The following is a 461,373-nucleotide window of genomic DNA, read 5'->3' as shown; positions in this document are numbered from 1 at the left end:
GATTATCTGGATCAATTTCCTGGGGCCGTTATTACGGTTTCCCATGATCGATACTTTTTGGATCGTACGGTTTCGCATCTATTTGCATTTGATGGCAAAGGCCAGATCGAGCCTTACATTGGCAACTACTCCGATTACTTGGAAGAGAAGCAGGAGCAGGCAGAAGCGGATCAGGCACGGAAAGAAGTGATGCGTAATGCGAGCTCTGCCAAGTCTGGTGGTGTTTCTAACACAGCTTCAACAGCAGATATTAGCAGTCCTGCGGCAGCAGGGGGCACATCGAATTCGAACCGTCCGAAGAAGCTAACTTTCAAAGAACAGAAGGAATGGGACGAAATTGAGAGTACGATAGCTTCTCTGGAAGACAAGGCGGCTGGTTTGAAAAAACAAATTGAAGCGGCTGGCAGTGACTTTGACCGAGTTCGTGAGCTGTATGAGCAAGAGCAGCAAACCGCAGTGGATTTGGAAGCGGCGATGGAAAGATGGACTTATTTATCCGAGTTGCTAGAGGAAATAGAACGAAACAAGTAAGCTAGAGTCCAATCTTTAATCAAAGATCCCAAAAAGGTGAGACTTTAATCTTCGATCAAAGATCCCAAAAAGGTGAGACTTTAATCTTCGATCAAAGATCCCTATATTATGTTATGATAGAACAAACTACTATAAAGGCAGGTATGTACTAAACATGATTAATGTTAATAACGTGACGCTTCGTTACGGCAAGAGAGCCCTATTCGAGGACGCCAATATCAAATTTACACCGGGTAACTGCTACGGACTTATCGGAGCAAATGGTGCCGGTAAATCAACTTTTCTGAAAATTCTTTCCGGTGAGATTGAGCCCAACACAGGCGAAGTCAACATAACACCTGGTGAGAGAATGGCTGTTTTGAAACAAAACCATTACGAGTTTGACGAAATCGAAGTTTTGAAAACCGTCATGATGGGTCATGCTCGCTTGTTTAAAATTATGGAAGAGAAAGATGCTTTGTATGCCAAAGCTGATTTTACAGAAGAAGATGGCATGAAAGCGGCTGAACTCGAAGGTGAATTCCAGGATCTAGATGGCTGGCAGGCAGAATCGGATGCAGCTGAGCTACTCATCGGTCTTGGTATCCCGACTTCTATCCATGACACGAAAATGAAAGACCTTGATGGCAATGAGAAAGTACGTGTTCTCTTAGCGCAAGCTTTGTTCGGCAATCCGAATATTTTGCTGCTGGATGAGCCTACCAACCATTTGAACTTAGAGTCCATTCGTTGGCTGGAGAACTTCCTTTCCCGCTTTGAAGGTACTGTTATCGTTGTATCCCATGATCGTCACTTCTTGAACCAAGTATGTACTCATATTGCGGATATTGATTTTGGTAAAATTCAAATGTACGTCGGTAACTACGACTGGTGGTATGAGTCCAGCCAACTGGCACTTCGTTTGACGAGAGATGCGAACAAGAAAACCGAAGAAAAACGTAAAGAGTTGGAAGCCTTTATCGCACGCTTTAGCGCTAATGCCTCTAAATCGAAGCAAGCTACATCCCGTAAAAAACAACTCGAGAAGCTTACTCTTGAAGATATTAGACCATCCAGCCGTAAATATCCGTTCATTCACTTCAAAGGTGAGCGTGAAGCGGGTAAGCAGCTGCTGGCTGTTGAGAAATTGTCCAAAACGATTGATGGCGTAAAGGTGTTAGACAACATTTCGTTCACCATCAATAAAGGGGATAAAGTTGCCTTTGTAGGCCCGGACGGCATCGCCAAAACGACGCTATTCAAAATTCTGATGGGTGAAATGGAAGCTGATGAGGGTACGTACACATGGGGGATTACAACTTCCCAAGCTTACTTCCCTAAAGACAGCCAAGACTATTTCAACTCTGATTTAACTTTGGTGGATTGGCTTCGTCAATACTCCAAAGACCAAGATGAATCTTTCTTGCGCGGCTTCCTAGGCCGTATGCTGTTCTCAGGCGAAGAAGCGCTGAAGAAAGCAAACGTGCTATCGGGTGGAGAGAAAGTACGCTGCATGTTCTCCAAAATGATGCTAAGCGGATCCAATGTCCTCATTCTTGATGAGCCTACGAACCATTTGGATTTGGAGTCCATTACTGCGTTGAACAATGGTCTTGTTGACTTCGACGGAACGATTCTATTCGTCTCCCATGACCATCAGTTCATCCAAACGATTGCCACACGCATTATGGAAATCACGCCTAAAGGACTCATCGATAAAATGTTCACCTATGATGAATACCTAGAAAGCGAAGATGTGCAAAAACAACGCGAAGCGCAATACGCATAATGATAAATGAAAAGCGCCCTGACGTATTACTCTCAGGGCGCTTTTGCCTACGCAAAGCGACGTTTAGCTGCCGCCAGTACGACGGCGTTGATTGTTTACTTTTTTGGTCATTTGACTTTTGCCGCTTTGATTATTGTTTCCAGCTTGTTTCGGGTTTGCGCGTGCAGCGGCTTGATCCGCTTTCTTCTGGGCAAGTTTCTGCTTAATGGCATCAGCTAAACTAACTTTTTTTGGGCCTTGTTCTTCACCCAGTTGATCTTCAGGCTTGTCTGACATAGGAACACCTTCTTTACGTGGTATGCTTTTAGTATAATCGAATCTAAGAAAAGATGAAAGAAGGTGTAGGGGATGTTTGATCCAACGATCTATGACAATATTAAGGTTGTGCTTGAGGGAGCTGTCTATGACTTGGATTTGGACGGTAAAATTATCATTACGCGGCGGCAAGATCAAGTTGATCTATCCTCGATGTCACGCACTTATGCGATTGAATTTGCCCGAAAGATCGATAAACCAAGCAAAGCCGAAATTAACCTGCATGTTCATTTGAGTGATTTAGCCGCTGAAATTTTAGAAAATCCATCAGCCAAACCAGGCTGTACGTTGATCATTAAGCTTTTTACCAAAGTTAAAAACCCAGATATCGAGTGCCCTTATATCGAAGAGCAATTAGGTGCCATTTGGGAGCAGCGTCCTCAAGTCATTCAGCTTCTTTCTTATGAATATGGCCTACATCCAATTTTCTATCATAATCAAATTACACTATCCTTCGGACGCAAAGTAGATGAAAGTCAAATTGATGATTTCCCTCATCTCATCGCTTATGCGGTAGATAGTTTAGCTTGGTTGGATGAAAGAGGGAGCTAGTATGCAGGAATTAACTGGGCAGGAGCTGTTAGAGCGACTAAGCAGAACGCAAGAGGGTTCTTTTGCCGTTTTTTTATACACTCCTTTTTGCGGTACATGCAAAGTGACGGAGCGAATGTTGGATATCATTATGACAATGCTGCCTTTCTTACCGCTTGTAAAGAGTAATATTAACTTTCTTCCGCAAATTACTCGTGAATGGCAAATTAGCAGTGTACCGTGTATAGTCATCATAGAACAGGGAAAAGAGAAAGAATTTATATACCGCATGCAATCGGTGGATGAGCTGTATCGTAAACTGCTGCCACTTAACCGCATGTGAATTAGAAAAGACTGGAGTTGTTGAAATAATGAGTAGTTTTCAAATAGGGGATCGTGTTACTGCTGAGTATAAAACAGGTGCTTATTTTGGTGAGGTTGTGGAGGTAAGCAGTTCGATGAAAGCGGCAGTCCGCATTCTAGCTGTAAAGGAGCACCCGACACAGGGGGATTTACATAACCCGATGGATCCAAGTGTAGCTTTTTTTCATCAACGACGGGCGTTGTCTTATCAAGAAATTGCCTTAATGCCTATATCCACCATACGTCCTTATGCAGGTCAGATTCCGGAGTACCAAGATTCTCTGAAGAGAGCGCTACAGGCGCAAATCAGTAAGCTGTCGGAAATGGAAGCGTGGGCCCGACGCTCTCTGCAGGAGCTTGATCAGTTACAGAAAGAATATTTTCCAACGAAAGATTAAGAAACTTCCAGATACAATTTCGTGCCGTCGTTATATTTGAAAATGGCGACATCACCAATGATCTCGATCATCGAGATCATTTTTAGTTTTTTGCGAAATTCAAAATTCAACTCAAGTTCCTTAAGTTTACTGGACAACAGTTCCATATGGGATCGTTTATGTGTGAAATTAAGTACAGGGATGGTTTTGTTTTTGAATTTAATGGTTATTGCTTGCATGTTAAGCCCTCCTTCGAGTCTTCCTTTGGGAAAACTAACCTCATACGCATTCATTACGTCTGGTCTACACATTAAGGATACATTTCAAATGTTAGATATGTTAGGGTCAAACTATTAAAAAAGTTTTAGCAATTTATTATATGTAAAGAATAGCTCTAGAGGGCCAGTTCCTTAAAGATTAATTTAAACACAAGAGATTGGCTGTTGCGGGGAAAGATAACCACATTTATAATAAGAAAGATTGAAATCTAACACGTTTGGAGGATATAGAAATGACAGCTGGAAAGCCAATTCGTATAGGTATTATAGGTTCCGGAAATATCGGAAATGTACATATGGAAGTGCTGAAAAAGGTGCCGGAGGCTGAAATCACCGCCGTCACGGATGTCTATTTGCCACTTGCTGAAGCTAGAGCTAAAGAACATAACATTGAACGTGTTTATGAGAGTACGGACAAACTGCTTTCTGACCCATCCATAGATGCGGTCATCATTGCAGTATCCAATGAATGGCACGCACCTATTGCTGTACAAGCGTTAGAGGCCGGTAAGCACGTCATGCTCGAAAAGCCAATGGCACTAAATCTCGCGTCGGCAAGGCAAATTGTTGAAGCGGAGCGCAAAGCAGGTAAAGTTCTGATGATTCCGCACCAACTGCGTTGGGATGCCCTATCACTAGCTGTGAAACAACAGGTTGAGAAAGGTGCACTAGGCCACATTTATCATGCAAAAGCAGGCTGGTTAAGGCGCAAAGGGATTCCGGGTTGGGGAACTTGGTTTACTCAAATGGGGAAATCCGGTGGCGGACCTCTGATAGATCTTGGTGTGCATATGTTGGATTTATCTTTATATTTGATGGGGAATCCGAAACCAGTATCGGTCTATGGAGCGACCTACGCTGAATTCGGTCCGCGTAAAAAAGGAATTGGATCATGGGGAGCACCCAACTGGGATGGTCAATATGATGTGGAGGATTTGGCAACAGCTCTGATTAAATTTGACAATGGAGCTACTTTATCTCTGGATGTAAGTTGGGCAGCGCTCATTGAAACAGACAATCAACCTTACGTTCAGCTGCTTGGTAGCGAAGGTGGGGCCTCGATTCGCGGGACGAAAGGGAAGCTCTTCGCAGAAATGTTTGATCGTGAAGCTGACATTGACATCACTGTACCTGAATTCGATGAAGGACCGCGCGTCCGTATGGCGAGACATTTCTTGTCCTGTATTGAGAGCGGCATGCAACCGTTGACTTCCGTCATGACGGGCTATACGAATAATTTGATTTTGGATGCGATTTACCGTTCGTCGCAAACGGGTAATGAAGTGAAATTGGACTGGGACATCGAGTAGACAGGGGCTGCAGGAAGTGAATTGGGAGTTATTTAGTATCATCGGAACGATTGCATTCGCGGTGAGTGGAGCCATAGTTGCGATGGAAGAAGAATATGATATATTAGGCGTCTATGTACTCGGACTTGTTACGGCTTTTGGCGGAGGAGTCATACGAAACTTACTGATCGGTAAACCGATCGTGCTGTTATGGGAGCAAGGTTTATATTTTCAAATAGCCTTGTTTGCAATGACATTTGTGTTCTTTATGCCTGTTCGATTCATCCGACTATGGAAAACTTGGGAAGCTTTCTTTGATGCAATTGGTTTGGCTGCTTTTTCCATCCAAGGTGCGCTGTATGCAACGAATATGGGACATCCGCTTAGTGCCATTATTGTTGCCGCTGTACTGACGGGAATTGGCGGCGGGATGGTTCGTGATGTCTTAGCGGGACGCAAGCCGCTCGTGCTCAAGGATGAAATTTATGCTGTCTGGGGTATGCTAGCTGGCGCGTTAGTTGGACTTGGTTGGACGCAAGGCGCTTGGCAGTTAGCTGTCCTATTTACTTTAATCGTGGTTCTAAGAATGTTATCGGTCTTTTATAAATGGAAACTGCCCAAACGTTCCTTACGGGGTGCCACTCTTGAGGCAACACGCAGATCCGATTCGTAGCATCGAGCTATCTAAAGCTTGAAAGGAGGTTGGTTAAAATGGAAACATCATTGTTACAGCAGCAAAAGATTTCGGCAGAAACGATTGCATCGCGAATTATTTCAGTGAAAGAATTATTGCAAACGGAGCTTGACATGTATGAGGTGTCAAAGGATGTAGAGACAGGTGAACATTATCTCCATTATGCCTACATGCATCGAGATTTTACAAACACCGGTGAGCCGGAATCCTTTCACTACTTGCTGCCAATTGACAGTGATGATGTGCTAGGTTTGATATTTGGGGAGCAGGGTTATGCCTATCCAGAGCATTGGCACAAATCATTTTTACGAAATGGTCCAGAGGGATTTTACATTTGGTTTGACCCATCACATGAATTGCAGCAAACAGAGGATGATGCTATTGCACAGGATCTATTAAATAAGCTGAGAGCTTTTCGTGAAAATGGGAATGTTGATCCGGAAGCGGTTCGTAAGTTGCTTGAAGAACTGGATGAAACACGCAATAAAAAGGAATAGTCAAGATTGAATGCCTTTATCATATTTTTCTACAAGAGCCAGCTTGCCGATGATTCGGCGGCGGGCTTTTTTTGTTTAGTAAAATTCAGGATAAATGTCCATATTAACACTAATGGCTTTTGCTTAGGAGAGGAGGGAGAAATCATGGATACAGAGTCCTATCGTTTTGCTAACTTTGGCACACGTGAAGATTTGCTGGAAGATCTGCGCAGGCTCGAGTCCCGCATGAAGGATGAACTAGGGTATGAGGTCGCCCTGATTGCTTATACGCAAGAAGATGATGAGAGCAAGTAAAGTTTGAGCTATTAGAAAGGGGGCCTATATGAAAAAAATGATGTTCAAAATCGTGGTGACCGCAATACTCGTCGGCCTGTCAGCAGGCTGTACAGCAGCGAGTCCCAAAAATCAAGCAGGCGCAAGCTCTTCCAACCCGAGTGCTGGCAGTTGGGATACAGGATTAAGAAACAATGAAAATCCTTCCATGGGTGCAAAGAGTGTCAATCAATCACCGCAGCCTACGATGCTTCAACCTACGATTGATAATGTGAAAGCACATATCAACACACACTTGCAACTGAATCGGGATTTAGCGGATCAAATTATTCAAGCGGCGCACCTAGGATCTACAGCTGTTGCCGTAACTGATAACAATATTTATGTCGCTGTTGATATGGGTGGGATGCAAGCTATGGGCGCCAATGATGGCGTTAAAATGTTAACTAAAAATAACGACCCGGGAAACGAAGCAGGCTTATTCGGCTCAGGGGTTGGCGGACAGATGGATTGGCTCTCGGCCAAACCGCTTCCTGCGGAAAGTTCCAATGCCATTCGACATTTGTTAACTCGTATTTATCCGGAAACGAATATTTTCATCTCGTCGAATCCATATTTCGTGAATCGAATGTTGTACTATGATACGCAGCAGCGAAATAATAAACGAATGGATACGTATTTGAATGAATTCAACACGATGGTCCAATATGCGTTCCCAACCTACTCCTCGGGGCAAAGAAACGTCTTACCTTAAGGATGTTTGAAAAAGGCAAAATGTGTAACGATTCCATAGTTGCAATCCCTCAGCTGTCTGCTGGGGGTTTTGTCGCATATTTTTGTGTTCACATCAAATGAAAGATTTCAAAAAGGAGCTCGACGATGATACCAGAAGCTGTATTTATAGTGCTAGGTATGTCTGTAAGAAAGAATGAGTAATCGGTATAAGGTCCGTGCTTATTGTAGTTCGCGAGAGTGTGATTATGTTCATAAGGATGATGTGATCCAAGCGATTAACTTTGAAACCGCATACGGTTTGGCGCTGTATTATAATGATATTCCTTCCAAACCGAGTTGTCCGAAATGCGGCGAATCGATGGCTTTTTATTCTCACTCGATTATTGATGAACCGTGGCTGCCCTGAAAAGCTTGACAATCTAAGCTTTCCTGATAAATAGTAAGAGGACAAAGGGATCAGGAAAGGACCATCAAAGTCATGATGACAGACACTTTACCACAAGAAATGCGTGAGCATATAGAGCAGAATAAGCAGCAAAGACAGACAGAACATACTGCAGAAGATCGTAAACTCATTGGAACAGCAGCTTTCGAAGCCCCTAGTAAAGACATTTTAACGGATGCCCTGATTGCTCTGTATTTGGGCAAAAATGTCTTGTTGAAGGGTCCAACAGGGTCGGGTAAGACGAAGCTGGCTGAACATGTTTCATCGTTCTTTGATCAGCCCATGCATGCCGTAAATTGTTCGACCGATCTCGATGCTGAAGCCTTGCTTGGATTCAAAACGTTAACGCACGATGAACAGGGTCGTACTCAAATAGCCTTCATTCCCGGTCCGATCATGAAAGCCATGACAAAGGGACATTTTCTATACATTGACGAAATAAATATGGCCAAGCCGGAAACTTTACCTTTGATAAACGGTGTTCTGGATCATCGTAGATCGATTACGAACCCTTTTACAGGGGACGTCATTACAGCACATCCGGACTTTCGAGTTATTGCAGCAATTAACGAAGGCTATATTGGTACAGTACCGCTCAATGAAGCCTTGAAAAATCGTTTTGTAACGATTGATGTCCCCTATTTGCAAGGAGAGACACTGTTTCAATTGCTAAAGAGTAAATCGGTTTTACGGGATGAAAAGCAGTTAAGAACATTCGTACAATTATCTGCGGATTTACTATCCCTTATAGAAATGGGGCAGCTGCCCGATGAAGCAGGATCGATTCGAGCCTTACTGGATGCTTGCGATTTAACGGCTTATATTCCTCCCATGCGGGCAATTGCGCGGGCTATTGCTGATAAATTGGAGGATGAAAGGGAGCGTGCAGCCGTGATCAATACAGCCGAGACGTTATTCTGAGCCTATGTTTGTAGGAAAGCTAAGCTTATTAGAGGATAAAATCGATGCGATGCTGCAAATGCAGCTTGTAGATTTGGCCCGGATGTTCACCAAGCGCAAAGAACTTGAGGTGGAAGCGGCGTTCCATGCTGACTACGAGGAAGCTTCCGCTCGTATAACGGTGAGTCAGTTTTGGTGGGATTATCCTCCGGTTGATAAAACGGCAGGTATGAAGAGTGATGTTTACCTGCGCGGTATCGGTAGTGCTTGGTTCACAGGGGCAGATGCGGTTAAGTCATATCTACACTTTTGCCAAAGTACGAGTCTACCGAAGCTGGCTAATTCACTCTTTGCTCTATGTGAGGATATGAGGTTAGAACGTATTTGTCGAGCTCGCAGGCCGGGGACTGCCCGCGTCTTTGCACATCGGCATCGCATATTTAGGGTCTATTTTCAGCATAAGCTGCGCACACACTTGAGCAAAGGCGAGTTGGCAGACGCTGTTCTTTTATTGGTGTATGGGTGGTTTACTGGTGCGGAATGGCATGCAGGGTTGGAGGGGGCTGGTGCTGGACTCTCTGGCCGGTTAGCTCAGCTGTATCCGATTTTGGAGCAGATTGAGGAAGCCGCACATACGGCCGAGGTTGCAGCTTGCTGCGAGGCGATGATGGACTCGCTGTCTTATTGGCTAGACAGAGATGCGACAGCCGCATATTTCTGGATGCAGCCGGGCAGCGGAGTGGCGGAGCCGCTGCCTGCGGGGTATAAGGGCGAGCTGAAGCGTGCGAAGCGGCTCGCGGGTGGTGATGTGCTCCCCGAGCAAGAGGGGGAGCGTCAACTGCCGGGCCAGGAGCGCATGCCGACCTGGCACCGCGAGAGCAGCGACCGCAGCCCGGGGCTGCTGCGGTTCGAGCTGGAGCGCGGCTCGCGCACAGCCGCGCAGGGGTCTGCGCCTCGCGAGGGCGACGCAGCCGATGAGGCGCTCGCCATCGCCCAAGGGCGCTCGGTGCGCGCCAAGCGCACTGGCGCCGCCTCCGGCGAGCGGCGCGAGGGTGCTGCCGTGCCCGCCGCCGCGGGGCACGGGGAGGGCGCTGTCGCCGCGTATGCGACGGCGACGTGGCTGGCGCCTGAACGGCCGACTGCTGCGCAGGAGGCCGGGTACAGGCGCCTGAGCGAGCGCGCAGCGCCGCTCGCGAAGCCTTTGCAGCGTGCCATTCGGCGCACGCTGGAGCAGAAGCGGATCGCCCCGGATGGCGATCGGTTGTTCGGGCGGCTCGACAAGCGGCTGACGCGAGCCGTGACGCAAGAGATGCCGCGCCTCTTTTATAAGAAGCGCGCACCCGTACCCCGGCTCGACGCGGCGTTCGCGCTGCTCGTCGACTGCTCGGCGTCCATGTATGACAAAATGGACGAAACCAAGCTCGGTCTCGTGCTCTTCCACGAGACCCTCCGATCCTTACGAATCCCGCACGAAATCGTGGGATTCTGGGAGGACGCGGATCGCGTCACGGAGCAGGAAGCGCCGAACCTGTTCCAGGTTGCGGTCGACTTCGGCTCCTCCTTAGCGTCCGGAAGCGGCGCGGCTCTGCTGCAGCTCGAGCCGCAGCAAGATAACCGCGACGGCTTCGCGATTCGCCGCATGACGGAGCGGCTGCTGCGGCGCACAGAACGGCAGCGCATCCTCTTGGTGTTCTCGGATGGCGAGCCTTCGGCAGCCAATTACAATGATGTCGGTATCCTCGACACCTATGAAGCCGTGCTGCACGCTCGGCGTCAAGGTATTGAGGTCATCAGCGTATTTCTGGCCAGTGGCGCTGTTCATGAAACGGAGCGGATTGCAATGCGCAACATGTATGGGCGCAGCAGCATTGTTGTCCCCAATGTGGAGGAGCTCGCCGAACAGTTGGTGCCCATTTTGCGCAAACTTCTGCTCAAATCTATCTTTTAATGTCGAAATCCTTTACAATAGATCAGGGTATTTTTATCTTCATTGCGGAGGAATTGCCCTGCTTATCGCCATTATCTTTTTCTTTACTTACATACATGTCAACCAATTATTAGCTTATTTCGACATAACATAAGGGGGATTTCATTTCATGTACGGAGCACCATTATCGAACAAAGCCAAGAAAATTATGCTGCTTGGATCCGGAGAACTTGGGAAAGAAGTTGTTATCGAAGCGCAGCGCCTAGGGATTGAAACAATCGCTGTTGACCGTTATGCGAATGCGCCAGCTATGCAAGTAGCACATCGCAGTCATGTCATTAATATGCTCGATGGGGAGCAGCTTAGAGCTTTGATTGAGCAAGAACGTCCGGATCTTATCGTACCTGAAATTGAAGCTATCGCTACGCCTGTTCTTGTTGAGCTTGAGAAGGAGGGCTACCGTGTCATTCCTACAGCTACAGCTTCCCGTTTGACGATGGACCGCGAGGGGATTCGTCGCCTTGCTTCAGAAACACTAGAGCTGCGGACAGCGAAGTATGCTTTTGCAAATAGCCTAGAAGAACTACATGCTGCTGTTGCGGAGATTGGTACACCTTGTGTTATTAAGCCGATCATGAGCTCCTCGGGTAAAGGTCAAAGTGTATGCCGCACACCTGAGCAAGTGGAACAATCGTGGAACATCGCCATGGAAGGCGGCCGCGCGAAAAACGCTCGTGTAATTGTGGAAGAATTCATTCATTTTGAGTCTGAAATTACGTTGTTGACTGTTCGTTCAGTTTCAGGTACTACGTATTGTGAGCCGATTGGACACATTCAAAAGGATGGAGATTACATCGAATCATGGCAGCCTCATGCGATGACGGAGCAGCAAATTTTAGACGCCCAGCACATGGCCAAAACCATTACGGACGCACTTGGAGGCTTTGGTCTTTATGGGGTTGAGCTGTTCCTGACCAAGGAAGGCGTTTATTTCAGTGAAGTTTCACCGCGACCGCATGATACAGGCATGGTCACGATGGCAACACAGGATTTGAGCGAGTTCGCCCTGCATGCTAGAGCGATTCTGGGACTGCCTATCACAGGTATTCGTCTTTTGACGCCAGGTGCTAGCTATACCCTTAAAGCGGATCGTGAACAGGTAGAGTATACAATTAGCGGGTTAGAGCAAGCTTTATCCGTACCCAATACACAGGTTCGCGTCTTTGGTAAGCCGGAGACGAAAGTGGGACGCCGCATGGCAGTTGCACTGAGCAGTGCAGATTCGGTAGAGGAAGCGCGAAGCCTTGCGAAGCAAGCGGCAGGATTGCTTAAACTCAACTACGAATAAGATTAGGTTAACCAAGTTAAGTCATCATCAGGAGGCAAGCATAATGGAAGCTAAACCAGCAAGACTCTCCCGAACCGTTTTGACAGAAATCATTTTGCCGGCAGACACGAATTATCACAATACCGTGTTTGGCGGCCGCGTGATGCAATATATTGATAAGGTAGCAACGATTGCCTCTATGCGCCACTCGCGCAGAGGTGTCGTGACAGCATCTAGCGATAGCTTAGACTTCTTCGCCCCTGTCAAACTAGGAGAGGCTATTCAGTTGGAGGCCTTTGTTACGTGGACGCATCGAAGTTCGATGGAGGTTTATGTGAAAATCGAGTCGGAGAACCTTCTGACAGGCGAAAAGAAGCGTACTGCGACGGCCTACCTAACCTTCGTGGCGCTAGATGATAATGGACAACCATGTCCGGTGCCGGAAATCATTCCTGAAACGGATGAAGAAAAACGCCTGTTCGAAACAGCCGAAACTCGATTTGCCGCGCGCAAGCTTCGCAAAGAAGAGCGTAATTTAAACTTGTAGTCTTTTTGATCGAAAGTACATATGTCCTCTGAAACGTCGGGCGGTTCCTTAACAGGAACTGTCTTTTTTGTATGCTAGGAGGAAATAACTTCGACTTCTTTAGCCATCGCTTTGATATTATGGTATAATATGCCATAAACAATGATTTGAAGGAGTGAGGACGATAGAACACTATTTGTTCAAACAGCTGGCTTTCGTGAGGGGCCAAACCTTAAAATTGATGGATGGAGTTACTGAAGAAACAGCCGACCGAATCCCAGATGGCTTTCGAAATAATATCCGTTGGCAGCTGGGTCACGTTTATGTCGTGCTTGAACGGTTCGCATTTCAGTATTTGGGTCTTCCGCTTCGATTGCCAGATGGGTTCAAGGAGCAGTTTGAGTATGGTACTACACCTTTAAACAGGCTCAATTCCGTTGCAGTCCCTACCTTACAAGAGTTGGAGAACTTGCTGAAAGATCAGCAAGAGCGGATACGTGATGTGCTTGGTCTTCGATTTCAGGAGAAAATTGATCCACCTTACACAACTTCAGCCGGAATGACCTTGGAAACTCCTGAGCAGTTTCTTAGTTTTAATTTATACCATGAAGGCATGCATATAAGTATCATTAAACTTTATAAAATTTTATTGCGAGATTCATAGTCAATGTGACAGTAAAAGCGGACAGATACTCCAATGGGGTGCTGCCCCTTTTTTGTTTTGCTCTTCGTATGAAATAGAGGGATATTTTGGGATTTATTGAATTAAAGAAAGGAGGTTTATTTCTTTTGAATGAAAGAATTCCTCTGTCTATTAAAAGCATATGAAGGAGAGGATATACATGGATAAAGTGATTAATTATTATAATAGATTTGACGAATGGGGCCGTCTTGATAGAGAACCTATTGAATTTATAGTTAACTGGCACCATATAAGGAGTTTGCTACCGCAGAAAGGGCACATCTTAGATAACGGGGCTGGACCGGGTAAATACTCAGTTGAATTAGCGAAATGTGGTTATGATGTTACACTAACGGATCTTACCCCGAGATTAGTGGAAATAGCTGGTGAGAAGGCAGTCGAATTGAAGTTAGAGGAATTTTTCAAAGGTTTTCATATTGCTGATGCAAGAAATTTAGACATTTTCAAAAATGAGCAATTTGATGCCTCTCTAATGTTAGGACCTTTATATCATTTACAGACGCCAGCGGATCGGGATTCTGCCGTACAAGAATTGCATCGAGTTACTAAGCGGGATGGTATTGTATTTGTGGCATTTATGACAAGAATACGGCATCTAACGACTTCCTTATTATTCCCTCAACACTGGAAACCGAATGATAACATAGATGATATAAACTCATTTTTAGAAACCGGCATATTTAATCATATGGACGAAGGAAGATTCACAGGGGCATATTATTTTAAAATAGAAGACATTAATCCTTTCATGGAATCACATGGATTTGAAAGCCTCAAATTGATTGGGTCATCTAGTATAGCGGGTTCATTTAAGTCAGAGCAATTTGAATATTGGCGTTCTCGTGGCGAAGAAGAATTTCAAGAAGTAATGAATATGATTTACAAAGAATCTGAGAATCCTCACATATTAGGAGTGTCTTCTCATTTATTGTATATCGGTCGAAGAAAGGAGTGATATAACTATGGGTTACATTATGGATTTAAGAAAGATCGTTGGAACAAGGCCATTAATTATGGCCGGTGCTTGTGTCGTTGTTATTCATAATAACTCCATTTTATTTGAGAGAAGAACTGATAACGGCATGTGGGGATTGCCAGGAGGATCCTTAGAGCCTGGGGAAACAATGGAACAGGTAGCAAGAAGAGAGTTATTTGAAGAAACCGGCTTACAAGCTAAGAAACTTGAGTTATTAGATGTATTTTCAGGACAAGAGCTGTATTACAAATATCCTCACGGTGATGAGGTCTATAACGTAGTGGCAGCTTTTATATGTAAAGAGTTTGATGGAGTTATCAATCAAGATGAATCAGAAGTAGCAGAAATTAGATTTTTTGCGTTAGAAGAGATACCTGACAATATTAGTCCTCCAGATAAACCAATAATACATACTTTTTTAAAAAGATTATAAATCTAAAGCAAAGATTAGCAGTTTTAACGACTAGGAGCCAAAAATGAGAAAAATGTTGGTAACACTTTTTGTATTCCTAATCATTACTTGTATAAACTTTACAGAAAATGAAGTCTATGCATGTAGTTGTGTAGGTGGCAGCATTACTGAAAAGTTAGAACGATCAGATGCCGTTTTTACAGGGCGTGTAATAGAAGTTGGTGGAACTAAGAACGGTGATATAGGAAAACTTAGGAAGTATACTTTTGAGGTAAATAAAGCTTGGAAAGGACAAATAACTAAAAATATTTCAATTTATAGTTATGACGGTGACGGAGCGTCGTGTGGATACAAATTCAAGGGTAACGAATCTTATTTGGTATATTCATACTTAGGAAATGACGGTGAATTAGAGACTAATTTTTGCACAGGAAATTTGGAATATCTGAGTGCCAAGAGTGAACTAGGCTTATTAGGTCAAGAAATAGAGGTCAAAAATAATATTACAATAGAGAACGAAAAGGAAGGGAGCATTTGGGCTTATATGTTTATTAGTGGGTTGCTACTTGTGCTCGTTTTAATTCTTTTAGTTTACAGACAAGTTAAATCAAGACGTTAGCTCACCTTAAGTCATAAAGTACAGTAAGACCTAATTCGGACTACATCGTTGATGGATTATTACCTATTGAAACGATCATTAAAGTGATAGTACAAGAAATAACAAAGCAATCACATTTGTGATAATAAGTTACCAAAGAGTATAAGGGTGATCGGAATTGATTTCACAAGCTTTGATTATACAAGACAATAGAGTACTTATGGTAAAACAATATGTTCAGAGAGGGGATATTGTATGGAATTTCCCAGGAGGCGGTATAGAAGAATATGAAACACCAGAGCAAGCATGTATAAGAGAAACTAAAGAAGAAACAGGTTTTGATATTAAGATCGAACAGTTTTTATATAGCAGTAATAACAAGTACACATTTAGAGCTCAGATTATAGGTGGAGAGATGTATCTTGATAATACGAAAGAATATAATAGTGATCTGATTGATATAGCATGGATAGAACTAAGTGATAATTATAAATTCGATAACTACACAAAACCAATAATTGAACTACATAATAAGATCACCCGTTAGCCAGTTCGAAGGAAAGGGAGGTTGTCCAAATTGCAATTAGGAATGCCAACTTTAATAGAATTTAAAACAATTGAACAAAATGTTGACCTATGTAAAGAATTAGGTCTTGATTTCATTGAACTAAATATGAATCTTCCGATTTGTCTACCTGAGAATTTAAGTCATCAGGAAATAAGGCATATTAAGAAAGACTATGGCATCGAATTTACTGTTCATTTACCAGAAGAAATTGATTTATCATCGTTTCACCCTTCAATAAGAATGGGACATTTACAGAGATGTAAAGAAACAATTGAATGGGCTAGTAGGGCAGGGATACAAACTCTGAATATGCATGTAAATAATGGCATTTACTTTACACTACCCCATGAGAGAGTGTGGATTAATGAACAATACGAATCCGAATTTAATAAATTACTCTATGAATCATATGTTCAACTCTATCAACTTGCTGATTCTTTAGATGTTGTTTTGTCGATTGAAAATACATGTAACTTTCATATTCCATTCATCAGCAGGGCTCTTGAAATGCTAAGGAAGTTCGAAAACTTTTATCTCACATGGGATGTAGGACATGATGCTAAAGTTAACTTTAAGGAAGAGGTTGTGTTTCGGGAATTTACTGATCGCATTAAGCATATGCATCTCCATGATTGCAACGATAAATCTGACCATCAGCCCTTATACAGCGGTAATGTTCCGATTAATGATCGACTTCTTTTTGCCAAAAATTATGACTTGTCCGTTGTGATTGAAGTAAAGACTAGTACATCTTTAAGAGAATCAGTAGAACTAATAAAGAAAAATTATAAGTGAAGAGGTTTCCTGAAACCAACCCTCAAATACATCGTATAACATCTAAAATGGCTTAATTTATATGTCAATGTCCTTATGGAAAATAAATAGGAGGTAAGAATTTAATGAACGCACATGAAATTGATTATCGTATTTTAGGAAATGAAATGCAGTACGTAGAAATCGAGTTGGATCCGGGAGAAAGTGTCGTAGCTGAAGCTGGAAGTATGATGATGATGGATCAAAACATCCAGATGGAGACTGTCTTTGGAGACGGTAGCAGTGATAATAAAGGGTTCATGGGCAAACTGCTTGGAGCTGGTAAACGATTATTAACGGGTGAAAGCTTATTCATGACTGTTTTTACGAATCACAGCTCGCACGGGAAAGAACAGGTTAATTTTGCTGCACCGTATCCTGGGAAAATCATAGCGATGGATTTACAAGAACTTGGTGGAAAGCTAGTTTGTCAAAAAGATTCTTTCCTTTGCGCAGCGAAAGGTGTTTCGGTAGGTATTGCTTTTCAGCGTAAGCTAGGGGCTGGTTTCTTTGGTGGTGAGGGCTTTATCCTGCAGAAGATTGAAGGCGATGGTTTGGCTTTTGTGCATGCGGGTGGCTCCATCTGTGAACGCGTCCTTCGTCCAGGAGAAGTAATTCGCGTGGATACAGGTTGTCTCGTGGCTATGACACAAGAAGTAGATTACGACATTGAGATGGTCAAAGGCGTTAAAACTGCGTTATTCGGCGGCGAAGGCTTATTCTTCGCTACGTTACGCGGACCTGGGCGCGTCTGGATCCAATCCTTGCCGTTCAGCAGGCTGGCGGACCGTATGGCTTCAGCATCAAGAGCGGGAGGAAGGAAAGAAGAGGGAAGCATCCTAGGCGGTCTTGGTAATTTGCTTGATGGAGACGGAAGATAAGGATCGCACAAACGACGTTTAACAAAAAAAGAAAGCCCGGAAGCGAATTCGCATTCGCACCGGGCTTTTCCTATGTTCTTATTTGGTTCCACCTTCTGCAAGGATGGTTTCCCAGATTGCGCCTTTGCCATAAAGCTCTTTGTTCACTTTATCCCAACCGCCGAGGTATTCAATGTTGAATAAGCCGGCAGGCGTAGTATAGTTTTTCTCGTATTGCTTAGCAACCTCAGGAAGAACGGAACGGAAGCCTTTTTCTGCGAATACTTTTTGTGCTTCAGGTGTATATAAGAAGTCTAGGAAGGCTTGCGCTACTTCACGATTACCATGTTTATCTACGTATTTATCAATAAGGGCAACTGGATTCTCGATTGATGTTGTGTATTGTGGGATGATTTCAACATACTTTTTACCGGATTGGATACGAGCCAGAAGCTCATTTTCATAAGTTACGATCGCATCACCAACACCTTTATCGAAGGTAGTAAGGGAATCTGCTCCACTTTTATCTAATACTTTTATGTTTTTGTATACTTTACTCACGAGATCTTTTGCTGCAGCTGGGTCTTTTTTGCCTGCAGCTTCGGAAGCTTTCAAGCCTGCGCCGTAGATGGCATTAATATCCCATTTGGCACCGCCGGAAGTGCTCGGATTAGGAATCAGAACTTCAACACCCGGTTTCGTCAAATCAGCCCAGTCTTTAATTCCTTTAGGATTGCCTTCACGAACACCAATTGCCGCAATCGAAGCTGTGATATTACCTTTGTAAGGATTGTTTTTCCAATCGTGCGTAATTAAACCCTTCTCAGCAATCTTTTGAATATCACCTTCCAAAGACAGTGGAGCGATGTCAGCTTCAAAACCTTGGATAATGGCAGTAGCTTGCGCACCAGAAGCCACATAGGATTCTTGGAATTCAACAGTTTGACCTGTCTTCTTTTTCCATTGATCTTTAAATTTTGGAATAATGAGATCGAAGGATTCTTTGACGACCGAGTAGGCTCCAAGTGTAATCGTCACTTTGCCTCCTTCAGTCTTTGGAGAAGCGCTTGCCGCGGTTGTTGCAGCAGCTGTTGATGCCGCAGGTGTACTTGCGGATTTCGTGCCAGTACCGCAAGCTGTAAGTGCGATACTTGCTGTGAAAAGTGTTGCTGTGATTAAGCCAAGCGCTTTGAAATTTTTCATGGTTACAACTCCCCTTCTAATGTATACACAATTTTTATATAAAAACAGGCAGCGGATCTTGTTTAGCCTGATTCTCAATCAACTTATTGTCCGTTTTCGTAAACACGGAGATGTGATGGATGAGGATATTTACTTCATCTCCTGGTTGGTAAATCTTTTCCTTCACAGACTGGTAAGCAAATAACTTGATAGCCCCTGTATCAATTTCCAAATACCAGGAATCCCCACGGAAATGAGCATGTGTTACTTTCCCTTTTTCCCCAGCTGTAGCGAGATGAGAAACATCACGGTTGCGAACTTCAATGGATTCTGGTCGAATCATCACGTTAACGTCTGGAAGCCATTGACCATCCTTCTGTAACTCTTCTAAGTAAGGAAACCCGATTAGTGGGGTATATTGCGAAATGATGTTGGATTCTCCAATAAACGAGGCCACAAAAGAGGAAGCAGGCTTCGTGTAAATCTCCCAAGGACTTCCTTGCTGCTCAATTTTTCCGCCTTGAACAAGAATGATTTCGTCCGCAACCTCGATGGCTTCATCTTGATCATGAGTGACGAATAGGGTTGTTACTTTAAACTCATCGATGAGGTTTCTGAGCCAAACACGCAGCTCTTTACGAATTTTAGCATCAATGGCTGCAAAAGGTTCATCAAGCAAGAGCAGTTGAGGTTCGGGTGCTAATGCTCTTGCGAAGGCAACCCGTTGGCGTTGACCGCCAGAGAGCTGATGCGGGTACTTACGCTCACTACCGGCAAGCCCCATCAAACCTAGAAGGTAAGTAACCCGATCTTGAATGAAATCCTTTGGCTTTTTCAGAACCTTTAAGCCATAAGCTACATTTTCAAACACGGTCATATGCTTAAAAAGGGCATAGCTTTGAAACACGAAGCCAATTCCTCTTTCTTGAACCGGAAGATGAGTTGCTAGTTTCCCGTCGAAGTAAATATCGCCAGAAGTTGGGCTTTCTAATCCCGACAACATTCGAAGAATGGACGTTTTACCACCTCCGCTTGGTCCGATCAAACCTACCAGATGACCTTTTGTAATGCTGAAATTAACGTCCTTGATGGCATGAAACTGCCCGAAATGTTTATTTAGGTTTTTGACTTCGATATGCATGCTGGGGCTCCTCCTTAATGGCTTCTCAATTTTTCGCTTCTTCTTTTCAACCACTCAAGTGCTAATAATATAGAAATCGATACGAGACCTAGGACGAAAGCAACGCTGTTCGCTGCCACGAGGTGGAATTGTTCGGCATCTTGATAAACAAGGGTTGTAGCTGTTTGCGTTTGATTAATGATATTACCGGATACGACTAGGATTGATCCAAACTCACCAAGTGCTCTTGCGATCGTTAGGATGAGACCGTATAGCACGCCCCAACGAATACCTGGCCATGTAATTTGAATGAATGTACGCCAGGCGCCAGCCCCTAAAGTAGCAGAAGCTTCTTCTGACTGTGTACCAATCTCTTCAAGTAAAGGCACCACTTCACGTACCATCAAAGGGAACGTAATGAACATCGTTGCTAAGACCATACCGGGTACAGCATAGACAATTTTCATATTATGATCTTCCATGAAGGTGCCAAACGCTGTATTTGGACCAAAAATCAAAATAACCATTAGACCAACAATAATAGGAGATACCGCAAATGGTAGATCAATAAGTGCATTGATTACAGGTTTCAACCAGCGAGAGATCCAAGAACCTCTGACAATTTCTAAGGAAACATAAATGCCGACTATGGCATTAAGAATGGTTACAATCACTACGATAATTAAAGAAATTTTCATGGCATGCAAGGCTTCAGGTCGTACAAGAGCGTCGAAAAAAGCTTGCGGACCTTCTTCAAAAGCACCAAAGGTAATACCAAGAAAAGGTAACATAATAAGTAAGAAAATAACGAGAAACGAAATACTGATCAATACTTTTCTCATGCTAGGCGCCCCTTTCCACGTGTCAGTACATTGATGATCCAGAGAATAAGGACGGACAATGTAAGGAGCACGAGAGAGATAGCTGCTGCGCCTTCAGGATTAAAGTTCTGTGTTTCACCATATATATAGACCGACGCCACCATCGTTTTACCGGGCAAATTGCCTGATATAAGGGAGATGGCTCCAAATTCGGCAAGTGATCGAGAAAAGGCGAGCATGCTGCCGGCAATGATACCTGGGAAGATGGCTGGGAAAACGATTCTACAGAAAGTGTAAAATCTACCCGCGCCAAGCGTAAAGCTGGCTTGTTCTTCGGCTGGATCGATTTGTTCAAGCAAGGGTTGAACCGTTCGAATAACAAAAGGAAAGGTAACAAATACAAGGCCGATCACGATAGCAGTTTGATTATAAAGCAGCTTAATTCCCAAATGGTCGAGCCAGACACCTAGTGGACTTGAAGGTCCTAATAGGGTTAGGAACATTAAACCAGCTACTGAAGTCGGAAGCGAGAAGGGAAGATCAACCATGCTGTTTAAAATGCTTTTGCCGCGGAAGGTATAGCGGACGAGGACATATGCAATGATGGTACCTACAATCGCTTGAATGACGGTTGAGACAACGCTGAGCTTAATAGTTAGCAGAATGGACTTCCAGGCTAAAGGTCCTGTAACCTCTTTCCAAAATGGATCCCATCCTAAGGAAAATCCTTTCAAATAGATGGAACCTATTGGGATGACAAGAAGTACAATCAAATAGCCAATAAGCACAGATCGAACCGTAGCTTTAAACACCTTATTCCCCACATTACACCACCTAATTTTATTAATCATAGCTATTTACTCGGAATAATAAATTGACTATACCAACGATCGTTCTAATTTGTCAATACGCCTAACCTCATTTTTTATGCAAGAAAGATGAAATTTTTTTTAGCTAAATACATTCACAACGGATATTGCTTGATTTGCAAGACTATAATACGACTTTAGCACATGATTTTCCGATGTTAAAAGACTAGCTTATTAATGAAGGAATATTTCAGAATGAATAATCGTTGTCTGAAAGCAACCTATTTCTTAATGGAATAGTCTTTTAGTATGCAGAAAAAGTCATTGACGCAGTCAAAAACTGGTGATAGTATAGTAAACATATTAAAACCAAGTAAAAAGGTATGAATTATAAAATTAAATAAAAGAGTCGACCAGATGACTGGAGACTCCCATTCTTGCTTCGTATTTTGAGGCATGAATCGGGAGTCTTTTCCGTTTTCTAACGCCACTTTACTTTATGAGAAGAAAGAGGGATTCGCATGCTAGCTAATCGCACTTCATCATTAACTGAATCTAAGTTTTGGCAGCCTTGGGTCATACCGATCCTCATTTTGTTTCTCTGGCAAGTTCTTGGATTATCCGGGTGGTTATCTGAGCGCATTCTGCCTACGCCTTGGGAGGTTTTAACTGCCTTATACGGTGTAATTAAGGATGGATCTATTTTTGAATACGTAGCAGTGAGCACGAAGCGGGCTTTTCTTGGGTTCCTGATTGGAGGGAGCATTGCATTCGTCATTGGTTTGCTAAATGGGGTATTCCCAATAGCCGAACGATATATTGATTCTTCTGTCCAAATGGTTCGTACCATTCCCCACCTAGCGATGATTCCTCTTGTTATTATGTGGTTTGGTATCGGTGAGACATCAAAGCTGTTCCTCGTTTCATTGGGAGTTGCTTTCCCCATATACCTTAATACGTTTCACGGGATTCGATCCGTCGATCCAGGTTTAGTAGAAATGGGTAAAGTGTACGGCCTTAAAGGATTCGCGTTATTTGCGAAAGTGATTTTACCAGGGGCATTAGCGAACATTTTGCTTGGCATCCGATTTTCTTTAGGCATCATGTGGCTTAGTTTAATTGTAGCCGAAACGATTGCTGCGGATTCCGGAATTGGTTATATGGCAACGCATGCCAGAGAGTTTATGCAAATGGATGTTGTCGTGTTATGTGTGATCTTGTACGCCTTATTGGGGAAATTATCTGATTTAATTGCAAAGTATTTTGAAAATCGTTGGCTGAAATGGCATCACAACTACTTGAATAAAGCATAGAGAAGGAGGAAAAGTCATGAGCATTAAAAGCGGAGGCACTCAGCTGCACATCCGGAATGTAAACAAAGCATTTGGTCAAACACATGTGTTATCTGGAATTGATTTATCGATTAAACAGGGAGAATTTGTAGCAATAGTGGGTCGCAGTGGTTGTGGAAAAAGTACATTGCTTCGTTTAATTGCAGGACTCGATGAAGCTTCAAGCGGTGCCATCTTATTAGATGCTCAGGCGATCAATGGTATTCACGAAGATACGAGGGTACTGTTTCAGGAGCACCGTCTGCTGCCGTGGAAAAAGAATATCGATAACGTGCGGATCGGCGTTAAATCCGGCGACAAAGAAGTCGCGTTTAAAGCACTCCAGCAAGTTGGGCTTGAACATAAGCGGGATGATTGGCCTGCTGTTCTCTCCGGTGGTCAAAGGCAGCGAGTTGCTTTGGCAAGAGCGCTGGCCGGTAATCCGCGTCTGCTGCTTTTAGATGAACCGTTAGGCGCTTTGGATGCTTTAACTCGGATTGAAATGCAGCAGCTTATTGAGCAGCTATGGTTGGAGAAGCAATTCACGGTCCTGTTGGTCACGCATGATGTTAGTGAAGCTGTAGCGTTAGCTGACAGGGTCATCATTATCGAAGATGGGAAAATTGGGCTGGATTTAAAGATCTCACTTTCTCGACCTAGAGAACATGATAGTGGATTTGCTTACTATGAGAAGACCATTTTGGATAGGCTTCTTGTGAAGCAATCGTATGAGCAGGTAAGAATTGCGGCAGATGCATTCTCGATTTAACGAAAAGAAGAACGAAATTAAAGGGGGACTTAGGAATGACTCAATTTGATTTGCAGCTTCAAGCGGATGTACTAATTATTGGTGGAGGACCTTCTGGTGCATGGGCGGCCATAACAGCGGCGAAAGAAGGAGCGAAAGTCGTTCTTGTTGATAAAGGATATTGCGGAACAAGCGGTGCTACGGCACCATCTGGCACAGGCTTATGGTACGTGAATCCCAATGCGGATGAGCGTGAAGAAGCCATGAAGAGCAGGGAAGCGCTAGGCGGTTATTTAGCTGATCGCGGTTGGATGAAGAAAGTCCTAGACCAAACGTATACCAATACGAATCAAATTGCTGCATGGGGATATCCATTCCCGCTCGATGAAACTGGAACTTCGCATCGGAAGAGCTTGCAAGGGCCTGAATACATGAAGTTGATGCGCAAGCAAGTGCAGAAAGCAGGAGTCCGCATCCTGGACCACAGCCCGGCGCTAGAACTTCTAGCTGATGAGCATGGTGTAGCAGGGGCAACTGGGGTAAATAACCAAACGAAAGATACATGGCGTGTGGATGCGACCTCAGTCGTGATTGCAACGGGCGGATGTGCTTTCCTTAGTAAGGCTCTAGGGACGAATGTCTTGACAGGTGATGGGTACTTGCTCGCAGCTGAAGCGGGAGCTAACTTATCAGGCATGGAATTCTCCACTGCGTATTCCTTAGCGCCGGCCTTTTCTCCTGTAACGAAGTCTGCCTTCTACACGTGGGCAACATTTTACTATGAAGATGGCAGTGTAATAGAAGGCGCGGGCTCGCAAAAGGGGCGTTCAGTGATTGCTCGAACGCTGCTGACTCAGCAAGTTTTCGCCAGAATCGATAAGGCTGATGATATCATCAAAAAAGCGATGCGTCAGGCGCAGCCTAACTTCTTTCTATCATTCGATCGCCTGGGTATTGACCCGTTCACACAAAAGTTTCCTGTCACCCTGCGGTTTGAAGGGACGGTAAGAGGCACAGGCGGTATCCATATCATTGACGAAACGTGTGCGACGGAAGTGCCTGGTCTTTATGCAGCAGGAGATGCAGCGACAAGAGAGCTAATCTGCGGTGGATTTACCGGCGGTGGAAGTCACAACGCAGCTTGGGCTATGTCCTCAGGGTATTTCTCAGGTGAAGCATCGGCTAAATATGCGCTAAAACTGGGTGCTGGAGCTTCAAATAGGAAGGCTAAAGGATTGTCCGAGGCAACAGGTGTACCCAAACAAGCAACGACAAGATCAGATGCTCCTGATACGCAAGAAATTATCAAAGCAGTTCAAGCCGAAGTATTCCCGTATGACCGCAATTGGTTCCGTACAGGTGAAGGCTTGCAAGATTCGCTGGGACGCTTGAATCATCTCTGGCAAGAGCTGAAGCAAGGCATTCAAGCAAGTGATGGGAATGTTGTTCGAGTCCGTGAAGCAGCTGCTATGACGGCAACAGCCAGATGGATGTACACCAGTGGTTTGGAACGAAAGGAAACGCGTGGTATGCATCGCCGGGAGGATTTCCCTCGAGTTGATCAAGATCAGCAATATCGCATCATCAGCGGTGGTTTGGATACAACATGGGCTAAGCCTTTGATTGATCAATCCGTTTCAAGCGTCAAAAAGGAGGCTGTTGTGTAATGATTGAACTGCTCAGTAAGGATCGCTGCATTAGCTGCAATCAGTGTGTATCCGTATGCCCAACGAATGTATTCGAATCCGTAGTTGGAGATATTCCGGTCATCGCCAGACAATCGGACTGCCAAAGCTGCTTCATGTGCGAGCTATACTGCCCAACGGATGCTCTTTACGTATCTCCGGTAGCGGAACAAACTATTGCAGTCGACGAAGGGGAGTTAGTTCAAGAAGGTTTATTAGGAAGCTACAAAGAGAACATAGGCTGGGGGAAAGGCAGAGAATCGACAGCCTCCTCAGACGGTTCATATATCATCTTTCAACGTATGCGGGCATCGCATTAATTCGTTCATTATCCATTTCACATAACTATCAGGGGGTCCAAAGACATATGACACAGAGATCATTGAAAGTGCTCAGTATTGCTCTTATTTTAACTTTATTTACAGTATTCTTAGCGGCTTGCGGTACAAAATCGACGAAAACAACGGCTCCAGCAACCACCACTACGATAGCATCAGATGCAAAAATTACACTGCCTGAAACACTTCGTATCGGTTTTATTTCGGCGAATAATAATAAGACCATCACAGGACCGGAAGGCTGGGCGCAATCCAAAGGTTACTTGGAAAGTGAACTCAAGAAATACGGCGTTAAGGAGTTCAAATATTTCAACTTCCCGAATGGTCCTAACTTGAACGAGGCGATTACCGCGGGAACATTGGATGTTGGGATTTATGGGGATACTCCCGCAATTAATGGGAAAGCTGCAGGTCTGAAGACTCGTTTGATTAACCAAACGCAATTCAAGATGAATGCTTGGCTGGTAGCTAAAGCAGACGGTCCGAAGACGCTCTCTGAGCTCAAAGGTAAAAAGGTAGCTACTTCCCAGGGCTCCTATATGAGCCGATATTTAACTAGCTTGCTTAAGGAGCAAGGGCTTGATAAAGATGTGAAGATCCTGCATTTATTACCTGCTGATGGCGAAGCTGCATTATCCCGCGGTGACATTGCAGCCTATGGCTATCCAACTGGATTCGGGCCTTTACTTCTGAAAAAAGGATATGTTGCCATTGATGAAGCGGCCAACCATCCGGTTCTACAAGGCTCAAGTCTAACCGTAGTTACGGAAGATTATTTGGCTAAGAACCCTCAATTTCCTAAACTCTGGAACGATCTTCGCACGAAAGCAGTAAAGGAAATTCGTGAGAACAGTGAAGAGTTTTTCAAATTCTATGCGGAAGCATCCGGCTATCCAGTGGACGTTGTGAAAGCATCCTTCAAAATCGATCAGTGGCCCGTTGAATCAAGCACACCGGATGGGTTAAAGCTAATAGAAGAAACGAAGAAATTTCTTGTGGAGCAAGGATTAGCGAAGAAAGATTTTGTTATAACGGACTGGTTAGTGAAATAGGATTGACCAAGGGGGGATGAGGGTGAAAGAAGTTCCAATTTCCTATGTAAAGGCTAATCAAACGGGTATTGTTGTCTTTGTCCTACTGGCATTTGCGTTTCAATGGACTTGGCTAGTTGGCTTGCTTTGGGTGATTCAGTTGCTTGGCTTTGTAGGTGGTGGGAAATGGAATCTGTTCGTTGTAGTGTCTAAACAGTTTCTATCTCGAATCGGTACAGAAACACAAGCCGCAGAGTTGACAAGGTTTAACAATGCTTTGGCTGTATTATTCCTTACTTTATCACTTGCTTCTTTTACCATCGGTTGGAGTATGGTGGGGTATATCTTCACTGGCTTTTTACTCTTAGCTGCAGGCGCAGCCTTGTTGGGCTATTGCATCGGATGTACGATTTATTATCAGTATAAGCAATTCATCGTCAGACGGCGAGTGAAGCGCGGTTAATGAAAGCTAAATATGGAAAGACTCTCACTAGAGTAAGGTGGGAGTCTTTTCTATCCACATAATGAAGTCAAAAAATCTAATTAGGGCAAATGATAATTGCCGGAAATATGTAAAAAATAGGATTGACACCTCTATTAGGTGATGCTAATATTGGTTTATACCTAATCCACACTAAACTTATCGGAATTATATGCAAATGCGAAAGGGAGTTAACATCATGGAGCATGCTATCACAATTCAAAGCGACGACGTCGAATTGGCCGCAACGTTGCATTACCCGACAAATCAATCAGGAGCCGCGCAAGTTGATTGTCAACGTTGGCCGCTTATTATCATCTGTCATGGCTTTATTGGCAGCCGGATAGGGGTGGATCGGCTATTTGTGAAAGCAGCTCGTGAGTTTAGCTCGCAAGGATACCTGGTTCTCCGTTTCGATTACGGTGGTTGCGGTGAGAGCACTGGCGACTATGGAGCCGGCGGGCTGGATGTTCTGATTGAACAAACGCGAAGTGTCATTGATTATGCCTCAACTATTGATTGTGTAGATCTTAGTCGTGTGATCTTGGTGGGTCATAGCTTAGGCGGTGCGGCTGCAGTTTTAACGGCTGCGAGAGATAATCGTGTGAAAACACTCGTGCTATGGTCAGCTGTCGCTCATCCACACAATGATATTGTAAGAATTGTAAGCAAATCTGAATACGAGAAACTTCCTATAGGTGGAGCGATCGATCATCATGGCTATGTATTGACAAGTCAATTTTTTGATTCTTTATCCCAGCATCAACCGTTTGAACAACTGCGTAAATTTAACGGCGATGTCCTCGTTATTCACGGTACTGCGGACGATACAATACCAGTCGATTATGCGCCATTATACCAGAAGATGTTCTGGATGCGATCAGAGGGGCAATGCGAACTCGAGCTTGTTTATCAAGCAGATCATACTTATTCAACAACAGGTTCTGCGAAAGAACTTTTTGAGAAAACAGGGAACTGGTTAACCTTTATTCAAAAGCAGAAAAAAGATTGGAACGATTGGACAATTTAATGGAAGCGGAGGCAATAGAATGGCGAAACCACTAGAGTTAGACGATGTTTGGGTGGATAGAATTAAACAAATGTTAAACGGGTTGGAATACGGTTCCGTTCAAATCGTCGTACACGATGGTAAAATTGCTCAAATCGATAAAACAGAGAGAAAACGATTCGACGCGTCATCTCAACCGCAATCCCAACTGCAAGCAGTAAAATCAGTCAAACAAACGAGTAAAGGTTAGCATAAAGCGGTTAAGTATAAAAGTGGTCTACAAGCCCTCTTTCTTCGGAAAGGGGGCTGTTTTCATGTAGCGGAAGCCGTATAATGAGGAAGAACAGGCGTAACATTTTGGAGTGAAATGGAAAGTTAATGGAGGGACCTTATGCAGAAGCAGCATTTTATATGGAAAGACTCTCAGCAGATTAATAACTATGTATATGAATGGCTGCCTGATGAGACCAGTGAAATAAAAGCGGTTGTGCAAATCGCACATGGCATGTCCGAGACGGCCGTTAGGTATGAGAGGCTAGCTGCTTTATTAACGAGCCAAGGTTATGCTGTCTATGCAAACGATCATTTGGGGCATGGACGAACAGCAGGATCACCTGAAGCCGTAGGTAAATTTGGCAAAGACTGCTTTCATGGCATGGTTAAAAATATGGGGGAGATCACTAGTGAGATCCGTAAAAGGTATCCAAGTCATATTCCATTATTTATGATGGGCCATAGTATGGGCTCATTCTTAACGCAGCACTACATGGTATCGTACCTAACAAAGCATCCGGACTACGTTCAAGGAATTATTTTGTCAGGCTCCAATGGCAAACAGGGTGCAGCTCTACAAGCAGCAATCGCTATTGCTGCAGCAGAAGCAGCTATTCGTGGAGATCATCACCGGAGTAAGCTTGTTACGTCTCTTTCATTTGGAGCATTTAATAAAAGATTTGCACCGAACCGAACGCCATTCGACTGGTTGAGTAATGATGCAAGTGAAGTTGATAAGTATGTAGACGATCCTTATTGCGGCGTTACGTTTACATCGGGTTATTTCAGAGATTTCTTTAGAGCACTTAAGGAGATTCATCAAGCTAATCATGTGAACCAAATCCGTAAAGATTTGCCTTTATACGTATTCGCAGGTGAAGATGATCCAGTTGGTGGAGGTAAAGGGATACGCAGCTTGCTCAGCATGTACGAGGAACTTGGGCTTAAAAACGTTAGCAGCAAGCTTTATCCCCGCGGCAGACATGAAATGTTGAATGAAGTGAATCGGGATGAAGTCATGGATGACATTGCAGCATGGCTGAATGAGCAGGTTGCGTCTAGGGGTTAAAATAACGAAGTGACTAAAAGATAGAAGGCTGCTCCTACTGTAGAGAAATCTATAAGTGAGGGGCAGCTTTTGCTTTTTAAGTGAATAAGAGGAGTGACTTATGCGTTTCGCTGAAGCTGCAGGCGAATGCCTTCACGATCGATTTGAATCCAGTATTCTACGATACGTTCGTTTTCGATGCGATACACGGCGCTGGCGATCTCAATAATGGTTTGACCAGTTGGCGGAAAGCCGTCGACTTCTCCAATGTGAGTGCCAGTCTGTTTCCAGCGTACGTAAACACGATCTTCCTGTGCAATTAGTTCTTGTACTTCCAGGTGGAAATCACCGTAGGCTGCGATCATTTCCCTAACGTGGTCAGCATAATTGGCTGGTGTTCGGCAAACGGTGGTTTCGTTTTCTGCGGTCATTTGATGAGCAAGCACCTGCTCGGCCATGTAGAGAGTAGCTGTATCCGGCGCAAGACCGGAGCGAACTTTTTCGAAAAATTGGCGTACAATTTCTGATGGTAATGTAGTCATAGGGCACCTCTTCACAAAATTGATTCTACCCATATTGTACATGAAAACGAAACCTCGCTGGTCCATTTCAGAGAGATTTTTGCTTTTTTTATGTCGCTATGGTGCTTGGTATTCTACAATTATTCGGTATCTGGAAACATAAATTTAAGAGCGAGGACCTCTGGAAATGGTGATGCGGAAATTCTAGGATAGAAAAAACAGCCTGGTTGCAGATCTTTTAATGATCTGTAATCAGGCTGTTTTCGTTGCTGTTACTGGAGTAAACGGCGGAATTCCTCGGTCAGCAGCGGCACGACTTCGAACAGATCGCCGACGATGCCATAGTCGGCGACTTTAAAGATCGGCGCCTCAGCATCCTTGTTAATCGCGATGATGACGCGCGAAGAGCTCATCCCGGCAAGATGCTGGATGGCGCCGCTAATGCCGCACGCGATGTAGATCTCCGGCGTCACGACCTTGCCGGTCTGGCCGATTTGCATCGCGTACTCGCAGTAGCCCGCGTCGCAGGCTCCGCGGGAAGCCCCGACAGCGCCGCCCAAGACGGCAGCCAGCTCTTCGAGCGGCTGGAAGCCATCGGCGCTGCGCACGCCCCGTCCGCCGGAGACAACGATCTTGGCTTCTGCCAAGTCGATGGTGCCGGACGTTTTCTTGACGACCTCCCTAATGATGCTGCGCAGGGAGGGAGCGGGGTAAGCAACATCGATGACCTCAGCTTGACGCGATGCGTCAGGCTCGGAGGCTGCGATGTTGTTCGGTCTTATCGTAACGACCCATGTGCCATCCGGGTCGGTAAACGCTTTCTTTTCGACGGCTTTGCCTGCGTAAAGCGGTCGAGTGAACTGCACGCTATCTCCGCTGCGCGAGATAGCCGTAACGTCAGAGAGCTGGCCTGCTGCGAGCTTCGCCGCGGCCAGCGGTGCGAGATCTCGGCCAACTGCCGTGTGGCCGAAGTAGAGCGCGCCTGGCTGGGCGGTATCCGTGACAGCCAGCAAAGCGCTCAAATAGGCTTCCGAGCTGTAGCTCTCCAGCTGGTTGTCTTCGACGACATAGATGGTGTCTGCGCCATAAGCCGCAAGCTCACCAGCAAGCGCTTTGCTTCCTGCGCCGCCAATCAATACTGCGGCGATAGCATCGCCATCAGCTGCGGAAAGCTGCGCTGCGCGTAATGCTTCAAAAGATACTTGCCGCAGCTTGCCACCGCGTGCTTCTGCAACAACGAGAAATGTTTTGCTCATAAATGTAGCCTCCCCTTTATTTAGATCACTTTGGATTCGCTGCGTAATGCTTGCACGAGTTCAGTAACTTGCTGTGGAAGGTCGCCCTTTAGAATGCGGCCTGCCTTACGCTCAGGTGGCAAGGTCAACTCCGTGCGTTCTGTTTTAGCGACTGCAAAATCAGCGCCCTCAATATCATCAAGCGATAAGTGCTGGAACGGTTTTTTCTTTGCCTTCATAATCCCAGGAAGTGAAGGATAGCGTGGCTCGTTCAAGCCTTGCTGTGCTGTGAACAGAGCAGGGAGAGGCACCTCGATCACTTCGATATCGCCTTCTGCATCGCGGTGAGCAACCGCTTTTCCTCCGGTAATTTCCAGCTTCGTAATAGAGGCAACATGAGGTAAGCCTAGGAGGGAAGAAAGTCGGATAGCGACTTGCCCAGCCCCATTGTCGACGGAGAAATTACCGCCTAATAGTAGATCGACGGACTGTCCACGCAAATAGTTGGCCAAAATTTCAGCCACTTCGAACTCATCTCCCTTAATGCGCTCATCGGAGATAAGAACGGCTTCATCAGCCCCCATCGCCAGAGCAGTACGTAGAGCTTCAGCGGTACGTTCGGGACCAACGGAGAGGAGGGTGACCTTGCCACCCAGCTCATCTCGAATTTGAATCGCTTGTTCAACCGCATATTCATCGTAAGGATTGATGACGAATTTCACGCCTTCCTCTTGAACGGCCCCGTTATGCAGGACGATTTTTTCCTCCGTATCAAACGTTTGCTTCAACAATACAAAAATATCCATAGTCAAGCTCCTTCCTGAATATACATGTTATACAGACCTTAAGACTCGATGCCTTTCATGAAAAAATCAATGGTAGGCCCAACTTGAGCGGTTAAGGAATACTTCTGCCCGGATATGAGCCAAGAAGTAACGACTTCATCCATGCCGCCAAAAATGAGAAGCCTCACAAGCTTCACTTCAAAATCTGGACGGAAACTGCCGTCTTTCTTTCCTTTTTCTAATATATTTTCAATGAGGATAATATATCTCTTTAGTGCAAGGCCAATCTCTTTGCGAAGCTCGAGATCACTCTGTCTGAGCTCGATTTGGGTGAGGTAAGCAAGATGAATATTCCCTTCCAGTACACTGAAATGAATCTCACATACTTTGTGCAGCGCTTCTCTAGCTGTCATTTGGTCATTCAGCCCATTATTGAGCTTCTCTACAAGCTCGCCTAATTTCTCCTGAAACAGGCTGGTCAAAATATCCTCCTTCTTCTTGAAATAAAGATAGATGGTGCCATCGGCCACGCCAGCTTCCTTGGCGATTCGGGATACTTGGGATTTGTGAAAGCCGTGCTCAGCAAATACTTTCAGAGCGCCTTCGAGTATTGCGTAATACTTGTCTGGTTTTTTGCCACTTGTCAAGGAGATCACCTCGGTGTTAGAATACAAATATCAGTGAATGAATACTCATTCATTTTCGTAATTTCATCATAAAATACGCAGTACGCCTTGTCAACGACTTATTCAGCTTATTAAAGCAAGTAGGAAGGTTTGCCGGCTTACACTTCACAATGAAGCAGTTTTCAACTCTGGAAATAGGGTCAAATGGAACTTGCTTTTTTACGATATTTGAATGTAAGCGGTTACTTTATTTGGCATGTGGGGATCCGAGTTCAGTAGAAAGTGGGGCGATGTTATGGCTCATTATTGTTGGATTCGAGCAGGATCTTGGCTAGCTTGGAATAAATAAGAGTCCATAAAGACTCCTATATCTGTAGAAGGCAATGAAAATGAGGAAATAGCTGTCTCTAGAGGCTCTTATTTATAAGGTTTTTGATCAAAATGGTGTGATTCAAGTGGAATAAGAGTCCCTAGAGACTCCTATATCCTTAGAAGGCGATGAAAATGAGGAAATAGCAGTCTCTAAAGGCTCTTATTTATCTGGATTCAAGCAAGATGGAGTGATTCATGTGGAATAAGAGTCCCCAAAGACTCCTATATCTGTAGAAGTCATAGAAAATGTGGAAATAGCAGTCTCTAAAGGCTCTTATTTACTTGAATTTCGAGCAACAAGGTGTGATTCGCTCGATTCTTATTATCTGGTAATCGCTCAAAACAATCGAGTTTTCGTCGATTTTGAATGGATAAGAAAGGGGACTTACTAAGGGAACTTGCTAAGCCCATTCATACGAAATCTTACGAAAACGCAGAACATGCTTATGAAGAAAGTTTTGCTAAAGCAAAACTCTAGGGAGGGTCCTCAATGACCGGTTCACTCATTCAGTTTCTATTATTTCTGGCGGTTACGGGGTTTGCAGTGTATTTGTTTGTACGTGTTGTATATCACCGATATTTGTACATTAGGCTTGGCAAGTCTGTGAATTTGAAAAAGGAAGCGAAAGCAAGGTTGAAGGAGTTTGCGATTCAGGTATTTGGCCAGACCAAGCTGTTGAAGGATAAGAAAAGTGGCATTATGCACATTGTCATCTTTTATGGATTCATTATTTTGCAGCTTGGGGCGCTCGATCTCATTCTGAAGGGATTAATTGGCCATGGGTTACCAATACCAGGTTACGATTATTTTACATTGATGCAGGAAGTGACGGTAGCGCTGATTCTTCTGGCCATGGGATATGCGACTTATCGACGTTATGTAGAAAAGCTAAAAAGGCTGAAACGCGGTTGGAAGCCTAGTGTCGTTATATTCTTCATTTTTTTCTTGATGCTATCTGTCGTCGTCAGCGGTGGGTTTGAACGGGTAAAGGAAGGGATGGAAACATCCGCATTTGCACCTATTTCATCTCTGTTCGCAGCATCATTTAGCAGTATGTCGCATACAGCGGCTACGGTTGGTTTCTATATAAGCTGGTGGATGCATTTGCTGATCCTACTCTCATTTCTGATCTATGTGCCGCAGTCGAAGCATTTTCACATTATTACAGCACCTATCAATATCTTGCTGCGTCGTACAGAGCCTGTCGGTAAATTGGCTTCTCTGGATTTGGAGGATGAAGAGGCTGAGTCGTTCGGTGTAGGTAAAATCGAGGATTTCACGCAGAAGCAGATGCTTGATTTCTACTCCTGTGTAGAATGCGGGCGCTGCACGAATGTTTGTCCCGCGAATACAACTGGAAAGATGCTATCGCCGATGCATTTGATTACGAAGCTTCGTGATCATTTGACGGAAAAAGGCGCAGCCATCACCTCCAAATCACCATGGGTGCCAGCTTTTGCTTTCGCTAGTCCAAGTACCCATAACCCGCTTGAAGTTGAGCTCATTGGCGGCGTTATAACGGAAGAAGAGCTATGGGCTTGTACAACCTGCCGTAATTGTGAGGATCAATGTCCTGTAGGAAATGAGCATGTGGATAAGATCATCGATCTGCGCCGACATCTTGTCCTGACACAAGGCAGTATGCCTCATGATGGCAGGCGGGCTTTACAAAACATCGAGAGACAAGGAAACCCTTGGGGTATTAGCCGGAATGATCGCGTGAAATGGGTCAAAGAAGTAGATCCGGATGATGAACTCGGCGTGCGTACGGTGAAGGAAAATCCGGAATTTGAGTACTTGTTTTTCTTGGGTTCCATGGGTGCTTACGATAATCGCAGCCGCAAGATCACGCATTCTTTTGTGAAATTGATGAAGGAAGCTGGTGTCTCCTTTGCCATTTTGGGCAATGAGGAGAAGAATTCCGGGGACACACCTCGCCGGATGGGCAATGAATTTCTATTCCAACAGCTGTGTGCGGACAATATTGCGACTTTTCAAAAGTATAAGGTTCAGAAAATCGTAACGACGTGCCCGCATACGTATCATACATTCAAAAATGAATATCCCGAATTTGGCCTTAAGGCAGACGTTTTCCATCACACCGAGCTGTTGGATCTGTGGGTGAAAGTGGGGCGTCTTAAGCCGCAACATGAAGTTAGAGAGCGTATTACGTACCACGATTCTTGCTATCTAGGCCGCTACAACGAAGTGTATGAGGAGCCGCGCAATGTACTGCGAGCAATTCCAGGGGTTGAGTTGGTTGAGCAAGACCGTTCTCGCGAGAACAGTATGTGCTGCGGTGCCGGAGGCGGCATGATGTGGATGGAAGAAACCGCAGGTACACGCGTTAATGTAGCGCGCACGGAACAGCTTTTAAGTGTGAAGCCCACCGTTATCAGTTCTGCCTGTCCTTATTGCTTAACGATGGTGGAGGATGGAACGAAGCTTAAGGAGGCCTGGGAACAGGTTAAAGCGCGAGATATCGCTGAAATTCTTGCCTTGTCTGTGTTTGGAACGCCTTAGGATAAACGACTTCCGTCGCCCTAAGGGCGAGCGTTTTTGTCAAGGTTGATGCGAAAACTGAAAAAATCATGTAGGAGGAAATTTCCATATGACAAAGATTCGTACAGCGGCCGTTATCGGCTCCGGTGTGATGGGCTCCGGTATCGCTGCCCATTTGGCAAATGTAGGTATTCCCGTGTTACTGCTCGATATGGTGCCTTCCCAGCTGCAGCCGCAAGAAGAAGCTGCCGGCCTTACGTTAGATCATCCGAAGGTGCGGAATCGATTTGCTCTTAATGCGATGGATAAGCTCAAGAAGACGAACCCAGCTCCCCTATATAGTGAAGCTTTCGCTGAACGTATTACACCCGGCAATCTGGAGGATGACTTAGCGAAGCTTGGAAGCGTGGATTGGATTATTGAAGTTATTGTGGAAAATTTGCAAGCGAAGAAGCAGCTCATCAGCCGTATTGAAACCGTTTGGAAGTCGGGAACGATTGTTTCCTCGAATACATCGGGCATTTCAATCAATGCCATGGTCCAAAGCGCTAGCCCTGAGTTTAAAAAGCATTTCCTAGGCACTCATTTTTTTAATCCGCCTCGCTATATGAAATTATTGGAAGTGATTCCAAATGAACAGACAGATCCTGCAATTGTTGCTTTTATGACCGATTTTTGTGAGAAAAAGCTTGGAAAAGGTGTTGTTCAAGCGAAAGATACGCCGAATTTTATCGGCAATCGCATTGGTACTTATGGGCTATTGGTTACTTTGCGTGAAATGCTTGCAAATGGATATACCGTCGAAGAAGTGGATGCTGTAACCGGCCCGGCAATGGGCCGCCCTAAGAGCGCGACGTTCCGTACGTTGGACTTGGTGGGTCTGGATACATTCGTCCATGTGGCTAATAACGTGTTTGATCTTGTGACTGACCCTGCGGAGAAGGAAGTTTTCAATACACCGGCCATCTTAAGAACGATGGTAGAAAAAGGCTGGATCGGAGAGAAGCAGGGCCAAGGGTTCTATAAAAAAGTGAAGTCCGAAGCTGGCAAAGAAATTCAATCCCTAGATTTAAACACCATGGAATATTCGGCAAGCCGCAAAATCAGTTCAGGCTCTTTGGAAGCTTCGAAGCAGGCCAGAGGTACGGTAGGGAAGTTAAAGGCTTTGCTCGGAGCCAAAGATCGCTATTCAGATTTAGCGTGGAACATTTTGAAGCCAGTGCTCCTCTATTCCGCTGAAAAATTAGATGAGATTGCAGATTCAATCGTCGAGATTGATAATGCGCTCAAATGGGGCTTTAACTGGGATCTCGGTCCTTTCGAAACGTGGGATGCCATTGGACTGAAACGTTCTGTGGAACGAATGGAAGCGGAAGGGAGTAAGGTACCTGAATGGGTAAAAGATTGGATTGCATCGGGTCATGACAGCTTTTATGAGAACAGGGAAGGCCAAAGTTTTTACTATCTGAAAAATGAGTTTCGCGGCGTTGAAACAAGGCCAGAACTCATTTCACTTGCATCTTTAAAACAGCAAAATAAAGTCATCCGTTCCAATAGCGGCGCGAGCTTGATAGACATTGGAGACGGGGTTGCTTGCTTAGAGTTTCACTCGCCAAACAATGCCATTGGAGCCGATATTCTCACGATGATTCAGCAAAGCGTGGACGAAGTACGCAGCAACTATCGCGGAATGGTTGTCGCTAACGAAGGCAAAAACTTCTGTGTCGGCGCCAATGTGATGCTGTTGTTAATGGAAGCGCAGGATGGCGAGTGGGATGAAGTAGACGGCATCATTCGTTTATTCCAAAACTCCATGCTGAAGCTCAAAAGGCTGGAAAAGCCAGTTGTTGCTGCGCCGCATAAGATGACGCTTGGTGGCGGAGTTGAGGCTTGTATGCCGGCAGATCAAATTATTTTCTCGGCAGAAACGTATTATGGACTCGTTGAGGTGGGAGTTGGCTTAATTCCAGCCGGTGGCGGATGTAAAGAGTTAGCACTTCTGGCAAGTCAACAGGTTCGTGACCCGGAAGTCGATCTTCAGCCGTGGATCAATGCGATTTTTGAAACGGTGGCCATGGCAAAGGTGTCGACGAGCGGGCATGATACGAAACGACTTGGCTATATGCGTGCTGGGGATACGGTCGTTGTGCATCCGGATCATCGTATTTATGAAGCGAAGCAAGCGGTTCTTCGCATGGAAGCAGCGGGATATACTCCTCCTGTGCAAGAGAAAATCCGCGTCGTTGGCGAGAATGGCAAAGCGGTGATGCAAATTGCTGCCTATACGATGCGTCAAGGCGGATATATCAGCGAGCACGATCAATTGATTGCGAATAAGCTTGCGCACGTGCTTGCAGGAGGTAATGTGCCAGCAGGAACGTTAGTCACAGAGCAGTATATGCTTGATTTAGAGCGTGAAGCTTTCCTTAGTCTTTGTGGAGAGCTGAAAACACAGCAGCGCATGCAATACATGCTTTCCAAAGGGAAAGCATTGCGGAACTAAGGGAGAAGACCTTGCGATTCTAATTAGAAAGCCCCGAATGGTGTATGCCTATTACTCATAATGAGGTGAAATCGATGAAAGAAGCAGTCATTGTATCGATAACGCGCACGGCAGTCGGTCGCGCGAAGAAAGGCAGCTTCGCTCAAACCAGAGCGGAGGACCTGGGTAAAGCCGTATTAGAAGAAGCGGTGCGGCGTGCTCCTGGACTCGACAAAGGTGATGTCGAGGACATCATCATCGGGTGCGCGATGCCCGAAGGCGAGCAAGGGCTGAACTTCGCCCGCACGATGTCGTTGTATGCGGGCTTCCCTGTGACCGTGCCGGCGATCACGGTCAATCGCTTTTGCTCCTCCGGGCTGCAAGCCATCGCTTATGCGGCGGAGCGCATTATGCTTGGCCACGCGGAGGTGATTGTCGCCGGAGGCGTTGAGAGCATGAGCCACGTCCCGATGACGGGCTTCAAGCTCTCGCCGCATCCGGGGCTGGTTGAGAGCATGCCCGAGGTGTACATGGGCATGGGCCACACGGCCGAAGAAGTCGCGCAGCGCTTCGGCATCTCGCGCGAAGCGCAGGATGGCTTCGCAACGCGGAGCCATCAGAAAGCGGCTGCCGCGATTGCAGCCGGCAAGTTCGTAGACGAGATCGTGAAAGTAGAGACGAGCGTGAAGGGCGTTGACGAACGCGGTAAAGCGTTCGAGCGGAAGTTCGTGTTTGCCATGGATGAGGGCGTTCGCCCAGATACATCCGTGGAAAGGCTTGCCAAGCTGAAGCCTGCGTTCAGCTTGGGTGGATCTGTGACGGCGGGCAACGCGTCACAGACGTCGGACGGCGCAGCGGCGGCCGTGCTGATGAGCCGCGAGCGCGCGGAAGCGCTCGGGCTGAAGCCGCTGGCGACATTCAAGGCTTTCGCGCTTTCCGGCGTGGAGCCGGAAATTATGGGCGTCGGGCCTGTGAAGGCGATTCCGAAGGCTTTGCAGATGGCAGGTATCACGCAAGACCAAGTGAAACTGTTTGAAATCAACGAAGCGTTCGCTTCGCAATGTGTCCATATTATTCGCGAGCTAGGTTTGAATGAAGATTTGGTGAATGTGAACGGTGGCGCCATCGCCCTCGGGCATCCGCTCGGGTGTACTGGCGCGAAGCTGACAACGAGCTTAATTCATGAGCTGCAGCGTCGTGGCGGCGGCTATGGTGTAGTGTCCATGTGTATCGGCGGCGGGATGGGAGCCGCCGGAGTATTTGAAGTGCACCCCGTTTAATTGAAGCAGATAAATGGAAAAAGAACGGATTCATGAGAGTCTATCTAGGCCCTCATGAATCCTAATATTTACCCTTGTACAATTAATTTAGAGGAGAGATGAACCATGGCGGAGAAAGTCGTAGGCGGTAGTTTTGTTATTTCAGATACGGATTTTCATGATATTGTGACACCGGAGGATTTTACCGAAGAACATCGCATGATTGCGGAAACAACGCGTGATTTCGTAACGGGGGAAGTCATGCCGAATGATGAGCATTTGGAAAAACTCGATTATGATTTAACGGTAAAACTGATGCGCAGCGCGGGTGATCTCGGATTACTTGGCTCTGATGTACCTGAGATTTATGGCGGACTAGGGTTGGATAAAGTAAGTTCCACTGTGATTAGTGAAAATCTCGCCCGTGCTTCATCCTTTGCTTTGTCCATTGGGGCGCATGTCGGGATTGGCACGCTGCCGATTGTATTTTTTGGAACAACTGAACAGAAGAAGAAGTATTTACCCGACCTTGCGACAGGCGCGAAAATCGCGGCCTACTGTTTAACGGAACCAACATCCGGCTCGGATGCTTTGGGGGCAAAAACGACAGCTCGTTTGTCTGACGATGGAAAATACTACCTCTTAAACGGCTCCAAATTGTATATCACAAATGCCGGATTTGCTGATATTTTCATCGTTTATGCGAAAATCAATGGAACTGATTTCACAGCCTTTATCGTGGAGAAAGGTGATCCTGGCTTTACGATGGGACCGGAAGAGAAGAAGATGGGGATCAAAGGCTCGTCGACGCGTCCGCTTTATTTTGAAGATGTCCGTGTGCCGGTCGAGAATTTATTGGGTGAAATCGGTAAAGGGCACTTGATTGCTTTTAACATTCTAAATATTGGCCGTTACAAATTGGCTACCGGTTGTCTGGGTGCTTCCAAGGAGACGATTGAGTTAGCTTCGAAATATGCGAATACCCGCCAACAGTTTAATACGCCTATCTCACGTTTTCCATTGATTGGTAAAAAGCTGGCGGAAATGAATATTCAAACGTATATGCTGGAGAGCATGGTGTATAGAACGACTGGATTGTTCGATACCATTCTCAAAGATATTGACCATACGAGCCCTGATGCCGGTAAACATTCATCGAAAGGGATTTCCGAGTACGCGCTGGAATGCTCCATTAATAAGGTGTTCGCGTCTGAAGTGTTGGATTTTGTAGCGGATGAGGGTTTGCAAATTCATGGCGGTTACGGCTTTATCCAGGAGTACAAAGTGGAGCGTATTTACCGGGATTCACGGATTAACCGAATTTTTGAAGGAACGAATGAAATCAATCGCCTGCTCATTCCAGGTACTTTAGTGAAGAAAGCGATGAAAGGCGAACTGCCTTTGCTGCAAAAAGCTCAAGCGCTGCAAGCGGAACTGCTCTCTATCGTTCCAGGCCAAACGTTCGAAGGAACGCTAGCCGAAGAGGTGCATCTGGTTTCGATGGCAAAGAAGGTATTTCTTATGGTTGGTGGGCTTGCGGTACAGAAGTATGGTATGGCGCTAGAAAAAAATCAGGAGGTTTTAAGTAATTTAGCCGACATCATGATCCAAATTTTCGCTGCTGAAAGCGGTCTTCTTCGTACACAAAAGCTGATTGAAAAAGCAGGGGAAGAAAAGGCGAAGAATGCGATCCAAATCACGACGGTTTTTGTTCATGAAGCATTTGACAAAATTGAGGCATATGCGAAGGAAGCGCTCAGTACGATGGAAGAAGGAGATGTTCTTCGGACTCAATTGTCTATTTTGAAAAAGCTGTCCAGACGCAGCAGTGTGAATACGGTTGGTTTGAAGCGCGACATCGCCGCACGTGTTATTCAGGGTGAGAAATTCATCGTATAGTCATCGATGTCAAGAACCTGAAGGGGATGGTTTTGTATGAATGAGGCAAAGCCTTGGCTGCGCCATTATCCGTCTGAAGTGGCGCCGACTTACGAGTACCCGAAGCATAATCTTGCACGTTTGTTGGTAGATTCCGCACATAAGTTTCCGGACCGACCTGCCTTGTATTTCTTGGGGAAAACGCTGCGTTATCGGGAGGTATTGGAAACGTCCTATCGTTTTGCCAATGCTTTAAAAGAGCTGGGTGTCAGCCCGGGGGATCGGGTGTCGATTATGCTGCCGAATTGTCCTTCGGCCATCATTGCCTACTTCGGAACCCTGATGATGGGCGGGATCGTCGTCATGACGAATCCGCTCTACGTGGAGCGAGAGCTGGTCCACCAGCTCTCAGATTCCGGAGCAACCGTTATTGTGACGTTGGATTTGCTGTTTGATCGAGTGCAAAAGGCGAAAGCGAAAACACCGATTCGACATGTTATTGTGACTTCAATTAAGGACTATTTGCCCTTTCCCAAAAATGTCTTATATCCGATTAAAATGAAAAAAGATGGTGCAAACCTTGCTGTCACTTACGGGGAAGGTGTTTATTCTTATAAAAAGCTGCTCCGAGCAGCTTCGCGCGTCCCGATTTGTGTAGATGTGAAAGCTGACGAGGATATTGCTCTTCTTCAATACACCGGAGGAACGACAGGAATATCCAAAGGTGTCATGCTGACGCACACCAATTTGATTGCTAATACGTACCAAACAAGTCATTGGTGCTATCGTATTCGGTTAGGTGAAGAAAGATTCTTGGGGGCTATCCCTTGCTTCCATGTCTTTGGCTTGACAGTCTTGTTGAATCAATCTATGTATCGGGCGGGGATGCTGATCCTCATTCCAAAGTTTGATATCAACTTGATTTTAGACACGATTCATGCGCTGAAGCCAACGATTTTCCCAGGTGCGCCCACCATGTACATTGCCTTAATTAATCATAAACGCGTGAAGGAAGTAGATATTTCTTCTATAAATGTTTGTGTAAGCGGTTCAGCGCCTCTCCCGTTAGAGGTGCAAGAGCGCTTCGAGGCATTGACAGGCGGTAGATTAATCGAAGGCTATGGGTTGACGGAAGCATCCCCTGTTACGCATGCGAATCCCATTTGGGGTTTTCGGAAAATAGGCTCAATTGGTATCCCTTTTCCAGATACAGATACGAAAGTTGTTGATTCGGATTCAGGTCAAGAGCTGCCGATTGGGGAAATTGGCGAAATTATCATTAAAGGGCCTCAAGTGATGAAAGGGTATTGGCAGCGCGAGCACGAAACGGCCAAGACCATTAGAGATGGTTGGTTATATACGGGCGACATGGGGCGTATAGACGAGGATGGTTTCTTCTCAATTGTTGATCGCAAGAAGGATTTAATTATAGCCGGAGGTTACAATATTTATCCGCGTGACATTGAGGAGGTTCTCTTCGAGCACCCGGCAATTCTGGAGGCCGCTGTTGCAGGCGTACCGGATGAATATCGGGGAGAAACGGTGAAAGCATTTGTAGTGCTGAGACCGGGAATGACGTTAACAGAAAAGGAGCTAGAATTGTGGTGCCGTGAGCGCTTGGCTGCCTACAAAGTCCCTCGGAAAGTCGAATTCCGCCAGTCTCTGCCGAAGACGATGATTGGAAAGGTGCTGCGCAGGCAATTACTAGAGGAAGAGAAGAAGGTTTAAGAGCCTTTTCCTGTTTAAAAATTAAGGGGAAGCCCTTTACAAGAAGAGTGGAGGGAATCCTATGGACGATTCTAACGAACGCATGAATAAGAGACTGCAGCAATTAGCAGCATCAGCGGAGCCTACATTTTGGGGCTTTCTTGGCTGTGAATTTGTGAGTGTGCAAGACAACATCATCACGATTGCTTTGGAAGCCAAAACGCATCACTTGAACCCGATAGGGATCGTGCATGGCGGTGTACTATCTTCCTTACTGGACAATGCGATGGGGATTGTTGTGATGATGGCCAGGCCGGAGGATAAGGTTGTAACGACAAATTTAAATGTTCATTTCGTAGCTCCGCTTTATGAGGGCCGCTTGTTAGTGACGGCTGAGCTTGTTCATCAATCCCGTAAGATGATAACTACGCAAGGTCGTGTTGTTGACCGTGAAGGCAATTTGGGAACGATTGGAACGGGAACGTTTCGAGTGATTTGAGGGTTGAGTTGTGTAAAAGGAGGGGCATGTGTTAAGCGTGCCTCTTTTTGTCGTGAGTGTTAGATTCCATGTGTTATGTTATGTATTCTTACATAAAAATAGAGAAAGTCATAAAAAGTTCATAAAATTTCCTGTGATGTCATATAAGTTAACACTAATTCATTGACTGAAATGGCAAGATCATCCTATAATCATTTAAAAGGCATTAGGGGGGGAGAACGATGCATCTTACTATTCGTGAAGCATTATCCATATATCCTTTAACAGAAGCGAAGTTAGTAGCAGGCAAGCAAGGTGATTCCCGCATCGTTAAATCAGTCAATGTGATGGACGCTCCTGATATTGCGGATTGGACGAAATCAGGTGAGATGCTCTTCACCACTGCTTTCGCGATGAAGGATAGTCCGCAAGAGACGGTTAATTTACTTCGTAAATTAAATGATCGCGGAGCTGCTGGGTTAGGTATCAAGCTGGGGCGTTTTTGGTCGGAGCTGCCGCAGATTGTCGCAGATGAAGCAGATCGGCTGCATTTCCCGATTATCGAGATGCCCTTTCAATTCACGTTTTCTGATCAAATGAATGCCTTGTTTAACGCAGAATACCGCCGCAATACACAGCTGCTGCAATCTGTTCTTGAGAAACAGAAGAAACTGATGCAATTCGGATTGAAACAGGATAATATGCTTTCCATGTTCCAATTAATAAGTGATATTCTTGGTTATCCTATGGCGGTAGTGGGAGCTAGAGGACAAATTTTATATAACACAAGCACATGGAGTCCCGATCAACTATCCCAGAATTGGCCGTGGAAACGGAAATCAGGCTGGGTATACGCAGGTAAGGAACGCGCTTATCGTGTAGGACTGCATCAGCAAGACGATGAGCCTCTTGGACATTTGTTGATTATACCGGATGCGGTTCTGCTCGCAAACGTGGAGGAAGGCTTATTCCAGCAAGCTGCAGATATCCTGACCTTCCATATGTGTTATACGTTCCGATCGCATGTTGAAGCATCCGCACAGCGCGATTTACAAAACAATCTCTTGCGCTACTTGGATAAAGGAACCTCTCTAGAGGAGTTCCTTGAACAGGCGGAAGCTAGAGGGTTATCGATCTTTACCGGAGCTTATCAATGTGTGATTAGCAAAAATAAGCCGGAAAAACTCGAGGATGAGCAGCCCCAAGGTAAGCTCAAAAACCTAAAACAATTTATGGAATCACATCCGAAATCAAGCAGTCTGGCCGGGCACCATTTTGTGTTCAAGGATATGATGTTCTCGATCTATTCAACGAATCAGGTAGACGGGTTTCCAGAGGAAGAGTTGTCACTACTTCTGACCAAGTATGCAGGCGATTCAGGATGTATCGAAGAAGCCGGTGAAATGGCTTTCTATACAAGTTCTATGAAATTAAAGCCAACAGCGTTAAGGGAAGCCTATATGGAATGTTTGGAAACGCAGCGTATGGCGTCTAAGCTTGGATTGCCGGATCGAGTGCTTCATTATGAAACCATTGAATTCGCGCATCTCTTCCAAAATGTGTCTTCCACTATGATGGAAGATTACTGTGCCAAAATTCTACGTCCGTTACTCGAAAAAGATGCCGAGTACTCGCAAGAAATGATTCGCACTTTAGAGGTGTTCATACGTAATGATGGTCAAGTAAGCGAAGCGGCAAAGCAATTATTTATTCATAGGAATACAGTAACGTACCGCTTGGAGAAAATTAGTGATCTCTTACAGGTTGATTTCAAAAAAGTAAACGATCTATTAAAATTGAAGGCGGTCTTCTTGTTCCGCCAATTTTTACACGTTAGATAGTAAACATAAAACCCTGAGACGCTTAAGCGCTCAGGGTTTTCGTTTTTCCAAAGTAATTACGGTAATCTCCGGCCTGCACATCAGGCGAAAGGGGAGTGTCGTTGTTCCAATGCCTCGATTGGTGTAAACAATCATTTTCGAATTAGGCACTTCACTAAGCCCAATTACATAATTTCTACCGCGCGGTGGTGTGATGACAGCTCCAACTCCTGGTAACCGTATCTGACCGCCATGTGTGTGGCCGGATAATTGCAAATCGATGGCGTGTTCAGTTACCTTATCCGCGAAATCAGGGCAGTGAGATAGCAGCAAGGTAAATATTTGGGCATTGGCCCCGCGTAAGGTTTTCGCAATATCCGGTTTACCCGTCAGCATGTCCTCAACGCCTGCGATTTGTATGGTTTGTCCTTTATAGGTGATCGTCTGAAAAGCGTTAACGAGAGATTGAAAGCCTCCGTTATGCAGGATCGGGAGAGTGTAATTGTACCCAATCCACTTATCATGGTTGCCAAGTACAGCCCATTTTCCCAAAGGTGCCTCTAAGCTGCCCAGCAATTGACTGGTTAGATCTGGATCTTCACTTATGTTGGCGTCAAATAAATCGCCGGTAAAACTAAGGATATCCGCTTTTTCTTTCTGAATGAGTTTCACGACACGTTCTAAATCCTGAAGATCAAAGTGATGACCAATATGGATATCGCTGAATTGTAAAAGTTTAATACCATGGAAGGCATTGGGGAGTCGCTCGAAAGGCAGAGTTATTCTCGTAATCTCGACCCACTTGGGTTCCAAGAAACTAGCATAACTGCCAAGTAAACCTCCGGAAGCGATGAAAGAGCCTGCAAGCACAGTACCTTTCTTGAGAAAAGAGCGTCTTGAGATCGGGGGTGGTGATTGCATATGTTCCTCCTGTTCTTCCCTAGGAATATTTACAATTTTATTATACCAGTAAGATAGAGGGGGTTGCGAGTTGTGTGATTTGCATATGGTTGTGGCTTACTTTATAATCATTATTAACTAGATAGGAAGGGAGATGTTCATATGTCAGCATGGAAAGAATTAACTACAGTTGAAGAGTGGCAGGAAGTACTGAATCGCTCCTCCGAGAAACCCGCTGTCGTTCTTAAGCACAGCACAACATGTCCGGTAAGTGCAAGCGCACTTGATGAATATGAGGAATATCTGTCCGGTAAACCAAATGCGGATGTGGATTATTTCTTAGTGAAAGTTATCGAATCACGTCCAGTGTCGAATCAAATTGCGGAGGATCTAGGAATCAAACACGCATCCCCGCAAATCCTTTATTTTAAAGATAAAGAATCCATCTGGAATACATCTCACTGGTCCGTTACAAACAAACATATCACAGCTGTTTTAGATTAATCCTATAATCCAACTCAAAAGATGCCCTTAGTTACTGCCTATATGAATATAGGTATAGCTAAGGTTTTTTTACGTTTTACTTGTAGTATATGTTTTACAATTAATTGAACAAAGTTTAAAAAAGATTGGCAAGCCGATCTTCCTCCTATATACTTATTTGGCAACTATAAGATATCAACCTCTCAAGGAGTTTCTCATCATGAATGCCATGAATAAAACCAAAGTACCTATCTCCATATTTCTTTTGATCGGCATTATTGCCATTTCCTTCTCAGCGATTTTTGTTCGGTGGTCTGATGCGCCTGCTTCTGTCATCGCGATGTACCGGCTTCTCATGACGAATGCCTTAATGCTGCCTTTTCTGTGGAATTATAGGAAAGAGATTGCTAGAATTCGACTAAGAGATTGGCTGAGAACAGCCATATCTGGTATATCGCTTGGTTTGCATTTCTTATTTTGGATGGATTCCCTTCATTTTACGACAGTAGCGAGTTCGACAGCTATTTTAACGTTAGAGCCCATTTTTGTGCTGCTCGGAGCGTTTCTTCTTTATGGACATCGGACTAGTCGAACGGCCTTGATTGCCATGTGCATTGCTATTGTGGGTGCCATTTGTATCGGATGGGGAGATTTTCAATTTTCCGGTAATGCGCTTAAAGGGGATTTGTTATCTCTAGTCGGAACGATTGCTGTAGCCTTACATATGCTCTTAGGCAAAAGCTTGAGAGAACATATATCAGCTTTTGTTTATAGTTTTTTCGTGTTCTTATTCGCTGGTCTGGTACTTGCTGTCACCAACATTTTCACAGAGGTATCATTTACCGTTTACCCAGCGAAAGAGTGGGGGATATTCTTGCTTTTGGCGGTTGTTCCTACGGTATTTGGTCATTATGTATTTAATTGGCTGCTTAAATATATGAAGGCTTCTTCCGTGTCAATGACCGTTTTAGGGGAACCGCTCGGTGCAACTTTATTAGCGTACTTCTTGCTCGGAGAAACGATCACAACCATTCAACTGCTAGCCGGTTGTTTGCTGTTAGTTGGCGTGGGCATGTTTTTACGCAGTAATGAAAAGGAGTAATTTTTTTCGTTATTTATTGAACAAGGGTTAAATAAAACGGTTGTCAAAAGCTCTCATACGCGGAGGTATATCGTGAGATTTCGTGATTTTCATCGTAATGTCAAACTAAGAATCGGGCTTTCCTTCTTATCCGGAACCGCCAATAATATGGTGCTTCCCTTTATGTCGATTTATTTTTCTGGAAAGTTAGGAGATACAAGTGCTGGTCTAGTCGTAATTCTTGGCATTCTTGCAGGTGTCATCGCGGGAATAATAGGCGGCTACTATGCAGATCGAATTGGGCGCAAAAAGCTGATGCTCACTGCAGAATTAGGTTGGATGCTTTGTTTCGCTGGAATGGCGCTGACCAATTCGCCTTGGCTTGAATCTCCGGGGATGACCTTTGTTCTGATGATATTTGTTAGTATGTTCTGGGGAATTCATGGTCCTGCCAATGAAGCCATGCTGCTGGATGTAACAGCTCCGGATGTACGGAAATTTATGTATGCCATCATGTACTGGATGAACAATTTATCTTTTGCAATTGCAGGACTTGCGGGTGCTTTCTTATTCAAATCTTACTTGTTCGAGCTGTTCATTGGCTTGTCCGTTATTGGCTTGGTCACTCTGATCGTGACTTATTTCTTTATTGATGAAGTCTATCAACCGCAAGCTGCTAGAGAGAATAGAGGCAGTCGAAGTCCGTCGATGTGGGCCAATTATCGGATGGTACTGCGAGATAAAACTTTCCTGATTTTCACACTGGCATCACTCCTGCTTGTATCTGTTGAGTTTCATCTTGGTAATTACGTGGGTGTAAGGCTCGAAAAAGAGATGGTGAATATGCCATTCTTCCCATGGAATGAACAATCTTGGCGTATTGATGGGTTGAAAATGTTAGGCTTTATCCGGACCGAAAATACGGTGCTTGTCGTTGTACTCTCCGTCTTCATGGGGGTTATGATGCGAAGATTCTCCGATAGCAAAGTACTGTTCATTGGATACACTTGTTACATATTGGGGTACAGCTATCTGGCTTATAGCAATCAACCATGGCTGCTGCTCGTCTCGATGTTCATTGCAACGGTTGGAGAGCTTATGTATGTACCGATTAAACAAGCCTATCTTGGTAACATTGCACCTGATCATGCAAGAAGCTCTTATATGGCATTATTCGGAATGGTGTATAAAGGAGCCATGCTTTTAGGAGGTTTCGGTGTCATGCTTGGCGGATTGCTATCTTCGTGGTTGATGGCATCTCTTATCGCGTTTAGCGGCTTCGTTGGCATGATCATGTTCTATGCGATTCTAGCGCAATTAGAAGAGCGTAAAGTGAAGGCGGAGGTTAGTCACCAGGCTTCTTCTGCAAGCGTTTCGGCATAAACAAAGGAATCAAATAAGCCACAATTGAAACAGCCGCATCAACGGAGCAGGAGCTCTGTTTCATGCGGCTGATCTTTCGTATGGGGAGGAGTTATTTCTTCGCTGCGGCGAATTCCGCTTTGATTTTACCTAACAGCTCTGGGCTGGCAAGTACTTCATATGCCGTGAAAGCCAGCAGCTTTGCCGCAAAAATCATGGCATTAAGAGCGGGTTCCTGCAGCGCGAGATCACGGAACTCCTTGGTATGCAGCATGTGTCTCTCATCTACAACTTTGACAAAAGGGTGAATCGTCGGGCATTGGGTAGACACGTTGCCTAGGTCGAGGGAACCGTGATCCTTGCCAACTTCGATCTCTTTCGGGTCAATGCCCATTGCTATTAACTGATCAGAGAAGACGGCTGATAGTGTCTCATTGGTTCGAAGTTCGTCATACGAATATTCGTAAAAGGAAGTCTTCAATGTGCAGCCGGTTTGCAGGGCAGCGCCTTCAGCGCAGTGAAGCACTTTCTGGACGAGCTCGTTCGTATACGTACGAGATGCTGAGCGGACATAGAACTGAGCGACGGCATAGTCAGGGATAATATTTGGAGCTTTGCCACCTTCGCTAATAATGCCGTGAATACGCGCATCAGACTTGGTCTGTTGGCGCAGTGCATTTATAGAATTGAACAGTTGAAGGACAGCATCAAGTGCGTTGATGCCTTCATAAGGTTGAGCAGCTGCATGAGCGGAACGACCAAAGAATTCGTACTGTATAGCGTCCATAGCTAGTGATTCGCCAGACTTTTCATACGTATAGTACGGGTGAGCCATCAGAGCAATATCCACATCTTTGAATAGTCCAGCCGCGGCCATTGGCACTTTGGCGCCCTTGGTTTCCTCGGCAGGTGTTCCATATACACGGATACTGCCACCTGTCTCATCGATGACCGATTTAAGGCCAATGGCTGCGCCAATGCTCATCATGCAGATGAGATGGTGACCGCAAGCGTGACCTAGGTCGGGCAATGCGTCATATTCAGCTAAGAAGGCCACGACTGGGCCAGCTTTACCAGAATCATAGGTAGCTATAAAAGAGGTTGCAATATCTAATACACCGCGTTCAACATGGAAGCCGTGATAGGCCAATTCTTCAGTTAAGCGATCGGAAGCTTGAAATTCTTCATGCCCAAGCTCCGGGTTTGCCCCAATAAAGTTGGATATGGCTTTGAATCTGTCCGCATGGTTATCAATGGTTTGCGTAATGGTTTTTTTCATAATATGGAAGGCTCCTTTGTTGAATGGTTCTTAGCTCCATTGTAGTATAAAGGAAGGCGAACTACCACTTTACAGCCCACTGGGTTACAATTAATGAACACAAAAGAGTTGAAAACCGTAATCTTACGAAACAAGATTTTTTGCGAAATATTTAGGGGGACTCACACATGATGAAATATGGAGCCGAACACGAAGAACACCGTTTTACATTATCTTTCACGGAATCAGAGACAAGAGGGCAATGGAGAGACATTTTCTTAGGTATTCATAAAGAGGTTGGCGAGGAGTTTCCGGAGGATTTAATCGATCCCTCTATACTCGTTATTTGTAATCTAGATGGAGAAATTGTTCAAATTGTCCTTCACGACGAGGGATGTGATTGTGAATTCCAATTTACATACTCGGAAAAGGCACAAATCGAAAGTTATGTTAAGCAGCATGTAAACGTATAAAAAAACGACGAAAGAACTGGTGAGAGTGTCCCTTCCCAAACTGGGCGCTGGCGCATATAGTATTATACGTCAGGCTTTAGGGAGAGGATAGCAATGGAAAAGACGATCAATTATTTGGCATTTGGAGATTCATTAACGGTTGGTTTCGGAGCTCCGGATGGTCACGGATTCGTATCTATCTATCGGCAAAAGTTGGAGCAATTGCTGAAGGTTCCTATTCACTTAAAGCCTGCAGGCAAGAATGGTGCTACGACTAGTCAATTGCTTCACACACTTGAGTCCGATCCGCAGATCCAAAGGGATATAAGAGAAGCGAATCTCATCACGATCACAGCTGGCGGCAATGACTTAATCCAAGCGGCAATTCCTTTCTTTTATCAGGGAGATCCTGCTTATTTAAAATCTGCTCTTCAAACGTATGAATCCAACTATAAGAAATTGATCGGAGAAATAGAGGCGCTGCGGCAAGGGGTTGGGGAGCCTTTCTTAATCGTTTTAGTCGGTCTTTACAATCCTCTGCCGCAGGTACCGGATGCCGCTTATTGGGTACAGCGTTTTAATTTATTTCTGCGCAAATTAGAACAGCCACATATTCTTGTAGTTCAAGTGTATGATGCTTTCGTAGGGCAAGATAGCCGTTATTTATCTGAAGATGCTATCCACCCCAATGAAATTGGTTATGAAGAACTGGCGCGTCAAGTGGAGAATGCGGTTTCACTCCAACACCTCCAGCAATTGATTGTATAATTAAGCCGATATAACATACCCGAATATAGAGAAGAAATGACAGGCGCTACCAGCGAGCACGAAAACGTGCCATATGGCATGGTGATAAGGGATGCGCCGCCATACATAAAAGATGGAACCGAACGTATAAAACAGTCCGCCTACGACAAGCCATACGATACCGTCTAACGGAAGGTTCATGTATAGTGGTTTAAAGGCGAAAACAATTAGCCAACCCATGAGTATATAACAAAGAGTTGAAACCAAGATGAATCGTTTCACGTAGAAAATTTTCAAGACGATCCCGGCAAGCGCTAAGCCCCAAATCACTCCCAAGAAGGTCCAACCAAATGGCCCTCTCAATGTGACGAGTAAATAAGGTGTATAGCTGCCTGCAATTAACAAATAAATGGCGGAATGATCGAGAAGCTCAAAAACATCCTTCAATCGCGGATGGCTCACACTGTGAAGCAGCGTGGAACAAGTATAAAGTATGACTAATGCTGCACCAAAAATGCTGAAGCTAACAATGTGCCAAACAGTGCCATGTAAGGAAGCTTGCACAATGAGAAGGACAAGCGCTGTGATACTTAATAACACGCCGATGCCGTGACTGATGGCGTTGGCTTTCTCTTCTCGAATGGAATAGTCCATAGATAACCCTTCTTTCGCTCTTAAATATCCTACTACCTTATAGATTAGACGATGAAAAGATGTTTTTACCTTCATTTCAATTACATAATAAAATTGCCTTAGTCACAGGAGCAGGAAGAGGCATTGGCAGAGCACTTGCGATAGGCCTTGCTGAGGCGGGGGCTGACGTAGCTCTTTTCGCACGTACAGCAAGTGATATTGAGGAAGTAGCCCATGAAATTCGTGCCTTGGGACGAAAGGCATATCCATTTACGGTTGATGTCACGAATAGAGAACAGATCGAGGAAGCTGTCCAACAAATCATTGAACAGTCGGGTCGTCTGGATATTCTAGTGAACAATGCGGGCATGAATATTCGCAGTCAAGCGCTGGCTGTTACGGATGAAGAATGGGACACGATCATGCAGACGAATCTTAAATCTGCTTTCTTGTGCTCACAAATTGTAGGTCGTCATATGCAGCAAAAGGAATATGGAAGAATTATCAATATCGCTTCTGTTGCTGGACAGGTTGCCCTTCGAACAGGTGTTGTATACGCAGCTACCAAAGCTGCGATGATCCAAATGACGAAGGTGTTAGCACTTGAATGGGGTAAATATGGGATCAATGTGAATAGTATCGGACCGTGGTATTTCAAAACGCCTTTGACAGAGAAAATCCTTGCTAATCCAGAGTACCTTGCAGAGATTATTGCGCGTACACCTCTAGGGCGTGTGGGTGAGCTTGAGGAGTTAGTTGGACCCGCTGTATTTCTTGCTTCGGATGCGGCGAATTATGTGACAGGTCAGACCCTGTTCGTTGATGGTGGTATGACCATTTACGGCTTCTAATTGGAACTGCTTAATTTTGTAGGATTGAGCTTTCCGATTAGTTCAATTATACTTTACACAATCATTTGATAGATTGTTGTGGGTTCAAGTTAGGTAGATAGATAATTAGATAAATAGACAGACAGCATAGATAAGGTGGTATGACCGTAATGTCTCGGGTTCGTATATTTACAGATAGCACAAGTGACTTAAGCGAAGAGCTTTATCGAAGCTTTCAAATAGAAGTTGTGCCTCTTTATGTTATTTTTGAGGACAATTCCTACAAGGATGGCATTACGATAAAACCTGATCGACTCTATGAATTAGTAGACCAAACAGGCAAGCTGCCTAAGACAGCGGCTCCATCTCCTATTGATTTCGAACGAGCGTTTGAACCCATTATTCAAAGAGGAGAAGACATTGTCTTTATTGGTCTTTCCTCTGAGCTCTCATCTACGATTCAGAATGCGACCATTGCCGCTGCGAGCTTTCCGGAAGGTAGAGTAACGGTTATTGATTCAAGAAATCTATCAACAGGGATAGGTTTACTAGTTTTAAAAGCTGCGCAAGCGGCAGAGGATGGTCGGAGCAGCGCTGAAATAAAATCATTGATTGAACCTTTAATCACCCGAATGGAAGTTGAATTCATCATTGACACATTGGAATATTTGCATAAAGGCGGAAGGTGCTCAAGTGTACAGCATTTTATTGGGAGTCTGTTGAGAATAAGACCGATCGTTAAAGTCATTGACGGGGCTATGATATCGACGGATAAGGTAAGAGGTAAACGGGAAAAAGCACTCCAGCAGCTTCTTGATAATGCTTTAGCGAAAAAGGATGACATGGATGCGGAATTTTTATTCATCACTCACTCTTCGGCAGCAGAAGAAGCCGCTTACATCAAACAACAAATTGAACAACAAACGAATGTGAAACATGTTTATATAACTGAAACGGGCTGCGTTGTTACCAGCCACTGCGGACCGCATACAGTAGGTATTGTTTTCGCCAAAAAATAAGAAATGGGTGGACACCATGACGACAATCAAGATTATCACAGATAGCAGTTGCGACCTTCCCGAAATGATCGTAGATGAGATAGGGATTGCGATTGTTCCATTATCCGTACATTTTGGAGAGGAATGCATGCCACCTGACATGGAGCTAGCTGATTTTTATGCGAGAATGAAAAAGGAGAGCGCCCTGCCGAAGACGTCAAGTCCGGCCCCGCAGCTATTCCTCGCTGAGTATCAGAAGACCCAAGTAGATCAAGATATTCTTGTGATCAGTCTTTCATCGGCGCTTAGCAGTACCTACCATCATGCAGTCATGGCGAAGGAGATGCTCCTCGAAGAAGGTTATGTAGGTCGTATCGAGGTTATTGATTCGAAAACAACTTCACTTGGACTTGGCGTACTCGTTTATAAGGCAGCCAAATTGGCGGAAGCGAATGTGCCATTTGAACAAATTGTAGAAGTGATAGGTCAATCCGTAACGACTTCAGGCACTTATTTCTTTTTGGATACGTTAGAAAATGTAATCAAAGGTGGCAGGCTCGACCGAGTACGGGGAGCAGTTGCATCTGTTTTGAATATTAAGCTCCTAATGAAAGCCAGTGAAGAAGGTGCCGTGGAAGTAATAGAGAAAATCCGCGGCACCCAACAAGCCTTGAAACGATTAATCACCAAAGTGGGGGAAACTCACCACGATTTCGATAGAGATGTGAGTGCCATCGCACATAGTAATTGTGAGGATAGAGCGCGTGAAGTCTTGAACCAACTACTGGATAAATATCCGTTCCGCAATGTGCTGTTCTCTAACATGGGCACGGTTATTGGTACTTATGCTGGTGAAGGCGGCGTACTGATCGCTTACTAAAAATGTAAGAAAAGACACCTATTTACTCGATCCTTATGATCGGTGAACAGGCGTCTTTATTCATTGTAGGAAACTATGGATTTACTTTACTGCTTGAAACTATTCAGGATAATGAGTTTCAACAATCTCTTTATCTTCCGTCGAGACTAGAGGGGACAGCACGCCTGGAGCCATTAGCCATAATTCATGAAGGGCGCGTGTACAGCCTACATACAGCAGTTTGGCATCCATAAAAGTGGCTTCGTAATGCCCGGCAGTAACATCCATGAGTAGAACGGCATCAAATTCAAGTCCCTTGGTCAAAAAGACGGGAAGGACCGAGATGCCACCGCGGTATACCCGCTGCTTGGAAGTTATCAGATTCGTTTCGATGCCAGCATCTGTCAACGCATCATGCAGCTCCTGTGCTTGCTTCTCCGTACGGGCAACAACAGCGATTGTGCTCGAGCTTCCTTGTTTCAAGGTCGTGATGGCACGCTGCAGTAGAGGCAATCGGCCTTTGATGTCCGTCTGTAGTACACGGACTTTGTTGCCGCTTCGGAACACAGGAACAGCTAGGAGGGGATTCTCTACGCCTCGTTTCAGGACCTGATTGGCAAACAGGATGATTTCCATGGTGGAGCGATAACTGCGTTCAAGTTCGAAATAACCAGTTTCGTCTACCTCAAACAGACTGGAAAATTCCTTCCAATCCGTAATGCCTTGATAAGCGTGGATTCCCTGTGATAAATCGCCTAGTATCGTGAACGAACTATTCCTTGTGTAAGAATCAAGGACAGCCACCTGGAAAGGTGAAAAGTCCTGCGCCTCATCGATCACGACATGGTCGAATAACCGTTCTGAGGGAATGCCGAATAGGCGTGTATGAATATAAAGAAGAGGAGCAAGATCCTCGAGCTGCACTTCTTTTTTCTTGAAAAGCTTCAGCGAAGCGGTGACAATAGGTTCTGGTATTTGGTTGAGTAAGTCAACGGGCAAGCTGTCCGAACGGCCTTTGTCTGAGAAAAGCATTTTGTAGAAGCTGAATGCCGAATGATCGGGCCATCCTGTCAGATATGTACGCAGGCGCTGAGAAGCTTTCTTTTTCAGCTCTTTCTTCCGACTTTGCTCCCAAATCTTGTCGAGCTGAATTTCCATCCAGCGTTTGATCCGAGCTATAACACGCTCACGCCTTTTGACAAGCGGATAATGCTTGTTCTCTACGAAGAACCATTCACGAATGGAAGCAATCGGAAGCTTGATACCCTCCCACGGGGTGAAATCTGAAGTAGGTACATAAGACTCCTCGAACCTTGTGAGACAGTGATCTAAGTATTGTTTAAAAGCAATGGCCCCTTTAAATCGTCCCGGCGCTTGATCATCTACCGGAGGTCTTTTGCTGCCAAGCGAGAACCAAGTTTGAAGAACGAGTGCCTGATCCGCTAGCTTAACTTCTTGGTCGAGCACGTCAATTGCCCAATCTGTGAAAGTGCTTTGCTGGATATTTCCGACTCCAAGTTCAGGCAGTACGCCGGAAATGTAGTCGAGGAACATGGAGTTGGGTGCAAAAATAATCATCCGTTCTGCACGAACCTGTTCACGGTATTGATAGAGTAAGAAAGCAAGTCGATGAAGGGCGACAGTTGTTTTACCGCTTCCTGCGACCCCTTGGATAATCAGTGCTGTATTCTTCGCTGCGCGGATAATGCGGTCTTGCTCAGCTTGGATTGTAGATACAATGTCGCGCAGTTTATTGTCTTTATTTTCGCCAAGTCGATAGAGTAAGAACTCATCGCCGACAGCCAGAGAGTCTTCATTGCGGTCATACGTATCAACGACACGCTGGAGAATTTGTTTCCGGACAACGAGGTTGCGCTTTAGATAAACGAGGCCATCAATGAGGCCGTCTGGTGAGTCATAGGAAGCAGGGTCCAGTCCGCCGGTGAATGAATAGAAAAGGCTAGCGACTGGTGCCCGCCAGTCAATGACAAGCAATTGCCCTGTTCGTTCGTCCTCGACACCTGATTTACCGATATAAAGGGGCAGAGTGGAAGCCGTTCCAGTCTCTTGGAAGTCAAGGCGGCCGAAATACGGTTCATCGACGGCTTTAGCTAAATTGTGTCTGCCATTCTCGCGAGCTGCCTCCAACGCTTGCTCCGTTAAATCCGGACCGTAATAAACAGGAGTCGACCTAAGCCGCTCAAGCTGTTTGTCAATTTCCGCATTCGTTTGTTCAAGTTGTTGTAATTCTTCTTGATAGGCACTTTGAGTCTTTGTGTCCAAGATCAGTTACCTCCTAAGATCAGATGTTGTCTATTTGATGAAATAAACAGGTAAACAATATATCACACCTGTCAGTATATGGGAAGCTAAACTGTCAAGCTTGTGATTTGGGCTCACCTAAGAAAGAATGTTATAATGGACGGGAACTTATTATAAATTTGAAGGAGTGCGGAGCTATGTCCATCTATCATATTGAGGTTCAAACGATTTCAGGCGAAACGAAGTCACTTTCCGAATATAAAGGAAAAGTACTGATCATTGTAAATACAGCAAGTGCATGTGGGCTCACACCACATTATAAAGGGCTCCAAAGCTTATATGAGCAGTATCAAGATAAAGGATTAGTTGTTCTGGGATTCCCTTGTAATCAATTTGGCGGTCAAGAACCTGGTACAAATGAAGAAATCCAAAGCTTCTGCGAACTCAACTACAAAGTGACATTCCCGTTATTTGATAAAATCGATGTGAAGGGCGAAAATGCTCATCCCTTATATACTTACTTGTTAAACCATACACCTGAACCGTATCGTACAGGAGAAATCGAATGGAATTTCGTGAAATTCCTGGTTGATGCAAGCGGTATTGTTGTTAAGCAGTACAGCGCTAGTACGGATCCAGCGACTATCGCTCCGGATATTGAAGCAATTTTAACATAGGATAAATAAAAAAGCTGTTGCATCTACGACAGCGGCTCGCTATAATCATAATAATCATTAAGTTGAAGGAGACGAATCATATGAAAAATACAGCTTGGTTCGTACAAATTCATTATTTTTATAGGCGTTAGCACACACCTGTACATATCAGGGTGGGCTAACGCATTTCGCGTTGGCCTCCCTGCGGGATAGCAATTCGCGCAGGACCATAGGTCCGGCGCGTTTTTTTATCTCGTAAGAATGGGAAGGGTGGATGGTATGCGAAAAGTGGAAGGAACAAATGTAGGTTGGAGTTCAGATGATTCGTATGGAAAGCAGCTAGAAGAACAAGCTATGGTAATCCTTCTTGATCCTAAAGCTTCTGAAGCTGCATGTCGGATGACAAATGAGCTAAAACTAGCTGGTATAGGCTTAAAGATGGTTGATGAGAAGTTGGGTGTGAGTGAGCAGCTAACTACTGCAACTAAGCTTGGGATTCGCTTTATCATCTGTATTGGCTTGGATGAAAGCTCGACTGACCAAGTGAAGTTAATGGATATGCTAGATCTGCATGAAAAAGTGATGCCGATGGATCAAGCCATTTATTGCATCGAAAAGATTTATCCGCCAGCAGCTTTTACATAATATAGAGTGGAGTGAAGAAATGAAGCACCGATATGGATTTATATATGCACATCCGGATGATGAGACGTTTCTCAGTGCGTGCATAATTCGTAAACTTGCCGATCAAGGGGAAAATCCTGCTTTGTTGTTGGCAACACGAGGTGATGCGGGAAGACAAGGGTTAGAGCGGGCAACAAATAGATTAGAACTAGCTAAATTGAGAGAGAAAGAGATGGATGAAGCCGCCAAGGTGTTGGGCTTGTCTCACGTGGAGCATTTGGGCTGGCCGGATGGTCAGCTTGCAGAGATTGATTTCAATGCTCTAGTTGAAGGTGTCATCGCTTTTATTCAGCGGCATGAGGTCGAGGTTCTATTCACATTTCCGGAGGATGGGGGCAATGGTCACCCCGATCATATCACCATCTCCAAGGCGACAACGGCGGCTGTATTGAGCGGGAAGTGTCCCAGTGTACGCAAGTTATATTATGCAGCAGCGGCTTCATTACGAGCTAAAGGTCACAAGCCTTCGATAGTAGTAGATACAGAGGCTGGTTGGCCGATAAAGGCAGCAGCCTTGCGGGCTCATGCCACCCAACATGTAGCTATTGCCAAATACTTTGGTGACCTTGATGTTTTTCCGGAAAATCGTCGATGGGAAGCTTTTGTGCTTGGTTGGCAGGATGGAACGTTGTGGCCAGAGCAGGACCTAACGAAGGTACTGGAAGAATAGGGGCAGTAAGTGGTATAATATGGGACAGGCAGGTGAACGACTTCATGGCAATTATGGCTAAAATTGAAGCTGTTCTTATCGCGGATGACGCTTCAACGTTTGTAACGAGAGAAATCGACGGTGTCGAACTAAGTTTTGGGGGCATTGAAGGCGATCGTCACTTCGGGTTATTCGCTAAGGCGGACTCTCGGCAGCCCATGTACAAGAGAGGCGAAGAGATTATGAATCGTCGTCAACTCAGTATTGTATCCGTTGAGGAACTGCAAGGTATTGCTCAGCGTCTGGGTGTGGAAACAATTAAACCTGAGTGGTTGGGTGCAAATATTGTAGTGAGCGGTGCTCCTGAATTAACCAAGCTTCCTATGGGAATCCGAATGATTCTGCCAAATGGCGGCGGACTTGTCTGCGAAGGTGAGAACGAGCCGTGTGCAGGTCCTGGTAAGCAGATTGCCAATTATTACGGAGATAGAAGCCTAACTCAACAATTTATCAAACATGCACAACAAAGCAGAGGGATTGTCGCTTACGTGGAACGCCCAGGTGAAATAAAACCAGGTGACTTGGTCGAGATTCAAAATTAATTACATTTATTTTATAAGGTACCCCCAGAAGTGTGCGCCTCTTCTCGAATACTTTATTAGAGAGATTTGGATCAGGAAGGTGTGGAGAAATGTCACTTTGCAACTGTGAAACATGCGGACAAGTTTATATTTCGAAATTTGAAAAGCATTGTAAATCTTGCTCCCAGCTTCATTTGAAAGAGTTGCACAAAGTGAAAGATTTCGTTCTGGCCCATCCGCGTGCCTCACTTATTGAGGTCTACCACCAAACGGGTGTATCTTTAAAAACGATTAAAGAACTTATGAGAGCTTGAATACATAGAAAACGACAAAAACCATGAGGGTCTTCATTGAAGATTTCATGGTTTTTTATTTGGAAGTCTATCAATTGACTGCGCCTATAAAGACTAGGAACTAGTTAAAGGAACTAGGAAGCGTTATTTGTCCAAATATCCGCCTTTATTAAACGCATCGACGTTCCCTTTCATGTAGCTTCAGGATGGTCAAATATGAAAACGATGGCCAATCGTGTTATATGAACATGAACCAATTTAAAACAACCGTACCCAAATCCTCACGGCGCACATTTATTGGTTCGACACGAAGTACCTGAGGCAAATAAGTAAAAAGCCTTCATTCCCAAGTGGGATTGAAGGCTTTCACGCTATTTTGGAGCTGTCACAATCGCTTAGCAAACACATCCAGCAGAAGTTCATCCTTCACAGGATCTTGAACATCCCAGGCTGTAGCGAATCTAACTTGGTGAGAAACGCCGACAATTTCATATTTCTGTACGAGATGTTGGCGTGCAGAGCCAATAATGAGCGAATGCAGCCGCAGCTGCTTCTTCTGACCAAGAGCGCCAAGCTTCTGCAGCGTTGCTTTGGAGATTTGGCCGACACCATCGGTGACCATTACGAAGTCGGCATCGTGAAACTGCCGCTCGTGCTGTACGATGTCCATGCCTCTACTCAGCGGCGCGTCGAAGTTCGTGCCACCACCGAAAGCGAGCTGAGCCAGACCATAGAAGCGGTCCCAATCCGGCCGCTTATAAGACAGAACATGCTCGATGAGCTCGCCCTTCGCCCCGAACAGGAGCAGGACGAAGTCCCGCCGCTCAAAGAGGGAGAAGGAGGCGAAGGTCGCCGTAAACAGCTGCGCAAGCCGCAGCTTGCTGCCGCGCATGGAGTGGGAGGTATCGAGCATGCAGATAACAGGACCTTTCTGCGGCTCTTCAACAGAGCCGGTGTAGTTGTAGGTCATGAGCTTATTTTCCATCCATTTGACGAGAAAATAAGGCTCAAAGTCTTCGTCAGCGAGCAAGCTGGCCTCGCTCGGAAGCAGATGCGCGATGTCGCCAGACTGGCGTAAATCATCGTAAGCTTCCGGGACATAAGGCGAGCGCAGCTTCTTACGCTGCACCCGAAGGTGATGGATGTTCCGTCCTACCTCCTGGAGGAAAGACACCAGATCCTTGCTGCGCTTCAGTTTCTCAATCCACTGCACATAGTGCTCGAACGTTTGCCGCCGCAATTTCCCCAGCTCGCTGCCCCAGCGCCGGTTCGCGAGCCGCTGACTTGCTTGCACGAGCTCGTGCACATTAAAGCTGTCCACCTCTTCGAGGGACAACGTATCCTTTAATGCTTGACCGAGCCAGTCGCCCAGCTCGGCCTCAATCTCCTTCATGGCCGCGAGGTCACGCGCGCTCATGCGGTCCAGCTGCCGCTCGCGGCGCTCGAGTTCCTCTTCCGCCTTTCGCAGCTTCGCTTTCAGCTTATCGCGCTTCATGAATTCAGTGCGCATCTCGCTTTGCAGCTCCGCGATGCGCTGTTTCAGCGCTCGGATCTCCTCCGCAATGAGCGGCCGCGAATCGACAGCTTCCTGCTTGTCTTCGACGGCACGTTTACCTTGCTGCAGCGTGTAGCCAACGAGTCTCAGTTTCTCGATTTGCTTCTCGGTGAGTCGCTCGCTGACGCTCTTTTCCTCTTGTCCGCTCGTTTGCTGCTTCTTCTCGAAGCCGAAACCGCTCATTTGCTGTTCCTTTTGTCTGCGTTTGACTTCTTTCTCATAGGACTCGGTTAGCCACATTAGCGCCTTAAGCGCAGTTTTGAATGAAGCATTCACTTGTCCGATCGTACGAGGATGAATGGACACATAGAAGTACTGTTTGCGCAGCGTTAAGACCATCCAGCGGTGGAAGGGGGTTTCCTCTACAGTGCCGTCCACTTCAGGCTTTGTTAAATAGAAGCACATAAAGAAATCAGCAAAAAGCTCAAGTGTAAACCAAGGGGCTTGCCTTACGGCCTCGCGCATCCATTCTTGTGCGACGCGCGATGAGTGTACGTAGCCCTCGAACACATACCTGTCAACCCGAGTGCAGCGTATGATCATATAGGTAACCTCTTATAACGTATAGTCGTATATGATTCCCGGGATTTCCCGGTCAAACAGAGTGCGATATAAGCCTTGGATGGATTGTAATATGCGCTCGCCCTGAATGCGCAGGTGTGTGAATTTAACGGCATACTGCTCAGGGTGCTGCAGAAAGATAGATTGGGATGCAATCCATTCCGGCAGTTTCTTTTCTTTCTCCTGCCAGGGGACAAGTCTGCCGCGTAGGCTTCTAGCTGTTTCTTCCAGTTCCGTTCGGCAATCTTCCAAAGTCGCTTTCAATCGCTCGGCAGCATCCTTGTTTAAAGCGCCGCCGATTTCTTTTTTAAATTGGAAGGCATGTAATTCATCTTCTTTCTCCAACCATTTCTTAACCGTTAAGTTATATTGAAGCAGCGGGAGTTCTTGTTCCATTTCTCGTTTGAGCATGTCCTGAAATAAGGTGTCGAAGATGGCTTTGAGCTCTACCAAATCTTCGGGGAAATCCCATAGCATATGAGGGGTTAGTACGGTATCCCACACATTGGCAGCGCTGCGCCCATGGATAGCCGCTGATATTTTCCATGTATGGCCAATCTTGTGGTAGCGGCGATCCGAAAGCACATATTCTTTCTCTTCTAGCGCTGTCTTCAATTGAAAAAGCATGTAAATCAGCGCATCCTGTAATTGAACCTCAGCTGCTTGTGATTTCAACTGCTTCACCAATTCCGTTGACAAGAGGGTAGGGAGAGGTGCGGTTGGTGCCTGAAACATGAGCTCAAAGCTGGATATTTGCTTAACATATTCAACTTCAAATCGGAACAGGAAACGGTCATACAGCGCTGCTAATTGTTCGTTATCTTCGGGTAATTCATTCGATGCTGCCATTAAGAATAGAAGGGGAGATTGCTGCTTATGCCGTCCATTGAAGAAGACACGTTCATTCAAAACAGAAAGGAGCGCATTAAGTATGGCGCTGTTCGCTTTGAATATTTCATCGAGGAAGGCGAAGCGAGCGCTTGGTAAGTAGCCGTCTGTGAGCCTTACATACTCATCATTTTTAAGTTTTTGTAAGGAGACAGGCCCGAATAATTCGTCCGGTGTTGTGAATCGGGTCAATAAATAATCGTAATAAGGTTCGTTACCGAATAGTTCGGCAGCGGCTCTTGCTAATTGAGATTTGGCTGAACCGGGAGGTCCAACCAATAAGACATGTTCGCCGCTCATGATAGCGAGCAGTAAGACACGGATGAGCTCTTCCCGTTCCATGAACCGTTTTTCGAGATGACCCATAGCTTCTCTTAATTTGTTCTGTATGACGATGGGTTCTTTCACATTGTTGTCCCCCTTGGCGTAATCAAAGCTCGTATGTTTATATTGTATCAAACTGCCCGGTAAACATCGAATATGCTACAATAAGACCTGTAGTGTCTACACTACTTTTAACTCTGCGCCTGCAGCTTCAGTCTTCCAAGAAAATACAAAGGAGCGTTACCCATGCCCCAAATGATCGTTAGAGGAATTAGTGTTCCTCAAATTCAATCTATTAGTACGGCGTTAATTGAAGAACTAGCTCAAGTATGCTCGTGCGGAACGGACAATTTTATGCTAGAATGTCTCTCCACAGTCTCTATATTTGAAGGGAAGCAAGTGAATACCTATCCTTTTATTGAAGTAGGTTGGTTCGAGAGAGGGCAAGAAACACGTGACGAGTATGCTAGCGTACTGACCAAACACGTTCTTTCGCTTGGCATTCCTGAGGTGGAGATAGCTTTTCGGGTATACCGGGAGGACAGCTACTATTGGAATGGGAAGTTAATTTGAACGAATTCATGGCTAACAGATTTTACGAAGGAGTGGTCCATATACGGATTGGTGTGATTTCGGATACTCATTTATCACCTCGGGTTCAAAAATTACCTGATGCGTTACTTGCAGGTTTACAAGGTGTAGATATTATTATTCATGCCGGAGACTGGGTGAGTGAGCACGTTGTTGAATTGGTTGAGCGAATCGCACCCTGTGAATCTGTGGCCGGTAACAATGACGGATCTGACATCATTGAACGATTCGGCTTGAGGAAAATACTGACACTCGGCGGCTACCGAATTGGTCTTATCCATGGAGACGGCTTTCGCAAAACGACAGAGGAAAGAGCCCGAGAAGCGTTCCAGGCCGAGCGGCCGGATATCGTCATCTTCGGACATTCCCATGTTCCATACCAGCAAACGATTAACGGAATTCTCATGTTTAACCCAGGCTCGCCTACGGATAAAAGAAGGCAGCCGCAGTACTCCTACGGCATCATCGAGCTAGGCGATAGCATTCATGCAGAGCTTTTCTTTTATGACAGCAAGGTTTAGTATCCGACAATGAGTAAACATGCTTTACCCGCCGGAGACAGCTTGGAAAACGATAAGCTGATCACCTTGCTGCAGCATTATATTTAAGTCATCCAGCCAAGCGATATTCGTGTCATTATAATAGAGCAGGACATGCTTGCGGACTTGCCCGGTTTCGGTCCAAAGATGAACACGCAGCAGGGGATAGCTTGATATAAGTTGATTTAGTGCTTCCTGTAACGTAAGCGCATCCAATTGAAATTTGACGTTTCCCCCTGTACAATCACGCAGCAAGGAGGGGACGCTGACGGTAATAAGCATGCTAGTCCTCCAAAATAATTGGCTTCACAGTTAGGATTCGTGATAATTGTCCAGGCAGACGTTCCCAGCTTTCTCCACGATCCAGTGAACAGTAAATTTCACCTGAGGTTGTTCCAAAATAAAGACCATAAGGCTCAAGAGCATCCACAGCCATCGCATCTCGCAGTACGCTGACATGTCGTTCTTCTTCTGGGAGAACATCCCCAATAGGCTTCCAGGTATTTTCACCGCGTGCCATTCTGTAAACAATTAACTTGCCGTCACGCATCGAGCGTTGTTCACTGCTTTCCAGCGGGATAAGAAATAAATCACCTGTTGGTGAAATACTAATCGGGAAACCAAACGGGGCATCGCCGTCACGTAATGTAAGGCCTTCCTCGATAGGATGCCAGCTGTCGCCGCCGTCGATGGATTTGAACACCCCGCTATGCTCCTGCATATAGAGGACATCGGAGTTTTCCGGGTCGAGCACCATCTTGTGCACACAGTATCCGACACGTTCATCAGGTTGACCTGTTGGTATTCGGTTTAGTCCGTTGTTACAGGGCTTCCAGCTAATCCCACCGTCAAGTGTACGGAAGACGCCAACAGCGGATATTCCGATCCACATACGCTGCGAATTCCTTGGATCAATAAGAATGGTATGCAAGCACATACCGCCGGCTCCGGGAAACCACTCCGGACGAGTGGGATGCTTCGTTAAACCATCTAACTCTTGCCACGTCTGACCGCTATCGCGGCTAACGAATAATCCCGCTTCTTCGACACCAGCAAAAAGAGTTTCGGGCTGAGACGTAAGACCAGGCACCAACTGCCAAATACGGTTTAGTGAAAACCCGCTCTCCTCGGAGTACCTTGGACTATCCGCAATCTGTTCCCACGTTTCACCGCCATTGCTGGACATTCGTATGGTCGCACCATAAGCGGCATGAGAGGTTCCGGCATACAACGTACTTGCTGAACGTGTATCTCCAAGAACACTATAAGCTTCCCATCCTGGTAAAAAAGGTCCTTGCATGGACCAGTTCCGTCTTTCAGTCGTTGAGGAATAAATGAAAATGCCTTTATTGGTGCCGACCAGCAGTTGAACGCGCTTTGACATACGTGCCCTCCTTTAATCATACTCCTAAGATAATTTCGACAGATGGCAAATAATTCCTTCTTCTTTAATGCGTCATTTCCTTAGTTTGCTTAGGTGTTCACCGTGTTAGCAAGAGTAAGAGGGACATACACTGTCATAGTTCTATTATTCGAATGGCGGTGATTCGATGCGTACTACAGTAGGTGTCCTATTGGACTTGGAAACTTATTTGGGTATTGCGAGAGGAAGAACAGGAAATGAACGCTTAGCCCTGTATAACAAAGCAGGGAAGATGCATGGATTAAGGCCTTTTTATATGTGTTTACAGCATGTAAAAGGTAAATCTGCTTTGGGTTATTACTATGAAAATAATACGTATAGGCTCGTTAGACGTTCAATTCCTCGTGTGACACATAACCGAGCCATTAGCTTATCTCCCTATTTAAGAAAAAAGTTAAAAGAGCTTTCCCAATCGAGCATCATTTTCAACAGGCAAAATCGTTACGACAAACATCGCATACATCAGCTCTTATACGCCAATCATTCGCTTCGTAAGTATCTTCCTGATTCTTTTAAATATTCGCGGGAAAAATTAGAAGACTTCATGAAGAAGTACTCCTCGCTGTTCATCAAGCCGACAAACAGCAGCATAGGTGATGGGATTATTAAAATATCCAAGCAGGAAGACGGGGGTTGGAATCTGTATTGGATGAAAGGGAAACCAAAGCTTGTATCCAAGAAGCAAGTTATTTCTTTCATTGCGAAGAAAGTGGGTAAACAAAACTACATGATTCAGGAAGCGATTCAGTTAGCAACTTATAAGGAAAGGCCTTATGATCTACGTGTATCGGTGCAGCGTGGAGGCAGCGGACAGTGGCAAGTTACCGGAATGATTGGGAAAGTCGCAGCTTCTGGCCGTCATGTGACTAATGTGGCAAAGGGAGGGAAAGTTAAACGGTGCGAGAAGCTGTTTGAGTCCAGTCGTTTTGATTCCACCCAAATGAAGCAAGATTTACAGCAAGTATCTTTGGCAATTGCCCAATATATTGGCGTAAAATTGCCTCATATGGCTGACATCGGATTAGATGTGGGCGTTGATCAGGATGGCGAGATTAAATTGATCGAAGTAAACGGCAGAGATCAACGCTACACCTTTAAAAAAGCAGGTCTAGATACGACTTTTTATCGCACATATGAAACACCTATGCGATATGCAAAGTTTCTCTTGAACCAATCAAATTCACTGCATGATTAATTTGCCCCAGATTTCTGGGGCTTTTGAATAAGAAAATATCCTGTTCTTCAAACTAGGTAGTGACAGATTACAGGGGAAATTCTCATTATTTTCTAATCTGCTTAACTTATGCTTAGAGGAATAATGAGACAAGGGAGTTATCGATGAAACGGATGGTACATTTCTCATTTTGTTCTCATCTTCATCAAGTAAAGTCAATCTAAATGCTTAAGTTAGAGCATTCAGTATAAATAAAGGATGATGAAGATGAGCTTTACTCAGCGTGATTATCATTGGTTTCAACTCATTAATCAATTAGGGAATAGTCTACCCGCTCTAAACCCAATTATGCGTTTGTTAGCTTCATATGCGGAGTACGTGTTTTATCTCGGGATTGTCATCATTTGCGATTAGGGCTAATCTTTGCTGTTTTATTTTTGATTCATGCATTCCTTTGATAAGCGGGGAATGACGGGAGGACATCAACTAAAAAAATCACTAAGTGAATATCCGTCTTAGTTAATCATGCGGCGCGCTGTTTTGTAATTTTTGCTCCACCAACCGGAATTCATATCTGAAATCGTGATTGCTGCTTGGATGAACGGGGCAAATTGATTCCATTCTTCCCATGTACATATTGTGTAAAAGACGTGCAGTCAAATGAACTTGTACTGCTATTCTGTGCTCCAAACTTGTAGCTCGCGCCAAGGTACTGTTTACTGTAGCGATAACATGACATATAGATTTCCAACGATAGGGGAATACTAGGTCAAATCAGGCTTGACTGGGGTTTATTAGAAAACCATTTCTCACATTCCTATGGTACGATCATTACGAGGCAGGTGAACAAAAATGAATCATCATTCTATGATCAATTTAATCACCCATTATGGCTATCCGGGTATATTTTTGTTACTCTTCATTGGCATCGTTGGCATACCGCTTCCGATTGAGATTATTCTGCTTGGAGCAGGTTAGCTTTCTGAGAACAGATTAGAAAAGTGGGCTGAACATTTTAAAAAGCATGGTGCAATTCTACTTTTAGTTGGCTATTATGTAGCTGGGTTAAGACATGCCGCTCCTTTCATTGCTGGGGCTACGAAAATACGATTCACCAAATTCATGAGTATCTCATACATTGGCGCATTGGCTTGGATTTTGGTCATTGTTCTTCTTGGTCAAAAGCTTGGTAAAGCGTGGCACCACATCTATACACAAATCCATCATCCAATATGGATTGTTGTCGCGGTTGTTATTATAGGTCTCGGCTTATTAACTAAGATGATGGTTCGCCAGCGTCGATTAACATCATAAAGCATAAAAACCTCCAGTCCCATTTCAAGTGGGATTGGAGGTTTTTGCTAACCTTTAGGAACCTCGAATTACTTACGTTTTACAGGTAAGAATCGGCCGTTCGCTCTCGAATAACGCAGTACTTTGAAGAACATTTTTTTATCTTTTAATTGATTAAATATAAAGGGGTCAGGTGCTGTGTTTACTTCTAGGACCCATGGTTTTAACTTTTTATCGATACCGATATCAACACCAATTTCTTTAAATCCCGGATAAACCTTCTGGTAATGCGTTGCGATTTGATATCCTAGATGTCGCAAGCTTTTGATATAATCATCTTTACTCTGATTCTTTAAGTAAGGAGCAAGTAATAATTCTAATGGGAGCGGTTTGCCGCTATTATGAAAGTTCGTTACTATTTTGTGTGGATGAGCAACTCGGCCAATATAACCAGTAGCTTCCCAAGTTTTCTTAGGGCTTTTTTGTACCATTATACGTGTATCGAAAATTCTCTTTTGATGGGTTAAGAGATGAATGCCTTGCTGAACCAAATAGGATCTGTTTAACTTGGCTCTGTTTAGAGCACCGAATAAACCTAAAAAAGTTCGAAAGGATTTAGCTGCTTTACCGGACTGAAATCGATAAGTCTCATTTTTCTCTACACGAATAATGCCCTGTCCGGAAGTGCCATTGATGGGTTTGACATAAACCATCTTATGTTTATTTAGCATGGCAAGCAGGTTCTTTTGACTGTAGATTCTTGTTTCCGGAACAAATTTGCGAAGTTCTTTATTTAATAAGAGAACTTTCGTCTTGACCCATTTGCTGCCTACTGTACGACCTCGATTCATTGACATAACAGCACCTCTACGTGGAAATTTTCGTCGCATAAATCTTTTCTAATTTGCTTGCAGTGGCTCGCCAACTAAATTTTCTCGTTACATCTAGTCGGGCTTGCTTGGCTAGTCTTTTGGCCTTAGAAGGGTCGTTGGCTAGTTTAAGTATTTGTTTGGCAAAAGCTTTAGGACTTCGATAATTCGCTACTAAAAGTCCGTTATGCTTGTGCCGTATAATCTCAGGAATTCCGCCATTTCTGGAGGCAATCGCTGGAATGCCGGATGCCATGGCTTCCACATTCACTAGGCCAAACGCTTCATGACCTTGAGAAGGACAGACGAAACAATCACCTGATTGATAGAATCGAGGCATTTGACTTCGTGAAACGTAACCCTTGAAGGATACTGGGATTCGAAGGGATGAAGCTAGGTGTTTCAAGTATTTCTTGTAGCTTGGCTTTCCGGTCCCGCCGGCAATGTGAAGCCTTACTGAAGGGATGGACTTCATAACGATCTTCGTAGCTTTCATCAGTACGGGGATTCCTTTCTTAGGAATCAACCTGCCTGCAAATAGAATGACAAATGGACGGTGACCGTCAGTTGAATGTTCTTTCCCTCTACGAGGACGGAATTGAGCGAGATCAACGCCTAGATGAACGTAACGAACCTTATGGCTGATTTTTGGAAAAGTTCGTTTCAGGTGATTTTGCAGCGAAAGGCTGTTGCCAATAATGCGATTAGCACCACTGAGATCACTTGCTGCTTGTTTCTTGGATGTCATCGGCGGGGATATAAATGTCTTTGAATGCAAAAAAACAGAGATAGGTGTATGTGGGAATACTTTTCTCACGGCATGCACAAATCTAGGGCGATTATCGATTTGAATCCTATCGTAACGATGACCTTTAACAGTCTTAATTACATTAGATAAGTAAGCTTGCTTATTGGCACCAGGTACGCGAAGAATCGTGATATGACCTAATTTGCTTTTCTTCGGGTAGTTGGCGCGCAGTCGACTTATAATGGTCACTGTATACTTGGAGGATATTTTTTTAGCAATTTGGTAAATACAATGTTCCACAGAGCCTCCGACGGGAGGAGGGACGGGGATTTGTTCAGGAGCAATAATCAGAATATGCATATTAAGAACCTTCACCTCTTGGCTTCATTTGATGTTTCAAGTTATCATATTCAAAGGAAGTGAAGGGACTTGGAGTAAAGTCTACTAGGTTAATTTTAATTTTTCGATCGTTACCATATTGCAGGCATTTATAAAGTGGGATACACTGAGGCGACAGATTCTGATCTACTTAGAAAGTTCAATTAAGGAGCGATACTCTCTTGAAGACATTAATTATTGCGGAAAAACCCGATATGGGACGTAATATAGCCGCCGCAATAGAGCCCAAAGCCAAAAATCTCAGGTCCCATCTAGAGGGTGAGCAGTACATCATCACCTGGGCGATTGGACACTTAATTGAGTTGGCTGAACCTGATCAATACGATGATAAATATAAAAAGTGGAATATTAACCACCTACCGATTATTCCTGATGAATTTAAGCTGATTCCAAACCCACGAACGTATGAACAGCTTAAGGTGATTGCAGAGCTAGCTAAGATGTGTGACCAGCTCGTTAATGCCTGTGATGCTGGGAGGGAAGGGCAGCACATCTTCTCGCTTATTCAGCGGCATCTTGGTCTGAAACAGCCTGTCAAGCGGCTCTGGATTTCCGATTTGACCTCGGAGACAATTCGAAATGGCTTCGCTACACTGAAAGACGGCGCTGAATACGAGAATTTAACGCGTGCCGCGCGCTCTCGCAGTGAAGCTGACTGGCTAATCGGCATGAATGGCTCTCGCGCATTCACAACGAAGCATAACGTATTGCTTTCCGTTGGCCGTGTTCAGACGCCTGTGCTAGCGCTCATTTATGACCGACAGAAGCAGATTGAAGCCTTCTCATCGCTCAAATTTTATGAGCTGGAGGGACATTTTACACAAGGCGAGACGACGTATAGAGGCATGTGGCAAGGAGAGCGCTTGACGGACGGACCGAAGGTCGAGGCACTTGCTGCCAAGGTCAAAGGGAAACCGGCACGGATTATTTCCTATGAAGTGAAAGAGACGAAGGAATACCCGTTCAAATTGTATGATTTGACGCTGCTGCAGCGTGAGGCGAATGGGAAATACGCCTTCTCAGCGAAGAAGACGCTGGATACGGCTCAAGCACTCTACGAAAAGCATAAGGTCATTTCTTATCCTAGAACGAATTCCAACTATGTGACTGAGCAAAATATTCCGGAAATGCACAAGTCCTTATCCGCTTTACAAGGAACGGCTTACCATGAGCTTGTGCAAGGGGCAAACCGAAATCTGGTGCACAAAAATAACAAGTTTATTTGCAATCCGAGCAAAGTTGAGGATCACCATGCGATCCTTCCGACGAATCGCAAAGCATCGGGACTGAGTCCGGATGAACAGAAATTGTACGATTTGATTGTAAGGCGTTTCTTATCCCAGTTCTATCCACCAGCTGAGTATAAGGTTCATACGGTTATGACCGAGGTTGAACAAGAAATGTTTAAGACCACGGTTAAAGAACTGCTTCAATTAGGCTGGAAGGTCATCTATGCCGATCAGAAAAAAGAAAAGGCGAAGAGCACGAAGGGCAAGGAGAAGGATGAGGAAGAAGACGAAGAGGTTGAAGTAAATGAGCCTTTCTCAATTGATCCACAAGGTAATGTCCTTTGCCATGATGCGATCGTAAAGGAAAAAGATACGCAGCCGCCTAAGCATTTTAACGAAGGAACACTGCTCAAAGCCATGGAAAGCGCCGGCAAGCAGATTGAGGATGAGGAGCTCCGCGATGCGATGAAAGATTCGGGACTCGGCACGCCGGCTACTCGTGCAGCGACCATCGAGCGTCTCAAGAAGGTTGGTTACATCGACATGCAGGGCAAAAAAATTGTCCTGACCCAGAAGGGGCGAACGGTTGTTGAATTAATTCGCGGCGCGGGCATTGAGCTGCTGACTTCACCTGAGATGACTGGGCAATGGGAGCGCAGGCTGAATGAAATCTCCCGAGGAACAGCTTCGGACGAGCAGTTCATGCATAACGTCAAAAGATTCGCAACCCTTATCGTTGATAAGGTTCGCGTGCAGGCTAGAGCTTCCAAAACAGCTTTCGAAGGCGAAACGCCTCCTGCCAGTGCACCCAAACGCGGTTCTGCCCGATCGAGTGCGGCATCAACTGCAGGTGGGACCAAAACAGCAGCTGCAGCTAAGAAGGCAGCTCCTGCTAAACAAACAGATGGAGCTAGTACGTTCCTAGCGACATGTCCAAGACCAGGGTGCGGAGGCTCCCTTTTCATGGGACGTAAAGGTTACGGCTGCTCGCACTACAAGGAAGGCTGCAAATTCGTCATCTGGAAAGAAAGCTTTGGCCGGAATTTAACGGACGCTCAAGTTCAGGCGCTCGTTAATAAAGGGAAAACGACGAAGCTGAAGCTCGTACTTGCTGATGGTACTGCGGCAGATGGACGAATCGTGTTGAGAAACATCGACACGGGAGAGCTCGGTACGGAGACGGAGTGATAGGAGGGGTGAATGATGAGCCATTTAACGAATGACTGGGCTTCTTTGTTGGAGTCAGAATTTCAAGAGCCTTATTTCCATGCTTTGCAAAAATTTCTCAATGTTGAATATACGACACAAACCATTTTTCCAGAACAAAGTGAGATTTATAGTGCACTTCATTTAACATCTTATGCGAATACCAAAGTAGTTATTTTGGGACAAGATCCCTATCACGGTAGTGGCCAAGCCCATGGCCTCAGTTTTTCCGTTAAACCGGGTATACCGACACCGCCATCTTTGCAAAATATGTATAAAGAATTACAGTCTGATCTTGGCTGCTGTTTCCCTGATAACGGCTACCTGAAGGCTTGGGCCGAACAAGGCGTGCTGCTGTTGAACACGGTTCTAACGGTAAGAGCTGACACGCCGAATTCGCATAAGGGAAAAGGCTGGGAACGTTTTACAGACAAAATCATAACGACGTTAAGTGATCGGGAGAAGCCGATCATTTTTGTACTGTGGGGAAGTCATGCACAGGCCAAGCAGCGTCTCATTGATACAACGAAGCATGTTATCATAAAATCAGTTCATCCTAGTCCGCTTTCTTCGTATCGCGGATTTTTTGGCAGTAAACCTTTTTCGCAAGCGAATGCCTATCTTAGAGATCTTGGGAGTTCAGAAATTGATTGGCAAATACCAAATTTATTTGTGAAGGAGCGGGAGTAATGAGCGACAATAAAGAATTTATTTATGTCTTACGATTAAAACCTGCTTTTCTAGACCGCAGTATTTGGACCGAAAAAGAAGATAAAATTGTTGAAGAGCACTTTCAATACCTTTTACAGTTGAAAGAGGAGGGGGAGCTCATTTTAGCAGGAAGAACACAAACTTTTGATGAAAAAACATTTGGCATTGTTATCCTGAGGGTGGATAATGAGTTAGAAGCTACACTGATCATGGAACAAGACCCTGCTGTTGCTAATCAACTTATGACCAGTGAATTGTTTCCCTACAGTATTGCAGTTATGTAATTAGGCTGCCAGTTTGTCTGGCGAAAAATCAAAGGAGTGAATCCAATGAAATTTCAAGAATTTAAGTACGAAAGACCCGACTTTAGCGCTTTTGAAATTAAATTTAAGGAGCTTTTAGAAGTATTTAAACTAGCAGCTTCATTTGGTGATCAGGACCAAGCGATGGAAGCGATCGTTAGCCTGCGAAGTGAGTTGGAATCTATGGAATCTATTGCGCGGATTCGTCACAGTGTGGATACAAACGATGAATTTTACAAAGCTGAGCAAGAGTATTTCGATGAAATTGAGCCTTTATATCAAGGGCTGATTACCGAGTTTTATAAATCACTCATCGAATCCTCCTATCGATCAGAGTTGGAAGTTAAATGGGGGAAGCAGCTGTTTACGATTGCCTCCTTATCGTTGAAAACGTTTTCGCCGGAAATTGTTGAAGATCTCGTACATGAAAACAAACTGGCCAGTGAATATTCGAAGCTGCTCGCTTCTGCGAAGCTAATTTATGCAGGGGAAGAACGAAATTTATCCCAACTCGTGCCTTTTCAATTATCAACAGACCGAAAAGTCCGTAAAGAAGCGAATGATGTGAAATATAGCTTTTTTATAGAGAATGAAGCGAAATTGGATGAACTGTATGACCAATTAGTCAAGATTCGTGCGCTCATCGCTAAGAAGCTCGGATACAACAATTTTGTTGAACTCGCGTATGCTCGTTTGAACCGTTCTGACTATAATGCCAAAGACGTGGAAGTATTTAGGAATCAAGTTCTTGAACACATTGTACCGGTGGCAACCAAACTGAAGGAACGGCAGAAAGCCAGAATTGGCGTAGACTCCCTGCACTATTATGACGACAAGTTTGGTTTCGCCTCAGGGAATGCGACGCCGAAAGGCGATGCGGATTGGATCGTGGAACAAGCTCGTAAGATGTATGCAGAGCTATCCCAGGAAACGGATGAGTTCTTTACCTTTATGATCGATAACGGTTTGATGGATCTAGTGGCTAAGAAGGGAAAACGCGTAGGTGGTTATTGCTCTTATATTAGTACATACAAAGCACCGTACATTTTCTCTAACTTTAACGGAACTTCAGGTGACATTGATGTCTTAACGCACGAAGTAGGTCATGCCTTCCAGGGCTATAGCAGCCGAGAGTTTCAAGTACCTGAATACATATTCCCAACCTTGGAAGCCTGTGAGATTCATTCCATGAGCATGGAGTTTCTCGCTTGGCCTTGGATGTCATTGTTCTTCGGGGAAGAGACAGATAAGTATAAATTCAAGCATCTTAGTGAGTCGCTCTTATTCATTCCATATGGTGTTGCGGTAGATGAGTTTCAACATCGGATCTATGAGCAGCCGGAACTGACACCTGTAGAGCGTAAGCTAGTTTGGCGCGAGATTGAGCGCAAATATTTGCCGCATCGTGTCTACGAGGATAACGACTATTTGGAAAGAGGGGGCTTCTGGCAGCAGCAGGCCCACATTTACAAAAGCCCGTTTTACTACATTGATTACACCCTTGCGCAAGTGTGTGCGTTTCAATTCTGGAAACGAGCTAATGAAAATCCGGAGTTAGCTTGGGATGATTACTTAAGACTTTGTCAACAAGGCGGAAGTCTGAATTTCACAGAGCTTGTCCAAGTCGCGAAGCTAATTTCACCTTTCAAAGATGGTTGTGTTGCTTCGGTAATTGGTCATATCGATGCATGGCTTGATCAGGTTGATGATGGTAAACTTTAAATCATAGGCTGGACATGAGTGATTTGCAGTCCGCTGTCACAGTCCTTACCTGTTTCATAGGAGAGATTGCCGAGAACTTCTACTAAGGCTTGGTAATCAGCGGAAGAGCCTCGTTGTAAGGCTTGTATGGCTGCTTCGAGGACGATTTGTCCATCTTCCATCGCGATATCCCATAAGTCCCAAATGCTGTATGTGTATGTTTCATTTAATGATGTAGGACAATTCCAAACCGTCTTGGCTTCGTTTAAATAATCAAGCGGAGCCGGATGCTTGGTATATACCAACGGTGAGATTTGACCGAAGGTAAATAATCGTTTGATTCCTTTCGGATCGTGGAACAAGCGTTGAGCTCGAATCATGTCGATATAAGCATCGTTCCAATCCTTGTCAGTAACCTGCGATGCATGGTCAGGATAGTGAATGGCAGCAGCGTGGGCAAGTGCAGGAACAATGCCGAGGGGCAGAGCTTCTCCAACATATATTTCTTTCCATACGGGCGTATTCCATGTCTGTAAACCAAGCTTGCGACGAACAATGAGTGTGTCCATAATAATCTCAAACCGTTGGTGATCCCATTTCTTGAAGCCTGATTTATAAAAAACGTAGGGATGCATGTTGCGGTCGAGAATATGGTGTGTAAGGAATCCAAGTGCATAAACAACAGCGGGATTATACAAGCCTCTGCCTTGCATATGGGAAAGTAGATCCTGCAGGAACGGACCGCATGCTTTTGTATGCATGAGACTTCCCAATTGATTGAGTTTCTTGTCTTTTTTCCAAGGTAAGAAGTTATGATAGAACAAGAAATCGGGTCCTTGGCAGCCAAGTGAGAAAACATGTCGCAGCTGCTTATCACTAAGCATATTGGCATGCCCCAATTGGTTCATTAATTCTTGACCGAAAATCAGATGTGTCCAGATGTTAGGCAATTGTGCCCCTCCTTATTTATAATGCACGAAGATCATACATAGAGAACCATTATATTTTATCATAATGAGGAATTTCAAGGGCACATTTCATGAACTATTTGATCAGCCAAGAGCTACTATGGAAGGAATAATCTTCAAATCGTCGAATTCAAACACTTGGTGATGGAAACCATCCATGTATTTTTAAGATGGAGGATAAATGAATGGATATGCTTTCGAGAACGGAACCGTCATTTGCCACGGTATTTGAGTTCACAACAATGGGCATGGCGATTATTTCGCTAAATGGACAATGGATGAAGATGAATAACAGCCTAAGTGCGATTACAGGATACTCGGAAGAAGAATTATTATATACGGATATAACTACGATCTTTTTGCCCGAAGAGACCGACAAACTGATTGGACTTTTAGATCAATTGTTGTCTGGGGATTTGCGCTCTGTTCAGATCGAACAAAGCATGAAGTCAAAAGAGGGAACAATTATAAGGGTGGAATGCGGAATTTCGCTAATTAGAAACTCTGACAATGAACCTCTTTATTATATGGCTCAGATGAAAGATCTCTCGAGAAAGTCCGAGATGGAACGTAAACTTGCGGAGAGTGAGCAGCGGTATAATTCATTAATTGAGCATAATCCCGCGGGGATCTTAACAAGTGATTTGAACGGTTTGATCAAAAGTGTGAATCCAGCTATGGAACGGATTCTGGGTTATACGAAAGCGGATATGGTGGGACGTTCAATACATCATTTCTGGGAACAAGAGGAACTTGAGGATCAAGCAGGTTACCCGACCGATAGTGTGCTCTTGCAAACGGATAATTATATGCTGCGGGTTACACATAAGAGCGGCGAAAAGATCGAATTAGGCTTAAAAAATGTGCCAATTATTGTGAATGGGATAACGGAAGGCGTATATATTATCGCTAGAGATATCACCCAGCATAATAAAGACCGGGAGTCATTGAGAGTTGCGCAGCAGGACCTGCATGACACTGTTCGCAGACAGCAAGGAATGACCATGAAGTTCAGACAAATGCAAGGGAAATTCATACATACCTTATGTGATGGTGAACTTCTGTATAGGCTCGGCTATAAGCCATCGCATATCCTTGGCAACGGCTTATACGAGATATGGCCATTCTATATGGCTACCATTATCGACAAGTATTACCGCAGGGCATGGACCGGGGAAGAAAATGTCATGTATGAAGCCACATTCCGGGGGATTACGTATTTGACATCTTTACGTCCCATTTTTGAAAATGGCCGCGTGATTGAAGTAATAGGCTCATGTGTGGACATTACGGAACGTAAACAAATGGAAACGGAGCTTAGAGAAACGAAGGAGCTGCTGGAATCTTTTATAAATAATACAACAGATGCCATCTGCGTACTTGATCAACAGTTTAAGGTTATTTCTGTCAATTCCGCGTATGAGAAAGTATTTGGTTGGAATCAGGATGAGCTACTAAACCAACCATTGCCGATATATCCAGATTTCTTGGAAGAGCATCGCAAAGAAATTCATGACTTGCTGAAATCAGGTAATCAAATTTCTGGGTTAGAGACAGTTCGAGTTCGTAAAGATGGAGAGCTCATTCACGTAAGTGTGACCAAAACGCCGATCAAGAATGAGAAGCATGAAATTATCGGGTTCGCTGGTATTACGCGAGATATTACAGAACGGAAACGAACGGAGGAATTGTTGAGAAAATCCGATAAACTCTCCGTCGCAGGCCAACTAGCCGCAGGACTTGCTCATGAAATCAGGAATCCGCTCACGTCACTCCGAGGCTTCTTGCAGCTGCTGCAGAACGATATGAAGGGAAAACAGCACTATTTTGACATCATGCTGTCCGAACTGGATCGGATTAATTTCATCGTTAGCGAATTCCTCGTCATTGCGAAACCGGAAGCTATTCAATATAAAAGAAGTGATTTGATAAATATATTACAAACCGTGATTGCCTTACTTGATACACAGGCTAATCTCTGCAATGTACAGCTTTTGCTCGAGTTTGAGTCTGATATTCCGGAGTTCATTTGTTCCGAAATGCATCTTAAGCAATTGTTTATTAATTTGGTGAAAAATGCGATTGAAGCCATTACGAAGGATGGACAAATTAAAATTACCGTTTCCATGCAGGGAAGCGGGATGATTCGAGTGAGGACTCAGGACAATGGATGCGGCATCCCAGAAGAGCGGGTAAAGCAATTAGGTGAACCTTTCTATACAACGAAGGAAAAGGGTACAGGGCTTGGTCTAATGATGTGTTTCAAGATCGTTGAAGCGCATAAAGGCACAATGTCGATTCAGAGTCAAATTGGTGAAGGAACCATTATTGATGTGTTTTTGCCGACGCAGACTATTGGTAATGACATGAGTGAATTCGAATAGCATGAATGTAAAAACCGCCAGACCTGTTAAGTACAGGAACGGGCGGTTTATTCATTTCTAAAAACGGATACTAAATTCATTCGACTCTCTTGAATGCCATTTAGTCATAGTGGAGTCCTGTTCACAATGAATTTGTACTTCATCAGGTGTATATTTTACGATAAAACCCGAATTCACCTGATAATAAACGCCTAATGAATCTAACGACCAAACATAAACAGGTGTTTTTGTAAGAGCGGCAATGAAAATTTCTGTATCTGTTTCCAGTAGTTTGGTTCCGTAAATCATCTTCACACCTCTGTCTTATTATTTTGAAAAAGCAGCGCTTATTACTAGTGACAGCATGAACTTACAAACAATCACAAACTGTTTCCTATTTTTTTGTGGCGTTTCGGTTTTATACCAAGTACAATCAAAGTTGTGCAATTTTGAATACGATTGACAGGGAGAAGCAGCATGAAATTCGCAGTTCAATATATATCATTTTTTGTGATCCAAGGGGAAGGTGCCGACGCGGCATCGGCTAAAAATTATCGACATTATCAGACTTTGGATGAGACCGATTATGAAGACAGTGCTTTACAACAATTCTTAGACGGTGAGTTCGCGCGAATTGCTAAACGCAAAGTAGAACGAAACCCGAGAGCTGAGCAGGTGCCAACGAAGATAGGTCGTTTCATTACCGAGCCAGGCTTCGAATTAGAAAGCAATCCGAACTATAATGTATTCGCGCGTCTGCGCTTCGCAGAGAACAAACAGGACTTTCTTAATGTCGGTGACGAACTCTTGAATGCTTATCTAAATACAAGCGCAGTCAGGGGCGGAGCTTTTCTTGTCGCAAGTGCGAAGCTCAATCAATATTTCGACGATCCTTTTGTATTTATTCTAAAATGTGATTTTGAACCGAAAATTGCACGGATTACCGACGAAAAGAGCTTATTGAATCAAGTGGAAATGGCGATTAATGCGAAAAATATGAAATCGATCCTATATCCGTTTATGCCAGAGGAAGGCATGTTAGAACCAGCGGAGCTCAAAATTCACCAAGCTTCACATGCTCGTTACTTTGAGGATTTCCTAAAATATGTAGAATATGAGCAGTCCATGCCGGAAATATTGCATCATCAAGTACTTGGGCTCGTTCAGCAGCAGCTGGAGAGGGATTATGAGCATAAACCTGAGGAACGTGAGCAAGAAGAAAAGGATTTGGAAATCTGGGCAGCCAGTGAAAAGCGAGAGCTGCAGGAGAAGTGGACACCAACTCAGGTCATGGATGCCGCCAATTATTTGGTTGAACAGAAGCCGGATCTGGAAATGCGCATCAAGCTTGATCATATTAGTGTGAAGGCGCAGCTTGCCGATTATGGGCGCAAAGTTCACATTGCCAGACAAGGTGAACGGTACGTCATCCTGATTGAAGGCGAGTATTTACACTTTGAAAAAGGCGTATCACCGGTTGAATTGCTAAGACCAGATGATCTCCATGCTGTCATTGAGCGGATTACAAGAGAAGAAGAAAACGATAGATAAGGGTAAAAAATAGGGTTCCCACCACTATGAATTCCTTGTATAATAGGGAAGCTTTGCAAGAATTGACAGACGGTAAATTAGGACGGGTTAGAAGGAGAAAGGGGTCAATGGCTGTGATCGTGGTTGGGGGAATGATTGGGCTAGGTAAAACTTCTGTATCGACTTTACTTGGACAAGAATTAAATTCAAATGTTTATTATGAAAGTGTCGATGATAATCCGATACTTCCGCTGTTTTACACGGCAACTCCGGAAGAAATTGAGAAGAAACGATATCCGTTTTTACTTCAATTGCACTTTTTGAATACAAGATTTAAGGCAATTAAACAAGCGTTAGTACATAATCGAAATGTACTGGATAGAAGTATCTATGAGGATTGGTACTTTGCCAAAGTGAATCGGGAGTTAGGCCGTATTTCACAGCTGGAATTTGATGTTTATGAGGGGCTTGCGGACAATATGATGTCTGAGCTTGCCGAGCTTCCTAAGAAAGCGCCGGACCTCATGGTTTATCTAAAAGCTTCATTCGAAACGGTTATGTACCGCATCGGACTGCGGGGACGCAGCTTCGAGCAAGATCAATCTTTGGTTGATTATTATCGGCAGCTTTGGTCAGGTTATGATGACTGGGTGATGAATCATTATCATGCCTCTGAAGTGTTGATTGTAGATATGGATCGTGTTGATGTTGTGAATCGTTCAGAAGATGCGATTGAATTAGTTGAGCAGGTACGTTCCAAGCTTTCCGAATTAGTCATCGTTTAAAAATATCGAAGGGCCCCCTCATTCCGAGGGGGTCTTTCGAATTATGTAGGAGTTTATTGGTTATAAAGTCCTGTGAAATTACATATACTATCGAAATATGACGGTATTTATCTCTATTTGTTGTATCTCGAGTAAAATTATTGTATGATACGTTATGTATCAATTAGAGAAGTGAATTCTTCAATGGAAGAGTAGGTGATGAGTTTGTTATTTATCGTATGTTACAGAGGAAAGCCTATGTGCCCGCCACTTTCTAAATTGGCAGCAAATGAGAAAATGATGAAGTTAAGCCGATTTTTCTCGAATCTTGAGATCGTTGAGGTTAAACAACAATTAGTTGCAACATAACAGAATATAAACTTCATACTCTCATAATAACGCACCTCCTTTAACCCTTGGTTTTAGGAGGTTTTTGTCTTGACTGGATTATGTTACAGTAGATGGAAATGGTTTGTTAGTAATGGAGGGAAAACATGACTAATATCTTACCTTCTACTAAGAAAGCAATTATCCTAGGAGCTGGAATTGGTGGATTAACGACAGCGCTTTACTTGCAAAAGCAAGGTTGGGAAGTTGTCATCTACGAGAAAAAGAAAGAGCTATCCGAATTCGGTGCAGGAATTGTGTTAGCTGCGAATGCCATGCATGTATTAACGGAGCTTGGTTTGGCTGAACAGGTGAGGGCAACCGGCGCTAAAGTTGGCATGGCTGAAATTCACTCTTGGGATGGAAAACCGATTACTTCAGTTCCTGTCGCAAAGCAAGCCGCTAAATATGGAACTTACAGCTACCTTATTCATCGCGCGAAGCTTCAAACGATTTTATTTCAACAACTAAATGAACGAACAACCGTTTATATGAATAAAAAGCTAATAACTTTTGAACAGGAACCACATCAGGTTATTGTGCATTTTGATGATGGAACAGAAGATACCGGACATATCTTAATCGGTGCAGATGGCATTCATTCACAAGTGGCTCATCTACTATTTGGCTTAGAACAGCTGCGATATTCAGGTTTTAGGGCTTTCCGAGGTATTACTTCGTTCTTGGATAAGCGATATATTCCTGAGATCGGTGGTGGATTTGAGGCATGGGGAAGAGGACGGAGGTTCGGTTTTTCCCAGATTGGCGAGGGACAAGTTTTTTGGTTCGCTGCAATCAACGCAGCTTTAGGGACAGGTATGGATCGTAAGAAGGACTACGTTCTCCGGCAATTTGAGGGCTGGCATAATCCGATTGAGCGGGCTATCGAGTCAACAGATGAGGGGTCAATTTTAATGCATGACATTCATGATCGTAAACCACTTGAAAGATGGAGCCGAGGGAGAGTAACACTGCTTGGTGATGCGGCTCATCCTATGCTGCCTAATCTCGGGCAAGGAGGCGCTCAGGCAATGGAGGATGCTCTTGTATTAGCTAGATGTCTAGAGGAAATTTCAATGCTTTCATTAAGCAGCGTTACAGCCGCATTTCATTCCTATGAAAGTAATCGAAAATCCCGAGCCAATCAAGTTGTGCGTCAATCCAGACGAATGGCACGCATTGTGCAAATGAGCAATCCGGCTGCTATTATGCTGCGTAATCAAGTGCTTAGACTTCTTCCTGATAATGTTCAAATGAAGCAGTTGGATTGGCTTCTGGGATATCGCGTGTAAATGCTTGCCACGCATGCAGCTTGTTAAATTTGATGTTTGGAGGTAGTCCGTGAATATACTAATTCTAGGCGGTACGAAGTTCCTAGGAAGAGCGCTTACAGAAGCTGCATTAGCAATGGGACATGAAGTAACTTTATTTCACCGGGGATTACACGATGCTACTGCCTTTCCACAGGTCCGGCATATCCTTGGAGATCGGAACGTTGATTTACACTTACTGGAAGGACACGAATGGGATGCGGTAATCGATACGAGTGGATATCAGCCAGAGGTTGTAGATGCAGCTGCAAAGCTGTTGAAGGATCATGTGAAGCACTTTACCTTCATTTCTACTGTTTCCGTCTATGACGATCTTCGGATAGTAAATTTGAATGAGTCGGCACCAGTGGCTGAATTGGAATCGATAGAAACAATTGATCCAGGGCGGCGTTACGGTGCGCTAAAAGCCCTTTGTGAGCAAGCGGTGAACCAATCATTTCCTGACCGTACACTAGTTATACGTCCAGGTCTCATCGTTGGTCCATATGACGCATCAGATCGATTTACCTATTGGCCATCTCGTTTTCATCGGGGAGGTGACGTGCTAGTTCCTTTACCGAAAGAACGGAAGCTCCAATTTATTGATGTAAGAGATTTGTCAGGCTGGATTATTCGGTTAGTTGAACAAGACATAACAGGCACCATTCATGCTAGCGGCAGCGAATATACAATGGAAGAAGTCGTTGAAGCATGTAAAAGTGTATGTGTAATTGAAACATCTTGTTCATGGGTATCGGAACCGTTCTTAGTGGCACACGAAGTGGGGGAGTGGATGGAGCTTCCACTTTGGATAAAGAGCGATAGTTTAGCCGGGATGTTAATGTTAGACAATGCCAAAGCCTTCGAATCGGGTCTAACAACTAGGCCGTTAATCGAGACGGTCCAGGACACATTGGCTTGGGATTTAGGACGATCAGCAGATACAGAGCGACTTGCAGGTATGAGCCCTTCGCGCGAACAAGAACTGCTTCGACTATGGCGTGATTTAAGCAATTGATGGAGATTTTCGTCTGGAAAATAATTTTTCGAAATGTGCGAAATTCAATAGAATAGATTGAAAACACCGAATATAATGGAATAGTATACTTTGAGAAAAAGAAAGAGGTGCTGTCCATGTACGATTCTTCGGATATTCAAAGTAATAAGGGAATGGCCATCATTGCATACATCTTGTTTTTTATCCCGCTTATCGCAGCAAAGGACTCCAAATTTGCAGGGTACCACGCTAACCAAGGCCTTACATTACTATTGGCCGCTGTCATCTTGAATTTTGTTTTGCCATTCATCCCAATTATTGGTTGGATTCTGCTGCCTTTAGCGAATTTAGGCGTGTTTGCTTTAGCTATTCTAGGCATTGTAGCCGCCGCTCAAGGTCAAGTAAAACCACTTCCGTTTATCGGGGGCTACACGTTATTGAAGTAGCAGGACGTACATATGAGAAGCAGGTTGCCATTTGTGCAAGCCTGCTTTTTCGATTTTAAACGAAACGATGATGATTCAGATAGATGAAGCTGCCAATTCAGCAATACGTTGATTTACATTGTCAGTGTACAACCCGCCGTGATAACAAATAACAGCTTCAATGTCGTATTCGATGAACTTCTTAATTGATTGCATCGCTAACTCATAGTTAACGGAGTACTCCGGTATGGGTCCGAGAAGTTGACCATCTGAAACAACCAAGGCATCAGCCGCAATCAATGTCTTGCTCTGTTTGTGGTATAGACTGACATGTCCCGGTGTATGACCTGGAGTAGGTATGACGATAATCCCACCACAGTTGGCAAGTTCGAGTCCATCTTCAAGAATGCCATTGACCGGTCCTTTGGGCGGATTCTCCAAAGCTGAACGAAAAGCTTTTCGCCATTCCGGTGAAATATCCGCAGGTAAGCTAGCGACCGCTTGTTCGATCGATTCTGGCGTGATTTTGATCAACATCTTCTCACCTTGAATATAAGGTTTCTCTATTTCACTGGCCAGAATATCAAGTTTATGCGGAGATTTGCTTATGAAATCAGGTAAACTCCCTATATGATCTATATCTTGATGGCTAATAATAATCGTTTTCAAATGACGGAATGGAACGTTATGTTCCTCCATGGCATTCTGAATAAGCGGCAATAAACCGGGATATCCAGTGTCCACCAAAATGGCGCCTCCATCATCGGAAATAAGGGTTGGGTGTATGACATCGATACGCCCCATGACAGGAACTGACAGTTCAAGCATGTAAATACCATTCGCAATCTGCATTCGAATCCCTCCAAAGAGAAATGATAGTGAAAGAACAGTGCTATCATACCCAGAAGGGGTTGTTGTTGTCAAACAAATATTTAATCATACCATAATAATAACCAAAAGTCAATATAAATTAATTTGTGAATCCGACGTACTTAATTTTGTCCAAATTTTGATCAACGTGTGAATAAAATATGAACAAATTTTGGATTTGTGATATACTATGTTTATAAAGCACTTACATTGAAGGTTTGGAGTGATAATTATGGCAAATAGAGCCGTTTTGATCAGTAGTAATGAGCGCAGTGAGCGCGATGTGATGCCATTAGTCAAGATGATGACAATAGCGGCATGGGCGTTGCTTGGCATAGGATTACTATTAAGTTTGTTGAATATTGATCATTTTAGTGATCGTAATGCCTCTTTGATGGTTGGTATTGGCTTCATGGTAGGTAGTGTGCACATTTATGTCATCCGGACGGCTATTCACTTGGTGCATTCGCGTGCAGCTTCAAAGACGGAATGAACAATAACACATTATAAGTAGTAAAAAAGCCTTTCAAGTTACAACTTGAAGGGCTTTTTCGTTTTCATACGTTTTTCATACATTTTTATAATAGTCAACAAACGTTCTGTGACATTTGTTTTACAGTAAAACGTCGATCCTTTGACGTATTTGTTAAGTTATGTTTGCGACTGTGTACTTTTATCAGCGAGATGATATCTTGATATTAGATAAGATTTGTTGATAGGGAGGTTAAGTAGGATGAAGAAGAGAACACTCGTACAAGCTATGTTGCCCTTTATGATGGTCGCCATCATTGTTTTATTGGCAGGCTGCAGTAATCAAGCTATGGTACTGAATCCCAAAGGACCTGTGGGTGCAGAACAGAAAGATTTGATTGTGATTTCCACTATTCTATGCACGGTAATCCTCGTTCCGGTTCTTGCGCTTACTGCATGGATCGTATGGCGGTATCGTGATAAAGAAGGCAATAAAACATCTTATAAGCCGAATTGGGCGCACAGCACGACCTTAGAAATCGTTTGGTGGTCAGTTCCCATCATTATTATTGCAGCCTTAGCTGTCATAACTATTCGTTATACGCACTCATTAGAGCCTTCTAAGCCGTTGAAATCCAATAAACCACCTGTCACCATTCAAGTGACATCACTGGATTGGAAATGGTTGTTTACGTATCCAGAGCAGGGCATAGCAACAGTCAACTATTTGCAAATTCCAGAGGATACACCGATTAAGTTTGAGCTGACCTCAGATGCTCCGATGAACTCGTTCTGGGTCCCGCAGTTGGGTGGGCAGATCTATACGATGTCAGGTATGGCGATGACCCTGTATTTGCAAGCCGATGAGATCGGGCATTACTTCGGAACAGGAGCGAATTTCAGCGGTGCACATTTCGCGGATATGACGTTCGATGTGAATGCGACATCTCAGAGCGATTTCGATGCTTTCGTAAACAAAACGAAAAAGGTTCAGACAAAACTTACGATGGAAAGCTATGAAACATTAGCAAAGCCTGGTAAGTCGGGTGTTCAATACTTCTCCTCGGTGCCAGATGGACTTTTCGAAAAGATTGTAACGAAATATACGAATGGTCAATCCATTCACAGTGGTCATGGCGGTACAGAATCCGTGAAAGAGACGAGTAAGCCTCAAGCAACGGACAAAAATGCCCCTATGAACCATAATGATCACAGTCAAATGAAAATGACAAAATGATCGATCAAAGCTTTTGAGAAAGGGAGATCTGCTCATGTTGGATAAAATAAAGCAATTCGCATCTGAGTTTTTCGTAACGGGCGATCCACTCATCCTGGGCGCTCAGGTAAGTATCGGACTCTCGATGATCGCTATGATATTCGTACTGTCTTATTTCAGAAAGTGGGGCTGGCTCTGGCGTGAATGGTTAACAAGTGTTGACCATAAACGAATCGGGATCATGTACATCATTTGTTCGATCATGATGCTGTTCCGCGGCGGTGTGGATGCGCTTCTAATGCGTCTACAGCTAGCGATGCCAAACAGCGAGTTTCTACAAGCAGAGCACTATAATCAAATCTTCACAACGCATGGTGTGATCATGATTTTATTCATGGCTATGCCTCTGATGTTCGGTCTATTTAATATTGTAGTCCCACTTCAAATCGGAGCTCGAGATGTCGCTTATCCGTTCTTGAACTCACTTAGCTTCTGGATGTTCTTCTGGGGAGCTATGCTTTTCAACGTATCGTTCGTTATCGGTGGATCACCGGATGCAGGGTGGCTTAGCTATCCGCCGCTTTCGGAAATGTCTCACAGTCCTGGTGTCGGACAGAACTTCTATATTTGGGGGATTCAAATATCCGGTATCGGTAGTTTGGCAACAGGGATTAACTTTATCGTGACCATTTTGAAAATGCGTGCGCCTGGCATGAAGTTGATGAAGATGCCGATGTTTACATGGTCCGTATTCTCAAGTTGTATTATGATTATCTTTGCTTTCCCGATCCTTACAGTGACGTTAGCCTTATTATTCCTTGACCGTTTCCTTGGCGCCCATTTCTTCACGTTAGATGGCGGCGGGAATCCGATGATGTACATCAATTTGATCTGGATGTGGGGTCACCCTGAGGTCTACATTGTTGTCGTTCCTGCTTTCGGGATTTTCTCGGAAATTGTTTCTACCTTCTCCAAAAAGAAATTGTTTGGTTACAAATCAATGGTTTTCGCTATGCTGATTATTAGTTTATTGTCCTTCTTTACTTGGGCGCATCACTTCTTTACGATGGGGTCCGGCGCAAATGTTAACGCCTTTTTCGCTATTAGTACGATGTTGATTGCAATACCGACCGGAGCTAAAGTATTTAACTGGTTATTCACGATGTTCCGCGGTAAGATTCGTTTTACGACACCTATGATGTGGACGATTGCCTTCATCCCATGTTTCGTTGTTGGGGGTATGACAGGGGTATTGTTATCTGTTGCGCCAGCTGATTTTCAATTTCATAATAGCTACTTCCTGATTGCGCATTTCCATCAAGTCTTAATTGGTGGCGTAGCTTTCGGTTACTTCGCTGGACTTTACTACTGGTGGCCGAAAATGTTCGGCTTTAAGCTGAACGAACACTTAGGTAAATGGGCATTCTGGCTGTGGAACATTGGCTTCTATGTTTGTTTCATGCCGCAATATTTCTTAGGCTTAGATGGTATGACTCGTCGTACGTACACGTACGATTTCGATATGGGCTGGGGACCGTTAAATCTAGTTTCAACAGTTGGTGGTTTTCTTATGGGTGTCGGGTTCATTTTCCAAGTTTGGCAAATTGCTCACTCGATTAAATTCAGAGAACCGGATGTATCCGGGGATCCATGGGATGGCCGAACATTAGAGTGGTCGATTCCTTCGCCAGCTCCAATTTATAACTTTGCTGTATTGCCAGAAGTAAGCGAGGCAGATGCATGGTGGGAACAAAAGCAGAAGTTAAGCTTATCTACCAAGCAACCAGCCAAGATTGTATATGAACCGATTCACATGCCTAAGAATTCTTCCATTCCATTCCTAATGTCTGCTCTATGGTTTTTCGCTGGATTTGGTTTTGTATTTGATTGGATGTGGCTGACGATTCCAGCCTTAATTGGTGTCGCGATCACTATGATTGCACGTTCGTTCAGCTATGATACGGATTATTATATTCCTGCTGATGAAGTGAAACGTACGGAAGCCGCATTGAAAGGGGCGAAAGTATAATGGCACATGCAGCCGCGCAAGGTGAGCATCATGCTCACGATCATGAACATGATCACGAGTCGCTCAAAACGTTCGGATTCTGGATATTTCTAATCACGGACTGTATCTTATTTGGATCTTTATTTGCTACTTACATGGTTCTTCATCAAAATACGAACGGGGGACCAACCCCGGAAGAATTGTTCAAGATGCCGGGTATCATTGCGGAAACCTTTATCTTGCTTACTAGCAGCTTCACGAGCGGTTTAGCCGTGCTTGGCATGCACAAAGGGAACATGAAGCAGTTAATCGGCTGGCTCGCCGTAACTGTGCTTCTGGGAGCGTCATTCGTTGGACTCGAGTTATATGAATTCATTAACATGGTTAATCATGAAGGTGCAACAATTAGTACGAGCGCATTTTTATCAGCTTTCTTTGCATTAGTAGGTACACACGGTTTGCACGTTTCTGTTGGTTTGATCTGGATGGTCGGGTTGATGCTGCAATTGAAACGCCGAGGCATCACAGCAGTAACCAAACGCAAAGTGGCTGTCATTTCCTTGTACTGGCATTTCCTTGACGTAGTTTGGATCTTCGTATTTACAGTCGTCTATTTGATGGGGGTGATGTAGGATGAGTCAACCGCATACAGGTTCACATGAAAACCATGACGCACATGGTTCATTGAAATCTTATATCATTGGCTTTGCGCTCTCGATCATTCTGACCATTATTCCACTCGTTGCCGTCATGAACCATATGTTGAGCAAAACAGGCACAATTGTCTTGATCCTCATCATGGCTGTACTGCAATTCGGTGTTCAATTGTTCTTCTTCATGCATGTGAAAGAGGGCGAGAACGCACGCTGGAATATCATGGCGCTGATCTTTGGACTTGTCATCTTATTGACGATCGTGGCCGGTTCGATTTGGATTATGACATATAATCAAGTGGCGCATTAAGTTTGATAATAGGAAAGACGTTTTCACCACGTTTGGCGTGGTGGGAACGTCTTTTTTGCGTCTTTTCACATAAATTGGTTATGGCAGCTGAGACGATGAATTTCATCTAAGTCTAGCACGTAGGTTTGTTACGTTCCTTAGCTTCTCGTTTCTCTTGTTGTACCGCTTTTTCTCCGAATTGATCTAAGCGAGAAGGGCTGCTTGCAGGTCCAGTGTTCTTAGGCTTATTATTTCTTCCACTCATGATTTATCACCTCCGTTGATTCAGCTTTTGCTAAATGATTATCGTTCATTCAGTAAGGTAAAAGGTAATAAATAGTTGTCTTTCTATCTCTCGCGTGATACATTATGTATCAGAGATACTAATTGTATCATACACCTAGAATGGACAAGCTATTCTATTGAATGGAGAGGAGCCGAATGATTCGCAGAAGCCAACGATTTCGTAACCATCTCGACGATAATCTGATTCATCTGCATAAGAACTTGTTCATTAGCCCTTCTGATCCACAATATTATGAGAAAGTGATCCGATATATTGATGCTAATTCTCCGGAAGCTCATTATAAGATCGGGCAAAAGTTCCAATTAAAAGGGAATTTAAAAAGGGCGATTTTTCATTACAAAGAGGTTCTTCGAACGTATCCATCGCCATTCTATTCGGCTGCTAATCGAGCCATTCATGAATTGGATCAACAACAAGCGGAACATGCAGCAAGTATGCAAAAGGCTTTCCCAGAGGCAGAAAAGCGGCTGTTACCTCCATTTATGAAAACAATGCTTATCGTGCTCTTTGTACTTAATTTGATGTTAGTCTTCTTGTTTGTTGGAGATGCCCCGATCTATAAAGCGATTTCGAAAATGAAAGTCTGGGGCGTTGGAAGTGACGTTACTTATGAGACGATGGATGTCCCATTTATCATGTACCTTGATCCTGACACCAAAAATGAAGATATTGAAACAGCGCTGCATAAGCAGGCTTTGGAATTAGCTAAGGAGATGCCGAATGCCAGCATTCTTATTTATGGCATCGTCTCACAAGATAACGTGAACAAAGGGAAAACGATGCTTCTCACGAATGATGAGTTGACGAAGAGCGCCATTGTTATCGCTCAATATCATCCCGCGACGGATCGTACAGTGAGAATTCGTTTTCTGGATTCCGAATTTGAAAAGCACCAACCGCTTAGTGCGATTGGTGCTAATTTAGTTCGTACAGCTTTGGAATCGTACCGCAAAGATTATGGAATAGCTCCGGCAAATCTGAATGCTCTCCTGCAAGATTATCCAAATAATTATTTGAGCTTCATTCCATTAGAAGTGGTCACAAGTTCCAATGACATTTCCACGGAGTTTAACGGGCGAGGCGGATGGGTATATAATTTCGACGCGGCTGATGTCGAGCAGATGTTTTATGCGAACGCAGCAGGCGTTGGTCGAGTACCCTATGAGCCTGTGCATATTGAAATCAATAAGGCAGAACATCAATTGAAACTGGTTAGCGGCAGCTACTTATTGTGGGTAAAAGATATTGGTCTTGGCGCCAACGGGAGCACACCCCAAGGAGATTTTCGAGTGATGGATCGCGTGCAGCAGCCCAAAGGGAAACATGCACAGGTTTATGGGGAGGCCGGTTTGGGACTTGGAGCGATCGCGCTTCATGGAACATTCGATGAGAGCTCAATCGGTACGGATCAATCGCTTGGATGTATACGACTAACGAATCCGGATGTGCAGCAATTATTTCATTTTGTTCCTAAGGGCACAGTGGTTCAAATAAATCCTACCAAATGGGCTGCGGTCCATAATGACCAAGTAAAGGATACGTTATTGCTGATTCCAAATAAGCTGCCATCTTTGGATGAATCGCCTGAACAGCTATTTCATTGGCTTGGTTAATCACCTTTTGTTAATGGCATTACCTATTATTTTTTGTGAACCTCACAAAAAGCAGCCAAGGCTTACCGAAGATTAATCGGAAGCAGTAGCTGCTTTTTTAAATTAACTACATTAAGTTTTCTGGGTTAAGTTTTTCCAGTTCAGGGATAACGAAGCGTCCGTCTTTGCGAATGAGAACATCATCAAAGTAGATTTCACCGCCACCATATTCGGGACGCTGGATAAGCACCATATCCCAGTGAACGGAGGAGCGGTTCGTATTATCCGCTGTCTCATAAGCTTGGCCAGGGGTGAAGTGAATGCTGCCATCAATTTTCTCATCGAATAAAATATCTTTCATTGGATGTTGGATGTACGGGTTTACGCCAATTGCGAATTCGCCGATATATCGAGCCCCATCATCGGTATCCAAGATATCATTCAATTTCTTAGTATCATTGCTTGTAGCTTCAATAATACGACCATTTTCGAATCGTAATACAATGTTTTCAAAAGAAGTGCCGGAATATATCGTAGGTGTGTTATAGCTGATTACACCATTAACAGAGTCCTTCACAGGCGCGGTGTACACTTCACCATCAGGAATATTTCTTAGACCAGAGCAAGGGACGGCGCCAATATTTTTGATGGAGAAGCTAATATCAGTCCCTTTGGCAACAAGGCGAACACGGTCTGTTCGGTTCATCAGGTCGACAAGCGATTCCATAGCGACAGCCATTTTGCTGTAATCGAGATTACAAACATTGAAGTAGAAATCTTCGAAAGCCTCGGTGCTTTTGCCGGCCAGTTGAGCCATAGAGGGATTCGGATAACGCATAACACACCATTTGGTATTGTTAATGCGTTCATCGAAGAGAGGACGCTGGAAGTATTTCAGGTAGAGCCTCATTTGATCATCGGGTACATCGGAAGATTCGGTAATATTATCACCACTACGGACGGCTACATAAGCATCCATCTGCTTCATCCGCGCAAGCTCAAATTCGGACCATTGGCTAAATAGTTCTTGCGTACCGGTCATCTGTAAGCTTCTCATGATGGCTGGATCACGCAGCTCGATAAAAGGTTTACCACCTACGGCATACACTTCTTCAATGAAACATTTGGCGAGTTCGGGGTCTTTGACTCCAATCATTTCAATCAGGATGTTCTCACCAGGCCCCAGACTAACTGAATAATTAATAATATTTCGGGCAAAAGTTTGAAGTCTTGGATCTCTCATTCTATAGGTCTCCCTTAAGTGAATATATGTACTTACAAATTATATCGCAACAGGCGTTCTTAAGCCAATAAGGACGAATGATTTCGTGGAACTTAGTGGGGTATGCTACAATATATCAAGGATGACAGACAACAGAAAATTACAACTAGAGGAGGACGCAATGGCAAGAGATCAGATTAAAGTACCATTCGGGTACGAACCTCCGGCGGAGACTCATAAAGGAACAGTCTTATTATTTGAAACATTTGAAGACTGGACGGAGACGGAACTGCACGCTTTTACCAGATGGGCGGAGGAAAGAAAGTTCGTTCGAGTGATCTTTTATCCCCAGCATGAGGAAACGCTTCGGAGAATGGACATACCTTGTCAGCAGCCCTATTATGCCCGTGTTAAGCATTTGGAAAACCTCCTGGAACAAGTGGATACCACCCTTCAATTGGACTTGGATAAGTGGGAAGGGAAGCGTAAAAAATACACACCGATCGATACATCATTGAAATTTTTGACGGATAAAACGCCAAGCCCCCATTTCGTGTGCATGAGTGATCGCTATGCGAATCTTTTCGTTACGTATCCTTCCTTCAAAGAATGGATAAAAAAAGTAAGACTCGTTATCATCAGCCAATTCCATGTCCCTCTCCATGGTAAGTTGAATGAATACGCGGAGAGATGGGAAACTGTGGATTTTGGAAACGGCTATTAAACAACGGATCTCGAACAACAAATTAATCATATTAATTATGGTCGTTATCGTGGCAGGGATGAGTCAAGGTATGCTCCTGCCTCTGCTAACGATCCTTTTGGATCGTTCGGGTGTCTCAACGGAAGCCAATGGTCTGAATGCGGCAGCGCTTTATATTGGTATTTTCTCCACGATGTTCTTCATAGAAAGGCCTGTGCGAAGATACGGATATAAGCCAGTCATCATGGTCGGGATGGGACTGGTCATCATGGCAACTTGTTTGTTCCCGTTATGGCAGCAGATTGGTTTCTGGTTTGTACTTCGTTTGCTTGTAGGGATAGGGGATAGCGCCCTGCATTATGCGACGCAGTTATGGATCGTTACATCAAGCCCTAAAGAACGTAGAGGACGCAATATCTCTTTATATGGCATGGCTTATGGCGTTGGTTTTAGCTTGGGACCTATAGGAATTACTTTGCTCAAAGCAGGTAGTTGGGTTCCCTTTTTGACCACCAGTTGTTTCTTCATAATCGTTCTGACGCTCGTACTTCAGTTGTCCAATGAAAAGCCAGAGCAGCTGGACAAGGTGGAGGCGGTACATAAGCGTGCTTCAAAAGTGTTGGCAATTGCTTGGTTCCCGCTCATAACCTCTTTACTATATGGCTATATGGAAGCCTCGATGAACAGCAACTTTCCGATTTATGGACTGCGTGCAGGTCTCTCGGAATCTAATATTGGTGTTCTGCTGCCCATTATGGGGGTTGGGGGTCTCATTATGCAGCTGCCGCTAGGGATTTGGAGTGATCGTGTAGGGCGGAGAAGTATCCTTATTGTGAGTGGTCTCATTGGCTCCATTGCATTTCTATGTATTCCGTTCGCGGGCTCGAATCTTTGGTTGATTGGACTCTGTTTCGGCGTTGCCGGGGGCATGGTGGGCTCGTTTTTCTCACTAGGTTTGGCCTATGCGGCAGACATACTGCCCAGACATTTAGTACCTACTGCGAATGTACTTGCTTCAATCCAGTATAGCTTAGGAAGTATAGCCGGCCCTTTAATGGGAGGACTAGCTATACGCTATATAAGCACGGCGAGTATTTTTTACTTGATAAGCCTTATCTATGTCTTATTTGCCCTATCTGGGTTTACTTTTCGACGTCAGTCAGTATGAAAAAAGGGACACTAAACCTAAAAACAAGGTTTGGTGTCCTTTTCAATTGCAAACCATTATTAGCCTATTTCATAGCTCGCAGCTTGATCCGTCATATACCGCTCTGTCAAAATAGTCAACATAGAAATGCCAATTTGATTTTCTCCGCCCTCAGGAATAATAATGTCAGCATATTTCTTGGACGGCTCGATAAATGCGTCATGCATCGGCTTAACGGTCGTCAAATATTGATCAAAGACAGATTGCAGTGTACGTCCACGTTCATTGATATCTCGGGATAGTCGGCGGAGAATACGAACATCCGGGTCTGTATCAACGAATACCTTGATGTTCAAAGCACCGCGCAGCTCTTCGTCTGTTAAGACATGAATGCCTTCAAGCAGCACAATCGGCTTTACCTCGATACGGATCGTTTCTTCTGAGCGAGCATGCTGTGAGAAATCGTACACCGGAATGTCCACCGCATTACCGCTTTTCAATTCTTTTAAATGCTGTAGAAGCAAGGCGTTCTCGAAGGCACGCGGATGATCATAGTTAATACGTTCCCGTTCTTCTAAAGTAAGACCACTATGATGAAGATAATAATTATCTTGTGAAATTAATGTCACGTTCGTGGATCCCAGCTTGGTAATGATGGATCGAGCTACTGTAGTTTTTCCTGAACCGGTACCACCGGCAATTCCGATAACGAGCATGAAATGTAGTGCCTCCCCAAATAACTTGAAAACCTTCCTTCGTAGTTTAACATAATGTTCGTATAAAAAGAAAAAGCGATCGAATTTCGATCACCTTTTGCCTAGATAATAGCCTTATCTAATTTGCTTCGGAGTATGGAACTTCTCTTGATTGGCCTCGATATCTTGTGAAGCTTGCATCAATTGTTCCATGGTTTGCTTTAACTGCTGCCCATATTCATCGTTATTAAAAGCTTGAAGCTGCTCATGTGCTTCGTGTACTTGCTGCTTAGCCTCTGTAAGCGCTGCTTGTGCAGATTGTATAGATCGAGGGTTGGCTTGTGAAATGGCTACTTGCAGTTGATGCTCAGCGTCTTGAGCTTGGAGTATAGCATGATCTGCTGCGTCAATGGCGTGCTGAAGCGGCTGTTGATGCTGACGGGTTTCTGTCATTGGGGAGTGCCTCCTAAGGATAATGGTTGTTGGTTAAAAAAGAACAGTGACTTTACTAAATTGCTCCAAAGCTGGGGAAATCATTCTTCGTTTGGGAAATGAAATTATTTCCTGGGGAAGCGCAAAATGTGAGCGCACTTATGATATTTCGACATGAAAAGTCAGAAAATTTCGAATACAAAATCAATTATTGAAAAAGGCTATTGTTTCCAAAATAAAAGTAGACAAACTGTTTGAATATTCATAAGCTAGAGAAGATAGCTTTTTTTTGACATGATTAGACAATTAGGGTCTAAATAGGGGATGAAATGATGAGAACATGGAAAGGTTTTTGTATAATTGCAGCTGTTACATTAAGTATTTCCGGGTGTGGGTCTTCCAAAACCACTACAGCGCCGGCAAATTCGTACATACCTACCTTAGAGGCAAGTACTATTGTTAATGGAGATGCAGCAACTCTTCGAATTACAACGGACCTTAAGCTTTCCAAAGAGCATTATGATCAACAGCGCAAGCAAGGGGAAGGGCACGTTCATGTTTCCTTGGACAAAGCAGAAAAAGAAATCATGACGACCACTGAAAAAAATTATGAGCATTTAAGTAAAGGTACTCACGAGTTAAAAATTTCCTTACATAATAACGATCATACGCCTTACGATGTAAGCAAGACGATCACGTTTGAAGTGAAGTAGGAGTATCCCATGCTATTTCTACCAAAGAGATTGAGCTTACAGAAAAGAATTGTTTTCCTGGTTACTGCCGTTACGGTTAGTATGCTCTCAACAATGATGGTCTTCGATACTATAAGTTTAAATCAATCCATTCGAGAAGCTTATGTGAGTCAAATAAGCGGCATGACGATTGCCATCAATGGACGCTATGAAGAATCTCGTTCCATTACAGATGTACAGCAAATATTTGATTATATTCAATACAAAAATACGCGTGTTCTCGAAATGAAGTTATACGATAAACAAGGCGTTATTCTCGCAGCTTCCAATCGTTCTGAAGTAAGTAATCATATGCCTATCTCTAGGGTAGTCATTCCTAAGCAAGATCAAACAATTGTCGATCGTGTGCCTATGGCGCAAACGGATAAACCGGTTGTTCGTCTAACGGCGCCTCTTCAGGAGGATGGCCTTGTTGTTGGTGCGGTAGAAGTTATTTTTGATTCCTCCGAGGAAGCTGCGCTACTGACGAAGCGAACGAATCTTATTCTGATTGTAGGCGTTAGTGTTGCTATTGTTATGTCAACATTGCTATGGCTTATTTTACGAAGAATTGTTATTCGTCCATTAAGTCGGCTTCGTGAAGCCGCGCTTATTGTGAAGCAAGGAGGGGACCTTCCAACGCTGCAGTTTAAAGCTTCCCCTGAAATTGCTGAAGTGTCTGAAGCTTTTAATGACATGGTCAAAAATTTGGATGAGCGCTACCATGAGCTTCAACAGGTACTAAAAACGCTGCAGGTGACACAGGACCATCTTGTCCAATCAGAGAAAATGGGGGCTTTGGGTAATCTGGTTGCCGGCGTCTCACACGAAATCAATACACCAATCGGGATCGGTGTAACAGCAGTTAGTTATTTGGATCAGAAGACGAAGGAATTTAAGAGCCTGTATGAGACGGGGAAAATGAAAAAGTCTGACCTTGAACAGTTCCTATCCATTACTCAAGAGACGAATGCCATGGTACAGTCCAATTTGGAACGCGCTTCTTCCTTGGTACGCAGTTTTAAACAAATTTCTGTTGATCAAAGCGTTGAAGTTAAGCGCACCTTTCATTTGAAGGAGTATTTAGAGGGGATCATCTCAAGCTTGAAACCTACGATCAAGAAAACAAGACTCCGAGTAGATGTTTATTGCGATAATGAACTGATTCTCTATACATATCCAGGCGCTTTATCACAAATTATTACGAATTTAGTTATGAATTCTTTGAACCATGCCTATGCGATAGAGGAAGAAGGCAGTTTAACCATCCGTGTTGAAAATCATCAAGACTATATTATCCTTGCCTATACAGATGACGGTAAAGGGATGATGCAAGAAGTTCTAGATCAAATTTTTGATCCTTTCTTCACGACGAGCCGCGGCAAAGGGGGAACAGGGTTAGGGATGAATATTGTCTATAATCTCGTTACACAATCACTGAATGGAACCATCGAGGGTTCCAGTACCTTGGGACAAGGAAGTTTATTTACCATTACAATTCCGAAAGAGGAGGAAGCCGTGCAATGACAGGACAAGATGGGTTAATGGACCAGGATGAGCTTCTTTTTGCTGAGGAAGAAGAGACCGTTTCAGCTAAGGAAGTTACGATCGAACAAGACCCTTGGGTCGTACTCATAGTTGATGATGAGAAACAAATCCATCAAGTGACGAAAATGGTTCTACAAGATTTCGAATTTGATGGTAAGAAGTTGGAATTCCATAGTGCTTATTCGGCTTTAGAAGCCAAACAGCTATTAAAACAACAGCCGAATGCCTCATTAATTCTTTTAGATGTTGTCATGGAGCAAGATGATGCGGGGCTTCAAATTGTTAAGTACATACGCGAAGAATTAAATAATCAGGCGATACGTATTATTTTGCGTACAGGTCAACCAGGTCAAGCACCTGAACGCACGGTCATAATGGATTACGACATTAATGATTATAAAGAAAAGACAGAACTCACAACACAGAAGCTGTTCACCACTGTGGTTACGGCGCTGCGTTCCTATCGTGATATTAAAACAATTGAGAAAAGCAGATCAGGCTTGGAGGAGATTATTAAGTCATCTGCTTCGCTATTCGAGCTGCAATCTATGAAGAAATTTGCATCCGGTGTTTTATCACAAATGACCTCCATCGTTAACTTACATAAAAATGCGCTACATTGCAGCTTTGCTGTTACCAAAGGTGTCGAAGATATTTATATCCTAGCAGCGAGCGGGGATTATGCATCCAATCAAGATGAACGTGCCAGGGATGTTGTTCCTACTGATGTGCTCGAAGAGATTGAACATGCCTTCCATTCCAAAAAAAGCAGCTTTGCATCAGATCGCTTTGTGATTTATTTTCAAAGTAAGATGGGGATGGAAAATGTCATCTATATGAATGGATTCAAAGCACTCAGCGAATGGGAGCATTATTTAGTTGATATTTATTGTGCGAATGTTTCTGTGGCTTTTGAAAATATTTATTTAAATGAAGAGCTAGAAAGCACACAGCAAGAAATTATTTATACGATGGGCGAAATCACGGAGACCAGATCCAAGGAAACGGGACACCATGTGAAAAGAGTTGCCGAATACTCCCGTTTACTTGCCATCAAATATGGATTATCTGAGCAGGAAGCTGAAGTCATCCGCTTGGCTTCTCCGATGCATGATGTTGGTAAAGTTGGCATACCAGATGCGATTTTAAATAAGCCTGGATCGCTGACAAGTGAAGAATTCGATATTATGAAAACTCATTCGAATCTCGGTTATGAAATGCTCAAGCATTCGAACAAGCAAGTCTTAAATGCCGCAGCTATCATCGCGCAGCAGCATCATGAGCGTTACGATGGAACAGGGTATCCCCAAGGACTTCGCGGCGACGAGATACATCTCTATGGTCGTATAACCGCATTAGCTGATGTATTTGACGCTCTATGCAGTGATCGTGTTTATAAGAAAGCTTGGGAACTTGGTCGCGTGATGGATTTACTTAAAACGGAACGCGGACGTCATTTCGATCCTGCGATCGTAGATCTCTTCATTAAGCATTTGGATGAGTTCCTGGTAATCAAAGAGTTCTACAAGGAACAGCGTTAACGGCATTAATTACCTGAATAGCATAATATGCGAATAGCCTTCTACTAGCAAAACCAGACCCTAATTGATCGCGGAGCCCTTGTCCTTGGACAGGGGCTTTTTGTTTTGCGTAGAAAGATTGATAAACGACAGCTTGTGAAAAGGTGGGTTCGGATAAAAAAAATGTATCGAGGAAAATGTGTTTCCCTATTGCAACATTTGTGAGTTTGGGTAATAATGTACTAGAGAGAGTTGCCTTTGGTCAACAAATGTGAGCTTGTACAAATTAATGATAATAACGAGTAAAGATGAACGAATCGGGGAGGACATATTTATATGAACGTGACGACTGTAAGAAGGTTTTGGAAAAAGAGTGCTGCTGTTGTATTACTAGGCGTTATGATGACCGTGTCAGCGTGTGCGAATAATGAAAAAACACCTGCATCAACCTCAACTTCAACGGAGAAAGAAATTAAAGTCACAACAACTGTCGGAATGATTACAGATATTGTTGAAAATGTTGGTTCCACTCATGTGAAAGTAACTGGACTTATGAATGCTGGGGTGGATCCTCATTTATATAAAGCTTCACAAGGTGATATTAAAAAGTTAGATGATGCTCAAATCATTTTCTATAATGGACTGCACTTAGAAGGAAAAATGGTTGAGATTTTGGAAAAGATGGGTAAGCAAAAACCAACCGTAGCCGTGTCGGATAAAATCGATCGCAAAGCATTGCGGTCCGGGGCCGAAATGGAAACGGAGTACGATCCGCACATCTGGTTTAATGTGAAGCATTGGATGAAGGCAACTGAGCAAGTACGAGATTCCCTAAGTGAGTTGGATCCAGCACATAAAGAAGATTACAAGAACAACGCAGCAGCATACCTTGTAAAACTTCAAGAATTAGACCGCTATGCGACTGAACAAATCGCCTTAATTCCAGAGGCGTCCCGAGTTCTAGTAACTGCGCATGATGCTTTCGGTTACTTCGGAGATGCGTATCACATTCAAGTTAAGGGACTTCAAGGGATCAGTACAGCATCGGAGTATGGTTCGAAGGATGTAAGTCAGCTTAGAGATTTCCTAGTTGAGAAAAAGGTGAAAGCGGTATTCGTTGAATCCAGTGTTCCCAAAAAATCGATTGAAGCGGTCATACAAGGAGCGAAGGAAAAGGGGCACCAAATTCAAATTGGCGGAGAATTGTTCTCTGATGCCATGGGTAAAACAGGAACCCCAGAAGGCACTTATGTAGGCATGGTTCGTCACAATGTAGATACCATTGTCAACGCTCTGAAATAGCAGCCGCTGCTAAGAATGTATTGCATACAGAATGGCTTAGGAGGCTTGAATATGAAAAAGACGAACGCGCCGCTATCGATACAAAATATGACCGTTGCTTATCATAAAAAACCCGTTCTGGAGCAAGTGTCATTAACCATTCCGGAAGGTAAATTGATTGGAATTGTCGGTCCCAATGGAGCAGGGAAGTCCACATTAATTAAAGCAGCACTGGGCTTGATTCCAAGTCTATCCGGTGAAGTGAAGATATATGGAAAGCCCTATAAAGAACAGCGTCATCTTGTTGGTTATGTGCCTCAACGTGAATCAGTTGATTGGGATTTCCCAACCAATGCTCTCGATGTTGTAACGATGGGGCGGTATGGTCATTTGGGTTGGTTCCGCAGACCAGGGAATAAAGAAAAACAAATCGCTATGTCTTGTTTAGAGAAAGTTGGGATGGCTGACTTCGCAGATAGACAAATTAGTCAACTTTCTGGTGGTCAGCAGCAGCGTATTTTCTTAGCGAGAGCACTCGCGCAAGATGCTAGCTTATATTTTATGGATGAACCTTTCGTGGGTGTAGATGCTGCTACGGAAAAAGCGATTATTACGCTGCTCGGAGAACTCAAGAAACAAGGGAAGACGGTATTGGTGGTCCACCATGATTTATCCACCGTTAAAGAGTATTTCGATTGGGTTATCTTGCTTAATGTAGGCCTTGTGGACATAGGACCTACGAATGAAGTGTTTACGAAGGAGAAATTACAGCAAACGTATGGCGGTAAACTTGCGATCTGGGATCGGGAAGATGCCGGGATGCAAATAGGATAGCGAGGTGAACAACATGTTAGATTCATTACTTCACTTATGGTTAGATCCGAATGCGCGATGGATATTACTCGGATGCTCATTATTAGGACTAAGCAGCGGTGTGTTAGGAAGCTTTGCTTATTTACGCAAACAATCGTTGATGGGAGACGCTTTGTCCCATGCGGCCCTTCCGGGTGTCTGTGTCGCTTTCATGATTACGGGCTCCAAATCGATCCTATTCTTCTTAATTGGCGCAGCTGCGGCAGGCTTACTTGCTACACTGAGTATCGGATGGATCACACGGTATTCCAAAATCAAGCAGGATTCGGCTTTAGGTATCGTGTTATCCGTGTTTTTTGGGGTAGGTATTGTATTGTTGACACAAATTCAGCATAGTACAAGTGGCAATCAAAGCGGCTTAGATAAGTTCCTATTCGGTCAAGCGGCATCTATGGTTAACTCCGATGTCATTACAATGGCTATCATATCCTTCTTATTAGTAGGTATTTGTACGTTGTTTTTTAAAGAATTTAAATTATTGAGCTTTGATCCTGGATATGCGCGAGGTTTAGGTTTTCCGGTGGCGATTCTGGATCACTTCATGATGTTTCTTATTGTCGTTGCCGTTGTTGTGGGGATTCAAGCGGTGGGCGTTGTTTTGATGGCTGCCCTGTTGATTACACCTGCTGTTGCGGCTAGATATTGGACGGAGAGGTTGGGCCTAATGGTCATCTTGTCTGGACTATTTGGGGCTTTTAGCGGATTCGTAGGGACATATCTGAGTACGATGGGAAGTAATTTGCCAACCGGTCCACTGAGTGTGCTCGCGGCGACGGTCTTATTCGTAATTTCCCTCTTTTTCGCTCCGAAACGGGGACTTATTATTAAACTTATCAGGCAGTCTTCCATGAAACAAAAAATTCAAAAAGATTCAGAATCTGAGCACTACGTCAAGGCAAAAGGGGTGAGCCAGATTGAATGATCTGTGGATTATTTTAACTGCTGCTCTTGTCGCTGCTGCTTGCTCTTTGGTTGGCTGCTTCCTCGTTTTGCGTAAAATGGCCATGATCGGCGATGCGATCAGTCATTCGGTGCTTCCGGGGATCGTCATTGCTTTCCTGATAAGCGGTTCTAGAGGTTCTATCTTTATGCTTATCGGTGCCGCGGTTATCGGTCTCATAACTGTATTTTTAATTCAGCTTTTTCAACAAAGCGGTGTACAGTCTGATGCTTCAATAGGTGTCGTATTCACAGCTATGTTCTCTATAGGCGTTGTACTTGTCAGTTTGTATACAAGACAAATCGATTTGGATTTGGATTGTGTACTATATGGAGAAATCGCTTATGTGCCATGGAATACCATTGAAGTTGGCGGTGTGAGTATCGGACCAAAAGCCGTATGGGCAGTAGGTTTTGCTCTTCTTCTTAGCAGTATTGTGATTGGGCTCTTTTATAAACAGTTTAAACTCTGTTCATTCGACCCAGCACTTGCTGCGGCAGTGGGCATTCCAGTCTTGTTATTTCATTATCTGTTAATGGGTTTAGTATCCATCACGACAGTTGCTTCATTCGAAAGTGTGGGTGCGATTCTCGTTGTCGGTATGTTGATTGTACCTGCGGCTACAGCCTATCTTTTAACTGAAAAACTTAGTGTTATGATCGTATTGAGTGTGACTGTAGGGGTTATCAGTTCAATAGCTGGCTACTTCGTAGCTTACTTACTCGACGCTTCCATTGCAGGTTGTATGATTAGTGTGGCAGGGGTCATGTTCGTTATTGCTTTCCTATTGTCGCCAACCAATGGACTGATCATCCGTAAAATTCGTCAAAAACGTGGATTATCAGGGGTAATTCCTGAATCCGTCTAATAAAGTGGTATGAAATCTGCTTCTTTATCTCTTTTACGGAGATGGAGGAGCATTTCTTTTAATTGACATTTCCTGTATGCTAGAAAGGGGCTAGAGACAGAGAGAAGGAGAAAGAAGGTGTGACCATGGAAGGAATTGGACTCGTACTGGAAGGCGGAGGTATGCGAGGCGTATACACCGCAGGAGTCTTGGAATACTTTATGGAACAGGATTTATATTTTCCTTATGTGGTTGGTGTATCTGCAGGGGCATGCAATGCAGTTTCGTATATTTCCAAACAACCCGGGCGTAATAAAAAAGTAACGATTGGTTATATTAGGGATCACCGATATTTAAGCTATCGCAATTTATTCCGTCATAAAAGCATTTTTGGGATGGATTTCATTTTTAATGAGCTGCCAAATAAGTTGGTGCCGTTTGATTACGATGCTTTCTATAACTCGCCACAGCAGTTCGCCATCGGTACAACCGATGCGCATACGGGCGAACCCATTTATTATACGAAGCATCAACTCATGCAGCAAACCATGCCGATTATTCAAGCATCAAGTTCATTGCCATTTGTAGCCACTCCCATTCATTATGAAGGTCGGATCTTGTTTGACGGCGGCTTAGTAGATCCGATTCCTGTGAAAAAGTCTCTTGCTGATGGGAACAAAAAGCATATCATCGTGTTGACCAAAGAACAGGGGTATCGCAAGAGTCCCTTTAAGCAGCGGTGGCTAGCTAAAAGCTTCTATCCGGCTTATAACGGCCTTGTAAATGTACTCGTTAATCGAAGTGAAATCTATAATGGAACCTTAGAAACCATTGAACGAATGGAAGCGGATGGAAGTGCATTCATTATACGACCTTCGTCCAAAGTAGTAGTAGGCCGTATGGAAAAGGATCCTAAGAAACTAGAAGCGCTGCACGAGCTTGGGTATCAGGATGCGAAACGAATGGGATCACAGATGAAAGAATGGTTACTTAGTTGACCGTAAGGAGCTGTATACGTGGAAAAATCGAATCAAAAAATTACTGCGTTTTTAATGTTTACCGGTCAAGCTGAGGAAGCCATGAATTTGTATACCTCTTTATTTGACCATTCCGAGATATTAACCATAAAGCGCTATGGAGCGGGTGAAGCTGGCGTCGAGGGAAGTGTTCTGCACGCCACATTTTCACTTCATGGACAGGTATTTATGTGCATAGATAGCTATGTGAAGCATGATTTCACTTTTACACCTGCGATTTCATTGTATGTCACATGTGATAGTGAAGAGGAAATTGATCGCGTGTATGAGAAGTTAGCGCAAGACGGCACCGTGTTCATGCCATTAGCTGCCTACCCATTTAGCGAAAAGTTTGGTTGGGTTGGTGATCGTTTTGGCGTTACTTGGCAATTGACGCTTGCGAAAAACTAGATATATTAATAAAGGCCACTGTCTACAGGTCATTTTTGCGTAAATGGGTTAAAAATATTGCACAAACTTACAAAATAGCCTTTGGGAGTGGAAAATGTTCAGAAAATACAACATCAGTAACCAGGGATGCCCACTTACATGTACATAGCCTTTTTGCTTACGAAAGGCTGTTGGGTCTGCTGAAGAAGTTAATGAGAGTTATCAACAAGCATCAAAAGTGTATAACAACAGAAGCCATATTTGCGGGATGCAGCAGGAATGTAACTATCATTTCTGTTTGCAATAAACACGAACATGAGGTATGGTATTATCAAACCAATAAGAACCCACGGGAGCTTGAGAAGTCAGGCTGAGATTGTGACCGTCATTGTCACTCACCGTTAATCTGATCTGGGTAATGCCAGCGTAGAGACTCACATAAATGCACGTTCATTCGATCTGTTTCGAATGGGTTTATCATTTTCTACTCATGGCGCTCCCGGATAACGGGGGCTTTTTCTTGTGGTTAAATAGAGATGTGGAGAGGGGAAACAAAGAATGAAATGGAAGAAAATTGCACCACTTATGCTAGTTAGCTTAACAGTCGCCTTGGCAGGTTGCGGTAATAAGATGGCAGAACAGCCGGCAAAACAAACGGCAAAGCCGTTAACGAACGTAAAGGTCGTTCTGGACTGGACGCCAAATACGAACCATACGGGGTTATACGTCGCGAAGGATCAAGGTTTTTTTGAAAAAGAGGGACTGAATGTAGAAATTATTGCTCCTGGTGAAGGCGGAGCCGATGCAATGGTTGCTTCAGGAGCTGCGGAGTTCGGTGTCAGCTATCAAGAAAGCATTACACAAGGACGAATTCAAGGTGTTCCGTTGGTTTCCATTGCAGCGGTGATTCAGCATAATACATCCGGTTTTGCTTCGCCGGTAGCAAAGAATATCAAGTCGCCCAAAGATTTCGAGGGGAAAACGTATGGCGGTTGGGGTGCTCCGGTAGAAAGCTCAATGATTGACTCGCTTATGCAGTCCGAAAAAGCGGATCCGAGCAAAGTGAAGATCGTGAACATCGGTGATGCCGATTATTTCACAGCCGTGAAACGGGATATTGATTTCGCTTGGATTTACTATGCTTGGACAGGTGTAGATGCCGAGCTGCGTGGCGAGCCGCTGAACATGATTTATTTGAACAAATATTCGGATAAACTGGATTACTATACACCGGTTCTTGCGACGAATGAGAAAATGATCAAAGAGAAGCCTGAGCTCGTTAAAGCCTTCATGGCTGCTGCATCGAAAGGGTATCAATTTGCTATCAGCAAGCCTGAGGACGCTGCTAATATTTTGATCAAAGCGGTTCCTGATCTAGATAAAAAACTTGTGCTTGCCAGTCAAAAATGGCTCAGCCCACGTTATCAAGATGATGCTGCTCGTTGGGGCGAACAAAAAAAATCCGTCTGGGAAAATTATGCGAACTGGATGCTAGATCATAAGCTGCTCGAGAAAAATATCGATGCAGATGCTGCATTCACGAACAAATTTTTACCGGAAAGCTCTAAATAACACGAATTGTTGGAGGAGGCACTTATAGTGGCTAACGCACTTGTTAGTATTCAAATCATTCCGAAAACGAAAAACAATGAAGATGTCATCCCCTATGTAGACCGTGCGATTGAAGTTATTGCCAAGTCTGGCGTGAAGTATTTCGTATCTCCGCTGGAGACGACGATGGAAGGGGAGCTCGACCAACTTCTGGCTATCATTCAAGACATGAATGCCGCGATGATTGAGATGGGCAGCACTAACGTTATTTCGCAGGTGAAAATATACTTCAACCCGTCGGGTGCTTCTATGGACAAGCTGACGGAGAAATACAGATAATGAAACAGCATCGCTGGTTCAAAGCGGGGTGGCCACCAATTGTTGTGGTCATCCTTCTGCTGCTTTTATGGCAGCTTGCCGTGACTTGGGGAGGTACAGCAAGCTGGCTGCTGCCTAGTCCGCTCAAAATATGGAAAGACGGCACTACGGATATGCCCAGAGTATGGATGCACACATTTGCCACACTGCGTTTGATGTTGATTGGGTTTAGTGTTGGTGTAACAGGCGGCGTGATTGTTGCTAGCTGCTTACATCGTGTGCCTGCGTTAAAGGCTGGTTTTTACCCGCTCCTTATTTTATCTCAAAATGTCCCGACCATTGCACTGGGGCCGCTGCTTATCATTTTATTTGGTTTTGGCATTTTACCTAAAATCTTATTAATTTCACTTGTTTGTTTCTTTCCTGTGACGATGTCTACCTTGGACGGCTTTATGCAAACGGATCGCAGTATGTACAACTATATGCAGATGATCGGCGCCAGCAAACGGCAAATCTTTTATAAATTAGAGCTGCCGCATGCTTTGCCATTTCTCTTCACGGGACTCAAAATATCGGCTACATACAGTGTGATGGGGGCCGTGATTGCCGAATGGCTTGGTGGAGGCGTTGGATTGGGCTATTATATGATTTTGCAAAAGTCAGCGTTCCGCGCTGATCGCGAATTTGTCGCTATTCTGATGATTGTCACGCTCAGCTTACTCTTTTTCTGGCTCATCGCAGGGCTTGAGAAGCTCGTCATTCGATGGAACGCGAAACGGTCGTCTTAAGAAAGGGGAGATGAGTTCATGAGTAAATTAGAACTTAGAGGCATTCATCAAACGTTCCCTGGTAAAAAACAGCGCGTATCCGTGCTTGCGGATATTTCTTTACATGTTAAAGAGGGGGAGTTCGTTTCACTTATCGGCCCATCAGGTAGCGGAAAGAGCACCCTTTTTCACATTATTGGCGGGCTAGTAAAACCTTCTTCAGGAGAGGTATGGCTGGATGGCATTAATGTGACCGGCTCTAAAGGCCTAATCTCTTACATGCCGCAGCAGCCTGCCTTGTTTCCTTGGCGTTCTATTGAGTCCAACGTAGCACTTGCTCAGGAAGTTGCAGGAGAAACGCGAACAGACGCGCTAGCCAAAGCAAGGGAATGGCTGCCCAAGGTTGGACTAGGTGGCTATGAGCAAGAGCTTCCGCATGTACTTTCAGGAGGGATGCAGCAGCGTGTTTCTTTTCTGCGAGCATTGCTTAGTCCACAGGAACTTATGTGTCTGGATGAGCCGTTCGGCTCCTTAGACGCACTTACTCGGCAAGACATGCAGGCATGGCTGCTTAATATATGGGAACAGAATAAGCGCTCCATTCTATTTGTGACGCATAGCATTGAAGAAGCGCTGTTTCTATCCGATCGTATCTATGTACTCTCTAACAAACCTGCGAAGATCATAGAAGAGCTGGCTATTCCGTTTGCAAGGCCGCGTCAGGAGTCCGTTATGCTTGAACCGAAATTTCAAGAGCTTCGTCAGTTTATTCAAGGGCTCTTGCGTCAGGAGATTACGTATGATAAAAGCCATTGATGCTCATATTCATCTCGATATGTACACGGAAACTGCTGCAAGAACTCTGTTAGCGGAATTAGCTGAGTGCCACGTTGAGGCACTTATAGCAGTGTCGAGGCACCTGGACTCCTGTAAGGCAACAGAGCGGCTGTTAATGCAAGCCCCAGAGCAAGTTTTTGCCGCCTATGGTTATCATCCTGAACAAGAGCTGCCTACGGAAAATCAGTTGAATGATTTAATCGAATGGATTCGGGAGCATTCGTCTAGCATGGTCGCTGTAGGTGAAATTGGTTTGCCTTATTATATGAGGCTGGAAGCTGAATCTGCGGGGCTTGTCTTTGAACTAGCTCCTTATATTGCATTGATTGAGAGCTTCTTGAAGCTAGCTGCGGATTTGGATAAACCGGTTGTTTTGCACGCTGTGTACGAAGATGCTGACGTTGTGTGCGACTTACTTGAGAAGCATGGTATTAAAAAGGCGCATTTTCACTGGTTCAAAGGGTCACATTCAACGGTGAAGCGAATGATTCAAGCAGGCTACTACATTTCCATAACACCGGATGTTGTCTATGAAGAAGAAATACGCACACTTGTTCGCGTGTATCCGATTACGCAGCTAATGGTCGAAACGGATGGCCCATGGCCTTTCGAAGGCCCCTTTGAAGGGCAGCAGACGCATCCGCGTATGATCCATGCTGTCATTGAACAGATAGCTCTTCTAAAAGGACTATCAGTGGAAGAAGCAGCACATTCGCTTTTGTCTAATACCAAACAATTCTACGGTATTCCTTCACTTCGCTTATTCTAATTAAATCTAACTGGACATCTATTCGTATAGGTTTTATAATAATGCAGAACACATGTTCGATTTTCGAGATAAGGTGAGTGTTTAAAATGACTATTAGATGCGGTTGGGTTAATGAAGATCCGTTATATATCGATTACCATGATCATGAATGGGGGGTTCCTGTCCATGATGATCGCCATTTGTTCGAGATGCTTAATCTGGAAGGCGCACAAGCGGGACTTAGCTGGTATACGATTCTGAAGAAGAGAGAGGGCTACCGTGAAGCGTTCGATGGGTTTGATCCGCTGCTTATTGTGAATTATGACGATAAGAAGCTGAACGAACTTCTTGAGAATTCAGGGATCGTACGCAATCGCTTGAAAATAGCGTCTGTTGTTCAGAATGCGAAAGCCTTTCTAAAGGTACAAGAAGAGTTTAGCACGTTTGATTCCTATATTTGGGGGTTCGTTGGCGGGAAGCCAATCAACAATAACTGGACGGATATGAGTCAGGTGCCTGCCACGACGGAAATCTCGAATGCTATGAGCAAAGATTTAAAAAAACGCGGATTTAAGTTCGTAGGTTCGACGATTTGTTATGCTTATATGCAAGCGGTTGGCATGGTGAATGATCACAACCAAACTTGTTTTCGATATAAATAGCTGTTCATGACACAAAAGTTCCTTAGTACCAAAAGCATTGGGAGGGTACAAAGTCTTCAAAGACTTTGTAATCCTCCCTTTTTTAATTTCCAATATTTTGAATGGATGCTACAATGGAAGGTGCGATGCGATGGAAAAGTTAATTGAAATACCAATTTAAGCTTTAACTGGGGGCAGATGAATGATAATAACTTATTCACTGAATCAAGAAGATTTTTGGGAATATTTGCTTTCAATGAAAAAAATCAGATTTAAGAAATCAATTAAAAAGATGACTATATACACTATTGTTTTATCCATTATCACCACAGTCCTTTTTTATAGAGAAGAATATCCTTTGATTTTTATTGAAATTATGATTTTTGCGATTTATATTCCAATATTTTTTTACAATAGAAGTATATTAAAAAAACGCGTTATGAATAGATTCCAAGAGGGAGATGGCATACTTGGTGAGCATACAATTGAAATATTAGAGGATGGATTCAGGGAAAGTACATTAATAAATGACTCTTTTCATAGGTGGATAGGGGTTGAAACCATTGACTCAAATGTGGATTTTATAGTGATTATGTTAAAGAATAGTACATTTTTATTAATCCCAAAGAAGAGTGCATTTAGTTCAATAGAGGACGCTATAAATTTTGAACAATGTATTAAGAACCTTTTTAATAAGAACATCAATACAAATAAGAATAATAAATAAATGTTTAGAAGTCTCGAAGAGGCATTAACGCTGCAAAAATATTAAAGACTAAAACACCTATTATGGGAGGTTAATTCATGGGAGTCGAATGGTATGACATGATCGCTAGAAGAAATGGTGGCTATAAAAACAATGCCGTATATACTATTGAGGGAATTTCAGCGGAGCAGATATTTGAAGAAAGACTAATGAATATGATAACTAATTTCAATTCAGTCTTAGATGCTGGGTGCGGTCATGGAGATTTTACACTAAAGGTGTCGAGACATGCTAAATCGATAATAGGATTTGACAACTCAGTTGAAATGATAAAGATAGCTGAGTCAATTTTAGAAGAAAGTAAAGTGAAAAATGTAAGATTTGTATGCGCTACGACTAAGACAGACTTACCTTTTAGTGATGGACAATTTGATTTAATTTATGACAGAAGAGGACCAACATCTATATTAAATCATAGTAGAATACTTTTTTCTGGAGGTACAGTATTCGGAATTCACTCAGGAGCATTGGAAACTGTTAAAGACAGATTAAATAGTAATGGATTTATAAACATTGAAATTGAAGAATTTAATAGTGCGATTATCTTTTTCCCAAGTGAGATTGAATTTGCTAAATTTATTTCAGGAATACCTGGAAATCCCGATTATACGACTCCAGAGTTAAAAAAGGAATTAGAATTAAGGATTCAAGAGAATATTATAAACGGAAAACTTGGATTGAAAGAATATAAATACATATGGAAAGCTAAAAAACCTTAATTTTGTTAGTAAAATCGAAAAAGGCACCACATCCTCTAACAACGGTGTTCCCGCTGAGGGGCAAAACGCGCATTGGTCTGCAATAGGGATTTCGAGAAAGATAATTCTGCAGACAACCCTGCATTGGCGAAGTCCGTAGGACCCGGTAGCAAGCTGCCTTAATTCACGAATGCACATGACATCACATAACACCGTAGAGACCAGTAGCAATAAAGAGAAAAGGCCATCTGATAGGACAATTGTCCAAATCAGGTGGCCTTTTGTGCTTCAATCAGGCGTATTGGAGTTGTTTCTCCATTAGATTGGTTTTAATTAAATAAATACGCTTGCGAATGTAGAAGTCATATACGGCTCCTGTTAGCTCGCGAGGCTTAATGCGGTTATTTGTGTCGTTATCTATGATTGTCACCGAACCATCGTCATAAAACTTGAACGTATAATCGGCGTAGTGGGTGTGTGCTTCGTCAAGCATGGCGTCAATCTGTCCGGGAAGAAGATGGTCAGTGTCACACAATGCCTTGTGGTACCAATAGTCTCTCTCAATAAAACGAAAATTGTGACTGGTGTTCATCATGTTAACAACCTCCTCATCTAATTGGAACATTTGTTCTTGTTTTCATTATAGCAAACAAATGTTCGTAATGGAAGAGGAATCTATGAAAAATGGGAAATATTTTCATATGAAAAAACCTCCAATCAATTGGATTGGAGGCTCGTTCTGGAAACGATATGCTTCGTGATTGCCAGACCATGCATACGACCTGTTTCAATGAAAATTTCGTTCGCATCATATTTAGATGAAGCGACAACACCAGCTACATATAAACCTGGGATGTTCGTTTCCATCGTGTCTGGTTGAACAAGAGGAGCGTTTGTTTCTTCGTGAAATTGTACACCGATGGAAGTCAGAAGTCCACGATCCGGTCGAAATCCGGTTAGGGCAAGTACGAAGTCATTGTCTAAAGTGACGTGTTCGGTTGCTTTTCGCACAATAATGGTATGCTCATCAATGCGTTCAACTTGGGAATCGAACCACATGTGAATACGGCCTTTATTTACCATACTTTCAAATATCGGACGAACCCACGGTTTAATGTTGGCTGAGAAGTCCTTGCCGCGGTAAACCACCGTAACTTCAGCACCAACTCTAAGCAAATCCATAGCGGCATCGACCGCGGAGTTGTTTCCGCCAATAACGGCTACTTTTGCCCCTGCATAAGGATGGGCTTCTTTATAATAATGCGTTGTCTTTGGCAGTTCTTCACCGGGAATACCGAGCAAATTAGGATGATCAAAGTAGCCCGTAGCTACGATGACATTGCGCGTGTTATATGCGGCTTTCTTTCCGAATTGATCCTCCGTATGTACAGTAAATCCCGTCTCTAATCGTTCGATAGAAACAACTTCCTCATAGGATTGAATTCGCAGCTGTTCTCTACGCGCAACCTCTCTGTAGTAGACTAAAGCTTCTTGGCGATATGGCTTTTCATGAGGTGTTGTGAATGGATAACCGCCAATTTCTAACAGCTCTGGCGTGCTGAAAAACTGTAAATAGGTTGGATATAAATAAATGGCATTTACGATGCAGCTTTTTTCTATAAGTAAAGGTGAAAGGCCTTCGCGCTGTAAGGCGATAGCGGCTGACAATCCGCAAGGACCCGCACCAATAACGATGACATGTTCCAATGTGACAACCTCCCCAAAGACTAAATACTCATTCCATAGTATCGCAAAGCTGAGGGAGATGCCAAGTTGCGCAAAGCAAAAAAGAGCAGACAACTACCCCATTGATGTAGGAAATAGTAGGCTGCTCTGAATCTAAGAAGACCTTTACTTCTGATTCAATTGTTGTTCTTCGTTACCTTCGCTAATGTCGTCCTTGGCAATGTTGATAGGTGTCGTGTCAGGTGCATTTTCTAATGTGTCGTTAACGAAAGCCATATCTTGATTTTTCGCATTCATATTCGTTGTGCCTTTGTATTTGCCTCTATGCTTCTCGTTTTCCATGTCGTTCTTCCTTTCAAGGGCAGTTTAACGTTCAGCTTTAACGTGTACAGTTGTGGTTGTTTTTATTCTCCATAAATAGGAAAGTTAATGAAAGCAATGAAAGCTGGGCGTCGTCTAGTAGAGTAGATGAATTGTGTAAGGGATGGTGGAATATGATTCAAGAGCTTATGAAAAGATTGGCAGCAGCCAAAGAAAATGGCCGCTTGCAAGCAGTTTGGTCGGCCCGGTTAGCGGATTTAGAACAGAATGGAGTAAATCAAAAGATCATATTGTCATTTGGGAAGAACAGCTCATCAAAGAAAAAAGAGATGTAGAAAAATTGAAAACTCACAGCTTTACCAGCTTTCTGTATGATTTAATGAACAAGAAAGCAGAGAAACTGTTGAGGAACAAGAACTGCTGGAATTGAAATTTAGATATAATGAAGCTGTTCGTCGAAGGGATAATCTTTTGCAAGAGATACAAGAGATGCGGAATAAGCTCCATTCCGTGCGATTTTGGGACATAGAAGTGGTAGATCTGACTCTCCGAATTGAATCTTATATTCATGCTAATGACTCTGGGAAGAGCAGGCAGCTGCGGGAGCTCTCTGAACGGATAGCTCAGTTTCAATTACAAACCAAAGAGCTTAAAGAGGCGTTAAGTGTAGGGGAATCGGTCGTGGAACATTTGCAATTAGCAGCTGAATCACTTCGTTCTGCACGCAATTGGGGTGCTTATGATATGCTCGGCGGCGGTATGCTGTCTACGCATATCAAACACGGCAAAATTGATGAAGCCATAGATCATGTGCGCACTGCACAGAGTAGTCTAAGCCGTTTTGAAAAGGAGCTTAAGGATGTTGGTGTGACTTTATTCATAGCTAGCCATATTAGCGGATTTCTCAAATTCTCAGATTACTTCTTTGACGGATTATTAACCGACTGGTTGGTTCAAGGTAAGATTCACGAAACTTCCAAACAAGTTGAAGATAAATCAATGGAAGTGAATCGACTGTGTAATGAGTTAGAGCAAGCTTTAAGCAAGGCGGAGTCGGGTATGGAAGAAGTAAAGAGGTTGTATAGTTCGTTGATACAAAATCCGCTATAATGGATAGAAAGATGGAGAAAAAAGGAGAAGAGAGACCTATGATTCAGGCAAGTATCAAACATATGGTTGTATTTAATTTACACGCAGGAAAAGATACGCTGGAAGCAGAACAATTTCTAAAAAGCAGTGCTCAAGAACTTGCGGCAATACCTGGGGTTGAGCAATTTGAAGTGTTTCGTCAAGTTAGCACAAAGACAGATTATGATTATGGGTTTTCAATGGTATTTGCAGATAGAGCGGCATATGAAGCTTACAATGTTCATCCGGTACATACTCATTATGTTGCGGAACGTTGGGTAAAAGAAGTAAGTCGGTTTCAAGAAATCGATTTGACTATTTTTGAGTGAGGTACTCTTATGAAACCATTGAAATTAGCGAAAGAAGAGAAGGAATTGTTGATTGAGGATTTGCAAGGCCATCTGGAGTTGGACCATAATATTGAATTAGGACGGTTGGCCTCAGAACAATTAATCGATTATATGCTTCAACAATTGGCTGCGCCTATTTATAACCAGGCTATAGAAGATGCTGGCAAGACATTGATGGAAAGAATGAGTTCATTGGAAGAAGACCTCTATGCCATGAAAATGACGAAAAAAACAACACGAAGGTAGCAGTACATAGAAGGTTCTGAGGGGAGAACACAAATAATTTGAACAAGTCCGAAGAGCTATTTGATATCTATGATGAAAAGATGAATAGGCTTGGGGTGGCTCCGCGCTCAGAAGTGCATGCGAAAGGGCTGTGGCATCGCACTTTTCAGTGTTGGATCGTTAGCCTAGAAGGGAAGGAACCTAATCTCCTGCTCCAGTTAAGACATCCAGAGAAGGATCTGTTTCCGAACTTGCTGGACATTTCTTGCGCCGGGCATCTCGCAGCTGGAGAAACCACAGAAGACGGTGTGAGAGAGCTAGAGGAAGAGCTTGGGCTGAAGGTCGATTACAGTGATTTAATCCCTTGCGGGGTGTTTGCAGAAGAAGATCTGATTTCGGACAAACTCATTGATCGTGAGTTTTGTCATTTGTTTATATATCGCTGCGACCAACCACTGAATCGTTATATGCTGCAGCCAGATGAGGTAAGCGGTCTGTTTGCAGTAAGTGTCGTAGATCTTGAGCGTTTAATTCATCAAGAAACAAAAGAAATAATGGCAAGTGGTTATAAAATGGGGATCGAAGGCGAATTAGATCAAACAAATCTACTTCTGTCCCTAGATCATTTGGTGCCGCATCCAGTCGCTTATTTTGATCTTGTGTTTCGTACATTACGGGAAAATGGATGGTCTGAATGAAAAAGAACCGTATCGGGTGACCCAATCGGTTCTCATTGCGTACATATCATTTTTTAGACGAAATACTTGTTCGCTATGTAAGCATATGCGATATAACAGACAATGGAAAGTCCGATACAGACAATACCAAGAGCTGTTTTCCGCTTAAACAAAAGCAAGAATCCGGCACTAAATGCTGATCCTATAATTAGCAATGAAATAAAAGTTAGAACACCCATCGATACTTATCTCCTTAACCTTTGTTTACGTAATCACGCACCATGTCTTCAGATACATAAGAACGGAGCGGAGAAATACCTTCTTTGGCATGGGCGATGATTTGGGCTGTTATGGCGTTGATCGCATCAACGTTAAAAGGCAGCCCGCTTCTGCACAGATCTACAGCAGCGTCAATTGCTTGCTCACGCTGCGCATCTAGCTCTGCGAACCTAACGAGATGTAGGTGCTGAGCATTCGAATGTTTGGTTATCGCTTCATGTACATTCATCTTCAAGTTCTCCTTTAGTGACCAGATTCTAATCTAGTATACACGATTGAATAGGTGAGGAACAGTTTTTGCAAGAGGAAATCCGAACAATAATCGACATTATAAACTTCACCTCACTAATAATTAATGGCATTAATTAAATGGGGGGTCCAGATTTGAAATCCTATCATGGAGCAAGCGATAACAAGACTGATAGAAGCCTCGGAGTGAAACTAATGAACTCTTTACCGATTGAATCCATACTTCCTCAATTGAAAGATGTTTTGCGAACAAATCCATGCGCAATATTGGTCGCTCAGCCTGGTGCAGGCAAAACAACGCAAGTACCGCTTGCTATTCTGCAAGAGTCATGGCTGCAAAATCAAAAGATACTCATGCTTGAGCCTAGAAGATTGGCAGCTCGTGCGGCTGCTCGCTATATGTCTAAACTTCGTAGTGAAGAAGTTGGGCAGACCATTGGTTATCGGGTGAAAAATGACACGAGGGTTGGACCGAACACACGAATTGAAGTGATAACGGAAGGTGTTCTTACGCGCATGCTTCAAACAGATCCTGCCCTGGAAGGGGTGGGGGCTGTTATTTTTGATGAATTTCATGAGCGCAGCTTACATGCAGATTTGGGGTTGGCGCTTAGCAGGCAATCACAAACCTTGCTTCGTGAAGATCTGCGAATTCTTATTATGTCGGCTACGATTGAGGCCAACACGGTTTCGGCCTTGCTTGATGATGCACCGATTATTCAAAGTGAAGGGCGAACTTATCCTGTTGTAACTCATTATCTGGATGCGAAAATTACGAGCAAAATAGAACAGGCGGTAGTAACAAGCATCCAACGCGCCTTGCAAATGAATGAAGGCAGTTTGCTCGTTTTTCTCCCGGGAGCAGCTGAAATTCATCGTGTTACTAATAGCCTTGCTGCGCTTAAATTAGGAAAAGAGATAGAGATCGCACCTCTTTATGGTAATCTCTCCCAAGAGGCGCAGGACCAAGCGCTGGCTTTAAGTTCGCCAGGGCACCGGAAGATTGTGCTGGCCACTTCGATTGCCGAGACAAGCTTGACCGTCGAAGGCGTCACTGTCGTTATCGACAGCGGGCTTATGCGCGTGCCCCGCTTCTCACCACGCACCGGTATGACCCGTCTTATGACGGTGCCTGTGTCTGTCGCCTCTGCGGATCAGCGCAGAGGCCGCGCGGGTCGGCTCGGTCCAGGCGTGTGTTACCGCCTGTGGACCGAGACCGAGCAGCGGCAGCTCCCGCTGAGCAGCACGCCAGAGATCCGCGAAGCGGATCTGGCGCCGCTCGCGCTGGAGCTGGCCGCCTGGGGCGTGCCAGACCCAGCTTCGCTGGTCTGGCTAGACCCGCCGCCTGCTGCTGCGTATCAGCAGGCGCGGGAACTGCTCGTGCAGCTGGGAGCGCTGCACGATGAGGGAGGCCTAACGCCGCACGGCAAGCGTCTAGCGTCGTTAGGCCTGCACCCGCGTCTTGCGCACATGGTGCTGCAAGCCATAGCGCTTGAGCTCGGCGCGTTGGCGTGCGAGCTCGCCGTAATGCTGAGCGAGCGCGATTTCATGCGCGCTTCTGAGGGCCGAGATGCGGATATTCGCACCCGCATCGAAGTGCTCTGGCGCGCTGCGCAGGGCGAGCAGCGCGCAGACGTTGACTTTGGCTTATGCCGGCGCATCGCGGCGGAAGCCAAAGTGCTCATGCAGCAGCTCGGCATCCGGCCGAGCGGGAATAAAGCGAATGCGAGCGGATTGCTGCTCGCATTCGCTTATCCCGACCGCGTCGCGCAGCGGCGGTCGACGGGGCGGTTCCTGCTCAGCAGCGGGCGCGGTGCTGTGCTGCCCGAGCTGCAGCCGCTCTCGAACGAGCGTTATCTCGTCGCCGCCGAGCTGGACGATAACGGAGCGGAGAGCCGTATTTATTTGGCAGCACCGATTCAGGAAGACGAGCTGTTTGAAGCCTTTGAAGGCAGCTTGCTCAAAGAGCAAGAAGTGGTATGGGAACAGGCAACGGCTTCCGTTAAAGCAAGACAGCGTCTTCGGTTAGGTGCCATTATCCTCAAAGAAAACCCGTTGCAGGATCCAAACCCAGACTTGGTGCTGCAAGCTTTGATATCCGGTATTCAAACAGAATCCTTGGAGCTGCTGCCTTGGACTCGGAGTGCGAGGCAGCTTCAACAGCGTGTTATGTTTTTGCATCGATTTGATGTAGAATGGCCAGATATGGGGGATGCGAATTTGCTTGCTTCCTTAGAGGATTGGCTAGGGCCCCATCTTTACGGTTTGAAAAGCATGGGGGCTTTAGGGCGTCTTAACTTGACAAGCATATTAGAAGAAATGCTAACATGGGAGCAGCGTCGATGGTTAGATGAATGGGCGCCAACGCACATTCAGGTACCAAGCGGTTCCCGAATTCCCGTTGATTATAGCGTCAGTGAGTCGCCTGCTTTATCGGTTCGTTTGCAAGAGATGTTTGGTTTAGCCGATACCCCGCGGATCGCAAAGGGAAGAGTGCCGGTTACGTTGCACTTGTTATCGCCTGCTCAGCGTCCTGTGCAGGTGACGAAAGATTTGGCGAGCTTTTGGCGGGATGCTTATTTCGAAGTCAAAAAAGATCTCAAAGGCCGATACCCCAAGCATTACTGGCCGGACGATCCGATGGCGGCGATGCCTACAAATCGAGCTAAACCGCGTTCCTAACCTAATTTGCACGAGAAGGGAACTGAGCAAGCCATGACAATCCACTCCGAACCGGAGGAATTCGTCATTTATGTATCTGCTGGTTTTGCCACAGCGCCTTATTTCCTAGATGCTTTCGCCGCGGTACTGGCTGCTCGTTTTGAACAAGCAGGTTCACGTGTCCAAGTCGTTATCCATTATCCATATGGCGATTGGACGCGGCGAAAGCAAGTGCAGCTCCGAGAAATTACCAGTGATCTATGGAACAATGCACATCGGAAAAGGTCTCACTATGGTGGCAAAAGCTTGTTGAAGTTGATCAACGACAACCTGGTCCCTAGACAGCAACTGCTGCTAATTGGGCATAGTGCAGGGGCTGTGGCTTCTATTCTGGCGGCTGATGCCCTTATGAAAGAGGGGGTTTCGATCCTCGGTGTGGTCCAAATTGGATCGCCGAAATGTGCAATTCCTCCATCGTTAAAGAGCCGTGTTCTTTATCTAAATGCTGCTAATCAGTTGGATAAATCCAATGATCCCGTACCGAGACTGGGCACATGGGGTGGCTGGATGAGAACGCGCTGGGGATTGCGCCGTTGGAATGGCATGAAACATGCTCCTTCTCATCGACAAACTTTACCGTTAATAGGTGGACATGCCGATTATTTCAGAGATCACAATCCCTATATATGGAATGAAGCAACGAACCTGCAAACCACGATGAACACGATTTGGACTTGGTTACAACGAAAAGAAAAGGATGATGAACATGATTGAAATTTTAAAAGCGAGCATGGAACACAGCAAAGAAGAAGGCTACCTCGGGCAAGTTCAATTCAAGGTGGAAGGCCACGAGCACCCGTACGAAATTACCCTGCAAAGCAAACGGGGTAAAGATGACTGGAGCTACGCACTTCACTTTTTACAGGAATCAGGAAAAGAAGAGGATATTGAAGCTGTTGAAGACTTGCTGGAAGACGACGAATGGTTTGATATGCTCGTGGACGCAGCTCAAAAAACCATAGTGAAGTAAGACATGCAGCTTACATAACGATCGTTTCGATAGGAGAAAACGCCGATGGATCCTGAGGTAAAGGCAACGCTCAAGATGAGCTATGATCAACATGCTCGATTGCGGGATGGGGATACAGTTCAATCGTGGAAAGTAGATGAGATGGATCGTTTTTTGGCAAGGCTGCAGGCAGCTGACAGGGGTAGTGAACTACGGATTTTAGATCTTGGAAGCGGTCCTGGCCATCAGGCGATTTATTTGAAAAATCATGGATACCATGTCACTTGCGTTGATTTATCCGAAGAAATGGTGAACATTTGCCTTGAAAAAGGGCTTGAAGCTTTCGCCATGGATTTCTACACTTTGGACTTAGAGCCAGAGTCGTTTGACGCGATATGGACGATGAATGCCCTGCTACATGTGCCAAAAGATAGTCTTCTGCAAGTTCTGGTCAATTTGGAGAGAGTGCTGAAGCAGGACGGTTTCTTGTACATGGGCCTTTATGGCGGGTATGAAAGCGAAGGGATTTGGAAGGATGACGCGTACAGACCTCAACGCTTTTTCGCCTTCTACGAAGATGAGCACATTCAGAGAAAAGTAACAGAAGTATTTGACATCGAACACTTTTCTGTTCTACCGATAGAGGGCATGAAAGTCGATTACCAATCGGTTTTAGCCAGAAAAAAGAAACCGAACCCTCTCCTAGCACCGAAATAGCACATCACCAGACGGTTTTGGGAAAAGTTAAGCCTAATTAGTTCTGAACTAGCTGAACTAATTAGGCTTATTTTCGTTGTTTGTTCATCGGAATGATTTGATTAACTCACACAAGGGATCACCTTCATTTAGAATAATCTCCTGGCCGTAACAAAACGTTTTTTCCATTTTTCATCGAAGTCTGCGATGTGAACGCCGAGCTCTTTCGAATAAGTATGAAGGATTTTCCCGTCTCCCGCATAGATGCCTACGTGGCCGATATCGAGCCCGCGAGCGCTGAAGAACAGTAGATCGCCTTTGCGTATTTTGTCGATTCCGATTTCTTTCCCTTTCTGGGCTTGGTCGTAGGAGACTCGCGGCAGATCGATGGACAGCACTTCGTTAAAAACATATCGGACGAAAGAAGAGCAATCGAACGTATTGGTTTGGCCGGAAGTTGCACCGAATTCGTAAGGTGTTCCCAGGAATTTGGACCCGAAAGCGAGCAACTCATCCGCTTTCTTTTCGGCGAATGCCGGGCTCGTGTAATCGGTATACATTGGTGTAGCCGAGATGAAACCAATTGTATCGTCTTTGGTCTGCACCTCCAGCCAATTTGCATCGATTTCTCGGATCACGTGGATTCTCTCGTTTTTCGGAAGTACACGGAGGACGCGGGTATCCGTATCTTTTGCTGGAGAGTCACGCAGGTTGACGCCGTATTCGATAGTGGTTTCATAGTCATGAGCGGATGAAATGGTAATCGAACGGGAATATTCATGCCATTTCACGAGATTGCCTAGCGCTTCGCTAATAAATCGCACCGGAACCATGGTAAACCCGTCGATAATTTTGCCTGACACGGGCATCTCCAGCCGTTCTTGGTTTTTATAAGCGGCTGTTTCTCCGACTCGGTATGTAAGGACGACGCCTTCTTTAATGGCAGTAACCGTTTGTGTGCTCTCATCCCAAGAAACTTTTGCACCTTCAGCCTCAAAAATAGGACGCATCGGAACGAGGCCATAGCCGTTTTCGATCACGGGAGGAGTCTGAAAGGACAGTTGATGCCCATCCAGAAGTACAGAAGGCGGCTGATTAACCTCGGCATGTACCGACGTTGCATTGATTAGCATCATGGTCAGCATGGAAAATGTGACCCCGTAAAGTAAGCTGTTTCTAATTTTCATGTTCATACACCCTTACTAAGTTTTCTTTGATATTATATAGACGCAGCTGCAAGAGTGTTTGTTACTTTCCAATTTGTGGGAATCATAATAGCGCGAAATACATTGAAACACCAGAAAGTTTAATCATTTGATAAGCCTATATGCTAAAATGTGGATAGCATTTTATTAAATCACATCCAAACCAAAGGAGCAGAATGATGAATCAACACACATCGGGATCACAACAAATCACAGCATTTGCTGAGAAGAAAGTTACCTGGCTGGAACTTTTCTATGATCTGCTTTTTGTAGCGGCAGTTTCAAAAGCGAGTCATGTCTTGTTACATGTCGAAAATGGATCCATTCCAGTTGAATACTTAGCCAAATTCGTCCTCATATTTATTCCGATTTGGTGGGCTTGGGTTGGGCAATCCCTCTTTGTAAACCGGTTTGGAAGAGATATCTTATCACACCGAATATTTCTGATTTTGCAATTATTTTTTGTGCTCATAATGACGGCCAGTCTATCGGTTAATTTTGACCAATACTATGTTCCATTCTTAATAGGCTATATTGGTTTAAGAGCGATGACAGCCATCCAATATCTTTCGGTACATAAAAAAGAAGAAGCACATAGAAAGATCACTGCCCGTTATTTAGGAAGCCGCTTTTGGATTGGATTGGTGATTTCTTCTTGCTCACTTTTTTTCGACTCATGGATTCGCTATGCAGTTTTGTATGCGGGAATAACAGTAGACATTTTTCTCCCATTAATCGGTCGGCACTACTTGGTGAAAAGCCCCATAAATACGCATCATCTATTAGAGCGCTTCTCGTTGTTTACACTCATTCTTCTTGGTGAATCCGTAATCAGTATACTTGCAGTCTTGCAGTCTAGCGACTGGACGTGGCAATCTATTGTATTTGCGTCAATGACTTTTTTATTAATTATTGCTATATGGTGGCAATATTTTGACAATGTTGAAAAGAAAGTGAATAAGACATTAGAAACTGCGGGGCAAACTATCATTTATGGCCATTTATTCATTTATTTATCCATGTGTATGATTGCAGCATCGATCCAATTGTTATTTTTGAAACAATTAAATTATTCATTTATGTTAAGCTTTATTTTTGGATCTGTACTGCTCTACTTTTTCTCAACCACGTTGGTTTTCCATAAATATCGACACGCACATCAAAGACTAGGTATATATCATTTAGTGTTATTAGTAGGATTACTTGGGATTTTTTTCGCGGTGGATTTGTTTTTTCTTTTACCAAATTACATGATTATTGGAGAAGTGACGCTGTTTTTTGGCGTATATGCTAAATTAACGACTTGAACTTTTAGATGAATGAACCAAGACAAACATCGTGCCAAGTCATATCGCCTTCCTCATATAATGTGGGTAGCTTGTTATACCTAGAAGGATATGAGAAAGGAAGATGGCATTGGTCAGAAGACGAACGTTATCAAGTGTAGATAATGATATACAAGCTCTGAAGAGAGATGTTAAGAAGCTTGAACAACCCATAACATCAGACAGATTAGCAAGGAGGGCGGTAACGAGCAGGGAACTTGCTCAAAGATCTGTTGGTGGAGCTAAGATAGCAAGGAGGGCCATCACACTAGACAAACTTGCTCCCAGCGTCGTCAATAATATCACTTCAAACGTTGTGCAATTAATTAGTGCTAGTGCATTAGGCGTCGCAGCAGCTGCAAACCAAGCGGTTGACGTTGCCGGACCGCAGGGACCGATTGGGCACCAAGGGGGAGCGGGAGTTCAAGGTCCGCAAGGCCTTCAGGGTTTACAAGGTCCACAAGGAGAGGAAGGCCCTACGGGGGCTGCTGGAGTACCAGGACCAACAGGTGCCCAAGGACTCCAAGGAACGCAAGGTCCCGAGGGGCCGACTGGGTTGACGGGACCTTCTGGGATTGTCGATGTTCGATTCGCAGGAAGCAACACGCCTATCCCATTTATCATTATCCAAGGATCGGGAGGCTCTATGGCAGAGTTAATTTTACCTTCAATTACATTGCTGGCTAATCAGGTGGTCAAATTAGATGCATTTGCGAATATTAATTTTATCATTGTTCAAAATTATTCGGTGGATAGCGCTATATCCAGAAATCAAGGGGAAATAGTAACAACGGATAATGCTGTAATGATCCAAAATCAGGATCAGCCCTTTTTTCCGCAAGCAGCTGTAACGACTACTCTAACTTGGGTGGATAATCCGGGTCCAGGAACCTATACTTACTCGTTCGCAATCACAGGTTCAGCTAACGGAATAACAGACGCTTCTATCAATAGCAGGGGATTAACCGCTATGATTATTACCGTAACACAGTAAGTGATTAATAAGGTTATTGGAAAAAATGGAAATAAGGCTGGACACATATCGTGTTCAACCTTATTTTTAATATATGGAAACATATGAAAACCAAATTATGTAGGGGGGACCATTTTATGAAAATAACGGATGTTCCATTTAGTACAATTGACTGGAGTGAAATAAGTGTTACTCAACATCCTGGAATTGAAGGAAGTGCTTATTGGCGTACATTTGAAATGGGAAACATAAGGGTGCGAATGGTAGAATATACGCCTGGTTATATAGCTGACCATTGGTGTAACAGAGGCCACGTTTTGTTAGTTCTAGAAGGAGAATTGTATACTGAACTTTCAGATGGAAGAGAATTTAAACTCACGCCAGGAGTCAGTTATCAAGTGGCTGATGATGCAAATCCACATAGATCTTATACGAAAACTGGAGCGAAATTATTTATTGTAGACTAACAACTGATTTGCAACCTCTATTCCGTTAATCTGCTTACAACTGTTTCTTTTGCCAAACAGCATCGAGCCCGGGAAGGACTAGGACGCTCTCCTGTTCATTTGGATCCGTACGGGCAATCAGAGCCGTGCAGGACTCAGTTTCACTCGGATTATAGGGGAGATGGGGCATCCCCGCTGGGATGTAAAGAAAGTCCCCCGCATCTAATTCCATATGCTGTTCAATCTTCTCACCATACCACATTGCAGATTTTCCTTGAAGCATATAAATGGCTGTCTCATGATCTTGATGAAGGTGAGCCTTTGCTCTTTTTCCTGGCGGTATAGACAATAAATGCATACAGATCCCTTGAGCACCAACGCTTTCCTTTGATATGGCTTCGGCATAATCAAGCCCTTGTTTTCCATGATAAGTTCGAGATGGACGGATAAGTCGACAAGTACTCTTTTTATCCACTTTAGTAACGCACCTCCTTATGATTCAAAAAATTAAATACATAAAAGTAAAGTGAAAGGAGAAATAATGAAAACCTATATTTATTTTGTTCGGCATGGGATAGCCCCATTTTCAATTGAACATGAACGAACTGGTGGCACTAGTCTTTCTGAACAAGGGAAGTTAGACGCTAAGAGAGTGGCAGAGATATTGAGTAACGAAGAAATTGATGTAATTGTTTCTAGTTCATATTTTCGAGCATTAGAAACAGTTAGTCCATTGGCAGAGCTATTAAAGAAAGAAATTATTCCATACATAGAGCTAATCGAAAGACCAATCGCTAGCTTGAATTACGCAGTATCCGAAGAGGAATTATTAATTGGCATTAAACAATCTTTTATCGATATTGATTTTTGTATGCCTGAAGGAGAAACAACAAGACAGGCGCAGGATCGGGCTATACCATTAATTATGAAATTACTATCTGACTTTAAAGGCAAGAAAATCGCTGTAGGTACACACGGAAATATAATGACGATCATATTAAATTATTTTGATGCTAATTACGGATTCGAATTTTGGAAACAGACCACTAAACCTGATATTTATAGACTAGAGTTTGAAGAAAAGGAATTAAATCTTGTTGAGAGGTTGTGGAATTAATGAAACCATCCGGTCATCAAAAAGCAGTTGATTTTTTGAACAATCTTGAACATCCCCTGAAGAAGGAAATAGAAGAAGTTCGAAAAATCATTTTAAGCGCTAATGAACACATTACGGAACATATTAAATGGAATGCACCTAGTTTCTGTTTTAATAATGAAGATCGGGTGACCTTTAATTTGCAAGGGAAAGGATTTTTTATGCTTGTGTTTCATTGTGGAGTCAAGGTAAAAGATCATGCAGGGAATGGATCACTTTTTGACGACACAACAGGCTTATTAGATTGGGTTGCCGATGATAGAGCTATTGTCAAATTAACCGATATGAGCGATGTGGAGGATAAGAAAGAGAAGCTTGCAGAAGTTGTAGCGAGATGGATTGAAGTGACAAGTTCCTAGTTAGAGATTCAGTAAGATTCAATTATCGGTCGGCGAACAGATACCACACACGTACTTTAGCATAAATCGTTAATTGTCCTGGTTGGATCGGGGTAACTGTACTTTTGGAAAGCATGGTGGTTGCATAGGGGATGGGTTCGGAGGTTCCGGTCATTTCTTGAATTTGGCTGGGGACTGTGACAAGAGTAACTCCCAGTGTATTTGCTATGGTCACTGCCTTTTGACGGGCGTTTCGAATGGCAAGCGATAAGGCCTGATTCTCGTAAAATTCTGGCTGTGAAGTCGTAAACTTAATGTCGGTGATGTTATTGGCACCACTGGAAACGGCGGTATCAACGAGAATTCCTGTCAGTTCTACTCTATCGTTGGTGATTTGCAAGAGATGGGTTACTTTATAGCCTCGAAAAATTTGCTTACCATCTTGATAATCGTACTGGATTTCAATTCCAAAATCATACGTCTGTATCTTTTCCCGGGGGATGTTTAGTTTTAATAAGGATTGAATGATAGTGGTTACTATTTTTGCGTTTTCGGTTTGGACAGCAGGTAAGACTGGACCTTCGATTATGGCTCCTATCACCACTATCGCCCTGTCGGGAGCTGCAGCCGCTGTTCCTATACCTAGGACTTCTATTGTAGGTGGGCATTTATATTGAGAAAATGAGGCCGACTTATTAACTGGATAATTGCACATAGAAGGACTCCTTTCAAGTAAAGGGCATAATCTAATGTATGGAAATGTGTGGACTAAAATTCTTATATAAAAAGGGACTGTCAATCGACAGCCCCTTTTACTTTTTAAATAGCGATCGTGTCTGAATAGGGTGGAAGGTGAAACATGAGTCTCAATTCAACATGTGGTCCATATCTTTTAGTAAGATCTTGTTCTTACGAAAGGATGATTTAATTGTTGTATTCGCCTCATTTGATTACACGAAGAATCATGCCGGAAAATCAAGAATTCCCAATGCTGTCACTATCCAGTCGTATTACGCCAGAACATCTGTTTTATATCCGAAACCATTTTCCATATCCGAATGTGGACATGCGCACTTGGGTGCTTACTATCGAAGGATGTATAAACAAACCAATCTATTTTCGCTATCATGATCTCTTGAATATGCCTCAAGTTACACTCCCGGTTACGCTCGAATGTGTTGGAGATAAGAGATCGTTTTTTCATCCGAAAACCCGCGGCGAGCAGTGGGGACTAGGGGCAATTAGTCATGCTGTTTGGACAGGGGTTCGGCTTCAAGATTTATTGCATGCAGCCGACGTTCAAAGGGATGCACGTGAAGTGACGTTCGAGGGCATGGATAAGGGAGTTCGAACGGATATGCCTGGCATGTTTTCCTATACAAGAAGTTTATCTCTCGAACACGCTCTGCATCCCGATACCATTGTAGCCCTTTACATGAGTGGTAAACCGCTGCCCTACCGTCACGGTTATCCAGCTAGATTAATTGTTCCAGGTTGGTATGGAATGGCTTCAGTCAAATGGCTTCACCGTATCGTCGTGATAGAGGAACATTTTCAAGGACCTTTCCAAGTCGTAGATTATGTATATGATCGAAAACCATTAACTCTATCCTCTTCCGAACCGGTTACTACTATTCGCCTCAATTCGACCATTGCCCGACCAACAGACCAAGAGGTATTGGCAAAAGGGGAGAATTGGGTATGGGGTACAGCAATATCTGGTAGTGTTCCAGTAGTACTGGTAGAGATAAGTACTGACAATGGAAACACTTGGCTGGCAGCATCTTGGTTGGATCAACAAGAAGCTTATTCTTGGAGGCGTTGGTGTTGGAAATGGACGGTAACTGAATCCGGATCTTACGACATTAAAGTCAGAGCTAAGGATGCAACAGGTAACATTCAAAGCGAAATGGCAGATTGGAATGTAAAAGGTTATGGCTATAATGCGATACAGCATATACGAGTGTTCATAGATTGATTGTATTGTACACCTCCAAACCCTTCTTCTACCGTATATGTACATACAAGTTGAGCAAATGATATAATACGGTCAGAATCAATAACCTGAGGTGAATCATGAAAGAAAAGCAAATGCCGAAATACTTACAGTTGAAACAGGAAATCCTATCGTGGCTTCATACCGGGAAGCTGAAACCGAATGATCAAATGCCATCGGAAAATGAAATAGCCGAGCAATTTCAGATGAGCCGTCAAACGGTTCGTCAGACGTTCGGGGAGTTAGAGCAAGAAGGTTGGTTGTACCGGATGCAAGGAAAAGGGACATTCGTTTCCACGCCCCAAACGCAAAAAAGTCGAGATGTGCAAACCATTGGCATTCTGACAACCTATATATCGGATTATATTTTTCCTCATATCGTAAGAGGAGCGGAGTCTGCCTTACGTGCGAGAGGATACAGACTGCTCTTGTCATCCACAGACAATGATAAGGAAAAAGAGAAGGAAAGCCTCGACATGATGATGAGTCAGCCCTTAAGCGGCCTTATTATTGAACCGACCAAAAGCGCGGAAGGCAATCCGAATTTAAGCTATTACCTTTCCTTAGACTATCAACATATTCCTTATTTGATGATTAATGAGCGGTATCCGGAGATGAATTGTCCTTCTTTGGTCGTGGATGATGAAGAGGGCGGATTCAAGGCTGCTCAGCACTTAATTGAGCTTGGGCATCGCCGCATTGTTGGGTTCTTCAAGACCGATGACTTGCAAGGGGTTAATAGGTTGAATGGGTTTATTCGTGCTCATCATCATTATCAAATTCCGTTGTTACCGGAATTCGTCATTCACTATACGACGGAGGAGAAGAGACACAAACCCTATGAAAGCGCAAAAGCGATGCTAGGTCAGGTAGATGAGCGGCCAACGGCTTTCATTTGCTACAATGATGAGATAGCTATTCATCTGCTTGATGCTGTACGTACAACAGGTCTTCAAGTGCCACAGGATATCTCGCTGGTCGGTTTTGATGACTCTTCTTTAGCAACCGCAACAGAGGTCAAGCTGACGACACTTTCGCATCCCAAAACGGAAATGGGCGCGGATGCAGCAGAGATATTGATTGATATGATACAGAATAAACGAGCAAATGGAAGTAAAACAGGGAAAGTCTACAAACCAGAATTAATCGTCAGAGAGTCAACCATCCGAGTTTAACAGTCATAAAAATTTGTCTAGCCAACTTGTACGTACAAGTAATATACAGTCTTATTCGTACTTTTCCGAAAGTCACATTTATCATTGTTTGCGTTATTTTCATCCATTGACTTCCTTGATTCACATGCTTTAGAGTAAATTCATATAAGCCTGTCCAAAATTAAAGGCACAGCTATGTAGGAGGTTAACGCGAAATGACGACGAAAGCGTTTGAAGGAACATACCAAGGAGAGAAAGCCATTTGGTTACAAGCTGGACGTTATGAAGCAGCTGTTTTACCGGAAGTTGGCGCTAATCTAATTGCTTTTAGAGATACCGAAAAAGAGTACCGCTTTTTGCGTGAGCCTGCAATGGAAGAGATGGAAGATTTTAAAGCACGTCCAATCGTCCACGGGATACCGGTATTATTTCCACCCAATCGGTATGAGGACGGGAAGTTTCCTTGGAAAGGCAAAGTCTATGAATTTCCGATCAATGAACCGAAAACGGGAAATCACCTACACGGTTTTGTACACAATATTCCATGGGCTGTTGAGAAATTCCGTGCAGATGAAACTGAGAGTTCAGTTACCTTAGCTTTGCGCGTAAGAGAAGGGCATTCGGTTTATGCGTATTTACCGCATGAGTTTACGATAAGCTTGACTTACACATTGAATGCATTCGGTTTGCATCAGCATGTATCCGTACATAATGAAGGCAAAGAGGCTATGCCTTGCTTGTTGGCGTATCATACGACGATCAATGCACCTTTTGCGCCGAACAGTCAGGCGTCTGATTATGGATTCAAAATGACGATCGGCAATCGCTGGGAAATGAGTGAGAGAATGCTGCCAACCGGTGAGTATCAGCCATTGTCAGCTGACGAAGAGAAGATGAAAGTAGGCGGCTTGTCGCCGTTCTTTGAATCCATGGATAATCATTACACAACCTCGCCGCAAAATGGCCGCAACTATATGGAGTTGACAGATTCACGTGCAGGCATCAAACTGGTTTATGATGTAGGGACATCCTACAAGCAATGGATGATCTGGAATAATGGCGCTTCTGAAGGGTTTTTCTGCCCGGAGCCGCAAATGAATCTGGTAAATGCACCGAACGTAGATCTCCCGGCTGATCAAATTGGACTGGTTTCCTTGGAGCCAGGCGAAATTTGGGAAGAAACAGGACGTCTTTATACGATTGAATTGAACAACTAAAAGGTGAGACTTTGATCTCCGACCAAAGATCCCTATATAAGTCCCTTTGACGCATGGAGAGAATCCAAGGTGATGATCTGCTAGCGGCGAGGGGGTATTTTTATCCGGAAGGAAGGGGCGGGATACATAGTGGAAAATAATGACGGCTCAGAAAAGGAACAGCTTCTAGATCAGATCAAAAAATTGACATTAGAAACCGAGAGATTGAAACAAGAAATCGCGAAACTACGTGGAGTTAAGCGTCCGTCTTCGGGCTCCATGGATAGCATGTCTACGAAATTGAAAGAAGCGTTGAGAGAGTAATCATTAAGCTTATCTGGGATCACAATAAGAAGAAGTCTCTTGGTGAGGGTTTAAATCGCCAGGAGATTTTTTTTTCATGTCAAAATACCAAAGAAAGTAACCACTGTCCCCTATCAAGTCTGCCACAGATATGATAATTTCTATACCAACACTCAAAGAAGAGACAAGGCAGGAAAATACCGTGTCATGAGCGAAGGTGTTCTGAATACATCTTATCCATCAAGGAGATTCCGACTATGAATTTATTAATTGTGGAAGATGAAGTCCGCCTCAGAAACGCACTAGCCAACAACATCCCCTGGGACAAGCACGGAATAGAAGTCGTCGGCCAGGCTGGAAACGGAATGGAAGCGCTGCGGCTGATCGACCGCAAAAAGCCTGAGATCATCTTGCTGGACCTGCAGATGCCGGAGATGGACGGGCTGACTTTAGCTAGACAACTTCGCCAAACCGAACCTTTGTTGAAAATCATTGTTCTCAGTGGACATGATGATTTCGCATACGCTCAAGAGGCATTGGGGCTTGGTGTTATGAAATATTTGTTAAAACCGGCAGGGGACGAGGAGATATTGGAGTCGGTGCTCGAAGCGGCCGATCGGTTGAAGAGTGAGCTTGAGCAGCGCCATAATGAGGATGAGCTAAAGCTAAAATGGAAGCTGCATCTTCCACACCTAATCAATGAATTCTTCCAGGGGTGGCTGAACGGAAAGTATGAACCTTGGGAGCTTGAACAGAAAAGCAAGTTTCTTCAACTGGATTTACAAAAAGATGCCGAATATGCTGTTGCCGTAGTCGATATGGACCCGCTGTTGGAGGATGAAACCAGATTCAGCAAGAAAGATATTTCGCTGCTCCAATTTTCGCTGAGCAGTATCGTGAAGGAAACATTGCTGGCAACACCTTGTTGGGTGTCTACCGATTATGCGGGCTGCACGGTTGTCGTGTTCCAGCTGGATGGACATGAAGAGTCTGGAGTAGCCCTCCAGAAAATCAATGCAGTGATCGAAAAGCTGCTTTTAACTATACGAAGCTGTCTTAGGCTAAGTGCAAGCGCGGGGATTAGCGGGATAACAGGCGGCCAAGAGGATCTGAACAAGCTGTACGTACAGGCGGTTCGTGCGTTACAGAATCGGATCGTACTGGGCTATGATCTGACGATCCCGTATCGGGAAGAGCAGGGGAGAGAACCTGAACTTTCGTTTCAGCCAAACCTGGAGAAAGCGCTGGAGATCGCACTCGAAACGGGGGACGGCGACAAAGCGGTTGAAACGTTAACAGCTCTCTGGGACGGTGGCATGGCCAAAGCGGAAACGGTTGAAGACATGCATGAGCATATCCTTTATTTCACAAGTCTCTTTATTTGCATGATCCAGAAACAAGGCTGGCCAGTACGGGAAGTGGCCGGTGAGGATTACGTTTATTTCCATAATCATTTGGAGCTGGCCGCAAAGGAACAAATTCTATTTTGGCTGCAGCGGATGGTAAGAGCGTATTTAACCTATGCCAGCCAGAGGCGGAAATCGACGAGTCATGGCATGATCAAGACCATATTAAGTCTCGTCGAAAATGAAATCGATCAGGAAATGACGCTGCATGCTGTCGCTGACCGGCTGTATGTCAACTCATCCTACCTTAGCCGTCTATTCAAGCAGGAAACAGGCAAGGCTTTTTCCACCTATGTACTGGAACGTAAAATGGAGCGGGCCAAGGCAATCCTGCAAGAGGGAGCACGGGTATACGACGCCGCAGCTGGTGTCGGGTATAGGGATGTGAGCTATTTTACAAGAGTATTCCGTAAATATTGGGGCGTGACGCCCGGGGAAGTTCGTCATTGAATTCCTTGCAAGCCTTTTGGCAGCCTTCTCAGTTGATCTGGGAAGGTTTTTTTGTATGTCAGATGTGAGCGAGAAGTTATGAAAGTACCAAAACAAGTAATATTCCTCTAATTCGCAAAAAAACGGTGGGTGATAAACTAAATCTAAGAAAGACAGGTAAGAAGGAGGAAACACCTTGCGAGAAACGACCACTACGACGGAAACTGTCATATCTACAAAGAAAAATGGTAAAAAGAGCTATAGACGACAATTGTTGATTGATATCAGGAAAGATTGGGATTTGTATCTCGCGCTCATTCCCGGCATCGCATTTCTGCTGCTGTTTAAGTACACGCCGATGTACGGGATTATCATTGCTTTCAAGGATTTCAATATTTTCGATGGTATGGCCGCAAGTCCATGGGTCGGGTGGAAGCATTTCGATAAATTGATTTCCTCCGCCAGTTTTTTGCAGGTGTTCCAGAACACCTTAATCATTTCTATTTACAAAATCGTATTTCTCTTTCCTCTCCCGATTGTGGTCGCCATTTTGCTTAACGAATTGAAGAACATGGCGTTCAAAAAAAGCGTGCAAACCGTCGTTTATCTGCCTCACTTCCTGTCTTGGGTTATCGTCAGTGGTTTGTTCATTGATCTGCTTTCCACGAACGGCGGTATCGTCAACAAAATAATCGTCGCTATGGGCGGCGAACCGATCCGTTTCTTCCTGGATAGCCATATTTTCCGCTCGGTTCTCATTAGCACGGCAGGTTGGAAAGAGACTGGTTGGAACACGATCATTTACTTGGCGGCTTTGGCCGGTATCGATCCCGGCTTATACGAAGCGGCCAAAATAGATGGTGCTAATAAATGGAAGCAAATCGTACATATCACGCTGCCGGGTCTGGTTCCGATCATCCTGCTCATGTTCATCCTTCGTCTCGGCTATGTGCTCGAGGCGGGAACTGAACAAATTCTCGTGATGTACAACCCAAGCGTATACAACGTCGCAGACGTTATTGGCACTTATGTGTATCGCATAGGTCTCGGTGAACAGGATTACAGCTTCTCAACCGCCGTAGGAGTATTCGAATCCGTGGTCGCGTTTATTTTGATCTTAACGGGTAACGGCTTGGCCCGTAAGTTTTTCGGACGAGGTATCTGGTAAACGGCGAATAAAGGAGGATCAGCTATGCATATAAAAGGCATCTTACAATCACCTGCCGTTAGAAGGTCTGGACTCATCCCAACATCCCGTGGCGAGAAAATCTTCACAGTGGTCAATCATATTTTCTTTATCCTGATGGGACTTTCCACCATCTTTCCGTTCATCAATCTCATCGCCAAATCGCTTAGCAGCGAGGCGGCGGTCGTTTCGGGGATGGTTACCTTGTACCCGATCGATTTTCAAATAGGGACTTACAAGTATGTGGCGAGCAATTCCTTATTCCTGAATGCGTTTATGGTTTCGATTACTGTGACGCTGATTGGTTCGCTGCTCGCTTTATTCATGACGACGCTAGCCGCTTATCCGCTTTCTAAGCCGAGGCTGCGGGGACGCAAGTTTTTTATCATCATGTACCTGTTTACTATGCTGTTCAGCGGTGGATTGATCCCGACTTACCTACTCATGCACAAGCTTAATCTTATCGACAAATTGCCGGTGCTCTTCCTGCCATTAATGATTAACGTGTACAACATGCTCATTGTCAAAAGCTATTTCGAAAGCCTGCCAGACAGCCTCGAAGAATCGGCGAAAATGGATGGGGCCAGCAATATGACGATCCTTGTGCGCATCATTCTGCCACTGTCGATGCCAGTGCTGGCAACCATTGCGTTGTTCTACGCGGTTACGTTCTGGAACGATTACTTTACGTCGCTTATCTATATCAACTCGGTAGAAATGAAACCACTGCAGCTATATTTGAAGGAATTGTTCGTCTCGTCGACGGATGCCTTCATGCGGACCAATATTGACGCATCGCTGAACGTTTCACCGCAGTCGATCCAAGCGGCTTCCATCATTCTGGCGACACTGCCGATCATATTCGTGTATCCGTTCCTGCAAAAATATTTCGTGAAGGGTGTTCTGGTCGGCTCCGTAAAAGGCTGAATCTACAAACAAACATTACTTGAAGGGTGGTGGTGGGCAGGCTCAAAGATGGTTCCATGAAATTTTGGTTTTACGCACTTCTCCATACTCAAAGAACGAAAAAGGGAGGCTCTTTCATGGTGAAAAAATTTTTAGCTCTGATGTCCATCACAACTTTGGCAGCGTCAATCACCGCTTGTGGCGGAAGCGGCCAAACGGCAAGCAGTTCCACAACACCGACTGTGTCAACAGCTCCAATCGCAACTGCAGATACCAACAAGCCGAAGCCGGAATTCAAGGCGCTGCTGCAATATGCGCGTTTTGATCCCAATGCCGAAGTCGTGGCGAAGTTTCTGAACGAAAAAACCGGCTACAAAGTTACCTACGATATGCTACCGGTCGAGAACCCAGACGATAAGCTCAACCTGCTCATGGCCAACAAAGAGAAATACAGCTTCATGCTGCTCAGTGGCCCGCAGTATTCTAGGCTCTCATCTTCTGGCGCGTTGGAGCCAATTGATGAGTTGGTGAACAAATATGGCACGAACATGAAAAATGTTATCTCCCAAAACTCCTGGAACGGGGCCAAGCTGAACGGTAAAATTTATGGTATTCCACAGACCGGTTCAGGTACAATCGTCAACACAGCGCTGATCGTGCGCCAGGATTGGATGGATGAACTCGGACTTAAGGCCCCAACAACACGCGATGAGCTGTACAACGTGATGAAAATGATCAAAGAGAAGAAGAATGTTATGGCGCTGTCCGGCGGGAAATCTCCGCTCGTGCCTGAAATCATGCCGACCTTCGGACTCACGCTGGTTCAATCGACCGCAACGACCGGCTGGCAGGATGTTAACGGCAAACTGGTCAATGTGGTAGAAAATCCGAACATGAAAAAATACTTAGAGTTCATGAAGAAGCTTTATTCGGAGAAATTGATTGATCAGGAGTGGTCTCTCAATCAGGCGAACAAAGTTATCGAGAATTTCACGAGCGGCAAAGCAGCTATGATCTCGAACGGCTACTTCAATGCCCCTACCGTACAGAATGCACTTCTAAAAAACACGCCTAACGCCAAAATCGCAAGCCTTCCTTATCTGAAAGGCGATGATGGCAAAGTACAAGTTATGGGTTCCGCAGGTATCAGTTATTATGTGGGTATTCCGAAATGGGCCGAAAACAAGGAGGAGATTATCAAATACCTGGATTTGAAGCTCGACAAAGACATTCACAAGGAAGCAACGATCGGTAAAGAAGGCGTTCACCACAAAGTGGAAAACGGCAACTACTTCCCGATTCTGCCGATTTTCAACGACCAGTATAACAATGCTTCTTCGTTTCTCACAGGCGTGGATGAGAAAAACTACCCGATCTACTGGCAGGCGCGCGTTCGTAAAGATCCTATCTTGACCGATGCATTTAACAAAAATCAGGAAGCTGCCAAAGGCAACATCGTCGTAGATCCGCTCTCTTTTGCACCTCCGCTTGAAGCAATCGGTAAATACAATTTAAAACTGCAAAAGTTGATGGAAGACACCTTCCTGAAATACATCACAGGTGCAGAACAGCTCGAAAATTATGATAAATTCCTGGCACAGTGGAAAACAGATGGCGGGGACGAAATGACGAAAGCTGTCAACGAATGGTACGCAGCGAACAAGAAGTAATTTTAAGGCGCAATATTCCCCTGCGGTTCACGCCGTGGGGGTTTTATTTCTCTGAGGGAGTGAGAAAAGGATGAAAAAGATCGGATTTATTGACTATTTCCTAGACGAGTGGCATGCGGAGAAATATCCTGGTTGGATTGAAAAGGCATCGAGTGGCAGCATGCAGGTCGCATACGCTTATGGCAAGTCTAATATCGAAGGAAAGCTCAGCAATGCGGAATGGAGCGAGAAGAAGGGAATCCAGCTTCTTGACTCGATCGAGGAGGTTGTGGAACAGAGTGACTACTTGGTTGTTCTGTCGCCGGATCATCCCGAGTACCATGAAGAATTGTCGCTGATTCCGCTTCGTTCCGGCAAGCCTATTTATATCGATAAAACGTTCGCGCCTAACCGGGCAGCGGCTTTTCGGATGTTCGAACTCGCAGATAAACATGGAACCCCCATGTACTCGACTTCGGCTTTACGGTTCGCTTCAGAGTATACAGGACTAGAAAAGCAGGGGATAGAGTCCATATGCAGTCTAGGACCAGGACAATTTGAGAACTATTCGATTCACCAGGTGGAGCCGATCGTCACGATGATGGGGACGGATGTCAAACGGGTGATGTGGACGGGAACGGCAAACACGCCAGCGCTGCTGATCGGGTATGCGGACGGCCGCCAAGCAACGATCAACCAATATGGATGGGAATGCCCGTTCAGCATGGCGCTCAGTTATGAAGCGGGGGCATCGAAGTTTCTAAAGATCGAGTCGGATTTCTTTGGGACGTTTATTGAGAATCTTATCGGTTTTTTCGAGACGGGTAAGCCTCCGGTTCCGCAGGCAGAAACGATTGCGATTGCGACAATTCTGGAATTTGGAATGAAGGCCGCGAAGACGCCTTATCAGTGGTTGGAGCTGCCGTAAACGGAGATGGGAGCTTTAAGGGGAACGACGATGCGCTAAATTACTGCAAATAGCTGATATTATGGTTAAGCGGAACGACGTACCTCTATTTTGCGAAAATACTGCTAAATGCCCGCGAGTACCAACTCGCGATTCTAACCGATCGGCTCATTTACAGAACTGCCCAAAAAGCATCCGGACCTTCTCTCTGAGAAGGAACAGGATGCTTTTTTTGAATCATGTGATGTTATCCGATGCTAAACCTTAACCCATATCTCCAACTTCATTCTCTCTATTATCGTTCGCTGCTTCGTCGTACACGCTATCATCGTTCTCTTTATCTTCGATCTTATCTTTGTGAGTGTTGAACACCTTGATCTTAATCTCTGATTGTTTGCCACGATAAGAGGCAGTAATGATTGTGGAACCTGACTTCACAGCTGTAATAGTGCCATCAGCAGCAATAGAAGCTACTTTATCGTTCGAAGAGATGAATGTCGCACCTTGGGTGATGTACGCCATTATGCCGTCCGAGTAGGTTGCCAGGAGCGGTACATTGAAGGTCTCAACTTTGACTAGGCTATGTTTCGACTCTTCAAAGGAGAGACTTGCCAGTTCGACAACAGTAACGACTGATTTGGCTGTTTTTCCTTCATAGACAGCGGTGATTTCCGCAGTTCCAGCCTTCAGCGCGGTAACCGTTCCGTCTGCGGCAACGGCTGCTGCCTCAGGATTGCTGGAGCTGAACACAGCACCGGTTACTACGGCTCTCGTTTCGTCCGAGTAAACGGCTGTCGTAACAGTTGAATGCTTGTCGCCTGCTACTAGACGGTAGGCGGCAGAGTCAAGCTCAATGTCTGTGATGACGGGAGCCGTACGCGTTATGGTTACGGTTTTTTCGTTCGTTTTGCGGCCATCAACGTATACGGAGATTTTTACGGGATTGAGGCCTACTTCCAGCAAGACCTTTCCGCTGAAGTCTCCGTTGCTAGCCAGCGCTGCCGGAACGCCGTTCAAACGAACATCAGCCGTTCCCGACCCAAGCACTTCGACATTGCCTTTGATCTCGAGATTCTTCAGTGGTGTGCTGGTGTTTGCATAGGCTAGGTGACCTCGCAGCACGGCCGATCTGACAGCATCGCCGACCTTGTACGTTCTGGCGACCAGCTGTCGTCTCGTCCGAACGCCTGAAGCATCCAGAGCAGAGATGACGAAGCCACCTTGCGGAATGATGCTGTTATTAGGTGACATATTCGTCCAGTTCCAGCTAAGCGCCTGTTGTTGGTTAACAACCTTAGTGACTATTCCGGTGCTATCCACGATCGCTTCGACACCAAAGGTGCTGGTGGCTGTCGTTAGACCGAACGTATCTGTATAGACGTTGAGATTATTCTCATTCCGGCTCACATTGTACAAATCGCCTTCAAGGAACGATTCCTGATTGCCAGGAACACTTGAACCTACTTGATAATCCTTAACGTATTCTACATTCTGGAGCGACGCTTTCACGACCGACCAGTTAACCTGCGAATAGTCGAAGAGCATCAGACCATTCGATTGCGACAAGCCAGCTTGGAACACCGACCGCTGCAGAGGGGGATCCTGGATGTTCGCCAGCGCGATACTAGCGTACATCGGAACTTCACCGTTCGTCACAATATTACCTAGCGTAATGTGATGCTCGATTTCTTTTTGCGTTGTTTGATACGTGCCGATCATAAGAAAATCGATGTTGCCCGAATAACCGGTTTGTGCGTAAGAGTCCGTGTAGAGGCTGTCCGCCGGGAATTGCAAACGGCTGTCGTATTTGAAGTTCGGGCTGCCCCAGTGGACGCCGTTCAGGTAGTAAGAATCAAACCAGGAGCCTACATAGGCGGAAGAGTAGATCCTATGGCCTTTCAATGCCGTGTAGCGATCGGTTAGCGAGCGGACATCATCCGTAAACGTTTTGATCGTCTGCGAGCGGAACTCCCACCAATCATTGATGAGCGGTCCGAATTGCCGGACATTGTTCACGTAAGTGAAAACGTCGGCCGGCCAATTTGTAAGCTGTTTACCGCGAACAGCGAGAAACGCCTCGAACTTTGAGCGGGTTAACGGGCTGAAATCAGCAGTTTCATTGTCATAGCGGGTCCGGTCGAGCACGACGCCATCGACATCGTAGTTTTTGATGACTTCTTCCATGTTTTTCAACTCGAAGGCTCTTACGTCATCATTAGCCGGGTTAACGAAAGCGACGAGGGATTTGCCCGTTTTGTAATAGTTGCTTTCACGCAGCCGCAGAATCTGGCTTCCATCCTCGGGGCGGTACACATGCTCTTCCCAGTCGAGGTGCTGGTTCAGCAGTCCATATTCGTTATGCGCAGGTGAGCCTTCGGCAAAGACATTGAACGCTGCGTGGATTTTGATACCGAGCTGATGCCCGTACTTGATGAACTCCTCCAGCATGTCAAGGTTCGGATTCGCTCCCGCGCGGGTCGGCGCGGTCATCTGGGAGATATGCGGACGACCGGTCAGGTCGTTCTTCTTGTAGTTGGCGAAGCCTTCTACACCTTTAACATCTAGTGCTATTGCCGTGACTCCGGCGTCTTTTGCTTTTGTCAGCATATCGTGAACATTTTCAGGCGTTTGCAACTTGAAAATATTCGTTCCTTGATCGACCCAGAGGACGACTTCCTTCGCGGCGCCGGTTTGTTTTTTATAAAACACGACAAGCGTCTTGCGATCATTTTCCGTCGCGTTCTTGGTGGCGATGACGTCAAGATAATTGACACCCTCCGTGAGACCAACCTCGATCTGGAAGGTGCCGTTCGCTTGCAAGGCAATCGTGGATTGGTTCACACGAATCGAATAGGGGATACCTTGCTCAAGGTTTTCCAGCTTCCCGGAGACCACTGTTTTCGGCTCGGTTACCGTAAACCATTCATCGTTGTTCAGCTTAAGCCGAGCTTTGAGGCCTTGTCCTGTCATTAATTCAGAGACAGGGATGACTTCACCGTTTTTGCGCAGCTTGATTTTGTCACCGACCTTGAAATTTTTCGCGAGATATTGCTTGTAGGTTTTGTTCGCCCAACTGTCATCATTCGAAACTAGGATGTAACCGCCTTGAGGGATGACTAGGTCAGTAGGCCCTGTCCAGACAGGCACTCCGCCGTTCACTGAAGGGTTTACCACCCGAGTGACCTGGTTAGCTCCATCGACGACAACGCCGACGGAAGTTTTTCCAACCGTAATCTGAGGTGCATACTCTGGTGTGAATAAAGCTACATAATCGGTGATGCCGCTTACATCCTTATCAACAGCATTAATTTGCTTGCGAGGACCTTCAATATCAATGGTAATGTCGACCGGAGCGGCTTCTACTTCAATGTAATCGGCGGCGGTCGGAGCAGCGGCAGTGGCAGCGGAGCCAGAGACGGTTTCCGCAGCAACCGCGGTCGTGGACCAAAGGGAAACGATCATTGTGAGCAATAGGGTCATAGACAACCATTTCGACTTATTCAAAGGGTTTCACTATCCTTCCATTCATTTGATAGGGCTAGTTTTAAACCGGTGCAATTTGAGTTTTGTCGTAAGCTGCTTATTTAGAAGTGTATTTCTTCGCCTTTTTCACTAGATTCATAGATACCGCAAAGAATTTTCATCATTTCAACACCATCTTGAACAGGAGAAATGGTTTCTTTTTTGCCTTGGCATACTTCAATGAAATAATTGATCTCATCCTGAAACCCGGCAACAAAATCAAAAGACAGATTGTTGATCTGCGGCGTGAGGTTCAAGATGGTATCGTACTTCTCCGTAACGATGGATAGCTGAGGTTCCAGTTCGGCCCCGCCTTTAGCGCCATACAGCTTCACGGTAAGCTCGTCTTCCTTCGCATGAAGCGTGAAGCTTACGTCTACAAGAATGGAGGCGCCATTCTCAAAACGGATCAGCGCATTCGCCATATCTTCTACGGTATTGTGGGAAGCGTCATAGTCCGCTGCTTTGTAAAAGGCAAGGTTCTTCACGTTGGCGCGGTTGCCAAGTCTTTTGTAGGTGTTGCCGGAAATAGACTTCACCTTCGGCCGGCCCATAAGGTACCAACATAGGTCGATGACGTGGACGCCTACATCGATCAGTGGACCGCCGCCCGAACGCTCGACATCGGAAAACCAGCCACCCGGGTTGCCGAGACGACGAATGCACGAAGCTTTGGCGTAGTAAATGTCACCGAGTTCATCGTTTTCCAGAAACGATTTGATGATGCGGGTGTTAGAGGCATATCTGCGGACGAAACCAACCTGAAGTGTTTTGCCGGATCGGTGGACCGCTTCCTCCACAGCTAGCGCTTCGCCCACCGTCTTGCAGAGCGGTTTTTCTGTAAGCACGTTTTTACCGGCATCCAATGCGGCGATAGAGATCGGCGCATGGCTATTGTTCCATGTGCAGATGCTGACGGCATCGACTCCCGGATCGGCAAGCAATTCCTTATAGTCCGTGTAAATGCGTGTTATGCCGTATTTTTCAGCTTTCGCCTTAGCACGTTCTTCATTCAGGTCGCAGATGGCGTAAAGCTCGGCGTTTGGATTATTTTGGTATGACTTCAAATGCATTTCGGAAATGGAACCTGCTCCGATGACCGCTATACGTACTTTGCTCATTTGAAAAACTCCTCGTCTCTAGAATGGTTATTTTTATACCGAATGAATGGTAGGCCAAGCGAGTTCAATCCCATAGCTTACAAGCATATTCTGGAAGTCTCGAAGCTCAGACTCCATACTGCGCACCTCGCGGGGCAGGAGTTCACGGTCGATACAGCGGCTTGCCAGAAAGCCAGCAGCCTCGCCGATGTTCCATTCAACGGGATGGAGCCGGTAGCAGCCATTTGTGATGTGCGTGACGCCAAGATTTTTGCATGCTGGCAGCAGATTGTTTATACGGACAGGAATCAGGCTGCCCAGTGGAATCTGGAACGGCAGGGAGGAGACATCGATATAATGACGGTTTCCAGTGCTAGGATGCAGGTCAATTCGGTAGCAGCCGATACCGACCGAATCGGCGAATTGTTCTGCTTTACCATCGGGTCGGCAGGCTGTGCTCACATGCTGCTCCAATACGGTAAACTCAGCTTTGATTCTGCGTGACTCCCGCATGTACGGCGACATAGCCAGTCCGTCCTCGGTGCCGACGATGTCTTTGCGTAGACGAAGTCCCGGATAGCCGAAACCCCCGTCAGGCCGAGGCGCTTCCGTTTGCAACCAATAGAGCAAGGAGAGGCTTAGCTGCTTCGCATCCCACAGATTTTGCTCTCTTTCCTCATCGCTCACGTCGATGACTGAACCAAGCCAGTAGTCATTTTGCGGCCAGTTGACAAGTGTAATACTCCCTGAATAAAAGCCTTGCTCGAAGTTTCTGCTGTCGATGATGCGCCGATAGTAGAACAGAGAGTACTTTTCCGTCCCTTCAAAAAGTTCATAAGAGACATGCTCTAGCGTATGAGGGCGGACGCCGGACCAGCTTAGCAGCCGATCGGGCCAAAAATCGGCTTTATACTGCCGCCAGAAATCATAGCGCTCTGGACGGTCGATGGTGTAGTCTTCGCCTTCGATGTAATCCATCGCAAAGCAGTATGTAAAGCCCTGCATGTCCTGCGGAAGAGCTTCACCTTCCACGGCATGTGGTTCCCCGGTTTGGGTCTTGGACTCCGCCCCAGTCACATATTCCGCACCGGCTAGCGGCAGAACATCTCCACATTCCGTTGCGTCAAGGAAGAAAGCGGCGGATAGCTCCACGAGTTCCCCAGTAAGCAAATTGCGTACCGTTACCGTTCGTACGTCATCACCTTCCACGTAAGCCGATTCTGCGCGATGCCGGGTAAGAATCTGCAGCCTACCGCTGTGAATATAAGGAGCCAGCATTTCCTGCAGAACGGCCAATGCAGCGCGTGGCTCATGGCACAACCGCGAAACGCCACCGTTCCCGGGATTAAGATGAATGCGGGACCGTGCCTCTTCGGTAAGGGGGAAATGGCGCCGGTAATAATCACGCACCCCATCCCGGAACTGCCGGTACGTGCGGGTGCAGCCGAACTGCTCAATCCAAGGGTGCTCATCTGGAGGAACAGCCTGACTCGTTAATTGCCCCCCAATCCAGTCGGTTTCCTCGGTCATGATCACCATCTTGCCCGATTTGGCAGCGGCAAGCGCGGCTGCGCAACCGCCGGTTCCCCCGCCAATCACGACGATATCGGCATGGAATTCTTGAATGCTGTGGTTGCTGTTCTTGTGTACCAACGGAAATATTCCCTCCTTTTTCCTCATAGCCTGCAGGATTTCACAGGCTATCCTCATTGTAATACAGCGGGAACGAGGCCACAGCGGAGGACCATGACTTCTTTTGGTACTTTAATAACCATTGGCAATGAAAAAAAGGGATTGCTGGATCGGAGTCGAAAATGGATAACAAAGCCCTACAATGTGAGTGGATATTAAGGAGTAAGTAGAGGAGGAATGTAAGATGCAAAATCAACAACAACCTGTTAACGCCGTGCAATTGGACGCAAACATGCGAATTCAGCAATCCGGCGACAATCATTTTAATTGGTATTCACCGCTAGAGAAGCCATTCCATATTGCCGGTTTCGGCTGGCTGTACGAAGAAAAGCTTTACCGCCGGCTGCCGACAAAACCAGATTGGAAACTCTCAGAGGCGGTAGACCAATTGGCCAACTGCACGGCTGGCGGTCAAATCCGTTTCGAGACGTATGCCACTTCCTTGAGCGTTAAAGTAAAACTGACAGGAACTGCCAATATGTATCATATGACGGCTACAGGGCAGTGCGGGTTTGACTGTTACATCGGAGGACCGGGAGAGCAGTTATATTACGGTACAACTGTTTATGATCACACGCTGAGCGAATACGAAGCCGTTTTCTTTAAGGATATGGCGCGGGAGAGCCGGATCATTACGCTGAATTTTCCGCTCTACCAAGGCGTAGAGGAAGTTTGGATCGGTTTGGATCGGGAAGCGCAGATCGCCCCGCCACCGGCTTACGAAAATAGCGGGAAAATCATCGTTTACGGCACATCAATCACGCAAGGCGGCTGCGCAGCCCGTCCAGGTATGGCTTATACAAACATACTATCCAGACGTATCAACAGGGAGTTTCTCAATCTGGGCTTTTCCGGCAACGGTAAGGGAGAACCTGAGCTGGCTCAAATACTTTCTAACATTTCGGACCCTGCATGTCTGATCCTGGATTATGAGGCGAACTGTGTTTCTACTGAACTGCTTCAGAGAACACTGCCCGAGTTCATACAGATCTACCGAGATAAACACCCGTTGACGCCGATCCTTGTAATCTCGAGCATCACTTATGCGAAGGAAAAATTTCATGATCAAATGGCGCAAGATCGGGCGAACCGCAAACAAGTCCAGCTCCGAACCGTAGAGCAGCGGCGCGAACTGGGCGATGCCAACATCTATTTTTACGACGGATCTAACCTGCTGGGTGAGGATGCGCATGAATGTACCGTTGACGGAGTCCATCCGACTGACCTTGGCTTTTTGCGTATGGCAAATGGGCTGACACCAGTCCTACAGAAGATTTTGACCAATTGAATGCCGGTTTCATTATGCCTGAAGGGGTGGTTGAGTAATGAAAAGAAATAGCGCAGCCATTCTCGCCTTACTCACATGCTTCGCTACCGTCGGATGCAGCTTTCCGGAATGGTCAAAGAATCAAGATAAAGTTTCGGAGGCTGTTCAGGAACCGGTCATTAGAATCGTAGTGAACAGCCTGGGCATGAACTTTCCGGAAGGTATGGATGAGAATAACAACCCCTACCTTAACTATATCGAGAAAAACATCGGCGTACAGGTGTATGTGACACTACCGCCGCTGAATGGATATGATGAAAAGCTAAACGTCATTATGACGTCTGGGGAGCCTCCGGATCTGCTGAACACGAGCAATCCCTCTTGGTTTATCAATTTCGTGAATCAAAAGGCGCTCATGCCTTTAAATGACTATATTGATAAGTATGGGGCGCACCTGAAAGCCAAAATCCCAAAAGAAGCTTGGGACAATGTAACCGTCGATGGCCATATATACGCAATACCTAGTCTGAACGAAGTGAAGGGAACGGAAATCGTTTACGCTCGAAAAGACTGGTTGGACAAGCTCGGCCTACAGCCTCCGCGAACAATCGAAGAGTTTACGGCGGTGATGAAGGGTTTTGCCGAAGGAGATCCGGACGGAAATGGAATTAAGGATACTTTTGGCCTCTCGATCCTGGAACGTCTCAGGAGAACGTCGCCATTTCTTGGCGCCTTCGGCGTACAAATGAACGCCTGGTATGAGCGGGACGGTAAGTTGGTATACTCCGGTATCCTCCCAGAAATGAAAGAAGCACTCATTTACCTAAATAGCCTGTACGACCAGAATATTCTGGACCCGGAATTCCCGCTCAATAAAATCGATGTACTTGGCGAAAAGATAGCGACTGGCAAGGTCGGCTTATATTCCGCGGCTTGGTCTGACACACGCACCCACATAGCAGCTAACCGCAATAACGACCCGAAAGCGGTATGGATCCCGCTTGATTTTCCGATCGGATCTAATGGCAAACACGGAGTCTACAGCACTTCAAACGTCCGTTCTTACAATGTTGTGCCCATCAAGAGTCAAAACGCGGAAGCGGTTGTCAAATTTCTCGATTTTATCGCAGGACCCGGTCAAACAAGCTTGAAGCTCGGTTTTGAAAACGAAATTTGGACCCGAGTGAACGGAAAGCTTTCTATCCGATTTGATGAGCACACGAAGCATGGCTATCGGGGCATCTATGGGTCGTTGGTCGATACCGCAGAGCGGGACATAACTCGGGATCGGCTGGAGGCACTCGGCGAGCAGTTTCATCTATACGAAAACCTGCAGCGGATCGAAAGCAACCTGATGGAAGACCGGTTTAATGGTCCGCCGACACCCGCAATGGGCAAGCATCACGTCAAGCTGTCCAAGCTGCAAGAAGAGACATTTACGCGAATCATCGCGGGAATGAGCCCCATCGAGGAATTCGATGCCTTTGTGAAGAAATGGAAGGATGCTGGCGGTGATGAAATAACCGGAGAAGTGAACGAATGGTGGCGCGAAACCGGCAAGTAGCCGGAAAGTGACAGGCACGAATGGAGGGATACCCATATGTTAAAAGAAATCCTGCCCAAAGTGCGCAAAATACTGGCTGGTTATATTCAGATTCGGCTGACATGGTACTTTTTACTGATTCTGCTTCCGCTCGCGGGCTTCAGTCTTTTTGCCATCGCAAAATCACAGACAGTCTTAGAAGTACAAACGGGTGAGAGGACAGAAGGGGCTTTGCATACGATGACGGATTACATCGACCTGACATTGCAGAACCTCGAACAGCTTTCTTCACTGATCGCTTTCGATATGAACATGAACTCGACACTGCAGTCCGTCGGGCAGGAGCCGGAAAAACAGTCGTTCGTTCATTTTGCACAAGTGATGGACCAGATAACGAACATGACGACAGTCAATTTGATTGTGGATCAAATAACCATCATCCATATGCCGTCACGTACCGTCATTTCTACTAAACTTGGGGGGCGTAAGCTGCCCGAAGGAGCGGAGAAGCAGGAGTGGTACCAGCGTTTAATGGAATCGAGTGGGGGTACGGTTTTTTTTACGCCGAAGGAGGGTGAATCTTACTTTGATGCAGACAGCGTTCATCTGATCCGGACGATGGATCCTTATAACAGGACACTCATTAATCCGAATCTGCTCGTGCTTTCTGTCAAAAAAAGCGCCTTAATCGAATTGGCGAAACCGCTTCTTCCCTCTAAAAATGCGAACATCTATCTGTTTGGCAGCGATGGAAGCTCGATCACAGGTACGGGAGCGAGTGTACATCCCCAAGTCTGGGACACCGTGAACGAGGTTAGGTCCATCCGTAAGTCGCAGCAAACCGGTACAGAAATGGTTACGATCAGCGTGAAGTCGAAGTTTTCCGGATGGTCGCTCATGATGGAGCAGCCCTTGGAGGAGCTTCGCAGCCATACCGACTCTTTAAAGGTATTTAGTTATGGGATTTTAGCCGTCAGTCTGGTGCTAGCCGTTTGGATTTCGTGGATCATCTATAGGGGGATTTCCGCTCCGCTGCGGAAGCTAGCTTATGGGATGAAGCAGCTCCGAACAGGTAATTTCACCATCCAACTGGAAGATACGCGTGTAGACGAACTGGGGTACGTTATCGAATCGTTCAACCGGATGGCTGAGAACCAGAAGACACTTATTCGTGACCATTATGAGAAGCAGCTTTTACTGTCCAAAATGGAGCTTAAGTTTTTGCAATCGCAGATTAACCCGCATTTTCTATACAACACACTAGACTCCATCTATTGGACAGCCAAAAACTATGAAGCGGATGAAATCAGCGAAATGGTGCTTAATCTGTCGAAATTTTTCCGGCTAAGCCTGAACAAGGGAAACGAAACGTTCGCAGTCGGGGAGACAATCGAACATTTGAAATATTACATTAAAGTCCAACAGTTGAGGTTCTTGGATCATTTTACTGTTCGGTACGACATCGCCGAGGAAAGCGTTCCTTATCATGTATTGAAGCTACTCTTGCAGCCGCTTGTTGAAAATGCTGTGCTGCACGGACTGGAAAAACAGAGTGGGGGCGGAGAACTCTTCATTTCCTCGTATTTGGAAGGTAATCGGCTTGTGCTCGAAGTGTGCGACAACGGGGTAGGAGTAAATAACGAAAGGCTCGCCTATATTTGCAGCAAACTAGAGGAAGCTTCTAAGCTAGCAGCAGAAGGTGTTTCGACGGACCTCAAAAAGGAAAAGGACCTGTTCGGACTACGAAATGTGGTCACACGGATGATCATGTACTACGGCAAGGAATCGCAATTTCTCTTCGAGAGCGACGGTAAAAAGGGCACACGGATCACGCTCCGCCTACCGCTGGAAAAATGTGTTTCGCCTTTAGAAGAGCAGGCGGGCTGAAGGTTTTCGTGAATTCAGTCAATTATATTTCATTAAAATGAAAACGGCCCATTCGCAATGTTGCGGACGGAGCCGTTTTTTTGCCATTGTTCCATGGATGAAAATCAGTTGCTTTAACAAATACGTTAGCGTTGACGCGCAGTGAAAATTTGAAAGATTACACCGAACTTGTCTATGACCATACCGTAAGCAGGGCTAAAATGAGTTTCTTGCAGTTCCAAGCTTACTTGGCCGTCTTGTCGTAACGATTTATATAGTTGCTTCGCTTGTTCCTTTTCAGAAGTTGTTATACAGATGGTAACTTGATTGCCAATGGGATGGGATTGACCCGGAAAAATATCCGAAACCATCTTTCGTATGATGTTCAGAAATTCTTGTGGGCTCAATGTCAATAATAACGTATAATAGTGACAGTAGTTGTCATAAATATATAAAAAAACGGAGAATTGTTATGCCCAAATCGAAACGGCTCCTGGCTTTGATGATGACCGTTAACCGCAAAAGGAAATTTACTGTCAAGGAACTTGCCCAAGAGTTTGAGGTGTCATCGAGAACAATTTTAAGAGACTTACAGGAATTAAGTGAGTTAGGGGTTCCTTTATATTCGGAAGTGGGACCTCACGGCGGTTATCAGGTGTTGAATGAAAGAATCCTGCCACCCATCGCTTTTACCGAGGAAGAGGCCATAGCTATATTTTTTGCCTGTCATGCCTTGCGGCATTACGCAGACCTTCCCTTTAAGACGGAAGCTTCTTCGGCATTGAGTAAGTTTTATAACTACATGTCTGGAGATGTCCGGGATCGTATTGATCAAATGAAGAACCGGGTTGACTTTATAACGCCGTCAAGACATTCGGAATCCCCCTTCTTATCCATCTTACTGGAAGGGGCTATCGATCAAAAGGTCATTCTCATCGATTATGAATCGCGAGAAGGAATATCTAGTAGGGAAATACAGCCGATTGGCATTTATGCAAGCAACGGCTTATGGTACTGTCCAGCTTATTGCTTTCTTCGCGGCGATATTCGTGTATTCCGATGTGACAGAATTCATTCAGCAGTTTCTTCTTCTGCTTCCAAACCAATGGATCTACGGCATGTTCATCTTGGAAATAGGGAATCACTTAACAAGGCGGAAGAGGAGGAAGTTATTTTAAATGTGAAATTGAGTAAAGAAGGTGTCCAGAAGTGCGAGGCTGAGTTATGGACGGTATCAAAATTACATATTCGTAACGATGGCACAGGTTGGCTAGACGGTAACATTGCGAAGAGTGACATCCCGTTTTTCGCAAAGTTTATTCTTGGTTTGGGAAATGAGGCGACAGTAAAGAGTCCATCGGAATTGGTGGATGCGATGAAAGAGATGATTGCCGAGATCATGACAAAATATAAGTAAGAATAGATGATTATAACAAGATTGCCGCGTAGTTCGACAAAACTAGTTACATTCGTTATAATGAGAACTGCCAAAAGGAGGGAACTAATATGAACGAAACATTGCCACCAAAAACGTGTTCGATCGACCGACTCGTTACCAAAGAAGCTGAAGTTAGCAAAGTGCTTGCTGGTGAGAAAACAGCTTGCAGACGTAATGGACGCTATGCAGATATCGGTGAAACGATGGAATTGCAAGGCACAGCGTTTACAGTTACCAACGTTTATCAACAAGCTTTGGGTGAATTGACTGTGGAACATGCAAAAGCAGAAGGTCATACGACCGTTGATGAGTACCGCGATAGTATTTTAGCTATGCATCCAGGTATGCCATGGCTGCCGCATATGAAAGTATGGGTACACGAATTTCAAAAGGCTGAATAAGTACGAACAAAGACAGTGTGGATCTAAGGATCTACACTGTTTTGCTGAATTCTTATATAGAACGGATGATGGTATTGTCTTGGTACGTACTGCTTTTATATATCCATATATTTAGTGTTGTTTTAAGTATAGGCCCTTATTTTATCCTGTTTCCTTTATTGGCTAGAATTCGTAATGCGCCATTCGAGCAATTGCCAGTCTACCTTGAGCCATTTCGCATTACGGTTCGGTTTACCAAGCATGCAGGCCACGTGCTTGTTGCGACAGGGATTTTACTCACGTGGTTAACAGCATGGACGTGGAAAACATCTTGGATTATCGTCACGGTTCTCATTATGGTTGCTTCATTGTACTTTATTGCCCGTGCATTCTCGCCCCTGCTTCGTCAGCTCAAGGCACCACACGAGAATCGAGATATCTTAGTCAACAAGCTGCGCAAGGCATTAATCTGGTATGTCATCATTACGCTGTCGATGATGTGGTTTATGGTGGCCAAACCGACCCTTTGGTAAAAAGGTTAAACAACTGGCTTTCGAGCGTACATCACGACGAAATTGTAATATTTGTAGACGCAGTCAACGTCAATGAAGCCACAAGCTCGAAGCCAGCTCAGCTGTTGATCAAGGGGAGCCATTTTATCCAGCTTCGTCCTTTCGTAGGCAGCTTGCAGATCTTCACGAGTTAGATCAGTGGCTTCTACTTTAGCTACCCAATCAGAGCGGTACAATTGATCAAGGAAAGGGCTGCTGCCTTGGACTTGATCTGCATTAACGAAGACCCCGCCTGGTTTAAGCAACTTGAAAATCTTTTCATACAGGTCATGCTTAGCCTGATCTTCAAGATGATGAATGGATAGAGATGAGATGACGCAATCAAACGGTTCTGAAGTCTCAAATATACTATAATCCTCCGCTATGTATGTCACGTTGCCTTGGGTTTCTCCAAATCGCTGTTTAGCGATGTCGAGCATGCTTTGCGAAAGATCTATTAGCGTTAGCTTCGCATAAGGGTATTGGTTAATAACATAAGAAGAGAAGAGTCCGGTGCCTGCGCCTAGGTCGAGAATACGTGGAGATGCATGATCGGCCTGTACAAGTGAAGATGCTGTGTGGTAAAAATCATCAAAACAAGGAATCAGTTTTCTCCGCTGGCTATCATATTTGTCAGCAATTTCGTTGAACTTTGTTGTGATTTGTTGGTTTGCTTGCTCGCTCATTGGCTGATCAACTCCATTACATAGATTAGCTGTTTTTACTTCCTGGTCTTATTTTAAAGGGAAAAGCAGGAAAAATCTAAGATATAAAACCGATCATCTTTATAGGTATAAACTATTAAGTTGGCATGAACTATTACTAATAGTTCAATAGGGTCAATGTTTTGTTCGACGAAACAGTTGATTAAGAACCTCGGAGAAGACTAGTCCGATCGCGATTGCACCAGATAACAGGAAGGCTTTGGCTGCTAGCTGTACGGCCAGATCATAGTGATTGAGGACGACATTACGCATGGCATCATAGGCTAGGCCCCCAGGAACTAACGGGATAATACCCGATACACTGAATACAATAACAGGTGTTTTGTATATTTTCGCAAAAAATTGACTGATAACAGTTACGAAAAAAGAGGCAATCAACGTTGCCAGAATTGGGTCTAAAGGAATCATTTGAATGGAAACATATAACATCCAACCGCACATCCCCACGAAGCCGCACTGCAAAAGTGTGCCCTTTGGAACATTGAAAAGAATAGCGAATGCCGCAGTTGCAATGAAACTCGTTAAGAGCTGTTCAATCATCATCATCCTAAATTCCCTCCCCATTATAAAAAGAAAGTACAAAGGCAATGCCGGCTCCAATGGCAAAAGCAGTTAAGAAGGCTTCAGCGCCTTTGGAAACCCCTGAAACGAAATGGCCTGCCATTAAATCGCGTACGGCATTCGTAATAAGAAGTCCCGGAACAAGCGGCATGACAGAGCCAATAATAATGGTATCAAGTTCATTGCCAAGCCCCATTTTGACAAACAAGAAAGCCATGGTTCCAATGAGTAAGGAAGCCAGAAATTCAGCGAAGAACTTAATCGGAACCAACCGGTTAAAATAGTTAAGGAATGCTAAACCAGCCCCGCCTGCAACGAATGCAGGTAAGAAATCATGCCATTCTCCTTGGAACATGATTAAGAAACAACCGCTTGCAACTGCAGCGGATAGTATTTGAAACCAAGCGGGATAACGCATCTGGGCCACATCAATTTCCTCAAGCAGCCGATAAGCTTCTTCGGGTGTTAATTCCCCTTGGCTGATTCGTCTCGAAATAGCATTCACAACCGTGACTTTGCGAAGATCGGTCGATCGAGCGGATATACGAATAAGTCGTGTGGTCTGCTCAGGCCCATCTATGGAGAAAATGATGCCAGTCGGCGTTACAAAGCTATGGGAATTCGACACACCAAAGGCTTCAGCGACGTGAGTCATCGTGTCTTCGACACGGTAGGTTTCACCACCGTTTTCCAGCATGATTTTACCAGCTAGTAAACAAACTTGTGCAATTTCGTAGTTCGTAGCAGCAGGATACGTCATGGTTTGTTCTCTCCTGAAAAAGTATTTGCCAAAAGTATAATATATCACGGATTCCTTTGAAAATCCTATGTCAAGTACATTTGGTGTACGTCCTACTACAAAAGGTCATGTCACCGTATGTTCTTAACAACAAAAGGAAATCGTAAATGGTAAGTTACCATAAGGAGGAAAATCATGAGAGCTTTTAGAAATACGATTCTTGCCATATCCGCTGTAATACTCATCATAACGAACAGCACGACTATTTATGCAAATAAGCCCGCTGAACTGCTGAAAGCAGCATTCGTTCGAAATGGCGACCTATGGATTAAAGCCGGTGACAACGAAAGACAACAAACCCGAGGAGCATACATATTAAACCCGAAATGGTCTTATGACGGCCAGTGGATAGCTTACACAAAGGGCGAAAATGAGCAGGAACTGTGGCTATTACAGGTTCAAACTGGACAAAATCATCTCGTTGCACAGGAAGGCGGAAGGAACTTTCAATGGCAACCTAATCGGAATTCTCTCGCATTTCTAACAGCGCAGCAGCTTAATTGGATAGACTCAGATGAATTTTCAAAACCGGTGAAAGTTGCAGAGGGTATCGGGAATTATTCCTGGTATCCGGATGGAAGTCGTTTAATAGTTTCAACGGAAGCTAAACTTTTAGACGACGGATGGTCACAGATACGAATAATGAAAATACCATTAACCGCGAATGCCGATCCTAACCGCTTTGAGACGTTGTATGTGCTGCCAAAACAATCTGACGCTTTTTTTGCTGTGGGCACCAGCATCTTCAAATGGTCAGCAAACGGACAATGGATTGCTTTCTTGGCTAAGCCTACCGCATCGCTGTCGGCCGATAGCAATACACTGTGTGTATTATCCGCAGACGGTACTGTTTTCAAAACAATCGATCAAATGGTTAACAACGAGATGTGGTTTGACTGGGCGAGCAAAGATGAGACACTTGCCTATATCGAAGGTGTGGGAAGAGAAGCTACAACGAATAAACATTTGAAGGTTATGAGGATTCCTGCCGGGAAATCTGTTCCCTACACACCCAAGGGTTACGTCGAGCAAAGCTTCACTTGGTATGGTCTCCGGAATATCGTAACTTCAAGATCCAAAGAAGCGGAGTGGTCGACTGACCCAGCTAAACGCCAGTTTCCCTTTTTGGTAAATGTGAAGCTGAAGAGTCAACAACAGAAACTAGTGACGCAGCCTTCCGATACTTACGGTGATTTTAATCCCATTTCTCTACCATCACACCAATTGGCATGGATTAGATCCAATCGCAGCAAATCAAATGTCATGGTCACCGATCCCCATAGCACAAACGCTGAAACTTGGATCGAAAACATAGACCTTGGAGCCAACTATTATGAACAGAGGAACTGGAATACGGTACTAAGCTTTTTTATTCGAAAATAAATAATAGATATTACTAAATAGATTTGATGCAACCTGAGCCCAATATTTAGTTGGACTCAGGTTGTTTAGTTTTGCTCAAATCAAGATTGTGTGACCAACCAACGAAATTAAGGCTAGTATGAAAGTAAATAAGTCTTAATTGGTGTATAATGGAATTAAAAAAATGCTGTGAGGTATGCGATGCCGAAGTATGTTGCACTTTTGAGGGGAATTAATGTCAGCGGTCAGAAGATTATCAAGATGGAAAAGCTGCGAAGCATTTTTGAATCCATGGATTATAAAAATGTGATTACGTATATACAAAGTGGTAACGTTATTTTTGATTGCGAGGAAGAAGACCCTGCGGTCGTGCGTGATCGAATTGTGAACGAGTTGAAGGTTCAACTTACTTTCGATATTCCTGTTATCATCCGAACATTAGAAGAATTGCATGAGGTTGTAGAGAACACCCCTTACCAATTAGTCAATGCAGAAGCGAATGAGCAAAGATATATAACCTTTTTATCTCAATCAGCGACCGATGCGGCTATCGCAAAATTAGAAGCCTTTCAAAATGAAGTGGACGAGTTCCGCGTCAGAGGGCTCACCGTGTATTTACTCATTCGTAAAAACTACGGAGAATCAAAGTTCAGCAACAATTTCATCGAAAAGAAGCTAGGTGTATCCGCGACAACAAGGAACTGGGAGACCGTGAATAAATTGATTCAACTTGCAGAAGGAGGGAATTAAACTTAAATGGCCTATGATGACGCACATATGAGTTATAAGGATACATTTATACAGGTTTCTGCAGACTGTCCAGTTGAAGTAGGAATTGTACCTTCCATGAAAAAGGATAGTAAAACCGCTCATTTGATCCAATACGAGCTTCTTTCTCAGAACCCATACAAATATACACAAGGCGAGCTTATTTATGAAGTCTATTTGCAACATAAGCAAATCCCTCAGAGTGAAATCGAAGCCCGCAGTAATGAAATTCGTGAGGAGCTTTTTTCTAAAAACCACCCTTGTTTAAGAGCATCCATGCTTCCAAAAAAGCACGGTTGGGGTGTGCATTACAATGAAGAGGGCAAAATTGCGATCTACCCCATGGAATCTGAAGCCTACCAGCAGTTCGTTGAAGCAGGTACGGGGCGTGAAGATGGTCCTAAGTTATTATTTGCGATGAGAAATTCTCGCGGGTGAAACAAATAGGAAGAGAAACAAGGAATCCTTTTATCTGAAAGGGATTCTTTTTTGTGCTTAGGTTTGACATTTTTGTAAACAAAATAATATAATGTCTATTATATAATAAACTTTATTAGGAAGTGTTTACTTTGGAAATGTCAGAAATGTTCTGGAAAGCCTCACTCGATGAGTGGAAATGTGGCTATATACAGGAAGATGATGGTTACATTTGTTTGCTTTGCGGCAAGAGAACTGAAGCGGGAATTATTTATCCCCAGGATGGTGTCTTGTATGAGGCAGAGCGTTATCTGAAATGGCATATTCAGCATGCGCATGGTTCTGTCTTTCAATATTTCATCGGGTTGGATAAAAAGCTTACAGGTCTAACCGATCATCAGAATAGTTTGCTTCAGCTTTTCTATGAAGGAAAGAGCGATAGTGAAATCCAAAAGGAGTTGGATATTGGCAGTTCCTCAACCATACGGAATCATCGATTTGGATTGAAGGAGAAAGAGCGCCAAGCCAAGATTTTCGTGACGATGATGGAGCTGTTGAGAGAGAAGGACCAGCATGCGCCAGCTTTTGTAGAGATTCACAAAACGGCTAAGATGGTAGATGATCGCTACAATATTACGCAAGATGAGTACGAGAAGATCGTTAAGAAGTATTTCCCTAATGGAACGTCAGGCGAATTAGTCTCATTTTCACAGCAAGAAAAGCATAAAATCGTTGTGCTGCGTGAAATCGCTAAACGATTCGAACAGGATCGCTTTTATGGAGAAAAGGAAGTAAACGAGATTATCAAGCCAGTCTTTCACGATTATGTGAAAATACGCAGATATTTGATTGAATATGGCTTTCTCGATCGGCAACCAGACGGAAGTCAATATTGGCTGAAAGGATGAATATGAACAACATGAGTAAAAAGGAGATCAACGAGATGAATCGTAGACAAGAGCTGCAGCAGCAATATAAAGAAACGAAGAAGGAAGCCGGTGTATTTCAAGTCCGGAATACGATGAATGGCAAGATGTGGGTTATAAGCACGAAGAATTTAAAATCTATGAATGGAAAGCTAATGGAATTACAAATGGGCACGCATCGGAACCAGTTACTTCAGAAGGATTGGAACGAATTCGGTGGCGATGCCTTCGTGCTTGAGGTTCTAGAAGTGCTCAAAGTGAAGGAGACCGGTTACTTCGACGAAAACGATGCGCTGAAAAAGCTGGAAGAGAAGTGGCTTGAGGAGCTCCAGCCATTTGAGGATCGTGGTTATAATAAGCGGAAGGTGTAGGGCGTAAGGCATAGAGCGTAAGCATAAAGCGGGATTGTTTGGGACGGCTGAGATCCAGAGAAAGTCAATTATCATTTAGAGTAACTGACTGTAATAGTAGGAATATATACATACTAGCCGAAGGGGACGGAGAAGCTGAGTTGACATGTGCAGGGGTTATGCGATTCGATTTCGTGTTTAGTATGCGAGAGTTGTAAGAGAAGTAAGCGAAGTGTAGGAGAATACTTGAATGAGATGTGTGGACTATGAATGATATGTGGATTAATAAATATTTGCGAATTGTGCGAATGTACTCGCCTGTCTTCGTGCTCGCGGGGTTCATACTGGGATGCTTCGCGCCAGCAGCAACCCGAGCTTCCGCGTCCCGAGCCGCGGCGGATGAGCAGCAGCACGGGATCGCAATTCCCGTGCTAAACTACCACAGCATCGGGGTGGAGCCAGGGAACACGTACGTGCTCCACCCCGATAAGTTCGCGCGCCAAATGGATTATTTGGCCTCGCATCACTACACCGCGTTGACGCTGGGCGACTTCGCGCGCATCATCGAGAAGAAACAGCCGTCACCAGAGAGGCCGGTGCTGCTCACGTTCGATGACGGCTACGCGAACAATGCTGAGGTGGCGATGCCGATCCTCCAACGACATGGCTTTCCGGCGACGCTGTTCCTGTCGCCAGGATTCATTGGCCAGCCAGGCTACTTGAGCTGGCCACAAGTGCAAAAGCTGAGCGCGGCGGGGTGGGACATAGCGCCGCACGGCATGACACATCCGCATCTCCCGCGGCTCAGCATAGAACAGCAGCGCGAGGAGATCACGGAATCGCGCCGACGTATTGAGCAGGCGCTTGGGAAGAGCGCAAATGTTTTTGCTTATCCTTATGGCGAGTACAACGAAGATACGTTAAAAATCTTACAAGAAGAGGCATACAGCTATGCCTTCACAACGAAGGAGGGGTATGCATCATCGAACCAATCGCCATATGAACTAAGTCGAATTGTCGTTCATGGCGAAGATGATTTTGCTACTTGGGTTCAGAAGCTTTTATATTCGGGACGAAGGAAGTAATGTTATCCCCGTTGAGATCAATAAGTCTGCTAGTTGGTAAAGTGAGATTGTGAAAGTGAATTTTTAGAATGTTTCTTGTACACGGTTAGAAGGAGAATTAGGAAGCCAGTTTGGCAGCCTTTTCTTAAAATATTGATTACTGTATGGATTTGTAGGGACTGATGAAGCTTGCCGGCGACTTGGACAATAAGGGCAAACAAGAGCTTATTCTCTATTTGCAGTCACGAACCAAGGGTACGACAGCTCCTATACGTGTGATTGATGAAATTCAAGAGTCAGGGGTATTTACCATATCCAGAATGCGAATAGCTACCATAGTCGACTGAAGAGATGGATGGACCGCTTTAATGGGGTTGCAACAAAATATTTGGAGCATTACCTGGCATGGTTTCGTTACCTTGATAGCAAGGAGTACGAAAACACAACGTCGAATTAAAAGAATATGTTAGTCTCTTCATGCCTGTTTTCTGTCAAGGATACGAATGTAACACTTCGAAGGATGGCTTACTGTTGAACTAAGTAAAGCCAAAAAGTGACAGAAAAGAATTGGAGAAATTGAGAATGATCATTCTTGACTGTTAGCTAATCGAAAAATTGAAGAGGGGTATTCCTTGATGACCAATAGTAGAATGAATCCTAAGGTTGATGAATTTTTAAGTAAAGCTAAAAAGTGGAAGGAAGAATATGAGAAGTTGAGAAATATCGTTCTTGACTGTGAGCTGACCGAAGAATTTAAGTGGATGCATCCTTGTTACACGTTTGAGAAAAAAAACATAGTTTTAATACATGGATTTAAAGAATATTGTGCGCTTCTGTTTCACAAAGGTGCCTTGTTACAGGATGCCCATGGGATTCTAATCCAACAAACGGAGAATGTACAGGCGGCGCGCCAGATTCGGTTCACCAATGTTCAAGAAATAGTTGAAATGGAAACCATCTTGAAAGCCTATATCCATGAAGCCATTGAAGTTGAAAAAGCCGGTTTGGAAGTGAATTTTAAGAAGAATACAGAATTCTTAATCCCTGAAGAACTTCAAAATAAATTCGATGAAATCCCTAACTTGAAAACTGCTTTTGAAGAATTGACCCCGGGACGGCAAAGAGCATACATTCTTTATTTTTCTGAACCCAAACAATCCAAAACTCGAGAGTCAAGGGTTGAAAAATGTATGCAGCAAATTCGCAATGGAAAGGGATTAAATGATTAGTATATTCGATGAGAAAATAAATTAATCAAACTTTAAGATATTACCTCACTTTGCGTTCATTCGAACTCCTTTTTGGATCGCAGGTAACACTCAATCAAATAATTTAAAAATGGAAAAACAAAAAAGTGATCCGTAGAGTATAAGCAAACTACCGTGTAAGAGGCTTACGCATTACCAAAATATTTGAGGTGATGTTGTACATCGTACAACAATTATCGTGGGTTTCTTCTCAGACGGCTATCAATGTTGTATGCAGTACAACAAATAAGCCTTATTTCCTTCTATAGAGTTACTTTTGGGAGAAAAGGTTGTATTTTATGCAACAATCGCGTAGATAACGCGGATTTGCTTGCCTATTGTTGTAAAAAATACAACAACTTGAAGATCAAAGTAAACGTTAGCAATTTGACTTACTAAGCATATCAAACTTAACAAATCCACGCATCCCAAAACACAGCATATGCCGTTTACCCTGGATCAACAAGTCTAACTAGACAAATTTCAGTCCATTTTTTAATTCACACTAAAGCTTTTGGTTTAGTAGTGGATTTACCGAGATTTTTTAGTATAATCGTAAATAGAGATTATAAGCTCTTACTACACTATTTCGGTTAAGGAGTCGTACAATGTCAAAAACACTAATTTTCGGACATAAAAATCCGGACACTGATTCAATCACATCAGCAATTGCTTATGCTGCACTGAAAACGAAATTAGGCCAAGAGGTTGAGGCTGTTCGTCTAGGCAGTGTGAATGGTGAAACACAATATGCCTTGGATACTTTTAAAGTTGCAGCACCTCGTCAAGTTGAGACTGTAGCGAATGAAGCAGCTAATGTCATCTTGGTAGATCATGTTGAGCGTCAACAAAGTGCTGCAGACATCGATCAAGTACGTGTTGTGGAAGTAATTGACCACCATCGTATTGCTAACTTCGAGACTAGCCACCCGCTTTACTACCGCGCAGAGCCAGTTGGTTGCACAGCAACCATCCTAAATAAATTGTATAAAGAAAACGGAGTTTCCATCGACAAAGACATCGCAGGTTTGATGCTTTCAGCTATCATTTCGGATTCCTTGTTGTTCAAATCCCCGACTTGCACGGAGCAAGATGTTGCCGCTGCTCGTGAACTTGCAGCAATTGCTGGCGTTGACGCTGAGACTTATGGTCTGGAAATGTTGAAAGCCGGAGCAGATCTAAGTGATAAAACAGTTGCACAATTGATTTCCTTGGACGCAAAAGAATTCCAAATGGGCAGCTACAAAGCCGAAATCGCACAAGTGAATGCGGTTGATGTTAATGATGTTCTTTCCCAGCAAGCTGAGATTGAAACCGCGCTTAATGCCATCATCGCTGAGAAAAACCTGGACTTGTTCTTGTTTGTTGTGACAGACATTCTTAACAATGATTCCGTCGGTCTTGCTCTTGGACGTAAAGCAGACGCTGTGGAGAAAGCTTACAATGTTACGCTTGTAGACAACAAAGCGCTGCTCAAAGGCGTTGTTTCACGTAAATCTCAAATCGTACCTGTTCTTACGGATATCTTTAACAACCTGTAAGATTCAGCTTTATTACGAAGACACCGTTCTGGATGAACGGTGTCTTTTGGTTGTTTGGTCATCTTTTGGTATGATAGAAGGGATACGAAAGGAAGAGGTGATGATGAAATGGTTGATAACGTTCAGCAAGGCAATTATGAAAAGGCAACTTTTGCTGGTGGATGTTTCTGGTGCATGGTGACACCATTCGAGGAACTGCCAGGTATTATATCCGTTGTGTCAGGTTATATTGGCGGTCACACAAGTAATCCGACTTACAAAGAAGTATGCTCGGAAACAACAGGTCATGCAGAAGCTGTTCAAATTACATTTGACCCCGAACTATATCCTTATGATAGATTACTTGATACATTTTGGCGTCAAATTGATCCCACTGATGCAGGAGGTCAGTTCCATGACCGCGGATCGTCTTACCGGACTGGCATTTTTGCCCATAGCGACCAGCAGAAGGAGAAGGCCGAAGCTTCCAAGCAAGCCCTTCAGGATAGCGGCCGATTTGATCGTCCTATTGTAACAGAAATCGTTCGAATTGATGCTGAAGCTTTTTATCCTGGGGAAGACTATCATCAGGACTATCATCACAAAAATCCACAGCATTACAAAGCCTACCGCAAAGGATCAGGACGTGATTCCTATATTGAGAAGCATTGGAACACAGCCAAGGATAAAGCGGAACGTAAGCAAAAATTAACACCAATTCAATTTGAAGTAACGCAAAATAATGGGACAGAGCGTCCATTTGAGAATGAGTTCTGGGACTCTCATGAGAAGGGTCTGTATGTGGATATCGTTTCCGGCGAGCCATTATTCAGCTCTTACGACAAATTTGATTCGAGCTGTGGCTGGCCTAGCTTCACGAAACCGGTATTTGAAGGTAGTGTGAAAGAGAAAACGGATACTAGTCATCTCATGGTACGTACAGAGGTGCGAAGCCATGAGGCCGATTCCCACTTAGGCCATGTTTTTAATGATGGTCCAGGACCTAATGGTCTTAGATATTGCATTAATTCAGCTGCACTTCGGTTTATTCCGTTAGGAGATCTGGAGAAGGAAGGCTATGGCGCTTATCTTCGTTTTTTTGAGGAGAAGTAAGACCTTTCAGCTATGCTCTACAAAAAAGACGCTAATCAGGATGAAGATCCTGGCTAGCGTCTTTTTAATTCACGTGGATGTACGGTTGACTACATAGATAATTAGCGCAAGCACTCCAAGGGCAATAGCAATTACATAGAAGAACGTAAGTCGAGACCAATTACCTTTGGTTTTGTTGTCATATTCGGGATTGCCGTCTTTATTTGTTCGGGAGTGACCAATGATCACTGTAAATAAGACTGCCGCTATTAAAATGACAGAAAAGATTAAATAATAAGCATTGCTTGACATTACAGCACCGCTTTCTGTTATTTTCATGTTGTTGAGCCCATTATAAACTTATTTTTGTTAAATGAAAAATTGAGACTTATTCTTGGTACCATGGGTTCAAATGTATAAGCACTTCAACAACATCGCTATGTTGTTTCATGATGGATTTCTTGATAGCACGGGAGATATCATGACCTTGTTGAATCGTCAGCTCACCGTGAATCGCAACCCTGGCATCCACTAAAATGTAATGACCGTGCTCTCTTGCGCGAATACGATCAATTCTTTTCACCTGTGGAACCGCTTGTATTAACAGCGTATACTGGTGCAGCTTTTGTTGATCCACTGTTTTCTCCATCAGGACATCAAAGGCTTCCTTGCCCATTTCCACAGCTAATTTCAAAACCAATAATGAAACGATAATTCCCGCCGCTGCATCTCCGTAGGATAACCAGAGTATGTTATAAGTTTTACCAACAAAGGCCAATCCAATTCCAATAACTGCCGCCAGTGAGGCGTAGACATCGGCCAAGTGATCCTTGGCTGTTGCAATTAGCCCCTTACTGTTCGTTCTGCTGCCAATCCGCATCGTATATACATAGAGGACGTATTTCCAAACCATAGACACAGCTGCTGCAATAAAGGCAATTAAGCTAGGTGTTAGAGGATCGTGGAAAAATGCGGCTGTCGAATGATAAGCAATATAAATAGCAGCTAACGCAAGGATAAAAGCTACAAATCCAGAACCTAACACCTCTGCTTTGCCATGGCCATAGGGATGGTCTTCATCGGCTGGAAGTTTGGAAATTTGCATTGCACTAAGTGCAGCGATCGTGGCGATAATATCACCTGCGTTATGAACCCCGTCAGCTAATAAAACCTCACTATGAAACAGCAAACCAATGACGATTTTCATGATGGTGAGAATGATATTGCTGATTAAGGATAGCCATATCGCCCAAAATGATGATTTGTTGTCGTTGTTCATCAATGATGACCTCCTCCAGAAGTGTTTCCCCAAGGAAAAAAAATCCCTTGACCAAGGGTCAAGGGATTAGCTTCATTTTTGTATGGGAATCTAGCAAATTATTATAGGGCATGTTCAACACTTCACTTTACACAAATATCTTTGTATAATACCACACATAGCAGCAATTAACAAACCACTTTTCCTTCGCCTATTCGTAGGTAAAGAAAAGATGGAAGGGGAGCAGAAATAGATCTATGTTAAAGCCTTGGTTGATTGAAATTGAACACCAATTGCTCCCGAGTCTGGAGCTTTACAGTAAACAACCTTACGATCCTATTGTTGTACACTATATACCTAAGCCATGGAAGCTAGTTGGTTCTGGTAATTATGCAGCCGTACTTGCGCATCCGAATTACCCTGAGGTCGTTGTTAAAGTATATGCGCCAGGCAGACCGGGAATTGGGGAGGAAAAGGAAGTATACAGACGTCTAGGGAAACATCCCGCATTTTCAGAATGCTTGCATGCGGGGGATAATTATTTGGTATTGCGCCGTTTGACTGGAGTTACTTTATACAAATGCTTACATCGAGGGCTTCCGATTCCACGACAAGTCATTATAGACATAGATGAAGCACTCGCTTACGCAGTTAGCAGGGGCTTAAATCCTCATGACGTACATGGGAAAAATGTGATGATGAAAGATGGCAGAGGATTAGTAGTCGACGTGTCTGACTTTATGAAAAGTGAATATTGTCCCATGTGGGACGATCTCAAAAATGCGTATGATCGTTTCTATTATCCGTGGGTGCGTAAAATGCCCATTCCCGACTTTGCTTTGAATGTTGTTCGGAGAAGCTATCGCAAATGGAAGAAATACCGCAGAAAGAGCAATTAAACCGAAATTTATAGAAAAGGAAGGTTTGTTTATGAGAGTACATGAATTTGAGATCCTTTCAGATCTACAACGAGGCGATCTATCGGCCATCTCTGCAAAGTCTTCTCATTTTATTTCGGACATTACGATAGACTTTGAGCTTGATCATAAGCACCACATTGTGGATGTAAAAAGCCTACTGGGCATGCTTCTAGTCCCGATCAAAGCTGGAACATCACTTCGTTTGCTCACAAAAGGCAAAGATGAGGAAGAGGCCATGCACTTTATGTTTGATTTATTTGAGCCATACCGAGGAGATTAATTACTGGGCACAATATTTGACCCTATTCTCACAAGATTGGATAGAGAATGTCCCTAAGAAAAGGGATAAAATAAAGCGTAACAAGGTAGCTATACGCAATTTAGGAATGATATTGGAGGAATGTGCGAGATGAGTAAGTATCACATCGTGGTCGTTGGTTGCGGCAGCATGGCGAATGTATGGGTTGAGTATATGTTAAAACGTGAGGATAGCGACATTGTCGCGCTTGTTGATATTAAGACGGAATTCGCACAAGCAATGGCCGACCGCCATGGTCTTACCTGCGGCGTCTACACCAATCTGGAGCAAGCTATTCAGGAAAGCGGTGCTAATTTGGTGCTGGACATCACGATTCCGTCCAGTCATTTCCAGGTGTGCGGTACAGCACTCAGGCAGGGATGTGACGTCTTCGGTGAGAAGCCGATGGCCGCCACGATGGCGGAAGCGCGGGAGCTAGTGCAGCTGGCGGAGCGGACGGGAAGATCCTTCTCCGTCATGCAGAACCGTCGCTACGACGCGAACATCCGCGCACTGCGGGAGATTATTAACGCGGGCACGATCGGCCGCGTTGGTTATGTCGGCGCCGATTTCTTTTTGGGGCCGCATTTTGGGGGCTTTCGCGAAGCGATGGAAAGCCCGCTCATTCTAGACATGGCGATCCATTCTTTCGATCAGGCTCGGTTTATTACTGGGGCAGACCCCGTTTCGGTGTACTGCCAGGAATTCAACCCGCCTGGCTCGTGGTACGCCGGGAATGCCTCTGCGATCTGCATCTATGAGCTGTCAGACGGCTCTGTGTTCTGTTACCGCGGCTCCTGGTGCGCGGAAGGGGCGCCGACCTCTTGGGAGGCGGCTTGGCGTGTGACTGGCGAGCAGGGCACTGCTCTGTGGGACGGAAGCGGCGCACCATACGCCGAGATCGTCGCCGCCGGCGACCAAGCCGGCAAGTTCATCCGCGACTACACGAGAGTGGACGCGGATGTGAACTGGCCCGGCAGCAGCGGCCACGCCGGCAGTCTGGACGAGATGTTCGCGGCGCTGGAAGAAGGCCGCCGCGCGGAGACGGACTGCCGCGACAACATCAAGAGCATGGCGATGGTGCTTGGTGCCCTCGATAGTGCAAAGCTTGGCCAGAAGGTTGATCTGAGGAACTACTGGAACTAAGGACGCTTGTGTGCTGTTCCCGCAAGTTGACAGAGGAACTTGTTGATTATAAAAATCAACCTTAAGAGGCCCGAGCCGGCAGGATTCTCTTTAATGCATTTCATAAAGAATCGCCCAACTCGGCGAATTCTAAATCCCTATCGTGCAAAAAATCAAAGAAGAGGTTAAACAGAATGTCCTGTTTAACCTCTTCTTGCTATTTCCCTTTAATGAATATCTTTCTTTTTAAATCTTCCGCCTTTTACATCATGGATATTGCCTATGGCAAGGAAAGCTTTAGGATCCAATTCGTCCAAGATGGACTTTAGCTTGGCTTCTTCCAGTCGGGTGATGACGCTGAAGATCACTTTCTTGTCATCTCCTGTAAATGCGCCTTCACCCATAAGGTAGGTTACGCCGCGCCCAAGTCGGGATGTTATAGTTTCGCCAATTTTGTCGGATTCATCACTGATAATCCAGACAGCTTTGGATTGATCGAGGCCTTCGATGGTGATATCAATCATTTTGAAGGCAATGTAATACGCAATGAGCGAGTACATCGCATGATCCCAACCGAAGACAAAGCCTGCGCTGGCGAGAATAAAGAAGTTGAAAAACATAACGATTTCGCCGACCGAGAATGGCGATTTTTTACTAAATACAATGGCTACAATTTCTGTTCCATCGAGCGAACCGCCTGAGCGAATTACTAATCCTACACCGATACCAAGTATGATTCCACCGAAAACTGCGGCTAGCAAAGGATCGATGGTAATCGCTTGTACCGGATGCAGTAGAGAGGTTCCTACGGACATAAGGACAACAGAGAACAAGGTAGAAATGGCAAATGTTTTGCCGATTTGTTTGTAACCTAAAAGTAAGAAGGGTAAATTCAAAATAACGAGAAATACGCCTAATGGGATTTTTGTTAAATGAGAGACGATGATTGAAATCCCTACAACGCCGCCATCAATAATATTGTTGGGGACTAAGAAAATTTCCAAACCAATAGAAAATAAGGCAGATCCAACGAGCATGAAAAAAATTCTACGTATAAATTTAATGCGGGTTATTTTTTGATGTTGGGAGCGTGCGTGTTCAGCTCCAGCCGATAAGTTTGACATGAAGGATTCCTCTTTTCCACATTTCATTCAGTTGGGTTCTAATGAAAAATGAAGGAATGAGGCCCGTGTAACCCGATGTGAATTTGAGAAAAGCTAATAAGATACCTTTTAATATCTCCCATATTTTGGATAATATAAAAATGATAAAAACAACAAATACAGTCATCTCATATTGTTTATCATAATCTTCGTGTCTTTGAATCTTGTCTTCATGGGCTTGTATTGTTTCTTTGGTAGGCGGTTGATCTTGAACGGTTAAGACATGGGTCGTATTGGATAGAACGAGTATATCAGTATCGGTAGAATAGTGATGTGAAATTGGCGGTGTCAAAGGAAATACGAACAACCCAAGAATGATCCAGACCAAAATCGTCCATTGCCATTTATGTTTAAAATGAGGCAGGAGCAATTCCTCCAATCATGATTTGCAACCAAATTTGCTTGAATTGTAGCACTTCAGTTCCACTGAGTCAAACCTGAAAGCGGTATCTTTTTTATTTTCAAATCATGAACAGCGTGATAAGATTGGTGTGTATTTGTGAAGTCACTCTTGTAAGCGTATTCAATATACACGCCTTCACCAACTCCTTCAAACGCTTGACCTTAACCTAAGGTTAAGGTTTATTCTTAGAAAAACTTGAAGGAGGAATAAGCATGTCTCGAGACAATAACATTTATCAAGATAACACAGAAACATACGACCTATTAATTAGTAAGCAACCAAATTTAGCAAAGGTGATTCATGAGATAAGGCCTTACGAGCATTTGGATGTGGTGGACTTAGGGGCAGGAACGGGAAGGCTTTCCATGTTTCTGGCCGCAGATGCCAATTCACTTTGGTGCTTGGATAGTTCCAAAGCCATGCTGAGTGTGTTAGAAAAAAAGTTAACGACATTATCTAGTAAAACTAACTGGCGAACGATTATTTCCGACCATAGAGCACTGCCAATTGAGGACGCTAGCAAGGATCTCGTCGTAGCAGGGTGGAGCTTATGTTATCTAGCTAGCTCGAATAATGAGGGTTGGGAGTATAATTTGAAACAAATGATGTCTGAAATTAGACGGATTCTTAGACCAGACGGAACGGTGATTATTCTGGAGACTTTGGGAACGGGGTTTGTGGAACCGACGAGATATGATTATTTGGCTCCCTATTATCAGTTATTAGAAACCGAATATGGGTTTGAACACACCTCACTAGCCACCGATTATAAGTTCAAAGATGTGAATGAGGCTGCGCAGTTAACCTCGTATTTCTTTGGAGAGGATTTCGGAAATCAAGTAAGGGCAAATAATTGGCATGTGGTACCTGAGTATGCTGGTATTTGGTATAAGCACTTCAATTATTAGCACCAAAAATTATCGTAATAACTTATAGTAGACAATTTTCCATGGATATAGTCCAATAGACCTATAGTGTTTGTGAAACGATTGGTTTAGAAAAATGATCCAGCATCCTTGGGGGGAGTTTGCATGTTGAGGATCTTATTACAGAAAAACAATTGGATGCGGTATGTGATAGCAGGCATCGTTTCTTTATGTTTATACATCGGTTTAACTCACATCATCACCGTTGAAGGAGCCGACAATAATCCGCGATTCATGATGCTTCGGTTAGAGGACATAGGTCCTGGTGGCTATTATAGTACACCTGAAGGGCTCGGAAAGCTAAGAGCCGTCTTTGACTATTTGCATCAGCAGCATGTTCACTACAGTATGGCGGTCGTCCCGCGTTGGATCAATATAAGTCAAGACGGTACACGTTATGATCGTGCTATCGATCAATTGGATAACGAGTATATTCAAGCTTTTGATCGAGTTCTACGCGACGCTGTGGAGCATGGCGGATCTATCGGCATGCATGGCTATACCCATCAGGTGGGAGATGTTTTTCGTGAGGATGGACATCAAGCCTCGGGTATAGGCAACGAATTTAATGTCTTAGATAAACCTGAAACTGCGACTACTGCTTTTGCGGAACAGCGTGTTCAAGAAGGTTACCGCCGTTTTCGCCTTGCTAATTTATCGCCTCATTTCTGGGAAGCGCCGCATTATCATACAACGCCAGAACAGGATAAGGTGTTTCGTTCTTATTTTGGCCTCTTTTATCAACCAGATGTTACGATCGATTCCAACCCACCTGCAGCTCAATATAGGAATACTCAAAATAAGGGCTTTGGCAATACGTCGTTTGGTAATGTATTCGTTCCGACAACACTTTCTTATATACCTAGTGGGAAAGATGAGAAGTTTATTCTTAATCAAATGGGGAAAACAGAGCGAATTAACTCTTTTTTCTATCATCCTTTTTTGGAGTTCAGCCATCTGGTGCCGGTCGTGGATGATTGGGGTGAACAGATGATGAAAGACGGTTTACCGCAATATCAATACGCTGGTGAAAATAAAAGTGTGTTACAAAGGCTCGTCACACAAATTCACTTGAAGGGTTATCCGTTCTATTCCATACATGATTACGTTCCCTTTACACCATCTGTGAGTCTGAAGGTTGGAAACACGAAATCTACGCTCGTACAAATTGGCAACGTAACAGGCAGGAATCAAAATGACATTGTGACATGGGATAAGAAGACCTCCAATTTGTCGGTTATTCAAGCTCAGTACAAAGGATTACGCAATGAAAACCAACCTGCACCACAGGTTTGGGCGTCCTTACCGTATGCAGATGGCTCATCATTTACACTTAATGGGATGAATGATCGGAATAAAAAGGGTCTTTGGGTCGTTCGACCTTCCGGCAAGCTTGAGAGCTACTCTTCAAATGGGACTACGTTCGCGCAACAACAAATTTGGACGATTCCGGCTAAACGTTGGTACGATTTGTATGAATTGCGTCAGCCCAATGGGGACTGTATCCTTACTGGTCAATCGCAAGATCGAAGTCAACTTCTAGGTGTCTATATGCATGGAGGAAAAGTTAAAGAAATTAAGCCCTACACGTTCAGGTCAACTTCTTCAAGGGATCTACTTGTGAGAAATTTACGAAATGAGGACAGCCAGCGCTTGTTTTTATTTAAAGAGAATACCTCCCAAGGCGTGGAATTTGAATTGGATACAGCGAGCATGCAATGGAAGCTTAATAAGGTATCACTTAACATTCCCGATGAGCTCGGCGGCGTCCGATTCGGTGATTTTAACGGGGATGGGAAGGAAGATATTTTGCGCTCTGACAACAAAAATTTTACGAACCGTGTGTATCTACAGACAACGGAGAATGAATACAAGCTGCTCTCGGTTTTTGGACCTTGGGGCCGAACGAATGGACGCTTAACCGTTGCTGATTTCGATGGAAACGGGAAAGTTGATATCGCGATGTTACCGAATGATGATGGCCAATTGGATGTTGCTTTGTCCTATCAGAGTCTGAATGTTAATGAATAAGAAGCAATCAAGGGGGATCATTTTGAGAACGCCTATTTTATATGGCTCCGTACACGTATTGTTTTATCGGAACGAAAAGGTTTTATTATTGAAGAGGCAAAATACCGGGTTTCAAGACGGCAATTGGAGCGTTGTTGCAGGCAGGATGGATGGCGATGAAGAAGTTATCGCAGCTGCAATAAGAGAAGCGGAAGAAGAAGCTGGGGTTGTCATCAAGCCTACAGATATTGAAATCATAGGTGTTATGCATCGCAAAAATACATCGTCGGAATGGGTGGACTTCTTTCTAAGCGTACATAGCTGGCAAGGTGAGATTACGAATAAAGAGCCAGAAAAGTGCGAGCAATTGAAGTGGTTTCATTTGAAGGAGCTACCTGACAATATGGTTAACTATATTAGGGTTGCCTTAGAGAAGAAACAACCGGGACTCTGGTTTGAGAGTATAGGATGGTGAATATATGAGTAGAGCTAAGATCGACATTAGAAATATTCGGGTAGAAGAAGCGAAGGACTATTGGGCGCTGCGGCTTGAGGCACTGCAAAAACATCCTGATGCATTCGGCGCTGCTTATGAAGAATCGGTCTTGCTGCCAATGGAAGAAGTGGAGAAACGAATTGGTCAGGACAGCAGCAATTATATATTGGGTGCTTTTACAACAGAAGGTCAGATTATTGGGACAGTTGGATTTAAAAGAGAGCAAAGTCTAAAGCTGAAACATAAGGCCTTCATTTGGGGAGTATACGTATCAGAGAACTACCGCGGGCAAGGGATTGCGAAACAATTAATGGTTGAAGTGATCCGTAGAGGGGAACAACTAGAAGGTTTGAAGCAAGTGACCCTTTGTGTGGTAACCACGAACGGAGCAGCTATTGAGCTCTACCGCAAATTAGGCTTTGAGACGTATGGTGTTGAACGAAATGCTTTGGAATATGAGGGTCAGGGCTATGATGAGGAAATGATGGTTTACATGTATAAGGAGCAATAGTTTAAAATGTAATAATGATTATGCAACCAGGGGAGCTGCCATTGTGCGGCTCTTTTTTGCAGCGATTTGGACCAGGAGAACTCTGACTGCATACAGTGTAAAAGATGATCCTATTAAACGAAGGTGATGACGTGCGCAGTGTGGTTGGAATTCTTCTAGATCGAAGAACTTATTTAGGCATTCACAGGCAGCAGACCGGATATGAGCGAATCGATCTTTACAATAAAGCAGCTGAAAATCTAGGGATGACGCCTTTCTACATGTGCCTTCAGCATATTAGTGAGAAGTCTGTTCTAGGTTTATGCTATGAAAATAAAAAGTATCGACTTATTAGGGTGCCTATTCCTAAAGTCACTCATAACCGTGCGATGACGCTGACGCCGTATTTACAAAAGCAATTAATGCTCCTTTCCAAATCAAGTATTGTATTCAATGGGCAAAATCGCCATGATAAACTTCGTATTCACAAGTTACTAATGACAAATAAATCAATTCGAGAGTATCTTCCTGAATCTATGGCTTACTCACGAGAACAACTGGTAGACGCTATGGAAAGATATACATCTCTTTACGTAAAACCAACGAATAGCAGCATTGGTAAAGGGGTGATTAAAGTCACTCAGAAGGAAAACGAGGATTGGCAGCTTTGCTGGAGTAATACCGAACCGAAAATGCTAAGTGAAAAGAAAGCTCAAACTTTTATCGATGAAAAGGTTGGAACACAAAGCTATCTCATTCAACAGGCGATTGCATTAGCAACGTATCATGGTCGACCGTATGATCTTAGGATTTCTGCCCAGCGCGGGGATAAAGGGAAGTGGCAGATAACGGGTATTGCAGGCAAAGTTGCTGCATCAGGTAGACATGTTACGAATCTAGCTAAAGGCGGAGAAGCTAGGCGTTGTGAAGAATTGTTTCGGGCTAGCGGCTTTGATCCTTACCGCATGAAGGCTGCTGTTGAGCAAGTTTCACTGATGATAGTTGAAAACCTGAGTGAGCGAATCCCAACCATAGCAGATGTCGGATTGGATGTTGGCGTTGACGATGATGGGCGAATTAAGCTTATTGAAGTGAATGGAAGAGATCAAAGATATGAATTCAAGCAATTAAAAATGCATCAGACTTTTAATAATACGTATGAGACACCATTACAATATGCTAAGTTTCTATTAAACCGATGAAGTTTCAATAAATTTAGCCCTATCTTTTGTAGGGCTATTACATAGGAAATAGAAGAAATGGGGATTAACCTTACTATAATTGGCTTATTCAACTAGGACACAAACAGCGCGATACGAATAAACTTTAGTATGGCGTTGTAAAGGTGGAATTCGAAGGTGAAAAGACGTGTGTTAATTATCAGAATGAATTTATTGCCCTGGTACAATGAATTGGATGATTATATTGATATCCATCATTCAGACTTTCCAGGGCTTGTCCGTGAACAAATCGCAGCAATTGGCGAGTATACGATTGTCTTCATAAGTCGATTTGAAACGAGATTGAGGAAAATTAGCGAGAATACTTAGCAAATTTTCCTCCACGACTGATGGCGTACGGTTAGGAGGTTTTTTGCTTAAGTGTCTTGGTGTAAGCTCGATATTCTTTGTACCATTGAAAAAGCCATACCCCTAATGTGAAATAGACCCCGCTTGCCAAGTATCCGCCAATGACATCACTAGGGTAATGAACCCCCAGATAAATCCGACTTATCCCAATAAGGATGATCATAACGACACAGAGTATAATGATGATACTTCTTCCGATTCTCGTAGAGAGATGCCGCCAAAGTAGAAAAGCAAGAGACGCGTAAAGTGCGAAGGCTTCCATGGAATGTCCGCTTGGAAAGCTGTAGCCAGTTTCTTGTATAAGTCTATGCAGATCGGGTCTTTGACGAACAAAACATAATTTGAGCAGAACATTAATAATGGCAGTACCAGCAACTATGATGATAAAGAAAATGAGCTCAAAGCGATGATGTAAAACAAAATAAAGAAAAAGCATGGCAGAGAGGGCAAGTACGACCACTATCGGGGTTGAACCTATGAAAGTGAATACTTTCATAAGTAAGGTGAGTCCAGGCGATTCCATACCTTGAATGAGGGTAATCACATTATGATCGAATTGCGCGATCTGTTGGCCCTGAACGAAGGTAGCAACTAAAGAGAAGCATATAAGTGAAAGGATGCAAAGAATGAGGACGAACGTAATCTTAAGTTTTGGGATCATGGCTGGTACTCCATATTTACAATTTTTTTGTGTTTACAAATATTTAGTATAGCATAAGGTTTATTTATGTATACGAGACTTAATGTTAGATAAAGGTATTTCATCATGCTTCTAGAATTATGGATCATGAAGAGGTGATCCGATGGAATTATATCATTTTAGCCATGAGCCCGATATTGAGGTATTCATCCCGAGAGTAAAGGCAAATCGTACAGATATGCCTCCGGTTGTATGGGCAATAGACCCTGAGCATGCCTTTACTTTTTACGTTCCACGGAATTGTCCGCGCATTGTTTACAAGAGGTCTGAATCGATGAGTGAAGAGGATGAGCGACTATTTTTTGGAGTAAGTTTCTCTGACACGGTCATGGTGATGGAGAACGATTGGTATTCACAGGTCAGTCAGACAACCATATATCGGTATACATTTGCAAGGGAAGGCTTTGAACGGTTTGACGAAACCGCTGGTTACTTCATTTCTAAGCAAACGGTCAGACCATTAGACATGCTGCCCATTAGTCATTTATTAGATCAATTAATGGCATTAAATATTGAAGTGAGATTTACGCCGAGATTAACTAAACTCAGAGAAGCCATTCTTGCTTCAACGCTCTCAGATTTTGGCATTCATCGATTTGAACATGCGCAGCGGTAAAGGTAGTTTTTACGTTTTTAGAGTTTGAATCTCTCTATCTGGTCCCACTTATTCTCGAGTTCTAATATTCGCTTTTGCATGGGGCCAAAGAGGTCGTAGTGGGGATAGGAAGGGCTAAAGTGAATATATTGCGGGTTGAGTCCATGTGACACACACCAGTTGGTTAACCGATCCAAATCAGAACAGCCCACCTTCGTGACGGTTCGAATGCCAACAAAGCGTTTATCCAGCCAGTAATGAGTCAAAAAGGCAATCTCGCCGCGGCTTACGGCAGCCTTCCATCGTTGAAGTTCTTCTCTTTTTATGCCAAAGGCCATTGGGATTCCATCCTTTTTGCTTAGAATTCATAAAAGTGTGTTATAATTATACAATATAAGACAAGAAGAGGCAGGGAATGACCTGCTTCTTTTTATTTTAAAAAATGAATTTGGCTTTTGTATTGCTTCATACCCATAAAAACAAGTAAAATAGAAGAGAAGCATTTTTTGATCGATGTAGTGCCAACGATGCCAACAAGGGATTGGATCCTTTTCAATGAGGAAGAACCAGACGGTCAGCATGTTTTTACCCACAAGAAAATAAACGGTTTAAAGGAAAAGGGGACATTTAAAAGTGAACGTTCATTTAAATTTTACGAACAAGGGAAAACTGGTTATTGAAAATTTTAACAATGAGGAATTAATTGAAATTTTCAGCCGATACATCAACACGTTAACGAAGAAATACGCGGTAGATGTTAAGGTCCTTGCAGAAGCTAATCAGAACATTGTCGAAGACGGTTCATTCAAAGTTATCCTTTCCAATGTACAGTGTGATGTCGAAACTTTTTTCAAAGAACTCGGAAGAGACATTAAAGTGCCTTTGAAAAAAAGATCAGATGGAAAATTGGAGAACGTGTTTAAAATCCAGGTTATTGAGTAAATTACGGAGGCTTGTATGCTTAGTTTAGAAGAAAAATTAGCTATCGTGGAATCTTTTCCCGAGTTAGAGCGGAAAAATGTATCACTTGGACGGATCAATTTTCATTATGAAGATAGTGCTTATGATAAGAAGACCGTTGTTTATCACCTGCACCCAAACGGAAATGGATTTGTTTACGCCGAATATATCAAAGGATATGCTACGGACAACAAAGGGTTAATCAATATCCGTGATTTCAGCGCGGAAGAGCTGCGAGACATTATCGAGAAGTCGATTCATTCTTTAACAGGTAAGACATCCAAGAAGCTTCCCAAGATGGATACAGAACAACAAGAAGAGCACTGGATAGATGAAGACGGCCATGTCTTGGTCGTAACTTTTGTTGAAGATTTATGGTATATCTATGCAGGCAGCAATCTAGACTGTGCCTTTGAAACCTATGAAGAGGTTCAAGAGTATCTGGCAGAAGAAGGATTCACCAAAAAGTAAATCTTATTGGTATAAATCAAGAAAACCTCATCTACGGATGGGGTTTTCTTTCATTAGGAATGCTGTTAAATAAGAAGCGGCTGCTAAAAGTGTACCGAATGCAAGGTAAATCATCGGATGACAATAGAAAGGAAGTTCTTCACAAGCTAAATCATATGCGTTCTGTAAGAAAAAGTCATGACTGAGTGATGTAAGATTCGCAAAAATTCCAATCATATAAATAATAACAAATTTATCAATGAATAAAATGAAAAGTAGGGAGAACCAAGCAAAGATTAAGTTCGAGTAAGACTGTTTCCGAACCCAACTGCCTATCGAAAAATAAGGTATTACGGAAAAGAGAAAGCCATAGTATAAGCCTGACTTCGTGATAGATCTGTCATAAGGAACACTTGAAAAAATAGGGTAGGATAGGGCTGCGAACGCAAAAGTTAACCCGTACCAGCTAATAAACAAGACAATTAGTTTCAAGGAGTGCGGTGGAAAATTCTTGTAGGTTTTATCGGATAGGTTCATTTGATCAGCTCCAAATCGAATTGGAATTATTAACCACATAACGATAACATAGAGGTGACATTGTGGGCAACATTAGAGGGCTATTTGTGCTATAATTGATGGAAAATTGATCTAGCAGCAATTGATTCTAGTGGGGGTATTTTCGTGAAATTTAGACCTTGTATCGATTTACACAACGGTAAAGTTAAACAAATCGTAGGTGAGACATTAAGTACGGAGGGAAAGGAAATCATAGAAAATTTTGTTTCCTCTTTTGACTCTACCTATTATGCCACGATGTTCAAAAGGGATCATCTACTTGGAGGACATGTCATCATGCTCGGTGACGGGAATAGGGATGAAGCCGTGAACGCGCTGCGTGAGTATCCCGGCGGTTTACAAATTGGCGGTGGTATTCATGCGGAGAATGCTAGCTACTATCTTGAGCAAGGTGCCTCACACGTCGTTGTGACCTCCTATATTTTCCGCGATGGGCAGCTGAATATGGACAATCTCAAACAAATCGTAGCTGAGGTAGGGAAAAACAATTTGGTCATAGATCTCAGTTGTAAAGAGAAGGATGGCAAATGGTTCGTAGCTACAAACCAATGGAAGCAATTGAGTAACTTTGAATTGAATAAAGAAAATATTCGATTTCTGGAACAATATTGTGATGAGTTTCTGATTCACGCTGTTGATGTAGAGGGCAAACAAAACGGTATTCAGCAAAGCCTGGTCAGTACATTGGCAGAATGGGTTGTAATTCCTACTACCTATGCAGGAGGAGCAAGATCCTTCGCGGATATTGAGCTCTTCAAAGAATTATCCAGTGGAAAGCTTGATATCACCATTGGTAGTGCCTTAGACATTTTCGGTGGCAAGCTTTCTTATGATGAAGTCGTGAAATATATGAACGAGTTAACTTAGTTAAAAGCAGCAGATACCTTATGATTAGGGTGTCTGCTATTTTTAATTAGATGATCGACTCCAATTGTTGTTAGTCAGATTAAACGTTATTATTAAAGTTGTACGTTCAATGAATGGAGTAAATTTACAATTCGGTGAAATAGGGGATGTTTGAGGGATGGCACGCTGGCAAAGACTTTACTACTTGGGTATGGTTTTAGCCCTGATATTAGCTGTAACAGGGGAATTAATTTGGCTGCCAGATCCCTTGCGATTGGGTACAAGGATTTATTGGATAGATGCGATTGATCTGCTGATCTATGCTCTTGCCTTGATTCCTATAATTTGGATGGCTGGAGCACTCTGGCATATGTTCTCGCAAAGAAGTGTCTGGGTTCGCGTTCGTTGTATCGCAATAATCGTAGCTTCCTTGGCGAGTGTAATTATCCTGCTCACGATTCCGAAAAAGGTTGAAATTTCGGTGAGTACTTTTCTTATAACTTGGTTACTAGTATTTATAGATTTATTTTTCCATGAACGGATGCGTCGCAAGATCCCTGGTCAAAGTATAACTTTGTTTGGTTCCACTTTGTTACTATTGCTTGTGATGTTCTGGCCGACGAATTCCATGGTCACTTACCCAGGATTGACCTTAAACATGAATCGTTACGCACAGGCAAATGGGGGAAATGTTCATGGAGAAATTTCGGGTGTGCTTGTCTTTGAGCGGCCAGCATTCCCAATCGATTGGCTATACGCGAAGCTTTTTGCCAAGTATTCATTTGAACCGAAGAATCTCGGTATGTCTTTGGGAGAGTACAACCAAGAAGTACGTACGATGAAGGAGGATGCGAACGCCGCGGGTAGTGCAATTGCTTATCAGAAAGTAGGTAAGGGTAAAGGGATCACCTCGCACGGTGTTCGTATAACGGCTATTCTGAAAGATAGCCCTAGCAATGGTATCTTGCAGCTAAGCGATGTAATCGTGGAAGTAAATGGTTATAGCGTTACAACGGTTCAAGAGCTGACAGCCCGCATGAAATTGTCCAAGCCGGGGGATCAGGTGAAGGTGTTGGTGCTGCGCGGCGGACAGCAAGTTAGTCTTTCGGTTAAGACACGAGCAAATCCGGACGATCCGAGTCGTGCTGCCTTCGGCATTCAAGTTGCGAATGAGGTGCAATATGATATTCCAGAGCCGGTGAAATATCATAACTATTTACTGCATGAGGGAGGACCCTCACATGGGGCGGTGCTGGCACTAACATTGATTGATCAGCTTACACCTTGCGGTGTTACTTATGGCAATCGCGTTGCAGGGACGGGAACCATGGAGCCCGATGGTTCGATCGGTCCTGTTGGAGGCTTAGAGCAGAAAGCCTATAGCGTCAGCAGAACGGATGCCGATGTATTCTTTGTTCCCTCTTTAAATGAGTCAGAAGCAAGACGAGGAGCACCCAGGCTTCTTATTGTACCCGTGCAAACGATTGACGATATGCTGAACTGGTTGCGTTCAAATCCTAAGCAAAAAAGTCAGTCAACTTGCTCTTAGCCAAAAAAGCGCTTGTTGTCTTTTTGACAACAGCGCTTTTTTGTAGTATATGTTTCAAAACTCATATTTCCTTAACAATATTTGTATAAAATATATAAATAATAGACTATTGATTGGAGGTCATGCATATGGACCCGTTAATTGAAATAGAGAAGAAATTAGAAGCTAAAAGAGATGAGCTTAACCATGCGGGAAACATGTACGAGCTGCGGTCCGAGTTCATATTGCGATTATCTGGTGAGTTGGACGAATTATTAAATACTTATCAAATACTGGTAGCTTGTTAGTCTCGAGACGCTTCATAGATCTTTCGTGCAATAAGTTTAGGCTCGAATTGTGCTGTTGACATATGATCACCGTGTGCTTGAATAAATCGATATAATCCCAGCCGGTTTTGACATATGCGGATGCCAGCCGAAATCTGGACTGCCAAGTGGTATAACCGTATCTTCCATCAGATGGACATAGCTTTTGGGTACTTGCAGGCTGTAAAATTTCTTCAAGTCAAGCTTTTCGAATAAGGGCTGGGCAGGTTCAGGTGTGACTTTTTTATAGAGTTGTTGAGCTTGCGTATAACTTGCTAGATTTGCAAAGGATTCTCTAAAAAAAGGAAACGGAAGCATCACTGTATTGTCCTTAGAGCTTTCTAAGAGCTGCTTAAACATCGCTTGCATAGGGGGAGGAAATTCATCGGCAAGCATTCCTCCATCTTTAAGTACAAATGCGTTCAAAAAAACGAGTCTTTTCAGACGATCTGGAATAAGCTCTGCTACTTTCTGGGACTAAACTGCCACCGAAGCTATGTCCAACCAAAATAATGTTCTTTAAATTGTGTGATGTTACGTAATCGGCGATGGATTTTGTCATCATCGCATGTGTAGCAGCCTTGTTAGGGTCAGCGCCATGTCCTGGGTATTCAGGAACATACACGGTATGGCCTTTTTTGCGTAATTCAGCAGCAATCCCCGACCAGAAGCTTACATCTGCCCACGAGCCATGAATCAGAACAAAAGTGAGAGGCTGATCTCTTTCACGGAAATCATGTTCTAAATCCTGAGCCCAAGGAGCCTGAGCGATGTAAGGCCATACGGGATGAGGAACTGGGGGTTGGTTAGGATGCTGAAACGTCCAAGATTGGAGTGGTTGCGGCAGGTTTTCATAATTATAAGTCATCAGGGTCTTCCTCTCGAAGTTTATGCGTTAGTGTATGCCCAGAAGGCCCAATTGCCACAACAAAGCAAAATGACGTCCAACCTGGACGTCAACGTTAGAAAATGCGTCCTCCCAAATTGTCGCCTTTGCGAACAGAAGGTAAATGAATCGTTTTCACATGCTCACTATGCAATATCGATTTCCCGGTAGCTGTATGAAGCTCGAGAAAAGGATGGTCCGCTGTATGAAGAACCCCAATTTTGCTCGGATTTTCTCCAAGATCCAGGACCACAAACTGGCTTTCCAGCTTTTTCAACTGTTGATCAAACGTCCGTGAAAACGTAACTTGAGAAGGTTGGACGAGAAAATGCTCCATTTTCATTGAGTAAGGTGTCGTATTAGGATGGTAAGGGATCACATATTTGACGTGCTTCATCGAAATGAAAATCGTATGAAACACAGGGGAGTGGAAGGCGAAATAATCATTCATGATATGGGTCAAGTAACCGTGTATGCTTTGATTGCCCGTGATATATATTTCAACGAACATCCCTTTAGCGCTCATCAACATCTTTCGATAAGAGATTGAGGCAGACTGAAGATCAAAAGGATATTCCGTAGGTGGGTCAATGGAAGAAGAGCTTGCATAGGTATCGAGCTTTAAATATTGTAAATGGATGATTGGAATATAGTAAAAATGAAATTCATTGAAGATCACGATAAGATCACTGCCTACCTCAAGCAGCACTCCCTTTAAGGGTTGTTGGATCCCCGATAACGATATCTCTACTTGCTTATCAATTAGCTTAGTCATAGGTTCCACAGTTTGCACCTCCTTTCAATCTAGTAGAACTGCTTGATCCTTAATGAATTAGTACATAAATAACCCAAATGGCGCGCTGAATGCCGTAGCAATCAGCGCGCCTGCGACGAGATTGGGGTTATAGGATATGGGTATCATGTAGCAAGTTCTACTAAATTTAACGAGAGCGGTATTTTTTTAACATAAGTTTAATCGCAACGATTTGTGCAGCGGTTGCTTTGTTGCTTTTGTTGCTTTTATTGTTTTTATTGGAGCTATCGGATTTGTTGCCTTTGCTATTATTTTTGTTAAGGGCATTAATACTTTTAACATGGAAAATTGGAATACGGATGATTTCATTATTTACAACAAGCAGCAAGATGTTATCCCCGGAATGTACAACAAGACCTTCAACTTTCTCAGGGCCACCGCGGTTGATTTGAACATTTGTGTATCTCAATTGACCCAAGAGACCTTCAAAGGTATACGCATTTTCAAAACGTTGAGGAGCTCTGTTACTTTTGTTACCTCTGCTTACATTACTGTTCGTACTACTAATGCTTTTGATATGTTGCAATTGGATGTAGACAATAGTGCCATCTTTCATTTGGACTGCTAAATAATCATGATGGACGGATAGTAATCTACCTACGATAGAATCAGGTCCTCCGCGATTGATTTTAACCTCAGTGCCAATTAATGAACCTAAATAGTTTAAACTCATTTTGTCATTTCCCCTCTCAGGAATGTGGTTTAGTTTGGATATAAGCAGCGGTTACTAGTTTGCGTTCACCTCCTGTACCAATGTCATTGCTGCTCATTTGTAATATAAGTATATGTATCCGTTAGAGATGAGGTACTAGATTAGAATCTATTTTTGCAATAATTCCACCAAAAGAACGAACCTACTAATAATTAATTTTTCTATATCAACCAATATCTCTATCCAATTCAAATCTCCTATCATAGACTGCACTATAAACTATAAGGAGGTTTTGAAGATGGAGGTTATTGTATCTAACAAATGTAATTGCGACAAATCAAGAGGCAACAAAAGCGACAAAACAAGAGGCAACAAAAGCGACAAAACAAGAGGTAACAAATGCGACAAAACAAGAGGCAACAAAAGCGACAGAACAAGAGGCACAAACACTGAAAAAACAAATGTCCAAAAAAATGAAAAAACAAGAGGCACCAAAACTGAAAGAACAAATGTTCAAAAAAATGAAAAAACAAGAGGCACCAAAACTGAAAGAACAAATGTCCAAAAAAATGACAAAACAAGAGGTAACAAAAGTGGTGGAGACAAAACAAGAGGCAACAAAAGTGGTGGAAACAAAACAAGGGGCAACAAGACTCGTGGAAACAAAACAAGAGGTAACAAGAGCCGTGGCAATCGTTCATAATCACGAATAAATTAATCTAGAATGAAAGTCTATCTACTATAGATAGGCTTTTTATTATGTAAAAAGGCGGTGTGCCATGATACCGACTCGACATATCGTAATCCAGGATCAGCAGCTTAGAAAGTTGAATGAAGATGTTTGGAGTAAGCAATTCGTAAACGGTGTACTTATTAGTAAAGGGAAACATCTTCCTATTAAAGTCCGTTATCGGGGTGGGCACACGCGAGAGTATGCGAAGAAATCGTATGAAATTGTATGCGGAGGTAAGACTTACCATCTGAATGCGGAGTATGACGATCCTTCGATGATACGGAATGCGCTCTCATTTCGATTTTTCCAACGAATTGGTGTGCCTAGTCCACAAACGAAGCATTTTGAATTGAAGCTAAATGGAGAGAGTCAGGGGGTTTATTTAGAAATAGAAGCTGTTGATAAAAACTTCTTCAGGAAAAGGAGGATTAGTGCGCAATCCCTATTCTATGCTGTGGATGATGATGCCAATTTTGAACTGTTTCACCCGGAAACAAAAAGGAATAAGAGGACGATGTTTGAAGGGTACGAGCAAATCATGGGCTTAAGCACCGAAAGAAAAGAACTGAGCGCATTCATTTCCAAGATCAATAAACTGTCTGGGAAGCCATTAGCTCAATACTTGCAATCCCATTTGGATATTGATAATTATTTGCGATGGTTAGCAGGAGCCGTTTTCACCGGAAACTTTGATGGGTTTGATCAAAATTATGCGATCTATCGTCATAAGCCTTCCAAATTATATCGTATCATCCCCTGGGATTACGAAGGTACTTGGGGGAGAAATTGCTACGGGAAAGTATGCGGCAGTGATTTGGTACGAATTAAGGGCTACAATGCCTTGACCGAAAAATTGATGAGTTTCAAGAGTGTTAGGCAGCGTTATAAACGAATTCTTACCTCCATTCTTCGTACATCGTTTACAAGGAAACAAATATCCCCGATGATTGGACATTTACACGGTACGATAGCCCCTTATATGCTGAATGATCATAATCGTAAGTGGCCTTATTCGGAATTTAGAGGTGAGCCTGAATTCATTATGAACTACATTAAGGAAAGGCGGGAAATTATTAAGCAAGAAATGGAAAAGCTTTAGCCAACCAAATGCTCCATAGCATTTGGTTTTTTTGTTGTTCCATTTGTTCCATTTCCTCTTTTACTAGACAAGAGTGGAACATTTGAAAGAGGGGGTAACCGTTTATAGCAAGATGAGTACAGGTCCCGTATACATACAGTATCAGTATCTACTAATGATAGATGGTGGTAGATGGTAGAAGGGAGGGGATGACAATGGTCGTCATGTTTATCATTATATTTGCAGGGATTCTACTTTTCTTTTTACTTAAACCGCCTTTACAGCCCGAGATAGAAGTCGTTTATGAAAATGTATCTTCCGTAGATTTGAGTATACCGGAAATTGCCTACATCAAGAGAATAGATGCATGACACATAGGACTCAGAATTACAGTAAGATGACTTTTTCTAAAAAGCGGGGTGAAAATTTATGATTGGTTCCGCAACGGTAACCCTTACGATAGCTGCATTTGTCATGACTGTTATCCTTATTCTTTGGCGTCCTAAGGACATGAACGAAGCAATCCCCGCAACGGGAGGTGCTATCCTTGTCCTTCTAAGCGGAAGTGTTTCTCTCGCTGATTTACTTCAAATTATAGATACCATCAGTGACGCCGCTATCACGATTATGGCAACTATCGTCATGGCGATTGTATTAGAAAGCTTTGGTTTCTTCCAATGGGCGGCAGAAGGATTAATGGCTAGAGCCAAAGGATCAGGGATCCGTCTATTCTGGTACGTTAATCTACTTTGTTTTTTAATGACTCTATTCTTCAACAATGATGGCAGTATTATGATAACAACGCCTATATTACTCATTGTTCTAGAGAAACTAGGTTTAAAAAATCACCAGAAAATACCCTACTTACTTTCCGGTGCGCTAATCGCTACGGCTTCTAGCGCTCCTATAGGAGTTAGTAATATTGTTAATCTTATTGCGCTCAAAATTGTCGGAATGGATTTATATATGCACACATTAATGATGTTTATCCCATCAACGTTGGGGTTAATCGTATTTTTATTGCTATTATTCCTCTGTTTCTACCGCATTCTTCCAAAGAAATTACCATTAAACGCGATAGGACCAAGAAAACATCCCTTAAACAACGTTAAACTTCCAAACACGCTGCCAGCCATTCAAGATCGAACAAAATTCATGAGAAATATATTACTGTTCGTATTCATGGTTCGGGTAAGTCTATTTATTGCCTCCTATTATGGTATACCTGTAAGTATCGTAGCCGTGCTAGGTTCAACTGTTCTACTTGCTTGGCGCTGGTTTTACCTCAAAATATCTCCAATCGATATGGTAAAGAAGACACCATGGCATATTTTCGTGTTTGCCTTTGGGATGTACGTTATCATATTTGGATTAAATAATATTGGCTTAACTCAAATGCTTGTTAGTGCCTTTAAACCATTAGTTTCTGGCGACTTATTAAACGGGAGCTTGCTAATGGGAGCACTAGTCACACTCCTATCTATGTTAGTAAATAATCACCCTGCATTAATGATTGGAACACTAACGTTAACCGGTATGGAGTTAGACCCACTAACTTTAAAAGTAACCTACTTAGCCAGTGTAGTTGGTAGTGATCTAGGGGCTTTGCTACTGCCTATCGGAACGCTAGCTTCGCTAATTTGGCTCCATATCCTTAAACAGCATAAAGTGAAAATGAATTGGAAGGATTACTGTAAGGTCACGTTTATAACAATACCCCCTGCTTTAATATTCACATTGATATGTCTTACCTTTTGGGTTTACTGGATTTATTAAAAAAATGCTAGATAAGGAGGTTATCAACCATGATGTTTTTCAACACGTATATTGGAAAGATGGTTCAGATTGAGTTGATTGGGGATGGGGATAAAATTGGTTACCTAATCGATGTAGGTCCAGATATCATTGTCATTTACATGGAAAAGAAGTACTTATATGTTCCTATCGCTCATATTAGAAATATCACACTAAACCTAGACAAATCGATCACGGACTCTCCACCTGACCTCACTTTGCAAACAGGTGAGATCACCTACCACCAAATCTTAAGCAGTGCGATCGATCGCTTCGTAGAAATTTATATCAATAATAATCAATCAATCCACGGTTATGTGAGACATATTTCTCATGACTACTTGGTGTTTCATTCACCCCTTTACCAGATCATGTACATTCCTTTGTTTCATCTAAAATGGATTAGTCCATATCAAAACCATCAGACTCCTTATTCACAAGTACTAACTCAATTTACACCTAGTTCACCTGATCCATCTTTTGCTTTGCTCCCGAATACTTTTGAACAACTGCTGAAAGATTTGGAAGGTGAAATCGTCTGTTTTGACTCAGGTTTACATGCCAACAAAATTGGCTTGCTGCAGAAGCTGGACCTTCCATTTGCAGAACTAATCACGGCCGATGAGAAAAAGCTGCATTACAACATTCAACATATCAAGAATTGCATTCTCTTTAATAAATGAAATCAGTTTTCTTATCCTGGTAGTAGAAAGATAGTTAACCAGAAATGGGGTAACTGTCTTTCTATTTTTGATTAGGAGGTACTTTATGGTAAGATGGGAGTTGTTTTTTCATAAAATGGAGTAAAGTAGGTTCAAGTCGATGACACATAGGGATCAGAAGATTTATCGTTTCAGTGAAGCACCCATATGGGAGCTTCAGCGAACATATTATGAGGAACAGGGAATTGGTGCATGGCAGAGTGAAGAGGTTCCACAATACATAACTAGTAACCCAAGTATTGCGATTGCGTATGCCGAGATCGTATTTGGGTTTCTTCAAGATAGAGCGAGGCTTGGTTACACGTTGGAACCGGTGACGATACTGGAGCTTGGAGCGGGATCGGGCAGATTAGCCTATCATATCGTAAAGGAACTATGTGAGCTGAGGGATTATTCAGGTATAACACTTCCTCCATTTCGTTATGTCATGAGTGATCTGGCGTTCAAAAATATCGCCTTTTGGCAGCAGCACCGCAGCTTAATTCCCTTTGTGGAACAAGGGGTTCTGGACTTTGCACAATTTGATGCTGTGCAGGGTACCGAGCTTCATTTGACGCAATCTGGTGATCGAATTAGAACGGGTGACTTGCAGCAGCCTCTGCTGGTTATTGCGAATTACTTTTTTGATAGTATTCCGCAAGAACTGATCTATGTAGACGAAAACAAAATTTATGAATGCATGGTTTCTTTGCACTTCCCGAAAGGTGATGCCGAATGTAGTGCTGCGGATATGCTGAAGAACGTCATTCCCGAGTATCATTATCGAAGAGCGGATGAATATGAACAGGAATCGTCCCCGTATCGCGAGGTAGTAGGGCTGTATTCGCAGAAGCTGGAGGATTCCCATATCCTATTTCCGGCCGTTGGCCTGCAATGTTTGGAACGACTAAGTCAGCTCTCGCAAGAGGGGTTTATCCTGCTCACTGCGGATAAAGGTGACCACCGAATAGAGAACTGGGAATATAATGAACCTCCCAAGCTGATTCATCATGGAAGCTTTTCCCTGACAGCCAATTATCATGCCATCGGGTATGTATTTGAGCAAAGGGGTGCCATGAGCTTATTCACATCACATCCCTATAACCATTTGAATATAGGGTGTATGCTTATGGTGCCGAATCCACAAAGTTATGGCCTTACACGCTTAGCCTATCGACGGTTTGTCGAGCGATTTGGTCCAGATGATTTTTTCAGCATCAAAGAATGGTTTGATTCGCATTTGGATCTCATGGAAATAAACCAACTCTTAGCTTTTTGGCGCTTGGGTGGGTATGATGCTCAATTGTTCCTCCAAAGCGCGAAGCGCCTCTCGAATCTAATTCCCGAATGCGAGGAAGAAGAATTGTCGGACATTCGACAAGGTATACTTCTGATGTGGGATGGGTATTATCCGATGGAATTAAACCGTGACTTAGCTTTGGACTGCGCTATGATATTGTATCAAATGGATATGTACAAGGATGCGTTGTTATTCTACGAACGGACCAACAACGAGTACAGGAATGACGCTTCTGTGCTTTATGAGATGGCTATTTGCTATTACGAGGTAGGAGAAGATGCTGCTGCTAGGGATTTTGCTCGTAATACGCTAGAATTAGCTCCAGAACATGAAGGTGCTTTAGCGCTAATGAAGCTGTTTCCATAATTATGATTTAGCAAAGAATATATGATAAAAGTGGTGAGATACTTGGAGGAGCAACGGCTGAGAGCAAAAGAATTATTCGATTTGTATCGAGGGCATTTTTTTCAAATGCATCGTGATGGTGTTTTCGAAGAATATAAGACATACGAAATAAATAGTCAAATCGAAATTGACTGGTACAACGAATGGATCGATAACTGCACAAAGCATCTATCGATAAGAGACTGGGATGCAATCACAAGCTTAGAGTCACTAGCAAAATATCATCAGGATTCTCGAATTCTTGACACTGTGATTGCCTTTGCTTCGCGCCATATTATGGGAGCCGATAGTATCGTTAAACTTATGTATGCCGAAAAACTTATGGATATAATTAAATCCTCAAAGAAGGTAGTTTCTAGAGAAATAAGGCATTCGGCCTATCAACTTACCTATAAGATTCTAGAAGATGTTATTTCAAAACCATTGATTATTGACCCAGGACATGAGCTGAATCAATATAACTTAAAAGACAAGAAATCGCTCAACGGCAGAGCTAAAATAAGCATGGACGAGATAAGAAATGTTCGGGATTGACCTTTTATTTTAAGTGCGATTAGGCAGAACCTTCGGTTCTGCTTTTTGTGTACAAACCGATCTGCGGATAAGTGTTGTAGAAAGAAAATGGAAGGGATATATGTTGTGAGGCTCGAACCAGCACTACCACCGCCGTACAAGCCAACCCGATAAGCGCCGAAAAGGCGCTTACAGCTCGTCGCGCCGCGCAAGTCTGATCGCTAAGTTTTAGGTTTATATCTGAAATTTCACAAAAATAACCCATCTCATAGAAGACCGGCAATTTCAGATACAGAGTAGAACAGAATATATATTCGGAATCACTATAAAGGAGAGGATAGAAATGGCTTGTGGGGCGCAAGCTTTGGGGGTTTGCTCTGAGGCAGAGGACATCGGCATTGGGGGATTTATCGCATGCCGAAGGGAATCAGACCATAGCTAGCGGTCAATCATCCCATGCGGAAGGTGCATTGACAACCGCGAGTGGCTTGATTTTGGTACTGATGGGGAATTAGTTTGAAGTCAATACGTCTTCCTCCAAAGATTGAACCAACCCACACTACAGATTATGCACATGGCGGTGATGGCCATTAAATCGAACCATTCCTCTTGCAGCAAATGTAGGATATCTGGTTCTTTTTTTAACTGTAGGACAGCTAATTGGGCTAATAAGCCGGCGATGGCGACTTCAATCCAGGGCATTTTTTGAATGAATTCTTCCATTTTAGAGGAAAATAAAAAGATGAGACATAAAGCTGGCAATACACCCATTGCGATGAATAATAAGTTATCTGATAGCCTTGCTGTCAGCAAGATACTATCGATACTCATGATTAAATCTAAGGCTGCAACACTGCTGAAGATGAACAGATAGGTAAAATGTCTTCTCATCATTTTCTTAGGCATAACCATCCGAATGGCAAAGAAGAACATAATGAGGGCTGTTGCAACATTGATGTAGGGCACATCTGACATCGATTGTACACAAGCAATAGATAGAATACGAAGCAAGCAGAGGAGCATAAAAATATAAAATTTAATTTTACCTCGGAGGTTATATTTATGAAGAGAAAGCTGGATCATAATTGCGTTATCGATATTCGTGAATAAATTGTACATGAAAATAATGAACCAATCCTGCATATATGGTTGTCCTCTCATGTATAACTCATGCCTGTCCTTCGGAAGCTAAGATCATTATATGTGTCTACTACCAAAATAAACCAAATATTTCATAAGGAGATAAGGAGATGAATGAAAAAGAACCCACCTTTAAGAAAAGGAAGGGTTCTTATTTACATAATAGAGATCTAATGGCTTAGATTCTGCGGCCTGTGATGTAATGGCTTGTCCAATATGAACTGTTGATGTCACCGACGACTATACCTTTGTGCGGTAAATTGTTAATGAATTGACCATTACCTATGTAGATGCCCACATGGTTAATTTGGCCTGGTGTACTTACGCTGAAAAATACCAAATCACCCGGTTGGAGCTGATTACGTGGAATGTATGTGCCCAATTTGGCTTGAGCCTTAGATCCCCATGGAATTTGAATGCCATTTAGTTGAAATACATACTGCGTGAAGGAAGAACAATCTAAACGCAAACGCTGATGATCCCTCGAACCAAATACATAGGTGACCCGGCTTTTAAATGAGGAAGCTGTCTTGATAATTTTATTCGCTAAACTGCCGCCATTAGCCGGATTAGAAGGGGCAGGTGCAGGCGCAGGTGTAGGAGCAGGTTTATTTTCATGTACGGTTACACTAGAGCGTGAAACATAGCCCTGTTTTCCATTGTAATCGACTAAAACCCAGTAGTCATTGGCAGCTTCAACAGGCAGTACAGTGCCTTGTTTAATAAATCCCCAAATGGGTGCACTCGTACTCTGATCGGCTCGGAAGTTAACACCCTTATTCACGGTGGCTGTTGCTACTGGGGCAGCAAGAGCACTAGTAGAAAAGCCACTAAACATGGTGAGCGCTAAGCCTAAAGATAATATTGTCTTTTTTCCAAGGTAGTTCTTATTCATTTTTTTCATGAATTAACTTCCTCCTTTTGGTTTAAAAGCTGAGGTGTATCTTGCACCTACTATCACTTTATCACAGTTGAAAATCCCTAAAATTTACCGAATAGAGCCGAAAGCCATATCGTCCTAGCCTAATTCACCATTATTAGAATTTCGTTAGAATTCGATGAGTAATAATTCCTTGACAGGTAAATTTATCTCTTCTTAACAATGAAAGTACTTTCATACCAATTGAATAATGTGGGAGGCAATTTGATGAATAACCTTACATTTCAAGGACAACATACCATTGGAGGTGACCCTATGGTAAATCAACCCACATTTGCAGCGCATGAGTCCCTGGAATTGCATGAAATCCTCAATTTCAAAACACTTTGCGTGACCCGAGAATGCTCTCAACATGCCAGAGATGGCCGACATGACATTTGCTATGGATTTTCTCATCCGAGTCAAAGAAGGAGTTAGGAACACCGCGATTGCCTTAACGGAAACGGCGTCTGAGGGCGCAAGAGCGATCCTCCGCAGCCAGCTTCATCAAGGTATAGCACTGCATCAAGAGGTATCCGATCTTATGATGAGGAAGAAATGGTTCCATCCTTATAAACTCAACGAACAATTTAAACTAGATCAGCTAGGGGCGATTAATGCGGTTCAAATGGCTCAAATGAAGCTGTTTCCAGACGACACCTCGCGTAAAGGCATGTTTGATCGGACACCAGATCAATAACATGATTGGAGGAAATAAAGCATGAAAGCTGTTACGTTTCAATCAAAAATGTCGTTGTGAAAGGTACCCGATCCGAAGATTGAGAAAGCCGACGATATGATCGTTCGAATGACGACTACGGCGATCTGCGGTTCTGATTTGCACTTGATTCACGGGATGATCCCCAATTTACAGGAAGACTATGTGATCGGACACGAGCCTATGGGCATCGTGGAAGAGGTCGGTTCTGGCGTTACGGAGCAGATTCAATTCGACTTGAAGAACATTGAGACTGCTTTGAATGCTCCAACGCTGTAAAGACGTGAAACGATTAAACCGGTAGCCAGAGGCTGCTGGTTATTTGTTTTGGCTCATCTGCAACATAATTTGACTGCTCAACGTTATGTAAGTAACTCAGAAAACGGGTTATACAAAAACATGCCCAAAGGAGAACAGAGCTGATGAAAAAAATAGCCGCTATAACGTTAACAACCTTATTGTGCAGTAGTTTGACATTTGGTTCAGCTTTTGCTTTTTCGGATTTAGACGAAGGACAAGCAGAATCCATTCTGGCCTTAAAAGACCGTGGTGTCGTAAGTGGGATCGATCACGAGCACTTTGTTCCTAAAGGGAAAATTAGCTATGCACAGAGCGTGCAAATGATTGTAAAAGGCTTGGACCTGAACTTAGATTTAATGAAGTTCAAAAAACAGCCTGTAGCAACGGACATGTATTCGAACATCTCCAATGATGCCTGGTATGCGGACGCTTTTATCATTGCTCATTATCACGGATTGCAGATTCCTAAGGATGTGAACCCGAATGCGACGATTACTCGCGAACAATTTGGGGATTTATTAGTTCGTGCCTTAGAAAAGAAAGGCAATTTCCCGCTGGTCAAAATGTTCATCATAATCAAGGATGAGGATCAAATTACGCTTGATTATCAAGGCACTTTACAGAGACTGCTTCTTTACAAAATTACTACCCTTGATAAGGACGGTAAGTTTAATCCTAAAAGTGAGCTTACGCGTGGAGAAGCAGCAAGTTGGCTCTATAACGCTATACGCGTAATGGAAGCTAATACTCAAAAACCGGCTCCTACTGAAGAAGTAGCGGTAAAGGTTGAGAAAGTAAATGATGATGTTAACAAGGTTACACTGTCCAGAGGTGATAAACCTAACTCAGGCTACGGTATTGAAGTCAATGCGATCCAGTTTAACGAAGACGGGCAGGCTGTCATTACGTATACATTGCTCGACCCGAAACCTGATATGATGTACGCTCAGGTGATTACGGAAGCGAAAACTGTCACTTATATTTCTTCTAAGTATAAGGTAACAGCTGAACCTGCTCCTTCGAAATAAATGTCTAGTTTGAAAAAAAGTGCTGCATACCTTTGAAGTAAAAGGTGGCAGCTCTTTTTTTGTGATTTAAGGTGTCAAACGTATTGACAACGTATAAAGAGATGAACTATTCTGTAAGAAAGCGTTGCCCCAAACATCAGGATAACGTTTGGGCAAAAGTTGGATATAGGTTTAGATAGAAGGAGCTGTATGAATTGCCTACTCTCAAAGATATTGCAGATTTAGTCGGAGTCTCCATTTCAACAGCCTCACGCGTAGTGAGAAATGATACCAGCAGGCACATCAACCCGGAGACAAAGGCCAAGGTTTGGGAGGCTGTGCGTCAATTGAATTACACACCTAATGAATCGGCGCGTCACCTTGTAAACAAACAAAAGGTGGAGAAAAAGCAGACGAAGCAAATTGGCTGTATCATTCAAACGGCTCGTCTGAACGACGATCACCCGTATTACTCTCCAATCATTACTGCGTTTACCAAGAAAATATTGGAATCCGGTTATTCACTGGGTTTCATGCATACCTCTGATGAGCTTAAAGACGAAGCGCTGCTTCATCGTTGCATACATGACATACAAGTCGATGGCATTATTATCGTTGGCGAAGTAGGCTCCGAGATCGTTGACTATTTGCTAAAAGCGGAGGATCTAGCGCTGATCGGCATTTGTACGAACGGTACGGACATTACCATGGTTGATTACGACCGTATTCACGCCGCGAAGTCAGCTGTCGATCATCTCATTGCGCAAGGGCACCAATCGATTGGTTTTGTCGGCGGGCCAGGTCATACAAGTGAATTAAATAGCGAAGAGAGATTTCAAGGCTTTAAATTTGCCATATACGATGCGGGTATTCCTTTAAACAAAGAATGGGTGATAGACACCCGGTGGGAAATCGACCGCAGTTATGAGAGTATCATGGAGCGTTTGAAGCGAACAGACCTGGAACGGCCTACGGCGATATTTTCGGCGAGCGACCAATTAGCGATTCCTGCTATGCGAGCTGTCATTGAGAACCAATTACGTATTCCAGAGGATATTGCTTTCATCTCGATGGATAATATTGATTTTGCCCAATATACAACACCGCCGTTATCGTCGGTTCATGTACCAAAGGTCGAAATAGGCACAACAGCAGCTTCAACCTTGTTGGATATGCTGAATGGCGAGCAACCGCAGCTTTCCAAAGTGCTGCTTCCGCATCGACTTATTGTGAGACAATCATCTGTATTTACTAGAAACTAATTTTTTTTTGGATTACTGGATAACGTTGTCCAGTGTTTGGTGCCAATAACATTGGACGAACTGAAGGGGGGTGAAATAGGTTTTCGGCGTATGTACGATTTGCATTTTCGATCCTAAAAAAAGAAAAAAGGGTGATAGCGAAATGGTCAACAAAACAAAAAAGGTTGTTCTCATCACAACGCTCATGTCGGCAATGGTTGTTGTAAGCGCTTGCGGTAATTCTGGTTCATCTAGTACTACATCCACAGCAGCTCCCAAAGGCGATGCGAAAGCAACAGCTGCAGTATCAGCAGAAAAGGTAACCATTACTTATGGCGGCTGGAGTATGGATACGATGACCGATGTCATCAAAGCGTTCCAAGCGAGTCACCCGAATATTGAAGTAAAAGCGGAGAATACGCCGTACAAACAATATTTCACCAAATTAGAAACGGCCGCTCAAGGCGGGACGATGCCAGACGTACTTTGGATGAATGGTCCTAATTTCGTCAAGTATGCAGGTAATGGCATGTTAAAGGATTTGACTGAGACGATCAAGACCGATCAGTTAGACCTCACCAAATATCCAACCTCGCTGGTTTCGCTCTATAGCCTAGGAGGCAAAAATTATGGGATTCCTAAAGACTTTGACACGATTGGCTTGTGGTACAACAAAAAGCTGTTCGATGATAAAGGAATTTCCTACCCGGATAGCACGTGGGATTGGAGCAAGCTGACGGAAGCGGCTAAGAAATTAACGGACCCTGCAAAAGGTACCTACGGATTCGCTGCTCCAATGATGAATCAGGAGGATTTCTACAATACGATTCTTCAAGCTGGCGGCTTTGTCATTTCTGATGACCATAAGAAATCAGGTTTTGATCAACCGGAAGCGATTGAAGGTTTGAAATTTTTGACCGATCTGATTCAAGTTCATAAAGTATCTCCGACATTAGCTCAGATGACGGAAACTGCACCAGCGGATATGTTCACCTCAGGCAAGCTCGCTATGTATTTTGACGGTTCTTGGGCAGCGTTTACTATCAATCAAAACGCCGATATGAAAAACAAGGCAGACGTAGCCGTGCTGCCAAAAGGGAAAAAGCAAGGTGTTGTCATTCACGGTTTGGGTCATGTGATATCCGCGAACTCCAAACATCCGAAAGAAGCATGGGAATTCGTTAAATTCCTTGGCTCCAAGGAAGCGGCTGAAATTGCTGCGAAACAAGGTGGAGCGATTCCGGCTTACAAGGGCAGCGAGACTTCTTGGTTAGCTACATTCCCGCAATATAAAGCAAAAGCTTTCATTGACATGGCAGAGTATGCGACACCTTACCCTGTGTCCAAAAATACTTCGGTTTGGAATACTTACGAAACAGAAATTTTGAAAAATGCATGGACGGGAGATAAACCTGTAGCCGATGCGGCCAAAGAGCTCGGAGCTAAGATGAACCAAGCATTAGCAGCAGAAAAATAAGGTTACGGGGATCCGTTTCGGAAAGCAACGTGCCCAAACGGATCTCCTTCCCCAATTCCACTCATAGGAGAGTGAGTAAACATGCGATTCAGCTCGAAGCGTTTATCCGATTGGAAGTGGGCATATATCATGATTATGCCACTAATGCTTGGCTTGCTGGTGTTTTATATTTGGCCTGTGTTCCAAACCTTTTATTTTTCCTTTACGGAATGGGGGGCTTTTGGGAAATACACCTGGACTGGCTTAGCGAATTACAAGATGCTGTTTACGGATAAAGAGCTGCTTCAAGCTATCCGGAATACAAGTATTTATATCGTTCTAGCTGTGCCGATCGGGATCATCCTGTCCATCCTGCTGGCTGTTCTGCTAAATCAGCAGGTCAAAGGGTTGTCCATATACCGTACAATGTATTTTCTTCCGGTCGTAACCATGCCAGCCGCGATCGCAATGGTCTGGAAATGGCTGTACAACTCTGATTTCGGTTTGATCAATTACTTACTTGGTTTATTGTCAATTCCTGGGCCTCACTGGTTGACGGATAATCGCACAGCGTTGTTATCGATTATTATTGTTGCCATTTGGTGTTCCATTGGCAGCCACATGATTATATTTCTGTCCGGACTCCAAGGTATCTCATCTTCCTACTATGAAGCCGCATCCATTGACGGTGCGGGGCCTGTAACTAAATTTATGCGTATTACGATACCTCTCTTGACGCCAACCATATTTTTCGTACTGGTTACTTCACTGATTGGCGCCTTTCAGGTATTCGACTTCATATATATGATGGTAGGCGATATCGTCATGGAATCTACGCAGTCGATTGTGTTCTTATATTATAAATACGGCTTCTTGAAAAATAACAAGGGCTACGCGTCCTCAATCGCTGTCCTGCTGTTTACTATTATTATGATCATTACGTATATTCAAATGAAAATTCAGAAGAAATGGGTTCACTACGAATGAGGAGGGCGGCTGCATGAACACCAGAATCCATCAACGAAAATCGGTTCAGACCGGGTTCATTCATCTTATTCTTATCCTAGGTGCTGTCATCATGGTAACTCCATTCATCTGGATGTTTCTTACATCGGTGAAAACGTTAGGAGAGTCAACTGTGATACCTCCGGTTCTTCTTCCTAAAACGTTTCAATGGAGCAATTATACGAAGGTATTTTTGAACTTGCCATTTTTCACTTTTTACTGGAATACATTTATTTCAACGGTGATAAAAGTAATCGGTCAATTAATCATTTGCTCGCTAGCTGCTTATGCTTTTGCCCGAATCAGCTTTCCGGGGCGTCATTTCTTTTTCATTCTGATGCTGTCCGTACTTATGGTGCCGGGTCAAGTATTCCTCATTCCGCAGTATATGATTATGAAAGACTTAGGGTGGCTCAATTCGCTTACAGCACTCATTGTTCCAGGCTTATTCAGCGCTTTCGGCACATTTCTGCTGCGCCAATTTTTCATGACATTGCCGCACGAACTGGAAGAAGCCGCGAAGCTTGATGGTTGCAATCAATTTCGTATTTATTGGCAGATCATGCTGCCTTTGGCAAAATCGGGGATGATCGCTCTTACTATTTTCACCATGCTGTGGTCGTGGAACGATCTGATGTGGCCGCTTATCGTCAACAGCTCACCAGACAAAATGGTGCTGTCAGCCGGTATTGCGTTCCTCCAAGGCGAGCATAAAACGAATTATACGATTATTATGGCAGGCTCTATGATGGCCATTTTGCCTATGATTATTATCTTCTTTATTTTCCAACGCTCATTTATTCAAGGGATTGCTTTTACAGGCAGTAAGTCCTAACAGACATCATAAGGAGAGAGACCAACTATGCAAAAAGTTACAGCCATTCTGTTGGGAGCCGGCAGTCGCGGTGCCCATGCTTATGCGCCTTATGCGCTTAATTATCCTCACGAGCTTGATATTATCGCGGTAGCGGAACCGGATGAGGATAGGAGGGCAGCTTTCGTTGCTGCTCACCGAATTCCACAGGAGCATGCCCATGCGGATTGGGAAGAGCTTTTGGCGCAGCCGAAGCTGGCGGATATTGCCATCATTTGTACGCAGGATCAAATGCATTATGAGCCGACGCTTAAGGCGCTTGAGCTTGGATATCATGTTCTTCTCGAAAAGCCGATGTCCCCAAGTCCAGAGGAATGCGTCGAAATGGAGCTTATGGCTAAAAAGCATAATCGCTTGCTGACGATATGCCATGTACTGCGTTATACGGCGTTCTGGACGGCGATGAAACGTGTCATCGATGAAGGGAAGATTGGACAAATTGTCTCCATTCAACTCAATGAGAATGTCGGCAATATGCATATGGCGCACAGCTTTGTACGCGGCAACTGGAATAACTCGGACCTATCCAGTCCGATGATCTTGGCCAAATCGTGCCACGATATGGATATTTTATCGTATATCATGGGGGAGCCTTGCGAGCGTGTTAGTTCATTCGGCTCACTAATGCATTTTAATGAGGAGAACGCACCAGAAGGCTCACCTGCACGTTGTCTTGACGGCTGTCCAGCAGAAGCCACCTGTCAATACTATGCGCCCAAATATTATTTGGGCTCCGGCCGAGGCTGGGCAGCAAAATTCACAACAGATACTAGCTTAGAGGGCATACTTGAGGCGCTGCGCACAACGCCATACGGCAAATGCGTGTACCGCAGCGATAACAATGTCGTTGACCACCAGGTAGTGAATATGGAATTTGCCAGCGGGGCTACCGCGATGTTCAGCATGTGCGGGTTTACGCGGGATAATACGCGCATTGTGCAAGTCATGGGAACGAAGGGTGAAATCAGAGGAAACATGGAAGAGCATACATTCACTGTGCATGATTTTGTGACGAATGAGCAGAATGCGATTCATGTCCATGCATCCGAAGAAGGACACAGCGGCGGCGATGTGGGCATCGTGCGCAGTTTTCTTCGCGAGGTTCGTACGTATGCAGGGGGAGAAAGTGAATCTTCCGCGGCTGCTTCTGTGCGAAGCCATCTGATGGCGTTTGCTGCTGAGGAATCGCGTTTGAACGGCGGAAAGCCGATTGAAATCGAGCAATTTTACAAGACACTAGTCAAAGTATAATGTGAAAATAACGCAAGCGGCCTTGGTATTCGGCAGCTTGCGTTATTTTATAGATATAGGTGGACCGTAGCTCATAAAAATTAAGAAGGCGGATAGTAAATTAAGGTTTTATATACGGCTTTAGCATCAGATGTATTCGTATACGTATGTGGACGATCTGCTGAGAAGTGAATGGCATCGCCAGCTTTGAGCGTATAGCTTTCCTGGGAAATGGTTAGATCCAGACTTCCCTCTACCATGAGAATGTATTCTTCAACACCCTCATTATGAGGTTCGGACGCATGGCTGCAGTCGCGATCCATTTCGACCGTATAAATTTCAAAGCTCTTTTGAGGGTGAAAAGGGAAGAGCGGGAACGCGCGATACTGTCCATCTTCCTCTTCAAAGGGAGAAAGCCCGGCTGCGCGGACAACCGTAATCTTCGGTTCAGTATCTTCGATTAGACTTGTAAACGAAATTTGTAAGCCGCTCACAATTTTCCAAAGTACGGAAATCGTCGGATTCGAATCTCCTCGTTCAATTTGCCCCAACATCGCTTTGCTGACTCCAGTCAGATCAGCGACTTGATCTAAGCTTAATCCTCTTGTTTTGCGAATGTTTAACAGTTTTCGACCCACCATTTTATGAATCGGTTCGTTCATTTCAGGTCCCCCAATATTTATTTTCCGTTTAGTGAAAATGCCTATTTACAATATAACATACATTTGTATAATATGGTATATAGATGATAAAACGCACGTTTGTGCATTATATTAAACTTTACTTGGGGGAACGATGATGGGCGCTACCATGATTGGATTGGTCAAAGAGCACAGGGGACCTGGTGCCATTTTGAAAGAAGTGCCTATTCCGACTTGCGGAGCCGATGAGGTTCTTGTCCGCATTAAAGCAACTTCAATTTGCGGAACAGACTTACATATTTACAATTGGGATGCTTGGGCAGACAAAACCGTCGTAACGCCGAACGTCTTTGGTCATGAATTCGCAGGCATTGTTATGGAAGTCGGAGAACGGGTCATGGGTGTTGCAATCGGTGATTATGTTTCTGCGGAGGGCCACATGGTTTGCGGTAGCTGTAAAGCATGCCGGACGGGAAATGCGCATGTTTGCCCGAATACCAAAAGCTTCGGGATTACAGCACCTGGCTGCTTTGCCGAATATGCCGTTGTGAAGGCAACCAACATCATTCATAATGCTGCTGACCTGCCGTATGAAATCGCTTGCTTGCAGGATCCGCTTGGTAACGCAGTGCAAACGGTACTGTCAGGCGACATTGTAGGAAAGTCGGTTGCCATTATTGGTGTGGGCCCGATTGGCTTATTGGCCATTCAAGTAGCTAAAGCTTGCGGAGCAGGAGCTATATATGCCGCGGACATTAACCCTAACCGCTTGGAGCTCGCTCTGCAAATGGGCGCGGATTATACGATTAACGCCATGGAAACGCGTATATCCAAGGCTCTCCGAGAAATGACTGATGGAGAAGGCGTTGATGTTGTTCTTGAAATGTCCGGAAATCCTCAAGCCATCGTAGACGGCTTTGAAGCTGCGGCTAACGCGGGCAGAGTGTCTTTGCTCGGTATTCCAACCAAAGAGGTGAGCCTTGACCTTACGAATCAAATTATTTTTAAAGGGCTGCGCGTTGAAGGGATTACTGGACGAAAGATGTACCAAACCTGGTATCAAATGAAGGGATTACTGAACCAGAAGCGAATTGATCTGGCATCGGTTATTACACATAGATTCACACTAGATCAGTATGAGGAAGCGTTCCGGTTAATGGATCAAGGTCAATGCGGCAAAATTGTATTTACACATTAGGGTAAAACTCCAAAGCGGATGCTTACGAAGTAAGTTTTGCTCCGCAAAACTCTTAGGAGGTTCACATGAACTATTTGAACGATTTGGCAGCGGATATCGAAGCGTGGAAGCGAGAAGGAAGATACCGCTCGATTAAAGTATGGGAGAGCGGTTCCGACTCCTGGATGTACCTAAATGGTAAGAAAGTTCTTCAAATGTCTTCCAATAACTATTTGGGGTTGACTCATCATCCGAAGCTCAAGGAAGCTGCGATCGCAGCTATCGAGAAGTATGGGGTTGGCAGCGGTTCGGTGCGAACGATTACGGGAACTCTCGATATTCACGATGAACTGGAGATCGAGCTTGCCAAGTTTAAAGGGACTGAAGCGGCCCTTGTGTTTCAATCCGGTTTTACAACGAACCAAGGCGCATTGTCAGCGGTGCTTGGACCCGATGATGTGGTGATTAGCGATGAGCTGAATCACGCGAGTATCATTGATGGCATTCGCTTAACGAAAGCGAGCCGCAAAATTTTCGCCCACAAGGACATGAATCAACTTGAAGCCATTTTGAAAGAAACGCAAAAGCATCGTAAACGCGTCGTTGTGACGGATGGCGTTTTCAGTATGGATGGCGATATCGCGCCGCTGCCCGACATAGTACAATTAGCAGAAGCCTACGACGCTATTGTGTATGTGGATGATGCCCACGCGAGCGGAGTCCTTGGCACCAACGGTAAAGGTTCGACGGACCATTTCGGTCTTCATGGAAGAGTGCATATTCAAATAGGCACTTTATCTAAAGCAATCGGAGCCGTTGGTGGCTATGTTGCCGGTGCCCAGCTCTTGAAAGAGCATTTGATTCATACGGCAAGGCCGTTTCTGTTCAGTACCTCGCAAACGCCAGCGGTTGCAGCAACATGCTTGGCCGCTATTCAAGTACTTAAGGAAAGCTCGGATTTAGTAACAAAGCTCTGGGATAACGCTAATGGATTCCGAGCAGCTCTACAACGGTTAGGCTTTGATACCGGCGCTAGTGAGACACCTATCATACCGATTATCATAGGCGATCCCACGCAAACAATGCGCTTTTCGGATCGTTTGCTGGAAGAAGGCGTATTCGCCCAAGGAATCATCTATCCAACGGTCGCCATGGATAAAGGCCGCGTGCGGCTTATTGTAACGGCTCAGCATACAAAGGAAGACATATCTTTTGCCTTAGATAGAATGCAGAAGGTCGGTCAGGAGTTCGGACTGATCTAGTAAAAAGTAAAAGTGCTGCCAACCTCTGAATAAGGGTGGCGGCACTTTTTTGTGCTTTCGGAACCATACCATTTGGATATGTCCGACTCTTAATCTCTCACATAGGATATATCATCCTATTTTTATAGGAGGTGAGAGAAATGAAAGTGAACTATTATACGTTAACTTTGGGTTTATTAGGAGCAGCCAAGCTGATATTGAACGCTTACGGACTAGATATTATTCAAGACGATGAGATGAATGCGATTGCTAATGGCGTAGCAGCTGTCTTATCTATAATCGGGGTTTACACCAACCATCAAAAACCAGTCTAAATACGGATGCTTAGGGCGATGACATGGATGGAAAATTGGCGGCTTATTCCAAATGGGATAAGCTTTTTATTTTTCATGACAAGGTTTAATCATGAACTACGCCGCGGTAGGGGAATACTAACGGGGCAATCACCATTCTACTCAACAGGAGAGGTTTATCGTGATGCTACGTATTGCTGTGATTGTTTCAATCCTCTTTTTGGCCTCCGGCTGCTTGCATAGCTTCACAAAACCTAACGAGATAAATTCAAAAGCATATCAGACCTTGCCACCTATCAAGCCATCACTACCCATCTCATCTAGAGAAAAAGAGTCGGTAGTAACCAAAGTCACTTTAGGAGCAATCGGTGATATTTTGATTCACGATCGCGTCTACGCCGATGCAGAGCAAAGAGATGGAACTTACAACTTTAAAAAAATGTTTGCAGAAATTCAACGGATGTTACAAGTTCCCGATATTCTTGTTGCTAATCAAGAAACAATGATTGGAGGCAAGGAGCTGAGGCTCTCCACCTATCCTTCATTCAACAGCCCGCATGAAGTTGGAGATGCATTGAAAGATGCAGGAGTGGATCTTGTAACTATTGCTAATAATCATTCCCTTGATAGAGGAGTGAAGGTTATTCAAAGTGCTCTTACTTACTGGGACACACTTGGAATCCCTTACACAGGGGCTTTCAAATCACAAATTGATCATGACAGGATTAGGACGATAACCAAGAATGATATTACATTTTCGTTTTTGAGTTACACCTACGGTACCAACGGAATTCCACTTCCCAAAGGAAAGTCTTATTTGGTAAATATCATTAACGAGACCCAAATACATAATGATGTGGAACAGGCCAAACCAATATCCGATGTCGTTGTGGTTGCTGTACATTGGGGTAACGAATATGAACGGTTCCCGAATAAAGCTCAAATTGGTCTCGCCCAAAAACTAGCGGATCTTGGTGTTCATATTGTTATCGGTAATCACCCTCATGTTCTACAACCTCCAGCATGGGTAAGAGGAAAAAACGGAAATGAAACCTTAGTACTTTATTCACTCGGAAATTTTCTATCTGGTCAGAGCGAGTTATATACAAAAGTTGGAGGGATGGCATCCATAGAAGTTATCAAAACCAAAATGTTAGATAAATCCACAATTAAATTAAGCAAGCCGAGCTTTCTTCCAACTTACAACTATGATCTTAATTGGCAGCAATTCAAGATTATTTCAATGGACCGCTTAACCAATGAACAACTAAATAAGGCTAGGTCTCACTATGAAAAAACAAAAAGTCATATGAGCACTTCTATACAAGATTTGAACATCATTACATCCAATTAAACAAATTATGAGATTTGACTTTTGATAATTACGGCATAATTCGTTACTTGTAGGTAAATAATTAAACAAGATGCTAAGGAAAGGAGCAATGAACATGGGTGACAACGGTCCAATCAAACCAAACGGGTCTCAACATGCCGAGAAATCAAATGATCCGGAAAAACAAGGAAGATCCGCAGCCAAGAAAAAATCAAAGTAATTGGTGGAACATTGTTAAATAAAGCTAGATTGGCAAGGTTTTATAATATGATTATTGTTAATTTCAATCACGGCTGCCGGAGCAGGCGTGATTATTTACGTTAACCCCTAATAAGTACAATAATAAATTAATTATAGCCGCTTGACATAAGTAAGTAAATTACTGTATCATACGAACATAAAGTTTATGACTTCAAAAAAGTTAGTAAAGAAAGGAGGACACAAAAGTGAAAAATAATTATCATATTGGCGCATTAATAATAAGAGTGCTGTTAGGAATTACCTTCTTTGCTCATGGGGTCGCTAAGTATCAAGGAGGTATTGGCAATATAGCAGGTTGGTTTGACAGTATTGGTATTCCAGGCTTTATGGCCTATGTCGTTGCAACGATCGAACTGATAGGGGGCCTTGCACTCATTCTGGGATTCGGCACACGTATTGTATCCGCACTAATGGTTATCATCCTTCTAGTCGCTACTTTTAAAGTAAAATTAGCCGTCGGATTCTTCGGAAATGGTCAAATGGCTGGATACGAGCTGGATCTTTCAATGATTGGTGCCGCTATTTATCTTCTCTTAAATGGCAGTTATGTAATCTCAATTGATTCTTTATTCAAAAAGGGTCAAAAACCAACACAGTTTGTGTAATGATTCTCTGGTATCAGAGGTTCATTCTTGTAAATAAAATAATGGTGGTGTTTTAGATATGGGTTTTCTTGATAAAATTTTTGGAAATACGACGAAAACGGAGCGAATAGACATGGCGAATGTAAAACTTGCAGTCATTTACTACAGTTCAACAGGAACTAACCTTCAACTTGCCAATTGGGCAGCTGATGGCGGGAGAGAAGCAGGTGCGGAAGTTAGAGTCTTAAAGATTCCTGAACTTGCTCCACAATCAGCTATTGATTCTAATCCAGTTTGGAAGGCTCACGTTGAAGCAACTAAGCATATCCCAACTGTCACTTTAGACGATTTAGATTGGGCAGATGCCATTATTTTCAGCATCCCGACACGATTTGGCAATATGCCTGGTCAAGTCAAACAATTCTTGGATACAACAGGCGGTCTTTGGTTCCAAGGGAAACTGGCTAATAAAGTTGTAAGTGCAATGACATCGGCTCAAAATTCGCATGGTGGACAAGAACAAACCATTCTATCTTTATACACAACTATGTATCACTGGGGTGCAATTGTTGCAGCGCCTGGTTATACAGATCCTGTCATTTTCTCTTCCGGCGGTAATCCTTACGGTACGAGTGTGACTGTTGATCAATCCGGCAAAATGGTTGAAGATGTAGAGAAAACGGTACTGCATCAAGCGAAGCGTACGGTAACTGTAGCTCGTGCGATTAAAGCAGGCTTAACTAGTTAATTACGGAATATAAGAAGTGACAGCTAGTCAGATATTGACTGCTGTCACTTTTTTTATTTGTATTAGGAGATGTTAGATCGAACATTGGATTGGTTAATGGTATACTGTGCTTGTTAAAACCTACCATTTCACAAGGAAGGATACAACCAATGTCTTCTGCTATGCTTGATAAAGTCCCGCATATTGTATCGTGCTTCCCTAGCTTGTCCGATATTTCCTTACAGGACTGGAGCGATGAGGGAATTATAATGTTAAATTTACAGCCTAGCTTTGTATTTGAAGAGGGCCAGTTCTTGGAGCATGCCGTTTTAATTCTGGAAGGAACCGTAAGAATGTATAAGATAAGCGGCAGCGGAAGAGAAATTACCTTGTATCGAGTCAATGGCGGGGAATGCTGTCCCCTCATGATGTCCAGCATTCTCGGCGAGACCGAATATGAAGCTTCTGCCTGTATCGAGAAGCTTTGCACAGTAGTTGCTATTCCAGTTGACGTATTTAAAGACTGGATGGACCGTTACAAAAGCTTTCGACAGTTTATTTTTAAAATGTTCGCCAAACGAATTATCATTATGTCCAACTTACTGGATAGCATCAACTTCAAATCAATCCGCGGCCGAATAGCGGAATATCTGGTTGAAATGACCGAGGATGGACGAGATAACCTTACCATTACGCATGATACCTTATCCATAGAGCTGGGAACGGCACGCGAAGTAATCAGCCGAACGCTGAAGTCGCTCGAGAAAGAAGGGCTGCTGCAATTATCAAGAGGCCAAATTTCTCATATATTGCGCCAAGATTTGAAAAAATATATAGAACTATAATTGAAGCTCTTTTTACCTCCAAACGTTCATTTTATTGCTATGTGACAAAGTTACGGTTCTATCTAAACGCTTCTGTTATGATCGTAATCAGAAACACAATAAAACAAACCTATACAATATGGAGGTAATAGATTATGAAAAATGTGGGCGGAACTGATCGTGTAATTCGTATTATTCTAGGTGTAGCGTTACTGTCGTTGTTCTACTTCTTTCCTGGTTACTGGAAATTATCAGGATTGATCTCACTTCCGTTCCTTATTACAGGGATAGCGCAAAAATGTGCGATTAATCAAATGCTTGGCCGTAATACTTGCAAAATTCGTTAAGCTATGAAGAGGCTATCCATCAGGACAAAGAAAGTCCAAGTAGAGAGCACGAAAGTAACCGCGAGTATTACCATTGGTAAATGAATTGAATGAGCAGATCGATTACAAATAAGCAGGATTCGCTGTTAGCGATCCTGCTTATTTTTTTTGTCTGAAAATAAATTTAAATTATCGCTTGCCTTAAAGTTAACTTTAAGGTGTAAGATTGCTTTCGAGAGGAGGAGGCAAAACGAAATGAAAACAATCGATCACATTTATATCAACGGCAAATTTGTGAAGCCAAGGGGTAATGAAGTACACAACCTTATTAATCCTACGACAAAAGAAATCATTGGCCAAGTAACTTTGGGTAATGTTAAAGATACGCAAGATGCAATAGCAGCAGCTAAAGAAGCTTTCAAGACCTTCTCCAAAACGACTGTCGAAGAGCGCGGTCAGATGCTGCAGCGGCTGCATGATGTCATCATGGCAAATTCAGATGCCCTTGTACTAGCAGCTGTTGAAGAATACGGCGCTCCTATAGGCGCAACTACGGCGCGGTTGCATTTTGCAGCTAAAAATTTTCTCTACAACAAAGAAGTAATGGAAGAATATGAATTTGTTAAATATATCGGTAAAGCCAAAGTGGTTCTTGAGCCGCTGGGAGTCATTGGCCTAATTACCCCTTGGAATGCCAATTACACGCATATCTCGACGAAGTTAGCTCCTGCCATCGCTGCAGGTTGTACGGTTGTAATTAAGGCCAGTGAGCTAAGCACAATTCAAACACAATTGCTAACTGAATGTTTCCATGAAGCAGGCATTCCAGCTGGCGTTATCAATTTCGTAAACGGGAGAGGCGATGTTGTGGGTTCCGAATTAACTCGTCACCCTGATGTTGCAATGATTTCATTCACAGGTTCTACCCAAGTAGGGAAAATTATTGCTAGAGATGCAACCGAGACGATGACGAGATTAACGCTGGAACTCGGAGGAAAGTCCCCAAGCATTATTCTTGATGATGCTGATTTTAGCAAAGCTATCCCTTTAGCTGTCATGACAGGATTCAGTAATAGTGGTCAGGCTTGTCATGCGGGAACACGATTGATTGTTCCGGAAGGACGTTTGGAAGAAGTCAAAAATCTTGTAAAGAAAACGGTTGAGTCGATTAAGGTTGGCAACCCATTGGAAAATGGGACATTCATCGGTCCTATGGTTAGTCAAAAGCAATATGACACGGTTCAGCGATACATTAAACTCGGCATTGAAGAAGGTGCGGAACTAGTTATCGGTGGTGAGGGGAATCCGGAAGGGTTGGAACATGGTTATTTTGTAAAACCTACTGTTTTTGCAAATGTGACCATGGATATGTCTATTGCCAAAGAAGAAATATTTGGCCCCGTTTTGTCTATTTTAACCTTTAAAACCGAAGAAGAAGCTGTAGACATCGCTAATAATACCATTTACGGGTTGTCCGCATATATCAGCACTTCCAATCTTGAGAAAGCTAATCATATTGCCTCTCAAATTGTTTCGGGCAGGGTTTTGATTAACGGCTTACATGATGAGCCCAAAGCTCCATTTGGCGGCTTTAAACAATCCGGGATCGGCAGGGAATTTGGAGCCTATGGATTGGAAGCCTATGTGGAACCGAAAACAATATTAGGTTACGATACCCCAGAAATTTAAGGTAAAACTAATCGACAAGGGATCTTACTTATCCAAGCATCTAGATGGGAAGGTGTAAATAATGGGCTATTCGATTAAAGAAGCTTCTGAACGTCTCGGGCTACCCTCGCATACCATCCGATTTTATGAGAAAGAAGGATTACTTCCTTTTATTCAAAGAGATCAACATGGGTACCGAATTTTTGAGCAAAAAGATTTAGACTGGATATACTTAATGACCTGTTTCCGCACGACAGGAATGACGGTTACAGCTTTAAAGCGAATCGTTGATCTTGCCATTCAAGGTGATTCAACCCTACGGGAAAGAAAAGAGATATTAGAAAATCACAAGCTAGAGCTTCAAAAGAGACAATTGGAGTTGGATAAAGCTTTTGAAGCTGTGAACCATAAATTAACCATTTACGATATGCGATGCGGGCTTTATGAATAACTGAAAATGCTATTAGGAATAGTAAGAGTGAAAGAAAAAGGAGGCTAACTAAAATGGCAAATGTCTTGTATATTACAGCTGACTCTCATGATCATCAAAACTCATACAGCTTAGCTGTTGGAAAAGAATTTATTGAAGCGTACCGCGAAGCTAATCACAATGATGAAGTTCAGCATCTTGATCTATATCAAATAAAAATTCCTCATATTGACGCAGATGTGTTTAGCGGATAGGGAAAATTAAGTTCAGGCACTACTTTTGATCAGTTAAGCACGGAAGAAAAAGCAAAAGTAAGCCGTCTCGGCGAACTGGTGACCAATTTGTAGCGGCAGATAAGTATACCATTTGTGAATCCAATGTGGAATTTTTCATTCCCACCTATTATGAAAGCATACATTGACTCCATCTGAGTTGCAGGAAAAACCTTTAAATATGTTCCGGGAACAGGACCTGTTGGCTTACTTGGAGATAAAAAAGCTTTGCATATTCAAGCAAGCGGCAGTGTCTATACGCAAGGTGGACCTTTGGCAGACTTTGAGATGAAGGCATGACTGCAACCCCGGATCAAGCACCAGCTATTAAAGAAAAAGCAATGCAACAAGCAGGCGAATTAGCCAAAAGTTATTAATAGTAATAATACCCTCTTTAATTAAGCAACCGTCCTTCAAGGTTGCCTTTTTTGTTGCGTAGACAAAGCAATAAAGAATGCAATGGAAGTATTTTGGCAAAAAAGGATACAAAGGAAGTTCGATGCGAGATCATGTCGACGCGTTAGGACTTCGATCGGCTAAGATATAAGTAAACGAATCCCTACAATTCAAGGGTAAAAATTTAATGCATGTCGGCTCAAAGGCTAGACTGAAAAGACTTTGAAGAGGGTAGAAACCGTTTCATTTCCTTACGGGAAGAAGCGGTTTTTTGTTTGGCAAAATTGAAAGATTGTCAGATATCTAAAGTTTGGCATCAAATCCGCAGGCTTCGACGGGAAACATACTCGAAATATTACGATTAAGGGGAATCTCATTAAGAATTCGGCGATCGGTATTTGATTTTGAATAACCTTGAAAGCCGATCTTTGAAGCAAGTTCTTAATCCCTGCCTGGTCTGCAGGTAATATGCTCCTGTCGATTGCATGTTGTTAGTAGTCTTGTAATCTATTATTTGTAATAGTATACGGTGTAAGTGATATAATAGTCTTGTTGATTTACATATTCTGGTGTGTAGAAGGAGAGACATTGAATGAGTGCTATTCGATCCCTACCAAGAAGTCAGCCTGAGCGTCAAGGTATCGCGTCTTCCTCGATTACGAGATTTCTAAAAGAAGTTCAAGACCGCAGTCTAGAGCTTCACAGCTTCATGCTCGTCCGACACGGGCATGTTGTTTCGGAAGGATGGTGGACACCTTATTTGCCTGAACGTCCTCATATGCTGTTTTCTTTAACTAAAAGCTTTACTTCTACAGCCATCGGATTGTTAGTGGGAGAAGGGCGAGTCTCGCTCGATGACCGGGTTGTTTCCTTTTTCCCTGAGGATATGCCGCCAGAAGTTACACCAAATCTAGCTGCGATGACCATCCGACATTTACTGATGATGGGTACAGGTCATGCGGAAGATACGACCGGAAAGATGCAGTCAACCGATAACTGGGTCAACAATTTCTTGAAGCTTCCCGTAGAACATGAGCCAGGTACGCATTTCGTGTATAACAGTGGGGCCACGTATATGCTTTCGGCCATCTTGCAGAAGGTAACCGAACAAACGTTACTTGAATATCTGCAGCCTCGACTGTTGGAACCGCTGGACATTCAAGGTGCCACTTCAGAAAGCTGCCCCCGAGGCATCCACATTGGTGGCTGGGGTATGAAGATCAAAACCGAAGATATTGCCAAGTTTGGACAGCTATATCTACAAAAAGGTCAATGGGATGGGAACCAGCTCATTCCTGAGATTTGGGTAGAAGAAGCGACATCGAAGCAAATTTCCAATGACTCCAGTACCAAGAATGATTGGTCTCAAGGGTATGGGTATCAATTCTGGAGATGCCGTCACGGCGCTTATCGAGGCGACGGAGCTTTCGGGCAGTTCTGCATTGTTCTCCCGGAGCAGAATGCCGTCATCGCGATAACGTCCGGAGTGAATGACATGCAGGACGTTCTTGATACGATTTGGGAGCATCTGCTGCCTGCCATGCAATCTGAAGAGCTGCCTGTGGACAAGGAAGCATCCGAGTCGCTAACCCAAGTGCTGCATGGACTGAGCTTGGAACCGCCACGAGTTCTTTCAAGCTCGACGCTGGAGACCGGCCTATCGGGAATCGAGTTCGAGTTAGAAGAAAATGAGGAACAAATTCATACATTTTCTATTGATTTTACAGAGGAATCCGCCAACGTTACGATTCAAAATAACACCGGAATACATACGGTTTACTTTGGTAGAAACGAATGGTGTGAGGGAACATATACGCTGCATATGAGACAGAAAAATGTGGCAGTCGGCTCAGCAACATGGCAGGATTCGAATAAACTCTTGTTAACGTTAAGATACGTGGAAGCGCCATTTTGCGTGAGTTTAATATGTACGTTCTATGATGGAAGCATACAACTTCAATTTCGACAGAACGTTTCGTTCGGCAAAGAGGAACCTAAGTCGATTCTAGGAAAAGTTAGATAAACGATTGTTGAATAATAAAAAGGTCGGTCTGCCGCAGCAGATCGACCTTATTCTATTTACTTAAGTCAACTGATGATACCGATTTCGATAGTCTCGGGGAGAGCAGCCGGCGTGGGCTCTGAATTGCTTATTAAATGAGCTCAATGACTGAAAACCGCTTCTTTCAGCGATCTGATGATTGAATTCTCTGATATGCGTAGTAAATCCATGGCCGACTGAACGCGCAACTGATTCACAAAATCATGTGGCGACAAGCCCGTTAGTGCACGAAACTCGCGATAATAGAACGAACGCCCGACACCCGCCCGACGGGCAAGTTCGTCGCCGTCTATTGCATCCAAGTAATGGTTAAGGACATACCCAACGGATTCCGCTATCGTGTTCGTTCCTCTCGGCGCAGCTTGCTTCATTTGATCGTTAAAGAACCCGTCCACTTGTAACAAAATATCTATCAAGTACATGTACTGACGCGTCACCCATGACGTTTGCCCTTGCTCCTGTGCTTCCGCTGCGGAACGCGCAGCTTTCGCAATTGCCTTGGCGTAAGTCGTATCCCCCGGAATGAGTGGGGACATGCCTCGCCCAGTATAAAACGGTATTAGCAGCCGGCTGCCATCGGGAAGCTTCAATACTGGTGACGGTGTAAAAAGCACAAGGATGGCTTCGAATGATTTATCTGGATGCGCATAGCTCCAGTGCGGCTCGAAAGGTCGACACAGAAACACGTCTCCCGGTCGACCGTGATAGATGCGATCGCCGAATCGGTACTCTAACTCATATTCGAGCAGCACGCCGATTTCCAAGCAATCATGGACATGCAGATCGTGTTCCTCATCTGATCCCCAGACACGGCTAAAAGCAAAAGAGCGTGAAAGCCGCAGCTGTTCTACATACATCCTAATCCCCCCCCCCAAGTCATTATACCTTTTTCTGTTCGTGGACAAAATGACAAGTTTGTTGCGCATTTTGAAGAGAATCGCGATTTCGTGATGTGATACATTAGGGTCATATTCGAAATTGGAGGTAACCTTTATGCGATTGTACTTAATTGGAGCAGGTGTCATAGCACGTACGCATGCGGAGGCAGCGGCCAAGCTTCCACAAGCTGCCCGGCTTCGGGTAGCCGATCCGAATGCGGAAGCGCTAAAGTCATTTCTAAGCAGCTATCCAGAAAGCAGTACATTTGCGGATGCCGATCAAATGCTATCCTCCGAAACGCCGCTTGACGATGATATCGTGATCGTGGCTACGCCTCCATTTGCCCACTTGGAGGGGGCGCGTCTTGCGTTGAAATCAGGTCGGCATACGCTATGTGAGAAGCCGTTCGCAATGAACGATGAAGAGGCGGAAGAGATGCTTCTTTTGGCAGAAGCAGAAGGAAAGCTGCTTGGCTGCTGCAGTGTACGTTATAAGGGCATGCTGCATAACGAAGCGGTTAAGAATGTCATACGATCTGGCGCGCTTGGCAATATCTACCACGCAACATTCGTTAACAAATGGACGCGCAGCCGTGCAGGAGTCGAGTACCAACCAGCAAGTCGATGGTTTCTTGACAAAAGCAAGAGTGGCGGCGGCATTCTCATGGACTGGGGACCCTACGATTTCGCTACCCTAATCGATGTGCTGGATCCTGCTGAAATTGAGGTCAGCAGCGCTTGGATGGCGAAGCCCCAAACAGCCGCGGATCCTCAAGATGTCGTGTACGATGTTGAGCACCATGTGGGTGCGCAATTGACGTTTCGTTCTCGCTCGAATGCCCTTCCAATCGCTATTAATTACGAAAGAGGCACGTGCACGCACGGGAGCGAGCAGTTTATTGGCGAAATCGAAGGCACACTCGGCGCTTTGCGCTGGACGCCATTCGATTCGCGTCAACCGGTTTTTTTAAGGAAAGACCGTGATGGGTTGTTGTGGAAGAGATTGTAGATCCGGGGCCTCGCGGACCTTACACCGTCATGGATCACCCGCTAGTACATTTCTATAACCAAGTAAACGCCTTGCCAACACATGCGAACGAAGGTCGGAGAGCCGTCGATCATTTCCTATGTATTGGCGCCTTATATAAATGTGCTGATTCCGGAGAAAAGCAGTTTGTGACTGTAGCACCGGCAACAGAATTCAAGGGGGGCTTCTGAATGAATATTCGCGGCTATTCGAGCAACATGTATGGTTGGTTTGAACGATGGAAGTCAGATGGAAAGGAGCCAGTATGGGACGATCTGTACCGTGCGTGCGCTGAAGCGGGTCTTGACGCTGTCGAGACAGATGCAACGCCTGAGAAGCTGGCACTTGTCCGTGCTTACGGACTAACTGTTTCTGCCTCCTACCTCGGTCTTTCGCTTCATGGCGATTATGCAGACCTCGAAACGGAAGTTCTTCCTTACGCAGAACGGCTCGCAGCTGCAGGTGGTACTGATCTTCTCGTCAACGCTGACCCTTACGGCGGCTGGAAGAATCCGCTGCCAAAGCCGGAGGAACTTGTCCAGCGTCAAGGGGACAACTTGTCTCGTCTTGCTGACAAGCTAAGTCCATTTGGACTGCAGCTCTCCCTGCACAATCATGCGGCGGATCGGCATAATGCCGAGGCTGATTTGCGCTCTGTCATTCAGTTCGCTGACAAAGCTGTTGGCCTTTGCGTTGATACGGGCTGGGCGCATGTTGCAGGCTGTGATCCGGTTGCTTGGGTGCGCTCATATCCTGAACGCATCAAAGCATTTCACCTGCGCAATCAGCGTGGACGCGTTCCGGTGGAGGATGTGATCGAAGGGGAAATTGACATGCGTGCCTTAATAGAAGCGGCAGCCCATGTAAACTATGTCGGTTGGATAGCGCTCGAGCTATGGCATCCGCCGGAAACGAATCCTGTGCGCACGATGACTGAGGACGTGCAGCGGTCCATCGCTTTTTTACGGGACATAGTGGCGAAACTGTAGGGGAAATGGTATGAATTCTGTACAAGTTAAATCATCCAAAAAACCTTGAAGCCTAGAGCTTTAAGGTTTTTTGCCATTAAAATTCCGCCCTTAACTAATTAGGCCAATAAAACATACATTACACTATCAAATGACTATGGATCATTTATTATTTTAAATTCCCTTGCAACGAAATAAGATAGAAACTAGTAGAGGTGAAAATATGGCAGTTGTTAAAGCCAGAGAACAGGATGTTGCTCTTTTGGCAAGGCTGCTTCGTGCTGAAGCCGAAGGTGAAGGCGAACCGGGAATGATGATGGTTGCAGGCACATGCTTTTGAAGCTACCTACACGGATACTTTTATCAAAAACCGAGAGAACGGGAAAAACGGCTTGCTAAAAGGTCGATCGATGGAGAGAGACTTTGGCCTGCAAAATTCAGTCTGTGGTATTTCAGACCTCCAGGTGATTGCCCTCCTACATGGTATAATCAGCCTTTAGTAGGGCGTTATAAAAAGCATTGCTTCTATCAACCATTAGGAAAAGAGTGCGAAAATATTTATAATACGTATTAAAACAAATGTGAACTGATCGGAGCCGAAAGGCTCCTTTTTTTATTTCTTGACAGTTGGCATGATATGGAATAATAATGCTGAATGTCACCTAAAGTTACGCAAGCTTATAAAGAAGAAAAAAGGGCAGTAATAATTCTTGAGGGAGCGCTCCCATTGCTTTATTGAAAAAGGATTTCAAGCTACGACTATTGATGATATCGTACGTCATTTGGGGATGAGCTAAGGCGCTATTTACAGTTATTTTTCCAGTAAAGAAGAGATGTATATCCAAATGGCTGACGATAAAATGAATGCGATGGTGGAGAACTCCAGTGAACATTTCAAAAATATGCCAAGTGCGGCGGATCAAATCCGCTATATGTTTGACCGATTCCGTCAACAATCGCTTGACGAGCTGCGCAAATGGCTAGCCTTTCATTTGGAGTTTATGCTGTATGCAGCACGCCAACCGGAATTAACGGAACGATGGAACCAGTATGCGAGTAAGGCTTTATTGTTCATGCAGGAAATTATGGAGGGTGGCATAAAGACTGGCGAGTTCCGTTCCGATCTTGATATTGCGGCAGCTTCCCTTTTATTCTGGTCAGTTAGGGATGGCCTTACTCTGCAATTTATGCTTAGCGGTGAGGAAACCGACTATAAGTCCATGATTAATGAGATGGAAAAGAAGGTATTCCGCTATATCATAGGATAGCTCACTATGGAGGTAGAGGATTATGATTTTCAAAAAAATGAGCGAATTGTCGGCTGAAGACATGGTTTCGTTATGGAATAAGGGATTCGAAGGATATTTCATAAATAGTACACTGAGCTTGGACAAATTTCTTTCAAGAACTGTCAACGAAGGCCTCTCACTAGAGCATTCCTTAGTCATGTATGAAAATAGTGCCCCTATTGGCTTCGTGATGAATGGGTTCCGTGGCATAGAAGGAAAGAGAGTGGCCTGGAACGGGGGCACTGGCATTGCGCCTGAACAAAGGGGCAAAGGGATCGGAAAAATACTGATGAAAAGAAACCTCCAGTTGTATCGTGAACAAGGTGTGGATATCGCCTTACTGGAGGCACTCATTCAAAACAAAGCTGCGATAAAGCTCTATCAAAGTGTCGGCTATGGTATTACCGAGCAGCTAATCAGTTTACAACATACAGAGGCTTTGGACGCAAGTCTCCTGCAGTCAAACTCTCCTAGGCGATATGTTACGAAACGAGGACTGCTTGTTGAAGTCAAAGGACTGTCATTCTACAGACATTTGTCAGCGTGGCAAACACAATGGGCCAGTATGAAAGATGGGGAATGTATAATCGTCTCCGATGAAGGAGATGAGATAGTTGGCTACGCACTTTATAAACGTATTTTCGGAGAAGACGGTAACCTGGCAACCGTCGCTCTTTACCAATGTGAATCGATTCCGGGCCGGGTAGATGCAGAAGATATCCTCAGAGCAGCATTAAGTGTAGTATACGCACCTTTGTCTTCCTCTTGTAAGCGTATAACCATGAACATAAGAGATTCCAACAAGGAGCTCATTGGATTATTAGAGCGTTTAGGATTTACTACATTTGTGGAACAAGTACACATGATTCGTCAATTATAAGAACTTACGCGCCTAAATTTTTAATTCGATTGATTAAGCCTGTTATATCATTAATTGTAGTTAAGATTTGTGAATTTTGAAGTTTATCCAGTGCCAAATGACCATTCTCTACCACTTTATTTATCTCTTGTAATAATACTTCGTTTTTGTTAACCAATTGTTGATGAATATCCTTTGCAAATGAAGGTACACTTTTCAGATTAAATTGTTCTATTTCCTTTTTTAATTCGTTTAATTGATTTTCAAGTTCCTGTTTTGTTTCTGGGTTCGAAGCGGCATCTTTTATCATTTGCGGTGCTTGTTCTGCAAAATTACTCAATTTATTAATGTGTTGCGTAGCTTGATTTACATAGTCTATCGAGTTATTTGCTCCCTCTAATAGAGAACACGCACTCAACACCATAGTTGAAAGAATTAATAATAGTAACATCCATTTTTTCATGTTAGCATCTCTCCTTTATCTGTATTTTGCTGGCAGGAAATAATTTTTGTTATTGATTTATTACGTTATTTTAGAAAGAGGGTTTCAAATTCAGAAGGACTGCCAGATGGCAGTCTTTTTTCCATTCATGCGCGGATAGATGATTACGATCTCATTTTTAAATGAAGTTGTACTTAATTCAGAAAGTTCATAATAAGTATCGTATTAGAAAACTTTGTTAGTCATTCTAACTATCAAAGGGGGTGATCAAGGTGCTTGGTCGCAATCAAACTGGAAATAGCAAGCTCGTAAAACAATTGAACAGACAGGAGATCCTGCGTAAGCTTCGGGAAAATAAGCGGGTTTCCAGAGCAGATTTGGCGAAGCTAACGGAGCTAAGCCGTCCATGTGTATCTGCGCTGGTCGATGAAATGATGAAGGAAGGGCTAATCCATGAAGTTGGTGTAGGTGAGTCCAAGGGCGGAAGGAAGCCGATCCTGCTTGAATATAATTTTCAAGCTTATGGAGTAGTTGGGGCCATTTTTGAGGGCAGTACGCTGTATATGTCTATCGCTGATCTAAGTGGAGATTTGTTAGTTGATTACAACTTTCGCTTGCAGCAACCAACTAATGGAGCTATGGCCATTCGTTGTCTGGAATCGGGTCTACAGACTTTGCTTAGCAAGAGCGGGTTCGAGAAATCTCGCTTACTAGGTGTTGGCTTAGGTTTACCCGGAATTACACAGCGTCGCGATGGAACCGTGAGTTATGCGCCAAGCACAGGATGGATGGGTTTACCGGTGAAACAGGAGATCGAAGAGCGATTAGGTCTGCCTGTTGTGATTGATAATGACGTTAATTTGATGACATTAGGGGAGTTTCATAAGGGTGTCGGTAACGGAGTTAAGAATCAGATTTATATGTATGTAGGGACGGGAATCGGTGCGGGTATTATCCTAGATCGGCAATTTTATAGAGGCTCGCGTGAAGCATCCGGAGAGATCGGATATATGATGGTGGGTCAGGCAAAGAAGCTGAACCGGGGTGAATATGGCGTTTTTGAAAGGAATTACTCCGTCCCAGTCATCCAAGAGAAAGCCAGAAAAGTGCTGCCTTCCTTTGTAGAAGAGCTGGGTGTGATTAAACAACTAATTCGCCATACGGAAGATGGGCATATAGAGGCAGGGCGATTATTAAATGACATCTACAGACACTGGGCCTACGGAATCGCGAATATGGTCAGTATACTCGATCCAGATTTGTTGATTTTAAGCGGGGAGATGATTGACATCGAGGAAAGCGGTGTTGAGAAGATCCAAGGTATGCTGATGGAATGGGTTCCGTACGTACCCCAAATCAAGCTGGCGGCTTTAGGCTACAAAGCAGGCATCATCGGGGCGATTCACAGCGTCCTAGAAGCTTTCCCCGTAGTAAATTCCAACAAAATATACCTTTCGGGAGGTTATGTGAATGAGAACAAGTAAGGGGAATATATCCAGAATGCTCGTAGGCACTCTAGTCAGCATCATGATGGTTGTGATTACAGCTTGCGGAGGCTCCACGCCGAGTTCTGGAAATGCTAGTCAAGCACCCACGGTGAAGCCTTCTGACAAACCGGCAGCTACGGAGGCGCCTAAATCCGCAGAGAAGCAAAAGCTTGTTATTTATACGGCTAGAGATAAAAGTGTTGTCGATGAAATTATTCCAAAATTCAATGCGAAGCATCCGGAAGTTGAAGTCGAGGTATTAACGATGGGAGCGCAGCAGATTCTGGAACGTGTACGGGGAGAAAAGGCCAATCCTCAAGCTGATTTCTGGTGGGGTGGCACCCAATCTGGTCTGATGACTGCGGCGAACGAAGATCTCTTGGAAAGCTTCAAGCCAAGTTTCGCAGACAGCATACCAGCTTTGTACAAAGATGCTAAGGATCGTTGGTATGGTGAAATGCTGCTGCCCGAAGTGATCATGTACAATTCCAAAGCACTTAAGCAAGAAGACGCTCCTAAAGATTGGGACGCACTTCTTGATCCGAAATATAAAGGCAAAATCATTATTCGGGGCGTGCTTGCTTCGGGAACGATGAGAACGATATATTCCGCCATGATCTTCAAGGAAGGTGCCGCCGATCCTAAGAAAGGGTATGACTGGCTGAAGAAGCTGGATGCCAACACGAAGGAATATGCGCAGGATCCTACCAACCTTTACTTAAAATTAGCCCGTGAAGAAGGAACACTTTCGCTATGGAACTTGCAGGACATTATGATTCAGAAGCATTTGAAAAATCAGCCGTTTGATTTTATTTATCCAACGAGCGGGGCACCTATCCTAGTGGACGGCGTGGGTATGGTGAAAAATGCCAAGAACAAAGAAGCGGCGAAGAAATTTTATGAATTTCTTTTCGACTCGAAGCTTCGTGTAGAGCTGGCAGAGAAATTATTTCAGATCCCTACGCGTACGGATATCAGCAAAGATTCACTTCCAGCTTGGTTGAAAGGCATTGAATTGAAACCAATGAATATTGATTGGACGGTCATGGCTGAAAAAGAGAAAGATTGGATGCAGTATTGGGATGAGAGCATTAAAGGAAAAGGCGCGAAATAAGCGTAACATCCGTTCGGGTAGAGGTAGCACCTGATAGTTCCACTGCCCGAACTCAAAGTAAGGGAGGTACTGTACGTGATCGAAGTCGCTCTAGAACATGTAACCAAGCAATTTGGGAAAGTATCGGGCGTTCAGGATGTGCATATTCGGATTAAGCCCGGCGAATTCTTTACTTTCCTTGGTCCTAGCGGATGTGGAAAAACAACAACTTTGAGAATGATTGCCGGCTTTTACTATCCAACCTCTGGGCGTATCGTATTTGGCAATCAAGACGTAACGACAGTGCCGCCCCACAAACGCAATACGGGAATGGTGTTTCAGAACTATGCCTTATTTCCTCATCTGACGGTATTTGAGAATGTGGCCTTTGGTCTCCAAGTTAGAAAACGGCCCAAAGAAGAACGTCTCCAAAGAGTTGAGCGTGCGTTACAGCAAGTACATTTGCAGGGTTACGGAAATAGGCGAATTGACCAATTATCTGGCGGACAGCAGCAGCGTGTTGCGCTTGCCAGAGCACTTGTGATTGAACCGAATATTTTACTGCTAGATGAGCCTTTATCCAACTTAGATGCCAAGCTGAGAGAAGAAACACGCTTGGAGATTAAAAGGCTGCAGCTTGAATCTGGCATTACAACCATTTACGTGACGCATGATCAAGCTGAGGCCATGGCGATGTCGGATCGGATCATGGTCATGCAAGGCGGCGTTGTACAGCAGGTTGGAAGGCCGGAAGAAATTTACAACCGACCTATTAATCGTTTTGTCGCTTCCTTTATAGGCGAGTCTAATTTGTGGAACGGAACCGTGGAGCGAATAGAAGGAGATCTGGCCTATGTCAGAGTTTCACCCGATCTAGTTCTATGCGGGTTGGTGAATCATACAGCACCTAATTGTCATCTGGCAGTGGGCGCTCAAACCACTCTTTCTATTCGTCCTGAGGCGGTACGCGAGGCACATTCAGAATCTTCACAATCGGAGAACACATTCCTAGCGAAAGTTGTCATCGCTGAATTCACCGGGGTGAATGTCAATTATTTGACAGATGTAGCCGATAAGCCTTTGAAAGCGATGTTCGTCAATCAGGGACATCAAGTACGTCAGCGTGACGATACACTTGCGATGCATATACCAAAGGAAAGCATTTACTTTTTAGAATAGGCGGAGGATGAGAATATGACCTTCAAGAAACCAGTATCTCATCAACCTGTGACCAAACGGCCATCCATCACTTCTTCGCCTCATTTCGTATACGTATTAATTGCTCCCTTGTTTCTGATACTGCTGGCCTATGTTCTCTTCCCGCTGTATCAGACTTTTGTTCAGAGCATTCAAATGGAAGGTAATCTTACTTTAAAAAATTATGGACGGTTCTTCAGCTTGGAGCATACCGCCAATTTGGAAGCCCTCTGGACCAGTGTGTATATCTCCGTTCTAAGTGTAGTAACATGCGCGATAGTCGGAGTTACCATGGCTTTTCTATTGGAACGCTATGAGTTTCCTGGCCGCAAGGCCCTGACAGTTCTTGCCATGGTGCCCATGGCGCTGCCACCGCTAGTAGGCGTACTTTCATTCACTTTTCTATATGGAGAAAGCGGTATTATTCCGCGGACGCTCAAGCTTTGGTTTGAGATGGACCACGTGCCGTTCTCGCTAAAAGGTGTATGGGGTGTTCTCATGGTTCACACCTTTACGATGTACACCTATTTCTATATGACCGCTTCCGCTGCGATCAAGGGGCTCGATCCCTCACTGGAGGAAGCAGCTGCAAGTCTTGGAGCCGGACGTCTTTATATCTGGCGGAGAATCATATTACCCATGCTCACTCCAGCTATCGTGGCTTCGTCCTTGCTTGTCTTCATGATTGCCATGGCTTCTTATACGGCTCCTCTCATCTTCGGAATCGACAGAACGATGACGATGCAAATTTATTTATCCCGAACAAACGGGAATTTGGATATGGCAGCTACGCAATCTACCTTATTATCCATTGTTTCCATCCTGTTTCTCATCATTATGCGCTGGTATCAAGGCTTGCGAAATTACCAGAACTTGAGCAAAGGAGTTAGTGTCCATCGGACCGAGGTCAAGAGTGCATGGGGGAAATATACAGCTATGTTCCTCTCCACGATAGGCGTCGTCATTCTGCTCCTGCCTATTCTGGTATTGATTCTCATATCCTTTTCCACTGATGGTACATGGACGACACAAATACTACCGCCAGAATATACATTTAGTCATTATGTGGAATTGTTTACGGACAGCAAAACGTGGCGCCCTATTGCGAACAGCTTCAAAATGAGCTTTGTTGCAACGGTTGGCAATGTGATATTCGGTGTTGCTGCTGCTTATGCGATCGTTCGCCTTAAATTTAAAGGGAAGACATTGCTTGATGTATTTATTATGCTCCCTTGGGCATTACCAGGAACGGTTGTAGGGATTAATTTAATTACAGCTTTCAGTACACCGTCTGCCTATAGTTTTGGGCAAGTTCTTGTGGGGACGTTCTGGATTTTGCCATTAGCCTACTTTGTGCGTCATTTACCACTTGTGTTCCGTTCAACGTCGGCTACGCTTATGCAGATGGATCCTTCGATCGAAGAGGCAGCCCGTAATCTGGGAGCTTCCTGGTGGTACAGCTTTCGTCGCATCGTATTTCCCTTGTCGCTTAGTGGGATCTTAGCGGGAACTTTATTGGCCTTCGTAACAGGTATCGGTGAATTCGTATCATCGATTCTGTTGTTTACATCTAGAACAGCCCCGATTTCGGTGGAAATTTTCCAAAGAATGTATGCGTTTGAATTCGGAACCGCTTGCGCCTATGGCGTGCTTCAGATCATCCTCATTATCATTGTTCTCTTTATCTCTAAAAAATTGACCGGTGACAAAGCGGGTACAGCTGTGTAAAGGTTGATCATTCCGCGGGAACTTCTAGGGTTCAAGACCGCTGCTTGATGATAAAAGGTGAATAAGGAGGAGTTAAAGTGAAGAAAGGTACTTGGAAGAAAGTGTTTACGAGTATTACTAGCGTTGCCGTTGTAGGTACCTTGCTGTTTCCTAGCATGGCGCAGCCGGTCAGCGCCGACAGAGGCGTTATTGATCTCTGGAAATCGATTAAACCTCTCACAACCATCGCGAGCGCTATGAATACAGGAGCTCACCCGGACGACGAGCATAGCGCTATGCTTGCCTATCTTTCATTAGGAAAAGGAGTCAATACGTTAAGTGTCATTGCAAACCGTGGGGAAGGGGGCCAGAATGAGATCGGCAGTGAACTAGGTAATGCGCTAGGCATTATTCGCTCACGCGAACTGCAGGAAGCTTCCAAAATCACGAATGTCACGTTGGGTATGTTAAGCGAGCAAATTAATGATCCAATTTTTGACTTCGGTTTTTCAAAAAGCCCCGATGAAACACTGCAAAAGTGGGGAGATTCGGTGGTCTATGAAAGACTTATTCGGAAAATCCGGGAGTTGCGGCCAGACGTAGTCATTCCTTCTTTCCTCAACGAGGAATCGACACATGGTCATCATCGGGCCATTAACGTCATAACCGTTCGTGCGTTCAAGGATGCAGCTAACCCCGAGGTGTTTCCAGAACATTTGAAAAATGGCCTACAGCCTTGGCAAATAAAGAAGCTGTACCTTCCTGCCAATGATAAGGATTATAATGTGGCTGTACCTGTAGGAGATTACGACGAAATTTACGGCGCTTCTTATGTCCAATTGGGAGAAGAATCCCGTTTTATGCATAAGAGCCAAGGGATGGGAAGACATGTTGATGAAGGTTCGAGCTTCAACTATTACAAATTAAATTTATCGGTTAAATCTGAAAAGGAGAATGATTTCTTCGATGGCATAGCTTTCTCCTTCGACGATTTGGCTAAAGAAATAGAAGCGAAGGGCCAAGATAACAAAGTGATCAAAGATTTGCGAGCCCTAAATAAGGATGCGGAAGAAGTCGTTAAAGCATACCCTGTGTTCTCTGAAGTGGCGCGAGAGGTACAAGAAATGAAGGCGGATGTAGAAACTGCCGTGAGCGATGTGAAGGCATCGTCACTAGATGCAAGCGTCAAGACCGATTTGCTATATCGCCTCCAAGTGAAGGATGCTCAATTGAATAAAGCAGGCATGGAAGCATCGTCGTTGGTTGTGAAGGTAAAACCGGAAACCGGCGAAATCGTTGCAGGTCAAACGGTCAAAATGGTCGTCTCCGCTTACAGTGGCGGCAAGAACAACCTGAAAAATATTGGGCTCCAACTGAATGTGCCTGAGGGCTGGACGGCGAAAGCTGTCGGAAACACAAAGTTTGACCAGCTAAGCTACAATCAGACGGTTTCTGCTACTTTCGAGGTTCAAGTCCCTAAGAATGCCGTTGAGTTCCAAGTATATCAACCATCAGTAGTTAGTGCGGATGTCTTGTATCAGTTAAATAATGTTTCAGGAAAAATACGTGTTACCCCATCGAATCAAGTGGCTGTACTCCCGGCTTTCGCTATGTCGTTGAGCCCTGAGGCTACGGTACTTAACACATTGAAGACCGAAGAGCCTCTTCCGGTCAAGGTTACGGTTCGCAACTACTCGCCAGGCGCTGCCAAAACGTCCATTTCCTTGAACGTCCCTAAGGATTGGAATGTAACCCCTGCATCTCAAGAAGAGAATTTCGCTGCAAAAGGTGAGACGAAGCCGGTTACGTTCCAAGTCAAAGCTCCTGCTGGAACAGCAGTTGGCAAATATACGGTAACAGCGGTAGCAACAAGCGGTAATGTTACCAGTAAGGAAAACGTACAAATTATCGACTATCCACATATCGGCAAAACCTATTTGATTCAGCCAGCAGAATTAAAGATTCAGGCATTTGATTTGAAGGTGCCTACAGGTCTGAAAGTGGGATATGTATCCAGTGGATTCGACAATATTGATCAGTACTTAACCCAATTTGGCGTAAACGTAACGAAACTTGACGATAAAGCGATCCAATCAGCTGACTTATCTCAATATGACACGATTGTTTTGGGCATTCGGGCATATGGTTTCCGTCCAGAGCTGTTATCGAGCAATCAGAGACTTCTCTCTTATGTGGAAAATGGCGGAAATCTAGTCGTTCAATATCATAAGCCGGAAGATAAATGGAAACCTGAACTTGCCCCTTATCCGATAAAAATTGGGGAGCCATTAATTCAATGGCGTGTCACAGATGAGAATTCCAAAGTAACGATGCTAGCGCCTGATCATCCAATCTTTACGACGCCAAATAAGATTACAGAAGCAGATTGGAACAATTGGATTCAAGATCGATCGGCTTACAACCCGTCTGTGTGGGGCAAAGAGTACACGCAGCTCATATCTAACGGCGATGCAGGGGAGAAGGAATTTACCGGAACGTTCCTAAGCGCTAAATACGGTAAGGGAACCTACACCTACAGTTCGCTTGTATGGTACCGTGAAATTCCGAACCTTGTCCCTGGTTCTATTCGTCTCTTCGTGAACATGATCAGCTTAAAGCAATAGAAATAACTACAGAGGGAGGCCTAGACGGGCCTCCCGATTTACCAAACGGGGGAATCAAGCCCATGGATATTAGGGAAGTACACGGTCGTGATCTACAAACTGTATTAGAAGAAGTCCGTTTTGCAGTCGTGCCGCTCGGATCAATCGAATATCACGGGCCGCACTCACCACTCGGTACTGATGTCATTCTAGCGAATGGTTTCGCTGAGCGTCTCCATCCTGCTTTGAAGCCGCTCATTTATCCCGTCATCCCTTATACGGCTTGTCCTGGAAAGACCCATCATTATCCAGGAACAATCTCAGTGAGTCCGTCTGTCATCACCGATTATTTATATGAAATTGTTGATGGGATCTGTCAGTTGGGTATCCGAAATGTGCTGTTGTTAAACGCGCATGATGGGAATATGGGTGTTTCCAGAACAGTAGCAGAAGCCATTACAGCAACCCATAAGAAAGCTAGTGTTCTATTAGTGAACTGGTGGCAAATGGTAACAACGCAAAGTGCGGAAGAAGCTGGCATCTTTACAGGAACAACTGGCAGAGGTCATGGAGGTCCCTATGAAATGTCGGTTGTCAAGGCATTTCGTCCAGATTTGGTTCATGTAAGTGACAGTGACGTAGAACTAACAGCAAATCATTCACTTTCGAATCTACCTTATGTATTGGTGGAAGGCAGTCCAGCAGGATGGGATGGCTACACGGGGCATGTCCAACAGACATCATTAGAAGCAGGGGAATGGATTATAGCGGAAGCAGTCACCAACTTACATCAATTACTTGAAAACTGGTTACAGAAACCAGTAATGAAAGACGGAGGTGAACAAGTGGATGGGAAATCGTGAGTCTATTATGGAAAGTGAAGGTAAGGTATTTCCTGGTAAAACGTATACGGAAGCTGTTCTAGAACCTGCGTACAATGAAGCTAAGCAACACTTATTGGATGCCATGATGGCCATCAATAAGGCTCATTTGATCATGTTGAAGGAGCAGCAGTTGATTTCACAGGATGAGGCAAGCCAGATTGCGAAAGCCCTTGTACATCTTGACCTTGATCTTCTCCGCCACTCTAGTTATTCGGGTGAGTTTGAGGATTTATTCTTTCAGGTGGAAAGCCAGCTGCAACAGCACGCAGGCGATGTTGCGGGAAATTTGCATCTAGCGAAGAGCCGTAACGATATGGGTGTTACTATTTACCGTATGGTACTTAGGGAGAAGCTTCTGGTCACGATGCAATCCGGTTTACTGTTACGTAAGCAGCTTCTGCAATTCGCAGAGGAGCATATTCATACGTTGATGCTTGGCTACACACATACTCAGCAGGCGCAGCCAACGACCATGGCTCATTACATCATGGCTGTTGTTGACTCGCTTACGAGAGACATTCGCCGGATGACGGCCGCTTACAATAATTGCAACCGCAGTAGTATGGGAGCTGCTGCGCTTACAACGTCGGGTTTTCCTATTAATCGGAACCGAGTGAAAGAGCTTCTAGCCTTCGACGAGCTCGTAGAGAATTCCTATGATGCGATTGGAGGAGCGGATTATTTGGGAGAGGTTGCTACTTCCATTAAACTTGCAGCTATCAACCTGGGTCGAGTCGTTCAGGATTTATTGCTCTGGTGTACACAGGAGTTCGCCGCTATCAAGGTAGCCAGTCCTTATGTACAGATCAGTTCCATCATGCCGCAAAAGCGAAATCCTGTTTCTCTAGAACACATGCGCGCACTTCTTTCTAGCTGCGTAGGTAACGCGGATTCAGTGCTTGCGATGATGCATAATACGCCTTTCGGCGATATTGTTGATACCGAAGACGATATGCAGCCTTACGCGTGGAAATCTCTTGAACTCATGGACAAGATCTATCGACTTCTAACCGTCGTAGTGGGGACTATGGATGTTAATAAAGAGGTGCTTCGTAAACGGACAGAAGGTAGTTTCGCTACCGTTACCGAACTGGCGGATACCTTGGTTAGAACGGACAAACTCTCCTTCCGAACCTCCCACCATATCGTAAGTTCAGTCGTAAAGAGAGCAATGTCGGAAGGGTTAGCAGCGAACGAAGTTACATGGGAACTCGTCAATGAAGCAGCTAAGGAGATCATCGGTCGTAATTTGAAGATGGATATAGACACCTTGGCACAAGCTTTAGACCCTGAGAACTTTATTCAAATACGCTCCTTGCCAGGAGGACCAAGCCCCCAAGAGATGAATAGAATGATTCAGATACGTTGTAAGGAACAAATAGCTCTGGATCAATGGTTAATAGAGTCGGATCATAAAAGCCGAACCGTCCTGCAGATTTTGGATGAAGTCATGAGGGAGTGGGGGAACCCATAATGTCGGCAAAAAAGATTCCATTTCTTGCTGTGGACGGAGGAGGAACAAAAAGCCTATGTTACTTCTTCGATGAGCATGGTCAGATTCGAGGGCAGGGCAGATCAGGATCTTGTAATTATCAGGGGGTTGGTAAAAAAGCAGCCGTGAGGGAGCTTATCCATGCGATTCAAAATGCTTTGGAGGACGGTAAATTAGTAGGGAATGGGGAGGTTGGCGAAACAGAACTAGAAACGGATTGTGCCGCATTGGGGATCGCTGGTTTGGATACGGAATATGACCGCAGGATCATCCTAGCGTTGGTCGAAGAGGCGCTGCAGCATTTACGTATACGTGCCAAACGTTTAATTATTGAAAATGACGGTTTCGCAGCGTTACTGGGGGCAACGAATGGTCAGCCAGGCATTCTTATGATTGCTGGAACGGGATCCATCGTCTATGGCGTTAATGATCAAGGCGTGGTTGCCAGAGCAGGAGGGTGGGGACACCGAGTCGGGGATGAGGGAAGCGGGTATTGGATCGGTAAACAAGCGATCATTCACATTTTGAAAACTATGGATGGACGGGAGGCACCCAACAAGTTGGCTGAGCATATTCTTCCTTATTTGGATCTGAAAGATCCCGAGGATTTGTTTAATTGGACATACAACTCGAGTTATTCTGTGGAAAAAGTAGCTGAATTGTCCAGTCTCGTCTCACAAGCTCAATCGCAGGGCGATCAAGTGGCTCAATCCATTATGATTCAAGCAGCCGAACAATTATTTACTTGTGCTAAGGCAGTTATTGAGCGAATAAATTTATATAGACAACCTTTTCAAATCATTTTGCAAGGCGGCGTACTTCAAAACAATGTGTTTGTGAGGGAATATGTAACGAACGAATTCAACTCTTTTGCGCCATCCGGACAAATCGAAAACAAGAATAAGGAGCCTATATACGGAATGATGACTCTGGCTCTAGATCACTATCAGAAGTTTCATGATGGATGATTGGTCCAATGGAGGGATCCTATGAAAAAAAGGCTGTTGTTCGTTTTTGCCCATCCTGATGATGAGTCTTTCGCTTGCGCCGGCACCATGGCCAAATATAGGGAAGCCGGTCACGACGTCAATTTGATTTGCGCAACCTCTGGTTGTGGGGGAAAGTCTGGTGAGTATTTAGTAACCTGCAAGCAGGAACTCGCCACACTCCGGGAGCAGGAATTGTCACAGGCTTGCGACGTCATAGGCGTGACTAACTTATATTTACTTCATTACGCGGATGGAAGTTTGATTAACCAGGATATCAACGAAATGGCCGCAAAAATTGAATCCACGATTGTGCAGCTGCAGCCGCACGTCATCGTAACGTTTCCTCCAAACGGAGTGACGGGACATCGTGATCATATAGCCATATCCCAGGCTACAGAGCAAGCGGTTCTTCAATCTGAGGAGAAATTGATGCCTACTCAGTATTGCACCTTGTTTTTCGCATCGATTCCTCACTACTATGATTATTGCGCAGATTCAGCACCAACCGGTGCAGTCCCCATAACTGGAAAAGTGAACATAGTGAATCAGCGTGAAACAAAAGGGCGTGCGCTTCATGCACATCGAAGTCAAATCTATTCGGTAAACCGAGCCTATCCAGGTGTCATGCAAGGGGATTATGGGGTTATCGGACAATATGAGTACTACACGAAGGTGCGGGCAGACGGACTGTTTGAAGACATTCAGGAAAGCACGGAAGGAATTCCTGAGATAGAGCTTTGTTAACTACTGAGCAGATGATACAAAAAGTGGAGCGAGGTTGGCTTATTCTAATGTTTGAGAAATTTATCACTTGGATCAATCCCCTCTATGAAAATACAGAGGGTTTTTTTTTGAATAATTTTTGACCGATCAGTAAATTATATCTTGAAATTTTATACACTTTTTCTTGAAATTGTCCACACTTTCTAGAAATGATGACATATTTTAAACGCACGCGTGGGCTTAAAATGAGAGTAGATAATCCAGGATATCAGGTATTGACATTCGCTGATCCATCACAGAAACCAGTCGAATGTTAAAGACGGAAGGGAGGTGAACTTGACGAATATAGGCCCAATTGGGTAGGAAAGGAGTTCGTAAACGCAATTCGGTATCGACAGCTTCACGATTGACCGCAGCCAAACTTTGTGTGAGGAACGTTTCGCTCCATATGGATTCGCCTCGTTTGTATGGTGTTTAGTTGTTTGCTTATCATCAGCTGTTTCCAGAACCCCGATGCTCGCGCATCTGGCATCACGATATCTATCCTCAACTCTTCTTTCGAGGATGCCGGAACCGGCATACCGCATTGGACCACACACCCCACGTACGGCCAAAATACAGCAACTGTCTCGAGTGAGAAAGCTTACACTGGCTTGAACAGTATGAAAATGGTGGACACCAGTACTTCGGGTTCACTTGCACGGATTAGCGAAAAGGTTAGTATTACGCAGAATGAAAAGTATACCGCTTCTACTTTTGCTTATATTGAGCAAGGATCGATTGATGTTTGGCTGATCTTCTATAACGGCACTACAGAAACGATTATTGCACCCACTGGTGGCGTTACGCCCACGCTCAATCAATGGACGAAGAGAACTATTACAGCAAAAGCTCCTGCTGATACGAATCAAGTAGCGGTCATGGTTTACAGCTCATTAGCGGCTGTTACTACAGCCTATATTGACGATGTTTCAATCGGCCAAACCGTTAAAAATGCAGGCTTCGAAGACCCGTTAAGCGGTACTTGGACAGTGTCCTCTGGTGCTGCCGTTTCGACAGTTCAGAAGACAGGGGGAACCTACAGTCTTAAACTGGACGATTCCAGTTCATCCACTGCAAGTTATGCGGAAAGCTCGAATGTAACGGTTTATTCTGGCACAAGAGTCGGAGCTACGGCCAAAATCTACCCGTCCAGCGGCTCCGGGCTGAGCATCCACCTTCTTTTCAAGAATTCCGTTGGAACGGTCCTTAAAGATGCTGCAAACGATTTCACCGGTATTGCTTCACAATGGACCCCGGTTTCTGTATCCGCTACCGCCCCTACAGACACAGCATCTGTCTCCGTATATCTAACGACGGGGACGACAACTTCGATGGTCGCCTACGCCGATGATGTGACGCTGGATCGTCCGATTGAATACAATCTCGGCACTCAAATAAAGAACAATCCCCTCGACGTCGCTGTATTCGGCAAAGATGCAAGTGGTAACACGGATCTAATGTATGTCGGTTCCAGCGGGTTTCCGTCCAAGTTGGTGGTTTACGATGCCCGAACGGGTGAGCTGTTGGATGATCGAGATCTCATGGTTGATCCGAATAACACTAAGATAGAAGCAGTCTGGGGAATGACGGTGGCTACGGATAAGTCCGTCTATTTGGGAACGGCTAACAAGAAAACGATGTTTCGGTATCTCCCCGGCACAGTTAGCACGGTCAATGGGATAAAAGTAATTACAGGCAGCTCGTTACTGCCAATCACCCTACCAACCGGAATGGACGTTATTTGGGATGTAACGGCGGGAAGCAGCGGAAAAGTCTACGGCGGAACTTCCACCGGCGGCAAAGCGTACCAGTACGATCCGACCGGAGGGACTGTCGTCTTAAACAGTGGCCTACCCATCGTCAGTGGCCTTGATTTCGTGAGGTCGATCGCTTATGCGAGCGATACTGAGGTTTATATGGGCAAGGGACCGACCTCGAATGCGACAATCATTCGCTTTAATCCGACGAATGGAACTCAAACCACCATTTCCCCATCAAATTATGGCAGCAAGTTTGTGCATGGACTCGATTATATTTCGAACGGATCGTCGTCGAGGGTGTTCGCCCAGCTATCGGCGGGTCCAACGCTGGTATTGGATAGCACAACGGGTGCGATTGCCTCTTCCTTAAGCGATATCGACTCACGTGGCGTATCGATGAAACACCCTTCGGATGACAAAGTGTTCTACACGAAAGGGAATAATCTTTACAGCTACGATATTTCATCAGCAGCAGAATTAAATCTGGGCGATGTAGGAGGAAGCGCAGCTGGTTATACTTTTTTGACCGATGCAGGCAACACTTATCTGTATGCTGCGCTTAAATCAGGAAAAATTTTGAAATATAAGCTCGCAGCAACGCCTACAATTGATACGACGACATCGTTCGTAATTCCAGAATCTGTGACCAAAATCCGGTCACTGGTCAAGGGGCCATCCGACAATATTTACACAAGCGGCTATTTGCTTGGAGGGATGGGCATCTATAATCCGGACACATCCGAAGAAAAGCGCTATAAAGGCGCAGGCCAAGCGGAAAACATGACAACAATGGGCAACAATCTGTATCTAGGCATATATCCCGGCGCGTGGATCAAAAAATACGATACAACGTCGACGTGGAATGATACTACGAATCCTTCGCTCCTGTTCCAGGATATCGACGACGCCCCTTACCAACAGGATCGTCCGTTTGGCATGTTAGCAGAACCCTCAATGAATCGGCTTTATGTCGGTTCAGTAGCGAGTTCCGGGAATAATAAAGGCTCCTTCACCGTCTATGACTTGTCTACTTCCCAACAAGTCACGACCATTAACGATATTGTCTACCATCAAAGTGTTATTTCACTTGCATACAAGAACAATAAAGTTTTTGGCGGCACATCCGTTTACGGGGGAATCAGCAGCACGGTTGATGCGACGGAAGGAAAAGTGTTCGTTTGGAATATAACGAGCGCCAACTCGACACCTGTTCCTCAATTCGTCCCAGCCCCAGGAAGAAAAGTCATCTCAGATCTCATCGTTGGTCCGGATGGGAAAAAAAGGGAACTTGCGGAAGGGAACTCGTCAGGCAATTCGTCCCACGACACGACCGCAGATTTGTTTATTATCGATCCGAATAATCCAGATGCTACTCATACGACAGTATATCCCGACAAATTCAGCTCAATCCCCGTGTCTTGGCAAGGCGGCAAGATGGTTAACGGCAACGACGGTAACGTCTATGTGAGCATCGGTGCGAAATTGTACGCAGTTGACGCTAATTCTACCAACAAAGACGCGGTTGCTTTAATCGGGGCAGGTGTGACGCTGCTGACAACGGATAAGTACGGAGATCTTTATTACGTGAAGCACGAAATTAATCTCTACAAGTACGATAAATAGTGGACTATTTAATTCTTGTTTATTTGACCATGTCATCGACATGGTCTTTTTTTCATGAGATTACAATGCTCCTGCATCTCTAGCTGAATAAAACGAAGGGAAGATTGGTCGATAGTTTAATTCTTCTCTGATGCGTGTTGTATCTACGATCATATCCCATGGATTGAACTCTTGCTGCATGGCTTCTGTTAATTGGTTGTCAGTAAAACCATGGAGTCGAAATAGTTCTTCAACCGTTATAGGGGAATCATCAGCAACGTTATAAATGTTGCCATCTATTCCATGCATGCAGGCAGCAAGCAACAAAGCTTGACTTACATCCGCATGGTGTACCATATGAAGCCGTTTAGCGAGGTTCCATTTGCTCATTATTGGCAGAAATTCTGTGACATGGGGATCATGTTCACCATAGACAAAACCAAACCGCAGAATACGAAGCCCCAATCCCTTCTCACGATGAAGACGGAGCAAGGCTTCTTCTGCTGCGACTTTGGTTTGAGGATAAGGGAATCCAGGTCGTAATTCGTCCTCTTCGCGGCTCGGTCTGTTAGGAGCTCCAGCTCCAGAACCATATACTAAATTGGTGCTCGCAAACACAAATCTTGGAACTTCTGCATCTAAGGCAGCACTTGCTAAAGCAATGCTGGCATCGATGTTTGACAGTTTCGCCGTAGCTTCATCTACACCGCGAAACTGAGCGGCCAGGTGCACCACGACGTCAGTGCCTTGTAAAGAACTTGCTAGACTTTCCGTCTGCAAAAGATCACCTTCGATAACCTCAACACCCAGCTGTTGAAACGTACTCGCCTTTGAAGCATCTCGGATCATTGCTTTAACGTTATGCCCGTGCTGCAGCAAACGTGGTACAAAGCGGCTTCCTATTTTTCCTGTTGCCCCAGTTAAAAAAACATTCATTTTCGATTACCTCCTCGGTTTTGTCAATGCTATACTAACAGTATTACAGAAACTGGAATCAGCAGCCTTCCTGTGTTAAACGTAGGATTGGCAGTGTCAGGATAAGGGGAGCAGCCTATGAAAGAGTTTTCTTCCAGCTTATCGCTGGGTGAATTTTTGCGGGCACGCAGAGAGCGTCTTACTCCAGAGGAAGTTGGGTTGCCGTCTTATGGTCGGCGTCGAACGCCAGGGCTTCGGCGAGAAGAGGTGGCCCAACTTGCCCATATTGGTATTTCATGGTATACCTCATTGGAACAGGGGAGAGATGTAAATCCTTCAGAGGAAGTATTAGATAGTTTGGCGGAAGCGTTACGGTTATCCGTTGATGAGTGCCGCCATCTCCATATGCTTGCAATGCCAGCGAAACTGGAGGTAGAAGAGGAACAAGAAGTGAGTACTGGGTTGGAGCAAACGGTGAGGGCTCTTGAACCTAATCCAGCTTTCATTTTGGGAAGAGGTTGGGATTTATTGATGTGGAATCGAGCGGCAGAACTTGTATTTCGACTACCGACATTCTCAAAGGAATTACAGCAGCGCCCTAATTGGTTGAGACGTTTTCTGACGGATTCGACTCTACAAACGAATAATTTGGATTGGGAAGCTAAAGCAAAGGTCATGATTGCGCGGTTTCGTGCGGATTACCCACTTTTCTCGAACGACGAAAAGCTTAAGGGGTTAATTGAGGAGTTTATGGAGGTAAGTGGATTATTTCGTTCTTTTTGGCCAAAACATGATGTTCAGACCGTCGCTGACTGCCACAAACGATGGAACGATCCCTTTATTGGGGAGATGGAATTTGAACATGTGACCTTACAGCCACCGACCAATCCAGAACTTAAGATTATGATTTACACGGCATCTCCATCTACGGCAGAGCGTTTGAAAACATTACTAAAAACTTGGAGCGGGTTATGAAAGCATTAAAAGAGACATTGAATATTACAAAATATCCCCAGAAAATGAGTACCCTTACAGAAGAGCTGGGATTAAGAAGGTATTGGACTATTTAAACATTAACAAGTCGGAAGCAATCGCGTTTGGTGAAGGTGGTAACGATATCGACATGTTGGAGTATGTTGGATTGGGAATTGCAATGGAAAATGGTGAGGAAAAGTTAAAGAAGAAAGCTGATATAAGAAGCCGTATCAACCATTGAGGTAAGATACGGCGTTTCTTCAAAATTTCCTTTGCTTTTAAGTTAATTTCCAAAGCCTAGCTTCTTCGCCATGCTGTAGCCAGCAGGCCCGAAGTTATACCTTTTTCGCAGTTCGATCAGATTGGGTCCGAATGTCTGTTCTAGCGTTTCACGGTGCGCTTGCATAATCTCATGGATGTATAGGTCATGGATGATGACCTCGGTGATCGGCATGACGAGACCGGGGTGCATGGTCCAAGCGGCGCGGCTGTCCGTTCCAAGAGAAACTATACCGGCTACCACTTCGCTGTCGTCTATGCTCGCCACAATCCAACGGCCGCCGTATTCCCGTGTAATCTCTTCACTCGAATCGTGCGGGTACACTTGCGCAAAATCGAACTGTAGTTCTCCATATACGACGATCAGAATCTCGACGCCTCGTTCCGCAGCCCTCCGCAGTTCCGGTTCCAGTAGCTTGGCTTCTTCTGTCCAGATTTCTAGCAAAATACGCCCAGCTGCCCGATTAACCGCTTCCGCCGCCCGGCTCAAAATGGCTTCAAACCCGGTGATGTTCCAAATGTTTTCCCGATTTAAGGATACATAAGAGTAGTGGGCAAGCGCAGTTTCAGCAGCTTCGAATGAGGAGTCGATTTTGCTTTTTTTCAGCCGGATCAGCTCTTGAGGCGGCAGTGACGTATACAACGAAGGATCTTCGTGACTGACCATAACTTCGCCGCGCTCCACCATTCCGCTTAACACTTCATAAATTTTAGAACGCGGAACACCCGAGTTCAAAGAAATCGCATACCCTGATAAAGGAGATTTATCCAGAAGGGCTAGGTACGCTTTGGCTTCATATTCGGTAAAATTCAAATCCTGCAACATCTTAATGATTTCTAATTTCATTTTTTAACCTCCTACCCTCCGCGTCGTACATAAGTCCTATTCTTTCACTTATCTGATCTACTCCATTATTACACTTGACAGACGATAGTGCCAATGCTGTATCATGAATAGTAGTAGCTACAAAAGTAGCTACTACATTCAATTCCTTAGAATTACTTGGAGGTACAGCATGGATACATCAAATGAAATCCAAAAGGTGCTAATAGCAAAGGCCCAAAAAAGCAGCAGCTTTTACCTATTCGCTGTCATTATTGCCATTTTGCTATGGAGCACCTCGTTTGTTGGGACTAAGATTGCATACAATTCCTTTCCACCTCTCACATTGGGGGCGGCACGCTTTGTAATTGCTTCCTTCATTTTAGGAGTGATTATGCTGTCTAGAAAAGAATTTATAAGGCCTGCACCGAAGGATATGGGTTTGATGGCGCTGAGCGGAATATTGGGAACGACTCTTTACTTTGCGCTGGAGAATATCGGGCTTGAACTGACAACGGCATCGAGTGCCGCACTGATCGTCGCTTCTTACCCGGCCATAACAGCGCTGCTTGAGTTCATTTTTTTTCGAGTAAAAATTTCCTGGCTGAAGGGGCTTGGGATTGTGATGGCAGTAGTCGGAGTGTATCAGATTTCGGGCGGCAGTTCGGAGGAGAGTTCAGGACAGCTGACGGGTAACCTAATTCTAATCCTGGCGGGCGTTGTCTTTGCAACTTATAACTTTACAACTCGCAAAGTTGTCAGAAACTACTCAATGGTAACCGTTTCGTTTTACCAGACGATTGCAGGGACGCTTGCATTCATTCCGCTTGCACTGATTGAGCGGTCAAGATGGCAGATGCCTAGTGTAGATTCTCTCTGGATGCTGCTCTATCTTGGGGTTTTCTGCTCAGTAGCAGCCTTTATGCTTTATAATTATGGGCTGCGCAACCTCAGTTCCGGTGTTGCAATGGCGCTGATGAATCTCGTTCCTCTTTTTGGCGTGTTATTCTCAACCGTATTCCTACATGAAGTCTTGCATATATATGATTTGATCGGTGGAATGATTATAATTGTTGGGGTTATTCTGAGTGTAAGGGAAAAGTGAGCTAGTTATCGCAGTATTGATTTATATATTCCTTTAATTAGTGAACCTCAGAACGTTATTCCGCTAACGGGACACGAGAGCTTAATATAAATTAAGCTGGTACATTTCATGAGCAGATTTGCATGCATGAACATCTACCAGCTTTTTATAACATTTATTCATCCATTTTGCTTGTTAGTTGACTTCTTGGATGGCATTAGCAGCTAAGTCCGCGAGCAGTTGTTGTCCTTCCAAATTAGGATGAACATCTTCAGGAAGAATAAGGAGATTTTGCTTCCCGATAAACGCTGTGAACGCATCAGCAATTTTGATGCTTGGATCTGCCTTAAAAGAACTGATCGCTACGTTTGCTCCATATAGCAAAGCACCGGCTTGTGCATCCATTCCATAAAAAGGATTATAAATTGTATATAATATAATCGGTGCATCTGTCAAAGTGCGAATATCAAAAACAATTTGCTGTAGATTTGTAACAAGATTTATCGTGATATTTTGCATTAATGATACATCCTCGAGTGTAGGTTGATAATTCGGAATCGTTAGCAGTTTGGCAATAATCGGACTTGCACCCTTTAAAAAGTCGGCACTGCCGATATTAAGTGTGATCACATCAGCATGACGAACTGCTTGACGATACTTTTCAGTCTTAAGAAGAGTTAGGAGGTTAGATGACGTATCTCCCGGAACTCCAAGATTTCGCACACGGTACTTTTCGCCTTCCACTGATAACTCCGGAAATGCTTCTTTCGACGGGTGATTGTTTTTTGTGTCTAAGTTATACCCAAAAGTGATGGAATCTCCGAGAGCAACAAGAGATTTTTGTTCCTGTGCAAACGCTGTCGGTACCATAATCGCAAAACATAATGCAAAAGATAACGCCAATTTTACTGTAGATTTAAACATAGTTTCCTCCTTAGTGGTTTGTATGATACATAATGTATCAATTATAAACTAAAAGTCCTGAAATGTCTGTCATATTTCGCCGTCTTGCCCGGAAAACGGTACTAAAGTACGTAGGGTTTTCGTATCCGACCATTTCGGAGATGAAACAATAGTCCAATAACAATAGGAGAGGCTACGGGAAAGCATAATAAAATTAAATAGATAATATTTTTACATAAAAAGGTAGTTTGTATTTTTTAACGAATAGTATATCTTAGTTGAATAAAACGCTTTAAATAATCCAGTAAGAAAGGACGTTTGCAGTGCCACTTACAGAAAAGAAAGTATTGGATTCAAACAATGGGTTGGAATTTCAAGATTTAAGAAACGAAGAAATACATAGGGTCTGTTTCAAAGAGGCTTCTTTTAATAATATTGATATGAGAGATACTTCATTTGCTAATACGAATTTTGTGAATTCTAAGTGGGAACATATCTATTTCTCGGATGTAACTGTTAATATGATTCAGATGGGAGGAACTATATTTGAAAATATTGTTCGACCTAAAGCGGGAAAAAGTCAGTTGCTTGAAGAGCCTGGAACAGGAAATTGGGTAAATGTCGAACCAGTAATGTTTAAAAAATGTTGATTCTCCCTGCATTTTTAGGCATCATAACCTCATTTTTGAGAAATCGAATCTTAATGTACATTGTATTTGCTTGGTCGTTGCCTTACGGTCTTTATTTATCTGTCGCGTCAATACCAAGTATTTGGAACTTTTTTAGTGTAGTCCTTTTTTTATACCTCGTTTCCGCCTTAAGAATGAGCAAGAGCTAACTTATGGTTAAAGGGCTTTATTGAAATTTTAAATTGGGTCATCTTATTTGATTAAGGTTAGCATCTGATAGACTTGGCGTTGATCTCCTTTCAGACGAACATAGCGGCACTGCAACTGGGAGGAACCATCTCCGTCCAAATAGATGCCGTCTACCAGCCTTCGATCGCTAAAGCTATCGAGAATGGCTGCTCGGAACTCTTCAATGGTACAGTACGAAGGTGTTACAATCATATAAATGTTCTCTTGACTATCATAAACAACTGCCGTACGCATATGACCTTCGTTATAGGCTGGCATTTGCTCCAAAATCATATCACTCTCCGAGCCAAAGCTATCGTTAAGCTTCATGCTGACACCCCCCTGTGCCCAATAACGCTGCTTATCTGTTACGGTCAGTTCACCGGCATGCGTGACTACTTGAATCGAGAAGCGTTTAGTGACGTCATCCCAAACAAGCGTTCCACGCTTTAAGTTAGTGTCAATGCCAGTGTTGTACCAGCCAGATCCGTAATCGCCAGGCATTCCTTTCAAAGGTTGGTCATTGATAACTGCGATACTTAGCAGAGCTCCTTCCCAGAAAAAGCCTCCATTAATACCGTAATAGGGAGTTTTCGTTACATTCATATCGATCGCCTGCAGTCGAACATTATCCGGAGTAGTCCGAATTGTATGCAAAACGACGCCATTGGAAGCCTTATGTTTTTCATAATGGTAATTACGGGGATTCGCAATATCCCTTTGATTATATCCAATTAACGAGACAAGCAATGCGGTGGTAATAAAAATAAGAATTACATGAAATCGATTGAATCTAGAAGGCAAGAATTTCGTTAATATTGAATAGTTCACAAGTACACTCCTTGTCGGATAAAATAGACCGTATCGGTCCCACCCTTTATAAGAAGGGGAATTGACTAGATATTGAGTATGTGGGATATATTTTATAACACAATGTGCTGTGGAGGTAATGCGTAATGAAAGGTTAGGATAAGCTATTCTCTAAATCCCTCCAATTTCCTTTTTTTTCCTTTTGATTGATGTAACTTAAAACATTTTTATATGTCCATACGCTTCCTGCCGGGATGTGTCGGCGTCCCGGAAGGTCAGCCTGTCGTGGATTTGGCCAAACAGATTGTTGAGCTCTCTGGTCTTGTCTTTCGTGGTTTGATAACATTTGCGGGTCACTCTTATGATACCAAGGATGTGTTTGAAATGGAGAAGTTTGCCATTGCCGAAGGGAATGCAGCGCGTACAACCGCTCAATTGCTTAGAAACAGCGGCTTACGTGCAGATGTGATAAGCACCGGTACCTATCTCCCGCTTCTCTGACAATGAACGGGATCACAGAAATTCGTCCAGGTACCTATATATTTGGTGATTTAATGCAAGTGAGCTTGGGGGCACATGCTTTGGAAGATTGCGCATTAACCGTGAAAACAACAATCGTCAGCAGACCCTCTGCGGATCGAGCGGTTATTGATGCAGGCACTAAGGTATTTAACGGTGTTGATCCAAGCATTCCGGCATCCATCCTGAAAACGCATGGGGACTGGCATACCAACGACGATGAATCCCACCCAATAGCTTAGTCTTGGGGGTGGGATTTTTTGTTTAGTCATTTTTGGGATCAAAATCGACGAGCAATATCTGCGAGCAGCCTGACTCCATCCCGCAATTGCCCCTCATTGACGAACGAATAGCTTAAGCGGATCCAGGACCGCATCTCTCTGAGCGGATCACAGATGATACCCGGAACAAAAGAGACCGAATGCCGGACGCTTTCTTTCAAAAGCTCTTCTACAGGAAGTGCTTCGGGAAGCTTCAGCCATAAATTGAAGCCTCCTTTTGGACTGACCCAACTCCATCCGGTAGTGGACAATTCCTCCTCTACAATTTCTTTTCGTATTTGAAGGGCGATGCGCAGCTTCTCCAAATGTTGCCTAATCCGTTCAGACTCGAAGTAGTGTAGAAAAATTTTCTGGTTGACTAGAGGAGTTCCGTTATCAGCCAACGATTTTGCGGTAATGAGTGGTTTTATCACGGACGGCCGACCGATGACGGCGCAAATGCGTAGTCCAGGTGCCACATATTTACTAAAACTGCGGAGATAGACAACCCACCCATCTGTATCGTAAGAAAAAAAGGGCTGAGGAGGAGGCTGATCAAAATACATCTCGTGAATGGCATCATCTTCTATTAGTAAACAGCAATATCGTTCAGCCAGTTCGACAAGCTGCTTGCGTTGGTCTGGGGGAACCGTATACCCTGTCGGATTATGAAAGGTAGGATTCATATAAAAAATACGGGGTCGGTGCAGTTTCATTAGCATTTCGACTCTCTCCAAATCATAGCCTTCGGGGGAAATGTCGACAGGAATAAACCGTGCACCCTGTTGGCGGAATATATCGAGCGCGGCACTATATGTCGGTCTTTCTACCAAGATGAAATCCATCGGTCTGATGTATACCCGAGAAATTAGGTCAATCGCCTGTTGCCCCCCAGTCGTAATCAATAGATCGCTTACTGTGAGTTGAATACTATGATGGCGCTTCATGTACTGGCAAAGGAATTCACGCAGTTCTTCATCCCCTTGTACACTGGAGTAGGTTCCCATTAATTTCGGATAGATGTCGAAAACTTTCTTAACATATTCGGATAGGTAAAGATTCGGCAGCAAATTCGGATCGATCAGTGATTGGGAAAATTGATAACTAACGGGTACCTGTTGAATTTCAGATAAGGAGTTTTTCAAGTGGCCGGAAGAGGCGATGGGGCTTCTCTCCGTATACTCGGAAATAACATGTTCCGTGAATTCTGGACTTACATAATAACCCGATTTCTCCTTTACGTAGACCTTATCGTCTTGTTTAAGCAACTGATACGCTCGAAACACCGTTAGTCGGTGCACCCGGAGCTCTTGGGCAAGCAGTCTAATCGAAGGGAGCTTGTCATGTGCTTTTAACTCTCCACGCTCGATTCTGGTGACGATATAATCGTATGTTTGTCTAAAAAGTAGTTTGGTATCATTCGTCGATGTGTCCGTATTCTTCATACCTTGTTCACTCCCTAATTCACTTATTATATATCATGCCCAAGTAATCTGTTCTGTTATATTTCATCTGTTCTATTACCTATCTTGTATAATACATATCAAGAGGGGGAACATCCATGATTATTTTCAATTACTTGCTCGTATGTCTCATTTTTGGCACGACGTTTTTAGCGATAAAGGTAGGTGTCGACGCTTCAACGCCGCCTTTCTTCTCAGCGGGAATAAGGTTCTTTGTTGCAGGTCTGATACTGTTCTTTTGGATGGTATGGAAGAAAAAGGCCAACTTATCGCTATTAATTCACAAAGAAATGCTGCTCACGGGAATAGGCCTGACTTTCGGTACATTCTCGACATTGTACTGGGCCGAGCAATATGTTTCCTCCGGTTTCGCTGCCGTTTTATCAGCTACGGCTCCAATGATGATGCTTGTGCTGCAAACACTTGTCCTGCGGCAGAAGACAACGTCACGATCTGCATTCGGTTGCATCCTCGGTTTCGTTGGAATCGTATTGTTATTGCTTCCACACCTTACAATAACTGCTAATATAAGGTGGATAATCGGATGTGTCGCTATTTTGGTCGGACAGATCTTCTATTCCTCGGGTGCGTTATATTCCAAACGGGTCATTCAGCGATTCCCACAAGCATCGCCCATTGCGCTTAACGCGGCTCAGATGATTTATGGAGGTCTGCTGCTTCTTATTCTGTCTTTATTCACGGAAAACGTGGACATCAATAGCTTGTTGTCAGCAAGGGCGATCGGATCTCTTCTATACTTAATCGTTATTGGCTCGATGGTAGGGCATAGTCTTTTCTATTGGCTCGTCGCCAAAACGAATCCCGTCTTTCCGACTACATGGCTCTATGTTTCGCCGACGATTGCCCTCACATTCGGAGTGCTCTTATATGGCGAGACGATCACTTGGGTTTCGGCAATAGGGGTGATAACGATTATCACTGGAACGGTTTTTGCTAATTTGGACAGCTTGAAACAATTGATCCATAAGAGGAGAACAGACTCAATACCCGTTAGACAGGCTAAAGTATTAGACTAAAGAGACCGTGGATTCATTCATCCAATCTTGCTCTACATGGAGATGTCTTAAATCGGGATCAATCGTCATATATGCTCAATTGAGGTTACTGGATGAATGAATCCATATTCGCGGTTGAATGATGTTGTAAAAAGTGCAACAATTGCTGCCTAAACATTGGTAACTACTATAACTCATCTACCCTCACGAAAGCTAAATGACTCTAAAATCTACTTTTGGAGTTATGCCTACCAGTTGTGAGAAGGCATAATGAATCAATCTTCAGTATCCTGAATATAAAGTTAACATATGGGAAGAAGCATGAAGAAAATGATGAGGTAATTGGATATATAAATTTACAAATTGATCGGAGAAATAGATCGTAAGGATAGGAAAGGGCAAAGTTCTTGTCTTCTTACACAAATAGAAAAAAACCACCATTTTGGGTGGTTAACGAGTTAAGGTTCATACATATATTCTTCTTCATTTAGGATGCTATATGCAGGATTTCCTGAAGCCTCTGAATAACTAAGCATCCGACTCTCGTTGAAAGCCGGGTGCATTTTTTTATCCATCAAAGGAACCAGATATTTTGCGTAGATTATTATTTAATTGTGGTTGGGCTTGGTTTGAGGGAAGAAGTTGTTTTTCGATGATAAAGTCCGTAATACAGAATGGCAGAGCATGCGACAACCATCCCAGCAATGAAGTACATCGTATGGTAATTCGTTCTTGAAGCAACTGCACCAAGCACATAGGAGCCAATACCGTATCCGGAGTCGAAAAGTAAGAAATAAGTGCCTGTCGCAAGCCCTCTGCGGTGAGACGGCGCGGCTTGAATAGCGATCGTCTGAAAGCTGGGAAGCATCGCCCCGAATCCAAGGCCCAGCATACCTCCTGCGACTAAAAATAGGATAGGAGAAGACGCCATACTTAGGGTTATCATTCCTAATGTGAAAAGGAAGACCCCGGGATACACTAATAAATGAGGACCTGAACGATCAAACCATTTACCTGTAAAAGGTCTGGATATAACAATCATCAAAGCGAACACCATGAAGAAGTAACTCGCATATGTATCCAACCCGATGGATTTGGCGTACACGGAAAGAAACGTAGTAATAGCTCCATAAGAAAAAGCCAAAACACTGCCTGCCAGAGAAATGGGCAAAGCCCGCGGCTCAATGAACTTTCTCCAACCAGACTCTGTTTGCACGGCCACTCTCGAGATAGCTTGAGGAATACGAATGGTCACCCCAAACAAGAAAGCGAGAAGCGCGAACACAATGCACACACCAAATAGAAGACTATTATTGTGAGCTTGCATAATGGTGAGCCCCAGAAAGGGACCAACAACCATAGCCAAGCTCATGAAAAGGCTGAAATACCCAATTCCCTCACCTTTGCGCCGCTCAGGAACAAGCTCGATGGCAACTGCACCTGCAGCCGTTGTTGCCATCCCGAAACCTATGCCATGAACAAACCTTAACCCTAACAAAAAAGTATATTGATGAACGAGTGGATACAACGCCGTACAAATCATAAAAAGCGCCAGCGAGAAAAGAACGATCTTTTTCCGGTTCCATTCATCCATCCACTTACCAGTTAAAGGCCGTAAAATGACGGTTGAAATAATAAAAACGGTCATGACCAGACCAATTTGCTGTTGTCCGCCGTGCAGCGTATCAGTGACGAAGATTGGCAGCGTGACGGCGAGGATATAAAAGGTCATAAATAAAAAAAAGCTGCTGACACAGACAGCAACAAAATCACGATTCCACAATTTTTGATCCTTATTCACTGTGACTCCTCCAATTCCTTGATGCATGCATTGGCTTGGTTGGTCAATTGGATGAGCATTCCCCGCAAAATCGATGTTTGTTCCTCCGTGAAACCGCTAAGAACCGAGGCGATTACTTTCTGCTCAATTGGCGTCAGGATATCATTCAAAGCTTTGCCTTGCTCTGTGATAAAAGTAAGAAACGATCTTCGATCCGTCTCATTGGCCCGTCGTTCCACAAATCCTTTGCGCTCCAATTGATCGAGGATTCGCGTGATATTCGTCTGATCCTTTTCAGCTCGGACCGCCAGCAACTTCTGCGTAATGCCATCTTCATCAGCTAAACGATTGAGTACAACCCATTGCTCTGTTGTCATATCATAGGGCTGAAAATGGCTGTTCAATAACTGTGTCAAACGTCTACCGGCATGGTTCAAAATAAATCCAAATGAGTTATCTAATCCCAAAATCATTCACCCCACGTAGTTAGTTGCTATAGCAATTATATTCCTAGCAAATAAATTCGTCAACCAAATGCGTTCCTAGATGTATAACTTTTTCGAAATCGGACATATTACTTTACGACGGTGATTCAGCGAGGTGTTGTGTCGCATATCATGCAGCGAACTACCAGGGAAGTTGTTATTGAATCTATATAGAAGCGAGGAGATGTGCCGCAGATTCATTAATGTAGTCGTGTACTACAGGAATGTGATGAGGTAGAGACCCAGCTAAGTAAGGTTCAAGGCAAAAGTACCATCAATCCTATCACCGTCGAAAAGGACCCTGAAAGGGGTCTTTTTTCTTTGAAAAAATTAAATTGATTTTTGGGATTATATAATTATAATGGATATAAAAGGAATACTAATAAAGCAACGACGAGAAAGAGTAGTTGGATCCCGTTCTTTGGGCAGAGAACTCCGGTAGCTGAGAAGGAGTAAAGAAACGTCTGACGAATATGGTCTCAGAGCTGTGCATCGAACCCTCCTGAGAGGAAGTAGGCCGCACCGGGCGCACCCGTTAACGTGCCAGGGTATAATCATCTCATTTGGTGACGTACCTGTAGAGGCCGGTAACCGTGAGGGATCGGTAAATTTAGGTGGAAACACGTGAGCGATAGCTTTCGTCCTTTTATAGGACGGGGCTTTTTTTGTTTTCAAAATTTATTCGTTTAACAGGGAGGAATTGGAAATGAGTATTTTTATTGGAGGAGCTTGGCCATATGCAAATGGATCACTTCATTTAGGGCGGGTAGCGAGCTTACTTCCTGGTGACGTAATCGCCCGTTATTTTCGGGAAAAGGGAGAAGAGGTACTTTATGTATCAGGAAGTGATTGTCATGGTACGCCTATTTCGATTCAAGCTAACAATGAAGGTGTTTCCCCTAAAGTAATTGCCGATCGGTACCATAATGAATTTTTGGATTGTTTCCGTAAAATTGGATTTTCCTATGATCTATATACTCGGACGGATCACCCATTCCACCACGAAGTCGTACAAGAGCTTTTTGTTCAATTGCTGGATAATGGTGTCCTGTATAAAAAAGCAGTTGAACAAACCTATTGTGACGGCTGCGAACGCTTTTTGCCTGATCGCTATGTGGAGGGGAACTGTCCTCACTGTGGAAGTGCAGCACGTGGTGATCAATGCGACTCCTGTTCGACTATATTGGATCCTCTGGACCTTCATAATCGTTCATGTAAGTTATGCAGCGGGACTCCATCCTCAAGGTTTTCAGAACATTACTTCTTGGCACTATCGAAATTTCAGAATGAGCTAGAAGCTTTTGTTGATCAGGCGGACGGTTGGAGGGAGAACGCCATTGGGCTAACCAAGCGCTATTTAGCAGAAGGGCTGCAGGATCGAGCTGCTACCCGGGATTTAGATTGGGGCGTAGATGTTCCTTTAGAAGGTTTTGAAGGGAAAAAAATTTACGTCTGGGTGGAGGCTGTTAGTGGGTACCTTTCTGCTAGTAAGCAGTGGGCAAATCAGTGTGGTGAATCATGGGAAAAGTTTTGGACGAAAGAGGGTGTCAAAGCCTACTATATCCATGGTAAGGATAATATCCCTTTTCATACGTTAATATGGCCTGCTATTTTGCTTGGTATAAGGAATCTACACCTGCCAGATCAAATCGTTTCTAGCGAGTTCCTTACTTTAGAAGGCAAGAAATTTTCAACAAGTCGAAATTGGGCAGTATGGGTGCCCTATATTTTAGAGCAGTATGAAGCGGATTCTGTGCGTTATTTTTTAATCGCAAATGGACCTGAAAATCGTGATACGGATTTCTCCTGGAGAGAGTTTATATACAGCCATAATGGGGAGTTACTTGGAGCGTTTGGGAATTTTGTGAATCGAAGTTTGGTATTTATAGAAAAATTTTATGAAGGGAAAATCCCTAATGGTGCGATAGATTTAAAAATTAAACGACAAATTGAAGACCTGTATCACCTTTGTGGAAACCTTATTGAACAAGGTATGCTGAAAGAAGCGTTGGAGATCGTATTTGCTTTCATTAGAAGCTGTAATAAATATTTTGATGAACAAAAAGCGTGGATACAGATAAAAGAAAATGTGGACTCTTGTAGCAATACTCTATTTACTTGTGTTCAAGTCATTGCGAATTTATCGATGCTGTTGGAACCTTTTGTACCTTTTTCCTGTAAGAAGATACGAGGTTTTCTAGGCTTGTTAGAGCCTTTCTGGGACTATGTTGAGAGCCCGGCCGGCAGAGAACTTTCACAAGTTGAAGTATTGTTCCAAAGGATTGACGTCAGTCGGATTGAAGAGGAGGTCCTGCGATTAAAAAGCCATTGAAAATGAAAGAAGGAGGATTTCTATGGGCGCCAGTGTAGTTGTTTTGGTGATTTAGGAGCTGCAGGGCGAGAGGCTTTTATTCCTCCCGATGACATAACTTTGCATCACCTTTACGTATGTACGGTTGAAAACGCCGAATATAGGCGTCATATCCTTTTTCGAGATTATTTGAAATAAGGGTCAAAAAAAGCGTACAATCCTGATGGAGTGTGCGCTTTTTTGCATGCAATGAAGGCGGGAATTACCTATGTAAGGTATTAGGGATCGATTAATAAATGTCGCCGAACAAAAAAAGAAAGAAAGTTTATTGTCAAATATATTGATATACTTAAGACTAGTAAGGAACAACTTAGAGGGGAGTATTTCATTGACTCTACAACAATTAAAGTACGTTATTGAGGTTGCAAATCGGGGTTCTATTAATGAAGCTGCCAAGCGGTTGTTTATTTCTCAGCCTAGTCTTTCAAATGCTATTAAGGATCTGGAAGAAGAAATGCAGCTTGCGATTTTTGAAAGATCTAATAAAGGGATCTCACTTTCTAAAGAGGGTATTGAATTCTTAAGCTATGCGCGACAGGTAGTTGAGCAGGCGGAATTATTAGAAAGCCGTTACCTCAATGCTAAGCCTTCTCCGCAGCATTTTTCTGTTTCCACTCAGCATTACGCTTTCGCGGTGAATGCATTCGTGAGTCTGGTCCGGGAGTATGGCCAAGATGAATATGAGCTAGCTTTGAGAGAGACCAAAACCTACGAAATTATTGAAGATGTCAAAAATTTACGCAGCGAGATCGGCATCTTATATTTAAATGAGTTTAATGGGAAAGTCATCAACAAGTTGCTCAAAACCGGGAATTTGCAATTCAACAGCTTATTAACAGCTAAGCCGCATATTTTCATCAGTAGTAAGAACCCGCTGGCAAAGCAATCGATCGTAACTATCGACCAGCTTCAGAATTACCCATATCTGTCCTTTGATCAAGGGGAGTATAATTCCTTTCATTTTTCAGAAGAGATTCTCAGTACGATGTCACATAAAAAAAGCATTCGTGTTAATGATAGGGCGACGCTTTTCAATTTACTGATCGGATTGAACGGATATACCATATCGACAGGGGTGTTAAGCGCCGATTTGAATGGAAATGAAATTATTCCCGTACCATTGGATTGTGAGGAAACTATCAATGTCGGTTGGATTTCCCATAAAAATGCTTCACTATCCAAGCTAGGAGCGGCATATATACAAGCACTTATGCAGGCGATATCCCAATAATATTTTGCTATAGCCATTAGCTATGACTAGATATAGTTTATTCCAGTTACACTATATCGACCAATCCGTGATATCTTTCTTGTAACAATTTGTAGAGGAGTTTTACAAGATGATGAAAAGCAGTGTATTGGGATATCCGCGTATTGGTGCGGATCGGGAATGGAAGAAAGCGCTGGAGGCTTTTTGGTCAGGCAAGCTCGAAGAATCAGAGTTTCACCGTCAGTTGCAGGAGATCCGTTTGAATCATTTGCGTAAGCAGCAGGAGAAGGGCATCGACTTCATCGCGGTCAATGATTTCAGTTATTACGATCATATTCTTGATACTTCCACAATGTTCGGCATTATTCCGAAACGCTTTCCGTATAAGGGCGGCACGGTACCATTATCTGTTTATTACGGTATTGCCCGTGGGACGAAGGATGCAACGGCTAGCGAAATGACCAAGTGGTTTAATACCAACTATCATTATATAGTACCGGAATTGGGTGAGGCATCGCCGGTGCTTACCGAAAATAGACCGCTTATGGCTTATCGGGAGGCTAAGGAGAAGCTCGGTATCGAGGGCAAGCCTGTTATCGTAGGACCACTGACATTCTTGAAGCTGTCAAAAGGATACAGTGTTTCGGAGACCGACGACTGGCTGGGACGTTTGCTTCCGCTCTATGTACAGATACTTCAGGAGCTTGTGAGAGAAGGGGTTCAATGGGTACAGATAGACGAACCGATTCTCGTAACGAAGTTAAGCGCAGCTGACGTGCAGCGATTAAAGACAATTTATGAGACGTTTACCGCATCAGTACCGAACCTGAACATCATGCTGCAAACCTACTTTGAATCGGTAGAGAACTACAATTATATTGTCGAGCTGCCCGTCAAAGGAATAGGGTTGGATTTCGTGCACGGTTTATCTGGCAATATGTCGTCGATTAAAGCGCTAGGCTTTCCGGCGGACAAGGTTTTAGGCGCAGGGGTTATTGACGGTCGTGGCATCTGGAAGGCGCCACTGCGCGAGAAACTGGCACTCGTAGAAGAACTCGCTGAAATCGTCACGGCTGAGCGACTCATCGTGCAGACGTCATGCAGTTTACTTCATGTTCCGGTATCGGTAAATCATGAGACGAAGCTCGTAACTGAACTAAAAGGTGCTCTCGCATTTGCAGATGAGAAGCTGGATGAGCTTGTACTACTGGCGAAAGCTGTCTCGCGAGGCGGGGGCGGAGTCACAGGCGAACTGGAAGAACGTGATCGTGCTTTACTGGCACTCAAGCTGTCAGATGAGCGTAACCGAAGCGACATTCAGCATGCGGTCGCCGCCATCAGCGCTCAACATCCTGAGCGCAGTCGACCTTTTTCAGAGCGTCATATTGCTCAGCAGAAGAAATGGCAATTGCCTATTTTACCGACAACGCCAATTGGCAGCTTTCCACAATCCCCAGAGGTGCGCAAAGCCCGCCAACAGTGGCGCAAGGGTGAATGGAATAATGAGCAGTATGCAAACTTCATCCGAGAACAGATCGATATCTGGATCAAACTTCAGGAGGAAATCGGACTGGATGTTCTCGTGCATGGCGAATTTGAGCGAACCGATATGGTCGAGTTCTTTGGTGAGAAACTCGCGGGCTTCGCGTTCACTCAGAACGGATGGGTGCAGTCGTACGGTTCTCGCTGCGTTAAACCGCCAATTATATTTGGGGACGTAGCGTTCAAAGAGGCGATGACCGTCGAAGAAACAAAGTATGCTCAGACGCGGACCAAACGCCCCGTTAAAGGGATGCTGACTGGCCCGATTACGATAATGAATTGGTCCTTCGTTCGTGAGGACATCACACGCGAACAAATTGCTTACCAACTGGCCTATGCGCTTAGACAAGAGGTGGAAGCGCTTGAGCAGGCGGGCATTGGCATGATACAGGTCGACGAGCCTGCGGTTCGCGAAGGGCTGCCGCTCAAGGGGGATGACCAAGCGAAGTACCTGTCGTGGGCGGTCAGAGCGTTCCGCATGACAACTTGCACGGTACAGGATACGACGCAAATTCACACGCATATGTGCTATTGCGAGTTCCATGACATGATCTATTCGATCGAAGCGATGGATGCCGATGTAATTTCGATCGAGACATCCCGCAGTCATGGTGAACTGATCAATAGCTTCGAATTGAACACATACAAACTGGGCATAGGTTTAGGCGTATACGATATCCACAGCCCGCGTATTCCGTGCGTGGAGGAAATGACCAGTATGATCGAACGTGCCTTGCGTGTGCTGGATCCGAAGCTATTCTGGATCAATCCGGATTGCGGACTTAAAACTCGTGGAGTCGAAGAAACTGTCGATTCCCTGCGCAACATGGTTGAAGCTACGCACATCGCCCGTGCGAAGCATGTCCAAGAACCTATAACCAATAATCGCTAACTAAATATTCGTGTAAGGACTAAGATTTGGACTTTGGAAATCTTTAGAAAAAAAGAATCGGACAGCGCAGTTTTAAACTGCTCGCTATCCGATTCTTTTTAAATGAGTTTACTCTTTTTTGGACAATCCATAAGCTTCACGAATAAGTGTGAAATACTGTTCGGCGTTTACGATTTTATATTCCTCTCCGAGTGATTCGGAGATGGCCAAAATATCGTGGGGTCTCATCCCCCACGCGTTAACCCCGACGGAAAGGAACAACGGCGATTTACCGTCCCAGCTTTTCTTGGCCTCGGCTAGCATATTAACTCCATCCTGAACCGTTCCAATTCCTCGCATCATCGATACCGGAAGCGTGCCGTTCATGATTTCGATGCCGAATTGATCGCTTACAAGCAGGATGCCGGGAACTTTATAATTTTGCTCGTATGCGGCCGCTTCGGATGCGCTTATTGGAATGTCTTTGGTGACATCCCGGTTTATCACCATCGGAATGGTCATACCGGTCTGTTTGAGATATCGGTAGGTATCCTTCAGGAAATCCGGGAGCGTCTCTTCCGGCCATGGATGTGGATTGAAATAACCAGCACCGGACGGTCCGGCGACCAACAGGTCATTCTCTGTCGCCGTTTTCCGGTAATAATTAAGAACCATTGGAGCGGCATCGTAGAGTAATGGACTGGAAGTCCAGTTAATGGGTACTTTGCCGCGTGCAGGATCTTCCCATAGTATCTCGCGCATATGATTCAAATCGTATTGCAAATTGTCTCCTTCACCGAAAGTGAACGTCACATAGATTTTGTTTTCCAGCTTGAGCGGGTTGGGCTTGATCTTAGGGGCCGCTTCCACCTTCGTTCCCGAGAAGACGGTCATGTTATGGAACCAATCAGCAGCCAATACAAAGACGCTATACCTCGAGAGTAGGTCAACGGAGGCGGCTTCGCCTTCGAAGTCATTGCTAAACCAGCCCAGATAAGGTGTCCCTGGCTCTACATCGGACAGAATCTTCTCTAAGAGTGCTCGCTGATCCGGTACATCCGTCGAAAGCCAGAAAACCATTGCTTTGTTAGCGACCGCATAGTCTCGTAAATATCCATAAGGCTCTTTCTGCTCTGAAGAGAGAGGGCGAATATTGCCGACCGAAACTTTGTATTGATTCCACATCTCCACAGAGATCGTCAACTGTTGCGTGCCTGTAGTAGGTTTAAATTCATACATGAAGTAACTTCCATTATCTGCGAAGCGGTGATCTGCACCCGGTAAATGCTTGGAATTTTGTCTGTCATATAAGTACAATTCTTCATCAGGTGTACCGGCATCAAATTGAGCGATTACCTTCCCGTCTGCCTTTACGGTGATGGCATGAACGGCCGGTCCCCATCCGTCCTGCGTGAAGGAGTCGTCGAAACGAACGTAAACCGCTTCTTTCCCTAAAAACGAAGAAAGGTCGTATTCATACGTTCCCCGGTTACTGGCATCACGTATTTGCCTTTTCTCTTCTGCAATCGTGACGAAGGATTCGGGTAGACCCGGTGGGAGAGAGATCGATGTGTCCGGACTTAGCCCAATCAACATCCGTTGGGTCGTCTGATTCCATAAGTGCTCGTACTGCCATGTGTATGCATCAATTTTATTTTTGAATTTGCCCCGGAAATCTTCGATCACTTTCAATTGGTAGGGAGCTGCGGTTAGCTTACCCGCCAATTCAGGGCTGACGACAACGGCATTCTTGAGTCCCGCCAACGTGGTCGCGACGTTTATGGAATCTGGATTTTTTGGATCGTAAATGATGATTCCTTTTACTTCATTTTTATACAAATCGAAGACATCCATGCTATTATCGTGGAGCTTATGCGGCATGGTCATTTCGTTATACCAGGGGTCAACCTTGTTCTGAATCAGATAAATACGCGGGTTCTCTCGATTCACAATGCCCTGAAGAGTAGCCATCAGCAGTTTGACGTCTCCAGGTGCATTAGAGACATTGACAACGTCCAAATACTTGGGTTGATTAAACGTTGGAAGCGCTTGATTTTTCGGCCATTTAATTCCATCGGGGGTCACACTTTCAGCCTGAGTCGCGGAAATGCTGAAAGGCAGCATTGTCACACATACTAATACCATGCATAAAATTCTTAATTTCCCAATCAATCTGCTCACCTCATTTAGGAATTAATTACAGCGAAGCTGTTGTTGTTTCGACTTGACCTCCTTCTTCGAAGAGTAGCGTGCTTTGTAATGTCATGACATGTTTGTATTAATATGTTTAACATGTTGTATATAATATTTCAAGTGATTCGATAAACAATCTTATAAGAAAGCAAAATATTACCTTATTCTACAAGTTCAAAACTACAGTTATTACATATTTTGCAGTTGAAGAGTCTGCTTAAGTATGTATAAAAATATATTTAAAATATTATATAATACATAATAATGTTCTTGTGTCTAAAAAAGAGAAAGCAACAGGAAGAATTATCGTTTCGGCCAGCTCCATAAGAAAGCTGGTTCAATAAATCTAAAAATTACCAATGGAAAATAAAGGATACTCTGTTGAGTTCCTCGAATTAATATTGTTTGGTCGGATAAGACGAAAGCCAAAGTAAACAAATGGTTATCAGCAGGGTTAATACAAGGGGTGTCGGAGGACTGGTTCGGTCTAAATGAAACGATTACCCGTGCTGAATTCGCGAAGATCGTGGCTCTTTCAATAAGAGTAGAAATAGATACCACATTGAAGACTTCTAGTTTCAGCGATGTGAAAGCAGACGATCCGATATATGGGTATGCGCTCCCCTTTATAGAAGCACTTCGCCAAGCAGGTGTTACTGATGGTATAGACGTAGATCGGTTCAATCCTAGTGGAGAGGTGACTAAAGAAGAGTTTGCTATTTTTTTGGTTCGCAGTCAGGGTAAAAATGCTGAGGCAAAACAAACGCAGGGAGTAATCGATGAAACGATATCCCGTTATGCAAGAGGGTATGTGGCATTGGCTTTGAATTAGTTTCCATATTTAAGTTCTGACGGACAATTCAACGGCGCTATACCAATTGTTCGTCAATTGGTTCTTCTCGGATTGGATGACTTAACAATAAGTTATTGAGGCAGCGGGACTTCGAAGGTGGAGTAATTTCAAGAAAGAAAGTTGGTCAAAGAATGAAAAACCAGATTATTATTACTTTAATAGTGACAGTGAGTACGGCCATAGGGATATGGCTAATTTCTGTTTTGGGGCTATTCCCTTTTGATCAAGTAAAAGATACCCCCGTTAAAAAAGATTTGCTCAATCCAAGCACACCAGTAATTATAAATGAAACACCGATTAAGAAGTCGACTGAGAAAACGCTTAAAGAGTTAGTCGAGCAATACCGTCATTTAAAAGTTATCGATGCCCACAATCATGATGCATCTGATTCAAAGTATCTAAATATGCTGGAAGTTTGGAAGCGTAATGCCGTTAATCAAGTTGTTCTCTTTGGAGATATATCTGAGCCAAGCGCTTTAATGACCGACCAGATGTCATGGATGGCTTACAAAGATAACCCTGATGTAATTATTCCTTACTTTTCAGGCTTCGATATGCATGATAAATCGAGTCTCGATGTAGTGACACATAACCTGGAACAAGGATATTTTGGTTTAGGTGAAATTGCAGCTGCTTCTATGTATTCACCTGTGGTATCAAAAGTGGCATGGAAGGGTGAAAGCCCAATGGACGGCTATTTACCGGACATATACGAAATATGTGCAAAATACAAAGTACCCATTCTGTTGCATATTGACCCACCAAACGGAATTGTTATAGATAAGTTAGAAGAGGCGCTAGACAAACATCCAAACACAATAATCATATTCGCACACGCAAACGCGTTTAATTCACCGGAAAATATCAGAAAACTACTCGAAAAGCACCCTAATTTGTACGCGGATTTTTATGCGGGTTTCACCGCACTCAATCCAGGTAGTGCCAATAAGTTGGATGATTTCATACCTGTGATGAAGCAGTTTCCTGATCAATTTATGTTGAGTACGGACTCTGGATTTGATATTGGTGAGGAGGCTGCAATTGGTGCGATGTATCAGTTATTAGATAAGCTTGACGACCCTAAGCTAGCACGAAAAATTGCACATGATAACCTAGACGCCATTATTCGTAACCAACCAGCTACAGAGACACAGATTGCGGAAATCCGTAAGAAATCCAAAGAAACAGGACAAAGTTATGAATGGAGTCATCTATCGAAGGTAAAGGCCGGACAAATTCTTTGGAGCAAATAATAATATCGATTTTCTGTTATTATGTAGTAAATAGTTATTTCCGAGGTGTTTATCAATGAAAACAATTGGGCTAATAGGTGGAATGAGCTGGGAGTCGTCCTTGCTTTATTACCAAATCATCAATCAGCGTATTAAGGAGAAATTAGGCGGGCATCATTCCGCAAAAAGTCTTATGTATTCGGTGGATTTTCATGAGATCAAGACTCTTCAACATGAAGGGAAATGGGATGAAGCCACAAAAATCATGATTGATTCAGCACAAAAACTCGAATCTGGTGGTTCAGATTTCATTGTCATATGCACGAATACGATGCACAAGATGGCAAAAGAAGTAGAAGAATCGGTCTCAATACCATTACTGCATATAGCTGATGCAACGGCAAATGAAATTGTTAAGTGTGGAATTAAAAAAGTCGCTTTACTCGGTACTGCTTTTACAATGGAACAAGATTTTTACAAGGGTAGACTGATTGAAAAATTTGGTCTTGATGTTATCGTTCCAAATGAAGCCGCAAGGAAGATTGTACATGATATCATCTATCAAGAACTTTGTCTCGGAATTATTAAAGAAAATTCTAAACGATCCTACTTAGAGATCATTAATAGTCTTGTCCAAGATGGGGTAGAGGCCGTTATCCTTGGCTGCACAGAAATCACCTTATTAATATCTCAACTGGATTGCAGGGTGCCTATATTCGATACAACGAGGATCCATGCTGAATATGCAGTAGATTTAGCTTTGAAAGATTAAATAGACAGTATGTAAAGGAGCTGTGCTACTTAATGAGGGTTACTGTTTTAGGTTGTGGAAGATGGGGATCTTTTTTAGCTTGGTATGCAAATAAAATAGGACATGACGTCATGTTATGGGGAAGAGAAGAATCAAAAAATTATCAAAGATTAGTTCATAGTAGAACAAATGAATATTTACAATTACCCCAAAACATACATTTAACAGATAGAATTGCTGAAGCAATTGGGTTTGCCGAAATCATTTTTATCGCTATTAGTGCTCAGGAACTTAGAGGTTTTGCAAAGCAGTTAAATACCATGAGAATTACAAATAAGATCTTTGTTTTATGTATGAAAGGACTTGAAATGGAGTCTGGAGAAAGACTCTCACAAGTTTTTATGGAAGGGATACAATCACCTGTAAATTTAGCAATTTGGGTTGGACCTGGGCATGTTCAAGATTTTGTTAAGGACATTCCAAACTGTATGGTTATTGATTCAGATCACATGCACATAACTAAATTGCTTGTGGACAGCTTCGGAAGTGAGATTATAAGATTTTATTATGGGCAAGATTTGTTAGGCAATGAGATAGGTGCTGCAGCGAAAAATGTAATTGGAATCGCAGCAGGTATGTTGGATGGATTAGGTTATACAAGTTTGAAAGGAGCCTTGATGGCTAGAGGAACAAAAGAAATTGCAAGATTAGTCAAGGCAATGGGAGGGAACGAATTAACCATTTACGGATTAGGACATCTTGGTGATTACGAAGCGACCGTGTTCTCTAATCATAGTCATAATCGACGTTTTGGTGAGGCATTTGTAAAAAAGGAACCTTTCGAGAAACTAGCTGAAGGAGTAGCAACCGTAAAAGCATTATTACGATTGTCCACTAAATATGATGTGGAGCTACCCATTTGCCAGGCTGTTAATTCAGTACTCACTGAAGGTAATGATCCAAACGAACAACTAATAAGATTATTTATGAGACCCGTGAAATTTGAAGGTATTTAATTAACTATCATAATTTTAAAGACACAAATTAGAGAAGATGATATCCTTATTTAGGTAGACTTTTGTCGAACTGGCCCGAATGGCGGTTCGAAAGTCATTTGATATAAGGGAGATGCAGCCGTGGACACAAGACAATGGATGTCGGTAACACTTTTTCTCGCAACGGCGCTGATGGTGTTCGTCTCTTTCTTGTCTTACCGGAAACGCTATCTGCCTGTTGCCAAAACGATGGTTCTGATCATGCTGGCAGCGGCTTGCTATGCGTTCGGCTACGCGTTTGAGGTGTTGAGCCGAAGCCTGAACGATGTGAAGCTGTCGCTTCAAATCGAATACTTGGGCATTCCATTCGTTACTACGCTCTGGTTTTTTCAGGTCATTCAATTTACTGGGACGGCGGCTCGCTACCGCAAGCGTCTCGCCCTAGTGCTGTTCGTTGTCCCCGCAGCGGTATTTTTTCTCCATTTGACCAACGATTGGCATCACCTAATCTATGAGCGTTATATTCGGAATGTGAGCGATTCGGTTCCTTTGTACACGACTGTCAAGGGGCCTTGGTATAAGGTGCATACCGTCTATAATTATTCCGTACTTCTATGCGGAATGTTACTGTTTATACCCATGTATTGGCGAGCTTTACCGATCGTGCGAAAGCAAATCGTCATCCTCCTTTTGGGCGCAGTCGCGCCTATGGTGTTCAATTTGTTCTTTTGGTCCGGAATGGACGTTGATTTGACGCCGTTTGGATTCGCTGTATCGGGGATCGCCTACGTATGGGGGATTTTGCGGTATAATTTTCTTCGATTAACGCCTCTTGCGATGGCTAAAGTGTTCGAAACGATCCGGGATGGAGTCGTCCTGTTCGATTATGAGGATCAAATCGTTAGTTACAACGAAGCAGCCGAAAAGGTCCTTCCCGAACTCGGTTTGCCGAAACGTTACCCCATTGGTATGGAGAAGGTTTTGTCAGAAAGTCCAGAACTGCTTAAACGTATTCGTGCCGCTAGTGATAGGGACGAACGCTTCCCGTTTCACAGATTCCATGCACACCGTAACAAGCACTACAACTGCAGTTTGTCACTGATTTATGATTCGGGCAATGTCCTGATCGGAAAGATTCTGATGTTCAACGATATTACGGAGATGAAGGAGAGCGAAGCCCGGTTGCGTGAGAACGCCCGGCAACTGTCTGAGCTAAATGCGTTCAAGGACAAGCTTTTCACCGTCGTGGCACACGACATTCGCGATCCGATCGCACTCCTCGTGAGTTTGACCGAGCTGCTGGGCGATGAACTAACCGCCGCCGACTTTGAGCACGCCGAATTGGTGAGAGAGCTTAAAGGACAAGTGCAAAGCACGTTCCATCTCGTTGAAAATTTATTGGATTGGTATCGCAGCCAGAAAGGGAAAGTCGTGTTTCGTCCGTTAGGCTGGAATTTGCAGCAGGTCGTCCGGCAGGCTTTATTGCTTTCTGGCACGAAGGCTGGCATGAAACAAATTCGGATGACAGAGCAGATCAACGAGAAGCTAACGGTTAGAGCGGATAAAGAGATGTTGGATCTTATTCTACGAAATTTGCTTTCGAACGCGATCAAGTTTACAGGAATTGGTGGGGCAATTGAGATCGGGGCCGTTCTTGAAGGCGATCAGATCATCGTGTCCGTAAGCGACAATGGTGCGGGAATCGACGTTAAAACATCAGATCTGCTGCGTCTAGAAGAGCCATTCTTAAAGGTAATGGTGAACGGGGACGATTCGGAGGATATGAGATTCGGACTGGCGTTGATCCGCGAATTCGTTCGTATCCATGGTGGCAGCCTTTGGTTCGAGAGCGAGCCTGGGATCGGGACGACCTTCTCATTCACCTTACCCGGCTCGGCTGGTGTGCGGGAAGCGTTCGACGACGGAGGAATGGAGGAAGAAGTTTATGAAAGTGATTTTGGTGGACGATGAGCCGATGATGCATTTGATTCTGCGTAAAATGCTGGTCAAGCTGCCAGAGGTTCACGTGGCGGGCGCTTTTACGGATACGAAGTCCGCAGCCTCCTTTCTAAATGACAACACCGACATCGGTTTGGCTTTTGTTGACATCTCCATGCCGGGCGGGAGTGGGATGGAGTTCGCCGCCAAGATGGAAGCTTTGGCTTCTCCGCTGCAAATCGTCTTCGTCACGTCACACAAAGAATTTGCCTTGAAAGCTTACGAACTATCTGTGGTGGATTACCTGGTCAAACCCGTTTCCCAGGAACGATTGCAGAGGACGGTAAATCGTGCGTTGGCGAGCCAACGGGGCATTCATTCACCGTCGCTGTCTGCTCCCGCTTCCGAAAACTCTGGCAGGATCGTCCTAACGATGCTGGGTGATGTCGTCGTGAGCAACGATGCGGGCCGTGTCAAGTGGATCTCGAGGAAATGTGCGGAGCTATTCGCGTACTTGCTGTTTTATCGTGGCAAACGAATTCCCCGTTCAAGGTTAGTTATGGATATTTTCGGAGGGATGCACCAAACCAATGCGGAGAACTACTTAAATACGACCGTCTATCAATTGCGCAAGTCTTTGGAACCGCTTGGCATGCGCGAGGTCATACGATCTGAGAATGATGGCTATGCGCTTGAATTAAAGGATTCCGTTATCGATTACGTGGAATTCGAAAAGCAAGTAGAGGAGATGCCATCCATTGACGTCGGAAATGTGGAGAGGGCGCTGCGCATTGAACGGCAGTATACGGGCGATCTGTTCGGTGACAAGGCGTATGTATGGGCCATTCACGAAATGGTGCGCTATGCGGAAATGTACACCTCTTTCGTAAAACGGCTTGCCGAAGTGCTTATTTCGTTGCGGGATACGACTTCCGCGTCGAAGCTGCTGCTCAAACTGAACGAGCGCAATCAACTGGACGAATCAGTGATACGTCATCTTATGACGATACGCGAGATGACCGGGGACAAAAAAGGTTTGACCGCTCTGTATACCGATTATGTTCGGCTTCTCAGCAGGGAGCTTGGCATTCGTCCGTCCGAGGAACTGATACATTTATATGACATGTTAGTAAGTCGATTAACCAACAAAAAATAAATATTTGTGTAGATTTGGGTTAAGTAAGTGGGAGAAATATGAGTTGAGTATATGGGAAGCAAGCTGCCGCAGGTACATAGTGCGATAGCATGCTTTTTTTCTTGTGAAATTCACGAAATAAATGGAAACATTTACCTTGAAGTTGCGTCTAAATTAAGGAGTTATATTTGAAAGAATTGGGATGGTGCAACACTTTGAAAAAGTTTCTTTTAGGATTGATATGTGGAATCACTATAACAGCATCAACTGCGGTTTATGCATCGGACACGATTCAGACGTACTTGTTTCCAGTTAGATATGAAATTAATGGCCAAAATAAAGAAATGGAAAAGGAATATTCAACTTTAAATTACAATGGGCATGCTTATGTTCCTATCCGTTTCATCGCCGAAAATATGGGGGCATTTGTGGATTACAATGAACAAAATAATGAAATTAAAGTCAATCATTTTCCAGCAAGCATGGATTTACTAACAGATAATAAGTATCCAAATATCCATTTTGGCCTTATAGATCTTTACTTGGATGGAGGTTATACAGGTATAAGGGGGTTATTATCCTTAGATGACATAGAAGAGCTGATAATAAAAAAAGAGTACAAAATAGATTTCAAACTAAATTTTTATGACAAAAATAATGAATTAATTGGGTCTGCTTTAGGTTCAACCAAATATGGATCTTCAGATGAAAAACGAACCATAAGTATGGGTGAAATAAAATATGTAGCAGCTGGTGAGGTAGGTGATTTTTCTAAGTATGCTTATATGAAACTTGAAATTTTAAACATTGAAGAGCAGAAATGACGTAGTAAACAGTGACGGTTGCCCCGTCTTTTATTATTCATGAGGATTGAAGCCCACTTTTTCTGTCAAGACTAGTTAGCATGACTTTTATAAAGCAGGATGAGTGGTGAAAATGAAAGATATTACTTTTAAGGCTATGGCCGTCACAAATGAAATTGATCTGAACAAAATCGCCATCCACTGCGGCATTCCCAAGAAATACACATGGGAACAGCCTTTAATCCTAAGAGGCGATATACTTAAATCGATCCTAAAAAAAGAAATTGACGCCTATCAACAAGTGTTGGTGTTTTCTTTTGGCAGTGTAGTTTTTGTAAATCACACACACAAGGATGAGATCACTGGCTTTTTGAAATTCATCCAATCCTTCGAACCAGATATTGAGCTCCAGCCTGCTGACAGATACACGGACGATTACAGTCTTCACATCGAAGAAATCGATAGCATGGAGTTAACTGACAAGTATGTAGTTGTAACTGAGTATGAATCCTTTTACCCAGAATTAATCTCCACTGTCCTTGCCAAATCGGTTGCTCTTGAGAAGATAGAGGAACAGCTTGGGAAAATTCATGATGGCCTCGAAATTATGATTGAAAGACTTGAAAAAGGAAATCTTCGTGTCGGCAACAAAGAATTGGCAAGAACGACTGCAAAAATCGTACGTCATGAGTACAACACCCTTGCTTACATCATGATTTTGGATAAACCTGATCTGACTTGGACCAACAGTACGGCTAGCCAATTTTACGATGGGATGATGGTTTTTTTTGAATTGAACGATCGATTTAAAATACTGAAAAGCAAAACGGATATTTTATATCATATCTTGGAAGGTTTTTCAAATATCAGTCATTCCATTCGAGGGCTATTCGTAGAGTGGATCGTTGTGATTCTTATTGTTATTGAGGTTGTATTAACGATATTACAAATCATAGGTTGGATTCCCTCGCATTAAAAAAGCACAATGAACCAGGAGAAAATAGTTCCTGATCCATTGTGCTTTTTAGCTTGACTTAGACAAAGAAAATAAACAGAAAGCAACTCCTTTTTGTGATTTGCGACCCTTAATAAATGTTTCTTCCGAAGTTTATAGGGACAGCCTGGTGCTGTTCCCTATTTTTCGAGCGTGTAAGGCGACATCTAGAGTCGGATCAACACCCCTAAATTTGTAATGCTGCATATCGTTGCCATGTGCGGCGCGTAAAAGGAAGAGGAGGTTATCTTGAAACATGAAGAAGAAACTACAGGCTCTTATCTGCGTTTGTTCCCTTGGTGTAATGGGGATGGCCGCACCAGTTGGTGCTCAATCGTTAGGACAGGGCACACAAAGTGACCAAGTATTGGATATGCAAGAACGATTAAGCGCACTCGGTTACTTTAAAACAGGAATTACCGGTTATTACGGTAACCAGACTAAGGATGCTGTAAAGAAATTTCAAGCCAGTTATGGCTTGTCAGTTGATGGTGAAGCCGATTCCTTAACTCTGATTAAACTCAATAAAACGATTTCACCCAAACAGTCGGTACTAGAAGAATTGGCGCGAATCATTCATTCCGAAGCACGAGGGGAGTCCTTTTTAGGACAAGTTGCCGTGGGAGCTGTCGTTCTTAATCGAGTTCAGTCCGAAAAATTTCCTGATTCCATCACTGAGGTTATTCATCAGCCAGGTCAATTTTCAGCCGTTGATGATGGTCAGTTTAATCTTAATCCAAATTTATCAGCCTACCGCGCGGCAAAAGCCGCTTTGAATGGTTTGGATCCAACAACTGGGGCGCTATTTTTTTACAATCCTGATATTGCCCAAGCATCTTGGAGCAAAAAAAGAACCGCCAAGATTACTATTGGTAATCACGTATTTACCATTTAAGAGTAAATATAACGAGAAAAGTCGCGTAAATCGCGGCTTTTTTTGTTATTAATGACATTAAATATAATTCGTTAAAAGTGGAAACTATAACCATTAATTGACGTCTAACTAATTATAAGAAGAGGGGTGAATACGAGTTTAAGCAAGCGGGGACAGTAATTAATTATTTTAAGGATATAAGTGAAAAAAATACGAATTTGAAAAGAGTAGGAAGTGTAGCTGATTCATGAGAAAATTAATATTCGTCGCGTTTTTAAGCTTGTTTTGGTTGAGTGCGTGTTCATCTCAACAAAAGTATACTTCCGTTATCGAAGCCATTAAGTCCGAAGGAATCAATATCACTCAAATTGAATCACCCCAGGAAGCTCAACTTAATGAGACCAACCCCCTAAGTTATAAACTCGATAACAATGAAATCATAAGGGTTTATGACTTTGGTTCGAAAGAAAAAAGAGAACTTGGAAAGAAACGTTTCCAAGAACATCAACAGCTTCTTAGCTCCTATGCACCAATCGTGTATCAGACGAGCAATTATTTAGTTCTTTATTACAGCAACGTTAATAATTCAAAAACTGCAACTCCAAAGCTGAGCGAAACGAAATATGGTGAAAAAATACAAAAAGCAATAAATAGCGTAGAATAGTTATTTTTCAGGTATCATGATAGCTCAAGGAAACCGTCTGCCGCTGCTACAACGGCAGCCTTTTCTGCTAATGAGTAAAGACAGGAGTGTTTAATTAAAATTAAATTTTCAATAAAGACTTTCACAGTTTGATGTTAAACTCTAAATACCGTTAATCAAAAAAAATTATCTTTTGTCAAGGTGAGAAAATAAGTTCAAGTTAGGAGTCTTGGGTTAATATGAAACAGAATAAATATGATGATCTTGGATTTTTCGAAAAATACAGTGAGATGCCTCGCTCGATTGGTGGACTAAATGCTGCGGGGGAATGGCCCGTACTCCGTACGATGATTCCCGCGCTTCGAGATAAAAGAGTTCTTGACCTTGGATGCGGCTTTGGATGGCATTGCCAATATGCACGAGAACAGCAAGCACGGTCAGTGGTTGGCGTTGTCTTAAAGTACATCATTGTCTTGTATCAGGAGGAACTTTTATACTTTCGGTTGAACATCCGGTCTTTACCGCAATTGCTGCACAAGACTGGCATTATGGTACGGAGGGCGAGCGATTGCACTGGCCTGTCGACGACTACCAGAAAGAAGGTCTACGGCAAGCGAGATTTCTGGACAATGATGTCGTCAAATATCATCGGACTATCGCTACCTATGTTAATGCGTTAATTGATTCAGGATTTAGGATTATGAAAATATCTGAACCTCAACCAAATCAAGAAACATTGGACAAGTATCCAGAAATGAGAGACGAAACTCGTCGTCCCATTTTCCTCTTGATCGCAGCAGTCAAGAGTTAGACATTTCAGCTAGGGTAATTACTCCGACTGTAAATAATAGCATCATAACAACAGGCTGCCGGCATTATCGAGGCCGCTGAAAAAGTTCAAATCATATAAACAGGGTACCTTATCACAATTCTGAGGAGAGGTACCCTGTTTTCCTGTATAATTTAATTAACTAATTTCAGGTGGTGTCTCGGATGATTTCAAACCAACAATCCCTTATTCTTAGTCCATTTATGGCCATTTATGATATCGTAACTTGAAACTAGTCATTTAGACATACTCCTCTTTAGACTGATGATAGAGAACCTTTTAAACCAGACCTATTATAGCAATCCTTATAGGATATTCAAAGATAGGCAAAAAAAAGTCGGTTTCCTAAAACGAAGGTATCATGGTGTTTATATTCAAATCCACCTCTGATCACTGGTGTTCTCGAGAAGGGGTGGGAAAGTGCTATTGACAATATACGTTTGTATAAGTAAAATCAATTTTGTTATTAGTAAATATTACTATTAAATATAACAATTCCAAGCTATAAAGCGCAATCCTCAATTTGAAACGAGATAATTGCCGTTCTTAATAGGGGTGTTTGGTTTTATGTTGACTTTAATCGTAATTTTTACAATAAAATTCAGGGGGGTTGAAAACTATTGTCAACGTGGGACTTATCAGAAACGCGCCATCATGTACTAATTTGCAACGGCGCCAGCTGTATGCGCAGGCATGGGGAAGAGGTCACACAGGCAATTCGAGATGAAATTACCCGAAGAAGGGCTGACGGGCTCATCCACACGAGCAGGACTCACTGCAACGGACGGTGTCAAGATGCCTGCGTAGTCATTGTATACCCCGAAGGGGTTTGGTACAAGGACGTTACACCTGAGATAGGACGGCTTCTTGTTAACCAACATCTACTCGATGGGAAGCCAATTGGGGAACAACATACACATACCTACGACGCAGACGATAAAGGCAGCTTTGTACGTTCGCCGAATGCTGCTAAGGGAGAAGATAAGCAAAAGATGTGTGATAGAAAGGTGTAGACGCATCCAATAATCGTAAAATTTACTAATACAGTACGTAAAGGAGAAGAGATTGAAATGAGCAAGGATCAATTGTACGACATATGGTGGCAGGAAAAGGCGGAAGGCGAACAAAGAATGGAGGAAGAGCATCTTCGCCATTGGAAGAAAGTGCTAGGATTTGTGGAAGAGGAAGATTTGCAACGAAGCGATGTGCTCGATTTTGGATGTAATCAAGGGGGCTTCCTTCGTTTTCTCTACGAGCAGCGCCCGTTCCGGGAAGGAGTAGGTATTGATCTTGCACGTCAATCGATTGAGGTGGCTAATTCACGCAAAGGAAGCTTACCGCTACATTATGAAGCAACATCCACTCCGGAGAAGTTCGAACATCGCTTTGATCTTGCCTTCAGCATTTCTGTCATCTATCTGATCTCCGATTTGAAAGAGCACGCCAGGAAAATAAAAAAAGCACTGAATCCTGGGGGCATCTATTACGCTACGTACACAGATTATAGAGGGAATCCAAGTTTACCGGATATTAAGGATAAAATTAACAGAAGTGGTGCTGTCCCGATGAATTTGCATTCACTGGATGAGATTGCTGGAGCGTTCTGGAGCGAAGGATTCGAAGTGGGTATCCGACGTATGATTCCAACTAATTATACCGAATTGTCTTCAAATGATCGTTGGTTCCGTCGCATTGAAGATCGCATGTTGTTCGAATACGAGCAAGCCTACATATTCCGTTTCATTGCTCCAAGTAACCAAAATTAAAAAAGGAGATCTTATCCCATGTTTTCATACATAAAAACGAAGTTACCCTCTATTCTTATGCTGATCTTAGCCATAAGTCTAACAGCTTGTTCAACAAGTGTTGACAAGAAAGCAGGAGATATTGACACCCAGAAACAATCAGAGACGACTCCGAAGATGATTACGATGGCTTGGAATGCAGATGTTGGAACTCTTAATCCCCATTTATACGGTCCGAGTCAAGTGTTTGCCCAAGCTATGGTGTATGAGCCACTTGTTGACTATGTGGAAGGTGGCAAAATCGTTCCGCGTTTAGCCGAAAAGTGGGAGGTTTCAGATGACGGACTCATGTATACGTTCCACCTTCGGAAAGATGTAAAATATTCCGATGGCTCTGTATTTAACGCGGGTAATGCAAAGAAAAATATAGACGCCATTATGGCTAACAAGCAGCGGCACAGTTGGATGGGAATTGTCACTGTGCTCGATAGAACGGAAAAAATCGACGATTATACGATTCGTCTGATTCTAACGAAGCCGTACTATCCTTTGCTCCAGGAACTAGCATTTGCTCGCCCATTCCGATTTTTGGGGGATGCTGGGTTTCCTTCGGATGGCAAGACTTCGGAGGCGATCGTGAAGCCGATTGGAACCGGACCCTGGGTGTTATCTGAATATAAGAAAGATGGGTATGCTGTATTTAGTCGCAATGAGAACTATTGGGGAATAAAGCCCAAACTTGCTTCAGTAAAAGTACTCATCATCCCGGATTCCGAAACGATTGTAACTGCTTTCGAGAAGCATGAAATTGATTTGATAGTTGGTGCTGGCATTATTAGCATGGACAACTTTAAATACTTGAAAGATTCAGGTAAATACAACACAGGCGCTTCAGAACCGCTAACCACAAGGTCAGTTATCCTGAATAGTGCCAAAGCGCCAACTTTGGAGATGAATGTACGACTGGCGATTCAGCATGGAATTGATAAAGCGAAGATGATCCAAAGCGTCACTTTAGGTTTGGAAAAGAAGGCAGATACGATCATGGCTAGTAATTTCCCTTACTCGAATATTGATCTAAAGCCATATGCCTATGATCCGAAGAAATCAGAGCAGCTGCTAGATGAAGCAGGATGGAAACTTCCTTCAGGTAAGTCAGTACGAGAGAAGGATGGCAAACCACTATTGCTTGACCTTGTGTATGTAAGTACCGATGCGATCCAAAAGCCGATGGCTGAAATCATTCAAGCTGAATTGGCAAAGATTGGTGTTCAAGTGCAGGTCAAGGGCGAAGAACTGATGGTAGGCAATGGAAGATTGAAGTCGGGTGATTACCACTTGAACTTCTGGAGCACCTACGGGGTACCTAATGATCCGCATAATTTTGTTACAACGAGTACACAAGCGAAAACAGGCATACACGAAGCGCTTCTTGGATTGTCGACGAAACCGCAAATCGATGCCCAGAGCAAGGAAGTGTTGGCAAGTACCGATGAGAAAAAGCGAGTAGAGCTATACCGCTCTATTTTGACTCAGATTCACGAGGGAGCCGTGTTCTATCCAACTGCTTACGAATCCATGATAACTGTTTATCATAAAAACTTAACAGGCCTTAAATTCAACGCGACCAAATATGATTTCCCTTTTGGTACGTTGGATATTACAACTAAATGAGTAGTTCAGTACTAAGATATGTGCTAAGACGTCTGGCGGGATTGCCTGTTCAGCTGTTCTGTATTTCACTGCTTGCCTTCATCCTGGTCCGGCTCGTTCCGGTTGAACCAGCCGAGGTGATACTTCGAATGTCAAATTTGACACCTACCGAAGAAGCAGTCGCCTCCATGCGCAATGAACTAGGAATGGACCGTTCTCTTCCGGTGCAATTTGCCAATTGGTTATGGAAGGCTTCTCAATTTGATTTTGGAAATTCGTTTGTCAGCAAAACACCGGTTTGGAGTGATGTTATTGGTAAATTCCCAGCCACGCTTAGGCTTGCAGTGACAGTCATTGGACTGTCACTGCTCATTAGTATTGCGCTCGGAGCTTTTTCCGCATTGTACAAAGGAGGATGGTTCGATCAGCTCTGCAGACTTCAGTCTTTTATTGGGATATCCATACCTCGCTACTGGTTAGGATTTTTGCTTGTTTATTGGTTTGCTCTGAAATTAGACTGGCTGCCAACACAGGGGAACCATAGCTGGAAGCATCTCATTTTACCTACACTCACACTTGCTTTTTCGCAGGTTGCTTTCCTCTCCCGTCTGCTTCGCGCCAGTATGCTTGAAAACATGAAAGAGTCATACGTACAATACGCACGAATAAGGGGAATACGTGAGTCAGTCATTTTATTTCGTCATATTCTTCCCAATTCGCTGCTTCCCATTATCACAGCGACTGGAGTCATGTTTGGCCATTTGCTGGGCGGAACGGTCATTGTTGAGCAAATTTTTAGTTTGCCGGGGCTTGGTCGGTTTCTGATAGAGTCCATCTTGAACCGGGATTATCCGGTCATTCAATGTTATGTGCTGCTGATGGCCGTTGTGATTGTTACGATTAATCTTATTGTTGATATCTTGTACAGGATCCTGGATCCACGTTTGAACATTAAGGAAGGAGTGTAGACAATGATTGGTGCGCTTCGAAACAACAGCTTTCTCCCAAGAATTCGATATAAGGGACTCCAAATTGGCTGCGGAGTCTTGTTAGCAGGAATTGCTTTAACAGGTATCGCCGCTCCGTGGCTCGCTCCGCACGATCCGAACCACGTAGAACTGCTGCATAAGTTTGCTTCGCCATCTCTCGAATATCCATTTGGAACGGATCATCTTGGTCGTTGTGTGCTGTCAAGACTTCTTATTGGGATCAGGATCTCGCTAGGTATTTCCATTGCTGTGATGGTATTTACCCTCTTGATCGGAATGGTAGTGGGAACCTTCTCAGCGCTCAAAGGTGGCTTGGTTGATGCGACATTCATGAGGCTGTGTGATTTGCTGCTTGCTTTTCCTACGCTCGTGCTTGCGTTTGCGCTGCTCGGCATTTTTGGAACGGGGGTTAAGAGTTTGATCATGGCTCTTGTTTTATCACAATGGGTGTATTACGCTCGCATGGTACGGGGGATGGTGCTCTCTATCCATACACGAAGTTTTATTCAGGCGGCAATCGTAAATGGAACACGTCGCTGGATGCTTTTATGGCGTCATATTCTTCCTAACATTTCTACACAGATTCTTGTATTGGCCGCGCTTGAAATCGGTACGGTTATCCTCGAAGTAACCGGATTTTCATTTCTCGGTTTAGGCGTTCAGGCTCCGACGCCGGAATGGGGGATGATGATGAACGAAGCGCGTCAGCAGCTTCGTCAACATCCCGAAATGATGTGGATCCCCGGTCTTGCTGTCATGTTCGTCGTGATCGTTTGCAATGTGCTTGGCGAGTCGCTTCGAGACTACTACGATCCTAAGGGAAGGTGAACGTATGGAAGCGAATCGATCTGTGTTAACAGTCCGTGATTTAACAATAGATCTCAGAAAACCGGAAGGCATTACACGTATAATCAACGGGGTAAGTCTGGAGTTGCAACCAGGATTAGTGCTAGGAATCGTCGGGGAGAGCGGTAGTGGCAAATCGATTACGTGTCTTGCTTGCATGGGTTTATTACCACCAAATGCGATGATAAGCAGAGGAAGTATCGCACTTCTTGGACGGGAGTTGACAATGCTCGCACAGGAAGAGTGGCGTTCACTGCGAAGATCACGTTTGTCCATGATCATGCAGAATCCGATGGCCGCGTTTAATCCCATACGCCGAATAAGCGACCACTTTGTCGAAACGTTAAGGGGGCAAGGGAAGATTAGTCGGGAGGAAGCCTGGGAGCTGGCAATAACCTCATTAGAGCAGTTGAATCTGCCTAGACCTGCACTACTGATGAATCAGTACCCCTTCCAATTGAGCGGAGGCATGCTTCAACGAGTCATGATTGCTATTGCGATGGCTGCTCGCCCTGGTGTTCTAATCGCAGACGAACCCACCACTGCTTTGGATACGGGGAGTCAACTGCTCGTATTGCGCGAACTCGGAGAGTTGTGCCGGAATGCCGGTACTGCTTTGATCATCGTGACACACGACTTAGACGTTATCGCAGAAATTGCCGATGATGTTGCGGTCATGTATCAAGGTGAGATTGTGGAAACAGCATCGGTCCATCAGTTATTTAACAATCCTGTACATCCATATGCCCATTTACTCGTAAATACTAGAATCTGTTAATTCGCAGTAATAACGTCAAAGATTGGGGAGGGGATCCGAATGAACTTGCTAGAGGTGTCTGGAGTATCAAAATCTTACCAGTCTGAACGCACCTTATGGGGGAAAACAACCCACTCAATGGTCCTGCACGATATTTCTTTCGATATGTTGGAAGGCGAATGTCTCGGTATCGTCGGGGAAAGCGGATCGGGCAAGAGCACGTTAGGCAAGCTTGTGCTCGGCTTGGTACGACCTGACAAAGGGCGAATCCTATTTCAAAAGAGGGATTGGCTGAATGAATCTGCTAGGGATGCCCATGCGCTTCGCCGGAATTTGCAGGCCGTGTTTCAGAACTGCTCGGATGCTTTGAATCCCCGGATGACAGCTCGTCAAATCATTGCCGAACCTTTGCTCAACTATGAGCGATATTCGGCTCGGAAGCTGGATCTCGTTTGCTTGGAATGGCTGGATGCAGTAGGTTTGGCTTCATCAGATGCGGACAAACTACCGCATCAGTTTAGCGGGGGGCAGCAGCAGCGATTATGCATTGCTCGTGCGTTGGCTCTGCACCCAAAGTTAATTGTGTTAGACGAAGCGGTTAGTAGTCTCGACAGGATCCTACAGGCACAAATTCTTGAGCTATTGCAACACTTCAAGATGAAGTATAGACTTTCCTACCTCTTTATTTCTCATGATATCAAGGCGACTCGCTACTTGTCTGATCGTGTAGCGGTCATGGATCGTGGGGAGATTGTTGATTGGGCAGATAGTCCAAACCACTTAGAGCAATTACAACATTCTGCTTCTAGAAAGCTGCTGGATTCACAGCTTCCTTCACATCCAGATCAGCGGACAAGACGAATAGAGGGGAAGAAATATCGAAAGGCAGGTAATCGTTAAGACGGGCAGGATCTATTTGAATATTGGACAGTTCGTTACTACTATTCTATTGATGTAGTTTGTGAACAAGGAGAATACGTTAACGTCCCTTCGGAATAAGATGATGCGTTATTTCTATGAGTAGATTAAATACTTTGATTTTCAGCAGAATCCGCTGTTATAACAAAACATCGCATTACATTCACCGAACAAAATCGACAGCTAATGGAACGGGAGCTACCCACGATAAAAGCTTGATCATATAGTTAGCCAAACTATTAGAAAATATGATTCGAAAAGAACACATGTTCTTTTTTTGTTGTGCGCCTCACAGTCGTACAATCTAAGTGGTTCAAATCCACTCGGTAACTTTACCCTTTAAAGTGCCGTAGCCGAAGTAGAGGTCCTACTCGAATATGAGTAGGATTGGCAGGGTGTCTCTCTTGATAGGGAATCCGAAGGGCCTGCAGGCAAAGTCCAGCCCGGAATGTGGTGAACCAGAGGTGGCGGCGATGCTGGGTGACCCGCCAACAAAACGGGGAAACCTATACGACTAAGTATATCTTGTAGGAAAACAAACAAAGGGATATGACCTACAGGACTCATCGACGTGAGTAGGGTCAGGATGGATGGAATAGAATGTACAGATAACTGAGGGAAGTCTCGTAGTTTCCTTGACGCAAACGTGGATAAGGTAGGGGAGGTATAACCTTAAAGGGAAAGCCGAATCGATGGGCTGCGAGATGGAGGATCGTTCCGTAGTAGTGAGTAAGTCCGAGCCGATGAAAGCAGGTAACAGTCTGGAGGAAAAAAACGCGAGTCGCATAACCTGCTCCCACTTCAAAAGAGGGAAGATAGAGGCAAAGGGAATGTGCTTCGTCAAAGACTCATGGATTTTAGCGAGCACATCGGCCGTCCCTCCGTTTCAATGTATAAGTTAAAAATGAGTGGGAAATAATAAGAAGTAAGCACTACCCTTAACCCAATTGCTATTTCGTAGGACCGATTCCATGGCTTACCCATGACGGAGGTTCCTATCGACATTTCTTAGCTTTTGTTAAGGAGGAGATGCTTATGTTAAAGTACAGAACAAAGGAAAAAACAGTAGAAATCTCAGCTCGCTTCGTTATTGCAATTGCTTCGGCAATTAGCACAATAGTCGGAGTACTAGCAGTATATCTATCGAATTAGTTCTGTGCCTGAATGGCCGTCCAATTGGGCGGCCTATTCTAATTCCCCACCCCTTAATTGCTGCTGCTGCTGCTCAACGATCCTCAGCATCCTTGGATTAGCCGCGATCTGAGCGGAAGCAATCTCATAGGCCTCAAGATCAGCCTTCCTGAACACTTCCATGAACAAATACAAGTTCTCTTGAATGAGATCAAACTCGAATGCCTTCGATCTCATAGAATCCATGAATTTGCTGTTCTCTCTGAGCTCACGGTTCAATGAGGTGATGTTCTGGATGTTTCGCCTGAGCTCAATAACAAACCCTTGCTTCCACTGCTCCAGATAATCAGCCTCGGCCCCATCTTTCTCATGCTTCTGTTGAATGGCTGCGAACCGCTGTTCAAACATCTCTGGCAGCTTATTAATGAATTCGAAGCGTTCCAATAAAACGGGTGTCGTTTGATACTGGAGCTCAATGATATCTAAATCAAAGTTTGTTATACGCTCGACCCGGGAATGCTCCTTAACGACTACATCCTTCTTCTTCACTAAGTCGATGGTCTTGATATACTCATTCACAGCCACATGGGAAATAGCCTGCTTTGCTTTCTTCGAACAAAGCTCAGCAATCTGTCTGGAAGACTTTCCGGCAGCGAGCCCTTCGGTGATCAACTTCTCTAGCCCGAACTTCTCAATCTTGCTCTGTCTACCCATCGAATCACCGCTTTCTGCTGTTAAGTTATGTTAAGATATAATTCTGTTTTTGTAAGGCAACTGTTAAGTAAACAACGAAAAAAACCTTACGTATGAAGGCTTTGTGTTGTTAAGTTATTTTTTTACACTGTAAAGCACAATGGACGACAAAAATGTGATGATTCTGCACACAACAAAAAAAGCCTAACTTAATAAGGTTTTTTTGTTAACTATTTCCTTTTAATATAGTAAAGATTTATTGGCGTAAAATAATGTTCATTTTTCCTCGAAAAAATCTACTAACATACTCAATGAATGGTTATCATCTATGTCTAACAATTTAACTGTCTCCTTATATCCATAAACAATTTCATCTATAAGAAGATTCTCAATTCTTACTTTTTCATCTGATGCCTTTTCCCATTTTTCATCTGATGCCTTTTCCCATTTTTCATCATGAATATTTGATTCTTCGAGGTGGATTAACATTTCATAACGAAACAATAAATTCAATAGTGTTTGCCTAGCTAGACCTCTATTAGTCTCGGTTAAAACTTGTATAAACTTTTTCCTATCAAGTATTCCTTGTTCTTCATTTTCCTGGTGATCTATCACCTTACTATTGAATAAGTCTACTGTTTGTTTTACTTTTCTATTGGTTGTTGTCAGTATTGGAGCATAAAGAAGAAGTTTCAACGGTTAGACGAATGGACTCGCATGAGGGTGCGTGCCTTTATGCGTCAAAAGAAATCTACGGTTTCTAACTGGCTGATTCCTAACAAAGTATTGGAATCGGCGGAAATGGTATTTCTAACAAACTTACTCACCACACGTTCCTATTTCAGGAGTGAAATAGGCGCAATCCGGCGACGGATGAAGAAAACTCACTCCTAAAGATGGGGAACTGACGAAGGAAAGCCGTGTGAGGGAAATCCGCATTCACGGTTTGACGGGGAGTCCGAGGGAGTAATCCCTCGTATTACCCTACTTTCAAATATCCTATCTTAAACATAAGCCAAGCAGGTCACAAGGGATTACGGTATATGGTCAAAGATCCGATGGCCGCGAAGAGCATGAGCGCAATATTCACAGTGTATTACAGTATAAGCCGTAGCTATTAATGGAAAATGGTGCTGATTTAACAATCTCTATTCCGATTATTGTAATAAATGACAGCTATTTGAAGCAAATTATTGAGAACGAGCACGGTGTAGGACAGACGATTGTCGAAGGTTTTGTGCGTACGACGAATTTGATTGTACCTACCCGACGGTTTGTTATTATCGGATATGGAATGTGCGGCCGAGTACTATTGCATTCGGCCTCCCAATTACGTAAATATCGAGCTAAAGTAGCCAGTTAAATGCTAAAGCAATTAAGCTATCGACTTTAAGGATGCAGTCTAACAATCGAGGTGTCTAAAGTATGAAGGAGCTTCTGTTGTCATTAGGAGCAGGTTTAATTATCGGTGTTTTATTCAAGGTGTTGAAGCTGCCTTTGCCCGCACCGCCTGTACTTTCGGGTATTCTTGGCATTGTAGGTATTTATGCAGGCGGCAAGATAATGGAGTTGTTTATAAAATAGGAAACAGGACTGAATGAAAAAGGAGGAGGAGCTTTGACGGGGTTCATCCTTCTTTTTCTATGTTAACGAAGATTTTGCATAAACTTTGGATAAAAGGAAGCGATTTATATGAACAAATCCAGACTTTGTTTAATAGGTGCGGGTTTTCATGCATCAACGAATATTTTCCCTTCAGCCATTGAAGCCGGAGCGGAAATAATTGGAATTGCTACACGAAGTTTGGATCGATCAAAAGCTGCTCTTTTGCGTTTCGGAAGCAATGGAAGACCTTATGACGTAACTGATTACGAATGGAACGCTTGGCGCTGTACGTTCATTTGAAGCCAGATTCGCAGTTGACTGTACGCCATTTTGCAAAAACGAAGAACAATTCATGAAACTGGCCGCCATTCATATCATCGAATTGATGCGACATTCGTTTGGCGAGGTTTCGCAAGAAACTGGGTTTAGCAATAACATAAATGAGTTGATTTCGCAAAGTATTTCAAGACGTGGTGCCATGGCAAACACTAGAAGAGAACGATACCGTCCTTACGCCATCAGCCTCAGCGATGTCAGGGTGTTATAGAATCTTTATTTACGCGGATTTGTCGACAAAATGAAACATTTTATGGCGCCAAAATAGATTAACTGGGCAGGCTAATTGAATAAGGTATTATTTACATACGAACAAATGTACTGTATATTTGTTCGTATGAGAAAACTGCATGTATATAAAACAAATAGGTATGGATTATTGAGAAATTAAAAGGAGTGTTAATCATTAACGGGATAGAACTTGTTATATTGAACTTGGAAGAAGTCCGACGTAGAAGTATAAAAGTGTGGAGCGTTATTCCTCTAACTATGCTGGATTGGAGGCCTGATGCACAAGCCTTAAGCATGAAAGAAATGATCCGACACGTATTGGATGGCGAGCATTATTATCATCTTGCATTACTTAATTGTGGAAGTTTGCCTTCTTATGATTCTCCTTATGACAATCGGGAATTTTCTTCGGTGGAGGATGAACTGATATTCGCACAAGTGTACAGAGAACAATTCTTGAATACCGTTAAATTGTTCACTCCTGAGGATTTGTCAAATATTAAAATTAATCGAAGTGACGTAGGGTATGTTCGAAGTTTAGGAGATATGTTAATGAGGATCGCATACCACGAATCCGTTCACACCGGGCAACTGCTAGATTATATGCGAACGGCTGGAATCGATCGGCCTCAAATTTGGGACTGAATGAGGTTGGTGGTGATGGGAATTCACTTGTTTTGGACAAGAAGAAACGACTAATGCCACTTACAAAATGCTCTTGGAAAATTTTGAGTCATGTTCTCTATGATTTCACATGTTACAATTTGTGAGATCCATGTGGATCAAATAACTCAGAAGGCCGAAGTTTCATGTGAAGCACGGGGGACCCATTATTTGGGGTGAAGCCGCGTCAGCGGCCGGGTGATTACTCTTTGATCCGAATCCGACAGCTAACCTCGCAGGCCGCAAAAAGGAGAGGTTTATTTTGAAACGTTACAAAAAGCTTGTGGTTACCGGCGCAATAGGATTGAGCGTCCTCGTAGGTTCGAGCGCATCAATGGCCGCATCAGCAACCCATTCAGTATCAGGCAATGATACCATGTGGTTAATATCCAAGAAGTATGGCATCAGCTTATCTTCGCTTATTAAGGCAAACCCTCAGGTTGCCAATCCTAACGTGATTTGGTCTGGTATGAGCCTCAACATTCCTGGCAGCACGAGCACAAATGCAGGTACCAAAACGCCAGTTACGAGTGCGCCATCCCAATCAACTTATGCTAGCCAAGTCGTTAACTTAGTTAACCAGGAACGATCTAAAGCAGGACTGCGTCCATTAACCAGCAATAGCGCACTTACCGCAATGGCTTTGGACAAAGCGAAGGATATGTACAACAATGGTTATTTCGATCATACTTCTCCGACCTATGGGTCTCCTTTTGATATGATGAGCAAATACGGCATTCGCTATTCCTATGCAGGTGAAAACATTGCAAAAGGTCAACAAACGCCTGAAGCTGTCATGAAAGCTTGGATGAACAGCACGGGTCATCGTCAAAACATTCTAAGCCCCAACTTCACCCAAATTGGTGTTGTCTTTTATAATGGTGAGTGGGTTCAGGAATTTATAAGTAACTAGCTTTTTTCTAAACATTCAAGGCACACGATATGTGTGTCTTTTTGCATGCCATTTTAGGCTCTTTGTTGACTTGTATGGGACACAAATAGATCGACCTGCCCCATTGTTACAGAGTCGATTAGATAATCTAAAACGCAAAAAGAGGGTCTAGGATAACTAGCCCTCTTTCTTTATATACATCGCTTATCGGCGATGTTCATCAAATTTCCAATCCATGGTAATATTTAAACAACCACAATTAAAAACTAGGAGCAGCCAAATGGAACAAATTTTTGAGTTTAAGAAAACCATGTGAGCTCAAATGATTCTTTCCAATAGCTGTTCCATCAGGATTGAAAGGTTGGTGTCATAAATGCAGTATTTCATAGGCATCGTTCCTCCCGACGAATATCTAGAACGAGTAGTTGCGTTTCAAAAACGTTGGTTGAGTAATGGTCTTCCGAATGTCGTTGAGCCTCACGTGACTGTTAAAGCACAAAGCGGGCTTACCCTAGATATGGCTTGGCTCGAAAAGGTAAAGGTTGTATGCTCATCGTTTTCAAAGTTTCATTTGTCGCTTTCCGAACCTGCTTTATTCGGAAATCAAGTTATCTTCCTCAGTGTTCAATCAAATGAACTATTAGAGCTTCACAAAAAGTTAGTGAATGTAGTAGCACCATCAAATGAACTTATGCAGCACTATGCTGAATTGGACCTTTATACTCCTCATTTGACTTTGGGGCAAACGTATTGGGGGATGAAAGAATCAGAAATATTGGAAATGAAATCTGAGGCGGGATATGTCCTTGCTCCTTTTCCAACATTCACAGTCTCTTATGTCAGAGTTTATAAAGAAGTACAACCCAACAAATACCATCTGTATGAGGACATCAAACTGGCCTAATAATGAGAATGTATGTTCCTGTATATGGATTTGTGCTATGATCTATCCATTATGACTAGGAGGTAATCTAATGAATTTCCGTAGTACAATCAGCGAATACGAACAATTTTGCAGTTGGACAAATATTTTGCACCAACTAAGTGATAAGGATTGGCATAGCCCAATTCAAGTAGGAAAGGCGTCGATTGCCGAAATCATTGCGCATCTTAGAAATTGGGATCTTCATCTAATGAACGTAGTCATTCCTTCGATCAGGGAAGGCAAAGGAATGGAGTTTCCCGATTTCAATTCTTTCAATAGCAAAGCTTATCAATACGCAAATTCGGGTATATCGAAAGATCAACTCCTTCAAGAATTCTCAAGCGATAGAATGAAACTGATGGATCTATTAAAGAGCATGAAATGCGAGGATTTACTGCTAGAAGTAACAGCAAACGGTGTATCAAATTGCCCTAAAACTGGTACGCCATACTCTTTGCTATACATAATTCAAGAATTTACTGAGCACGATGATCATCACAAAAAGCAAATTTTAAGTGTTCTAGATTAAGCTAACGTACAATGATAGTGAAGGAGCTTGCTTCAGCAGCTCCTCTTTTCTATTAAACGGGTGAGATATTTGTAGAGCAATCAAAACGTGTTGATTATCTAGCAATGTTCATCTATTATAATGATAAAAAAATAGAGATAATGGAGTGATTTTTATGGATATTAAAGTAGATGATTTAACTGGATCTAAAGTGATTGCATTAATCGGGGAACATCTTCAGAATATGGAACTTTTATCTCCGCCAGAAAGTACACATGCCCTAAATCTTGATAAATTGAAAAAACCAGAAATTACCTTCTGGAGTGGATGGGAACAAGATGAATTAGTTGGTTGCGGGGCAATTAAGGAACTTGATAGTCAACACGGAGAGATAAAATCAATGCGAACTTCTTCATCACACCTAAGAAAAGGCGTTGCAAGACGAATCCTTGAACACATCATTGAAGAAGCCAAGCGACGTGGCTATCAACGACTAAGTTTGGAAACGGGCTCAATGGATGCTTTCGAACCAGCTAGACGACTGTATGCAAGTTTTGGGTTCCAATATTGCAAGCCGTTTTCGGATTACATAGAGGACCCAAATAGTGTATTTATGACAAAAGAGTTATGAGTTTATTTATATGTCACGAAATTTCGTTTGAATATTAGAACCTTAAGGATGATACAATGGATAATCATATAACTATTCAGGCTTTAAAATATGGAGATTTACTACATTATGAATGGAACACAACTTTATTAGAGAAGACTGATTCACACGTTTTTGTCTTAGGCGAGTACGGAAGAAAATTAAATCATTACACGAAGCAAAAGGTATTTACCATAGAGGCTTGGACTATTGAATATTTCTCATTTCATTCATGGTTTACTGTTAGTGCCGATGTAGTTGGCGGAAAAATACAACAATATTATTGCAATATAAACCAACCTGCGAAGATTAATGGTAACATTGTTTCTTTTGTGGATTTAGACCTAGATTATGTACAAAGAAGCGGTGAATGGAAAGTTGTTGACGAAGATGAGTTTGAGAGCAATGCATTTAAATTTGCATATCCAGAAGCTCTAATTCAAAAAGCTAGGCAAGAGTTAATAGGCTTAAAGGAACTTATTAGAAAAAAAACGTTTCCTTTTGATGGATCACTCGAATTGTTTATTGACCGTATTCCAAGATGAATTATGGAGGGTAATGGTGAACAAAACACTTCTATGGGGTAGTATCTCCGCCACAATAATCAGTTTAATTACATGGAAAATACTTGATGTAAATAAGCTATTTACATTATTAATGTACATCGTACTAGGCACGTTAGTCTTATCCGCAATATTATCTGGGGCTTTATTAAGTGGGGATAGAATAAGAGCAAATTACCATACAGAAGATGCCAAAGACAGAAATGAGAGAAACAGATTCATAAGCAGAATGTTAATCTTTGTTTCCCCATATGCTGTATTAGCCTTCATTGTATATTTGATCAAGTGAGGAAATTCTCATTCTATTTTATAGTGTTACAACTATCTCACCTTTTGATGATATCAACTAGGGTAGAAGTCAAGAAGTGTCTAGCTGTAGAAGTATTGTTTGACATGAGTTCCATGGGAGCAGGACAGCCTGCAATTATAAGTGCTCAACAAATTGTAGATAGTTGGGAAGAAGGTTTGAATAAGCTTCAAGCCATCCATCATCAGTGGGTAACTATATTGTGGACGTGTCAGGAAATGAAGCAGATCTATTTTGCTATGGGACAGCAAGCCACTATTTACCTAATCCGACCGGCCAAAATGTGAGAATATTTGTTGGGTCATACAATTTTCATTTGACACAAATTGAAAACGTATGGAGAATTGATAAATTCAAGTTTAACTAAAAATACATAGATGGAAACAAAGATTTATAATTCATAGTAATTCAAACAGTAGAGACGAAAGGGTGGAAGATATGCCATTTTTATCATTAACGAGTTGGAGCTTACATCGGAATTTGGGACCTTTGCGGTGGACCCGCTGGGATGAGAACGCACGTACTCAAATAACGGCTACCCAAGACCAACCTGAACTCATCTCTCTGCTTGAATTACCGGCGGTTCTTGCGAAGAAAGGTTTTAGATCACTGGAAGTGTGTCATTTTCATTTTCCGGATACAAGTGAAGCCTATTTGCAAGAATTGAAACACGCATTCACGGAAGCGGGTCTCCAGTTTTACACGCTGCTAATTGAATACGGTGATATTTCCAACTCGGATGATTTGCGCAGACAATCGGACATCGCATGGATCAAAGGATGGATCAATATTGCTGCACGAGCAGGAGCTGAAAGGGTACGCGTGATAGCCGGTGATGCGGAACCTACGGATCAAGAAGCTTTGGAAAGATCAGTTGATGCACTTCTAGAACTAAGTAGTTATGCTGCTGCGCAAGGAGTACGCGTTGTTACAGAAAACTTTCATTCACTCACATCAATCGCGGATAATTGCCTTGCTTTATTGGAAGGATGCGGGGAGCTCCTTGGACTAACCTCGGATTTTGGCAATTTTAAAGGAAACGGGAAATATGGTGAACTTGTCAAAATGATTCCGCACAGTGAGTCGATCCATGCCAAAGCACAAACGAATGCGGATGGATATCCGGATGAAGCTGAGTTTAATCGCTGTATGGAAGTTGCCAAGCAAGCTGGGTATGAAGGTCCTATAACTCTTGTATATGACGGACCTGGCGATATGTGGGAAGGCATTGAGCGTATAAGGAAGCTTGCAACACCGTATTTGAATTAAATCAACATTACATGCCGCTTATAATGCGGCTTTTTTAATTTAATGACCAATTAGGAGGTTTTTCTTATATTGTATCGGACTTTAGGCAAATCTTACGCAAGCATACCCGTAATCGGACAAGGGACTTGGAAGTTTGGTGAAATTAAGCAGAATGAAACACAAGAAATTGATGCATTAAACAGGGGTTAATAAAGTTTGTTGGAGTAAGTGTAATTTTACAACAGAACTTATGCAAGAAGCCCAAAGATGTTTGGGTATTAGTCTGTAACCAGGTTGCCTATCATTTGAACGATAGACGTATTGAGAGCAGTGAGCTGCCTTATTGCCAGCAAGAAGGAATTACTATAATGGGGTATTCTCCTTTTGGTTATGCCCCACATATTTTTGGAATGGCTGGTTTTCCTGAGGTTGGCACAAGTGAACGTGATGTTTTAGATAAGATTGGAATAGGAAACATATGATTGATAATGTAGATGCATTAGGATGGGAGTTACAGAAAGAAGACCTTGATCTTATTAACGTTACATTTCCAAAGCAACTTAACTGACCAAAGGGGATGGTTTGTTTGATAAGACTTATGAAATATGATGATCTTACATTATTTAAGAAAGATGTTATTTCTTTTTTAGAACAATTTGAAGTAGAAAACAATTTAGTATTAGGTATCTTACATTCTTTATCTGAAAATGATGAAATTCCTCTTTTTATGGCTACTGTAATAAAGGACAATGACATTGGGTTGGTCTTACTTCAAACACATCCTAATCAAATTATTTTATCAAAATCAGTTTCTTTAACATCAAAGGAAATACACGTTATAGGAGAAAAGTTAATTAACACAATCCAAGATATACCTGGCTTAATAGGTGAAAAGAAATTAACTATTGAGCTAGCTATGTATATTGCGAACGTAAAAGGGATTCAATCAAGTGTCCTAATGGACCAAAAAATTTATAAATTAGAAAAAGTAAAGAAAAAAACAACTACAAATGGAAAACTTCGGAGAATTATAGAAAATGATCATCACACAATTAAAGAGTGGGTGTATCAGTTTTGTAATGAAACTAACCAACCTGTAAGTTTAGAAGAAGCAGATAAAAGAGCTGCAAGAATGATAAATAAAGGAAGTTTAGTTGCATGGGAAGTGAAAGGAGAATTGGTTTCCATGGCTTCTTCAACACGTCCAACCCAAAATAATATTACAATCAGCTATGTTTACACCCCAATTAGCGAAAGAAAAAAGGGGTATGCCTCTGACTGTGTTTCAGCTTTCACTCAGTTCTTGTTAGATCGTGGTTATAAAACAACAAGTTTATATACTGATCTCAGTAATCCTACTTCCAATAAAATTTATTTTCAAATTGGATATGAAACGATAATGGATTCAATCGTTATCCATTTTAAATAACAGAAGGTTACCGATAGCAATGAATCGATAGTCTTTCTAACTCCCATGAAAATTAAAAAGCCCTGGTTCTTAAAAAACGGCAAATTAAAGCAGACCCAGGAAAACACTTTTTTAAAAAAGGCTGAGCCTCTGCTTGAACATAATGGAGTTGGGTGGTAGTAAAGCGACTTTCTTCGAAAAACAAAGGTAAGGCTGGTGCAACCAGTCAAAAAGGATTAATCTCCCATAAGTGCTACCCATATTGGGTGCGACAGTCTGTGATGCACCGTGACGGTTGGAGTCAGACTAACGGTTGGGCTCTAATGGCACCATAGTTTATAGACCTTCTTCTCCCAGCCATAGTAGAAGTATTGACAGACTTTATCCATTTTCATCCTCTGTGGTGCAGCGCTGGTCTTGCGCTGCATGAACGGCTAACGGAAAGTAGAATGCAGTAACACGCTATTTTATTACAGTTCACCAATCTATCATGGAATTAGAACATACAAGGAGGAACCTATGGAGGATTTCAATCAAATGGCGAACCGTTTTGTGAAGGCACACTTCGGTGACCGTGCCCAAAATCTTATGCCCCTCGCTGCTGGTGATTGGTCGAAAGCCTATTCCTTCATGCTCGACGGGCATGAAATGGTTATCCGCTTCGGTTCCTATGTGGACGATTTTGAAAAGGACCGTGTGATGGGTACACTTTCCTCGGACATACTTCCGATTCCTAAGGTTCTTGAGGTTGGCGAGACGGAGAGCGGCTTCTTCGCTGTATCCAAGCGAGTTTCGGGAAAGCATCTCGATGAACTGAACGGGCCTGAGATACAACTTGTCCTGCCGCAATTGTTTGACGCACTCTATGAACTTCAGAAACTTGACCTCACAGACACAGAGGGGGTTGGCCTTTGGCGTCCAGATGGAACTGGTCTGAGTTGGGGGGATGAGCTTCTCTCTGTAGCTGAACCCAGGGATCGACTAGCGGGCTGGCGCGAGCGACTTGACGATTCGCCTCAGGAGGCACTGGTATTCGATGCTGGAGTAGAAAGGCTGCGTCAGTTCGTGACACAGCTTCCAGAGAATCGAGGAATCGTCCACAACGACCTCTTGAATCGAAACGTGCTGGTGGACGGAGGGAGGTTAACGGGGGTAATCGACTGGGGAAATGCGTTCTATGGTGATCCTCTTTACGATAACGCTTTGTTTCTTTATTGGTGGCCTTGGTTTCCGGAATGGCAAGAGATTGACTTGCAGGAAATTCTAGATAATCACTGGGACAAACATGGGGGACGGCCTACACAATCAGAAGAGCGTCTTCTCTCCTGTCTCATCCACATCAGCCTCGACCATATCGCCTACAGCGCTTTCAGGCAACGTCCTGAAGATATGAGACGCCACGCCAAGCAATTGATGACCTACATTCTCTGAGATAATTAAGCTTTGAATCAAAAACATGGAGGGAAATCTTTTGGATGAGTTGAATGGATTATTTCGTAAAAGAATTGACATTCCAGAGAATCAAAAACTTACATTTGAAACATTAGATATCATTCTTAGGAAAACAGCAACAGCCCTTCCTTTTGAAAATTTAAGTATCATTTCAAATAAAACAAGTGCTATAACAAAAGAGGATTTGATTACCAAAATGCTCGTAAAAAATGAAGGTGGTCTATGCTATCAATTGAATCCTCTGCTTTATTTTTTTCTTAATTGAAAATGGGTTTAATGCAGCGTTAGTTCGTGGAGAAGTATACAATTATGCAACGAAGGACTGGTCAAAACTTGGAAGAACTCATGTTACTATTCTAGTGCAGCATGAAGGTCATACGTACTTGGTTGATACCGGATTTGGTGGAAACCTACCACTAAAACCTGTGCCGCTAAATGGAGAAACTACCTCCTCTGTGAATGGAGAATTTCGAGCCAAAGCAATGGAAAGTGATTATGGGGACTATATTCTTGAAATGAAACTAAAATATAAAGATACAGAGTGGAAAATAGGGTGTGCTTTTGATATTAAACGACCATTAGAGAATTTATCTGAATTGAATGAAGTCCAAGGAATCATAGTCCAGCACAAAGAATCACGATTCAACAAAACCCCACTGATTACCCAACTTACAAGCGATGGAAATGTAACGTTAACCGATACTTCTTTCACACAATGGATTAATGGGAAATCGAAAAAAGAACAGATTGACAACGATAAATTCAAAGAGCTAGCAAGACAGCATTTTGGATTTCAAGAACTATGAGAAGCCGTGTTGATGCGGCTCTTTTTGATTTTCGTTCAGTAGGCGCGCTTGAGAATCATTGTGTTACCCGAAATAGTGTATGTTCCAGTACCGCTCTTAGAAGTGGACGAATGGGTACCGGATACGGTAACATCCAGGCTGGCTATGCATATCTGTAATTCCTTATTATCAAGAAATAAGCTTATGTATCCTTTTAAGGCACATAAGCTTATCAATAAGTTATAAACTTATAAAACGTTCAAATATACGTGCTTCCAAAAGTTCTGGAAGTGGGAGGAAGTAACCTGTATCAACAGAAGACTTACACCATTCATACAAAGTCTCATAATGATTCTGTGCAGTCATACCGCCAAACCAATATTGCTTTGTAGGACCTAGGATACAAACCACATTCGTTACATCGCAAGGTCCTAAACAACCCGTAAATGAGAGCTGCATTTTTTTTGATAGTTTATCATTTTTCCAATTGATTTTTAGCCATTCAACGGGGACTTCGGCAGCTCCCAAGTTCGTTTGACCGCAGCAACATCCATTAGCACAAATTAAAACTTGTCCTAAAACTTGAAATTTTGTGTTCAGATTCTGCAATTAATTCCCGTCCCTTCTTATGCAAAGGATGGTTTTCTTTTTGTACCAACTAACCCCAAAACAAAACCCAATATCAAAACAATTAGCATTAATGTCCCAGCTCTTAATTGTGCCGATAAGTTTGGTTGTACGGGGGGAACTTCAAACGCGAATACACCATCCAAAGGCGCTGTCAGAGTTGATTTTTGTCCATTGGGTGAAGCGTGAAAGTTAAGATGGAAATTAGCTGTATCTGGAAAAGCATAGTCAAAATCTAACTTTCCATCTTGAATCTGCGTCCGATTTGAAAACATAGTTATGTTATCGTCCTCGTGATAAAGCGATAGGGAAGTATCCATCCCTTGGATGTATTGACCGGTCTTTGAATCTTGAAAAGTAACATTAAAATGAGCGGGTTCTCCCTTTTGAACAGGATCCATAGGGTTTAACTTTAATTCAGCTTTAACTCCATTTTTTTCAACTACCATAATATGATTGGCCGAAGTCGCTTCGTGCGCCAATGAAGTTGAGGAAAGGGTACCAGCAACTAATAAACTTGCAATTAAGAGTAACGCTGCGGCTGACGATGAATAACGGTTTTTATATTGTGATTGTTTTTTAAATGGATTTTCCAATCGTTTAGCAAAAATTCCACTGAGCATTGCTAACAAAAAGATTGCTATGAACAAAACGATTGTTCGTACGATTTGCCCAAGAGGCACATCTACTTTAATGGGTAAGGTAATTTCAATTGGTTTTTCTATTTCATTTGATGTTGCTTTTATTTTTGCTTCGTATGAACCAGCGTCCCAAAAAATAGACTCAATCTCAAGTTTTCCGTCATACAAAATCGAATCCATTTTATAAACAAGCCCAGTTCCTTCATTATCATCACGTAAGTAACCCACATTGAACCAAGGATTTGTTGCCTTCGTTTTAACAATTTCTAATTGGACATTAGCGTTATTTAAGGGTTCCTTGGTTACAGGATTGGTAAGTTGATATGAGAATTTGGCTGGTTCATGTGCAACTGGATTTTGTGGTACTAAATAATCCCCTTTTTCTTCATAACTTTCGTAGATTGCAACTCCAAATACAAAAGTACCTAGTATAAGTACAGGTAAGATGAGCAGCATCAGAAAACGTAATAGATCGAACTTCATTATTGTCCTCCTTGAAATAATAGTCTTTGAAAAATTTAGCCACACGGGGGAGAGGTGATTACGTTAGTGACAAGGTACTATGGTGACACTGTGACGTGCAGGATGAACAGCATCATGTAACGACATAATCGGTGTGAAGAATAATCCGTACAAGGTCAATGGAATCCAAGAAAGAAGCAAAATCCACTGTAAAACAAACATTATTTTGGCGACATTTTGTCCAATTGATATAGAAGTAAGTCTTTGAATTGCGATATTCATTGTTTCACCTCCTCTGAAAGATTTTTCAAAACATATCCCCCGTATGGCTAAATTTTTCATAGAAAAATGAAAACCCCAACCTAATAGGTTGGGGTAAGAAATTACGAGAAATTCATCCTGTAGAAAATAACAGGGACCTCTTCTTACACCGAACCTTATTCCACGAAGGCTATGTATGATGGTGTTCAAACTAGGTAGGTCTCCTGGCTCACAGATTAACGCTCTCTTTCGCCTTCCCCAAAAGTATGATTGAGTGGCAGTATGAAAGAGATCTCTGTTTTACAGTGGCGGGTCCGCTCGGGATTTTCACCCGATTCCCTGTTACCCCTTGCTCTCACAAGGGCACCTAGAATGTTTATACTATATTGTTCTAACTATGATGAATTTAATCCTATATATGGGTGAAAGTCAATAGTTAATTAGTCAACCGAGGAAATATCCCCAATTTTTCATAGCCACGTAGTTTTGTTTGAAAAAGAGGTACGAGTTGTTCGAGGTGTTTCGGATTCCGGATAACCGACAAAAAGGGTTCCGATGATCTTCTTGTTTTCTGGCGAACCGATAAACCGAAATAACCGTTCATCACGAATGAGTCCAACGCCGCGCGTCCGCCATACCAATCCCAATTCAAGCTCACTTGCCATAAGCCACATCGAATGTATTGCGCATGCAACGGCATATTCGTTATCTTCGGAAGAGTCTACATCATCTGGGATGATATCCGAGGTTACAACGACGAGAAGGGGGGTGCTCTGTATCACACTCATTGATTCTTGAACTAGATTAGGTTTTGAGGGGAATCTTTCAGTTAAAAAATCGAAGGCGATTTTTTCATACTGTTGTTTTGCTTCTTCACGTATGATGTAAAAATGCCATGGCTCACGTAATCTATCATTAGGAGCCCATGTGGCAGATTCCAGTAATTTCAAGATTTTCTCCTCTTCGACTTCACGTGGATTGTATTTTCGAATTGCTTTTCTGGCTTTTAGTACCTCTAGAATACTCAATTAACGGCACACTCCATTCGTTTGTTAGTTTGCATTGATAATCATTATTATTTTTGAATTGTAATTTGCTTTCATTTTGATTGCAACAAAAAAATCGCTACGACTCTTGAATCTCAATATTTAATCTGAATATTTGATAGGAAAAAAAGTAACGGAAAACACGACAATAATAACTTTGAAGACCGCCCTTGTCGGCGGTCTTTTTAGGATCTAAGTTCTTGTCTTTTTCGCAAGATTGATCGGAGGATTGATTATAATTGTCGGGGTTATTCTCCGAATAAAGTGACTTGTTTAAGGGTACCATAATGGAAATCATTAACAGGAGGATGTGCCCTTGTATCATTTGTATACTCATAATGATCTGGATGGAGTAGGTTGCGGTATAATAGCTCGATTAGCATTTGGTGAAAAGGTAGAAATCCGTTATAACTCTGTCGGAGGCTTGAATCTACAAGTAATACGCTTTTTAGAAAAATCAAGAAAAAAGAGCTATTTGTTTATCACTGACTTATCCGTGGATGAAACGAATGAACAGGGACTTAACGAGTTTGTGAAATCGGGAGGAAAAGTTAAACTTATTGATCATCATAAAACTTCGCTTCATTTAAACAAGTATCCGTGGGGAATGGTACAGATTGCGTATGAAAATGGAAAGCTCGCATCTGCAACTTCTCTATTTTATGAGTATCTGATCCAGAATGGTTTGTTGAAGCCAATGAAGGGTTTAGATGAATTCGTGGAAATGGTCCGTCAGTATGATACATGGGAATGGGAACAGAATGAATACAACAATGCCAAGCGATTAAATGATCTCTTCTATCTAATTTCCATCGAAGAATTCGAGGAAAAAATGGTGGCTCGCATTCAGCAAGGCGAGAACTTTGCATTCGATCCCTTTGAAGAAAAAATTTTGGATATGGAAGAAGAAAAAATCGAACGCTATGTCCGCAGAAAAAAGAGAGAAATTATCCACTCCCGAATAGATGATCACCATGTAGGCATCGTTCATGCGGAATCTTATCATTCTGAACTTGGAAACGAGTTGGGCAAAGAAAATCCTCATCTGGATTACATCGCAATCATGAATATGGGCGGTAAAAAGATAAGCTTTCGAACGATTCACGAACACATCGACGTCTCGGAAATTGCGGGTATTTATGGAGGAGGAGGCCATGCTAAAGCTTCCGGTTGCTCTATGACAGAAGAAGCCTATCAGTGGTACGTAGCTAAACCATTCCCGATGGAACCCATTCGCGCGGATGCGAATAAAAATACATTTAACATGAAAAATTCAGTTTATGGATCACTTTATGAGAATAGAAATGAACAACAAGTGTTTATTTTTCCTTCGGGAGACAGATGGGAAGTCGATGTGGATGGGGTCGAATCCAACCAACATTTTTCTACTTTCGAAGAAGCAGAGCGATATGTAAAAAGGGATTATGCAGCTTGGTTAGTTCGAGACGAAACGTATGTTTCATTCCTAATGGAGCATATGGCCTCAAGAAAAGCAAAAACCCTTGAGAATGTGTAAAAAAGTGCCTCCCAGTGGCATACGTCCAAGCAAGCACTTTGTACCGCACATATGAATATACCGTAGTGAAAAATCACCGAGGGGAATGAGTAAACATGGGAGCAGTAGGTTATGGTGAGGGTTATGGACGTTCAAGTGCATTTATCTTGGTTCTTTTTATTCTTTTGGTAATCATCACATCAGCTTTTGTATGGTAATTCCTTCATCCAACACAAAAAACATCTAGAAAACAAAAACGGCCCTATCGCGAAATCTATGCGAACATGGCCGTTTTTCTCGTTGTTCCATGAAAGCAACCTTTGAATGCCTCGATAAAGGTATACGCATTTTTAAGAATCCATGAATACTCTTTTATCCAGCTGGAGAAAATAACCTTTGAACTGAGGGGCAGCGTGATGAAATATTGGGTAAAAATCCAGAAATTAAGGAAATGGAGCTCTCGTCGATACAAGAAAGAAAAAGTTATTTTCAAACACTTTTAAACAATACGGAAGATTTGGTCATACATACATTGAATTGGAATCAACGACAAGTCAATTTGATTTATTTGGTAACCTTAACAGATCAAGATACGATCCTAGACAAGCTCATCTTTCCATTAAAGCGAATCAATGAAGGCGAGTTTCTAGACGTCATCCCTCTGGGACAGCTTCAAATTACTTGCTTGATCGAACAAGCAGTGGAAGCCCTTTTGAATGGCGGCTGTGTCGTCGATTGTGAGGGTGAGACCGATTTTTACATTTTTCATGCATCCTCTTCGTTTGGACGGAGCATCACAGAACCGATCAATGAGAAGGTGTTCGGAGATTCGCATGAAGGGTTTATTGAAAGGTTAACTACGAACCTTCATCTAATCCGAAGAAAAGTGGTCAACAAGGATTTGATGATTCGTTATTTGATGGTGGGCATGGAGACGAACACACGCTTGGCGATGGTTTACATCGAGTCATTAGCAAATCCGGAAATTGTGACCGAGTTAGAAAAACGAATAACATCGATCCGTATCGATTATATTGCTTCATTAGGTTTTGTAGAGCAGCTCATTGAGGATGCCCCTTTCTCCCCATTTCCGCAAATTTTAAGTACCGAAAGAGTGGATAGGGTAGCAGCCAATTTAATGGAGGGAAGAATTGCCGTATTAGCGGAAGGTTCAGCGAAAGCGATCATTTTACCAATCAATTTCTTTGCTTTTTATCAGTCACCTGATGATTACAATGCCCGTTGGATTAACGGAAGCTTCTTCCGTTTGTTAAGGGTTTCCAGTTTCTTCATTGCCATTACCCTACCAGCTGGATACATTTCAGTTGTCTCTTTTCATTTTGAGACCATCCCGAATGAATTGGTGCTTCTCATGCAAAGTGCTGTACTGGAAATTCCGTTTCCTCCAATTATTGAAGCTCTATTGATGGAAATAACCATTGAAATGTTAAGAGAAGCAGGATTGCGATTACATACTGCAGTAGGGCAAACAATCGGTATTGTTGGTGGGCTTGTTATTGGAGATGCCATCGTGAAAGCGGGGCTGGTGTCCAATATCATGATTATTGTGGTAGCATCGACAGCCCTTGCCTCATTTGTTGTGCCATCCCATGAGTTCAGAGAGACAGTGCGTTTTCTGCGCTTTCCGATGATGCTTTTGGCTGCTACTTTCGGCTTTTTGGGAATTACGTTCGGATTTACATGTATTTTGATCCACTTGTGTAAGTTAGAGGGGTTTGGAACGCCCTATTTTTACCCCTTATCTCCATTCAAATGGAGGGATCTGAAAGACTCTCTCGTCCGGTTACCCATATGGAAAATGAACCGGCGTCCTGCGGACAGTCTTCCCCAAAAAAAGCTGCGAGAATTATTTTCTAGGGGATGGGTGAAGCATGAGCGTAGAAAAAGATAGGATCTCCAAAAAACAGTTGGCTTTTTTCACTATACAAACAGCGATAGGTGAGGGAGCGTTAACTGTTCCTTATAGTGTCTACTCTGAAGCATCGATGGATGGATGGATTTCCATGCTGCTGGCGGGATTTGCGAGCCACCTGGCCATTATCTTGATATGGATGATCTGCAGGACATATCCAAAGAAGACGATGATCGAATTTCTCCCCCAGATGGCAGGGAAATTTGCAGGTCATCTTATTAGTGTTCTTTATATTATTTATTTTATTGGAATAGCAAGCGTGGTCCTTATGAATTACTGCCGAATAATTAATGCCTGGATTTTCCCGACGACACCGAAATGGGTCATTATGACATTGATGATGGTTACCAGTTATTATCTAGCAAAAGAAAAATTGAAAATAATTGCCCGCTTTGAAACGCTGGTTTCTATCCTTCTAATCATTATTATCATTTTGATCATTTTCCCTTTTAGCAAAGGAAACCCTTTGTATATTTTCCCCATCGGTCAATCCGGGCTTAGTAATATGATGAAAGGTATGAGAGAAGCGGTTATTACGCTTGCCGGTTTTGAGCTTTTGCTCATGGTTTACCCTCAAGTCAAGGGGAAAGACGGAGAAATATTAAAAACGATGTTAATATCATACACTTTTGTCACCCTCTTTTACGTAATAATAATCCTGTCATGCTTTATGTTTTTCAGTCCTTTGGAGCTCAAAATCATTCCAGAGCCTGTTCTATACATGCTTAAGGCATTTTCTTTCAGGATTGTAGAAAGATCGGACTTACTGTTTTTATCGCTTTGGGTTGTGATCGTCATGACGTCTATTGTCAATTATGTTTTTCTAGCTTCAACAGGGATAACCCAAATATTGAAAATAGATAACAGTTCTAAGGTGACTTTGCTGGTCGTTGCAGTTTGCTTACTGCTTGCGCTGTTACCGCATAATTTTTTGTTTATCAGCAAGCTCAATAAATGGTTTTCTTATTTCGCTTTGGTCATGATCTATTTGATACCCATACCGTTATTACTAATGACCATCCTAAGGGGAAGGAGGAAAGCAATAGAATGAAAAGAATCCGGCCAATATTACTCGTCATAATTTCCATGAGTCTCTTAACCGGTTGTTGGGATCAAACGTTATTTAAAAACGTTCGTTTAATTCTAGGGATAGGTTTTGACAAAGCAGAAGGTGAAAATGTACTAGTCACCTTTGTCTTACCGGATGTTTCGGATAAGAAGAGAAATGCACCCGAAATCATATCGGTTACTGGTGAAACTGCTCGAGAAGCAAGAGGTAACTTAGGAAAAAAACTAACCTTGGTTCCGGACGGGGCCAAGAACCGGTTTCTTATGATTGGAGAGCAGTTGGCGAAGGTTGATATCTATTCAGTTCTGGATGTTTTTTACCGCGATCCGAAAAGTGCTTTAAACGCTAAAATTGGAGTTGTCGAAGGTCGCGCCGAATCACTTTTGCAAACAGGCTACATGAAAAAGCCAAATTTCATCTTGAACCTGGATAAGCAAATTGTCAGTGCAGAAGCATTCACGATCATTCCAGAAGAAAATATACAATCGATTTGTACAGTTTTATTCGATCCTGGACAAGATGTGATTTTGCCGTATTTGGCAATGGGGGAAGGAACCCCTCTTATTAAGGGAATAGCATTGTTTAACAGTAAATCCTTAACAGGGACTCTAGACACTAAGGAGTCAAAACTCTGTTTATTAATGGCTAATCGAATGGGTAAAAAGGCAAGCCTGACATTACCAATTCCTAATAAACCGAAGAAAATAGGCAGCAAAATGACATTCCGTGTATTTCATACAAAACGGAAATTAGATGTTGATATAATAAATGGCAAGGTCGTGGTCACCATCGATCTGCAGCTGAAGGTAGAAGCGGAAGAATTCTCTCCAGATCATCTAGATGAAACCGGAATGGTTTCCAAAATGAACGAGTTTTTCTCAAAAGAGCTAACACAGGAAGCTCAGAAGGTCATTCAGAAGCTGCAGATGGCCAATTGCGACGTCTTTGGAGTAGGGAGAAGGATCATAGCTTTCCATCCTGATTATTGGAAGACTATGGATTGGAACAGCACCTATCCGCTTATTACGATTCAACCCAATGTGAAGGTAGAAATATCGAGACCCGGAATTATTTTTTAGACCTTACAAATTATTGGGGTATCAATTTAATCATCTAATAAACCAGACCTTGAATTTTTGTTCATTAACTTAGGCAAACTAAGCGTTGTTCGCTCATAAAAATGTGGAGGTGTTCGTAATGCGTCAGGTAAATAAAACAATGGTCGTTGCATCAACTGCAGCCGCGGCAGCAGTCATGGGATCAGTTATTTTTGGCGTTTACAGAGCAAGAAACAGCAACATTCTTGAGCGGATAAAGAACAGATTGACCTAAGGAAAGGGGGCGGGAAACCGCCTCCTTTTTACCATGTATTTATTTACAGCGAAGTGTCATCGGAGAGATTATAGTCGTGAAAACAAGAAGAACCAGCTCTAAGACGCTGGTTCTTCTTGTTTTCGCTCATTGTGATTTTCTCCCCAAGCACACATCACTTCTGTTACAGGGATCAATGTTTTGCCATATTCACTAAGTGAATATTCTACTTTTGGAGGGACGGTGGGGTATACCGTTCTATCGATCACACCATCTTGTTCCAAATCTCGAAGATGTTGCGTAAGCATTTTTTGGGAGACATTAGGGATTAGCTTTTCCAGATCGTTGTAACGCTTGGTTGATTCCATCAAATGCCATAAAATCATTGGCTTCCATTTTCCACCTAAAACATGAATGACTGTTTCAATTGGACATTCGCGTTGATGAATCATTGGTAAATCACTCCCTTACTTTTAAGTAAGTGCCGTACTTTAAAGTGCGTTCTTAACAAAATATTATTACCGATATACAATAAAGTCAATCAAATAAAATGGAAAAAGGAGACAGACAAATGAATAAAAATTATTGGGGACCAAAGTCAGTAACATTTTGGTTAGTGGGTGTAGTTACGTTGTTGATGTTGTTTTTAGGAGTAAAAGGCTTTATCCTGCCAGAAGCAGCAATTCGAGATTTTGGTATACCACTGCATGACACTGCGGATAGATATCTTGTTCATATAAAAGCAGATCGTGATCTGTTTATTGGTATCTTCCTTCTAGCCTTGATGGTACTTCGTATGAGAAAAGCATTACTTGTTGTTATGTTTACTTCTATCTTAATGCCTATAGTAGATGCAATATTGGTATTAATGAATGCAGTAGATAAAACACCTTCTTGGATTCATATTGTTACTGCGGTATATGGACTTGTTGTAGGTTGGATGTTGTATCGAGAAGAACAACGAGCTAAAATAGTTGATAATAGGACAGTATCATTCGGGTAAGATACCCCCGGAGAACCCGTTCCGGTATTAACAGAGCATTTATAAAATAGGGAAAATAACATGTATATTTATCTATTGTTCATCCATAAGCAGCTTACGCTTCTGCAGCAGACGCAGGGCGATGATTTGCCTGACGCGTACCGAATGAGCCGCAGACGCTCCGCCTGGCTGGAAGGGATCGCGAATCTTGCCGCTAGTATTATGGTCAATTAATACGAAGAATATAGCAGAACTATTTGAGGAGTTGTGAAAATGAGTACTTTAACTAAAGCAATACTAATAGCCGCGAAAGCTCATGATGGTCAAACAGATAAAGGTGGAAATCCATACATATTACATCCTGCAAGATTAGCAACTAAAGCCAACAGCGAAGAAGAATCTATTGTAGCAATGCTACATGATGTTGTGGAAGATTCAGATACTACTCTATTTGATTTAAAGAATGCAGGTTTTAGCGCAGATATTATAGAAGCACTGGATTGCCTTACAAAAAGAGCAGATGAATCATATGAAGACTTTATCAAGAGGATCAAATTAAACCCCCTAGCGAGGAAAGTGAAGCTTCTGGATCTAGAGGATAACAGTGATATTGGTCGAATTCCTAACCCAACAGATAAAGACTATGCAAGGATTGATAAGTATAAGAAGGCAATTGCAGAACTGAAATTCTAATACAACAAAATTGAATGAGAATAACATAAATACAGCATGAGAGGATTGCAGATGTAATGAGTGATACGGTTAATCTTACTATTGGAGGCTCCTATGTTTTTGCTCCAGATAATCCAAGAAAGACGAAGAATCGTGGTAGGAAATGCACCATCCTTTCTTTCGAGTTGGATAATAACTATGAACTAGAAGTTAGGGTTATATATCATGATACGAATAGAGAAGCACTATTAAAAGTAAGTGATTTAAAGTCAATAACTGAATGAAACAAATATGCTAAGAAGTGAAACCCTGAAACGGCAGTCGGTCTAATTGATCGGCTGCTGTTTCGTCTCCTAATTGGAAAAACTGGGGTAGGAAGTTGATTTAAGTGTATAATATAATAGGAATTTTATAGAGATAGAAATAGAAAGAGAGTGAGAAATCATATGATAACAAAATCCTTATCACAATTAGTAGCAGCACTAGATTTAAAGCCTCATCCTGAAGGCGGGTGGTACAAGGAGCTATGGAAAGCTTCCTTTGAGATTCCAAAAGAGGTGCTTGATGAAGCGTACACAGGTTCCCGATACGCGGCTACTTCCATTTATTTCGTGCTTCATCCAGATGAGTTTTCAGAGTGGCATACGGTTTTATCGGATGAACTTTGGCTCTGGCATTCAGGTAGTCCACTGTTGTTAACACTTGGAGGTACAAAAGACAAGCCCGAGGAAACACAAGAGATCATTCTAGGACCAGATGTCCTTAAGGGACAGAGTCCACAAGCCTTAGTTCCGGCCAACGTTTGGCAGACGGCAAAACCGATAGGAACCGAGCCTGTTTTTGTCTCCTGTGTTGTTGCACCGGGGTTCCATTATGATGATTTTAAGTTAATCCAGAAATAACCTAACAGGAAACAATATTCAAATATCTGAATAATAACAATAGAATAGTAACCAAAAAATAGGGACAGGCTGAATCGACTTATGATTCCTCTGTCTCTTTTGCATGCATGAATTGTGTAATATGCGAGAAAAAAAGTATCATTCTCCCCTTAGGAAAGTTGAAACGCCTATCTCTTGCGATTCTTACGCTCCATTATAATGTTCATATATAGAGAAATCGGAGACTAAGAACCAGATGCGCTGAAGGATTTCGACGCACTTTTCTTAACTCTTTGAACCTAAGAGGAGGAAGACAGAAATGAATTATTATTTAACGAATCAGGAATTAGTGGATGCTGGAAAACACTATCTTCAAGAGTATCCAGAGCTTGCGGAGGCTTCCATTGAGAAAGCGGAGCAAGCCTGTAAGAATATGTTTCGCGTTCCTTATACGATGGACATGGATCATTGGGTTTACATGGGGGATCCCATAGATTGGCTATATAATCCTTCTAACGATCTCGAATTCACGTGGGTACTCAATCGGCATTGGTACATGCTGGATTTGGGCAGAGCCTATTTGATGACGCAAAAAGAGGAGTACGTCCACACATTTATTAAACACCTGCGTGGTTGGAGGCTGCAAAATCCTGTCCCGGAATTTCTTACCTACGAAAAAGCTACTTTTTTTCAACAACCGGGGCCTTGGCGCTTATTAGAGGTGGGCTTGCGTGTTCAATCATGGATATCCGCTTTTAAATACATGGAAGGGAGTCCAGTTATCTCAGATAGCTTCAGAGAAGAGTTTCTATTGGCACTAGTCGAGCATGCTAATTATTTGACTAGTTATTTGGGGAGCACGGAAATCAATCATGCCATCATGCATATGCAGGGCTTATTTATAATAAGCGTTTTTTATCATGACCATCCAAGAGCCGCATTTTGGCGGCAGTTTGCAACCGAGAGATTGGAGTTGTGCATGGTTCATCAGATTGGCCCGGATGGCGTGCAATGCGAATTAACGACGCATTATCATAATGGGAGTATTGAAATGTTTGGTGCTCCCTATTTGCTCGGGAAGGTATCCGGCTATCCGATGTCGGAATGGTATGCGAACAACCTTCGCAGAATGGGGGCATTCACACATGCGCTGATCAGACCCGATCACGGGTCTACAGCTGCAGGTGATTCCGACCTGTTAAGTTCCGGTACGGAGCGTCTTGCCTTATTGGGTGCGATCCTAGAAGATGAGCAGTTTATCTCAATGGGCGAGATTAGCGCTGAAATTCTCTGGATGTTCGGTAGTGAGATGTATGAAACGTTCAAAAAACAACAGCAATCCTTCAACCCGCCGCTTCCAACTACAGTATCCTTCCCTCAAACGGGGTTTTATGTCACAAAGGATGAACAAAACTATTTGTTCTTTGACGCCGCCTCCATGGGAGGGGCCCATGGACATGCTGATGCGTTAAATTTGGAATGGATGTGGAAGCGTAACTTGCTCTTTCTCGATCCAGGTAGGTATACCTACGAAGAAGGGGAGTGGCGCCGTTATTTCAAGAGCACTCGGGCACACAATACCGTTACAGTGGATGGACTGGATCAGACGCCTTATGTTTCCTCACAGGAATGGGGAACGCCGCTAGCGGAATGTGTGACGAACCGATGGATCACGGGGGAAGAGTATGATTTTATCGATGCCTCCCATAATGGTTACATGAGGCTTGATGCCCCAGTTCTTCATCGCCGATGGCTGCTGCTTTGGAAAAAGAGCAGTCTGATGATCATCGTGGATTGGCTGGATGCCGAAGGGGTACATGACATTGAACAGAGGTTTCAACTTCCTCCCTCTGCGAATGTTCGAATCTCTGATGAAGGCAATACAGATATACTGAAGTCAACTATTGACTATTCCTCAACCATTCAGTTACAAATGCATTGGAAGACAAGCAGCGATCCTACCTGTGATTTTGCTATTGTCAGCGAAAAAGGATGGGTATCTGAAGTATATGGAGTCAAAAAGGAAACATCCACAATTGTCGGTAAAGGAACAATGACCGGTAAAATGGGCATTGTGACCGTATGCACACCGGTTGACTTAGAGGAAGAAACGGTACCGCCACTCATAACTAGGCTGGATATTGACCATATCCGGCAAGATGTATCGATCTCAACTACAGATAAAGATGGAAGTTTGGATATTTATCTCGATTGCAATGAAATTAACTGGATTCGCAGGTAACCAATTTTTCGTATTTGATCATATTGGAAATAAGCCGCAGAGAAATCTTTTGCGGCTTATTTCCGTTAGCCGAGGATAGAGAGGTAGCTTATTTCATCAATTAAAACAGTTGAATTGTCCTACGGACACAGTTGAATTGCCGCTCCCGTACCTTATCGAGGTTGTACTATGCTTGGAATACAAAAACCAAAAGGAGCAGATGCACGATGCGAAAAAGGCTTTCTCTTTTTAATTCCTATGTATTCATTTTTCCTAGTCTATTTTTGACTTTGGCGCTTGGGATCTATCCGATTGTATGGGCGCTTAGCTATATGTTTTACGATTATCAGGGGTTCGGAGCAAAGAAATTTATTGGACTTGATAATTTTTCGAGATTATTGCGCGATCAGGAATTTTGGCACTCTGTGTATAACACGTTCATTTATGCGGGCGGAAAAATTATCATTGTCCTGCCGATTTCACTTGTACTTGCCGTCATTTTGAATCGAGGACTGAAAGGCAAAGTGTTTCTGCGCGCCGTCTACTTCATGCCGACCATTATCAGTACATCGGTGATGTCGATCGTATTTTTCACCATATTTAATTCGTATAACGGATTACTCAATCAATTTCTGATCAAATATGGTTTGATCTCCAAAGCGGTGGATTGGCTGGGACCGAATTACGCTATGATGACGGTGATTATTACGGCTATCTGGGGTGCTATCGGCAACTATATGCTGCTTTTCATCGCGGGGCTGCAAGGCATTCCCGATGATCTGTATGAGAGTGCATCAATCGATGGAGCGAATGCGGTGCAAAAATTTTGGAGCATTACGATTCCTATGCTTGGGCCCGTTCTACAAATGATTATAATGCTCGCCATCATCACAGCACTCAAAGGTTATGAGAGCATTATGGTCCTGACCGAGGGCGGTCCCTTCGGTAAAACCGATGTCATGTACCTATACGTGTACAAATTGTTTTTCCCGGTTTCGGCTTCTACGGCAACTGTGCAACAAATCGGCTACGGAAGCGCAGCGGGGTTTGTAACGGCTTTGATTGTCGGATTAATTACGATCGTCTATTTCTATATGTCCAAACGGTTGAATCGGGATTAAAAAGGGGGACTGCATGATGCATACAAATACGAAATTAGGCGTTATCAGAAGCGGTCATTTCACTGGACAAACCTTGAAATGGGTATTTTTGCTGGTTATAGCTTTCTTTACGCTATTTCCAATCGTTATGGCCATTCTGGGTTCATTTAAAACGAATGCAGAGTTAACAACGGGAGCAACCCTGTTGCCCTCTGTCTGGAAGTTCTCTAATTACGCAACGGCTTGGAAGCAGGCGAATTTTGCACGGTTTACGTGGAACAGCCTCTTTATCAGTACAATTGTGACGATCGGCACGCTGCTTATCGCCTCTATGTCCGCTTATGCTGTCGATCGCACGAGATTCCCTGGCAAACGATTGTACGTAATCCTGCAAGCTAGTACGATGTTCATTTCTATTGGTGCAGTAGTATTGAGGCCGCAGTTCGATCTGATGGTCAAACTTGGCTTGAACAAATCGCTCTGGGGGGTCATCATCATCTTGATCAGCGCGCATGCCACGGTCTACTTTATGCTGATCGGCTTTTTTAAGGCGATTCCCAAAGATCTGGACGAGGCCGCCTACATCGATGGATGCAATTTCTATACGGTTTACTGGCGGATTATTCTTCCGCTGCTGAGTCCCGCACTTGGCGTTACTGCCTTGTTTACGTTCCGCGGCGCATGGAACGAATACATCTTGCCTCTAGTGTTCACAATGACGAATCCGAAACTGCAAACGCTGACGGTGGGGCTGGCAAATTTACGCTACGGGATCGGTGCCGCTGCTGAATCACACCTCATGATGGCGGGCGCGTGTCTTTCATTCCTTCCGATCCTAGTTGTATACGTATTGGCGAATAAGTCATTTATACAGGTAACAGCGGGGAGTGTAAAAGGATAACTGAATTGCGGATACCGCAGGAAAGTGTTTTATCCCACTATTAAAAGTTGATTTGTCCTTCACGGTACCAAGTGTTAAGGAATTATGATGAAAGCAGTTACATTTTTGTTATAAATCAAGTCTTAAGGTAAACTAAATTAGGAGGGTTTTACAACATGAAGAAAAAAATGGTGTTAAGCACACTGCTTGGCGTTACGCTGGTCGCTTCATTAGCGGCTTGCGGTGGACAAACGGAACAGCCAAAGAGTACAGCTGCGGCTACTTCCGCTGCAGCAGGAGGACCAAAGACGAAGCTGACTTACTGGACGGTTGACCGTCACGATGCCGATTACATGAAGGATGTCATCAAGAAGTTCAACGAAACGAATAAGGATAACATTGAAGTTGAAATGACGGTTCTTGCCGATAACTTTAACCAATCGATCGATATCGCTTTTGCAAGCAATCAAGCGCCCGACATTTTTAGAACAAATGATTTTTCCGGGTTTGTGAAGAAGGGCTATTTACAACCGATCAACGATATGATGACGGACGAAATGAAGAAAAGGTACGATAAATTGCTTGTGGAAGAACTGAATATGGTAGATAGCAAAATTTATTCGCTGCCGCACACAGGGCAATATTGGAGATTGATTTATAACGTCGATCTCTTCCAAAAAGCCGGAATCAAAGATCCGCCGAAAACGGTAAAAGAACTGGTTGAAGATGCTAAAAAAATTACGGAAGCCGGTAAAGATATTGGCGCATACGGCTTCGCGGAAAACTTCAAAAACGCCAACTCGGCTTTCGCTCGGATCGTTAATCCAATCGGATCGTTCAGCGGAACTTCCGAGGTAGACGGATACAATTACAAAACAGGCCAATTCGACTTCTCGGTGTACAAGCCAATTGCCGAGGCGCTTCGTCAGATGAAGCAGGACGGCAGCATGCTGCCGGGCGTTGAATCTCTCGATATCGATCCGCTGCGTGCACAGTTCGCCGCTGGGAAAATCGGCATGTATTTTAACCACTCCGGCGAGCCGGGTGTGTACCAAAATCAATTCCCGACAAAAATTAACTGGAGCGCAGCATTGCCTCCTACCATCGATGGCAGCCAACAGGGAACTGTATCCGTCATTGCCGGTAACTATATTGGCATCAGCAAAAACACAACAAATAAAGACAAGGCTTGGAAATTCTTGCAATATATTTATAATTTAGATTTCCAGAAAGAATACCATGAGAAAGGGTTCGGGATCTCCATTGTGCCGGATGTCAACTCTGGTGCGAAAAAGCCGTCCATCCCGGGCATTGAAGGCTTCCTGCCAAGCAAATTTGACGCGCTATACGCCCCTACTCCACTATCCGTGACGGAGGCAAAGGTAGAAGGCAACAAGTCGGGTAACGCCATCCTTAAATATATGATGGAAGGCGGAGATGTGGACAAAGTGCTGAATGACTTGACAACCCGCTACAATGCAGGTCTTGAAAAAGCACGTGCCGCTGGCGATACGAAGATGAAACCGAATCCGAGCTTTGATCCGAATAAGCTGCAGGGCAGCCTCGCAAAATAAGGTCAAATACAGCAAGGGGCGCGCAGCCGAAAGCAGCGCGTCTCTTCTCTTTAGAAAGGGTGGGGGCAGCTTGAAAAAATGGTTTTACCGGCTTTCGCTCCGCCGCCGGTTGTGGATTTCGTTTCTGATGCTGACTATTCTCTCAATCGCGCTAACGGGTACGATGTCTTATTGGATTGCCTTTCGATCGACAGAAAAGGAAGCGTTTCTATCCAGTCAGAATACGCTTAATAAATCCGCGAGCGTGCTTGACGAAAAGCTTCGGCATATCGTTGTGACGGCTTCAACCATGATGCTCAGTGATTCGTTCAAGATGGCTATGGAGGACGTGTACGCGAGCGATTCGGGATCTTATTATACAAGGTTGTCATCTCTGCAAACGCCGCTTGGACAAATGAAACTGATTGAGCCTTCCATTCAATCTGTCTTGATCTACACGCCTGTAGGCGAACTATATGCTACAACCGATCTCCGTAACAATCAGAACCGATTCAAGGATACGATATTTTCGCGTTATCTAGATAGGCCCGAGCGTGTCATATGGGTGGAAGATCATCAGGATCCGCTTTTTTCAGGAAATCAGAGGGTCATTTCTTTGATCATGAAACCGATAACAGAATTTAATGTTCAAGATGTTTATGTTGTAGTTAATGTAAAGGAAGACGTAATCCGTAAAGCTGTCACCGACGACTTGCTCGATCCTGCGGACAACTATTTTCTAATGTCAAGGAGCGGTGACGCCGTGCTTCCGCTTAATTCCCAGACATCTTCTTTTCAACATGATCCTGGATTCATGAATTTGCTGCAGGGCCAAGACAGAGGCTTTTTCAAATATAACATGGGGGGAAACTCTTATTTAGTTAATTATTCAAGGCTAACCATGGTGGATGATTGGACGATGGTCAGCGTTCAAACACAGTCGGAATTGCTTCGTCAGGTGAACAATATCAAAACGACCACATTATTGATCATGTTGTGCTGTGCCGTATTGGCATTCTTGCTCTCTAATGTTATCTCGAGTTTATTATTGAAGCCTCTGCACAAACTGCAGGGGCTGATGAAGAAGGTTGAGCAAAATAACCTCGATGTGCGGTTTACCAGCAAATATGAGGATGAGGTTACACAGGTCGGATTAAAGTTTAACCGTATGCTGGAGGAAATCTCTTCGCTTATTGATGACGTCAAGGAAGCCGAGTTTGAGAAACGTAAAATGGAGGTCAAAGCACTGCAGGCTCAAATAGATCCCCATTTTTTGTATAACACATTAAACACGATCATTTGGAAGTCAGAATCCTCCCAGAATCAAGATGTCACGGAGATGATCACCTCACTGTCACTGCTGTTCCAATTGGGACTCAACGGTGGGAACGAGTTAACGACACTAGCCAAGGAAATTGATCATGTTAGGCAGTATTTAAATCTTCAGCAAAAATGCTATGAAGGTCTGTTCGATTATACGATTGAGCTGGAGGATGATTCGCTGCTGGAGAAACCGATATTGAAAATTATTTTGCAGCCCTTAGTGGAAAACTCCATACTGCACGGATTTGAAGAAATGGAGGAAATGGGAAAAATTAGGATTTCAATTACATGTCTGAGCGATACTCTGCGTCTACGTGTGGAGGACAACGGTGCTGGCATGGACGTCCAAACAGTAAAGGCTGACATGCGGATAGAACAATCTTTGAAAAAAAGCTATGCCCTCCGTAACGTTTATGGACGTTTGCGGCTTCATTACGGTAGTGAAGCTGATATCGACTTGAGCAGCGAACCCCATGTATCTACCTCGGTCACACTAACAATACCACTAGCAGGGGAGGGATATAACGATGACGACAGAACTTAGGATGTGCGTAATTGATGATATCAAGACCGTAGTGCAAGGAATCTCGGACCAAATAAATTGGGAGTCTCACGGCATTCGCATTGTAGGAACAGCGAGCAACGGTGAGAAAGGTATTGAACTCATCCATCAAACGGAGCCCCATATTGTTTTGACCGATATTCGGATGCCCAAAATAAACGGTTTGGAGATGACCAAGCAGGTATTGAAAAAGTTTCCACGTACGAGAATTGTTTTTTTAAGCGGCTATACCGATTTTGAGTATGCGCAGCAGGCTGTTCAGCTCGGAGCATTCGATTATATTGTCAAACCGTATACGCCGCAAAAAATTATCGAAGTGGTCTTAAAGGCGAGAAAGTCGATTGAAGAGGAAATGGGGGAGACTGAGCGCTATCATGAGATGGAAAGAAAGCTGCGGGAGAGCTTGCCGTATTTAAGACAGGAATATTTTCAACTGCTGCTGCAATTTCGAACGACACCCGAACAAGCGGCCAGACGTTGGGACTTCTTGAACATCGGACTGGAGCGGGAGCGCTTTGTTGTTATGCTGACGGAAATCGATCAGTTCACTGAACAAACCGAGACTCTTCCTGTGCAAGAGGTAGAGCTGATCCGGTTTACTGTGCAAAACATTTTGGAAGAAAGTTTAAGGCGGTTCACCAAAGGATTTGTGTTCCGTGATAACACGAACCGGTTTGTAGTCATATTCAATCCGCCGGATTCACTTAGCGTGGAAGCCATTTCGGAGCAGTGCCGTGAAAATGTTGAAAAGTATTCCAGATACACCATATCCCTGGGTCTTGGAGAAGAAGTAAAGGCGATACATCAAATTTCGCACTCCTATGCGCAAGCACTCGCGGCCCTTTCTTATAGTTTCTATACTGGCGGCAATACTGTGTACAGTTATCGACATATGAGCCCGATCCACCAGACAGCGCCGCGCTACTCTCCAGAAAAGGAAAAAGAACTTTTTTATTGCCTGCGGTCTGGAAACTTGCATAAAGCATGTGCTATTGTGGACGAGCTATTTGAGGAAACCGTTACTGTTTCCGTGCCACCAGCTCCCGAGGCGGTTAAGGGGTATTGCGATGAGTTGGCTTTTCTGATCAATCGTGTTTTCTCCGAAAAACTGACGTTTGAAGAAATGAAACAGGTCGAACGTCATGTTATGTACTTCAAAAATCTTTCATCCTATAAGCTAAAGGAACTCCAAGAAAACATCAAGGAACTGTGCAAGATCGGCTGCGAAATGATTCAAAAACGACATGTGGAAGATGCAAACCAAGTCGTGGAACAAGTTATTGAGCACATACGTCAAAATGTGGCATCGAACATGACTGTTAATGATTATGCCAAGCTGGTATATTTGAGCGGCAGTTATTTTGCCAATCTGTTTAAGAAAGTCACGGGTATGACCGTCGTTCAGTTTGTGACAACAGAGCGGATGGAGCAGGCCAAGATCTTGCTCGCCCAAGGCAAACAAGTTCAAGAAATTGCGCAAGCACTCGGATATGAAGACAGGCCGCATTTCAGTGAACTGTTTAAAAAGCATACAGGCATGACACCATCTGAATTCAAACAGCTATATAGCGCAAAAGGATAGAAACCGACACAATCACAAATGAAAAGAACAAAGTCGCAGAAAATGCGGCTTTGTTCTTTTTAAGAGTAAGACGATTAAGAAGTTGTCTTCTTGCCCATGACCAGACTCAGAGTGATTGATACATTATTTTCTGTGTCCAGAACAACGGTATGTGGATTCTTCATCCCAAAATCATCAAAAGTCACAGAGGTACTGCCCCCAAGATTAATAACATCCTGGTTATAAACAGCATCGGTCTTAAATATTACGTCTTTCGTTATATTTTTAATTGTGAGAGTTCCTAGCATGTCAAAGGAGACTTTCTCACCTTCTTTCCATTCTTTCGGAAAGTTATCGATTGATTTGAGCGTAAACTTGGCTTCAGGGAACGTTTGTGCATTTAAGTATTGCTGACCTTTAATGTGGCCGTCCCTTTGGGAATTACCAGATTGCAGCGAATCGATACCAACGAAGGCTTCTGCTTTCATTTTGGCCAGTTCAGCGGTGTTTAATGCCCATTTTCCTGTTACTGTGCTGCCTTCAAAGTTAACTTTTTCCTTGGATGTGGTCACTGAGAAGTAGACTTTAGAATCTGGCTGAATGCTCCAGTCCCCGTTCAATTTTCCTGTATTAACAGCAGCAGCTGTACTGACCTGAGTAGAAGAGCTATTCACAGGTATAACTTCCCGAATGGTCACATGATTGCCGGCATAGTAATCATAAGCATAATAAGCTCCACCTATTACAACAAAAGCTCCAACAGCCAACGTCGTTAGTTTTAGTTTCATCTTTATCCCTCCATGTGGATGTAATCTATAAATACTATTTTATAAAAGGAATACCTCTGTAACACTACCTCCACTTCTTGAACACTACACAACGTAGTGTTTTAGTGCGAAAAATAATGAATCGACACTATAAAGTGTAGTGTTGATAAGTTTGATTTTTATACTAACAATATTATCTGAAAATCTACTGAAAACAACCTTAAAATAACCTGAAAGTTTTGGTTTTTCGAAGTACTGTTCTCTAATTGGGTTACATTTTGGGGCATGGATGGCTAACGGGAAACTATGTCGAACAAAACAAGGAGCAAATCTGCCACTGCCGTCCCGAGACCGAATCCTTATTCGCCGTCAAGAGGTGTATATCAAAGTAAACACTGGCAAAGCGGGTTCCAAAATGAAGGTAAAACAATGCAATCGAGATTATTGAAGACTGATCCAAATAAAATAAACAGCGGCAGTCTAGGGCTTAAAAATAAAGTCTGAACTGCACCCCGTCAAGTAGACAGTACAAATAATAAAAGTCAATTAAGCGGCCTTGGTCCTAAATTCCATCGGACTGAGGCCGTTTAGTTTTGCTTGTAACCGTTCGTCATTGTAAAAGTGGATATAGGCCTCAATGTCCTTCTTTAGTTCCTCAAAAGTATGGTACGTGTGTAAATAATATTTCTCACATTTCAAGGTCCCCCAGAAAGATTCCATTGGACCGTTATCGATGCACCGCCCAACACGGGACATGCTCTGGATCATTTTGTTTTCATCCAAGAGCTTCTTAAAGCCCAAGGAGGTGTATTGGTAGCCTCGATCGCTATGAAGCATAGCGGTGCTTTCTGGGGCTGCTTGCAAGGCCAGTTTCAATGTCTGGAATACAAGTGGATTGTTATTGGAACGCCCTAATACATAGGAGACGATGGATTTATCATGAAGATCGAGAATAGCGCTTAAATACGCTTTCTGGCCATTGCCGTACTTGAATTCCGTTACATCGGTGAGCCACTTTTCATTCGGAGCATCAGCATGGAATTTACGGTTTAGTAGGTTCTCCGCCACCTGCTGCGGCGTGGCGTTCGTGTACTTCTTTTTCTTTCTCCGGATAACAGACTGGATTCCCATTACCTTCATTAACCGCTCTACACGCTTAAGGTTAATGGTTTTTCCGGTTTGTTTTCGCATATGCAGGGTTAGTTGACGGTATCCAAAGGTACGCTCCACTTTCTCATAGATGGTCATCATCACCTGGGTCAACTGCTCATTCTCCTGCTCACGAGAACTGGGTTTGCGATTGAGCCACTTGTAATAGCTTGAGCGTGCAATTCCTGCAATTTCGCATAGGAGTTGAACGCTAATTGACGCATCCTTTTGAAGCGCCTGGATGGCAAGGTAAATCGTTTCCTGCCGTGTTTGATTTAGCGTCGCCTTCTTTCGAGTTCCTCTAACTTTTTTAAGAATGCATTTTCCGCCCGAAGTCGCTCAATTTCGTACTCCATCTTCTTCATCTTGAGGTTCTGTTGATCGGCCTCCGTTAACTCTTCCGGGGCTTTCTTTCTCCCTCGGCCATCCTTTAACGCATCCTGACCGCCATCTTCGAACTTCTTCACCCATTGGTATACTTGCTGGTAGGAGACCTGAAACTGTCCCGCTGTCTTATGGTAATCATGTTGATTGGTCTGGCAATACTGGACAATCTCGATCCGTTCTTGCCATGTCGTAGAGCGACCCTGTGTCATAGCTTTTGCTTCCCCTTTATAGGCTTTTAAGCTGCTATAACCATTATACTTCTTAATCCAATTAAAAAGTTGTCTCGTACTAGCAATCTTGTATTTATCGATGATCTGGTATTGAGACAATCCCCCCTCAAGGAAATCCTTTACTGCTCGGAACTTAAGCTCAGTACTATAACTTTGAAGATGCGTACGGCGCTCCAGCCCTTCATATCCATACGTCTTGTACCGACGCTGCCATTTCATTAGAGTCGTCTTATTAATCCCATATTTCTTCGCAGCTGCCAGAAAACCAATTTCCCCGTTCGATACTTCCTCGAGAATGGCGAGTTTCTCCAAAGCATTATATTTTCCTCTAGACATGAAAAAGCTCCCCTCACAGTATCAGGCTTTTTGTTATTTCACCTGTCTACCGCATGGGGAGCATATCAGTCCTTGACTGCCGCTGTTTATTATAGAACCCTCGGTATGGTGAATTTTCTTACGAATGCACGCTCATTCGCAGGATTTCCTCTTTATTTATATATTTTCAACGGTAGATGAATCAATGATTGGCCTGGAGCAGAAGTAGTCAAATTATTCTCCAAGTCAAATGACTCCATTGGTTCTATACGAGAAATTTTTTGTAGGAATGCCGTTAAGGCTATGTTCATTTCTAATCTTGCAAGAGGTGCGCCAAGACAAAAATGCGGTCCATTTCCAAATGTTAAATGCTTTTTATTATTATTACGATGAATATCTAGAACGTACGGATTCTCAAACATATTTTCATCCATATTGGCTGCACTCATCCACGCGATGACAACATCCCCCTTTTTTAATTCAATACCCAAAATATTGTTATCCTCTTTAACCGTACGATGCCTTTTTGAGATCTGAAACCGGTAACGAAGCATTTCTTCAACTGCTTTTGGAACGAGTTCCAAGTCATTTCTTAATTGTTCATATAACGTGTTATCATCGTACAGAAGCGAATAAAAGGTACTTGAAAGCGTGTGACTTGTTGTTTCGACGCCTGCCCCTAACAAAAGCATGGTTGTTCGAACGACCTCATCTTCCGTAAATCTTTCACCCTCTATCTCAACTTTCAATAAGTCCGAGATGATATCATCAGAGGGATTTAACTTTTTTTGAACAACAATAGGATACAGGTATTGGTAATACTCCTTGGCAGCAGACTGCTTTTTATATTCGATCTCATCCTTGTTTTCTTTGATATTAGGTTGAAATAGAATATCAACCCAATTTTTAAACAAGAAACTATCCTTTGAGGGGACACCAAATAAGTCGGCCATTACCATACAAGGTAAGGGCCCTGCCAGTGCTTGGACAATGTCGACAATGGCATTTGCCTCCATGTCATCTACAAGTTTATTCGCAATTTGCCTGATTCGTGGTTCCCAATTTACTAAGCTGCGTGGTGTAAAAGCTGCTGACAACAGCGTACGAGATTTTTGATGTTGGGGAGAGTCCATGCTCGAAATCATTATTTTACTTGAGGCCGTTCCTTCTTTATTTTTCGCACCAACAGTTACCGTTGTTCTTGAGCCTTCATTTGAAAATATTTCATGGTTGCTCAATACCTGTTTGACATCATCATACCTAAAAACATTCCAGGTATCTGTTTCTTTATGAAAATAAACGGGGTCATTACTCAGCATCTTCTTGTACCAATCTAGAGGAAAAAATTCCTCAGATCTCGTTTGAAACTTTGTGATGTCTTGCAATGAAATAAGTTCTTTGTACATAAAGAAATTACACCTCCGAAATGTCTATAAAATAATTTACAGTATGTTATATAATAAACAATCTGTAAATTAAATTATATCCAGAAATAGTATGTTTACAAGCGATATACTTTGACAAAGTGTAAATTAGTTTATACGGAAAACTTTTATGTAGTTTATCTTGAAAAAATACGACGTAAGACCGGAAATTGTAGCCTACTTTGTAAAGGAAAGGAAAAGGATATTTATGGAGAGTATTTTTCGCGTTCGGAGCTATCCCGAAGGACATAGAAGTGGATGGGTTCCTTTTTTATGGAACTGCATTCTAATGTATACTTATACTCACCTGTTTAATCTTTCAAGTTTATCGTGGACTAAATTTACAATGTGTATTATACTTTACACAATATAAATTATATCTGGCTTACTAAATAAAAGGACAGGAAAGGGATATATGGATAATAGAACGCCCCGCACCGATCCCCGCATACTCCGCACACGTCAATTACTTAAAGACGCTTTTGTGGAATTGCTTCAGGAAATGGATATCGAGAAAATTTCGGTAAATCGCATCGCTGAACGCGCCACTATCAACCGTGTTACCTTTTATCTTCATTATCGGGACATTCCGGATATGCTGGAGAAGATGGCGGATGATATGATCGAGGACATTAATGGAATTTTGAAATGCGCGCCTGGAAATCAGAATCCCACAGAAGAAGAGAGTTGGCCGCTACTGATGAACTTACTCGAACATATCGCCGAACATGCTAAATTTTATAAAGTCATTCTCGCGTCGAAACGTACCCCGATCTTTACGGATCGATTGTTAAAGCTGCTGACGGAATTGGTAACCGCAAGAATAGAGAGAATGGGGAACGAATCTTTCCTTTCCAAAGCAGGTATTCAAAAGGATATTGCCATTTGGTATGGATCTTCAGCCTTGATCGGTACGATCGTTGCTTGGCTTCGTAAGGATATGCCGTATACGCCGCTTTTTTTGGCCAAGCAATTTGCTTTGATGCGCTCTCTAAAATATAGTTAACTTTCAAGACCTGCTGATCAAGCAGGTCTTTTTGTATGCAAAAAGTCGTGTAAGCGTTAGTCAATTAGTCGTCATACTATTAGTTGACCTGAATGCATTGCAATAGAATGAGATAGAGAACTCGATGCAATTGACTATACCACTAATGTCATGGATTATCATCATAGTACCCCCTAAGGAGATGATGGCACGGCTCTTCCGCTCCGTATTCTTTTATTTTTAATTTGTTTTTTGAATCCAAGGAAGCTCTAGATATTGATCGAGATGAATTACCACAGTTATTAGATTTGTACAAAAACTTGGTGCTTACCGTGTTAATCTATCCTCAAGAATAAGGTCCAGGTGTAGACGTTAAACCAAACTTGACCACTTAGTATTTCAAAAAGTTGATCACATCAATGATCCCTGTCTAAGACTTACTCTTTGTCTGACAATTAGATGTGAGTGGGCTTTTATTTGCTTAAGCAACTTTATTTAGTACTTGCTTGTTGTAGGCTTGCCATTCCTTCTTGCATTCGTACATTCGGTCCATCCAAGGTTACACCGTAGGAAATCGACTCCAGATATGTTTGCTGCTTTTTCACATACGCATCCCCCTTAGGAACAATCTGGTTTTTCTCGATGTAATAAGGGTGAAAGGACATGTCGATACGGTCGCCGTTCAGCGTTAGGTAGAGCAGTCCCGTATCCGCCTTCGGACCACTTACATAGTCAGGAAAGAGGAAATTACCAATGGAATAAGCGATAGGCTTCCCTTTGTAAAACTCAAACCCTTGCAGCACATGCACATGACTGCCAATGATCGCATCGGCCCCAGCATCAATCATTTGACGAGCGAAGTCGCGCTGCCACTTTTCTGGCTGGTTTTTCATTTCCACCCCCCAGTGGATGTAAGCCAACACATAATCTGCGTCCTCACGTTCACGGGCTATGGCATCCAGCACTGGTTTCCTATCATAGGCTTGGGCGATCCCCGGTTTATTCGTCCCAGCAAACCAATCTCCTGTTGGTATGAAGCGAGAGAATGCCAGGAATTTCACCTTTTTTCCTTTTAGAATGATGCTCTTCGCGCTGTATGCTTCTTTGGCATTAAGACCGCCCCCCACATAGAGCAATCCCGCCTTGTCCAGGTTATCGAGTGTGTCCAGGAAACCTTTCAGTAAAAAATCCATCGAATGATTATTGGCGACCGAAACCATGTCAAATCCTGCATTTTTTAGCCCTATAAGTGATTCCGGATTGGATTTGAAATTATAAATCTGGTTGCTATCTTTGTCATTCTCAAGCGTAACTGCGCTTTCCAGATTGACGAATGCGAAGTCGCTTTTTTCTACTTCTACTTTAACATGCACAAATGGAAAATCAGGGCCATGCTGGGCGATTGCTTCTTTAACAGACCAGTCAAACATAGCGTCTCCCGCATATAGGATCGTTATTGGTTCTTGCAGAAGGGGTTGAGGTTCTGGTGAGGCAATTGAAGTTGGAAGTAAAGTTGGTATAGGAGTATACGCCGGCGCTTGTGTTTCTATTTGACAACCGTATAGCAAAAATGCAGTTAACGCGGCTAAAAGGAAAGGCACATGCTTTCGGGACATCTAAACCCACTCCCTCAATCGAATCGATACATTTATTGTTATTTCATATATATATTACAATTAGTTAATGCAGATGTTATCGAACGATGAGTTAGAGAAAAATAAAAATCGGCGTACACCTTATAGTTCTAATATCCATTGTGAAACAATTACAAGCACACTCCGTCTATACCTTTGATGTGAGAGTGATGAGAATTAGTCGAAAGAAGGATTAAATATGAGAAAGTTGCTATTTGTTATCTTTTTAATCTTGCTAACAAGCTGTACTCCGTTTGAAAAAGCAAAGAATATCTTACGGCCAGTCGTTAGTTCAAATTGCGGCGGGATTATCGATTGGGTTGATTTTTTAATGATCAACGATATTCATTATGGAGCCGAACAGCAGATCGGAAATCAGTCAATGCAAAAGGGGAAGAAGCTGGGTGAAGTTCAATACCGAGTGGCCGATAATGTAACGTGCACCGACTACCAGACTAAGAATGGGGATGCTGCATTTTTACAGGAAGGAACGGAAATTTATGAGATCCAGGGATATTCAGAGAAATTTCGTGTGATGGCAGGGGGTAAAGTATATGAAGTTACAGAAAACCACAAAGCCAAAACCATTGAAGACCTATATGACATCAAAGGAAAAGTGGCTAAAATCATCATCTTCCGCGATACTCATGATCAGGACATTCGAACGATCGATCCGACAAAAGTAGAAAGAATCACGAATTTGTTCCTGGAGTGTGAACTAATTAGCCTTCCAGAAATCTATAGACGCGGTGTACCTAAAACTACTTTCCAATATTTTATGGAATTCATTTTACAGGATGGCACATCAGTAAGGACAATGTATATGGCCGGAAGTGAGGTATTCAGTCGAGGAGCATATCTTGGTCCGGAACTGGAAAAAGAATTGAAAGCCATCACGATGAAGGAATGGAATCAATAGTGAAGAGGAAGAAGCATATGAAGCAAACAGCGACCATGGACTTGAAAAATACCGATATTTTTAAGGAAATTCATTTGATACTTCTCATGTAAAGGGCAGTAGAACACATAAAAATGTGACTTTATTCGATTGTAAAATTGTGCACTGAATTAAGTATGGAGAAGAGGTTTCGTCCAGTTTACGTCGAAATATCTTAGAAAGATAGTTACTATCAGGTTAGATCACTGCATGGATTCTCCGCAAAGAGGTTCATCCAGCGAGTTGAGATACTCAAAACCTGCAAAAGTGCAAGAATTTGGCAGAAAAAGTGCATGAATTCAAAATAAAGGTAGAAATACCTGTACTATCCTTCACACTGCCGATTCAGCGGAAACACAAAGGTTGGGAAATCACGCTGTGGACACCAGATTCCCTCAAAACTAAGAAGAAAGGTCGCGATACTTTGCCCGTCTTTGAATCGAATCAATCTCATAAACGTAAGGAGAATAATAATAATCAGAACTCACAACAAAAGGAAAGTTTATCCCTAAATCAAAATGAGACGCTGCAATTGCAACAGATTAAGAGTCAACGTTCTTCACCTGTCTTGCCTTCGAACATCTTGCAGCTTCAGAAAGCATACGGAAATCGGGCGACCGAGCAATGGGTGAAATCTCGTTTCCAGTCTGATCTGCCGATTCAAAGAGCCGTGGACAAAGAGAATAAGACCGGCTTGCCAGACCAGCTAAAGAGTGGTGTTGAGAATCTCTCAGGCTTATCGTTGGATGATGTGAAGGTGCATTACAATTCTGCCAAACCAGCAGAGCTAGAAGCTCTCGCATATGCTCAAGGCACGGATATTCATGTAGGACCCGGACAGGAGCAGAATTTGCCGCATGAGGCTTGGCATATTGCACAGCAGAAGCAAGGAAGAGTCAAGCCAACCCTCCAGATGAACAAGCATGTACAGATTAATGATGATGCAGGGCTGGAGAATGAAGCCGACCAGATGGGCGCGAAGGCGATGCAGCTCAAATCTGTAGAGACAGCCACGGCCATCAACGGCAGTGAACGTGCGCAAACGGACGTAGTTCAGCTGCGCGGAGAGAATCCCCATGCACAAGCCGGGGCGCTCGGAGGGTGGGATTTAACAGCACATCATATTGTTGCTCACTCCAAATTAGAAGATTCCTTGAAAAAATTGAAAGAAAAAGAAGAAGCTGGAGAAGGTACGCCATATACAGATGTGTTGCTGCATGCAATCCCGGATAAGCTAACGAAAAATATGTTAGATAATCTGAAAGTGGTTGTGGAAGATTCAGACGATAAAAGAGAAGAGTATAGACAAATCTTATTGGACAAAAGCAGGGGGCACAACGAAGAGGTATACAATATAAGACTTGGGGATGTTCGGAAATCATTTTTTGAATGGCAGGGTGGTAATCAATATATGGGACCGAATACATCCATTCGTGCAGAACCAACCTCTAATAAAGATGACATCGATTTCGATGGCGAATATTTCGGCAACTTGACCAATGACAAATTTAAGAAATTGACTGAATTGGGAGGTAAACTGGATCAAGATAGTGAAAAGGACAACATAGAGAAAAATCTTAAAGCCATTCTGGATATTACCAAAAACGAAGTTCCCAATGTGTTTGACGCCAGCAAATGGACAGAAATAGGTTCCCTTGCAACTTTAACTGAGCTTTCCAAGAACCTTGAACTGAAAAGAGACCATATTCTTAAGTACTCCTTTTTTAAATTAGGTATGGATGAAATCGGTTTAGGTAAAAAGTATTCAGATATAACGAATTCTTCCGGAGAATATAAATACAAAGGATTGCCCATGGAGCTGCAAGCAAAGGGTACTTCCGGTTATATCCCTGTAGCTAAAGCTCAAACCATTGTTCCTAAGGAAGAAAGCTCCAAGACACTTCTTTCTTTGCTTGGTGATCTGAAGGTGCCGGTGACGACGGATGGCGCTAAATATGTGATTCCTGTGGACGATGACATCATTAAGCTAGTAGCGGGTAAGAAATTTAAAGTCAAAGGCTATGAGGACAGTATTCCATATATGAAAGCGGAAGGAGAAGGCGCTCAGCTTGAAGCAGCGAAAGGCTTGGTTGATAAAAAGCTAATGAAAGTCGTCAAGGAATTAGACTCTTTATATACGTATTGCGAGAAATCCGGAACGGCAACATCCAGTTACTTGCCTAAAGAGCTTTATGATGCTTTAATGGCTAAAAAAGTGTAAATGAGAACATAGAACGGAACTTCACAGTTCAAGGCAGTATGGTTACTGTAAAACCAAGATTCTCTAGCTTACGAACGGATTGTTTGATGATGACATCTTGCTGTCGTTTTTCAAAATAATCAGCACCTCGGAGGAAGATAAACTTGAATGGTAAGTAAGCTACTGTTTTTTTCGTTTCATCAACCTCTACTAGTCAGATGCAAAATTGTATTTGGCTTTATTATTTCGCTTCTTTAAACAAAACCACATCTTATGTAAATTCTACCAGTAATGTATAATAGGGTTTTACTAAGGTTAGGTTTTACTAAATCCCGAGTTGGATACCGATTTATCTTTATTTCCAAACCTGTAGCGTAACCTATCCTTACACTGTAGGTTGTAAATAACTAGTACTCTAAATGAGAGGATGATTCCATTGTTCAAGAAGTTTGCGGCGGATGCATTAGGTTTAAGTGATATCGGTAAGGTAATTAGTCCGAGTGATTTTGACAAGGTAGATTCAGATGATTATGTCATGCATGAAGATGGCGAGAAGATTTTTTTCATCATCAAGTCGAAGAAGGACGAATACTGCTTTACCAACCTTGCCCTAATCCACCTTGATGGAGATAGTGCTATTAGCAGCAAGCGTATGCTAAAACGTTACAGCTACCACACAAATGCAATTTCCAAGGTTTATATGGAAACTGCAGGAACTATCGATCTTGACGTCGAGATCAAGTTCCTAATCGGTGACGTCAATTTCTCGATTGATGTGGACAAGAAGCAAATTGAGCAGATCAAAGACTTGTATAAAGCCTTAATTAATATTTCCGAGACAGTAGCACATAACGAGGACTTGTTTGGTTACGCGAAGCAAAGCATAGTTATTGCTAAGGAAGCGACAGGTCGTATCACAACTCAAACTACTTCCCCAGTAGCCCAATTCGATGCAATCAACGAATCAACCTACAATTGGTTGAAGGGTAAGCACTCTGAATTAAAGATTAAGGATTTCGGTTACATCTTCGAACGCTATATCAACAACTAAATGGTTATCCATCGGTGTTATAAATATTAATATTGGAACGGTGCAATTGCCTGTCTCACTGCTAACGTATCAACTATCTTTTCTTTCATATTTAATTCAGTTCAATAAACACATTCAAAGGCTACCGATCATGCCGGCAGCCTTTGCTCACCTAACCGGCAGATTAGTTAATGTAGTTGTAGGAAGTAAAATGGAAACTGTCAATCAAGATCCGAGACGGATAAGGGATTAAAGTAAAAAGATTCTATCTTTTAGTAAAGCGGTTACATTTTTCGACAGCTTCGATTAGCGTAATATTATATTGTAAGCGAATAAATAAAGAACAGGGAGGTCAAAGAAATGAAGTTGTTCAGTAAGATGGAAAGTTTAAGTTTGGTTACTGTCCTAACGGTGTCGCTTGCCGCGTGCGACAGTACGAAAACCGAAAGCCAATACTTGCAATGTCGGAATTGGGCCTCACTAAGTTACGTTCGAATTTGTTGAGTGGAACTTTGTATAGTCGAATGTTCGGTTGTAGTAATATTAGCGAATTGACTCAGCTTTTGTCCAAATTGCCTGAAGATGCGGCGGATTATGTGCATGGTACAAGAATTAAGAAAAGGAACGAGATTGTAAATAATGTACTGGACTATATGATAAATGATTTCCGAAACCCCGAAGTCTCTTTGGGTTCCGTTTCCCAAAAGTTCCATCTTAATTCCAGTTATTTAAGTAGAATCTTCAAACAGGAAATGGGGCAAGGCTTTACCGATTATTTGCTAAAACTTCGTATTGATGAAGCCGTTAAGCTCATGAACGAGACGAACTGGAAAGCTTATCAGATTGCGGAGAAAGTAGGGATAAAGGATCCTTATTATTTTAGCCACCGATTTAAAAAAGTAACGGGAGTTTCCATCCAAGAATACAAGAGAACTTCACAAGACTAGAATATCCTGCTAATCCTAACATTTACTGAAGGGGAACTCTAATTATCGGTTGAACGAAAAGAAGAAAATTGGATACAAAAAATGAAGATCGCTATCCCACTTGTCTGTTTAGGTGGTTGGCGATCTTCTTGATTTCATTGTACAGAAAGGGGGCCATATTCGAAAGAACATATTCATTGGCCTCGTTCTTAGACCAGATTCCTTATTACGTTGAATGATTCAGTCTTAATCCAAAGACAAGACCTTAACACCGTAAGGAGGGATAATCAGACTTCCTGCCGCAAGTCGTTTGCCTTCCAACATGGGACGCACCCCGATGGAATGGTTATTCGAATGTCGTCTAGTAGTGGCGAAACAGCAACTTGTGTCTACCAGATGGACTATTAAACAAGTGGCCGAGTATACCGGATTCAACCAGAGTAGCTACTTCATTGCGCGTTTCCGGGAGCACACCGGATTGACACCGCAGGAATATCGGCGTTTGTTCAATTCATGATTATACAAAGAAGCATGTGATTAAGTATGTACCCTTAGAGTAAGTAATAAATAAGGGGGGAACTGTCTAGAAGAGGGCAAACTAACGATAAAATATGCAGCGTACGAGGGGGGGCTTGGAGAGGATGATTGGAGATCTCACAGGGAAGAAAGAAAATAAAAAACAAAAAGAAGAAGCCTCAGTTGTTGTTCAAACCTAAAAGGACCGTCAGGATGATCTTCCTGACGGTTTTTCTTAACGGCATTGTTTCGAGCTGTCCTCCGCCGTTCAAATGGCAGAACTGGCAAAAAGGGGTGCCTTACTGAAAGCTATGTTTCAGCCTTGGAAGCTCGCTCAGTATACAATGTGCCATAAAACGACTGCCTTCTGTTTATTGTACTAGTACCCCGGTTCATTCTGAGGTTCTTTTTTGCATGCTCGCCTTTGACGGAGGATAGCCTTTAATGGATCTGAATACATTGCTGAAATAGCTGATGTCTTTGTACCCGCAGCGTTCCGCCACTTCCGAGACGGAAAACCCGCCGCCTGACAGCATCATTTCTGCGTTGTTGACCCGTATGATGTTGATGAAATGCTTGACGCTGAAGCTCGTGCTGGTTTTGAAGAGCTTACCGAGATATACAGGGTGCAGATTGACCACCTTGGCGACGGTCGCCAAATCCAGCTCATTCGAGTAGTGGTCGATGATGAACTCCTTGACTTTGTCGATCCGGATATCGAAATGGGATTTCGGGGAATGGTGAAAGGAAATCGCCAGCAACCGGTGGAGGATCAAATGAAAGATGCCCCTCGCGAACATCCGATATCCGGGCTGCATGCCGCTCCAAACGCGATTAAATTCAAGGATGTAGTTTAAGATTTCGCTTGAGATTCGATTTTTGGTTACGGTTTCGAACGGAAATCGGATTTCACCGTAGGGCTGCAACAGAGTAAAGTTGAAGGCGTAGGAATGCATAGGATCATCTTTGAAGGTATGCGCCTCGCGGATACTTCCCTGGGGAATGTAAAGCATATCCCCTGCTTCCACCGTGATTTTCTTGCCGTTAACAAAATAATTCGCTTTTCCTTCGACGATGAACGTCAGGTCGTGAAAATCGATTTCTTGTCGGATGATTTCCCATTCGGGGAAACAGCGGCGGTCGACGAATAAGAAAACCTCGGGGACAATTGATTCGAACTGCTCGAAGTCCATAGCAAAGATCAGCTCCGGGATTATTCAGGATCGCTTCCTTTCTCGGGAAAGGAGGCACTATGTCCATCATAACATGCCCATATGGCGCTTAAAAAGATATTTAATAATTACAACTTTTCTTGTATTCTTCTATGGCAAAAAAATAGGCTATTTTGTAAAATAATATTAAATAAATGGTGTCATGCTACAAATGAAACCCCACCAGTTTGCGATTGGAATATTTAATAATTACAGGTTTTTATGACTCGAATAACGCGGGGAACGGCAATTGAGGTTCAGCTTGTATGCGGTTTCTGAAAGCGTATACGAATCCAAACGGCTGGTGATGAAGCGCGATTACGAAGATTTTTTTGGTGTGATTAGGGGACAATTTTCCAATAGAAAGTGGTAGGTGATTGTATGTCAGTTGCGAATAAGGCGGTTTTACAGACCCCTCTTCTGAGACACGTTAGGAAGGAGTGGAAGTTATATTCCTTTCTAATTATTCCCGTTATTTACTTTATCATTTTCAAGTACGTTCCTATGCTTGGTAATGTAATCGCTTTCCGTAAGTATAGAGGCGGAACTAACTTGTTCGGGACGGAATGGGTAGGATTATCTTACTTTACCATGTTCATGAAGGATCCCTCCTTTTGGAGAGCCTTCCGCAACGATTTGTATTTAAGTGTCTTGTATTTAGTCATTCGTTTCCCGCTCACTTTGATTTTTGCGCTGTTGCTGAATGAACTGCGGCGGATTCGCATCAAGAAATTCGTACAGACGGTATCGTATCTGCCTCACTTTATCTCCATGGTCATCGTCGCGGGCATGACCAAAGAATTGCTATCCATGACCGGGCCGATTAACACACTGCTCACCAATCTGGGTTTGGAGAAAATGGCATTCATATCCTTACCGCAATGGTTCCCGACGATTTATGTGACGTCCGGCATTTGGCAAGGGCTCGGTTGGGGCACCATTCTCTACTTGGCGGCGATGACCGGCATCAATACCGATTTGTACGAGTCGGCCAAAGTGGATGGGGCTAATCGGTTGCGGCTAGCATGGCACATTACGATTCCAGGTATTTTGCCGACGATCATGACGCTGCTCATTCTCGATATTGGCGGCATATTGGGAGCGAATTTTGAGAAAATCCTGCTCTTGTACAATCCATTAACCTATGAGTCGGCAGATGTTATCTCCACTTACGTCTACCGGATGGGGATCACCGGCGGGAACTTCAGTTATGCCACTGCAGTTGGTCTGTTCGAAGGCGTCATCGGTCTTATTCTGGTCACGTCGGCGAACTACATTTCCAAGAAAACAACGAATTCGAGCTTGTGGTAGAAAGGAGTAGTTCAGATGAAGGAGTCAGCGTCCTACCGTATGTTTCAGATTTTTAACGGATTCATCATGGCCCTTGTCGTCGTCATGACTTTGTATCCGTTCTTATATCTAGTCGCTCAGTCGTTCAGCTCGGAGGCTGCCGTATATGCAGGGAAGGTCACCGTATTCCCAGTTGACTTTACGGACCAAACGTACCGAGCCGTGCTAAGCAGACCTGAATTCTTCAAATATTATGGCAATACGATCCTGTATGCCATTGTAGGCACGGTGATATCAGTAGCGGCGACGGCCGTTATGTCTTACCCGTTGTCGAAGGATAGGTTGCGTCTTAACAAATTTTTTATCCCTTTCGTCTTGTTCACGATGTATTTTGGCGGCGGGCTGATCCCGAACTATATCTTGGTCGCCAAAACGCTGCACATGAGGGATACCATCTGGGCTATTATCATACCCGGCGCCATCAGCGCCTTCAATGTCATCCTAATGAAGACCTTCTTTGCAAGCTTACCGAACGAATTGGAAGAAGCGGCTAAGGTCGACGGCCTAGGCGTCTACCGCATCTTCCTAAGGATTACGCTTCCGCTCTCCAAACCGATCCTGGCAACGATGGTGTTGTTCAGCATGGTCTCCATCTGGAACAACTGGTTCGGCCCTTCTCTCTACCTGGAATCGAAGGATAAATGGCCGGTCGCCCTCTATTTGCGGCAGATCATCGACAGCGCGATTAATCCGACGGAAGCCGGACTTAGCAGCGATGCGACCGCTCAGATCGCGGCAACCATTAAATCCACTGCGATGGTGTTGACCTCTTTGCCGATTATTTGTCTCTATCCTTTCGTGCAGAAGTATTTTGTACAAGGTATGATGATTGGTTCCGTAAAAGGGTAAACGCGTTATGTTTGTTTCGGAAAGGCTGCAATCGCGGGTTGTTACTAATAGGCATCTATATGGCAGCGTTTCTGTTATATAAAATAAATACATTTGAAAGGGTGGCACTGAATGAAAAGATCTGCAAAAGCAGTAGGGATCGCATTGGCGGTTATGATGGCCGTCGGCATGACAGCATGTACGAATAGCGACACGAAAGAATCGTCCAGCAGCGCATCCCCAGGCACGAGCTCCGCAGCACCACAGAATTACACCTTTGGCGAAGGTCAAACGTTCCGTTCGAATGATCCTGTGAACTATTCGATTATGTTCAGCGATCAACCGACCTATCCGTATAAGAAGGAATGGCGGCTCTGGAGCGCGATCACAGAGAAAACGAACGTATCGTTTGACGTAAACGTAGTGGCTGCTACCGAATACGAGAACAAGAAGTCGCTCTTAGTCAACAGCGGCGACGCTCCCTTTATTATTCCCAAAACTTATGACGAATCCGCTTACGTAGCCGGAGGCCAAATTGTACCGATCAGCGATTGGGTGCAGTACATGCCGAACTATCAGAAGGCTGTAAAAGCTTGGGGAATGGAAAGAGACCTGCAGCAGAAGCTGAAATCGGACGGGAAATATTACGTGCTGCCAGGGCTGTGGGAATCGCCGGGCGCAGGATATTCCTACATGATTCGCAAGGACATTTTCGAAAAAGCGGGAGTCGACGTCAAAGGTCAGGAAGGCAAATGGACTTATGAAGACTTTTATCAAGCCCTCAAGAAAGTGAAAGAGTTTACCGGTGCGAAGTACGTAATGTCCGATGAATTCACCGGAAAATCGACGCTGAATATTACGGCAGCTCAATACGGCGTAACCGGCGGTTGGGGAGTTGCCAATGGCACGCGCTTCAACGAACAGACGAAACAGTTCGAATTCGCAAATTCGACCAATGAGTTCAAGGAATATGTGACGTTCTTAAATAAGCTGGTCAAAGAGGGGCTGCTCGATCCGGAGTCCTTCACCCAAGACGATAAAACCGCACAAGCCAAGTTCTATAAAGGCGATACTTATGTCATGAACGCCAACTACCAGATACTGGCCGATTCCAAGACCAAGATGCAGGTGCCGAATACCGATCTGTATATGATCGTTCAACCGGGCGGTCCGAAAGGGATGCTTCAAATCGAAACGTCCCGTCTCGAGAACGGAGTTATGATCAGCCAGAATGCGCTCAAGAAGCTCGGCAAGGACAATTTCATCAAAATGCTTCGCTTTGTTGACTGGCTGTGGTATTCGGACGAAGGCCAAACGCTCAGTTTGTGGGGCGTCGAAGGCGAGACCTATACGAAGGATGCGAGCGGCAACATCACGCTCAAACCGGATATCTCCTTTAACGGCATGAACCCGACAGCTACGAAAAAATTAAACGTCGACTTCGGCTTCGGCGGCGGCAACTTCGCGTACGGCGGTTCCACTAAACTGCGGATGTCCAAAATGACCGAAGGCGAGAAAGACTACCTCAGCCGCATTCAGACTCATCGTAAACCGAGAACGCTAGCTCCGCCAATCATGGGTACCCCGGACGAAAGCGAACAAATGAACCTGATCTCGAAGCCGCTGATGGATTATGTGGATACGATGACCCTGAAGTTCGTCACCGGCCAAGCTAATATTGCAAACGATTGGAATGCCTATGTGGCTCAGGTCGAAGCACTCGGCGCTTCCCGCTATATCAAAATGGCAAATGATATTTTTAACAAGACGAAGAGCAAGCTTGGATATTAATCATAACAAATAGTGCCCTTATAGGATCTGCGACAATAGACATTGTCGCAGATCCAGAATTTTAAATTATGAAAATTAATCGTGGCGTTAGCCCGAGTCATCTATATATGAAACATCGATAAGGATCAAGTCTCTCTTAATGACTTATAAGTCATTTTATACATATTTCAGGATACCTTGGAGCGTGGGAGTAAACGATGAATAAGAAGACACTGTTTAATAGTGGATGGGAATTTGCCAAGAGCAGCCTGGATGTGACGGATGGCGCCGGTTTGACATTTGAGCCGGTAGATCTCCCTCATGATTGGCTGATCTACAATACATTAAATCTGTATGAAAATAGTATCGGCTGGTACAGGAAGAGATTTACATGTGCCAAAGAAGCGGATCGGCAAATTCTAATAAGCTTCGATGGGGTCTATATGGACTCATCCGTTTATGTGAATAAGCGATATATAGGAGAATGGAAGTATGGTTATTCTTCCTTCGAACACGAGATCACGGATGCGATCGTGGGAGGGGAAAATGAAATCGTGGTGAAGGTCGTCCACCAAAGTCCGAATAGCCGGTGGTATTCGGGGGCCGGCATCTACCGCAATGTGTGGCTAAAGACGAGAGCTCTCACTCACATTGTAACCGACGGAATCTATGCTGCTGTGAAAAGGGTCAACGATAGCTGGGAGGTAGAAGTTGAGACGGAATTGAGCCTTCATGAGGACGTCCGAATCTCGCATACGATCCTGTACAAGGGTGAAATTGCGGCGAGTGCGACAGATAAGATCGTTGCAGGCGGCTTTCTTCATCGACAGACGCTATCGATAGATCGTCCTCATTTATGGAGCACGGCTGAGCCGCATCTGTACCAGCTTGTCACCCAATTGCAGCGTGCTGCAGAGGATCGGGAAGTCATAGTCGTAGAGAGCATCACTCAGAATCTCGGGCTTCGTGAGATCAAACTTGACCCTCAGCTGGGCTTTTATTTGAACGGCACAAGAATGAAATTGAACGGGGTTTGCGAGCACCACGACTTAGGAGCGCTTGGAGCAGCCTTCCATAAAGAAGCACTGAGAAGAAGGCTTCGGATATTGAAAGAAATGGGCGTTAACGCCATTCGAACCGCTCACAATATGCCGGCGGCAGAACTTATGGATCTAGCGGATGAGATGGGGTTGCTGGTCGTCTCGGAAGCGTTCGATATGTGGGAAAGATCCAAAACCCCTTACGACTATGCGAGATTTTTTAAGGATTGGGCTAAGGCTGATGTGAAAAGCTGGGTCAAGCGGGATCGGAATCATCCGAGCCTGATGATGTGGAGCATCGGGAATGAGATTTACGACACTCATGCAGATGCTAGAGGGCAAGAAATCTCTCGAATGCTTATTGATGAAGTGCTGAAATACGATCCGAAGCAGAACGGCAGAGTGACCATCGGTTCCAATTATATGCCTTGGGAGAATGCGCAAAAATGTGCGGATATCGTGAAGGTTGCCGGCTACAACTACGCGGAGAAATATTACCATAAGCACCATGAGGAGCATCCCGATTGGATCATTTACGGCAGCGAGACGGCCTCTCTCGTTCAAAGCAGAGGCATCTATCGATTCCCGTTCGAGAAGTCCATTCTTGCCGATGACGACGAGCAGTGCTCGGCTCTGGGAAATAGTGCGACGAGCTGGGGAGCCAAGTCAGTCGAGGCCTGTATTATCGCGGAAAGAGAGGCGCCATTCTCTCTAGGGCAATTCATATGGACCGGCTTCGACTATATTGGGGAACCGACGCCTTATCATACTAAAAACTCTTATCTCGGACAGATTGATACGGCTACATTCAAGAAAGATTCGTATTCCATCTACCAATCGGCATGGACCGACTACAGGACGAATCCGATGGTCCATATTTTCCCCTATTGGGACTTTAATCCGGGCCAATTGATCGATGTTCGAGTGTGCTCGAATGCACCAAAAATCGAATTGCAATTGGGTGGCGCTATCGTGGGAACTTTTGATATCAATCATGAGCATGGAACTCAGCTGGTCGGCTGGTGGAAGCTTCCTTATGAAGCAGGGGAATTGAAAGCAATAGCCTATGATGTAACGGGCCGTGTAATTGCGACGGCTATAAGAAGGTCCTTTGGGGATGCAAAGAAGATTTGTCTGCTGCCGGATAAAGAGAGCCTGATGGCCAATGGTACGGACTTGATCTTCCTGGAAATCTATATGGAAGATTCAGATGGCAATCCAGTGGAGAATGCAAGCAATCGGGTTCGTGTCGAGGTGACGGGGGCAGGCCGTTTGCTTGGTTTGGATAATGGCGACAGTACGGACTATGATCCGTATAAAGGGATTAGCAGAAGACTATTCAGTGGCAAACTTATAGCGATCATCGGGGCTACCCTGGAGCCCGGCAAGATTCGGGTTGTGGTTTCTTCCGTCGGTTTAGAGAGTCAGACGGTGGAATTTGATAATCTTCCGGTATGGAAAGAAACATCCTTAGATGGGGTTTCCGCCCATACCAAGAATCAAGAGCTGCCACCGGTCATGGGTACCGTAGACGAAATCCCATTACGCAAGATTGAAATCGTAAGCCCGTCCGGACAAATGTTCGACGAATCGAGAAAAGTGATGACGGTGCAAGCCTACCTGTACCCCGCAGATACCTCCTATCAAGAGGTCGAGTGGATTGTAGTGAATGATGCGGGAATTGCCTCCAACCTTGCGAAAGTGGAAGCATTCGGTCATGAAGCGAGAATTACCGCGTGGGGCGATGGCGATTTCCGGCTTCGCTGTATGAGTAAGAACGGTACGAACAAGACGAAGCTCATCTCCCAGCTGGAGTTTAAAGCAGCGGGACTCGGCACAGCTTACAAGGATCCTTATGGATTTATCTCTGCCGGCCTTTTTGATTACAGTAAAGGGGAAGTTGGAAACGGAAACGAGAGAGGCGTAGCTACAAGCCGGGATGGTGAAACTGAAGTCGGATTCCGTGATATTGATTTCGGTTCATATGGGTCCGATCTGATTACGATTCCGATTTTCGCCTTGTCCAGTGAAGAGTATTCCCTGCAAATTTGGGAAGGCATGCCGGATGAAGAGGACAGTGTACTCCTAGCGGATGTCATCTATCAGAAACCATCCAAGTGGAATGTGTATCAAGAAGAAACTTATCGGTTATCCAAGCGTCTTTACGGGATCACTTCCATTTGCTTCGTCCTTCAGAAGAAGGTGCATATCAAGGGTTTTTCGTTCCAAAAGCAGAATAGAGCCTTCGAGAAAAATTACGCCACGGAATGCGACCACATTTATGGTGATACGTTTACTATCTCGGAAGCCAGCGTTGAAGGGATAGGAAATAATGTTTCCTTGGAATTCGACCACTTGGATTTTACAAGCCTAGGGGCAACGCAGCTTGTCGTCTATGGCCGATCGCTTCTTGATAAAAATACCATCCATATTCGTTTCTCTAATCTGGAAGGTGAGGGAAATCAACTCATCGAGTTTACACAGTCCGATGGTTACGAAGAGCGGGTATTTGAATTGGAAAAAATAACAGGCCTCCAAAAAGTAACCTTCCTATTTTTGCCGGGAAGCCATTTCGATTTCGGTTGGTTCCGATTTGAGAGGTCGTTTACCTGAATGAACATAAACTAGCGGAGGTATCACGATGAGTCACATCACGAACGCATATGCCTGCTGGTTGCGCAATGCGCCGATAAAGGATGATAAGAGGGTAGAGGAATATCGGGAGTGGGCACGAGAGATCGCCGTGCCCGGACCTTTATCAGAGGTGCTTCAGACTGCGGTCGCGGAGTTAATGGATGGTCTCGATGCCATGCTTGGAGTGAGGCCCCTCCGTTCAACGGCTTCCAATGGGAGCGCCTGCATCCTGATCGGCGTTCGCGGGCAGTTACAGGATCTTGATGCAAAGTTAAGTTGGCAGGATGGATCCGAGGACAGTTACGTGATCAGAAACGTATCGATAGATGGACAATCAAGGCTTGTGGTTGCCGGCCATTCGGCTAAAGGAGCCTTGTATGCGGTTTTCCATCTACTGCGGCTGATGCAATGCGGCGAGAGTTTGGCTGATCTTGCGATAACGGAAACGCCTGCGAACGGATTACGGATGCTAAACCAATGGGATAATATGGACGGTTCGATTGAACGGGGCTATGCGGGAAAATCCATATTCTACCGAAATAATGAGATTGTTCGAGACATGTCCCGAATCCGTGATTATGCCCGCTTGCTGGCATCGGTGGGGATCAATGCCATTTCGATCAACAACGTGAACGTACACTCCGTAGAATCCTTGCTGATTACGGATAAGCTGCTACCGGATGTCGCCCGGGTCGCCGGCGTATTCCGGCGCTATGGAATCTCAACGTTCCTAAGCGTCAACTACGCCAGTCCGTTAGAGCTTGGAGGCCTGACCAGCGCAGACCCGCTTGACGAAAGCGTCAGACAGTGGTGGAAGGAGAAAGCTGAGGAGATTTACCGGGATATCCCGGACTTTGGCGGCTTCCTGGTAAAGGCAGATTCCGAGGGGCGACCCGGGCCGTTCACTTATGGGCGTGACCATGCCGATGGTGCGAATATGCTGGCAGAAGTGCTTCAGCCCTTCGGAGGGATCGTCATTTGGCGCTGCTTCGTATACAATTGTCAACAGGATTGGCGCGATAACAAGACCGACCGGGCGAGAGCGGCGTTCGATCATTTTACACCACTTGATGGAAAGTTTCGCGATAACGTCATTCTGCAGATTAAGAACGGACCCATGGATTTCCAGGTCCGTGAGCCGGTTTCTCCGCTTCTCGGAGCGATGTCAGCGACGAATCAGGTGCTGGAGCTGCAGATTACGCAAGAGTACACGGGCCAGCAGAGACATCTGTGCTACCTGATCCCCCAGTGGAAAGAGGTTCTCGATTTCGATACGTTTGCCCATGGGAGCGGAAGTACGGTTGCGAAAGCGGCAAGCGGCCAGTTGTTCGGGAGACGGCTTGGGGGCATTGCGGCGGTATCGAATATCGGAGACAACCCGAATTGGACCGGACACACGCTTGCACAAGCCAATTTATATGGCTTTGGAAGGCTTGCTTGGAATCCACAGCTAACAGCTGAGCAAATCACGTCAGAATGGATCTACATGACATTCGGTTCTGACCCCGATGTAGTACGCAGTGTATCGAAGATGCTTCTCGATTCGTTGAGAATCTATGAAAATTACACAGCTCCTCTTGGCGTAGGATGGATGGTCAATCCGGGTCACCATTATGGTCCGAACGTAGACGGTTACGAATATTCGAGATGGGGGACATACCATTTTGCCGACTGCCACGGCATCGGCGTAGATCGAACCGTCAAATCGGGAACAGGGTACACATCCCAATACTTTGCGCCGCGTTCGGAATGGTACGAGTCGAGGGAGTTATGTCCGGATGAACTGCTTCTCTTTTTCCATCATGTGCCCTATACGCACAAACTGAAGACGGGTAAGACGGTCATCCAGCACATCTACGATACCCACTTCGACGGCGTTCTTCAGGCGGAGGAATTGACCCAGATCTGGAGTTCGCTAGAGGGGAAAATAGATGCAGAGCGCTTCGAAGATGTGAGGAGCCGACTGCGAGAGCAAGCGGCACATTCGAAGGAGTGGCGCGACCAGATCAATACATACTTCTTCCGCAAATCGGGCATTCCTGACGAGTACGGCCGTATTATAAATTAATATATGGAAGACGGGATAAACAAGATGACGTGGTCACCGGTGTCTGTCTACAGTCCCGTCTTTATTTTACTGATCAATTTAAATAAGGGATGGTTTGGATGACGATTACAATTGGACAGATTATTGATCGATTGTTAGAGCAGGCTCCAGTAAACGAGCCCACTGTGGATTCATTGAGAGTCGGATCGGCCCAAACGGAAGTAACGGGAATTGTCGTTGTTTTTATGGCCACGCAGGCTGTGATCGAGCAGGCTGCGGCTTTAGGAGCCAACTTGATCATTTCACACGAAGGGGCGTTTTACCGCCACCAGGAGGATATGAAAGGGGCGCAGGATGATCCGGTTATCAACGAAAAGCGTGAATTGCTTGATCGTACCGGAATCGCCATTTATCGTTATCACGATCATATTCACCGTTACAAAACGGACGGTATTATGATGGGGTTAATAAATGCACTGGGCTGGGCGCCCTACGTTGAAGAACATCTGCCCGCCGCAACAGTTGTGCAAATTCCTTGCATGACCCTTGAACGAACGGTGCAATACTTGAAGGAAAAGCTTCAAATACCATTCGTGCGCGTAGTGGGGGACATAGAGATGCCTTGCACCCGCATTGGACTATTGGCAGGCTACAGAGGGGGGGCATCCTTGGCACTCCCATTGCTGAAAGATTACAATCTTGACGTGGTTGTCGTCGGAGAAGGGCCGGAATGGGAAACGCCGGAATATATTCGCGACGCTGTTCATCAAGGCAAGAACAAGGCATTCATCGCATTGGGTCACGCGGAAAGCGAAGAGCCCGGCATGAAGGAATTGGCGGAACGATTGCGGGAACAGTTCCCCGGCCTTCCCGTTCATTTTATAAGGGAAAAGCCTTTATTTCATATTTTGTAGTCACGTAACCGGAGACCAAGAACCGCCAGTCCAATCCTTCAGCAAATACTGAAGGATTTTTTTGGAGTTTTCCAAGTATTTACAAACGAGGTGGACACGATACTCTGGAAAAAACCTGATCCAGTACAGCCTGGAATTGTAGCTTTGCCTAATTGAACCATCGAATGGCAAGCTATTTCATAAAAACCCTAAAATGGGGGCGTTAGTTCAGTGGGAGAATATTTCGCTGGCAGTGAATGGGTCGGCGGTTCAAATCCCCCACGCTCCACCATATCAACAAGCGAAACGACAGAGGTGTCGTTTTTTTATTAATATCTGTATAATTGAAACTGACACGTAGAGATTGTAGGTGGGAGTAATTCAAAATGCTCAAGCTGATAAATTGAATTGAACGCGAAGAAAGAGGTTGTGGAATGTCTTCAGAAAACCAAAAAATCAAGGTACTCGGAGACTTTTTAAAATCCCGTCGGGAACGGATCAAGCCTGATCATGTCAGCATTGTCGGTCGGTTTGGAACAAGAAGAACGCCGGGATTACGCAGAGAAGAGGTTGCTCATCTTGCGGGAGTCAGCATCACCTGGTATACCTGGCTGGAACAAGGCAGGGCCGTCACCGCCTCAAGAGAAGTGATCGAGAGCATCAGTAAAGCCTTGGAATTAACTTCCGATGAACATCTTCATTTGCTTCGTTTGGCAAATTATGGCGGAGACGGGGACTCTTACCCGAACGCTAAGGAAATAGATCCAGAGCTTCAGAACATTATCGACCAATTGAACTATCCGGCGATCATCGCAAACAATCGAACCGAAGTGTTGGCCTACAATCGAATGGCTTCTGAAATCATTGTGGACTTCGATGCGATACCCGTTGAGAAACGCGTGATGACACATTTGATATTTACCGATCCAAACCTGCGCAAGCAATTGGTGAATTGGAAGGAATTTGCTGATTTTACGTTAGGGGTATTTCGTATGTATTTTGACCAAAAGGCGGGCGATCTCTGGTATGAAGAATTCGTGCGGCGGATGTGCGAGGAAAGCGAGGAGTTTCTCACGTTATGGCGTTTGCATGATGTGCACCTAAAGAAAGCCATACATTACACGTTTGATCATCTCGTCGCAGGGCGATTATTCTTTCAATTGAACACCTTTTCTAATATTAACGGCAATGAAAACCTACACTGCTGTGTATTTACTCCCATTGCAGGTACCGACACTGAGCAAAAATTAGTACATATTCGCAAATAAGCCTGTTACTCTGGATACCTGTATAACTGCAAACAGGTTGCCTCCTTGGTCGTCGAATATAATAGACTTATTCTCAATCAAGGAGGTTACACAAATTGAAAGCTATCATAATTGATCGACCAGGAGGACCTGCAAATTTGCAGTTGCGAGAGAAACCAGATCTACAACCGGCCCCCGGTATGCTGACCATTGACGTTGCTTATGCTGGAGTAGGTTATTTCGAAGTGTTGCTTAGCCGTGGCGAATTCATTTCCGCTTTTCCGATGCCGCTTACTCCCGGTTTGGAAGTGTCGGGATATGTACGTGCCATCGGGGAAGGGGTAGATGGCTTCTACGTTGGTCAACCCGTTGCCTCGATGACACTGCATGATCTTAACGGCTTTGCATCAATGGCGAATGTACGGCCAGAACTGACGGTTCCGTTAGATCAATTAGGAGCCGACCTCGACTTAGCGACAGCGGCAGCCTCTATTGTAAATCTGACAACCGCTTATCTGGCTATAAAAGATGTTTATAGAATGAGAACGGGTGACAGCATACTCGTTCATGCAGCGGTTGGCGGGCTGGGCAGTTTTCTGGGGCAAATGGCGAAACGTCTGGGAGCAGGCAAGGTATTGGGAACCGTCGGAAGCGCCGAGAAAGTAAAGCTGGCCGAATCCCTCGGATACGACGAATTATTTGTCCGATCCGATTTTGTGGAGCAAACCCTACGAGCAACCGGACAAAAAGGCGTTCATGCCGTCTTTGATCCTGTCGGAGGGAATATGCGCAAAAAAAGCTTAGAGGTGCTTCGTCCGTTAGGGAAATTGGTTGTAGTTGGAAACGCAAGCGGAGAAGAGGATGTTATACATTCTTATAATCAAATATGGTTTTCCAACAAACAGTTCGCAGGTTTTACATTAGGCGGATACAGCGACAGTAATCCTGTGGAGACTGGGAAAGCGGCGCGAGAAGCGTTAGGTATGCTGGCAAGAAAAGAAATACATGCGGAGATTCAAGGCGTGTATCCTCTGGAAAATGCCGCAGAAGCACTTGCACTTTTGGAAGAGAAGAACACGGTCGGAAAACTGGTTTTGCAAATATAAGCCTTCTGTCTACTATCAAGTAAAGCAATAAGAAAAGCCGCTCAGTTGCGGCTTTTTTCATTTTAACGATATATGTTATTAGCAAAAACTATACGTATACAGTAAATCTAACATTAACTCAAAAAATAAAAGACGCCTTTCAAAATGCACTTGGCGCGAGTTGGTCAATGCAAACTAACGATCAAAATACAGTCACACCTACAGCACCTCCAAATAAATATTCTTGGTATGATTTTACTCCAATTAAATCAAATTCCTATGGCACCGTGGTTCAATGGGAATACAGTACGAATACCGTCTTTCAAGACGTAAATAGAGACTGGGTAGATTTATATATGACACGTATAGTGGGTGGCTTTCAAGACGGTATTTTTCAGCAAGTCGTATCTGACTATCCTCCGACTTATTAATAGTAGAAGAGAATCAGAGAACTTCCAAACGTTTTATCTGCCATAATTGCTTCAGGCGGAAGGTTTGAGGTATATACAGTGATTTGCGTGTTGATTGATGGGTTTTCATGATCATCCCTTTTGTGTTAAAATATTCCACATAGACTGAATTGAACCTTTGCTCTATTCAGTTTTTCTTGTTATAAGGATAGGGAATGTCGTATTGCCACTATAATCAAAAGGAGGGGATAACAATGTTTCCAACGATTTATGGGGATGATTGGCCAGAGAGAGGTTGGTGCTGAGATCTAGTCCAAAGATGGCTGTGATTTCTTTGACTAATTCACTAGAATAGAACTGCATGGACGGCAAACGGGAAACGATAAATCAATAAAACAGCGGTAGTCTAGGACTTTTCTCGTCCAAGGCTGCCGCTGTTTCTTTTATTGGGGTTAGTCTAAAACTTATTTTACGAAGGTGCCGATTTGTAATTCTAAAACCACGCGTGGGATCAGCAGCTCCAGTTTAAAACTTTATTTTCAAATTCAAGTAACTAAGATATTTATTGATTGTTAAACCGAGGGACGGTGAACGTTAGTTTAACTTCATCTAGCTGTGATTACTAAAACCGGATTCCCTTGTAAATATAGAGGTTGATCCGGTTTATTCATGCAATGAATTGTTTGGCGTACGAATTTTTCCGTTTCGTGAGCTCTCTGGTACAGGTAATCGAGGATATTAGCGCCGCAACGCACATCGTATCTCATTTGGACGGATATCCGAACATTCGTCAATGGAGTGGTTATGCGTTCACTCTTTTGGGTGAACGCTTATTATTTTAAGGATGGAGGAGGAGACTATGTGAACGAACGAATATTCTTAGGTGTTTATTTAAGGACATGTGGACACCGGAAGGTAGCTCGTGCGATTAAACTAACGTGCAGGATAATGGAAAAAACCTGAAGAAATTATAGATGGGTGGAATAAAATCCTGTGGGGTGTTTGTGTTGAACGAAAATGAAAAATGGCATCCGCATTTAGGAGCATATGGGATTTGCTTTTATGAAGAGAAGCTATTAGTCATCCGAAAGGTTAGCACAATACTGATTGAACTTTCAAAAGCTGGCTTTTATATAGATCAAGTACATGAAGAATCTAGAGTTCCTGATAGAGACGACTTCGGGAACTAAGAAGATTTTTTAGGGATGAGGAATCAGGCAATACACTTGCATTGCTTTAAGGCAGACCCTCAAAGGCCAAGGTGGTGGGGCGTCGGTTAGCAACGCTAACGAGAAACGAGAGCTTAGTAGACAACAAGAGGGGGCAGTAATGCAATGCACAAAAAGTAAGGAGGAAACCATTGGTTTGATAAAGAAGTACAATTATACTAGTCATAAAAAATGATACACACGAGGCGGTGTTATTAAATGTTACTACAAAACGTTAGGAAGCCTGAATTAAGTGAAATTATTGCAATTGATGCTGAAGCAATGGGGTTTAAAATGTCGTGCGATTTAGAAACGGCTTCTTTATTAAGGACTCTAGCCGGTTCGTGTAAAAATGCGGCGTTACTAGAACTAGGTACTGGAGCGGGCATCTCGACAAGTTGGATATTAGATGGTATGGATCGCGTATCATCTGTATTGACTGTTGAACTTGATGAAGCTGTCCAAAGTATAGCCAAGAAACATTTAAGCTCAGATAAAAGAGTACAATTTTTCACAATGGATGGAGCAGATTTTATAAAAGAATTAGGAGATCAAAAGTTTGATTTTATTTTTGCCGATACTTGGCCTGGGAAGTTTTATTTTCTAGATGAAACTTTAGATTTACTAAAGTCGGGGGGGATTTATATCATTGATGATTTATTACCGATCCCATCCTGGCCTGAAGAGCATGTAAAAAAAGTGGAAGACTTGATCAGTTACTTAGACAACAGAGAAGATTTAGTTATAACTAAGTTAAATTGGTCAACCGGATTAATTATCGCTACAAAGAAGTGAGCAGACAGATGATATTCAACTAACGGAAACGATAGGTAAATACTGAATAAGGAGATTAACAAGGTTGAGAGCAAGTTTAATTCTAAACAAAAAAGACAGCAAGAACGCGAACTTCTTGATGAATATCACAAATTGGTAACTGAACAACCCTTGGAGCCATTGTATCAATCGTTTTTGGAATGGAAACAAGGGACATTGCCATATTTCGAACTTCTGAGCAAATCCACTTATTCCATAAAAAGAATCAGGAGATCTATAAGGACTTTGAGTACACAGGTCCTAAAGAACTCGTTCTCCTTGCTAAAATGAAATTGGGCCGATTAACTGAAGAGGATATTTTAGAAAATTAATGGCTTTTGGATCGATGGGTATGAGGACAATAACAAATTCTAAAACTATAACTTCATCCAGATTCAGGCCTTGCGCTATATGGTCCATAAAGATCCGGTTCAAGCGGAGGGGACTCTCGATGGGATGTTGGCCGAAGCCCGGCAAGGACTTCACGATATTCGCTCTTCCGTGTATGACCTTGCCGACGATCGATCGAAATCCGGGATCATCCCCTTGAAAGCATTGCTTTCCCGGATGGAAACCTCAGCCTCCATTCGATATACGTTTCGAGACGATTTAGACGGCGCACAAGACGTATATAAAACAAGCCTGGCTGCAAATGCGCTTTAAAAAGTGATCGCCTCCGGCCTCATTGTTCCTGAAAAGGGGAAAGAATCGCATTTATTTAAGCCTTTGACGGGTCGGGAGCAGGAAATTCTGCAAGAAATGGCCTATGGACTGCGTAAAATGACCAGATAGCCAAAAACTGTTCATTACCGAGGGAACCGTAAAGTCGCATGTCCACCGGATCCTGCAAAAGTTTGAATGCGAAGATCGAACGCAAGTTGTTGTAGCAGCGCTTCGTAACGGAATGGTGAATTGAAAAGCCGGTTGCCGGTGATCGATATAGTTGATAAGGTTCTGTTAAATTTCACCGTTAGAGTGATACGGAGAACCGTACCACAAATCATTGAACTAACGGAAAGAATAGCTCAATTCTCTATCTTTACATATTCCCTTTTTTTATTATAATTCAAAGCAAAGGATATCTAAGCCCATGGGAAGTCGGTGTTTTCCTCAACATTGGTTTATCCCATCATGTAACCGCTTACTTTGAATGCTGCATTTTGAGGCCTATTCCAGAAGGGGGACACTTATGAAAAAAAACAGGTTCAACCTGTTGGCCAAATTGTTGATTTCCTATATATTAGTGCTGCTGTTTCCCGTCATCGTTATTCTATTCTACTATTACCCGAATTCAACGGAAGTTGTGAAGCAAAAGGAAATGGACTGGAACGCTCATGTCACCGCACAGTTCATGAACTCGATGGATATTTTCACCCGTTATGTGTACAACCTCCCGTCGGAGCTAGTGAACAACCAGGAGATCAAGTTGTACTTGGCTGGGGACGACGATTATCAAAGAGTCGTCATTGCAAACGAAATGCGGAAATACAATGCGACGGATGCATTCATCGACAACACCTTCTTGTATGTTAAAAGCATCGGTTTTCTGTTTGCCAAGACAGGAAGTGCCTACAGTATTCACGATTTCGAGAGTCCAGGAGTCGGATATTATTACGAAAATTGGCCGCATAAAGCCATGTTCGAGGAATTGAACAACTTGACTTCACCAACGGTTCGGCCGGCGGAAAACGTCATCGTATCCGGCAATAACCGGATGCGAATGTTGACTTTTTTATCGCCGTTACCGTTAGGCGGACTCAACTCGCCCGGTACAGTGCTCATCATGGTGAAAGAGGAAACGATTATCCGGCTGATGAAGTCGGTTACCGAAGCTTTTACTGGTGATTTCTTTATTTTTGACCCAAAGGGAAATCGTTTGGTCGCTTCAAACGAAACCTCATACAGTAATTCGAGTGAATTCAAAGATTTGGTGTCCGGCTTGGGTGAGCGTCGGTCCGGATCAGGTATTTATCAGATCAACGGCAAATCTTTTATCGTTTCGCACGAAGTATCGGATAAAAACGGCTGGAAATATGTCACTCTGATGGCTGTGTCTGAAACGTTGCAAGATATCCGATTGATCCAGCGTAACACCGTCGTTCTTTTTATTTTGATTTTATTGCTCGAAGTGATTGTCATCTATGTGTCCATCCGTAAAAATTATCATCCGATCAAAGGCTTGGTCCATTTCGCTAAAAACCTGTTTACGCTAAGAGAGCCGAGAACAATGAACGAAATCGATACGATACGGTATGCGCTCGATCAACTTTCTTCCGCCAACAGCAGGCTAGACGAGAGGGTAAAAAGTACGCTACCAGTTATGCGTGATAATCTGTTGTTCGAGCTGATATGCGACCGTTACCCGACATGGGATGCGTTTCAAAAAGAGGCCGATCCGTACGGAGTTTGCTTCAACTATTCTCATATTGCGGTTGCTGTCCTTTCTTGCGAAACAAAAGAAGGCGGCATCGAAGCGTTTGCTGAATATTGCCGGATAGAGGAGAACAGCTTGCCTGAAGGACTTCAAGGTTACTTCTTCAATAGCATTTATAATCAAGAGATCGTCTTTGTTGGTTCCCACAATCAGAACTTTCAATTGAAGGCGTATCTTTGCGGTCTTCAGCAGGAGCTGCTCGAACGGACCGGCATACGTACACTGATCGGAATTGGAACACCGGGACAATCCCCGGAAGGGGCTCACCTCTCTTATTTGCAGTCCATTCGCGCTGCCGAGCATCTTCGGGTCCGGAATCAATACTCGGTTCTTGTTTTCGACGAAATCGAAGTCCAGCAAACCAGCGCAGTTTCCTATTTTGCAGAACAACTGCAATCACTAGAGCTATTCATTTTAAAAAACGACGTCTCCGCAGTTGAATCGGTTATGGAGCGCATCATCGCATATATCGGGCACGACGGTACGCCGCCGCATATGGTCAGAGCTGTTTATATGAACACGGTCATCGTCATATTCAACGGATTGCAGCGTTTCCGGCAGGGCGACCAAAGCTTGCTGCAATTGACCAGCGTCTCTTACCTTCATCGTTACACGATCGAGCAGATGATCGATATTATGCGTGAAAGCTGCTGTAAGCTTTGCGATCTCATTCGCAGCTCACAGCCAACTTCCAGGACAGCGTCACAGAATGACATCCTTGCGTTCATTGAAGGAAATGGCATGTATCCTGAATTTTCGCTGCAGCTGATTGCCGATCATTTTAGCATGTCGATTTCGGGCTTCAGCTATCACTTCAAGAAAACGATGGGACAAAATTTCAAGGAATATATCGATCAGCTTCGTATCCAAAAATCCCTTGTATTACTTCGAAGCTCAGATGAAACGCTGGAATTGATCGCGCAGCAAGTCGGCTATTCGAATACGTCGAGTTTTATTCGCTCCTTCAAAAAAGTGGTCGGCATTACGCCGGGCCAATACCGGGATTCAAAAAAATGAAAGTAAGCTACCCGTTGTAGAGAGCGTGGTAGCCGTTTTTTTTCGTAAAGATGCATTTTTTGAAGATATGCAATTTTTGAAATCCGTCTATAGGACGCATCTGCAAGCGCTTTCGGAATACCGTTGTTAAGCGGTTTCAAAAAATGGGGATTCATCAAAAACTGATCGTTTACGCCTCCTCGAACGAAGATTACAGTTAAGGTGGAATCGGCAAGGATTGTGCATAACCAATACTTTTGAGGGGTGATGACGGCAATGCGTAAAAAATTAGCAGTTGTACTATCATTGTTTATGGTTTCTGCCGTAGTAATGGCAGGCTGCAGCGAATCCAGCTCCAAAACCGAAGGAACTAGCGAAACGGGTTCGGGAAATGCAGGTAAAAGCGGTACGAAAACATAATGGTCAAACACCCGCTTGCAGAAATGGAATGGCTGAAAAAGGTGGAAGAAGAAGCTGGCGTTGAAATCAAGTGGCAAGAAATTACGGCAGACTGGGGACAGAAGAAGGGTACTATGCTTGCCAGCGGTGATGTTCCGGATTTATTTGTTGGTGCTAATGTCATTACAGACGCCGATTTCGCGCAATTTCAAGGCCTGTTCCAAGATTTGACCGATTTGGTCAATAAAGATGCTCCGAATGTTCAAATGATGTTCAAAGCTAAGCCCGAAACCAAAGACATCGCCATGCAGCCTGATGGAAAAATTTATGGGTTGCCCAAATACCAGCGCTTTTGGCCCGCTTCTGCTACAAGACAATTTATCAATAAAAAATGGTTGGACAATCTGGGATTAAAAATGCCAACAACATGGGATGAATTATATAATGTGCTGGTAGCATTTAAAGAAAAAGATGCTAATGCAAACGGCGATCCGAATGATGAGATCCCCATGGACTGGCCGGGAGGTATCGGCGGATATTTCAATCCTGCTGTTCTCTTGGGAAGTGAAGGCATTACTTTATCCGATGGAAGCCCCCAAGGTTATTATGTAGAAAACGGGAAAGTGAAAAACTTCCTGATCGATGAACGTTTTAAAAATTTAGTCGTATTCTTGAATAAATGCTACGCAGCCAAATTGATTAACCCAGAAGTATTTACGCACGATTACACGAAATACCAGTCAATTGCCCGCGGTACGGGAGATACGGCGAAAGTCGGATTCACATGGGGTTGGGTCGCTTCGGACAGATTCGGAGACCAATTGGCTCCGCAATATACATCCATGTCTCCATTAAAGATGTCAGCAGACTCTAACTCTAAAATAGCTTGGAGCTATGACTACAACTCCCTAAACTTTGGAAGCAACATGGTTGTCATGTCGGCGAAAACGAAAAATAAAGATGCGGCTATGAAATTCATCAATCAGTTGTATGACCCTAAAGTCAGCATGCAGGTCTTGTTTGGCTCACTAGGTTCGAATATTAAAGATAATGGAGATGACAGTTACAGCGTATTGCCTCCGACAGATTCCAAAATGGATCCTGGCACATGGAAATGGACATCTACGATGGCAGATAACGGACCTATATATATTTCAGATTCTTTAAAATTGAGTCTTGGCAAAGATATGAGCGAGGTTCTTACACAATCCGAATCGCTAAAGAGCGCTCTGAATGTGAGTACAAAGTCGGATGTATTCCCTGGCTTGTTTATCAAATATTCGACTGCGGACAATAACACATTAAGCTTGAACAACACGAATCTCATGAATTTGGCGAATCCCAAATTTGCGCAATGGGTTACCAAAGGCGGCATTGAATCCCAATGGGATGCTTATGTGAAAGAATGCCAAAAAGCCGGATTGCAGCAAAATATCGATATTATGCAAAAATACTACGATAGCTTCATGAGTAAGAACAAATAATATAGCATGATGATAGATGCTATACCATCTTTGTGGACGGTATAGCATCTATCCAAAAGGGAGAATGCCTGGATGAGCTCTCAAATAAGCGAAATCGATAAACATACGGTCAGTATCCGATTAACTAGAAAACCGACTGTCGTAAGCACATTCAAACGCGACCACCAATTGTGGATTATGATTTTTCCTGCAATCGCTGTTATATTACTTTTTAATTATGTACCGATGTACGGCATTCAACTTGCTTTCCGGGACTATGATTTTTCCAAAGGGCTCACAGGAGGAGCATGGCACGGACTCTACTACTTTAAACAATTTATGAACAGCTATTTGTTTGTCGATTTAATGAAAAATACGTTTACCATAAGTTTGGCGTCGATTGTATTCGGGTTCCCCGCTCCTATTATTCTGGCATTGATACTGAATCAGATCAGAAGAAAAAGAGCAAAGCAAACCTTACAAACGACTGTGTATTTACCTCACTTTATTTCGACCATCGTATTGGTTGGGATGCTAAATGTTTTGTTATCGCCGGAAACCGGCATTGTTGGATACCTGATGAAGTCCATTGGTATGGGCGATGTTAATTTGCTGGCTTCTACAAATACATTCATGCCCATCTATGTACTTTCCGATATTTGGCAGCATTGCGGATGGAACAGCATTATTTATTTAGCTGCGCTTTCCACTGTCGATCCGCAATTGTATGATTCCGCCAAAATTGATGGGGCAAGCAGATGGCAAACGATACGTTATGTGGATATACCAGCTATTGTTCCTACGATGATTATTTTGTTTATTCTCAGCATGGGGAATGTGCTCGGTACCGGCTTTGAAAAAATCTTTTTAATGCAAAATGCGTTAAATCTCCCTGTTTCCGAGGTTATTGCCACTTATGTATATAAAATCGGTATTGTATCTAATCAATTCAGTTACTCGTCGGCAATTGGTTTGTTCAATACGGTCATTAATTTTATTTTCTTGATTGCCGTGAACGCCATCTCGAAGAGATTTTCAAATATGAGTCTATGGTAATTGGATGTCGAAGGGAGGAGTGGACTTGAGTCTATTAAGCAAGAATGGCAATGAAATCATATTCCGTCTTATTCTATTTGTGCTATGTGTTTTGATCTTTCTACTCATTGCATATCCTTTATATTTTATCATTATTGCATCTGTTAGTGACTCTACCCTTGTTTCAACCGGTCAAGTTTTATTTATACCGAAAGGCATCAGTTTTTTTGGATACCAGGAAATTTTTAAAGACGCTAGAATTTGGGTCGGTTATCGTAATACACTTGTCTACACATTTCTCGGAACTTTTGTAAATTTGCTGTTCACCTTACCGGCAGCCTATGTGCTATCAAGGAAAGAATTTATGGCTAGACGTGCTTTAATGTTGATCTTCGTCATTACGCTATTTTTTAACGGAGGCTTAATTCCAACTTACTTATTAATGAAAGGGCTGCATTTGACAAACACGATGTGGGTTTTCATTTTGCCATTTTCCGTTAATGTGTTCAATCTCATTATTGCGCGAACGTTTTTTGAAACGTTGCCATCGGAATTGCACGAGGCAGCTGCTATGGACGGTTGTTCTCATTTCAAGTATTTTATACAGGTGGCTATGCCTTTGTCCAAAGCGCTTATATCCGTTATCGGCCTTTATTACTTGGTCGCACACTGGAATGATTTCTTCACGGCTTTAATTTATATAAGAAAAAATGAGCTGCAGCCGCTGCAAATCATTTTAAGGGATATTCTTTTATCGAATCAGGTTTTTGCGAGTGGAGCAGGCGTTGGCGGCGATGCGGGAGGCTATGCGCAAAGATATGCGGATCAAATCAAGTATGGTGTTATCATCGTATCTACGCTGCCGATTTTAATCCTATATCCTTTTATACAAAAATACTTTGAAAAAGGCGTATTGATTGGCTCTATAAAAGGCTGAGCGTGGGGAGTGATGGATGTGGGGTTCCAACCGCTGTTGAATCTCACAGCCAACACTCTTCTGTTATACTATTTGTATGAAGAACGATAATGGAGGAGCTAGCAGGGATGCAGCTCCTTTTTCATTGTAACGGGCAGATCACTTGCAACAAAATTAATACTTAGGGAGTCTATATCAGGGGGACAATATCTGGAAAAGGGTGGGAGATAATGCGGAAATTCAGTGTTTTTATAATGGTGTCCTGTATACTCTTGGCAATATATTTTGTCGGTCTAACCGCGCAAATAACTAGTGGTGACCATATCTGGTGGGGGTTATCTAAAGATTCTGCCCATTATTTTTATTTACCGTGTATTATTTTAGCGTTTATTTACTTGATTATTTATTTAAAGTCTGATGATTAAGTTTACCTCTTGCCGATGTTTGTATTAACGGTAAACGAGGGTAACATAACGACACAGGTTGCCAATCATCGGCAGCCTCTTGAGCTATAGTGCAGCAGTTTAGTGCGCTATTAAATCAGGTACTAGAAGAAGATAGCACTACTTAAATAAACCCAAACACCTTATAATCTGTTTAAAAGATACCTAAAAGGGAGTTATTAAACTAATGTTTAAGCTTGCCTTGCCTGTAGTGCTTTCATTGTTATTTTCATTGTTTTACAGTATCAAGCTAAATAATAACCAAAAATTTTCCACTATAATTTCAATCGCAACAGTTATTAATATTGTTTGTTTGCTTATAGGTACTGTTTGGTGGTGGGTAACTGAACCAGATGGATTGGGTCAAGTTATACAAATCATTATTTATGCTATCTGTTTTGGCTTTATATTATTAACTAACATTACTGCTATCTTAGTTGCAAAAAAGCGTGGAAAGACTAAATAATTAGTTGTATTTATTTATCGAGGTTAGCCTTCTCCGCTAAAGCGATATCTAACCAACATAGAGATGATTTTGCACACACTCCTACGCCCTTTAAGGTAAATAACATTTTATTGATGTACATGCGTTACATATTGATTAAAGGTTTAGAGGATAAGATTCATGTTAATCAGAGCGAATAACGGAGGATGGGGTAATGCCACGAATCACAAAGATAATTTTAAGTTGTTTTTTGCTGATTAATTTAGTTGGATGTTATAAAGATCCTAAAGTTGAAGGGGCAAAAAAGATAAGCCAAATGGAAAGAACAAAAACTTCGGAAGGGATATTGAATCAAAACAAGGATGCTGACATTATATGTGTTTACGGATCGCGGTTTTATATACGCGCGGAGAATCAGGAAAAGTACACACAAATGAGCTTGAAAATCAACCATGAATTAGGTGAAATAAAGAAGAAGTATACCGCAAAGCACGCCTTTGACGATTATATGTCTACGAAATTACCAGTAGGAACGAAAGTATATACGATACAGGGTGAAATGCAATCTGAATTGCTGCTTGTAAGAGAGGGACTAGACTACGTTGTTTATGTTTATAAGGCATCAAAGGAATTAGAATAATAAGGGAATTAGGAGAGACAGGAACAAAGCTGTTTATAGGTGAAACCGCAGTTATTGAGATCACAGGACTTCGCAATCCTTGTTCACAAATTGACAAGAGAAATACGGGTTGAGGACTCAATCCAAATTGTCCTGTCTCCTGAACCGTTTCGTCCTCTGGAACGAGTATAAAACTGAACGTTCTGTTAAGCTAACGAAAAACGATAGCTTCATTACAGATGCAGGTAGGACGGCTTAATAATGAAGGAAGACACTAGTCAACTGTGACTAGTGTCTTTCTTGCTTTTTAAGCCTTAGCTAAGCGAGGATTCAAGTTTGCCCTTCTTTTCTCTAATGGTACGGGATTAGCGCTTGGAATATTTTCAATGAAATCCGCATTTAGAGGAGTAAGCCATTGTCCGGGCCTGTTCAAAATAATGAAACTGTACCTTATCTCTTATTTTGGACAAATAGATTAAAGAAAAGGGGTAAAATGACAATTTTGAAGCAAGAATTCGATCAGATTATCCATTACAATAAATAAACAGATCCTCGCGAAATCGCTTACATCATTCCGCCAAGGATTACAAGCTTGCTTTTGAAAAACTCATCCCATCACTTACAAGGAGGTATACATCTATGTTAATGAATAAAGTGAAGAAGCGAATGCTGCTCCCGGCGGTGTGCTCATTAGGAATGCTGATGCTTTCTATCAGTCCCGCGGCCTTAGGAGCCGATTCCACCGGTGCGGAAGCTCCTAAGATTGTCAAGGCGGAGGCTGTTACACCTACCATGGTGAAGGTTACCTTCAACGGCAAACTGAGCACCTTCAATCCCGACGACCTGGAGCTCGATGCGGCCTTGGGCGATTGGTACAGCCTCAATCCTAAGCTGACAAAGACGTTCACCATTAAGAAGGTGACGGAGGAAACAAATGCAGACGGCCGGACAACGGTCCTGCTCGAGACGGAGCAGGCGATGAATCCGGATGCTACGATCACCCCGCCGATCACGGAGAATCCGAAGAGCGTTCCTTTTCAGAAGGCAGCCTATTATACGGGAGACGCAGCGAAAGACATTCAGCAGGCGGACAACCTGTTAACCTGGCAGACAGCGGAAGGAGGCTGGTATAAATACAGTATCAGCGACAAATACGGTCGGGCTTGGGACGGCCAAGAGATAAAGTCGGACTGGCGAACCAAAGACGGAAAGGATATCGGAACGATCGACAATAATGCCACAACGAATGAAATTCTGTTCCTCGCGTTGATGTACAAGCAGACCGGTGACCCTCGTTACAAGGCGGCTGTAGATAAAGGGTTCCAGTTCCTTCTGACGATGCAGTATCCGAGCGGAGGTTGGCCGCAGGTCTATCCTGTGCGTGGGAATTATTCCGATTATGTGACATACAACGACAATGCCATGATGCGTGTGATGAACGTTCTGACTATGGCCAAGAACAAGAATTATCCGTTTAATACCGATATCGAAACGGAAGACATTGCCGTCAAGCTGCAGGACAGCTTGGACCGGGGCTTGGATTATATCCTCAAGTCCCAGATTGCCGTTAACGGCGTGCTGACCGCATGGTGTGCACAGCATGATCCGGTGACCTATGAGCCGAGGGGGGCCAGAGCATATGAGCATCCGTCCATCTCGGGCTCGGAATCGGTGGATATTGTCAAGTATTTGATAGCGCTTCCCAATCAGACGCCGGAAGTGAAAAAAGCGGCGGAAAGCGCATTGGCTTGGTTCGATGCGAATAAATTAGCCGGTATCAAGTACGTCTCCGGAGATAAGAACAATGTATATTTCGTACCGGATCCGGCGAGCACATCATGGTATCGCTTCTATGAAGTCGGAACGAACCTGCCGATCTTCTCCGGCCGTGACGGGATTATCAAGCATAACATTCTGGAGATCGAGGCCGAGCGCCGCAACGGGTACAGCTGGGGAGGTTCCTGGCCGCTGAATTTGCTCAAGAGCGCTAACAGCACAGGCTACTTTGAGAAACGGGTCTATGTAAAAGTCGTGGGCAGTGGCTCGCAATCGGCGTCCGGTCAATCCTTAACGGCGGGAGATGTGAAGAGAGTCGAGGATTCGATTGCGCCGGTGATTACGCTTCAGCCGTTTGGCAAGAAGACAGGCAATCACTATAACATCGATAAATCACCGTGGACCTTGAGCGGTACGTTAAGCGAGAAGGCAGAGTTAAGGGTGAATGGAGTCCAGGAGCAGGTGAATGGCAATCTGAGCTTTACCTCGGCGCCGATCCCGCTGCATTCGGGTATGAATGACATCACGGTAACCGCAGTGGATGCGGCCGGGAACCAATCGGTTCCGCTCACGCTTCAAGCGGTTCCGACGGAAGGTACGGTGAAGCCTTAATTCACAAAATAGGAGATAACAAGGCGTGCCCCCTCTGTAGAATCAAGTCTATAATAAAACTCGCCCCGCATTTAAATATATAAACTCAGACCTCAGCCCATTGCTGTGGGTCTCTTTGTTACAATTCAACTAAATGACAGGTTAGTTGATAAATTGCCTACATTCAACATCCAAAAGATGTCGGTTAGCGTAGTAATATTTGTTTGTTGTAATCCCCCTGAAAAACAACCTCTTGTACTACCAAATAACCCACAAGCACATGCGGTGATTTATTTTGATGATCCAGATGGAAACTCACTTGAGTTCATAACACCATTACGTTTAGACTACGATGAAGAATTTCCAATGATGGCAGTTGAAAAATCGAAAACAAAAAGAATGATTCATTGGCATCCTTTAATATTTTTTATTAAAGCTCGTCGATTGCTAGAACTATGTAAATGAATCTCGTAGAAATGCTTTTATTAGAGTATGAATCACTGATTTTGACGTCCATATCTTGGTATAATTTCAGGTCCAAAAGCAAAAACTATATTGGATTTGAAGAATCAACCATACCTTAATAATGGAGGGATTTTATGAGTAACAGCTTAGATGCAATCAAAGCCGATCAAGCAAACTTTCTGGACAAAACTGAGGATGAAGTAAAAGAGGTTGCTGCCACAACTGATGTGAATGAAGCGGTAGAAGCCATCACAGCTCATATTAACAAATACGATGAGCAAGAAGATGAGACAATTCAATAAAGACTATTGATATCTCGGCCAAATGAACCTCAGGGCTTTATTGTTGATTGGCTGCTAGGAGATCCAACAGCATCCTTAGTTAAACTAACGATAAACGTTATTTCAATTTTCCCTAAGAAAAATCCAAAACATAAATGTAAAGCCTAGACTTCTCCCCGAAGGCTAGGCTTTTATTTATTCTTGCTCAGTGTTACTTAAAACCATTTTCTCTATAGTCATCGAGTATATGCTTATCATATACTTAATTGGAATTTAGATAAATTCCTTTATAAGAATGGAGTGAATGTATTGCAAACCATGTTCCATTACAATTGGCAAGTCAGGGAAGATTGGTATCGGTGGTGTGAAGATATTTCACCAGAGGAGTTACTTCGGGATAGAATCGGAGGGGCAGGGGGAATTTTGCGTACACTTTTCCATATCATTGACGTAGAGTGGAGCTGGATTCGATCTTTGCAAGGGAAGCAAGATTTCCAAGAAAACTTTGAAGTTTACAATAGACTGGAGATGGTCCGCAAGCTAGATGCTGAATTCCAAGAGGAGGTAAGACCATTTGTACGGAACTGGGAGGAGAAATTGGAAAAAAAGATCTTTACTGACATAAGGCCAGATGGTAGCAGCGCATCTTATGCATGGGGGGAAGTCATGCGTCATGTAATCGCCCATGAAATACACCATATCGGGCAACTGTCAGTTTGGGCGCGTGAAATCGGCAAAAAGCCCGTTTCTGCCAATTTGATCGGGTAGGATAGTTAAATATAATTACCAAATAAACGGAAATTTTGTGTTAAATTATAGATGAAGTACATTTTTTTCAAAAAATATTATTTAATATCACGATTTGGGTGAGGTTGTGTATGACAGGTAATTAAAGAAAGGTTATGATCTAGTTAAATATTTTTTCTTTCGAAGATTCATTTGTAAAGATACAACCTCGAATATTAAACTCCCTTGTTCCGGACGGAACAAGGGAGTTTTTAACTAGATTACGATTTATTGCAGAGACGCCGCCAAACGGATCAAGACGTCAGCCTGTTGCATCGTCAGCCTTTTGCCGGTTTGTGCCTGCACTTCATTGATAAAAGCATCGTAATTACCGTGCTCAAGCTTTTTCACAAGCGAGTTCGTAACCCCGACTGCACCCGGTCCTATCACAAATGTACGGGTTACGTTCGCAACGGAACTAATTGTCGTCTGCACCGTGTATGTAAACGATGCAGATGCTGCGTTGCCGGCGGCATCCTGAACGTCGATGGTCACGACGTGCGAGCCAAGACCCAGCTCATAGGCCGGAGCATCGACAAGGTTCGCGGTGCACGGATTATAGACGAGGCCAGAAACCGTATCGGAAGCGGTACATTTTATTTGAACGGTTTGGTCTACGGAGAAAGTGGTCCCGCCGCCCATTTGAATCACTGGGGCTGAACGGTCGATGCGAATTTCCATGCTTTTCGCTATTTCCACGTTGCCGGCGGCATCCTCGGACCGGTAAAGAAGGGGGGTCACTCCGTCGGCCTCAACGGTAACAGGCCCGCCGTACGGCTGCCAACTTACGCCGTTGTCGGTGCTGTATTGCGTGGAACTGACGCCGGTCAGGTCGTCTGTCGCCGTAAGCTTCACGGTCGCCTCCGAAACGTACCAGCCGTTATGCATCGTTCCTTCAATGGTTGCCGTCGTCACAGGTGCTGTCACATCAAGTACGTTCGTTATCGCAATCGCGTTGCTGGCCGCACTTTCGTTGTGGAGGCGGTCCACAGCGGTAATGACATAAGTATACCGCGCGCCGTCAACGGCAGTCCGGTCGATGAACGATCCCTTCGCGCCCTCCTGCTTGCGGACGGTAGCGACGATCTTCGACGCATCCTGCAAGCTTCCTGCCGTATTGCCCTCGAAACGGTAAACGACATTGTAGGCTGCGTCTGCTAGACCATTCGCCCAAGTCAGCTCCACACCGGATGGTTTGCGGAAGGCGGAAGCGAGAACAGGGGCGTTCGGGGCTTGATCGTCGAGCCAAGGCATCGCAGGGACAAGGGTAGGGTAGCGGTAGAGATCGGTTTTTAACCGGTCCGTAAAGCCCAGCGGATTCGCCGGCAGCCATTTGGCACTGAAGAAGATGCTTCCTTTGACGTTACCGAAATTGCGATTATAGCTTACTTGGTCCCGCATTTCGTTCGGGTTCAGCCAACCTGGATCATTTGAGCCGATGCGATAGGTGGCCTGGCCGCTATAGAGGTGAACGTTTTTGCCGGCAACCGCGCCGTTCCACCATTCGATCAGCTTGTCGTAGGCGGCCGGCGAATAGCCCATGTACCAATAGATTTGCGGTGCGATGTAATCGATCCACTGCTGGTCAACCCATTTTTTCGAGTCCGCATAGATGGCGTCGTAGCTGCTGAGACCGTTCGTATCGGAGCCTGCCGGATCTTCCCCTTTATTTTTCCAGATGCCGAACGGACTGATACCGAATTTGACGTAGCTTTTCTCCTGCTTGATTCTGGTGCCTATCTCCTGTACGAACGAATTGACGTTGTTACGTCTCCAGTCCGCTTTGCTTGCAAAGCCCGTGCCGTATTTCTGAAAAGCATCCTGGTCGGGGAAGTCGACACCGCTGACCGGGTACGGATAGAAATAATCGTCAAAATGAACCGCGTCGATATCATAATTTTTCACGACTTCCATAATGCCGTCCATGATGAATTGCTTCGCTTCCGGAATTCCCGGGTTGAAATACAACTTCCCGCCATACGAAACGACCCAGTCCGGATGCTGGCGTGCAGGGTGATCCGGCACCAGTTTGTCGAGACGATCCTGCAGGCTGATCCGATACGGGTTGAACCAAGCGTGGAACTCCATATTTCGTTTATGCACTTCCTCCATCATGAACGCAAGCGGGTTATAGCCGGGATCCTTGCCCTGCACGCCCGTCAGCCATTCCGACCAAGGACCGAATTGGGAAGGGTAAAAGGAATCCGCAGTCGGCTTTACCTGCACGATGACAGCGTTGATCCCCGTAGTTTGCAGCTGCTCCAGAAGCTTTGTGAAATCGCGCTTTTGTTGCTCCTGGTCCGTTACGCTTTTGTTCGGCCAGTCTATATTGTCGACTGTAGCGATCCACGCTGCTCTGAGCTCGGACTTCGGAATGGCGGCCACTTTGTTCACCGTCAAGTAGAAATCACTCGTTTTCCCGCCATACGTCGCAGTAATCCGGGAGGTGCCGAATTTCAGCGCCGTAACAACACCGCTTACACCCACCGCAGCGACTGCCGGGTTGCTGCTCGTATACGTAACGCCGCTAGTCAGCTCGACTTGCTCCGTAAGCCATGTGTAGGTGCCAAGCACTTTCGCCTGCAAGGTATCGCCAACCGTCATCGTATGGAGCTCAGTCAGCTTGATGCTCTGCAATATCGGTACAGGGGCGTTTACATTCAGCGTATAAGCTGTTGAGACGCCTTTATAGGACATTGTGATCATTGTCGTTCCAGGTTTTACGGCTTTCACTAAGCCATCGGCATCGACGGTTGCAATATCAGGAGCACTGCTTTCAAATGTTGCTCCGCTCAGTACGGTAACGGGTTCGGTCATATCCGTGTACACTGCGTACAGGCGAATTTTATTCGTAGAGCCCGATTCCAGCTTCTCCAAGGAAGATTGCTCTATTCTAGAAGGCACGGCTGCGCTCGTTGAGACGGTCAGCACGTAAGATGCTTCAGGAGCCGTCCCATAGGAGGCATAGATTGTCGCTGTGCCTGACTGCAGCGCCCGGACTGTGCCGTTTGCGTCGACGGTTACGACCTGCTCGTTGCTACTACGGAAAGATAGCCCGCTTGTAACGGGGACCGGCTCCGCTGCGTTCTGGTAAGTCGCGAATACTTGCGCCTTCTTCGATTCCCCAACCTGAAGCAGAGGCAGATCCACTAAATCGAGCCCGTAAACAGTCGAATCCGTGTAAAACGCCGTCAACTGGTCAAAATAAAGCGCACCTTTGTTTTTGTTGTTGTCTTTTGTCTCCGCGACATAGATTTGATTAAGCTTGATCGGAGCTCTCAGCGAGCTCGGAACGGATACAGTGATGTACTTCCATCCGGTCCAGTTCAGCCCGTTGCTGGAGGTGAAGTCAAGCGCTGAGACAGTTCCCGCCGAATCTTTGACTTGAGCGCGCAGCCAATGGTTGTTGCCATCGCCGTACACCCAGAGGCCGAGTCTCTTCGGAAGTCCCTGCAGCGTTCTGCCCGTTGTACCGTCCGGATCCTTGAAGTTGACGTAAGCCGCCGACGTTCCGGTCGTACCGGTAAAATCGTAGGACAATTTAATAACATGATAGCCGTAATAAATCGTTTCAGGTCGTCCGATAAGTCCGATGCTTGCAGTCGCCCTCGCCGAGGACGAGAAGAGATTAGCCGTTTGCTCAAAGCCTTCCACACCGGCGGCAGCCTGAATGCCGGCTAACGCCTGCACATCTGTGCTCAAAGCAGCCTCCGTGTCCGCGCTAGCAACGGGTACACCGAATATGATTGTGCTCAAGAACAATAATAAGACCATGGTAAAAGGGATTAATGCTGTGCGACTTTGAACAGATTTCTTCAATGGGATTCACTTCCTTCTCGTTATGTATTCGCTTACATGAAAGCCGAATAAACGGGTGTCCTCCTTTCTTCTTTTCTCTTGGCAAATGTTATAAAAAATTTCGGCTGCTTTTAGCATACAAAATAATATTTCAACATTCAATAATATACATGAAATTTAATTTTATTTAACAAAGGTTTTTCTCGATGAGTTTAATCCGACTTTGTTGAAGTGTTGCATGGGGTGGCGGAAATAACGATCTTTGATCTTTTAAATGCAATTTTGACATTGAAAATAGTGTAGTTCAGTATTAGGTATGAAAATCTACAAATCCTTCGATTTCGTGAGTGAAGCAACGTCAAGATCAACGGGGTGCTGGTGGATCATCAGGTTCTGGCCCTTATCAATCCGTTCGGGGATATCTATTCAACTAACACAGAACGATAGCAATTAATAGTGTTTTTTGACAAGTCAAAATGTAATTGTAAATGAACAAAAGAATGGATAGGGATTCAGATGTATTCTGAAAACTCTATCCATTCTTATTTTGCCAATAAAATGTCTAACATTGTATTCAATCGCTTATTTTTAATGGCTATATTGGACTTCCTTTGAACTTGTATGTATCTTTTTTTGAAAGGTAAATTACTTATCCTTGGCCACTTTCATATCTTCCTCGAATGTTGTTGGATAATCCAAAATAAAATACCCTTTTCCAATTCGCTCAATATCTTCGTTTGTAGCTGGCCTAACTACGAAAGCTCTATCCTTGATCCAGATGACCTCTTCACTCTCAGTACCAAGTTGATAGTCCTCAACCGTTGTATTTACAGCGTTTATCATAAACTCACTCCTTCTCATTAGTGGTCTGGGTCCCCATTATAACCCTCGCTGATTAATGCCAGATGAATAATAAATAACGTTTTATTACGGTTTTTAAACAATTACCCTTGCATACATTTGGAGCTGTCTTTTTTTTTGCGAGCGCACAATAGTTTTTGCTGTGAGAGCTGTTCGGTCTACTGGTGGTGAAGCCTTGTGAAGGCCCGACACGAGGACACCGGAAGTGTATGAAGTGACTTACGCAGGGAACCTTAGTGAGTGAGGAAACAGATTTGCATAAGTAATATAATGACATTTCAACTTTTGCCTAGAAAGGAATGATCAGGATGATGCATAGCAGAATGAACTCGTGGAAGCTCGGTTTGGCGTTCTCCTTGATCTTCTCGCTTCCGCTACCTGTTTCGTCCTCCGGGAAGACGGACGAATCGATTCAAACGTTCTATCAGAGCTCCAAATCAGGTAAGCTCATCAACTTCGTCGGCGATAGTACGACAGAAGCGGCTCAGGGACTATATGAACAGCTGGCCGAGATCTATGGGGCTCCCGGAGGCGTTCTGGAAGGGGCACGAATCCGCAACCGCGGCTCCAGCGGCAATACGCTGCATCATTTTGTTAACCAAATCGCTACCCACGACAATACACTCGACAATGTGATTCAAGACCAGGCAGACTTGTATGTCGTGTCATATGGGATCAACGACATTCGGGAAAGCAGCCCTACGCAGATTAAAGCCGATCTGAAGCTCGTCGTGGACAGGCTCTTGAAGGAAACTCACGGTGGGGTGCTGCTACGCATACCGAATCCATTCCTGTCAGTGAATCGCTGGAGCTATATTCATCTAGATATTGAGAACGCGCAGCTTTACTCCGATCAGCTTTGGGACGTGTACCATAGCTTCCGGGACTATGATCCGCGTGTCGATATTCTCGATGTCCCCAGCCTCGTGTTTGGACGTCAGGTTCGGCCGGAGCATCCGTTCATGCAGGATACAATCCATCCAAATGAAGCAGGCTACCGAGCGATCGCCGATGCGGTCGCTCAGAAAATATCCGGCCAGCTGGTCAAGCCGAATTCAGAGGCTTTAAAATATTGAAGAGAAAAACATCGATATTTATTCTGATGTGTTATTACTTAGGAGAAAAGGTCTTTTTTCCGTCTCAGAGGAGAGGGATGGGGTAGCTAGAACAGAGAGAATATTTTTCATCATCCCTGCGGAAAAAATGGAACCTAACCGAATGCGAATTTGTCTATTTCTATTGAGGTGATCATATTGGACAGCGAGTATATGCAGTACATAACGGAAATGGCCCTTTTTACATTGGACAATTTAATGAAGGAGTAAGGGCAGTATGTAACTCAACCTTTTGGTTTTAATAAATTGGATTATTTTGTATGATAGAAGTAAAAAAGAGGCTATGATATGAATCCGATTATGATTGATTTTCCAGACGAGTTTTATACAGAACGACTAATGATTAGAATGCCAAAACCAGGGGATGGTAAGGTTGTAAGTGAGGCTGTCAATGCTTCAATTGAAGAGTTAAAGCCTTGGATGAAGTGGGCGCAGGCTCAGCATTCCGAATATGATTCAGAAGTTGGGATAAGAGAGGCATACATTAGGTTTTTACGCCGAGAGAACCTAAGACTACTTGTATTTCTGAAGGATTCTGGGCAGTTTATAGCTTCTTCCAGCTTACATAACATTGACTGGGATGTACGCAAATTTGAAATAGGCTATTGGATTGATACACGTTATAGCGGAAAAGGGTATATGAATGAAGCAGTTCAGGGTATCTGTGATTTTGCATTTTATCATTTGAATGCTCGGAGATTGGAAATACGCTGTGATACTAAAAATACGAAAAGCAAGGCGATACCTGAACGGTTGAAGTTTAACCTCGAAGGTATTATTAAGAACGAAGACCTCTCAGTTGATGGAATTGAATTAAGGGATACATACATATTTGCAAAGATAAAATGACATTTATAAACGATTGCACAAAATTATTATGCGATATATGGATTCAACTACCGGAAAACTATTGTTGAACAAACTAAAGGCTGCCACGTGCAGCCTTTAGTTCTAACAGGCAGATTAACTCCATAAAAATCAAAAAGGAATACAATAGTTCAATTTTTAATTATTCAGATAGAACTCTTTCAAAAATGTTACAGATTCGTCAATTATAATTCCAAAAAAACTTCATTCGTCTTAATCTTGTCACTTGTTTCTGGGCTACTTCAATCCATTCAATAAAAGAGTTTTCTTATTAGACTCAGTCAGCTTTTCAAAAAACGTTCTTGCTACTTCATTTCTCTCCAATTCTTGGATCCCTAATGTTATAACTTTGGAGGTGGTAATGCTGATTAATGTGAAGGAAGTATTACTTGATCAATTAGCCGCTTGTCATGATGATGAAAGTTGGTTTAAACCATCTAAAACGATTTTAAATGATGTATCTGTAAATGATGCAGTCTGGAAAGCAGATGACTATCCTCACTCCATCTGTGAGATTGCGAACCATCTCATTTTCTGGAATGAAAAGTGGCTAAATCGGTTTATTAACGATGATTTATTTGAAAAAAGTAATATAACGAACGATGAAACTTTTGAATTGGAACACTTGAAGCAGAATGAAGCAAGTTGGAATGAGACCATTCGGAGGTTAAGTAATGGGTTTGTACAATGGCGAGAAGTTATTACGAACTGTGACGATTCTAAACTGGAAAAAAGAATACCGTCCTACTTCAATGCTCAGTGGTGGGGTGTGATATCAAATTTGTGTATCCATAACGCATACCATATTGGGCAGATGATGCTATTGAAAAAGCAAGTACAGAAATATCGATTGTAACGAGAAGTAAATCATATAAAGGCGTGGATTAAAGAGTTTGTTCAGCTAACGGTGAACAGGCTCAGGAATATGCGCCTCGATTGCTCATCCCAGAGGGGGAAAGCTCGGTGGGGAGCAGAAGTCTGACGGAACAAGCTACGCTTTTATTTTGGAGCAAAAAGGGAAGGGACCTGTTGTCATCGAGGATGTTTTTATTCCACGATAGAGCCTGAGCAATAGCCCATCCATTGGATGGATGCGAAAACCCTCATTTATTCGTCTTACTATGGCGTTTACGCCTAGGAAATCACTGCGATCCCCGGCTACCGCTATCTTACGACCTTACAAAAAAGAGGTCGACCAGAAAGATCTGGTGACCTCATAATACGAACGGGCAGAATTGTGTAGTGGAAATAGTAAAGAAGATGCAGCTCATTCATTTTTAAAAAGGGTGGAGCGCCGAAATAAAGGGGTATTGGTTTCTTTAAAGAATTAGGAGATACGTTCGACGTCGTCATGGAAAGTGGGGAATTTGGTGCATATGTGTTAGATTGATTTGAAATATCTTATTTTGCTCGGGTGACCATTTTTCGGAAATCCCTGGTTTTTGCAACTATCTGGCTTCTTGATAGAAGATGGTCGTCACTGGCTTTCCATGTGTGGCCTTTTTTGTTTTTTCTGCGGATCATTACATAATTGTAAGGACTTGAGGAGTATACTTTAAAGTGATTAATCCTGCATCTCTTTGCAAAGATCACATCTTCATTTAGTGAAACTTTTGGAAATCGGACTTTATTAAAAACACGCCTTTTAAAAAAAATGGTTCCACCGGTCACCCATTTCACGTATTTATGTTGTTTTTTGGGTGAGTGGAGGATGAGCAGATTTTTCCTTTTGATAAAAGCCAGATAAGCTCTTTTTCCCACAACATGTGCTTTCGAACGACGCATTGCCTTTATCTGCTCTGTCAAATAATATTTGGAGTAGTAGTCATCATCATCGAATTTTGCAATATAGGGGTGCTTCGTCCGTTTTATTGCGTAATTCAGACACTCACCCAAAGAAACTTTTTCCCGCCTCTTGTAAACGGAAACATTTTTATGGTCTTTTGTTTTTTTGCGGTACTTGGATAATTTCATGCCGTTTTTATTTAATACGATAATTAATTCTTTTATCGGGTAACGCTGTCTTTTATAATTTTCCAAGACATTACCAATAAAACTTGGCCTATTCGTACACGTAATGATCGATATTCCCCGCTTTCTTTGGCTCACGATATCTCCTCCCAGAATTTAAAAATACGTGTGCATTTCACTTTTTGCGGCGGTTTTCAAAATTCCCATAATCAATAAAAACGATTCGTCCATTACTTTTTAAACGTAGGTTATTAGAATTAAGATCATGAGGAATGATTCCATTCCTCATGAATGTCCTTCTCAAAGAGAATAGTTTTCGTTTATATTTTTTTGATCTGGGAAACATCCGACTGTACTTTTTCATTACTAAAATGCGATATCCATAGCCATAAGTTGTGATTTTTCCCAGGTGTTTTTTGATCCTAGATGGAGCTGATTTATATACAATTATTTCTTTCTTGTTGCTTAATCTCCCATTTTTAGATTTAGCCACTTTTATTACACGGCGATTACCCAAATCATATACTATTCGCCACTTACCTACCCCGATAACTTTCATTTTTTTAATCTTCTTTTTCATGTAACAATGATCCCCTCTCGTCAAAAGGTGTCGTGTTATTCTATTCAACATTGATAATAAGTTACAAAATATACCATAATTAGGCTTCGGTGAGTGGTGGCCAAGGAAAAATTTTGTAAGCACTGCGGATGGGTGTGGTGACATCGACTGGTATTACTGAATATTTCAACAATCACTCCCGCTAGTTGAACAAAACGCACAATTAATATTGATATTTAAAATTTCCATAGTCAATCACAACGATCTCCCCGTCAGAATTAAGACGCAAGTTTTGATAATTGGGTCCATCACGACCTGAAATCTCATAAGGAATTATTCGATTTCTCCTAAATTTCCCTTTCATATTAAAAAATTTTTTCATGTTTTCCTTATTTCTCCGGAAATTTGTTTTATAATTTTTCATTATTATCCAATTATATCTATCATCGTGCTTTAGGATGTGGCCAAGATGTTTTTTTATATCGGTTGGGGATGTCATGCATATTGTTACTTCTTTCTTGTTACTTTTTATCCCATATTTAGACTTGGCTACCTTTAGAACGTAACCATTACCCAGATCATATACAACTCGTCTTGAACCCAAACCGATAATGTTTTTACCTTGTATCATTTTTTTGATATTTTTGTCTAATGATACAAGATCTGCTCTCAGTGATTGGTTGCATGTTATTCTATTCGTTTTACTTATTCGTTTTCGTTTATTGTTTTTTCGAGAACCCGGCGGCCCGAAAGGTCCAGGCTCACATTGTAATCCTTGCGTTTCAGGAGGCTCGGGGTAGCCTTCCAGTCCTAGGGTTATTTGAGGATCTGGTAAACTGACAGGTCCGGATTCCCCTAGAAGTCCCGTTGGTCCTTGCATTACGGGGCAGGTAATTCGTATGGCAAAGGCGCCGGGCGCGGTGGGGAAATTGGCGGAATTAGTGTCTTCAGTCACGTATGCGTTACCGACCAAAGAATAACCTGTATGATAACCTTCGGTCATCTCAAATCCAACGCTTTGGCTTCCATCCGCTTCGGCCCTAATTACAAACCGGTATTCGACTGGGTTTTGGATGTGATCCTTTTTCTGATAATCCACCGGTTTGAGGTCCATGAACGTCCCGAAGGGGGTAACGATCAATAAATTACCGGAATCATCGATCCGGATCTCGTCTGCCCCCTCACAGATGAACCGAATATCCTCCATCCGGGCACCCGGCTGCAGCATCACATCATATTTCATATTCCCTTCGTGTCCTTGAAATACCACATCAATGCCAGGCCACATCTGCCGGTAGACGACTTCCCGATAGATGGGGAGATTCGAATAATGTTCATTAGGATCGCTACCGCGTCCTGTTTCCGGTGATGTTCCTTCAGGGGTCACGTCAGAACGGGCATTCAAAAAACGCAGAGCCAGACTCGGTTTATGAAAAAACGATAGTTTAGGATCAAACTCAAAGAAGGTCATCCCTACTTGTTCCTGACTAAAGGTATAACAAAATTCTTTGCCTTCCGCATAGAACCGAACCGCATCATTGAACTGTCCACCATTGGGAACAAACACTATAGGAAGCCCATAAGTCTCCAATATTCTCTGTTTCGTCTCTTCCTCAGGCTGCATGGGATCTTGTTTCCCCTTTCTAACTCATGCCATGAGTTCATTTACACTGATACATAGATACGTATGTCCATAAATGCTTGATTGGGTATGCACCCTAGATATAAATAAATAGGCATGTAACCTTTGTACCAAATCCGGTTGTTTTATACCCTGGTAGAGGCAACATACTTGTTATTATACGTCCTATAAAAATAGGAGAAGGGGGTATATATATGAATTACAGTGAGGCTGTAATGCTAGGGTTAGTAGAAAAATCAACGCTATCGACAACGATGGAAGGTTTCTAGTCGTTTCGCCCGACAAATTCCTAAATCTAGATAAGAAAATGCCAGATGCTGTCTGGTACGAAATGCGGGATAATGCTGATATTGAGTATAAAGGGAAGGCGCTGAGATTACTGCTATTGATTCTGGAAAAGGCGATGCGAGTGGGAGAGTCACAGATATAGAGAAAACTGGTGAAGGCGTAAACGAGATGTGGATGAAGGAAACACGTTCGAGTGTTCAAACATCAAGGTCGGGGACAAGAAAATGGCAATACGAAACTAGGCGCAGCTATGACGTTTTTTTAAAAAGGCTGCGTCTCGTGTTTTAATATGAGCGAGTTATTATGAGGCGTCGGGAGCAGCGATTGTTACTGTAAAACCAAGGTTCTCTAGCTTACGAATGAATTGTTTGACGATGACACCTTGCATTCGTTTTTGGTGTGTGCAACAGCAACAGCCGCTTTACGACCACCTTTACGTGCTGCGATTCGCCTGTATAGGGCTCCGAGATAATTGTCAGATCTGCATACGGATTGTGAAGCTTAAAAAAGTGTAGATCGGAGATATTTGTTTTCTTTGCGAGTTTTCGAGGGTTTTCGTTTACCAGCACTTTCGTTGTGGCATGGCACAAGACCGATCCATGAGCAAAGGTAGGCTGCCCAATTTCGGCTAATATTTGTTCAGCGGTACGTCGGGCAATCCCAGGAATCGTATCATGTGTGCCAAATTATTTGAGAAGTAGGGATGACGTTAATGGGATTAACACTGGAATTCTTACTTGGTAATGAAAAGAAGATTGTTTAAGCGATGAAGGAATTTGATCGGTGTTATAATTGGGTTTATTTGTATTCTTACTTTTAATTTCATATGGAATGTCATTTTGCCAAAAAAATCCCTTAGTTTATCTAATTTCCGAAGATATTTTTTGAGATGAAGGATTGTTTTGATATGTTATCCATTTGACCCATCAATATCCATTCCTATAATCGATTACTTCGCAATTCGTTTCGATCCAGACCCGATGATATTTTTTTATTTACGGTCATATTTAAAACCTCCATAATCAATGATCACGATCTGGCCACCCCGCTTTAACCGAATGTTCGGTGCATGTGGTTTATAATAGTGACGTATCCCCTTTGAAGGAATAATTCCATTTGCCCGAAACGTTTTTACCAATTTCTTAAGTTTTAGCTTGTAATTTGAAGAAACTGGAAATTTACGATCATATTTTTTCATGGCAATCCAGTGATATTCTTTATGGTACTCTTTAATCTTAGCTAAATATTTTTTAATTGGTTTCAATAAGGAATTATAAATATTTACTTCAATATGGTTACAACTAATCCCGTTTTTTGATTTGGCAATCTTTATAACATAACCGTTTCCTAAATCGTACACAATTCGCGTTCCACCAGAGCCAATGTGTTTCTTCCCTTTTATTTTTCGCTTAATGGTATCGTCCAGTTTAATTATGGTGATCCCTCATTTCTAACATGAAGATTATTGGTCAAATTAGTATATGCCAAGAATCACGGATTGGAATGTAAATATAAACAACTATGCTGAGAAGTCAACTTGATAACGTAACTTGAATACGGAAAATGGGGTAAAAATGATCCTCTTCTAAAACAACAGAGATTAATAAATCTTTTGAAATCAACTTGTTGGCTAACGTCGACCAGAAACGCTTGGGTGGCGGCGCTCATTCGACCATAGGCACGATTACCGATACTGCACCTATACTGCGGCTGTTATACTCACGTGTAGGTCAACCTTACGCCGGTAATGCCACGCCTTTTCCTTTAACGACCAGCAAGGCATGTGCCCGGAATGCAATGGCGTCGGCTGCAAGCTCGGAGTGGATTTGGAAAAATCGCTGGACAAGTCCAAATCACTTAGGGAAGGCGCCATTTTGCTTCCAGAGAATGGTGTTGACAGCTGGGATTGGAACATTTGTACCCAGTCAGGTTTGTTTGATAACGACAAAAAGCTGGCCGATTACACCGAGGCGGAAATGGCATAGCTTCTGTACGGCAAACCGCATAAGGTTGAAATGCAAGTCGGAGGTAAACCTGTAAAATTTAGCTTCGAGGAAATAAGTTCAGCGGCAAGTACATCAAGCGAGATGTCAAAACACGCTACACTTCGAGACTGGAGAACGCTTGTTCTGCAAACTCGCCATTACCTTTACAGCCGTTCCACAGAAATAGAAAGGGGTACATTTTCCAGGCAGTAATTGCTGCGTGGCTTTTTAATTTTAAGGACTAATGTTTGTCTGATAGCAGGGAGTCATTAGTACAAAAAATTCGACTGGAAAAACAACCATCAATATAAGGTCCTCAACGCATCGATGGTGAAAGATTTCAGTTCTTCAAACCGTCCACTCCGGATTTTCATGGCCCATGCAGGGTCTGACAACAAAGAGCGTCCGACTGCCACCAGATCAAATTCGTTACGATCGAGCCTTTCGATCAAGCCCTCAATGCTGGTGTTCTGGGTCTCTTTCCCTTGCATCAATGAACTCATGAGTTCTTCAAGGCCTACTGATCCGACGGTGATCGTAGGTTTTCCGGTTATTGCTCGGACCCAGCCGGCCATTGGAGGCAGTGAAATGATGAATAAGAAAGACCAAGCATCCGTAACATCCACCAGAAGAGCGATTGTTACGTTGCTGAAACAGCACGGACCTATGGATGCCATTACATTAGCGTCCAAGTTGTCATTGACGGGGATGGCAGTGCGTCAGCATTTATATGAACTACAGAATCAACAGGTCGTTGAATATGAAGAAGAAGCCCGCCCAATGGGCAGACCTGCTAAAATATGGAGGCTGACGACCGTAGCGAATCGTTGGTTTCCTAACGGATATTTGCAGTTATCGGTCGATTTGCTCCAATCGATCCGAGCGTCATTCGGAGAAGAAGGGATTGAGAGAGTACTAGAGGTCAAAAATCTTACACAGTAGAAACAATATCAAGAGCAATTATTGGATGCGACGAATCTGAAGGCCAGGCTACAAAAGCTGTTCATGATGCGCATGAACGAGGGGTATTTCGCAGAAGTACAGGAGCAGGAAGACGGAAGTTACTTATTTATACAGAAGCATTGTCCGATCATCGAGGCTGCCAGCGTATGCAACGGTATTTGTCGCAACGAGCTTGAACTCTTTCAATCGGTACTGGGTGATCATGTTTCTGTCGAACGTGTAGAGTATCTCTTGTCAGGCGGAAGTCGTTGTGCCTATAGGATAACGGAAATCTAGTACTAAATCCTGCCGTTTAAATCGCGGCTAAATCATGTTCTTGTCCTCCGACAACACCACCTAATATATAAGTCTGTCGAGAGTCATAAATCTTTACCGATAATAGACCGCGAAAATCGCGGTCTATTATCGGTATAATATCTTGCGGAAGCTGAAACTCTCCAGTAACATGAGCTTCCACGCCAAAGGGGTTTGGCTGATTCAACCCACTCCTCTGCTCCTTTCTCTTTCATCCGCTGTTCGGATAAGGGACATTAACAGTCTCACGAACAAAAAAAATGCAATTAAGGTTACAAAAGAGTGCATCCAGGTCCAACTGTAGTATTTAATTAATTCGGTATACCTTTCTAAAATGAATTCCACTGTTGTCATTAGAGCACTATATAAAACAGCCTGTGCCAATACCCCGACAAGTTTCGAACGTTTCGTTGTTAGGTTGAAGAGAACATTTAACGTTGGGAATGCAAGATAATCGAACAAAACCGCTGATGAGAAGTATTGACTGAGAAATCGGACGGGATGTTCGTAATAATGCTGTTCAATTAGAATTACGGGAATAAAACTGCTAAAAAATACGGTAATTAGATATACGTATAAACAATCTCCGATAAGTGATGATTTCTTTAAGATTATGAGTAAACTAATTAAAGAAAGAACAAAAACAGACCATTGAATAATTTGATTATACATTTGGCTACCTCATTTCAAAAATCGCACCTAAATGAAAAAATGATTCATGAACTATATATTTCCAAGAAGGAGAATGTTTAATACGTACACGAAGGGGTTATTAAGCTCTAAACATTCCTCCCTCTGTATGGACTAAGATTTGGACTTTGTCAAAAAAGAGCGCCTCGGTATGATGGGTTTGTGCACGGGTTAGAAACCCAATACCATCAAGGAGGTGCTCTTACTATGAAGTTTAAACAAAACGATGGACAAAATCAACGTATTGAACGAATTACCACCACTCATCTTGTACTAGGTATCGACACCTCGTCTTGCCGGACGCAAAAGTGAAGAAGTACAAAGAGAAAGTCCGCAAGATCACCCGAAGGCAGCAAGGGAACAACCTTGACGAAATCAACCCATCATCGTGACGGTAGCTTAGGATATCTGAAGAAAAGTAGGGGAGTACGCTAACAAAGAACGATAGCAGAGGAGCTTACATCGATGGAGCTCCTCTATTTTTATTACGGATTGAACTAAACGAAGAACGTTAGTTCATTCAGCAATTAATAAAATAAGCTATTTGACATATTATACATGACCAATATGCTCAAATGGCTTATTTTATTGATTTTTTTGAAATTATCTCTTGATAAACTCGGTAAATAAAGTATTAGACTGCTGGGTGTTTCAGCATTTACTCCGAAAAATGGAATAAGAATTGCACTTCGGATGGAATCTAACGGAAGGGTATCCATAAAAACTTTCCGAATGGAGCGTTACTACTTATGAGCAGCAGATACTGGTTTCGTTTGGCAATGATTTTGGTCCTGTCCCTAGGATTGACGGTCTGCGGTACTAATGCCAATGCTAAAGGCGGGAATCCGCAAGCAAATCCCCAAAATTCCAACACTAATCAAAAGGAGATAAAAAAGCTACCTACAGACAAGAACGCCATTCGTCCGTTTCATGTGAATGTTCCGGAAGCGGAACTTACTGAATTGCGCAGGCGCATAAACACGACAAAATGGCCAGATAAGGAAACGGTCTCGGATCAATCGCAAGGCGTGCAGCTCGCGACGATTCAGGAACTCGCGCGCTATTGGGCGACAGATTACGACTGGCGCAAGATCGAGGCGAAGCTGAACGCCCTGCCGCAGTTCATCACCGAGATCGATGGTCTGGACATTCACTTCATTCACGTTCGTTCGAAGCATAAAGGTGCTATGCCGCTCATCGTCACGCACGGATGGCCCGGCTCGATCATCGAGTTGCTGAAAATTATCGAACCGCTTACCAATCCCACGGCATATGGCGGGAAGGCATCGGACGCTTTCGATCTGGTGATTCCATCGATGCCTGGCTACGGATTTTCGGGCAAGCCAACCACGATCGGCTGGGATCCCGACCACATAGCACGTGCCTGGGCAGAGCTGATGAAGCGCCTTGGATACACAAAGTATGTGGCGCAGGGAGGCGACTGGGGTGCGCTTGTCACGGATTTGATGGCTGTACAGGCGCCTCCGGGACTGGTTGGCATTCACTCCAACATGCCTGGCACGGTTCCGGCCTATATTGATAAGGCGCTCAAGTGCGGCAGCCCGCCGCCCTCCGGTCTCTCAGATGACGAAAAGCGCGCGTACAAGCAAATGGACTTCTTTTACAAGCACAGCGGCTACGCCCAATTGATGGGGACGCGCCCGCAGACGCTGACCGGACTGGCGGATTCGCCCGTCGGTTTGGCAGCCTTTATGATTGACCATGACGCGCGTAGTCTGGAGCTGATCTCGAAGGCCTTTGCCGGACACCCCGGAGGCCTTACGCGAGACGATGTCCTCGACAACATCACGCTCTACTGGCTGACTAACACGGCGATTTCTTCGGCTCGTCTCTACTGGGAGAACAAGTACCCCTTTTTCACCGTCAAGGGCGTCTCCATCCCGGTTGCCGTGAGCGTCTTTCCCGACGAGCTCTATCAAGCACCGAAGAGTTGGGTAGAGCGGGCGTATCCCAAACTCATGTATTACAACAAGCTCGACAAGGGCGGACACTTCGCGGCGTGGGAGCAGCCAGAACTTTTCACTGCAGAACTCCGCGCCGCATTCAAGTCGCTACGCTAATCGGAGTTAGGTGGAATACGCTCATGCCGTTATAATTGGTGTAGAAACAGCTCAGAAACTGTACGTCATGTTTAATTAGATCATTGTTTGTATTCAACTGACGGATAACGCTAGGTGCACACCTAGATGTGATGCATAAAGCATTTAATATAAAGTGGTGGCTGCCAATGGACATAATTGAGAGCCTAAATGACAGTGCTGAATTGATTGCTGTAGCAGAAATAGGTGGCAAAGTCGTTGGTTTTGGTTGCACTCAGAGCTTTCGATCATTCTGTTATAACGGACTTCAAGGAGAGATTACCGAATTGTATGTTGCGGAAGCTGCTCGAAGAAAGGGCATTGCCACTTCATTAATTTTTTATTTGGAAGAAAACCTAAAAAAACGCGGAGTGAAAAGTGTTAAAGTACTAACAGGAAGAAGAAACAATGCTGCGCTTAAAACCTATGAACAATGCAACTATCATCAGGATGATGAGCTCTTGTTGAAGAAAAAGTTGTAGGACTCCACTAACGGGCACGATAGCTCCATAATATTGTATTGCATAGGCTGCCGGGCTTCGCTCGGTGGCTTATTCCGAACGGGTAGTATAGCGTGGAAACACGGCAGGAAAATGAAAAAACTATGCGAATGAATATAATAAATGTCATGGGATGGAGATGGTTATATGGGCTCAAATATAACAGTTATACAATATGATCCCGAGTGGGCTCGATTGTATGAAGAGTTACGAGACTTTGTTCGTCCGGTATTAACCGACCTTGTAGTTACGATAGAATACGTCGGAAGTACATCAGTACCTGGTTTAGCGCCCATGAAGGTGATTTAGGTACATCCCCCCGAAAAATACACCTTGGCATCACTTGTATGTGTGCACGGAAGAAACGCCGAATATAAACGCCATATCCTATTTCGAGATTATTTAAGAGCTCATCCAGAAGACTCGAAAATTTACGGTGACTTGAAGTTAAAACTTACACAACAATTTCGCAATGAGCGTTCGGCATACACAAATGCTAAGAGTGAATTTGTGAAAGAAATACTGAGACTTGCCGGTTGGAAATAACACGTCGGAATGGTTGAGAGTGGTCATTTGAGAGTAAGAGTATTCTACGGGGGTAATGTATGAAAACCTTTATTTACATGGTCAGGCACGGTGAATCACCTAAAATGGAAGGGATCGAGAGAGCACGTGGGCTCACTGACAAGGGTAGGTCAGATGCCAGGATCGTAGCTGAACTATTGAAAGGTGAAGGAATAGATACGTTCATCTCAAGTCCATATAGAAGGGCAATATTAACACTAGAGGAATTAGCCCAGTCTTTAGACAAAAAAATATTGGTTTTTGAGGAACTTAAAGAAATCACTTTTTTAAGTGACGATAAGATAATGCCTGATAAGGAATTGTATCCATTAGTAAAGAAGATGTTTTCTGACCCAGACTTATTATCAAAATTAAAGGGTTACGATGTAATTCCTCTTGCTAAACAAAATGATTTGTGTAGTAAAAAATGCTGGGATAATGCCGCTATTGTGTTGGGAAATATTGATTATCCAGCCAATAAATCGGCATTACCTTATTTAATGGAGTGGTTTCAAGACATAACGTGGGCCCTGAGCCGAGTATTCAACTGGAATTTAAAGCTAACCTTCTATGATTTTCTTACGCTACCCTGAAAGTAGCCGATCAATATGCGAATTTTCATTATTCCGTGGTGCCCGATGAGGGGCATGGTTGGCTAACGAGAAATGATAGTTAAACATCAGAAGGGCTGTCGCGTAGCAGCCCTTCACTCCGCTAACTGGCAGTTTTGTTGAAGATCAATCGAGGTGAACCGTACCATAAGTAATAACACAGTCCATGACTATTCCACTTCGATCGCTTTTACGGTTTCGCCCTCAATTAATACGGGCTGGTAGTAGGTGTTGGTGGGCAAGTCTTTTTTGCCTTGTAAATTCTTAATGACCCAGTCCGCTGCGTCGCGTCCCATTTGTTCTTGGGGGTGGGTCAGCGTCGTTAGTTTGATATTCGCGTTTTTGGCGATATATGAATTGTCCTGGCCAATGATGGATAGCTCGTCTGGAATGGAGATACCCAGTTTTCTGCAGACATGTACGACTTCCAAGCCTACCTCGTCGTTGTAACACACAAGCGCAGTCAAGTCATCCCGATTGTCGTTCAGATACACTTCCAAGTTAGCGGACAGGTCCGACTTCGTCGCCGTATCGAAAGAAAGCACATGCTCTTGCTGGAACCGTAATTTGGCTTCCCCAAGAGCCTTGATAAATCCCTTCATTCTAAACTTCCCTTGCAAATCATCCATTTTCGCGATGATGCCGATCTGGGTATGTCTTTTGGCAATCAGCTCCCGAGTTGCTAGATAGCTGGACTGCACGTCATCCAGACAGAAGAAAGGAACCTCCAACTCTTCATAATAGGCATTGATCATCGTGAACGGAACCTCCTGCTCCTTAAAAGACAGGTAGTAAGCGATATTGGGGTTGTATACATTGCTTCTGGTAGGTTCTATAATCAGTCCATCCACGCCGTAGGACAGCATCATTTCTAACGCCTTTTTTTCCTGGGAGATATCGTTATTTGTACTGGCTAACAGCAAGGAATAGTTATCTTCATTTAATCGGCTTTCAATGCCGCGGATAATGGAGGGAAAGATGTAATCCGAGATATAGGTCGTGATGACGCCAATCGTTTTATTCATGGCTTTCCCACCCGTTCTGGACCGGTATTGGGTGCTGACGTACGTGCCGGATCCTTTCTCGCTTCTTAGGAAACCCTCGTTCGATAACCCCAAAATAGCCTTTCTAACCGTCTGCCGGCTAACGTTGTAGTCCTCCTGCAAAGCGAATTCCGAAGGGATTTTCTCGCCTGCTTTGTACGTTCCCGAGAGGATATAACTTTTAATCTCATCTATGATGATCTGGTACTTTGGCTTCATGCCATCCACTTCTTTCATCGTTGTTCGAAAAGTTGTACGTACACATTCTAACATAAATTGCATGAAATGCAAATGAAGTGATACATATTTATGATTTCGGCGGTACAAATTCCATACTTATCCTTAGGGTGACACTTATGAGGAGACGAATATGGATGGTACTGCAATTTATGTTAGTATAACTATTAGACTATATTGACAAATGTACGTACAGAAAATATACTAAGGCTGTCAGTAAGAGAAAGCGCCTTCTTTCGATCGAAATCGTCCGTTTGTCTCATCGAGTGAACGGTTCGATCGGAATCAGGCTATTATACGATTCGCAATCGTTTGGGTTTAAGCCACGAACAGAGAGGGGAGATACGTGATTATGAATCATGTAGACTTGAAAGAAGCGATAACCAAGGGTGAAACTTCGCTAGGTATCGAATTCGGATCTACGAGGATCAAAGCGGTGTTGATCGATCGTCGTTTCGAGACCATCGCATCGGGAAGCTATGAGTGGGAAAATCTGTTGAAAGACGGATATTGGACGTACAACCAGGAGGATATTATTAAAGGCCTCCAAACCGCTTATCGTGAAATGAAGCAGGAAGTGGAACGGAATTACGGGGTCACCCTCCGGACCGTGGGTTCGATCGGGTTTTCCGCTATGATGCACGGTTATATGGCATTCGACAGCACGGGTGAGTTGCTGGTGCCGTTTCGGACTTGGCGCAACGCAACAACCGGCGCGGCAGCTAGGGAATTAACGGACTTGTTCCAATTTAATATCCCCGAGCGCTGGAGTATCGCTCATTTGTACCAAGCGATATTAAATCAAGAGGAACATGTGCCTCGCATTGATTTCGTAACGACGCTGGCTGGATATATTCACTGGCTGCTGACCGGCAATAAAGCGATCGGCATCGGAGATGCTTCCGGCATCTTCCCTATTGATGAAGCAAGCCGTAATTACCATCCATCGATGGTTAAGCAATTCGATGAACTTATCGCAGCCAAAGGCTATCCGTGGAAGCTTGAGGATCTTCTTCCTAAAGTATATCTCTCCGGCGAGCAAGTTGGTGAACTAACGGAGACGGGAGCCGGCATTCTGGACCTGGCCGGGGATCTGCAGCCTGGTATTCTGCTATGTCCTCCAGAGGGCGATGCCGGCACAGGCATGGTTGCGACGAATAGCGTCAGGAAGCGTACGGGTAACATTTCCGTGGGCACTTCCGTTTTTGCGATGATTGTATTGGAGAAAGAATTATCCAAGGTTTATCCGGAGATCGATATGGTTACGACGCCGAACGGCAGTCCGGTCGGCATGGTGCATGCCAACAACTGCTCCAGCGATCTCAACGCCTGGATGGGATTGTTCCGTGAATTCTCCGAGGCCATGGGATATGGCGTAGATTCCGGCAAATTGTTCAGCGTGCTGTTGAATAAGGCATTGGAAGCCGACCCGGATGGCGGAGGTTTGCTTAGCTACGGTTATCTCTCGGGCGAGAATATTACGGGAATCGACAAAGGCCGGCCGTTGTTCGTTCGCTCGCCAGAAAGCAACTTTAATCTGGCTAATTTCATGCGAACGCACTTATTCACTGCTTTCGGAGCATTGAAGCTCGGAATGGACATTTTGACCGAAAACGAACAAGTGGCCATTGACAGCATTTTGGCTCATGGTGGCCTATTCAAGACTCCTGTCGTCGGACAAAAAATCTTAGCGGGCGCGCTGAACATACCGATCTCGGTCATGTCCACGGCCGGCGAAGGCGGGGCATGGGGCATGGCGCTTCTGGCTTCATATATGATCAACAAGGATCAAGAAGAGAGTCTGGATAACTTCCTCGAGCAGAAGGTCTTTAAAGATGTCGAAGGACAGGAGATTGCTCCGGATGCAACAGATGTAAAAGGGTTCCAAGCATTCATCAAACGATACCAAGCAGGGTTGGCCATCGAACAGGCCGCAGTAGACCATCTGCTAGAGAACGGGAGGGACTAACGTTGTTAGAACAACTGAAAGAAGAGGTATATCAAGCGAATCTGGATTTGCCGAAGCACGGACTCGTAAAATTTACTTGGGGCAATGCGAGCGCCATCGATCGGGAAAGCGGCCTGTTCGTGATCAAACCGAGCGGAGTCAGCTATGAAAAGATGAAAGCGAGCGAAATGGTCGTTGTGGATCTCGACGGTAATGTGGTCGAGGGAGAGCTGAGACCTTCCTCCGATACTGCGACTCACGCCGTGTTGTACAAACACTATCCGCAAATCGGCGGCATCGTGCATACCCACTCGACCTGGGCAACCATCTGGGCGCAAGCGGGATTGGATGTACCCGTCATGGGAACGACGCATGCGGACACCTTCTATGGCGCCGTGCCTTGCGCCCGTTTCTTGAACCAAGCGGAGATTGACCGGGGGTACGAAGCGGAGACGGGCCGTGTCATCATCGAAACGTTCGAGGAGCGCGGGCTGGATGTCATGGCAATCCCGGCCGTCCTGCTCCAGGGACATGCGCCTTTCACTTGGGGGAAAGACGCGAAATCGGCGGTCGTGAACAGCGTCGTGCTGGAGGAAGTTTGCAAAATGAATTTGTATGCGCGGCAATTGAATCATTTTGCAAAAGAACTGCCTCAAGGCATTCTGGATAAACACTATCTTCGGAAACACGGGAAAGATGCCTACTACGGGCAGAAGTAATAGCCTTACCCATTATTAAATACAGAAAAGAGGATGATTAAGATGTCAAAAACAACAGATAAACAGTTTTGGTTCGTCGTAGGTTCGCAACATCTGTACGGGGAAGAAGCGCTGGCTGAAGTGAAAGCTCACGCGCAGACGATGACTGATGCCTTGAATAATAGCGGTGTGCTCCCTTATCCGCTTGTCTTGCAGGACCTGGCAGTAAGCGCGGATAAAATTACAAGCATCATGAAAGAGGTCAACTATCGCGATGAAGTGGCGGGTGTCATCACATGGATGCATACGTTCTCGCCTGCAAAAATGTGGATTCGCGGTACAAAACTGCTGCAGAAGCCTCTGCTTCACTTGGCAACCCAGTTCAATGAAAGCATTCCTTGGGCAACGATTGACATGGACTTCATGAACCTGAACCAAGCCGCTCACGGCGATCGCGAATACGGCTTCATTAATGCCCGTCTGAAGAAACAAAATAAAATCGTCGTAGGCTACTGGGAACGTCCGGAAGTGCAGCAGCAGATTGCGGATTGGATGGACGTTGCGGTTGGCTATAACGAAAGCTTCAACATCAAAGTCGCCCGTTTCGGCGACAACATGCGCAACGTTGGCGTAACGGAAGGGGACAAGGTCGAGGCTCAAATTCAATTCGGATGGACCGTGGACTACTACGGCATCGGCGACCTCGTGCAATACGTGAATGCCGTTACAGAGCAAGAAATTGATGATCTGATGGGCCAGTATGCGGAGCTCTACGAATTCGATTATGGCACGAACAGTAAAGAAGCCTGGGAAGCGAGCGTCAGAATCCAAGCGAGCTATGAAATTGCCATCAAACGTTTCTTGGATGAGAAAGGTTATAATGCCTTCACGACGAACTTCGAAGATTTGCATGGAATGAAACAGCTTCCTGGTCTTGCCGTCCAACGTCTGATGGCGCAGGGCTACGGCTTTGCCGGCGAGGGCGACTGGAAGACGGCCGCGCTCGATCGCTTGCTGAAAGTGATGAGCCGCAATCAAAACACGGGCTTTATGGAGGATTACACCTACGAGATGGCGGCCGGTCAGGAAGCCATCCTGCAATCCCATATGCTCGAGGTAGATCCGACCTTGGCAAGCAACAAACCGACAATCATTGTTTCCCCACTCGGAATCGGCGATCGTGAAGATCCGGCGCGTCTCGTATTCGACGGCAAAGCTGGCGAAGGCGTCGTCGTATCCATGGCGGATTTCGGCACTCATTATAAATTGCTGATCAACGAGGTTTCCGCATTCGAGCCGACGGTTCCGGCTCCTAAGCTTCCCGTGGCTCGTGTACTCTGGAGCGTGAAGCCGAACTTCCAGGATGGGGTGAAAGCCTGGATAGAGAATGGTGGCGGCCACCATACCGTCGTTTCCTTGAACCTGACGACAGACCAAATCGTGACCTACGCCAAGCTGGTTAACTTGGAATACGTTGTTATTAAGTAGTCTATAATTAAGGCGAAAAGAAGGCGGACACCCGAGACAATCGAGGAGTTCAGAACTGATGGCGGATCCCGAAAAGGAGAAGCTGGACAGGGGGACGTCGCCGCTTCCTTGAGCAAAATGTAAAAGCCGTTTCTTTCGTAAATAGGTAATTCTATTTACTAAGAAACGGTTTTTTTGTTTTTCAGAATAACCTTAACCTCATAAGTAAGATCAGATAAGTCATTAGCGCAAATGGTTTGCGAGTTCATAAAAGAGAGGCCGTTCGATTTTGTTCTATTTCGCTTTATTAATGTCACGGAGAACCGTACGAAGCCCAGCGATATTCAAAATCATCGACACAAATTCGTTAGTTAAAATTTTCTCTTGAATCATTTCATTTTTGATATAATATTTGGTAGATAAGAGGATTAGTTTTTAATAAACTGTGGAATCCTGTTGGTAGGAAATAAAGAGAGAAAAGAGGAATGGAAATGTCCTATATCGTTGATTTTAAAGATGTGTCTACGGTTGGTTTAGAGTCTTCACCTGTAGTAGAAGCGCTTGCTGGTTTACGTGCTAATGAAGCCCGTTACTTTATGAACAAATACAAGCATGAATTTACGGTTGTACCAGCTAGCGAAAGTCAGGAGAGCCTTGATTATGTGAACCGAATTTTGAAAGAAGAACGTGATATTGAGTTTGCGGCCAAACCTTTAGAAACGTCGAGTTTTCAAGTGGAAAATATCAAATTTGCCTATGTTTTTTATGAGGACGGGCTTGCGCTCAATGTCATGTATACGGTGGATGACCCTAAGAAGCGGGCCGTTGGTTTTAAGCTTTCTGAGGGGATGGAGGTACCAAAGGAGTTAGAAGAGAAGTTTAAGTTTGCTAGGCAGAAGTCTAAGCTAGCCGGAACAATTCGGGGCTCGTTTTTTGTAATTAAAGGAGAATATTAAAGTAAGGAAAAGCGCAAGTGGAGGAATCCAGCCATTGTGGTCTGTGTCATTTCGCCGGGATCCAGCTATTTTGAGTGTGAAAAGTATAAGCCTCTATTCTGATTGGCAGAATAGAGGCTTTATCTTTTTGCCTGCTCCGCAAGCCAAGCTTCGAGATTTCCATATTTAAATGATCTTCTCTGAGAGAGCATTGTTATTCTTGGTAATGATCGACCGCTTAAGCATTATCCAATTGTTTTTCTGATTACTATGAAAATTCGCGGTTGCAGTGATACGGGGAACCTTATCATAAGTAACAGCGAAATTTGGGTTTAATACTAGGTAGTTTCAATTTTAATTTTTTATCATCTATCCTTTTCTAGTGCTATGTATTATTTTTTCTACTTTTTCAAATGATTTCAATTCGAAATTATCAAAGTTTTGTTTTATATTAACTTGTCTGTTTGGATCTTCGTAGTAATCGACTACACTTGATGGGACACCGTAATCACTTGCAATTCTTAGTTGTTTTCACTTCTGCTAACGATTCGAGTGCTGCGTCAACGGTTTTGAAGGAAATCGGAGAAAGTGGCGGAATAGGCGAAGCCGTACAGATGGATTTAACCCAAAGATCTTCCATTCAGGAGGCCATAACTGAAGTAGGAAAGAAATATGGCGCCATATCAGTTCTAGTCAATAATGCCGTTACCGGCGGCCGGCATCCCGTTCGTATTGCAGAGAGTGACTCAGAGGAATGGCTTCAAATGATTGACCACAATCTTAAAGCGACATACCTTGTAACAAAAATGGTGCTCCCGTTCATGAAAGGCAGTCCATGGGGACGAATTGTTCATGTCTCGTCGGAGATAGCGGAAGACGGCAGCAGGTGCATCCTCCTATATGACGACAAAAGCCGGATTACACGGTTTCAATGGGGCGCTTGCCGTCGAGCTTGCGAGTGAAGGGATATTTTCCAATGTAGTCTTACCCGGACTAACGTTGACGGAACGCAACTTGAGGGATCTTCCGGCTGAAATGCTGCAAAATTTCACTTCATCCATACCTGCCAAGCGGTTAGGAACGCCAGATTGTGTAGCAAGCCTCATCACGTTTCTTGGTTCAACCGCAAACACTTTCGTCAATGGCGAAATAATTCGTGTAACTGGCGGCAAATAACCTGGAAGGGGATTCTATCCATGAGTAACCATGATCAAGCAATCCATATCGTTGGCGTCTGCGGAGGTACTAGGGAAGGTTCTTATAATCGTATGCTGCTACACACAGCAGCAAGTCTGTTTCCAGAGCAAATCGTTTACCAGGAAGCCAATATCACATCTTTACCCTTTTATAATCAGGATCATGAGGCGAATCTGTTGCTATTATTGGTGCTAGTCGGGGAATGTTCGGGCCGGTTCGAAGTCACATGCATCTTAGGGATGTATTGTTCAGATGTAATGCTGCAACGATAAGCAGACCGGAGGTTTACGTAAACCATGTCTCATCGAAAATAGATGCTGACGGCAATGTCACTGATGAAGCGGTGGTAACACTTCTGAAGTCGGCGGTTGAAGAATTGGTTAATGCTATAGCCACCAGAGCTGGACTAAGATAATGATGATAACAAATACGATAGCGCCAAGTTGAACAGGTTGCCGAACAAATTGGCAGCCTGTTCAACTAACGGAAACTATAGCTCAAACAGAACGAAACGAGGCTGTCGGCACATGAACTGCAGCCTTGCTTCGTTAGCAGTTTAGTGAAAAAGGAATCAAGTGGTAATAATAAACTAAATTATTGTGCAGACGGGACGTTGAAATAAATGGGATTTGTCGGTACTCCTCTATGGGACATTATTTATTTCCCTTTTATGGCGTTATAATAGCGCTTCTTACCTGGGGACTCTACAGAGAAGAAAAGAAAAATACAAATAACACTGACGCGGGCAATGATTGAAATGAAAGGTTAGAGGTTTTTCAACGGATAACAAGTGCTCATCAAAGGTTGCCAACATCGGTCATACTCGGTCCATCTAGACGGAGGACTTTGCTTCCTTGAATTCCTGAATAAAAAGTAAATATAAGGCGAATAATTGCCTAGTAATGAAATCCACCTTAAGGAGGCTTGCAATGACTGAAAACAACCAGTTTGATGAAGTCGAAGACTTCATCAGCTTTGAAGCTTTGTCGGCTATGACTGATGCTGAGATGCCAGATGAAAGCGAAAATCCTGATGATCATGATCCGAAGAAAGATAATCAATTCGATAATCAATTCTTATATCCGCCGATTAATCCGCATCCTCGAAATGACTTAGAATAGTGTCATCTGCCAATGTAGACAATTAGTATCCGATGAAGTTTGGTTCTCGTCAAAGGGAACGATAGCTCGCTTGAGGCTGCCGACAATGCAGCCTTTTTTTCACTTTCGGGCAGGTTACATCAAGTTGATTTGGGAAAAATGAATCCAAATATCTCATTAAGTTATTGGGCAGGTTTACGCAATAACACTTCTGAGGATATTTACAAATTATTAGTAATCATTTTTTGTCATTAGGTAACTATTCCCAGTTTAGAGCGTCTATACATAAAAGGAAGGCGTAGTAATAGGTGTAAAAAAAAAATTGAGACAAACGAAACAACGAACCAAACAACCGAACCAATAATCGATCCAACACAGAATGTGCTACTTTAAATCGTGAAACTAAAAGAAAAGAAGGGAAAGGAGATCCAGAGATGAGAATACTTTCCGTTCTGCTACTCCTTTGTGGAGACATCATGGCCTCTGGTTGCCAGCAAGATAGAACTCCGTCCATGGCTGTTTCGACCTTCGAAGCTATCCCGGAAAAAATCCAGAAAGAGCAGAATGCCTCCACCTACGAGGTTACGGACGCAACTACATCCTCAACTCAAGTTTCAAAGAAGGCCCCCGAAGTATCTGTCCCGGCATATGGCCTGTGGGGTTAGACCGGTGTTTGAAGTGAACAAAGGTGATGCTTTTCGCATATTAGCGGCACAAGACGATTACGTCCAAGTCGAATCCCAAGATCTAAGAGGCTGGATTCCCGCGTTCTATTTCAGCAAGAAAGCCGCCAATATTCATACGGAAGCCCCTTATGAGATGATCGTCGCGAAGGAAGTGCCAGTGTCTTCTGCTCCTGGACAGCAAGCAAAAGAACCGCATTTGGACTTATGGGCTGGCAAGGTGGTCCTTATTAAAAAATCCTATGAGGATTGGGTGGCTGTGCGTATCGTACAGTATGGTGCGGAATATGGCGCAGATATGTGGGTGCCAAAGTCCTCCTTACATGTTTACGATCCGGTAAATGCCAAGGAGGGTAGACTTGCGCTGCACTCGACCATCTATGATGAACACGGTCATATTAAAGATGAAGAGTGGGTCAATTCGGTCTTTATTCAGGCAGAGACGCAAATAGATAAGATCGGTTCTGTATATCAAATTATTGGTCCAGGAGGACAAATAGGGTATATTCGGGTAAAAGATTTTATCCCGAATCCGTTCATTGATAACTAAAATCCTGTTGAATCTATCAGATCTGCCTAAATCTCTAATTGATCGGCTGCCTGTTAAGTTAACGGGAGTTTAGCTATAAAATTATATTTTTTACACCTTTTATTTGTGCGATGTTATTAAATTAATCAGTGGATTCAGTATTATAATTTCGCATGCGTTAGAAAAGCTATCTATCCGCAAAAAGGAGACTATCTGAGTGAAAAACGTTATTCCGCTGGGGATATTATTGCTCGTTCTAGTGCTTACGGGATGTGGTGACAGGATGGCGAACCTTGAAAATGGTACCTCTTCGACAGTATTGTCGGATACCACAATGGCATCTGTATCTAAGTTTCCTCACAGCTCAATGCCAGTTTCGTCTCCACCAGCTACAGAGGCAAACTTAGTATTAGAAGATAAATCAATTAGAGCAATAGGGACGCATTCGGATGGGCGACTTCTCGTCAAACCTGCGAACAAAGCGAGCGTAGCCCCTCTAGGGGCACCTAGTTGTTATGGGGTTGAAACTGATCTCCGTTGGTCAGGGGACTATGACATGGTATGGGAATCTGGGGAAAACTTAACACAAATTATGACATTTCCAATTGACTTCGAAATTGTACAACAAAAAGATTCGCCAGTCATCATGCAGTCATTTACCTTTGAAGATACGGATATATTTACCTATGTTCCTCGTTATACAGATTGTCATGGTCTCGAAACATACCTTTTCGGAGTATGTAATGGGAAGGCTTTTCCGATATCGCTTGAGATAAAACCCGGAGTGAATTGGATGGCTATAAGCCAAATGCCGCACCGTCTATTAAAGGTTGCCAACGGAGAATTCATCGTTACCGGCGGATACGCGGCGGGACAGGATTTCATTAACGTCTATCACTTCCGATATGATCCAAAGAAAAAGTCAATGATTCTGAAAAGTACAGATCAAATGATGCCGAACGATATGTAATACAACATGAGCTGCGGCATTGTGAAGTAAAAGGAAATGGACAGAGTTCACTCATGAGCAACTCAAAAGCGGACTTTTTGATTGCTCTGCTGGTACTGATTGAGCTAACGAGAAACGAGTTAAACATCAGAAGGGCTGCTGTGTGGCAGTTTTCACTCTGTTAACTGGCAGTTTACAAAAGATGGATTAGTTGATTACTGTGGCATCAAGGAGGGGGATGATGAAGATAGTTGTTGCAACTGATTCAGACTATGAATACATACGAGAACGTGACCATCATATTTTAGAGAACTTAATATTGCCAAAAATAAAGAAAAATGAAATATACATACTACGGAACCAAGATGAAAGTAATATTGGATGGATGAGATACGGGTATTTCTGGGATAACACCCCCTTCATGAATATGATTTGGGTCGACGAACAATATCGAGGCAAGGGTGTAGGCAAGCAAGTTGTCCTCTTATGGGAAGATCAAATGAAACAAAATGGCTTTAAATTGGTTATGACGTCTACTCAGGCTAATGAGGAGGCACAGCACTTCTACAGAAATTTAGGATATCGGGATGCGGGATGTTTATTACTCGAAAATGAGCCGATGGAAATCATTCTGACTAAAAAATTAATTTAAACCACGGGTTACTAACGTTAAAGAATAGTTGTATGTTGGGATGTGGGAGTGTATATGGAAGAATTCTTATATTACTATTACGATAAATCAACGGGTCCCTTTCGTAATTTATCTGATCTAGAAGCGGATAAAGCTGAACGAGTTCTCAACAATATCCGTCTTCAAAAGAAAGGATTCGCTAGAAAACGCTCTATGGATGTAATCTTGAAATAATGGCAAGGGAATTGTTTATATTAAAAGGTGGGAAGCCAACGCGAAATCATCCCCATTACATGACTATTGGGGAGTGTCCTTGGTTTTTGGATTGGTATCCAAAGGGTGGGAAACTTCAAATTTCAATGAAAGATTTCGAATCGCATAACGTTAGTTTTACTTATGGTGATTTATTCCCGACTATGAGATTCAAAGATGATAAGCCGTATCGAGGTCAGGTCTACACCATGGATGAGATTTGTAATAAATGAATACGGATTACCACAAGAGTGGAATTCAGAGGGAAATTAAGGACCAGAGCCATATATAGAAGTACAAATTTGGGATGACAAACCTTTGAAGGGTTATTGAACAAACGAGAAACGATAGTGAAGGAGCTTGCCTCGCGGCAGCTCCTTTTTCTGTTCATTCAAGTAACGGGCAGTAGAGCGTGGTGGATACTTCCAGTGGATATGCTGTTAAGAGTTAGTCTTAATCTCATAATACGAACGGGCAGGATACCCTGATTGAAAGAAGAATTTTATGCGGAAAACCCACAGTATAAAGATATAAGCAAAAGAATATGATGAGTAACGTATAAGGAGGAAGATAGTGTACTTGAAGAATGACTATAAGATATTGCGCAAGTCATTTGAACAATCCGCGAGCCTTTATCAACAGGCGCGTCCGGATTTCCCAGAAGAATTGTTCGATGATTTAATTCATGCGACAAATTTGCATCCAGGTGATCGTTTGTTGGAAGTGGGTCGTGCTCTACAGGAAAGGCTACTCTTCCGTTAACCAAGCGCGGATTTAAAAATCACGTGCGTAGAACTTGGCGCTGAGCTCGCTGCAGTTGCCCGTCAAAAACCTTGTCGGAATGGACGTCGACATAATCACGGGAAGTTTCGAAGACTGGCAACCAGAGACGGAGAAAGGGATTGATTTGGTATTCGCTGCAACCGCTTGGAAATGGGTTGATCCCGAAGTTCGATACATCAAGGCATGGCAAGTCCTACGTTCAGGCGGACATCTGGCATTTTGGAACGCAGATCACGTTTTTCCAGACGGTGGGGACCCATTCTTCCGTGAAATTCAAGCCGTTTACTATGAGATCGGCGAGGGTAATTCGGTAGACAACAACGAATGGCCGCGACCAGGGGAACTACACGAGCAAAGAGATGAGATTGAGAAAAGCGGGCTGTTTGAGGTTGTTCACGTTTGACACTTCGATTGGGAGCGCATTTATCATGTTGAAGAGTACATTAAACTCCTCGAAACTTTCTCCGGACACATACTTATGGAGGAATGGAAACGCGACAAGCTCTTCAACGAAATCCGAGTTCGCCTTTATAGCCGTCCAGAAAAGTTTTCCTTAGAAATGGCGAACTTTCGATTATTAGTGAGGATAACTATTTTAACTGCAGACCAGAAGCAGATCGAAAAGAAATCCATAGTATAAATGAAATGATGAATGATGATAGAAAGACTTGAAACATTACGCTAACGCAGAACGTTAGTTAAATAAAAATAGCTGGTTCACCACCATTGAGGTGATGGTTTTTATTTTGGTAAAAAATCAACAACACATGATCCATTAACTGCCATTACATTTTTTTGAATTTTACACATAATTAAAAATATCTAATTTTAGTTTCATAAAAAAAAGGTGGCAACATTCGTGCAAAATCAGAAAAACCTAGCGGGAATCAGAGGCTGGCTTCTATTCTATGTGAGTTACTCAATTGTTGGAGTTTCGATCAATCCATATTACATTTTCAAGATGATAGAAGAGGTACTAGAATGGGATGTTGAAAGAGTGTATGCTATTGGTTCTTATATTTTACTAGAATTTTTATCATTTCTCTTTTTAATTTATTAAAGAAGAACAAGAATGGACCATTGATTACAATCATAACTGAATTAATAGCGATATTATTTAAAATAATTGATTTCTTTTTCTCAAATAGAACACTATATGATGTTCTTGATTCAACTCTTATAATTATTGTGGGAATGATATGCATTTTATATTTTAGATATTCGAAAAGAGTAAATACAACTTTTTGAATGTATCTCAAGAAGGCACTGGCATCAGATAGTTCAACTAACGCAGCACTATAGCTCAATTAATAACTAAAACGCGGCTGCCGGCACAGATCGGCAGCCGCGTTGTGTGGGATCAACACATCCAGTTACTGCCGATAAACACCATTCTGTGACCACTATGTTCAATTCAGAAGGGAAAATTATTCAGTGGTAATGAGCAAGGCAATGAAATTAACATGGAAAAAGAACATTACGCTTTAAGCCAGCAGCGAAAAAGCAGCCGATCATGGCTGCTTTTTCTCTTTCATGTAAACTTACCATGGAATCGAAAATCTGTGGCGCGTACTTTTCCAATTCAACGTACCCGTCAATACGAGTGCGGCGAAATAGAGAAACAAGGAACAGACGATTGAAGTGATTACGCACCATAACTGCGGCATACCATGGCTGGCAACATAGTTATAGGTCCAGTGTCCGCATATCACCATCAGCATCATGCAGATCCCAACCTTGACATAAGGACGAATACTCCAATAAAATCCGATCGAGCTTGAGATGGAAAAGAAGTTCAGCAGTGTTTGCATCACAATGCCGATACCGATGCCGTACGCAACGCCAATAATACCAAATTGGCTGCCGAATACGAAGATCGAGACACCCTTGAATACGGTGGCTATTACGTAATTCCACAGCGTAGCTTTCGCGCGGCCGAGCCCGAGCAGAATCGCATGAAGCGGAGCGTCGAAATAATGCAGGAAAAACATCGGCGCCAGTATTTTCAGAAGCAATCCTGCTTCAGGTGCATTATAGAAAAGTGTCGTTAGTGGAGTTGCCCACTCGTACAAGATAACGGTTGCCGGCGCGCCGATCATGAGTCCCAAGATCATAGCCTGATTCATCCTCTCATGTATGAGCAGACTGTTCTTGTTCGCCGCTGCCTCGCCAATCGCAGGAATGAGAGCGGTGGACAAGGACTGCGTGATAAAGCTTGGCATGAAAAGCAGCGGAAACGCATAGCCGGCCAGCTGGCCGAATTGCTTCGTGGCTAACGCCGTGCCGATGCCGGCCAGCGCCAGGCTGGTTGTAATAAGAAGCGGCTGGAAGGTGCTGTATAACGAATGAATGACACCGTGCCCGGTCGTCGGCAGTCCGATCTGCAGCAGCTCGCCGAGTGTGCTTCTTCCTTGTTTCAGGTGGCTTGCCCAAGTCTCGCCCGGCATCTTCGATTCACCGTATAGCTTGTAGCTTGTCACCAGGAATAGGAGGCTGATCGCTTCGCTGACAACAGAGGCAGCCATTGCTCCGGCAGCCGCATAAGCGACGCCGTAAGGCAGCAATAGGTGGACCAGCGCAAGTACACAGGCGATTTGCACCGTATGCTCCAGCAAATCCGAAGCGGCAATGGTCTTCATCTGCTGCATGCCGCGGAAATATCCCTTTAATACGGCGGAGACAGCGACGATCGGCGCGATCGGCGTAATCGCCAGCATCGCGTAATAAGCGCGTTGGTCGCTTAGCAGAATGGATGCGATCCACTCAGATCCAAGTAACGATATGGTCGTGAGCGCTACGCTCAAGACGCCCGTGACAGCGAGCGAGACATGCAGGATGCGCCTCACTTTCATCCGTTCGCCGCGAGCGTGGGCCTCTGCGACCAACTTTGAAATTGCCACCGGCAATCCAAGCTCCGTAATCGTAATGACGAGCGGGACGAGCGGATGCGCCATCATCAAGATGCCGATTCCCTCTGCGCCCAGTACGCGAGCGATATACATGCCGCTGATAAAACCGAGAATACGGTTGATGAAAGCAGCGACAGACAAGACCAGCGTACCTCTCATGAACGATTGCCCGTGTTGTGACATGACTTGTGTCCTCCTGTTTATCGAATACTTAAATGTATTCAAAAATTGGAAAAGCATGCGAACAAGCCGTTGTTGATGTCATTTTTGGACATGTGATGGCGCATAGCGGCGCGGCGACTTTTTCTATTTAACTTTTCTTCTAGGCGATAGTATTCTATTGTTTGTTCTTGGCTTGATTGTGTTGGTGGTTGAATATTTTAACAAGGATTAGTGCCAAGTCATAGTGTAACTTGTTACGCTAAACATTCCTGTATAGCCTAAGAAATGGGCTTTGTCAAAAAAGGAGCGCCTCGGTATGATGGGTTTGTGCACGGGTTCGAAACCCAATACCATCAAGGAGGCGCTCTAACTATGAAGTTTAAACAAAACGATGGACAAAATCAACGTATTGAACGAATTTCCACCTCGCATCTTGTAGTAGGTATCGACATGGCGAAGGAAATTCATGTCGCGCAGGCTACTAACTTTCGGGGTATCGTTCTGGCCAAGCGACATCTATCATTTACGAACGACTTAGAAGGATTCGAAAGATTACAACGTTGGATGGATGAATTGCAACAGAAACACCGATTGAATACCCTAATCATCGGTATGGAGCCAACCGGACACTACTGGTTCAACCTGGCTAATTGGCTTGCCGACAAAGGCATAAACGTTGTCATGGTGAACCCAGCAACCACCAAACGAAATAAGGAGAACCGCGATAATTGTCCGTCCAAGAGTGATCCTAAGGATGCCCTTGTTATCGCAGACGTCGTCTGTCGAGGCTATTACTATGAATACACGAGACAGACTACCGTCTTTCAAAGGTTGCGGACGATGATGAGTGACCGGGAATTTTGGGTGACGAATAGTGTGCGGCTGCAGAACCGGATCATCCGTTGGTTAGATATTCGGTTCCCCGAGTATACCTCGGTGTTTAAAGACTGGACCTGCAAACGTTCCTTGGCTACTCTTAAAGATTTACCCTCACCGCTAGATCTTCAGTCACTGTCCGTATCCGAGGTAATTACAAGTTGGAGAAGGCATATGAAACGAGCTGGTGGTTCTACGGGTACTCAGAAAGCTGCGCAGCTTATTTCACAAGCTAAGCAGAGTGTAGGAGACAAGACAGCTCTTCATGAAGCCAAGCAAGATTTAAGGCGGTTATTAGAAGAGTTTGAGCGTATCGTTGAAATACTAGAAAAGATTGAAAAGGACACTCAAGCATTGCTAAAAGAAATTCCTATTGCCGATCAGCTTCGATCGATCAAAGGCCTAGGCACAATCTTCATAGCAGCCATTCTATCTTGTGCTGGCGACCTTAGGCAGTATGCACATGGACGTCAGTTATTGCGTAAAGCAGGTCTAAACTTGGCTGAAAGAATGTCAGGAAAACACAAGGGACAAATCAAACTTTCGAAACGGGGAGATGCTACGTTACGCAAATATTTGTATTTGGCGACAATCACACTCGTAGGAACGAATCCAGTCTTTCGACAGATGCACGAGAATAATGTTCAGATCAAGCAAATGAAGAAACAACAGTCCCTTTTTAAGCTGCTTGGAAAATTGGCTCGAATTCTGGTTGGCATTGTTCAAAGAGGAGAAGCATTTTTACCTGAAAAAGCTACCCCCAACTACGCTCCGGCAGCCTAAGACTTATTGTTGATAACGTAGATTGACTCATTCGCAGGATATTCACAAAGAAAGCACGGAGGACCGAGTTCGTTCTCCAAAAGGGCACAGACCCATCCGCTAAACGCTATCGGTCTCCACACCTTGGTCAGGTATAACGAAGGAATGTAAGGGCATAGACCCGTTGAGCCTTGGGAGGGTGAACCTCTAAGGAAATTGTGGAGTATGCGTGCAGTAGAGTATGAACTGGGGAAATATTCCACGTGTTCCTCTGTTCCCGTATGCCCAAAATATGAACCAACGGTTCTAACCAACTTAGTATCTGAACGATATTGATTTTAAAGGTGATGAAATCCTGCGAATGAGTGAGTATACGTGAGATAAACCCTTAAAACCGAGGGACGCAGAACGATAGTTTAATATCAGAGAGCTGCTATAGGCTGAAATTCGTTTATATGAATGAAAAATAGCAGTCGGGTCTAAAAAGGAAAAAATTAGTTTCATCGCGAATATTAGAAATATGGCGAAAGTGAATATGGCTTTGGCAAGAGGTGAATTATGTTAGGTGCTGTTATAGGGGATGTAATTGGTTCAGTGTTTGAGTGGCATAATACCAAGTCTACTAAGTTTAAACTCTATGATAGGTTCACGAGATTTACAGATGATACTGTTTTAACAGTAGCTATAGCAGACGCTATTCTAAACAAGAAAAAACAAAGTAATAAGCATTATTACGCAAGCAAGAGATTATATGCTAATAAATTAAGGCAATACGCAAGATGGTATCCTAACGTTGGGTATGGTCAAAAGTTTGAGGAATGGGCTTTGAGTAACAACCCCAACCATACAGAAGTTATGGAAACGGATCGGCTATGAGAGTGTGCCCGATAGGATTTGCCTTTAGCTCTTTAGAAGAAGTGATGATTGAGTCCAGAAGATCAGCATTAGTAACCCACAATCATAGACAAGGTATCATTGGTGCTCAAGCCGTAGCTTGTGTAGTCTTTCTAGCGAGTAACAATAAATCAAAAGATGAAATTAAATCATTTATTCAGCAGAGATTCAAATACAATCTCAAGCAAAGACTAGATGACATAAGGCCAAACTATACTTTTGATCTAAACTGTCAACACTGAAAGGACGACAACTATAATTGGAACTAAAAACCGTTTTAAGAATTACATTAAGTGTAGTTGCCTTGATAATATATGTAATGCAATTAATTCAACTGTATCGTTTTACAAAGAAATTAAAGGGAGAACTTAAGAAGGGGCGAGTTTTATCACGAAATTTTAGAGAAAAATGGGGAAGACGGGAAAACATCAATATTATTTTTATAATCTTTGCAACTGTTTGTATGATTGTGGCTGTCTTTTTAAGGGATGAATAGCTTGTCGGCTCACCAATTTTTCATTGGTTCAACGGAGAACGATAGAGGAGGAGCTTGCTTTTCGGAAGATCCTTTTTCTATTTATTGGAGAGTCGCCAAATTTCAAAAATGGCAGCGGCGATCTGAAGAGCAGCGGCAAATACTTTCGCGACCGGGCACGCAGCTTTAACAACAAGGGATTGGTGAACGAATACCGTAAGCCGAAGCAATCCTACCGCGAGGTACGCGATGTTTACCAGTCTTGGGGAGATGAAGTTCAAGCTTAAATTTTTTATCCGTAATTCATCATTTTTCTTGTCCAGTAATCCGTAGAAATTCGTATTAGATCATGGGCTACATTGCATAGGTAGCTGCCTTTTTTATAACTGGCTGCTACTTCCCATTCCGGATTTTGTTTGATCGAAAAATAGGAGACGTTCGTGCTGGGCTTGGCGTACGTAATCGGAAAAATGGAGCAGCAGATGCCCTCCGCAACCATTTTGAATAAGGTTTGGCAGCTTCTGGTTTCCAACAAAATGTCAGGACTGATGTTTTCTTCGTTGATCAGATGATCATAGATTTCGCGAAGGGTCGAGCCTTTTTGCATAGTGGCAAAGGAGTCGTTTTCAAAACGCTTTAAGCTTATTTCAGGAAGTTGTTCGCCAAGCTTTCCTCCCAAGTGTGCAAGAGGATGAGCATTTGGAACACCTAGAATAATCTTTTCAGAACAGATATGGATATAATGATCATTCGTTTTTTGGGAGTTTTGCAAAGTTAAAAATCCAATATCAAGATTACCTTGAAAGATTTCGTATTGTTGTTTTTTGACGGACATTTCAATAGGCTCAATTTTTACATTCGGATATTTTTTATAGAGAATTGGGTATATAGCCGCAAACATCTTAATACCGCGCTCCGGAGTTAATCCAACAATCAATTTTCCTTCTTTTATCTCAAGAATATCGTTAATCCGGTTGTACGTTTCTTTTTTTATGCGTACGATTTCTTTCGCGTTCTCGACATAAATTTTCCCGGCATGCGTCAAGTGCCAATTGCTTCTTGAACGTACGAAAAGCTGTGTGCCCAGTTCTTTCTCAAGTTTTAAAAGCTGCTGGTTTAAGGCAGATTGGGTGATAAAAAGCTTTTCCGCAGCTTTTGTTATATTGTTTTCTTCCGCTATCTTAATCATATAATCCAACTGTTTTAAATCCATTCGAAGAAAATTCGCCTCCTTACTCTTAAATTTATTTAGAGAAATCTAAATATTTACACTTTTACTTTATTATAATTTCAGATTACGATGTTTTTGGGAAAATAACAAGTATCGAGGACGCTTTCCGATGTGAATGTAAGCGCTGTAAATGATTAATGAAGTGATATTGAGGTTGTTAGGCAAACAAATGAAGGAGGAAAAATGAGATGGATGTCAATAGCACTAAAGTTTCGAATCATCTTTCTTCAGCTATAGCGTTTGCAGGAAAAACCCGGGTACGCTATATGATTTTGTTGGTATTGTTTGTCATAACGACGATAAATTATGCCGACCGCGCCGTCATATCGATAGCGGGAACACCGATGTCGAAAGAGCTTGGCTTGGATGCGGTTTCCATGGGTTATGTGTTCTCAGCTTTTTCGTGGGCCTATGTGATCGGCCAATTACCGGGCGGGTGGTTTCTCGACCGTTTCGGTTCGAAGTTGATCTACACGCTCAGCATTTTTTTCTGGTCCTTTTTTACGATTACGCAAGGTTTTATCGGTTTCTTCAGTACGGGTATCGCAATAACCATGTTGTTCGTGCTCCGTTTTATGGTCGGTTTGTCGGAAGCGCCTTCATTCCCAGCGAACAGCAGAATCGTATCGGCATGGTTCCCGACGAAGGAACGCGGAATGGCATCGGCGATTTTCAATTCGGCTCAATATTTCGCTACGGTCATCTTTGCTCCAATCATGGGCTGGCTTACCAGCTCTTACGGTTGGAAGTCCGCATTTGTTATTATGGGTTTGATTGGGATTGTGCTGTGCGGGGTATGGGTAAAGACAATATATGGCCCCAAAGATCATCCGCGGGTGAATCAAGCGGAATTAGATTATCTAGAGCAAGGCGGAGCTTTGGTGAATCTGGATCAGGCGAGAGAAGGAAGCGCGAAAAACGCTGAAGTGAAATGGGGCTACTTGAAGCAGCTGCTGACAAACCGCATGACGGTAGGAATCTACACGGCTCAGTATTGTTTAAATACGCTTACTTATTTCTTTCTCACCTGGTTTCCGGTCTATCTGGTTAAAGAGCGGGGGATGTCCATTCTGAAAGCCGGATTTGTCGCTTCGCTGCCAGCCCTTTGCGGATTTATGGGCGGGATCTTAGGGGGACTCATTTCCGATTACTTGCTGAGGAGAGGAAAATCCTTATCGGTAGCCAGAAAAACGCCGATCGTGATCGGGATGCTCTTATCGACTTCGATGATCATCTGTAATTATGTAAAGGTCGACTGGCTTATCGTATCGATTATGGCATTAGCTTTCTTCGGAAAAGGCATAGGCGCATTGGGTTGGGCGGTCGTTTCGGATACATCCCCGAAAGAGATCGGCGGGTTAAGTGGAGGTCTGTTCAATACGTTCGGCAATCTTGCCGGAATTACGACTCCCATTATTATCGGGTATATTTTGAAAGCAACCGGCTCGTTTAATGGAGCGCTAATATTTGTCGGGGCCAACGCCTTTATGGTCATCCTGTGTTATTTGCTCATTGTCGGCGAGATTAAACGCGTTGAATTAAAGGCGAATTCATAAAATAAAAATTAACTTATCCGGATGGGGAGGTCATACTCATGACTTTGAAACAAACGCGGAATGAAACTCCTCTTTATATTAAAGTACATCCCAACGACAATGTTGCGATTATTGTCAATGAAGGCGGGTTGCCTAAAGGAACGGTATTTTCTTGCGGGCTCGAGCTAACGAATCATGTTCCTCAAGGACATAAGGTGGCGCTAACTGATATCAATAAAGGCGAAGCGATCATACGTTACGGAGAAGTGATCGGGCATGCCGTTCAACCGATTGTAAAAGGCAATTGGATCGACGAATCGTTGGTTGAGCTTCCGACACCACCGAGGTTGGAGGAACTATCGATAGCTAGCAACGTGCCGGCATTGTTGCCTTCTCTTGAGGGCTATACGTTTGAGGGTTACCGGAATGCAGATGGCAGCGTCGGAACGAAAAATATTCTTGGGATTACGACCAGCGTGCAATGCGTCGCCGGCGTACTGGAATATACGGTAAAGAGAATCAAAGCGGAGCTGCTTCCGAAATATCCGAATGTCGAGGATGTCGTAGCATTAACGCATACTTATGGATGCGGGGTTGCGATCAATGCGCCGGATGCGATTATTCCGATTCGCACGATTCAAAATCTTGCCCAGAACCCTAACTTTGGTGGGGAACTCATGGTCATTGGTTTGGGCTGCGAGAAGCTGAATCCTGAACGTTTGGTGCCGGAAGGGGACTCCGGTAAGATCATATCCTTGCAGGAGCATCACGGATTTATTCCTATGGTCAAATCGATCATGGAGATGGCGGAAGCCCGGCTCGATCGATTAAATCGCCGAAAGCGCATCACTAGCCCCGCTTCCGATTTGGTCGTCGGTTTGCAATGCGGTGGAAGCGATGCGTTCTCAGGGGTTACGGCCAATCCGGCAGTCGGCTATGCCGCCGATTTGTTAGTACGCGCCGGAGCGACGGTCATGTTCTCCGAAGTCACTGAAGTGAGGGATGCGGTTCATCTGTTAACACCGCGGGCATCTAGCGAAGAAGTCGGCCGGGCCTTGATTCGTGAGATGAAATGGTATGACGATTATTTGCAGAATGGTCAATCCGACCGAAGCGCCAATCCGTCACCGGGCAATAAAAAAGGCGGTCTCGCCAATGTGGTTGAAAAGTCGCTCGGATCAATCGTGAAATCAGGCACCAGCCCGATTGTTGGGGTCCTATCCCCCGGTGAAAGGACTGCCGAAAAAGGACTGATTTTCGCGGCAACGCCGGCTAGTGATTTTGTATGTGGCACTTTGCAACTAGCCTCCGGTATCAACTTGCAGGTGTTCACGACGGGGAGAGGGACGCCTTACGGTCTGGCTGTCGCTCCGGTGATTAAGGTGTCGACAAGAAATTCTTTGGCGGAACAATGGCATGATCTGATCGATCTGAATGCGGGGAGAATCGCAACGGGAGAGGCCACCATCGAGGAAATCGGCTGGGAAATCTTCCACTTGATCCTGGATGTCGCCAGCGGACGCAAGAAAACATGGGCGGATCATTGGGGACTATACAACGATTTGGCATTATTCAACCCTGCACCTGTAACCTGATCCGGGTTCTTATCCAGCCCGACAACGCTTCTTGATTCAAGGTTTGGCTGGCAGCTCAGAAAAAGGATAAAGTATAATAGTGCCCGGAAGGGCACTTTTTATATTTTAATAAAAACAAATGCGCACGCAAGACAATAAAAAGTATACAATTAAATTAAGAAATGAGTTAAATTAAAGTTTTCTGCAACCGTTTTCATCATGCATTACCGACTACAGGAATCATAATACCCTCCACAAATAAATATGGCCCGGATCCCACTAACCATTGCACATCCATAGCTTCGCGTATCAGATTTAGCTGGTCAACCTCATAATACGAATATATTTTACATACTCAAGGCAAGGTACTGTTCAAAAGGAGGGTACGCTTTGAAATTAATCCCGCAAAGTTTAAAGGTATTTAAACAAAAGAGTATCTTTGTGAAAATGTTGTTTTTGTTTAATATTTTCATTCTGATCGCTATTCTTGCATTTGGTTATGTTTCGTATACCCAATCCTCTTCTCTGCTCGTTGAGGAAGTAGTGAAATCGAACTATAAATATATCGAGCAGGCTAGAGACAACATTGATGAAACATTGACCTCCCTGGATAATTTGTCCTTTCAGATTTCACTTCAATCGCAGATCCGAAGGTCGCTGTATTTATCGGAAACCACATGGGATCTTGACCAATTGCTGTTTCTTGATATTATTAAATATTTAAAAAGCGTCAAGCAGGCGAATACATTGATCTCGGATATATGGATCCAGTTCTACCGCTACCCGATCGTATTGAATCAGGAATCCAAATACAATCTTGATTATTATTATGAGGATATTTACAAAACCGGGCAGTCAACAGATTGGACAACTCCAAGTCAAAACCACCATGGGCTTAATTCTATCGGCAGATTTCAAGCAAACTCGTATGGAATAAGCTCATCCGTAATTACATTTGCGCGAACGGTTCCTCTAAGCGAAATCAAGCCTATGGGCGCTTTGTACCTGAATATCAAAACGGATGATTTTTCCAACAGGGTTCAAGGCGTCAGTGATCCTTATCCGGCATTCATCTATGCGTTGGACATCAAGGGAGAGGTTGTATTTAACAGCAAAATTCGCAGCGATCAGGATGAGTTGATTAATTCTGTCAAAGGGGCCATTACAGAGAAAGTAAGAGGAATCAATGCTGGTAATGGTTATCTGGAGCAGACGATTGCGGGTAAATCGTATCAAATTTTGTTTACTTCATCGAAGGTGAATGACTGGAAGTATATAAGCGTGGTACCGACGGCTTTTATCACGGAAAAGGCAAATGCGATACGTCAATTTACATTTGTAACGGCTATTATTTGTCTGATAGGCGGCTTGATTTTGTCCTATTTTTTGACCAACCGAATTTACCGTCCCATCAACAAGATTATCGGATATATCAATGTATTGGGCCGCACCCCTCTCTCCAGCCAGGACAATAATTCCAAGGAAGATGAACTTGGCTTTATCGATCGAATTATTAATTATGTGTATTATGAGAATCAAAGCTTAAGGGGCTCTTTTGAAAAAAACCTTCCGGCACTTCAGCAAAAATTTCTCTACGACCTCATTGATGGCAGAGTATCGTCGGCCAACGTACAGCAGCTTGCAGAGGAAATTCAATTGGAGTTTAACTATGGTTCGTATCAAGTGATTGTGTTTGAAACCGTCGATTTTTCTCTAGAGGATAAAATCAATCTGCGTTACCGGGATATTCTGGAAATCGTAGATGGGATGGTTAGTGAGTTGGACGACGTACATCTGGGTGTACGATCGATCCGCAAGCGCAATGACAAAATCATTTCCCTGTTAAATCTCGATCATCCCAATTCGAAGCCGGAGGTGATTCACGATTTTATCCAAAAGGTCATCTCCTTTTTCGAGCAGGAGTATTCCCGGACTTTCACGGTGGGGATCGGCAATATTTACAGCACGATAGATGAGGTGCCCCTCTCTTATGTAGAAGCTTTGTCCGCTTTGCAGTACAAGATCGTCAAGGGAGAAGGCAGCGTGATCTTTATTGATGAGGTTGACAAATTGCCCGAGAGCTCCTTCAGTTATTCGATAGAAGTGGAGAAGCATATCATCAACTGTGTGAAGACCGGAAACCATGTGGCTTTGCACCAACATTTGCAGAAAGTATGGGGAGATAATTTAAAGCAAGGGGATATAACGCCGGAAATTATTACTTACCTGTTTCAGGCTCTGGTAGGCACCGCAATCCGGACGATTTACGAAGTCCTATCTACGACCGGGGAAATATTCAGCGAATCCTTTGATTTATATAAAGAGGTCAATCAGCAATCACGCTTGGAGGATAAGAAGGAGTTTATTGAATGGATGTTCCAGAGCATCAGTGACTGGATTCAAAACAAGAAGCAGGGGCAGGATAATACTTTATTCAATCAAATTAAAGACTATGTGGAAAAAAATTATCATCTGGACTTATCGTTAACGATTCTCGGGGAGAATATCGGATTATCGCCTTCTTACCTGAGCAGTATTTTTAAAGAAGTCACGGGTATGAATTTTGTTGATTATATAAATACAAGGCGGGTTGAACAAGCTAAAATGCGGCTGCAGCAAACCCAGGATACCGTTTTTGAAATTTCCGAGAAGGCGGGATTCACGAATTCCAATACCTTTATCCGGGTGTTCAAGCGGCATGAAGGGATTACACCGGGACAATTCAGGCAATTGCATACGAAGGAAGACCTCTAGAAGACTGGTGATTAAAGAGTGGAGCGACCGGGGTTTATTGGAGATAACGAAGCAGTACTAACCGTCAGGAGCTGATTCCTGGCGGTTTTTGGCAATGATCATGAAAAAAGTAGATGTATCTAAAGAATTATCGATATACGAAATTCATGTAAGGGGATACATTGAGTAGGCGAGCGAAGTACACGAAACGTTGAGAGGAGAGTCTTACCCATTGGCTAAGCAAACTATGACTGCTGCGAGCCCGCCATCCATAAGTGCAGGATACAAGAAAACATCAAGCAGACGAAGCACTTTCAAAAAAGTCCTGCCGTACTATCTGATGTTCCTGCCACCGCTGATTTATTACCTGATCTTCAGATATGTACCTGTCGTCATGGCCGTCGTGATCTCTATGATGGACTACAATATTTACAAGGGGATTCTTGGGAGTGAATGGGCTGGATTTAAGCATTTTATCGATTTTTTTAACTCTGTTTATTTTGGTAGGTTGCTGCGCAATACACTGATGATCAACCTTCTGAGCTTGGTGTTTGTATTTCCTGCACCGATTATTTTTGCCCTTTTATTAAATGAGGTTCGGAACTCGCTGATCAAACGCATGGTACAAACGATCAGTTATTTGCCTCATTTTGTATCGACGGTTATTGTAGCGAGTATGGCGGTAACCTTTCTTTCGCCCAGCGTAGGATTAATCAACAATATTTTAGTGCAATTCGGTGTGGAACGGACGAATTTTTTACTGGATCCGAATTATTTCTGGGGAATCTTTACCTTTATGGATCTGTGGAAAACACTCGGATGGTCGGCAATCCTGTACTTTGCCACTTTAACGGGCATCAATACGGAATTGTATGAAGCTGCAAGAGTAGACGGTGCGAACCGCTGGCATCAGACCTGGCATATTACGCTTCCGGGTATCGCCCCTACGATTATTATTTTGCTGTTACTGAAAATCGGTCATATGCTGGAGATCGGTTACGAATTAATCGTGCTTTTGTACAACCCGAATACGTACCTGACTGCAGATGTCATCGGTACCTATGTATACCGGAGGGGAATATTGGATGCTAACTACAGCTTCGCATCTGCAGTCGGACTGTTTCAGTCGGTCATGGGGCTGATTCTGATCGTAATCGCCAATAAACTGGCCAAAAAGTACTCGGAAACGAGTTTGTGGTGATTTGTAACCAACAAAGAAGCATGCTTTCCACACAGAAAGCGTTAAGGAGGAAATGGTATGGCTTTCCGGCGTATGACGCTTGGAGGATTGGTGTTCAGTTGCATCAATGCATTGGTTCTGGGGTTAATTGTCGTTATGACCTTGTATCCGTTTCTTTATGTCGTGTCCGCCTCATTGAGTGAGCAATTGTACATTCAGCAGGGGAGAATCGGTATTATACCGATGGGATTCCAATTAGAGGCTTACAAAAGAGTGCTTGAGTTTCCGATGCTCGGAAGATCCTATTTGAATACGATCCTATATACGGCGCTTGGAACGGCAATAAGCCTGGTGTTAACGGTATGTGCCGCCTATCCGATGTCCAAACGGGACTTGCAAGGCCGTAAATTAATGACCACGATCGTGCTGATTCCGATGCTCTTCGGAGGCGGATTAATTCCCACCTTTCTCGTCGTGAATGCCCTCGGGATGCGGGATTCGATATGGGCGATCGTCATTCCGGCGGCGGTGACTTCTTTTTATGTATTTATCCAGCGAACATTTTTCGAGCAAATTCCTGTCGAGTTGGAGGACGCCGCCAAAATAGACGGGTGCTCGATGGTACAAACACTGGTCAAAATTATTTTGCCGTTGGCGATTCCGTCTTTGGTGACGATTGGCTTATTCTATGCGGTTAACGAATGGAACAGCTTTTTCCCAGCTATGATTTATTTGAATGATGAGAAACTGTTTCCAGTGCAAATCCTGCTTCGGGCGATCGTGATTCAGAATCAGACGGATCAGGTTTTGGTTGATGTTTTTGACGACAAGAACCTGTTAAGCGAATCGATTAAGTATTCGACTTTGGTTGTAGCGACACTACCCATTCTTATTGTGTATCCTTTCATTCAAAAATACTTTGTCCAAGGGTCGATGATGGGATCTATTAAAGGTTAAAACACAAATTTAAAGGAGGCGTCAACATGAAAAAAGAAAGTTGGATGAAAGGAATAACCGGCTTAATATTGGTATCGGTTACATTGGCTGGATGCCAAACAGGCGGGCAAGAGAAGGTTGCGGCGACTCCGGAGGCCAAGGCAGGCGAGGCGAATAAGCCTGTTAATGCGAATGGAAAGATCCTGGATAAGCAGATCGAGGTTAGTGTCTATATGAGGCCGAGACCTGAATCAGTGGAGTCCAATGAACTACTATGGATGAAGCCGATTTCCGAAAAAACCAACGTCAATTTCAAATGGCTGAAGGCACCTGCAGACGTCAACGATTACATCGAAAAGTTCAATTTGACCCTGGCGGGCGGGACGCTGCCAGATCTAATGGAGGCACCACTGGATTTATTAAATAAAGGCGGGGAGAATGGCGTATTTGAACCGTTGAACAAGCTGATCGAGCAGAATATGCCTAATTTTAAAAAGATTATCGAGCAAAATCCAGCGATCTTGAAGGATATCAAATCCGATGACGGGAACATTTACTTTTTCCCTCAAATCTCAGCCGTCAAAACGATCAACCTGCAAATCTTCCGTCAGGACTGGCTGGATAATCTCGGGTTGAAGGCACCGAAGACAACCGAAGAAATGTACCAGGTACTGAAGGCATTTAAAGAAAAAGATCCGAATGGAAATGGCAAGAATGATGAAATTCCTTTCACAACAAGAAGTAAAATGAAGGGTTTGCTGCCATTCATCGAGCCTTTTGGCGTATCATTTGAAGAGGATTTTTATGTGGAAAACGGTCAGGTGAAATACACGTACACCAATGCCAAATTAAAGGATGCGCTTGAATATACAGCCAGGCTGTACAAGGAAGGCCTGATAGATAAGGAATATATAACGAATGATCAAAAGGTCTGGGAGTCCAGATTCACGAATGAAGTATCGGGTGCTACCTTTGATTCATTCCCGCGACTCGAGGCTCTTGAGAAGCTGGTTGGCAAGGCCAATCCGAAGGTCAACTTAACTGGTTTGACACCGCTCCAAGGCCCAACAGGGATTGCTCCATTTACCAAAAGTCAGCAAAACCTGATCAAGAACGGTTTTGGTATCAGCTCCAAATCGAAATTCAAAACCGAAATTGCTAAGGTACAGGATTGGTTTTACAGCCCCGAAGGACAGCTGGCGATGAATTTCGGTAAGCTGGGCGAAACGTATACGATGGAAAATAATGAACCGAAATACACGGATCTCGTGATGAAGGATAAAAATAATGCGCCTCTGATCAAAATGTATGAGCTTGGACACCGGGAGTTTGCTTATCAATGGGACATTCGTTACGAGAACGCAATGGTTTCACCTAAACTGGCTCAGATTCGTGATTCGATTACGCCTTTTATTAAACCTAAGTATCCAGTTGCCTTGTCCTTCAAGCAGCAGGAGCGTGATGTTCTTAACTCCAAATTTACAGAGATTACGACGTATAAAGACGAGATGATGAACAAGTTCATTATTGGCTCGGAGCCGATCAGCAAGTTTGACGATTATGTCAAACAGATTGATAAAATGGGCATAGATGCAGTCTTGAAAGTCCAACAAGCCTCTTATGACCGATACCTGAAACGATAAAAGCAGAAAGCGGTGACGATCAGATGATGGTTGAGCATAACGTTCATTCCGTTCCTAATCCAGTGCTTCCAGGGGATCATCCAGATCCCTCGGTAGTTCGGGTGGGTGAAGATTATTATGTTGTTACCTCTACCTTTCAATATTTTCCCGGCGTCATGGTGCACCATTCCCGTGATCTGATACATTGGCGCCCCATTGGGCACGTCATTACTCGACACAGCCAAATTGACTTGACCGGGGTACCGGATTCTCATGGCGTATTCGCTCCCGATATATCGTATGCTGACGGGATGTTTTGGGTGGTCGTTCCTTTTTTTCACGGACAGCCGCGTTGCACAAACCTGCTGTTCACAGCAGAACGCCCGGAAGGGCCTTATTCCGAAGGCGTGGTACTGAATCATCACTTTATAGACCCATCCATATTTCACGACGATGACGGTCGTCGTTACCTCGCCTTTGGCGGAGGTTGGCTGCAGGAGCTTCATCCCGATGGATCCAAGCTTATTGGAGATGCCAAGCAGGTGTGGCCGGGGACTGGAGGCAACAACCCTGAAGGTCCGCATATCGTCAAGCGCCATGGCTATTACTATCTGATGCTGGCCGAGGGAGGGACGCGCTTTGGACACATGGAAACATTGGCCCGCAGCCGTTCGATTTGGGGACCCTATGAGCCATGCCCACACAATCCAGTGCTAACACAGACGGATCCTAGCAAGCCTCTACAGAAGGCAGGCCACGGTAAGCTGGTGGAGGATACGAAAGGGAACTGGTGGATGCTGCACCTTGGAGGGCGTCCGTTGACTCCAAATGGCAGTACGCCTTTAGGGCGTGAGACTTTCCTTGAATCAGTTCGTTGGACAGACGATGGCTGGTTTGAGGTAGGAGACGGGGGAAGCCCGCAGGAGCGGGTGCATGTGCTGCTCGAAAGTGGGCAGGAACCCATCTTGGTTGAGGCCGAAACAGACCGTTTCGACGAACCAGAGTTGTCTCCTGTTTGGGAGTGGGTGCGTCACCCCTTGGAAGGAAGCTATACGTTAACGGGAAACGGGCTTGAGCTGGAATGCGCACCTTACCCGTTATATGTCCCCGGGTCGACCCTTATCCTAACTCGCCGATGGGAGCATTTCTGTTTTGAGGCGCACACACAGCTTTCTTTTGTACCCCAGTCGTTGGGCGACGAAGCAGGGCTGGTCCTGTACCGCGACATGGATGCCATGCTGCTTGTTAGTGTCCGTTATGGAATCGGCCAAACCGCAGGACAAAAGTTTGATGCCGCCCGATTGCACGAGAAGCAGGAGGATGATGGACTCTATGTACAGATTGACCGCTCGGAGAAATGCCATCGACATATGCTGTATCGGGAGAAGCTTGATATGGAACCGGGAGCGGACTTATGGCTGAGAACCCAGCTTGATGCAGAGAGTCAGCAGTTCACTTTCGCCATATCGGTTGAAGGGGTAGAGTATAGGGAGCTGGAATTGTTCGTCTCAGCGGAATTTCTGTATCCGGAGCATTTTGCCAATTTCAATTGTTTCACGGCTCCCCGTGTAGGCATCTTTGCTCGTGGTGTATTGTATCAGCAGCATGGTAAGGCGTTGTTTAAACAATTTACGTATCGCGGAAATTCGTAGTGTAATCGGTTTGTAATTCGTCCAACAGGAAAGAACTACTACCTTTCTTGTAGAGAGGCGGCGAATAGAAATGGCGTTGCGCCACTACTGATGTGCTACAACGAAATCAAGATGTTTTCGTATATTTTTCTACGATAGCATAATTAACTAACGACGATAACGCCAAAGCCGGACATGATCGAAGTCTTAGCGTATATTTTCGTTAAAATGTTGGCACGATCCCTGAATTAATTTATCCAGTTGTGGTTCAACAAGAGGAGGGAACAGTTTAATTTTATTTTCAAAATAAGTGAGAAAATATTCAAATTAATCGAGAAATTAGTTCTTTTGATAGCTCGATATACAGGATGAGCGCTTCCCCCCATAGATCCATACCATGCGCCATGCTATAATCCGAGTAATTATTACCTTTTTTCCCAATGATGCACATAACTCCGATTAATCAATTTATCTTTAGGGAAATTGGAAGCGTTTTTATAAGAGGGGGGAAGCGACATTGATAATAGGTGTTAGATAATGGGATTGCGGGGTGTAGTTACTATTTGAAGGAGGGATTTTATTATGATGAAAAAAGTCTTAAGTAGTTTGGTGATGGGAAGTCTATTGGTGACTTCATCTTATATTGTTGCAGGTAGTAAAGTAGAGGCAGCCGTGATTGCTTCAATACCTAATACGATTAAGGTTGAAAAGAGCTATGATACTAGCTTTTTATCCGTTCCTGGCTATGCTTCTTTAGGAGTAAATGATAGAAGTAGTTATGTGGGAACATCCTATTATCGTACAATTAGTAATGGAAGAGAGTTTTTACAGGCAATTCTGGATGCGAGTAAAGGTACTGTTAAAGTAATTGAAGTTACGGATAATATTAACTTAGGATGGACTGAATTAGCTCTAGATTCAACTGAAAAATCAAAGTATAGTTTCATTACAAATTATCCGAAACCATCGAACGGATTCACGAATCCACTGTTAATCGCTTCCGGAGTAACTAAATTAAGCATTTCAAACGTAGATGGGTTAACCATCTTCTCAACATCAGGCAAGACCATTAAGCATGCGGAAATAAAACTGCAGGGTTCATCTAACGATATTGTCATAAGAAATCTCAAATTTGATGAAATGTGGCAATGGGACGACTCGGGAAAGCATAAAGAGGTAGGTTGGTCATTTATCAAGGTGAATGGCGCTAACAATGTATGGATAGACCACTGTAAGTTTTCTATAGCGGCAGATGGAATGATTGACATGGAAAACGGTGCATCCAATGTAACATTTTCTTGGAATGAATTCGGATTAGAAGCAACTGAAGATCCAGATAAGGGCAGTTCTATTTATAAGTCAATCGAATATATGGAGCAAAAATATGCAGCAGGTGCATTGGACCCATCAACCAGCGTTTACTATAAAATGCGTAACGAAGGCGCTACCAAAAATCAGATTATGGCTTATGCAGCATATCACTCTAAAGTTCATTTGGTAGGCTCCGGCGATAAGGATTATACGAACTATGTTAGTCCTACCGGAGTTGAGGTCAAAGATGGAAATCAAAGACTTAGATTGACGATGGCGTACAATCGTTATACGAATGTTGGACAACGTTTGCCAATGATTCGTCAAGGAGCTGGCCATGTATTTAATAATTATTTTGATAATTCGACGCATCAGAATGTAATGGATAGTGTATACGCTATCTCAAAATATGGCGGAGATACATTATCACGTGGAGTGAATGCAAGAAATGGTGCTTCGATAGCAGCAGATACAAATGTTTATAATGCTTTTAATGAACCGCTGATAGGTGCAGAACGTCAAGGTGACGATACTGGAAATATGAGTGCACCTTTTAATGAGTTATTTAAAGATGCGATCAACCATAGTTTAATTGTAAATTCAAAAGTAATAAATAGCAGCGGATCTTATATAGGAAGCAGCTGGGACAATAATGGTGATAATTTGTTTACCAAGGGAATCACTTGGTATGACAAATCAACAATCGGGAAATGGGCTTGGTCTTCACATATCGTCGGGGTAGAAAATATGAGTAAAACGAACCCGCCCAGCACACCGTTTACTTTCACCTATGATTACAATGAGCAATTGCCTTATGCATATAAAACCGTTCCGCTAAACAGTGTTGTACCAACAGTAGTAAAATACGCAGGAATATCAAAAAAAGTTGAATTCAGTGCTGCTTACTGGTTAAAAACAAACTATATGGATGCATATTCGAATGCATATTCGACTATTGAAGCAGAAAGTTACAACAAGAACCACTGAACCCAAAAAATTTTATACAAGAAGTTGCGAATCCAGCGGGAGGAGGAGGGCGCCGGCGGTGACTACCCCTAGCTGGAGCCATATTACCGCATGCGTTCTTATTTAAAAGCGTCAAAAGACATACGGTATGCAGGCTTGAATTCATAAGAAGACTGACCAATTAAATCTGTGTGAAAATTGTGTGCTCGATGATGAAATTATGAAGAAGATTTCTTTATTATAATTGCTAGTAGCTATAAGCATATTTGTGTTTTATCAATATCATTGTCAAAGCAAATGAATATGTAGAAAAATAGTCAATGGCTATTCAGCTAACGCAGAAGTACGACAAGTTCTGCCATAAGCACCAAACAGTGTGAAAAGCAGAAGATTACAAGGTGTAATCTTAACTTTACAACCGAGGATGGGAATGACGGAACCATGTATCCCGAAACCATCTCGCCAATACTCCTGCGCGCGTCATGACTAACAGGTCATGTGGTGTGAAGTACAGGTAGATTCGGCAGAACGAAGGCTAGAGCCATTCTGAGAAAAAAAAGGTATGCCAACGGATATGTCGCGCGGCTGAAAAACTGAATATGGTGAGAATGCTCGCAAAGAAGCGAACTGACGAACTTCCGAATGTACAGGTCTACAGTTAGAGCATGCGGAAACGTATGTACCATCAGACGATGGTGTGAGTGGCGTAAAGTAAAACTTTCTGCTATGAAATACGCGATGCCGAACTATGGCGGCATGGATCTCACAGGCTTAGAGGAAGCACCTAAGTTCAGCACGGATAGCTAGGTTATAAGGGACTTGGAAAACAAGGGACGTTGCAGTAAGGGCTGTTACCCGAAACGGTTGCAATAAGGCACTTGCCGAAATGAATTTATCCTTGTGAGGGCAGGGGTACGACCGATGAAGCCTCTGTAATCGAGGAGGAGGAACAGCCCCAAGTCTAATTGAAAAGAACGATCATTTTCCATACGTGAATTGCACCGATCAGGTAGGAACGTGGGAACATCACTTCGTCAAGGAGGGGTGCCACAGTGCAAGCTTTACGAAATTGGGAGTATTACGGCATGACGGAATCATTTACGGAGTTGTATGCAAGAGCGGCAAACAAAGAAACCTTTTCACACCTCTACGAGATCGTCACATCTAGAGAAAATATCTTGCTGGCTTACCGCACAATGAAATCCAATAAAGGATCAAAGACACCAGGAACAGATGGGTTAACCATTAAAGACATCGAACAACGACCCGAACACGAATTAGTGAGTGAAATCCAAAGCAGACTAGAAAACTACCGTCCCAAGAAAGTCAGACGGAAACTTATCGAAAAAGACAACGGCAAATGGAGACCGCTTGGCATCCCTTGCATCCTCGATCGCATCATTCAACAGTGCTTCAAGCAAGTCTTTGAGCCCATAGCTGAAGCCCAATTTTACAACTATAGCTATGGTTTCAGACCCCTTCGATCGACACACCATGCCATGGCAAGAGTTCAATTTCTCATCAATCAGGCGTCGATGCATTTTGTAGTCGACATTGACATATTGGGGTTTTTCGACAACGTCAACCATACTTTGCTCGGGAAGCAACTTTGGAATATGGGTATTCAGGATAGACAGGTTTTAGTGTGCATCTCTAAAATGCTAAAAGCTGAAATCGAGGGGGAAGGAATACCTTCAAAAGGCGTGCCTCAGGGAGGCTTGCTGTCTGCCGGTATTGCCCCCATTCATAACGGTCAAGAGGCGACTGCATATATCAGGTCGCTGTTGCAGGATGATCCGAAAGTATCTATGGAAATCCGAGGTGAACGTGACCGGAACAAGCATTTACATGCGGCTGTGTACTTGGAGGACGGAGCTTTTTTGAATGCGAAGCTTGTGGAAGAGGGCTATGCGGAGATAAGCCTAGATCTTCAAAATGACGGATTAAAGAATCAATTCGCCCTGCTGCAGAACGCAGCGTCGCAGAATAACGTGGGCAATTGGGCAAAGCACGAGACGTCCCTTCCACCTTCCATACGCAAAATGCACATCACTACCACCAACGTGGTGGTGGTGACTGATGAAGGGACTTTATGGACATGGGGGCAATTTTACGAGAGGCCGACCCGGATTCTGGAGGATGTTGTGGAGGCAAAAGTGGATAGCGATGCCGGCATTGCTCTAAAGAAGGATGGCACCGTATGGGTCTGGGGCTTTAACAATGCCGCCTTATGGGGTACCGGTGAACAAAAATATGAAACGACCGTCATCCCCAGGCAAGTAGAGGGACTCCGAGACATTGCATCTGTGGAGATGGCTCATTCCGGCGTTTTCGCGGTTGGCCGAGACGGACGCGTATTCGCGTGGGGATCAAACTACAATGGCAAATTAGGACAAGCGTACAAGTTGAACGAGATCATCTACAAAAAGCCTTATCAGACCTCATGGGCGGATGTCCGCTCCGCCAGCCCTGGCTTTGACTTTACGGTGGTACTCAAGAAGGACGGCACGGTCTGGCAGACTCAGCCGACAAGTTCCGAATTGAAGCACCTCGGCACTCTCAACGACATTGTTGCCGTTTCGAACAATAATAATTTTGCAGTGGCTCTCCAAAGCGATGGCACCGTCTGGACATGGGGCGTCAAAAGCGTATTTGGTATAGGAAATGCCGATAATCCCGAACCATTGCGTGTGGAAGGTCTAGCGAATATCTTACAGGTCGATGTCGGTCATGATCATGCTCTAGCAGTAGACCGGGATGGAAATCTGTTTGCGTGGGGTAGTAACGAGTACGGGCAGCTTGGAAGCTTGGAGATCGGGTATAGCTCAACTAAGCCATTCAAGGTGCCGCATCTTGGATCAGTTAAGGCTGTGGAAGCTGGCAACCGTCAATCCTTGATACTTAAGCAGGAAGGAACGCTCTGGGGAGTCGGCGCGAACGCGCATTATATTTTGAGCACAGATACCCTGAGAGATCGATATGAGAGCAATGTACTCTATCAAAAACAACTAACGCAGATCAAGTTGAACCTTCCGGCGTCCTGATTAAGGGACGGTGTTTTTAACTAATGCGAGTCAGATTCTAGTAAAGCTAAAATTATTAGATGAACTGGGAGGGTATTTCTATGAAATTAGACGAGTTATGGATGCTGTATGAAGCTGATAAACGAACATTGGGGTTCAGTCCACATACATTAAAAGCTTAAAGCTTACTATCTTCAGTTAAGATGTTGATCCGCGAAATAGGTAATCTCGAAATAGAGGAGATATCTTTAAATCTGCTAAAAGACTATTTGGCCAAACAAACAAAGCGATGCGAATGAGGTGGATAAACGGAATCTGGCCTTACAGATTAAACGGACAGGATAGCTTAATCTTATTTATAAAAAAAGGTTTTTTCTGGAAACCGGTGAATATATTTAGCAGGATGTCTTCATCATGGATAATCGTGAAGAGAGGAGAGGGTATTTTGCAGAAGAAGATAGCGGTTGAGTTAGTTGAAGTGGCGCCTTTCAAGGCCTTGGCAGTACGGACGGGGATGACACCTGACAAGAGCGGCACGCGGGTGGCGTGGAGTACGCTTACAGCGCAGGTCCCCATTAGGGATGAGAGACTCACTGATGTGCCCTCAGCGTATGTGCTCATTCCGCAGGAGCAATGGAGCAAGCAAGTCGATACGCTCTGGGTCGGACTGGCGGTTCGCGAGTTCGGAGATGTACAGGATAGCATTGAGACTCTGGAGGTAAGTGGAGGGCTCTGTGCGAGCGCCCGCGTGTACGGGAATGAGGCACACATGTGGCTTGTATATGATGCGATGTTTGCGTGGCTAGAGCAGTCGCCCGATTATGAGCTCGATCGGCGTGAAGGAGTACTCGGGATGGAGACGGTTCCGCTTGAACCGTTGAACGCTCTCACAATCCCCTATACGGAAATCGAAACATTCGACTTTACGATGCTATACCCGGTGCGCAAAAAGTCGGGGCTTTAATGCACAATTCAAAGAAGCCACTCCATGTCATTGGAGTGGCTTTATACTAAGGGGAGACAATAGTTAAATCTCATTAAGGCGCCTTGTGGCAGTCTTTTTTCAACGGGAGGTTAGCTCAATAAGAACCCGACGCAACTTCAGGATTTCCTTAGGCTGCATAGGACCGCTAGGGAACTATGCAGTGGAGGAGTTCGGCTCGAACCATGGTTTTTGATGTGACTAATGATAGCGGGAAATCAAAAAAGAACCTGGGTAGCTTTATCAGGTTCTTTTATATTGCATATAAACAGACACGATGATATAATCAAATTACGACTTTGACAATTTACATGGGCATAATTATTGTATCCTACACTTTAATAATACCATGCCGGTAAACTCTTGTCAAATGTTTTTTCTCAATTTAATGGTTAGGAGAGATATTGAATGAGTTCTTTGGTTCTCGGTTTTCAGGAAATGGAAAAAACGCAGCTTTTGCTCGTTGGCGGAAAAGGGTTAAATTTAGGGGAATTATCAAAAATTGAAGGAATACAAGTACCAGAAGGATTTTGTGTTACTACAGTGGGATATCAAAAAGCCATCGAACAAAACGAAACGTATCCTGCTTTGTTGGATCGACTAACAATACTAAAAGTAGAAGATCGAGCTCAAATTGGTGAAATCAGCAAGAAGATTCGACAAATCATTATGGAAGTAGAAATTCCTTCCGATGTTGTGAAAGCAGTTACTCACTATCTCTCCCAGTTTGGTGATGAACATGCTTATGCAGTGCGTTCTAGTGCGACTGCTGAAGATTTACCACATGCCTCTTTTGCTGGTCAACAAGACACCTATTTAAATATCATCGGCAAAGAAGCAATCTTGCAGCATATCAGCAAATGTTGGGCTTCCCTATTTACGGATCGCGCGGTAATCTATCGTATGCAAAATGAATTTGACCACAGTCAAGTTTATTTATCCGTTATCATTCAAAGGATGGTTTTCCCACAGGCTTCAGGGATTTTATTTACCGCTGATCCAATTACTTCCAACCGAAAGTTGCTATCAATCGATGCCAGTTTTGGACTTGGAGAAGCGCTGGTCTCTGGCTTGGTATCTGCCGATAGTTATAAAGTACAGGATGGGGAAATCGTCAATAAGAGGATTGCAACCAAAAAATTGGCTATCTATGGACGAAAAGAAGGCGGAACTGAGACAAAGCAGATCGATCCTGATCAGCAAAAGACTCAAACACTTACTGAACAACAAATTTTACAACTGGCACGCATCGGAAGACAGATCGAAGCATATTTTGGTTACCCACAAGATATCGAATGGTGTTTGGTTGATGATACATTTTATATTGTCCAGAGTCGGCCAATCACGACCTTATTCCCCATCCCTGAAGCGAATGATCAAGAAAATCACGTCTATATATCTGTTGGTCATCAACAAATGATGACCGATCCTATGAAACCACTGGGATTGTCTTTTTACCTGTTAACGACTCGTGCACCCATGCGTAGAGCTGGCGGAAGGTTGTTTGTTGATGTTACACATATGCTTGCTTCACCTGTCAGCAGACAAATGATCATAGATGCCTCGGGAAAATCCGATCCGCTCATAAAAGACGCACTCATGACCATCGTAGAGCGAGAAGATTTTATAAAATCGTCACCAGATGATGGTAAAAAAATACCTAGTTCCATTAAAAGCAATGAAGATATATCGTCTTCGGATTTTCAAGCACAAATCGAAAACGATCCGACAATCGCTTCTGATTTGATTAAGAGTAGTCAAACATCGATAGAAGAGTTAAAACAAAATATCCAAACGAAATCAGGATCAAATTTATTGGATTTTATTTTAGAAGATATCCAGCAATTAAAAAAGATTTTATTTGACCCACAAAGTTCGGCTGTGTTTATGACTGCTATGAATGCTTCATCATGGATCAATGAAAAAATGAACGAGTGGTTAGGTGAAAAAAACGTAGCAGATACCCTTTCTCAATCTGTACCAAATAATATTACTTCGGAAATGGGATTGGCGCTATTGGATGTCGCAGATGTGATTCGTCCTTATCCAGAAGTCATTGATTTTTTACAGCATATAAAAGATGATAACTTTTTGGATGAACTGATTAAGTTTGATGGTGGACAGGAAACTCAAGACGCTATCTATGCGTATCTCAATAAATACGGCATGCGATGTGCCGGAGAAATCGATATGACTAAAACTCGTTGGAGTGAAAAACCAATTACACTTGTCCCGATGATTCTGGGTAACATCAAAAACTTTGAGCCTAATGCTGGCAATCGGAAATTTGAGCAAGGGCGACAGGAAGCTTTGAGAAAAGAACAAGAGTTATTAGATCGATTGAAACAATTACCGGATGGTAATCGAAAAGCCAACGAGACAAAACGAGTGATCAGCCTAATCCGGAATTTCATCGGTTATCGGGAATATCCAAAATACGGCATGATTAATCGCTACTTCGTATATAAGCAAGCTTTACTGAAAGAAGCCGAACAACTCGTACAAGCCAACGTTATTCATGAAAAAGAAGATATATACTACCTTACTTTTGAAGAACTTCACGAAGTCGTACGCACAAACAAACTGGATTATCAAATCATCAGCAAACGAAAAGATGATTACAAATTTTTTGATAAACTAACTCCCCCACGTGTAATCACGTCTGATGGTGAAATCATTGCGGGTAAGTACAAACGAGAAAATCTTCCGGCGGAAGCCATTGTAGGTCTGCCTGTTTCTTCCGGAGTAATAGAGGGACGAGCACGTGTCATCTTAAACATGGAAGATGCTGATCTAGAAGATGGAGATATATTAGTCACCTCCTTTACTGACCCTGGCTGGACACCATTGTTTGTATCCATTAAAGGACTAGTCACCGAAGTTGGTGGACTGATGACCCATGGAGCAGTTATCGCACGTGAATATGGCTTACCAGCAGTTGTCGGAGTAGAAAATGCTACCAAACTGATAAAAGATGGGCAACGAATTCGCGTGCATGGAACAGAAGGGTATATCGAAATATTGTAATGGCTGAATACGTCAAGTAAGAGCCTCTGTTATAATGGACGGCATTAAATGCAACCTGTCATGGATAAAAGGGCGGTTACCCTGTTCGTCCTTTTATCTACCCATCTTAGTTAGGTAATTGGCAGTAAATTTATTGCAGTAATGGAAACGATAGCACAATAATAACACAGGCTGCCGAGATACTGAGATACTGGGCAGCCTGTTCAAGTAACGGGCATAAAAGTTTCGAGTTTGACGGTGCAAAGGAGCATTAACAATGAAGATTTGGGAATAAAAAGCGATAATAAATTCGGTGATTTTCAGCTTGTAAATTTCGAAAAAAAGGCGGTGTTTTTTTAAAGGCATTATGCGAGCGGGAATGAGATAAAGTTCTTGTCATCCGACAACTGTCGGGTGACAAAAACATTATCTCATTAATGGCCGCGGAATTCGCGGCTTTTCTGTTTTATGGGATAAAGTTCTTGTCAAAACCAAATGACAAGAACTTTATCCCATTCCCGATTCTGACAAGAACTTTATCTCATTCCCGACGGATGACAATAAAGGAGGTTAGGTCGGTTAAAATATAGCTGAAATCTGGACTTACTTTTAACGGGCAGGTTAGTTATAACTCAAATCGCATGGTAAAATGTGGATTAAGGAGGGGGTTTATGGGTTCGCGGTTGATGCATTTAATAATTGGTGAGATGGTCGCTTCTAGCCTTGCTGTAAGAAACAAGAGAGATTTTTTAATTGGTTCAATTGCGCCTGATGCTGCTTTCTCGTTTGAAAGGAAAGTTATTACACATTATTTCGAAGGAGATGTAGACAAAAGAACTAGGCAAGTAAATTATGAAAGATACATTGCTACATACTTATCTGATATAAAGGATGACTACTCGTTAGGATATTTGACTCATTTAATTTCCGATAACGTGTGGATGGAGTATATCTATTACCCATATGAATTGAAGCAGAAGCAAGACTTAGACCCGACCTTTTTATCAAGATGGCATTCAGATTTTAGAAAAATGAATACAAAATTACTTTGCCATTATGATATGGGATACCTAAAAGATTGGTTGGAGATTGATGCTCTCCCGAGAGAAATAGATTATGTAACTCAAGACGACTTACAAAAATTTATTGAAGAGATGTACGGAGATTTTGAAATTATAGAAAAAAATAAGGATTGCGAACTTGAAGTATATAATTTTGATGACATTATCGAATACATAAACTTATCGAAATCTATGGCTATTGCTGTCATTGAAGAAATTACTTCTGATTCCACACACGATTAAGCTAACGAGGAACGATAGTGAAGGAGCTTGCATAGCTGCAGCTCCTTTCTTTGTTCATTCAAGTAACGGGCAGTAGATTTAAGGAAATTTTATACAAATACTAAACTAACAATATATAATAAGAGAAAAATGGAGGACAAAATATGGCACTAAATTTTGAAACAACTCGTTTATTACTTAGGTTTTTTGAGTTATCTGATGCAAGAATGGTTCAACAACTAGCAGGCAACGAAGAAGTAGCACGCACAACTCTAGCAATTCCTCATCCTTACCCAGATGGTGCAGCGGAAGAATGGATTGAAAATGTTCGTCAATCCTCAGAAAAAGGGGATAGTTATGCTTTTGCGATGATAAAAAAGGAAGATGGATCATTGATTGGCAATATGAGTATGGGAGTATCTCGAAAGCATAAACGTGCTGAACTTGCTTACTGGGTAGGTCAACCATTTTGGGGGCAAGGATTTGCAACAGAAGCTGCTCGTAGGATCATTCAATTTGGATTTGAAGATTTAGACTTAAATCGCATTTTTACCGCTGCAATGACAAAAAATCCTGGGTCATATAAGATAATGAGAAAAATCGGTATGAAAGAAGAAGGCACTTTCCCTCAGCATGTATTGAAGTGGGGAATCTACGAAGATTTAGTGTTTTACGGAATGGTCAAATCAGATTATTTAAAAGAAGGCTTGTTAAGCTAACGAGGAACAATAGTGCAATGACGACATGGCTGCCGATAACAAGATTATCGAATAAATGTATACTCGAAATTATACAAATAAGGGGATCTGCTCATGCAAGGGTATAACGTTCTTATGATATATAGTAAAGATATGGATCGGCTGCTAATGTGCAAACGATTAAAGAACCCCTATAAAGGTTTAAGTAATCTGGTTGGCGGAAAATCGAGAGTGGAGAAACGGGGATTGAAGCTGCTTACAGAGAACTATTTGAAGAAACCAGCATTTCAAGAGAGGATGTAACTTTGCATCATGTAATGGATTTTAAATACTATTTGCATCATTGCTATGTTGAAGTTTATGTCGGCAAATTGAAGAGTAACGTCATGGTCTCAGGGGATGAAAATGAATTATATTGGTCTGATTTGAATCAAGATTATTTCGACATGACCCTATTTGCAGGTGAAGGAAATATAGGGCATATGATTGAACAAGTGAAGATGAGCAAAAGTATACTTCTAACTGATTAAACGCTTCCGCTCAACTAAGCGGAGAACGTTAGTTGAGTGAGACCTATAAATACATAGTTGTAACTACTACTTCACAACTTATTTGTATTTTAGCCTTTTTGTACCAAGCAACCACTTCAGAAATATATTTGTATTTTATTTTCACAATGAAACCAGCAATCCCTTGAGCTTGCTGGTTTCATTCACTTCAAAACTTATTGTCCTCCAACTTTCCGAGGGACGGGCAAAAATGTGCAAATATGATAATATGTATTTTAGATGTGGAATCGCTTACTATTACTAATGTATTGAAAAGAGGTAGTCACTTTGAAATTAGTTGGTGAAATCAATGAAATATACCGATATCCTATAAAGTCGTTTGCAGGAGAGAGTTTGGAAACTTGCGAAATTGATACGTATGGATTATATGGCGACCGTTATTGTGCCTTTTATGATGAAACAAAAGAAGGATGGGAAAGCTTTTTTACCGCTAGAGATATTCCAAACATGCTTACATATAAGACAAAACTTGTCGACGAGGTAGTAAGTATAACATCACCTGATGGACAAACCTTTAGCTGGAATGAAGATTTATTAGATGAAATCCAAAGATACTCCAAAAGAAAAATGTCAATGATGAGCTACAAAGCACCAAACCCTGAAAATCCTGAACTTATGTCTGTCGATATGGCTAGTGTCCTGATTATCACAGACGCTACATTACGAAAACTTGAAGCGATATGGGGAAAGAGATTAGATAAACGTCGTCTTAGAGCAAACTTAATTGTTTCATTAGACGAAAATGCATTTAATGAAAGCGATTGGATAGGTAGGCGATTATCAGTGGGTAGTGCAGAATTACAAATTGATATTTATTGTGAGCGTTGTTCAATGATTACAATCGACCCTGATACTCTTGAACGTGATACTTCTCTGTTAATGAAAGTAAATGAGGAGATGAATTTAAACGCAGGCGTCTATGCTTCAGTTAAGAGGACGGGACAAATTCAAGTCGGTGACAAGGTATATTTAGTTGATTAACTTAAAAACTAAATAAATGCTTATTGTGCTACCGCAGAACGATAGTTGAACATTCAATAAGACCAAGGCTGCCGGCATGATCGGCAGCCTTTCGTTCACCTAACGGGCAGTTTAGTTGAAAAGATTCAATGCTTCTAATAATAATTGACTCAAGAACATACGTTTGATATTGTGGATAATAGTTCCACAACACTTTTGGACCTGTTAGTGTTATATGTGAAGAGTGCAAAGGGATTTCGCATGTGGAGAAAAATTATATAAGGAGCCATGATTATATGGACTTGGAAGAACAAAGGACTTGGGGCGAAAACCATAAGGCATTAAATGAAATCATATTAAAGCCCCAAGAACATTATCAAGCGGTTCAGTTATTTCATTCTCTTCATGCCTGGATACATTCTTCAGCGGTTGAACAAACGGATAAACCAACATTGGAAGATGCAATTTTAAGCAACTTGGATGAAAACACCTTTAGAAAATATCCAGTAAATCTCCCTAATACAAAAAATTCGATTGCATGGCACCTATGGCACATAACTCGAATCGAGGATATGACTATGAATATTTTGGTGCTTAATGACCAACAAGTTCTTTATTCTGAAAATTGGTTTGAAAAAATCAATACAAATTTCACTCACTCTGGTAATGAAATGAGCGAAGAGGACATTGCAGAGCTCAGTTCAAGGATAAATCTCGAGTCATTAATAGCCTATAGAACAGCCGTTGGCAAGCAAACGCGAAAAATCGTGTCCACGATGACACCCGGACAGTTAAAAGAGAAGGTTGAAAAAACCAGAATCAAACGATTGTTTGATGAAAATGCAGTTACTGCAAGTGCTAATTGGTTGGCTGAATACTGGGGCAAAAAGAGTATAGCCGGTCTAATGCTTATGCCTGCAACAAGACACATTTTCTTACACTTGAAAAAGTGCATTCATATAAAAGAAAGATTAGATAAACGAACCAATGTAACAAAAAATTGAACTAACGCAGAAACAAGAGCTCAATAAACTACACCATGAGGCAGCGCGGATTTCGATAGGCAGCCTAGTTAACTTTAAGAGGGGACATGTCTAGTGAAGATAGGAATTGTTGGTGACTATAATCCAGAATTTCCATCGCAGATCGCTACAAATAATGCACTTATTCATTCATCTAAGAAATTAGGAGTCTCTATCGAGCAAAAGTGGATTCCTACAACTACTATTTCTGAACAAATTGATACCATTAAAGAAACATATCAAGGTTTTTGGATAGCTCCCGGTTTCCCTTATTCTATTGATGGGGTATTAAGTATTATTAAATTTTCTCGCGAAAACAATGTGCCTTTGTTAGGAACTTGCGGTGGGTTTCAATACATCATTATGGAGTATGCAAGAAACAAATTGATGTTGAAGGAAGCAGGACACGAAGAACGAGATCCTCACTCAGCTCAATTAGTTATTAGTAAACTTACTTGTTCATTATTTGGTCAAACAGGCGAAATTATAATAAAGAAACCTTCGAGAGTGTTTGAAATTTATCAAGAAACAAATGTAATTGAGCAGTTTAGGTGTAATTATGGACTTAGTCCAGAATACGAAGCTCAAATTCATGAAGCTGGATTTAAAATAGTTGGAACAGATTCCATGGGAAACCCAAGAATAATTGAATTACCAGAACACAATTTCTTCATCGGTACGTTATTTGTTCCACAATTAAAATCAACCTCGGAAACCCCACACTGCATCGTTGATTCCTTCATTGGTTCTGTAATTAATCAGGTTCAGAATAACCCTGAATTAAAGAAGAAAGGATCTGCCCATTGAACTAACGAGGAACTATAGCTCAATAACCAGCATGAGGAGGCAGCCGATTGAAACCGGCTGCCTCCTCCCCGCTAACGGGCACCCGAATTTGCGTTTATAGATTTAATGGAACATAGCTAATGTATAACATAAATGTAATTAGAAGGGTTTAAGGTGAGAATTTGGAGGAATTAATGAAGAGACTACTAATATATTTTCTTGTTTTTATGGTTATTTTTTCATTATGGACACTTATATCGCAAAGAGAAGCGAGACAAAAAGCTCTAGCTCACACAGGGGCAGGGTATTTTGAGGTAAAGAATACAAAGATTGTTTTAGATGAAAAAGGTGTATATTGGAAGGTTGCTGTAAGAGATAATTCAATAAAAGAAAAGCCATCAGAATATACTGCGAATGTAAGCTATATTACTAGTGAATTTAAATAGCTATGGCAGTTGCCACTACGCTAAACATTCCTGTTAGGGCTAAGAAATAGCCTTTGTCAAAAAAGGAGCGCCTCGGTATGATGGGTTTGTCGACGGGTTTGTAACCCAATACCATCAAGGAGGCGCTCTCACTATGAAGTTTAAACAAACAGACGGACAAAATCAACGTATTGAACGAATTACCACTTCTCATCTTGTTGTGGGCATCGACATTGCAAAGGAAACTCATGTCGCACAAGCGACTAATTTTCGTGGCATCGTACTTTCAAATCGTCATCTCACATTCTCAAATACAATTGAAGGCTTCGAAAAATTAATACGGTGGATCGATGGACTGAAACAGAAACACCGTTTACAGGGACTCATCATTGGCATGGAGCCGACTGGACATTACGGGTCAAACCTGGCTAATTGGCTTGCCGACAAGCATATACGTTGTCATGGTGAATCCGGCCACCACCAAAAGAAACAAGGAGAATCGCGACAATAGTCCATCTAAGAATGATCCGAAGGATGCGCTTGTCATTGCCGACGTAGTCAGCCGAGGATTTTACTATGAATACTCTCGACAAGCTGCAGTCTTTCAAAGGTTGCGAACAATGATGAGTGATCGGGAGTATTGGGTGACAAATAGTGTACGGCTGCAGAACCGAATCATCCGCTGGATAGATATTCGCTTCCCTGAGTATTTTTCTGTGTTTAAAGATTGGACCTGCAAACGCTCCTTGGCTACGCTTAAGGAATTCCCATTTCCGCAAGATATAGAGTCTCTGTCAGTATCTGAGGTGATCACCGCTTGGAGAGCGCATATGCAGCGAGCCGGTGGTTCCACTGGCATGCAGAAAGCTGCACAACTTATCTCTCTAGCTAAGCGAAGTGTAGGCGACAAGACTGCTTCCAATGAAGCGAATCAGGATTTACACCGACTATTGCAAGAGTTCGAAAGGATTGTTGAAATACTAGATGAAATTGAACAAGATATCCAAAAATTGCTCTGTGAAATTCCTATGGCCGATCAGCTTCGATCTATCAAAGGCCTAGGCTCAATCTGTACGGCAGCTATTCTTTCAGGTGCTGGTGACCTTAGACAGTATGCGCATGGGCGTCAATTATTGCGTAAAGCAGGCTTGAACCTAGCCGAAAGCACGTCGGGAAAACGTAAAGGACAGATCGTGCTTTCTAAAAGAGGCGATGCCACGCTGCGAAAATATCTATACCTGGCCACGATCCAGCTCGTAGGGAATAATCCTGTGTTCCGACAGTTGCATGAGAATAATGTTCAAATCAAGCATATGAAGAAGCAACAGTCTGTATTTAAACTGCTTGGAAAACTGGCACGAATCATCATTAGTATTGTTCAAAAAGGAGAAACTTTTTCTCCTGAGATAGCTGCCCCAACGTTTACGCAAGCTGCTTAAAACGAACTTAAAGATCACATAGATTGACTCATTCGCAGGATTTCAAAAAAGAAAGCACGGAGAACCGAGCTACTGCCCGGCAAGGGCTTCAGACCCGTCCGCTAAACGCTATCGGTCTCCACGCCTTGGTCAGGTGTAACGAAGGAATGTGAGGGCATAGACCCGTTGAGCCATGGGATGGTGAACACCAAGGAGAAAGTGGAGTATGCGTGCAGAAGAATAGACTTGGAGAAATGTTCCACACGTTTCTTCTGTTCCCGCATATCCAAACATGGAACGACGGTGTTTAATAAGCTTACTTTCTGGACGACAGCTGTTATACATGGCGATGAAATCCTGCGAATGAGTGAGTAAATGTGAGATAAACCCTTAAAACCGAGGGACGGGCAGTTATCTTCAATTACTTATGTTAAAATATGGTCATAAGTGGTCAAATCATCGAACGCAGTATAATGGTTATTAAGAAAATCAATGATCTTTATAATATTTCGATTGGATGCTCAGATAAAGATGAGATAGAACTATGGAAATGTTGAATTTGAATGGCGATGTATTAAAAATTTGCTAGTCATGATTAAGTTATCGGATACTATAGTTTTCTTGCCTTGATTACAAAAGTTACAGGAAGCATCTTTGCTTTTTTTTGCAAAATCGCTGTTATCGTCCCGCGATTGCATAATTTCATCATCAGATTGCTCAATCATTTGCTCAATGACAAATCCCGCTTTTGCCAACGCATTCACATAGGTTGATAGTTTACGGTCCGATAATGTTAGCGTACTTTCGTCAAGAGATACCGAATACCAAGATTCATCGAAATAACATTTTTTAAAAACAAGCATATTATTTTCTGCAACAACACATTTGTGTATAGGGTGAGACCAACTGAAAATAAATACGCCGTCTTTTTTTAGGTAAGATGTAATCCGGCAAAAAGTACCCTCAAGGTCGGTTGTCCAGCCTATGGCATAAATCGAATAAACAAAGTCAAAATATTCCTCTGGTATGCCACATTTTTCTTCCATGGGAGAACAGATTAATTTCGCTGAAAGACCGCACGCCGTCAAATATTACCGTGTCTTTTCGATTTGGTTTTCTGATATATCCATACCCCATAGTTCAGATGCTTTGCGTTCCCCCTGATATTGCAAAGATTGACCACTTCCACAGCCTATCTCCAGCATCTTTTTTCCTGAAACATCGCCAAAAAGTTGGCATTTTTCTTCTGAGACAAATGCTCCATAAAAAGGAAGTGCGGTTGCTCCTAAAACATCATTTCCTTTTGTATCCCAAAATAAGCTGTTTGTTTTATGAATAACTTTCTTATCCATGTCGACGGAGATGGCGACGCCAACCTCGCCAGCGCCTATAATGTTTGTTCTATAAACAGAATTATTGTCCATGCAGACACCCTCCCCAAAGATATAAATAATATGAGCCTAAACGTATATCCCGACTTGCGCGTTATCCCAATAACACATATCGAACACGAACACTCTGCGGTATTAACCATAGAATAAACTACCATTTTTCTATGAACAAATCCACCTAAAATCATCCATCCAGCGTCCATTTGAGAAATACTACTCGAAAAAACAGTAAGGATGTATATAAGAAGGAACTAGATGGAGAAGTTGAAGATTTGATTGTTGAACTTAACTTCAAATCAGGGGTAAAGGTGAATTCACCAGGCTCATTGCGCTAACGAGAAACGATAGCGTAAAAGCAAACCATCATCCGCAAAAATTTCTGTAAAGAAAAAAACCATTAAACTCTAAAAAAAGAGTAGATGGTTTTTCTTTTTATGTATGTGCATTTGTTGGAAGGTAAACACCCTCGCCATATTTCCTGTCTACCATATACTGTTGATAGAAAGAAAAAGGAGGTGCAAGCAATGTCAAATCAATTTCTTGATTTACGAATCTCTGAAGCTAGTAATAGTAGCACAAGTGTTTCTCCAGTCCCTATCACACCTGCTCTTTTTGGAGATATTGGTCTTCAAACGGCAGCTGCTGTTGGAACATCGAATCAAAACAGTGTACGAGTAGCTTTGTGGGGAACAGTTGGAGTAAGTGCTTCTAGTGCAGGCTCTATTACAATCACTGTTGAAAGAAACAGTGGCAACACACCTGGTTCAGGCACCTTGATATACTAGTTACTGAATTAGCTGCTGATGCACTAAATCGCATTGTTACATTCCATGCAGATGACTTCCCTCCTTCAGTTGTAGTAACTGATCAAATTCGCTATACCATGTTTGTGGGTGCATCTGTAGCAGGAATTACACTCGATGGACCTATCAGCTTCGGTGGAATCGCATCAGCAGGTACTACAGATGATGTACCACCCGGGCCTCCCGAACCTGAAGGTTTCATTTATGTAGCCAACTTCAATAATAACGATGTTTCTGTGATTGAAGGAGCAACGAATACGGTGATTGCTACTATTCCTGTTGGGGGTAATCAAGCGGGAGTAGACGTAAATTCATTAACGGACCGAATCTATGTAGCAAATAGGGCCAGTGATGATGTTTCTGTAATTGATGGAGTAACCAATTCGGTGATTGCTGTCGTTCCAGTCGGAGATGAATCAGGGGACGCAGGGGTCAATAGTGCTACGAATGCCATTTATACAGCAATTTTAATTCAATGGAATTAACTGAAGACGTTACCGTGATAAGCGGATTGACCAATACGGTGGTTGCTACAATAACCATCCCCGGACTCAATTTATCAACGGGGATAAGCGCAAATCCATTAACTAACCGTATTTATGTATCCAATTTCACCAGTAATACGGTTTCAGTAATTGATGGTGCAACCAATACCGTGATTGCTACCGTTCCTGTTGGAACTACTCCGGGTGCAGTGGGGGTTAATCCTTCTACGAATGCGATTTACGTACCAAATCGGGATATGGATAATGTTTCCGTCATTAGTGGATTAACGAATACCGTGATTGCTACGATTCCAGTCGGGAATAATCCAAATGGCGTAGGCGTCAATCCAATAACCAATCGTATTTATGTAACCAATCAGGATGATAATACTGTTTCCGTGATTGACGGAGTAACCAATACGGTTATCGCTACCGTTCCGGTGGGAGCTCGTCCATTCGCCATTGGAGTAAATCCGTAGAATGCCTTGGGCATCAGGTAACGAGGTAGGGAGCCTTGGTCATGATCTTAAATAGGCGGTGATTTATATGATAGAAGTTCGAACAACAAAAGATTTATTGGAACAGTTGTCAAACATGAGTAAAGAGAATTCTATATGCCAAGTCTTTATTCCGGGAAAAGGAAAATTTACGATTGTACTTCAACAGGAAGACTATCGTTCTACTGTACCAGTTATTCATTCAAATCCGTATTTAAAACAAATGGTCAGTGACAGTATGGAAGCAGAGAAAGAGGGGCGCGCCAAGTTAGCATCTGAATTAGTGAGGAATCCTTTTCTCTAAAGTCAAATACCCTCCATAAAGATGGTAAAGCCTCTCACTAATTTATCTTAACCGTTCCGCTCAAATTTGAATTTTGATAGAAGCCCTGTATCAAGCAATCTATCCGAAAAAATGAAAAGAAAGTGGCCCAGTAGGACACTTTCTATATGGACTTGCTTTTTACACTTTTATATCCGTTGATACTGCTAATTCTACCCATTCAGAAACCTGTTTGCTTATTAAAGCCACTTTGGTATGGAATACTTCTTGTGCATCGGTTCCCAAGCAATTCATAGGCAGTGTGGACATGATTCAGAGTGTAATTCCTTAATTCGAAATATTTTCAGGTGGCGGTTCATTTCTTGAATCGTTCACCTACCCATGAAACAAATGGCGGATTACAATTCTAGAGGCTTATTAAGAAGGAGTATAAGATAAACTGGCGCTAAATGAGAGTTGGGTGATATCAGCTGCTGAGGGATCAGTTTCAGCAAGCGTCCTTACACGAATACCAATACGATCACCCGCAGCAACTACTAATGAACCCCCAACATTTATATTCGTTGCGGTTCGGAAACCGGATGGGTTTCCAGGTATAATGACCGTATTCGGAAATCCGAATCTAACCGAACTAGTCAGCGGAGTTGTCACGTAAGGTGAAGAACTATGATCAATCCCATTATTAGGAACTGACGGTGCGAGGAATACTGTAAAATCATATTGAAGACCGAGCGTATTAATAGAAGTCACAGAAGCAACCAATAAATCTGCACTTATTTGTAAATTTTGAACGGTACCCGCAAAGGGAATTGGGAAAGCAAAACCACCTGCTTCCGGTGGCATCGTTGATTCTCCAGTAGCGCCAATAACTTCAACCGTGTGACTACCAAAACCCATTAAAATTGGAGCAGCTGATACTACTGTAGCACCACTTATGATGATACCCGTTGAAAATGGAATTAATCCTCCTCCTGGTGGTCCTGCCGGACCAGTAGCTCCAATTGGACCAGGTATACCTTGAGGTCCTGTTGCTCCTGCTGGCCCTGCTGGCCCTGCTGGCCCTGCCAGTCCGGCTGCGCCAATTGCTCCTGCAATTCCTGCCAGTCCAGCTGGTCCGATTGCTCCTGCAATTCCCGCAAGACCAGCTGGTCCAATTGCTCCTGCAATTCCCGCAAGACCAGCTGGTCCAAGTGCTCCTGCAATACCTGCAAGACCAGCTGGTCCAAGTGCTCCTGCAAGACCAGCTGGTCCAGCTTCGCCAATTGCTCCTACAAGTCCTGCAAGACCAGCTGGTCCTAATGCTCCTGCAGTTCCAGTGGGTCCAGCTGCTGCTATTGCTCCTCCAAGTTCTTGAAGCAACTGCGGTCCTTCTAGTCCTGGAGGTCCTTGGGGCCCTCTAGGTCCTTCTGGTCCTGGAGGTCCTGGTGGACAATTACATCTTCCCATAGTCTCATCTCCCTATTATCAAATGTAATTTATCATATTAAAAACAAAAAAAGATAAACACACCAAATACCTATCAACTGAAATTTAGGCTAATAGAGTAATACATTCGCTGATTTTCTACTCATCTATGTTCTTGTCCCATAGCAATATGTCTATTCTGGCATTAGATAATAAAAGAGATCGATGGCTAGGGAGAGATGAGAGTGGTGAATCGTCCATTAATAGGTATTATGGTAACTAAAAGGAACAGTAGAAAAAGAATTTTGGAGCTTTATCAACGTTATCACAATTTAAACCTGAAACTATACGCCTTTACATCGGCAGATATACTTTGGAAGGAACAACGTATTATTGGACTTAGCCTGAAAAAAGGCGTATGGAAACAAAGTTCGTTTCCTTTTCCTCATGTCGTCTATAACCGCTGTTTTAACAAAAAATCAGTAACCATTCAACGACTAGAGAAGGAGATTGGTAGAAACAAATGTTTCAACAATATCAATTTTTTTAATAAATGGGATCTCTATAACCTATTAAAACAGTCAAATCTTAAACCCTATGTACCAGATACATTTATCTATAATGAAGTGAATGTATCAGAACTATTAGAGAAATATAAACTAGTATATATTAAGCCTTCTTACGGATCTAAGGGGGAGTCTGTGTATCGGGTCGAACTAAAGGATAATGGAGATAGTCACATCTCTTTGAACAGCTTGGCTCCAAGATATATTTGCAGAAAAAATGAAGGCATTCAGGAAAAATTGGATGTACTCAGACTAAAGAAATACATGGTTCAGCAGGGGATTCGTATGAGTCAACTTGATCATCAGTATTTTGATATCCGGGTACTTGTCCAAAAAGGTATTCTTGGAGAATGGACGGTTTCAACCATTACATGTAGAGTGGCTTATGAACATTACTTTAACACGAGTATGTGTGAAACCATTTATGATGTTGTTGAAATTCTTCCGCGGTTAGTTTCGCCGGAAAAAATCAATGAAATCCTCCGATCTCTGAATGAGATAAGTATAAAGGCCGCACAAGAAGCAGAAAGTCATATGGGTTCATTGGGAGAATTGAGTGTCGATTTTGTATTAGACGAACAAAGAAAGTTATGGATTATTGAACTTAACGGAAAACCCCAAAAAGATATATACGAAAACCTTAAGTGTTATAAACGCAAAATTTATAGTAGACCGATGGAATATGCTTATTATCTCTCTAAATTTGAGAGATAATAAGTTTTTTTCGAAATATGTATGTTTCGCTCATGATTCTGCAAAACCACACGTTTTTAATTTTCCACCAGAACCGACTCACATAGGCATTTCTTTTCGAATATACCTATTGTGAGTTTTGATTTCTGTTGACCGCTCTAACGGGGAACAATAGCACAATCACCAATTGCCTTTTTAGAAAGGGAACATAATGGACTTTTTAGGACGTGACTGGACTGAATTAGCTGTTGCGTGGCAAATTCAAATTATTCAAAGAAAAGATGAAGAAATACTTAAAGACATCGACGAAAAATTAAATGGAGCAATCAGTCTTAACGGAGTCCTAGATAATAATGTGATTGATGATGCTAGAAAATTTTTTGGCTCCTTTACAAAAAATGAAACGTTTAAGGTACCACTCTTTAAGGGATTGTTAGCCATTGAAGATCCTCATACATTCATTAAGTGCTTTAGATTGTTACTTCCTCATATGTGGGTCTAAGAATCCCAGTCCATTGAACTAACGCAGAACGATAGCTTAATCATCATCAGGAATAGGCTGCCGAGCAAATTGATCGGCAGCCTTCTCAGTTAAACATTCCTGTTAGGGCTAAGAAATAGCCTTTGTCAAAAAAGGAGCGCCTCGGTATGATGGGTTTGTCGACGGGTTTGTAACCCAATACCATCAAGGAGGCGCTCTCACTATGAAGTTTAAACAAACAGACGGACAAAATCAACGTATTGAACGAATTACCACTTCTCATCTTGTTGTGGGCATCGACATTGCAAAGGAAACTCATGTCGCACAAGCGACTAATTTTCGTGGCATCGTACTTTCAAATCGTCATCTCACATTCTCAAATACAATTGAAGGCTTCGAAAAATTAATACGGTGGATCGATGGACTGAAACAGAAACACCGTTTACAGGGACTCATCATTGGCATGGAGCCGACTGGACATTACGGGTCAAACCTGGCTAATTGGCTTGCCGACAAGGGCATATACGTTGTCATGGTGAATCCGGCCACCACCAAAAGAAACAAGGAGAATCGCGACAATAGTCCTTCTAAGAATGATCCGAAGGATGCGCTTGTCATTGCCGACGTGGTCAGCCGTGATTTTACTATGAATACTCTCGACAAGCTGCAGTCTTTCAAAGGTTGCGAACAATGATGAGTGATCGGGAATATTGGGTGACAAATAGTGTACGCCTGCAGAACCGAATCATCCGCTGGATAGACATTCGCTTCCCTGAGTATTTTTCTGTGTTTAAAGATTGGACCTGCAAACGTTCCTTGGCTACGCTTAAGGAATTCCCATTTCCGCAGGATATAGAGTCTCTATCCGTATTTGAGGTGATCACCGCTTGGCGAGCGCATATGCAGCGAGCCGGTGGTTCCACTGGCATGCAGAAAGCTGCGCAGCTTATCTCTCTAGCTAAGCGAAGTGTAGGCGACAAGACTGCTTCCAATGAAGCGAATCAGGATTTACACCGACTATTGCAAGAGTTCGAAAGGATTGTTGAAATACTAGATGAAATTGAAAAAGATATCCAAAATTTGCTCAGTGAAATTCCTATGGCCGATCAGCTTCGAACTATCAAAGGCCTAGGCTCAATCTGTACGGCAGCTATTCTTTCAGGTGCTGGTGACCTTAGACAGTATGCGCATGGGCGTCAATTATTGCGTAAAGCAGGCTTGAACCTAGCCGAAAGCACGTCGGGAAAACGTAAAGGACAGATCGTGCTTTCTAAAAGAGGCGATGCCACGCTGCGAAAATATCTATACCTGGCCACGATCCAGCTCGTAGGGAATAATCCTGTGTTCCGACAGTTGCATGAGAATAATGTTCAAATCAAGCATATGAAGAAGCAACAGTCTGTATTTAAACTGCTTGGAAAACTGGCACGAATCATCATTAGTATTGTTCAAAAAGGAGAAACTTTTTCTCCTGAGATAGCTGCCCCAACGTTAACACAAGCTGCTTAAACGAACTAAATGATCACATAGATTGACTCATTCGCAGGATTTCAAAAAGAAAGCATGGAGAACCGAGCTACTGCCCGGCAAGGGCTTCAGACCCGTCCGCTAAACGCTATCGGTCTCCACGCCTTGGTCAGGTGTAACGAAGGAATGTAAGGGCATAGACCCGTTGAGCTATGGGATGGTAAACACCAAGGAAATTGTGGAGTATGCGTGCAGAAGAATAGCACTTGGAGAAATGTACCACACGTTTCTTCTGTTCCCGTATATCCAAAAATGGAACGACGGTGTCTAACAAGCTTACTTTCTAGAGTACAGCTGTTATACAAGGCGACGAAATCCTGCGAATGAGTGAGTAAATGTGAGATAAACCTTTAAAACCGAGGGACGGGCAGTAGAGTGGAATATAAAGACTGGAATTCTGTAAAATTATGGAACTTTCGTGAGTGTTGAACGTCTAAATAATATTAGTAACTTACAGGAATGTGGTTCAATGGAAAATAATAACGAAACCTAGCCTGAAAGTAAGTAAACAAAACGGCAACCAACGATATTGACAAACGGTTTCGCAAGTATCTGAAAAATGTTAGGGGGGTGATGATTAATATGGGGAATATCGAGCAACTCATTATGAATATCATCATGTTTCTTTTTTCCAAGCATAGGCGTTTAGTGTTTACTGCATTCAATCAATCGAAATATTATGATGCGGTAAATAAATTAAAAAGTCATGGCATTTCCTATCGCAGCCGAATAACAAGTCATGACACGGGTACAGTGGGTTCAGGCAGAAATGATAACAGCCAATACGACATCTATGTCAAAAAGGATGAGGTATATCTCGCGGAGAAGGCTATAAATAGCTAGCGGTTTAATAATAAAAAATGCTGTTGTACGGCAGCATTTCGTTGAGCTAATGGGAAACGATAGTTAAACGAAACAAGGAGCCGCGGAAGCTGCTCCTTTTGTCATTAAGCTATTGGGCAGTAGAGCGTGGAAATTAGACCCATAAAAAAAGCCCATGTTATGGTAGTATTGAATTAGGCTCTTTAAATGGCGAGTATATCCGAGGTGTGCAAAATGGACAATTGGGTTTCTTTATCAAGTGAACTATATCGGCTAGTATGGGATAAATTTTATGAACATTTCAATTTTAAACCTAGTATTCATAGTAGTGATTGGCCTTCCTTTAGTTTACCATCTCCTTACATTACTTATAAAATAACTAGTTACATGGACGATGACATAGACGATTTAGAGAGAAAGTGTGTTGCATGCCTTAAAGCAGTGACTGAACCAGACGAATATCTGTATGCCTTAGACTGGCAACACGAATCGTTTCAATATAATCCTCATTTGGGTCCACCGAGTACTATTTCCTTTTATCCAGATGGTGATTATTATCTCTTTATAAATAAACAAGCGGACTCTAAACATTAAACCAACAGATCAATATTGAACAAATAACACAGAATGGCTGCCGCCAATAAATCCGGCAGCCTATTCAGCTAAAGGGCAGGTTAAGAAACCCAAGAGTCACAGTTCGTGGTAATATCTCTTGATGGAACGTACAACTCTCACAGTGTAGTTGACCACGATGAAACGTATATAAAAATATAGGTCTTGTTTTCAAGGAGGTAAAACATGGATTACATTTCACTGAAAGAAGCGATGTTAAAGGTGAAACGGTGGCCTAAAGATACCATAGCGGCGGGTCGTCGTCATACCGTTGGGCTTAAATCTGACGGCACGGTGACGGCTGTGGGTGATAATAAATATGGCCAATGTGATGTAAGCGGCTGGTGCGATATTGTGGCGGTCGCGGCTGGTAATGTTCATATGGCGACGAACACGGGTAATGCTCATACAATCGGTCTTAAATCTGACAGTACTGTGGCGGCTTTGGGTTGGAATAAGTATGACCAATGCTATGTAAACGACTGGCGCGATATTGTAGCGGTTGCGGCGGGTTGGCGTCGTACCATTGGGCTTAAATCGGATGGCACGGTGGTAGCAGTGGGCCGAAATAATGAAGGTGAATGCAATGTAAGCGGCTGGCATGATATTGTGGAGGTCGCGGCGGGTGACTGGCATACCATCGGTCTTAAATTGGACGGCACGGTGACGGCTGTGGGTAATAATCGATATCGCCAATGCAATGTAAGCGGCTGGTGCGATATTGTGGAGGTCGCGGCGGGTTATCTTCATACAATCGGTCTTAAATCGGACGGTACGGTGACGGCTGTAGGTTTGAATAAACATGACCAATGCGATGTAAGCGGCTGGCGCGGTATTGTGGCGATAGCGGCGGGTAGTAATCATACCATCGGCCTTAAATCGGACGGTACTGTGGCGGCTGTGGGTTGGAATGAGCATGGCCAATGCAATGTAAGTGGCTGGCGCGATATTGTGGCGGTTGCGGCGGGTTGCGCTCATACTCTCGGCCTTAAATCGGACGGCACGGTGGTTGCTGTGGGTGATAATGAATATGGCCAATGCGATGTAAGCGGTTGGCGTGGCATCCAACTGCCCGGCAATTAGTTTTCAATATTAATAATAAAATACACAGCGCAACTTAGGAGATGAGAGCTCAATAAACAACACCACGAAGCTGCCGCAGATCGATCGGTGGCTTCGTTGCGTTAACGGCGAACAATAGCAAAACGACTACAAAGAAAAGGCAACCGTGATAGGCTGCCTTTTCTCAACTACCATGAAAATTAAAAATCTGGCAGTCGATGAAAAAGAACAGCACTAAAGAAGACGCGGCTCATTCATTTTTTAAAAATATGCAACGCCTAGGATATTGGTATTCTCGTAGATCAGGAGACTTCTGAAATTGTAACGTTGTAGCCTAAGGTTTCGAGTCTTCGAACTGAGTTCCGTACAATAGCTCCAAGTTTTTGCTTATCAAAATAATCTTCACCTAAGTCTACATACATCTCTTTTCTTGTCAGCAGATAATAAGCGATTCTTAGCATGGCGTGGGCTACAACAATGGCTGCTCTTTTCCTACCTTTTCGTGCTAATGTTCGCCTATACATAGCACCAAGATAGTTTTTGGAAGCACCTACGGAATGCGCAGCTTCTGTTAATGCAGATTTTAAATATTTGTTTCCTTTCTTTCCCTTTGAAGACTTCCGTTTGCCCGCGCTCTCATTATGTCCAGGTACGAGTGCTGCCCAAGAACAGAAGTGAGCCGCACTTGGAAATTGGTTTTTAATATTTGTTCCTATTTCAGCTAAGATTTGTTCAGCCATTCGAGTGGCAATTCCAGGTATAGAATCTAATCGCTCTATGTCTTCCTGATCTGGGATGACTCTCTGGGCAACCTCTTGATCTAACATCTCAATTTGTTCAGTCAGAAAGTCAATATGGCTTAAAATGGTTTTAATCATCAAGCGTTGGTGAGGATTGACGTAGCCTCGAAGAGCAAGTTCGAGTTCTTCTTTTTTCTTTTTCATAGTGCGTCGAGCGAAGCTTGCTAATTTCTCAGGATCTTCTTCACCGTCTGCGATGGCGTGAAGCATGTCTTTAGACGAGACCCCCATAATATCTGAAACCACAGATCCCAGTTTGATATTTGCTCCCTCTAGCACTTTTTGAATCCGATTATGTTGTCGGGCTCGTTCTTCAATGATGCTTCGGCGATAGCGAACTAGTTCTCTTAATTCTCGTTGAATTCGGTTTGGAATGAAACTAGCTTTCAGAAGTCCATGACGAAGAAGTTGGGCGATCCATTCAGCATCTTTGACATCTGTTTTACGTCCTGGGAGAGCTTTCATATGCTGAGCATCCACGACAAGAAACTCAATATCTTCAGCTTCTAATAGGTTAACAATTGGTTTCCAGAAAACGCCTGTACTCTCCATCGCTACGTGGGTACACCCATGCTTTTTAAGTTTGAATCTCCTTTCCTTCAGGTGTCATCGTACATGCGGTAATGGAATCCTTATGTACATCCATACCACATGCTCGCTCAATGATAATATCCATTGAAATAATCCTTTCTACGGCTCTGAATATTGGGGCTGGTGCAAAAACCAAAATAGGATTAATCTACCATGCGTGCTTCCCGAAAGGGAGCGACATTCTGTGATGCACCGTGGTCGTTGGAGTCAGACTAACGGATGGGCTCTAACGCACCATAGTTGATCGACCTTCCTCACCCAGCCGTAGTAGAAGTATTCACGGATTTTATCCATTTTCATCCTCTGTGGTGCAGCGCTGATATTGCGCTGCATGTATGGCTAACGAGGAACGATAGTGGAATAAAGAGGGAGCAGATAACCACGGCAGCTGCTTCCCTCGTTTCATTGAAGTACGTCTAGGACTTTATTTTCTCATCCATGGCTATCGCTGTTTCAATACTTTTTTTACTGAGTCTGACGGCGGTTTTATGATTGGAAAAGCATGAGGACTAAACACATTCAGTCTAATAAGGACCGCGCTCGGCCGGGCGCTTCCGGAGCGACGTCTGTCGATGGAAATCTGGAAGAAATCGAGGGACCGGTTGCCAACGATGGAGATCCATAAGGACCGAGTGAGCAGCATGCAGCCGCCCCCGAACGAAGAAAAAATCGGAGTCTTCATACGTTCCTATGAGCAAAATCCTATCTGAGCTTAAGGTTAACTGCTAAGAAGATACCGTAAAAATATATCCCATCTTGAAACATTTTCCAAATCACTGCGTCTACATCATTGTAAGAAATGATAAAAACAAAAGGATGTGTAAGAGTGAACTGGAAAAATATTTATATAACGGTGTCGTTACTCTGCCTGTTGCAGCCGTTTTCAGCTACATCAGGCGTGCAAGCTGCAAGCAATACGGTAAAAGTAAGGATTCCTGATTTCCCGGTTCAGATAAATGGACAGATCATCGATAATCAGCAAAGCAAATATCCGTTCCTGTTATATAAAGATATTACTTACATGCCGCTGACTTGGGATAATACGCAAGAACTCGGCATTCAGATTGCATTTGATTCCGAGAATGGCCTGATGATAGGGCAGGGAGGCGGGTCTCATAGCGGCGGATGGTACGGCTTGAAGCTGACGAAGTTTGAGCAGGATCTATCCGCATCTAACTCCTTGTCCCGCAGTTATACCGCATCGATGCCTGGCTTTCCGATTATCATTACGGATAATTACATCGACAATTGGGATGAGACCTTTCCGCTGTTGGAGTTTCAAGACGTTACTTACATGCCGCTGACCTGGACTTATGTTCATGAATGGTTGAAACTGGACATTCTCTGGGATTCTGTCAATGGCTTGAACATTATTGGCAATCAGGAGCAGATATTGGATCGCATCTATTATGATGATAAGGATTATCTATACTTCTACCCTAACCTGGTAACAAATAAATCGCTGGGAAGCATCAAGGTGAAGAAGACCTTGGAGGAGAAGCCCGTATGGATGACCTGGGAGGAGACGGAGCAGCATAACTCCGCGATCAAAAAGTTGCTAGATCAGTATGCTGGTCAATCCGCCCGGCTCGATAAAAAGGAAGACGGGCTTTATTACCAAGGCATGAAGCTGCTGACCAAGGAGGAGATTACCGTTGACTCCAACGCGGCGGGGAATCCGACGCTCAGTAGTTTATCGGCTACACTTTACAAGCTTACGGAACAGATGTCGCTACTAGCCGTAAGCAAGGTAATCGGTTTCGGAGCTGGACATAACATGTCGGATGATCACCTTTATCTGATCCGGGACGGCAAGGCCAAGGATATCGAGTCCTTTCAGCAGATTCCGGACAGAGTCATTCCGAATGCCGACGGCAGCTTCTGGATAATTAGTAACGGAAAAGCAGTCATGCGCGGACGTATTTCTGGAGGTACACGTAAGCTGGCACTGCTTGACGCTCAAGGTAACATTCGCCTAGCTAATGATGTGTTGAACGAGTCTGATATCATTGTTCAAGGCCTGAACAATCCGGGCTTGAGGCAGCTTACGGATAAGGATGGGCGTCTGATGATTCTGCGATTCGGTTCTACAGTCGATTTTCAAGTACAAGATACGCTTGGCTTTTATCTGTTGGATACCAGCTTTCAAGTGGAGAAGCAGGAGGTTTACAACGAGCTTGCAAAAGATGCCAAGGAGCAGTACCGATTGACCGAGATATATATGGGAATCGACCGGGACCTCTACCTACGGAGCCGGATCGACAATACGATGATCAACTACACAAAGAATATAAGAGGCATGTGGTACGATCATGAGATGTTAGAAACCGAATAGTAAGACCTCTTCCCAGTCGGATGGGGGCGTTATTGATGAAAGAAAATATTAGATCCAACAAGGCTCTTTGCGTAAAACGCATAACGAATAAGATCAAAAGTATGGCAAAGAAGCCATGAATATTATTATTAAGTGAGCTTTTGTCCCCCGAAACACATCATATATGGGTGGATGTGAATGATTTTAATCGACGTGCATGCATTTTTATGAATCAGTTGGTTTTATTTATGAAGGAAGACTCTGGGATAGTTTCTTCAAGGGCAATGGATATGAACTCCTTGTATTAATGTCTGTCCTTAGACCTTAGTATAAGGGGTAAGTTATTGAGCTAACGGAAAAGTATGACAAGTTCTGCTATAAGCGACTAACTTCGTGAAAAGCAGGAGATTACAATGAGTAATCTTAACTTTACAACCGAGGATGGGAATGACGGAACCATGTATCCCGAAACCATTCCGCCAATACTCCTGCGCGCGTCATGACTAACAGGTCATGTGGTGTGAAGTACAGGTAGATTCGGCAGAACGAAGGCTGAAGCCATTCGAATAGAAAAGGTATGTGGGCGGATATGCCGCGTGGCTGAAAAACTGGATATGGTGAGAATGTTCAAACAGACTGAACTGACGAACTTCCGAATGTACAGGTCTAAAGTTAGAACATATGGAAACATATGTACCATCAAACGATGGGGTGGGCGGCGTAAAGTAAAAATTTTTTCTATGAAATACGCTATGCCGAACAATGGCGGCATTGGTCTCGCAGGCTTAGAGGAAGCACCTAAGTCCAGAAAGAATAGCTAGGATGTAAGGGACTTGGAAAGCAAGGGACGTTGCAACAAGGGCTGTTACCCGAAACGGTTGTTATAACAGATAAACCCTTAAAACCGAGGGACGGTCAGTATAGTTTAGTTATAAACGTACTTTCCAAAAAAGTGTGTGGTAAACTGTTCGAAGCACGACACTTGAGGGGGATGAAAGAAAAACTATGGAAGACTCTGTAGTTATACAAGCAGAACGAATTGCAGGCGATTTTCATCTGGAACAAGTAAAAACTTCATATCAGATCATAGGTAAAGGCATCACAAATCAGGTTTGCGTAGTCGAGACGGAGAGTCGCAAAGTTGTTGTCCGCATGAACAATAAAGATACATATCCAAGCTATATGAAGGAAAAATGGTGTATCGAGCAAGCAGCCGCGATCGGCATTCCAGGACCTGAGGTGTTGTCCATTGGTATAGTTGATGAAACCGCATATATGATTCAAGCTTTTGTTGATGGAGACAACGGGTCAGACAGTACGGTTCTCAAGTCCGATGTTTGGTGGCAGATTGGAAAATACGCCAAACTTATACATTCTATCCCAGTGAAGGGGTATGGGGAAAATCTGATTGATCCCGTCCATGGTGAGTTTCATTCACCTTCTCATGCAGGATCGGACGGCAGTTGGCAAGGGTATGTGCAGTATAATATCAATAGTTTGACGGAGTCTGATCGGTTGATTGAGCTTGGAGTAATCACTCAGATGAAATCGCAGAGAGTAAGAAAACTGTTCGAGAATTTGAAGAAAGAAACGTTCCGCTTCGGTTTAAACCATGGAGATATCTCATTAAAGAATACGATTGTCAATCAGGAAAACCAAGTTATATTGCTGGATTGGGAAAGTGCAGGAGTAAGCGTGGTACCGCATGGAGCTGTTATTCAATTGATGCATTACCAAATACTGGGACTGAAAGAAAGCCCAAATATTGAGGAATTCAAAGCGTTTTTAGACGGGTACGGTATAAGTGAAGAAGACCTTGCTGATATGAGACATTTGCTGCTATTGAGAGCGTTCGATAACCTCAGGTGGGCTATTGATCGAAGTCCGGACCTGATCGAATCCTATGCTGCGTTCGCGAAACAAGTCGTTGACATGATTATGGATTAGCAGAGATTGAGCGATGTTTTTGTATCTCAATCTAACCAAGGGTGAAGAAAATGATTGAACTAACGGAAACGATAGCACAATAATAAAACAGGCTGCCTGCATACTAGCATACTGGTAGCCTGTTCAAGTAACGGGCAGATAGTTCAATAATGTTAAAGGGTTTAGGTTGCTGTATCTCTAACGGGGAACTATAGTTGAGGAGCCTGTTTAGCGGTAGCTCCTCATTTTTATATTGAGGACGGGCAGTATAGCAGAGTTAATCACATCATTCAAATTACATAAAAAGGTAATTGTGGTTGCTCGTCGAATATATCTTTAGGATTTATGTAAAAACAATTGGAGGTATTGCTATGGAAGAAATCAAAATAAAAGGACCCACCATGGTATTACTTGTCAGTAATTTAGAAGATTCAATCGAATATTATAAGAAACTTGGATTCAAGTATGAACTAATTGGTGGACCTGATGTACAACATGTCCATATGAGTAGAGACGCGGTTACTTTCATTTTACATCCTGCGAAGAATAAAAGTGATGTTAAGCCCTTTTCCTCGGTCGAAGGTGGATTATACTTTGACGCTTTTTGTTATACAGATGTAAGACGAATTCTTGAGGAGTTTAAAACAAAAGGAATAGAAATTGTTAAAGGACATGATTTAAATGACTTTTTTAGTGAATTTACGATTAAAGATCCAGATGGATATAGAATTTCATTCGGTGGATAGAATCTGGCAATCAATACCTTCGTTACGCAACGGAAAACTATAGTTGAGGGGCTTGCTTCGCGGCAACTCCTCTTTTGTTTGCGATATCAAAAGATTATAGAGGCAAAGGCTACACCACCCAAGCCGCACAAGGAATTATTAATTATTTGTTTGAGAACACCAATATTGAGGTACTTAACGCTATAGCTATAATACGTAACATACCATCGAACAGAGTAATACAAAAATGTGGTTTCGATTTTCTAAACATGATTGAGATTAAAAACGAGAATTATAATTATTACAAACTTACTGCTGCGTTATTGTCTATTATAATTGAAAGAGCATGACTTTTGGCATAGAGCAATGAAATTTATCATGCTTTATCGATCAAATGTTGTGCTCTTTTTGATGTAAAGACATGACTTTCCACAGGTTTGCATGCGCGCTATTCTTGTTAAAATCCAAGTAATGAAAACAAAAGAAGGATAGGCGTGAAAAAATTTGGCTTAACGGTTCGATTCGTCCTTGTGGTTGTTGTTATTACATTAGTGGTTGGAACTTTGTATGAAGTAAATTGTTTTCTGAACTATTAAGAGACTGGGGTGTACGCTATCCCAATATGTACCGCGGAGGTGTAAGGGAACATGAAGGTAACAAACCGCAAATTATTGGCGCTGTCCATAACTCTGCTTGTCTTTCTTGGTTACTCCTTTTTCAGTTCAAATCACAAAAAAGACATCGTGAAAGCTCAAGATGCGATGACAACAACGAATGAAATTTCGAACACGCCAGACGAAACGGCTATTTTTGCAGGTGGCTGCTTCTGGTTGATGGAAGAGGTATTTGAGAAGCTTGATGGTGTGTTAGGCGTTGAAAGCGGCTATACGGGAGGCCATAAGGAAAATCCTACTTATGAAGAAGTGGGGTCTCAAACTACGGGACATCTCGAATCGGTGGAAGTTCGATATAACCCGAATCAGATTTCGTATGATAAACTACTGCAAATTTTCTGGCGAAACGTTGATCCAACGGATGCAGAGGGACAATTTGCTAATCGCGGCTGCGAATATCAAACCGCCATATTTTATAAAAACAATGAACAAAAGGAGTTGGCTGAGGCGTCTAGAGATGCTTTAGTAGCTTCAGAAAGGTTCAAAAAACCGATTATAACGAAGATTGAATCTGAATCGACGTTTTACAAGGCGGAAGCAGAGCATCAAAACTTTTTCATGAATAACCCGATCAGTTTCAAAATCAATTTGCTCGGCTCCGGCCGCGATGCAAGCTTAGAAAGAATCTGGGGGAGTGACAGAAACGTGAACATTCAAAAAGGTTTTAATAAGGAAGAAAAGCTGAAAACGCTGACCAAACTCCAATATGAGGTCACTCAACATGGGGTGGACGAAGAGCCATTTAACAACGAATACTGGGACAACAACGAGCAAGGCATTTACGTGGATATCGTTTCCGGCGAGCCGCTGTTTAGCTCGAAGGACAAATTTGATGCAGGTGTAGGCTGGCCAAATTTCACAAAACCACTGGAGCCCAACAATCTGATTGTGAAAAATAGCTATGGCTTTGTGTCTGTAGCTCCCGAGGTTAAAAGCAAGAATGCCGATTCCTTTCTTGGCCACAAGTTCAATAACGGTCCCAAACCAACGGGAGTACGATACTGCATTAATTCTGCGGCTTTAAAATTTATACCGAAGCATGAACTTGAAGAAAGAGGCTACGGTGCGTATGTCAAGCTTTTTGATGAACAGTCATGATGAGTTCGGTTTTCATATAAGGTAAGAAAATAATTACAATTACTTCAATCTGGAGGGGTTATACATGAGAGAAGAATTTATGTTCCATTCATTTAACAAACAACAAGACGCATTTATTGACTTAGTTAACAAATCTCCATTAGACAAACGTAAAGTTGTGCCTGCAGGCTTTAAAACTAACCTTCTATGGCATGTCGGGCATGTACTTGTCGTTACTGAGTTCCATGTGTTTGGTCTTGCAGACTTACCTCGAGTTCTTCCGGAAAACTATCAAAACTTGTTTGCACACCGTACCAAAACTTCGGATTGGACAGAAGAACCGCCAACCTGGGAGGTATTAATCGCTCAACTGAAAGAACAACGTTACCTGATACATGAGACGTTGAAAGATAAACTGGAAGTGTCTGTGAAAGAATTAACTGGACAAGTAAGATTTCGACTTATGAAAGTATAGCAGCCAAGCAACCTTCAGTGGGGCGGAATAAGGTAAGTTTTTCAATTTTCGCTTATGATCTCAACACCTTATGGATCTTTGATAATGCTTTAGGTGAATTGTATCGTTCTACAGATGGCGGTGAGAAATGGCAGTTTCTTGGTTCATCTCCATCTTTTTAAGATGTTCAGGAACGGCACGGTCCTATACAGGATGGTGCCGTTTAATTTGTGTAGCCTAAGTGATTTTCAGAGCATAAACTGATATATGCCGAATGCAAGGAGTAGAAACATATGCGACAAGTATATGGATACATTAAAAAAGTCGAGATGATTCCAATCCAATTCCCGCCGCAGCAACAGCCGTTTCAACCAGGATTGGAATGGATGATGGTGCCGCTACCAGTTTCGGAAGACCCCAACTATCGAGGAAGCGGGAAGCTGGCGGGAAAAACAGCTATCGTATCCGGCGGGGACAGTGGTATCGGCAAAGCGGTCTCCATTGCATTTGCCAAGGAGGGGGCAGATCTCGTCATTGTTTACCTAAATGAACATCAGGATGCCGAAAACACGAAACAACGCATTGAACAATTAGGGCGTAAATGCTTGGCGATCGCTGGCGATTTGGGCGATGAAAGTTTTAGCCGGTTTGTAGTAGATAAGACGCTGAACACATACGGGTCAATCGACATTCTCGTAAACAATTGTGCGGAAATGCATATTCAAAAGAGCTTCGAACAGATAAATCCTCAACAGTTGGTACGAACGTTTCAAACGAACATTTTTTCCTTCTTTTACTTATCACAAGCCGTCCTGCCTTATTTAAAGCCGGGAAGCTCGATTATTAACACGACATCCAGGGTCGCCTATCTCGGGAAGAGCGATTCGATTGACTATGCTGCTACAAAAGGCGCCATTGTAACATTTATCCGTTCGCTTGCTTTGAATTTGGTTGATCGGGACATTCGCGTGAACGGTGTCGCCCCGGGACCGGTCTGGACACCACTGAATGTATCGGCAGGGTATACGGTTGAGGAAATCATGACATTCGGTTACGAAACTCCGATGAAACGGGCCAGCCAACCGGCGGAGTTGGCCCCTGCTTATGTTTATCTAGCAAGCGACGACTCCAGATATGTAACGGGACAAATGATTCATGTTAACGGTGGTACCATTACGAATAGTTAAAACGTTAAGCATACAGCGGATAATGCTGACAGGACTACTAAGTTTCTATAAAAAATTGGGAATACGATAACAAGCCTGGGGGAAACGGAAACAGGGCTTAACCTATCAATAAGCTACCGCGTGGCAGCTTATTGTGGGGAAAAAAGCGGAACTGTTCCATGGGGTAACACTAAATCCAGAAATCACCATGTCCTGTCAACATGATCCACTGCTCTGGGTAGACAGCATGGCTTTTTTGATCAGAACAATGAGGTGCAAATTGCAGATGAGATTACGACCTGGAGTCCCGATGTATTAGTAGTTGCACTTGGAGCCCCAAAAGCTGAATTTTGGATACATAAGTTTAAAAACCAATTAAATGTTAGGATTGCTATTGGCGTTGGAGGAAGTCTCGATATCATTGCCGGGACAGTAAAAAGAGCACCAGTTAAAGAAGAAGTTAAATGTGAATTGGCTTTATCGATTAATAAATCAACCTTCTAGATGGCGAAGACAATTAATTTTGCCTCGTTTTTGCAATGAAAGCATTGTTCTAGGAATGAAGAGCAACTGTCGCTGTTGCCTGCGTGGGATGAGATGATCGCTCTGTTGAAAGAACAACACGAATATCTGTACAATACGTTCAAAGAGAGACTGGAAGAGCCTGTACCAGAAAACTTCAAGAAAACCGGAAATTTTGGAGAGCTGATGCTCACGGCTGCAGTGCATTTATCCAATCAAAATGGCGTCGTCGCCGCAATGCTGCAATTGCTGCAACAAAAAATAATAAGTAAACCAAAAACAGCTCTCGAAATTTGATTTACTCCATTTACGGTAGAGTAGTTAAACCAGCTATTGGAGTTGGAACAAATTCAGAGCAACTGTCGCCGCATAATTTGCCGCATGCTTGGAAGGTGCGATGGGTACTATATTTAAGGATGCGAATGGCTATGTACTAGCCATGAATATGGGCATCGCTATCAGAGGCCGTATAAACCAGAGTGGCTGAGGAAAGCGTTCGCGGAAGCCCATCTAGTTTGCCATATGCCAAAGCAACCCGTGGCAATATCGAATTAGTAACGAACGCAGTTGGTTTATCAGCGCACAAAAAGTATAAAATAATCCAGTAATAAAAGGAGAGTTTCGGAAATGGTAAAAATGGAAAAGAAATTGTATACGGCTACTGTAAACGTTAAAGGCGGAAGAGATGGCAAAGCTGTTTCCAACGATGGCAATCTTAACTTGGACTTGAGATATCCTAAGGAATTAGGGGGTAACGGAGCTGGAACAAACCCAGAACAACTCTTCGCCGCAGGATTTGCCGCATGCTTTGAAGGTGCGATGGGTACTATTCTTAGAAAAAAGAATATTAAAGCGGAAGGTATAACAATCGTTTCTAATGTTACGCTTGGCAAGGATGCGAGCGACGGCTATGTACTAGCCATGAATATGGACATCACTATAAGTGGCGTAGAAACAAGCGTGGCTGAGGAAATCGTCGCGGAAGCCCATCTGGTTTGCCCATATGCCAAAGCAACCCGTGGCAATATCGAAGTAGTAACTAACGTAGTTGGTTAATCAGCACACAAACCGATGAGAATAGCAACTATAAAGCACTGCCGCACCCATCTGAGTGAGAGTTCATTTCACATGGGTTTTTTTGATATAAAACGAGTTTGTGGCTTTTTCGTTTTATGGGGTAGGGAGTAAAGAATAAGCGGACCGCTTGATTGTGACACAAACCCTATGTAGTTTCTTGTCGTGTGACAAGAACATTATCTCATTCCCGACGGATTGCAGTGACCTTAATGATTAAGCTAAAGGGCAGGTTAGTTCGAATTATGTCTTGTTAAATGGCCATCCAGTGTAATACTTAATTTGCAATGAACATCAGACCGCAACGCTTCATTACTTTGTGGCATTATGGAGTTTCACCGAAGTCGAACCATTTGGTAACACGTTTTACTTTGGTAAAACCTAGGTAGGTATACCGAATCGTGACTTCTTGAAGGGGCTCTTCGTCGTACCGAACGACGACTCCGTAATGGATGGGTGTTTGCTTATTCGAATTCACTTTACTTGCAAGAATGGTTCGAATCTCTTGATCGGATAATTGCGATTGGATAGAAGCGTCATGCAAATCCATAAGTTTAGTCGCAGGGTCTGTCTGATCCCCCAAAAATTGCACAAGGCGGCCGGAATTATAGGTAATGCCAAGTTGAACGCGATTCGGCATCTTCTCGCTATTGACAGTCACGCTTTGAATGTCGATATCCGATTCGCTCCTATTGACAACTTCAATGGTATAAACCTTAAAATTGCCGACTGGGTCCGTATATACGGTCAAACCGTTATCATTCAACGGGTCTGCACGATGATACCAAATGATAACTGCAATCACAACCATGACAGTCAAAGCGCCAATCATAGCTACAAGTCGTGAAATACCCGTAAGTCGTTTCAATGGCAACCCTCCAGCAAAAGTTATCTCATCACCACCATACCATATTTCCCCCTTAGGTTACGATCCTAATGTCGACTGGTTTATTATCGCCAAAGGAATGGCTGCCGATTTCTAAACTCCCATGAAAATTAAAAAGCTCTGGTTCTTAAAAAACGGCAAATTAAAGCAGACCCAGGAAAACACTTTTTAAAAAAAGGCTGAGCCTCTGCTCGATCATAATGGAGTTGGGTGGTAGTAAAGCGACTTTCTTCGAAAAACAAAGGTAAGGCTGGTGCAACCAGTCAAAAAGGATTAATCTCTCATAAGTGCTACCCATATTGGGTGCTACAGTCTGTGATGCACCGTGACGGTTGGAGTCAGACTAACGGTTGGGCTCTAATGGCACCATAGTTTATAGACCTTCTTCTCCAAGCCATAGTAGAAGTATTGACAGATTTTATCCATTTTCATCCTCTGTGGTGCAGCGCTGGTCTTGCGCTGCATGAACGGCTAACGGGCAGATTTGCTCAACAAACTATGCAGGATAGCGAAAAAACTTTGCAACCTTTAAAATGATTACAAACGTCTATTATGTAAGACGTAAAGGAGGTTATCAATTGAAAAAACTTTGTTTATTATTCCTGTTAATAGCATCACTTTTTCTTAATGCTTGTAACAACAAAGTCGAACCTAAGCAATCTCCATTAGCGGAAACTAATAAATCCAGTTCAGCGGAACTTGTAGGTTATATTACCAAGCTTGAAAATCAAAGAGCCTTAGTGGTTAGTCCGATAAGTAAAGAAATAAATCAAACGATAAAAGAGTTCTACGATGCAATATGGGTTTCAAATATGCCCCAAGATGTAGAGGTTGGACAATACGTTAATGTATGGTTTGAAGGTGCTCTGGCTGCTTCTTACCCAGCTGGAGGAAAGGCGTCGAAGGTCAACATTTCCAAAATATATAAACCTAAAAAAGCAACTTTATCTCAAGAGGAAGTAATACGTAAAGCACTTATAAATAAGGATATTTCAAGTGTAAAAATACTTGTTATCAAAAATGTGATTTATGATGAAAAATCAGCGGTTTGGACTATTCGATACAAAAGTGCAATTCTTACGGATGGTTCAATTGAAGAGCATAGTATACAAGTTCCAGATAAATAACATTAAGCTAACGCAGAACTATAGTTGAGCGGAGGGCTCGCTCGCGGTTCCTCTTCTGATCATTGATGCAACGAGCAGAAATCTATAACAAATTATTCTGGATAAAAAAAGAATAATCTGATAGTATAAGGAAAATTTAAGTGGGGTGGTTATTAAGTGAAGAGAAAGATTGGTTGTTTGCATGCCCACTACTCTAATATTGAGTATATTCAAAAAGCTATTGCTTCAAATGATTTGGAGTTAGTACACTTTGTCGACCCAGGCTTAATGAGTAGAATCGCATCAGATGAAACTTTTGATTTAACAAAAGCCCAAAACAAAGTAAATGAGCAGATTGAATGGATAGCCAGTACCAAGGTTGATGCAATTCTAATTACATGTACTAACTACATTGCTCTTCTCGACGATGAACAACTTAAGACATCAATTCCTATCATAAAAATTGACGAGCCGTTTTTCCATTATGTTTGCAGTAAAACAGAGCCACAAGTACTACTATTTACTAATCCAGCAACAGTCGAAGGAACGATGAAAAGGCTTAATGAATTTGCAACTACACATGCTAAACCAATTAATATCGACGTACAAATCATAGAGAATACATTCGAGCTAATAATGCAGGGGAAAAAAGAGCAATATGTAAACGAATTATCTAATTATATTAAGGGTTTGCTTATCTCTAATCAAAACAAGATCGTCTCTGTCGCTCAATTATCTATGGTCGAAACTGCCGAAAAAATTGAGTGTGAAATGGGTGGTGTGAAAATCGGAAATCCATTGAAAACATTAGTAACCCATATTGAATCGAGTTTACAAGGTTTATTCAGCTAACGGAAAAGTATGACAAGTTCTGCTATAAGCGCCTAACAGCGTGAAAAGCAGGAGATTACAATGAGTAATCTTAACTTTACAACCGAGGATGGGAATGACGGAACCATGTATCCCGAAACCATCCCGCCAATACTCCTGCACGCTTCATGACTAACAGGTCATATGGTGTGAAGTACAGGTAGATTCGGCAGAACGAAGGCTGGAGCCATTCTAAAAAAAAAGGTATGCCAACGGATATGCCGCGCGGCTGAAAAACTGGATATGGTGAGAATGTTCAAACAGACTGAACTGACGAACTTCCGAATGTACAGGTCTAAAGTTAGAGCATATGGAAACATATGCACCATCAAACGATGTGGTGAGCGGCGTAGAGTAAGAATTTTTCCTATGAAATACGCTATGCTGAACAATGGCGGCATTGGTCTCACAGGCTTAGAGGAAGCACCTAAGTCCAGAAAGAATAGCTAGGATGTAAGGGACTTGGAAAGCAAGGGACGTTGCAACAAGGGCTGTTACCCAAAACGGTTGTTATAAGGCACATGCCGAAATACATTAATCCTTGTGAGGGCAGGGGCACGACTGGTGAAACTCCTGTAATGGGAGTGGAGGAACAGCCCCAAGTCTAACTGAAAAGAAAGATTGTTTTCCAAGCGTGAATTGCACCGATCAGGTAGGAACGTGGGGACATCAATGGATGCCACAGTGCAAGCTACTAGGATGACTTAACGGTCCATATCCTTGAGTAACGAGGAACTTATGATCTAGTAAAGTCAGTTAGAGGGAACGCGGAGTGCTGGGAAATTGTGCGCCATGTCATTCCTGACCTGGAATTATTCGAATATCGGATCAAAGCTCTTGGAAGTGCTTTGAGAACAACCTCCTTACCTAGACTCGAAAGGGCGAGGGGACAAGAGCATGGAGGGAACGCAGAGAATATTTGAAAGCTGTTTAAGGTATTGCTTTGCTAGTTCTGTACAATATGGTTAAAGCTAAATTGCTTGAACTTCAATCACCAGTGATGGAACAGTACATTCAGGGATACACAGCTTAAATACTCCCTGCCCCAATATACTCAAATACTAGTTTCGTTTGAGGAAATCCAAGATTGCGGGACGTTGAGCAATGAGCTCAATTAAGGTAATGAGTGAAGAACCTAAGTTGTACTAACGTTTCGGATAGGAAGAACATGGGATTCCCTAAGGGAGGCGACTCCTATGGGAACGGAGTTTCCGTAGTACCCAATGTAGGTCTGTAATGGATTCTGCACAGATGGACTGTAATATGTGCCATTGACTCAATTACTGAGTAGGGGAAGGGAGACAGGTAATTATGATATCAATTCTTGGAGGTATGCGAAATGCAGGAAGCCGAAAAAGTTTTGAATATCATCAGCGACAGAGGTAAAAGGAACCTTCCACTTGAAAGAATCTACCGCATGCTTTTTAATCGAGAACTTTATCTAATTGCATACCATAACATCTATTCAAATAATGGTGCGATGACCAAAGGAGTCAACAGTGAGACCGTTGATGGAATGTCACTAAAGAAAATAGATGACATTATATCAAGACTCCAAATGGAAACGTACAAATGGATGCCAGTTAGAAGAGTTTTTATTCCAAAGAAGAACGGAAAAATGCGTCCGCTAGGTATGCCATCATGGTCAGATAAGCTTTTACAAGAAGTTATTCGATTGATTCTCGATGCTTATTATGATCCTCAATTCAGCGACAGGTCGCATGGTTTTCGTAAAAACCGAGGTTGCCAAACCGCACTCGAAACAATTCGAACTAACGGTTGGAAAAGTGTTAAATGGTTTGTAGAAGGGGATATTAGTGACTGTTTCGGGAGCATAGATCATGATATCCTCATTCAGATCATTGGCGGAAAGATTCTAGATAATCGATTCCTTAGATTAATCAACAACCTATTGAAAAGCGGATACATAGAGGAATTTAAACACCATACCACTTTGAGTGGCGCACCGCAGGGGGGCATTCTTAGTCCATTACTATCTAACATCTATATGGATCGCTTAGACCAATTTGTTGAAACTACGCTAATGCCTGAGTTTACAGTTGGTGTTAAACGTACTGAGAACAAAGAGTACGTACGACTGAAAAACCAAATCAGGAAATTTCAAAGACATAAAGATTGGCAAATGGTAAAGCACATAAGGAAACAGTTTCAGGCTATGCCTTCCAAAGATCCGAACGATCCGTACTTTAAGCGACTTTACTACGTACGGTATGCTGACGACTGGTTATTAGGAATTTCAGGAAGTAAGGAAGAAGCGATAATGATAAAAGAGCGAATTCGTGAATTCCTTATTAAAAACTTGAAACTATCCCTTAGCGAGGAGAAAACTTTGATCACCCACGCTAAGACTGAAAAGGCTAGATTCCTTGGATATGACGTACACGTATTGCATTGTGATGCAAAACATGACGATCGTGGACAGCGTAGTATAAACGGCGCTATTGGCTTAAGTATTCCAGATGAAAAGATTAGAAACAAGGCTAAGAATTATATGTCCAATGGGAGAGCAACACACCGCAAAGAACGAACTATTAACGGGGATTTCGACATTATCAGTCAATACCAATCTGAATTCCGCGGTTTCGTTCAATATTACCTCTTGGCGTACAATGCCCATAAACTCGCGAAGTTAAAACGGACGATGGAACTTTCTCTTGCTTACACGTTAGCTAACAAGCATAGAACCACTATTAATAAAGTCTTTGCTAAGTATGGAAAATATCGCAAGACCAAAGATGGTGAATACAAAGTGCTACAGGTTGTTGTTGACCGTGAAGGGAAGAAGCCATTAGAAGCATACTTTGGAGGCATCAGGTTAGGTTACCAGAAAGACATTCGTATTGAAGATGCCCCATTGATTGGCAAAATCTTTGTGAAGAGAAGCCAGTTAGTGCAGCGACTTCTTAATGACACTTGCGAACTTTGCAGTTCGAAAGGAAACATTGAGATACATCATATTCGAAAACTAAAAGACCTAGCCCAAAATGGTAGAAAAGATAAACCAGAATGGATGAAACGTATGATTGCTATGAGTCGGAAAACACTAGCAGTTTGTGGTACATGCCACATTTTAATCCATTCAGGTAAATACCAAGGAAAGAAAATCGCTGATTTATAATTACTGGCGAGCGGAGTGCATAGGAAACTTGCATGCTCCGTTCTGGGAGGGGATGTTGGAAAAGTGCTATCTTCGGGTGGTAACTCGCTGGCTTCCTACTCTACAGTACGCTCCGTGTGGAGCAGGTTGCGCCTTGAAAGCTCAAGAAACACGTGTTGCCTGAGAAGGCAACCAGAATAAAGCCTAACCAGCAGTTCTGCACCGAGTCTTGCGTGGTGCATGGTAACATGTACGACGAAGCGTAGACAGGAAGTGAGTAGGCCGGAATCAAGTGAAGAGGACAATTAGCCCCGAAATACACGAAATCGAAGCAGCCGATCTTATCCTGCTTTGGAGAAGGCAGAAACAACATTTCCGTTAATGGTGAGGAAATGTTGTTGCTTCCGGGGTTCGTACCTACGGCATGCTACCAACGGGTTTCTTGGGAACAAGGGAGGTCCGGCGGTTTCCGTACCAATGTGCGGATAGGGTTGAACAAGCCTACAAAGCGAGGGATACTTGATGACTTGCCGGAAGTCTTACTGACTGATAGTACTCCGAGGTAGGGAGAGCCTACTACATGGGGAAGCGGTCAGCAGAAATGGAATCTTTCTAAGGCAACATGGGCTCCATATAAAGGGAGGACTCAGGCCTTCATACAACGGAAGGGAATACCTAGTCATGACAACGGGATTGGAAAGAATAACAGCAAAAGCACGAGAAAATGCGTCACTTCAATTTACTTCTCTTACTCACCATATTTCTAAAGAACGAATCTGGGACTGCTTACGACACATTCCCAAACGAACAGCACCGGGAGTAGATGGAATTACTCAAGAGGAAGCTATGAAAACCTTTGAGGTCTGGGGAGATGAAATGCTCACAACCATCCATCGAAAGGGCTACCGCCCACCTGCTGTACGTAGAGTTTGGATACCGAAACCGGGAAAAAAGGAGAAGCGGCCGTTAGGTGTACCGGCTGTAGCTGATCGCGCATTACAGCGATGCACAGCCGAGGTACTATCTGCCATCTATGAACAGGACTTCTTGAATTGTTCCTTCGGAGGTAGACCGGGGAGAGGACAACACAACGCTCTCGCGACGTTAAACGAGATCATAAGCGGAAAGAAAGTAGGGTGGGTACTCGAGGCAGACCTTAAGAACTTCTTCGGAAGCTTAGATCATGAATGGATGATGAAATTCGTGGAACATCGGATCGGTGATCCGCGAATCCTCCGTCTCATTCAGCGTTGGCTTAAAGTCGGTGTTTTAGAAGACGGAGTCATTCATACTAGCGAAGAAGGAACTCCACAGGGAGGCTCGATCAGTGTTCTATTAAGTAACCTATATCTACACTACGTGCTGGATCTTTGGTTTGAGAAAGCGATAAAACCCCGCTTAAAAGGTGAAGCCTATCTTATACGATATATTGATGACTTCATTGTCTGTTTCCAATACCGAAGAGACGCTATCCGATTTCAGGAAGCACTTGAGAGAAGGCTCTGCAAATTCAAACTCCAACTAGAACCGAGCAAAACCAGGCTAATTGAATTTGGACGGTTTGCAAGCAGACATGCTAAGGAAAAGAGTAAGAGAAAGCCAGAAACGCTTTACTTTCTAGGATTTACGCATTATTGCACGCGAAACCAGAAAGGTAATTTTATGGTGGGACGTAAAACAGAGAAGAAGCGATTGAAGCGAAGTATTGGGAAAGTGCAGGAAACCATGAGGACATTTCGTCATGAACCTATGAAGACCCAAGCAGCTAAGGTTAACCAAATATTGCGAGGACACTATGCATATTACGGTATGACAGGTAACATAAGGTGCCTTATCAAAGTGTACCAAGCAACTGATAACTACTGGAGACGAATGCTAAGCAGTCGAAGCCAGAAAAGTTATGTATCTTGGGAGAAATTCGATCAACTAAAGTTGAAGTTTCCACTGTTGCGACCGAAGATTTTTATCCCGTCTGATCGGATAAAATCTTACGCCATGCTGTGAAACCATTTCTGAAGAGCCCGGTGCGGGAAATCCGCACGCCGGGTTCTGTGGGGGTTCGGGCCACCAGTTGGGTGGCCTCTCTACCCGAAGAAAAAGCTGGAGATAGCATCAAACGCTTACCTATTGTTACCGATAGTTTGAAGTAAATTAGGCGTTCACTCTATGGAGTGAACGCTTATTATATTTTCTTGTATTGAGGAAGTCCTTAGTCGTATGGAAGCAAGTCAGTCAACCCGGGGGGTGATTAAACGGGGTACAAGAAAGTATGCTTTGACACTCATACTCTCACAGCTATACAGCAATTACGCCATATACAAGAAGGCTCCGTAGTAAACAGCCCACACTTCCTGGATATAAGGAAGATGGGCGTTTTTATTTATTGCATTTACTCGTTGATGATCTTCATTTTTTCCAAGGATTCCATCGTCAGCTGTTTTGCCTTCGTTCCGCTACCGGCTACATTAGTCGCGAAAACCCAGGTATCCTTATTTGTTTCAATATATCCTACATACCATCCCAAGCCCATATCCGACAATCTTGTACCTGTTTTGCCATGTACGGTATATTCGTCTTGTTCATCATCGATCATGATTCGTTTGACCGTCTTCATTGTTTTTTTCTGAAAAGGTAAATCCTCTTCCACCAGTTTTTCCATAAATGCTGCCTGCTCCTGAGCGGAGATCTTTAAGCTGGTGTTCAGCCAGAAGGTATCGATTCCACCTGTTATGTCTCGATTGCCGTAATCAATTTGATTAAGATAATCCTCCATAGTTTCTTTGCCGATATCGCGGGCTAACTCCTGATAATACCAAATAGCAGAATGTCTCATGGCGGAACCCAGCGTATGATCACGGTTCCAAACCTGGAACTCTCTCTCGACACCGTCCCATCTCTTAATGTCGTATTCATCGGCTACGGCTTTCACTTCCAGTCCGATTAACGCATTCGGAACTTTAAAGCTTGACTCCGGGGTGAATCGCTCCTTGCTTCTTTCCGGATTATAAGCATATACTTTATCTGATTTCAGGTTTTTGATTACTAGAGTCCCTTGGTTAGCATGGAAGACATCTTCCAGTTCAAGAGTGATGATCTTCGGATCTGCATAGGCATTCGTCGTGAACGTGATGAATACGGCAGTAAGTAGAGTAGCAACAGAAAACAAAAGACCTTTTAACCTCTTCATTTACATCACTCCTATTAGTATCAAATTTTTCGGGAAAGATTTCGATGGCCATCGAACAACACGGTCCCCAATCCAACATGCATCTTGTAACCATGAGTCTACTTAAATCGGTATAACTTGTAAATCAAGTTTTTCTTGGTTTGTACCTGTACAGATAGAAGGGGGAGCGAACAAATTGATCTATGCCGTGGTCATGAACTATATTGAAAAACAAATCGAGGAAGACGAATTAAAACCGGGGAACAAACTGCCGTCTATCAGGGCTCTGGCCGATCAGTTCTCATGTAGTAATAACACGATCATAAAAGCTTATTCCGAATTGGAAAAGAAGCATATGATCTATTCCGTTTCCAAGAGTGGTTATTATGTTGTGGAACGTTATCATTCCCGTAAACCCGGTCAGATGGATGCGAGAACCATTGATTTTCTATCGGCCGGTCCTGACAAGAATGCGATGCCCTATCGAGATTATCAACACTGTATCAATCAAGCCATTGAAGTATATAAAGAAGAGATGTTCACTTATTCGGATATCCAAGGGATATATTCGCTGCGAGCGGAGCTAGCCCGGCATTTGCAAGATCTTCAGGTTTTTACTGTACCCGAAAGAATATGCGTGGTTTCCGGTTCGCAGCAAGCACTCCATCTGTTTGTTATGCTTCCTTTCCCCAACGGAAAAAGAGATGTCTGTGTCGAACAGCCCACTCACGTCAGCTTAATCGAATCAATCAAGCTTCAAGAAGTCACGGCATTCGGGGTTGAAATAACTTCGAAGGGAATAGACATGGAGCGCTTGGAAAATCTGTTCAAATTCAAAAATATCAAGTTCTTCTACACGGTCTCAAGGTTTCAAAATCCAACCGGATATAGTTACTCGAACGCGGAGAAACGGAAAATCGTGGAGTTGGCTAGAAAGTACGACGTCTATATCATCGAAGATGATTACATGGGGGACCTTGATTCCAACATGAAGCAGGACCCCATGTTTGCTTACGATCCATCAGGAAGAGTCATTTATACCAAAAGCTTTTCCAAAGTGATGCTTCCTGGTTTGAGACTGGGTCTCGCGGTTATTCCGGATTCCTTGCGAGCGTCGTTCTTACGCGCCAAGTTTGCTACGGATTTACATACACCGGTGCTCACACAAGGGGCTCTGGAAATTTATCTTAAAAGCGGTATGTTTAAGGCTCATATTCAACGTATGAGGTCGATCTACAGCAACAAAGCAACATTATTGCAAAAAGCTTATAAAGAGTACTTGCCGCCTTCCGCTGCATATTCGGGCTCCCTATCCGGTTTTTACTCGACAATCAGGTTACCAAATCCACTGAATGCAAAGCAATTTATTACGCATATGAACAAGGAAAATGTATACTTGGACGACGCAAAAAAGATGTATCTTCCTGAATTTGAAAAAGAAACGTTAATTCGATTGAGTGTTTCTCAAGTGGAGGAGGAAATGATCGGCATCGGAGTCCAAAAAATTGCTGATGGTATCAAGGAGTTGTTGAATACGACATCGTTGTTTTCCCATAGCTCCAATTAATCTGTGTAGGTTGATGGCAGGTCGGTAGCCTGTTGAGCTAACGGGCAGGATAATTGAAACGTTAATTGACAAGAACTCGTAATTAAAAAGCATACTGAATGAAGGGTGGAGCTAAGCCTGTACGAGTACAAATATGTAGAAACTTCATTAGGTGGATTTTTCTCATCCGCAACACATCGAGACACAATAGATGAACATGCGAAAGACGGTTGGAGATTAGTGCAGGTATTACCGACACATTATAATGGTCATGGAAAACCGACAGATTATGAAATTATTTTTGAACGGGTTATTCAAAATGAGTAACTAGTTACCCACGAGGCTGCCGCGGATCGCACGGTAGCCTCGTTAGGCTAAAGGGCAGGATAGTGGAATAAAAAGCAAGCACATATACTAACTTCTTCCATACACAAAACGTCTATAACTTGAAACCATTAATATAATGCAGAATAGCTTCGCGATGAGGAATGTGAGATACGATTTTCAGACCTGAATTTATTGAGCGTGTGGAGATGAAGTTTCTGAAGAAACAGAGGAAACTGAGAAGCAAATTTTAAACTTTTTGGCTAACCAGTCTACTTCGATCTAATTTGGTTTGCTTAAAACAATATAGGATGATGTGATATGCAAAGGTTTGTTTGAATAAAAGAGAAGTTTCATTTAAGGCACAATCAAGCGACTAACTAAGCATCATCAAACGATGATGCTTTTCTTATGCTCTGAGAACGTGTAGGAATCATGGCATAGTTTCGGGATTGAGAGAAAGTCGTCAATAAAATAGGAAATATATTCCTTTGAAGTTTCTCTTTTTTTTATTCATATTTTTCATGTAACATTAAGTTATTGCGAGAAATCCGTAAGAGTTGTAAAACGAATATTAAAAGGAGGACTGAAAAAATTAAACTTCCTCTACAGGAATATTTGTCCAATAAATTAATGTATAATATCCTATGCCTGTACAAAAAACGATAGGGGATAATCATGCTACAATCAACCTTAGGTATTTCTACACTTTCCTTTTTTATGGTCGCACTTTTATGTCCCATTCTTATTTGGGGGCTACGGACGTTAAAACTTACCCAACCAATTAGAGCGGAATTACCTCCTGACCATCAAGCCAAACGTGGAACTCCGTTAATGGCGGGTCTTGTACTTTTAACAGGCATATTAGTAACCACTCTGACCAGACCAGACCCATTAACATTATTCCTTAATACCACCTTCATCTTATTCAGCATAATAGGGTTTATTGATGATTTTAAAAAGGCTTATTTTCAAGACCCTTCTGGTGTTTCAGGAAAAACAAAGCTAGTCCTTCAGTTTACTTTTACTGGTGTACTCCTTTGGTATCTGATTAGTACATATTCCCTTAGTCCGAACATAACAATATTTGGTGATTATTCATTAAAACTTCCCTTTCTATTTTACTTAATAATAATGGTGCTCTTTATTGTCGGTTCAGCAAATGCGATTAATTTTACCGATGGATTAGATGGTTTACTTATTTCTGTAGCTATTCCAACATATTTTTTCTTCTTTATAATTTCTGACAAAATAGGCGTTCAAACATTCTCATTGGTAATGATTGGTTGTTTATTAGGATTGTTTTTCTATAATATATATCCTGCTAGAGCCTTTATGGGTGATACTGGTTCTTTGGCTATTGGTGGTTCTTTAGCTTTTATGGCTATAATTGAAAAAGTTGAGATATTAATTCCCATCTTATTTTTTATATATTTATCTGAACAACTATCAGTTATTTTACAGGTTTGGTACTATAAAAAAACCAAACTTCGTATTTTTCGTATGGCACCTATCCACTATCATTTTAGCCTGAAATATGGTTGGAGTGAAAACAAAATTGTTATGATATTTGGCTTCATTTCATGGGTATCTACTTTGATATGTTTGTTGTTATGGAAATTTATGTTTTTAGAATAATAAATGTAAAGCATCTAAGTCCCGTTCGGATTGGGCAAATCCCTTACTGCTGCGATGATATCAAGTAATCCACGGATAAGCCAGTCGATGAGTCAATAGATTAAAGTCAATTGTTATTGCACTAATGCAGAACGTATGTTTAATTTTGTTTTGGAGGTTAGTAGTTAAACAGATTCCAATTTGCTGAATTTGTACATCTGAAAAATACTGGATTTTGATGGATGTCAGGATTGAGAGGGAGTTTTAAATGCCTAGGAGGGAAGTTTCAGCTGGTGGAATTGTTTACCGTAAACTAGGAAACAATTTTCAGATTCAGCTTATTCAAGACCGGTATGGTAAGATTACTTTTGCTAAAGGAAAGATGGAATCCGGTGAATCCATTGAGCAGACAGCACTCCGTGAGATTGCAGAAGAGACCAATATCATTGGGAAGATAATTGAGCCACTTTCAATTATCTTTTATAACTATGAGCATCCAGAGCATGGATTAGTAAATAAAGAAATCCATTATTTTTTGGTCGAGGCTTCTCAGGGGGCTCTCAAAGCACAAAACGAGGAGATAAACAGCGTAGATTGGTTCAATGCTGATAATGCCTGGATGCAACAATGTCAGAATGGTTATGACAACAATATTGAAGTACTGCATAAAGCTCTTGAACGCTTAGGAATCAAATTATAGGTAATATTTCAACAAAAACGATAGTTAAACAATAAGAAAAAAATGGCTACCGAGGATTGCTCGGCGGCCTATTACGAACGGGCAGTATAGCACGGTGGCAGCTTGTGCTTAAACGGGATAACGGCATTAGCTATTTTAATGTTTTTAAAGAATACCCGTTTACTCATTCTCACTTGCATATTGTTGCTGTTACTCTATGTTGTTACGATGGGCAGCATTGACTGGTATTTGTATAAACGACTTGATGAAACCGACTATTTTATTACCTGCTCGTTTATTGTTTTCGCATGCATCGTCAGTGCTTTAATAAATTTCTACCAAAGGCACGCAGGGATACATTGCAGCTGTACGAGCAATTGAAGCAGTCCCATGAACAATTGCAGGAGTATGCGCTCAAGGCGGAAGAGTGGGCGGCAACGAGGGAAAGAGTGCGAATTGCCCGAGAAATTCATGATACGGTAGGCCATAAACTGACGGCATTGTTGGTCCAAATGCAAGCGGCACGCAAGTTAAGTGCAGTAGATTCCATACGCAGCGAGCAAGCCTACCTGGAATGCGAGGGATTAATCAGGTCTTCTTTACAAGAGGTCCGACTGTCGGTAAGGGATATTCGAGATGAACCTATTAAATCTACTTCTTTACATAATAGCCTTAAAAATCTATCAGAGGAGTTTACCAAATTTGCAGAAGTTCAAACTGATTTTAAAGCGGATGGGATACCCGTCGCAATAACTAGCGATCTTCAATTGACCGCATATCGAATCGTGCAGGAATCGCTAACGAATGCTCAGAAACATGGACATGCGAAAAAAGCTGCAATCTCGTTGTCTTATTCCGACACCGGTTTTTCTCTTTGCATAAGCAATGACGGAGAAGTGCCTGAAGAACTAAAGCCGGGATTTGGAATAATCAATTTGCAAGAGCGAGTGCGGGAGTGGAACGGAAAGATGCTTTTTAGGATGGATCCCATCACGGGCTTCGCTAATGAAGTCACATTCCCTTATCCCTTGACGAATACGGAGCGTGAAAAGAATTGAGGATTCTTATTGTTGACGATCAACGGATCATGAGAGACGGAATAGCGATCATTATCGGCATGGAACCTGGCATGGAAGTGGTTGGAACAGCAGTGGATGGGAGGGATGCCTATACCAAAGTGGTTGAATCGACCGGACGTGGTGTTGATGGATATTCGAATGCCGGGAATGGATGGCGTTGAAGGATCTGAATTGATACTCAAGCATTTTCCGGAAACGAAGGTATTGATTCTGACCACTTTCGATGACGCAGAATTGATTATGCAAGTTTTGGAAAACGGCGTCCATGGATATTTATTGAAGGATATGCCTTCGGAGGCGATCATAAGCGCTATTCAAACGGTCTATAATGGAGGGACTGTGCTACAAAACGTTATTACTTCGATGCTGCTAAACGAGTTTAAAAAAATGTCCGAAAAGAACCCGGAGAGGACACACCCCTTAAGTCATCATGAACATGAAGGATTGGGGTTTTTGACCGAACGGGAGAAAGAGGTACTGACTTTATTGGGGCAAGGATTGAATAATAAAGAAATTGCGAGCTCGCTTTTTCTTACGGAAGGTACAGTGAAAAATCACGTTTCAAATCTCATAGCCAAGCTTGGGCTGCGCGACAGAAAGCAAGCTGCGGTATTTTCAGTTCGCAATCTCCAAATCACGAGGCATGACTTTTGGCATAAGGCATGAAATTTTTCATATTTCATGCGGTCAAAAGTTGCGCCTTTTCATTACTTCCCGCAGATTTGCTCCCGTTCGCTTTATGTTAAAATCCAAGTGTAAGGGAAAGGTATCCTTAAAAGTATCCGCGGAGGAGTATGTGGGAATGAATTTAAAAAAGCGTAAATTTTATGTGTTAGACTCAGCATGGCATGGACGAACAGCCGTTTAATAACGAATACTGGGATAACCAAGCAGAGGGTATCTACGTAGTTAATTGTTTCGGGTGAGCCGTTGTTTAGCTCGAAGGACAAATCCGATGCTCGTACAGGCTGGCCTTGTTTTACAAAGCCATTGGTGTCAAACAACATTGTGCTTATACGCAAACCGAAGTCAGAAGCCGGAATGCTGATTCCTTCCTAGGCGACGTGTTCAAAGACGGACCTCAACCAACGGGACTGCGATTCTGCATGAACTCTGCCACCATGGAATTTATTCCGAAAGCTGATCTTGAAAAAAGAGGATATGGCGTTTATGCCGTGCAATTTAGCGAGCAGAAGCATTAAAAATGTATGGGAGGATTATTAAATGATCGGACCCAATCTTGAGCCAGTCCAGGATCTGCTGCTATTGATCTCAGAAACTTCCAGTTCAGTTGAATTCCGTTACGAAGAAAGTGCAAAACATGAATTTACAATGGAGGGATTGTTATGTTCGGAAGAAAATCGAGATTGTTTGCCAAATTCATGTCTATTACGCTGATTATGGCGCTAATGCTTCTTTCAGCTTGTGCAGGAAACAACAATCGGCAAATTGGGGAGTACGCAGCCGATAAAAATCCGAATGAAACGGTTGCGAATTCAGGCAATGATCAGGCTCACCAGGCTGCAAACAAAGCTTATTCTGATGAGGAGCTCGTCAAAGAACTTCCAGGATTCCAAAACGGTTACAAAAAGGTAAATGGAATCACGATTCACTATGTTGAGGGTGGTAAGGGTGAACCGCTATTCCTTCTTCCCGGCTGGCCGGAAACATGGTATGCGTTTCACAAAATTATGCCGGCTCTAGCAGAGAAATATCATGTTTATTCCATTGATTATCGTGGAATGGGCAGTTCCGACAAGCCTGAATCAGGCTATGATAAGAAGACAATGGCTTCAGATATTTATGCCTTGGTCAAAGAGCTTGGCTATGAGAAAATTAATATAGCAGGACATGATATCGGGGCCACGATTTCTTACTCTTTTGCAGCCAATTATCCTCAAGCCACGAAAAAACTAGCCTTGCTGGATGCTTCTCATCCAAACGAAAACTTTCTAAAAATCCCGATCTTGCCGCCACCCGGAGTGTACGATGTGAGTAATCCTGATCGTGCTAAGTTCTATTGGTGGTTTGCATTCAATACCATACCAGAATTGCCGGAGCAATTACTGCAGGGAAAACAGCTGGATATCGCTTTCAATTGGCTCTTTGATTATTTGGCTTATGACAAAGCCGCCTCCATAACCAAAGAAGAAAGAGCGATCTACATTGCGGCATATGCGAAACCTGAGGCGCTTCGCGCAGGTAATGATTGGTATAGAGCATTCAGGCAAGATATTGAAGATCTGAAAACTTATAAAAAGCTGTCAGTGCCAGTTCTCGGTATTGGGGGTGTGTCCGGTTATCAAATGCTTGATGCGTTTTTACGTGAGTATGCAACAGACCCGAAATTGGTGAAACTTGATAAAACCGGACACTGGATCTCAGAGGAGAACCCGCAAGAAACCATTAATCTGTTTAACGAGTTTTTCCGTTAACAACAACAAAAGCAGTTCATGGCCAGTCTCAGCCATGCACTGCTTTTGTTCGTTTAACAAGAACGTTATCCTGCTCCTATGGGTTAATCTTTATTCAACATTAGTACCAAGCCTCGCCAGAGGTCATTATGGCCTGCCAGCGGATTGGGATAAGTTTCATAAAAACGATTTGGATTCCGATAACGCTAGGCTATGTGATGAAATACATTTTCCAAGATCAGAAGAACCAGGCTGTGGGCGGAACACCAAGCCTCTAACTCATCAAATGGGGGTAAGGTATTCCTGGCAATTGAATCGCTTGAAGGCACGCTCGTCGGAAGCATATCCACAAATAGTTGTAACTTTCGGCATGGAACTTTTAAATACGGAGTCTCGATATTTCGTGAACATTGGCGTAATGGATATGCTTCAGATGTCATAAGGATATTACTTCGTTATTATCTTGAGGAATTACGATACCTTAAGGTTAATGCACATGTCTATGCCTTTAATGAAAGATCTATTGTACTGCAGGAGCATCTTGGTTTCGTTCAAGAAGGAAGAATTAGAGATATGGTTTTTACTAAGGGTCAACGCTATGATGAATATGTTTATGGCTTAACTAATTCATGAGCAGCCTTATTCGTTCAACTACCATGAAAGAACGAATTAACTTTCATGCTCTGTGGTGCAGTTCGAGGGATGCATGGATGGCTAACGGAGTACGATAGTGGAGGAGCTTTGCAGCAATGCAGCTCCTCTTTTTCTTGAAGTAACGGGCAGGATCCAAGTGTTGATACAAGAACTCATCCTGTATTACATTCCCGAACGCATGCGACTACCAATATATGGTATAATATGTTCCGGGTTGGATTATAGGGAAGGAGAGGACCAGAGTTGATATTATGGTTTCGACATTTGCCCCAGATAAGTATGGATTTGTCTGAATGGACTCCTTTTATTCGAAACAATTGGATTAGAAAGCATTATATGAAGTTTGTTTATCTATTGCAAATTACTTTCTTTCTAACGCCAAATTGGTTCGGGGTAGAGTTTTCTAATATAAGTAAGTTCTCTCATCTCAAAGAATTGCCCCTTATCCTAATCATAGTTTTTGTTTTTATATTGCATGAAATCCTTCACATTCTTGTTATAAATAGTAAAGGCGATATTAGCTTAACATTTAGTGGAATATTTTTTGGCTGAAAACAAATGCGATTCTATCCAAAATGAGATTTTGGCTCTTTATGAGTTTACCTTTTATCGTATTATCCGTAATTACCGTTCCGGCGGAGGCTCTTGCAGGTAATATCAGCAATTTCAAGGTTACCGTGGATAAAGTAACCCATATATCCAGCCTACCAATGAATTCTACATCGAAACTGATTAGTGATGTTTTTGAAATCAAGAATGACTTAGACGGTAAATTTACTAAAGCGGTATCTATCACACTGCCGTTTGATATTAAAAATGTAGATTTCGATAAATCAGTTGTTGGCATCTACTGGTTGAACGAAGAGACGCAAAAATGGATTCTGCTAGATAACATCCAAGTGGATAAAGTTAATGCCACAGTGACTGGTTCTGTCGATCATTTCACTAAGTTCGCTGTTTTGGCTACCGCAAAGCCAACAATTCCGCCAATTTCTATCGTGTTTTCTGATATCTCCGGGCACTGGGCGGAAGCCAAGATTAGGCAAGCGGGAAGCATCGGAATTGTCGGCGGTTATTCGGACGGAACATTCAAGCCGAATGCGGCCGTGACACGCGCGGAATTTGCGGTCATGCTGATGAATTCGGTTAAGCCGCAAGGAGTAGGAGCGGCGCTTACTTTCATAGATACAGCGCAGATCGGAGCTTGGGCGCAGAAAGCAATCGCGCAAGCGGTGCAAGCAGGCATCATTAGCGGTTATGAGGACGGCTCTTTCCGTCCGGATACCGAAATTACACGCGCTGAGATGGCGGCGATGATCGCAAACGCTTTGGATGAGTCTATCGCAAAGAATGCTATAACCGGCTTCGCGGACGAAGAGAACATTCCAGCGTGGGCGAAAGGCAGCGTTGCTTACGTGAAACAAGCAGGTATTGTGCAAGGGAAAGGCGATAACCGATTCGCTCCACAAGATCATGCAACAAGAGCAGAGGTTGTAGCGGTTCTTGTGAACATGTTGGCACAGAAGAACGAGTAATAAAAGACTGGATAATGGCAATTAGTTCCAATAATGTAAGGGTCCATCTCGCCCAGATCGAACGGGTGAGCGAGTTGTATCGGAAGAGTCAGGCACTAGCATGAACAAAATCTATGTGATTCGTTATTCTCAGGTGGCCCCGCAGGTTTCATCGCACTTGTAGCGCTTTCTGAGATAGGGAGCAAAAAGGCTCGTTATTGAACCGGTACATTAGTCGAACAAAACAGCGGCAGTCTAGGACTTTATTTTCCAGTCTAAGCTTTGCCGCTGTTTCTTTTATTTGATCAGTCTAAATCTTATTATTCGAAGTCTACCGAATTTTTAATTTAAAAAACGCGAAGGATCAACAACTCCAGTCTAGAATTTTATTTTACAACGAACGAGAGTAACGAGGAACTTATGATTTAGTACATTTAATTAGAGGGAACGCGGAGTATGGTGTAATATCGCACTGAGACTTCTTTAACAGGTTCAGTTTAAAAATGTTGTCGACGCGACACCAAAAAGTGTCTGAACTATGCCACATATTTACATCGCTAATTGCCTTATTAGTGTAAACAAAAATAACAAACAACTGGAGAAATAAAAGGCTTTTCTTCTCTAGTTGCTTTTCAATTTACTGCTGCTATTAGAGCTTGAACAATCAGAAAAGAAAGGGAGGAAGAAACCTTGAGCAATTGTCCTGTTTGCCTAGTAGGTATTGTTGAACCAATTGGTTACGTCGAATTAAAGGAGGGACCACTGGAATTCAAACTTGGCCAATTTCCACCGACAAAAAAAGAAACAATACCCATCGCGATGTGTAGTCGGGAATCATGTCAGCATGTAAGTATGGGCAACTTCCGGAATCCCTTACTCCGGCCAAGAGCAGAAAAATCGAATGCTGCAAATCTTGAAGATCTATAATTTCAATTACTCTTCAGATTTAGCGACTTTTTAAGTTACCTTGCTGCCCGTTGAACTGTCATTCTCAAATATTCATAAAATAGATACTTGGTTTATGTCACACACTGAAGTCGCCAATTGTCTTATTAGTGTCAAAAAGATCAATACACAGGAGGTACTATTATGACACAACGTATAATTTTATGCAGCAATCACCAGAACTATTCAAAAATTGGTGCTGGAAATCGGTCCGAACGAGGGCATTACGCTAGCTAATCAGCAAAGATGCTCAGCTTGAAGATAAGTTAGAACCGCTCGGAAATCCTACTTTTTTTGCCCATTGGGATGAAATAGAATTGTCTTGGCAATTGGTTCAACCGATTCAGGATGCATTGAAAGAAAATCTATCCCGCAGGTTCTTTCGGTCCCGTTGCGTCCGATCGTCTTTTGGCGGAAGGAGGATACCAATGGTGGCTCGATTCCAATCCTACCGAACCCATGCACGCTACGTACCCTAAAATGTTATCTGGAAGAAGGCAGCTTTCATTATCAATGGATGTCTGACACAACAGTTAAATGAATACTCGATCATTCTCGAAATTGGATCTAACCTGGTCATAGTTTGGGCAGCATGGATTTCAAGTAGCACTAGTCTCACGAACTCAGGAAAAGCTAGATCTTTATAGAGAGCAATTAAACAAAATGGGAATTGAAGCAAAAGGTTTTGCAGCAGATTTAACCAATAAAATGCAGCTCATACAGGCCTTTCAGCGCATTAATAATACCTATGGTAACATTGATGTTTTGGAATATAGTCCGCATAGTGGAAATATGGTCACGTCGGTACTGGATACCACAGATGAAAGTGTATTACACGCTTACAACAACCTTGTTATTGGTGCCATTAATAGTGCGAGGCAGGTCATTCCTGGAATGATAGAGAGAGGGAGAGGGGCTTTGTTATTTACAACAGACCTGTCGTCGATGCATCCGAGTCCTATTTTTGGAAATGTTGGGATCGCGATGGCGGGTCTACGAAATTACGTCCTCAATCTAAATGACAAATTGTCGCCGAAAGGGATATACGTAGGCCATCTTTCCATTAGTTCTTTGATAAGAAGAGGAACCAGTTTCGATCCGGATATTGTAGCTGATACATGGTTTCAACTGTATGATAAGAAAACCGTAATTGAAGAGACATACCCACAAGGCATTATGAAAAACTTTAATTAACGCAAAAGCTCAAATGAATACAAATGCGGTCTATTCCCTTCGTACCCATTGTAATGATCGATTTATTACACGGCATCATACGAAACGGGAAGTAAATCATCTTAGAGAGGTGCAAAAATGATAGGAAATTCATATTACTGGCGCAAACTGCACTCGCTACTCGGGGTAATTCCTCTCGGAGGCTTTATTCTTGTGCACGTATCGATCAACTTTCAAGCGTTTGAACGCGGACCAGAAGGGTTCGCTAACTACGTGCATTTCATCAACAGTCTGCCGCTTAAGCCGTTGCTTGAGATTTTTGGGATATACCTACCGATTTTGTTTCACGGCATTTATGGACTGTACATGGCCTATCAGTCCGATCTGAACTCTGGACAATACACGTACGGCCGTAACTGGGCGTTCACTCTGCAACGCATTACTGGGGTTCTTACGTTTATCTTCGTTTTCTGGCATTTTTTTAATACTCGTCTTCAAGTTTACTTGGGTAATATTACGCATGAGGATCTTGGCTCGACGATGCATCAAATTGCCATAAATCCAGTGCTCTTTATCATTTACGTCATCGGCGTATTGTCGGCAGCATTCCATTTCAGCAATGGCCTCTGGGCATTCCTGATCAGCTGGGGCATTACGATTTCATCACGCTCACAAAAATTTGTTCTTATTTCCTTGCTGTTCTTTATTTCGCTCGTTGCTTTTACTGGCGATGAATTCGCAATCGGGTTGGATCACAGGACAAATTATCGGAGTTGACGCCGGACTCGGTATAGCTTGACTTATGGAAAGCGAATATTGAAATATACAATAGCTTAATATTTAATGGAAAAGGCAGCCAGTTGAATTGGTTGCCTTTTCAACGTTAAAAGGAGTTTATGTTGAATGAATTGATTCAGAATTAATCAGATTTTTGTCACACATTGACATCGCTAATTGTCTTATAAGTGACAAAAACAAAAAATGGAGGAAAACAACAATGGAGTAACATAATGATTTCCAATCTGCAATTCCGAAAGTATTTATTTTACCTAGATAAGTTTATTTAATAAAATGAATCATTTCGATCTGTTTATTAATAATAAGTAGATATGGGCGAGATTTTTCGAATTCAAAGAAAGGCGGATATTATGCAAAGTTATACAATTGATTCATCATCTAATACCATTGAAGATTTGTATAAAACCTACAAGCCTCATTTATTTTCAATTGCTTACCGTATGCTTGGTTCTAGATCAGATGCAGAGGATATGGTTCAAGATTTGTTTATAAGCATACATGGATATCTAAATGACAATATTAATAATATCAAATCGTACTTAAGCAAAATGATGATTAATCGATGTTTAAACGAATTAAAATCTGCACGAAAAAAAAGAATAAGCTACGTAGGTAATTGGCTTCCAGAACCAACAGTGCAATTCGAAGATCATAGTCCGTTAGATAGCGTTGAGCGTCATGATACGATTTCTTATGCGTTTCTTATTCTTATGGAAAAACTTACGCCATTGGAACGAGCTGTGTTTATCTTAAGAGAAGTTTTTGCATATGAACATAGTGAAATTGGCGAAATGGTCAACAAATCAGAAGTCAATTGCCGTAAGATCTTTAGTCGTGTCAAGAAAAAAGTAGATTTATCCTCCCAAAAAGATGAAAAACTATCATTGCATCTTCAAGAGGAAAAGGAATTAGTGAATCGCTTCATTTCTGCCATTTCGAATGGTAACATTCAACCACTGGTGGACATGTTAACAGAGGATGTCATATTTATTGCCGACGGTGGAGGAAAAGTTTCCGCCGCAATCAATCCTATATATAGCAGGGAACGTGTACTCAAGATATTGAAGGCTCTTTCGTCAAGTAAATTTCCCGAATCAAAGGCACAGCTGGTCGAGGTCAATGATCAACCAGGGATATTGTTAACAAAAGAGGGCACTCCAACCGGGGTCATTTGTTTTGAATGGGATGTCCAAACGATAACCATTCAACGAATTTACTTTATTGTGAATCCAGATAAATTACAGCTCTTAAACTGAATTAGATTTACCTCGATAAACCGCGCGGCTTCTTGCAATTTCTTCGAAGGGAAATAATCTTCCAATTCTTGAATCCATGGTTAATAGTGTTATAACGTGCCGCTTGATTGCGGCTTTTTTGTTTTTCAGAAACAAATACTTGTCTTATATCAAGACAAGTACTTTTATCTTTATCCACGTTGAAGATGATTTCTATTTCTTCAGCTCATGCTACTATTTATGCTACCCTGCAGAGTGTTGAATTATGATTCTCCAATATCCAAAAAGTAGATGCTTGGTATATGTCACAGATCTATATCGCCGATTGCCTTATTAGTATCCAACAGAGAAACTGAATGAGTTTAGTGAACTGTACCAAGAAGTGAAACGTTGGATGTAGCCAGTGCATCTTGTCGCTAACATTTTGAACCAGACGTCGATCAAACGAGCTCGTCAGTACGTCTCCATATGCAATACTTGATGTAGGGGTTGGAGCACACATACACTGAGGAGCATGATCGTCCTCTGATTTTAAATTTCAAAAGTTATACCAAGGGGTTCTGGAAGGGACTCTTTACTTGTTATGACCATCCTCATGTTCCACGCACTAACAACGACCACGAACGTTTTTTTCGTCAGACCAAGACACGCCATCGACGAATGACAGAACCGCGCAGCTGGAACGTAGTTTTTTTTACACTAATAAGACAATTGGCGACTTCAATGTGTGACAGAAATCATATTTGTATTTTCCCTAATTTATTTTTCTTGAAGTTGAACCACTTTAACGAAGCAAAGTACCTGAGAGTTCTGATGAAGTTGAAGATGTCACATATTGACATCTCCAATTGTCTAATTCGTGTCTGAACAAAGCATGAGGAAATAACAATGAATTAATTTTCAAACTGAATCGAATACAGAACAGAAAGGGATGAAGTCAGCATGAACAGTAGGAATTGCCCGGTTTGCCTGGTAGGTGTTGTTGAGCCTGTTGGTGTGTAATACCGAACCATGTCAGTATATAGGTACGGGAGCAGCACCAGAATCCATTACTCAAGCCAAGAGATTACTAAAGGATCTGATTCTAACTCTGGGCCAAAGAACCCGGTAAAAGCAATAACACGATTTACATCAAGGAAAGGCCAAATAAGTCGGTTACGAAAGCGCATATGGGCGGGAAGGGGTCTTAACTTTATCTTTATCGTTTACTTCCTGCTCGATGCAAGTTTTCAAATACGGCTATTTATAGAAATCATACAAGTATGGCTACTTCCTGATCTTGAAACATGGCCGTTGGCATTGGTTTTGCTCCTGCTTGTTTATTACATCGTTGCAGGAGGTTTTCGAGTTATCGTGGGCATTTGTATGTTTAGCTTAACACGAAATATTACATTAATTACCTTGTATTATCTTATGGTTGTTTTCATTTCATTGTTATTGTTCAAATCCGAACAATTATCAAATCAAATATGGCCGCAATCGAGTCAGCAAAGATACGAAAAGTCCAAATGTGACGATAAACCTTATCTTAAACGGTGAAGGGGACGGCACTTTCCAATACAAGAGCTGCAGAGAATAAAAGACCGTTTCGAAAATGATCTTAGCACAACTGGAATGGATCTCATTCAATTGTTTAAAAAGGAAGGGATCGACCCGCTCGGATTAGGGGATTTTGTTAGGAGCAAAACGCGAAATTGGAACGAAGAGGAATGGAAAAAAGAATATCGAACGTTGAACGTTAGATTGAACGTTAAGGTGAATCTTACGGAAATGGGAATCAGGAAATAAAGGCCTATTGCACACAGGCGCTATGGCAATATTCACGGTCAAACTAAAGCGAACCTTGGGGCGGGCTTTTTTAGTTATGGCACGGAAGCACTCTACGTTATTTGCGAATATTTTTGCGCTTAATCCAGGGATGAGAGGTCTTAGAATTTACATATGGTTGGCTGATAACTTATGCCTCTCCCTTCAGTCCGAAGGTCTGTAAGGGACCGAAGGTGGTCATGCGGGTTATCAGCAAGGCCATCTCTCGAGGAGAAAGCTGTATACCGCTTTCCAACCAGTGCTGAATGACACCCAAATTTGCGGATGCCAAATAAGCAATAATGAACTCGCGCGGCACCGGTATATGCTCGGACTGATGCAAGGACAGCTTATTAAAAATATGCTTTTGCATAATCTGTTTCACTTGGACTGGATAAGCCGGATCACCTTTAGGTCCCAAGAGAACTTTGAAAAATACAGCATGCAATGTAAAAAAATCGAACAATTCCAGGAAAACCGGATGAGGCTCGTTACGTGCGGCATACTTCATTATTTGAATAGGGTCGATGTTCTTGACTATTTTTAGAATGTATTTGAGCATATCCTCTTTGCTCTGTTCCAGTAGATCGTATTTATCGCGGTAGTGCAAATAAAATGTACCCCGATTCAAGCCGGCCTTCTGCATCAAATCCCGGATCGTAGTGCCTTCGAAGCCTTTTTCGTCTATTAAGTCGATTAAGGCATTTCTAAGCAACAGCTTCGTTCGAATGATTCTAGGATCCGTCTTGTCCTGCATGTTCTTCCGCCTCTCGGGTAACTATTTAGTGAACTAATGAACATCCTTTAAGCAGCGTGTCGGGTAAGCGACTTTTGCGGGTATCTTGATCATTGAATTTAACCTCCATCTCATTATAATAAGCTGTGTGACCATTAATCAACATTAAGTAAATAGGAGGTGATCGGTTATGAGATCGGAAACGCCCCTTATGCAATATGTAAAAGAATTTATGGGACAGCGTCTTATTTTGTTTCTATTCTCTGTTTATTTCTTTAGCTGTTGCGGGGTCATTGCGACTTTCGGCAGTATCCGTACGGCGGTAGCAATGTGCGTAGGCCCCGTTTTTGTTATCTTTATCGAATATATGGTTCACCGATACATTCTTCATGAATTTCCGCGGATTGCTCCCTTTGCATATAAGGGGCATGTTGCCCATCATCAATCTCCCAATGACGTGAAATATTTGTTCGGACCAGTCTCTTTCGATATGTGTGCGTATTTGGTCATTTTTGGGGCGGCGTTTATTGTGACGGGGTATGATTGGCATCTGTCTTTTGCCGTCGTGTTCGGTGCATCTGGCTTTCAAATCTATTATCAATGGAAGCACTATATCTCCCATCGCCCAATCAAACCTTTGACGCCTTGGGGCAAATGGATGAAGAAAAGACATCTGCTGCATCATCATTTGGATGAAAAAGCGTTGTACAGTATAACCAACCCTGTGTTGGATATCGTCATGAGAACAAACCGGCCCAAAGCGTCCAAATCGCGGCTATCAACTTCCCATAACGATAAAGGGATACCCTTATCGTAAAACGGATGCTTGAGTCCGGGAATATCTGAATTCCATCAGCATAAGGCCTGCTTCTCATTAGGCTAATCTCTTTAATAGAGTCGACAACGACATTCACATCTTTGTCGCCAAGCAGTTTTTGAAGCGAAAGCGAAACGGCTTGCTCTTTTATGGTGCCTCCAGCCAAACGATGCAATTTCTGTAATAATTTGATGTGTTAAAACGGTTGATGATCGTAATGGTGGCTCCTTCAGCCGTCAAATGTTTACGTGCTGTCTATGCGGTTAGAAGACCGCCGTAACCGCCGCCAAGAATAAGTATTTGCTTCAGCCATTGATATCATCCCTTGTCCGTATTGATTTTTGTGTTCAGCGAGTACGTTCAAAAATGCTTGAGCGCGAAACGAAGTGTTTTCTGCACTTCAGGATCCTTCATTCAACAATACCTTCGGCAAAATCGTTGATTAGTACTTTGTCTGTGGCCACACTTTGCGCGAGTTCGTAAGCTTTGGTTAATATGCTCATCATTTCCACCATTTTAGGCAGGTTGTCTACTAAAACAATCAGAGATTTTTGGTGTCACTATGTCAATTCCAACAACGATCGAAGTCTTAAGATTGAATATTGAAGAACAGGTTGAGCTGTTGCGACTTCATCTAGGACAAGTTGTTAAGGAGAATCAATTTAACCTACAACATCCACGCGTTATCGAGATGAGTAAACAGCTTAATTAATCAGTATTATTTAAAAAGCGAAAACAGTACTAGTCTTAATGTTGGTCACAATCTTGTTCGCTGAACTGAATGCATGTACAGTACAGTTGCCATGAAGTCACATACCTACCTTTTTGTTTTTTTTGGAATGAACTCCCGAAGAGAAAAATTAATTAACTTTCTTTTCGAAAGCACTCGCTTGATTATACAAAACTAAATTGATGGAGATGTTGAACATGAATGAAATGACAGGAAAATGGCTTGGCTGGATCGGCATCGTGTTAGCTATTATCGGGTTTTTCTATGCACCCATATGGATGGGCAGCATTGCCGTTATCCTCGGACTCATTTGCTTGGCTACCCCTAAAAAGGGACTTGCGTGGTGGTCGATTGGTCTTGGAGTGATGGCGTTAATCATTCCTTACTTTAGATAAGCAAACCCGGTACGGAGAGGACCGTTTTGAAAGGTAGGTATGTGACATCATGGTAACCCTTGCGAAGCAAGGGTTCTTTGATTTTCGACCCGAAACTACTTTTGACAAAATCCTACCATTATACTAGGAAGAATAAAAAAATCGATTTTGCACAATAGGAGAGAATACGAAAATGAAAAAACCATTACTGCTCGTTCTAATGATCATCGTGCTCGAGGGTTCTCGCGCCATGCGGTTCGAATAAGGACCCCAGTGAGCCTGGCGGTACGGCCAGCCCGTCCCCGGCCGAATCCGCCGCGCCTAAAAAAAATTTTAGGAATACAATTTCTTTTCTTATGTCAGGAGAAGTGATAATTCTTTGTCGATTGAGGCAGAATAACAACCGGTTGAACTATCATTCTCAAATAGCCATAAAATTAAAACTTGTTTTATGTCACACATTGAGGTCGCTAATTGTCTTATTAATGTCCAAAAAAACAAAATAAAGGAGTTTAACTAAAATGGCAAAAGTATTGTATATTACAGCTCATCCGCATGATCACCAGAATTCTTATAGTTTATCTATTGGAAAAGAATTTATAGATGCATATCGGGAAGCTAACCCCAACGATGAAGTACTGCATCTTGATCTCTATCGAATGAACATCCCACAAATTGATGCAGATGTATTTAGCGGATGGGGAAAATTAAGTTCTGGCACTGATTTTAATCAGTTGAACACAGAAGAAAAAGAAAAAGTAAATCGTCTGGGTGAACTGGTAGACCAATTTGTAGAGGCTGATAAATATGTATTTGTCAATCCAATGTGGAATTTTTCTTTCCCACCAGTTATGAAAGCATACATTGATTCTATATGTGTTGCAGGAAAAACCTTCAAATATGTTCCGGATAAAGGTCCTGTTGGGTTACTTGGCGATAAAAAGGCTGTGCATATTCAAGCAGCTGGTAACTTTTATGCTCAAGGGGGTCCATTTGCAGACTTTGAAATTGGTCATCGTCACTTAACTATGATTATGAAATTTTTAGGTGTTCCTTCATTTGAAGGCATCTTTATAGAAGGTGTCGCAGCAACGCCCGATCAAGCACCGGCAATTAAAGAGAAATCAATTCAACAAGCTCGTGAATTAGCTCGAAAGTTTTAATAGCAAGGACCTCCAGAATTAATAAGGCAACCAGTATTTCCATGTTCGACGGATGGAGAGTACAGGACGCCTGTTTATTCCAATACGGTTACGATCTGGGGAATTGGAAGTATTTCAATAAAGAAGAATTTGCTTTTTAAGATGCAAGTTATATAGGTAGGGCTGGGGGCACCTGTAACAAGGGCTTCTCGGCCCTTTCTTATGTTCATGAATACCTTAAGAATCAATCCGGATACAACGTCGATCTATTCCTTGCGGTAATCTGCTGAAAAAAATCGGCTTCAGAATATTATCCTCTACGCTTTGCAATCGAGTCATCAACATCCTAGCAATCTTTGAATCTCCGAGATAGGCATTATTCACTTCAATACTCCTACTGATTAAACTCAAGGTCG

At 43.3% G+C, this 461,373-nt stretch carries 448 protein-coding genes, 23 pseudogenes and 2 riboswitches (1 of these 473 cut by a window edge); of the genes and pseudogenes, 372 read left to right on the top strand and 99 right to left on the bottom strand.

Translation table 11 applies throughout. The features are described from left to right. Together QFZ81_RS17905 and QFZ81_RS17900 are read left to right on the top strand one after the other, a co-directional pair. A protein-coding gene (locus tag QFZ81_RS17905) for an ABC-F family ATP-binding cassette domain-containing protein (RefSeq protein WP_307442168.1) crosses the window boundary here: on the top strand, positions 1-531 show its 3' end. 1,443 nt of this gene lie to the left of the window's left edge; only the last 531 of its 1,974 coding nucleotides appear in the window; its start codon lies off the left edge, out of view; its stop codon occupies positions 529-531. Between the two features lie 154 nt (positions 532-685). Next, complete coding sequence (locus tag QFZ81_RS17900; RefSeq protein WP_307442170.1) at positions 686-2,299, top strand: ABC-F family ATP-binding cassette domain-containing protein; 1,614 nt, start codon at positions 686-688, stop codon at positions 2,297-2,299. Positions 2,300-2,362: 63 nt separating this feature from the next. Here the strand turns inward: QFZ81_RS17900 and QFZ81_RS17895 are convergent, their stop codons facing one another. Then, entirely contained in the window at positions 2,363-2,575 is a 213-nt protein-coding gene (locus tag QFZ81_RS17895) for a hypothetical protein (RefSeq protein ID WP_047677062.1), read from the bottom strand. 72 nt (positions 2,576-2,647) lie between these two features. Between QFZ81_RS17895 and QFZ81_RS17890 the strand changes: the two genes are divergently transcribed. From QFZ81_RS17890 to kapB, 3 genes are read left to right on the top strand one after another with little or no spacing between them, the layout of a single operon-like run. Next, positions 2,648-3,166, top strand: a complete 519-nt coding sequence (locus QFZ81_RS17890; protein ID WP_307442171.1) for a hypothetical protein — start codon at positions 2,648-2,650, stop codon at positions 3,164-3,166. Between the two features lies 1 nt (position 3,167). Beyond that, positions 3,168-3,488, top strand: coding sequence for a thioredoxin family protein (locus QFZ81_RS17885; RefSeq protein WP_307442172.1), 321 nt, complete (start codon positions 3,168-3,170; stop codon positions 3,486-3,488). 28 nt (positions 3,489-3,516) lie between these two features. After that, positions 3,517-3,906, top strand: coding sequence for a kinase-associated lipoprotein KapB (gene kapB, locus QFZ81_RS17880; RefSeq protein ID WP_307442174.1), 390 nt, complete (start codon positions 3,517-3,519; stop codon positions 3,904-3,906). On the opposite strand, the gene QFZ81_RS17875 is transcribed toward kapB, so the two are convergent. Next, a complete protein-coding gene (locus QFZ81_RS17875) occupies positions 3,903-4,124 on the bottom strand; it encodes a hypothetical protein (RefSeq protein WP_307442175.1) in 222 nt (73 codons plus the stop codon). The genes kapB and QFZ81_RS17875 overlap by 4 nt on opposite strands. Positions 4,125-4,396: 272 nt before the next feature. Between QFZ81_RS17875 and QFZ81_RS17870 the strand changes: the two genes are divergently transcribed. The 16 genes from QFZ81_RS17870 to QFZ81_RS17795 all read left to right on the top strand — a co-directional run bounded on the left by QFZ81_RS17870 (position 4,397) and on the right by QFZ81_RS17795 (position 17,727). Then, positions 4,397-5,473 (top strand): Gfo/Idh/MocA family protein, encoded by a 1,077-nt coding sequence (locus QFZ81_RS17870; protein WP_307442177.1) that lies wholly within the window; start codon positions 4,397-4,399, stop codon positions 5,471-5,473. 16 nt (positions 5,474-5,489) lie between these two features. After that, entirely contained in the window at positions 5,490-6,125 is a 636-nt protein-coding gene (locus tag QFZ81_RS17865) for a trimeric intracellular cation channel family protein (RefSeq protein WP_307442178.1), read from the top strand. Between the two features lie 38 nt (positions 6,126-6,163). Further along, the gene (locus QFZ81_RS17860; protein ID WP_307603786.1) at positions 6,164-6,643 is read left to right on the top strand and encodes a hypothetical protein; all 480 of its coding nucleotides are present in this window, start codon (positions 6,164-6,166) and stop codon (positions 6,641-6,643) included. A gap of 144 nt (positions 6,644-6,787) precedes the next feature. Then, positions 6,788-6,937, top strand: a complete 150-nt coding sequence (locus tag QFZ81_RS17855; protein WP_307442180.1) for a hypothetical protein — start codon at positions 6,788-6,790, stop codon at positions 6,935-6,937. Positions 6,938-6,965: 28 nt separating this feature from the next. Next, positions 6,966-7,670, top strand: coding sequence for a hypothetical protein (locus QFZ81_RS17850; RefSeq protein WP_307442181.1), 705 nt, complete (start codon positions 6,966-6,968; stop codon positions 7,668-7,670). A gap of 459 nt (positions 7,671-8,129) precedes the next feature. Continuing rightward, positions 8,130-9,017 carry an ATP-binding protein gene (locus tag QFZ81_RS17845; RefSeq protein ID WP_373462626.1) on the top strand — a complete coding sequence of 296 codons (888 nt, stop codon included), beginning with the start codon at positions 8,130-8,132 and terminating at the stop codon, positions 9,015-9,017. A gap of 49 nt (positions 9,018-9,066) precedes the next feature. Beyond that, entirely contained in the window at positions 9,067-10,944 is a 1,878-nt protein-coding gene (locus QFZ81_RS17840; RefSeq protein WP_307442182.1) for a nitric oxide reductase activation protein NorD, read from the top strand. Positions 10,945-11,092: 148 nt separating this feature from the next. After that, entirely contained in the window at positions 11,093-12,271 is a 1,179-nt protein-coding gene (gene purT, locus QFZ81_RS17835) for a formate-dependent phosphoribosylglycinamide formyltransferase (protein WP_307442183.1), read from the top strand. A gap of 43 nt (positions 12,272-12,314) precedes the next feature. Beyond that, positions 12,315-12,797, top strand: coding sequence for an acyl-CoA thioesterase (locus QFZ81_RS17830; protein ID WP_307442185.1), 483 nt, complete (start codon positions 12,315-12,317; stop codon positions 12,795-12,797). 154 nt (positions 12,798-12,951) lie between these two features. Further along, positions 12,952-13,440: a DinB family protein gene (locus tag QFZ81_RS17825; protein ID WP_307603783.1), complete on the top strand. Its 489-nt coding sequence runs from the start codon at positions 12,952-12,954 to the stop codon at positions 13,438-13,440. A gap of 178 nt (positions 13,441-13,618) precedes the next feature. After that, the gene (locus tag QFZ81_RS17820) at positions 13,619-14,434 is read left to right on the top strand and encodes a class I SAM-dependent methyltransferase (protein WP_307603781.1); all 816 of its coding nucleotides are present in this window, start codon (positions 13,619-13,621) and stop codon (positions 14,432-14,434) included. A gap of 7 nt (positions 14,435-14,441) precedes the next feature. Next, positions 14,442-14,888 carry an NUDIX hydrolase gene (locus QFZ81_RS17815; RefSeq protein WP_307603779.1) on the top strand — a complete coding sequence of 149 codons (447 nt, stop codon included), beginning with the start codon at positions 14,442-14,444 and terminating at the stop codon, positions 14,886-14,888. 43 nt (positions 14,889-14,931) lie between these two features. After that, positions 14,932-15,486: a hypothetical protein gene (locus QFZ81_RS17810; protein ID WP_307603777.1), complete on the top strand. Its 555-nt coding sequence runs from the start codon at positions 14,932-14,934 to the stop codon at positions 15,484-15,486. Positions 15,487-15,643: 157 nt separating this feature from the next. Beyond that, a complete protein-coding gene (locus QFZ81_RS17805) occupies positions 15,644-16,012 on the top strand; it encodes an NUDIX hydrolase (protein ID WP_307603776.1) in 369 nt (122 codons plus the stop codon). 30 nt (positions 16,013-16,042) lie between these two features. Then, positions 16,043-16,828 (top strand): sugar phosphate isomerase/epimerase family protein, encoded by a 786-nt coding sequence (locus QFZ81_RS17800; RefSeq protein ID WP_307442192.1) that lies wholly within the window; start codon positions 16,043-16,045, stop codon positions 16,826-16,828. 104 nt (positions 16,829-16,932) lie between these two features. Beyond that, a complete protein-coding gene (locus QFZ81_RS17795) occupies positions 16,933-17,727 on the top strand; it encodes a TIGR00266 family protein (protein WP_307442193.1) in 795 nt (264 codons plus the stop codon). A 78-nt stretch (positions 17,728-17,805) separates the two neighbouring features. Here QFZ81_RS17795 and QFZ81_RS17790 read toward each other — a convergent pair whose 3' ends face one another. From QFZ81_RS17790 to cysT, 4 genes are read right to left on the bottom strand one after another with little or no spacing between them, the layout of a single operon-like run. Next, positions 17,806-18,909, bottom strand: a complete 1,104-nt coding sequence (locus QFZ81_RS17790; RefSeq protein ID WP_307603774.1) for a sulfate ABC transporter substrate-binding protein — start codon at positions 18,907-18,909, stop codon at positions 17,806-17,808. A gap of 34 nt (positions 18,910-18,943) precedes the next feature. Then, positions 18,944-20,029, bottom strand: a complete 1,086-nt coding sequence (locus tag QFZ81_RS17785) for an ABC transporter ATP-binding protein (protein WP_307442196.1) — start codon at positions 20,027-20,029, stop codon at positions 18,944-18,946. 14 nt (positions 20,030-20,043) lie between these two features. Continuing rightward, positions 20,044-20,850 (bottom strand): sulfate ABC transporter permease subunit, encoded by an 807-nt coding sequence (locus QFZ81_RS17780; RefSeq protein WP_307442198.1) that lies wholly within the window; start codon positions 20,848-20,850, stop codon positions 20,044-20,046. Beyond that, a complete protein-coding gene (gene cysT / locus QFZ81_RS17775; RefSeq protein WP_307442200.1) occupies positions 20,847-21,653 on the bottom strand; it encodes a sulfate ABC transporter permease subunit CysT in 807 nt (268 codons plus the stop codon). The genes QFZ81_RS17780 and cysT overlap by 4 nt, the downstream gene beginning before the upstream one ends. A gap of 506 nt (positions 21,654-22,159) precedes the next feature. On the opposite strand from cysT, the gene QFZ81_RS17770 reads away from it, so the two are divergent. From QFZ81_RS17770 to QFZ81_RS17730, 9 genes are all read left to right on the top strand, one after another. Then, complete coding sequence (locus QFZ81_RS17770) at positions 22,160-22,951, top strand: ABC transporter permease subunit (RefSeq protein WP_307603772.1); 792 nt, start codon at positions 22,160-22,162, stop codon at positions 22,949-22,951. A gap of 16 nt (positions 22,952-22,967) precedes the next feature. Next, positions 22,968-23,738 (top strand): ATP-binding cassette domain-containing protein, encoded by a 771-nt coding sequence (locus tag QFZ81_RS17765; protein WP_307442202.1) that lies wholly within the window; start codon positions 22,968-22,970, stop codon positions 23,736-23,738. Between the two features lie 35 nt (positions 23,739-23,773). Beyond that, positions 23,774-25,384 carry an FAD-dependent oxidoreductase gene (locus tag QFZ81_RS17760; RefSeq protein ID WP_307603770.1) on the top strand — a complete coding sequence of 537 codons (1,611 nt, stop codon included), beginning with the start codon at positions 23,774-23,776 and terminating at the stop codon, positions 25,382-25,384. After that, positions 25,384-25,722, top strand: coding sequence for a 4Fe-4S binding protein (locus QFZ81_RS17755; RefSeq protein ID WP_307603768.1), 339 nt, complete (start codon positions 25,384-25,386; stop codon positions 25,720-25,722). The genes QFZ81_RS17760 and QFZ81_RS17755 overlap by 1 nt, the downstream gene beginning before the upstream one ends. Before the next feature lie 47 nt (positions 25,723-25,769). Beyond that, a complete protein-coding gene (locus QFZ81_RS17750; protein WP_307442207.1) occupies positions 25,770-26,792 on the top strand; it encodes an ABC transporter substrate-binding protein in 1,023 nt (340 codons plus the stop codon). Positions 26,793-26,814: 22 nt separating this feature from the next. Then, positions 26,815-27,234, top strand: a complete 420-nt coding sequence (locus QFZ81_RS17745) for a DUF4395 domain-containing protein (protein WP_307603766.1) — start codon at positions 26,815-26,817, stop codon at positions 27,232-27,234. 217 nt (positions 27,235-27,451) lie between these two features. Next, positions 27,452-28,282 (top strand): alpha/beta hydrolase family protein, encoded by an 831-nt coding sequence (locus tag QFZ81_RS17740; protein ID WP_307442211.1) that lies wholly within the window; start codon positions 27,452-27,454, stop codon positions 28,280-28,282. A gap of 19 nt (positions 28,283-28,301) precedes the next feature. Beyond that, a complete protein-coding gene (locus tag QFZ81_RS17735; RefSeq protein WP_057302418.1) occupies positions 28,302-28,511 on the top strand; it encodes a YezD family protein in 210 nt (69 codons plus the stop codon). Positions 28,512-28,652: 141 nt separating this feature from the next. Further along, a complete protein-coding gene (locus QFZ81_RS17730) occupies positions 28,653-29,603 on the top strand; it encodes an alpha/beta fold hydrolase (protein WP_307603764.1) in 951 nt (316 codons plus the stop codon). A 98-nt stretch (positions 29,604-29,701) separates the two neighbouring features. Here the strand turns inward: QFZ81_RS17730 and QFZ81_RS17725 are convergent, their stop codons facing one another. From QFZ81_RS17725 to QFZ81_RS17710, 4 genes are all read right to left on the bottom strand, one after another. Further along, positions 29,702-30,124, bottom strand: a complete 423-nt coding sequence (locus QFZ81_RS17725; protein WP_307442214.1) for an ester cyclase — start codon at positions 30,122-30,124, stop codon at positions 29,702-29,704. A gap of 251 nt (positions 30,125-30,375) precedes the next feature. Then, entirely contained in the window at positions 30,376-31,359 is a 984-nt protein-coding gene (locus QFZ81_RS17720; RefSeq protein ID WP_307603762.1) for an electron transfer flavoprotein subunit alpha/FixB family protein, read from the bottom strand. A gap of 20 nt (positions 31,360-31,379) precedes the next feature. Then, the gene (locus QFZ81_RS17715) at positions 31,380-32,144 is read right to left on the bottom strand and encodes an electron transfer flavoprotein subunit beta/FixA family protein (protein WP_307442218.1); all 765 of its coding nucleotides are present in this window, start codon (positions 32,142-32,144) and stop codon (positions 31,380-31,382) included. 38 nt (positions 32,145-32,182) lie between these two features. Next, positions 32,183-32,770, bottom strand: a complete 588-nt coding sequence (locus QFZ81_RS17710; RefSeq protein ID WP_057302424.1) for a fatty acid metabolism transcriptional regulator FadR — start codon at positions 32,768-32,770, stop codon at positions 32,183-32,185. 841 nt (positions 32,771-33,611) lie between these two features. Between QFZ81_RS17710 and QFZ81_RS17705 the strand changes: the two genes are divergently transcribed. From QFZ81_RS17705 to QFZ81_RS17675, 7 genes are all read left to right on the top strand, one after another. After that, a complete protein-coding gene (locus QFZ81_RS17705) occupies positions 33,612-35,645 on the top strand; it encodes a (Fe-S)-binding protein (protein ID WP_307603760.1) in 2,034 nt (677 codons plus the stop codon). An 88-nt stretch (positions 35,646-35,733) separates the two neighbouring features. Beyond that, positions 35,734-38,127, top strand: a complete 2,394-nt coding sequence (locus tag QFZ81_RS17700; protein WP_307603758.1) for a 3-hydroxyacyl-CoA dehydrogenase/enoyl-CoA hydratase family protein — start codon at positions 35,734-35,736, stop codon at positions 38,125-38,127. Positions 38,128-38,201: 74 nt separating this feature from the next. After that, complete coding sequence (locus tag QFZ81_RS17695; RefSeq protein WP_307603756.1) at positions 38,202-39,386, top strand: acetyl-CoA C-acyltransferase; 1,185 nt, start codon at positions 38,202-38,204, stop codon at positions 39,384-39,386. Between the two features lie 105 nt (positions 39,387-39,491). Continuing rightward, on the top strand, positions 39,492-41,264 hold the full coding sequence (locus QFZ81_RS17690; protein ID WP_307442225.1) for an acyl-CoA dehydrogenase family protein: 1,773 nt from the start codon (positions 39,492-39,494) through the stop codon (positions 41,262-41,264). Positions 41,265-41,300: 36 nt separating this feature from the next. Beyond that, entirely contained in the window at positions 41,301-42,971 is a 1,671-nt protein-coding gene (locus QFZ81_RS17685; protein ID WP_307442226.1) for a long-chain-fatty-acid--CoA ligase, read from the top strand. 61 nt (positions 42,972-43,032) lie between these two features. Continuing rightward, positions 43,033-43,449, top strand: coding sequence for a PaaI family thioesterase (locus QFZ81_RS17680; RefSeq protein ID WP_307603754.1), 417 nt, complete (start codon positions 43,033-43,035; stop codon positions 43,447-43,449). Between the two features lie 221 nt (positions 43,450-43,670). Next, entirely contained in the window at positions 43,671-45,269 is a 1,599-nt protein-coding gene (locus tag QFZ81_RS17675; protein WP_307442229.1) for a PucR family transcriptional regulator, read from the top strand. 30 nt (positions 45,270-45,299) lie between these two features. Here the strand turns inward: QFZ81_RS17675 and QFZ81_RS17670 are convergent, their stop codons facing one another. Further along, positions 45,300-46,169 carry a metallophosphoesterase gene (locus QFZ81_RS17670; protein WP_307442231.1) on the bottom strand — a complete coding sequence of 290 codons (870 nt, stop codon included), beginning with the start codon at positions 46,167-46,169 and terminating at the stop codon, positions 45,300-45,302. Between the two features lie 141 nt (positions 46,170-46,310). Between QFZ81_RS17670 and ytxJ the strand changes: the two genes are divergently transcribed. The 3 genes from ytxJ to QFZ81_RS17655 all read left to right on the top strand — a co-directional run bounded on the left by ytxJ (position 46,311) and on the right by QFZ81_RS17655 (position 49,095). Continuing rightward, positions 46,311-46,652 (top strand): bacillithiol system redox-active protein YtxJ, encoded by a 342-nt coding sequence (gene ytxJ, locus QFZ81_RS17665; RefSeq protein WP_029194256.1) that lies wholly within the window; start codon positions 46,311-46,313, stop codon positions 46,650-46,652. A gap of 199 nt (positions 46,653-46,851) precedes the next feature. Continuing rightward, positions 46,852-47,733, top strand: a complete 882-nt coding sequence (locus QFZ81_RS17660) for a DMT family transporter (RefSeq protein WP_307603752.1) — start codon at positions 46,852-46,854, stop codon at positions 47,731-47,733. Positions 47,734-47,805: 72 nt separating this feature from the next. Then, positions 47,806-49,095 (top strand): MDR family MFS transporter, encoded by a 1,290-nt coding sequence (locus QFZ81_RS17655; protein WP_307603750.1) that lies wholly within the window; start codon positions 47,806-47,808, stop codon positions 49,093-49,095. A gap of 91 nt (positions 49,096-49,186) precedes the next feature. On the opposite strand, the gene QFZ81_RS17650 is transcribed toward QFZ81_RS17655, so the two are convergent. Further along, a complete protein-coding gene (locus QFZ81_RS17650; RefSeq protein WP_307603748.1) occupies positions 49,187-50,353 on the bottom strand; it encodes a M20 family metallopeptidase in 1,167 nt (388 codons plus the stop codon). A gap of 167 nt (positions 50,354-50,520) precedes the next feature. On the opposite strand from QFZ81_RS17650, the gene QFZ81_RS17645 reads away from it, so the two are divergent. Next, positions 50,521-50,805: a hypothetical protein gene (locus tag QFZ81_RS17645; RefSeq protein ID WP_307442237.1), complete on the top strand. Its 285-nt coding sequence runs from the start codon at positions 50,521-50,523 to the stop codon at positions 50,803-50,805. Between the two features lie 93 nt (positions 50,806-50,898). Then, complete coding sequence (locus QFZ81_RS17640) at positions 50,899-51,552, top strand: GDSL-type esterase/lipase family protein (protein ID WP_307442239.1); 654 nt, start codon at positions 50,899-50,901, stop codon at positions 51,550-51,552. On the opposite strand, the gene trhA is transcribed toward QFZ81_RS17640, so the two are convergent. Continuing rightward, positions 51,553-52,185 (bottom strand): PAQR family membrane homeostasis protein TrhA, encoded by a 633-nt coding sequence (gene trhA, locus QFZ81_RS17635; protein ID WP_307603746.1) that lies wholly within the window; start codon positions 52,183-52,185, stop codon positions 51,553-51,555. It abuts the gene before it with no gap. 59 nt (positions 52,186-52,244) lie between these two features. Here trhA and QFZ81_RS17630 point away from each other — a divergent pair, with 59 nt between their 5' ends. The 3 genes from QFZ81_RS17630 to QFZ81_RS17620 all read left to right on the top strand — a co-directional run bounded on the left by QFZ81_RS17630 (position 52,245) and on the right by QFZ81_RS17620 (position 54,872). Beyond that, positions 52,245-53,015 carry an SDR family NAD(P)-dependent oxidoreductase gene (locus QFZ81_RS17630; protein ID WP_307442242.1) on the top strand — a complete coding sequence of 257 codons (771 nt, stop codon included), beginning with the start codon at positions 52,245-52,247 and terminating at the stop codon, positions 53,013-53,015. Positions 53,016-53,164: 149 nt separating this feature from the next. Continuing rightward, the gene (locus QFZ81_RS17625) at positions 53,165-54,013 is read left to right on the top strand and encodes a DegV family protein (protein ID WP_307603744.1); all 849 of its coding nucleotides are present in this window, start codon (positions 53,165-53,167) and stop codon (positions 54,011-54,013) included. Between the two features lie 16 nt (positions 54,014-54,029). Continuing rightward, positions 54,030-54,872 (top strand): DegV family protein, encoded by an 843-nt coding sequence (locus QFZ81_RS17620; protein ID WP_307603742.1) that lies wholly within the window; start codon positions 54,030-54,032, stop codon positions 54,870-54,872. A 99-nt stretch (positions 54,873-54,971) separates the two neighbouring features. Here QFZ81_RS17620 and QFZ81_RS17615 read toward each other — a convergent pair whose 3' ends face one another. Continuing rightward, positions 54,972-57,134, bottom strand: coding sequence for a HelD family protein (locus tag QFZ81_RS17615; RefSeq protein WP_307442245.1), 2,163 nt, complete (start codon positions 57,132-57,134; stop codon positions 54,972-54,974). Positions 57,135-57,310: 176 nt separating this feature from the next. On the opposite strand from QFZ81_RS17615, the gene QFZ81_RS17610 reads away from it, so the two are divergent. The 4 genes from QFZ81_RS17610 (at position 57,311) to QFZ81_RS17595 (ending at position 59,704) form a co-directional block, all read left to right on the top strand. Continuing rightward, positions 57,311-57,790 carry a glutathione peroxidase gene (locus tag QFZ81_RS17610; protein WP_307603741.1) on the top strand — a complete coding sequence of 160 codons (480 nt, stop codon included), beginning with the start codon at positions 57,311-57,313 and terminating at the stop codon, positions 57,788-57,790. A 258-nt stretch (positions 57,791-58,048) separates the two neighbouring features. Further along, on the top strand, positions 58,049-58,414 hold the full coding sequence (locus tag QFZ81_RS17605; protein WP_307442247.1) for a His/Gly/Thr/Pro-type tRNA ligase C-terminal domain-containing protein: 366 nt from the start codon (positions 58,049-58,051) through the stop codon (positions 58,412-58,414). 19 nt (positions 58,415-58,433) lie between these two features. Then, positions 58,434-59,123, top strand: a complete 690-nt coding sequence (locus QFZ81_RS17600) for a PIG-L deacetylase family protein (RefSeq protein ID WP_307442249.1) — start codon at positions 58,434-58,436, stop codon at positions 59,121-59,123. A gap of 44 nt (positions 59,124-59,167) precedes the next feature. Continuing rightward, positions 59,168-59,704, top strand: coding sequence for an MOSC domain-containing protein (locus QFZ81_RS17595; protein ID WP_307442250.1), 537 nt, complete (start codon positions 59,168-59,170; stop codon positions 59,702-59,704). Positions 59,705-60,361: 657 nt separating this feature from the next. Here QFZ81_RS17595 and QFZ81_RS17590 read toward each other — a convergent pair. Together QFZ81_RS17590 and QFZ81_RS17585 are read right to left on the bottom strand one after the other, a co-directional pair. Then, positions 60,362-62,074 (bottom strand): vWA domain-containing protein, encoded by a 1,713-nt coding sequence (locus tag QFZ81_RS17590; protein WP_307603739.1) that lies wholly within the window; start codon positions 62,072-62,074, stop codon positions 60,362-60,364. Between the two features lie 12 nt (positions 62,075-62,086). After that, on the bottom strand, positions 62,087-63,388 hold the full coding sequence (locus QFZ81_RS17585) for an AAA family ATPase (RefSeq protein ID WP_307603737.1): 1,302 nt from the start codon (positions 63,386-63,388) through the stop codon (positions 62,087-62,089). 162 nt (positions 63,389-63,550) lie between these two features. Here QFZ81_RS17585 and QFZ81_RS17580 point away from each other — a divergent pair, with 162 nt between their 5' ends. Then, positions 63,551-63,877 carry a DUF1904 family protein gene (locus QFZ81_RS17580; protein ID WP_307442253.1) on the top strand — a complete coding sequence of 109 codons (327 nt, stop codon included), beginning with the start codon at positions 63,551-63,553 and terminating at the stop codon, positions 63,875-63,877. Between the two features lie 41 nt (positions 63,878-63,918). After that, a complete protein-coding gene (locus QFZ81_RS17575) occupies positions 63,919-64,416 on the top strand; it encodes a metallophosphoesterase family protein (protein ID WP_307442254.1) in 498 nt (165 codons plus the stop codon). Between the two features lie 24 nt (positions 64,417-64,440). Here QFZ81_RS17575 and QFZ81_RS17570 read toward each other — a convergent pair whose 3' ends face one another. Then, positions 64,441-64,716, bottom strand: a complete 276-nt coding sequence (locus tag QFZ81_RS17570; RefSeq protein ID WP_307442255.1) for a MoaD/ThiS family protein — start codon at positions 64,714-64,716, stop codon at positions 64,441-64,443. Position 64,717: 1 nt separating this feature from the next. Further along, a complete protein-coding gene (locus QFZ81_RS17565; protein WP_307603735.1) occupies positions 64,718-65,818 on the bottom strand; it encodes a WD40/YVTN/BNR-like repeat-containing protein in 1,101 nt (366 codons plus the stop codon). 166 nt (positions 65,819-65,984) lie between these two features. Here QFZ81_RS17565 and QFZ81_RS17560 point away from each other — a divergent pair, with 166 nt between their 5' ends. Further along, a complete protein-coding gene (locus QFZ81_RS17560; RefSeq protein ID WP_307603733.1) occupies positions 65,985-67,052 on the top strand; it encodes a YheC/YheD family endospore coat-associated protein in 1,068 nt (355 codons plus the stop codon). 547 nt (positions 67,053-67,599) lie between these two features. Here the strand turns inward: QFZ81_RS17560 and QFZ81_RS17555 are convergent. After that, positions 67,600-67,770 (bottom strand): NlpC/P60 family protein, encoded by a 171-nt coding sequence (locus tag QFZ81_RS17555; protein WP_307603731.1) that lies wholly within the window; start codon positions 67,768-67,770, stop codon positions 67,600-67,602. Positions 67,771-67,883: 113 nt separating this feature from the next. Between QFZ81_RS17555 and QFZ81_RS17550 the strand changes: the two genes are divergently transcribed. Both QFZ81_RS17550 and QFZ81_RS17545 read left to right on the top strand, forming a co-directional pair. Beyond that, positions 67,884-68,009: a hypothetical protein gene (locus QFZ81_RS17550; RefSeq protein WP_307442262.1), complete on the top strand. Its 126-nt coding sequence runs from the start codon at positions 67,884-67,886 to the stop codon at positions 68,007-68,009. Positions 68,010-68,030: 21 nt separating this feature from the next. Continuing rightward, positions 68,031-68,345, top strand: a pseudogene (locus tag QFZ81_RS17545) (DedA family protein); the annotation flags it as partial. Positions 68,346-68,413: 68 nt separating this feature from the next. On the opposite strand, the gene QFZ81_RS17540 reads toward QFZ81_RS17545, so the two are convergent. Both QFZ81_RS17540 and QFZ81_RS17535 read right to left on the bottom strand, forming a co-directional pair. Continuing rightward, entirely contained in the window at positions 68,414-69,181 is a 768-nt protein-coding gene (locus tag QFZ81_RS17540) for a YheC/YheD family protein (protein ID WP_307603728.1), read from the bottom strand. 10 nt (positions 69,182-69,191) lie between these two features. Further along, positions 69,192-70,301, bottom strand: a complete 1,110-nt coding sequence (locus QFZ81_RS17535; RefSeq protein ID WP_307603726.1) for a glycosyltransferase family 4 protein — start codon at positions 70,299-70,301, stop codon at positions 69,192-69,194. Between the two features lie 200 nt (positions 70,302-70,501). Between QFZ81_RS17535 and QFZ81_RS17530 the strand changes: the two genes are divergently transcribed. The 4 genes from QFZ81_RS17530 to QFZ81_RS17515 are packed head-to-tail and all read left to right on the top strand — an operon-like array spanning position 70,502 to position 75,510. Next, complete coding sequence (locus tag QFZ81_RS17530; protein WP_307603724.1) at positions 70,502-72,757, top strand: type IA DNA topoisomerase; 2,256 nt, start codon at positions 70,502-70,504, stop codon at positions 72,755-72,757. 15 nt (positions 72,758-72,772) lie between these two features. Next, positions 72,773-73,465, top strand: coding sequence for a uracil-DNA glycosylase (locus QFZ81_RS17525; protein ID WP_307449684.1), 693 nt, complete (start codon positions 72,773-72,775; stop codon positions 73,463-73,465). Beyond that, entirely contained in the window at positions 73,465-73,770 is a 306-nt protein-coding gene (locus QFZ81_RS17520; protein WP_029194218.1) for a YciI family protein, read from the top strand. Before QFZ81_RS17525 ends, QFZ81_RS17520 begins: the two co-directional genes overlap by 1 nt. 45 nt (positions 73,771-73,815) lie before the next feature. Then, positions 73,816-75,510 carry a M3 family oligoendopeptidase gene (locus QFZ81_RS17515; RefSeq protein WP_307442267.1) on the top strand — a complete coding sequence of 565 codons (1,695 nt, stop codon included), beginning with the start codon at positions 73,816-73,818 and terminating at the stop codon, positions 75,508-75,510. On the opposite strand, the gene QFZ81_RS17510 is transcribed toward QFZ81_RS17515, so the two are convergent. Further along, positions 75,507-76,439 (bottom strand): zinc dependent phospholipase C family protein, encoded by a 933-nt coding sequence (locus QFZ81_RS17510; protein ID WP_307442269.1) that lies wholly within the window; start codon positions 76,437-76,439, stop codon positions 75,507-75,509. The two genes, QFZ81_RS17515 and QFZ81_RS17510, sit on opposite strands and share 4 nt — an antisense overlap. Before the next feature lie 203 nt (positions 76,440-76,642). Between QFZ81_RS17510 and QFZ81_RS17505 the strand changes: the two genes are divergently transcribed. Continuing rightward, complete coding sequence (locus QFZ81_RS17505) at positions 76,643-78,841, top strand: PAS domain S-box protein (RefSeq protein WP_307442270.1); 2,199 nt, start codon at positions 76,643-76,645, stop codon at positions 78,839-78,841. A gap of 57 nt (positions 78,842-78,898) precedes the next feature. Here QFZ81_RS17505 and QFZ81_RS17500 read toward each other — a convergent pair whose 3' ends face one another. Continuing rightward, entirely contained in the window at positions 78,899-79,129 is a 231-nt protein-coding gene (locus tag QFZ81_RS17500) for a hypothetical protein (protein WP_307442272.1), read from the bottom strand. Between the two features lie 168 nt (positions 79,130-79,297). Here QFZ81_RS17500 and QFZ81_RS17495 point away from each other — a divergent pair, with 168 nt between their 5' ends. The 5 genes from QFZ81_RS17495 to QFZ81_RS17475 all read left to right on the top strand — a co-directional run bounded on the left by QFZ81_RS17495 (position 79,298) and on the right by QFZ81_RS17475 (position 84,254). Then, positions 79,298-80,371, top strand: a complete 1,074-nt coding sequence (locus QFZ81_RS17495; protein WP_307442273.1) for a DUF3900 domain-containing protein — start codon at positions 79,298-79,300, stop codon at positions 80,369-80,371. Positions 80,372-80,478: 107 nt separating this feature from the next. Further along, positions 80,479-81,135, top strand: coding sequence for a deoxynucleoside kinase (locus tag QFZ81_RS17490; RefSeq protein ID WP_307442275.1), 657 nt, complete (start codon positions 80,479-80,481; stop codon positions 81,133-81,135). 473 nt (positions 81,136-81,608) lie between these two features. Beyond that, positions 81,609-82,793, top strand: coding sequence for an FAD-dependent oxidoreductase (locus QFZ81_RS17485; RefSeq protein WP_307442276.1), 1,185 nt, complete (start codon positions 81,609-81,611; stop codon positions 82,791-82,793). Positions 82,794-82,842: 49 nt separating this feature from the next. Beyond that, complete coding sequence (locus QFZ81_RS17480) at positions 82,843-83,829, top strand: NAD-dependent epimerase/dehydratase family protein (RefSeq protein ID WP_307442277.1); 987 nt, start codon at positions 82,843-82,845, stop codon at positions 83,827-83,829. A gap of 116 nt (positions 83,830-83,945) precedes the next feature. Next, positions 83,946-84,254: a DUF4870 domain-containing protein gene (locus QFZ81_RS17475; protein WP_307442278.1), complete on the top strand. Its 309-nt coding sequence runs from the start codon at positions 83,946-83,948 to the stop codon at positions 84,252-84,254. A gap of 75 nt (positions 84,255-84,329) precedes the next feature. On the opposite strand, the gene QFZ81_RS17470 is transcribed toward QFZ81_RS17475, so the two are convergent. Continuing rightward, positions 84,330-85,085, bottom strand: coding sequence for an MBL fold metallo-hydrolase (locus tag QFZ81_RS17470; RefSeq protein ID WP_307442280.1), 756 nt, complete (start codon positions 85,083-85,085; stop codon positions 84,330-84,332). A gap of 250 nt (positions 85,086-85,335) precedes the next feature. Here QFZ81_RS17470 and QFZ81_RS17465 point away from each other — a divergent pair, with 250 nt between their 5' ends. The 5 genes from QFZ81_RS17465 to cyoD all read left to right on the top strand — a co-directional run bounded on the left by QFZ81_RS17465 (position 85,336) and on the right by cyoD (position 89,761). Continuing rightward, positions 85,336-85,596 (top strand): hypothetical protein, encoded by a 261-nt coding sequence (locus QFZ81_RS17465; protein WP_307442282.1) that lies wholly within the window; start codon positions 85,336-85,338, stop codon positions 85,594-85,596. Between the two features lie 240 nt (positions 85,597-85,836). After that, positions 85,837-86,811 carry a ubiquinol oxidase subunit II gene (cyoA, locus tag QFZ81_RS17460; protein WP_373462628.1) on the top strand — a complete coding sequence of 325 codons (975 nt, stop codon included), beginning with the start codon at positions 85,837-85,839 and terminating at the stop codon, positions 86,809-86,811. 34 nt (positions 86,812-86,845) lie between these two features. Continuing rightward, the gene (locus QFZ81_RS17455; protein ID WP_307442284.1) at positions 86,846-88,819 is read left to right on the top strand and encodes a cbb3-type cytochrome c oxidase subunit I; all 1,974 of its coding nucleotides are present in this window, start codon (positions 86,846-86,848) and stop codon (positions 88,817-88,819) included. After that, positions 88,819-89,430, top strand: coding sequence for a cytochrome o ubiquinol oxidase subunit III (gene cyoC / locus QFZ81_RS17450; RefSeq protein ID WP_307442285.1), 612 nt, complete (start codon positions 88,819-88,821; stop codon positions 89,428-89,430). Before QFZ81_RS17455 ends, cyoC begins: the two co-directional genes overlap by 1 nt. Before the next feature lies 1 nt (position 89,431). Next, complete coding sequence (gene cyoD / locus QFZ81_RS17445; protein ID WP_047677705.1) at positions 89,432-89,761, top strand: cytochrome o ubiquinol oxidase subunit IV; 330 nt, start codon at positions 89,432-89,434, stop codon at positions 89,759-89,761. Between the two features lie 112 nt (positions 89,762-89,873). Here cyoD and QFZ81_RS17440 read toward each other — a convergent pair whose 3' ends face one another. Further along, complete coding sequence (locus QFZ81_RS17440) at positions 89,874-90,005, bottom strand: hypothetical protein (protein WP_307442286.1); 132 nt, start codon at positions 90,003-90,005, stop codon at positions 89,874-89,876. Positions 90,006-90,181: 176 nt separating this feature from the next. On the opposite strand from QFZ81_RS17440, the gene QFZ81_RS17435 reads away from it, so the two are divergent. Beyond that, on the top strand, positions 90,182-91,660 hold the full coding sequence (locus QFZ81_RS17435) for a L,D-transpeptidase family protein (RefSeq protein ID WP_307603721.1): 1,479 nt from the start codon (positions 90,182-90,184) through the stop codon (positions 91,658-91,660). Positions 91,661-91,766: 106 nt separating this feature from the next. Here the strand turns inward: QFZ81_RS17435 and QFZ81_RS17430 are convergent, their stop codons facing one another. Then, entirely contained in the window at positions 91,767-92,882 is a 1,116-nt protein-coding gene (locus QFZ81_RS17430; RefSeq protein WP_307442290.1) for an aminopeptidase, read from the bottom strand. Positions 92,883-93,042: 160 nt separating this feature from the next. Here QFZ81_RS17430 and QFZ81_RS17425 point away from each other — a divergent pair, with 160 nt between their 5' ends. Next, positions 93,043-93,585 (top strand): hypothetical protein, encoded by a 543-nt coding sequence (locus tag QFZ81_RS17425; protein ID WP_307603719.1) that lies wholly within the window; start codon positions 93,043-93,045, stop codon positions 93,583-93,585. Next, the gene (locus QFZ81_RS17420; protein WP_307603717.1) at positions 93,569-94,732 is read left to right on the top strand and encodes an MFS transporter; all 1,164 of its coding nucleotides are present in this window, start codon (positions 93,569-93,571) and stop codon (positions 94,730-94,732) included. The genes QFZ81_RS17425 and QFZ81_RS17420 overlap by 17 nt, the downstream gene beginning before the upstream one ends. Positions 94,733-94,791: 59 nt before the next feature. Here the strand turns inward: QFZ81_RS17420 and udk are convergent, their stop codons facing one another. Both udk and QFZ81_RS17410 read right to left on the bottom strand, forming a co-directional pair. Next, entirely contained in the window at positions 94,792-95,427 is a 636-nt protein-coding gene (udk, locus tag QFZ81_RS17415; protein WP_307442296.1) for a uridine kinase, read from the bottom strand. A gap of 114 nt (positions 95,428-95,541) precedes the next feature. Next, a complete protein-coding gene (locus QFZ81_RS17410; protein WP_307442298.1) occupies positions 95,542-95,859 on the bottom strand; it encodes a hypothetical protein in 318 nt (105 codons plus the stop codon). A gap of 308 nt (positions 95,860-96,167) precedes the next feature. Between QFZ81_RS17410 and QFZ81_RS17405 the strand changes: the two genes are divergently transcribed. The 17 genes from QFZ81_RS17405 to QFZ81_RS17325 all read left to right on the top strand — a co-directional run bounded on the left by QFZ81_RS17405 (position 96,168) and on the right by QFZ81_RS17325 (position 111,331). Continuing rightward, a complete protein-coding gene (locus QFZ81_RS17405) occupies positions 96,168-96,551 on the top strand; it encodes a hypothetical protein (protein WP_307442299.1) in 384 nt (127 codons plus the stop codon). Between the two features lie 9 nt (positions 96,552-96,560). Further along, positions 96,561-98,096 carry a sensor histidine kinase gene (locus tag QFZ81_RS17400; protein ID WP_307603715.1) on the top strand — a complete coding sequence of 512 codons (1,536 nt, stop codon included), beginning with the start codon at positions 96,561-96,563 and terminating at the stop codon, positions 98,094-98,096. Further along, entirely contained in the window at positions 98,093-99,658 is a 1,566-nt protein-coding gene (locus tag QFZ81_RS17395) for a DUF3369 domain-containing protein (RefSeq protein WP_307603713.1), read from the top strand. The genes QFZ81_RS17400 and QFZ81_RS17395 overlap by 4 nt, the downstream gene beginning before the upstream one ends. Before the next feature lie 315 nt (positions 99,659-99,973). Then, positions 99,974-100,939: a metal ABC transporter solute-binding protein, Zn/Mn family gene (locus tag QFZ81_RS17390; protein ID WP_307442304.1), complete on the top strand. Its 966-nt coding sequence runs from the start codon at positions 99,974-99,976 to the stop codon at positions 100,937-100,939. Positions 100,940-100,990: 51 nt separating this feature from the next. After that, the gene (locus QFZ81_RS17385) at positions 100,991-101,752 is read left to right on the top strand and encodes a metal ABC transporter ATP-binding protein (protein ID WP_307442306.1); all 762 of its coding nucleotides are present in this window, start codon (positions 100,991-100,993) and stop codon (positions 101,750-101,752) included. A 13-nt stretch (positions 101,753-101,765) separates the two neighbouring features. Further along, positions 101,766-102,713, top strand: a complete 948-nt coding sequence (locus QFZ81_RS17380; protein ID WP_307442308.1) for a metal ABC transporter permease — start codon at positions 101,766-101,768, stop codon at positions 102,711-102,713. Continuing rightward, positions 102,706-103,599, top strand: coding sequence for a metal ABC transporter permease (locus tag QFZ81_RS17375; protein WP_307442309.1), 894 nt, complete (start codon positions 102,706-102,708; stop codon positions 103,597-103,599). Before QFZ81_RS17380 ends, QFZ81_RS17375 begins: the two co-directional genes overlap by 8 nt. A gap of 125 nt (positions 103,600-103,724) precedes the next feature. Beyond that, complete coding sequence (locus QFZ81_RS17370) at positions 103,725-104,576, top strand: patatin-like phospholipase family protein (protein ID WP_307606942.1); 852 nt, start codon at positions 103,725-103,727, stop codon at positions 104,574-104,576. Between the two features lie 18 nt (positions 104,577-104,594). Next, on the top strand, positions 104,595-105,005 hold the full coding sequence (locus QFZ81_RS17365; RefSeq protein WP_307442311.1) for a VOC family protein: 411 nt from the start codon (positions 104,595-104,597) through the stop codon (positions 105,003-105,005). A 537-nt stretch (positions 105,006-105,542) separates the two neighbouring features. Then, complete coding sequence (locus QFZ81_RS17360; RefSeq protein ID WP_307442312.1) at positions 105,543-106,556, top strand: ABC transporter substrate-binding protein; 1,014 nt, start codon at positions 105,543-105,545, stop codon at positions 106,554-106,556. A 27-nt stretch (positions 106,557-106,583) separates the two neighbouring features. Continuing rightward, the gene (locus QFZ81_RS17355) at positions 106,584-106,874 is read left to right on the top strand and encodes a thiamine-binding protein (protein WP_307603711.1); all 291 of its coding nucleotides are present in this window, start codon (positions 106,584-106,586) and stop codon (positions 106,872-106,874) included. Then, a complete protein-coding gene (locus QFZ81_RS17350) occupies positions 106,874-107,641 on the top strand; it encodes an ABC transporter permease (RefSeq protein ID WP_307442317.1) in 768 nt (255 codons plus the stop codon). Before QFZ81_RS17355 ends, QFZ81_RS17350 begins: the two co-directional genes overlap by 1 nt. Positions 107,642-107,659: 18 nt before the next feature. Then, positions 107,660-108,436, top strand: a complete 777-nt coding sequence (locus QFZ81_RS17345; protein WP_307442318.1) for an ABC transporter ATP-binding protein — start codon at positions 107,660-107,662, stop codon at positions 108,434-108,436. Continuing rightward, positions 108,420-109,226, top strand: a complete 807-nt coding sequence (locus QFZ81_RS17340) for a TatD family hydrolase (protein WP_307442319.1) — start codon at positions 108,420-108,422, stop codon at positions 109,224-109,226. Before QFZ81_RS17345 ends, QFZ81_RS17340 begins: the two co-directional genes overlap by 17 nt. Positions 109,227-109,312: 86 nt before the next feature. Continuing rightward, complete coding sequence (locus tag QFZ81_RS17335; RefSeq protein WP_307603709.1) at positions 109,313-109,867, top strand: DNA-3-methyladenine glycosylase I; 555 nt, start codon at positions 109,313-109,315, stop codon at positions 109,865-109,867. Between the two features lie 181 nt (positions 109,868-110,048). Next, positions 110,049-110,573 (top strand): hypothetical protein, encoded by a 525-nt coding sequence (locus QFZ81_RS17330; RefSeq protein ID WP_307442322.1) that lies wholly within the window; start codon positions 110,049-110,051, stop codon positions 110,571-110,573. A gap of 77 nt (positions 110,574-110,650) precedes the next feature. Continuing rightward, positions 110,651-111,331 (top strand): class I SAM-dependent methyltransferase, encoded by a 681-nt coding sequence (locus tag QFZ81_RS17325; RefSeq protein WP_307442325.1) that lies wholly within the window; start codon positions 110,651-110,653, stop codon positions 111,329-111,331. 271 nt (positions 111,332-111,602) lie between these two features. Here QFZ81_RS17325 and QFZ81_RS17320 read toward each other — a convergent pair whose 3' ends face one another. The 3 genes from QFZ81_RS17320 to QFZ81_RS17310 all read right to left on the bottom strand — a co-directional run bounded on the left by QFZ81_RS17320 (position 111,603) and on the right by QFZ81_RS17310 (position 113,338). Then, entirely contained in the window at positions 111,603-111,905 is a 303-nt protein-coding gene (locus tag QFZ81_RS17320; protein WP_235550974.1) for a hypothetical protein, read from the bottom strand. 122 nt (positions 111,906-112,027) lie between these two features. Beyond that, positions 112,028-113,017, bottom strand: coding sequence for a YpdA family putative bacillithiol disulfide reductase (locus QFZ81_RS17315; protein WP_307442328.1), 990 nt, complete (start codon positions 113,015-113,017; stop codon positions 112,028-112,030). A 144-nt stretch (positions 113,018-113,161) separates the two neighbouring features. Beyond that, on the bottom strand, positions 113,162-113,338 hold the full coding sequence (locus QFZ81_RS17310; RefSeq protein ID WP_156389925.1) for a hypothetical protein: 177 nt from the start codon (positions 113,336-113,338) through the stop codon (positions 113,162-113,164). A 142-nt stretch (positions 113,339-113,480) separates the two neighbouring features. On the opposite strand from QFZ81_RS17310, the gene QFZ81_RS17305 reads away from it, so the two are divergent. Genes QFZ81_RS17305 through QFZ81_RS17285 form a run of 5 tightly spaced genes read left to right on the top strand, consistent with a single transcriptional unit; the run spans position 113,481 to position 115,718 of the window. Continuing rightward, positions 113,481-113,747, top strand: a complete 267-nt coding sequence (locus tag QFZ81_RS17305; protein ID WP_307442330.1) for a hypothetical protein — start codon at positions 113,481-113,483, stop codon at positions 113,745-113,747. A gap of 59 nt (positions 113,748-113,806) precedes the next feature. Then, on the top strand, positions 113,807-114,427 hold the full coding sequence (locus tag QFZ81_RS17300) for a hypothetical protein (protein ID WP_307442331.1): 621 nt from the start codon (positions 113,807-113,809) through the stop codon (positions 114,425-114,427). A 38-nt stretch (positions 114,428-114,465) separates the two neighbouring features. Continuing rightward, positions 114,466-114,774, top strand: a complete 309-nt coding sequence (locus tag QFZ81_RS17295; RefSeq protein ID WP_307442333.1) for a Dabb family protein — start codon at positions 114,466-114,468, stop codon at positions 114,772-114,774. 9 nt (positions 114,775-114,783) lie between these two features. Then, complete coding sequence (locus QFZ81_RS17290; RefSeq protein WP_307442334.1) at positions 114,784-115,041, top strand: DUF2164 domain-containing protein; 258 nt, start codon at positions 114,784-114,786, stop codon at positions 115,039-115,041. A 38-nt stretch (positions 115,042-115,079) separates the two neighbouring features. Then, on the top strand, positions 115,080-115,718 hold the full coding sequence (locus tag QFZ81_RS17285) for an NUDIX hydrolase (protein WP_307442336.1): 639 nt from the start codon (positions 115,080-115,082) through the stop codon (positions 115,716-115,718). A 53-nt stretch (positions 115,719-115,771) separates the two neighbouring features. Here QFZ81_RS17285 and QFZ81_RS17280 read toward each other — a convergent pair whose 3' ends face one another. After that, entirely contained in the window at positions 115,772-115,936 is a 165-nt protein-coding gene (locus QFZ81_RS17280) for a hypothetical protein (RefSeq protein WP_156389927.1), read from the bottom strand. A gap of 14 nt (positions 115,937-115,950) precedes the next feature. Next, positions 115,951-116,205, bottom strand: coding sequence for a YpbS family protein (locus QFZ81_RS17275; protein ID WP_307442337.1), 255 nt, complete (start codon positions 116,203-116,205; stop codon positions 115,951-115,953). Between the two features lie 215 nt (positions 116,206-116,420). On the opposite strand from QFZ81_RS17275, the gene hrpB reads away from it, so the two are divergent. From hrpB to QFZ81_RS17255, 4 genes are read left to right on the top strand one after another with little or no spacing between them, the layout of a single operon-like run. Beyond that, positions 116,421-118,907, top strand: a complete 2,487-nt coding sequence (gene hrpB, locus QFZ81_RS17270) for an ATP-dependent helicase HrpB (RefSeq protein ID WP_307442338.1) — start codon at positions 116,421-116,423, stop codon at positions 118,905-118,907. 33 nt (positions 118,908-118,940) lie between these two features. Next, complete coding sequence (locus QFZ81_RS17265) at positions 118,941-119,660, top strand: alpha/beta hydrolase family protein (protein WP_307603706.1); 720 nt, start codon at positions 118,941-118,943, stop codon at positions 119,658-119,660. Beyond that, positions 119,653-119,916 carry a hypothetical protein gene (locus QFZ81_RS17260; protein WP_307442341.1) on the top strand — a complete coding sequence of 88 codons (264 nt, stop codon included), beginning with the start codon at positions 119,653-119,655 and terminating at the stop codon, positions 119,914-119,916. Before QFZ81_RS17265 ends, QFZ81_RS17260 begins: the two co-directional genes overlap by 8 nt. A gap of 45 nt (positions 119,917-119,961) precedes the next feature. Further along, positions 119,962-120,612 (top strand): class I SAM-dependent methyltransferase, encoded by a 651-nt coding sequence (locus QFZ81_RS17255; RefSeq protein WP_307442343.1) that lies wholly within the window; start codon positions 119,962-119,964, stop codon positions 120,610-120,612. A gap of 128 nt (positions 120,613-120,740) precedes the next feature. On the opposite strand, the gene QFZ81_RS17250 is transcribed toward QFZ81_RS17255, so the two are convergent. Next, a complete protein-coding gene (locus tag QFZ81_RS17250) occupies positions 120,741-121,778 on the bottom strand; it encodes a stalk domain-containing protein (protein ID WP_307442345.1) in 1,038 nt (345 codons plus the stop codon). Between the two features lie 197 nt (positions 121,779-121,975). On the opposite strand from QFZ81_RS17250, the gene QFZ81_RS17245 reads away from it, so the two are divergent. From QFZ81_RS17245 to QFZ81_RS17235, 3 genes are all read left to right on the top strand, one after another. Then, positions 121,976-123,103: a low temperature requirement protein A gene (locus QFZ81_RS17245; protein WP_307449693.1), complete on the top strand. Its 1,128-nt coding sequence runs from the start codon at positions 121,976-121,978 to the stop codon at positions 123,101-123,103. Between the two features lie 103 nt (positions 123,104-123,206). After that, complete coding sequence (locus tag QFZ81_RS17240) at positions 123,207-124,115, top strand: hypothetical protein (protein WP_307442346.1); 909 nt, start codon at positions 123,207-123,209, stop codon at positions 124,113-124,115. Positions 124,116-124,231: 116 nt separating this feature from the next. Further along, the gene (locus tag QFZ81_RS17235; protein ID WP_307603704.1) at positions 124,232-124,561 is read left to right on the top strand and encodes a DHCW motif cupin fold protein; all 330 of its coding nucleotides are present in this window, start codon (positions 124,232-124,234) and stop codon (positions 124,559-124,561) included. Positions 124,562-124,595: 34 nt separating this feature from the next. Here the strand turns inward: QFZ81_RS17235 and QFZ81_RS17230 are convergent, their stop codons facing one another. Continuing rightward, positions 124,596-125,015, bottom strand: coding sequence for a cupin domain-containing protein (locus tag QFZ81_RS17230; RefSeq protein WP_307442348.1), 420 nt, complete (start codon positions 125,013-125,015; stop codon positions 124,596-124,598). A gap of 66 nt (positions 125,016-125,081) precedes the next feature. Here QFZ81_RS17230 and QFZ81_RS17225 point away from each other — a divergent pair, with 66 nt between their 5' ends. Together QFZ81_RS17225 and QFZ81_RS17220 are read left to right on the top strand one after the other, a co-directional pair. Further along, on the top strand, positions 125,082-125,657 hold the full coding sequence (locus tag QFZ81_RS17225; RefSeq protein ID WP_307442349.1) for a histidine phosphatase family protein: 576 nt from the start codon (positions 125,082-125,084) through the stop codon (positions 125,655-125,657). Next, the gene (locus QFZ81_RS17220; protein ID WP_307442350.1) at positions 125,657-126,055 is read left to right on the top strand and encodes a DUF1801 domain-containing protein; all 399 of its coding nucleotides are present in this window, start codon (positions 125,657-125,659) and stop codon (positions 126,053-126,055) included. Before QFZ81_RS17225 ends, QFZ81_RS17220 begins: the two co-directional genes overlap by 1 nt. 22 nt (positions 126,056-126,077) lie before the next feature. Here QFZ81_RS17220 and QFZ81_RS17215 read toward each other — a convergent pair whose 3' ends face one another. After that, on the bottom strand, positions 126,078-126,749 hold the full coding sequence (locus QFZ81_RS17215) for an SIMPL domain-containing protein (protein ID WP_307603702.1): 672 nt from the start codon (positions 126,747-126,749) through the stop codon (positions 126,078-126,080). Between the two features lie 213 nt (positions 126,750-126,962). Here QFZ81_RS17215 and QFZ81_RS17210 point away from each other — a divergent pair, with 213 nt between their 5' ends. From QFZ81_RS17210 to QFZ81_RS17170, 9 genes are all read left to right on the top strand, one after another. Further along, positions 126,963-128,012, top strand: a complete 1,050-nt coding sequence (locus tag QFZ81_RS17210; RefSeq protein ID WP_307603700.1) for a sulfite oxidase — start codon at positions 126,963-126,965, stop codon at positions 128,010-128,012. A 98-nt stretch (positions 128,013-128,110) separates the two neighbouring features. Further along, complete coding sequence (locus QFZ81_RS17205) at positions 128,111-129,205, top strand: GntR family transcriptional regulator (RefSeq protein WP_307442354.1); 1,095 nt, start codon at positions 128,111-128,113, stop codon at positions 129,203-129,205. A 194-nt stretch (positions 129,206-129,399) separates the two neighbouring features. After that, complete coding sequence (locus QFZ81_RS17200) at positions 129,400-130,401, top strand: aldose 1-epimerase (RefSeq protein ID WP_307442356.1); 1,002 nt, start codon at positions 129,400-129,402, stop codon at positions 130,399-130,401. 129 nt (positions 130,402-130,530) lie between these two features. Beyond that, the gene (locus tag QFZ81_RS17195; RefSeq protein WP_307442358.1) at positions 130,531-130,704 is read left to right on the top strand and encodes a hypothetical protein; all 174 of its coding nucleotides are present in this window, start codon (positions 130,531-130,533) and stop codon (positions 130,702-130,704) included. A gap of 236 nt (positions 130,705-130,940) precedes the next feature. Beyond that, the gene (locus QFZ81_RS17190; RefSeq protein ID WP_307442361.1) at positions 130,941-132,539 is read left to right on the top strand and encodes a response regulator; all 1,599 of its coding nucleotides are present in this window, start codon (positions 130,941-130,943) and stop codon (positions 132,537-132,539) included. Positions 132,540-132,747: 208 nt separating this feature from the next. Beyond that, complete coding sequence (locus tag QFZ81_RS17185; protein ID WP_307449697.1) at positions 132,748-133,686, top strand: ABC transporter permease; 939 nt, start codon at positions 132,748-132,750, stop codon at positions 133,684-133,686. Between the two features lie 24 nt (positions 133,687-133,710). Further along, positions 133,711-134,631: a carbohydrate ABC transporter permease gene (locus QFZ81_RS17180; protein ID WP_307603698.1), complete on the top strand. Its 921-nt coding sequence runs from the start codon at positions 133,711-133,713 to the stop codon at positions 134,629-134,631. Between the two features lie 116 nt (positions 134,632-134,747). After that, on the top strand, positions 134,748-136,280 hold the full coding sequence (locus QFZ81_RS17175) for a type 2 periplasmic-binding domain-containing protein (RefSeq protein WP_307442364.1): 1,533 nt from the start codon (positions 134,748-134,750) through the stop codon (positions 136,278-136,280). Positions 136,281-136,350: 70 nt separating this feature from the next. Further along, entirely contained in the window at positions 136,351-137,187 is an 837-nt protein-coding gene (locus QFZ81_RS17170; protein WP_307442366.1) for a Gfo/Idh/MocA family oxidoreductase, read from the top strand. Positions 137,188-137,430: 243 nt separating this feature from the next. Here the strand turns inward: QFZ81_RS17170 and QFZ81_RS17165 are convergent, their stop codons facing one another. The 3 genes from QFZ81_RS17165 to QFZ81_RS17155 form a co-directional block, all read right to left on the bottom strand. Continuing rightward, positions 137,431-140,670, bottom strand: a complete 3,240-nt coding sequence (locus tag QFZ81_RS17165) for an Ig-like domain-containing protein (protein ID WP_307603696.1) — start codon at positions 140,668-140,670, stop codon at positions 137,431-137,433. An 80-nt stretch (positions 140,671-140,750) separates the two neighbouring features. Continuing rightward, positions 140,751-141,809, bottom strand: a complete 1,059-nt coding sequence (locus tag QFZ81_RS17160; RefSeq protein WP_307442371.1) for a Gfo/Idh/MocA family protein — start codon at positions 141,807-141,809, stop codon at positions 140,751-140,753. A gap of 33 nt (positions 141,810-141,842) precedes the next feature. Then, on the bottom strand, positions 141,843-143,414 hold the full coding sequence (locus QFZ81_RS17155) for an FAD-dependent oxidoreductase (RefSeq protein WP_307606940.1): 1,572 nt from the start codon (positions 143,412-143,414) through the stop codon (positions 141,843-141,845). 250 nt (positions 143,415-143,664) lie between these two features. Between QFZ81_RS17155 and QFZ81_RS17150 the strand changes: the two genes are divergently transcribed. From QFZ81_RS17150 to QFZ81_RS17140, 3 genes are read left to right on the top strand one after another with little or no spacing between them, the layout of a single operon-like run. Continuing rightward, positions 143,665-144,768 carry an SGNH/GDSL hydrolase family protein gene (locus QFZ81_RS17150; protein WP_307603694.1) on the top strand — a complete coding sequence of 368 codons (1,104 nt, stop codon included), beginning with the start codon at positions 143,665-143,667 and terminating at the stop codon, positions 144,766-144,768. 37 nt (positions 144,769-144,805) lie between these two features. After that, positions 144,806-146,311, top strand: a complete 1,506-nt coding sequence (locus QFZ81_RS17145; protein WP_307442376.1) for an extracellular solute-binding protein — start codon at positions 144,806-144,808, stop codon at positions 146,309-146,311. A gap of 36 nt (positions 146,312-146,347) precedes the next feature. Then, complete coding sequence (locus QFZ81_RS17140) at positions 146,348-148,177, top strand: cache domain-containing sensor histidine kinase (RefSeq protein WP_307442377.1); 1,830 nt, start codon at positions 146,348-146,350, stop codon at positions 148,175-148,177. Positions 148,178-148,302: 125 nt separating this feature from the next. Here the strand turns inward: QFZ81_RS17140 and QFZ81_RS17135 are convergent. Beyond that, positions 148,303-148,527: pseudogene (locus QFZ81_RS17135) on the bottom strand (VOC family protein); the annotation flags it as partial. Positions 148,528-148,628: 101 nt separating this feature from the next. On the opposite strand from QFZ81_RS17135, the gene QFZ81_RS17130 reads away from it, so the two are divergent. The 3 genes from QFZ81_RS17130 to QFZ81_RS17120 all read left to right on the top strand — a co-directional run bounded on the left by QFZ81_RS17130 (position 148,629) and on the right by QFZ81_RS17120 (position 150,507). Then, complete coding sequence (locus QFZ81_RS17130) at positions 148,629-149,573, top strand: helix-turn-helix transcriptional regulator (RefSeq protein WP_307442378.1); 945 nt, start codon at positions 148,629-148,631, stop codon at positions 149,571-149,573. 89 nt (positions 149,574-149,662) lie between these two features. Further along, positions 149,663-149,995: an ASCH domain-containing protein gene (locus QFZ81_RS17125; RefSeq protein ID WP_307442381.1), complete on the top strand. Its 333-nt coding sequence runs from the start codon at positions 149,663-149,665 to the stop codon at positions 149,993-149,995. Positions 149,996-150,036: 41 nt separating this feature from the next. Beyond that, entirely contained in the window at positions 150,037-150,507 is a 471-nt protein-coding gene (locus QFZ81_RS17120; RefSeq protein ID WP_307442382.1) for a DUF2269 family protein, read from the top strand. Between the two features lie 5 nt (positions 150,508-150,512). On the opposite strand, the gene QFZ81_RS17115 is transcribed toward QFZ81_RS17120, so the two are convergent. The 3 genes from QFZ81_RS17115 to QFZ81_RS17105 all read right to left on the bottom strand — a co-directional run bounded on the left by QFZ81_RS17115 (position 150,513) and on the right by QFZ81_RS17105 (position 152,571). After that, positions 150,513-151,211 (bottom strand): class I SAM-dependent methyltransferase, encoded by a 699-nt coding sequence (locus tag QFZ81_RS17115; protein WP_307442383.1) that lies wholly within the window; start codon positions 151,209-151,211, stop codon positions 150,513-150,515. 153 nt (positions 151,212-151,364) lie between these two features. Then, positions 151,365-151,793 (bottom strand): threonine/serine exporter family protein, encoded by a 429-nt coding sequence (locus QFZ81_RS17110; protein ID WP_307449699.1) that lies wholly within the window; start codon positions 151,791-151,793, stop codon positions 151,365-151,367. A 4-nt stretch (positions 151,794-151,797) separates the two neighbouring features. Continuing rightward, positions 151,798-152,571 (bottom strand): threonine/serine exporter family protein, encoded by a 774-nt coding sequence (locus tag QFZ81_RS17105; protein WP_307603692.1) that lies wholly within the window; start codon positions 152,569-152,571, stop codon positions 151,798-151,800. 174 nt (positions 152,572-152,745) lie between these two features. On the opposite strand from QFZ81_RS17105, the gene QFZ81_RS17100 reads away from it, so the two are divergent. From QFZ81_RS17100 to msrA (QFZ81_RS17055), 10 genes and pseudogenes are all read left to right on the top strand, one after another. Next, complete coding sequence (locus QFZ81_RS17100; protein ID WP_307442386.1) at positions 152,746-153,993, top strand: TolB family protein; 1,248 nt, start codon at positions 152,746-152,748, stop codon at positions 153,991-153,993. Positions 153,994-154,173: 180 nt separating this feature from the next. After that, the gene (locus QFZ81_RS17095) at positions 154,174-154,722 is read left to right on the top strand and encodes a DUF1697 domain-containing protein (protein WP_307442388.1); all 549 of its coding nucleotides are present in this window, start codon (positions 154,174-154,176) and stop codon (positions 154,720-154,722) included. A 6-nt stretch (positions 154,723-154,728) separates the two neighbouring features. Beyond that, positions 154,729-155,178 (top strand): DUF6157 family protein, encoded by a 450-nt coding sequence (locus tag QFZ81_RS17090; protein WP_307442389.1) that lies wholly within the window; start codon positions 154,729-154,731, stop codon positions 155,176-155,178. A 131-nt stretch (positions 155,179-155,309) separates the two neighbouring features. Beyond that, positions 155,310-156,065, top strand: a complete 756-nt coding sequence (locus QFZ81_RS17085; RefSeq protein WP_307442391.1) for a DUF2087 domain-containing protein — start codon at positions 155,310-155,312, stop codon at positions 156,063-156,065. 35 nt (positions 156,066-156,100) lie between these two features. Continuing rightward, a complete protein-coding gene (locus QFZ81_RS17080; RefSeq protein ID WP_307442393.1) occupies positions 156,101-156,454 on the top strand; it encodes a GIY-YIG nuclease family protein in 354 nt (117 codons plus the stop codon). 245 nt (positions 156,455-156,699) lie between these two features. After that, a complete protein-coding gene (locus QFZ81_RS17075) occupies positions 156,700-157,518 on the top strand; it encodes a polysaccharide deacetylase family protein (protein ID WP_307442395.1) in 819 nt (272 codons plus the stop codon). 271 nt (positions 157,519-157,789) lie between these two features. Continuing rightward, positions 157,790-158,032: pseudogene (locus tag QFZ81_RS17070) on the top strand (IS1595 family transposase); the annotation flags it as partial. Between the two features lie 100 nt (positions 158,033-158,132). Further along, on the top strand, positions 158,133-158,726 hold the full coding sequence (locus QFZ81_RS17065; protein ID WP_307442397.1) for a YdeI/OmpD-associated family protein: 594 nt from the start codon (positions 158,133-158,135) through the stop codon (positions 158,724-158,726). Positions 158,727-159,352: 626 nt separating this feature from the next. After that, positions 159,353-160,285, top strand: coding sequence for a manganese-dependent inorganic pyrophosphatase (locus QFZ81_RS17060; RefSeq protein ID WP_307442398.1), 933 nt, complete (start codon positions 159,353-159,355; stop codon positions 160,283-160,285). A gap of 108 nt (positions 160,286-160,393) precedes the next feature. Further along, complete coding sequence (msrA, locus tag QFZ81_RS17055; RefSeq protein WP_307442400.1) at positions 160,394-161,377, top strand: peptide-methionine (S)-S-oxide reductase MsrA; 984 nt, start codon at positions 160,394-160,396, stop codon at positions 161,375-161,377. 69 nt (positions 161,378-161,446) lie between these two features. Here the strand turns inward: msrA (QFZ81_RS17055) and QFZ81_RS17050 are convergent, their stop codons facing one another. Next, positions 161,447-161,695: a hypothetical protein gene (locus QFZ81_RS17050; RefSeq protein WP_307603691.1), complete on the bottom strand. Its 249-nt coding sequence runs from the start codon at positions 161,693-161,695 to the stop codon at positions 161,447-161,449. A gap of 49 nt (positions 161,696-161,744) precedes the next feature. After that, on the bottom strand, positions 161,745-162,635 hold the full coding sequence (locus tag QFZ81_RS17045; protein WP_307442403.1) for a cation diffusion facilitator family transporter: 891 nt from the start codon (positions 162,633-162,635) through the stop codon (positions 161,745-161,747). 236 nt (positions 162,636-162,871) lie between these two features. Between QFZ81_RS17045 and QFZ81_RS17040 the strand changes: the two genes are divergently transcribed. The 3 genes from QFZ81_RS17040 (at position 162,872) to QFZ81_RS17030 (ending at position 164,978) form a co-directional block, all read left to right on the top strand. Next, complete coding sequence (locus QFZ81_RS17040; RefSeq protein ID WP_307442404.1) at positions 162,872-163,513, top strand: serine/threonine-protein kinase; 642 nt, start codon at positions 162,872-162,874, stop codon at positions 163,511-163,513. Between the two features lie 31 nt (positions 163,514-163,544). Continuing rightward, positions 163,545-163,814: an HPr family phosphocarrier protein gene (locus QFZ81_RS17035; RefSeq protein WP_307442406.1), complete on the top strand. Its 270-nt coding sequence runs from the start codon at positions 163,545-163,547 to the stop codon at positions 163,812-163,814. Positions 163,815-163,943: 129 nt separating this feature from the next. Continuing rightward, entirely contained in the window at positions 163,944-164,978 is a 1,035-nt protein-coding gene (locus QFZ81_RS17030) for a Gfo/Idh/MocA family protein (protein ID WP_307442408.1), read from the top strand. Positions 164,979-165,184: 206 nt separating this feature from the next. Here the strand turns inward: QFZ81_RS17030 and QFZ81_RS17025 are convergent, their stop codons facing one another. Both QFZ81_RS17025 and QFZ81_RS17020 read right to left on the bottom strand, forming a co-directional pair. Then, entirely contained in the window at positions 165,185-166,081 is an 897-nt protein-coding gene (locus QFZ81_RS17025; RefSeq protein WP_307442410.1) for a YitT family protein, read from the bottom strand. Then, positions 166,056-166,499 (bottom strand): hypothetical protein, encoded by a 444-nt coding sequence (locus tag QFZ81_RS17020; protein ID WP_307442412.1) that lies wholly within the window; start codon positions 166,497-166,499, stop codon positions 166,056-166,058. The genes QFZ81_RS17025 and QFZ81_RS17020 overlap by 26 nt, the downstream gene beginning before the upstream one ends. 236 nt (positions 166,500-166,735) lie before the next feature. On the opposite strand from QFZ81_RS17020, the gene QFZ81_RS17015 reads away from it, so the two are divergent. From QFZ81_RS17015 to QFZ81_RS16990, 6 genes are all read left to right on the top strand, one after another. Beyond that, on the top strand, positions 166,736-167,431 hold the full coding sequence (locus QFZ81_RS17015) for a class I SAM-dependent methyltransferase (protein WP_307442414.1): 696 nt from the start codon (positions 166,736-166,738) through the stop codon (positions 167,429-167,431). Positions 167,432-167,554: 123 nt separating this feature from the next. Beyond that, positions 167,555-169,480: a DUF2334 domain-containing protein gene (locus tag QFZ81_RS17010; RefSeq protein WP_307442415.1), complete on the top strand. Its 1,926-nt coding sequence runs from the start codon at positions 167,555-167,557 to the stop codon at positions 169,478-169,480. A gap of 22 nt (positions 169,481-169,502) precedes the next feature. Further along, positions 169,503-169,934, top strand: a complete 432-nt coding sequence (locus QFZ81_RS17005) for an NUDIX domain-containing protein (RefSeq protein WP_307442416.1) — start codon at positions 169,503-169,505, stop codon at positions 169,932-169,934. 4 nt (positions 169,935-169,938) lie between these two features. After that, on the top strand, positions 169,939-170,466 hold the full coding sequence (locus tag QFZ81_RS17000; RefSeq protein WP_307442417.1) for a GNAT family N-acetyltransferase: 528 nt from the start codon (positions 169,939-169,941) through the stop codon (positions 170,464-170,466). Positions 170,467-170,597: 131 nt separating this feature from the next. After that, complete coding sequence (locus tag QFZ81_RS16995) at positions 170,598-171,647, top strand: YheC/YheD family endospore coat-associated protein (protein ID WP_307603690.1); 1,050 nt, start codon at positions 170,598-170,600, stop codon at positions 171,645-171,647. Between the two features lie 156 nt (positions 171,648-171,803). Further along, positions 171,804-171,995 carry a hypothetical protein gene (locus QFZ81_RS16990; protein ID WP_307442420.1) on the top strand — a complete coding sequence of 64 codons (192 nt, stop codon included), beginning with the start codon at positions 171,804-171,806 and terminating at the stop codon, positions 171,993-171,995. Between the two features lie 31 nt (positions 171,996-172,026). Here QFZ81_RS16990 and QFZ81_RS16985 read toward each other — a convergent pair whose 3' ends face one another. After that, complete coding sequence (locus tag QFZ81_RS16985; protein ID WP_307442422.1) at positions 172,027-172,695, bottom strand: phosphatase PAP2 family protein; 669 nt, start codon at positions 172,693-172,695, stop codon at positions 172,027-172,029. A 142-nt stretch (positions 172,696-172,837) separates the two neighbouring features. On the opposite strand from QFZ81_RS16985, the gene QFZ81_RS16980 reads away from it, so the two are divergent. Beyond that, on the top strand, positions 172,838-173,350 hold the full coding sequence (locus QFZ81_RS16980; protein WP_307442424.1) for a DUF6886 family protein: 513 nt from the start codon (positions 172,838-172,840) through the stop codon (positions 173,348-173,350). A gap of 17 nt (positions 173,351-173,367) precedes the next feature. On the opposite strand, the gene QFZ81_RS16975 is transcribed toward QFZ81_RS16980, so the two are convergent. After that, on the bottom strand, positions 173,368-173,667 hold the full coding sequence (locus tag QFZ81_RS16975; RefSeq protein WP_307442425.1) for a hypothetical protein: 300 nt from the start codon (positions 173,665-173,667) through the stop codon (positions 173,368-173,370). Positions 173,668-173,962: 295 nt separating this feature from the next. Here QFZ81_RS16975 and QFZ81_RS16970 point away from each other — a divergent pair, with 295 nt between their 5' ends. From QFZ81_RS16970 to QFZ81_RS16950, 5 genes are all read left to right on the top strand, one after another. Continuing rightward, the gene (locus tag QFZ81_RS16970; RefSeq protein WP_029198301.1) at positions 173,963-174,271 is read left to right on the top strand and encodes a hypothetical protein; all 309 of its coding nucleotides are present in this window, start codon (positions 173,963-173,965) and stop codon (positions 174,269-174,271) included. A 15-nt stretch (positions 174,272-174,286) separates the two neighbouring features. After that, positions 174,287-174,760: a hypothetical protein gene (locus tag QFZ81_RS16965; RefSeq protein WP_307442429.1), complete on the top strand. Its 474-nt coding sequence runs from the start codon at positions 174,287-174,289 to the stop codon at positions 174,758-174,760. A gap of 660 nt (positions 174,761-175,420) precedes the next feature. Continuing rightward, complete coding sequence (gene hisA, locus QFZ81_RS16960; RefSeq protein ID WP_307442432.1) at positions 175,421-176,182, top strand: phosphoribosylformimino-5-aminoimidazole carboxamide ribotide isomerase; 762 nt, start codon at positions 175,421-175,423, stop codon at positions 176,180-176,182. A gap of 157 nt (positions 176,183-176,339) precedes the next feature. After that, positions 176,340-177,710 (top strand): PDZ domain-containing protein, encoded by a 1,371-nt coding sequence (locus QFZ81_RS16955; protein ID WP_307603688.1) that lies wholly within the window; start codon positions 176,340-176,342, stop codon positions 177,708-177,710. Between the two features lie 128 nt (positions 177,711-177,838). After that, positions 177,839-177,997, top strand: a complete 159-nt coding sequence (locus QFZ81_RS16950) for an aspartyl-phosphate phosphatase Spo0E family protein (protein WP_307442436.1) — start codon at positions 177,839-177,841, stop codon at positions 177,995-177,997. Between the two features lie 66 nt (positions 177,998-178,063). Here QFZ81_RS16950 and QFZ81_RS16945 read toward each other — a convergent pair whose 3' ends face one another. From QFZ81_RS16945 to QFZ81_RS16930, 4 genes are all read right to left on the bottom strand, one after another. Then, positions 178,064-178,411: a hypothetical protein gene (locus tag QFZ81_RS16945; protein ID WP_307442437.1), complete on the bottom strand. Its 348-nt coding sequence runs from the start codon at positions 178,409-178,411 to the stop codon at positions 178,064-178,066. A gap of 10 nt (positions 178,412-178,421) precedes the next feature. Further along, positions 178,422-178,883: an alpha/beta fold hydrolase gene (locus QFZ81_RS16940; protein ID WP_307442438.1), complete on the bottom strand. Its 462-nt coding sequence runs from the start codon at positions 178,881-178,883 to the stop codon at positions 178,422-178,424. A 94-nt stretch (positions 178,884-178,977) separates the two neighbouring features. Further along, entirely contained in the window at positions 178,978-179,676 is a 699-nt protein-coding gene (locus QFZ81_RS16935; RefSeq protein WP_307449702.1) for a DUF2642 domain-containing protein, read from the bottom strand. A gap of 166 nt (positions 179,677-179,842) precedes the next feature. Beyond that, positions 179,843-180,388 (bottom strand): DUF2642 domain-containing protein, encoded by a 546-nt coding sequence (locus QFZ81_RS16930; protein WP_307442439.1) that lies wholly within the window; start codon positions 180,386-180,388, stop codon positions 179,843-179,845. 287 nt (positions 180,389-180,675) lie between these two features. Between QFZ81_RS16930 and QFZ81_RS16925 the strand changes: the two genes are divergently transcribed. From QFZ81_RS16925 to QFZ81_RS16895, 7 genes are all read left to right on the top strand, one after another. Continuing rightward, on the top strand, positions 180,676-181,080 hold the full coding sequence (locus QFZ81_RS16925; protein WP_307442440.1) for a hypothetical protein: 405 nt from the start codon (positions 180,676-180,678) through the stop codon (positions 181,078-181,080). 66 nt (positions 181,081-181,146) lie between these two features. Further along, positions 181,147-182,199: a CotH kinase family protein gene (locus QFZ81_RS16920; RefSeq protein ID WP_307442441.1), complete on the top strand. Its 1,053-nt coding sequence runs from the start codon at positions 181,147-181,149 to the stop codon at positions 182,197-182,199. 194 nt (positions 182,200-182,393) lie between these two features. Next, entirely contained in the window at positions 182,394-182,549 is a 156-nt protein-coding gene (locus tag QFZ81_RS16915) for a hypothetical protein (RefSeq protein WP_307442442.1), read from the top strand. 58 nt (positions 182,550-182,607) lie between these two features. Further along, the gene (locus QFZ81_RS16910; protein WP_307442443.1) at positions 182,608-183,954 is read left to right on the top strand and encodes an arsenic transporter; all 1,347 of its coding nucleotides are present in this window, start codon (positions 182,608-182,610) and stop codon (positions 183,952-183,954) included. Positions 183,955-183,983: 29 nt separating this feature from the next. Beyond that, positions 183,984-184,655 carry a DUF2642 domain-containing protein gene (locus QFZ81_RS16905; protein WP_307603686.1) on the top strand — a complete coding sequence of 224 codons (672 nt, stop codon included), beginning with the start codon at positions 183,984-183,986 and terminating at the stop codon, positions 184,653-184,655. A 139-nt stretch (positions 184,656-184,794) separates the two neighbouring features. Continuing rightward, on the top strand, positions 184,795-186,339 hold the full coding sequence (locus tag QFZ81_RS16900) for an SAM-dependent methyltransferase (protein ID WP_307603684.1): 1,545 nt from the start codon (positions 184,795-184,797) through the stop codon (positions 186,337-186,339). 42 nt (positions 186,340-186,381) lie between these two features. Continuing rightward, positions 186,382-186,912, top strand: coding sequence for a hypothetical protein (locus QFZ81_RS16895; RefSeq protein WP_307442447.1), 531 nt, complete (start codon positions 186,382-186,384; stop codon positions 186,910-186,912). 501 nt (positions 186,913-187,413) lie between these two features. On the opposite strand, the gene QFZ81_RS16890 is transcribed toward QFZ81_RS16895, so the two are convergent. After that, on the bottom strand, positions 187,414-188,052 hold the full coding sequence (locus QFZ81_RS16890) for a TerC family protein (protein ID WP_307442451.1): 639 nt from the start codon (positions 188,050-188,052) through the stop codon (positions 187,414-187,416). A 157-nt stretch (positions 188,053-188,209) separates the two neighbouring features. Continuing rightward, positions 188,210-188,935 (bottom strand): C40 family peptidase, encoded by a 726-nt coding sequence (locus tag QFZ81_RS16885; RefSeq protein ID WP_307603682.1) that lies wholly within the window; start codon positions 188,933-188,935, stop codon positions 188,210-188,212. A gap of 388 nt (positions 188,936-189,323) precedes the next feature. Between QFZ81_RS16885 and QFZ81_RS16880 the strand changes: the two genes are divergently transcribed. The 8 genes and pseudogenes from QFZ81_RS16880 to QFZ81_RS16845 all read left to right on the top strand — a co-directional run bounded on the left by QFZ81_RS16880 (position 189,324) and on the right by QFZ81_RS16845 (position 196,802). Beyond that, positions 189,324-189,650 (top strand): spore coat protein, encoded by a 327-nt coding sequence (locus tag QFZ81_RS16880; protein ID WP_307442455.1) that lies wholly within the window; start codon positions 189,324-189,326, stop codon positions 189,648-189,650. 14 nt (positions 189,651-189,664) lie between these two features. Further along, a pseudogene (locus tag QFZ81_RS16875) lies at positions 189,665-189,890 on the top strand (alcohol dehydrogenase catalytic domain-containing protein); the annotation flags it as partial. Between the two features lie 200 nt (positions 189,891-190,090). Then, positions 190,091-190,996: a protease complex subunit PrcB family protein gene (locus QFZ81_RS16870; protein ID WP_307603681.1), complete on the top strand. Its 906-nt coding sequence runs from the start codon at positions 190,091-190,093 to the stop codon at positions 190,994-190,996. Between the two features lie 194 nt (positions 190,997-191,190). Further along, complete coding sequence (locus tag QFZ81_RS16865) at positions 191,191-192,237, top strand: LacI family DNA-binding transcriptional regulator (protein WP_307442460.1); 1,047 nt, start codon at positions 191,191-191,193, stop codon at positions 192,235-192,237. Between the two features lie 142 nt (positions 192,238-192,379). After that, positions 192,380-193,693 (top strand): ABC transporter substrate-binding protein, encoded by a 1,314-nt coding sequence (locus QFZ81_RS16860; protein WP_307442462.1) that lies wholly within the window; start codon positions 192,380-192,382, stop codon positions 193,691-193,693. A gap of 81 nt (positions 193,694-193,774) precedes the next feature. Then, a complete protein-coding gene (locus QFZ81_RS16855; RefSeq protein ID WP_307442464.1) occupies positions 193,775-194,659 on the top strand; it encodes a carbohydrate ABC transporter permease in 885 nt (294 codons plus the stop codon). A gap of 13 nt (positions 194,660-194,672) precedes the next feature. Further along, the gene (locus QFZ81_RS16850; protein WP_307603679.1) at positions 194,673-195,512 is read left to right on the top strand and encodes a carbohydrate ABC transporter permease; all 840 of its coding nucleotides are present in this window, start codon (positions 194,673-194,675) and stop codon (positions 195,510-195,512) included. A gap of 27 nt (positions 195,513-195,539) precedes the next feature. Next, positions 195,540-196,802 (top strand): Gfo/Idh/MocA family protein, encoded by a 1,263-nt coding sequence (locus tag QFZ81_RS16845; RefSeq protein WP_307603676.1) that lies wholly within the window; start codon positions 195,540-195,542, stop codon positions 196,800-196,802. 80 nt (positions 196,803-196,882) lie between these two features. On the opposite strand, the gene QFZ81_RS16840 is transcribed toward QFZ81_RS16845, so the two are convergent. After that, positions 196,883-197,443 (bottom strand): helix-turn-helix domain-containing protein, encoded by a 561-nt coding sequence (locus QFZ81_RS16840; RefSeq protein ID WP_307442469.1) that lies wholly within the window; start codon positions 197,441-197,443, stop codon positions 196,883-196,885. 136 nt (positions 197,444-197,579) lie between these two features. Between QFZ81_RS16840 and tdh the strand changes: the two genes are divergently transcribed. The 12 genes and pseudogenes from tdh to QFZ81_RS16780 all read left to right on the top strand — a co-directional run bounded on the left by tdh (position 197,580) and on the right by QFZ81_RS16780 (position 208,998). Continuing rightward, on the top strand, positions 197,580-198,620 hold the full coding sequence (gene tdh / locus QFZ81_RS16835; protein WP_307606938.1) for an L-threonine 3-dehydrogenase: 1,041 nt from the start codon (positions 197,580-197,582) through the stop codon (positions 198,618-198,620). 65 nt (positions 198,621-198,685) lie between these two features. Further along, a complete protein-coding gene (locus QFZ81_RS16830; RefSeq protein WP_307603674.1) occupies positions 198,686-199,861 on the top strand; it encodes a glycine C-acetyltransferase in 1,176 nt (391 codons plus the stop codon). Positions 199,862-200,001: 140 nt separating this feature from the next. Continuing rightward, positions 200,002-200,175, top strand: coding sequence for a hypothetical protein (locus tag QFZ81_RS16825; protein ID WP_164484181.1), 174 nt, complete (start codon positions 200,002-200,004; stop codon positions 200,173-200,175). 163 nt (positions 200,176-200,338) lie between these two features. Then, complete coding sequence (locus QFZ81_RS16820) at positions 200,339-201,508, top strand: CapA family protein (RefSeq protein WP_307606936.1); 1,170 nt, start codon at positions 200,339-200,341, stop codon at positions 201,506-201,508. Between the two features lie 425 nt (positions 201,509-201,933). Next, entirely contained in the window at positions 201,934-202,353 is a 420-nt protein-coding gene (locus QFZ81_RS16815; RefSeq protein ID WP_307442473.1) for a DoxX family protein, read from the top strand. A gap of 112 nt (positions 202,354-202,465) precedes the next feature. Beyond that, on the top strand, positions 202,466-203,080 hold the full coding sequence (gene wrbA, locus QFZ81_RS16810) for an NAD(P)H:quinone oxidoreductase (RefSeq protein WP_307603672.1): 615 nt from the start codon (positions 202,466-202,468) through the stop codon (positions 203,078-203,080). Between the two features lie 248 nt (positions 203,081-203,328). After that, a complete protein-coding gene (locus tag QFZ81_RS16805) occupies positions 203,329-203,904 on the top strand; it encodes a Crp/Fnr family transcriptional regulator (RefSeq protein ID WP_307442477.1) in 576 nt (191 codons plus the stop codon). A gap of 134 nt (positions 203,905-204,038) precedes the next feature. Beyond that, positions 204,039-204,230, top strand: a complete 192-nt coding sequence (locus QFZ81_RS16800) for a YgaP family membrane protein (RefSeq protein ID WP_307442479.1) — start codon at positions 204,039-204,041, stop codon at positions 204,228-204,230. A gap of 234 nt (positions 204,231-204,464) precedes the next feature. Further along, the gene (locus QFZ81_RS16795) at positions 204,465-205,898 is read left to right on the top strand and encodes an aldehyde dehydrogenase family protein (protein WP_307603670.1); all 1,434 of its coding nucleotides are present in this window, start codon (positions 204,465-204,467) and stop codon (positions 205,896-205,898) included. A 61-nt stretch (positions 205,899-205,959) separates the two neighbouring features. Further along, positions 205,960-206,328, top strand: a complete 369-nt coding sequence (locus QFZ81_RS16790; protein ID WP_307603668.1) for a MerR family transcriptional regulator — start codon at positions 205,960-205,962, stop codon at positions 206,326-206,328. A gap of 53 nt (positions 206,329-206,381) precedes the next feature. Beyond that, positions 206,382-206,738 (top strand): annotated as a pseudogene (locus QFZ81_RS37410) (NAD(P)H-dependent oxidoreductase). An 829-nt stretch (positions 206,739-207,567) separates the two neighbouring features. Beyond that, a complete protein-coding gene (locus QFZ81_RS16780; RefSeq protein ID WP_307442507.1) occupies positions 207,568-208,998 on the top strand; it encodes a serine hydrolase domain-containing protein in 1,431 nt (476 codons plus the stop codon). A gap of 60 nt (positions 208,999-209,058) precedes the next feature. On the opposite strand, the gene QFZ81_RS37405 is transcribed toward QFZ81_RS16780, so the two are convergent. Together QFZ81_RS37405 and QFZ81_RS16775 are read right to left on the bottom strand one after the other, a co-directional pair. Continuing rightward, positions 209,059-209,142, bottom strand: a complete 84-nt coding sequence (locus QFZ81_RS37405; RefSeq protein ID WP_373463779.1) for a hypothetical protein — start codon at positions 209,140-209,142, stop codon at positions 209,059-209,061. Next, complete coding sequence (locus QFZ81_RS16775; RefSeq protein WP_307603666.1) at positions 209,139-209,894, bottom strand: AraC family transcriptional regulator; 756 nt, start codon at positions 209,892-209,894, stop codon at positions 209,139-209,141. Before QFZ81_RS16775 ends, QFZ81_RS37405 begins: the two co-directional genes overlap by 4 nt. Positions 209,895-210,030: 136 nt before the next feature. Between QFZ81_RS16775 and QFZ81_RS16770 the strand changes: the two genes are divergently transcribed. From QFZ81_RS16770 to QFZ81_RS16745, 7 genes and pseudogenes are all read left to right on the top strand, one after another. Further along, positions 210,031-210,924 (top strand): Gfo/Idh/MocA family protein, encoded by an 894-nt coding sequence (locus QFZ81_RS16770; RefSeq protein ID WP_307603664.1) that lies wholly within the window; start codon positions 210,031-210,033, stop codon positions 210,922-210,924. Further along, entirely contained in the window at positions 210,909-211,133 is a 225-nt protein-coding gene (locus tag QFZ81_RS16765) for a hypothetical protein (protein ID WP_307603661.1), read from the top strand. Before QFZ81_RS16770 ends, QFZ81_RS16765 begins: the two co-directional genes overlap by 16 nt. Then, on the top strand, positions 211,134-211,931 hold the full coding sequence (locus QFZ81_RS16760) for a sugar phosphate isomerase/epimerase family protein (protein ID WP_307603659.1): 798 nt from the start codon (positions 211,134-211,136) through the stop codon (positions 211,929-211,931). 202 nt (positions 211,932-212,133) lie between these two features. Continuing rightward, positions 212,134-212,484: pseudogene (locus tag QFZ81_RS16755) on the top strand (cell wall hydrolase). 136 nt (positions 212,485-212,620) lie between these two features. Continuing rightward, the gene (locus tag QFZ81_RS37400; protein ID WP_373463778.1) at positions 212,621-212,707 is read left to right on the top strand and encodes a TetR family transcriptional regulator; all 87 of its coding nucleotides are present in this window, start codon (positions 212,621-212,623) and stop codon (positions 212,705-212,707) included. Positions 212,708-212,755: 48 nt separating this feature from the next. After that, a complete protein-coding gene (locus QFZ81_RS16750) occupies positions 212,756-213,178 on the top strand; it encodes a TetR family transcriptional regulator C-terminal domain-containing protein (protein ID WP_307603657.1) in 423 nt (140 codons plus the stop codon). A gap of 22 nt (positions 213,179-213,200) precedes the next feature. Next, positions 213,201-214,079 (top strand): GNAT family N-acetyltransferase, encoded by an 879-nt coding sequence (locus QFZ81_RS16745; RefSeq protein WP_307603656.1) that lies wholly within the window; start codon positions 213,201-213,203, stop codon positions 214,077-214,079. 4 nt (positions 214,080-214,083) lie between these two features. Here the strand turns inward: QFZ81_RS16745 and QFZ81_RS16740 are convergent, their stop codons facing one another. Next, complete coding sequence (locus tag QFZ81_RS16740; RefSeq protein WP_307603654.1) at positions 214,084-214,521, bottom strand: DUF6376 family protein; 438 nt, start codon at positions 214,519-214,521, stop codon at positions 214,084-214,086. Between the two features lie 251 nt (positions 214,522-214,772). On the opposite strand from QFZ81_RS16740, the gene QFZ81_RS16735 reads away from it, so the two are divergent. The 10 genes from QFZ81_RS16735 to QFZ81_RS16690 all read left to right on the top strand — a co-directional run bounded on the left by QFZ81_RS16735 (position 214,773) and on the right by QFZ81_RS16690 (position 230,100). Continuing rightward, complete coding sequence (locus QFZ81_RS16735) at positions 214,773-215,984, top strand: ROK family transcriptional regulator (RefSeq protein WP_307603652.1); 1,212 nt, start codon at positions 214,773-214,775, stop codon at positions 215,982-215,984. After that, positions 215,971-217,101, top strand: coding sequence for an extracellular solute-binding protein (locus QFZ81_RS16730; RefSeq protein WP_307442522.1), 1,131 nt, complete (start codon positions 215,971-215,973; stop codon positions 217,099-217,101). Before QFZ81_RS16735 ends, QFZ81_RS16730 begins: the two co-directional genes overlap by 14 nt. Positions 217,102-217,176: 75 nt before the next feature. After that, complete coding sequence (locus QFZ81_RS16725; RefSeq protein WP_307603650.1) at positions 217,177-218,259, top strand: ABC transporter ATP-binding protein; 1,083 nt, start codon at positions 217,177-217,179, stop codon at positions 218,257-218,259. A 15-nt stretch (positions 218,260-218,274) separates the two neighbouring features. After that, entirely contained in the window at positions 218,275-220,005 is a 1,731-nt protein-coding gene (locus tag QFZ81_RS16720) for an ABC transporter permease (RefSeq protein ID WP_307442525.1), read from the top strand. A gap of 77 nt (positions 220,006-220,082) precedes the next feature. After that, a complete protein-coding gene (locus QFZ81_RS16715) occupies positions 220,083-222,608 on the top strand; it encodes an NEW3 domain-containing protein (protein ID WP_307603648.1) in 2,526 nt (841 codons plus the stop codon). Positions 222,609-222,670: 62 nt separating this feature from the next. Then, positions 222,671-223,450 (top strand): creatininase family protein, encoded by a 780-nt coding sequence (locus QFZ81_RS16710; RefSeq protein ID WP_307603646.1) that lies wholly within the window; start codon positions 222,671-222,673, stop codon positions 223,448-223,450. Continuing rightward, positions 223,437-224,945, top strand: coding sequence for an argininosuccinate lyase (gene argH, locus QFZ81_RS16705; protein WP_307603644.1), 1,509 nt, complete (start codon positions 223,437-223,439; stop codon positions 224,943-224,945). Before QFZ81_RS16710 ends, argH begins: the two co-directional genes overlap by 14 nt. Further along, positions 224,945-225,931, top strand: a complete 987-nt coding sequence (locus QFZ81_RS16700) for an N-acetylglucosamine kinase (protein WP_307603641.1) — start codon at positions 224,945-224,947, stop codon at positions 225,929-225,931. Before argH ends, QFZ81_RS16700 begins: the two co-directional genes overlap by 1 nt. Before the next feature lie 21 nt (positions 225,932-225,952). Beyond that, positions 225,953-226,696, top strand: coding sequence for a PIG-L deacetylase family protein (locus tag QFZ81_RS16695; RefSeq protein WP_307603639.1), 744 nt, complete (start codon positions 225,953-225,955; stop codon positions 226,694-226,696). 461 nt (positions 226,697-227,157) lie between these two features. After that, positions 227,158-230,100 (top strand): carbohydrate binding domain-containing protein, encoded by a 2,943-nt coding sequence (locus QFZ81_RS16690; RefSeq protein ID WP_307603637.1) that lies wholly within the window; start codon positions 227,158-227,160, stop codon positions 230,098-230,100. Between the two features lie 60 nt (positions 230,101-230,160). Here QFZ81_RS16690 and QFZ81_RS16685 read toward each other — a convergent pair whose 3' ends face one another. Beyond that, positions 230,161-231,015, bottom strand: coding sequence for an NAD-dependent epimerase/dehydratase family protein (locus QFZ81_RS16685; RefSeq protein ID WP_307603635.1), 855 nt, complete (start codon positions 231,013-231,015; stop codon positions 230,161-230,163). A gap of 117 nt (positions 231,016-231,132) precedes the next feature. Here QFZ81_RS16685 and QFZ81_RS16680 point away from each other — a divergent pair, with 117 nt between their 5' ends. Both QFZ81_RS16680 and QFZ81_RS16675 read left to right on the top strand, forming a co-directional pair. Continuing rightward, a complete protein-coding gene (locus QFZ81_RS16680) occupies positions 231,133-231,969 on the top strand; it encodes a helix-turn-helix transcriptional regulator (RefSeq protein WP_307442539.1) in 837 nt (278 codons plus the stop codon). Next, positions 231,906-232,186 (top strand): annotated as a pseudogene (locus tag QFZ81_RS16675) (HAD hydrolase family protein); the annotation flags it as partial. The gene QFZ81_RS16680 and the pseudogene QFZ81_RS16675, both read left to right, overlap by 64 nt. A gap of 66 nt (positions 232,187-232,252) precedes the next feature. Here the strand turns inward: QFZ81_RS16675 and QFZ81_RS16670 are convergent. After that, entirely contained in the window at positions 232,253-233,095 is an 843-nt protein-coding gene (locus QFZ81_RS16670; protein ID WP_307603633.1) for a TrmB family transcriptional regulator, read from the bottom strand. Between the two features lie 169 nt (positions 233,096-233,264). Here QFZ81_RS16670 and QFZ81_RS16665 point away from each other — a divergent pair, with 169 nt between their 5' ends. After that, complete coding sequence (locus QFZ81_RS16665) at positions 233,265-234,176, top strand: DMT family transporter (RefSeq protein WP_307603631.1); 912 nt, start codon at positions 233,265-233,267, stop codon at positions 234,174-234,176. 174 nt (positions 234,177-234,350) lie between these two features. Here QFZ81_RS16665 and QFZ81_RS16660 read toward each other — a convergent pair whose 3' ends face one another. Next, positions 234,351-235,079, bottom strand: coding sequence for a GDSL-type esterase/lipase family protein (locus QFZ81_RS16660; protein WP_307442544.1), 729 nt, complete (start codon positions 235,077-235,079; stop codon positions 234,351-234,353). A gap of 302 nt (positions 235,080-235,381) precedes the next feature. Here QFZ81_RS16660 and QFZ81_RS16655 point away from each other — a divergent pair, with 302 nt between their 5' ends. Beyond that, positions 235,382-235,708 (top strand): pentapeptide repeat-containing protein, encoded by a 327-nt coding sequence (locus QFZ81_RS16655; protein WP_307603629.1) that lies wholly within the window; start codon positions 235,382-235,384, stop codon positions 235,706-235,708. A 231-nt stretch (positions 235,709-235,939) separates the two neighbouring features. Here QFZ81_RS16655 and QFZ81_RS16650 read toward each other — a convergent pair whose 3' ends face one another. Further along, positions 235,940-236,746 carry a hypothetical protein gene (locus QFZ81_RS16650; RefSeq protein WP_307603627.1) on the bottom strand — a complete coding sequence of 269 codons (807 nt, stop codon included), beginning with the start codon at positions 236,744-236,746 and terminating at the stop codon, positions 235,940-235,942. A 210-nt stretch (positions 236,747-236,956) separates the two neighbouring features. Between QFZ81_RS16650 and QFZ81_RS16645 the strand changes: the two genes are divergently transcribed. Together QFZ81_RS16645 and QFZ81_RS16640 are read left to right on the top strand one after the other, a co-directional pair. After that, positions 236,957-237,226, top strand: a complete 270-nt coding sequence (locus QFZ81_RS16645) for a hypothetical protein (RefSeq protein ID WP_307603625.1) — start codon at positions 236,957-236,959, stop codon at positions 237,224-237,226. Between the two features lie 80 nt (positions 237,227-237,306). Then, positions 237,307-237,486 carry a hypothetical protein gene (locus QFZ81_RS16640; protein WP_307442552.1) on the top strand — a complete coding sequence of 60 codons (180 nt, stop codon included), beginning with the start codon at positions 237,307-237,309 and terminating at the stop codon, positions 237,484-237,486. Positions 237,487-237,524: 38 nt separating this feature from the next. On the opposite strand, the gene QFZ81_RS16635 is transcribed toward QFZ81_RS16640, so the two are convergent. After that, positions 237,525-238,949: an aminotransferase-like domain-containing protein gene (locus QFZ81_RS16635; RefSeq protein WP_307603623.1), complete on the bottom strand. Its 1,425-nt coding sequence runs from the start codon at positions 238,947-238,949 to the stop codon at positions 237,525-237,527. Between the two features lie 116 nt (positions 238,950-239,065). Here QFZ81_RS16635 and QFZ81_RS16630 point away from each other — a divergent pair, with 116 nt between their 5' ends. Next, complete coding sequence (locus QFZ81_RS16630; RefSeq protein ID WP_307442557.1) at positions 239,066-240,004, top strand: DMT family transporter; 939 nt, start codon at positions 239,066-239,068, stop codon at positions 240,002-240,004. Between the two features lie 583 nt (positions 240,005-240,587). On the opposite strand, the gene QFZ81_RS16625 is transcribed toward QFZ81_RS16630, so the two are convergent. Next, on the bottom strand, positions 240,588-241,784 hold the full coding sequence (locus QFZ81_RS16625; RefSeq protein ID WP_307603621.1) for an MFS transporter: 1,197 nt from the start codon (positions 241,782-241,784) through the stop codon (positions 240,588-240,590). Continuing rightward, positions 241,781-242,230: a MarR family winged helix-turn-helix transcriptional regulator gene (locus QFZ81_RS16620; protein ID WP_307442561.1), complete on the bottom strand. Its 450-nt coding sequence runs from the start codon at positions 242,228-242,230 to the stop codon at positions 241,781-241,783. Before QFZ81_RS16620 ends, QFZ81_RS16625 begins: the two co-directional genes overlap by 4 nt. A gap of 724 nt (positions 242,231-242,954) precedes the next feature. On the opposite strand from QFZ81_RS16620, the gene metG reads away from it, so the two are divergent. The 4 genes and pseudogenes from metG to metE all read left to right on the top strand — a co-directional run bounded on the left by metG (position 242,955) and on the right by metE (position 248,263). Beyond that, on the top strand, positions 242,955-244,580 hold the full coding sequence (gene metG / locus QFZ81_RS16615; RefSeq protein ID WP_307603619.1) for a methionine--tRNA ligase: 1,626 nt from the start codon (positions 242,955-242,957) through the stop codon (positions 244,578-244,580). A gap of 57 nt (positions 244,581-244,637) precedes the next feature. After that, a pseudogene (locus QFZ81_RS16610) lies at positions 244,638-244,757 on the top strand (GrpB family protein); the annotation flags it as partial. A gap of 190 nt (positions 244,758-244,947) precedes the next feature. Next, positions 244,948-245,850 carry a LysR family transcriptional regulator gene (locus tag QFZ81_RS16605; protein ID WP_307442565.1) on the top strand — a complete coding sequence of 301 codons (903 nt, stop codon included), beginning with the start codon at positions 244,948-244,950 and terminating at the stop codon, positions 245,848-245,850. 109 nt (positions 245,851-245,959) lie between these two features. Next, a complete protein-coding gene (metE, locus tag QFZ81_RS16600; protein ID WP_307603616.1) occupies positions 245,960-248,263 on the top strand; it encodes a 5-methyltetrahydropteroyltriglutamate--homocysteine S-methyltransferase in 2,304 nt (767 codons plus the stop codon). Positions 248,264-248,371: 108 nt separating this feature from the next. On the opposite strand, the gene QFZ81_RS16595 is transcribed toward metE, so the two are convergent. Continuing rightward, positions 248,372-250,423 carry a GxGYxYP domain-containing protein gene (locus tag QFZ81_RS16595; RefSeq protein WP_373463685.1) on the bottom strand — a complete coding sequence of 684 codons (2,052 nt, stop codon included), beginning with the start codon at positions 250,421-250,423 and terminating at the stop codon, positions 248,372-248,374. Between the two features lie 406 nt (positions 250,424-250,829). Between QFZ81_RS16595 and QFZ81_RS16590 the strand changes: the two genes are divergently transcribed. From QFZ81_RS16590 to QFZ81_RS16505, 18 genes and pseudogenes are all read left to right on the top strand, one after another. Further along, entirely contained in the window at positions 250,830-251,267 is a 438-nt protein-coding gene (locus QFZ81_RS16590) for an S-layer homology domain-containing protein (protein WP_307606934.1), read from the top strand. Positions 251,268-251,419: 152 nt separating this feature from the next. Next, a complete protein-coding gene (locus tag QFZ81_RS16585) occupies positions 251,420-252,541 on the top strand; it encodes an amidohydrolase family protein (protein WP_307442570.1) in 1,122 nt (373 codons plus the stop codon). 55 nt (positions 252,542-252,596) lie between these two features. Next, complete coding sequence (locus QFZ81_RS16580) at positions 252,597-253,292, top strand: aspartate/glutamate racemase family protein (protein ID WP_307442572.1); 696 nt, start codon at positions 252,597-252,599, stop codon at positions 253,290-253,292. Positions 253,293-253,324: 32 nt separating this feature from the next. Further along, positions 253,325-254,287, top strand: coding sequence for an NAD(P)H-dependent glycerol-3-phosphate dehydrogenase (locus tag QFZ81_RS16575; protein ID WP_307442574.1), 963 nt, complete (start codon positions 253,325-253,327; stop codon positions 254,285-254,287). Between the two features lie 120 nt (positions 254,288-254,407). Next, positions 254,408-256,237 carry a sensor histidine kinase gene (locus tag QFZ81_RS16570; RefSeq protein ID WP_307442576.1) on the top strand — a complete coding sequence of 610 codons (1,830 nt, stop codon included), beginning with the start codon at positions 254,408-254,410 and terminating at the stop codon, positions 256,235-256,237. Beyond that, a complete protein-coding gene (locus tag QFZ81_RS16565; RefSeq protein ID WP_307603610.1) occupies positions 256,212-257,360 on the top strand; it encodes a response regulator in 1,149 nt (382 codons plus the stop codon). The genes QFZ81_RS16570 and QFZ81_RS16565 overlap by 26 nt, the downstream gene beginning before the upstream one ends. Positions 257,361-257,527: 167 nt before the next feature. Next, positions 257,528-258,163: a stalk domain-containing protein gene (locus tag QFZ81_RS16560; protein WP_307603608.1), complete on the top strand. Its 636-nt coding sequence runs from the start codon at positions 257,528-257,530 to the stop codon at positions 258,161-258,163. A gap of 112 nt (positions 258,164-258,275) precedes the next feature. Then, a complete protein-coding gene (locus QFZ81_RS16555; protein ID WP_307442582.1) occupies positions 258,276-259,118 on the top strand; it encodes an RMD1 family protein in 843 nt (280 codons plus the stop codon). 274 nt (positions 259,119-259,392) lie between these two features. Then, positions 259,393-260,031 carry a cell wall hydrolase gene (locus tag QFZ81_RS16550; RefSeq protein WP_307603606.1) on the top strand — a complete coding sequence of 213 codons (639 nt, stop codon included), beginning with the start codon at positions 259,393-259,395 and terminating at the stop codon, positions 260,029-260,031. Positions 260,032-260,257: 226 nt separating this feature from the next. Then, complete coding sequence (locus QFZ81_RS16545) at positions 260,258-260,674, top strand: hypothetical protein (RefSeq protein WP_307442586.1); 417 nt, start codon at positions 260,258-260,260, stop codon at positions 260,672-260,674. A 218-nt stretch (positions 260,675-260,892) separates the two neighbouring features. Next, positions 260,893-261,464, top strand: a pseudogene (locus QFZ81_RS16540) (class I SAM-dependent methyltransferase). Between the two features lie 638 nt (positions 261,465-262,102). After that, positions 262,103-262,495 (top strand): (2Fe-2S) ferredoxin domain-containing protein, encoded by a 393-nt coding sequence (locus QFZ81_RS16535; RefSeq protein ID WP_307442587.1) that lies wholly within the window; start codon positions 262,103-262,105, stop codon positions 262,493-262,495. Between the two features lie 57 nt (positions 262,496-262,552). After that, on the top strand, positions 262,553-263,248 hold the full coding sequence (locus QFZ81_RS16530) for a class I SAM-dependent methyltransferase (protein ID WP_307442589.1): 696 nt from the start codon (positions 262,553-262,555) through the stop codon (positions 263,246-263,248). An 18-nt stretch (positions 263,249-263,266) separates the two neighbouring features. Next, the gene (nikA, locus tag QFZ81_RS16525) at positions 263,267-264,901 is read left to right on the top strand and encodes a nickel ABC transporter substrate-binding protein (protein ID WP_307603604.1); all 1,635 of its coding nucleotides are present in this window, start codon (positions 263,267-263,269) and stop codon (positions 264,899-264,901) included. Continuing rightward, positions 264,898-265,848, top strand: a complete 951-nt coding sequence (nikB, locus tag QFZ81_RS16520; RefSeq protein ID WP_307603602.1) for a nickel ABC transporter permease — start codon at positions 264,898-264,900, stop codon at positions 265,846-265,848. The genes nikA and nikB overlap by 4 nt, the downstream gene beginning before the upstream one ends. A 3-nt stretch (positions 265,849-265,851) precedes the next feature. After that, entirely contained in the window at positions 265,852-266,697 is an 846-nt protein-coding gene (locus QFZ81_RS16515) for an ABC transporter permease (RefSeq protein WP_307603600.1), read from the top strand. 4 nt (positions 266,698-266,701) lie between these two features. Next, positions 266,702-267,493 (top strand): ABC transporter ATP-binding protein, encoded by a 792-nt coding sequence (locus QFZ81_RS16510; protein ID WP_307603597.1) that lies wholly within the window; start codon positions 266,702-266,704, stop codon positions 267,491-267,493. Positions 267,494-267,532: 39 nt separating this feature from the next. Beyond that, positions 267,533-268,372: an ABC transporter ATP-binding protein gene (locus QFZ81_RS16505; RefSeq protein WP_307603596.1), complete on the top strand. Its 840-nt coding sequence runs from the start codon at positions 267,533-267,535 to the stop codon at positions 268,370-268,372. Between the two features lie 1,203 nt (positions 268,373-269,575). On the opposite strand, the gene QFZ81_RS16500 is transcribed toward QFZ81_RS16505, so the two are convergent. Both QFZ81_RS16500 and QFZ81_RS16495 read right to left on the bottom strand, forming a co-directional pair. Continuing rightward, a complete protein-coding gene (locus tag QFZ81_RS16500) occupies positions 269,576-270,235 on the bottom strand; it encodes a hypothetical protein (protein ID WP_307603594.1) in 660 nt (219 codons plus the stop codon). Between the two features lie 255 nt (positions 270,236-270,490). After that, positions 270,491-270,910 (bottom strand): hypothetical protein, encoded by a 420-nt coding sequence (locus tag QFZ81_RS16495; RefSeq protein ID WP_307603592.1) that lies wholly within the window; start codon positions 270,908-270,910, stop codon positions 270,491-270,493. Positions 270,911-271,334: 424 nt separating this feature from the next. Here QFZ81_RS16495 and QFZ81_RS16490 point away from each other — a divergent pair, with 424 nt between their 5' ends. The 17 genes from QFZ81_RS16490 (at position 271,335) to QFZ81_RS16410 (ending at position 281,807) form a co-directional block, all read left to right on the top strand. After that, entirely contained in the window at positions 271,335-271,577 is a 243-nt protein-coding gene (locus QFZ81_RS16490) for a hypothetical protein (RefSeq protein ID WP_307603590.1), read from the top strand. Positions 271,578-271,639: 62 nt separating this feature from the next. Continuing rightward, positions 271,640-271,798: a XapX domain-containing protein gene (locus tag QFZ81_RS16485; protein ID WP_307442605.1), complete on the top strand. Its 159-nt coding sequence runs from the start codon at positions 271,640-271,642 to the stop codon at positions 271,796-271,798. A 108-nt stretch (positions 271,799-271,906) separates the two neighbouring features. After that, positions 271,907-272,119: a hypothetical protein gene (locus tag QFZ81_RS16480; RefSeq protein ID WP_307442606.1), complete on the top strand. Its 213-nt coding sequence runs from the start codon at positions 271,907-271,909 to the stop codon at positions 272,117-272,119. Positions 272,120-272,560: 441 nt separating this feature from the next. Then, a complete protein-coding gene (locus tag QFZ81_RS16475) occupies positions 272,561-273,031 on the top strand; it encodes a DinB family protein (RefSeq protein ID WP_307449718.1) in 471 nt (156 codons plus the stop codon). A 142-nt stretch (positions 273,032-273,173) separates the two neighbouring features. After that, positions 273,174-273,306, top strand: a riboswitch (cyclic di-AMP (ydaO/yuaA leader). Positions 273,307-273,311: 5 nt separating this feature from the next. Beyond that, the gene (locus QFZ81_RS16470) at positions 273,312-273,962 is read left to right on the top strand and encodes a CAP domain-containing protein (protein WP_307442607.1); all 651 of its coding nucleotides are present in this window, start codon (positions 273,312-273,314) and stop codon (positions 273,960-273,962) included. 352 nt (positions 273,963-274,314) lie between these two features. Beyond that, positions 274,315-274,845 carry a 2'-5' RNA ligase family protein gene (locus QFZ81_RS16465; RefSeq protein WP_307603588.1) on the top strand — a complete coding sequence of 177 codons (531 nt, stop codon included), beginning with the start codon at positions 274,315-274,317 and terminating at the stop codon, positions 274,843-274,845. A gap of 70 nt (positions 274,846-274,915) precedes the next feature. Continuing rightward, a complete protein-coding gene (locus QFZ81_RS16460; RefSeq protein WP_307442611.1) occupies positions 274,916-275,395 on the top strand; it encodes a DinB family protein in 480 nt (159 codons plus the stop codon). A gap of 154 nt (positions 275,396-275,549) precedes the next feature. Beyond that, positions 275,550-276,005: a GNAT family N-acetyltransferase gene (locus QFZ81_RS16455; protein ID WP_307442612.1), complete on the top strand. Its 456-nt coding sequence runs from the start codon at positions 275,550-275,552 to the stop codon at positions 276,003-276,005. A gap of 56 nt (positions 276,006-276,061) precedes the next feature. After that, entirely contained in the window at positions 276,062-276,568 is a 507-nt protein-coding gene (locus tag QFZ81_RS16450; protein WP_307442614.1) for a DUF402 domain-containing protein, read from the top strand. Beyond that, positions 276,528-276,875: a DUF5316 domain-containing protein gene (locus QFZ81_RS16445; protein WP_307603586.1), complete on the top strand. Its 348-nt coding sequence runs from the start codon at positions 276,528-276,530 to the stop codon at positions 276,873-276,875. Before QFZ81_RS16450 ends, QFZ81_RS16445 begins: the two co-directional genes overlap by 41 nt. Positions 276,876-277,080: 205 nt before the next feature. Then, complete coding sequence (locus tag QFZ81_RS16440; RefSeq protein WP_307603584.1) at positions 277,081-277,260, top strand: nuclear transport factor 2 family protein; 180 nt, start codon at positions 277,081-277,083, stop codon at positions 277,258-277,260. Between the two features lie 71 nt (positions 277,261-277,331). Beyond that, positions 277,332-278,162 carry a sugar phosphate isomerase/epimerase family protein gene (locus QFZ81_RS16435; RefSeq protein ID WP_307442617.1) on the top strand — a complete coding sequence of 277 codons (831 nt, stop codon included), beginning with the start codon at positions 277,332-277,334 and terminating at the stop codon, positions 278,160-278,162. 173 nt (positions 278,163-278,335) lie between these two features. Continuing rightward, a complete protein-coding gene (locus tag QFZ81_RS16430) occupies positions 278,336-278,623 on the top strand; it encodes an aldo/keto reductase (RefSeq protein WP_307606932.1) in 288 nt (95 codons plus the stop codon). 104 nt (positions 278,624-278,727) lie between these two features. After that, positions 278,728-279,570: a GNAT family N-acetyltransferase gene (locus tag QFZ81_RS16425; RefSeq protein ID WP_307442620.1), complete on the top strand. Its 843-nt coding sequence runs from the start codon at positions 278,728-278,730 to the stop codon at positions 279,568-279,570. 498 nt (positions 279,571-280,068) lie between these two features. After that, positions 280,069-280,980: a phosphotransferase family protein gene (locus tag QFZ81_RS16420; RefSeq protein ID WP_307603582.1), complete on the top strand. Its 912-nt coding sequence runs from the start codon at positions 280,069-280,071 to the stop codon at positions 280,978-280,980. 40 nt (positions 280,981-281,020) lie between these two features. After that, positions 281,021-281,266, top strand: a complete 246-nt coding sequence (locus QFZ81_RS16415; protein WP_307603580.1) for an arylamine N-acetyltransferase — start codon at positions 281,021-281,023, stop codon at positions 281,264-281,266. Further along, on the top strand, positions 281,238-281,807 hold the full coding sequence (locus tag QFZ81_RS16410; protein ID WP_307606930.1) for an arylamine N-acetyltransferase family protein: 570 nt from the start codon (positions 281,238-281,240) through the stop codon (positions 281,805-281,807). The genes QFZ81_RS16415 and QFZ81_RS16410 overlap by 29 nt, the downstream gene beginning before the upstream one ends. A 219-nt stretch (positions 281,808-282,026) precedes the next feature. On the opposite strand, the gene QFZ81_RS16405 is transcribed toward QFZ81_RS16410, so the two are convergent. The 4 genes from QFZ81_RS16405 to QFZ81_RS16390 all read right to left on the bottom strand — a co-directional run bounded on the left by QFZ81_RS16405 (position 282,027) and on the right by QFZ81_RS16390 (position 284,805). After that, positions 282,027-282,395 carry a (2Fe-2S) ferredoxin domain-containing protein gene (locus tag QFZ81_RS16405; RefSeq protein ID WP_307442625.1) on the bottom strand — a complete coding sequence of 123 codons (369 nt, stop codon included), beginning with the start codon at positions 282,393-282,395 and terminating at the stop codon, positions 282,027-282,029. 17 nt (positions 282,396-282,412) lie between these two features. Next, positions 282,413-283,537: a hypothetical protein gene (locus QFZ81_RS16400; RefSeq protein ID WP_307603578.1), complete on the bottom strand. Its 1,125-nt coding sequence runs from the start codon at positions 283,535-283,537 to the stop codon at positions 282,413-282,415. Positions 283,538-283,600: 63 nt separating this feature from the next. Further along, a complete protein-coding gene (locus QFZ81_RS16395; protein ID WP_307442629.1) occupies positions 283,601-283,798 on the bottom strand; it encodes a CbtB-domain containing protein in 198 nt (65 codons plus the stop codon). Positions 283,799-283,974: 176 nt separating this feature from the next. Beyond that, positions 283,975-284,163: riboswitch (cobalamin riboswitch) on the bottom strand. Positions 284,164-284,247: 84 nt separating this feature from the next. Continuing rightward, positions 284,248-284,805, bottom strand: a complete 558-nt coding sequence (locus QFZ81_RS16390) for a nitroreductase family protein (RefSeq protein ID WP_307442631.1) — start codon at positions 284,803-284,805, stop codon at positions 284,248-284,250. A 334-nt stretch (positions 284,806-285,139) separates the two neighbouring features. Between QFZ81_RS16390 and QFZ81_RS16385 the strand changes: the two genes are divergently transcribed. From QFZ81_RS16385 to QFZ81_RS16360, 6 genes are all read left to right on the top strand, one after another. Continuing rightward, positions 285,140-286,339 (top strand): DHH family phosphoesterase, encoded by a 1,200-nt coding sequence (locus tag QFZ81_RS16385; protein ID WP_307603576.1) that lies wholly within the window; start codon positions 285,140-285,142, stop codon positions 286,337-286,339. Between the two features lie 95 nt (positions 286,340-286,434). After that, on the top strand, positions 286,435-286,536 hold the full coding sequence (locus QFZ81_RS16380; RefSeq protein ID WP_307442633.1) for a YjcZ family sporulation protein: 102 nt from the start codon (positions 286,435-286,437) through the stop codon (positions 286,534-286,536). A 206-nt stretch (positions 286,537-286,742) separates the two neighbouring features. After that, a complete protein-coding gene (locus QFZ81_RS16375; protein WP_307603574.1) occupies positions 286,743-288,230 on the top strand; it encodes a spore germination protein in 1,488 nt (495 codons plus the stop codon). After that, on the top strand, positions 288,211-289,302 hold the full coding sequence (locus QFZ81_RS16370; RefSeq protein WP_307442635.1) for a GerAB/ArcD/ProY family transporter: 1,092 nt from the start codon (positions 288,211-288,213) through the stop codon (positions 289,300-289,302). The genes QFZ81_RS16375 and QFZ81_RS16370 overlap by 20 nt, the downstream gene beginning before the upstream one ends. Beyond that, a complete protein-coding gene (locus QFZ81_RS16365) occupies positions 289,299-290,399 on the top strand; it encodes a Ger(x)C family spore germination protein (RefSeq protein ID WP_307442637.1) in 1,101 nt (366 codons plus the stop codon). The genes QFZ81_RS16370 and QFZ81_RS16365 overlap by 4 nt, the downstream gene beginning before the upstream one ends. Before the next feature lie 118 nt (positions 290,400-290,517). Then, complete coding sequence (locus QFZ81_RS16360) at positions 290,518-290,652, top strand: hypothetical protein (protein ID WP_307442639.1); 135 nt, start codon at positions 290,518-290,520, stop codon at positions 290,650-290,652. A gap of 98 nt (positions 290,653-290,750) precedes the next feature. On the opposite strand, the gene QFZ81_RS16355 is transcribed toward QFZ81_RS16360, so the two are convergent. Continuing rightward, a complete protein-coding gene (locus QFZ81_RS16355; protein WP_307442641.1) occupies positions 290,751-291,083 on the bottom strand; it encodes a winged helix-turn-helix transcriptional regulator in 333 nt (110 codons plus the stop codon). A 119-nt stretch (positions 291,084-291,202) separates the two neighbouring features. On the opposite strand from QFZ81_RS16355, the gene QFZ81_RS16350 reads away from it, so the two are divergent. The 10 genes from QFZ81_RS16350 to QFZ81_RS16305 all read left to right on the top strand — a co-directional run bounded on the left by QFZ81_RS16350 (position 291,203) and on the right by QFZ81_RS16305 (position 302,387). Continuing rightward, on the top strand, positions 291,203-291,634 hold the full coding sequence (locus tag QFZ81_RS16350) for a DUF4267 domain-containing protein (RefSeq protein WP_307442642.1): 432 nt from the start codon (positions 291,203-291,205) through the stop codon (positions 291,632-291,634). A gap of 60 nt (positions 291,635-291,694) precedes the next feature. Beyond that, positions 291,695-291,847, top strand: a complete 153-nt coding sequence (locus QFZ81_RS16345) for a hypothetical protein (RefSeq protein WP_307442644.1) — start codon at positions 291,695-291,697, stop codon at positions 291,845-291,847. Positions 291,848-291,886: 39 nt separating this feature from the next. Further along, entirely contained in the window at positions 291,887-292,306 is a 420-nt protein-coding gene (locus QFZ81_RS16340; RefSeq protein ID WP_307442646.1) for a GTP pyrophosphokinase, read from the top strand. 428 nt (positions 292,307-292,734) lie between these two features. Next, positions 292,735-293,187, top strand: coding sequence for a cupin domain-containing protein (locus QFZ81_RS16335; RefSeq protein WP_307449727.1), 453 nt, complete (start codon positions 292,735-292,737; stop codon positions 293,185-293,187). Between the two features lie 298 nt (positions 293,188-293,485). After that, complete coding sequence (locus QFZ81_RS16330) at positions 293,486-295,408, top strand: alginate lyase family protein (RefSeq protein ID WP_307603572.1); 1,923 nt, start codon at positions 293,486-293,488, stop codon at positions 295,406-295,408. A 206-nt stretch (positions 295,409-295,614) separates the two neighbouring features. After that, entirely contained in the window at positions 295,615-296,508 is an 894-nt protein-coding gene (locus QFZ81_RS16325) for a carbohydrate ABC transporter permease (protein WP_307442648.1), read from the top strand. 16 nt (positions 296,509-296,524) lie between these two features. Next, entirely contained in the window at positions 296,525-297,388 is an 864-nt protein-coding gene (locus QFZ81_RS16320; protein WP_373462756.1) for a carbohydrate ABC transporter permease, read from the top strand. Positions 297,389-297,543: 155 nt separating this feature from the next. Continuing rightward, a complete protein-coding gene (locus QFZ81_RS16315) occupies positions 297,544-298,941 on the top strand; it encodes an ABC transporter substrate-binding protein (RefSeq protein WP_307603570.1) in 1,398 nt (465 codons plus the stop codon). Positions 298,942-299,011: 70 nt separating this feature from the next. Further along, positions 299,012-300,787 carry a sensor histidine kinase gene (locus QFZ81_RS16310; protein WP_307603568.1) on the top strand — a complete coding sequence of 592 codons (1,776 nt, stop codon included), beginning with the start codon at positions 299,012-299,014 and terminating at the stop codon, positions 300,785-300,787. Continuing rightward, positions 300,771-302,387, top strand: coding sequence for a response regulator (locus QFZ81_RS16305; RefSeq protein ID WP_307442656.1), 1,617 nt, complete (start codon positions 300,771-300,773; stop codon positions 302,385-302,387). The genes QFZ81_RS16310 and QFZ81_RS16305 overlap by 17 nt, the downstream gene beginning before the upstream one ends. Positions 302,388-302,461: 74 nt before the next feature. On the opposite strand, the gene QFZ81_RS16300 is transcribed toward QFZ81_RS16305, so the two are convergent. The 4 genes from QFZ81_RS16300 to QFZ81_RS16285 all read right to left on the bottom strand — a co-directional run bounded on the left by QFZ81_RS16300 (position 302,462) and on the right by QFZ81_RS16285 (position 306,620). Beyond that, on the bottom strand, positions 302,462-303,154 hold the full coding sequence (locus QFZ81_RS16300; RefSeq protein WP_307442659.1) for a YceI family protein: 693 nt from the start codon (positions 303,152-303,154) through the stop codon (positions 302,462-302,464). 525 nt (positions 303,155-303,679) lie between these two features. After that, positions 303,680-304,600 (bottom strand): IS3 family transposase, encoded by a 921-nt coding sequence (locus QFZ81_RS16295; RefSeq protein ID WP_307606928.1) that lies wholly within the window; start codon positions 304,598-304,600, stop codon positions 303,680-303,682. Next, positions 304,558-305,235, bottom strand: a complete 678-nt coding sequence (locus QFZ81_RS16290; RefSeq protein WP_307603566.1) for a helix-turn-helix domain-containing protein — start codon at positions 305,233-305,235, stop codon at positions 304,558-304,560. Before QFZ81_RS16290 ends, QFZ81_RS16295 begins: the two co-directional genes overlap by 43 nt. A gap of 152 nt (positions 305,236-305,387) precedes the next feature. Next, positions 305,388-306,620, bottom strand: a complete 1,233-nt coding sequence (locus QFZ81_RS16285) for a cytochrome P450 (protein WP_307603564.1) — start codon at positions 306,618-306,620, stop codon at positions 305,388-305,390. Positions 306,621-307,053: 433 nt separating this feature from the next. On the opposite strand from QFZ81_RS16285, the gene QFZ81_RS16280 reads away from it, so the two are divergent. Further along, entirely contained in the window at positions 307,054-307,644 is a 591-nt protein-coding gene (locus QFZ81_RS16280; RefSeq protein ID WP_307603562.1) for a TetR/AcrR family transcriptional regulator, read from the top strand. A 470-nt stretch (positions 307,645-308,114) separates the two neighbouring features. Here QFZ81_RS16280 and QFZ81_RS16275 read toward each other — a convergent pair whose 3' ends face one another. After that, entirely contained in the window at positions 308,115-309,239 is a 1,125-nt protein-coding gene (locus QFZ81_RS16275; protein WP_307603560.1) for a CapA family protein, read from the bottom strand. A gap of 217 nt (positions 309,240-309,456) precedes the next feature. Here QFZ81_RS16275 and QFZ81_RS16270 point away from each other — a divergent pair, with 217 nt between their 5' ends. From QFZ81_RS16270 to QFZ81_RS37395, 5 genes are all read left to right on the top strand, one after another. Continuing rightward, entirely contained in the window at positions 309,457-310,176 is a 720-nt protein-coding gene (locus tag QFZ81_RS16270) for a hypothetical protein (protein WP_307442663.1), read from the top strand. Between the two features lie 295 nt (positions 310,177-310,471). After that, on the top strand, positions 310,472-312,415 hold the full coding sequence (locus QFZ81_RS16265; RefSeq protein WP_307442665.1) for an eCIS core domain-containing protein: 1,944 nt from the start codon (positions 310,472-310,474) through the stop codon (positions 312,413-312,415). A gap of 415 nt (positions 312,416-312,830) precedes the next feature. Beyond that, entirely contained in the window at positions 312,831-313,445 is a 615-nt protein-coding gene (locus tag QFZ81_RS16260) for a PH domain-containing protein (RefSeq protein WP_307442666.1), read from the top strand. A 491-nt stretch (positions 313,446-313,936) separates the two neighbouring features. After that, on the top strand, positions 313,937-314,371 hold the full coding sequence (locus tag QFZ81_RS16255) for a helix-turn-helix domain-containing protein (protein ID WP_307442667.1): 435 nt from the start codon (positions 313,937-313,939) through the stop codon (positions 314,369-314,371). A 301-nt stretch (positions 314,372-314,672) separates the two neighbouring features. Beyond that, positions 314,673-314,867, top strand: a complete 195-nt coding sequence (locus tag QFZ81_RS37395) for a helix-turn-helix transcriptional regulator (protein ID WP_373462757.1) — start codon at positions 314,673-314,675, stop codon at positions 314,865-314,867. A 391-nt stretch (positions 314,868-315,258) separates the two neighbouring features. Here QFZ81_RS37395 and QFZ81_RS16250 read toward each other — a convergent pair whose 3' ends face one another. Then, complete coding sequence (locus QFZ81_RS16250; protein WP_307442668.1) at positions 315,259-316,059, bottom strand: helix-turn-helix transcriptional regulator; 801 nt, start codon at positions 316,057-316,059, stop codon at positions 315,259-315,261. Between the two features lie 399 nt (positions 316,060-316,458). Between QFZ81_RS16250 and QFZ81_RS16245 the strand changes: the two genes are divergently transcribed. The 21 genes and pseudogenes from QFZ81_RS16245 to QFZ81_RS16140 all read left to right on the top strand — a co-directional run bounded on the left by QFZ81_RS16245 (position 316,459) and on the right by QFZ81_RS16140 (position 344,033). Further along, positions 316,459-317,388, top strand: coding sequence for an ABC transporter permease (locus tag QFZ81_RS16245; protein ID WP_307603557.1), 930 nt, complete (start codon positions 316,459-316,461; stop codon positions 317,386-317,388). 15 nt (positions 317,389-317,403) lie between these two features. Beyond that, positions 317,404-318,276, top strand: a complete 873-nt coding sequence (locus tag QFZ81_RS16240) for a carbohydrate ABC transporter permease (RefSeq protein WP_307442670.1) — start codon at positions 317,404-317,406, stop codon at positions 318,274-318,276. Between the two features lie 111 nt (positions 318,277-318,387). Then, the gene (locus QFZ81_RS16235; protein WP_307603555.1) at positions 318,388-320,046 is read left to right on the top strand and encodes an ABC transporter substrate-binding protein; all 1,659 of its coding nucleotides are present in this window, start codon (positions 318,388-318,390) and stop codon (positions 320,044-320,046) included. 197 nt (positions 320,047-320,243) lie between these two features. Further along, a complete protein-coding gene (locus QFZ81_RS16230) occupies positions 320,244-323,678 on the top strand; it encodes a glycoside hydrolase family 2 TIM barrel-domain containing protein (protein WP_307603553.1) in 3,435 nt (1,144 codons plus the stop codon). Between the two features lie 28 nt (positions 323,679-323,706). Next, complete coding sequence (locus QFZ81_RS16225; RefSeq protein WP_307603551.1) at positions 323,707-325,767, top strand: alpha-glucuronidase family glycosyl hydrolase; 2,061 nt, start codon at positions 323,707-323,709, stop codon at positions 325,765-325,767. Positions 325,768-325,865: 98 nt separating this feature from the next. Then, on the top strand, positions 325,866-326,660 hold the full coding sequence (locus QFZ81_RS16220; protein WP_307442675.1) for a Nif3-like dinuclear metal center hexameric protein: 795 nt from the start codon (positions 325,866-325,868) through the stop codon (positions 326,658-326,660). Positions 326,661-327,073: 413 nt separating this feature from the next. After that, positions 327,074-327,907, top strand: a complete 834-nt coding sequence (locus QFZ81_RS16215) for a helix-turn-helix transcriptional regulator (RefSeq protein WP_307442676.1) — start codon at positions 327,074-327,076, stop codon at positions 327,905-327,907. A 95-nt stretch (positions 327,908-328,002) separates the two neighbouring features. After that, positions 328,003-328,992 (top strand): quinone oxidoreductase family protein, encoded by a 990-nt coding sequence (locus tag QFZ81_RS16210; RefSeq protein ID WP_307603549.1) that lies wholly within the window; start codon positions 328,003-328,005, stop codon positions 328,990-328,992. Positions 328,993-330,808: 1,816 nt separating this feature from the next. After that, a complete protein-coding gene (locus tag QFZ81_RS16205) occupies positions 330,809-331,384 on the top strand; it encodes an O-methyltransferase (protein WP_307442678.1) in 576 nt (191 codons plus the stop codon). A gap of 474 nt (positions 331,385-331,858) precedes the next feature. Beyond that, complete coding sequence (locus QFZ81_RS16200) at positions 331,859-332,065, top strand: hypothetical protein (RefSeq protein WP_307603547.1); 207 nt, start codon at positions 331,859-331,861, stop codon at positions 332,063-332,065. Positions 332,066-332,201: 136 nt separating this feature from the next. Further along, the gene (locus tag QFZ81_RS16195) at positions 332,202-332,318 is read left to right on the top strand and encodes a response regulator transcription factor (RefSeq protein ID WP_307606926.1); all 117 of its coding nucleotides are present in this window, start codon (positions 332,202-332,204) and stop codon (positions 332,316-332,318) included. 273 nt (positions 332,319-332,591) lie between these two features. Next, positions 332,592-334,853 carry an AraC family transcriptional regulator gene (locus tag QFZ81_RS16190; protein ID WP_307603545.1) on the top strand — a complete coding sequence of 754 codons (2,262 nt, stop codon included), beginning with the start codon at positions 332,592-332,594 and terminating at the stop codon, positions 334,851-334,853. Positions 334,854-335,108: 255 nt separating this feature from the next. Continuing rightward, positions 335,109-336,715: pseudogene (locus tag QFZ81_RS16180) on the top strand (extracellular solute-binding protein). 177 nt (positions 336,716-336,892) lie between these two features. Beyond that, positions 336,893-337,750, top strand: a complete 858-nt coding sequence (locus tag QFZ81_RS16175; protein WP_307606924.1) for an ABC transporter permease — start codon at positions 336,893-336,895, stop codon at positions 337,748-337,750. Between the two features lie 25 nt (positions 337,751-337,775). Beyond that, positions 337,776-338,666, top strand: coding sequence for a carbohydrate ABC transporter permease (locus QFZ81_RS16170; RefSeq protein WP_373462632.1), 891 nt, complete (start codon positions 337,776-337,778; stop codon positions 338,664-338,666). Between the two features lie 609 nt (positions 338,667-339,275). Further along, entirely contained in the window at positions 339,276-339,554 is a 279-nt protein-coding gene (locus tag QFZ81_RS16165; protein ID WP_307603541.1) for a hypothetical protein, read from the top strand. 193 nt (positions 339,555-339,747) lie between these two features. Then, on the top strand, positions 339,748-340,173 hold the full coding sequence (locus QFZ81_RS16160) for a hypothetical protein (protein WP_307442687.1): 426 nt from the start codon (positions 339,748-339,750) through the stop codon (positions 340,171-340,173). Positions 340,174-340,791: 618 nt separating this feature from the next. Next, positions 340,792-342,540 (top strand): pectate lyase, encoded by a 1,749-nt coding sequence (gene pelA / locus QFZ81_RS16155; protein WP_307442689.1) that lies wholly within the window; start codon positions 340,792-340,794, stop codon positions 342,538-342,540. Positions 342,541-342,693: 153 nt separating this feature from the next. Further along, positions 342,694-342,984, top strand: coding sequence for a hypothetical protein (locus QFZ81_RS16150; RefSeq protein ID WP_373462633.1), 291 nt, complete (start codon positions 342,694-342,696; stop codon positions 342,982-342,984). Positions 342,985-343,118: 134 nt separating this feature from the next. Continuing rightward, positions 343,119-343,286: a hypothetical protein gene (locus QFZ81_RS16145; protein WP_307442691.1), complete on the top strand. Its 168-nt coding sequence runs from the start codon at positions 343,119-343,121 to the stop codon at positions 343,284-343,286. Positions 343,287-343,574: 288 nt separating this feature from the next. After that, positions 343,575-344,033 (top strand): DinB family protein, encoded by a 459-nt coding sequence (locus QFZ81_RS16140; protein ID WP_307603539.1) that lies wholly within the window; start codon positions 343,575-343,577, stop codon positions 344,031-344,033. A 246-nt stretch (positions 344,034-344,279) separates the two neighbouring features. On the opposite strand, the gene QFZ81_RS16135 is transcribed toward QFZ81_RS16140, so the two are convergent. Together QFZ81_RS16135 and QFZ81_RS16130 are read right to left on the bottom strand one after the other, a co-directional pair. Next, on the bottom strand, positions 344,280-347,870 hold the full coding sequence (locus QFZ81_RS16135) for a family 10 glycosylhydrolase (RefSeq protein ID WP_307603537.1): 3,591 nt from the start codon (positions 347,868-347,870) through the stop codon (positions 344,280-344,282). A 624-nt stretch (positions 347,871-348,494) separates the two neighbouring features. Continuing rightward, a complete protein-coding gene (locus QFZ81_RS16130; RefSeq protein ID WP_307603535.1) occupies positions 348,495-348,692 on the bottom strand; it encodes a hypothetical protein in 198 nt (65 codons plus the stop codon). Between the two features lie 326 nt (positions 348,693-349,018). Here QFZ81_RS16130 and QFZ81_RS16125 point away from each other — a divergent pair, with 326 nt between their 5' ends. The 3 genes from QFZ81_RS16125 (at position 349,019) to QFZ81_RS16115 (ending at position 351,548) form a co-directional block, all read left to right on the top strand. After that, entirely contained in the window at positions 349,019-349,786 is a 768-nt protein-coding gene (locus QFZ81_RS16125; RefSeq protein ID WP_307442699.1) for an SGNH/GDSL hydrolase family protein, read from the top strand. Between the two features lie 327 nt (positions 349,787-350,113). Beyond that, positions 350,114-350,674, top strand: a complete 561-nt coding sequence (locus QFZ81_RS16120; protein ID WP_307442700.1) for a GNAT family N-acetyltransferase — start codon at positions 350,114-350,116, stop codon at positions 350,672-350,674. Positions 350,675-351,053: 379 nt separating this feature from the next. After that, complete coding sequence (locus QFZ81_RS16115; protein WP_307442701.1) at positions 351,054-351,548, top strand: DinB family protein; 495 nt, start codon at positions 351,054-351,056, stop codon at positions 351,546-351,548. Positions 351,549-352,093: 545 nt separating this feature from the next. Here the strand turns inward: QFZ81_RS16115 and QFZ81_RS16110 are convergent. From QFZ81_RS16110 to QFZ81_RS16090, 5 genes and pseudogenes are all read right to left on the bottom strand, one after another. Then, complete coding sequence (locus QFZ81_RS16110; RefSeq protein ID WP_307603533.1) at positions 352,094-352,801, bottom strand: glycosyltransferase family 2 protein; 708 nt, start codon at positions 352,799-352,801, stop codon at positions 352,094-352,096. 37 nt (positions 352,802-352,838) lie between these two features. Further along, complete coding sequence (locus QFZ81_RS16105; protein ID WP_307442703.1) at positions 352,839-353,243, bottom strand: hypothetical protein; 405 nt, start codon at positions 353,241-353,243, stop codon at positions 352,839-352,841. A 202-nt stretch (positions 353,244-353,445) separates the two neighbouring features. Then, positions 353,446-354,846, bottom strand: coding sequence for a DUF7948 domain-containing protein (locus tag QFZ81_RS16100; RefSeq protein WP_307603531.1), 1,401 nt, complete (start codon positions 354,844-354,846; stop codon positions 353,446-353,448). 607 nt (positions 354,847-355,453) lie between these two features. Further along, positions 355,454-355,826 (bottom strand): annotated as a pseudogene (locus QFZ81_RS37590) (transposase); the annotation flags it as partial. Between the two features lie 317 nt (positions 355,827-356,143). After that, entirely contained in the window at positions 356,144-356,512 is a 369-nt protein-coding gene (locus QFZ81_RS16090) for a hypothetical protein (RefSeq protein WP_307442707.1), read from the bottom strand. Between the two features lie 239 nt (positions 356,513-356,751). Here QFZ81_RS16090 and QFZ81_RS16085 point away from each other — a divergent pair. The 3 genes and pseudogenes from QFZ81_RS16085 to QFZ81_RS16075 all read left to right on the top strand — a co-directional run. After that, positions 356,752-357,253: pseudogene (locus tag QFZ81_RS16085) on the top strand (excinuclease ABC subunit UvrA); the annotation flags it as partial. A 472-nt stretch (positions 357,254-357,725) separates the two neighbouring features. Next, positions 357,726-358,079 carry a helix-turn-helix transcriptional regulator gene (locus QFZ81_RS16080; protein WP_307603529.1) on the top strand — a complete coding sequence of 118 codons (354 nt, stop codon included), beginning with the start codon at positions 357,726-357,728 and terminating at the stop codon, positions 358,077-358,079. A gap of 21 nt (positions 358,080-358,100) precedes the next feature. Then, positions 358,101-358,376, top strand: a complete 276-nt coding sequence (locus tag QFZ81_RS16075) for a helix-turn-helix transcriptional regulator (RefSeq protein WP_307603527.1) — start codon at positions 358,101-358,103, stop codon at positions 358,374-358,376. Between the two features lie 16 nt (positions 358,377-358,392). Here the strand turns inward: QFZ81_RS16075 and QFZ81_RS16070 are convergent, their stop codons facing one another. Both QFZ81_RS16070 and QFZ81_RS37390 read right to left on the bottom strand, forming a co-directional pair. Further along, entirely contained in the window at positions 358,393-358,581 is a 189-nt protein-coding gene (locus tag QFZ81_RS16070; RefSeq protein ID WP_307603525.1) for a hypothetical protein, read from the bottom strand. Continuing rightward, positions 358,578-359,066 carry a CBO0543 family protein gene (locus QFZ81_RS37390; RefSeq protein WP_373463682.1) on the bottom strand — a complete coding sequence of 163 codons (489 nt, stop codon included), beginning with the start codon at positions 359,064-359,066 and terminating at the stop codon, positions 358,578-358,580. The genes QFZ81_RS16070 and QFZ81_RS37390 overlap by 4 nt, the downstream gene beginning before the upstream one ends. 767 nt (positions 359,067-359,833) lie before the next feature. Between QFZ81_RS37390 and QFZ81_RS16065 the strand changes: the two genes are divergently transcribed. From QFZ81_RS16065 to QFZ81_RS16055, 5 genes are all read left to right on the top strand, one after another. Continuing rightward, positions 359,834-361,165, top strand: a complete 1,332-nt coding sequence (locus QFZ81_RS16065) for an epoxide hydrolase family protein (protein WP_307603523.1) — start codon at positions 359,834-359,836, stop codon at positions 361,163-361,165. A 167-nt stretch (positions 361,166-361,332) separates the two neighbouring features. Next, positions 361,333-361,665 (top strand): GNAT family N-acetyltransferase, encoded by a 333-nt coding sequence (locus QFZ81_RS16060; protein WP_307603521.1) that lies wholly within the window; start codon positions 361,333-361,335, stop codon positions 361,663-361,665. A 141-nt stretch (positions 361,666-361,806) separates the two neighbouring features. After that, positions 361,807-361,992 (top strand): GrpB family protein, encoded by a 186-nt coding sequence (locus QFZ81_RS37385; protein WP_373463681.1) that lies wholly within the window; start codon positions 361,807-361,809, stop codon positions 361,990-361,992. A 42-nt stretch (positions 361,993-362,034) separates the two neighbouring features. Next, entirely contained in the window at positions 362,035-362,229 is a 195-nt protein-coding gene (locus QFZ81_RS37380; RefSeq protein ID WP_373463777.1) for a GrpB family protein, read from the top strand. A gap of 59 nt (positions 362,230-362,288) precedes the next feature. After that, entirely contained in the window at positions 362,289-362,840 is a 552-nt protein-coding gene (locus QFZ81_RS16055; RefSeq protein ID WP_307603519.1) for a phosphoglycerate mutase family protein, read from the top strand. A gap of 188 nt (positions 362,841-363,028) precedes the next feature. Here QFZ81_RS16055 and QFZ81_RS16050 read toward each other — a convergent pair whose 3' ends face one another. Further along, positions 363,029-364,120, bottom strand: a complete 1,092-nt coding sequence (locus QFZ81_RS16050; protein WP_307442721.1) for a GntR family transcriptional regulator — start codon at positions 364,118-364,120, stop codon at positions 363,029-363,031. Positions 364,121-364,490: 370 nt separating this feature from the next. Here QFZ81_RS16050 and QFZ81_RS16045 point away from each other — a divergent pair, with 370 nt between their 5' ends. The 13 genes and pseudogenes from QFZ81_RS16045 (at position 364,491) to QFZ81_RS15985 (ending at position 375,713) form a co-directional block, all read left to right on the top strand. Further along, on the top strand, positions 364,491-366,107 hold the full coding sequence (locus tag QFZ81_RS16045) for a xylulokinase (RefSeq protein WP_307603517.1): 1,617 nt from the start codon (positions 364,491-364,493) through the stop codon (positions 366,105-366,107). A gap of 2 nt (positions 366,108-366,109) precedes the next feature. After that, on the top strand, positions 366,110-366,805 hold the full coding sequence (locus tag QFZ81_RS16040) for an L-ribulose-5-phosphate 4-epimerase (protein WP_307442725.1): 696 nt from the start codon (positions 366,110-366,112) through the stop codon (positions 366,803-366,805). 42 nt (positions 366,806-366,847) lie between these two features. Continuing rightward, complete coding sequence (gene araA, locus QFZ81_RS16035) at positions 366,848-368,272, top strand: L-arabinose isomerase (protein WP_307442727.1); 1,425 nt, start codon at positions 366,848-366,850, stop codon at positions 368,270-368,272. A 470-nt stretch (positions 368,273-368,742) separates the two neighbouring features. Further along, complete coding sequence (locus QFZ81_RS16030) at positions 368,743-369,207, top strand: phage tail protein (protein WP_307442729.1); 465 nt, start codon at positions 368,743-368,745, stop codon at positions 369,205-369,207. A 473-nt stretch (positions 369,208-369,680) separates the two neighbouring features. Continuing rightward, positions 369,681-370,362: pseudogene (locus QFZ81_RS16025) on the top strand (SDR family NAD(P)-dependent oxidoreductase). Between the two features lie 20 nt (positions 370,363-370,382). Beyond that, positions 370,383-370,655: an NADPH-dependent FMN reductase gene (locus tag QFZ81_RS16020; protein ID WP_307603515.1), complete on the top strand. Its 273-nt coding sequence runs from the start codon at positions 370,383-370,385 to the stop codon at positions 370,653-370,655. Positions 370,656-371,312: 657 nt separating this feature from the next. Further along, positions 371,313-371,504, top strand: a complete 192-nt coding sequence (locus QFZ81_RS16015; RefSeq protein WP_307603514.1) for a hypothetical protein — start codon at positions 371,313-371,315, stop codon at positions 371,502-371,504. A gap of 648 nt (positions 371,505-372,152) precedes the next feature. Then, positions 372,153-372,716, top strand: coding sequence for an SH3 domain-containing protein (locus tag QFZ81_RS16010; protein WP_307603512.1), 564 nt, complete (start codon positions 372,153-372,155; stop codon positions 372,714-372,716). Between the two features lie 196 nt (positions 372,717-372,912). After that, positions 372,913-373,665 (top strand): hypothetical protein, encoded by a 753-nt coding sequence (locus QFZ81_RS16005; protein WP_307603510.1) that lies wholly within the window; start codon positions 372,913-372,915, stop codon positions 373,663-373,665. A 220-nt stretch (positions 373,666-373,885) separates the two neighbouring features. Next, on the top strand, positions 373,886-374,296 hold the full coding sequence (locus QFZ81_RS16000; RefSeq protein ID WP_307449732.1) for a GNAT family N-acetyltransferase: 411 nt from the start codon (positions 373,886-373,888) through the stop codon (positions 374,294-374,296). A gap of 54 nt (positions 374,297-374,350) precedes the next feature. After that, positions 374,351-374,509 (top strand): hypothetical protein, encoded by a 159-nt coding sequence (locus tag QFZ81_RS15995; protein WP_307442738.1) that lies wholly within the window; start codon positions 374,351-374,353, stop codon positions 374,507-374,509. A 591-nt stretch (positions 374,510-375,100) separates the two neighbouring features. Then, the gene (locus QFZ81_RS15990; protein WP_307603507.1) at positions 375,101-375,289 is read left to right on the top strand and encodes a hypothetical protein; all 189 of its coding nucleotides are present in this window, start codon (positions 375,101-375,103) and stop codon (positions 375,287-375,289) included. A gap of 34 nt (positions 375,290-375,323) precedes the next feature. After that, positions 375,324-375,713, top strand: coding sequence for a class I SAM-dependent methyltransferase (locus QFZ81_RS15985; RefSeq protein ID WP_307603505.1), 390 nt, complete (start codon positions 375,324-375,326; stop codon positions 375,711-375,713). Between the two features lie 1,138 nt (positions 375,714-376,851). On the opposite strand, the gene spoVB is transcribed toward QFZ81_RS15985, so the two are convergent. Next, entirely contained in the window at positions 376,852-378,402 is a 1,551-nt protein-coding gene (spoVB, locus tag QFZ81_RS15980) for a stage V sporulation protein B (RefSeq protein WP_307603503.1), read from the bottom strand. A gap of 351 nt (positions 378,403-378,753) precedes the next feature. Here spoVB and QFZ81_RS15975 point away from each other — a divergent pair, with 351 nt between their 5' ends. The 5 genes from QFZ81_RS15975 to QFZ81_RS15960 all read left to right on the top strand — a co-directional run bounded on the left by QFZ81_RS15975 (position 378,754) and on the right by QFZ81_RS15960 (position 381,675). After that, the gene (locus QFZ81_RS15975) at positions 378,754-380,040 is read left to right on the top strand and encodes an IS110 family RNA-guided transposase (protein ID WP_307602321.1); all 1,287 of its coding nucleotides are present in this window, start codon (positions 378,754-378,756) and stop codon (positions 380,038-380,040) included. Positions 380,041-380,577: 537 nt separating this feature from the next. Beyond that, positions 380,578-380,895 carry a hypothetical protein gene (locus tag QFZ81_RS15970; protein WP_307603502.1) on the top strand — a complete coding sequence of 106 codons (318 nt, stop codon included), beginning with the start codon at positions 380,578-380,580 and terminating at the stop codon, positions 380,893-380,895. Then, on the top strand, positions 380,892-381,155 hold the full coding sequence (locus QFZ81_RS37375) for an ADP-ribosylglycohydrolase family protein (RefSeq protein WP_373463680.1): 264 nt from the start codon (positions 380,892-380,894) through the stop codon (positions 381,153-381,155). The genes QFZ81_RS15970 and QFZ81_RS37375 overlap by 4 nt, the downstream gene beginning before the upstream one ends. A 17-nt stretch (positions 381,156-381,172) precedes the next feature. After that, on the top strand, positions 381,173-381,409 hold the full coding sequence (locus tag QFZ81_RS15965) for a hypothetical protein (protein ID WP_307442743.1): 237 nt from the start codon (positions 381,173-381,175) through the stop codon (positions 381,407-381,409). 23 nt (positions 381,410-381,432) lie between these two features. After that, entirely contained in the window at positions 381,433-381,675 is a 243-nt protein-coding gene (locus tag QFZ81_RS15960; protein WP_307442744.1) for a hypothetical protein, read from the top strand. A gap of 5 nt (positions 381,676-381,680) precedes the next feature. Here QFZ81_RS15960 and QFZ81_RS15955 read toward each other — a convergent pair whose 3' ends face one another. Continuing rightward, complete coding sequence (locus QFZ81_RS15955; RefSeq protein WP_307442745.1) at positions 381,681-382,601, bottom strand: LysR family transcriptional regulator; 921 nt, start codon at positions 382,599-382,601, stop codon at positions 381,681-381,683. Between the two features lie 206 nt (positions 382,602-382,807). On the opposite strand from QFZ81_RS15955, the gene QFZ81_RS15950 reads away from it, so the two are divergent. The 21 genes and pseudogenes from QFZ81_RS15950 (at position 382,808) to QFZ81_RS15850 (ending at position 410,654) form a co-directional block, all read left to right on the top strand. Next, complete coding sequence (locus QFZ81_RS15950) at positions 382,808-384,175, top strand: MFS transporter (RefSeq protein ID WP_307442746.1); 1,368 nt, start codon at positions 382,808-382,810, stop codon at positions 384,173-384,175. A 38-nt stretch (positions 384,176-384,213) separates the two neighbouring features. Beyond that, a complete protein-coding gene (gene garD, locus QFZ81_RS15945; protein WP_307603500.1) occupies positions 384,214-385,749 on the top strand; it encodes a galactarate dehydratase in 1,536 nt (511 codons plus the stop codon). Between the two features lie 369 nt (positions 385,750-386,118). Continuing rightward, positions 386,119-388,482 (top strand): helix-turn-helix domain-containing protein, encoded by a 2,364-nt coding sequence (locus QFZ81_RS15940; protein WP_307603498.1) that lies wholly within the window; start codon positions 386,119-386,121, stop codon positions 388,480-388,482. 211 nt (positions 388,483-388,693) lie between these two features. Beyond that, complete coding sequence (locus QFZ81_RS15935) at positions 388,694-389,662, top strand: ABC transporter permease (RefSeq protein WP_307603496.1); 969 nt, start codon at positions 388,694-388,696, stop codon at positions 389,660-389,662. Positions 389,663-389,719: 57 nt separating this feature from the next. Then, a complete protein-coding gene (locus QFZ81_RS15930; protein WP_307442752.1) occupies positions 389,720-390,598 on the top strand; it encodes a carbohydrate ABC transporter permease in 879 nt (292 codons plus the stop codon). Positions 390,599-390,624: 26 nt separating this feature from the next. Then, a complete protein-coding gene (locus tag QFZ81_RS15925; RefSeq protein ID WP_307603494.1) occupies positions 390,625-392,220 on the top strand; it encodes an extracellular solute-binding protein in 1,596 nt (531 codons plus the stop codon). A 23-nt stretch (positions 392,221-392,243) separates the two neighbouring features. Continuing rightward, positions 392,244-393,851 carry a glycoside hydrolase family 43 protein gene (locus QFZ81_RS15920; RefSeq protein ID WP_307603492.1) on the top strand — a complete coding sequence of 536 codons (1,608 nt, stop codon included), beginning with the start codon at positions 392,244-392,246 and terminating at the stop codon, positions 393,849-393,851. Positions 393,852-394,412: 561 nt separating this feature from the next. Beyond that, a complete protein-coding gene (locus QFZ81_RS15915; protein WP_307603490.1) occupies positions 394,413-396,128 on the top strand; it encodes a pectate lyase family protein in 1,716 nt (571 codons plus the stop codon). Positions 396,129-397,159: 1,031 nt separating this feature from the next. After that, entirely contained in the window at positions 397,160-399,151 is a 1,992-nt protein-coding gene (locus QFZ81_RS15910; RefSeq protein WP_307603488.1) for a reverse transcriptase domain-containing protein, read from the top strand. A gap of 520 nt (positions 399,152-399,671) precedes the next feature. Beyond that, a complete protein-coding gene (locus QFZ81_RS37585; RefSeq protein ID WP_307442770.1) occupies positions 399,672-400,094 on the top strand; it encodes a hypothetical protein in 423 nt (140 codons plus the stop codon). A 426-nt stretch (positions 400,095-400,520) separates the two neighbouring features. Further along, positions 400,521-403,139, top strand: coding sequence for a phosphoenolpyruvate synthase (ppsA, locus tag QFZ81_RS15900; RefSeq protein WP_307603486.1), 2,619 nt, complete (start codon positions 400,521-400,523; stop codon positions 403,137-403,139). 650 nt (positions 403,140-403,789) lie between these two features. Further along, entirely contained in the window at positions 403,790-404,422 is a 633-nt protein-coding gene (locus QFZ81_RS15895; RefSeq protein WP_307442772.1) for a zinc dependent phospholipase C family protein, read from the top strand. A gap of 143 nt (positions 404,423-404,565) precedes the next feature. Continuing rightward, positions 404,566-405,120, top strand: coding sequence for a GNAT family N-acetyltransferase (locus tag QFZ81_RS15890; protein WP_307442773.1), 555 nt, complete (start codon positions 404,566-404,568; stop codon positions 405,118-405,120). A 93-nt stretch (positions 405,121-405,213) separates the two neighbouring features. After that, positions 405,214-405,402, top strand: coding sequence for a hypothetical protein (locus QFZ81_RS15885; protein ID WP_307442774.1), 189 nt, complete (start codon positions 405,214-405,216; stop codon positions 405,400-405,402). Beyond that, on the top strand, positions 405,324-405,629 hold the full coding sequence (locus QFZ81_RS15880) for an NUDIX domain-containing protein (protein WP_307606921.1): 306 nt from the start codon (positions 405,324-405,326) through the stop codon (positions 405,627-405,629). Before QFZ81_RS15885 ends, QFZ81_RS15880 begins: the two co-directional genes overlap by 79 nt. A gap of 306 nt (positions 405,630-405,935) precedes the next feature. Continuing rightward, on the top strand, positions 405,936-406,649 hold the full coding sequence (locus tag QFZ81_RS15875) for an MOSC domain-containing protein (RefSeq protein WP_307442775.1): 714 nt from the start codon (positions 405,936-405,938) through the stop codon (positions 406,647-406,649). Between the two features lie 275 nt (positions 406,650-406,924). Next, on the top strand, positions 406,925-407,632 hold the full coding sequence (locus QFZ81_RS15870) for a DinB family protein (RefSeq protein ID WP_307603484.1): 708 nt from the start codon (positions 406,925-406,927) through the stop codon (positions 407,630-407,632). A 93-nt stretch (positions 407,633-407,725) separates the two neighbouring features. After that, on the top strand, positions 407,726-408,457 hold the full coding sequence (locus QFZ81_RS15865; protein ID WP_307603482.1) for a CTP synthase C-terminal region-related (seleno)protein: 732 nt from the start codon (positions 407,726-407,728) through the stop codon (positions 408,455-408,457). A 173-nt stretch (positions 408,458-408,630) separates the two neighbouring features. Then, positions 408,631-408,882 carry a hypothetical protein gene (locus QFZ81_RS15860; RefSeq protein ID WP_307442780.1) on the top strand — a complete coding sequence of 84 codons (252 nt, stop codon included), beginning with the start codon at positions 408,631-408,633 and terminating at the stop codon, positions 408,880-408,882. 133 nt (positions 408,883-409,015) lie between these two features. Beyond that, positions 409,016-410,300: pseudogene (locus tag QFZ81_RS15855) on the top strand (IS110 family RNA-guided transposase). 165 nt (positions 410,301-410,465) lie between these two features. Continuing rightward, positions 410,466-410,654, top strand: coding sequence for a hypothetical protein (locus tag QFZ81_RS15850; protein WP_307442781.1), 189 nt, complete (start codon positions 410,466-410,468; stop codon positions 410,652-410,654). A 235-nt stretch (positions 410,655-410,889) separates the two neighbouring features. On the opposite strand, the pseudogene QFZ81_RS15845 reads toward QFZ81_RS15850, so the two are convergent. Continuing rightward, positions 410,890-411,703: pseudogene (locus QFZ81_RS15845) on the bottom strand (class I SAM-dependent methyltransferase). A gap of 491 nt (positions 411,704-412,194) precedes the next feature. Between QFZ81_RS15845 and QFZ81_RS15840 the strand changes: the two are divergent. The 4 genes from QFZ81_RS15840 (at position 412,195) to QFZ81_RS15825 (ending at position 413,759) form a co-directional block, all read left to right on the top strand. Beyond that, positions 412,195-412,455, top strand: coding sequence for a hypothetical protein (locus QFZ81_RS15840; protein ID WP_307442782.1), 261 nt, complete (start codon positions 412,195-412,197; stop codon positions 412,453-412,455). 98 nt (positions 412,456-412,553) lie between these two features. Further along, entirely contained in the window at positions 412,554-412,958 is a 405-nt protein-coding gene (locus tag QFZ81_RS15835) for a YncE family protein (RefSeq protein WP_307442784.1), read from the top strand. Then, the gene (locus QFZ81_RS15830; RefSeq protein ID WP_307442786.1) at positions 412,949-413,437 is read left to right on the top strand and encodes a beta-propeller fold lactonase family protein; all 489 of its coding nucleotides are present in this window, start codon (positions 412,949-412,951) and stop codon (positions 413,435-413,437) included. The genes QFZ81_RS15835 and QFZ81_RS15830 overlap by 10 nt, the downstream gene beginning before the upstream one ends. A 67-nt stretch (positions 413,438-413,504) precedes the next feature. Then, positions 413,505-413,759: a hypothetical protein gene (locus tag QFZ81_RS15825; protein WP_307442787.1), complete on the top strand. Its 255-nt coding sequence runs from the start codon at positions 413,505-413,507 to the stop codon at positions 413,757-413,759. Between the two features lie 396 nt (positions 413,760-414,155). Here QFZ81_RS15825 and QFZ81_RS15820 read toward each other — a convergent pair whose 3' ends face one another. Beyond that, positions 414,156-415,184 (bottom strand): hypothetical protein, encoded by a 1,029-nt coding sequence (locus tag QFZ81_RS15820; RefSeq protein WP_307603480.1) that lies wholly within the window; start codon positions 415,182-415,184, stop codon positions 414,156-414,158. 197 nt (positions 415,185-415,381) lie between these two features. Between QFZ81_RS15820 and QFZ81_RS15815 the strand changes: the two genes are divergently transcribed. The 6 genes and pseudogenes from QFZ81_RS15815 to QFZ81_RS15790 all read left to right on the top strand — a co-directional run bounded on the left by QFZ81_RS15815 (position 415,382) and on the right by QFZ81_RS15790 (position 420,926). After that, complete coding sequence (locus tag QFZ81_RS15815) at positions 415,382-416,422, top strand: YheC/YheD family endospore coat-associated protein (RefSeq protein WP_307603478.1); 1,041 nt, start codon at positions 415,382-415,384, stop codon at positions 416,420-416,422. A 190-nt stretch (positions 416,423-416,612) separates the two neighbouring features. Continuing rightward, positions 416,613-416,903 (top strand): hypothetical protein, encoded by a 291-nt coding sequence (locus QFZ81_RS15810; RefSeq protein ID WP_307442792.1) that lies wholly within the window; start codon positions 416,613-416,615, stop codon positions 416,901-416,903. 202 nt (positions 416,904-417,105) lie between these two features. Continuing rightward, positions 417,106-418,391: pseudogene (locus QFZ81_RS15805) on the top strand (IS110 family RNA-guided transposase). Between the two features lie 600 nt (positions 418,392-418,991). Continuing rightward, the gene (locus QFZ81_RS15800; RefSeq protein WP_052229134.1) at positions 418,992-419,252 is read left to right on the top strand and encodes a hypothetical protein; all 261 of its coding nucleotides are present in this window, start codon (positions 418,992-418,994) and stop codon (positions 419,250-419,252) included. Positions 419,253-419,438: 186 nt separating this feature from the next. Next, positions 419,439-419,825, top strand: a complete 387-nt coding sequence (locus QFZ81_RS15795) for a DUF2716 domain-containing protein (RefSeq protein WP_307603476.1) — start codon at positions 419,439-419,441, stop codon at positions 419,823-419,825. Positions 419,826-420,029: 204 nt separating this feature from the next. Further along, a complete protein-coding gene (locus QFZ81_RS15790; RefSeq protein ID WP_307603474.1) occupies positions 420,030-420,926 on the top strand; it encodes an RCC1 domain-containing protein in 897 nt (298 codons plus the stop codon). A gap of 281 nt (positions 420,927-421,207) precedes the next feature. Here QFZ81_RS15790 and QFZ81_RS15785 read toward each other — a convergent pair. Next, positions 421,208-422,381 (bottom strand): annotated as a pseudogene (locus tag QFZ81_RS15785) (IS110 family RNA-guided transposase). 417 nt (positions 422,382-422,798) lie between these two features. On the opposite strand from QFZ81_RS15785, the gene QFZ81_RS15780 reads away from it, so the two are divergent. The 11 genes from QFZ81_RS15780 to QFZ81_RS15730 all read left to right on the top strand — a co-directional run bounded on the left by QFZ81_RS15780 (position 422,799) and on the right by QFZ81_RS15730 (position 432,210). After that, positions 422,799-422,921, top strand: a complete 123-nt coding sequence (locus QFZ81_RS15780) for a hypothetical protein (RefSeq protein ID WP_307442799.1) — start codon at positions 422,799-422,801, stop codon at positions 422,919-422,921. Between the two features lie 201 nt (positions 422,922-423,122). Next, positions 423,123-424,631: a hypothetical protein gene (locus QFZ81_RS15775; protein ID WP_307603472.1), complete on the top strand. Its 1,509-nt coding sequence runs from the start codon at positions 423,123-423,125 to the stop codon at positions 424,629-424,631. Between the two features lie 984 nt (positions 424,632-425,615). Further along, positions 425,616-426,557 carry an aminoglycoside phosphotransferase family protein gene (locus QFZ81_RS15770; protein ID WP_307603469.1) on the top strand — a complete coding sequence of 314 codons (942 nt, stop codon included), beginning with the start codon at positions 425,616-425,618 and terminating at the stop codon, positions 426,555-426,557. 350 nt (positions 426,558-426,907) lie between these two features. After that, positions 426,908-427,282: a VOC family protein gene (locus QFZ81_RS15765; RefSeq protein WP_307442804.1), complete on the top strand. Its 375-nt coding sequence runs from the start codon at positions 426,908-426,910 to the stop codon at positions 427,280-427,282. A 74-nt stretch (positions 427,283-427,356) separates the two neighbouring features. Beyond that, positions 427,357-427,611 (top strand): GNAT family N-acetyltransferase, encoded by a 255-nt coding sequence (locus QFZ81_RS15760; RefSeq protein ID WP_307442805.1) that lies wholly within the window; start codon positions 427,357-427,359, stop codon positions 427,609-427,611. Between the two features lie 411 nt (positions 427,612-428,022). Beyond that, the gene (msrA, locus tag QFZ81_RS15755; RefSeq protein ID WP_307449741.1) at positions 428,023-429,033 is read left to right on the top strand and encodes a peptide-methionine (S)-S-oxide reductase MsrA; all 1,011 of its coding nucleotides are present in this window, start codon (positions 428,023-428,025) and stop codon (positions 429,031-429,033) included. A gap of 64 nt (positions 429,034-429,097) precedes the next feature. After that, the gene (locus QFZ81_RS15750) at positions 429,098-429,487 is read left to right on the top strand and encodes a DinB family protein (protein WP_307442806.1); all 390 of its coding nucleotides are present in this window, start codon (positions 429,098-429,100) and stop codon (positions 429,485-429,487) included. 272 nt (positions 429,488-429,759) lie between these two features. After that, a complete protein-coding gene (locus QFZ81_RS15745; protein ID WP_307442808.1) occupies positions 429,760-430,653 on the top strand; it encodes an SDR family oxidoreductase in 894 nt (297 codons plus the stop codon). Between the two features lie 252 nt (positions 430,654-430,905). Continuing rightward, the gene (locus tag QFZ81_RS15740; protein WP_307603467.1) at positions 430,906-431,136 is read left to right on the top strand and encodes a WecB/TagA/CpsF family glycosyltransferase; all 231 of its coding nucleotides are present in this window, start codon (positions 430,906-430,908) and stop codon (positions 431,134-431,136) included. 75 nt (positions 431,137-431,211) lie between these two features. Then, positions 431,212-431,451 (top strand): hypothetical protein, encoded by a 240-nt coding sequence (locus QFZ81_RS15735; protein WP_307603465.1) that lies wholly within the window; start codon positions 431,212-431,214, stop codon positions 431,449-431,451. A 330-nt stretch (positions 431,452-431,781) separates the two neighbouring features. Beyond that, a complete protein-coding gene (locus tag QFZ81_RS15730; protein ID WP_307442810.1) occupies positions 431,782-432,210 on the top strand; it encodes an organic hydroperoxide resistance protein in 429 nt (142 codons plus the stop codon). A 343-nt stretch (positions 432,211-432,553) separates the two neighbouring features. Here QFZ81_RS15730 and QFZ81_RS15725 read toward each other — a convergent pair whose 3' ends face one another. Further along, entirely contained in the window at positions 432,554-433,096 is a 543-nt protein-coding gene (locus QFZ81_RS15725; RefSeq protein WP_307442812.1) for a hypothetical protein, read from the bottom strand. Positions 433,097-433,692: 596 nt separating this feature from the next. Between QFZ81_RS15725 and QFZ81_RS15720 the strand changes: the two genes are divergently transcribed. The 4 genes from QFZ81_RS15720 to ltrA all read left to right on the top strand — a co-directional run bounded on the left by QFZ81_RS15720 (position 433,693) and on the right by ltrA (position 440,212). Continuing rightward, a complete protein-coding gene (locus QFZ81_RS15720) occupies positions 433,693-434,241 on the top strand; it encodes a DUF3221 domain-containing protein (protein ID WP_307603463.1) in 549 nt (182 codons plus the stop codon). A 156-nt stretch (positions 434,242-434,397) separates the two neighbouring features. Then, positions 434,398-435,072: an aspartate/glutamate racemase family protein gene (locus QFZ81_RS15715; RefSeq protein ID WP_307442815.1), complete on the top strand. Its 675-nt coding sequence runs from the start codon at positions 434,398-434,400 to the stop codon at positions 435,070-435,072. A gap of 1,357 nt (positions 435,073-436,429) precedes the next feature. After that, entirely contained in the window at positions 436,430-438,229 is a 1,800-nt protein-coding gene (locus QFZ81_RS15710) for a reverse transcriptase/maturase family protein (RefSeq protein ID WP_307603461.1), read from the top strand. A gap of 660 nt (positions 438,230-438,889) precedes the next feature. Beyond that, positions 438,890-440,212, top strand: a complete 1,323-nt coding sequence (ltrA, locus tag QFZ81_RS15705; RefSeq protein ID WP_307603459.1) for a group II intron reverse transcriptase/maturase — start codon at positions 438,890-438,892, stop codon at positions 440,210-440,212. Between the two features lie 385 nt (positions 440,213-440,597). Here ltrA and blaOXA read toward each other — a convergent pair whose 3' ends face one another. Further along, on the bottom strand, positions 440,598-441,395 hold the full coding sequence (blaOXA, locus tag QFZ81_RS15700; RefSeq protein WP_307442818.1) for a class D beta-lactamase: 798 nt from the start codon (positions 441,393-441,395) through the stop codon (positions 440,598-440,600). Between the two features lie 175 nt (positions 441,396-441,570). Between blaOXA and QFZ81_RS15695 the strand changes: the two genes are divergently transcribed. The 17 genes and pseudogenes from QFZ81_RS15695 (at position 441,571) to QFZ81_RS37360 (ending at position 457,140) form a co-directional block, all read left to right on the top strand. Continuing rightward, on the top strand, positions 441,571-442,941 hold the full coding sequence (locus QFZ81_RS15695) for an aminotransferase-like domain-containing protein (RefSeq protein ID WP_307442820.1): 1,371 nt from the start codon (positions 441,571-441,573) through the stop codon (positions 442,939-442,941). 105 nt (positions 442,942-443,046) lie between these two features. Continuing rightward, the gene (locus QFZ81_RS15690) at positions 443,047-443,247 is read left to right on the top strand and encodes a DUF4177 domain-containing protein (protein ID WP_307544425.1); all 201 of its coding nucleotides are present in this window, start codon (positions 443,047-443,049) and stop codon (positions 443,245-443,247) included. A gap of 675 nt (positions 443,248-443,922) precedes the next feature. Then, on the top strand, positions 443,923-444,882 hold the full coding sequence (mraY, locus tag QFZ81_RS15685; protein ID WP_307442823.1) for a phospho-N-acetylmuramoyl-pentapeptide-transferase: 960 nt from the start codon (positions 443,923-443,925) through the stop codon (positions 444,880-444,882). Positions 444,883-445,129: 247 nt separating this feature from the next. Continuing rightward, positions 445,130-445,561, top strand: a complete 432-nt coding sequence (locus QFZ81_RS15680) for an NUDIX hydrolase (protein WP_307442824.1) — start codon at positions 445,130-445,132, stop codon at positions 445,559-445,561. A 338-nt stretch (positions 445,562-445,899) separates the two neighbouring features. Beyond that, on the top strand, positions 445,900-446,598 hold the full coding sequence (locus QFZ81_RS15675) for a sensor histidine kinase (RefSeq protein WP_307442826.1): 699 nt from the start codon (positions 445,900-445,902) through the stop codon (positions 446,596-446,598). A gap of 29 nt (positions 446,599-446,627) precedes the next feature. Continuing rightward, positions 446,628-447,285: pseudogene (locus QFZ81_RS15670) on the top strand (response regulator). A gap of 264 nt (positions 447,286-447,549) precedes the next feature. Next, positions 447,550-447,821 (top strand): annotated as a pseudogene (locus tag QFZ81_RS15665) (peptide-methionine (R)-S-oxide reductase). Between the two features lie 144 nt (positions 447,822-447,965). Further along, positions 447,966-449,054, top strand: a complete 1,089-nt coding sequence (locus QFZ81_RS15660; RefSeq protein WP_307442827.1) for an alpha/beta fold hydrolase — start codon at positions 447,966-447,968, stop codon at positions 449,052-449,054. Positions 449,055-449,270: 216 nt separating this feature from the next. Continuing rightward, positions 449,271-449,666, top strand: coding sequence for a GNAT family N-acetyltransferase (locus QFZ81_RS15655; protein ID WP_307606919.1), 396 nt, complete (start codon positions 449,271-449,273; stop codon positions 449,664-449,666). Positions 449,667-449,966: 300 nt separating this feature from the next. Next, positions 449,967-450,352: pseudogene (locus QFZ81_RS15650) on the top strand (metalloprotease family protein); the annotation flags it as partial. A 45-nt stretch (positions 450,353-450,397) separates the two neighbouring features. Continuing rightward, positions 450,398-451,222: an S-layer homology domain-containing protein gene (locus tag QFZ81_RS15645; protein ID WP_307449753.1), complete on the top strand. Its 825-nt coding sequence runs from the start codon at positions 450,398-450,400 to the stop codon at positions 451,220-451,222. A gap of 1,202 nt (positions 451,223-452,424) precedes the next feature. Continuing rightward, a pseudogene (locus QFZ81_RS15640) lies at positions 452,425-452,671 on the top strand (hypothetical protein); the annotation flags it as partial. 72 nt (positions 452,672-452,743) lie between these two features. After that, positions 452,744-453,340, top strand: a pseudogene (locus QFZ81_RS15635) (SDR family NAD(P)-dependent oxidoreductase); the annotation flags it as partial. A 117-nt stretch (positions 453,341-453,457) separates the two neighbouring features. Next, on the top strand, positions 453,458-454,096 hold the full coding sequence (locus QFZ81_RS15630) for a succinate dehydrogenase/fumarate reductase transmembrane subunit (protein WP_307603457.1): 639 nt from the start codon (positions 453,458-453,460) through the stop codon (positions 454,094-454,096). Between the two features lie 371 nt (positions 454,097-454,467). After that, a complete protein-coding gene (locus tag QFZ81_RS15625; RefSeq protein ID WP_307603455.1) occupies positions 454,468-455,373 on the top strand; it encodes an RNA polymerase sigma-70 factor in 906 nt (301 codons plus the stop codon). A 990-nt stretch (positions 455,374-456,363) separates the two neighbouring features. Continuing rightward, positions 456,364-456,891, top strand: a complete 528-nt coding sequence (locus tag QFZ81_RS37365; RefSeq protein WP_373463677.1) for a GerAB/ArcD/ProY family transporter — start codon at positions 456,364-456,366, stop codon at positions 456,889-456,891. A gap of 18 nt (positions 456,892-456,909) precedes the next feature. After that, on the top strand, positions 456,910-457,140 hold the full coding sequence (locus tag QFZ81_RS37360) for a Ger(x)C family spore germination C-terminal domain-containing protein (protein ID WP_373463776.1): 231 nt from the start codon (positions 456,910-456,912) through the stop codon (positions 457,138-457,140). Positions 457,141-457,309: 169 nt separating this feature from the next. On the opposite strand, the gene QFZ81_RS15620 is transcribed toward QFZ81_RS37360, so the two are convergent. After that, complete coding sequence (locus QFZ81_RS15620; protein ID WP_307603453.1) at positions 457,310-457,915, bottom strand: TetR/AcrR family transcriptional regulator; 606 nt, start codon at positions 457,913-457,915, stop codon at positions 457,310-457,312. A gap of 169 nt (positions 457,916-458,084) precedes the next feature. On the opposite strand from QFZ81_RS15620, the gene QFZ81_RS15615 reads away from it, so the two are divergent. Continuing rightward, the gene (locus tag QFZ81_RS15615) at positions 458,085-458,711 is read left to right on the top strand and encodes a sterol desaturase family protein (protein ID WP_307603451.1); all 627 of its coding nucleotides are present in this window, start codon (positions 458,085-458,087) and stop codon (positions 458,709-458,711) included. A 64-nt stretch (positions 458,712-458,775) separates the two neighbouring features. Here the strand turns inward: QFZ81_RS15615 and QFZ81_RS37355 are convergent. After that, positions 458,776-459,020, bottom strand: a pseudogene (locus tag QFZ81_RS37355) (NAD(P)/FAD-dependent oxidoreductase); the annotation flags it as partial. A 253-nt stretch (positions 459,021-459,273) separates the two neighbouring features. Between QFZ81_RS37355 and QFZ81_RS37350 the strand changes: the two are divergent. The 3 genes from QFZ81_RS37350 to QFZ81_RS15605 all read left to right on the top strand — a co-directional run bounded on the left by QFZ81_RS37350 (position 459,274) and on the right by QFZ81_RS15605 (position 460,978). Next, positions 459,274-459,423, top strand: a complete 150-nt coding sequence (locus QFZ81_RS37350; protein ID WP_373462639.1) for a Spo0E family sporulation regulatory protein-aspartic acid phosphatase — start codon at positions 459,274-459,276, stop codon at positions 459,421-459,423. A gap of 215 nt (positions 459,424-459,638) precedes the next feature. Continuing rightward, a complete protein-coding gene (locus QFZ81_RS15610) occupies positions 459,639-459,836 on the top strand; it encodes a hypothetical protein (protein ID WP_307442834.1) in 198 nt (65 codons plus the stop codon). 500 nt (positions 459,837-460,336) lie between these two features. Continuing rightward, positions 460,337-460,978, top strand: a complete 642-nt coding sequence (locus QFZ81_RS15605; protein WP_307603449.1) for an FMN-dependent NADH-azoreductase — start codon at positions 460,337-460,339, stop codon at positions 460,976-460,978. The last annotated feature ends 395 nt before the right edge of the window (positions 460,979-461,373 follow it).

It is taken from the genome of Paenibacillus sp. V4I9, assembly GCF_030817295.1.
GTDB lineage: Bacteria > Bacillota > Bacilli > Paenibacillales > NBRC-103111 > Paenibacillus_E.
Note: the sequence above shows the minus strand (reverse complement) of the source record. Positions and strands in the feature narration are given on the sequence as shown.

What these genes read in the sequence shown, in the direction of transcription:
- QFZ81_RS17360 (WP_307442312.1), top strand. Translation starts at nt 105,543, where the DNA reads ATGAAATGGAAGAAAATTGCACCACTTATGCTAGTTAGCTTAACAGTC.
- QFZ81_RS16450 (WP_307442614.1), top strand. Translation starts at nt 276,062, where the DNA reads ATGGATAATCATATAACTATTCAGGCTTTAAAATATGGAGATTTACTA.
- QFZ81_RS17255 (WP_307442343.1), top strand. Translation starts at nt 119,962, where the DNA reads ATGGATCCTGAGGTAAAGGCAACGCTCAAGATGAGCTATGATCAACAT.
- QFZ81_RS16770 (WP_307603664.1), top strand. Translation starts at nt 210,031, where the DNA reads ATGCGATTGTACTTAATTGGAGCAGGTGTCATAGCACGTACGCATGCG.
- QFZ81_RS17015 (WP_307442414.1), top strand. Translation starts at nt 166,736, where the DNA reads ATGTCTCGAGACAATAACATTTATCAAGATAACACAGAAACATACGAC.
- QFZ81_RS16825 (WP_164484181.1), top strand. Translation starts at nt 200,002, where the DNA reads ATGAAAGTGAACTATTATACGTTAACTTTGGGTTTATTAGGAGCAGCC.
- QFZ81_RS16200 (WP_307603547.1), top strand. Translation starts at nt 331,859, where the DNA reads ATGTTGGCCGAAGCCCGGCAAGGACTTCACGATATTCGCTCTTCCGTG.
- QFZ81_RS17000 (WP_307442417.1), top strand. Translation starts at nt 169,939, where the DNA reads ATGAGTAGAGCTAAGATCGACATTAGAAATATTCGGGTAGAAGAAGCG.
- QFZ81_RS16115 (WP_307442701.1), top strand. Translation starts at nt 351,054, where the DNA reads ATGCTGATTAATGTGAAGGAAGTATTACTTGATCAATTAGCCGCTTGT.
- QFZ81_RS17605 (WP_307442247.1), top strand. Translation starts at nt 58,049, where the DNA reads ATGCGAAAAGTGGAAGGAACAAATGTAGGTTGGAGTTCAGATGATTCG.
- QFZ81_RS16700 (WP_307603641.1), top strand. Translation starts at nt 224,945, where the DNA reads ATGTCGGCAAAAAAGATTCCATTTCTTGCTGTGGACGGAGGAGGAACA.
- QFZ81_RS15890 (WP_307442773.1), top strand. Translation starts at nt 404,566, where the DNA reads ATGGCACTAAATTTTGAAACAACTCGTTTATTACTTAGGTTTTTTGAG.
- QFZ81_RS17595 (WP_307442250.1), top strand. Translation starts at nt 59,168, where the DNA reads ATGGCAATTATGGCTAAAATTGAAGCTGTTCTTATCGCGGATGACGCT.
- QFZ81_RS17550 (WP_307442262.1), top strand. Translation starts at nt 67,884, where the DNA reads ATGAATCATCATTCTATGATCAATTTAATCACCCATTATGGCTATCCG.
- QFZ81_RS15915 (WP_307603490.1), top strand. Translation starts at nt 394,413, where the DNA reads ATGATGAAAAAAGTCTTAAGTAGTTTGGTGATGGGAAGTCTATTGGTG.
- QFZ81_RS16315 (WP_307603570.1), top strand. Translation starts at nt 297,544, where the DNA reads ATGAAGAAAAAAATGGTGTTAAGCACACTGCTTGGCGTTACGCTGGTC.
- QFZ81_RS17845 (WP_373462626.1), top strand. Translation starts at nt 8,130, where the DNA reads ATGATGACAGACACTTTACCACAAGAAATGCGTGAGCATATAGAGCAG.
- QFZ81_RS15770 (WP_307603469.1), top strand. Translation starts at nt 425,616, where the DNA reads ATGGAAGACTCTGTAGTTATACAAGCAGAACGAATTGCAGGCGATTTT.
- QFZ81_RS16670 (WP_307603633.1), bottom strand. Translation starts at nt 233,095, where the DNA reads ATGAAATTAGAAATCATTAAGATGTTGCAGGATTTGAATTTTACCGAA.
- QFZ81_RS15860 (WP_307442780.1), top strand. Translation starts at nt 408,631, where the DNA reads ATGAAGAGACTACTAATATATTTTCTTGTTTTTATGGTTATTTTTTCA.
- QFZ81_RS16965 (WP_307442429.1), top strand. Translation starts at nt 174,287, where the DNA reads ATGCTTAGTTTAGAAGAAAAATTAGCTATCGTGGAATCTTTTCCCGAG.
- QFZ81_RS17875 (WP_307442175.1), bottom strand. Translation starts at nt 4,124, where the DNA reads ATGCAAGCAATAACCATTAAATTCAAAAACAAAACCATCCCTGTACTT.
- QFZ81_RS16905 (WP_307603686.1), top strand. Translation starts at nt 183,984, where the DNA reads ATGATGTTTTTCAACACGTATATTGGAAAGATGGTTCAGATTGAGTTG.
- QFZ81_RS17275 (WP_307442337.1), bottom strand. Translation starts at nt 116,205, where the DNA reads ATGAATGTACATGAAGCGATAACCAAACATTCGAATGCTCAGCACCTA.
- QFZ81_RS17325 (WP_307442325.1), top strand. Translation starts at nt 110,651, where the DNA reads ATGGGAGTCGAATGGTATGACATGATCGCTAGAAGAAATGGTGGCTAT.
- QFZ81_RS17410 (WP_307442298.1), bottom strand. Translation starts at nt 95,859, where the DNA reads ATGACAGAAACCCGTCAGCATCAACAGCCGCTTCAGCACGCCATTGAC.
- QFZ81_RS15835 (WP_307442784.1), top strand. Translation starts at nt 412,554, where the DNA reads ATGTTTGTGGGTGCATCTGTAGCAGGAATTACACTCGATGGACCTATC.
- QFZ81_RS17660 (WP_307603752.1), top strand. Translation starts at nt 46,852, where the DNA reads ATGAATGCCATGAATAAAACCAAAGTACCTATCTCCATATTTCTTTTG.
- metG (WP_307603619.1), top strand. Translation starts at nt 242,955, where the DNA reads ATGAGTATTTTTATTGGAGGAGCTTGGCCATATGCAAATGGATCACTT.
- QFZ81_RS16460 (WP_307442611.1), top strand. Translation starts at nt 274,916, where the DNA reads ATGAATTTCCGTAGTACAATCAGCGAATACGAACAATTTTGCAGTTGG.
- QFZ81_RS17740 (WP_307442211.1), top strand. Translation starts at nt 27,452, where the DNA reads ATGGAGCATGCTATCACAATTCAAAGCGACGACGTCGAATTGGCCGCA.
- QFZ81_RS15745 (WP_307442808.1), top strand. Translation starts at nt 429,760, where the DNA reads ATGCGACAAGTATATGGATACATTAAAAAAGTCGAGATGATTCCAATC.
- QFZ81_RS16550 (WP_307603606.1), top strand. Translation starts at nt 259,393, where the DNA reads ATGAAGAAGAAACTACAGGCTCTTATCTGCGTTTGTTCCCTTGGTGTA.
- QFZ81_RS17095 (WP_307442388.1), top strand. Translation starts at nt 154,174, where the DNA reads ATGCCGAAGTATGTTGCACTTTTGAGGGGAATTAATGTCAGCGGTCAG.
- QFZ81_RS17505 (WP_307442270.1), top strand. Translation starts at nt 76,643, where the DNA reads ATGGATATGCTTTCGAGAACGGAACCGTCATTTGCCACGGTATTTGAG.
- QFZ81_RS16485 (WP_307442605.1), top strand. Translation starts at nt 271,640, where the DNA reads ATGAAGGAGCTTCTGTTGTCATTAGGAGCAGGTTTAATTATCGGTGTT.
- QFZ81_RS17140 (WP_307442377.1), top strand. Translation starts at nt 146,348, where the DNA reads ATGTTAAAAGAAATCCTGCCCAAAGTGCGCAAAATACTGGCTGGTTAT.
- QFZ81_RS15815 (WP_307603478.1), top strand. Translation starts at nt 415,382, where the DNA reads ATGAGAGTGGTGAATCGTCCATTAATAGGTATTATGGTAACTAAAAGG.
- QFZ81_RS17175 (WP_307442364.1), top strand. Translation starts at nt 134,748, where the DNA reads ATGGTGAAAAAATTTTTAGCTCTGATGTCCATCACAACTTTGGCAGCG.
- QFZ81_RS16885 (WP_307603682.1), bottom strand. Translation starts at nt 188,935, where the DNA reads ATGAAAAAAATGAATAAGAACTACCTTGGAAAAAAGACAATATTATCT.
- QFZ81_RS16190 (WP_307603545.1), top strand. Translation starts at nt 332,592, where the DNA reads ATGAAAAAAAACAGGTTCAACCTGTTGGCCAAATTGTTGATTTCCTAT.
- QFZ81_RS16455 (WP_307442612.1), top strand. Translation starts at nt 275,550, where the DNA reads ATGGATATTAAAGTAGATGATTTAACTGGATCTAAAGTGATTGCATTA.
- QFZ81_RS16985 (WP_307442422.1), bottom strand. Translation starts at nt 172,695, where the DNA reads ATGATCCCAAAACTTAAGATTACGTTCGTCCTCATTCTTTGCATCCTT.
- QFZ81_RS16350 (WP_307442642.1), top strand. Translation starts at nt 291,203, where the DNA reads ATGAATAAAAATTATTGGGGACCAAAGTCAGTAACATTTTGGTTAGTG.
- QFZ81_RS17820 (WP_307603781.1), top strand. Translation starts at nt 13,619, where the DNA reads ATGGATAAAGTGATTAATTATTATAATAGATTTGACGAATGGGGCCGT.
- QFZ81_RS16015 (WP_307603514.1), top strand. Translation starts at nt 371,313, where the DNA reads ATGACTGAAAACAACCAGTTTGATGAAGTCGAAGACTTCATCAGCTTT.
- QFZ81_RS17395 (WP_307603713.1), top strand. Translation starts at nt 98,093, where the DNA reads ATGACAGGACAAGATGGGTTAATGGACCAGGATGAGCTTCTTTTTGCT.
- QFZ81_RS17470 (WP_307442280.1), bottom strand. Translation starts at nt 85,085, where the DNA reads ATGCAGATTGCGAATGGTATTTACATGCTTGAACTGTCAGTTCCTGTC.
- nikB (WP_307603602.1), top strand. Translation starts at nt 264,898, where the DNA reads ATGAGTAGTTCAGTACTAAGATATGTGCTAAGACGTCTGGCGGGATTG.
- QFZ81_RS16935 (WP_307449702.1), bottom strand. Translation starts at nt 179,676, where the DNA reads ATGACTAAGCTAATTGATAAGCAAGTAGAGATATCGTTATCGGGGATC.
- QFZ81_RS17855 (WP_307442180.1), top strand. Translation starts at nt 6,788, where the DNA reads ATGGATACAGAGTCCTATCGTTTTGCTAACTTTGGCACACGTGAAGAT.
- QFZ81_RS15925 (WP_307603494.1), top strand. Translation starts at nt 390,625, where the DNA reads ATGAAAAAAGAAAGTTGGATGAAAGGAATAACCGGCTTAATATTGGTA.
- QFZ81_RS17260 (WP_307442341.1), top strand. Translation starts at nt 119,653, where the DNA reads ATGATTGAAATTTTAAAAGCGAGCATGGAACACAGCAAAGAAGAAGGC.
- QFZ81_RS16565 (WP_307603610.1), top strand. Translation starts at nt 256,212, where the DNA reads ATGAAAGTGATTTTGGTGGACGATGAGCCGATGATGCATTTGATTCTG.
- QFZ81_RS17715 (WP_307442218.1), bottom strand. Translation starts at nt 32,144, where the DNA reads ATGGATATTTTTGTATTGTTGAAGCAAACGTTTGATACGGAGGAAAAA.
- QFZ81_RS16930 (WP_307442439.1), bottom strand. Translation starts at nt 180,388, where the DNA reads ATGAGTTTAAACTATTTAGGTTCATTAATTGGCACTGAGGTTAAAATC.
- QFZ81_RS15730 (WP_307442810.1), top strand. Translation starts at nt 431,782, where the DNA reads ATGGTAAAAATGGAAAAGAAATTGTATACGGCTACTGTAAACGTTAAA.
- QFZ81_RS16555 (WP_307442582.1), top strand. Translation starts at nt 258,276, where the DNA reads ATGAAAGATATTACTTTTAAGGCTATGGCCGTCACAAATGAAATTGAT.
- QFZ81_RS37375 (WP_373463680.1), top strand. Translation starts at nt 380,892, where the DNA reads ATGAGAGTGTGCCCGATAGGATTTGCCTTTAGCTCTTTAGAAGAAGTG.
- QFZ81_RS17045 (WP_307442403.1), bottom strand. Translation starts at nt 162,635, where the DNA reads ATGAACAACGACAACAAATCATCATTTTGGGCGATATGGCTATCCTTA.
- QFZ81_RS15610 (WP_307442834.1), top strand. Translation starts at nt 459,639, where the DNA reads ATGAATGAAATGACAGGAAAATGGCTTGGCTGGATCGGCATCGTGTTA.
- QFZ81_RS16340 (WP_307442646.1), top strand. Translation starts at nt 291,887, where the DNA reads ATGAGTACTTTAACTAAAGCAATACTAATAGCCGCGAAAGCTCATGAT.
- QFZ81_RS17370 (WP_307606942.1), top strand. Translation starts at nt 103,725, where the DNA reads ATGGAAGGAATTGGACTCGTACTGGAAGGCGGAGGTATGCGAGGCGTA.
- QFZ81_RS17560 (WP_307603733.1), top strand. Translation starts at nt 65,985, where the DNA reads ATGCGTACTACAGTAGGTGTCCTATTGGACTTGGAAACTTATTTGGGT.
- QFZ81_RS17645 (WP_307442237.1), top strand. Translation starts at nt 50,521, where the DNA reads ATGATGAAATATGGAGCCGAACACGAAGAACACCGTTTTACATTATCT.
- QFZ81_RS17240 (WP_307442346.1), top strand. Translation starts at nt 123,207, where the DNA reads ATGGCATTGGTCAGAAGACGAACGTTATCAAGTGTAGATAATGATATA.
- QFZ81_RS16215 (WP_307442676.1), top strand. Translation starts at nt 327,074, where the DNA reads ATGTCTTCAGAAAACCAAAAAATCAAGGTACTCGGAGACTTTTTAAAA.
- QFZ81_RS17630 (WP_307442242.1), top strand. Translation starts at nt 52,245, where the DNA reads ATGTTTTTACCTTCATTTCAATTACATAATAAAATTGCCTTAGTCACA.
- QFZ81_RS16050 (WP_307442721.1), bottom strand. Translation starts at nt 364,120, where the DNA reads ATGAAGCCAAAGTACCAGATCATCATAGATGAGATTAAAAGTTATATC.
- cyoA (WP_373462628.1), top strand. Translation starts at nt 85,837, where the DNA reads ATGAAGAAGAGAACACTCGTACAAGCTATGTTGCCCTTTATGATGGTC.
- QFZ81_RS16635 (WP_307603623.1), bottom strand. Translation starts at nt 238,949, where the DNA reads ATGAAGAATACGGACACATCGACGAATGATACCAAACTACTTTTTAGA.
- QFZ81_RS16465 (WP_307603588.1), top strand. Translation starts at nt 274,315, where the DNA reads ATGCAGTATTTCATAGGCATCGTTCCTCCCGACGAATATCTAGAACGA.
- cyoD (WP_047677705.1), top strand. Translation starts at nt 89,432, where the DNA reads ATGAGTCAACCGCATACAGGTTCACATGAAAACCATGACGCACATGGT.
- QFZ81_RS15630 (WP_307603457.1), top strand. Translation starts at nt 453,458, where the DNA reads ATGATAGGAAATTCATATTACTGGCGCAAACTGCACTCGCTACTCGGG.
- QFZ81_RS16980 (WP_307442424.1), top strand. Translation starts at nt 172,838, where the DNA reads ATGGAATTATATCATTTTAGCCATGAGCCCGATATTGAGGTATTCATC.
- wrbA (WP_307603672.1), top strand. Translation starts at nt 202,466, where the DNA reads ATGGCGAATGTAAAACTTGCAGTCATTTACTACAGTTCAACAGGAACT.
- QFZ81_RS17400 (WP_307603715.1), top strand. Translation starts at nt 96,561, where the DNA reads ATGCTATTTCTACCAAAGAGATTGAGCTTACAGAAAAGAATTGTTTTC.
- QFZ81_RS17755 (WP_307603768.1), top strand. Translation starts at nt 25,384, where the DNA reads ATGATTGAACTGCTCAGTAAGGATCGCTGCATTAGCTGCAATCAGTGT.
- QFZ81_RS15950 (WP_307442746.1), top strand. Translation starts at nt 382,808, where the DNA reads ATGGATGTCAATAGCACTAAAGTTTCGAATCATCTTTCTTCAGCTATA.
- QFZ81_RS16915 (WP_307442442.1), top strand. Translation starts at nt 182,394, where the DNA reads ATGGTCGTCATGTTTATCATTATATTTGCAGGGATTCTACTTTTCTTT.
- QFZ81_RS15660 (WP_307442827.1), top strand. Translation starts at nt 447,966, where the DNA reads ATGTTCGGAAGAAAATCGAGATTGTTTGCCAAATTCATGTCTATTACG.
- QFZ81_RS16530 (WP_307442589.1), top strand. Translation starts at nt 262,553, where the DNA reads ATGAGCAAGGATCAATTGTACGACATATGGTGGCAGGAAAAGGCGGAA.
- QFZ81_RS16940 (WP_307442438.1), bottom strand. Translation starts at nt 178,883, where the DNA reads ATGACTTATAATTATGAAAACCTGCCGCAACCACTCCAATCTTGGACG.
- QFZ81_RS16235 (WP_307603555.1), top strand. Translation starts at nt 318,388, where the DNA reads ATGAAAAGATCTGCAAAAGCAGTAGGGATCGCATTGGCGGTTATGATG.
- QFZ81_RS17495 (WP_307442273.1), top strand. Translation starts at nt 79,298, where the DNA reads ATGAAATTCGCAGTTCAATATATATCATTTTTTGTGATCCAAGGGGAA.
- QFZ81_RS17625 (WP_307603744.1), top strand. Translation starts at nt 53,165, where the DNA reads ATGTCTCGGGTTCGTATATTTACAGATAGCACAAGTGACTTAAGCGAA.
- QFZ81_RS17735 (WP_057302418.1), top strand. Translation starts at nt 28,302, where the DNA reads ATGGCGAAACCACTAGAGTTAGACGATGTTTGGGTGGATAGAATTAAA.
- purT (WP_307442183.1), top strand. Translation starts at nt 11,093, where the DNA reads ATGTACGGAGCACCATTATCGAACAAAGCCAAGAAAATTATGCTGCTT.
- QFZ81_RS17160 (WP_307442371.1), bottom strand. Translation starts at nt 141,809, where the DNA reads ATGAGCAAAGTACGTATAGCGGTCATCGGAGCAGGTTCCATTTCCGAA.
- QFZ81_RS17200 (WP_307442356.1), top strand. Translation starts at nt 129,400, where the DNA reads ATGACGACGAAAGCGTTTGAAGGAACATACCAAGGAGAGAAAGCCATT.
- QFZ81_RS17690 (WP_307442225.1), top strand. Translation starts at nt 39,492, where the DNA reads ATGGCGGAGAAAGTCGTAGGCGGTAGTTTTGTTATTTCAGATACGGAT.
- QFZ81_RS17850 (WP_307442181.1), top strand. Translation starts at nt 6,966, where the DNA reads ATGAAAAAAATGATGTTCAAAATCGTGGTGACCGCAATACTCGTCGGC.
- QFZ81_RS17540 (WP_307603728.1), bottom strand. Translation starts at nt 69,181, where the DNA reads ATGTCAATGAATCGAGGTCGTACAGTAGGCAGCAAATGGGTCAAGACG.
- QFZ81_RS16445 (WP_307603586.1), top strand. Translation starts at nt 276,528, where the DNA reads ATGGATCACTCGAATTGTTTATTGACCGTATTCCAAGATGAATTATGG.
- QFZ81_RS17500 (WP_307442272.1), bottom strand. Translation starts at nt 79,129, where the DNA reads ATGATTTACGGAACCAAACTACTGGAAACAGATACAGAAATTTTCATT.
- QFZ81_RS15885 (WP_307442774.1), top strand. Translation starts at nt 405,214, where the DNA reads ATGCAAGGGTATAACGTTCTTATGATATATAGTAAAGATATGGATCGG.
- QFZ81_RS16420 (WP_307603582.1), top strand. Translation starts at nt 280,069, where the DNA reads ATGGAGGATTTCAATCAAATGGCGAACCGTTTTGTGAAGGCACACTTC.
- QFZ81_RS17350 (WP_307442317.1), top strand. Translation starts at nt 106,874, where the DNA reads ATGAAACAGCATCGCTGGTTCAAAGCGGGGTGGCCACCAATTGTTGTG.
- QFZ81_RS16060 (WP_307603521.1), top strand. Translation starts at nt 361,333, where the DNA reads ATGGACATAATTGAGAGCCTAAATGACAGTGCTGAATTGATTGCTGTA.
- QFZ81_RS17535 (WP_307603726.1), bottom strand. Translation starts at nt 70,301, where the DNA reads ATGCATATTCTGATTATTGCTCCTGAACAAATCCCCGTCCCTCCTCCC.
- QFZ81_RS17520 (WP_029194218.1), top strand. Translation starts at nt 73,465, where the DNA reads ATGAGCGACAATAAAGAATTTATTTATGTCTTACGATTAAAACCTGCT.
- QFZ81_RS15645 (WP_307449753.1), top strand. Translation starts at nt 450,398, where the DNA reads ATGAATTCTACATCGAAACTGATTAGTGATGTTTTTGAAATCAAGAAT.
- QFZ81_RS16400 (WP_307603578.1), bottom strand. Translation starts at nt 283,537, where the DNA reads ATGAAGTTCGATCTATTACGTTTTCTGATGCTGCTCATCTTACCTGTA.
- araA (WP_307442727.1), top strand. Translation starts at nt 366,848, where the DNA reads ATGTCAAAAACAACAGATAAACAGTTTTGGTTCGTCGTAGGTTCGCAA.
- QFZ81_RS16490 (WP_307603590.1), top strand. Translation starts at nt 271,335, where the DNA reads ATGGAAAATGGTGCTGATTTAACAATCTCTATTCCGATTATTGTAATA.
- QFZ81_RS16780 (WP_307442507.1), top strand. Translation starts at nt 207,568, where the DNA reads ATGAGTGCTATTCGATCCCTACCAAGAAGTCAGCCTGAGCGTCAAGGT.
- QFZ81_RS16800 (WP_307442479.1), top strand. Translation starts at nt 204,039, where the DNA reads ATGAAAAATGTGGGCGGAACTGATCGTGTAATTCGTATTATTCTAGGT.
- QFZ81_RS17250 (WP_307442345.1), bottom strand. Translation starts at nt 121,778, where the DNA reads ATGAAAATTAGAAACAGCTTACTTTACGGGGTCACATTTTCCATGCTG.
- QFZ81_RS15765 (WP_307442804.1), top strand. Translation starts at nt 426,908, where the DNA reads ATGGAAGAAATCAAAATAAAAGGACCCACCATGGTATTACTTGTCAGT.
- QFZ81_RS16630 (WP_307442557.1), top strand. Translation starts at nt 239,066, where the DNA reads ATGATTATTTTCAATTACTTGCTCGTATGTCTCATTTTTGGCACGACG.
- QFZ81_RS15750 (WP_307442806.1), top strand. Translation starts at nt 429,098, where the DNA reads ATGAGAGAAGAATTTATGTTCCATTCATTTAACAAACAACAAGACGCA.
- QFZ81_RS17760 (WP_307603770.1), top strand. Translation starts at nt 23,774, where the DNA reads ATGACTCAATTTGATTTGCAGCTTCAAGCGGATGTACTAATTATTGGT.
- QFZ81_RS17815 (WP_307603779.1), top strand. Translation starts at nt 14,442, where the DNA reads ATGGGTTACATTATGGATTTAAGAAAGATCGTTGGAACAAGGCCATTA.
- QFZ81_RS17010 (WP_307442415.1), top strand. Translation starts at nt 167,555, where the DNA reads ATGTTGAGGATCTTATTACAGAAAAACAATTGGATGCGGTATGTGATA.
- QFZ81_RS16100 (WP_307603531.1), bottom strand. Translation starts at nt 354,846, where the DNA reads ATGCAGCCTGAGGAAGAGACGAAACAGAGAATATTGGAGACTTATGGG.
- QFZ81_RS15895 (WP_307442772.1), top strand. Translation starts at nt 403,790, where the DNA reads ATGGGTTCGCGGTTGATGCATTTAATAATTGGTGAGATGGTCGCTTCT.
- QFZ81_RS15955 (WP_307442745.1), bottom strand. Translation starts at nt 382,601, where the DNA reads ATGGATTTAAAACAGTTGGATTATATGATTAAGATAGCGGAAGAAAAC.
- QFZ81_RS15800 (WP_052229134.1), top strand. Translation starts at nt 418,992, where the DNA reads ATGGGGAATATCGAGCAACTCATTATGAATATCATCATGTTTCTTTTT.
- QFZ81_RS17425 (WP_307603719.1), top strand. Translation starts at nt 93,043, where the DNA reads ATGGCAAGAGATCAGATTAAAGTACCATTCGGGTACGAACCTCCGGCG.
- QFZ81_RS17150 (WP_307603694.1), top strand. Translation starts at nt 143,665, where the DNA reads ATGCAAAATCAACAACAACCTGTTAACGCCGTGCAATTGGACGCAAAC.
- QFZ81_RS17810 (WP_307603777.1), top strand. Translation starts at nt 14,932, where the DNA reads ATGAGAAAAATGTTGGTAACACTTTTTGTATTCCTAATCATTACTTGT.
- QFZ81_RS16660 (WP_307442544.1), bottom strand. Translation starts at nt 235,079, where the DNA reads ATGTTTAAATCTACAGTAAAATTGGCGTTATCTTTTGCATTATGTTTT.
- QFZ81_RS17080 (WP_307442393.1), top strand. Translation starts at nt 156,101, where the DNA reads ATGAATCGTAGACAAGAGCTGCAGCAGCAATATAAAGAAACGAAGAAG.
- QFZ81_RS17025 (WP_307442410.1), bottom strand. Translation starts at nt 166,081, where the DNA reads ATGTCAAACTTATCGGCTGGAGCTGAACACGCACGCTCCCAACATCAA.
- QFZ81_RS16105 (WP_307442703.1), bottom strand. Translation starts at nt 353,243, where the DNA reads ATGAAAAAGAAGATTAAAAAAATGAAAGTTATCGGGGTAGGTAAGTGG.
- QFZ81_RS15975 (WP_307602321.1), top strand. Translation starts at nt 378,754, where the DNA reads ATGAAGTTTAAACAAAACGATGGACAAAATCAACGTATTGAACGAATT.
- QFZ81_RS17205 (WP_307442354.1), top strand. Translation starts at nt 128,111, where the DNA reads ATGAAAGAAAAGCAAATGCCGAAATACTTACAGTTGAAACAGGAAATC.
- QFZ81_RS16880 (WP_307442455.1), top strand. Translation starts at nt 189,324, where the DNA reads ATGCCAGAGATGGCCGACATGACATTTGCTATGGATTTTCTCATCCGA.
- QFZ81_RS16720 (WP_307442525.1), top strand. Translation starts at nt 218,275, where the DNA reads ATGACCTTCAAGAAACCAGTATCTCATCAACCTGTGACCAAACGGCCA.
- QFZ81_RS16585 (WP_307442570.1), top strand. Translation starts at nt 251,420, where the DNA reads ATGAAAAACCAGATTATTATTACTTTAATAGTGACAGTGAGTACGGCC.
- QFZ81_RS16500 (WP_307603594.1), bottom strand. Translation starts at nt 270,235, where the DNA reads ATGGGTAGACAGAGCAAGATTGAGAAGTTCGGGCTAGAGAAGTTGATC.
- QFZ81_RS17065 (WP_307442397.1), top strand. Translation starts at nt 158,133, where the DNA reads ATGACCAATAGTAGAATGAATCCTAAGGTTGATGAATTTTTAAGTAAA.
- QFZ81_RS17235 (WP_307603704.1), top strand. Translation starts at nt 124,232, where the DNA reads ATGAAAATAACGGATGTTCCATTTAGTACAATTGACTGGAGTGAAATA.
- QFZ81_RS16130 (WP_307603535.1), bottom strand. Translation starts at nt 348,692, where the DNA reads ATGATAAACGCTGTAAATACAACGGTTGAGGACTATCAACTTGGTACT.
- QFZ81_RS16345 (WP_307442644.1), top strand. Translation starts at nt 291,695, where the DNA reads ATGTATATTTATCTATTGTTCATCCATAAGCAGCTTACGCTTCTGCAG.
- QFZ81_RS16165 (WP_307603541.1), top strand. Translation starts at nt 339,276, where the DNA reads ATGTTTAAGCTTGCCTTGCCTGTAGTGCTTTCATTGTTATTTTCATTG.
- QFZ81_RS16080 (WP_307603529.1), top strand. Translation starts at nt 357,726, where the DNA reads ATGATGAATAAGAAAGACCAAGCATCCGTAACATCCACCAGAAGAGCG.
- QFZ81_RS17840 (WP_307442182.1), top strand. Translation starts at nt 9,067, where the DNA reads ATGCTGCAAATGCAGCTTGTAGATTTGGCCCGGATGTTCACCAAGCGC.
- kapB (WP_307442174.1), top strand. Translation starts at nt 3,517, where the DNA reads ATGAGTAGTTTTCAAATAGGGGATCGTGTTACTGCTGAGTATAAAACA.
- QFZ81_RS15790 (WP_307603474.1), top strand. Translation starts at nt 420,030, where the DNA reads ATGGATTACATTTCACTGAAAGAAGCGATGTTAAAGGTGAAACGGTGG.
- QFZ81_RS17390 (WP_307442304.1), top strand. Translation starts at nt 99,974, where the DNA reads ATGAACGTGACGACTGTAAGAAGGTTTTGGAAAAAGAGTGCTGCTGTT.
- QFZ81_RS17405 (WP_307442299.1), top strand. Translation starts at nt 96,168, where the DNA reads ATGATGAGAACATGGAAAGGTTTTTGTATAATTGCAGCTGTTACATTA.
- QFZ81_RS16355 (WP_307442641.1), bottom strand. Translation starts at nt 291,083, where the DNA reads ATGATTCATCAACGCGAATGTCCAATTGAAACAGTCATTCATGTTTTA.
- QFZ81_RS17730 (WP_307603764.1), top strand. Translation starts at nt 28,653, where the DNA reads ATGCAGAAGCAGCATTTTATATGGAAAGACTCTCAGCAGATTAATAAC.
- QFZ81_RS17335 (WP_307603709.1), top strand. Translation starts at nt 109,313, where the DNA reads ATGACTATTAGATGCGGTTGGGTTAATGAAGATCCGTTATATATCGAT.
- QFZ81_RS16740 (WP_307603654.1), bottom strand. Translation starts at nt 214,521, where the DNA reads ATGAAAAAATGGATGTTACTATTATTAATTCTTTCAACTATGGTGTTG.
- QFZ81_RS17075 (WP_307442395.1), top strand. Translation starts at nt 156,700, where the DNA reads ATGAATGATATGTGGATTAATAAATATTTGCGAATTGTGCGAATGTAC.
- QFZ81_RS17170 (WP_307442366.1), top strand. Translation starts at nt 136,351, where the DNA reads ATGAAAAAGATCGGATTTATTGACTATTTCCTAGACGAGTGGCATGCG.
- QFZ81_RS17125 (WP_307442381.1), top strand. Translation starts at nt 149,663, where the DNA reads ATGAACGAAACATTGCCACCAAAAACGTGTTCGATCGACCGACTCGTT.
- QFZ81_RS15680 (WP_307442824.1), top strand. Translation starts at nt 445,130, where the DNA reads ATGCCTAGGAGGGAAGTTTCAGCTGGTGGAATTGTTTACCGTAAACTA.
- QFZ81_RS15710 (WP_307603461.1), top strand. Translation starts at nt 436,430, where the DNA reads ATGCAGGAAGCCGAAAAAGTTTTGAATATCATCAGCGACAGAGGTAAA.
- QFZ81_RS17610 (WP_307603741.1), top strand. Translation starts at nt 57,311, where the DNA reads ATGTCCATCTATCATATTGAGGTTCAAACGATTTCAGGCGAAACGAAG.
- QFZ81_RS16120 (WP_307442700.1), top strand. Translation starts at nt 350,114, where the DNA reads ATGAATCCGATTATGATTGATTTTCCAGACGAGTTTTATACAGAACGA.
- blaOXA (WP_307442818.1), bottom strand. Translation starts at nt 441,395, where the DNA reads ATGAAGAGGTTAAAAGGTCTTTTGTTTTCTGTTGCTACTCTACTTACT.
- QFZ81_RS16270 (WP_307442663.1), top strand. Translation starts at nt 309,457, where the DNA reads ATGAGAAAGTTGCTATTTGTTATCTTTTTAATCTTGCTAACAAGCTGT.
- QFZ81_RS16290 (WP_307603566.1), bottom strand. Translation starts at nt 305,235, where the DNA reads ATGTCTAGAGGAAAATATAATGCTTTGGAGAAACTCGCCATTCTCGAG.
- QFZ81_RS16840 (WP_307442469.1), bottom strand. Translation starts at nt 197,443, where the DNA reads ATGAACGAACCGATTCATAAAATGGTGGGTCGAAAACTGTTAAACATT.
- QFZ81_RS17060 (WP_307442398.1), top strand. Translation starts at nt 159,353, where the DNA reads ATGTCAAAAACACTAATTTTCGGACATAAAAATCCGGACACTGATTCA.
- QFZ81_RS16790 (WP_307603668.1), top strand. Translation starts at nt 205,960, where the DNA reads ATGGGCTATTCGATTAAAGAAGCTTCTGAACGTCTCGGGCTACCCTCG.
- QFZ81_RS16220 (WP_307442675.1), top strand. Translation starts at nt 325,866, where the DNA reads ATGACGATTACAATTGGACAGATTATTGATCGATTGTTAGAGCAGGCT.
- QFZ81_RS17695 (WP_307603756.1), top strand. Translation starts at nt 38,202, where the DNA reads ATGAAAGAAGCAGTCATTGTATCGATAACGCGCACGGCAGTCGGTCGC.
- QFZ81_RS17795 (WP_307442193.1), top strand. Translation starts at nt 16,933, where the DNA reads ATGAACGCACATGAAATTGATTATCGTATTTTAGGAAATGAAATGCAG.
- QFZ81_RS16845 (WP_307603676.1), top strand. Translation starts at nt 195,540, where the DNA reads ATGCAAAAAGTTACAGCCATTCTGTTGGGAGCCGGCAGTCGCGGTGCC.
- QFZ81_RS16250 (WP_307442668.1), bottom strand. Translation starts at nt 316,059, where the DNA reads ATGGACTTCGAGCAGTTCGAATCAATTGTCCCCGAGGTTTTCTTATTC.
- QFZ81_RS17580 (WP_307442253.1), top strand. Translation starts at nt 63,551, where the DNA reads ATGCCCCAAATGATCGTTAGAGGAATTAGTGTTCCTCAAATTCAATCT.
- QFZ81_RS16820 (WP_307606936.1), top strand. Translation starts at nt 200,339, where the DNA reads ATGCTACGTATTGCTGTGATTGTTTCAATCCTCTTTTTGGCCTCCGGC.
- QFZ81_RS17220 (WP_307442350.1), top strand. Translation starts at nt 125,657, where the DNA reads ATGAAACCATCCGGTCATCAAAAAGCAGTTGATTTTTTGAACAATCTT.
- QFZ81_RS17525 (WP_307449684.1), top strand. Translation starts at nt 72,773, where the DNA reads ATGAGCCATTTAACGAATGACTGGGCTTCTTTGTTGGAGTCAGAATTT.
- QFZ81_RS16665 (WP_307603631.1), top strand. Translation starts at nt 233,265, where the DNA reads ATGGATACATCAAATGAAATCCAAAAGGTGCTAATAGCAAAGGCCCAA.
- QFZ81_RS17340 (WP_307442319.1), top strand. Translation starts at nt 108,420, where the DNA reads ATGATAAAAGCCATTGATGCTCATATTCATCTCGATATGTACACGGAA.
- QFZ81_RS17685 (WP_307442226.1), top strand. Translation starts at nt 41,301, where the DNA reads ATGAATGAGGCAAAGCCTTGGCTGCGCCATTATCCGTCTGAAGTGGCG.
- QFZ81_RS16305 (WP_307442656.1), top strand. Translation starts at nt 300,771, where the DNA reads ATGACGACAGAACTTAGGATGTGCGTAATTGATGATATCAAGACCGTA.
- QFZ81_RS17565 (WP_307603735.1), bottom strand. Translation starts at nt 65,818, where the DNA reads ATGTCAAAGCGCGTTCAACTGCTGGTCGGCACCAATAAAGGCATTTTC.
- QFZ81_RS16830 (WP_307603674.1), top strand. Translation starts at nt 198,686, where the DNA reads ATGAACTATTTGAACGATTTGGCAGCGGATATCGAAGCGTGGAAGCGA.
- QFZ81_RS16300 (WP_307442659.1), bottom strand. Translation starts at nt 303,154, where the DNA reads ATGAAACTAAAACTAACGACGTTGGCTGTTGGAGCTTTTGTTGTAATA.
- QFZ81_RS17110 (WP_307449699.1), bottom strand. Translation starts at nt 151,793, where the DNA reads ATGATGATTGAACAGCTCTTAACGAGTTTCATTGCAACTGCGGCATTC.
- QFZ81_RS17035 (WP_307442406.1), top strand. Translation starts at nt 163,545, where the DNA reads ATGAGAGTACATGAATTTGAGATCCTTTCAGATCTACAACGAGGCGAT.
- QFZ81_RS17430 (WP_307442290.1), bottom strand. Translation starts at nt 92,882, where the DNA reads ATGAGAGATCCAAGACTTCAAACTTTTGCCCGAAATATTATTAATTAT.
- QFZ81_RS16030 (WP_307442729.1), top strand. Translation starts at nt 368,743, where the DNA reads ATGTCCTATATCGTTGATTTTAAAGATGTGTCTACGGTTGGTTTAGAG.
- QFZ81_RS16245 (WP_307603557.1), top strand. Translation starts at nt 316,459, where the DNA reads ATGTCAGTTGCGAATAAGGCGGTTTTACAGACCCCTCTTCTGAGACAC.
- QFZ81_RS16160 (WP_307442687.1), top strand. Translation starts at nt 339,748, where the DNA reads ATGCCACGAATCACAAAGATAATTTTAAGTTGTTTTTTGCTGATTAAT.
- QFZ81_RS16065 (WP_307603523.1), top strand. Translation starts at nt 359,834, where the DNA reads ATGAGCAGCAGATACTGGTTTCGTTTGGCAATGATTTTGGTCCTGTCC.
- msrA (WP_307442400.1), top strand. Translation starts at nt 160,394, where the DNA reads ATGGTTGATAACGTTCAGCAAGGCAATTATGAAAAGGCAACTTTTGCT.
- QFZ81_RS17225 (WP_307442349.1), top strand. Translation starts at nt 125,082, where the DNA reads ATGAAAACCTATATTTATTTTGTTCGGCATGGGATAGCCCCATTTTCA.
- QFZ81_RS17900 (WP_307442170.1), top strand. Translation starts at nt 686, where the DNA reads ATGATTAATGTTAATAACGTGACGCTTCGTTACGGCAAGAGAGCCCTA.
- QFZ81_RS17720 (WP_307603762.1), bottom strand. Translation starts at nt 31,359, where the DNA reads ATGAGCAAAACATTTCTCGTTGTTGCAGAAGCACGCGGTGGCAAGCTG.
- QFZ81_RS16240 (WP_307442670.1), top strand. Translation starts at nt 317,404, where the DNA reads ATGAAGGAGTCAGCGTCCTACCGTATGTTTCAGATTTTTAACGGATTC.
- QFZ81_RS17295 (WP_307442333.1), top strand. Translation starts at nt 114,466, where the DNA reads ATGATTCAGGCAAGTATCAAACATATGGTTGTATTTAATTTACACGCA.
- QFZ81_RS17620 (WP_307603742.1), top strand. Translation starts at nt 54,030, where the DNA reads ATGACGACAATCAAGATTATCACAGATAGCAGTTGCGACCTTCCCGAA.
- QFZ81_RS15795 (WP_307603476.1), top strand. Translation starts at nt 419,439, where the DNA reads ATGGCGAGTATATCCGAGGTGTGCAAAATGGACAATTGGGTTTCTTTA.
- QFZ81_RS15970 (WP_307603502.1), top strand. Translation starts at nt 380,578, where the DNA reads ATGTTAGGTGCTGTTATAGGGGATGTAATTGGTTCAGTGTTTGAGTGG.
- QFZ81_RS17050 (WP_307603691.1), bottom strand. Translation starts at nt 161,695, where the DNA reads ATGAAAATAACAGAAAGCGGTGCTGTAATGTCAAGCAATGCTTATTAT.
- QFZ81_RS16125 (WP_307442699.1), top strand. Translation starts at nt 349,019, where the DNA reads ATGATGCATAGCAGAATGAACTCGTGGAAGCTCGGTTTGGCGTTCTCC.
- QFZ81_RS37390 (WP_373463682.1), bottom strand. Translation starts at nt 359,066, where the DNA reads ATGTATAATCAAATTATTCAATGGTCTGTTTTTGTTCTTTCTTTAATT.
- QFZ81_RS16370 (WP_307442635.1), top strand. Translation starts at nt 288,211, where the DNA reads ATGAGCGTAGAAAAAGATAGGATCTCCAAAAAACAGTTGGCTTTTTTC.
- QFZ81_RS16945 (WP_307442437.1), bottom strand. Translation starts at nt 178,411, where the DNA reads ATGCTTGCCGATGAATTTCCTCCCCCTATGCAAGCGATGTTTAAGCAG.
- QFZ81_RS16365 (WP_307442637.1), top strand. Translation starts at nt 289,299, where the DNA reads ATGAAAAGAATCCGGCCAATATTACTCGTCATAATTTCCATGAGTCTC.
- QFZ81_RS16710 (WP_307603646.1), top strand. Translation starts at nt 222,671, where the DNA reads ATGGATATTAGGGAAGTACACGGTCGTGATCTACAAACTGTATTAGAA.
- QFZ81_RS17770 (WP_307603772.1), top strand. Translation starts at nt 22,160, where the DNA reads ATGCTAGCTAATCGCACTTCATCATTAACTGAATCTAAGTTTTGGCAG.
- QFZ81_RS16855 (WP_307442464.1), top strand. Translation starts at nt 193,775, where the DNA reads ATGCGATTCAGCTCGAAGCGTTTATCCGATTGGAAGTGGGCATATATC.
- QFZ81_RS17145 (WP_307442376.1), top strand. Translation starts at nt 144,806, where the DNA reads ATGAAAAGAAATAGCGCAGCCATTCTCGCCTTACTCACATGCTTCGCT.
- QFZ81_RS17555 (WP_307603731.1), bottom strand. Translation starts at nt 67,770, where the DNA reads ATGTCATGTTATCGCTACAGTAAACAGTACCTTGGCGCGAGCTACAAG.
- QFZ81_RS16910 (WP_307442443.1), top strand. Translation starts at nt 182,608, where the DNA reads ATGATTGGTTCCGCAACGGTAACCCTTACGATAGCTGCATTTGTCATG.
- QFZ81_RS16750 (WP_307603657.1), top strand. Translation starts at nt 212,756, where the DNA reads ATGGCTGACGATAAAATGAATGCGATGGTGGAGAACTCCAGTGAACAT.
- spoVB (WP_307603503.1), bottom strand. Translation starts at nt 378,402, where the DNA reads ATGTCACAACACGGGCAATCGTTCATGAGAGGTACGCTGGTCTTGTCT.
- QFZ81_RS16230 (WP_307603553.1), top strand. Translation starts at nt 320,244, where the DNA reads ATGAATAAGAAGACACTGTTTAATAGTGGATGGGAATTTGCCAAGAGC.
- QFZ81_RS17515 (WP_307442267.1), top strand. Translation starts at nt 73,816, where the DNA reads ATGAAATTTCAAGAATTTAAGTACGAAAGACCCGACTTTAGCGCTTTT.
- QFZ81_RS16920 (WP_307442441.1), top strand. Translation starts at nt 181,147, where the DNA reads ATGATACCGACTCGACATATCGTAATCCAGGATCAGCAGCTTAGAAAG.
- QFZ81_RS17180 (WP_307603698.1), top strand. Translation starts at nt 133,711, where the DNA reads ATGCATATAAAAGGCATCTTACAATCACCTGCCGTTAGAAGGTCTGGA.
- QFZ81_RS16890 (WP_307442451.1), bottom strand. Translation starts at nt 188,052, where the DNA reads ATGAGAGGACAACCATATATGCAGGATTGGTTCATTATTTTCATGTAC.
- QFZ81_RS16320 (WP_373462756.1), top strand. Translation starts at nt 296,525, where the DNA reads ATGCATACAAATACGAAATTAGGCGTTATCAGAAGCGGTCATTTCACT.
- cyoC (WP_307442285.1), top strand. Translation starts at nt 88,819, where the DNA reads ATGGCACATGCAGCCGCGCAAGGTGAGCATCATGCTCACGATCATGAA.
- garD (WP_307603500.1), top strand. Translation starts at nt 384,214, where the DNA reads ATGACTTTGAAACAAACGCGGAATGAAACTCCTCTTTATATTAAAGTA.
- QFZ81_RS16330 (WP_307603572.1), top strand. Translation starts at nt 293,486, where the DNA reads ATGAATTATTATTTAACGAATCAGGAATTAGTGGATGCTGGAAAACAC.
- QFZ81_RS17650 (WP_307603748.1), bottom strand. Translation starts at nt 50,353, where the DNA reads ATGAAAAAAACCATTACGCAAACCATTGATAACCATGCGGACAGATTC.
- QFZ81_RS17310 (WP_156389925.1), bottom strand. Translation starts at nt 113,338, where the DNA reads ATGGAAAACGAGAAGCATAGAGGCAAATACAAAGGCACAACGAATATG.
- QFZ81_RS16515 (WP_307603600.1), top strand. Translation starts at nt 265,852, where the DNA reads ATGATTGGTGCGCTTCGAAACAACAGCTTTCTCCCAAGAATTCGATAT.
- QFZ81_RS17830 (WP_307442185.1), top strand. Translation starts at nt 12,315, where the DNA reads ATGGAAGCTAAACCAGCAAGACTCTCCCGAACCGTTTTGACAGAAATC.
- QFZ81_RS17870 (WP_307442177.1), top strand. Translation starts at nt 4,397, where the DNA reads ATGACAGCTGGAAAGCCAATTCGTATAGGTATTATAGGTTCCGGAAAT.
- QFZ81_RS17465 (WP_307442282.1), top strand. Translation starts at nt 85,336, where the DNA reads ATGGCAAATAGAGCCGTTTTGATCAGTAGTAATGAGCGCAGTGAGCGC.
- QFZ81_RS17485 (WP_307442276.1), top strand. Translation starts at nt 81,609, where the DNA reads ATGACTAATATCTTACCTTCTACTAAGAAAGCAATTATCCTAGGAGCT.
- argH (WP_307603644.1), top strand. Translation starts at nt 223,437, where the DNA reads ATGGGAAATCGTGAGTCTATTATGGAAAGTGAAGGTAAGGTATTTCCT.
- QFZ81_RS17895 (WP_047677062.1), bottom strand. Translation starts at nt 2,575, where the DNA reads ATGTCAGACAAGCCTGAAGATCAACTGGGTGAAGAACAAGGCCCAAAA.
- QFZ81_RS15810 (WP_307442792.1), top strand. Translation starts at nt 416,613, where the DNA reads ATGGACTTTTTAGGACGTGACTGGACTGAATTAGCTGTTGCGTGGCAA.
- msrA (WP_307449741.1), top strand. Translation starts at nt 428,023, where the DNA reads ATGACAACAACGAATGAAATTTCGAACACGCCAGACGAAACGGCTATT.
- QFZ81_RS17105 (WP_307603692.1), bottom strand. Translation starts at nt 152,571, where the DNA reads ATGACGTATCCTGCTGCTACGAACTACGAAATTGCACAAGTTTGTTTA.
- QFZ81_RS17860 (WP_307603786.1), top strand. Translation starts at nt 6,164, where the DNA reads ATGGAAACATCATTGTTACAGCAGCAAAAGATTTCGGCAGAAACGATT.
- QFZ81_RS16680 (WP_307442539.1), top strand. Translation starts at nt 231,133, where the DNA reads ATGAAAGAGTTTTCTTCCAGCTTATCGCTGGGTGAATTTTTGCGGGCA.
- QFZ81_RS15620 (WP_307603453.1), bottom strand. Translation starts at nt 457,915, where the DNA reads ATGCAGGACAAGACGGATCCTAGAATCATTCGAACGAAGCTGTTGCTT.
- QFZ81_RS17290 (WP_307442334.1), top strand. Translation starts at nt 114,784, where the DNA reads ATGAAACCATTGAAATTAGCGAAAGAAGAGAAGGAATTGTTGATTGAG.
- QFZ81_RS37385 (WP_373463681.1), top strand. Translation starts at nt 361,807, where the DNA reads ATGTCATGGGATGGAGATGGTTATATGGGCTCAAATATAACAGTTATA.
- ppsA (WP_307603486.1), top strand. Translation starts at nt 400,521, where the DNA reads ATGAGTTCTTTGGTTCTCGGTTTTCAGGAAATGGAAAAAACGCAGCTT.
- QFZ81_RS15920 (WP_307603492.1), top strand. Translation starts at nt 392,244, where the DNA reads ATGATGGTTGAGCATAACGTTCATTCCGTTCCTAATCCAGTGCTTCCA.
- hrpB (WP_307442338.1), top strand. Translation starts at nt 116,421, where the DNA reads ATGAACTCTTTACCGATTGAATCCATACTTCCTCAATTGAAAGATGTT.
- QFZ81_RS16285 (WP_307603564.1), bottom strand. Translation starts at nt 306,620, where the DNA reads ATGTACAAAGAACTTATTTCATTGCAAGACATCACAAAGTTTCAAACG.
- QFZ81_RS16055 (WP_307603519.1), top strand. Translation starts at nt 362,289, where the DNA reads ATGAAAACCTTTATTTACATGGTCAGGCACGGTGAATCACCTAAAATG.
- QFZ81_RS17330 (WP_307442322.1), top strand. Translation starts at nt 110,049, where the DNA reads ATGATAATAACTTATTCACTGAATCAAGAAGATTTTTGGGAATATTTG.
- QFZ81_RS16850 (WP_307603679.1), top strand. Translation starts at nt 194,673, where the DNA reads ATGAACACCAGAATCCATCAACGAAAATCGGTTCAGACCGGGTTCATT.
- tdh (WP_307606938.1), top strand. Translation starts at nt 197,580, where the DNA reads ATGGGCGCTACCATGATTGGATTGGTCAAAGAGCACAGGGGACCTGGT.
- QFZ81_RS16955 (WP_307603688.1), top strand. Translation starts at nt 176,340, where the DNA reads ATGGCACGCTGGCAAAGACTTTACTACTTGGGTATGGTTTTAGCCCTG.
- QFZ81_RS15780 (WP_307442799.1), top strand. Translation starts at nt 422,799, where the DNA reads ATGAGGACTAAACACATTCAGTCTAATAAGGACCGCGCTCGGCCGGGC.
- QFZ81_RS17790 (WP_307603774.1), bottom strand. Translation starts at nt 18,909, where the DNA reads ATGAAAAATTTCAAAGCGCTTGGCTTAATCACAGCAACACTTTTCACA.
- QFZ81_RS16280 (WP_307603562.1), top strand. Translation starts at nt 307,054, where the DNA reads ATGGATAATAGAACGCCCCGCACCGATCCCCGCATACTCCGCACACGT.
- QFZ81_RS16435 (WP_307442617.1), top strand. Translation starts at nt 277,332, where the DNA reads ATGCCATTTTTATCATTAACGAGTTGGAGCTTACATCGGAATTTGGGA.
- QFZ81_RS15830 (WP_307442786.1), top strand. Translation starts at nt 412,949, where the DNA reads ATGGAATTAACTGAAGACGTTACCGTGATAAGCGGATTGACCAATACG.
- ltrA (WP_307603459.1), top strand. Translation starts at nt 438,890, where the DNA reads ATGACAACGGGATTGGAAAGAATAACAGCAAAAGCACGAGAAAATGCG.
- QFZ81_RS16380 (WP_307442633.1), top strand. Translation starts at nt 286,435, where the DNA reads ATGGGAGCAGTAGGTTATGGTGAGGGTTATGGACGTTCAAGTGCATTT.
- QFZ81_RS17890 (WP_307442171.1), top strand. Translation starts at nt 2,648, where the DNA reads ATGTTTGATCCAACGATCTATGACAATATTAAGGTTGTGCTTGAGGGA.
- QFZ81_RS17570 (WP_307442255.1), bottom strand. Translation starts at nt 64,716, where the DNA reads ATGCTTATTACCGTCAGCGTCCCCTCCTTGCTGCGTGATTGTACAGGG.
- nikA (WP_307603604.1), top strand. Translation starts at nt 263,267, where the DNA reads ATGTTTTCATACATAAAAACGAAGTTACCCTCTATTCTTATGCTGATC.
- QFZ81_RS17765 (WP_307442202.1), top strand. Translation starts at nt 22,968, where the DNA reads ATGAGCATTAAAAGCGGAGGCACTCAGCTGCACATCCGGAATGTAAAC.
- QFZ81_RS17680 (WP_307603754.1), top strand. Translation starts at nt 43,033, where the DNA reads ATGGACGATTCTAACGAACGCATGAATAAGAGACTGCAGCAATTAGCA.
- QFZ81_RS16275 (WP_307603560.1), bottom strand. Translation starts at nt 309,239, where the DNA reads ATGTCCCGAAAGCATGTGCCTTTCCTTTTAGCCGCGTTAACTGCATTT.
- QFZ81_RS17245 (WP_307449693.1), top strand. Translation starts at nt 121,976, where the DNA reads ATGAATCAACACACATCGGGATCACAACAAATCACAGCATTTGCTGAG.
- QFZ81_RS16360 (WP_307442639.1), top strand. Translation starts at nt 290,518, where the DNA reads ATGCGTCAGGTAAATAAAACAATGGTCGTTGCATCAACTGCAGCCGCG.
- QFZ81_RS16505 (WP_307603596.1), top strand. Translation starts at nt 267,533, where the DNA reads ATGAACTTGCTAGAGGTGTCTGGAGTATCAAAATCTTACCAGTCTGAA.
- QFZ81_RS16950 (WP_307442436.1), top strand. Translation starts at nt 177,839, where the DNA reads ATGGACCCGTTAATTGAAATAGAGAAGAAATTAGAAGCTAAAAGAGAT.
- QFZ81_RS17700 (WP_307603758.1), top strand. Translation starts at nt 35,734, where the DNA reads ATGACAAAGATTCGTACAGCGGCCGTTATCGGCTCCGGTGTGATGGGC.
- QFZ81_RS16175 (WP_307606924.1), top strand. Translation starts at nt 336,893, where the DNA reads ATGATTTTTCCTGCAATCGCTGTTATATTACTTTTTAATTATGTACCG.
- QFZ81_RS16745 (WP_307603656.1), top strand. Translation starts at nt 213,201, where the DNA reads ATGATTTTCAAAAAAATGAGCGAATTGTCGGCTGAAGACATGGTTTCG.
- QFZ81_RS15995 (WP_307442738.1), top strand. Translation starts at nt 374,351, where the DNA reads ATGGAAGAATTCTTATATTACTATTACGATAAATCAACGGGTCCCTTT.
- QFZ81_RS37365 (WP_373463677.1), top strand. Translation starts at nt 456,364, where the DNA reads ATGTCAGTATATAGGTACGGGAGCAGCACCAGAATCCATTACTCAAGC.
- QFZ81_RS15930 (WP_307442752.1), top strand. Translation starts at nt 389,720, where the DNA reads ATGGCTTTCCGGCGTATGACGCTTGGAGGATTGGTGTTCAGTTGCATC.
- QFZ81_RS17300 (WP_307442331.1), top strand. Translation starts at nt 113,807, where the DNA reads ATGCGGAATAAGCTCCATTCCGTGCGATTTTGGGACATAGAAGTGGTA.
- QFZ81_RS17030 (WP_307442408.1), top strand. Translation starts at nt 163,944, where the DNA reads ATGAGTAAGTATCACATCGTGGTCGTTGGTTGCGGCAGCATGGCGAAT.
- QFZ81_RS16695 (WP_307603639.1), top strand. Translation starts at nt 225,953, where the DNA reads ATGAAAAAAAGGCTGTTGTTCGTTTTTGCCCATCCTGATGATGAGTCT.
- QFZ81_RS37350 (WP_373462639.1), top strand. Translation starts at nt 459,274, where the DNA reads ATGTCAATTCCAACAACGATCGAAGTCTTAAGATTGAATATTGAAGAA.
- QFZ81_RS15840 (WP_307442782.1), top strand. Translation starts at nt 412,195, where the DNA reads ATGTCAAATCAATTTCTTGATTTACGAATCTCTGAAGCTAGTAATAGT.
- QFZ81_RS15615 (WP_307603451.1), top strand. Translation starts at nt 458,085, where the DNA reads ATGAGATCGGAAACGCCCCTTATGCAATATGTAAAAGAATTTATGGGA.
- QFZ81_RS16730 (WP_307442522.1), top strand. Translation starts at nt 215,971, where the DNA reads ATGAGAACAAGTAAGGGGAATATATCCAGAATGCTCGTAGGCACTCTA.
- udk (WP_307442296.1), bottom strand. Translation starts at nt 95,427, where the DNA reads ATGCTCGTTATCGGAATTGCCGGTGGTACCGGTTCAGGAAAAACTACA.
- QFZ81_RS16645 (WP_307603625.1), top strand. Translation starts at nt 236,957, where the DNA reads ATGTCCATACGCTTCCTGCCGGGATGTGTCGGCGTCCCGGAAGGTCAG.
- QFZ81_RS17725 (WP_307442214.1), bottom strand. Translation starts at nt 30,124, where the DNA reads ATGACTACATTACCATCAGAAATTGTACGCCAATTTTTCGAAAAAGTT.
- QFZ81_RS17785 (WP_307442196.1), bottom strand. Translation starts at nt 20,029, where the DNA reads ATGCATATCGAAGTCAAAAACCTAAATAAACATTTCGGGCAGTTTCAT.
- QFZ81_RS16580 (WP_307442572.1), top strand. Translation starts at nt 252,597, where the DNA reads ATGAAAACAATTGGGCTAATAGGTGGAATGAGCTGGGAGTCGTCCTTG.
- QFZ81_RS17320 (WP_235550974.1), bottom strand. Translation starts at nt 111,905, where the DNA reads ATGATGAACACCAGTCACAATTTTCGTTTTATTGAGAGAGACTATTGG.
- QFZ81_RS16205 (WP_307442678.1), top strand. Translation starts at nt 330,809, where the DNA reads ATGTTACTACAAAACGTTAGGAAGCCTGAATTAAGTGAAATTATTGCA.
- QFZ81_RS16975 (WP_307442425.1), bottom strand. Translation starts at nt 173,667, where the DNA reads ATGGCCTTTGGCATAAAAAGAGAAGAACTTCAACGATGGAAGGCTGCC.
- QFZ81_RS16760 (WP_307603659.1), top strand. Translation starts at nt 211,134, where the DNA reads ATGAATATTCGCGGCTATTCGAGCAACATGTATGGTTGGTTTGAACGA.
- QFZ81_RS17280 (WP_156389927.1), bottom strand. Translation starts at nt 115,936, where the DNA reads ATGGGTGTTCTAACTTTTATTTCATTGCTAATTATAGGATCAGCATTT.
- QFZ81_RS17750 (WP_307442207.1), top strand. Translation starts at nt 25,770, where the DNA reads ATGACACAGAGATCATTGAAAGTGCTCAGTATTGCTCTTATTTTAACT.
- QFZ81_RS17670 (WP_307442231.1), bottom strand. Translation starts at nt 46,169, where the DNA reads ATGCAATCACCACCCCCGATCTCAAGACGCTCTTTTCTCAAGAAAGGT.
- QFZ81_RS17380 (WP_307442308.1), top strand. Translation starts at nt 101,766, where the DNA reads ATGTTAGATTCATTACTTCACTTATGGTTAGATCCGAATGCGCGATGG.
- QFZ81_RS17640 (WP_307442239.1), top strand. Translation starts at nt 50,899, where the DNA reads ATGGAAAAGACGATCAATTATTTGGCATTTGGAGATTCATTAACGGTT.
- QFZ81_RS17705 (WP_307603760.1), top strand. Translation starts at nt 33,612, where the DNA reads ATGACCGGTTCACTCATTCAGTTTCTATTATTTCTGGCGGTTACGGGG.
- QFZ81_RS17190 (WP_307442361.1), top strand. Translation starts at nt 130,941, where the DNA reads ATGAATTTATTAATTGTGGAAGATGAAGTCCGCCTCAGAAACGCACTA.
- QFZ81_RS16225 (WP_307603551.1), top strand. Translation starts at nt 323,707, where the DNA reads ATGAGTCACATCACGAACGCATATGCCTGCTGGTTGCGCAATGCGCCG.
- QFZ81_RS17100 (WP_307442386.1), top strand. Translation starts at nt 152,746, where the DNA reads ATGAGAGCTTTTAGAAATACGATTCTTGCCATATCCGCTGTAATACTC.
- QFZ81_RS17590 (WP_307603739.1), bottom strand. Translation starts at nt 62,074, where the DNA reads ATGATCATACGCTGCACTCGGGTTGACAGGTATGTGTTCGAGGGCTAC.
- QFZ81_RS16870 (WP_307603681.1), top strand. Translation starts at nt 190,091, where the DNA reads ATGAAAAAAATAGCCGCTATAACGTTAACAACCTTATTGTGCAGTAGT.
- ytxJ (WP_029194256.1), top strand. Translation starts at nt 46,311, where the DNA reads ATGTCAGCATGGAAAGAATTAACTACAGTTGAAGAGTGGCAGGAAGTA.
- QFZ81_RS16000 (WP_307449732.1), top strand. Translation starts at nt 373,886, where the DNA reads ATGAAGATAGTTGTTGCAACTGATTCAGACTATGAATACATACGAGAA.
- pelA (WP_307442689.1), top strand. Translation starts at nt 340,792, where the DNA reads ATGTTAATGAATAAAGTGAAGAAGCGAATGCTGCTCCCGGCGGTGTGC.
- QFZ81_RS17345 (WP_307442318.1), top strand. Translation starts at nt 107,660, where the DNA reads ATGAGTAAATTAGAACTTAGAGGCATTCATCAAACGTTCCCTGGTAAA.
- QFZ81_RS37395 (WP_373462757.1), top strand. Translation starts at nt 314,673, where the DNA reads ATGGGACGCACCCCGATGGAATGGTTATTCGAATGTCGTCTAGTAGTG.
- QFZ81_RS16480 (WP_307442606.1), top strand. Translation starts at nt 271,907, where the DNA reads ATGAACAAATCCAGACTTTGTTTAATAGGTGCGGGTTTTCATGCATCA.
- QFZ81_RS17130 (WP_307442378.1), top strand. Translation starts at nt 148,629, where the DNA reads ATGCCCAAATCGAAACGGCTCCTGGCTTTGATGATGACCGTTAACCGC.
- QFZ81_RS17600 (WP_307442249.1), top strand. Translation starts at nt 58,434, where the DNA reads ATGAAGCACCGATATGGATTTATATATGCACATCCGGATGATGAGACG.
- QFZ81_RS17385 (WP_307442306.1), top strand. Translation starts at nt 100,991, where the DNA reads ATGAAAAAGACGAACGCGCCGCTATCGATACAAAATATGACCGTTGCT.
- QFZ81_RS16805 (WP_307442477.1), top strand. Translation starts at nt 203,329, where the DNA reads ATGTTAAATTTACAGCCTAGCTTTGTATTTGAAGAGGGCCAGTTCTTG.
- trhA (WP_307603746.1), bottom strand. Translation starts at nt 52,185, where the DNA reads ATGGACTATTCCATTCGAGAAGAGAAAGCCAACGCCATCAGTCACGGC.
- QFZ81_RS16900 (WP_307603684.1), top strand. Translation starts at nt 184,795, where the DNA reads ATGACACATAGGGATCAGAAGATTTATCGTTTCAGTGAAGCACCCATA.
- QFZ81_RS17215 (WP_307603702.1), bottom strand. Translation starts at nt 126,749, where the DNA reads ATGTGCAATTATCCAGTTAATAAGTCGGCCTCATTTTCTCAATATAAA.
- QFZ81_RS17115 (WP_307442383.1), bottom strand. Translation starts at nt 151,211, where the DNA reads ATGAGCGAGCAAGCAAACCAACAAATCACAACAAAGTTCAACGAAATT.
- QFZ81_RS17440 (WP_307442286.1), bottom strand. Translation starts at nt 90,005, where the DNA reads ATGAGTGGAAGAAATAATAAGCCTAAGAACACTGGACCTGCAAGCAGC.
- QFZ81_RS17090 (WP_307442389.1), top strand. Translation starts at nt 154,729, where the DNA reads ATGGCCTATGATGACGCACATATGAGTTATAAGGATACATTTATACAG.
- QFZ81_RS16510 (WP_307603597.1), top strand. Translation starts at nt 266,702, where the DNA reads ATGGAAGCGAATCGATCTGTGTTAACAGTCCGTGATTTAACAATAGAT.
- QFZ81_RS17490 (WP_307442275.1), top strand. Translation starts at nt 80,479, where the DNA reads ATGGCTGTGATCGTGGTTGGGGGAATGATTGGGCTAGGTAAAACTTCT.
- metE (WP_307603616.1), top strand. Translation starts at nt 245,960, where the DNA reads ATGATGAAAAGCAGTGTATTGGGATATCCGCGTATTGGTGCGGATCGG.
- QFZ81_RS15820 (WP_307603480.1), bottom strand. Translation starts at nt 415,184, where the DNA reads ATGGGAAGATGTAATTGTCCACCAGGACCTCCAGGACCAGAAGGACCT.
- QFZ81_RS16685 (WP_307603635.1), bottom strand. Translation starts at nt 231,015, where the DNA reads ATGAATGTTTTTTTAACTGGGGCAACAGGAAAAATAGGAAGCCGCTTT.
- QFZ81_RS17455 (WP_307442284.1), top strand. Translation starts at nt 86,846, where the DNA reads ATGTTGGATAAAATAAAGCAATTCGCATCTGAGTTTTTCGTAACGGGC.
- QFZ81_RS15605 (WP_307603449.1), top strand. Translation starts at nt 460,337, where the DNA reads ATGGCAAAAGTATTGTATATTACAGCTCATCCGCATGATCACCAGAAT.
- QFZ81_RS16020 (WP_307603515.1), top strand. Translation starts at nt 370,383, where the DNA reads ATGAGTAACCATGATCAAGCAATCCATATCGTTGGCGTCTGCGGAGGT.
- QFZ81_RS15870 (WP_307603484.1), top strand. Translation starts at nt 406,925, where the DNA reads ATGGACTTGGAAGAACAAAGGACTTGGGGCGAAAACCATAAGGCATTA.
- QFZ81_RS16795 (WP_307603670.1), top strand. Translation starts at nt 204,465, where the DNA reads ATGAAAACAATCGATCACATTTATATCAACGGCAAATTTGTGAAGCCA.
- QFZ81_RS17265 (WP_307603706.1), top strand. Translation starts at nt 118,941, where the DNA reads ATGACAATCCACTCCGAACCGGAGGAATTCGTCATTTATGTATCTGCT.
- QFZ81_RS17435 (WP_307603721.1), top strand. Translation starts at nt 90,182, where the DNA reads ATGATTCGCAGAAGCCAACGATTTCGTAACCATCTCGACGATAATCTG.
- QFZ81_RS17675 (WP_307442229.1), top strand. Translation starts at nt 43,671, where the DNA reads ATGCATCTTACTATTCGTGAAGCATTATCCATATATCCTTTAACAGAA.
- QFZ81_RS16325 (WP_307442648.1), top strand. Translation starts at nt 295,615, where the DNA reads ATGCGAAAAAGGCTTTCTCTTTTTAATTCCTATGTATTCATTTTTCCT.
- QFZ81_RS16395 (WP_307442629.1), bottom strand. Translation starts at nt 283,798, where the DNA reads ATGAATATCGCAATTCAAAGACTTACTTCTATATCAATTGGACAAAAT.
- QFZ81_RS15825 (WP_307442787.1), top strand. Translation starts at nt 413,505, where the DNA reads ATGATAGAAGTTCGAACAACAAAAGATTTATTGGAACAGTTGTCAAAC.
- QFZ81_RS17780 (WP_307442198.1), bottom strand. Translation starts at nt 20,850, where the DNA reads ATGAGAAAAGTATTGATCAGTATTTCGTTTCTCGTTATTTTCTTACTT.
- QFZ81_RS15625 (WP_307603455.1), top strand. Translation starts at nt 454,468, where the DNA reads ATGCAAAGTTATACAATTGATTCATCATCTAATACCATTGAAGATTTG.
- QFZ81_RS16775 (WP_307603666.1), bottom strand. Translation starts at nt 209,894, where the DNA reads ATGTATGTAGAACAGCTGCGGCTTTCACGCTCTTTTGCTTTTAGCCGT.
- QFZ81_RS16045 (WP_307603517.1), top strand. Translation starts at nt 364,491, where the DNA reads ATGAATCATGTAGACTTGAAAGAAGCGATAACCAAGGGTGAAACTTCG.
- QFZ81_RS17885 (WP_307442172.1), top strand. Translation starts at nt 3,168, where the DNA reads ATGCAGGAATTAACTGGGCAGGAGCTGTTAGAGCGACTAAGCAGAACG.
- QFZ81_RS16545 (WP_307442586.1), top strand. Translation starts at nt 260,258, where the DNA reads ATGAGAAAATTAATATTCGTCGCGTTTTTAAGCTTGTTTTGGTTGAGT.
- QFZ81_RS16860 (WP_307442462.1), top strand. Translation starts at nt 192,380, where the DNA reads ATGGTCAACAAAACAAAAAAGGTTGTTCTCATCACAACGCTCATGTCG.
- QFZ81_RS17475 (WP_307442278.1), top strand. Translation starts at nt 83,946, where the DNA reads ATGTACGATTCTTCGGATATTCAAAGTAATAAGGGAATGGCCATCATT.
- QFZ81_RS16575 (WP_307442574.1), top strand. Translation starts at nt 253,325, where the DNA reads ATGAGGGTTACTGTTTTAGGTTGTGGAAGATGGGGATCTTTTTTAGCT.
- QFZ81_RS16145 (WP_307442691.1), top strand. Translation starts at nt 343,119, where the DNA reads ATGAGTAACAGCTTAGATGCAATCAAAGCCGATCAAGCAAACTTTCTG.
- QFZ81_RS17305 (WP_307442330.1), top strand. Translation starts at nt 113,481, where the DNA reads ATGGTGGAATATGATTCAAGAGCTTATGAAAAGATTGGCAGCAGCCAA.
- QFZ81_RS17040 (WP_307442404.1), top strand. Translation starts at nt 162,872, where the DNA reads ATGTTAAAGCCTTGGTTGATTGAAATTGAACACCAATTGCTCCCGAGT.
- mraY (WP_307442823.1), top strand. Translation starts at nt 443,923, where the DNA reads ATGCTACAATCAACCTTAGGTATTTCTACACTTTCCTTTTTTATGGTC.